Below are 450,322 nucleotides of genomic sequence, written 5' to 3' on the forward strand. Positions count from 1 at the left end.
GGTCGGCCGCTACGGCGGTGCGCTCGCCGGTGTCCGCCCCGACGATCTGGCCGCGCTCGTCGTCCGCGAGGCGGTGCACCGCGCGGGCGTCGGCGACGAGGCGATCGACGAGGTGCTCCTCGGCGCGGCGAATCAGGCGGGAGAGGACAACCGCAACGTGGCGCGCATGGCGGTGCTGCTCGCGGGCTTGCCGGACTCGGTCCCCGCGATGACCGTCAACCGTCTGTGCGCATCGGGCATGTCCGCGGTCGCGCTCGCCGCGCAGGCGATCCGCGCGGGCGATGCCGACGTGATGGTCGCCGGCGGCGTCGAGTCGATGACCAGGGCCCCCTGGGTGCAGGCGAAGCCGGAGCGGGCATGGGCGAAGCCGGGCGAGGCGTTCGACACCTCGATCGGCTGGCGATTCGCCAACCCGCGTCTGGTCGCGCGCGACAAGGCCACCTTCTCGATGCCCGAGACCGCCGAGGAGGTGGCGCGACGGGACGGCATCACCCGCGAGGACGCGGACGCTTTCGCGCTGCGCAGCCACGAGCGCGCGATCGCCGCGATCGATGCCGGGCGCCTGGCCCCGGAGATCGTGGCCGTGCCCGCACCGCGGGGAGCGGTCGTCGACACCGACGAGGGGCCGCGCCGTGACACCAGCCTGGAGGCGCTCGCGGGACTGCGCCCGGTCGTCGCCGGCGGCAGCGTGGTCACGGCGGGCAACTCCTCGTCGCTCAACGACGGAGCCTCGGCCCTGGTGGTCGCCGGATCCGCCGCGATCGAAAGGCACGGTCTCACGCCGCGCGCCCGTATCGTGGCGTCGGCGTCGGCCGCGCTCGCCCCGGAGATCATGGGCCTCGGGCCGGTGCCGGCGACCGAGAAGGCGCTCGCGAAGGCCGGGCTGACCGCGGCGGACCTCGGCGCGGTCGAGCTGAACGAGGCGTTCGCGTCTCAGTCGCTCGCCTCGATGCGCCGCCTCGGCCTCGACCCCGAGATCGTGAACGCGGACGGCGGCGCGATCGCCCTCGGCCACCCCCTCGGCTCCAGCGGCAGCCGTCTCCTCCTCACCCTGCTCGGCCGGATGGAGCGGGAAGGCGCCCGGTACGGTCTCGCGACCATGTGCGTGGGCGTCGGCCAGGGCACCGCGATGATCCTGGAGCGGGTGCGGTGACGGGCGTCGAGCGCCGGCTGCGCATCGAGCGCACCGCCGAGCGGGTCACGGCGACGCTCGACCGCCCCGAGACGCGCAACGCGATCGACCAGGCGATGATCGACGAGCTGCACGCCCTGTGCGCGGAGCTCGAGGCGGATCCGCGGATCCTGATCCTGATCGGCGCCGACGGCGTCTTCGCGTCGGGGGCCGATATCGCCCAATTGCGCGATCGCCGTGCGCAGGACGCCCGGGCAGGCATCAACACGACGGCATTCCGGCGCATCAGGGATCTTCCGATGCCGGTGATCGCCGCGGTCGACGGCTATGCGCTCGGCGGCGGCGCCGAGCTCGCGTACGCGGCCGACATCCGCATCGGCACGCCGGGGGTGCGCATCGGCAACCCGGAGACCGGACTCGGCATCATCGCCGCGGCCGGTGCGACGTGGCGTCTCCCGCAGATCGTCGGCGAGGCGCGAGCGGCGGAGCTGCTGTTCACCGGACGCGCGCTGACCGGGGCCGAAGCGCTGCAGTGGGGGCTGCTGTCGTCGCTGCACGAGTCCGAGGATCTGCTGGCCGCGGCGCACGCGATCGCCGATCGCATCGCCGCCAACGACCCGCTCGCCACCCGGTGCACCAAGACTGCGCTCCGTGCGGCGCCGGACGCGCATCCCGCGATCGAGCTGGAGCTGCAGGCCGAGCTGTTCGAGAGCCCCGAGAAGCATCGGCGGATGACCGCCTTCCTGGAACGGAGGAGCCGCCGATGAGCGGACAGGATCCGGAACCCCTGAGCGAGACCTCGACGCCGGCGCGCGTGGGCGTGCTCGGCGGCGGGCGGATGGGCGCGGGCATCGCGCACGCGTTCCTGCTCGCCGGCTCACAGGTCGTCGTCGTCGAGCGCGATGAGGCGAGCGCCGCGGCCGCGGGCGAGCGGATCCGCGCCAGTCTGCAGCGCTCGGTGGACCGCGGCAGCACCACGCGGGCCATCGCGGCGCTCGAGAACGCGCTGGAGACGGGCGTCGACGCGGGCTCGTTCGCCGATGCCGAGCTCGTGATCGAGGCGGTTCCGGAGGACCGCGCGCTCAAGTCCGAGAGCCTGCGCCGGATCGAGGCGGCGGTGAGCCGCACGGCCGCGATCGCCTCCAACACGTCGTCCATCTCGATCGACGACCTCGCCGCGGCGCTGCAGCACCCGGAGCGCTTCCTCGGACTGCACTTCTTCAACCCCGTGCCCGCCTCGTCGCTCATCGAGATCGTCGTCGGCGGATCCACGAACCAGGAGCTCGTCGACGACGCCCGGGGCTGGACCGAGGCCCTCGGCAAGACGCCCGTCGTCGTGGCGGACGCACCCGGCTTCGCGTCCAGCCGGCTGGGCGTGGCCCTCGCGCTCGAGGCGATCCGCATGCTCGAGGAGGGCGTCGCGACGGCGGCGGACATCGACGCCGCCATGGAGCTGGGCTACCGGCATCCCGCCGGCCCGCTGCGCACGACCGACATCGTCGGACTCGACGTGCGCCTCGGGATCGCGGAGGAGCTGCACGCCGCGCTCGGCGAGAGGTTCGCGCCGCCGCAGCTGTTGCGCGATCTGGTCGCCGACGGACACCTGGGCCGCAAGACCGGCCGCGGATTCTACGAATGGAGCGAGTGAGATGACCGATCTGCTGCCGAGCTACCTGCAGGGCGCCTGGTGGACGTCCCCTCGCGGAACCACTGACGAGGACGGCACCCGGACGGGAGGAACCGTGGTCCGCGACGCGTCCACCGGCGAGGAGATCGTCCGGATCGACGCCACGGGGATCGACCTGGCGGGCGCGGTGGAGTACGCGCGCACCGTGGGGCAGCGAAGCCTCGGCACGCTCACCTTCCACCAGCGCGCGCTGCTGCTCAAGCAGATGGCCGTCGTGCTCACCGAGCACAAGGAGGAGCTTTACGAGCTGTCCAAGCGCAGCGGATCCACCGTCCGTGACTCCGATGCCGACGTCGACGGCGGCATCGGCGTGCTGTTCACCTACTCCTCGAAGGGGCGTCGCGAGCTCCCGAACGCCACCGTGCTCCTGGACGGCCCCGTCGAGCCGCTGTCGAAGGACGGATCCTTCCTCGGCCGGCACGTGTACACGCGCCTGCCCGGCGTGGCCGTGCAGATCAACGCCTTCAACTTCCCGATGTGGGGCGCTCTGGAGAAGTTCGCCCCCGCGTTCCTCGCGGGCGTGCCGTCGATCGTGAAGCCCGCGACGCCAACCGCGTACGTCGCCGAGGCCTGGGTGCGGATCCTGGTCGACTCGGGACTGCTGCCGGACGGGTCGCTGCAGCTCGTGAGCGGATCCCTCCCCGGGATCTTCGACCTGCTCCGCCTCGGCGACCTGGTCGCGTTCACCGGCAGCGCGTCGACCGCCGCGGGCCTGCGCGCCCAAGCCGCCGACGGGGTGCGCTTCACGAGCGAGACCGACTCGATCAACGCCTCCGTGCTCGGCCCCGATGCGGTGCCCGGCACTCCTGAGTTCGACGCCTACGTGAAGCAGCTCATGATCGAGCTGACCACGAAGGCAGGACAGAAGTGCACCGCGATCCGGCGCGCGATCGTGCCGGCGCCGCTGGTGGCTCCGCTCGTCGACGCGCTGCGGGCGAAGATCGCCGAGCGCGTGGTCATCGGCGATCCGCACGTCGCCGAGGTCACCATGGGCCCGCTCGTCTCGACCGCGCAGCGCGACGAGGTGCTGCGCCAGGTCGACGCCCTCCGTGCCGCCGGCGGCGAGCTGCTCCTGGGATCGACCGACGCACCCGAGGTCCTGCGCGCCGACGGCACCACCGGGCCCGCCCCGGAAGGGGCGTTCGTCGCGCCGATGCTCGTCGGGTTCGCCGACACCTCGGCGCCGGCGGTGCACGAGGTCGAGGCGTTCGGCCCGGTCTCGAGCGTGCTCGGGTACTCGACGGTCGCCGAGGCCGCGGAGCTCGTCGGCCGCGGCGGCGGGTCCCTCGTCACGAGCGTGGCCACGAACGACCCGCAGGTCGCGACCGAGCTGCTGGCGGGCATCGCCGCGTACAACGGCCGGGTTCTCTTCCTCAACCGCGACGACGCGCGCACCTCGACGGGCCACGGTTCGCCGGTCCCGCACCTGGTGCACGGCGGTCCCGGCCGTGCCGGGGGCGGGGAGGAGCTCGGCGGGATCCGCGCCGTCCGGCACTTCATGCAGCGCACGGCGATCCAGGGGACGCCGGAGATCCTCACCGCCATCACAGGCGTGTGGCACACCGGCGCGGGCACCGACCGCGCCGTGCATCCGTTCCGCAAGTCCCTGGCCGAGCTGCGGCTGGGCGACCAGGTGGAGTCGGGACTGCGTCCGCTGTCGCTGGAGGACATCGAGGCGTTCGCGCACTCCACGGGCGACACCTTCTATGCGCACATGGACGAGGAGGCCGCCGAGGCCAACCCGTTCTTCGGCGGACGGGTCGCCCACGGCTATCTGCTGGTGTCGTGGGCCGCGGGCCTGTTCGTCTCGCCCGAGCCCGGACCCGTGCTCGCGAACTACGGACTGGAGAACCTGCGGTTCGTCACCCCGGTGAAGCCCGGCGACGCGATCCGGGTCACGCTCACCGCCAAGCAGATCACCCCGAGGGAGACCGACGCCTACGGCGAGGTGCGCTGGGACGCGGTGATCCACAACCAGCGCGACGAGGTCGTCGCGACCTACGATGTGCTGACGCTCGTGGAGAAGGAGCTCACCCCCGCGGCCTGAGGTCGTCGAGCGAGGCCGGCGCAGCCGACCGGGACGGGGTCAGCGGAGGTCGTAGAGCCGCTTGTACTTGCCCTCGCTGCGGGGGAGGGCGCCGGGCTCCTCGACCTGCACGTCCACCGAGGTGCCGATCGACGTCTTGATCCGCAGCTTCAGCACTTCCGCGGCCGCGACCGCGCTCGCCGCGTCGATCTCGGGATGCCGTTCGATGCGCACTTTCAGCGCGTCGAGGTGCCCCTGCCGCGTCAGTTCCAGGACGAAGTGCGGGGTCAGCGTCTCGATCCCGAGTGCGATCTCCTCGATCTGCGTCGGGAAGAGGTTCACGCCGCGGAGGATGATCATGTCGTCGTCACGCCCCGTGATCTTCTCCATCCGCCGCATCGCGGGATAGGCGGATCCGGGCAGCAGCCGAGTCAGATCTCGGGTGCGGTAGCGGATCACCGGGAAGGCCTGCTTCGTCAGCGAGGTGAAGACGAGCTCGCCGGGTTCGCCGTCGGGCACCGGCTCGCCGGTGGCGGGATCGATGATCTCGGGCAGGAAGTGGTCCTCCCAGATGTGCGGGCCGTCCTTCGTGGCGGCCGCCTCCATCGCGACGCCGGGCCCAATGACCTCGCTGAGGCCGTAGATGTCGACCGCGTCGATGTTCAGCCGCTGCTCGATCTGATGGCGCATCTCGTTCGTCCAGGGCTCGGCCCCGAGGATGCCCACCTTGAGCGACGTGGAGCGCGGATCGATCCCGGCCTCCTCCATCGCGTCCGCGATCGTGAGCAGATACGTCGGCGTGCACATGATCGCGTCGGGTTCGAAGTCGTGGATGAGCTGCACCTGCTTGGCGGTCTGGCCGCCCGACATCGGGATCACCGTCGCGCCGAGGCGCTCGATTCCCGCGTGCGCGCCCAGGCCGCCGGTGAACAGGCCGTAACCGTAGGCGTTGTGCACCTTCCAGCCCGGCTGCACGCCGGCCGCGCTCAGCGACCGCGCGATCAGGTCGGCCCAGTTGTCCAGGTCGGCCTGCGTGTAGCCGACCACGGTCGGCCGCCCCGTCGTGCCCGAGGAGGCATGGATCCGCCGCACGTCGGACATCGGCACGGCGAACATGCCGAACGGGTAGTACTCGCGCAGATCGCTTTTGGTGGTGAACGGGAGCCGCGCGAGGTCGGCGAGCGAGCGGACGTCGTCGGGAAGCATGCCGACGCGCTCGAACGCGAGCCGGTAGAACGGCACGTTCTCGTAGGCGTGGCGCACCGACCACTGCAGCCGCTCGAGCTGCAGGGCGCGCAGCCGCTCGGGGTCCAGGTGCACGGCCTCGGCGTTCGACGCCGGCTCCGCCGCGATGTCGGTCATGCGCTCTCCTCCGGGAAGGGACGGTTGGTGGTGATCGAGCGGCCGCGGAACTCGGCGACGACGTCGCCGGTCTCGTCGGTCACGGTGATGTCGTAGAGCCCGGTGCGGCCGTTGCGCGCACGGCGGGCGCCCGTGGCGGTCAGCTCCTGGCCGGCGTGCGTGGACTTGAGGAACGTGATGTCGGCGCCGGCCGCGACCGTCACCTGCTCGTCCTCGTTGCAGACGATCGCGAAGGCGGTGTCGGCGAGCGCGAACACGAGCCCGCCGTGCGTGATGTCGAAGCCGTTCAGCATGTCGTCGCGCACGACCATCGAGACGACGGCGCGACCGGGCTCGTCCACGACGACGCGCATGCCGAGCGCGTGGGATGCGCGATCGCGCCGCATCATCGGGCGCAGCTGCGCGACAGGCTCGGTCATCGGCTCTCCTTCGAACGATGCGTGCGGATCCGGACGGGCGGGATCCGGTTCGAGAAGGGCTGTTCTTCTGCGAACGATACGAGTGTGCCATAATTACTGTACGAACGGTAGGTAATTCACGATGCGTGGATGACCGCAGACGGATGAGCACAGGGAGTCGACGATGACTGTTCCACCGGTGACGGCGGCCGAGGACCTCGGCGCACAGGCGCTGTTCGACGAGCTCGTGGCGAACGAGCAGCGGATCGAGCCGCGCGACTGGATGCCCGAGGCGTACCGCAGGACCCTGATCCGCCAGATCTCCCAGCATGCGCACTCCGAGATCATCGGCATGCAGCCCGAGGGCAACTGGATCACGCGCGCCCCGAGCCTCAAGCGCAAGGCGATCCTCATGGCGAAGGTGCAGGACGAGGCCGGGCACGGGCTCTACCTCTACTCTGCCGCCCAGACCCTCGGGATCACGCGCGACGAGATGATGCAGCAGCTGATCGACGGCAAGGCGAAGTACTCCTCGATCTTCAACTATCCGACCCCGACCTGGGCGGACATGGGCGCGATCGGCTGGCTGGTCGACGGCGCCGCGATCTGCAACCAGGTGCCGCTGTGCCGGGCCTCGTACGGACCGTACGGACGCGCCATGGTGCGGATCTGCAAGGAGGAGTCGTTCCACCAGCGGCAGGGGTTCGAGATCCTGCTCACCCTCATGCAGGGATCCGAGGAGCAGCGGGCGATGGCGCAGGACGCGGTGAACCGCTGGTACTGGCCCGCGCTGGCGATGTTCGGTCCGCCGGACGACCAGTCGCCGAACTCGGCGCAGTCGATGCAGTGGAAGATCAAGCGCTTCTCGAACGACGATCTGCGCCAGCGCTTCGTCGGCATGCTCGTGCCGCAGGCGGAGATCCTCGGCGTGACGCTGCCGGATCCCGAGCTCCGCTACGACGCGGAGACCGGGCAGTACGCGATGGGCGAGATCGACTGGGACGAGTTCTTCGAGGTGGTGCGCGGCAACGGCCCGTGCAACGCCGAGCGGCTGCAGCGTCGCCGCGACGCGCACGAAGAGGGCGCCTGGGTGCGCGAGGCCGCGGCGGAGTACGCCCGCAAGCAGACCGTGCGGCAGGAGGTGGCGGCATGACGACCCCCGGCGCATCCCCGGAGGAGACCTGGCCCCTGTACGAGGTGTTCGTGCGCGCGAACCGCGGGCTCAGCCACGTGCATGTCGGATCCCTGCACGCCCCCGACGCCGATATGGCGCTGCGCAACGCGCGCGACCTGTACACCCGGCGCAACGAGGGCACGTCGGTCTGGGTCGTTCCTGCCGACGCGATCACCACGAGCGACCCGGACGACAAGGGCGCGTTCTTCGAGAGCCCCGCCGGCAAGAACTACCGCCACGCCGTGTACTACACGGCATCCGAGGGGGTGCCGCACCTGTGAACGCCGAGCCCCGGGATACGACGCAGGAGATCCTGCCGCCGGAACCGTCCCCAGCGGCCGATGCGACCGGATCTCCTCCGTCATGGTCTGACCCGCACGGTGACGTCACGGTCGACGAGCTCTGGCTCAGCGCCGAGCTCGCCGGGTCGGGGGAGCGCGCGGCCTCGGCCGACATCGCAGAGTACGCGCTGTGGCTCGGCGACGACGCCCTGATCCTGTCGCAGCAGCTCGGCGCGTGGATCACGTACGCGCCCGAGCTGGAGGAGGACGTGGCGCTGGGCAACATCGCCCTGGACCTGCTCGGGCACGCCCGCTCGTTCCTGCGCTACGCCGGGTCCTGGGACGGGCGCAGCGAAGACGACCTCGCCTACTTCCGCGACGAGCCGGAGTTCCGCAGCTGCTGGCTCGTGGAGCAGCCCAACGGCGACTTCGCGCAGACGATCGCCCGGCAGCTCCTCGCGAGCACCTACCTGCTCGAGCTGTACTCCGCCCTGCGCGCCAGCACGGATCCGACGTTCGCCGCGATCGCCGAGAAGGCGGTCAAGGAGGTCGACTACCACCGCGACCACGCTGTGCAGTGGACGCTGCGCCTGGCCGGGGGCACCGACGAGTCGCGACGCCGGATCGTCCGCGCGTTCGCCGACGTGTGGCCCTACGCCGCCGAGCTCTTCCGCGACGAGCCGCTCATCGACCGCCTGGACGGCGCGGCGGTGCGGCCCTCGTCCCTGCGGCCGGGCTTCGATGCGGTCATCGCGGCCGTGTTCGCCGAGGCGGAGCTCGGGATCCCCTCGGGATCGGTCTCGGCGGGCGGGGGGCGTCACGGATCCCACGCCACCGGGCTCGGGCACCTGCTGTCCGAGATGCAGGTGCTCGCCCGCCGCCACCCGGGGGCGACGTGGTGACCGGGCTGCGCGAGCGCGCCTGGGAGGCCGCCGCCGCGGTGAAGGATCCGGAGGTGCCGGTGCTGACCATCGAGGACCTCGGGGTGCTGCGCGACGTCGCCGTCGAGGGCGACCGGATCCGGGTCGACATCACGCCGACCTACAGCGGATGCCCGGCCATGGACGCGATCCGCGACGATGTCGAGCTGGCCCTCACCCACGCCGGCTTCGGCGAGGTCGAGGTGCGCCTCGTGCTCTCGCCGGCCTGGACCACGGACTGGATGAGCGACGAGGGCAAGCGCAAGCTCACCGAATACGGCATCGCGCCGCCCACCGGGGGCGCCGCCCACCGGCAGGGCCCGGTGCGCATCGCGCTCGGCGTGCGCTGCCCGCGCTGCGGCTCGCTGGACACCCGCGAGATCTCCCGCTTCGGCTCCACGTCGTGCAAGGCGCTCTACGAGTGCCGCGCCTGCCTCGAGCCCTTCGACCACTTCAAGGCGATCTGATGGCGCTCTGGCATCCGGCCGCCCCCGCCTCGCCGGTCCGCGCCGCGGAGGCCGACGCCGAGCGCATCGCGGGCGCCCTGCTCCACAGCGTCGTCGGGGGAGCCTCGGGCGGCGGCTCCCCGGCGACGTCGCCGCGGCGGCGCGCGCGCTTCCACACGCTCACCGTGCAGGAGGTGCGCCCGCTCACCGCCGACGCGATCGAGGTCACCTTCGCGGTTCCGGAGGAGCTCGCGGGGGAGTTCGGCTACCTCGCCGGGCAGCACGTCGCCCTGCGCGCCGAGCTCGACGGGCACGAGGTGCGGCGCTCCTACTCGCTGTGCCGCCCGCCCGCGCGCGGGTCGGTCAGCGTCGCGATCAAGCGCGACCACGGCGGACGCTTCTCGACCTGGGCGCAGAGCGAGCTGCACGAGGGCGACCGGATCGACGTGATGAGCCCGCAGGGCACGTTCACCTCGGCGCTGGACGCCCTGGACGAGGCGCATGTCGTCGGCATCGCGGCCGGATCCGGGATCACGCCGCTCATGGCGCTCGCGGCGACCGTGCTGGCGCGGTCGGAGAGCAGCAGGTTCACCCTCGTCTACACGAACCGCCGCGCGACCGACGTCATGTTCCTGGACGATCTCGCCGATCTCAAGGACCGCTATCCCACGCGCTTCGCGGTGCACCATGTGCTCACCCGCGAGCAGCGCTCCGCACCCCTGCTGTCGGGGCGGATCGACGAAGCGCGCCTGCGCGGCATCCTGGATGCGCTTGTGCTCCCCGCGACGGTGGACGAGTGGTTCCTGTGCGGGCCGTTCGACCTGGTGCAGCTGTGCCGCGACACCCTCGCCGACATCGGCGTGGAGCCCGCGCACGTGCGCTACGAGCTGTTCACGACGGGGGAGCCCGGGCAGGAGCGGCCCGAGGCCGGTCGTCCCGTCGAGGTGCGCGAGGACGAGCCGGTGCGCACGATCGAGTTCACGCTCGACGGCCAGTCGGGCTCGGTGGACACTCCGGTGTCCGCGAACGAGTCCATCCTGAACGCGGCGCTGCGCGTGCGGCCGGACGTGCCCTTCGCCTGCGCGGGCGGCGTGTGCGGCACCTGTCGTGCGCGCCTCGTCGACGGCTCCGTCACGATGACCGAGAACTACGCGCTGGAGCAGGAAGAGCTCGACCGCGGCTACGTGCTCACCTGCCAGTCCCACCCCACGACGGACCGCGTCGTCGTCGACTACGACGTCTGAGCCGCCGAACCGAACGGAGCAGCCCGTGATCGACCTCGACATCGTCCGCACGCCGTCCGGCGCCGGCATCGCGCACGTCGTGCTGGACAACCCCTCGAAGCTCAACGCACTGGACGAGCAGGCCGTCCGCGACCTCGGCGACGCCTACGCCGAGGCGGAGCGCGCCGGGGTGCGCGCGCTCGTGCTGCGCGGCGAGGGCCGGGCGTTCTGCGCCGGACGCGACATCTCGGGCGTGGATCCGCGCGACGACGACGTGATGGGCTACCTCGACGGCCTGGTGACGCCCGTGCTGCAGCGGATGGCGGCGTTCCCCGCGCCCACGTTCGCCGCCGCGCAGGGCGCGTGCCTCGGTGTCGGCCTCGGGCTGCTCATCGCCACCGACGTGGTGTACGTCGCCGACTCCGCGAAGATCGGATCCCCGTTCGCCGCGCTCGGCGCGACGCTGGACTCGGGCGGGCACGCCCTGTTCGTGGAGCGGCTCGGCGCGCACCGCACCCTCGATCTGATCTACAGCGGGCGCCTGATGACCGGCACCGAGGCCGTCGCCGCGGGACTGTTCTCGCAGGCCCTGCCGGCGGAGGACGTGCTCGCCGCGACGCTCGCCGCCGCCGCGCGCGCCGCCGACGGCGCCACGGCGGCCTTCGTCGCGAGCAAGCGTCTCGTCGCGGCCCTGCGGGACCAGCGCCTGGGCCTCTGGGAGTCGATGAGCCAGGAGAACGCGGCACAGGCCGCCCTCTGCGACACCGAGGACTACCGCGAGGGCTTCGCCGCCTTCCAGGAGAAGCGCTCGCCGCGGTTCGCCGGGCGCTGAGCCGGCCCGGACTACGCTGGACGATGCTGCCCGGCCCCGGACGGCGGACGGGAGCGGATGTGGGAGACGGCGTCGTGGAGCGCATGCGAGGACCGCGGGCCGTCGCCTCCTTCATCGGGATCGGCCTCGCCGCGGGACTCCTCTCGGGTCTGTTCGGCGTGGGCGGCGGCACCGTGATCGTGCCGCTGCTGGTGCTCCTGCTGGGATTCGACCAGCGCCTCGGCGCCGGCACCTCGCTCGCGGCGATCGTGCCCACCGCCGCGGTCGGCGTGATCTCCTACGCCGTGCACGATGCGGTGGCCTGGATCCCCGCGATCATCCTCGCGGCCGGATCCGTCGTCGGCGCGCAGATCGGCACCCGGCTGCTGCCCCGGATCTCGCAGACCGCGCTGCGCTGGGGATTCGTCGGCTTCCTCGCGGTCGTGGTGGTGAGCCTGTTCCTCGTCATCCCGTCGCGCGGCGCCGTGCTGGAGCTGACCTGGGTGAGCGGCCCGCTGCTGCTCGTGCTCGGACTGTTCACGGGCGTGCTCGCGGGCCTCATCGGCGTCGGCGGCGGCATCGTGGTCGTCCCCGCACTCATGCTCGCGTTCGGCACGAGCGATCTCGTCGCGAAGGGGACGTCCTTGCTCATGATGATCCCCACGGCGATCTCGGGCACGATCGGCAACCTGCGCCATCACAACGTCGACCTGCTCGCGGCGGCCCTCGTGGGCGTGGCCGCGTGCACCACGACCGCGCTCGGCGCCTGGCTCGCCACCCTCATCGACCCGTTCTGGGGCAACGTGCTGTTCGCGGTCTACCTCGTCTTCATCGCCGTGCAGATGGCGCTCAAGGCGATCCGGGGTCGCCGGACCCGCACCGCCTGAGCGCCTGCTCGGCGGCGCCGGGATCCCGGTCGATAGGATCGAGGGGTGCCCGTGAATCCTGAACTGGTCGGCCGGGAGTTCCCGCCGACGGCCCCCTACCTCGTCGGCCGCGAGAAGGTGCGCGAGTTCGCGCGCGCCGTGTTCGCCGACGCCCCCCAGCACACCGACGTGGCGGCCGCCCAGGCGCTCGGGTTCTCCGACGTCGTCGCCCCGCCCACGTTCGCGATGGTCGTCCAGGACCTCACCCTGCAGCAGCTGCTCGGGCTGGAGGACTCCGGGATCGTGCTGTCGCGCACCATCCATGCCGAGCAGCGCTTCGCCTACACGCGTCCGATCGTCGCCGGTGACGAGCTGACCGCGCAGCTGACCGTCACCGGGATCCGGGCCATGGGCCCCGCAGCCATGATCACGAGCGACGCCGAGATCCGTGACGCGTCCGGCGCGCACGTGGTCACCGCGACGAGCGTCCTGCTCGTGAGCGACGCGCCCGCCGAAGACGCAGAGGAGGCCGGCGCGTGAACGTCGGAGACATCATCGCCGAGCGCACCGTGCATCTCACGCGCGAGTCGCTCGTGCGCTACGCCGGGGCATCCGGCGACTTCAACCCGATCCACTACCGCGACGACGTCGCCGCCGAGGTCGGTCTGCCGGGCGTTCTCGCCCATGGGATGCTGACGATGGGGGTGGCCTCGTCGGTCGCGATCGCGGCGCTTCCCGGCACCGCGCGCGTGCTCGACTACGGCGTGCGCTTCGCCCGTCCGGTGGTCGTCGACCCGCAGGCGGGCGCCGACGTCGCGATCACGGCCAAGGTCGGAGCCGTCGACGGGACCGCGGTGCGCATCGATCTCGTCGTCACGCACGCCGACACCACCGTGCTCGTGAAGGCCCAGCTCCGCATCGCGGCGGACTCGCTCTGACATGACGCAGATCGAGCCGATCCGCCTCGCCGAGCTGACCACGCTGCAGACCGGCGCGGCCCCTGCGCGGATGGTCGAGGCCGCGACCGCGGACGACCTCGTCGCCGCCCTGCGCGAGGTGTGGGCGAGCGGGGACGAGTGGTTCGTGCTCGGCGGCGGATCCAACCTGTTCGCGGGCGACGCGCCCTTCGACGGCACCGTCGTGCGCATCCGCACGAACGGGATCGAGGAGCTGCCGTCGCCGCATCCGGGACGGATCCGTCTGCGCGCGCAGGCCGGTCATGACTGGGATGCGCTCGTCGCGTACGCCGTCGAGCGCGGGTACGCCGGCATCGAGGCGATGTCGGGCATCCCTGGCACGGTCGGCGCCGCTCCGGTGCAGAACGTGGGCGCCTACGGGCAGGAGATCCAGGAGACCCTCGTCGAGGTGGAACTCCTCGACGAGCACTCCGGCGAGGTCGTCACGACGCCTGCGGCAGACCTCGGGCTCGGCTTCCGCACCTCCGTGCTGAAGCACCACTACGGATCCGTCGCCGAGCGCCGGGCCGTGATCCTCTCCGTCACCCTCGACCTCGCGGTCACGGGTGACGCCGGACGGGTTGTGCGCGGCGAGCAGCTGCGCCGGGCGCTCGGACTCACGAACGACGACCCCGTGCCGCTCGCCTGGGTGCGCGAGCGCATCCTCTCCACCCGGGCCGCGAAGGGGATGCTCTTCGACCCCGCGGATCCGGACACGCACGGGGCCGGATCCTTCTTCCAGAACGCGATCGTGCCGGAGTCCGTGGCGCGGACTCTGCCGCCCGAGTGCCCGCGCTGGCCCGTCACGCCCGATCTCGACACGATCACCGTGATCCCGCTCGACGCGTACTACGGCCTCGTGCCCAAGCCCGAGGCACCGCCGAGCGACGTGAAGGTGAGCGCAGCATGGCTCATCGAGCACGCCGGGATCCGCAAGGGCTTCAGGCTGCCGCGCTCACGCGCCGGCGTGTCCACCAAGCACGCCCTCGCCCTCACGAACCGCGGAGGGGCGACGGCGGGAGAGATCGCCGAGCTCGCCCGCTTCATCCAGAGCCGGGTGCATTCCGAGTTCGGCCTGCTGCTGCAGCCCGAGCCCGTCCTCGTCGACGTCGAGCTGTAAGCGGAGCCGGGGATGCTCGGCTGAGGTCGGATCCGCGGCGTACGCTCGCAGGATGACCGGACTCGTGCCCTACCTCCTGTTCCCCGGAACCGCGGCCGATGCGCTGCCGTTCTACCAGACGATCTTCGGCGGCGAGGCGGTGCTGCACACCTACGCCGAGTTCGGGCGCGCCGACGGACCCGGCGACGCCATCGCGCACGGCATGCTCACCGGCGGGCCGGTCGCGCTGGCCGCCGCCGATGCGGCGCCGGACGAGGATGCGGTGCACATGAACGGGATGTTCTTCTCGCTGCTGGGCACCGCGGATCCGGAGACGCTCACGCGCTGGTTCGCGCAGCTCGGCGACGGCGGCCGCGTGATCGACCCGCTGCAGGAGCGCCCTTGGGGTGCCCACGACGGCACGCTCGTGGACCGCTTCGGTGTGCGCTGGCTCATCGGCTACGAGGGCTGAGCGCTCCCCGTCTCTCCGTCTATTTCTGCCGAACCGTGGGATTCAGGCCCTGAAAGCCACGGTTCGGCAGAAATAGACGGAAGCAGGCGAGGGTTAGGAGGCGAAGAGGCGCTGCAGGCGCTGCACGCCCTCGAGGAGCTGGTCGTCGCCGAGCGCGTACGACATGCGGATGTAGCCCGACGGGCCGAAGGCCTCGCCCGGCACCACGGCTACCTCGGCCTGGTCGAGGATGAGGTCGGCGAGCTCGAGGGAGGTCGTCGGCGTCACACCGCCCCAGGTGCGCCCGAGCAGGCCCTGCACGTCGGGGTAGACGTAGAAGGCGCCGGTCGGGTTCGGCACCACGAGGCCTTCGATCTTCGACAGCTCCGAGACGATGAGCCGACGGCGGCGGTCGAACGCCTCGCGCATCTGCTCGGCCTCGGCCTGCGGGCCGTTCAGGGCGGCGATCGCGGCGCGCTGCGCGACGTTGTTCACGTTGCTCGTGAGGTGCGACTGCAGGTTGCCCGCGATCTTGATCGCATCCGCCGGGCCGACCATCCAGCCCACCCGCCAGCCGGTCATCGCGTAGGTCTTCGCGACGCCGTTGACCAGGATGGTCTGGCCGGCGACCTCGGGCAGCGCCTCGACGACGGAGGTCGCCTTCACACCCTCGTAGGTGAGGTTCTGGTAGATCTCGTCCGAGACGATCCAGATCCCGTGCTCGAGGGCCCAGGCCGCGATGGCCTTCGTCTCCTCCGCGGAGTACACGGATCCGGTCGGGTTGGACGGAGACACGAACACCAGCACGGTGGTGCGCTCGGTGCGGGCCGCCTCGAGCTGGTCGACCGTGACCTTGTAGTCCTGGTCGGCGCCGGCGAAGACCTCGACCGGGACGCCGTCGGCGAGGCGGATGGCCTCGGGATAGGTGGTCCAGTACGGGGCGGGCAGCAGCACCTCGTCGCCCGGGTTCACGACGGCCTGGAAGGCCTGGTAGACCGACTGCTTGCCGCCGTTGGTGACGATCACCTGCGACGGGGACACCTCGAGGCCGGAGTCGCGCAGCGTCTTCGCGGCGATCGCCTCGCGCAGCTCCGGAAGCCCGGCGGCCGGCGTGTAGCGGTAGTTCGCCGGGTTCGCCAGGGCCTCGGCCGCCGCGTCCACGATGAACTGCGGCGTGGCGAAGTCGGGCTCGCCGGCGGCGTACGAGACGACGGGCTTGCCCTCAGCCTTGAGGGCCTTGGCCTTGGCATCCACCTTCAGCGTGGCGGACTCGGCGATGGCGGAGAGTTTGCGGGAGAGAGGCGCGCGTTCGGTCACGCTCCCAGCGTACTCGGGAGGCACTCGCGTGAAATGGCCATGACGTACAAGAAAGGGCGCTCTTTGTCCGACAAGGCGAACGGCGCCGCTCCGCCGTCGAGCGGGCTGCACGGCGCCCGGGTCAGAGCCGCGCGGCGCTCAGGTCAGGAACGACGGCGGGACCGCGCAGTAGTCGGCCAAGCGTCGCGCGGGGGCATTCGGATCCGTCACGTCGACGAGCGCCGTCGCGGCCGTGTGGGGCACCTCGTCGCCCTCGATCACCCACACGGAGTAGTGCCAGAGGCCGCGTGCCCGCCCGGCGAGGAGGTTCGCCGAGCCGGGGACGATCAGCACCGCGTCGGCGCCGGCGGCGCGGAACGGCGCCACCACCTCGGTGCGCAGCTGCTCCGCGCCCTCGCCCGGCGCGGTGGTGACCCGCGCGTCGACGCCGCGACCGGCGAGCGCCTCGCGCAGGCTCGCGGCCGCCGCCGCGGAGCGCGCCCCGTCGGGGCTCGCCACCGCCACGAGGCGGGCGCCCCGGGGGTAGTCGCGGAGGAACTCGTCCGCGATGCCGTCGAACAGGGTGCGCCGCGCGGAGGGATCGGTCATGGGTCCAGGGTAGGCGCGTACGAGCGGTCGCGGGCCGGATCCGGCCGGCGGGCGCTCAGCGCTCGACGAGCACGCCGTCCTCATCGGCGTACAGCCGGGCGCCCGGCCGGAACTCGACGTCGCCGAAGCGCAGCACCGCGTCGATCTCGCCGGATCCCGTCTTCGCGCTCTTGCGGGGGTTGGTGCCCAGGGCCTTGACGCCCAGGCGGAGCCGGCCGATCGCGGCGCTGTCGCGGATCGCCCCGTGGATGACCACACCCGCCCAGCCGTGCTCGACGGCGCTCTCGGCGATCATGTCGCCCATGAGCGCCGTGCCGAGGGAGCCGGACCCGTCGATCACGAGGACGGCGCCGTCGCCGTCGGTCGCCAGCAGCTCCTTCACGAGCTGGTTGTCCTCGAAGCACCGCACTGTGCGGATCGGCCCGTCGAACGCGAGCCGTCCGCCGAAGTCCCGTAGCGGCAGGGCGAGGGACTGCAGGGCGTCGCCCTGCTCGTCGTAGAGATCTGCGGTGGAGGTCATGGTGGGGATCCTTTCACGGCCCTCGCGATCGTCGAGCGAGGACGTCGCCTTCGGCGTCCTCGCTCAACGACCGACCTAGGGGAGCGCTCAGTCCTCGACGAGGTGCTTCGCGTAGGCGCTGAGAGTGAGGAACGCGGGGAACTCGGGCCGCAGCGCGACCTCGCGGAACACCTCGGCAGCGTCGTCGAAGCGGTCGGCCTCGGAGCGCGGGGTCTCCGCGAGCAGCGCGTCGATCAGGCCCTCGACGTACTCCGCGGTGATGAGCGTGCCGTCCTGGGTGGACTGACCCTGGTGGATCCACTGCCAGACCTGGGACCGGCTGATCTCGGCGGTCGCCGCATCCTCCATGAGGTTGTCGATCGCGACGGCGCCGATGCCGCGCAGCCACGCCTCGATGTAGCGGATCGCCACGGAGACGTTGTCGCGCACGCCGTCGGCCGTGATCGGCCGGCCGATGTGCACGTCGAGCAGGTCCTCGGCGCGCACCTGCACGTCGTCGCGCTGCCGGTCGAGCTGGTTCGGGCGATCGCCGAGCACGGCGTCGAACTCTGCCTGCGCCGTGGGGATCAGGTCGGGATGCGCCACCCAGGTCCCGTCGAAGCCGTCGCCGGCCTCGCGCTTCTTGTCGGCGGCGACCTTCTCGATCGCGCGCGCGGTCACCTCGGGGTCGCGCCGGTTGGGGATGAAGGCGCTCATGCCGCCGATCGCGAAGGCGCCGCGCTTGTGGCAGGTCTTCACGAGCAGCTCGGTGTAGGCCCGCATGAACGGCACCGTCATGGTGACCTCGCTGCGGTCCGGCAGGACGAACCGGGCGCCGCGTCCGCGGTAGTTCTTGATGATCGAGAAGATGTAGTCCCACCGGCCCGCGTTCAGGCCCGCGCAGTGCTCGCGCAGCTCGAACAGGATCTCCTCCATCTCGAAGGCGGCCGGAAGCGTCTCGATGAGCACGGTCGCGCGGATCGTGCCGCGGGGGATCCCGAAGTACTCCTCGCTGAACGTGAACACGTCGTTCCAGAGCTTGGCCTCCTCGCTCGACTCGATCTTGGCGAGGTAGAAGTACGGGCCGCGGCCCGCCTCGATGAGCGCTTGCGCGTTGTGGAAGAAGTAGAGGCCGAAGTCCACCAGCGAGCCCGACGCGTCCATCCGGCGGCCGGTGCGGTCGGTGAACTCGAGGTGCTTCTCGACGAGATGCCAGCCGCGCGGGCGCATCACGATCGTGGGCGTCTGCTCGGCGGTGACGCGGTACTCCCTGCCGTCCTCGCTCGTGTGGGTCAGGCGGCCGCGGATCGCGTCGCGCAGCGACAGCTGCCCGCCGATCACGTTGCGCCAGGTGGGGCTCGTCGCATCCTCCTGGTCGGCCAGCCACACCTTCGCGCCGGAGTTCAGGGCGTTGATCGTCATCTTCGGATCGGTGGGGCCGGTGATCTCGACGCGGCGGTCCTCCAGGCCGGGCCCGGCGCCTGCGACGCGCCAGTCGGCGTCTTCGCGGATGTGCCGGGTGTCGTCGCGGAAGCGCGGGTCGTGGCCGTTGCCGATCTCGAAGCGGCGGCGCATGCGGTCGGCGAGACGGTCGTGGCGACGTCCGCCGAAGCGGTGGTGGAGCTCCGTGAGGAACGCGACCGCAGCGGGCGTGAGGATCTCCGAGAAGCGCTCGTGCATCGGTCCGGTGATGCGCATCGAGGGCCCCTCGGCGGACGCGACGGTGCCGACGATCCGGATCGGGGCGGTCGGCGACGCCGTGGGAATGGTCATGATCTGTCTCCTCCGTGAGATGTCGGTCGGCCCTTCGAGAGCCTCAGGGACCTTCGAGAGCCTCAGGGGCCTTCGAGAGCCTCAGGGGCCGAGGGGCTGTGCCGGGCGGCTTGGAGACCACTCTGCGTGAAGTTCGCGCGGCCGACTGTCGGATCTTGCTGAGAAGTTTGAAGAGATTTCTGTTTTCATGACAGAATCGGCCGCATGGTCACCGCAGACACGGCAGAAGAGGTCGACGCGCTCACGATCGGGCGGCGCATCAGGCAGCTCCGCACCGCCCGGGGGATGACCCTCGAGCAGCTCGCGACCGAGATCGACCGTGCGCCCAGCCAGGTGTCGATGATCGAGACGGGCAAGCGCGAGCCCAAGCTCACCCAGTTGCAGGCGATCGCCCGGGCGCTGGACACGACGATCGACCAGATCCTGGCCGAGGCCCCGCTCGACGAGAGAAGCGGCATGGAGATCGCCGTGGAGCGGGCGATGAAGGGGCAGACGTTCCAGGCGCTCGGCATCGCGCCGTTCCGGATCGCGAAGACGGTGCCCGACGAGGCGCTCAAGGCCCTGCTCGCCCTGCACGGCGAGATCGAGCGGCTGCGCGACGAGCGCGCCGCCACCCCGGAGGAGGCCCGGCGCGCGAACCTCGAGCTGCGTCATCTCATGCGCAGCCAGGACAACCACTTCGCGGATCTGGAGCGCAAGGCCGCCGAGATCCTCGCCGCCGTGCGCCACCCCGGAGGCCCGCTGACGCAGCGCACCGCGAGCGACATCGCCGCGCACCTCGGGTTCACGCTGCACTATGCGCCCGACCTGCCGCAGTCCACGCGCAGCGTCGCCGACCTCGCGCACGGCCGGCTGTACCTCTCCAGCCGCGTGCCGGGCAAGGGCGATGCCCGCACGGCGGTGCTGCAGGCGCTGTCGAGCCGGATCCTGGGCCATTCCGAGCCGCGCAGCTACGCCGAGTTCCTGCGCCAGCGAGTCGAGACCAACTACCTCACGGGTGCACTGCTCATGCCGGAGGAGCACCTCGTGCCGGTGCTGAAGGACGCCAAGCAGCGCCGGGCCATCTCCATCGAGGATCTGCGCGACGCGTACTCGGTGTCCTACGAGACCGCGGCGCACCGCTTCACGAACCTCGCCACCCGGCACCTGGACATCCCGGTGCACTTCCTGAAGGTGCATGAGTCGGGCACGATCACGAAGGCGTACGAGAACGACGACGTGAACTTCCCGACCGATCGGCTCGGGTCCATCGAGGGGCAGATGTGCTGCCGCAAGTGGACCAGCCGCGTCGTGTTCGACGAGGAGGACCGGTTCAACCCGTACTACCAGTACACGGACACCGGCAACGGCACGTATTGGTGCACGGCGCGCGTGGAGCCGTCGAGCGAGGGGCTGCACTCGGTGAGCGTGGGCGTGCGCTTCGACGACACCAAGTGGTTCATCGGGCGGGACACCCCCAACCGCGGCGTCTCGAAGCACTCCGTCGAGGTGTGCTGCCGGCGGGCGCCGGCGGATCTCGAGGCGCGGTGGCGCGAGCAGTCGTGGCCGAACGTGCGCACCCCGCGCACCCTGCTCGCCACGCTGCCGACGGGGGCGTTCCCCGGCGTCGACACGACCGACGTGTACGAGTTCCTCGAGGCGCACGCGCCGGACTGATCCGCCGTTGCGGCGGGGTGCTCAGACGGCGCCCCAGCGCAGGCGCGCCGAGGCCTCGTCGAGCTCGCGGCGCACCGGTTCCGCATCCGTGATCAGGAACAGAGCGACCAGAAGCGGCGCGTAGCCCGGAGTCGGGGCGACCGCGTAGGCGAGCGCCCGCGCGCCGCCGCGCGCGGGCCCGAGCACGGTGCGCGTGGCACGGCCGTCCACGAGGGCGTACCAGGAGAACTCGCCGCCGGACGCGAGCAGCACCGACGCTGCGTCCGTGGCGCGGGCGAGCAGCGTGCCGGAGTCGCCGTCGGGCGCGAAACGGGCATCGTCGAGGCCCAGCGCCCGCGCCAGTGCGGGGGAGTGCCCTGGCTCCGCGGTCGTGCCGTGGGCCGCGGCGGCGAGCGGATCGCCGTACGTGCGGAGGAGTCCGGCGTTGCCCACGGGCCACGCCGCCTCCAGTCCGGCGCGGGAGTGCAGCGCCTCGAAGACGGCTCGGCGCAGGAGCGGCTCGCCCGCATCGTCGGAGGGGGCCGCGGCGCGTCCCCACCGCGCGAAGAGCCCGGCGTCGCGGTCCGCGTCGATCGCGGAGGCCAGGAGCACGGACGACGCGAGCGCCCGCTCGGCCGCACCCGGAGCCTCGGCCGCGGTCACGACGCGCTCCAGATCCTCGCTCCAGCCCATGTCGCCACCCTACGTCAGGCGGTGCGATGCGGGCAGGTGCGATGCGGGCAGGCGGCGCGGCGCCTCGATCAGCGGGCGGTGTCCCGCCGGACGACCAGCGCGTCCACGAGTGTCGCGAGACCGAACTCGAAGGCCTCGTCCACGTCGCCGCCGAGCTGGAAGGCCCCGGCCTGCTCCATGGTGCAGAAGCCGTGCGCCCAGGCGGTCAGGGTCCGCGCGGCCGGGAGCGGATCCCCCGGCGCCGCCTTCCGCACCGCGCCCAGGAGCGTCGCGGTCAGCGCCGCCATGCCCTCGGACGGGGGCTGGGCGCTCAGGTCGGCCCCGGCGAACAGCAGCGACGCGGCGCGCGGGGAGCGTGCGCTGAACGCGCGGAAGGCGCGGGCGATCGCGCGGAGTCCGGTCGCCGGATCTTCGTCGGATCCGGAGAGCGCGGCGATGTCCTCGCCCAGCTCCCGTGCCGCGTCGTCGGCGATCAGGCGCAACAGGTCGTGCCGGTGCGCGACGTGCTTGTACAGGCTGGGGGCGCGCACGCCCACGGCGGCGGCCACGGCGCTGATCGTGACGGCGTCGATCCCGTCGCGCTCGGCGATCGCGCGGGCGGCGTCGGTGAGGGCGGCGCGGGTGACGCGCTGCGGTGCGGGCATCGTGTCCTCCTCTGCGGCGACGTCCTGCGGGGATCCCGGAACCTCATCATAAGGCTATTGACAGTAGCCATGATAGCTATGTAGCGTAGCCATCATGAACGCAGAACTCCTCCGGATCGGCGACGACATCGTCGCCATGCACGCCGTCGTCACCGACGAGGGCGTCACGCTCATCGACGCAGGGCTTCCGGGCGACCGCCGGATCCTGCAGCAGGCTCTCGCCGCCGCGGGTCGCAGCGTCTCCGACATCCGCGGCGTGGTGCTGACCCACGGCGACAGCGATCACATCGGCGTCGCCGAGTGGCTGCGCTCCGAGCACGGCGTGCCGACGTACGTGCACGAGGCCGACGCGGGCCGCGCCCAGGGGGAGAAGACGCCCTCCGCGTCAGGCGGCGCCATGCGCCTCGGTCCCACGCTGCAGTTCTTCGCCGCCGCTCTGCGCCGTGGCGGCCTGCGTCCGAAGCACCTCGGCGAGGTGCGCACGGTGCGCGACGGCGACGTGCTCGACCTGCCCGGATCCCCGCAGATCATCGGCATGCCGGGGCATTCTGCCGGATCCATCGCGATCCGCGTCCCCGCCGTCGACGCGATCTTCGTCGGCGACGCGATCACCACCCGGCACGTGCTCAACGGCTCGTCCGACGTGCAGGTCGGTCCGTTCAGCGACGACCCCGATGCCACGCCCGGCAGCCTCGAGCGCCTGCGCGCGCTGCCCGAGCGCGAGATCGTCGTCGGTCACGGTCCGATCTTCCACGGCACCGCCGCCGAGATGCTCGCGGTGCTCAAGCGCTGACACGGGGCTCCGGCCCTGGCCCCGGGCGCCGTCTATTTCTGTCGAACCGTGGTTCCTCGGGCTCCAAACCGACGGATTGGCAGAAATAGACGGATGCGGAGGCGCGGTTCAGTCGCCGGCCGTGCGGAGTGTCGCCCACAGCTCGGCGCGCGCGGGGAACGACGTGAGATCCGCATCCAGGATCATCGCCGCCTGAGCGATCCGCGTGCGCAGCGTGTGACGGTGTACGCCCAGGGCGGCCGCGGCCGGCTCCAATCGCGTGTCGTGCTCGAGCCACACCCGCAGCGACCGTTCGAGCTCGGAGCCCTCGTGCGCGTCGTGCTGACGCAGCGGGGCCAGGCGCGACTCCGCGATCAGCCGTGCCTCGTCAGTCGCGAACGCCGCGAGCACGCTCGACTCGGCACTGTCGGCGTAGCGCGCGACCCCGTCGCCCGAACGCCGCAGCGCCGTGAGCGCCTGCGCGTGGGCACGCGAGAACGCGGAGTACTCCTCGGGCGCCGAGACGCCGATGCGCACGTCCGTCCGCGCGGCGAGCTCGTCCAGCACGCCGGCGTCGCCGACGGCGAGGCACATCACGAGCCCGTCCTCCGACTCGGCGAGGAAGGCCGCGGGAGCGTCGGCCGGCTGCCGCTCCCACCATTCCACGACCGCACCCTGGCGCTGACCGGCAGCCACCGCGACCACCACGGGCGCCGGCGGGAGGGCCCCCAGAACGCGGCGCGCGAGGGTCGGGTCATCGGTGAGGAGCGAGGCCAGCAGCTGACGGTGCAGGCGCCGACGGCTGCGCGCGAGCTGCTCGCTCTGCTCGAGCGACAGCCCGGCCATCGCGATGACCGAGGTCACCACGGCGCGGGTCTCCGGATCGAGGGTGCCGCTCGCGATCGCCACGATGCCGCGGAGGTGCCCGGCGCGCCCCACGGTCAGCAGGGTGTGCGCGGCCTCGCCGGCGTCGACGACGCGGTTCGCGGATCCGCCGCGCGCGAGCAGATCCGCGGCGGCCTCGTCGACGACGGGCGAGGATCCGCCCTCCGGATGCTCGTGGACGAGCTGCCCCGCGGCGTCGTACATGCCGACCCAGCAGCCGAGGCGCCGGGAGAGCTCCGTGAGCGTGGACTCCAGGCCGTGCGGGCGCAGGGCCGCGACGGACAGGGCGCGCTGCGTCTCCAGCGCCCAGGTGCGACGCGCGTACGCCTGTGCGGCGATGGCCTCAGCGTGGGCGCGGGCGACGGCGAGGAAGGGCGTCCCGTAGGGCACCTCGAACAGGGGCAGGCTCGCCTGCGCGCACGCGTGCGCGAGGTCGGCGGGGATGCCGCTGCGGTGCACCTCGGTACCGAAGCCGAGCGCGACCACCCCGCGGTCCACGAGCCGGTGCACGTAGGCGCGGACGCCCGCCGCGTCGTCGTCGGCGAACTGCGTGCCGGTCGTCAGCAGCGCCAGATCGTCGGTGAGGAACGGGGTGGGATCGGTGAGGTCGGAGTTGTGCACCCAACGCAGCGGGTGATCGAGGGATCCCGCGGGCAGCGCCGACTCGTCGCCGACCAGGCGCAGGTGCAGATCGCGCCGTCCCAGCAGTGTGCGGAGGGTGGGATCCTGGTCCACGGAGTGCTCCTTCCTGGCCGGCAGCGACGTGGCCGTGCCGGCGAAATCATCCACCAGATTGTACGCGCCGGCGAATGCTCCGCGGTGTCGACCTCCGTAGTCTCGACGCCATGAGCACCATCGACGCGCAGGCTGACACCCTTCCCCTCGGCGGACCCTCCCTTCCCCAGGAGCGTCGCCTCGTCACCGAGCTCCCCGGCCCCCGTTCGGCGGAGATCCTCGCCCGCAAGGCCACCGCGGTCCCCGCCGGAGTCGGTCACACGGTGCCGGTCGCGGCCGTCGCCGCGGGCGGCGGCGTGGTCGTCGACGCCGACGGCAACTCGCTCATCGACCTCGGGTCCGGCATCGCCGTGACCACCGTGGGCAGCGCGCACCCGAAGGTCGCCGCGGCCATCGCCGCGCAGGCCGCGCAGTTCACCCACACCTGCTTCATGATCTCCCCGTACGAGTCGTACGTGGAGGTCGCCGAGGCGCTCAACCGCCTCACCCCCGGCGACTTCGCCAAGAAGAGCGCGCTGTTCAACTCCGGCGCCGAGGCCGTCGAGAACGCGATCAAGATCGCCCGCAAGCACACCGGTCGCCAGGCGGTCGTGGCCTTCGACCACGGCTACCACGGCCGCACCAACCTCACCATGGCGCTCACCGCGAAGGCGATGCCCTACAAGAGCGGCTTCGGCCCGTTCGCCCCCGAGGTGTACCGCGCGCAGGCCTCGTACCCCTTCCGCGACGGGCTCTCCGGCGCTGAGGCGGCGGCCCGCACGATCCTGCAGCTCGAGAAGCAGATCGGTGCCGACAACCTGGCCGCCGTGATCATCGAGCCGATCCAGGGCGAGGGCGGCTTCATCGTCCCGGCCGACGGATACCTCCCCGCGATCGTGGAGTGGTGCCGCGCGAACGGCGTCGTGTTCATCGCCGACGAGGTGCAGACGGGCTTCGGTCGCACCGGTGCGATGTTCGCGAGCGAGATCTTCGGCATCGAGCCCGACCTCATCACCACCGCGAAGGGCATCGCCGGCGGCATGCCGCTCGCGGCCGTGACCGGCCGCGCCGAGATCATGGACGCCTCGCACTCGGGCGGCCTCGGCGGCACCTACGGCGGCAACCCGGTGGCGTGTGCCGCGGCGCTCGCCGCGATCGAAGCCTACGAGACCGAGGGTCTGCTGGAGCGCGCGGTCGAGATCGGCGCTCTGCTCAAGGACCGCCTCACCGCGATCCAGGCCGGCGACCCGCGCCTCGGCGACATCCGCGGACACGGTGCGATGATCGCCGCCGAGTTCGTCGACCCGGCCACCGGCGCCCCGGACGCGGCGCTCACCGCCGCGGTCGCCAAGGCCGCGATCGCGCAGGGCGTCATCGTCCTCACCTGCGGCACGTTCGGCAACGTGATCCGCTTCCTGCCCCCGCTGACGATCGGCGACGCCCTCCTGAACGAGGGTCTTGACGTCATCGCCGCCGCGCTCGCGGCCCACTGAGACGTCCGGGCGCGATCGGGATCGGGGGATGCTGGATCGCGCCCGGCAACTTTCCAACAAAACCGCAGGGAGACCTGCACTGCGCACCGCCCCGGTGCGAGACCGATGAAGGAGTCGAAATTGGCCGATATCACCCGTGACGTGCTCATCGTGGGAGCGGGCGCCGCAGGCACCACCGCCGCGAACGAACTGCGCAAGGCGGGTCTGTCGGTCGTGGTGCTGGAGGCCCGTGACCGGGTCGGCGGCCGGCTCTGGACCGACGTCATCGACGGCGCGATGCTCGAGATCGGCGGCCAGTGGGTGTCGCCCGACCAGGACGCGCTGATCGAGACGATCGACGAGCTCGGGCTGGAGACCTTCAGCCGCTACCGCGAGGGCGACAGCGTCTACGTCGGCCCCGACGGCACGCTGCACCGCTTCACGGGCGAGATGTTCCCCGTCTCGGCCGATACCGAGAAGGTCATCGCCGAGATCACCGAGCGTCTCGACGCGATGGTGGCGGAGATCGACCCCGACCGTCCGTACGCGCACCCGAAGGCCGCCGAGTGGGACTCGATCACCTGGGACGCGTGGCTGCGCCAGCAGACCGACGACGACGAGGCCGTGCGCAACCTCGCATTCGCGACCGGATCCGCGATGCTCACCAAGCCGACGCACGCGTTCTCCCTGCTGCAGTCGCTGCTCATGGCCGCGTCCGCCGGCTCCTACTCGCACCTCGTCGACGCCGACTTCATCCTGGACAAGCGCGTGGTCGGCGGTCTGCAGCAGGTTCCGCTGCTGCTCGCCGAGCGCCTCGGCGACGACGTGCTGCTGAACCAGCCCGTGCGCACCCTGGAGTGGGACGACCCTTCGACAGGCTCTGGGGCCGGCGTCACCGCCACCACCGACTCGCTCACCGTCCGCGCCCGCTACGCGATCCTCGCGCACGCCCCCGTGCTGTACGACCGGATCTCGTTCGTGCCGTCGCTGCCGCGCCGTCAGCACCAGATGCACCAGCACCTCTCCATGGGCTTCGTGATCAAGGTGCACGCCGTCTACGACCGCCCGTTCTGGCGCGAGCAGGGCCTGTCCGGCACCGCGTTCAGCCCGTACGAGCTCTCCCACGAGGCGTACGACAACACCAACCACGGCGACGAGCGCGGCACCCTGGTCGGCTTCGTCAGCGACCAGAACGCCGACGACGTGTTCGAGCTCAGCGCCGAGGAGCGCAAGGAGCGGATCCTCGAGTCGCTCTCGCACTATTACGGTCCCGAGGCGAAGAACCCGGTCGTCTACTACGAGAGCGACTGGGGCACCGAGGAGTGGACGCGCGGCGCCTACGCGGCGAGCTTCGACATGGGCGGTCTGCACCGCTACGGCAAGGACCTGCGCACGCCCGTCGGGCCGATCCACTTCGCGTGCTCCGACCTGGCCGGCGCGGGGTACCAGCACGTCGACGGCGCGATCCGCATGGGTCGCCTCGCCGCCGCGCAGATCCTCGAGGCGGACCGCGGTGACGACACGGCGGCCGACGACGCGCCAGAGCTCGTCGTCGCCGAGGTCTGATGACCACCTCCATCGTCGTCGGCTACACGGCGACGGAGACCGGTTCCGACGCGCTGGCGCTGGGCGTGCGACTCGCTCGCGCCACGCGGCGGCACCTGCACGTGCTCATCGTCCTGCCCGGCCACGGCGACACGTCCGCGGCGGAGCCGGTGCGGGAGAGCCCCATCCAGGGGCAGGCGCGGCAGTGGCTCGACGAGGCGGAGGGGATGATCCCCGCCGACGTCGCGCACACCGCCCACGTGCGCGTGCACGACTCCTTCGCCGAAGGGCTCGTGCTCGCCGGGGAGCAGCTCGATGCGGCTCTGATCGTCGTCGGCGCGGCCAACGGCGCCACCATCGGGCTGCACCGGATGGGCAGCGTCGCACAGGCGCTGCTGCACTCGTCGCCGATCCCCGTGGCCCTGGCGCCCGCGGGCTTCGCGCACAGTGCCGACGTGCAGGCGCCGATCTCGCGGATCACGGCCGCGATCGGCAACCGCCCGGGAGCCGATGCGCTCCTGGAGGCCGCCGTCGCGCTCTCGGCGGCGACCGGGGCGACGCTGCGGCTCGTCTCGCTGGTCGCGTTCGACGTGCCGCGCGGGTTCGACCCGCAGGCGATCCGGCTGGTGAGCGCGGCGCACGGCGACGACGTGCTCGCCCGCGCGGAGACGGAGCTGCCCCAGGGCGTGCGCGCCGAGCTCGAGCGGGCCCCGGGGGACACGGTCGAGGAGGCCGTGGCCCGGCTGACCTGGCTGCCGGGGGAGCTGATCCTGGTCGGATCCAGCCGGCTCGCGCAGCCTCGGCGGCTGTTCCTCGGCTCGACCGCGGCGAAGATGCTCGACGTCATCCCTGTGCCGATGATCGTCGTACCGCGCACACGCCTGGACGACAGCGCAGACTCTGGGTCCTGACCGGACCCGCACCATCCGATTGCATGAGAATCGAAGCATCTGACAAGGAGGATCGCATGACCGATCTGGAGAAGACCCTGCTGGAGAGCGTCCCGACGGGGCTCTACATCGCCGGCGAGTGGATCGCCGCCGAGGGCGACAAGACCTTCGACGTGCGCGACCCCGCGACCAACGAGGTGGTGCGCACGATCGCCGACGCGTCGCCGGCCGACGGCATCCGTGCCCTCGACGCCGCCGTCGCCGCTCAGGACGCGTGGGCCGCGACCCCGCCGCGCACCCGCAGCGACATCCTCCGCCGCGCGTTCGACCTCGTGCAGGCGCACAAGGAGGACCTGGCGCTGCTCATGACCGTCGAGATGGGCAAGCCGCTGGCCGAGGCCCGCGGCGAGGTCGGCTACGGCGGCGAGTTCCTGCGCTGGTTCAGCGAGGAGGCCGTGCGCATCTCCGGCCGCTACGGCCTGAACCCCGAGGGAACCGGGCGCATGGTCGTGTCCCAGCGACCGGTCGGCCCGTCGTTCTTCGTCACCCCGTGGAACTTCCCGTTCGCGATGGCGACGCGCAAGATCGCGCCCGCGCTCGCGGCCGGCTGCACCGTGGTCATCAAGCCCCCGGCACTGACGCCGCTCACCACGATCTACTTCGTGAAGCTCCTCGAAGAGGCCGGTCTCCCCGCCGGCGTCGTGAACGTCGTGCAGACCTCGCGCTCGTCCGCGCTGTCGGCGCCGATCATCGCCGACCCGCGTCTGCGCAAGCTGTCCTTCACGGGCTCGACCGAGGTCGGCCGCAAGCTCATCGCCCAGGCGGCGGAGGGCGTGCTGCGCGTGTCGATGGAGCTCGGCGGCAACGCCCCGTTCGTCGTCTTCGAGGACGCGGATCTGGACAAGGCCGTCGAGGGCGCGCTGGCTGCCAAGTTCCGCAACATCGGGCAGGCCTGCACCGCGGCGAACCGCTTCATCGTGCACAAGGACGTCGCCGACGAGTTCGCGCGCCGCATCACCGAGCGCGTGGACGCGATGAAGATCGGCCGCGGCACCGAGGAGGGCGTCACGATCGGCCCGCTGATCGACGACGACGCCGTGGCCAAGGCCGCGGAGCTCGTGGGCGACGCGGTCGAGCGCGGCGCGACGCTGCTCTCGGGCGGCAAGGCCGTCGAGGGCGTCGGATCCTTCTACGAGCCCACCGTGCTCGCGAACGTGCAGGCCGGCAGCGAGATCCTCCGCGAGGAGATCTTCGGCCCGGTGCTGGCGATCGCGACCTTCGCGGACGAGGCGGAGGCGGTGCGCCTCGCCAACGACACCGAGTACGGCCTGGTCTCCTACGTCTTCACGCAGGATCTGGCCCGGGGTCACCGGATGATCGACGCGCTCGAGACGGGCATGATGGGCCTGAACGTGGGCGTCGTGTCCAACGCGGCGGCCCCCTTCGGCGGCGTCAAGCAGTCCGGCGTCGGCCGCGAGGGCGGCTTCGAGGGCATCCACGAGTACCTCTCGACCAAGTACACGCTGATCCCGGTCGACTGAGTTCCCCGGCCGGTCCTCGCTCCACGGCGAGGGCCGGCCCCTTCCCGTCTGTTTGCGTCAAACTGTTGGACGAGGCCTCCGCCTGCAACGGTTCGACGCACACAGACGGGCCACACAACCCACTGAAAGGAACCGGAATGACCGACTACGCCGTCGTCAACCCGGCCACGGGCGAGACCCTGGCCACCTACGAGACCTTCACCGACGCGCAGATCGACGACGCCGTCGCGCGCGCCCACGCGGCCGCCGCGGTCTGGGGTCGCACGCCCGTCGCCGAGCGCGCCGCGGTCGTGCGCCGGATCGCCGAGGGCCACCGCGCCCGCCGCGACGAGTTCGCCGCGATCATCACCCGGGAGATGGGCAAGCCGCTCGCCGCCGCCGCGGGCGAGGTCGACTTCGCCGCCGACATCATCGAGTTCTACGCCGACAACGCGGAGAAGATCACCGCCGACCAGCCGCTGGACATCCTCGGCGACGGCTCGGCGGTCATCCGCAAGGCCCCGCTGGGCGTGCTGTTCGGCATCATGCCGTGGAACTTCCCGGCCTACCAGGTCGCGCGCTTCGCAGGCCCGAACCTGGCGATCGGCAACACGATCATCCTCAAGCACGCGCCGCAGTGCCCCGAGTCCGCGGCGATCCTCGAGGAGATCTACCGCGACGCGGGCCTTCCCGACGGCGCCTACGTGAACGTCTACGCCACCAACGAGCAGTCCGCCGCGATCGTCGCGGACCCGCGCGTGCAGGGCGTCTCGGTCACGGGCTCCGAGCGTGCGGGCGCCGCGGTCGCCGAGATCGCCGGCCGCAACCTGAAGAAGGTCGCTCTGGAGCTCGGCGGATCCGACCCGTTCATCCTGCTCTCCACGGACGACCTGGACGCCACGGTCGAGGCAGCCGTCGCGGCGCGCCTGGACAACAACGGCCAGGCCTGCAACGGCGCCAAGCGGTTCATCGTGGTCGACGGCCTGTACGACGCGTTCGTCGAGAAGGCGGTCGCCGCTCTCGCCGCGGTCACGCCGGCCGACCCGACCCAGGAGGACACCGTCCTCGGCCCGCTCGTGTCCGAGGCCGCCGCGGTCAACCTGCAGAAGCAGGTCGACACCGCGGTCGCTCAGGGGGCGACGCTGCTGACCGGAGGCACGCGCGAGGGGGCGTTCTACGCGCCGACGCTGCTCGCCGACGTGACGCCGGAGATGGACGTGTACCGCGAGGAGCTGTTCGGCCCGGCTGCGGTGGTCTACCGCGTGGCGGACGAGGATGCGGCCGTCGCCCTCGCCAACGACACCTCCTTCGGGCTCGGCTCCTACGTCTACACCACGGACGAGGCGCAGGCCGAGCGTGTGGCGAACGGCATCGATGCGGGCATGGTCTACGTCAACGTCGTGCTCGCCGACAGCCCGGAGCTGCCCTTCGGCGGCGTGAAGCGCAGCGGCACCTCGCGCGAGCTCGGTCTGCTGGCCGCGGACGAGTTCGTGAACAAGAAGCTCATCCGCGTGGCCTGATTCCGGCGACTCGGATCCCGTCCCGCCGCACTCAGCGGGAAGGAAGGGCCGGACGACGTGACCGACGTCGTCCGGCCCTTCGTCGTGTCCCGCCCGGAGTGTGCGCACACCTCGAAGAAAGCATCAGGAGACGGTTCGAGAACCGGGGATCGGATCCCTCCGGCCCTCGCCCACGCCTGCGGGCGTAGCCTCGAGATGTCCTGTTCGCTTTCACGAGAGGCATCCATGACCACCGTCGCCGAGAACATCGTCAGCTCCCTCCACGCGAACGGGGTGAAGCGCGTGTACGGGATCCCGGGGGACTCCCTGAACGGCTTCACCGACGCGCTCCGCAAGGAGGGCACGATCCGCTGGGTGCACGTGCGCCACGAGGAGACCGCCGCCTTCGCCGCCGCGGCGGAGGCCGCGCTCACCGGCGACCTCGCCGTCGTCGCCGGATCCTGCGGGCCGGGCAACCTGCACCTGATCAACGGCCTCTACGACGCGAACCGCTCGCGCGTGCCGGTGCTCGCGATCGCGGCGCACATCCCGACCAGCGAGATCGGCACCCAGTACTTCCAGGAGACGCACCCGCAGGAGCTGTTCCGCGAGTGCAGCGTGTACGTCGAGTACGTCTCGGATCCGGTGCAGATGCCGCGGCTGCTGCAGGTCGCGATGCGCCAGGCGATCGCCCGGCGCGGCGTCGCGGTGCTGGTGATCCCCGGCGACATCGCCCTGGCGGAGGCGGTGGACGACCGCGTCGCCGTGATCGAGCGCAGCCGCCCGATCGTCGTGCCCGCCCCGGACGAGCTGGAGCAGGCGGCCACCCTGCTGAACGCGGCGTCGAAGGTGACGATCCTCGCCGGCGCGGGCGCGGAGGGCGCGCACGACGAGGTCGTGGCGCTCGCCGACCGTCTCGCCGCACCGGTCGTGCACGCGCTGCGCGGCAAGGAGTTCGTCGAGTACGACAACCCGTTCGACGTGGGGATGACGGGGCTGCTCGGCTTCGCGTCGGGCTACCGTGCGATGGAGGGCGCGGACGCCCTCCTGATCCTCGGATCCGACTTCCCCTATCCGCAGTTCTATCCGGCGGACGCCACCACGATCCAGGTCGACATCCGCGGCGAGAACCTCGGGCGGCGGCACCCGCTCGATCTGGGCCTGGTCGGCGACGTCGGCGCGACCGCGGCGGCCCTGCTTCCGCGCCTCAAGGGCGATCGTCGACGGGCCCACCTCGACGACGCCACGGCGCACTACCGCAAGACGCGCGCGAAGCTCGACGAGCTGGCGGTGCCGTCGCGGGGCAAGGCGCCCATCCATCCGCAGTACCTGGCGCGGCTGCTGGACGAGGCGGCCGCCGACGACGCCGTGTTCACGGCGGACGTCGGCTCGCCTACGGTCTGGGCGGCCCGCTACCTGCACATGAACGGGAAGCGCCGGCTGATCGGATCCTTCAACCACGGGTCCATGGCGAATGCCCTGCTGCACGGCATCGGCGCGCAGGCGTCCGAACCCGGCCGCCAGGTCGTGGCGCTCGCCGGGGACGGCGGGCTCACGATGATGCTGGGCGAGCTGATCTCCCTCACCCAGAACGACCTGCCGGTCAAGACGATCGTCGTGAACAACTCCTCGCTGAACTTCGTCGAGCTCGAGATGAAGGCCGCCGGCTTCGTGAACTACGGCACCGAGCTGCGCAACCCCGACTTCGCTGCGGTCGCAGAAGCCATGGGCATCTTCGCCCGCCGGGTGGAGCGCAGCGAGGATCTTCCCGCGGCGCTCGCCGAGGTGCTGGCCCACGACGGCCCCGCGCTGCTCGACGTGGTCACTGAGCGGCAGGAGCTGTCGATGCCGCCCGCGGTGATCGCGGAGCAGGTGAAGGGCTTCGCGCTGTACGCGATCCGCACCGTGCTCTCGGGTCGTGGCGACGAGCTGCTCGATCTCGCCAAGGCCAACTGGCGTCAGCTGTTCTGAGCCGATCCGGATCCCGTCCGCCGCCGTCCTCTGGGATATGCGGGGAGGGGATCCGGACCCTGTTCAGTCCTCCGCCAGCCGGCGCACCTCGGCGGCCTCGGCCTCGCGGCCCAGGCCCTGCAGCACGTCGCCGAGCTCGAGCGCGGCGATCTGGCGCAGCGGCGGGATCTGCTCGGCCTGGTCGAGCACGGCCCGGTATGCGGCGACGGCGTCCGCGGCGCGGCCGACGCCGTGCAGCGCCCGCGCCGCGAGCAGGGCCGACCCGCCGGCGGACTGCGGGTCGCCGACCTCGGCGAACGCGTCCGAGGCGGTGAGCGCGGCGGCGACGCCCTCGTCGATGCGGTCGGCGGCGAGCAGGGCCCTCGCCCGGGAGTCGCGGACGTCTGCGATCACCCAGGCGGCGTCGTTCGCGCGGGCGATCTCCTCGACCTCGTCGAACAGGGCGAAGGCGCGGTCGTCGCGCCGCGCCCCGTAGGACTGGCCGAGGTTGTGGAGCACCTCGACGACGGCGGCTGGGGCGTCCTCGGCGGCGCGCACGATCTGCGCAGCCTCCTCGAGCGTCGCCACCGCCTGCTCCGGCTCCTCGTACTGCGCGAGGATCTGGGCTCGACTCATCAGCGCGAGCGCCTGGTCGGCCGGGTTCTCGGCCTCTCCGAAGAGCTCCGCCGCATAGCCGAACACGCCGTACGCCTGCCCGCCCTCTCCCGCGGCGCGGAAGGCCCGGGCGAGCATGAGCGCGGTCATCGCGCGGCTTCCCGCTGGGACGTCGGTGCGCTCCTCGAGCTGCAGCACCTCGCCGAACAGCTCCGCCGCCTCGTCGGCGGCTCCGGAGCTCAGCATCGTGCGCGCCACGCGGTACTTCGCCCCGGCGACGTCTCCGCCGGTCTGCTCCACGAGGCGGGCGCCGACGCGATAGCGGGCGAGCGCCTGCTCGGGCGCCTCCGCGTCCTCCCAGAGCGCTCCGGCGAGCATCTGCGCGTTGGCGAGCGAGACCCGTCCTCCCAGCTCCGCGAGGAGGCGGCTCGCCTCGTCGGCGTCGGCGGCGCCCTCGGTGAACTCGCCGCGCCCGCCGCGGATCCGTGCCCGCAGCTCGAGCGTGCGCGCGCGCACGCCGCGGGGGAGTTCGGGGTCGGCGAGAAGACGCTCGATCCGGGCGTTCCCCGCTTCGGTGCGGTCCGCACGCAGCAGCGCCATGATCGCGGCGAACTCGGCGCCGTATCCCATCCGGGCGTCCCCGGCCCGGGCGAACAGCGCTCCCGCCTGCTCCGCGAGCTCGAGCGCGGCGTCGGGGGCGTCGTCGATCCGGCCGAAGGCGATCGTGAGGGCGATGTCGCCCCGGGTGTCCGGCGGCAGGACGGCGGCCGGATCCGCGGACTCCGCGAGGAGCTCCGCGAGCGCGGCCGTGTCCTCCGCGGTGGCCGTGCCGAACAGCGCCAGCCCGAACCGCTCCTCGAGGTCTGCCTGGGCGTGCCGTCCTGCGGCGCGCAGCGTGCGGATCCGGTCGGGCAGCAGCTCCTGGGCCTCGTCGATCCGCTCCAGATTCACCAGCGCCGCCAGGCGCTGTCCGGTGAGCACGGCGCGGCGCTCGGGATCCACCTCGTCGATCACGTGCGGCAGGATGTCCAGCGTCTCGGCGGCCGCCCCGTAGCCGGAGATGTCCAGCGCGCGGCGGTACCAGCCGTCGGCGTCGGCCGGAGTCGTCTCCGGCGCGGGGGCCGTGAACACGTCGCTGCGGATCGGCACCTCGTAGCGCTCCGCGGCCCTCTGCCGCGCGTTCTGCAGGCGACGGGCATGGTTGTCGGTGCCGTCGCGCTCGTCGAAGCGCGCGCCGAGGCGCTCCGCTCCGGCCCAGGCGACCGGGGCCAGCTCGGCCGCGGTCCAGACGCCCTCGTGCGGTCCGAAGAACCGCTCCAGCTCGGCCGCGTCCGCACCCCGCACCGGTGTGGTCCCGTGTCCGGCGGCGGCGACGGCGTCGAGCGCGGTGCCGACCGCGGTGAGCATCCCGAAGTGCCCCTGCGCGTTGAGGGCGTCGTGCGCGAGCCAGGGCAGGTGCCGCTCGACGAGCGCGAGCGCGCGCGCCTCGTTGCCGGTGATGGCGCAGAAGCGGATGCTGTTCGCGATCGCGGTCAGCAGGTCCGGGTTGTCCTTGGCGAGGCGGTAGCTGCGCAGGTGCGCGGCCTTCGCCTCCTCGCCGCGATCGAGACGCAGGTAGGGGAGCAGAGCCAGCGAGAGCGCGTGCTCGGGCTCCTCGCCGCAGGAGAAGCCGCCCTCGACCATCTCCTCGACGAGCCGGATCGCCTCCTCGTCGCGGCCCGTGTCGGCGAAGAAGCCGGCGATCTGGCTGCGCCCGCACGCGTCGCAGTGGCTGTGGGAGTCGCGCGGCGTGGTCTCGAGCCGGATGCGGAGCTGCTCCGCCTCGTCCAGGCGGCCGGCGGCGTGCGCATCCTCGAAGCGGGCCATGAGCACGCCGCTGGGTCCGAGGCCCGCGGCGCGGTAGTGGGACTCCATGTCGTCGAGCACGGCGGCGATCTGCTCGGGGGCGAAGGCGGGCGACCCGCGCAGCGACGACGCCATCCACTTGAACTGCCACATCAGGTCGGCGGCGCCGTTGTCGATGTCGGCCGGGAAGCGCGCCGGGTCGGCGTCATGGCGGGCCAGGCACCACGCGAACGAGCTCAGCATCAGATCGGTCAGCCCGCCCATGTTCGCGGACGCGGTCTGCCTCATGCGGGCCTGGTACTCGAGCGTCTCGTCGCCGAGCTCCTGGGCGAGCGCGACGGCCTGTGCGACGAGCTCCTGCTCGTGCGGTCCCCACGGGGTGCGGTCGATCTCCTCGAACAGCCGGGTCAGCTGCGTGTTCTGGCCTGTCATCATCCATCCTCGGGGTCGAGAGCGGTCGGATCGTCGTCGGAGAGGACGACCGGGAGCGGATCGGGGGCGCCCGGGACGACGCCGGCCGAGAGCGCGACGAGATCGGCGAGGGCGCCGGTCATCAGCGCGCGGTCGGCGTCGCTCAGCGGGCGGTGCCCCGCCAGCAGCGCCTGGATGTAGAGCAGCTGCACGGTGCGCGCGAACACGGCGTCGTCGGCGACGTCGCGCAGCGCCCGCACCGCGCGGTTGGCGCCGTTGAGGCAGAGGCGGGCGGCCGACGCGTCGTCGCCCGCCGGGGAGACCGCCTCGTCGATCCGGTCCAGCACGCCGCCCCAGAGCGCCCCGCTGGCGCCCTTGGTGCGGGTGCGGTCGAGGCGGCGCAGCACGGCGGGGTCCGCGACGTACAGCGAGGGGAGCTCGGGCTGATCGATCATGCGCACCACCACGCGGCAGCCCACCTCGGCGAGCACCGCCGAGGCGCGGTCCTCCAGCGCGACCGCATCGGCGCGGTCGTCGAGCGGCGGCGGATCCAGCCGGTCCAGCTCGCCGACGACGTCGACGCGCTCGACCGCGACGGCGGGATGCAGCTCCGGCAGGCTGCGGATCAGATCCGCGTCGTAGAGGTAGCCGCCGTTGACCAGCACGTGCTCCGGACGGCTGATGCCGGCCACCTGGCGGAACTCGTCCACGGTGTCCGCGTAGCGGATGCGGTCGAAGCGCTCGACCAGATCCCCCACGCTCATCGTGCCGTGCGTCGTCTCGACCGTGAGCCAGCGCGTGATGAAGCGCGCGAGCTCCTCGTCGTGACGGATGAGGGACTTGAGCCCCACCTCGTGCACCGCCACGAACTGCGCGAGCCGGTGCGGTTCGCGCAGGCCCAGCTCGAGCACCCAGCGCCGGATCGCGGCACCCAGCTCCTCGCGGACCCGGGCGAGCGCCTCGTCCTCGACGAGGGCCTCCCGGCTGGCGGTCGGGTTCAGGCCGGTCGAGTCGATCACCGCGCGGACGAAGAACGCCCAGTCCGGGAGCACGTCGTCGGCGCGCTCGGAGAGCAGCATCCGGCCGAGGTACATGCGGGTGGCCTGGCGGGCGCCGGGCGGGGGAGCGAAGGGCAGCACGTAGGCGATGCCGCGCGTGCCGGTGGCGGCATCGGCCAGCTCGATCACGTCCAGCGGCGTCGCGCCGAGGAGCTCGCGGCCGTACTGCACCACCGCGGCCGGATCCTCCCGCGGGGCGAGGAACGGAGCGGCGTGCGTGATCGAGTCGGTGCCGCCGCCGGTCTCCAGCAGCACGGAGACGGGCAGGAACTCGGCGAACGTCTCCGCGAGCTCGCGGACAGCGCGGGCCCGGAGCAGGTCGCCCGCGTCGAACCGCGGGATCAGGTGCACGCTGGTGCCGACCGGCAGGTCCTCGTCGAGCTCGCGCACGCGGAACGTGCCGTCGGCGGATCCGATCCACTCGACCGGGGCGCCGCCGCGGGCGCTGCGCGAGCGGATGCGGATGGTGTCGGCCACCATGAAGCAGCTCAGCAGCCCGATGCCGAACTGGCCGAGGTAGTCGCTGCGGGGCAGGTCGAAGATGTCCCGCTTGGAGCTGCGTCCGACAGTGGCCAGCAGCTCCGCGACCTCGGTCGCGGTGAGTCCGACGCCGTCGTCGCTGAGGACGAACTCCGCGTCCGCTCCGCTCGCGTCCGAGGGATCCGCTGCGGGGAGCGGCCGGATGCGGATGGTGCCGCCGCCGCCGTCGACTTCGCGCCGCGCCGTGACGGCGTCGCGGGCGTTCTGCAGCAGCTCGCGCAGGTAGACCCGGGGGCTCGAGTAGATGTGCCGGCTCAGCAGATCGACGACTCCGCGCAGGTCCACCTGGAACTGCTGCGCCTCCGCCCGAGCGCCGTCCTCCGTCCCCATCGGCCCCCCTCGTCTCCACGTCCGCCGCGGGCGCCGCAGGCCCGTCTTCCGAGCCTAACAACCCTCGCCGGTGCCCCGTCCGCCACGCCCGGCCGCGCCCGGGATGCGCCCTCGGTTCGGACCGTCCGTGCGGATGCCGTACACTGGACGAGCAGTTGTTGTCTGCATTCTTTCGCCGTGCCCCGGGTCATCCCGAGCGCAGAGAGGATGCGGACAGAGATCTCCGGATCTCTAGGGCGGTAGCTCAATTGGCAGAGCAGCGGTCTCCAAAACCGCAGGTTGCAGGTTCGATTCCTGTCCGCCCTGCGCGTCGGCGCGCAGCCGGCACACGAAAGGTACTCGAGGATGGTTCAGGACGCATCGGGCGCCGTGGTTCCCACGGCGAACGGCGGCGCGAGCCGCGACAAGAAGCTGGGCTTCTTCGGTCGCATCGCGCTGTTCTTCCGTCAGGTGATCGCGGAGCTCCGCAAGGTGGTCACCCCCACGCGCAAGGAGCTCGTCAAGTACACCCTGGTCGTTCTGGGCTTCGTCATCGTGATGATGGCCCTGGTGTACGGGCTCGACATGGCCTTCTCGTGGCTGACGACGCAAGTCTTCGGGGTTCCCGGGAAAACCGCGTGATCCCGCGGCCCGGCGGCAGCTGACCCCGGGCCGAACCTGAAGGAGAGAAGAGCAAGTGTCCGAACGCGAACGATACCTCGGAGACGACGTCGACTGGGCGACCGCCGCTGAGCAGTCCAGCGAGGACGACGAGGCCCAGGAGGGCGACGTGCTCGCCTCCGAGGAGCGCGCCGTCACCGCCGCCGAGCGGGTCGCCCTGCACATCGAGGGCGATGACGACGGCGACGTGGACGACGAAGACATCGATTTCGAAGAAGACCCGGAGGCAGACGCCATCGTGAACGACGCTCTCAACCTGGACCAGGCGGCCGAGTCCGAGGCTGCCGCAGAGGTCCTCAACGACGCCGTGGCCGAGGAGGCCGCAGACCGTGAGGCCGCCGCCGCCGACCAGGTCACGCCCTACGACGGCCCCGACGTGAACGGCGACGAGGACGCACCCGTGCTCGACCCCGAGGAGGTCGCCGAGATCGACGCGGCCGCCGGTGTGGTCGACGCGGTGGAGTCCGAGCTTGACCCGGCCGATGCAGCGAGCGTCCCTGAGGACGTCGACGCGGCCGACGCGGAGGAGGACCCGTACGAGGCCTTCCGCATGGACCTGCGCATGCTCCCCGGCAAGTGGTACGTCATCCACTCCTACGCCGGCTTCGAGCGCAAGGTGAAGGCCAACATCGAGCAGCGCAAGTCGACGCTCGAGGTCGAGGACGACATCTACCAGATCGAGGTCCCGATGGAGGACGTCGTCGAGATCAAGAACGGTCAGCGCAAGATGGTCACGCGCGTCCGGATCCCCGGCTACGTGCTCGTGCGCATGGAGCTGAACGAGGACACCTGGTCCGTCGTGCGGCACACCCCCGGCGTCACCGGCTTCGTGGGCAACGCGCACAACCCGACGCCGCTGCGCTTCGAAGAGGCCTTCAACATGCTGAAGTCGCTCGTCGAGGTGAAGGACGTCCCCACGGCCAAGGCTGTCGCGGCCAAGGGCGGCACCGCCGTGGCGCGTCCGCTCACCGCCGAGGTCGACTTCGAGATCGGCGAGACGATCACGATCAAGGAGGGCTCGTTCGCCGGCCTTCCGGGATCGATCTCCGAGATCAAGCCGGAGAGCGGCAAGCTCACCGTGCTCGTGTCGCTCTTCGAGCGCGAGACCCCGGTCGAGCTCTCGTTCGACCAGGTCACCAAGATGATCTGACGCTTCTCCCGAAGCGCCTGCGGAACGGCCGTCCCCGAGGGGGCGGCCGTTCCTCGTCTGTCCGGGACCGTCGATGTGCGCCGGAGTCGCGGATCGGGTAGACTTCTATGGTTTGTGCGCCCGTTCGTCGTGCGTGCAGACGGCACCGCGTTCCGGAGATGCCGGATCCGCGGGAGAGGGATGCGCGAGCATCCGCTCGAGAAAGGAATCACTATGGCACCGAAGAAGAAGGTGACCGGCCTGATCAAGCTCCAGATCAACGCCGGCGCTGCCAACCCGGCGCCGCCGATCGGCCCCGCGCTCGGTCAGCATGGCGTCAACATCATGGAGTTCTGCAAGGCGTACAACGCGGCCACCGAGTCGCAGCGCGGCAACGTCATCCCCGTCGAGATCACCGTCTACGAGGACCGCAGCTTCACGTTCATCCTGAAGACCCCGCCGGCCGCCGAGCTGATCAAGAAGGCTGCGGGCGTGCAGAAGGGCTCCGCCACTCCGCACACCGTCAAGGTCGCGAAGATCACCGCCGAGCAGGTCCGTCAGATCGCCGAGCAGAAGCAGGCCGACCTGAACGCGAACGACATCGACGCCGCGTCCAAGATCATCGCCGGAACCGCCCGTTCCATGGGCATCACGGTCGAGGGCTGAGGGAGATAACAATGGCTACCAAGTCCAAGGCTTACAACGCTGCTGCCGCGAAGATCGAGGCAGACCGCTTCTACACCCCCGCCGAGGCCGTCGCCCTCGCGAAGGAGACCGGCTCCGCGAAGTTCGACTCCACCGTCGAGGTCGCGCTGAAGCTCTCGGTCGACCCGCGCAAGGCGGACCAGATGGTGCGCGGCACCGTCATCCTCCCGCACGGCACCGGCAAGACCGCCCGCGTCATCGTGTTCGCGACGGGTCCGGCCGCTGAGGCCGCGATCGCCGCGGGTGCGGACGAGGTCGGCGGCGCCGAGCTCATCGAGAAGGTCGCCGGCGGCTGGACCGCGTTCGACGCGGCCGTCTCCACCCCCGAGCTCATGGGCCAGGTCGGCCGTCTGGGCAAGGTGCTGGGTCCGCGTGGCCTGATGCCGAACCCGAAGACCGGCACCGTGACCCCGAACGCGGCCAAGGCCGTCGAGGAGATCAAGGGCGGAAAGATCGAGTTCCGCGTCGACAAGCACGCCAACGTGCACTTCGTCGTCGGCAAGGCGTCGTTCTCGGCCGAGCAGCTCGACGAGAACATGAAGGCCGCGCTCGAGGAGATCGTGCGCCTCAAGCCGTCCAGCTCCAAGGGCCGCTACATCCAGAAGGGTGCGGTGTCGACCACGTTCGGCCCCGGCATCCCGCTGGATGTCAACGCCATCTGAGGCTGACGTCGCGTCACGAAGGTCCGCTCCGGTTCGCCGGGGCGGACCTTCGTCGTTCCCGGTCCGCGTGCCAGGATGAGCGCATGGGTGCAGTGGACGACTACCTGGCGACCGTCTCGGATCCGGCGGATCGGGCCGCCCTCGCGCGAGTCTATGAGATCGCGGGCGAGCTCGCCCCCGACGCGGAGCAGGGCACCGGACACCGGATGCCCGCGCTCAAGCACGACGGAAAGGTGCTGATCTCGGCCATCCGCGCCGCCAAGCACCTCGGCGTCTACCCGTTCAGCGCGGCGGCCGTCGCGGCGGTCGCGGGCCGCGTCGCGACGATCCCGGGCGCGGATGCGAGCACCGGCGCCGTCCGCTTCGCCCTCGGATCCGAGATCCCCGAGGATCTGATCCGCGATCTCGTCTCCTTCCGCCTCGCGGAGATCGACGGGCGTTGACCACCAGCGCGTGACCGCATCGGGCCTCAGAACGCCGTGCCGCCCACGAACGCCCACCAGATCAGCAGCATCGTCGCCAGGAAGCCGCAGACGTAGTTCAGGAGCAGGAACCGCCGCCACCCGCGGTTGGTGCTCGCCGCCTCGGCGTCCGTCACCGAGCGGAACGGCCACACCGCGACGAGGTACGGCAGTGCGAGGAGCGCGCCCAGGGGACCGGGCCACGTGGTGAACAGCATGAGCACCCCGGCGACGGCCCACATCGACAGGGCGAAGCGCACGGTCCGTCGCGCGCCCAGGGCGGTGGCGATCGAGGAGATCCCCGCCTCCCGATCCGGACCGATGTCCTGCACCGCCCCGAAGGCGTGGCTCGCGACGCCCCAGGCGAAGAAGGCCAGCAGCAGGAGGACGAGCGGGACGGTCGTCGTCGCGTGGGCGAGCGCGAGGCCGTACACCGCCGGCGAGACGAAGTGCGTGCTCGAGGTGAGGGAGTCCACGAAGGGGATCTCCTTGAACCGCAGCCCCGGGGCGGAGTAGGCGACCACCGCGAACAGGCTGAGGGCCAGGACGAGCCAGGACAGCGGGTCGCCGAGCACGACGAGCGCCACCGCGAACGGGACGGGGAGCAGCGTCGACCACGTCAGGACGACCCGATGACGGGCGGGGGAGAGGATCGCGCCCTCGGCGCCGCCCTTGCGGGGGTTCGCGAGGTCCGACGCGTAGTCGAAGACGTCGTTGATCCCGTACATCGCGAGGTTGTACGGCACGAGGAAGAACAGGGTGCCGATCACGAAGGCCGCGTCGACGCGTCCGGAGGTGAGCAGGTACGCCGCCGCGAAGCCGTAGGCGGTGTTGATCCAGCTCACGGGGCGCGAGGCGAGCAGCAGGTCGCGGGGAAGGGAGGATGTGAGGGATGTGCTCATCGCCGGCGTTCCTCCGAGGCGGTCGACGGATCCGGGTGCGCCGCGGGCCTCGGGGCCGGGGCGGGCGCCGCACGACGAGCGTTCCACAGGGCCGAGCCGAGCAGGGCCGCAGCGACGGGATAGGCGAGATCCTCGATCGGCGCGAGCCCGATCCGGATCCCGCTGATGCGGTCGGGGGCGTACGTGAACAGACCCGCCGCGATCATGAGCGAGTCGAAGACGGCCGTGAGCAGGACGAGCACCACGACGGCCGCGGTGAGCGCCGCGCCGTGCCCGCGCGGCCGGCGCCGCCAGGTCAGCGCCTGCACGAGCACGCAGGGCGCGAGGAAGAGGGCGTCGACGATCAGGTAGGTCGCGTTCACGGGCGCTGCTCCGCCCGTCGCCGCAGGACCCGCAGCGTCCCCGAGTACAGCACCATGGTCAGCTGCACGAGGAACAGCAGGAACACCGGCTCCTCGACCGGCAGATGCGGCGCGAGCAGTATCCCCGTCGAGAACGGATTGCCCTCGCGGGAGAAGATCCCCGTGGCGATGCCGGCCGCGTCCCAGAGCAGCAGGAACGCGACGCCCGCGCCCAGCACGAGCAGCGCCCGTCTCGGCCGCGCCCAGACGAACAGCCGCCAGCGCGCGTCGACCAGCCCGACGCACAGGATCGCGGTGAGCAGCAGAGCGAGGTGGAGCAGGCCCATCACGCCCCCGCAGGAACGGGCAGGGGGCCGACGCTGCGGTCGCCGCGGAACGCCTTCAGCACGAGCTCGGCGCTGATCAGGCACATCGGCAGGCCGATGCCGGGCAGCGTGGTCGCCCCCGCGTAGAACAGCCCGCGCGTCGTGCGGGAGCGCGTGCGGCCGCGCAGGAACGCGCTCTGCCGCAGCGTGTGCGCCGGACCCAGCGCGGAGCCCCGCCAGGAGTGCAGGTCCCGGGCGAAGTCCGCCGGGCCCACCGTGCGCCGCAGCACGATCCGCTCGGCGAGATCGGGGCTGCCGGACTGCACGGCCAGCTCCGCGATCGCGCGATCCGCGATGCGCTCCACCTCCGCGGCCCCGCGGCCGTCGATCTCGCCGCCGCCGATCGCCGGGTCCGCGGGCACGGGGATCAGCAGGAACAGGTTCTCGTGGTCCTGCGGAGCCACGGTGTCGTCGGTCGCGCTGGGCATGCAGGCGTAGAACGAGGCCGGCTCCGGCACGCGGGGCGCGGATCCGAAGATCGCGTCGAAGTTCTCGTCCCAGTCCTCGGTGAACACGAGGTTGTGATGGGTGAGGCCGGGCAGCCTTCCGCGGACGCCGAGCATCGCGAGGACGGCGCCCGTACCGGGGTTGGCCCGGCGCCAGTGCGACGCCGGGCGCTCGCGCGCCCTCCTCGGCAGCAGGGCCGTGTCGCTGTGGTGCATGTCGACCGTGCTCACGACCTGGTCGAACGGCGCCTCACGCGCGACGCCGTCCTGGGAGACGATGATTCCGCGCACCTCTCCGCCCCGGATCAGGATCCGGTGCACCTGCGTGTCGGTGTGCAGTCGCGCGCCCGCCTCGCGGGCGAGCCGGGCGAACGCGTCGATCACCGTGGTGAAGCCGCCGCGCGGGTAGAGCACTCCATCCTCGAGGTCGAACGAGCTCATCAGATGGAACAGAGCGGGGGCGATGCCGGGGGCTGCGCCGAGGAACACCGCCGGGTACTGCAGGATCTGGCGCAGCCGGCGGTCCGAGAACGACGCCTCGACCATCCCCTGCAGCGACGTGCCCAGCAGCCCGGCGAGCCGGGGGAGCTCGCCGAGCTCGCCCCCGGGCAGGAAGGCCCCCGGGTGTGAGAAGTCCGTGTAGAGGAAGCGGTCGCTCGCGATCCGCGCGGTGCGCGCGGCCGAGTCGAGGTGACGCGCGAGGGCGGCGCCCGCGCCCGGTTCCACCGACTCGAACAGCGCGAGCGAGCGCTCCCGCTCCGAGTGCACGTCCAGCGACTCGGCGCCCTCGGCGAACACCCGATAGGCGGGATCGAGCCGGACGAGATCGAGCTCGGCCGCGGCGCTCGTGCCGAGCAGCCGGAAGCAGTGATCGAAGACCTCGGGCATGAGGTACCAGGAGGGTCCGGTGTCGAAGCGGAAGCCGTCGCGCTCCCAGCTTCCCGCCCTGCCGCCGAGCCGCGAGGACTGCTCGAAGAGCGAGACGTCGTGCCCGTCGGCGGCGAGCAGAGCGGCCGACGCGAGCCCGGAGATCCCACCGCCGAGCACGGCCACCCGGCTCATCGTGCCGCTCCGAGCCCCGGCTCGAGTCCGCGCAGGGCCGCGCGTACGAGCAGCGCCGCCTTGCGCGGGGCCGGAACCCGGACCCGGCGGTCGGCGAGCACCCGCGCCGGAGTGCGTCGCAGCCGTGCCGAGAGCTCGGAGTACAGCAGGTGCGCGGCGGCGACCGCCCGGCGCGACGACGTGGGCAGCTCGCCGATCACGGCGCCGGCGATCGCGAGCTCCGCATCGATCCCGTCCAGGATCCGGTCGCGCTGCGCGTCGGTGACGGAGTGCGGATCGATGCCGGGGAAGTAGCGCCGGCCGAGCCCATCGGCGTCGGCGCCGAGATCGCGGAGGAAGTTCACCCGCTGGAACGCCGAGCCCAGGGCGATCGCGCCGCGGTCCCACCGCGCGTCGCGGACCGGATCCGGGTCCATTCCGCGACGGAAAGAGGCCAGGCACATGAGCCCGACCACCTCGGCCGACCCGTGCACGTAGTCGTCGAGCTCCCGTTCGTCGGCGAACGCGAGCGGGCTCAGATCACGACGCATCGACGCGAAGAAGGGACGGGTGAGGTCCTCGCCGATCCCGGTCGCCCGGGCGGTCGTCGCGAACGCGTGCACGACGAGATTGGCGCTGTATCCGGTTCTCAGGGCCGCGCCGACCTCGCGCTCGAGGCCGTCCAGCACCTCGCGGCACTGCGCCGAGGACAGGCCTGCGTCCGCCGCGCATCCGTCGACGATCTCGTCGGCGACGCGCACGAGCGCGTAGATCGCGGCGAGATCGGCGCGCACCGGGCCCGAGCAGAGCCGGCTGGCGAGGCGGAAGGAGGTCGAGTAGCTGTCCAGGACCTGCGCGGAGCCCCGTGCCGCCGCGCGGTCGTAGAGCGCGAGGCCGGTGCCCGCGGTCATCGGACCCGCTCCGCCGCGCTCGCGATGATGTGCTCGAGGTCGTCGATCAGGGCGGCCGGGAGCGCGGAGAGCAGCAGGGTGGCGCGCGCCTCGGCGACGAGGCCGGAGATCGCCGCCTCAGCCCGTGCGAGGCCGCCGGACCTCTCGATCGCGGCGCGGAGCACCGCCGCACCGCGTTCGTCGAGACCGGGGTCTCCGAAGAGCGCGGAGGCGCTCTGCCAGGAGGGATCCGCGGCGGCGTGCGCGACGAGCAGGGTGATCTTGCCCTCGCGGAGGTCGGAGAGGGCCGACTTCCCGGTGTGCTGCGGGTCGCCGAACACGCCGAGCACATCGTCGCGCACCTGGAAGGCGATCCCGACCGTCGTGCCGACGACGCCGAGCGTCTCGACCGCGGTCGCATCCGCCCCGCCGAGGATGGCGCCCATCCGCAGGGGAGCGCTGAAGGAGTAGCGCGCCGTCTTGTGCTCCATGGTGCGAAGGACCGCCTCTTCGTCGGCGCCGCCCTGCAGGCCCAGCAGCACGTCCGCGTGCTCGCCCACGGCCGCCGCGCCGATCGCGTCGCTCAGCACGCCCCACAGCGCCCTGCGCCGGGGCGCCGGTGCGTCCAGCTCGGCGATCAGCCGGTGCGCCGCCGAGAGCAGGACGTCGCCGGCGAGGATCGCGCAGCTGTCCCCGTAGCGGAGCGCCTCCGCCTCGTCCGCCCCCATCGCGCGCGCGGCGTCGCGGCGACGCGCGATCAGGTTCGGTGCGCCGCGGCGCAGCACGTCGCGGTCGATCACGTCGTCGTGCAGCAGGAAAGCGAGGTGGAGCAGCTCGAGCGCCGCGGCGACGCGGATCGCGTCCTCCGGAGACCCCGCGTCGAAGGCGCGGTGCGCCGCGAGGAGGAGGCGCGGACGGAGCAGCTTGCCGCCGTCGGCCGCGCGACGCGTCTCCTCCCAGACGGCGCCGAATCCGGCGAGATCGCCGAGACGGGCCGCCGCGTCCTGGAAGCATTCGTCGATCACGGCCCCGACCTCGGCGAGCCCGTCCTCCGCCACCGCGCTGTCGGTCATGAGGCGAGCTCCTCGAGTCCGCGACCGCCGAGGAAGGGGAGCAGCCTCGCCTGAAGGACGAGCCAGGGGCTGAAAGCCCAGGGCGCGCGGCGGATGGATTCGGCGAGGTCGTCGGGGTCCACCCAGCGGTGCTCGACGACCTCGTCCGGATGCGGTCGGGGAGTGTCGGACGTGACGGCCAGATAGACAGGGCAGATCTCGTTCTCCACGATCCCGGCGGCGTCGGTCGCCCGGTAGCGGAAGAAGGGGAGCACCGGATCGATCCCGTCCAGGGCGATGCCGAGCTCGTGCTCGGCGCGGCGGCGGACCGCGGCGATCAGTTCCTCACCCGGTGCGGGATGCCCGCAGAACGAGTTGGTCCAGACACCGGGCCATGCCGTCTTGGTCAGGGCGCGACGGGTGACCAGCAGCCGGCCGTGCCGATCGAAGACATGGCAGGAGAACGCCAGGTGCAGGCGGGTGTCGGCGCCGTGCACGCTGCTCTTCGGAGCGATGCCGATCCGTGCGCCCTCTGCGTCGAGGAGCACGACCATCTCACTGTCAGGGGTCATCGGACGTCTCCTTTTGCTCACTAGGAATATTACTAACCTGGTTAGGGACAAAGACTATGGCATAGAGTCCTCCCGTGGAAGACATCGAGCCTGAAGACCGCCTCGGCCGGGCGATGATCGATCCGCGCGTGATCGATCCGCGCCGCGAGCTCGTCCCCCGCACCGACCTCTCGGACACCGAGGTCGACGAGATCGTGGAGCTGATGGCGGCGCTGCGCGCGTGGCACGGTGCCGCCGCGCGGATGAGCGAGGCCTCGCGGCAGTACATGAAGCTGAACGAGAACGACATGCGCGCGCTGCGCTTCATGATCGCCGCCGAGAACGCCGGCGAGATCGCGACGGCCCGGGCCGTCGCCGGCCACCTGCGCATCAGCAGCGCCGCGACGACGAAGATGCTCGACCGCCTCGAGCGCGGCGGTCACGTCGTGCGGCGGCCGCACCCCGTGGATCGACGCGCGATCGCCCTGAGCGTGACGCCGGAGACGCGCCAGGCGGCCCGGGAGAGCGTCGGGCGCGTGCACGCGCGGCGGTTCGAGGTCGCCGCGGGGCTGTCGTCCGGCGAGCGGTCGATCGTCACGCGCTTCCTGCGCGCGCTCGCCGCGACCGAGCGGACGGAGAGCACGCAGGACGGACCGACGGGCGGCGACGCCGCGGAGTGACCGGGATCGGCGCTCCGATCAGACGACGAAGAGCGGGAGCACGAGGCCGATGCCCATCACCACGAGCAGGACGGCGATCGCCGTGTCGAGGATCCGCCAGGCGCGCGGCGTGCGGAGCCAGCGCCCGAGATGGCGCGCGCCGTAGCCGAGCCCGAAGAACCAGACCACGCTCGCGGTGATCGCGCCCGCCGCGAACAGCCACCGCGCGTCGCCGTGCGTGGCGGCGATCCCGCCGATGAGCAGCACCGTGTCGAGGTACACGTTGGGGTTCAGCCAGGTGAACGCGAGCGTGGCCAGGATCACGGGCGCGAGCGGCGCCGTGCGGGTGAGCGTGGCGGCGCCCCCGGACCCGGAGGCGGCTCCCGCGGTCGCCTCCGTGCCGTCGGCGATCAGCGCCTCGCCCCCCGACGTCCATGCCCGACGTGCGGCGAGGATCCCGTAGAGCACGAGCGAGGCGGCACCCGCCCAGCGGGCCACGACGATGAGCCACGGAAGCGTCTTGACCAGGTACCCGAGACCCGCCGTGCCGGCCAGGACCAGCGCCGCGTCGGACGCCGCGCAGATCACGACGACCGGCAGCACGTGCTCCCGTCGCAGCCCCTGGCGCAGCACGTACACGTTCTGCGCGCCGACGGCGATGATGAGCGAGAACATGAGGCCGAGGCCGGAGAGGAGGGTGAGCACGGATCGACGATACGGTCCGCGCGCTCTTCAACACCAGCGAAGATTCCTTAAGCAAGATTAGGATCTCTGATGTGCAGGTGGATCCGGAATCGGCGCGCACCGTGGCCGCGGTGCTCGACGAGGGCAGCTTCGAGGGCGCGGCGCGCCGTCTGCTGCTCACCCCTTCCGCGGTCAGCCAGCGGATCAAGACGCTCGAGCAGCAGCTCGGACGGATCCTGCTCGTGCGCAGCAAGCCGGCGCGCGCGACCGAGGCGGGGGAGGCGGTCGCGCGGTTCGGCCGGCAGGTGGCCCTGCTCGAGCGCGACGCGATCGCCGGATTCGGCCTCGCGGGCGAAGCCGAGGGCGCTCGCGTGCGCATCCCGCTCGCGGTGAACGCGGATTCGATGGCGACCTGGTTCCTCACGCCTCTCGCACGCCTGTCCGAGAGGCACGACGTCGAGTTCGACCTGCATCGCGACGATCAGAACTTCACCGCGCGACTGCTCGAATCCGGCACGGTGATGGCCGCCGTCACCAGCGAGTCGGAGCCGGTCGGCGGCTGCCGCGTGGAGGCGCTGGGCGCACTGCGCTACGTGGCGGCGGCCTCCCCGGCGTTCGCGCGGCGCTGGTTCCCGGAGGGCGTCACCGCCGACGCGCTCTCGCTCGCGCCGTTCGTCGACTTCGACCGCCGGGATCTGATGCAGCAGGACTGGCTGCGCGCACGCGGCGTGGATCCCTGGGCCGTGCCCCGTCACCACGTGCCCGCGTCGGCGGACTTCTCGATCGCGGTGGAGCTGGGACTGGGGTGGGCGCTGCTGCCCGTGCCGCACGCGGAGCCCGGTCTCGCGGACGGGCGGCTGGTGCGCCTCGACGATGCCGAGACGACGTCGCCGCTGTTCTGGCAGCAGTGGAACCTGCGCTCCGAGCTGCTGGACGCCATCGCCGCCGAGATCCGTGCCGCCGCGGGACGCGTGCTGCGCTGAATCCGCGGGCCTGGCCAGACGTCCGCGCCGCACCCTAGGGTCGAGTCATGGCATCCGAGCGCATCACGCTGACCATCCCCGGCCCCGACGGGGACCGCTCGCTGGATCTGTCCAGCCCCAACCGCGCGGTCTGGCCGGAGGCCGAGGGGGGCCCGATCACGAAGGCGGAGCTCGCCGAGTACGTGCAGACCGTGGCGACGCCGTTCCTCACCTCGACCGGCGACCGGCCGGTGTCGCTCGAGCGCTACCGCGACGGCATCGGCGGGGAGAGCTTCTTCTCCAAGAACCCGCCCAAGGGCACGCCTGACTTCGTGCAGAGCGTGATGTGCACCTACAACAGCGGTCGCTCGCACCCGCAGATCGTGCTCACCGAGCCGGCCGCGATCGTGTGGGCGGTGCAGATGAACACGGTGGTCTTCCACCCCTGGGCATCTCTCGCCTCCGACACCGACAACCCGGTGGAGCTGCGCATCGACCTGGATCCGCAGCCGGGCACCGGCTTCGCCGAGGCGATCCCGGCCGCGCACGAGCTGCGCACCGTGCTGCGCGAGGCGGGGCTGGAGGCGTTCATCAAGACCAGCGGGAACCGCGGTCTGCACGTGTTCTGCCCGATCGTCCCGGAGTGGGAGTTCCTCACGGTGCGGCATGCGGTGATCGCCGCCGGACGGGAGCTCGAGCGGCGGATGCCCGATCGCGTCACGACCGCGTGGTGGAAGGAGGAGCGCGGCGAGCGGATCTTCGTCGACTTCAACCAGGCGAACCGCGACCGCACGATGGCGGGTGCGTACAGCCCTCGGGCGCTGCCGGGCGCGACCGTCTCGACGCCGATCGCGTGGGACGAGCTGGACGACGTGGATCCCCGGCGGTTCACGGTGCGCACGGTGCCGCAGCGTCTCGCGGACGTCGGCGATCCCTGGGCGCGCATGCAGGACGCGCCGGGCCGCATCGACACGCTGCTGGGCTGGTGGGAGCGCGACGTGGAGAACGGGCTCGGCGAGATGCCGTTCCCGCCCGAGTTCCCGAAGATGCCCGGCGAGCCCCCGCGCGTGCAGCCCTCGAAGAAGGTCGCGGCGAACTGGGACGAGAACGGCGAGCCCCGCTAGAGCGGGGCGTCCTGGATCAGGAACCCGGGTGCGCGGCTGCCGGGAGGGGCGTCAGTCGATCACGTCGGCGAGGTCGTAGCCGGCGACGGTCTCGAGCTGCTCGTAGGTGCACGATCGCGCCTCGCGGTCGTCGCGCCAGCGCTCGAACTGCACGGTGTGCCGGAACCGCCACCCCTCCAGCTGGTCGTAGCGCACCTCGAGCACGCGCTCGGGGCGCAGCCGCACGAACGACGTGTCCTTGCTCCCGCTGAATCGGGATCGTTCGCCCTCGCCGGTGACGGCGACGCCGGACTCGTCGCGCTCCACGAGGGGCGCCAGGTCCTCGACCAGCTGCTGCCGCGTCGCGTCGCTCCACGCCGCCACTCCGCCGACCTGGCGCAGCACGCCGTCGTCGCCGTAGAGGCCGACGAGGAGGGATCCGACGCCCGAGCCGCTCTTGTGGATGCGGTAGCCGAGCGCGACCACGTCCGCCGTGCGCGCGTGCTTCACCTTGAACAGGGTGCGCTTGTTCGGCGCGTACGGCTGGTCCAGCGGCTTCGCGACGACGCCGTCGAGACCCGCGCCCTCGAACTCGGCGAGCCAGCGCCGGGCCAGATCGGGATCCGTGGTCGTGCGCGTGAGGTGCAGCGGGTGCGGCACCTCGGCGAGCAGGCGCTCGAGCCGCGCCCTGCGCTCGCCGAAGGCGAGCTGCTGCAGATCCTCGTCGCCGTCGGCGAGCAGGTCGAACGCGATGAACATCGCCGGCGTCTCCGCCGACAGCTTCTGCACCCGGGACGCGGCGGGATGGATCCGCTGGCTCAGGGCCTCCCAGTCCAGCCGCTGCGATCCCGCGGGGCCGGTGGCGACGACGATCTCGCCGTCGAGCAGGCACGGTCCCGGAAGGAGGCGGGGGATCGCTTCGACGAGCTCGGGGAAGTAGCGCGTGAGCGGCTTCGCCCCGCGGGAGCCGATCTCGACCGTCTCGCCGTCCCACGACACGAGCCCGCGGAAGCCGTCCCACTTGGGTTCGTACAGCAGGCCGTCCGGGAACTTCGCCGGATCCGGGACGGCGGCGGAGGCCTTCGCGAGCATCGGTGCGGGGATCTCGTAGCGCATGGATCCCATCCTGCCTGCCCGCCCGCCTCGTCGGTCCGTCTATTTTCGCCGAACCGTGGCGTTTCGTGCCCTGAGCCCACCGTTTGACGCAAACAGACGGAGCGACGAGGGGGGATCAGGGGGCGAACAGGTCGGGGAGGGCGACGCGCTCGCCGGCGTCCGCGAGCGCGGTGAGTGCGGCGTGCCAGCCGGCCATGCCGTTGACCCCGGGACCGGGCGGCGTGGCCGCCGACGCGAGGTACACGCCGGGCATCGGCGTGCGCCAGGGGGTGCGGGACAGCACGGGCCGCACGAACGCCTGGCGCATCGTGAACGCGCCGCCGAAGATGTCGCCGCCGATCTCCGCCGGGTTCAGGTGCACGCGCTCCCGGGCGCTCACGGCATGGCTAGCGAGGATGCGATCGCGGAACCCCGGCGCGAAGCGCTCGATCTGCCGCACGATCAGCTCCGTCGCGTCGGCATCCGAGTTCGCCGGCACGTGGATGTACGCCCACAGCACCTGCCGGCCCGCGGGCGCGCGGGAGTCGTCGAGCACGGAAGGCTGCACGACGAGGACGTAGGGTCGATCGGAGATCCGCCCCTGGGCGACCGCGTTCTCGCTGGCCCACACCTCCTCGCGGGTGCCGCCGACGTGCACGGTGGGCGCCAGCGCGACGTCGGGATTCGTCCACGGAACCGGACCGTCCAGGGCGAAGTCGACCTTGGCGGCAGCGTGGCCGTAACGGTAGGCGCGCACGGCGTCGGCGTAGCGGACAGGCACGTCGCGCAGGGTCAGCGCGAGCCGGGGCGCCGTGTTGAGCAGCAGCACGTCGCCCTGCCGCGGATCCCCCCAGTCCAGGGCCGAGAGGTCGGCGACGGGCGCGTCGGTGCGGATCCTGCCGCCGTGCGCACGCAGGTCGTCGGCGAGCGCGTCCGCGATCCGCTGGGCCCCGCCGCGCGGATACGCCCAGCCGCCGGCGTGCGCCTGCGCCATGAGGAGCAGGCCGGCCGCGGCGCCGCTGAGGGAGGGGAGCGCCGAGTTGGCGTGTGCCACCACGCCGGCCACGAGCGCGGCGGCCTCCGCGGTGCGGAAGGTGCGCTCGGCCATCGCCGATCCCTGCTCGAGCACGCGGAGCCCGTAGCGGACGGCGGTGACGGGGTCGTCCGGGAGGCGCAGCAGAGAACCGCCCGTGAAGTCGAGGAGCCCGTCGATGTGAGAGCTCAGCGGGCGCAGCAGGGCCCGCCAGGCGCGGGCGTCCGGGCCGAGCGCGTCAGCCGTGCGCTCGATGTCGTGCCAAGCGATCCCGGCCCGCCCGCCGTCGAGCGGATGGGCATATGCCGCTTCCGGAATGATCCAGTCGATGCGGTCGCGTCCGAAGGCGCGGAAGAACGGCGACGAGTAGGCCGCGGGGTGCACCGCCGAGCACACGTCGAGCACGAATCCGGGGAGCGTCGAGGTGTCGCTGCGCACGCCGCCGCCGATCGTCGGCGCCGCCTCGATCACCTCGACCGCGTATCCGGCACGGGCGAGCGAGACCGCGGCGGTCAGGCCGTTCGGTCCGCTGCCGATCACGGTCGCGCGGGGCATGCGGCCAGTCTCGCACGCGCGCAGGCCGCTCCGAGCAGAACGTGGGATCCTAGAGGGGATGAACGAAGTCCAGGGCCCGACCCCCACCGGCACCTCCCGTCCCTACAAGTCGCTCACCGAGGCTCTGCGCGGTCAGCGCATCGACCCGGTGAACCACGACTTCATCCGCGCGATCGTGGACGCCGTCGGCGTCAGCACCTTCATCGACCGCGGCCGCTACATCGAGGCGATCCGCCGCGGCGACGGTGCGGCCCTGCACATCGGGCGCACCTACACGAACGGCTTCACCGAGGACGAGATCGTCGTCGTCGGCGGGCGGCCGCTGCCGCTCGCGCCCAGCGAGGGCCGCGCGCCGTACTTCTACGTGACGCATCCGAGCGAGCTGCCGAGCGCACCGGCCGGCGTCGCGCGTCCGTCGCGCACCGCGGGGACCCGCGCTCCGGCGAAGCCCAAGTCCGAGCCCCGCGCGCCGAAGACGACTCCGCTGGACGAGCGCGACTACGGGGTGTGCAACGTGTGCTTCATGGTGAAGACGCCCTCCGGCGGCTGCGCCTGCACCTGAGCCCGAGCCCGAGCCGTTCCGCAGGGAGCCCGAGCCATTACGCAGGGAGCCCTGGTCGTTCTGCAGGGAGCCCCGGTCGTTCTGCAGGGAGCCCCGGTCGTGCCGTAGCTCTAGGCCGGGCGCGCCGCGGCCGCCGCGCGGAGGTGTGACCGGAACAGCGGATCCCGCCCCTGCACAACGGCGCCCGCCCCTGCACAACGGCGTCCGCGCCCTGCACAACCGCGCCCGGACCCTGCGCAGCGGCAAGACCGAGCTCGGCTCGGCGCCGGATCAGGCGAACGCGCTCATCCCGGTGATGTCGCGGCCGATGAGCAGCGCCTGCACGCTCTCGGTGCCCTCGTAGGTGTGGATGGCCTCGATGTCGGCCATGTGCTGCATCACGCCGTTCTCGAGCAGGATGCCGTTGCCGCCGAGCAGGTCGCGCGCGGTCTGGGCGATACGGCGTGCGGCGCGCGTGTTGTGGAACTTGGCGAGCGAGGCCTGCGTCGGCCGCAGGGTGCCCGCCTCGTCCATGTCCGCCATCCGGCGGCAGTACAGCTGCATCGCCGTGAGCTCCTCCAGCATGTGGGTGAGGCGCTCCTGCACCATCTGGAACTTCGCGAGCGGCTTGCCGAACTGGATCCGCGTCTTGGCGTACGCGAGTGCCGCCTCGTAGCAGGCGGTCGCGTGCCCGAGGGCCGACCAGGCCACGCCCGAGCGGGTCGCGTACAGCACGGTGGACGCGTCCTTGAAGCTGTGCGTGCCCGGCAGCACCGCATCCCGAGGGATCCGCACGTCATCGAGGCGGATGTGCGCCTGGTGGATCCCGCGCAGCGACACCTTGCCGGTGATGACGGTGCCCTGGTAGCCCGGACGGTCCTGCTCGACGAGGAAGCAGCGCACGGCGCCGTGCTCGGCGGCGTCCTCGTCGTCGACGCGCGCCCACACGAAGGTGATGCCGCCGGAGGCGCCGTTGCCGATCCACTTCTTCGCCCCGCGCAGCACCCACTCGTCGCCGTCGCGACGGGCGACGGTCTCCAGCGAGACCGAGTCGGATCCGTGGTCCGGCTCGGTGAGCGCGAAGGATCCGAGCACCGAGCCGTCGGCGAGGGGGACCAGCCAGCGCTCCTGCTGCTCGGGGCTGCCGAACAGCGCGAGGGAGCGCAGCGCGAGCCCGCCCTGCACGGCCAGCACGGTGCCGAGCGAGCCGTCGCCGCGGGAGATCTCCATGTTGACCAGGCCGGCCGCGAGCGGGCTCATCCGGGTCAGTGCGGGGTGCTCGATGCCGTCGACCACGAGATCCATCTCGCCCATGCGGCGGGCGGCGTCCAGCGGGTACTCGGCACGGTCCCACGCGTCGAGCATCTGCGGGGCGACCTCATCGACGTACGCCTGCGCCCGCTCCCAGTGCGCACGATCGGCGGCGGGGATGTCGGAGAAGACCTCGTAGTAGTCGGTGCCGGCGCGACCGGTCAGGTCATAGGAGGTGACGGCTTCGCCGGGGAAGCGGGGGGCGTCGTTGCTCATGGGATCTCCAACCTCAGGAGTGAGACTGAGTCTCAGGATTCATGAGACAGCGTACCGCCATTCGCGCGCGCGACCGATATCGGATCCACCGGGGATCGCGCGGGCGCGGTACGGACCTCAGCCCAGTTCGTCGCGCAGGCGCCGGCTGATCTCGGCCATCGGCATCGACCGGGGGAACACGGCCACCACGACCGCGTCGTCGCCGGGCTCCTTCATGCCGTCCGGGTGCACGCCGTACCGCCGCAGCACGTCGTCGAGCGCACGGCGCAGAGCCGCCGCCGAGGTGCGCGATCCGCGCAGCAGGCGCCGCAGCACGTGATTGTGCACGGCGGTGACGAGCGCCGCGAAGCCGACCGCGTCGAGCGGATCCAGATCCGGCAGCGAACGCCGCAGGTACTCGTCGAAGAGGCGCTCGTAGCGGAACACCGCGACGATCTCGCGTTCGCGCAGGGTCGGCACCTCCCGCACCACCTGATAGCGCAGGCGCGCCAGCTCGGGGTCGGCGGCGAACGCCCGGAACACCATCATCGACGCGTCGCACACGGCGGTCCACGGATTCGGGTGGGAGCGGTCCAGGTAGCGGCGCAGCCCCTCGAGCAGCTCCTCGTGATCGGCGAAGACGACGTCGTCCTTGCCGCCGAACTGACGGAAGAAGGTGGATCGGGAGATGCCGGCGGCGCGCGCGATCTGCTCGACCGAGGTCGCGTCGAAGCCCTGGGCGGAGAACAGCTCGAGCGCCGCGCGCACCACGGCGGTGCGGGCGGGGGACACGTCGGCGTGCTCTGTCATAGCAGCACAGCCTAGTTCCCTCGCCCCTCCGTGCACCGATGTGCGTCGCTGCGGGTCGCCGGCCCCCTCCGGAAGGCTGTACCGGCGGTCAGGAACCGCGATTCCGCGGTAGTAAGCTGGCTGATCGGGTCGAATCACATCGACACCCGACAGAATTCCTGTCGCGTCCCATTCGTCGCAACCAGCGAAGGACTGCACGTGGACCTCTACGAGTACCAGGCACGAGACCTTTTCGAAAAGTACGGAGTGCCGGTCCTCGCCGGCATCGTCGCCGACACCCCCGAGGAGGTGAAGGCAGCGGCGGAGAAGCTCGGTGGTGTGGTCGTCGTCAAGGCGCAGGTCAAGACCGGCGGCCGCGGCAAGGCCGGCGGCGTGAAGGTCGCGAAGAACCCGGACGAGGCGTACGAGGCCGCGAAGGCGATCCTGGGCCTGGACATCAAGGGCCACGTCGTCAAGCGCGTCATGGTCGCCGCCGGTGCCCGCATCGCGCGCGAGTTCTACTTCTCGGTCCTGCTCGACCGGGCCAACCGCTCGTACTTGAGCCTCGCCTCGGTCGAGGGTGGCATGGAGATCGAGCAGCTCGCGGTCGAGAAGCCCGAGGCGCTCGCCCGCGTCGAGGTCAACCCGATCGAGGGCATCACGCTCGACAAGGCGCTCGAGATCGCCCGGGCCGCGAACTTCGAGCCCGGCCTCGCCGAGAAGGTCGCCGACGTCTTCGTGAAGCTGTTCGAGGTCTACAAGGGCGAGGACGCGACCCTGGTCGAGGTCAACCCGCTGGTGCAGACCGAGGACGGCGACATCATCGCGCTCGACGGCAAGGTCACCCTCGACGACAACGCCTCCGAGGTGCGTCACCCGGAGCACGAGGAGCTCGCCGACAAGGCGACCGAGAACCCGCTCGAGGCCAAGGCCAAGGAGTCGGGTCTCAACTACGTCAAGCTCGACGGCCAGGTCGGCATCATCGGCAACGGCGCGGGTCTGGTCATGTCGACCCTCGACGTGGTCGCGTACGCCGGAGAGAACCACGGCGGCGTGAAGCCGGCCAACTTCCTCGACATCGGCGGCGGCGCGAACGCGCAGGTCATGGCCTCCGGCCTGGACGTGATCCTCGGCGACGAGCAGGTCAAGAGCGTCTTCGTGAACGTGTTCGGCGGCATCACCAGCTGCGTGGCCGTCGCAGAGGGCATCGTCAAGGCCCTCGAGATCCTCGGCGACGCGGCGACCAAGCCGCTGGTCGTCCGCCTCGACGGCAACCAGGTCGAAGAGGGCCGTGCGATCCTCACTGCCGCGAACCACCCCCTCGTCACGCTCGCCGCCACCATGGACGAGGGCGCCGACAAGGCCGCCGAGCTGGCGAACGCCTGAAAGGACTAGAGACATGTCGATCTATCTCAACAAGGACTCCAAGGTCATCGTCCAGGGCATCACGGGCGGCGAGGGCACCAAGCACACCGCGCTCATGCTCAAGGCGGGCACGAACGTCGTCGGCGGCGTGAACGCGCGCAAGGCCGGCACCACGGTCTCGCACACCGACAAGGACGGCAACGCCGTCGAGCTGCCGGTGTTCGCCTCGGTCGCCGAGGCGATCGAGAAGACGGGCGCGAACGCCTCGGTCGCCTTCGTGCCGCCGGCGTTCACGAAGGACGCGATGGTCGAGGCCATCGATGCCGAGATCCCGCTGCTCGTGGTCATCACCGAGGGCGTGCCGGTCGGCGACTCCGCCGAGGCGTGGGCGTACGCGACCGAGAAGGGCAACAAGACCCGCATCATCGGGCCGAACTGCCCCGGCATCATCACCCCGGGCGAGGCGCTCGCCGGCATCACCCCGGCCAACATCACCGGCAAGGGCCCGATCGGTCTCGTCTCGAAGTCGGGCACCCTGACCTACCAGATGATGTTCGAGCTGCGCGACCTGGGCTTCTCGACCGCCATCGGCATCGGCGGCGACCCGGTCATCGGCACGACGCACATCGACGCGCTCGCCGCGTTCGAGGCCGACCCCGAGACCAAGGCGATCGTCATGATCGGCGAGATCGGCGGCGACGCCGAGGAGCGTGCGGCCGAGTTCATCAAGGCCAACGTCACCAAGCCGGTCGTCGGCTACGTCGCGGGCTTCACCGCGCCCGAGGGCAAGACCATGGGCCACGCCGGCGCCATCGTCTCCGGCTCGGCGGGCACGGCGCAGGCGAAGAAGGAGGCCCTCGAGGCCGCCGGCGTCAAGGTCGGCAAGACGCCGTCCGAGACCGCCGCACTGCTGCGCGAGGTATTTGCTGCACTGTAGGCGCGAAGCGGCTTCGACCCGGTTGCTGAGCGAGGAGCGTAGCGACGAGTCGAAGTGCGCTGCGCTGTAAAGCACCGCAGTACACGAAGGGCTCCCGGCTTCGCGCCGGGGGCCCTTCGTCGTGCAGAGCGGGAGGTGGCCGCCCTGCCGGGATGCGGTGGAACGACCGAGATCCGGGGATCCGCGCAGGATCCGCCTGATCTCGGTCGGTTCGCCTGATCTCGGGTCGCGCCGAACCGCTCGGGCGGGGTCAGGCCGGGTCGGCGAACGCCCGGCGGTGTGCACCCGGCGTCGTGCCGAAGCGTGCGCGGAAGTGGTGGCGCAGCGTGACCGCGCTGCCGAATCCGGTGCGCTGCGCGACCGCGTCGACGGGCAGGTCCGACGCCTCCAGGAGGCGGCGCGCCTCGTCCAGACGGCGCTGCAGCAGCCAGTCGCCCGGGCTCGTGCCGGTGCGGTCGCGGAAGCGCCGTGTGAACGTGCGGCGGGAGAGGTGCACGGCGCCGGCCCAGTCGTCGAGGGGAGCCGGCGCGTCGAGCCGCTCCATGGCCCAGGCGATGGCCCGGTCGATCTCGTCGCCGTCCCGGTCGGCGGCGATCGGACGGGACAGGAACTGGGCCTGGGATCCCTCCCGGTGCGGCGCCATGACGAGCGATCGGGCCAGATCCGCGGCGACGGCGCTGCCCAGTTCGGTGCGGACGATGTGCAGGCAGCAGTCCAGGGCGGCGGCCACCCCGGCGGAGGTGACCACGTCGCCCAGGTCGGTCCAGAGGGCCTCGCAGCGCACCGTGAGCTCGGGATGACGGGCCGCGAGCTGCGGACCCGCGGACCAGTGCGTGGACACCTCGCGGCCGTCCGCGATGCCGCTCGCGGCGATCACGAAGGCACCCAGGCACAGGCCCAGCACCCGCGCGCCGTTCGCATGCGCGGTGCGGACGGCGTCGAGCAGGGCGGCGCTCGGCGCGACCTCCGGATCCCAACTGGGGATGACCACGAGATCGGCGCCGGCGAGGGCATCGAGCCCTTCGCCGACGACGAGGTCGAGTCCGGCGGCGGTGCGGATCGCGCCCGGCTCCTCGGCCACCGTGACGACGCGGTAGGCGGCCTCGACCGAGCGCACGCCCACACCGCCGAAGACCATGAGCGGGACGGACAGGTGGAACGGGCTGAGGCCGGGGAAGGCGAGCACGGCGGCGGTGCGCATGGCCCGATCTTATCGAAAGGTGACTTCAGGGCCACTCCCGGAGAGCGGACGGGATCGGCACGATGGATCCATGACCCAGAACCCTCTGACCCTGACCCTCGTCGGCGGACCGACCGTCGTGCTCGAATACGCCGGCCTGCGTCTGCTCACGGACCCGACCTTCGACGCCCCGCGGACCTATGAGGGCGGCATCGCGCTGCACAAGCTCACGGGACCCGCGCTCGGCCCCGCGGAGGTGGGGGCGATCGACGCTGTCCTGCTCTCGCACGACCAGCACCCCGACAACCTCGACGAGGCGGGGCGCGCGTTCCTGCCGCGTGCCGGTGCGGTGCTCTCCACGCCCGAGGCGCAGGAGCGGATCGAGGGCGTGACCGGACTCGCGCCGTGGCAGACACAGCGCGTCGGAGAGGTCTCGATCACCGCGGTCCCGGCGCTGCACGGGCCGGAGGGTGCGGAGGCGCTGTCGGGCACCGTGACGGGCTTCGTGCTCTCGGCCCCGGGCGAGCGCGTCGTGTACGTGTCGGGCGACAACGCGTCCGTCGCGGTGGTGTCGGCGATCGCCGAGCGGATCGGGCGGATCGACGTGGCCGTGCTCTTCGCCGGGGCCGCGAACGTGGGCCGCTTCGGCGACGCGGACCTCACCCTGAACGCGCGCACCGCGGTGGAGGCCGCCCGGGAGCTGGGGGAGGCCCTCATCGTGCCGGTGCACGCCGAAGGATGGCACCACTTCTCCGAGACGCGCGAGCGCCTCGTGCGCGAGTTCGGCTATGCGGGGCTCGCCGGGCGGCTGCGGGTGCCCGAGGCGGGCGTGCCGCTCGCGCTCTGAGCGGAGCGCCCGGGAGGGATACGCGACGAGGCCCTCTCACGGCACCGCCCATCCGGGCGTCGTGCGGCGAGAGGGCCTCGTCGGATCCGGGGGTCAGCCGGCGGTCACGCCCCGAGCAGGGCCTCGATCGGGCCGCGGGCGAAGAACAGCACGAACCCGACGCCCACCACCCACAGCAGCGGATGGATCGTCTTGGCGCGGCCGGTGAGGGCGTTCACGACGATCCAGCTGACGAAGCCGGCGCCGATGCCGTTGGCGATCGAGTAGGTCATCGGCATGACCGTGACCGTGAGGAACACCGGGAGCAGCACGCGGAAGTCTCCGAGGTCGATGTTCTTGATCTGCGACAGCATCATCGCGCCGACGAGCACGAGCGCGGCCGCGGCGACCTCGCTGGGCACGAGGGCCGTGAGCGGGGTGAAGAACATCGCGAGCAGGAACAGCACGCCGGTGATGGTGGTCGCCAGGCCCGTGCGGGCCCCCTCGCCGATGCCGGCGCCGGACTCGACGAACACGGTCGCGGACGAGGAGGAGGTGCCGCCGCCGACGATCGCGCCGACGCCCTCGACCACCAGGGCCGACTTGATCCGCGGGAAGTCGCCCTTCTCGTCGGCGAGATCGGCCTCCTTGGCGAGACCCGTCATGGTGCCCATCGCGTCGAAGAAGTTCGAGAACAGCAGCGTGAAGACGAACATCACCAGGGTGACGCCGCCGACCTTCGCAAGGTCGAATCCGAAGTCCACCCGGCCGATGAGGCTCAGATCCGGCAGGCCCACGATGCTGCCCGTGAAGCCGAACTTCTGCCCGAACGGCCAGATGAGGTTGAGGATCGCGGCCAGCACCGTGCCGCCCACGAGCGCGATGAGGATGGCGCCCTTGACGCGCAGCGCGATGAGCACGCCGCCGATCAGCAAGGTGAGCACGAACAGCAGGGTGGGGATCGAGGCGACGGATCCGCCGATGCCGAGGTCGACCGGAGGGGAGGCCTGCTTCGTCGAGGTGACGAAGCCCGCGTTCACGAACCCGATGAACGCGATGAACAGGCCGATGCCGACCGTGATGGCGAGCTTGAGCTGCACGGGCACGGCGTCGAAGATGAGCTTGCGCAGCCCGGTCGCCGCGAGCAGCACGATGATCACGCCGTTGATCACCACGAGCGCCATGGCCTCGGGCCAGGTGACCGACTTGACGACCGTGAACGCGAGGAAGGCGTTGATGCCGAGGCCCGCGGCGAAGGCGAACGGCAGCCGGGCGACGAGCCCGAACAGGATCGTCATGACGCCCGCGGTCAGCGCCGTGGCGGCGGCGACCGCGGTGCCCGGCAGGGTGTGGCCCGCGACGTCGGGCGTGGCCAGGATGATCGGGTTGAGGATGACGATGTAGGCCATCGTCACGAAGGTGACGATGCCGCCGCGGACCTCGGTGCCGAGGGTGGATCCGCGTCGGGTGATCTCGAAGAACCGGTCGAGCGCGTTCTTGGGCTCTGCGGCGGTCTCGTCGGTCGTGGGCGGGGGGACTGTTGTCATGGGGGACCTCCGCGGAAAACCGTATCGCGTCGCGGATGTCGTCCGTGTGTCGTGCGGCGGAGCACGTAGGCTCGAAGCCGTCATGCAACGCCTCCTCATCGTGCTCCTGGCCGCGGTCGATGCCGTCGTCGCGGCTGCGATCGGCCTCGCCGCGCTGCTCGCGCCCCTCACCGTGATCTGGGCGGTGGCGTTCGGGACGCGCGCCGACTGGGGCGCGCTGTGGCCGGCGACCGCCACTCTGTGGCAGTTCGGGCACGGCGTGCCGCTGGCCGTCTCGCTGCCCGACGCGCTGGTGCGCTCGACGGGGCTGGATCCGTCCGCCGCGCGCTTCGCACTGTCGGTGACGCCGCTGCTCCTGCTCGGCTTCACGGCGATCTTCGCGGCGCGCTCGGGCCGTCGTGCCGCGCTCGCCGGATCCTGGCCCGCAGGCGTGATCGGCGGCACGGTCGTCTTCGCGGCGATCTCGGCCCTCACCGCCCTGACCGGCGGACTCGGCGTGCTGCGGGCGCCGCTGTGGGCGGCGATGCTGTTCCCGCCGCTCGTGTTCCTGTGCGGCGCGCTCGCCGGAGCCGTCGCGACCGCGTGGGGCGAAGGCGACGGCGGGATCGTCGACCGTGTGCAGGATGCGCTGGACCGACGGCCCGACTGGGCCCCTGTGCCCGGCGACATCGTGCGGGGCGCTGCCGCCGCGGTCGTCGGAGTCGTGGGCGCGGCGGGGCTGGCGGTCGCCGTGGCCGCCCTCGTGCGCGGCGGTCAGACCGTGGCGCTGTTCGAGGCGCTGCGCGCCGACGGGCTCGGCGTCGTCGTGATCGGACTGGCGCAGCTCGCATACCTGCCGACGCTCGTGGCCTGGGCGGTCGCCTGGATCGCCGGCCCCGGCTTCGCGATCGGCGCGGGCACGGCCGTCTCGCCCGCCGGCACCGCGCTCGGCGTGGTCCCGAGCGTTCCGCTGCTGGGACTCGTGCCGGACAGCACGTCCCCGTGGCTGCTCATCGTCGTCCTGGTGCCGATCGCGGCGGGCGCCTTCGCCGGGTGGCTGATCCGCTCGCGTCAGGTCTCCGCGGGCGCCGAGGCGTCGTTCGGCGCCCGCGCGGCGACGGCCGTGGGGATCGCCGTGCTCTCCGGCGGCGCGGGCGCCCTGCTCGCCGCGCTGTCGCGCGGCTCGCTCGGACCGGGGCGCCTCGCCGTCGCAGGTCCCGAGCCGGGTCCCGTCGCCCTCGCGCTCGGACTCGAGGTGCTCGTCGGCGCCGGGATCCTGCTGCTCGCGCCGCGTCGCCGGGGGCTCTTCGGCGAGGAAGGGTTCGACGACGCGGAGGACGTGCTGCGCTCCGAGCGCGTCTGAGCGGCGGCGTCACCGCGGCCGGGGCGCCGCGGGCTCCCGGCTAGACTGTTCGGGTGCTGACGGTCGCCGTACTCATCTCGGGCACCGGCTCGAATCTTCGTGCCCTCCTCGACGCGGCTGACGACCCCGGATTCCCCGCCCGGATCATCGTGATCGGCGCCGATCGCGAGGCCGACGGTCTCGCGCACGCCGAGGCGTTCGGGATCCCGTCGTTCGTGGTGCCGTGGGAGGCGTTCGACAGCCGCGAGGAGTGGGGCGCCGAGCTCGACGCGCAGCTGAGGGTCTGGAATCCGGACCTCATCGTGCTGTCCGGCCTCATGCGCCTGCTGCCGCACGACGTCGTGGCGGCGTGGGCGCCGAACATCATCAACACGCACCCGGCCTACCTGCCCGAGTTCCCGGGAGCGCACGGCGTGCGCGACGCCCTCGCCGCGGGCGTCGGCGAGACCGGCGCCAGCGTGATCGTGGTCGACGACGGCGTCGACAGCGGACCGATCCTCGCGCAGGAGCGCGTGCCGGTGCACGAGGGCGACACCGAGGCCACGCTGCACGAGCGCATCAAGCCCGTCGAGCGACGACTCCTGATCGACGTCGTCCGCCGCATCGCCGAGGGCGAGCTCGACCTCGGCGCCCGCCCCTCCCCGAACTGACGCCCACCCCCGGAAGGAAGTCCCGATGGCTGGTCCTGCCCACGACCCGTCCCTCTACCGCCCCCGCGATGCCGTGCGCATCCGCCGTGCGCTCGTCTCCGTGAGCGACAAGACGGGGCTCGTGCCGCTGGCCCAGGCGCTCGCCGACAACGGCATCGAGATCGTGTCGACCGGATCCACTGCGCAGACCATCCGGGATGCGGGCATCGCCGTCACCGACGTCGCCGCCGTCACAGGGGTCGCCGAGATGCTCGACGGGCGCGTGAAGACCCTGCACCCGTCGATCCACGGCGCGGTGCTCGCAGATCTGCGTCTGGAGGACCACGAGCGTCAGCTCGCCGAGCTCGGGATCAGCCCGTTCGAGCTCGTTGTGGTGAACCTGTACCCCTTCGTGCAGACGGTCGCCTCGGGCGCCGTGGGCGACGACGTCGTGGAGCAGATCGACATCGGCGGGCCGGCGATGGTGCGCGCCGCCGCGAAGAACCACGCCAACGTCGCGATCGTGGTCTCGCCCGAGTCCTATCCGTCGCTGCTGCGCGCCCTCGAGGACGGCGGCACCACGCTCGCCCAGCGCCGTGAGCTGGCCGCCCGCGCGTTCGCCCACACCGCCGCCTACGACACCGCCGTGGCGCAGTGGTTCTCCGACGGCACCCTGTCCAGCGACAGCGACCTCCCCGAGCACCTCACGATCTCCGCCTCGCGCCTGGCGACGCTGCGCTACGGCGAGAACTCGCACCAGCGCGCGGCGATCTACACCCGCGCCGGCGGCCACGGCATCGCGCAGGCCACGCAGCTGCAGGGCAAGGAGATGTCGTACAACAACTACGTCGACGCCGACGCGGCCCTGCGCGCGGCGTACGACATGGTGCATCCGGCCGTCGCCATCATCAAGCACGCGAACCCGTGCGGCATCGCGACCACGGCGCCCAATGCGCTGGACCCGATCGCGAGCGCGCACCTGCGTGCGCACGAGTGCGACCCGGTCTCGGCCTACGGCGGCGTCATCGCCGCGAACGGCACCGTGACCCTGAAGATGGCGGAGAACCTCAAGGACATCTTCACCGAGGTCATCGTCGCGCCGGCGTTCGAGCCGGCCGCGCTCGAGGTGTTCAAGGCGAAGAAGAACCTGCGCCTGCTCCAGCTGCCCGACGACTGGCAGCAGGAGCGGATGGACGTGCGCCTGGTGTCCGGCGGCCTGCTGCTGCAGGACGCGGACCGCTTCCCGGACGACATCGTCTCGGTCGCCAAGAACTGGGAGCTGGTCTCCGGCGAGCGCCCGGACGACCTCGAGATGGAGAACCTGATCTTCGCGTGGAAGGCGTGCCGCGCCGTGAAGTCGAACGCGATCGTGCTCGCCAAGGCGAACGCCACGGTCGGCGTCGGCATGGGTCAGGTCAACCGCGTCGACTCCTGCCGTCTGGCGGTCGAGCGCGCGGGTGACCGCGCGGCCGGATCCGTCGCCGCGTCGGACGCGTTCTTCCCGTTCGCCGACGGCGCGCAGGTGCTGATCGACGCCGGCGTGACGGCGATCGTGCAGCCCGGCGGATCCGTGCGGGACGAAGAGGTCGTGGACGCGGCCCGCAAGGCCGGCGTGACCATGTTCTTCACGGGAGAGCGCCACTTCTTCCACTGACCGGATCCCCGCGGATCCCTGCCGGATCCCCGCCAGATCTCTCGCGAGACCCCACGCAGCGTCGATACCCCCACAGGGGGACGCCGCCGCGTGGGGGTCTCGGCGCGCCGTGGGGGTCTCGGCACCGGCGGGGTCGGGGATCCGGGGGTCTGCGCTGGGGCTCCGGGGAGCCGGAACTGCCGTGTCCGATTTCCGCGAGCCTGCGGGAAACGGACGTGCCAGAGTGGAGGCATGAGCTTCCCCGCGATGACCTTCGACGAGCGGTACCGCGCGATCGACGCGCGGGACACCCGCTTCGACGGGCAGTTCGTGACGGCGGTCCGCTCGACCGGGATCTACTGCCGACCGAGCTGCCCTGCACGCACGCCCAAGCCCGAGAACGTCACCTTCTTCCCGACCAGCGCGGCGGCGCACGAGGCGGGCTACCGCGCCTGCAAGCGCTGCCTCCCCGAGGCGGCGCCCGGCTCGCCGGAGTGGAACCTGCGCGGCGACGTCACGGCCAGGGCCATGCGCCTCATCGCCGACGGGGTCGTCGAACGCGAGGGCGTGCCGGGGCTCGCCGCCCGCCTGGGCTACTCGGCGCGTCACCTCACCCGGTTGCTGACGGCCGAGCTCGGCGCCGGGCCGCTCGCGCTCGCCCGTGCGCATCGCGCGCACACCGCCCGCATGCTGCTGGTGGGCACCGATCTGCCGATCGCCGACGTGGCGTTCTCGGCCGGCTTCGCGAGTGTGCGCCAGTTCAACGACACGGTGCGCGAGGTCTTCGGTCTCGCGCCGGGGGAGCTGCGCGCGCGGCGTCACGGCCGCGACACGGCGAGCGCGGCGGCGGTGGTCCCCGGTGAGATCGAGCTGCTGCTGCCGTACCGCCGTCCGCTCGACGCGGAAGGGCTGTTCGCCTGGATGCGCGCGAGGGCGCTGCCCGGGGTCGAGACCGCCGGCGAGCGCTCGTTCGCGCGGCACCTGCGCCTCGGCGGCGGACCCGCCTGGTTCGAGCTCCGCCTCGACGACGCCGACCGCCTGCACCTGCGGGCGCGACTCGCCCAGCTCGGCGACCTCGCGCCGCTCGTCGCACGCGCCCGCCGGCTGTTCGACCTGGACGCCGACCCGCTGGCCGTCGACGCGGCGCTCTCGGGGCACGAACCGCTGGCGCCCCTCGTCGCCGCGGTGCCCGGCATCCGGGTGCCCGGTGCGGCGGATCCGCACGAGATGCTCATCCGCGCGATGATCGGCCAGCAGATCACGGTCGCCGCCGCGCGCACCGCCCTGACCCTTCTCGCCCAGGAGCTGGGGGAGCGGGTCGGATCCGGTCCCGAGGGTTCGGGGGAGGGGATCCTCTTCCCCACCATGACGGCGATCGCCGAGCACGGCCACGAGGTGCTGCGCGGCCCGGCGGCGCGCATCAGAGCCGTCACCGGCGCCGCCGCCGCCCTCGCCGACGGCTCGCTCACGCTCACGCTCGGCGACGACGGCGATGCGCAGCGCGCAGCCCTCCTCGCCATGCCCGGGATCGGGCCGTGGACCGCCGACTACGTGCGTATGCGAGTGCTCGGCGACCCCGATGTGCTCCTGCCCGGAGACGTCGCCGCACGCGCGGGGGCCGGCGCGTCAGGGATCCCGTCCGACGCCGGGCCGCTCACCGCGTGGGCGACACGCGTCGCGCCCTGGCGCAGCTATCTCACCGCCCACCTGTGGCGCGCGGCCCCGGCGAAGGCCGTGCGGAAGGGCGGCGGCGCACCGAGCGCCGTCGACGCTTCCCCGTCGGCCCTCGCCCCGAAGACCGCACCGACCATCTCGATCACGGAAGGCACGAAATGACCGCCATCATCCAGACCGTCGACACCCCCGACGGGCCGTTCACGATCCTCGCCGACGAGTACGACCGGGTGCTCGCCTCCGGGTGGACGGCCGACCACGAAGCCATCCTGCAGCGACTCGCGGAGAAGCACCGTCCCTCCGAGGTCACGGAGGGCCGCACCGCCGCGGCGGACGCCGTCGCCGCATACTACGCGGGGGATCTCTCGGCGATCGACACGGTCGCGGTGCACCAGTTCGGCACCGACATGCAGACCGCCGGCTGGGAGGCGCTGCGCCGGATCGTCCCGGGCGAGCCGCTCACGTACACCGAGTTCGCCGTCGCTCTCGGCAAGCCCGGGGCCGTGCGCCCCGCCGCGTCGATCTGCGCACGCAACGCCCCCGCATTGTTCGTCCCCTGCCACCGCGTGCTGCGCACCGACGGCACCCTCGGCGGCTTCGCCTGGGGCGAGGACGTCAAGCGCCGGCTGCTGGACCGAGAGGCCGCGCACGCGATCGCCGCGTGACCATCCTGGCCGCGCGGACCGGGCGAGGAGGCGCTCCGCGACGGGGCTCGATCATGCCGCAGCCGCAGCCGCAGCCGCAGCCGCAGCCGTAGCGGTGCGGCTGTGGGACGCCGCGGGCGCTTCGCGCCGGAGTCGGGCGCGCCCGCGCCTCCTTGGGGGTTATTTGGGGGGTTTGAGGGGGCGCCTCAGGTTGGCCATGAGACCGATGGGACGATCGCCTCATGGGGATCGCTGTAAGCGCGGCTGAGACGCATCTGCTGGCTGGTATGCCGGATCCGGTTGTTGCGTTGAAATTCCGCAACGTCATTACCGCGCTGCATGCGATCGGTCCCGGAGAGAGATGGCGTTGGGGAACGCAGACGCCTGCGGGGAGAGAAACCGCCGTGGTTCTCGTGCCCTCTGCACCTATCCGATTGCAGAACGCCGGGTCGGACCCTAAGAATGTGCCGCCCGGCACTCTGGTGTTTCTTCATCCGCATCGACCGACCGCTTTGTACGCGGGGCAAAGCGGTACGGTCGTATCCGCGTGGATCCCGTGGGAGGCCTTGGGGGAGATCGAGACAAGCGTTCGAGTTCCCTCGACCCGAATCGCCCCGAGCGCACTGGGGCGTGGACTACATGCACTTATTGTCTCCCTGCTCGCAGAACCGTCCACGCAATCTCCGCTCACGGACTATCTTGTTGAGCAGATGCTCACGGAAATGGTCTTCGGTGTTCTCGTCGAAGCAGCGCCCCGAGTTGATCTGGTCGGCGGCCATAGGCACGCGATTGAGAAGGCGCGCTCGCTCCTGCTGACGCGACGTGCCGATCCGGAATACGACGTGGAGGCGCTGGCGCGCGACATGCATATGTCGATCCGTCATCTGCAGAGGCTCTTTGCGGCAGAAGGTAGCACGGTCGCGAGCGAACTGCGTCGGGCACGGGTCAATCTCGCGCGTGGGCTGATATCCAACCCTGAGAACCTGGTTCTGGATATTGCAGAGATAGCGTGGCTCTCGGGTTTCGGGGAGGCAGCGAAGATGCGGCGCGCGTTCGCCTGGGCCGGCCTGCCGTCTCCCCGGAAGCTGCGCGACGCCATGGTGCGATGACGCAACCCAAATGAACGACGGCGCCACACCAGGGATGGGGAGACGGCTGCGCCGCCGAAGGCGCGTCGAGTTGTCCAGATTCTGAGCCCGGATCTCTTCCCTCGTCCGATGTAGAAGCGATCGCGGGGTCCTGCGCTGTGGAGACGCTGAGCCAGACGCCGGTGGTGGTGTCGGGGCGTACTGGGTGTCACGCGCTGGTGAGATCGGTTTCGGGAAAACGCTTGCGCTCCGCCGGTCCGCAAACGTAGGCTGGACGGCTGTCGCGTCAACCGACCCGGCGGCCGTCGAACCGAGGAGGACACCATGCCCACGATCACCACTGCGTCGTCGATCAGCGCTGTCGCCGGTTCGCCTCTCGCGTCGGCCGAGGACTGAACCCCTCCGGTTCCTCCCCGGCCCACCGGCCGCTCATCGCACGGATGCATCGCATCCGCTCCTTCTCGTCCCCTGCCATCCCTGATGCGATACGTCACTGCTGAGAACAATGTCTGAAGAATCCTCGTCCTCGTCCGCCTCCACCCTCTCCACGCCCCGCGCCCTGGCGCGCCTGGCGCCCTTCGTCAAGCCGGTCGCCTGGCGCCTGGTCGGCGGTGGGCTCTCGGCGCTCGCCGCCGCGGTCATCGCCCTGTGCGTGCCGCTGCTGCTGCAGGTCGTGCTGGAAGGGCCGATCGCCAGCGGCGAGATCGGCGCCATCGTCTGGGGAGCGGTCGCGATCACCGTGCTCGCCCTCGGTGAGGCGCTCATGGTCTGGCTGCGCCGCCAGTTCGTCCTCAACCCGGCCACCCAGGTCGAGTACCGCATGCGCACGCAGCTGTACTCGAACCTGCAGCGCCTCCCGGTCGCGTTCCACGACCGCTGGCAGTCCGGCCAGCTGCTCAGCCGCATGATGCAGGACATCGGCCTGATCCGCCGCTGGCTCGCCTTCGGTCTCGTGCTGCTCGTGGTCAATCTGCTGACGATGCTCATCGGTGCCGTGCTGCTGTTCCGGTGGCACTGGCTGCTCGGCACGATCTTCCTGCTCACCGCGGTGCCGCTGTGGATCTCCGGCTTCCTGTTCGAGAAGCGCTACGGCGTGCTCACGCGCCGCAGCCAGGACCAGGCCGGCGACCTCGCGACGAGCGTCGAGGAGAGCGTTCACGGCATCCGCGTGCTGAAGGCGTTCGGCCGAGGCAAGCATGCTCTCGTCAAGTTCGCTCGGCAGGCGGAGTCCCTGCGCGAGACCGAGCTCAGCAAGGCCCGCTCCGTCGGGTGGATCTGGTTCTGGCTCGTGCTCATGCCCGAGATCGCCTTCGCGCTGAACCTGGTCGCAGGCATCTGGCTGATCGCGCAGGGCGCCCTGACCGCGCCCGAGCTGTTCGCGTACTTCGCGATGGCGACCGTGCTGCGCTGGCCGATCGAGTCGATCGGCTTCCTGTTCTCCTTCATGCTCGACGCGCGCACGGCCACCGACCGCGTGTTCGAGATCTACGACGAGCAGAACACGATCGTCGACCCCGAGAAGCCGCTCACGATCGCGGAGCCCCGCGGCGAGCTCGCGTTCGAGGGGGCGCGCTTCCGCTACCAGGACGCCCGCCCTGGCGAGCGCGACCTGCTCGACGGCATCGACCTGGTGCTGCGTCCCGGCGAGACGATGGCCCTCGTCGGGATCACCGGATCCGGGAAGACCACGCTCACGACCCTGCCGACGCGCCTGTACGACGTGACCGGCGGGCGCGTGACCCTCGACGGGGTCGACGTGCGTGACCTGACGCTGGCCGAGCTGCGCACGCACATCGCGATGGCGTTCGAGGACGCGACGCTGTTCTCGGCCACGGTGCGCGAGAACGTGCTGCTGGGCCGGGCGGATCTCGACATCCACAGCCCCGAGGCCGAGCAGGTGCTCCGGGAGGCGCTCGAGGTCGCCCAGGCCGGGTTCGTCGACACCCTCCCCGAAGGCGTCGAGACGATGATCGGCGAGGAGGGGCTGAGCCTGTCCGGCGGACAGCGCCAGCGCCTCGCCCTCGCCCGCGCCGTCGCGGCCAAGCCCAAGGTGCTCGTGCTGGACGACCCGCTGTCGGCGCTCGACGTCGACACCGAGGCCCTGGTCGAGGAGGCGCTGCGTCACGTGCTCGCCGAGACCACCGCGCTCATCGTGGCGCACCGTCCGTCCACGGTCGCGCTCGCCGACCGGGTGGCGCTGCTGCAGGACGGGAAGGTCACCGCGGTGGGCGCCCACTCCGAGCTGCTGCGCACCAGCGCGCACTACCGCCACGTGATCTCCAGCCTCGAGGCGGAGGAGGCGGCGCGCACCGGGGCCATCCCGGTCGTCGCCGAACAACAGGACGATGCTGACGAAACCCGCGTCGACGCAGAGGAGGTGCAGGCATGAGCGTCATCGGAACCCAGGACGAGGACCGCTCCGACCTCACGCACGAGGAGAGCCGGGCGATCCGGCGTCGATCGCTGCGGCTGTTCGGATCCCTGATCTCGCCGCTCAAGGCGCAGATCACCCTGACGGCGCTGGTGCTCGTCGTCTCGACGGCCGCCCAGGTGGCGGGTCCCGCGCTGGTCGCGTACGGGCTCAACACGGCGCTGCCGGCGGTGCTGAAGCACGCGGACTGGATGCCGACGATCGTCGTGGGCATCGTGTTCCTCATCGTCGGCGGGGTCGGATCCGCGCTCATCGGCTGGTACGCCGTGCTCACCGCGCGCATCACCCAGGCCGTGCTGCTGGATCTGCGCAAGCGCATGTTCCTGCACACGCAGCGGCTCAGCCTCGAGTTCCACGAGAGCTACACGTCCGGCCGGATCATCTCGCGCCAGACCAGCGACCTGGACTCGATCCGCGAGCTTCTGGACGGCGGACTGAACCAGCTCGTCTCGGGCCTGCTGTATGGCGTGTTCACGTTCATCGCGCTGGTGCTCGTCGACTGGCAGTCGGGTGTGGTGCTCGTGCTCGCCGGCGTCCCGCTGGCGTACCTGATGCGCTGGTTCTACCAGCGCTCGCAGCTCGTGTACCGGGAGTCGCGGGTGATCAGCGCGAAGGTCATCGTGCAGTTCGTCGAGACCATGACCGGCATCCGCGCCGTCAAGGCCTTCCGCAAGGAGCCGCGCAACGACGTCTCCTTCCAGGAGGTCGCGGGCGACTATCGCGATGTGAACCGGCGCTCGATGCTGCTGTTCGGCACGTTCGAGCCCGGTCTCATGGCGGTCGCCGCGCTCACGCTCGGCGTGGTCGTGGTCTGGGGCGGCGTGCGCATGGCGGACGGCCAGATCCAGGTCGGCATCCTGCTCGCCGCCGTGCTGTACGTGCGCAACTTCTTCGCGCCGATGCAGGAGATCGCGATGTTCCTGAACTCCTTCCAGTCCGCCACGGCGGCGCTGGAGAAGGTGTCCGGCGTGCTGGACGAGGTGCCCACGGTTCCGGACCCGGCGGCGCCGACCGACCTCTGGGAGGCGAAAGGGCACGTCCGCTTCGACGACGTGGAGTTCGGTTACGCGGCCGATCGGGTGATCCTGCCCGACTTCTCGCTGGACATCCCCGCGGGGCAGACGATCGCGCTGGTGGGCACCACGGGCGCGGGCAAGTCGACGCTCGCGAAGCTCGTGTCGCGCTTCTACGACCCCACGGCGGGCTCGGTGACGTTGGACGGGGTGGATCTGCGCGATCTGCACCCGAAGGACCTGCGCCGCGCGATCGTCATGGTCACGCAGGAGGCGTACCTGTTCAGCGGCACGGTCGCCGACAACATCGCCCTCGGCAAGCCCGACGCGACACTGGAGGAGATCCGCGCCGCAGCGCGCGCGGTGGGCGCCGACACGTTCATCGACTCGCTCCCGGACGGCTACGACACCGACGTGAACAAGCGCGGCGGCCGCGTCTCGGCGGGGCAGCGCCAGCTGATCTCGTTCGCGCGCGCCTTCCTCGCCGATCCCGCGGTGCTGATCCTCGACGAGGCGACCGCGTCGCTGGACATCCCGTCCGAGCGGCTCATCCAGGATGCGCTGCAGACGCTGCTCGCCGACCGCACCGCGATCATCATCGCGCACCGGCTGTCGACCGTGGCGATCGCCGACCGGGTGCTGGTGATGGAACACGGTCGCATCATCGAGGACGACGCCCCCGCGGCGCTCATCGCCGGCACGGGCAAGTTCGCCCAGCTGCACGCCGCCTGGCAGCAGACGCTGGTCTGAGGGGCGCCGGGATGACGGGGCGCGGCTCACCGGACCGTGGCGACGCGGGCCCGATCGGTAGGCTCGAGGAGTGGATCCGTTCTGGGCCGCGGCCGCGGAGTTCTGGTGGGTCGCGCCGGTCGTCGCCGGCGGGGCGGTCGTGAGCGTGGCCGGCGTGCGGCGCAGGCTCTCGTCCGGCGGGCGCCGTCTCGGGTACGACGCGGCGCGCCTGGACCTGCAGAACGCGCTCCGGCAGGCGAACGAGGCGCGCGTCGCCGTGCGTGTCGCGCGCGCCGAGCTCGCCGGGCTCCTCGCGGGCCGCGCCGCAGGTGCCACCGACCCGGCGGCGGTCTCCGACGCGCGCCGGAGGGCCCGCGAAGCGGAGCAGGGCTCGCGGGCCGCCGCAGCCGCGGTGCGCGCCCGGCGGGCACGGCTCGAGGCGGCGCGCGCGGAGCTCGCACTCGGCGCGGACCCGCAGCGCCGGCCGCTGCCGCGCACCATCGCCGCCCACGACGCCGTGCTCGCGCGTTGGATGGCGTACGAGACCGATCCAGGACTGCTGCTGGCCTATCCGGCGATGGGCGACGCCCGAGATCCCTCGACGAGCGCGTTCCTCACCGCGATGGCGCAGGCCCGCGACGCCCGTCCCGCGCCGACCGCACGGATCACCCCAGCGGAGTTCGGCGCGTACCGCGACGCCGTCGAACAGCTCCGCCGTGCGTTCGACACCGCCGAGGAGGACGCTCGAGCGCGGGCCGCCGGCCGGGATCCGGTGCGCGAGCGCGAGCGCGCCGCGCGCTCCGGCGCCTGGCAGGACGCTGCGCAGCAGGCGATCGCACTGTCGGCGGACGCGCTGGACCGGGCGACCGATGCGGCCGCGTCGTGGGTGGCGGCGTGGAACGCGCGCGACCGAGGGCCCAAGCGACGCGGCTGAGAGCGGGCGGCGGAGGGCCGTCGGTCAGCCGGTCGCGGTTCCGGGGCCGGGGTGCGGGTGACGCCGGGAGCGGGTGTCGATGCGGCTGAGGACGACGGGGCTTCGATGGGGGAGGGGATTCGAAACCCCGCCGCCTGTCTCAGAGTACTGTGCACCCGCCTGCGCACGCATCAGAAACGGATCTCTGCGATCACTTCCGCGTACTCGGTCTCGCCCACGGGGGTGAAGCCCACCCGCTGGAAGAACGCCTCGGGTCCGCCGGCACCGGCTTCGTAGATCACGTTCAGATGCTCGAAGCCGCGCTTGCGAGCCTCTTCGATCAGGCTCTCCACGGCGAAGCGGCCCACGCCGCGGCCCTGGTCGTCGGCGTCGACGTTGATGCGCCACAGCACCGAGCGGAAGTGCTCCTCCGGGGCGTCGTGGTCGAAGTTCGCGCTGACGAAGCCGACGACCTCGTCGCCGTCCAGCACGACGCGCTGCCAGCTCGTCTGCGGATTCATGACGGTCGCGGCGATCCCGTACGAGACCGGAGCGAGGTACTGCTCCTGCCCGGGCTTGAGGGAGAGGTTGTTGACGGCGACGATCGTCGCCGCGGACAGTTCGACCAGTCGCAGTTCCGTCATGGACCCAGGCTAAACCCTGGACGGCCCGCATGTCGGTCGTCGCCGAAAGGTGGGGAGAAGTTCACCTCGGCCGCCCCGGGGACGGTCTCCGCACGGGAGGCGCGCGGCAGGTATCTTGGTATCGAGACAAATCGTGCGCGTTTCCCCGCGTGAGCATCTGCGCGAGGCCGCTGTCTGAAACCCTTCCTGCGTGAAACGGAGACCCCGGTGACCGACGACGCCATCATCTACACCTACACGGACGAGGCGCCGGCGCTGGCCACGGCCTCGCTGCTGCCGATCGTCCAGGCCTTCGCCCACCAGGCGGGCGTGGACATCGAGACCCGCGACATCTCGCTCGCCGGCCGCATCCTCGCCGCGTTCCCCGAGCGCCTGAGCGCAGGGCAGGCCGTGGGCGACGCGCTCGCCGAACTGGGCGGACTCGCGACCACGCCCGAGGCCAACATCATCAAGCTGCCGAACATCTCGGCCTCGATCCCGCAGCTCAAGGCGGCGATCGCGGAGCTGCAGCAGAAGGGCTTCGACGTCCCCGACTATCCGGACGACGCGTCCACGGTCGAGGAGAAGGACATCCGCGCCCGTTACGACCGCATCAAGGGCTCCGCCGTGAACCCGGTGCTGCGCGAGGGGAACAGCGATCGCCGCGCCCCGCTGGCGGTGAAGAACTACGCGAAGAAGCACCCGCACCGCAACAAGGCGTTCGGCGCCGGATCCAAGACGCACGTCGCGACGCTCGGTCACGACGACTTCAAGGCCAACGAGAAGAGCTGGGTCTCCCCGGGCGACGATGTGCTGACCATCCAGCATGTGTCGGCCGACGGGCAGGTCACCGTGCTCAAGGAGAACCTGAAGGTCCTCCCCGGCGAGATCGTCGACGCCACGTTCCTCGACGCCGCCGCCCTCGACGCCTTCCTGACCGAGACGCTCGCCGAGGCGAAGGCGGAGGACGTGCTGTACTCCGTGCACCTGAAGGCGACGATGATGAAGGTGTCCGACCCGATCATCTTCGGCCACGTCGTGCGCGCCTACTTCAAGGACGTCTTCGACCAGTACGGCGAGCAGCTCGCCGCCGCGGGCCTGACCGCCAACGACGGACTGGGGTCCATCCTCGCGGGACTCGCGGATCTCGAGGGCGGCGAGGCGATCGCCGAGGCGTTCTTCCGCGCCATGGAGAACGGCCCGCGCCTGAGCTACGTGAACTCCGACAAGGGGATCACCAACCTGCACGTGCCGAGCGACGTGATCGTCGACGCGTCGATGCCCGCGCTCATCCGCAACGGCGGCAAGCTCTGGGGCAAGGACGGCGGGGAGGACGACACCCTCGCGGTGATCCCCGACTCGTCCTACGCCGGCGTGTACCAGGCGACCATCGAGGACGTGATCGCGAACGGGCCGCTCGACCCCGCCACGATCGGGACCGTGCCGAACGTGGGTCTGATGGCGCAGGCGGCCGAGGAGTACGGCAGCCACGACAAGACCTTCGAGATCGCCGCGGACGGCGCCGTGCAGGTCGTGACCTCGGCCGGCGCGGTCGTGCTCGAGCACCAGGTGCACGCGGGTGACATCTGGCGCGCGACCCAGACCAAGGACGTCCCCGTGCGCGACTGGGTCAAGCTCGCCGTGAGCCGCGCCCGTGCGACCGGCGCCCCTGCCGTGTTCTGGCTGAACCCGGAGCGCTCCCACGATGCCGCGCTGATCGCCAAGGTGACCGAGTACCTCAAGGACTACGACACCGAGGGCCTCACGATCGAGATCCTCACGCCGGAGGAGGCGACGCGCTACTCGCTCGCCCGCATGCGCAAGGGCGAGGACACGATCTCCGTCACGGGCAACGTGCTGCGCGACTACCTCACCGATCTGTTCCCGATCCTCGAGGTCGGCACGAGCGCGAAGATGCTGAGCATCGTCCCGCTGCTCGCCGGCGGCGGCCTGTTCGAGACCGGCGCGGGCGGATCCGCGCCCAAGCACGTGCAGCAGCTCGTCGAGGAGAACTACCTGCGCTGGGACTCGCTGGGCGAGTTCTTCGCGCTGGCCGCCTCCTTCGAGCACTTCGCCGACCGCACCGGCAACGCCAAGGCCGCCATCCTGGCCAAGACGCTCGACGCCGCGACCGGAACGTTCCTCGAGAACGACCGCTCGCCGGGCCGTGCGCTCGGCACGATCGACAACCGCGGGAGCCACTTCTACCTGGCGCTCTACTGGGCCCAGGAGCTGGCGAAGCAGACTGAGGACGCCGACCTCGCCGCGGCGTTCGCGCCGGTGGCCGCCGCGCTCGCGGCCGACGAGGAGCGCATCGTCTCGGAGCTGACCGCGGTGCAGGGCAAGCCGGCGGAGATCGGCGGCTACTACCGCCCCGACGGCGCGCTGGTGGCGAAGGTCATGCGCCCGTCGGCCACGCTCAACGCGGTCATCGACGGCCTGAGCTGATCAGACGACGAAGGGGGCGGTCGCGAGTCGTGACCGCCCCCTTCGTCGTCGGCACGGGACGATGCGCCGACGCATGCGGAGAGGCCCGACGCGCGCTGCGCCGGGCCTCTTCGAAGACGGAACCGGGATCCGGCTCAGTAGTGCACGTTCACCTCGGTGCCCTGCGGGCTCCAGTCGAACAGCCACTCGGCGCGCCACTCCGGCATGCCGACGCAGCCGTGGCTCATCGGCGTGCCCCAGTTGTCGTGCCAGTACACGCCGTGCAGGGCCTCGTCGCCGTTGAAGTACATGATCCACTTCACGTCCGGCTGGTAGTAGAACGGGGCCTTCGTGAGGTCGGTGTTGCCCATGTTCTGGGTCTCGAGCTTCCAGTTCACGGCGAACGAACCGGTGTGCGTCGCGAAGTCGCCGCGGCCCGAGGAGATCAGCCAGGAGTCGACGACGTTGCCGTTCTCGGTCACGGTGAGCGTCTCGGTGCTGAGGTTGACGTCGATCTTGCGCAGCAGCGTCGTGGAGGCGAAGGGCGTGTCCTTGACCGGAAGGGCGAACGCGCCGTTCCCGCCGGCGATCTGCGACGCGAACGCCGCCGCGACGCCGGAGACGTCGCCGAGCTGGCGTCCGGTGACGCCCGGGGTCACGTCGTCGAGCACGGCGCCCGAGGAGTCCACGATGCTGGTCGCATTGACCGGAGCGCGGTTGACCAGAGCGGGGAGGGCGTCGACCGACTTCTGGATGGCAGCCTGGTCGGCGTGGATGGTGAGCTTGCCGTCCTCGGGGGTGACGGTGATCCACTTCGAGGCGGTCGCCGGGTCGATCGGGACGGTGCGCTCGGTGCCGACGTAGAAGCCCAGGGCCGAGAGCATCGTGTTGAGCTGCGCTGCGGTCGCCGTGGCGTCCTTGTCGGTGATCGCCGGCGCGGTCGTCGCGGCCTTGGCGGGGAAGGACACCGATCCCTGGCCCTTCTCGGCGGCGGCGGTGATCGCGGTGGTGAGTGCCTTCAGGTCGATCCCCGAGCCGTTCTTCGCCGGGGTCGCGACGTAGCCGGTGCCGTTGAAAGCCACCGTGGCGTCGGTCGCGTCCTGGTAGACGGTGGGCACCTGAGCGCGCAGCGCGTGATCGGCGGCCCGGTCGTCGAGACTGATCGTCGCGGCGACGGGTGCGCCCATCCAGGTCGTGATGTTCCACATCGGACGGTCGGCGAACGCCTTGTCGGCGAGCTTCGCCGCATCGACGCGCAGGCCCAGGTCGGATCCGGTGACGCGCTTGCCGGCGCCCTCGCCGGTGAGCGTGACCTGCATCCCGTTGAGATGGTTGCTGACGGCCTCCGCCGCGGCTCCCGGGGTCATCCCGCCGACCTGCACGCCGGCGATGGCCGTGCCGGGGGCGATGAGGACGGTGGAGGCGGCACCGAGGCCCAGTGCGAGCACGCCCAGGCCGATGCCGACCCAGCGTCCGATGTGGCGCTTCTTCCGGGGTGCCTCCTCGGAGGGAGCCCACTCCACGGGGCGGTCGCCCGCGCCGCCGTCGCCCACGGCCTCTGCAGCCGTGTTCGCGTCCGTGCCGTCGACGATCGCGTTCTCCTCGGTCGGAGCCCCCGCTGCCGTTGCCAGATCCGTCACGTGCACACCCCCCTTGAGTCAGAGTTCTGTCAGTCTTTCAAGGATAGGGGATGCCATATCACAAAACGGCAACGGAAGCACATCACCGGGCCGAAGCGGCTGATGCTCGGCGAATTCCGGGACGCGATGCGCGCGCACGGTCCGCGGCTGCCGGGATCCGGTAACGTGTGCAGAGCCCCGACTCGCGCCACGCGGGGGAGGGCTTGCTTTTCACCCCGTTCGTAAGGTGTACTAACAAACATGGTCCCACGGATGAGCAGGGTCGCCCTGTGAGCGCCGAGAGCAGCGGCAGCCCGCACCGCTTCGGGTCCGCGCGCAAGCTGCGCACGAGCACCAAGGTGCTTCCCGAGCACGCCCGCGGCCACAATCGCGCCCTCGTGCTGCAGACGCTCTATCACGCCGGTGCGATGAGCCGCGCCGACCTCTCCCGGGAGACCGGTCTCACCCGCGTCACCATCTCCGATCTCGTCGGCGAGTTCATCCACGACGGGATCGTGGTCGAGAAGGGCATCCGCGAGACGACCGGACCGGGCAAGCCCCCGATCCTCATCGACATCGATCGCGAGGGCCACCGCATCGTCGGGCTCGACCTCGCGGAGCCACACGTCTTCGCCGGAGCTCTGATGACGCTCGACGGCGTCGTACTCGAGCGCCGCGAGATCCCGCGCCCGAGCGGCGGCACGGCCGCCTATGAGGCGGTGCGCACCCTCGCCGAGGGCATGGTCGGCCTGTCCACCGTCCCCGTGCTCGGCGTCGGCGTCGGAGCCCCGGGAATCGTCCGGCCGGACGGCATGGTGCTGAACTCGCCGAACCTCGGCTGGACCGACTTCCCGCTCGAGCGACTTCTGAGCGCCGCCCTCGATCTGCCGGTGCTGGTGCGCAACGACGCCAACGCGGCGGTGCTCGCCGAGTACACGTTCGGCCAGGCGCGCCCCGACATGCTGCTGATCCGGATCGGGCGCGGCGTCGGCGCCGGACTCATCACGGACAGCCAGCCGCTGATCGGCAGCCGGTTCGCGGCCGGCGAGATCGGGCACGTCGTGGTCGGCACCGACGGCGGCCCGCGCTGCGCCTGCGGCAAGGACGGCTGCCTGGAGGCGTGGCTGAACGCCCCGGGTCTGCGCGAGCGCATCGCCGCCGACCCCGCGGCGGAGGAAGAGGTGCTGCGCGAGGCCGGGATCCGCCTCGGCGTGGCCATCGCGCCGATCGTCGCCGCCCTCGACCTGTCCGAGATCGTGCTCTCCGGGCCCGCCGACCTGCTCGCGGGCACCCTCATCGACGCGGCGCGCCGCACGCTGAGCGCGCGCACCCTCGAGGGCGTCTTCGACGACCTGGCGATCCGCCTGACGACGCAGGACGACATCGTGCTGCGCGGCGCGGCCGTCATGGTGCTGTCGGGTCAGCTGGGCGTCTCGTGAGCGCGATCAGGGTCGGCCTCGACGTCGGCGGCACGAAGATCGAGGCGCTGGCGCTCGGCGAGGACGACACGATCCTGGCGCGCACGCGGATCCCCACGGGCTGGGGCGACGACGCCGTCATCGCCGCCGTGCTCGCGGCGATCGAGGCGCTGGCCGTCGCGGGAGGCTTCGCCGTCTCCGAGGTGAGCTCGATCGGGATCGGGATCCCCGGCCTCGTCGACGCCCCGGCCGGTCGCGTGTTGCATGCTGTGAACCTCGGTGTCGAGGACCTGGACCTGGCGGCCGCGATCCGCGCGCGGATCCCCGTCCCCGTCGCGATCGAGAACGACGTGAAGGCGGCGGCGGTCGGTGCGGGATCCCTCCGTGGGGACGCCCGTTCGATGGCCTATCTGAACCTCGGGACCGGGGTCGCCGCCGGCATCGTGATCGACGGCGCCCTCTGGCGCGGCGCCCGGGGGACCGCCGGCGAGGTCGGGCACCTGTCGGTGGACCCGGCAGGGCGCGTGTGCGGCTGCGGGCAGCGCGGCTGCATCGAGACGTTCTGCGGCGGCGGGGCGGTCATGAAGGCCTGGGGACGCGGAGGCGAGCTCCCCATCCGCGACATCTTCGATCTGGCCGAGGCGGGGGACGACCTCGCCGTCGAGCTGCGCGAGGGGATCGCGTTCGGCGCGGCCTCCGCGATCCGCAGCCTCGTGCTCAGCGCCGACGTGGAGACCGTCGTCATCGGCGGAGGAATCACCGCGCTCGGCGACCGCCTGATGGGCGACGTGCGTGCACGGCTGCGGAGCGAGAACGCGGCGTCGCCGTTCCTCGCCTCGCTGCGCCTGGACGAGCGCATCGAGCTGCTGCCGGCGGGGTCGCCGGCCGCCTCGCTCGGAGCGGCCCTGGTGGGAGCCGCGCTGCTGCACGGCGAGGGCCCGCACACGGGGCGCGTGGTCCTGGCCGGGAGCACCGCGCCGAACGAGCCCGCACCGTCCGAACGAGCCGAAACCGCATCAGAAGGAGCCCTCCATGGCTGAAGTCGTCATCGTCGAGAACCCCGCCGCCGCCGGCGCTCTGGTCGCCGCCGAGATCGGACGGCTCATCGCGCGCCGCGCGGACGCGGTGCTCGGCCTCGCGACAGGGTCCACGCCGCTGCCGGTGTACTCGGCCCTGCGCACACAGCTCGAGGGCGTCGACGTGTCGCACGTGCGCGGCTTCGCGCTGGACGAGTACGTCGGGATCGACCCGTCCCACCCCGAGAGCTACCGCTCGGTGATCACCCGCGAGGTGGTCGAGCCGCTGGGGCTGACCCCGTCGCTCGTGCACGTGCCGGACGGATCGCTGGACGGCATCGAGCATGCGGGCGCCGAGTACGACGCGAAGATCCGCGCGGCCGGCGGCGTCGACCTGCAGCTGCTCGGCATCGGCACCGACGGCCACATCGGCTTCAACGAGCCGGGCAGCTCCTTCGCCTCCCGTACCAGGGTGAAGACCCTCACCGAGCAGACGCGCGAGGACAACGCGCGCTTCTTCGACTCGCCCGACGACGTCCCGATGCACTGCATCACCCAGGGACTCGGCACCATCCTGGAGGCGCGGCACCTCGTGCTGCTCGCCTATGGCGAGGGCAAGGCGCAGGCGATCGCGGACGCGGTGGAGGGACCGCTCTCGGCGATCCTGCCGGGGTCGGCCATCCAGCTGCACCCGCACGCCACGGTCGTGGTGGACGAGGCCGCGGCTTCGAAGCTCACGCTCGCCGACTACTACCGCTACACGTTCGCCAACAAGCCGGCGTGGCAGGGCATCTGACCGGCCGTCGTGCAGCCCGCATCCGGCGCGGACATCTCCCGAGATCAGGCGGGATCACCGGGATCAGGCGGATCCTCGCGCGATCGACCTGATCCGGGTCAGTCCTCCGGAGCCGGGTCAATCCGCCTGAGGCGGACGCGGGGAGCGGAGCGGATCCGGCCAGGCCAGGGGCAGCAGGTGCTCCTCGCTGAGCGGGGCGAGCGGCAGCGTCGCGGCGTCTGCGGGGGTGATCCAGCGCAGTTCGGCGAGCTCGGCCTGCACCCGCACGTCGGCGGGCTCGGCCGTCGTCGCGAACGCGGTCGCGACGACGCGGTGCCCCGGCTCGTTGGCCGCGGCGGAGACGAATACGCCGAGCGGGCGCAGCCGGTCCTCGGCGATCTGCAGGCCGAGCTCCTCGTGCAGCTCCCGGGCGAGGGTCTGCGCGGCGGTCTCGCCGGCCTCGGGCTTGCCGCCCGGCTGCATGAAGCGCTCGGTGCCCTGCTTGCGGACCACGAGGACGCGTCCTGCGCTGTCCGTGATGATCGCGGCGGAGACGTGGATGTCAGGCATGGGGCTCCTCGGCGGGATGCGGTTCGGGAAGGGCGGCTCCGGGGGGCCGCGGAGCGAAGACCCGTCCCGGCGCGAGAATTCCGCGGGGGTCGAAGACGCGCACGATCTCCTGCTGCAGCGCCCACTGGTCCTCGCCGAGCTCGTCCGCGAGCCAGCGGCTCTTGAGCGTGCCGATGCCGTGCTCGCCGGTGAGCGTGCCGCCCAGGCGCAGCGCGGCGCGGAACAGGTCGTCGGCCGCCTGCCAGATCCGCTCCGGGACCTCGGGGCCCTGCACGATGAAGTTCGGGTGCAGATTTCCGTCGCCCGCGTGCGCGACGGTGGGGATCTCGATGCCGTAGACCTGCTCGATCCGCGCGATCTCATCGAACATCTCGGGCAGGGCGCTGCGCGGCACGGACACGTCCTCGATGAGGGTGGTGCCCAGCCGTGCCATCGCGGCGTGCATGGAGCGACGGATCCGCAGCAGCTCCTCGCCCTCCACGGGGTCGTCGGTAACGGCCACCGCGCCGCCGGCCCGTCGCAGCACCGTCGCGATCTGCTCCGCCTCGACCGCCGCCGACCGGCCGTCGGTCTGGATCGTCAGCTGCGCGGTGCTCGCCGCGGGCGGCGCCAGCTCCAGCAGGGCGTGCACCGCGGCCACGCAGCGCGCGTCCATGAGCTCCATGATCGCGGGCTGCGCGCCCGAGGCGGTGACCGCCGCCGACGCCCGGGCGGCGTCGCGCACGGTCGGGAAGGTCGCCACGACCGTGCACGGGGTGCCGGGCTCGATCCGGCGCAGCTTGAGCGTGGCGCCGACGACCACGCCGAGGCGTCCTTCGGATCCGACGACGAGGGAAGTGAGATCCAGGCCCGTGACGCCTTTGACGCTGCGGTGACCGAGGTGCAGGAGCCGGCCGTCCGCGAGCACGAGGTCGACGGCCAGCACGGAGTCGCGGACGACGCCGTACTTCGCGCAGAGCAGGCCGCCGGCGCCGGTCGCGATGTTGCCGCCGACGGTGGAGATGTCCCGGCTCGCGGGGTCGGGCGGCCACCACAGCCCGTGCGGGGCGAGCGCCTCGTCGAGCTCGGTGTTGAGGACGCCCGGCTGCACGACCGCGAGGAGGTCGTCGGGGCGCACCTCGAGCACGCGCCGCAGGCGGAGGGTGGAGAGCACGATCTCGCCGTCGCCCGCGATCGACGCGCCGGCGAGCCCGGTTCCCGCCCCGCGCACGACGACCGGCGTGCCGGTGTCGTGCGCGATGCGCAGCACCGCCTGCACGTCCTCGGTCGACTCCGCGTGCACCACGGCGAGGGGAGGAGCAGGAGAGGCGTGCCCGGAGCGGTCGGCGCGAGCGGCGTCGAGCGCGGCGGGCGAGGTGTCGACGCGGTCGCCCAGCGCGGCGCGCAGCCGCTTCAGCACGGGGGCGTCCACGACGCGCTCAGGACAGGGCGCGCCGGCCGGCCATGAGGCCCGTCGCGATCGCGACGACCGCGAAGCCGAGGCCGATCCAGGCCTGCCCCATGGTCCACCACGCCACGGTGACGGCGGCGTAGAGGACGAGCTCGACGGCGGCGCGCAGGAACGGGTGGACGGCGAGCACGGGCCGCGGGGACAGGAAGAGGGCCCAGAGCAGCAGCGTGATCACCGGTGCTCCGATCGCGGCGACCAGGTTCCACGGCAGCGGCCACACGACAAGACCCCACAGCACCAGCGACGCCAGCGCCGCGACGAGGACGACGACCCGGACGACGTCGAGCGCGCTCACCCGGGGAAGCAGACCCTGCGCCTCGGATGCGGTGCGATCGGCGAGGGACGGGGTCGCCCGGGGGCTCTCGGCAGCAGGGATGTCGGCGGGCATGATCACGATTCTACGCGTCGCGGATGGGCGCTTCTCCGGCTCCGCCGAGGCGGTGCCGGAGAGTGCGCGAAGCGGCTGTGGATCAGGGGAGCGGGACGGACGCCGCTGGAGCGGAGGCGTCTTGCGATGCGGACGCCGTCGTCGGCGAGGGATCAATCGCTGCCGATTGCGCGGGGAGTTCAGGCAGCGGCGTCTCTTCCGGTGCAGCGTTCTGTGGCTCGACGGGAGCAGGCGACGCAGGTGCGGGGGCCGGTGCCGCCGGGGCGGCGTCGGAGGCCGGAGCCGCCAGATCGGTCGAGGCCACTGGAGGGGTCACCACCGTCGTGGATGAAGCGGGGCCGCTGGTGTCCTGAGTGGCAGCGGGCGTCGATGCCGGGTCAGTCGCCGGCGGCTGGGCCGGGACCGGTGGCGTCGGGTCGGTCCAGCACTCGGGCCAACTCGCCGGTGCGAGCCTGGCGAGATCGAAGACGACGGAACCGCCGGACTTGTCACCGAGGACGTACGTGAAGGTGACCTTCGCTCCGCCGTTGACCTGCGCATAGGTCGGAGCGACGAAGACGGTCACCGTAGACGTTCCGTCGAGCGTCTTCGTTGTCGATGCTTCGCCGTCGAGCGTGACGCGCACCGTCGCGCCCTGCACGCCGCTCACCGAGATCGCGACTCGTACCCTGTCCTCGATCAAGGGCGGCAGAAGGCTGCAGGTGAGCGTCGCGGTGCCCAGGATCGGCGGCGTCGACGGCGGTGTCGCGGTCCCCGGGTCGGTCCCGGGATCCGTTCCCGGATCGGTCCCGGGATCCGTTCCCGGACCGGTGCCAGGGCCTGTACCCGGATCGGTGCCGGGGCCTGTCCCCGGGCCTGTTCCCGGGTCGGTCCCCGGACCCGTCCCAGGGCCGGTGCCCGGCTTGGAGGAGTCGACTGGCGGTGCCGGCGGCGCAACGGCTGCGGCATCGGCCGCGGGGGGTGCCGCGGCGACGGGCGGTGCGACGGGCGGATCGACGTGCGGCGCGGGGTCGGCCGGCGGATCGGCCGGTGCGGGCGGGGCGACCGTGGTCGGCGTCGGCGGCGACACCTGCGCGACGATGCCGGACTCTCCCTGGTCGGCGGCGGACGGGGCCGAGGTCGACGCGGGGTTCGCCGAGAGGCCGGGCACGACGGCCGCGGCCACGATCGCTCCGGCGATCACGAGCGCCGCAGACCCCGCTCCCACCAGCGCGCCGAATCCCGCGACGGCGCCGCCCGAGGAGCCGGAGGCCCCGCCGGAGGCGGCCGAGGACCCGGCGGCTGCGGCGCCGTGCGCCGCGCCGACGGCGCCGACGCCGGTCGAGCCGACGACGACAGCGCCCTGCACGACGCTCGAGGGCATCGCGGCCAGGGCGACGGCGGGCAGCGAGCCGCTCTGCAGCATCGCGAGGTATGCCCCCGAGCCGCCGACGCCGAGGACGAGCGGCAGCAGCACGAAGGCGAGCCGGTGCGAGACCTCCTTGGCCTCCGCGGCCACGATCAGGCAGCGCGCGCATTCGCCGAGGTGGTTCTCGAGCTTGGTGCGGTCACGGGATCCGAGGTTGCCGCGCGTGTACGCGCCGAGACGCTCGATGGTCCATTCGCAGACCGAACCCGGCACCGCGGTGCTCAGGTGCGCCTGGATCCACGCCTCGCGCAGACCCTCCCTGGCCCGGAAGGCGAGCTGCGCGGTCGCCCCCGCGGTCATGCCGAGCAGCGGCGCGATCTCGGCCGGCTTCATCTGCTCGATCTCGGAGTACCAGAGCACCTCCTGCCACCGGGACGGGAGGCTGCGGAAGGCCTGCGCCGAGAGGCTGCGGTCGAGGGCGTCGTTCGTGGCCTGCTCGGTCGAGGACGGATCGGCGACGGTGTCGAGCTCGTCGATCGGCGCCTCGCGCCGTGCCCGGCCCCAGCCGGCCGCCGTGTTGCGGATGCTCGTGAACAGATAGGCGCGGAAGGAGCCGGTCGGGCCCCCGCCCTTCTGGATCGCCTGATAGATGCGTGCGAAGGCTTCCTGCACGAGGTCGTCGGCATCGAACGTGCTCGTGATCGAACGCGCCACGGTGATGCCCGATGCGTAGTGGCGACGCCACAGCTGCGCGAAGGCGTCGGGGTCGCCCGAGCGCGTGCGCAACACCAGATCGGCGTCGCTGCGCGCCGATGCGGGCGCGGCATCATGCGAGTGTTCGGTGTGGTCGGTCATCTCTCGGTTCTCAGGTCGGAAGCGCTCTCATAGAAGGAGACGCAGACCCAGGCTTCTCATCACGCGGATTCTCCATTCTTCACCCTCGGCGGGGGAACGCGCCAGGGTGTGAACGAAATCGCCGCGTCGTTGTCGGGAAGACGCGGGTCGGACTCCGTTCCGAACGTCATGAGACAGCGTCCCAGAACTTTTCTGAAGAAATCTTGCGAACTCGCGTAATGGATCCCGCGCGACCCCATCTCTCCTGTCAGAGACAGTCTGCGAAAGCCACCGGGGGGCGGCGAACACGGACTCCGGCGGATGGGGATCCGCCGGCGGGGTCGGCCCGGCACCTCGGGGGAGGAGTTCCGGGCCGCCCCGCTCTACGACGGGGGGATCCTCCGATTCGGGTTGTGAGGATCTGGGGAAAGACCGAGGGCACGGGGGCCGCCACTGGGGAGTGGCAGGCCCCCGGCCCCGGGTCGTCTCCGGGGCCGGGCCTCAGCGGGCCGGCGCACCGCCCGTCCACACGGCGACGACGTCCAGATCGCCGGACAGCAGCACGGCATCGCCCAGTCGCCCCGGCGTGAGCTCGCCCAGTTGCGCGTCCACGCCGATCGCGCGCGCGGGGGTGCGGGTCAGCGCATCGACGGCGTCCGCGAGCGGCACGCCTGCCTCGACGGCGCGGCGCAGCGCGACGTCCTGGGTGAGCGTGGAACCGGCGATCGAGCCGCTGTCCACCCGCGCGACCCCGTCCCGCACCGTCACGTGCAGCGATCCCAGCATGTAGTCGCCGTCGGCGGAGCCGGCCGCGGCCATCGCGTCGGTGACCAGGGCGACGCGCCCCGGGGCCTCGTCGAAGAGCAACTTGATCACGTGCGGGTGCAGATGGATGTTGTCGGCGATGCCCTCGAGCGTCACGCGCTCGTCGTGCGCCGCGGTGAGCACGGGGCCCGGGTCGCGATGGTGCAGCGGGCGCATCGCGTTGAACGCATGGGTGAGGATCGTGGCCCCTGCGTCGAACGCTTCGCGGAGGGTGGCGTCGTCCGCGTCGGTGTGGCCGACCGCGGCCGCGGCGCCCGCCGCGACCACCAGACGGATGGCCTCCATGCCGCCGGGCAGCTCGGGCGCCAGCGTGACCTGGCGGACGGTGCCCCGCCCTGCGTCGAGCAGCCGCTGCACGTCGGCCCGCTCGGGCAGTCGCAGCAGCTCGGGGTCGTGCGCGCCCTTGTGCCCCGGGTCGAGGAACGGGCCCTCGAGGTGGGAGCCGAGGAGGTCGTGATCGGTGCGCATCAGGTCGGCGACCATGCCGACGCGCTCGGCGAGCTGGTCCAGGGGCGCGGTGATGAGCGACACGACCGCGCGCGTGGTGCCGTGCGCGCGGTGCATCGCGCGGGCCGTCCGGATCGCGTCGACTCCGTCGTCGAAGGCCGCGTTCGCCCCGCCGTGGCCGTGGATGTCGACGAACCCGGGGGCGAGGATCGCCCCGGATCCCGCCGCATCGCGGGCGTCGATCACGGAATCCGCCGGCGCCCAGTCGGATCCGGTCCCGCGCGCGACCACGACGCCTTCCTCGATCCGGACCCAGCCGTCCTCGACGACGGCGCCGCCCGAGACGATGCGGGCGGAGTGGACGACGAGCGACCCGTGGGCGGAGCTCTCGGTGCGGGCGGTCATGCGTTCTCCTCGGAAGCGGTGGTCGACGTGGCGGCGGGGTCGGCGTTCGGCGCGGGTTCCGCGTCGTCGTCCAGCGCGGCGCGATCGACCGCGATGCCGGAAGCCTCCCACGCCGGGATCGACTGCGCGACTCTCGTGCGGAACGACGCCCAGGAGCGCTCCGGACCGGTCGCCGGCGACCAGCCGATCTCGGCCTGGGCGGCGATGCGCGGGAAGACGAGACCGTCGGCCTCGGCGAGCGTGGAGACGGACTCCGTCCACAGCGGCGCCTCGATGCCCAGGATCGCCTCGGCGGGCACATCGGGGATCACCTGCGCCGGATCCCAGTCGTACGCGGTGCGCAGCGGCACGATGCCGGCCCACGCCAGGCCGTGCGGATGGTCGGCGCGCGGCTTCATGTCGAGATAGGCGCGGTCGGACGGCGAGAGGACGAGCGCGCCGCCCCGCTCGACGAAGCGGCGTGCGTGCGCGGCGTGGTCGCCCTGCGGCACCGCCGATCCCCAGTACTGGCCGATCATCCCCGCGGGAAGGCCGTCGACCACGCCCGCCTCGTGCCAGGCGACCGGCGTCTTGCCCGTGTCGGCGGCGAGCCTTCCGGCGCGCTCGAAGAACAGGGCGAAGTCGGCCGCCGAGGTGCCGAGGCACTCGTCGCCGCCGATGTGCAGGTACGGGCCGGGGGTGAGGGCGGCGAGCTCGTCCAGCACATCCCGGATCAGCTCGTACGTCCGCTCCTCATGGATCCGCACCGAGGAGTGCCCGACGCCCCAGGCGGAGTACTGCTCGCCGTGGACGGGGAGCGGCTGGTGCAGCGCCGCCGCCTCGGCGATGTTCGCCTCGGTGATCGCCGGCTGCTCGACGAGGTCGGGGTAGCCGAGCCCGATGGCGTGGGTGTGCCCCGGCAGGTCGATCTCGGGCACCACCGTGACGTGCCGCGCCGCGGCGTAGGCGACGATCGCCCGGTAGTCGTCCTTCGTGTAGAAGCCGCCGGGACCGCCGGTGGCGTCGCCCCCGGCGCCCGCGCCGGTCAGCTGCGGCCAGGCGTCGATCTCGATGCGCCAGCCCTGGTCGTCGGTGAGATGCAGGTGCAGGTGGTTGAACTTCAGCGCCGCGGCGCGGTCGATGAAGCGCTGCACGTCGGCGACGGAGAAGAAATGCCGCGCGACGTCGAGCATGACCCCCCGATAGGCGAACCGCGGGGCGTCGTCGACCCGCACCCGCGGAACGCTCCACCCCGCGTCGTCGCTGTGCAGCAGCTGGAGCAGGGTGCGCGTGCCGTGGAACAGGCCCGCCGCGTCGTGCCCGGTGATCCGGATCCCCTCGTCCGACGCCTCGAGGAGGTAGCCCTCGGTACGGACGGGGCCGGGGCCGATCGCGAGGGTGATCCCCGTGACGCCCTCTGCGGTGACCGCGCTCGCGCCGAGGCGGGCGGAGAGCTCGGAGCGCAGGAGCGCGGCCGTGTCCGCCTCTCCCTCGACCCGGACGGAGGTCACGGGGACGGAGCCCTCGCCGCGGATCACGGAGGCGGGGAACGGGATGAGCGGCAGCGCATCATGCAGGACCATGAACAAAACCTATCGCGAACCCGCGTCGTCATCGGGACCGCGTCCTGTCATCGCCCTCGGGATCCCGGTCGCGATCGGGTAGGCTCGTCGATGTCGCGACTGGCGTCTGGGTGGGTCACCACCGGGGAGCGACCGTCATGGATTCGACCGCGCGCCTGGGCCGATGAGCACCCTTCTCTTCGCTATGTCAAAGGAGCACGCCATGACCGACCGTTTCTTCAACGCGCCTCTCTCCGAGGTGGATCCCGAGATCGCCCAGGTCCTCGACCGGGAGCTCACGCGCCAGCAGACCTTCCTCGAGATGATCGCCTCGGAGAACTTCGTCCCCGTCTCCGTCCTGCAGTCGCAGGGCTCGGTGCTGACCAACAAGTACGCCGAGGGCTACCCCGGCCGCCGCTACTACGGCGGCTGCGAGGAGGTCGACGTCGCCGAGGAGCTCGCGATCGCCCGCGCCAAGGAGCTGTTCGGCGCCGAGTTCGCGAACGTCCAGCCGCACTCCGGCGCCACTGCGAACGCCGCGGTGCTGCACGCGATCGCGCGCCCCGGCGACACCCTGCTCGGCCTCTCCCTCGATCAGGGCGGCCACCTCACGCACGGCATGAAGATCAACTTCTCCGGCCGCCTCTACGACATCGTCGCCTACGGCGTGAACCCGGAGACCTCCACCATCGACATGGACGAGGTGCGCCGTCTCGCCCTCGAGCACAAGCCGAAGGTGATCATCGCCGGCTGGTCCGCCTACCCGCGCACGCTCGACTTCGCCGCGTTCCGCGAGATCGCCGACGAGGTCGGGGCTCTCCTCTGGGTCGACATGGCGCACTTCGCGGGCCTCGTCGCCGCAGGCCTGCACCCGAACCCGGTGCCGCACGCGCACGTGGTCTCGTCGACCGTGCACAAGACGATCGGCGGCCCGCGCTCCGGCTTCATCCTCACGAACGACGCCGAGATCGCCAAGAAGATCAACTCTGCCGTCTTCCCGGGCCAGCAGGGCGGCCCCCTCATGCACGTGATCGCCGCGAAGGCCACCGCCTTCAAGATCGCCGGAACGCCTGAGTTCAAGGAGCGTCAGGAGCGCGTGCTGCGCGGTGCGGCGATCATCGCCGACCGCCTGTCCCAGCAGGACGTGAAGGACGCCGGCATCGCCGTGCGCTCGGGCGGCACCGACGTGCACCTCGTGCTCGTCGACCTGCGCGACGCCGAGATCGACGGCAAGCAGGCCGAGGATCTCCTCCACGACATCCACATCACGGTCAACCGCAACGCCGTCCCGAACGACCCGCGTCCGCCGATGGTCACCTCGGGTCTGCGCATCGGCACGCCCGCGCTCGCGACCCGCGGCTTCGGCGACGCCGAGTTCACCGAGGTCGCTGACGTCATCGCGCTCGCGCTGCAGCCGGGCGCCGATGTCGAGGCGTTGCGCGCCCGCGTGGACGCGCTCGCCGCGGCCTTCCCGCTCTACCCGGACCTCGTGCAGTGACGGCCCGGATCCTCGACGGCAAGGCGGCGGCGGCCCAGATCAAGGCGGAGCTCGCCGAGCGCGTCGCGGCCCTCGCCGCGCGCGGGGTCGTCCCCGGCATCGGCACGGTGCTGGTGGGGGCCGATCCGGCCTCGCAGCTCTATGTCGGCATGAAGCACCGACAGTCCGAGGCGATCGGGATGAACTCGATCCAGCGCGAGCTGCCCGCCGACGCGACCCAGGCCGAGGTCGAGGCCGTGATCGACGAGCTCAACGCGGATCCGGCGTGCCACGGCTACATCGTGCAGCTGCCGCTGCCGAAGCACCTCGACACGGACGCGATCCTGGAGCGGATCGATCCGGCCAAGGATGCCGACGGCCTGCACCCGACCAACCTCGGCCGCCTCGTGCTGAACGTGAACGCGCCGATCCACACTCCGCTCCCGTGCACGCCGCGCGGTGTGATCGAGCTGCTGCTGCGCAACGACTACGACCTCAAGGGCAAGCACGTCGTCGTGGTCGGCCGCGGCGTCACGATCGGTCGCCCGATCGGGCTCCTCCTCACGCGCCGCGACATCAACGCGACCGTCACCCAGGTGCATACCGGTACTCCGGACATGTCGCCGTACCTGCGTGAGGCCGATGTGATCGTCGCCGGAGCCGGGGTCAAGCACCTGATCCGTGCCGAGGACGTCAAGCCGGGCGCCGCCGTGCTCGATGTGGGCGTGACGCGCGAGGACGACCCGGAGACCGGCAGGAGCAGGGTCTACGGGGATGTGGATCCGGCGGTCGCCGAGGTCGCGGGCTGGATCTCGCCGAACCCCGGCGGCGTCGGGCCGATGACCGTGGCCCTGCTCATGACGAACGTGGTCGAGGCGGCAGAGCGCGCCGTCGCCTGAGTCTCCCTGCGCCACGAAGAACGGGCGGATCCGACCGATGTCGGGTCCGCCCGTTCCGCATCCGGGCGCCCGCGGTCAGCCGAGCTCGTCGAACATCCGGCGCTGCTCCGGCGTGAGTCCGTCGTCGAGCTCCGTGCGGGCCTCCGAGGTCGAGGCGGTCGGCGCGGCGCCGGCGCCCCGGGAGCCCGAGTGCGAGCCGGAGATCCTGGCCCCCGCGGCGTCGTAGAGCTCGCCGGCCTTGCGGGACAGCGCGTCGTCGACCTGGTCGTAGACGACCCAGCCGATCAGCAGGATCACGGGCGGGAGGATCCAGCCCCAGACGTTGCCGGCGGTCACGCCGCTCAGCCACACGGTGAGGATCCACACGATGAGCTCGACGGCGAACACGGCGAGGTACTGCACGAACTTGGTGCCGCTCGCCGACAGCGATGTCGCGGCCTTGGTCAGCAGGGGCTTGAGGAACAGGGCGGCCAGAGTGAGGATCACGGCGGCCCAGAGCGCGTGCAGGCCGACGCGGGCGGGAGTGAGCCAGCCGATCACGAGCAGCACGACGACGTTGAACACGTAGAGCGACGCGAACCGCACGATCAGATTCTTCATGCCTCCACCCTGTCATGAGGGGAAGCGTGCCGGTAGCGACCGCCCCGACCGGGATCCGGGGCGTGGAGTGCGCGGCGCGGGTGCGCCGTCAGCGGCCAGGGTGCACAGCGGCGATCGCGTCCAGCACGGCGGCGTACACGGCATCGGCGTCGACCCACGGCGGCGCGACGCCGGCGAGCTCGAGGCCCACGGCGCCGTGCACCTGCGCCCAGACGGCCAGGGTGCTGCGGAGATCCACGTCCGGCCCGACCTCTGCCGCGCCGGTCAGCGTGCGGGCGAGAGGCAGCAGGGCGTCGAGCTCGCCGGTGTGGTCGGTGGGGTCGTGCGCCGTGCTGACCGCCCCGCTGAACATGAGCCGGTACCGGTCGGGGTGCTGCAGGGCCCAGGAGCGGTACGCCTCGCCGAGCGCGCGGAGCCCCCCAGGCTCCGCGGCCCGCTGCGCCTCGGCGAACGAGGCGAACGAGTCGGCGATGACCGCGGAGATCAGATCCGCCTTGCTCCCGAAGAGCGTGTAGACGGCCGAGGTCGACGTATCCGCGGCCTGTGCGACCTCGCGCACCGAGAAGCGCTCAGGGCCGTCGCGGTCGATCATCGACGAGGCGACCGCGATGAGTCGGGAGCGCAGGTTCGCATCGTGCGTGACGGGTCTTGCCATACGAGGGATCCTATCGTAACGTCGTTCTGTAACAACGTTCTATAACAACGTTAGAAAGGAACGGCGATGGGTGCGAAGGTCTTCCCCGGGCGGTACACGGCGGCCGTCGACCGCACCGACATCACGGTGTTCGTGATCGGCATGCGGGCGAATCGGTGGTGGCAGGTCGGGCGGGTGCTGCGCGTGGCGCGGCGGATGCCCGCGATGCTGCGCCACCTCTCGAGCCATCCGGAGGCGGGGATGCTCGGCTGCGAGAGCTGGCTGGGCCGCACGACGATCCTGCTCTCCTACTGGGAGAGTCCGGAGCATCTGCAGCGGTTCGCGGCGGACCGCGACGCACCGCACCTGCAGCCGTGGCGCGACTTCATGCACACTCTGCTCGGATCCGGCAGCGTCGGCGTCTGGCATGAGACCTATCAGGTCCCGGCCGGAGGGATGGAGGCGATCTACGCCGACATGCCGCTGTTCGGACTCGCCGCGGCGACGGCGCACGAGCCCGTGGGGCCGGGCCGGAACACCGCGCGGCAGCGGCTGGGCCGCTGACGGTCGCTGCCGGGCGTCACGGCGTGCCGGGCAGCCCGAGCACCCGCAGGAAGAACCAGAGCAGGCCGAGCGCGAGCACCACGACCGTGACGACGATGCCCGCGACGGTCGCCGTGCGCGGCATCCGGCGGCGCAGCAGCATCAACGGCGGGAAGACGATCAGGATGATCGACAGCTGCACCGCCTCGATGCCCAGGTTGAACACCAGCAGCGACCACAGCAGCGTCCACGACCACGGCTCGGTGATGTGGAGCGCACTGGCGAACCCGAGTCCGTGGATGAGCCCGAAGCCGAACACGATCCCGAGGCGCAGCAGCGCAGCCCGGCGGGACGGCTCAGGCACCGGCTCGCCTCGGCGTCGCGCGCCGCGCCGCAGTCGCTCCTCCCACAGATGCCAGGCCGCGACCGCGGCGATCGACAACGCGATCGCCGGCTCCACGATGTCCGACCCGACGTGGACGAGACCGAGCGCGGCGAGCAGGAACGTGATCGAGTGCGCCACCGTGAAGCACGTGGCCGCGAAGACGACGTCGCGCAGGCGCCGGGAGCTCACGATGAGGGCGAGGAGGAACAGGATGTGGTCGATCCCGGTGAGCAGGTGCTCGGCGCCGAGCAGGAAGAACTCCGCGAAGCGCTCGGTCCACGGCTGCACGGTGGAGAACCGCGGGTGGCTCGCGTCCAGCGCCGCGCTGCCGCTGCGGCCGTCCAGGGCGTACGTCACGATCGTCTTGGTGTCCTTGACCATGCCCTCCCTGTCGGGGAACAGGGTGCTGCTCACGACGACGGCGCCGTGGTGCGCGGCCGTGCAGGCGTAGCGCACGGTGAAGCGCGCGTAGTCCGTGGCGTCCCGGGTGTGGAACTCCGCCGGACCGTCGGCCCGCGGTCGGCAGGGGCCGCCGCCGTCCACGGCGACGGTGAAGTGCGCGGACGCATACGCCACGATCGCCGCCGCGTGATCCGCCAGCACCCGGTTCTCCGCCCCCGGATGCGGATGCTCGACCGCATCGGCGAAGAGGGCAGGATCCTTCTCCGCCCGGGCGGCGGAAGCGCTCAGCAACGGGTACTGGAGATCGAATGCCACCCGCACGTCGGTCGCGCTCGCCGCCGACAGATCGGCGTATGCGACGGTCGTCACATGGGCGTCGGCCGGGCGGGCCAGCAGCAGCACCGCCGCGCCGACGAGTACGAGGACGAGCGCGCCGCGCGACAGGAGGCGCATCGGCGGGAGCCCCGTCCCCGGATCAGCCCTGCGGCACCTGACCGAGCGTGGACTCGACGCCTGCGATGCGGGCGTACTCGTCGAAGCGGAACGTGGCGCTCCCGGTCGCATCGCTCACGACCGCGCCCGAGTACGCCTCGTCGGTCCACTGCATGCTCCAGCCCGCGAGACGCGCGAGATCCCAGACCGAGGAGCGCGCGTCGGACAGCGAGAGCTCGGGAAGGATCCGCGGCAGCGCCGTCACGGCGTCGGCCACGGTGAGCGCGGGCAGCGGAGCGTCGAGCAGGAACACCGCGCGGGTGCCGCTGCCGACCGGCGCCGAGTAGTACGGCGAACGGCCGGTGATCTCCTCGGCGATCGCGGCGACCTGGTGGGCGGCCCCCGAGATCCATCCGTCGACGTCGGCGTCGGCCTCGGCCGGGAACGGCAGCTCGGGCTGCGAGAGCTCGGCGATCCCGTAGGTGGTGCCGTAGTCGCGGAGAGCGGCGATCTGCGGGTCGGCTCCGCCCTGGGGGTGCGCCCACGCCCACATCAGCGAACGCGGCCCCGGGGCGATGGTCGCGACCAGCGAGGCGCGCGCGACGATGCGACGGCTCGGGTCGGCCTCGGAGGTGAAGGCGAGGGTGCCCGCCGCGAGATCGACGTCCCAGCGGTGCTCGCCCAGGGCGTCGGTCGCAGCGACGAGCTGGTCCTGGCGGAGGGCGGCGAACAGTGCCGCGCGGTCGGCGAGAGGCGCGAGGGCGGGGAAGGTCATGGATTCATCCTGCCGTCACCGCCTATGAATGCGCCAGTTCATCGGGTGCCGCGTCGCGCGCCGGGTGTTCAGGCGACCGGGACGTCCTCGGGCACCGCGTCCGCGCGTCGGCGCATCCGCCAGATGCTCGGCACCGCCATGGTCCCGAGCGCGATCGCGGCGTAGACGATCGCGGAGGCCACCATGAGCGCCGGCAGATCCACCCGGGCGATCAGCCATCCGAACGCGAGCGTGCCGACGGGGATCGCGACGTAGCTCCCCAGCATGTCGTAGCTGGAGACCCGCGAGAGCTTCTCCTCCGGGATCTGCTCCATCATCGTCACGTTCCAGCCGGTGCTGAACACCTCGACGCCCGCGCCCGCGACGAGCGCGGCGATGACCAGCAGGGGCACCGCCGGATGCAGGCCGAGGAGGGTGAGCGGGATCGCCAGGGCGCTCATCCCGAGCATGCCCAGCCGCAGTGGACGTCGGAGCGGGATCCACATCAGCAGCAGCGTCATCAGCAGCACGCCCGCGCCCTCGGCGCTGACGACCCAGCCCCAGCCCGCGACGCCCAGCAGCGGATCGTTCTTGGCGATGTACGGTCCCGCGACGCCCCAGGCGCCGACGTGGATCGCGTTGAGCACCATGAACGCGAGCACGACGATCCACAGCCAGGGACGGGACCAGAACTCGCGCCACCCGTCGTGGAGATCGTGGAACAGCCCCGCCCGCTGCCCGCGGATCGGCGGAGGAAGCCGCACCATCGCGAGGAACACGATCGCGGCGGCCCAGCCCGCGGCCTGGATCACCATGACCCAGGCCGGGCCGGCCAGGGCCACGATGCCGCCGGCGACGACGGGACCCGCGATCGTGGTGGCGGAGCGGGCGAAGGACAGCAGCGCGTTCGCCTGCTGCAGGTGGTCCGGCGTGGTCAGCTGCGGGATGAGCCCCTGCATCGCCGGCATCACGAACGCGGCGGAGGCGCCGTTCACCGCGGCGAGGGCGGCCAGGGCCGGCACGGTGGCAGTGCCCGTGAACAGCAGCGCGGCGGTGGCGCCGATCGAGAGGATGTCGACGACGTAGCTGGTCTGGATGACGACGGCGCGCGGAAGCCGATCCGCGACGACGCCGCCGAGCAGCAGGAACACGATGTTGGCGACCGTGAACGCCGTGAGCACGATCGAGAGGGCGGCCGCGTCGTTGTCGATCCCCAGCACGGCGAAGGCGAGCGCGATGGACGACATGGATCCCGTGATCAGGGTGATCGTGCGGGCCAGGAAGAACCAGCGGAATCCCCGATCCCGCAGCGCCGCGATGCCCATCCTCACTCGCCCCATCCTGTCAGGCGATCTCGGGATCGACCGCCGCGCCGATCGGTTCAAGGCGCAATGTTCGTCCGCGATTCGGGCATTTGGCGACAAACATCGCTCCTCGAAACCTGCCGATCACGCGCCCAGCGCGGACCGGATTCGGCGGAGCAGCGTCGTCTCGTCTCTCAGCAGGGCGGCCGTCACCTCGATCACCGTCCATCCTGCGGCACGGAGAGCTGCCGCCCTCTCCACGTCTCTGCTCCACTGTGCGGAGTGCTGCAGGCCGTGGTATTCGACGGCCACCTTCTGCGCCGGATAGACCAGGTCGACGCAGCCGAGGAACCGGCCGCGATCGTCGAAGACGTCCTGGTTGAGCTGAGGTTCGGGAAGACCTGACGTGATGATCAGCCACCGCAGGCGCGATTCACGAGGCGACCACGAGTCCACCCGGATCAGCTCGATCGCCGTACGCAGCTTGGCGATGCCCTGACGTCTCCCCGCGTTCATGGCCTCCTTCAGCTGCTCGATCGTGGCGAGCGGACGTCTGCCGACGGCGGGGCGGCCCACTCCGGGTTTCCACTCACGGCAGAAGTGGTCGCCGGCGGCCAAGAGGTCAACCGCGCCGAGTTCAGCCGCGAGCGATACCCAGGTCGCCGCGGGTGATGCGACACGGAAGCCCCGGTGGTCGCAGACCTCCGTCATCCTGCGGAGAGAGCGGTGGCCTTCGACACCTGCCATGCGGGGGAGCGCGACAGGGCCGAGCGCGCACACATGGAGTGCGAGTCCCGCGGCGCCCGCCGGCTCGCCCCGCTCGTCCAGAACGCGCGGGAGCGGGGCGCCCCAGATCGCAGCAGCGGTCTGGTGGCTGAAGAAGTGTCCGGAGTGCATCCGCGGGGCGTAGTCGGCAGCTCGTGAGAGCCGCAACAGCCGCTGACGTTCGTAAGGGTCGGTGATCGTCGCCGGATCCAGAGCCTCCCGTCGCGTGCGCACGCCGGGGAACGGGGCTCGCAGGTCGGACCCGCGCAATCGGCCGTGACCGATGCCATGCCGGCGTGCCAGCGCGACCGAGAAGGTGGATCCGAGTTCCTCGGGCAGATCTGAATGTCGGCGCATGCGACACACTCTGCCCCTCCCGGAAACCCCGGTCCCACTTATCCACAGCCGCTCGATCATCTCGAACGTTCGAGGAGCATTGTTCGCGCCGAAACTGCCCGATACAGAGCGAACATCGCTCCTCGAACGTGAAACCGGGATCCGGGTCAGTAGCTGGCGGAGGGGGAGGAGGGGGCCGGGGTGGACGGGGGGAGGAAGCGGGCCGCGAGGGCCTCGGAGGCCCGCGCGAGGAGGGCGACGTCCGCGCCGACGGCGACGAAGGCGGCACCGGCGGCGATGTACGCGTCGGCAGCGGCCGGATCGAACGCGTTCACGCCCACGGGAGTGCCGGCGGCGGTCGCCTCGGCGAACACCCGCTCGACCGCGGCGACTACGTCGGGGTGGGTCTGCTGTCCGAGCAGGCCCATCGAGGCGGCGAGGTCGGAGGGGCCCACGAAGACCGCGTCCACACCGTCGACCGCGGCGATCTCTGCCGCGGCGGCGACGCCGGCCGCGGTCTCGATCTGCACCGTCAGCGACACATGCTCCGCGGCGTCGCGGAGGTAGCCGTCCACGCGGTTCCACCGGGCGCTGCGAGCCAGGGCGGAGCCCACCCCGCGCACGCCCTCGGGCGGGTACCGCGTGGCGGCGACCGCGGCGCGCGCCTCCTCGGCCGAGGAGACCATCGGGACGATGAGGTTCTGCGCGCCGAGGTCGAGCACCTGCTTGATGATCACGGGGTCGTTCCACGGCACGCGCACGAGGGGCGTGATCGGGTACGCCGCCGCCACCTGCAGCTGAACCTGCAGCGTGTCGAGCGTGTTCGCCGAGTGCTCGCCGTCGATCAGCAGCCAGTCCAGGCCGGATCCGGCGGCGATCTCGGTCACGAGCGCGCTGCCGGTGCACGCCCACATCCCGATGAGGGGGCGCGCACCGGCCGGGCTCCCGGCCCGCTCCGCGAGACGGTCGCGGAACGTCGGGCTCAGACGAAGCGGCATTCGATCACTCCCATGGGGCCATAGTCGCAGCGCACCTCGTCGCCGCGCGACACCCACATCGGCCGCGTGAAGGATCCGGCCAGGATGATCTCGCCGGCCTCCAGACGGGCGCCGTGCTGGTGGAACTTGTTCGCGAGCCACGCGACGCCGGTCGCGGGGTGCCCGAGCACGCCCGCGGCGACCCCGGTCTCCTCGATCTCGCCGTTGCGGCTGAGCACTCCGGGCACCCAGCGCAGGTCGATCTCGTCGGGGCGCTTGTGCACGGTGCCGAGCACCATCGCCCCGTAGGCGGCGTTGTCGCTGATCGTGTCGACGATCGTGCGGCCTTCCAGCTCGATGTGCGAGTTCAGCACCTCGAGCGCCGGCACCGCGTAGTCGATCGCGGCGAGCGCGTCCTCCAGCGTGCAGTCCGGGCCCTCCAGCGGCTCCTTGAGCACGAAGGCCAGCTCGACCTCGATCCGCACGTTCGAGAAGTGCCCGGTGGGGATCTCGCATCCGGACGGATACACGGTGTCGTCGAACATGACGCCGTAATCGGGCTCGGTGATGCCCGTGGCCTGCTGCATCGCCTTCGAGGTGAGCCCGATCTTGCGGCCGACGAGCGTGCGGCCCGCGGCCACCTGGGCGTCGCGCCAGACGCCCTGGATCGCGTAGGAGTCCTCGACGGTCGCCTCCGGATGCCGTGCCGTGATCCGAGGGATCACGCCGTGCGTGCGGTCGGCCTCGGCGAGCTCTGCGGCGAGGGCGGCGATGGTGCCGGCGTCGAGGCTCACAGCTGGTGTCCGAGCTTGTACTCGCCCTGCTTCCACTCGGGCATGGTCTCGGCGGCGCCGCCGGACTCGGGGGCTCGCGTGTAGCTGAAACCGTCGGCGCCGATCGTGACGGCCATCTCGCTGCTGTCGGTGCGGGCGACGACGGGCTGCGGGTTGCCGTCCAGGTCGAGCACGAGCGACGCGTCGGTGTACCAGCTCGGGACGACGGGGTTGCCCCACCAGTCGCGGCGCTGGTTGTCGTGCACGTCCCAGGTGACGACCGGGTTGTCCGGGTCGCCCGTGTAGTAGTCCTGCGTGTAGACCTCGACGCGGTGACCGTCCGGGTCGCGCAGGTACAGGTAGAACGCGTTGGAGACGCCGTGGCGGCCGGGGCCGCGCTCGATCGCGTCGGAGCGGCGCAGGGCGCCGAGCTTGTCGCAGATCGCGAGGATGTTGTGCTTCTCATGGGTGGCGAAGCACACGTGGTGCATGCGGGGGCCGTCGCCGCCGGTCATCGCGGTGTCGTGCACGGTGGGCTTGCGGCGCATCCAGGCGGCGTAGACCGTGCCCTCCTCGTCCTGGATGTCCTCGGTGACGCGGAAGCCGAGATCCTGCATGTACTTCACCGCGCGCGGCACGTCGGGGGTGACCTGGTTGAAGTGGTCCAGGCGCACGAGCTCGCCGGGGATGTGCAGGTCGTAGCGCCAGCTCATCCGCTCGACGTGGTCGGTCTGGTGGAAGAACTCGTACGGGAAGCCGAGCGGATCCACGACGCGCACCGAGTCGCCGATCCCCTTCACGAAGCCCGACGGGTTGCGGCGCACATCGCAGCCCAGCTCCGTGTAGAACTCGACCGCGCGGTCGAGGTCCTCGGGGGTGCGCACGCGGTACGAGAACGCGGCCACGGCGGCGACCGGGCCCTTGCGCAGCACGAGGTTGTGGTGGATGAACTCCTCGGTGGAGCGGAGGTAGATCGTCTCCTCGTCCTCCTCCGTCACGTACAGCCCGAGCACGTCGACGTAGAAGACGCGCGACGCGGCGAGGTCCGTCACGACGAGCTCCATGTATGCGCAGCGGAGCACGTCCGGCGGGCTGGACTGCGGGGTCGGGATGGGGTTTCCGGTGGTGATGGGCGCCTCCTGGCTGGTGTAGAAGCCGGAGGAGGTGAGCGTCATGTCGGCGCGGTTGGTCATGTCAGCGTCCTTGCTAGATGTTCGGTCCGGGATCCGGTTCAGCGGGGGTCCGGGTCGTCGATGTCGGTCTCGGTGTGGGTCCCTGCGCCTGTCGAAGGATCCTGCTTGCCGAAAGTCGGGTTGTGCGGGGCGCCGAGCGTGATGTGCACGCTCTGCTGATCGGTGTAGAAGTCGATCGAGCGGTAGCCGCCCTCGTGGCCGAGTCCGGAGGCCTTCACGCCGCCGAACGGGGTGCGCAGGTCGCGGACGTTGTTCGAGTTGAGCCACACCATGCCGGCCTCGACGGCCTGCGCGAAGTTGTGCGCGCGCTTGAGGTCGTTGGTCCAGATGTAGGCGGCCAGACCGTACTTGGTGTTGTTGGCGAGGGCCAGCGCCTCCTCGTCGGTGTCGAACGGGGTGATCGCGACGACGGGGCCGAAGATCTCCTCCTGGAAGATCCGGGCGTCGGGGGAGACGTCGGCGAACACCGTCGGAGCGACGTAGTTGCCCTCGGGGAAGCCGTCGGGACGGCCGCCGCCGGCGACCAGGCGTCCCTCGGTCTTGCCGATCTCGACGTAGCTCATCACCTTGTCGTAGTGCTCGGGGTGCACGAGCGCGCCGACCTCGGTGGACGGGTCGTGCGGGTGGCCGACCTTGACGCGCTTCGCCTGCGCCGCGTACTTCTCGACGAACTCGTCGTACACGTCGCGCTGCACCAGGATCCGGGATCCGGCCGTGCAGCGCTCGCCGTTCAGGGAGAACACCCCGAAGATGCACGCGTCGATCGCGGTGTCCAGATCCGCATCGGCGAATACGACGGCCGGGCTCTTGCCGCCGAGCTCCATCGAGAGGCCCTTGAGGAACGGTGCGGCGTTGCCGAAGATGATCTGGCCCGTGCGGCTCTCGCCGGTGAAGGAGATGAGCGGCACGTCGGGGTGCTTGACGAGGGCGTCTCCTGCATCCTCGCCGAGGCCGTTGACGAGGTTGAAGACGCCCTTCGGCAGCCCTGCCTCCTCGAAGATGCCCGCCCACAGGGAGGCGGACAGCGGCGTGAACTCGGCGGGCTTGAGCACCACCGTGTTGCCGGTGGCGAGCGCAGGGCCGAGCTTCCACGACTCGAGCATGAAGGGCGTGTTCCACGGGGTGATGAGACCCGCGACGCCGATCGGCTTGCGGTTGACGTAGTTCATCTGCTTGCCCGGCACCTTGAAGGCGTCGTCGGACTGGGCGACGATCAGGTCGGCGAAGAAGCGGAAGTTCTCGGCGGCACGGCGGGCCTGCCCGAGCGCCTGGGTGATCGGCAGGCCGGAGTCGTAGGACTCGAGCTCGGCGAGGCGGGCGTCGCGCGACTCGACGATGTCGGCGATCTTGTGCAGCACGCGCGAGCGCTCGCGGGGGAGCATGCGCGGCCACGGGCCCTCGTCGAAGGCGCGCTTGGCGGCGGCGACGGCCTTCTCGATGTCGGCCTTCTTGCCGGCCGCAGCGTGGGCGTAGGTCTCGTTCGTGACGGGGTTGAGCACCTCGAAGGTGTCTCCGTCGATCGAGTCGACGAACTCGCCGTCGATGTAGTGCTGGATCCTCGTGGGGAGGTCGGCGGGGGTGTAGGCCTCGGTCATCATCGTCCTTCCGGGTGGTGTGGGTGGTCTCGTGCTCGTCAGGCGGGGGGCTCGACGGCGGAATCGGGGTGCAGCGCGGCGAGGAACGCATCCCTCGTGCGCCAGCGGTGGTTGCGGGCGGCGAGCTCGATCTCGAGCGGATCCGCTCCGGTGCGGATGAGCTCGACGATCTGCGCGTGCTCCTCGACGGAGTGCTCGGCGCGGCCGGGCACGAACGCGAACGTCGACTCGCGGATGCCGCTGAGGCGGGCCCACCCGCGCTGGACCAGATCCAGGATGTGCGGGTTGGGGCACGGCTCGTACAGCACGGAGTGGAACTGGCGGTTCAGCTCGGTGAAGCGGTGCGCGTCGAAGCTGTCGAGCAGCCGCGTCATGCGGTCGTTGACCTCGAGCGCGGCGTCCAGGGCGGCCGCGTCCAGCAACGGCGCGGACAGCGCCGTGGCCGCGCCCTCGACGAGCCCGAGCGTCTGCATGGTGTGCGCGTACTCGCTCTCGTCGACGAGGGTGACCCGGGCGCCGACGTTGCGCTCGAAGGTGACCAGGCCCTCGGCCTCGAGCCGGCGGATCGCCTCGCGCACCGGGACCACGCTCATCCCCAGCTCGTCGGCGATCGTGCCGAGCACGAGCCGGAAGCCGGGGCCGTAGGCGTGCGAGGCGATGCGCGCGCGGAGCCAGGCGTACGCCTGCTCCGACTTGCTGCCGGTGAGGACCTCGGCCATCACGCCTCCTCGGACCCCGTCGCGCGCGCGGCGTCGTATGTGGCGCGCCAGGCGGCGTCCATCGGGAACAGCCCATCGACCGGATGCCCCGCCTCGACCTGCTCGGCGATCCAGGCGTCCTCCTCCTCCTGGGCGAGGGCCGCGTCGGCGACCTCCTCGGCCAGGGCGGGCGGGATCACGATGACGCCGTCGCTGTCGCCGACGATGATGTCGCCCGGCTGGACGGCGGCGCCGCCGCAGGCGATCGTCACGTCGACGTCCCACGGGACGTGCTTGCGGCCGAGCACCGACGGGTGCGCGCCCTGGGAGAACACGGGCAGGCCGATCTCGGCGACCGCGGCGTAGTCGCGCACCCCGCCGTCCGTCACCACGCCCGCCGCCCCGCGGACCTTGGCGCGCAGGGCCAGGATGTCGCCGAGGGTGCCGGTGCTCGCGTCGCCGCGGGCTTCGATCACGATGACCTCGCCCTCCTCGACGGCGTCGAAGGCGCGCTTCTGCGCGTTGTAGCCGCCGCCGTGGGTCGTGAACAGATCCTCACGGGCGGGGACGAAGCGCAGCGTCTTGGCGGTGCCGACGATCTTCGCGCCGGGCACGTTCGCCGAGACCCCGTCGATGAAGCAGGCGTGCAGGCCGCGCTTGCGCAGCTGGGTGCTGAGGCCGGCGGTGGGGGCGGCGAGGAGCTTCTCGCGCAGCGCGGGGTCGAGCGCGGGCGCGGTGGCGGCCGTCGCGGCCTCCGGCGCGAGCCCTGCGGCCTCGCGCGACCCCCACGCCTCGGCGCGCTGCAGGTCGTCCACGGCGGGGAGCGATCCGAGCGCGCCGTCGAAGGGCACGTCGCCCTGCACGACCGTCGTGCGCAGGCCGCCCGAGCTGAAGGTCTTCGAGGAGTGCGGGGCGTCGACCTCGATGACGACGACGTCGCCGGGGACGATCACGCTGGAGCCGGCGGGCGTGCCGGTGAGGATCACGTCGCCGGGTTCGAGGGTGAAGTGCTGGGAGAGATCCGCGACGAGCTGCGGAAGCGGGAACAGCAGGTCGCCGGTCTCATCGTCCTGGCGCAGGTCTCCGTTCACCCAGGCGCGCACGCGCAGCTGAGTCGGATCGACCTCGGCGGCGGGGATGAGCTCGGGACCGAGCGGCGTGTAGCCGTCGCCGCCCTTGGAGCGGACGTTGGAGCCCTTGTCGTTCGCGCGCAGGTCGTACAGCCCTAGGTCGTTGGACGCGGTGACCCAGGCGACGTGCGACCAGGCGTCCTCGACGCTCACGCGCCGCGCCGGGGTGCCGATGATGAGGGCGATCTCGCCCTCGAACGCCAGCAGCTCGGTGCCGGCGGGGCGCTCCACGACGCCATCCGTGCCGGCGACCGACGAGGACGGCTTGAAGAAGTAGGACGGCGCCGCAGGGGTGCGGCCGCGCTGGTCCGCGCGGGAGCGGTAGTTGAGGTGGATCGCGATGATCTTGCCGGGCCGGTCGATCGGTGCGGGCATGGGCGCCTCCTCGCGCGGATGGGGCCAGGGAGGGGGTTCCCTTGGCGTCGTATCCGAAATCGTATATCATCGTGCCGAGCCCCGGCAAGCGTCGATCCGGATCCTGTCCGCAGAGGATCCCCGTCGCCCGATCCGCTGGGCCAGACGACGTCGTCACGACAAGGAGAACGCAATGTCCGCAGAATCCTCACCGGGCTTCACGCCCACCGGGACCATCGCCTCGGCGGCCGATCGGCGCAGGGTGGTCTTCGCCACCGTCATCGGCACCACGGTCGAGTGGTACGACTTCTTCATCTACGCCACCGCGGTGGGGCTGGTGTTCGGCCAGCTCTTCTTCAAGGATCTGGGGGCCAGCAGCGCCCTGATCGGGTTCGCGACGGTCGGGGTCAGCTTCCTGTTCCGCCCGCTCGGCGCCTTCCTGGCCGGGCACTTCGGCGACAAGTTCGGCCGCAAGGCGGTGCTGATGTGGACGCTGATCCTCATGGGCGCGGCCACCGCGCTCATCGGCGTGCTGCCCGACGCGAACGCGATCGGCGTCGCGGCCCCGATCCTGCTGGTGCTGCTGCGCATCCTGCAGGGGATCTCGGCCGGCGGCGAATGGGGCGGCGCCGTGCTGATGGCCGTCGAGCACGCGCCCAAGGCCAAGCGCGGCATCTTCGGCGCGGCGCCGCAGATCGGCGTGCCGCTCGGGCTGCTGATCGCCTCCGGCGTGATGGCGATCATGGCGCTGGTCGCGCCCGGCGACCAGTTCCTGTCCTGGGGCTGGCGCATCCCGTTCCTGCTCAGCGTGGTGCTGATCGTGGTCGGCTACTACGTGCGGCGCCGGGTCGAGGAGAGCCCGGTGTTCGCCGAGCTCGCCGAGCGCAAGGAGGCCGCGCGGATGCCGATCGTGCAGCTGTTCCGCAAGCATCTGCTGCTCGTGATCATCGCGGCGCTCGTCTTCGCCGGCAACAACGCGGTCGGCTACATGACCACCGGCGGCTACATCCAGGGGTACGCGACGAATCCCGAGGGCGCGCTGAAGCTCGACCGGGGTCCCGTGCTCTGGGCCGTGGCCGGCTCTGCCGTCACCTGGCTGCTGTCGACCCTGGTCGCCGGCTGGATCTCGGACCGCATCGGACGCCGGAACACCTACATCGTCGGGTGGATCCTGCAGCTCGTCGGCGTGTTCACGCTGTTCCCGCTGGTGAACACGGGGCAGATCGGGCTCCTGTTCGCGGCCCTCGCGATCCTGACGGTCGGCCTCGGCTTCACCTACGGACCGCAGGCGGCGCTCTACACCGAGCTCTTCCCGGCCTCGATCCGGTTCTCCGGGGTCTCGATCTCCTATGCGATCGGGGCGATCGCCGGCGGCGCCTTCGCGCCGACCATCGCGACCGCGATCGTGCAGGCGACGGGCTCGACGCAGGCGGTCACCTGGTACCTCGCCGGGATGACGGTGATCGGCCTCCTCGCGACGCTGCTGCTGCGCGACCGCAGCGGCATCCCGCTCGGCCCCGACCACGAGACCGAGCAGGCGGTGAGCCCGATCTACGGACTGTCCCGGGCCTGAGCCGGGAGTCCTTCGGGTCGACGACGAAACGCGGTGCCCTCGAGGGGGTGCCGCGTTTCGTCTCGGTCGCCTTCGGCGGCCTCGCTCGGCGAGCGGCGAGGGGGCTGCGGTCAGGCTCCGAGGGCGTCGCGGATCGATGCGGCCGAGCGCTGCAGGCGGATCGCGATCTCGGCGTCGGTGCGGTCGGTCGCCACATGCACGACCGCGATCGCGGCGGGGCGCTGACCGCGCAGGGCCAGCGGCACCGCGATCGACTGCACGGTGGGGATGACCTCGTCGTGGCTGGTGGCGAACCCCGCGAGGCGCGAGCGGGCCACCTCGTCGTGCAGCGATGCCGGCGCATCGTCCGGCCACTCGGCCTCAGGCACCTGCGCGAGGATCGCCTTGCCCGGCGCGCCGACCGTGACAGGGTGCCGCGCGCCGGGGCGCTGCGCGACGCTCGCCACGGTGTGCCGCGGCTCGACGCTGACCAGCGTGATGCACTCGGCGCCGTCGAGCACGGCGAGGAAGCAGGTCATGCCGAGCTCGTTGGCGACGGCGGTGAGCTCGGGGAGTGCCTCCGCCTGCAGGTCCTGCGCGACACCGGCGGCGAGAGCGGCCATGCGCGGTCCGAGGGCGACGAGGCCGGCCGCGTCCCGCCCCACCAGGCGGTGGTCCTCCAGCGTGCGCAGCAGGCGGTACGCGATCGAGCGGTGCACGCCGAGGCGCGCGGCGATCTCGTCGATCGACAGGGGTCCGCGCTCGTCGCCCAGGATCTCCAGGATCCGGATCCCGCGGCTGAGCGTCTGCGACTGGGCGCCCGACGTCGTCGCCGGTGCGGCGGGGGTGTCGGCCATGGATCCTCCGGTCTTGATCGCGGTCGCGACCTCGGCTAGTCTGTGTTCAATAGTAGAACGTTGCGTTCGAATATAGAACACGCGATGAGCCGAGGCAAGAGCCCTCGCGATCCGCAGCGAAGCCCCGACGACGCCGTCAGGAAGGAATCGACGACGATGCAGTTCCACCACCACGGATACGTCTCCCACGACCCCCGCGTGCTCCCGGCCGCCGGCACCGGCGTCGACCGTCCGGACGAGCTCCCCGATGTCATGGACGTGCTCATCGTCGGATCCGGCCCGGCCGGCATGCTCCTGGCCGCGCAGATGTCGCAGTACCCCGGGCTCACGACGCGCATCATCGAGAAGCGCGACGGCCGGCTCGTGCTCGGGCAGGCCGACGGCATCCAGCCGCGCAGCGTCGAGACGTTCCAGGCGTTCGGGTTCGCCGAGCGGATCATCGCCGAGGCGTACAACATCGGCTGGATGAACTTCTGGGGACCGGATCCGCAGAACCGGCAGAACATCGTCCGCACGGCGCGCACCGCCGACTACGCGTACGACATCTGCGAGTTCCCGCACCTCATCGTCAACCAGGCCCGCGTGCTCGACTACTTCGCCGAGGCCGCCGCCGACGGTCCGGGCCGCATCCGCCCCGACTACGGCGTGGAGTTCCTCGGGCTCACCGTGCACCCTTCGACGGGCTCGGGGGCCGACGGCGAGCACCCGGTCGAGGTGCGGGTGCGGTACTCCGCCGGCGAGCGGGCGGGGGAGGAGCGCACCATCCGCGCGAAATACGTCGTGGGCTGCGACGGGGCGCGCAGCGGCGTGCGCGAGGCGATCGGTCGCACGCACGTCGGCGAGATGGCGGCGCACGCGTGGGGCGTCATGGACGTGCTCGTGAACACCGACTTCCCCGACTGGCGCACCAAGTGCGCGATCAACGCGGAGGCGGGCAACATCCTGCACATCCCGCGCGAGGGCGGATACCTCAGCCGCATGTACATCGACCTCGGCGAGGTCGCCTCCGACGACAACCACGCCGTGCGCGCGACCCCGATCGAGGCGATCATCGGCAAGGCGAACGAGATCCTGCACCCCTACGCGATCGACGTGAAGCAGGTCGCGTGGCACAGCGTCTACGAGGTGGGCCACCGCATCACCGACGGCTTCGACGACGTCGACCCCGGATCGGCCGCCAGCCCGCGCGTCTTCCTCACCGGTGACGCCTGCCACACGCACAGCGCCAAGGCCGGCCAGGGCATGAACGTGTCGATGCAGGACGGGTTCAACCTGGGCTGGAAGCTGGGATCCGTGCTCACCGGCCGCGCTCCGGCGGCTCTGCTGTCGACCTACGGGGCCGAGCGCAAGCCGGTCGCGCAACAGCTCATCGACTTCGACCGCGAGTGGTCCTCGCTCATGGCGCGCAAGCCCGAGGAGATCTCCGACCCGCAGGAGCTCGCGACGTTCTACCTGGGCACCGCGGAGTTCCCCTCCGGCTTCATGACGCAGTACGGCTCGTCGATGATCGTCGGATCCGACGCCCATCAGGCGCTCGCCGCGGGCTTCCCGCTCGGCAAGCGGTTCAAGAGCGCCGAGGTCGTGCGCGTCGCGGACGGCAACGTCGTGCACCTCGGGCACCACGCGAAGGCGGACGGCCGCTGGCGCGTGTACGCGTTCGGCGACACGTCCGGCGCCGGCCTCGACGCCTGGGCCGCGGCCGCGGCGCCCGTATTCGCCCGGTTCACGCCGGCCGACGGCGACGTGGACGCGGTGTTCGACGTCAAGGGGATCTCGCAGCGGTCGTACGAGGACCTCGACGTCACGACGGCGCCGGCGCTCTTCCAGCCGAAGACGGGGCCGCTCGGGCTCACCGACTGGGAGAAGCTCTATGCCGCCGCCCCGTCGCACTGGTCCAAGACCGACATCTTCGACGCGCGCGAGCTGTCGCGCGACGGCGTCGTGATCGTGGTGCGGCCCGACCAGTACGTCGCCGCGATCCTGCCGCTGGACGCCGTCGGCGAGCTGGAGTCGTTCCTGGAGGGCGCCTTCCTGGAGGCCTGACGGTTCGGTGGTCCGGACCTGCTCCGCTCGGGTAGCCTCGGCTGCACGCGCATCGCAGCGCCCGAAGGAGGTCGTGATCATGGTGGACAGCCCCGAACCCGACGTCCTGCCGGGCGCGATGCTGCTGGAGCTCGTGCTCGTGCCGGTGAGCGACATCGACCGGGCCAAGGCGTTCTACACCGGACAGGTGGGATTCGCGGAGGACGTCGACGTGCGTCCGCGCGAGGGCGTCCGCGTCGTGCAGCTCACCCCTCCCGGCTCGTACTGCTCCATCACCCTGAGCGAGGGGCTGCCAGGGCCGGGCATGGCCGCCGGCTCGCTGCACGGGCTGCATCTGGTCGTGAGCGACATCGAGGCGGCCCGGGACGCGCTGATCTCCCGGGGCGTCGAGGTGGCTCCGGTGGTGGACGCCGGTGGGATCCTGTACGCGGGATTCGCGGATCCCGACGGCAACACCTGGGTGCTGCAGTACATGCCGTGGCGTCGCGTCGCGGAGCGCTGAGTCACGAGCCCGAGGGCCGGGATCACTCTTCGGCGATGACGGCCAGCATCCGGCGCACCGCCTGCGCGACTGCGGGAGCCTCGTGGCGTGCCGCTTCGAAGACGATGGCGTGCGCTGTGTCGAAATAGCGGTGGGCCAGGTGATCACGTTGACGGGCGATCATCGACCAGGGAATCCCCGGTTCGGTGTCGGTGAGGGCGGTCGGCAGATCTTTCGCGGCCTCGCCGATCTCGAGCAGGCGCATACGAAGCGCATCGAAGAGAAGGCCGTCCTCGGTATCACTGCACTCGAGGTGCTCGGCAATGGCCTTGCAGGAGGCGAGGATGTCGAGCAGACGTTCGCGGGGAGCGCGGGTCACAGGGGCACCACTTCGTGGGTGATGTTCGCGGCGACGTCGGGCTTCAGGCCCGCGCGCGGCACCAGATCCACCTCCCGTCCGAGCATCGACTCGAGTGCTCCCTGGGCGCGGAGCAGGGGGAAGAGCCCGGTGCCGGGAGCGACATCGATGAGGAGATCGATGTCGCTCGAGTTCGTCTCCTCGCCGCGTGCCACGCTCCCGAAGACGCCGGCGTTCGTCAGCCCGTGCTCGGCGAGGAGCTCGACGATCTCGTCCCGTCGCCGCTGGATGCGCTCCAGCTCGGAGAGCGGGGCGTACTCGAGGGACAGGCCGGCCGCGCTCATCAGCACGTCGACCGCGCCGAAGGAGGGTTCGCGTTTGCCGCGCTCGTAGTCGCTGATGACGTTCTGCGCGATCCCGCTCCGCGCGGCCAGCTGCGCCTGGGTGAGCGCAGCGCGCTTCCGCGCTTCGCGGATCACCTCGGCGGCTCTGCTCATGCGACTCAGAATATCACTGATGAGTGATATCGCGGAGACGTGATATCGACGCACAGGGCAGCGTGGCTGATCAGCCGATCGGCGCTGCCCCGCCGGTGACGACGATCCCGCCGGTCTCCGGGACCTCGACGGTGAGCAGGCTCGGGCGGCCGACGTGCGCACCCTGATGGATCCGCAGGGTGCGCGACGCCGGCACGCGGCCGATCGCCCGCAGGTAGGCGCCGGTGGCTGCCGCGGCGGATCCTGTGGCGGGATCCTCCGTGATGCGCGCGACGGGGAAGATGTTGCGGGCGGCGAACTCGTCGTCGGCGAGGGGGAGCAGCACGGTCACGGTCCCGGTCCAGCCCTGCTCCCGCATCAGCGCGGCGACCGGATCCGGCGCGAACCGGAACTGGTGGAAGATCTCCGGATCCTCGAGCACCAGGATCGGGTGCCGGTTGCCCGCGAACGACTCGCGCGGCGGGTAGGCCGGATGAAGGTCGTCGACGCGCAGCGAGAGCAGGCCGAGGGTGCGATCGAGCACCGCCGGATCCAGCTCCCGCGCGACCGGCTCGACGCTGGTGAACGACACCGCGATCGCCCCGTCGACGTCGGACGCGATGATCGCCACCTCGCCGGCCGGGGTGTCGAACACCATGGCGCCCGCCCCGTCGCGTTCGGCGAGCACCACGGCCGTCGCGACGGTCGCGTGCCCGCAGAAGGGCACCTCCTCCTCGGGCGACCAATACCGGAGACGATGCCGGCGGACGCCGTCGACGGTCTCCGTGCCCCGCAGGAACGCGGTCTCGGGGTAGCCCACCTCGGCCGCGATCCTGCGCATGTCCGCGTCGGCCAGCGCCTCCGCGTCGAGGACGATCCCTGCAGGGTTGCCCCCGCCGGGGGCGTCGGCGAACGCGGCGTAACGCAGGATCCGGGGCGACGGCTCAGAGCTCATGGCTCGAGCCTAGGGGGAGCGCGCAGTCGCGGGACCGGATCCGATCCGGCCAGCGACTCAGGAGTTCACGCGGATGATCTCCTGCTGGTACGGCGCGATCACGTCGCCCGAGATGCGCAGATCGAGCACGAGGAACCGGCGCGTGGCGGGATCCTCGGCCGTCCAGGAGGCGAGCCGGTCCAGGTCGGCGAGCGTGCGCACCGCGACGCCCTCCGCGCCCACGGCCGCAGCGAAGGCGGCGAAGTCGACCTGGGGGATCAGCATCGGCTCACGGGCGAGGCCCTTGAGCCCGTACAGGTTCACCTCGGCGCCGTAGGCCGCGTCGTTCCAGATCACGGCGAGACCGCGCCCGCCGGCGGAGCGCACGGCCGACTCCAGGTCGGCGATCGCCATGAGGCCCCCGCCGTCGCCGGAGGTGAGCACGACGGTCGCCTCCGGGCGGGCGCGGGTCGCGCCGACCACGCTGGGCCAGCCCTGGCCGATGGCCTGGAACGCGGTGCCGATCATCATCATCCGGTCGGGCGAGGCGACCGGCCAGTACATGTTCGCCCACCCGATGAAGTGCCCGCCGTCCGAGACCACGACGCGGTCCTCGGGGAGCAGGTCGGCGATACGGCGCGCGGTGGAGCGGGGGTCGAGACGCCCGTCGGGGGCGGCCGGGTCTCCGGTCTCGTAGGCACGGGCGGCGGCGACGTCGACGCTCTCGCGCCACCCCGAGCCCGGGGCGCCGGCGAGGCGGGCCACCAGTTCCTCGGCCGCGAGCCGGGCGTCGGCCCGCACGAAGCCGCCGACGTGGGCGTGGGTGGCCGCGGGGGCCACATCGATCTGGAACACCTGCGTGCCGGGGGCGAACAGGTCGCCGAACCGCATCGTGAACTGGTTGAGGGACGCGCCGAACACGACCGCGACATCGGCGGTGCGGACGAGCTCCATCGCGCCCTCGGCGCCGAAGCCGCCGGTCACGCCGAGGTCGTAGCGCTGGTCGGGGAACACCCCGCGGCCGAGCGCGGAGGAGGCGGTGAGAGCGCCGGTCGCGTCGGCGAGCGCTCCCAGCGCATCGCCCGCGCCGGCGAGCCAGGCGCCGCGGCCGGCGAGCAGGAACGGGCGCTCCGCCGTGCGCAGCGCCGTGGCGATCCGGTCGAGCATGCCCTCGGCGAACTCGCCCCGGGGGGCCAGCGGCGCAGGCACCCGCGGCGCCGGTGCGGCCGGGACCTCGCCCGCCTCGAGGGCGGCGACGTCGTACGGGATGGCCAGGACCACGGGCACCCGGTAGGTGAGGGCGTGCTCGATCGCGATGACCGTGGTCGCGGCCGCGTCGGCCCGGCCCACCGTGTAGGTGCGGGCGCCGACGCCCGAGGCCAGCGCGATCTGGTCGACGTCCCACGGACGGGGCCCGCTCGTCGGCTCGTCGCCGACGACGAGGACCAGGGGGATGTGCGCCTGCACCGACTCGGCGAGGGCGGTGAGCGTGTTCGTGAAGCCGGCGCCGTAGGTGCTGGTCGCGGCGGCGATGCGTCCCGACGCGCGATAGTGCGCGTCGGCGGCGACGACCGCCCCCTGCTCGTGCCGGACGGCGGTGAACGCGGCGCCGGTCTGCTTCTCGATCGCATCGAGGAAGTAGGCGTTGCCGTTTCCCATCACGCCGAAGACGGCGTCGATGTGCTGGGCGAGGGTGAGGGCGACGTGGGCGGAGACGGTGGACATGCGGAACGTCCTTTCGAGACGACAACGGAAACGGATCCGTATGTGTCTCGCCGGAGCGCCTGCCCGCCGTCGTCGGCGGGTCGCGCTGCGGGCTTCGTGCCCCTTTTTCGAGCACCGGCGCGCGGGATGCGGATGACGCGCGGGCGCCGGACCTGGAGATTCTATCGCGGCCGCGGCCGCCGGCCGATCCCGGGCCGAGGGGCGCAGCCCCTGCGGATCACTCGCGCCGCAGGGCGCGCAGGGTCTGGATCGTGTCCGCCTCGGCGGCGGTCTTGTCGGGGCGATAGCGCTTCACGCGGGCGAAGCGCAGCGCGATGCCGCCGGGGTAGCGCGGCGAGTGCTGCACGCCGTCGATGGCGATCTCGACGACGATCTCGGGGCGCAGGAACAGTGCGGAGGCGGTGCGGCGCGTCTCGAGCGCGGGGAATGTCTCGGTCTGCCAGCGCAGCAGCTCGTCGGTGAGTCCCTTGAAGGTCTTGCCGACCATGACGAAGCCGCCGGGGTCGCCGAACTCGCCCTCCGGGTCGCGGGCGCCCAGGTGCAGGTTGGAGAGCAGGCCGCGCCGCCGTCCCGACCCCCACTCGACGCCGAGCACGACCAGGTCGTAGGTGAGCACCGGCTTGACCTTGACCCAGCTCTTGCCGCGCCGGCCCGCGGTGTACGGGGATCCGACGGCCTTCACGACCACGCCCTCGTGCCCCGCGGCCAGCGCATCGCGGGACAGCTGCTCCGCCGTCTCGGGATCCGCGGTGACCACGCCGGGCATCCGCCAGTCGCCGGCGATGCGGTCGAGCTCGGCGAGGCGCACCGAGAGCGGCTCGTCGATGAGGTCGCGCCCGTCGACGTGCAGGACGTCGAAGAACCACGGCCTCAGCACGAGCTCGCGCGACACGTCGGCGCCGAAGCGGGACATCGTCTGCTGGAACGGTCGCGGGCCGCCGTCCTCGTCGAGCGACAGCGTCTCCCCGTCGAGGATGAGGTCGTGCGCGGGCAGTGCGCGCACGATCTCGACGATCTCGGGGAGCCGGTGCGTGACGTCGGCGAGGCTGCGCGTGTAGACGCCGACCTCGTCGCCGTGACGGTGCACCTGGATGCGAGCGCCGTCGAGCTTGTACTCGACCGAGGCCTCGCCGGTGATCTCGAGTGCGGCCGTCGGCGTGGCGGCACTCGCCGCGAGCATGGGCAGCACCGGGCGCCCCACGGCGAGGCCGACCGTGTCGAGCTCCTCCGCCGTGCCGGTGAGGGCGAGGACGGCGGTCGCCCCCAGGTCGCCGGAGAGCATCGCGGCCCGGCGCACGGAGGCGACGGGGCGATCGGATGCCTTCGCGACGGCGTCGAGCAGCAGGCCCGCCAGCGCCCCGGTGCGCAGCTCCCCGAGCATCGCCCGCGCGAGGAGATCCCATTCCTCCGCCGTCGCGCGCGTCGCCAGGTCTCCCAGCAGACCGGCGCGCGCGGCCGCGGATCCGGATCCGGAGACGGCTGCCAGCTCGTCGAGCGTCCGGTCGACATCCGCGATCGTGAGCACCGGCTCCGCGGCGTGCGCGACGTCGACGGCCATGAGCCCGCGCCAGCCGACTCCGAGACGTCCCTGCCGCGGCGCGGCGAGGAGCAGCCCCATGACCGGGACGATGTCCTCCGGGGCGGCGCCCTGCAGCAGCTGTGCCAGGGCGTCGATCTTGGCGAGCCGGGACGACGTGGCGGCGACCTCGGCGGTCGTGCGGACGACCTCTGCGAGCCTCATGCGGGAATTCTCGCACCGGCCTCGGACATCGGCGGAGCGGGCGGCTCAGGCCGAACGCCGGATGAGCGCCAGCAGCGCCCGCCCGTACGCCTCGGACGGATCCGGGTGCTCGAACGTCAGGGTCTCGCCGCCGATCTCGATCTCGACGCGGAAGGCGTCGCGGATCCGCTCGAGGCGCCGGAAGGTGCCGCGCAGCAGCTCGCGGAGCTGATCCTCGCGCGGCAGCCAGACGGCGTCGCCGAGCGCGACCGCGTCGAGCGCCCACTCGGTCGTGCCGTTGAACGCGATGATCGTGCCGGTCGGCGTCGTGCGCGGCTCGATCGTCATGGGACTCACGAGGAACACCTCGGCCTCGACCTCGAGCTCCACCTCGTCCGGGAGATCGAGCTGGAAGCGGTCGCCCGCGGCGGGGTGCCAGACGAGCCCCGCGTGGCGCAGGGCGAGTGCGAGCTCTCGGCCGATCATCGGATCACGCCCCCTCCGGTGCCGTCTCCCCGGGCGAGCCTATCCGGGCGCGCCCGAGGACCGGGCCATCCGCGTCAGCGCACCCGGCCGAACGCCCGGGCGGGATGCTCGAGCAGCTCGACCACGCGGCGCAGGAACGAGGCGGCGTATCCGCCGTCGCACACCCGGTGGTCGAAGACGAGGGAGAGCTGCGCGATGCGGCGGGCGACGATCGCGCCGTCGACGACCCAGGGCCTCTCGATCATGCGTCCGATGCCGAGGATCGCGACATCGGGATGGTTGATGATCGCCGCGGATCCGTCGACGCCCAGGCCGCCGTAGTTGTTCAGCGTGAACGTCGACCCGCGCAGGCGGTCCGGAGGCATGGATCCGGCACGCGCGGTCGCCGCCAGCTCGCGCAGCGCCGCGTCGAGCTCGTCGATGCTCAGCTCGTGCGCGCGCGGGATCACGGGCACCATCAGGCCGCGGTCGGTGTCGGCCGCGACGCCGAGGTTCACGCCGTCGAACGAGACGATCTCGCCCGCGTCGTCGCTGAGCCGCGCCGCCAGCAGCGGGTGCTCGGCGAGCGCGATGAGCACGAATCGCGCGACGAGGGCGGTGAGCGACGGCGCGCGGCCGTCGGCGGGCGCCATCGCGGCGCGCAGGTTCCACAGCTCCGTGACGTCCACGTCGACCCACACCGTCGCCTCGGGGATCTCCGCCCTGCTGCGGGTGAGCTTGGCGCTCACGGCCTTGCGCAGCGGGGACATCCGCTCGCGCGACACCACGGCGAGCCCGTCGACGCTCGCGACGGCGGTGCCGTCCGGGGCGCCGAGCGCGTGCAGGGAGATCCCGTCCACGGCCTGGTCGACCGCGGCGCGCAGCACATCCGCCCGGGTGACGGCGCCGTCGGAACCGCTCGGAGTGATGCGGCGCACGTCGAGGCCGAGGTCGCGCGCGAGGCGGCGGACGATGGGCGAGCGCACGGCGACCGGACCCGGGGCGGGCTCTGCAGGACCGTCCGGTCGCTCGAGGACCGGCAACGCAGCGGAATCGGACGGGCCCGGCCGCCCCGCAGGACCGCCCTGCCCGCGTACGGGGCCGGCCGTGCGGCGCGCGCGACGGCGGCCCGAACCCGCGCGCTCGGTGGTGCCGTAGCCGATCAGCACGTTCCCGGATCCGGACCCGGCGCGCTCCTCGGCGCGATACGACTCCTTCTCCACCTCGCCGCCGGAGGCACCGGCCGGGGCATCGGGATCCGCGACCTCGAGCACCGGAGCGCCGACGTCGATGGTCTCCCCGGGCTCGCCGTGCAGCGCCAGGACGACGCCGGCGAAGGGCGACGGCAGCTCGACGACGCTCTTCGCGGTCTCCACCTCGGCGATGGGCTGGTCGGTGCGGATCGTGTCGCCCACCTGCACGAGCCACTGCACGAGGCCGGCCTCGGTGAGGCCCTCGCCGAGGTCGGGCAGGCGGAACACCTTCGTCGTCGCGGTGCTCACGATTCCTCCCCGTGCTCGTCGAGCCAGTGCAGCGTGTCGATCGCGTCCAGCACGCGGTCGGCGTCGGGCAGGTACCAGTGCTCGAACTTCGGCGGCGCGTACGGGGTGTCGAACCCCGTGACCTTGCGCACGGGCGCCTCCAGGAACTCGAAGCAGCGCTCGAACACCCGGGACTGGATCTCGCTGGCCACGCTCGCGTAGCCCGGCGCCTCGGCGACGACCACGGCGCGGCCGGTCGCGCGCACCGCGGTGGTGATCGCGGCGTCGTCGAGCGGGGTGAGGGTGCGCACGTCGACCACCTGCACGCTGCGGCCCTCGCCGGCGGCGATCTCGGCGGCCTCGAGGCAGGTCGCGACGGAGGCGCCGTAGGAGATGAGGGTGACGTCGGTGCCCTCGCGGGCGATGCGGGCGGATCCGATCTCGCCGACGATCGAGGTGTCCACCTCGCCCTTGGTCCAGTACAGCTTCTTGGGTTCGAGGAAGACCACCGGATCCGGTGACGCGATCGCCGCGCGCAGCAGCGAGTACGCGTCCTGCGGCGTCGAGGGGCACACCACGGTCAGGCCGGGCGTGTGCGCGTAGTAGGCCTCGGACGAGTCGCAGTGGTGCTCGACACCGCCGATGCCGCCGCCGGTGGGGATGCGGATGACCATCGGCATCCGCATCGTGCCGCGCGTGCGGTTGCCGAGTTTGGCGACGTGGCTGACGACCTGCTCGAACGCCGGGAGCGCGAAGGCGTCGAACTGCATCTCGACCACCGGGCGCATCCCGTTCATCGCCATGCCCACCGCGGTGCCGATGATGCCCGATTCGGCGAGCGGGGTGTCGAAGCAGCGGTCCTCGCCGTAGCGCTCGGTGAGGCCGTCGGTGATGCGGAAGACGCCGCCGAGGGCTCCGACGTCCTCGCCGAAGACGACGACCTCGGGGTCGGCCTCGATTGCGTCGGCGAGGGCGCGGTTGAGCGCGGACGCCATGGTCATGACCTGGATCGTGGGCGTGCGGAGCTGCGCGGCGACGGCGGCGTCGGTGCGGACGTCCTCGTGCGCGATGGTCATCGGTCTCCTCCTTCGGTGGACGCGGCGGATCTCTCCAGCTCGTCGCGCAGCCGATGCCACTGCTCCTGCAGCTGCGGGGTGCGGGCGCTGTGCACGAACCGGAACAGGTCCTCCGGGTCGAGGTCCGCGTCGGTGTTGAGCGCGTCGCGGAGGGCGGCGGCGATCGTCTCGGCGCCGTCGGCGAGCTCCTGCTCCCGGGCGTCGTCCAGCAGGCCGCGCGCGGTGAGGTGCGCGCGCAGGCGCGTCAGCGGATCCTTCGCCACCCATGCCTGCACCTCGGCGCGCTCGCGGTAGCGGGTGTCGTCGTCCGCGTTCGTGTGGGCCTGCATGCGATAAGTGTGCGCCTCGATCAGCGACGGGCCGCCGCCCGCCCTGGCGCGGTCCACGGCCTCGCCCAGTACGGCGAGGAGCGCGGCGACGTCGTTGCCGTCCACGCGCTGTCCGGGCACGCCGTAGCCGATCGCCTTGTGCGCGAGCGAGGGCGCCGCGGTCTGCCGGCTCAGGGGCACCGAGATCGCGAACTCGTTGTTCTGCACGAAGAAGACGACGGGCACATGGAAGACCGCGGCGAAGTTCAGCGCCTCGTGGAAGTCGCCCTCGCTCGTGGATCCGTCGCCGCACAGCGCGAGCACCACGGTGTCCTCGCCGCGGTGCTTGGCCGCCTGCGCGAAGCCCACCGCGTGCAGGAGCTGGGTCGCCAGCGGTGTGGTCTGCGGGGCGACGCGGTGCTCGTGCGGGTCGTACCCCGAGTGCCAGTCGCCCTTGAGCAGCACCATGGCGTCGGCCGGGGAGACGCCGCGCGCGATCACCGCCACGGAGTCGCGGTAGGTGGGGAAGAGCCAGTCGTGCTCGCCGAGCACCAGCGACGCGGCGATCTGGCACGCCTCCTGCCCGTGCGACGACGGATACACCGCCAGGCGTCCCTGGCGCACCAGGGCGTTCGCCTGGTCGTTGATGCGGCGGCCCTCGACGAGACCCCGGTAGGCGCGCCCGAGCAGCTCGTCGGCGGGCATCGGGTAGTCGGCGTCGCCGTGCGCGGCGCCGGTCTCGTCGATGAGCCGCACCGGCTCGTCGCGGGGGAGCAGCGCGCGGGGATCCTCGTCGCGCGGGGGGCTCATCGCGGGCGTCGTCTGCTGCATCGGGTCCGCCTTCCTTGCCGAACGTGATGTCTCCAGTGTGCGTCGCAGGGATCAGTCGTCCAACAGGATCCATCCAGTTCTGGACGATTGCTCAACCAAGGCGTCATGATGGTGCAGAGTGTCAACGCGGCATGCACGCGAGGCGGCGTACGCAGGAGGGTGTTCACATGGCGGAGCTGGACGACGTCGACCGCGCGATCCTCGACGAGCTGCGACGCGACGCGCGTGCCTCGATGACCGGCATCGCCGAGGCCGTGCACATCTCGCGGGCGGGGGCGCACGCGCGCATCAAGCGGCTCACCGATTCGGGCGTCATCACGGGGTACACCGTGCGCACGGATCCGGTGCTGCTCGGGCACCACGCGTCCGCCTACGTCATGCTCTCGCTCGAGCAGCCCGCATGGCAGGAGGTGCAGGAGCGGCTGCAGCGCATCCCCGAGATCGAGCACATGGCCCTCGTCGGCGGCGACTTCGACGTGATCCTGCTCGTGCGCGCGAGCGATGCGCGCGACCTCCGCCGCATCGTGCTGGAGGACATCCAGGCGATCCCCGCGGTGCGTTCGACACGCACCACGCTCATCTTCGAGGACTTCGACCAGCGGTGAACGGATCCCCCGCGCCCGCACGGGATCCGTGGTTCTGCCCGGACTGATCGCACGGCAGAATGGATCCATGACGGACACGGCGATCGAGCGCGAAGTGCTCACCTGGGACGGTTTCGGCGAGGCGATGCGGGATCTGGCCCGCACGGTCCTCGATTCGGGCTTCGAGACCGAGGTGGTCGTCGCGATCGCCCGCGGAGGCCTGCTGCCGGCGGGCGCGATCGCGTACGGCCTCGGTGCGAAGAACTGCGGCGCGATCAACGTCGAGTTCTACACCGGCATCGGCACCGTGCTGGACGCGCCGGAGGTGCTGCCCCCGGCGCTCGACATGGAGTACCTCGACGGGCGCCGCGTGCTGCTCGTCGACGACGTCGCCGACTCCGGGCGCACGCTCGCCCTCGCGGTCGAGCTGCTCAAGGAGAAGGGCGCCGACGTGCGCTCCGTCACGATCTACACGAAGCCCACCACGATCATCCAGCCCGACTACGCGTGGAAGGACACCGATCGCTGGATCGACTTCCCGTGGTCGGCCAAGGGCACGGTCCGCGAGGAGGACCAGGGCCTTCCGCCCACGGCCTGAGCAGGATCGCGGGTCGGGCGGACGCATTCCCGCTCCGACATGTTCTGCAACAGCCGGTAAGACGAGGACCCCGGCTGCGCCCGCGCTGTCACAGGCGCCTAACCTGCTGATCGATCCCCGGATCCGAAAGGCATGCCTGTGACCACCGACGCCCGACCGCTGCGCCCCCTCGGCGCCGCCGCCGCCGCGACCCCGCTGATCCGTCGCGCCGATCCGTCGGAGTACGCCGAGATCGACCGCGTGGTCGACGCCGCGTACGCGCACGACTACGGCGCGAGCGGCGGCGGCGACCCGATGCACCGATCCGCGGTGCGCGCCGAGGGGTTCGACGTGTGGATCGCGACCGGGGCGGACGGCGGGATCCTCGGCAGCGTCACCACGCGACGCGCCGGCGGGGATCCGCTGCACGAGGACTTCGGCGACGGCGACGCCGATCTGCGGCTGCTCGCCGTGGCGCCGGACGCGCGGCGACAGGGCATCGGTGCGGCGCTCATGCGGCACGCGATCCGGCAGGCCGGGGCCGACGGCTTCGACGCGGTCGCGCTGAAGACCGGGCCCGCGATGCACGGCGCGCACCGGCTGTACGAGACGCTGGGCTTCGACCGTGCGCCGGAGAACGACGGGCTGTGGATCGGCGGCGAGCGGATCCTTGATCTGCTCGCCTACCGCTACCGTCTCTAACCGTCGGCAGGAGCGATCCGCGGCGGCCAGGCCGTCGCGCCGAGCTCCCGCGAGATGTTGCGCGCCGTGTCGCGCAGGGCGTGCAGCACCGCGTCCGGTGCGGGGCCGTCGGCGCTCGGGAAGACGACCGCGACCGCGGCGACGATGTCTCCGCGTGCATCCGCGATCGGCGAGGCCAGCGACGATTCGCCGAGCACGGCCTCGTCGGTCTCGGTCGCGAAGCCGTGCTCCGCGATCGCCGGGAGGGCGGCGGCCAGTGCCGACGGGTCGGTGACGGTGTCGCCGGTGAGGCTGAGCAGGGGCTCGGCGAACACCGCGCTCTGGAAGCCCAGGTCGTAGGCGAGCAGCACCTTGCCCATGGCGGAGGCGTGGGCGGGAAGCGCGGCCCCGGTCTCCAGCATCTGCGGGCTGTCGTCGGGGCGGAGGACGTGGTGGATGACCAGCACCTCGGCGAAGTGCGGCGCACCCAGCCGCACGGCCATTCCGGTGCGGCGCGCGAGGTCCTGAGTCCAGCGGAGGGCGCGTGCACGCACGTCGAGGGTGTCGAGGTACACACTGGAGAGCTTGAGCAGCGTGGGCCCGAGCATGTACCGCTGGCCGCCGCGCTCCTTCGCGACGAGTCCGTGCTCCCGCAGCGATGCCACGATGCCGTGCACGGTGGACGGCGGCAGCTGCAGCGCGGTCGCCAGATCGGTGATGCCGAGGTGCCGGGAGCCCTGCAGCAGTTCGAGCACCTTCGCGGCGCGATCGATGGCCTGGATCATCGGACGCGGCTCCCTTCTCGACGGCTTCGGCGGCGACGGCGTTCGGGAGCCAGATCCTTGACAATCCGACATCCTCATCGCATATTCGACATTAACGAAAAGCATTCCGATTCTGGAGTGCGGCCACGCAGGACGCAAGAGGCCGGATCCTCACTGCCGCCGCACGACGCAGGAAGGCGGCTCGGATACGGATCCGCCCGTTCCGGCACCGGCCGGACGGTGATGGTGCGGAAGAACTGCAACGAGGAGGTCGCAGGATGAAGAAGCTCATCAACGCCCCGGAGAACGTGCTCGCGGAGTCCCTGCGCGGGCTCGCGCTGTCGCATCCGGAGCTCGAGGTCGATCCGGCGAATCGCGTGATCCTGCGCGCGACCCGCAAGGACGAGGGCAAGGTCGCGCTGCTCTCCGGCGGCGGGTCCGGCCACGAGCCGCTGCACGGGGGCTTCGTCGGCACCGGCATGCTCGACGCCGCCTGCGCGGGGGAGGTGTTCACCTCGCCCACCCCCGACCAGATGCAGGTCGCCACGAAGGCGATCGACCGCGGCGCCGGCGTGCTGCACATCGTGAAGAACTACACCGGCGACGTGATGAACTTCGAGATGGGCGCCGAGCTCGCCGCGATGGACGGCATCGAGGTGCGCTCGGTCGTGGTGGACGACGACGTCGCCGTGCAGGACTCCCTGTACACCGCGGGCCGTCGCGGCGTGGGCCTCACCGTGCTGCTGGAGAAGATCGTGGGCGCGGCGGCGGAGGAGGGTCAGGACCTCGCCGCCGTCGCGGATCTCGCGGCCCGCGTGAACGGGCAGGGACGCTCGATGGGCATGGCCCTGACCAGCTGCACGGTGCCCGCGGCCGGGAAGCCCACCTTCGACCTGCCCGACGACCAGATGGAGATCGGCATCGGGATCCACGGCGAGCCGGGGCGGCACCGCGTGCCGCTCGCGCCGGCGAAGGACATCGCGGCGCAGCTGGTCGAGCCGATCCTGGCGGACCTGGACTTCACCGGCTCCCCGGCCATCGTGATGCTCAACGGCATGGGGGCCTCGCCGCTCATCGAGCTGTACCTCATGTACGGGGAGGTGGCGACGCTCCTGGAGAAGGCCGGAGTGCGCGTCGCCCGCAACCTGGTCGGCAACTACATCACGTCGCTCGACATGGCCGGCTGCTCGGTGACCGTGCTCAAAGCCGACGACGAGCTCCTCCGGCTCTGGGACGCGCCCGTGGTGACGCCCGGCCTGCGCTGGGGCGCCTGAAACCGACCCGCCCGTCGCCCGCACTCCCGTCGCAGGGCACGCGGCCGTCCGGAGCCCGCAACGACGACTCCCGCGACGGGAGCATCACCATCCGATCGAAGGAGAACACCGGCATGACCGACTCCATCCCGCTCACCGTCCTCACCGACTGGCTGCACCGCTTCCGCGACGCCGTCGTCGCCCAGCGCGACTGGCTCACCGAGCTCGACTCCGCGATCGGCGACGCCGACCACGGCGCGAACATGGCGCGCGGCATGACCGCGGCCGTCGAGAAGGCGGATCAGACCGCCCCGGCGACGGCGGACGAGCTGTTCAAGACCGTGGGGATGACGCTCGTCTCGACGGTGGGCGGGGCGAGCGGACCGCTGTACGGCACGTTCTTCCTGCGACTGGGCGCGACCCTCGGCCCCGTGAGCGACGTCGACCCTGCCGCGCTCGCGGGGGGTCTGCGTGCCGGGCTGGAGGGCATCGTCGCGCGCGGCAAGGCGGAGGCCGGCGACAAGACGCTCTTCGACGCGGTGGCGCCGGCTCTCGACGCGATGGACGCCGCGCTCGCCGGGGGCGCCTCGGCGGGCACCGCCACGGCGGATGCGGCGACGGCCGCGGCGACCGGACGCGACGCCACGATCGCGCTCGTCGCCCGCAAGGGCCGTGCCAGCTACCTCGGGGAGCGCAGCGCCGGGCACATGGATCCCGGATCCGCCTCCGCGACGCTGCTGTTCGAGACGCTGGCCGCGGCCGTCGCCGGCTGATCGCCCGGAGCAGAGGGGAAGCGCGCTGATGGGGGCCGTCGGGATCGTCGCCGTGTCGCACAGCCTGCGGCTGGCGGAGGCCGCGCAGGAGCTCGCCGCGCAGATGGTCCCCGGGGCGGGGGTGCCGATCGCGCTCGCCGCGGGGGCGGGCACGGAGGCCGACGGCTCGCCGATCCTGGGCACGGATGCGACGCGGGTCGCCGAGGCGATCGATGAGCTCGCCGGCACCTGCGACGGCGTGCTCGTGCTGATGGATCTCGGATCCGCGGTCATGAGCGCGGAGTTCGCGCTCGAACTGAGGGCGAGCGTCGTGCCGGTGCGGCTCGCGTCGGCGCCGTTCGTCGAGGGTCTGCTCGCCGCGGCCGTGACCGCCGCACAGGGGGCGTCCCTGGACGCGGTCGCGGCGGAGGCGAACGGCGCGCTGGTCGCGAAGTCGGCCCAGCTGGAGGACGAGCAGCAGCCGCCGGCCGCCGCGCCGATGCCGGCGGCGCCGCGGGCGGACGGGGAGGTCGTGCGCACGGTCGTCGTGCGCAATCCCGCGGGGGTGCATGCGCGCCCGGCGGCCATGATCGGTCAGGCGGCGCAGGGGGCGCCGCTCCGGCTGCGGCTGCTTCCCGCGGGGGAGCCGGTCCCGGCGGCGAGCATGATGCGGCTGCTCGCCTTCGGGGCGCGCCGCGGCGACGAGGTCGAGCTGGAGGGCGAGCGCGGCGCGGTCGAGCGCGTGGCCGCCCTGTTCGACGACGGCTTCGGCGAGATGGATGGGGCGCCGAGCACGACCGAGGCGCCGAGCACGACCGGGGCGCCGAGCACGACCGACGAACGGAGCGGCGCGCCCGCCGCCGCGCAGAGCCCTGCGGCCGACCTGGTTCCCGGGGCGACCCTGCACGGGCTCGGCGTCAGCCCGGGCGTCGCCGTGGCACCCGTGGCTCAGCTCGGCGAGGCGATCGCCGAGCCCGCTGCCGCGGACGAGGTCCCGGAGGATCGGCGCGAGGCCGAGGCGGCGCGCCTGGCCCCCGCGGTGGCGGAGGTCGTCGCCGCGCTGCGGGCCGACGCCGCTCGATCCGAGGGCGAGACGGCGCAGATCCTCGAGGCGACGGCGCTGCTCGCCGCGGATCCCGACTTCGCCGCGGGCGCCGCCGCGCGTGTGCGCGCCGAGGGCGTCTCCGCCGCCCGTGCCGTCTGGGACGAGGCCGAGGCGCAGGCCCGGCTGCTGCGCGACCTCGGCGGGCGCATGGCGGAGCGCGTCGCCGACGTGCGCAGCGTGCGCGACCGCCTCGTGGCGCGGCTCACCGGAGCCGACGTGCCGGGGATCCCCGATCGCGCTGAGCCGTTCGTGCTCGTGGCGCGGGATCTGGCCCCCGCGGAGACCGCGGCTCTCGGGCGCAGCCGGTGCGTCGCGCTCGTCACCGAGGAGGGCGGGCCCACCTCGCACACCGCGATCCTGGCGCGCGCCCTCGGCATCCCCGCGGTGGTCGGAGCCGCCGGAGCGACCGCCATCCCCGCGGAGACCGTGGTGCTCGTCGACGGCGAGAGCGGGACCGTGCAGCTGGACCCGCCGGAGCGGCAGCGCGCCGCGACCTCCGAGGATCCACCCGAGTTCGACGGCCGCGGACAGCTCGCCGACGGGACGCCCGTGACTCTGCGGGCCAACGTGGGGGGCGCCGTGGACGCACACGCGGCTGCTGCGGCGCGCGCACAGGGCATCGGTCTGTTCCGCACCGAGTTCTGCTTCCTCGACCGCGCGGCCGAGCCGACCGTCCCCGAGCAGGTCGCGGCCTACCGCGGCGTGCTCGCGCCGTTCGCCGGACGCACGGTGGTGGTGCGCACGCTCGACGCCGGATCCGACAAGCCCCTCCCGTTCGCGACCGGCGCGGACGAGGAGAACCCGGCGCTCGGCGTGCGGGGGCTGCGGGTCGCCAGGACGCATCCCGCCCTGCTCTCGCATCAGCTCACGGCGATCGCGGACGCGGCGGCGCAGGAGGGCGCCGAGGTCGAGGTCATGGCGCCGATGGTCGCCACGGTCGACGAGGCGCGGGACTTCGTCGCCGCGTGCCGGGCCGCAGGGATCGCGCGGGCGGGGATCATGATCGAGACGCCCGCCGCGGCGCTGCTGTCCGCCGAGATGCTCGCCGTCGTCGACTTCGTGAGCCTCGGCACCAACGACCTCACGCAGTACACGATGGCCGCGGACCGGCTGTCCGCACCGCTGGGCGCGCTCAACGACCCCTGGCAGCCCGCCGTGCTGCGCCTGATCGGCACGGTCGGTGCCGCGGGGCGCGCGCGGGGCAAGCCGGTCGGCGTGTGCGGCGAGGCCGGGGGAGACCCGGCGATCGCGCCGGTGCTCGTCGGCCTCGGGGTCACGAGCCTGTCGATGACCGCCCGCTCGCTCGCCCGCGTCGCGGCGCGGCTGCGCACGGTGACCGCGGACGAGTGCCGGCGGGCCGCGGAGGCCGCGCTCGGCGCGCCGACCGCCGTCGAGGCTCGCGCGGCCGCGGCCGCCGTGCTCGGCTGAGACCCGGGGCGCGCTCTGAACTCCGCTCCGAGCGCGGTCAGTCGAGCGTGAGCAGGAAGCCGTCGCCGTCGGGGGTGATCGTGACGTGCGTGAGGTCGGCGACCACGGCGTCCGGGGCGTGCGCCGCGGATCCCGTGCCGACGCCGATGACGCGCATCCCCGCCGCCTGAGCGGCCTGGATCCCCGCCTCCGAGTCCTCGAAGACGAGGCAGTCGGCCGGATCCACGCCGAGCCGCGTCGCGCCCAGCAGGAAGCCCTCCGGATCCGGCTTCGAGGCGGAGACGAACTCGGCGGTGACCGGCCCGTCCGGCACGTCGAGGCCCGCCGCGCCCATGCGGGCCCGCATCAGCCGGTCGTCGGCCGAGGTGACGATCGCGTGGGGGAACGGCGCCAGGGCCTGCAGGAACGCCGCGGCACCGGGGACCTCGACGACGCCGTCCACGTCGCCGCTCTCCCGCTCGAGCATGGCCTGGTTCTCGGCCAGGTTCTCCTCGTGCGGGCGGTCGGGGAGCATGATCGCCATGCTCTGGTGGCCCTGGCGCCCGTGCACGACGCTCAGCACGAACTCGGGATCCAGCCCGTGGGGCTCGGCCCAGGCCAGCCAGAGACGCTCCACGACGGCGGTGGAGTCGACGAGCGTGCCGTCCATGTCGAGCAGGGCGGCGCGGGCGCGGAAGGTCTGGGTCATGCTCCCAGGCTATCGGGGCAGCAGCGGACGGATCGTGGTGCGGTCTCGACGCTCGTCGTCGCCGCGCGCCTAGGGTGGACGTGACAGGGAGGGCGGGGCGAATGCGAAGCGAGTGGGACCGGCTGATCAGGCGTCTGCGCGAGGCGCGCGCCGCGGCGACGCTGCACCAGATGCGGGAGACCGACGCCCTGCTGACCGGGGCGATCGCGTTCGTGCTGGGCTTCCTCGTCGCATCCGTCGTGTTCTGGAACCGCACGCTGTCGATCACCGGTGCCTGGTCGGTCGGCGAGGTCGCCGCGTACGGCGGTGCGGCGGTCGCGCTGCTGAGCTTCCTCGCGGGGCGCATCGGCCTGCGCCTCGAGGCGGTCGAGGCGCCGGAGAAGCGCGACCCGGACGCCGCGAACGACGGGTTCGCGGCACCCGGTCAGCGGCTGCGCTGGTACGAGCTGATCGCGATCGCCCTCGCGCACGCCGCGGTCGCGCTGCTCGCCTGGTTCGGCCTCGCCGCGCTGCTCGAGGCCGGCTTCCGCGACGCCCCGGTGTTCCCGTTCCCTGGCGCCGTGCTCGTCGCGGTCGCGCTCGCGCTCACCGGCTACGTCTGCTATCTCAGCGCGATCGCGCTGAGCCCCACGTCGATCTCGCTGATCCTCGCGGTCTACCTCGTGATCGGGGCGCTCACGGCGATGCTCGAGGCGTCGGATCCGCACTGGTGGCGCGACAACCTCTCCGCGCTGGGCATGTCCAGCAACGCGTCCTCGCCGGCCTTCAACGGCACCCTCATCGTGGCCGGGGTGATGGTGACCACGATCGCCCGCTACGCCACCGCGGCCCTGCCGGTGCCGGAGCCCCGGGACGAGCGCGGCCGCACGATCGTGCGCGTCGGCCTGATCCTCATCGGCGTCCTGCTCGCGCTGGTGGGGATCTTCCCCGTGGACCGCTTCTTCCTGCTGCACAACACGGTCGCCACGGGCATGGCGGTGTGCTTCGCCGGGGTCGTGATCGCGCTGCCGTGGCTCCTGCGCCGGATCTCGCGCGTGTTCGTGGTGCTGGGCTGGGTGTACGTGCTGGTCATCGCGCTGCTCGGGGTGTTCTTCGCGACCGGCTACTACAACCTCACCGCGGTGGAGCTCATCGCCGCGGTGCTGATCTTCAGCTGGATCATCGTGTTCCTGCGCACGGCCGGCGCCGACCACGGCGCGTGGGACGCGGACCGCGACCGGCACGGCGAGGCCGCCGCGCGGACCTGAGCCGGCGGATCCTTCGCGGCTGGACGAGCGCCGTGCACTGCATGACAAGTCCGGCCGATGCTCCCCGCCGAGAATGGGAGGACGCATCGTCGTCCGCACACTCGAAGGAGAGACCGATGACCGACATGTCCGCCGCGTCCGCGCTGCTCGACCGCATCCAGGCCCCCGAGGGCAGCGGCCGGGAGATCCCCGACGCCGCCACGCGCGAGGTCATCGGGCGTGCTCCCGTGCAGACCGTCGCCGACCTGGACGACGCGATCGCCCGCGCCAAGGCCGCCCAGCCCGGCTGGGACGCGCTCGGCCACGCGAAGCGCAGCGAGCTGCTGCTCGCCGCGGCCGACGCCATCGACGCGCACGCGGAGGAGCTCGCCCACCTGCTCTCCCGCGAGCAGGGCAAGCCGCTGAACGGCCCGAACGCCCGCTTCGAGCTGGGCGCCTGCACCGCCTGGCTGCGCACGAACGCGACCACGGTGCTGGAGCCCGAGGTGCTGGTCGACGACGAGAACCTGCACGCCGAGCTCGTCTACAAGCCGGCCGGCGTGGTGGGCGCGATCGGTCCGTGGAACTGGCCCCTCATGATCACGATCTGGCAGATCGGCCCGTCCCTGCGGATGGGCAACACGGTGGTCGTCAAGCCCAGCGAGTACACGCCGCTGAGCGTGCTCGCGATGCTCGCCGTGATGAACGACGTGCTGCCCGCCGACGTGCTGATCGGCATCTCGGGCGACCGCGAGGTCGGCGCGCGGATCGCCTCGCACCCGGACATCGACAAGATCATGTTCACCGGATCCACCGCGACGGGCCGCAAGATCATCGAGAGCTCGGCCGGCAACCTCGCGCGCCTCACGCTCGAGCTCGGCGGCAACGACGCCGGCATCGTGCTGCCGGGGACCGACCCGGCCGCGATCGCCGAGGACCTGTTCTGGGGCGCGTTCATCAACACCGGCCAGACCTGCGCGGCGATGAAGCGGCTCTACGTGCACGACTCGCTCTACGACCAGGTGGTCGACGCGCTCGCCGGCATCGCCGCCCAGGTGCCGATCGGCAACGGCCTCGACGAGGGCAACGTGCTGGGACCGCTGCAGAACAAGCAGCAGTTCGACATCGTGTCGCGCCTGGTCGAGGACGCGAAGGCGCGCGGCGCCCGCATCGTCACCGGCGGCGAGGCGGCTCCGGAGCTCGGCGAGCTCTTCTACCGCCCCACGATCGTGGCCGACATCCCGAACGACGCCGCGCTCGTGCAGGAGGAGCAGTTCGGGCCGGCGCTGCCGATCATCCGCTACTCCGACGTGGACGAGGCCTTCGCGCTCGCGAACGGCGTGGACGTGGGGCTCGGCGCCTCGGTCTGGTCGAGCGACCCCGAGGCCGCGCGCGAGGCGGCGACGCGCATGCAGTCCGGCACCGTGTGGATCAACTCCCACGGCGGCCTGCACCCGATGGTGCCCTTCGGGGGTGTGAAGAGCTCGGGCTACGGCCTCGAGTTCGGCGTGGCAGGGCTCAAGTCGGTCGGCGTGCCGCAGGTCGTCTCCGGACCCGGCCGGAAGGGCTGAGGCGTGTCCGACGCGACCGGGACGCGCTCCGTCCTCGTGGTGGGAGCCGGCACCGCGGGCAGCATCGTCACCCGGCGTCTCGTGGACGCCGGGTGGGACGTGACGCTCGTCGAGGCCGGCGGCTACGACACGAACCCCGCGATCCACGACCCGTCCCGGGCGGGCGAGCTGTGGCACGCCGCCGAGGACTGGGACCTGTTCACGGTGCCGCAGGAGCACGCGGCCGGCCGCCGCCTGCACCTGCCCCGGGGCAAGGTCACCGGCGGATCCCACGCGCTCAACGCCATGATCTGGGTGCGCTGTGCGGCGAGCGACTTCGACGGCTGGGAGGCCGCGGGCGCGACCGGCTGGGGGTGGGCGCAGGTCGAGCCGGTGTACGCGGCGATCGAGAACGACCTCCTCCCGGTGACCGGCGACTACCCGCTCGTGCCGATCCAGCAGTCGATCATCGACGCCGCCGTCGAGGAGGGGCTGGAGCACAACCCCGACTACAACGGCGGCACGCTGGACGGCGTCTCGCAGGAGCAGGTCACGATGCGCGACGGCCGTCGCGTGAACACCTGGATGGCCTACGTGCGGCCGATCGAGGAGGCGCCGAACCTGCGCATCGTCACGGGCGTCGAGGTCGAGACCGTGATCGTGGAGGACGGCGCCGCCGTGGGCGTGCGTCTGAGCGACGGATCCGAGCTCCGCGCGGACGAGGTGATCCTCGCCGCCGGCGCCCTGGGCAGCCCCGCGATCCTGCTGCGCAGCGGCATCGGACCGCGGGAGGAGCTCGAGGCGCTCGGGATCGGCGTGGTCCGCGACGCCCCGGCCGTCGGGGCCGATCTGCACGATCACCTGCTCTCACCGGTGATCTTCACCACCGACCGGCCCGTCGGCGCGCCGCAGCCGGGCGTGTCCGTGACGCAGACGCACCTGTTCTGGCGCTCGCGCGACGACCTCGCCGAGCCGGACACTCAGCCGATCCACTTCTCGGTGCCGATGTGGGGCGAGCTGGAGCCGCGCCCCGGCGCGCACGGCCCCGGCGACGGCTTCACGCTCATGGCCGGGCTGGTGACGCCCTACAGCCGCGGCACGCTGCGGCTCTCCGGGCCGTCGGCCGCCGATCCGCTGCTCATCGATCTCGCCGCCCTCGAGGACGACCGCGACCTGGCAGCGCTCGCCGCATCGGTGCGTCAGGTGCGGCGGATCGGTGCGCGTCCGGCGCTGGCCGACGCCTGGGGCGCGGTCGAGGCGTACCCGGGGCCGGAGGTCTCGGACGCCGATGTCGAGGACTGGGTGCGCCGCACCGCGATCACGTACCACCACCAGGTCGGCACCTGCCGGATGGGGTCGGATCCTGCGGCGGTCGTGGATCCGCGTCTGCGCGTCAAGGGGGTCGCAGGGCTCCGTGTGATCGACGCCTCGGTCATGCCCACGATCACGACCGGCAACACCAACGCCCCCGCGGCGGTGATCGGCGAGTTCGGCGCTCGGTTCGCACTCGAGGACGCGGTCTAGTGTGCGGCGGCCGGGATCGTCAGCGGTCCCGGCCGCGCAGCTCCGCCAGCAGGGCCTGCAGCCCGGCCTCGATGCGCTCGTCGCCCGCGGCCTCGGGCAGCAGCACCGACACCATCTGCCACCCGGCGTTGCGCGAGGCGACCTCGCCGACCGCGGTGTCGATGTCGATGTGGGCGGCGAGCTCGCCGTCCTCCCGGGCCTCGACGAGGAAGCGGCGGAACTGGTCCCGCCATCTCTGGTTGTTCTCGCGGTGGATCTGGGTGACGCGGGTGTCCTGCGAGGCGTGGTCCCAGAAGGCGATGACGACGCGGGCGTACTTGGGACCGAGCTCGCCGAACGGCAGGATCTCGCGGCACATCTGCTCGAGGGCGTCCAGCCCCCGCTTGCCCGCGACCTCGGTGAGGATCCGTCCGTTGGCCTGCACGTGGAGGCGCACGAACGACGCCGTCAGCAGGCTCTCCTTGGTGGGGAAGTAGCGGGCGATGGCGCCGTGGGTGTACCCGGCCTCGGCCGCGATCTGACGCATCGTGAGCCGTTCGAAGCCCTCCCGGGCGATCACCTTCGTCGCCGCATCCGCGATGTGATTGCGGCGTTCGTCGTGATCAACGATCTTGGGCACGTCCGTCCTCCTCCGATGCTGATGATCCTAGGACCGGTACGGGGGAGCACCATTCCGCCTTGCGTATCCACGTGGACACGTAAGATTCGGAAACATCTTGACAAGAGTAACTCCTTGCTGGATATTTAAGTGACCAAGTGGTGATTAAAGACGATGAAGTCGCACCGCAGCGACGCCTCCGATCCGAGATCCCCTCCCTCGCTCTGACAGGAAGCACACATGCACATCACGCGCGCACTCCGTGCCGTCGCCGCGGTCGCCGCCGTCGGCGCGGCCGTCGCCCTCTCCGGCTGCTCGTCCTCGTCCGGGGGTGCCGAGCCGGGCAAGAAGGGCGATCTGACCACGGTCAAGGTCGCCACGATCGGACTCACGTCCGACGGCAGCCTGCTGACCGGCATCGCCAAGGGGTTCTTCGCCGACGAAGGGCTGAAGATCGAGACGTCGATCGTCGCCAACCCGCCCGCGGGCCTCGCCGCCGCGCAGAGCGGCCAGGTCGACGTGGCGTACTCGCCGAGCATCCCGCTGCTGAACGCGCTCAGCCAGGGCGTGAAGATGAAGGTGATCGGGGCCGCAGACGGCTACCCCGACACGGCCACGAGCGCGGCGGATCCGGCGAAGTACGACGACACCGGGCTGTTCGCGAGCAAGGCCAGCGGGATCACCTCGGTCAAGGAGCTGGCCGGCAAGACCATCGCGATCCCGGCGCGCAAGGCGCAGCTCGAGGTGGTCATCGCCGAGCAGCTGAAGAAGAACGGCATCGATCCCGCGACCGGCGTGAAGTGGGTCGTGCTGGACTTCACGTCCGCGGTCGCCGCCCTCAAGAGCGGCAACGTGGACGCCGCGGGCCTCGTGAGCCCCTTCACCGCGCAGGCCGCGGCCGACGGCGGACCGCAGCTCGCGGCCCCCTCTATCGGGTTCTTCGAGACCGGCGCCACCGGGCTGTGGACCGCGGGCGAGACGACGATCCAGTCCAAGAAGGACGTCATCAGCGCCTTCCAGCGCGCGATCGTGAAGTCCAACGAGTACGCCACGGCACACCCGGAGGAGGCCATCACGGCGGGTCTCGCGTACACGAAGTCGAAGCTCTCGGTCGCCGAGGTCAAGGTGCCGGTGTGGCCGACCGCGGTGGCCCCGGAGGATCTGCAGCGCCCGGACGACAAGATGGTCGCCCTCGGGTTCCTGAAGAAGCCGGTCGACCTCTCTGGCGTCATCCTGGCGAAGTGAGACCCGTGAACCGTTCCCGGATCCTCCCCGCGCTGCTCGGCGCCGCGGGCGCGCTGACCGCCCTCGCGGGGTGGCAGCTCGCGGCGACCGCCGGCCCGCTGGCCGGCGCGCCGCTGCCCTCCGCGCTCGAGGCGCTGGGTGCGGCGGGCCGGCTGCTGGGGACGCCGCCGCTGTGGCAGGCGACGGCGGACACCCTCGTCATGGCCCTCACCGGTCTCCTGGCCGCAGCCGTCGTCGGCGTGCTGCTGGGCATCGCGATCGGATCCTCTCCGCTCGCCATGCACGCGACCAGGGTGCCGCTCGAGTTCCTCAAGCCCATCCCGCCGATCGTGATCCTCCCGGTCGTGGTGCTGGTGCTGGGTCCGACGGCCGGCATGGGGACGTTCCTCGTGTTCTTCGGCTCGTTCATCGCGATCTCCGTGCAGTCCTCGGCCGGCGTCTTCGACACCGACCCCGTGGCCCGCGCGACCGGCGCCTCCTACGGCATGGGGCGGGCGGAGATCCTGGCGCGCATCGTGATCCCCAGCGCCCTGCCCTACATCGGCACGGCGCTGCGGGTCGCGGCACCGACATCGCTCGTGATCGCGGTCGTCGCCGGCCTCCTCGGCGGGGGACCGGGGCTCGGGCAGAGCCTGCTCATGGCGCAGATCTCGGGGAACCAGGCGGATCTGTTCGGCATCGTGCTCATCCTCGGCGCCCTCGGGCTGCTGATCCAGGGCCTCAGCCAGTGGGCGGAGCGGCGCCTGCTGCACTGGCACCCGCAGTACCGGAAGGCGGAGATCGCGTGACCCTCACCACCTCGGTCCAGACCGGCGCCCGGCTCCGGCGCGGCCGTCGCGTCAGTGCCGCACCGCGCTGGCTGCTCATCCTCGTCGAGGTCGCCGTCCCGGTGCTGCTCATCGCGCTGTGGTGGATCGTCTCCGCGGGATCGACGAACACGTTCTTCCCGCCGCTGTCGGCGATCGTGTCGCGCCTCGGCGAGCTGCTGACGACCCCCGCGTTCCTCGGCGACATCGGCCTGTCCGTGCTGAACCTCGTGCTGTCGTTCCTGATCGCGACGGTCGTCGGGGTGCTGCTGGGCTGCGCGCTCGGCCTGATCGCGCCGCTGAGCTGGTTCGTCGAGCCGACGATCCACTTCTTCCGCGCGATCCCCCCGGTGGCGCTCGTGCCGATCTTCGTGTCGCTGCTCGGTTTCGGCAACGGCACGCGCATCCTCTCGATCTCGCTCGCCGCGCTCTTCCCGATCCTGATCTCGACCATCGACGGCGTGCGCGCCGGCGAACCCACCCTGCAGATGGTGGGGAAGGTGTACCGGCTCACCCGCGCGGAGCGGCTGTTCCAGGTCACCCTGCCCGCGGCGAGCCCCCGGATCCTGTCCGGGATGCAGGTGAGCCTCATCACCGCCTTCGTCGTCATGATCGCGAGCGAGATGCTCGGCTCGTCCGCGGGTCTCGGCGCCGCGACCCTCCTCGCCCAGCAGTCGTTCGCGATCGCCGACATGTGGGCGGGGATCATCGTCCTCGGCGTGCTCGGGTACCTGTCCACCGCCCTGTTCGTCCTGTTCCGCCGCGCCGTCCTGCGCTGGTACATCGCCTCACAACAACTGGAGAAGAGCGAATGAGCATCACCGCCGTCCCCCGACTCAGCGTGCAGGGCCTCGCGAAGACCTATCGGACCCGGAGCGGCGACGTGCCCGTCATCGCCGACCTCACGTTCGACGTGTCGGCGGGGGAGGTGGCCTGCATCGTCGGTCCCTCCGGCATCGGGAAGACCACCCTGCTCAAGTGCCTCACCGGCCTGCAGCCGATCACCTCGGGGTCCGCGCGGATCGACGGCGTGGAGATCGACGGGCCGCCCGAGGAGATGGCGCTCGTGTTCCAGGAGTACACGCGCTCGCTCATGCCCTGGCTCACGGTCGAGAAGAACGTCCGGCTGCCGCTGCGGCACCTGCGGCTGAGCGCCGCCGAGCGCGAGGAGCGGATCACCGCGGCGCTCGCCGCCGTCGGGCTCGCCGGCGCGGGGGCCAAGTATCCCTGGCAGCTCTCCGGAGGCATGCAGCAGCGCGTCGCGATCGCCCGGGCGATCGCGTACCGCCCCGAGGTGCTCGTGATGGACGAGCCGTTCGCCTCGGTCGACGCGCAGACCCGCTTCGAGCTCGAGGACCTGTGCCTGCGGATCCGCGAGCAGTTCGGCATGACGATCCTGATCGTCACGCACGACATCGACGAGGCCGTCTACCTCTCCGACCGGGTCATCGTGCTCGGAGAGCGGCCCGCCCGGGTGACCGAGATCATCGAGATCGACTTCGGCGGCCCTCGCGACCAGCTCGAGACGCGGGCCACCGCGGAGTTCGCCGAGCTGCGCACGCGGATCTTCGGGCTCATCCGGAAGGCGGGCTGAATGGATCGCGCAGCGCGCGGGTACGAGGGCTTCGCGGGGCGCGTCGAGGAGTTCACCTCCGCGTCCGACCCCGCCTGGCGCGTGCGGCCGACCGCCCCCGAGGGGGCGCCGAACATCATCGTCATGCTCGTCGACGACCTCGGCTTCAGTGACCTGGGTCCGTTCGGCAGCGAGATCCCCACGCCGTTCATCGACGGCCTCGCCGACGAGGGCTGGGTGTTCACGAATTACCGCACGGCGCCGATGTGCTCACCGGCCCGCGCCGCGCTGCTCACCGGGCTGAACCCGCACCGGGCGGGGTTCGGGTTCGTGGCGCACATCGATCCGGGCTACCCGGGGTTCGCCTGCGAGCTCCCCGCCGCGGCCCCCACGCTCGCGGAGTCGCTGAGGGCGGGCGGATACGCGACCTTCATGGTCGGCAAGTGGCACCTGACCCTGGAGTCGCGGCTGCACGACGGGGCGGACCGGTCGTCCTGGCCGCTGCAGCGGGGCTTCGACCGCTACTTCGGATCCATGGACGGGTTCACGTCGCTGCACCATCCGCATCGTCTCGTGCAGGACAACTCCGTGGTCGACGTCGCCGAGTTCCCCGACGGGTTCTTCCTCACCGACGAGCTGACGGACCGGGCGATCGCGATGGTCGACGAGCTGCGCGTGAACGATCGCCGCAAGCCCTTCTTCCTCTACTACGCGCACACTTCGGTGCACGGGCCGATCCAGGCGAAGGCGGAGGACATCGAGCGCCACGGCGGGCGGTACGAGCGCGGCTGGAACGCGCTGCGCGAGGAGCGCTTCGAGCGCCAGCGCCTCCGCGGCATCGTGCCCGCGCACGCGGAGCTGCCCGGCGACGCCCTCGCGGACGGCGACCGGATCCCGCACTGGGACGATCTCAGCGCCGAGGAGCGCGCCCTGTTCGCCCGCCATATGGAGGTCTACGCCGCCGCCGTCGACGAGATCGACCAGAGCGTGGGGCGCCTGCTCTCACGTCTCGACGAACTCGGCGAGCGGGAGAACACGATCATCGTGATCGCGAGCGACAACGGCGGCACCGCCGAGGGCGGCCCGACCGGGACGCGCAGCTACTTCGCGCAGTTCGGTCTGCACGGCGCGGTCCCCGACGGCTGGGTGAGCGACGTGCCGCGCGACGTGTCGGAGATCGGCGGGCCCCGGCTGTACGGCCAGTACCCGACAGGGTGGGCGCGGGTGTCGAACACGCCGTTCCGTTCCTTCAAGTCGAGCACCTACGAGGGCGGCGTCCACGCCCCGCTGGTCATCTCCTGGCCGGCGGGAGCAGGATCGCCGGGGCTCCGCGACCAGTTCGTCTTCGTGTCGGATCTGGCCCCGACGCTGCTCGAGCTCGCGGGCGTCGCCCGCCCTGCGCAGTGGAACGGGATGGCCGCGCCCGAGGTGGACGGCGGCAGCATCGCCGAGGTCCTCGCCGACCCGGCCGCACCGGGCCGGGCGCAGCAGTACTTCGAATGCGTGGGTCGTCGTGCGCTCGTCGACGGCGAGTGGAAGGCGGTCTCGCCGATCCCTCCGACGCCCGGGCAGGGCGCCGCAGGCGGCGCCTGGGAGCTCTACCACCTGCCGAGCGATCCGACCGAGACGCGGGATCGCGCCGCGCACGAGCCCGACCGCGTGCGGGAGCTCGCGGAGCGCTGGCGCCACGAGGCGTGGCGCAACACGGTCTTCCCGCTCGACGACGACGGCACCCTGTTCTCTGTGCGGCCCGCCAGTGAGGCGCCGCTGTCGGAGCCGGTCGAGCTCGTGCCGTTCCGCCCGCCGCTGGAGCGGTTCCGCTCCGCGCGCCTCACGGTGCTGCGCTCGTTCGACGTGCACGCCGAGCTGCACCTGGAGCGCGGCGCGGAGGGCGTGCTCCTCGCGCACGGCGACCAGGGCGGGGGATACCTCCTGGCGCTGGACGGCGACGAGCTGCTGCTCTCCTACAACGCGTACGGCGCGATGCGCCGGGTCCGCACGACCGCGCCGGGGCCGGGGGCCTGTCGCATCGATCTGCGCGCGCGCGCGGCGCTCGGGTTGCGCTGGAGCTTCGCGGTCGATGTGGACGGCGTGGAGCGGGTACGCCTCGACGACATGCCGATGCTGGTCGGCATGGCGCCCTTCACCGGCATCAGCGTGGGCTACGACTACGGCGGCCCCGTGGACTGGGAGCTCTCCGAGCGGCATCGCTCCTATCGCTTCCGGGGCGGCAGGATCACATCCCTGCGCTACGTGCCGGGTGAGGCCTCGCCCGAGGATGCGACCGTGCTGCGGGCGATCGAGCGGGAGATGCGCGACCTGGTCGACTGACGGACGGCCTCAGCCCGCGGCCGATGCGGCGGGCTGAGGCTCCGCGACGTTCGCGCTGTACGGCACGTGCAGGGCCTGGGCGAAGCGCTCGAAGAGCGCCGGATCCCCCTGGATCTGCACGACGCCCGTGGCGAGGGCGTCCTGCGGGCTCAGCGTGCCGGCGAGCAGGTTGCGGATCCCCGGGCCCGCCACGATCTCGAGATCCGGATCCTCGAGGAGCCCGGGATCGGCGGTGACCCTGCCGTCGCGCATGACGACGTGCGTCTCGATGTCGCCGACGCGCACGTTGTAGGTCGTGTCCCAGTCGGAGGGCACGACGCCGTCGCCCGCGGCCACGCGGAGCGCCGCCGTGATCGACGACGTCGTCACGATCTCGCCCTCGCGCGGGGTGCGCATGCCGCCCGCGCCCCAGCGCGACAGCGCGTCGAGCGCCGGTCCGAGCTCCTGCCCGCGCGGGGTGAGGGCGTAGACGACGGAGCGCTCCGCGCCCGCGGGTGCCGCCCTCTCGACGATGCCCTCGTCCTCGAGCTCCTTCAGGCGCGACGCGAGTGTGTTCGTCGGGATGCCCGGCAGCCCGGCCACGAGGTCGGAGTAGCGCCGCGGTCCCACGCTGAGGTCGCGGAGGATCAGCAGCGTCCAGCGCTGCCCGACGATCTCCGCCGCACGGGCGAGGCCGCAGAACTGGCCGTAGTGCTGATTCGTCATGGATCTCAGATTACCACTTGACTTCACTATTTGCAGTGTGCTTTATTTTTTGCAGTAACCCGGAACCGGGGCCGCTCACAGAGGCACCAGCTCGCATCCGCAGCACTGAAGGAGAAGGACATGACCGCCACGATCGCCCCGGCCGAGGTCGACGCCTCGACCGCCCCCGACTCCGCGCTCGAGGCGCGCAACCGCACGGCGCTGCGCCTGCTCCTCGCCGCCGTGTTCGTCGTGTTCCTGAACGAGACGATGATGGCCGTCGCGCTGCCCCGCATCCAGGAGTCCCTGCACATCGACGCCACGCGCGGGCAGTGGCTCACCACCGCGTTCGCCCTGACCATGGCGGTCGTCATCCCGACCACCGGCTGGCTCATGCAGCGCCTGCGCACCCGGGCCGTGTTCACCGTCGCGATGTCGAGCTTCCTCGTCGGCACGGTCATCGCGGCCGTGTCGCCCGTGTTCGAGATGCTCGTCGTCGGACGCGTCGTCCAGGCCATGGGGACCGCTGTGATGATGCCCCTGATGATGACGACCGTGATGACGATCGTCCCCGCCGCCGAGCGCGGCCGGGTGATGGGGCGCGTCTCGATCGTCATGTCGGTGGCTCCCGCCGTCGGCCCGATCGTCTCGGGCGCCCTGATCCAGGTGCTGCCGTGGCAGGGCCTGTTCTGGGTGATGCTGCCCATCGCGCTCACGATGCTGGCCATCGGCATCCGCCGGATCCCGAACGTCTCCGAGACCCGCGCCGTCCCGCTGGACGTGCTCTCCGTCGTGCTCGCCGCGATCGCCTTCTCGGCGCTGGTGTTCGGCCTCAGCCAGATCGGTGCGGCGGCGGTGGGCCAGGCGGCGCTGCAGCCGTGGATCCCGATCGTGCTCGGTCTGGCGACGCTGGGCCTGTTCGGATGGCGTCAGCTGGTGCTGCAGCGCACCGATGCGGCGCTGCTGGACCTGCGCACCTTCCTCTCGCGGGACTTCGCCGTCGCGGTCGCGATGATGACGGTCAGCATGGTCTCGCTGTTCGGCGCCTTCATCGTGCTTCCCCAGTTCGCGCGGTACACGCTGGGCCTCGACCCGCTGTGGGTGGGCGCGATCCTGCTCCCGGGCGGGCTGCTGATGGGCCTGGCGGGTCCCACCGTCGGGCGGCTCTACGACCGCTTCGGGCCGCGTCCGCTCGTGATCCCCGGCTCGCTGGGCCTGGCCGCATCGCTGTGGACCCTCGCGCTCGGGCTCGGCGAGCACTCGTCCTGGGTGGTGCTGCTGGGCGCCCACATCGTGCTGATGCTCTCGCTCGCGTTCCTGTTCACGCCGGCGTTCAGCTCCTCGCTCGGCTCGCTCGCCCCGCACCTCTACTCCCACGGCAGCGCCACGATCGCGACCCTGCAGCAGGTCGCCGGGGCCGCCGGCACCGCGATCTTCGTCGCCCTCTACGCCACGGGCGTCGCGGCGACGGGAGCCGCGAACCCGGAGCTGCCCTCGCCGGCGGCGGCCGCGCACGGCTCCCACCTCGCGTTCCTCGCCGGAGCGATCCTGTCGTTCGTCGTCATCGCGCTCGCCCTGTGCGTGCGCCGGCCCGCGGCCGCGCAGGCCGAGGAGCACTGACCGGGACAGCCGTGACACAGCGCAGGAAGATGGCCCCGGAACCTGGTTCCAGGGCCAACTTCCTGCGCGTCCTCCTGCGTTGTGTTCCGGAGGTGCTGGGCTACCCGGATCCGGAGATGCTCGGAGGCGCACCGGATCGGGGCTCGGCAGCCGTCCTCAGTCGTCCAGCAGCGCGGCGGCGAACATCGGGCGGGCGGCGTCGGCGCTCGGCGGATGGAACAGGCCCGCCGTCGCGTCGCGGTACAGCCGGCTCAGCTCATGGCCGTTGTCGAAGCCGGCACCGCCGGTGCACAGGAGGGCGGCTTCGGCGGCACGGCGTGCGGCGGTCGAGGCGTTGAGCCGTGCGCTCACCAGCAGCAGCGGCCAGCGCGCGCCGTGATCGACGAGCTCGTCGAAGTCGCGGCAGTACGCCTCCAGCTGCGCGGGCACCGCCAGGTACTCGAGGTGCGCGTCGGCGAGGCGGGTGCGCGACTCGGGCACCTCGGCATAGGTCGTGCCGGACTTCGCGGAGCGCCGCTTCTTGAGGCCGGCCGCGCCGAGTTCGAGCGCGCGAGCGGCGACCCCGGCGTAGACGGATCCGATGAGCAGCTGGAAGTTGCTGGTGATCGCGAACGTGAGCAGATCCGGAACCCGCCCCACGGCGATGCGGCGGTTCACGCGCGCGGGCTCCATGCGCACGTCGGTGAGGATGGTCGCCCGGCTCTGCGACGCCCGCATCCCGAGCACGTCCCACTGGTCGGACACGGCGATCCCATCGGCGTCGCGCTCCACGAACCCGTAGACGAGCATCGGGTTCTCCGGATCCGTGTCGTCCCTGCCGTGCGTGATCAGGCGCGTCCAGACGGGCGAGAGGGAGGTGAAGATCTTGACGCCGGTGAGCAGGTAGCCGCCGTCGGGCTGCGGGGCGGCGGTCGTCCGGGAGTCCTGCATGACCCAGTCGTTCGACGGCTCGCTGATCCCGAAGGCGAAGACCTCGCCCGCCATCGCCTCGGCGAACACGACGTCGAGGGAGTGGTCGCCGCGGTCGGCAAGCGCCTTCGCGACCCCGGTGCACATGAGGTGCATGTTCACCGCGAGCGCGGTCGCGGGGGCGGCGGTCGCGAGGCGCTGCTGCAGGTGGGAGACCTCGTCGAGGCTCAGCCCGGGGCCGCCGTGCTCCTCGGGCACGAACAGAAGCAGGTAGCCGCGCTCGGCCAGCTCGGCGAAGTCCTCGTCGAAGAACCGGTTCTCGCGGTCGTACACCGCGGCGCGCTCGCGGAACCGGTCCAGGAGGTCGTCGGGGAGATACCGGTCGGCAAGCTCGGCGCGGCGGGTGAGACGGTCGGTCATCGTGCCTCCAGGGGGTGTTCGAAGATGAGGGCGCCGTTGTGGCCGCCGAAGCCGAACGACGGCGACAGCACCCGGCGCAGTACCGCGGGACGGGCCTCGCGCACGACGTCCCAGTCGTCGAACTCCGGATCGTCCAGGTTGATGGTGGGCGGGATCAGGCCGGTCTGCAGGGTGCGGATCGCGAGGACCGCCTCGACGGCCCCCGAGGCGCCCAGCAGGTGCCCGGTGCTCGACTTCGTCGCCGTGATCGGGATGCGCCGGGCGCGCTCGCCGAACACGGCGGCGTAGGCGGCGAGCTCGGCCGCGTCACCCGCCGGGGTGCCCGTGCCGTGCGCGTTGATGTGGTCGACGGACGCGGGGTCGTCCGGATCCTGTCCGGCGTCCGCGAGCGCGGCGGCGACGGCCTGGGCCGCGCCGCGGCCCGCCGGATGCGGCGCCGTGGGGTGGTGGGCGTCACTGGCCTCGCCGAACCCGGCCACCGTCGCGAGCGGTGCGGCTCCGCGCTCCCGGGCGACATCCTCCGCCTCGAGCAGGAGCGCGGCGGCGCCCTGCGCCATGACGAAGCCGCGCCGTCCCCGGTCGAACGGTCGGCTCGCGGCGGTCGGATCCTCCTCGTACCCGCTCGCGAGCGCGCGCAGGTTCGCGTTGGAGGCGAGGTTCACCGGATTCAGGCAGTCCTCCACGCCGACCACGAGCACGGCGTCCGCATAGCCGTGCCGGATGCGGCGCAGCGCCTCGCCGATCGCGATCGCGCTCGAGGCGCAGGTCGCGGTCACGCCGTGCGCGGTGCCGCGTGCGCCGTAGCGCTCGCTCAGCAGCGCGGCCGCCGCGTCGGGCGCGCCGTGCACGACGAGGCTCACGGGGACACCGCGCGGGCCGCGGGCGTCCAGCGCGCGGGTCGCCGCCTGCATCTGGTCGATCGGGCCGGATCCGGTCCCGACCAGGATCGCGGTGCGGGCGGGATCCCACGGCAGCGCGGCGCCGTCGCGGAGGCGCACGGCGTCGACTCCGGCATGCGCGAGCGCCTGGTCGGCGGCGCCGACGGCCCAGAGCTGGGACGGGCTGAGGCGTCGTGCGAGCGGGGGGTCGACGATGCCGGTGCCGTCGAAGCCGACGATGCGCCCGCCGATCCGCACCGCGAGGCCGGCGAACTCCGGCGCGTCGAGGGCGACGACGGCGCTGCGCCCGGTCGACGCGGCCTCCCAGAGTGCGGCGACGTCGAGGCCGCTCGGCGTGACCGCGCCGAGCCCGGTGACGACGACGCGCCGCCCGGTCGTCACAGCCGGATCCCTTCGCCGTCGGCGAGGAGGGCGGCCGTCGCCGGCCGCCGGATCTTGCCGCCGGCCGTGCGCGGCAGCCGGTCGAGCAGATACCATCGCCGCGGCACGAACTGCGGGGCGAGACGCGCGCGGGCCCAGGCCTGCAGCTCGGCCTTCGACGGGGCGGACCCGCCCTCGATCACCAGCGCGACGACGTTTCCGAGCCGCGGATCGGGCAGCGCCACCGCGCACGCCGTGCCCAGCCCCGGCATCGTGTCGAAGGCGCGCTCCACCTCGGGCAGTGAGACCTTGTGGCCGCCGGTCGCGACGACGTCGCCCGCGCGTCCGGCCAGCTGCAGCCGGCCGTCGACGATCCGCGCCAGATCGTGCACGGTGGCCCAGCCGTCGGGGCCCCGCAGCGCGGCGTCGGTCGTCGCGGCGAGGTAGCCGTCCGAGCACGCGGCGGCGCGGATCCACAGCGTGCCGAGCTCGCCGTCGGGCACGCGCGCGCCCGTGTCGTCGCGGATCTCGGCCAGGATCCCGTCGTAGACGTCGAGGAGAGTGCCGTCGCCGCCGCGGCTGTCGCCGATGAAGCCGATCTCGGCCGCGCCGTAGTAGCTGATCAGCCGCACGTGCGGGAGCACGGCGGCGAGTCCGTCGCGCAACGCTGTCGGAAGGTTCGCGCCGCCGGTCACGACCAGCTCGAGGGCCGAGAACGCGCCCGGATCCCGCCGCGCCGCGTCGATGAGCACCTGCACCACGGCGGGCACCGCGACGATCCGGGTGATGCCCTCGGCGGCGACGCGCGACGCCAGCCGGGCCGGGTCGAACGCGTCGGCGAGGTGGGCGCCGCCCCCGGTCGCGAGGCATTCGATGAGGGCGTAGAGCGTGAGGCTGTACGACAGCGGGCCCGGCGCGAGGGTGCGCACGCCCGGGAGGGGCTCGAGGTGTGCACTGGAGACGGCGACGTTCGCACGGTACTGCCGGCGGGTCTTGAGGAAGGCCTTGGGATCGCTCGTGGTGCCCGAGGAGAACAGCAGCAGGAAGGCCTCATCGGCGTCGCGCACGGTCGGCGGCTCGGCGGGGGTCGCTGCGGCCTCGCGGTCACGGAACTCGTCGAGTGCGAGGACGGTGCCCGTCCACCCCGCGTCCCGCAGCGCCGGCGCGAGGGCGGGGTCGTCGCCGATCACGAGCCCGATCCCCGCGGCGGTCACGACGTGCACCCGGTGCGCGAGCGGCCACTGCGGATCGATCACGGCCGAGACGGCGCGGTAGCCGGCGAGCCCCGCGACGATCCGCGCGGCGTGGAAGGCGCTGCCGACGCTGACCGCCGTGACCGGGATGCCGTCGGTCTCCGGCGCGGGCTGCGGAGGAGCGTCCTGCGCGCGGTGCGCGGCGTCGACGACGGCGAACACGCGGCGCGAGTCCTCGACGAGGCCGGCGTAGTCGAGAGCACCGTCGGCGCCCACGATGGCGGGCTGCGCGGGGCGCTGTGCGGCGGTGGAGAGCACGGTCCTGGTGATCGGCATGCCCCACCCTTCCGTGACGCGGGCACGGCCGGACCGGATCCGGCTTCCCGGTCCAGTGTATGACCGGCCGCCGGACCCCGGCCTCGGGGCCGAGCCTACGGAGCTCGGGCCGGGTCAGCCCGAGTGCGCCTCGTCCTGCAGCAGCGCGACCGCCGACGCGAGGGTGTCACCGTCGGGGATCCGCCCCTCGGGACTCAGCAGCCAGAGGATCCCGAGACCCTGGGAGAGCACGAACTCCAGCTGGGCCAGTGCGAGCGCCTGCTCGGGGGAGAGGTCGGGATAGGCCGCGACGAGGCCCTCGGCGACGCCCCGGTACCCCTCTTCGACAGCCGCCTGCATGCGGGTCAGGGCGGCCGGATCCCGCATCATGCGCACCGCGTTCTCCATGCTGGCCAGCAGCGTCTCGCGGTTCGCCGCGAACACGTCGGGCATGCGGTTCCACAGGGCGGCGAAGGCCTCGAGGCGAGGGAGGTCCTTCGCCTCGAGGATGGCGGCCTCCATGCCGTCGCCGATCCCGGTGCCGAGCGTGTCGAGGAGCGCTTCGGTGACGAGCTGATCCTTCGAGCCGAAGTGGTAGCCGATCGCCGCGAGGCTGACGCCGGCCGCCTGGGCGATGTCGCGGGCCGTGGCGTTCGCGACGCCCCGCTCGACGATGACGCGGCGGGCCCCGGCGAGCAGATCCTCACGATTTCCCATACCGCCATCCTAGGCGCGTCTTAGACGCTTGTACTAGACAGTCGTCCCAAAGGCGTGTATACATACGTCTTAGACAAACGTCTAAATCACCTGCACCGAGGAGAAAGCCATGTCCGCACCCCACGTCCTCATCTCCGGCGGCGGCATCGCCGGGATCGCCACGGCCCTGCAGCTCGTCCGCGGCGGGATCCGCACCACGGTCGTCGAGCGCGCGCCCGAGCCCCGCCCGGGAGGCCAGGCCGTCGACCTGCGCGGCGCGAGCCGCGAGGCGGCGGAGCGCATGGGGCTGATGCCCGGCATCGATGCCCACCGGCTGCACGAGAAGGGGATGGTCTACGTCGACGGTCACGGGCGCCCCTACGGGCGCATGCCGGTCGCGCTCTTCGACGGGCGCGGCGCGGTCGCGGATGTGGAGATCGCCCGCGGCGATCTGAACCGGGTGCTCCTGGACGCGCTCGCGGCGGCCGCCGCCGAGGCTCCGGGACTCCTCTCGCTGCGCTACGGCGACCGGATCGAGGCGCTCGCGCAGGACGACGCCGGTCTCGAGGTGCGCTTCGGGTCGGGCGGCGCGGAGCGCTTCGATGCCGTGCTCGGCGCCGACGGGGTGCACTCCGCCACCCGGCGGCTGGCCTTCGGGCCGGAGGAGCGGTTCGCCACGCGGCTCGGCGGCTATGCGGCGTTCTTCACGATGCCGACCCCGGCCGGCATCGAGGACGGCTGGTTCTCGATGCGGATCGTGCCGCGTGCGATGCTCGGGATCCGTCCCGACCGGGATCCGGCCACGGCGAAGGCGATGCTCACGCTGCGCGTCGGCCACGACGCGGCGCTGCGCGGGGACCGCGCTGCACAGGAGGCGCTGATCCGCCGGCTCCTGGCGGATGCCGGCTGGCAGGCGCCCGCCGTGCTCGCGGCGATGGGCGACGCCGCGGACTTCTACTTCGACGAGCTCGCGAGGGTCGATGTGCCGGACGTCGCGAACGGCCGCGTCGCGCTCGTGGGCGACGCCGGGTACTGCGGAACCCCGCTCAGCGGCATGGGCACGGCCATGGCGCTCGTGGGGGCGTACGTGCTCGCCGGCGAGCTCGTGGACGCGCACGCGGAGGACGTGCCCGCGGCGCTCGCACGCTATGCGCGGCGGATCGAGCCGTTCATCGCCGACGGCAAGAAGATCCCGTTCGGCAGCCTCGAGCGCGCGGTCCCCCGCACGAGCACGGGCGCGGCGCTGGGCCGCCTCACGACGCGCATCATGCTCTCCCGGCCGCTGCGGCCGCTGATGCAGCGCGCCTTCGCCGAGAACGCGACCGACGCGCTGCCGCTGCCGGTCGCCGGCTCCGACGCGGCCCTCGCGACGGCCTGAGAACGGACTCCGTGCAGACTGTGCGGCGGTGCGCGCCCCCGGTCAGCGTGCGGCGTAGACCTCGCGGCCGGCGAACCAGGTCGAGAGCACGCGGGCGTCGATGATGGCGTCGGAGGGGCCCGAGATCGCGTCGCGATCGAGCACCACGAAGTCGGCCGATTTGCCGGGCTCCAGGGATCCGGTCTCGGCACCGAGGCCCATCGCGACGGCGGCGTTGCGGGTGAACACCTGCAGCGCCTCCTCGGCGGTGATCGCCTGCTCGGGCCACAGCGTGCCGGGCGCGCGCCGCAGCGGGTCGGCGCGGGTCACGAGCCCCTGGATGCCCTCGAGCGGGTTCGGCGATTCGCTCACCGGCCAGTCCGATCCGCCGGCGACGAGAGCGCCGGCGTCGATGAGGGCGCGGTTCGGCTGCGAGTGCTCCGCCCGCTCGCCGAGCACCTCGGTGAGCATCTGGGGGATGACGCCGGGGAACCAGATGAACGGCGAGATGTCCGCGACCACGTCGAGCGCGGCGAGGCGGGGGATGTCCTCCTCGGCGAGGAACTGCCCGTGCGCGATCTGGATCGGGGTGGTGAAGCCCTCGGCGCGCAGCCGCTCGGCGACGTCCAGCACGAGCCGGGCGGATCCGTCGCCGGTGCAGTGCACCTTGGCGCCCAGGCCGCGCTCGGCCACCTGTCGCAGCCACCCGTGCAGCTCGTCGGCGGTCATCGTGGTCTCGCCGTGGAAGTGCGCCCCGTGGGCCGCATCGGGGACGTACGGCTCCAGGAACGACGCGGTGCGGGCGGGCGGCACCCCGTCGAGGAAGATCTTCACGAAGTCGGGCCGGTGGTGCGCGGTGCGGAACTCCTCACCGCGGGCGATGAGGGCGGATCCGATCGGGTCGAATCCGAAGATCTCATCGTTGACGAGCAGCGACGAGACCACCCAGGCGTTGAGCTCGCCGGTCGTGTCGAGGCCGCGGAGGGCATCGAGGATGTCGGTGGAGACGCCCGCGTCCTGGAACGCGGTGATGCCGTAGCTGTTCGCGAGGTGCACGCCGTGCGCCGAAGCGGCCCGGTGCTGCGCGGCGGTCAGGCCGCCCGAGCGGTCGTAGGCCTCCTGCACGGGGATCCCCGCGGCTTCGAGGAGGACGCCCGTGGGAGTGCCGTCCTCGGCGTCGAGGATCGTGACCCCGCCCTCCGGGATCGCCTCTGCGGTGATCCCGGCCAGCTCGAGCGCGCGCGTGCTCGCCCAGCGGTTGTGCCGCGAGTCCTCCGCGATCACGACCGGGCGTCCGCCGGCGGCCTCGTCCAGCCGGAGGCGCACGGCCGTGCTCTGCAGCGACGGGAGCATCGTGCTGGCGACGACGCCGCCGATGATCCAGGCGTCCTGGGGAAGGGTGGCCGCCTTCTCCCGCACCCGGTCGAGGATCTCGTCGAGCGTGAGCGACGGCGGCAGGGACAGCTCGAACAGCTCCGTGCGTCCGGCGAGGGCGTGGTGGTTGTGCACGTCGACGAAGCCGGGGTAGACCGCGGCCCCGCCGAGCTCCAGCACCCGGGTGCCGTCGCCGCGCAGGGCCTCGACCTCGGCGCGGGTGCCGATCGCGGCGATCCGTCCGTCGCGCACGGCGAACGCCTCGGCGGTCGGCCGGGCGGCGTCCAGGGTGCGGATCGTCCCTGCGACGACGATGAGCTCGGCGGGGGCGGTCATGTCAGGCTCCGGTTCCGGCGGCGTCCTGCGCGCCGAAGTTCGCGGGCTCCAGCTCGGGGGTGTGGTGCGTCACCGAGATGAGCCGGCCCCAGGCGCCGAACGTGAAGTGCGTGGGCACCTCGCCGGTCTCGTCGAGGCCGAACAGTACGCCGTGCGAGCGGATCCTCGTGACGTCGCGGTGGTCGGCGATCGTGACCGAGGCGCACGGGATGACCTTCTCGCGCCAGGCGAACAGGTAGATGCCGGGGCGGATCTCCCACACGCTGTTCTCGTCGGTGTCGGCGAGGCCGCGCTCGGGGCCGGCCAGGCACTGCCAGCTGTACCAGCGCTCGGACAGGTACACGTGCTCGTAGGCGTGCTCGGTGCTGTACACCCACTCGACGCGACGGCCGATCAGGGCGGTCGTGGGGTGCGGCTCGTCGCCCGTGACCTCGGCGCCGTCGATCGTCGCGGTGCCGAAGTGGTGCACGACCCGCGTGCGCCCGGGCTCGGCCGTCGGCAGGATCTCGCTGATGATCGACAGCACCCGTCCTGCGCGCAGGTCGATCACGAGCGAGACCGCCTCGTTCGGCAGGTAGCGGTGGTGGAACTGCACGTAGAAGAGGTCCTGGTCGACCTCGACCGCCTCGTATGCGTCGGTGTCGGTCGCGGCCTCCGTCGGGTCTCCCTCGCCGGGCGTGTAGGTCCAGGTGACCTCGTCGTCGGCGAACCGGTGCGCGATGCGGGTGCCGTTCGGTGCGGTGACGTCGATCTCACGGCCGGACAGGGCAGTGGTGTGCGGCGCCTTGTTCGCGTCGAATCCGGGGGCGAGGCCGTCCAGCGGCAGCCAGGTCGAGGTGTCGGCGGGGTTCATGGTGGTCATGATGCTCCTTGGTGAGTGGTGCGGGGGAGGGTCAGCGCGCGCTGAACTGCTCGAGGTCGGCGGAGAGGCCGTCGTAGACGGCGGGCTTCGTGCGCTTGAGGTACTGCGCGTAGACGATCCCGCCGATCAGGGCGAGCACGAGCAGCAGCGGCAGCAGGTTGATCCACAGCTCCTCGGATCCCGCCACGATGTTGAAGTTGACGATGGCGAGGATCGAGATGGCGGCGATGCCGACGAAGCCGATGCCGGGGGCGATGAACGTGCTCCACCAGCGCCCGTCGTGCTGCCGCCGGAAGTAGACGACGATCGACAGCGCCGCGAGGCCCTGCAGGATCAGCACGCTGAGCGTTCCGAAGCCGAGCATGGCGGGCACGACCTGCACGATCGGGTCCGCGCCGGCGAGGAAGAAGATGAGCGCGACGATCGCGGCGAACCCGGCCTGCACGATGCCTGCCACGGCGGGGGAGCCGCTCGCGCGGGTGCGGGCGAGCACGCCCGGCAGGATCCGGGCGCGGCCGAGGGCGTACAGGTAGCGGCTCGCGGAGTTGTGGAAGGCGAGCATCGCGGCGAACAGGCTCACCAGCAGCAGGATCATCATCACCGTCGTGAGGGGGCCGCCCAGGTACTGCTGCGCGAGCACGAAGATGAGGTCTCCCGTGGGCAGGTGCTTGACGGCCACGCCCTGCGCGTCCGGCACGCCGATCGCGCTCACGACCGCCCAGGTGGTGACGCCGAGGATGACGCCGATCGCGACGATCGCCGTGTAGGTGGCGCGCGGGATGGTCCGCAGCGGCTGCTTGGCCTCCTCGCTGAACAGCGCGGTCGCCTCGAAGCCCAGGAAGCCGGTCGCGGCGAGCAGCATCCCGATCGGGAGGGATCCGGAGAACACCCACTCCGGGCTGAACGCGGCGAACGAGAAGCCCTTCTGCACGAACACCGACACGTCGAAGACGAGCAGCATCGTCGTCTCCAGGACGAGGCAGACGCCGAGCACCTTGGAGGAGAAGTCGACGCCGATGCGGGCGAGCACGAAGCAGACGGCGATCGAGAGCAGGCCCCACAGGATCCAGCTCATGTCGAAGCCGGTGAGCTCCTTGATGATCGACTGCATGAAGAAGCCGCTCGTGCCGATCGTGCCGACCACGAAGAAGTTGTAGCCGAGGGTCGCGATGAGGCCGGCGATCAGTCCGCCGGTGCGGCCGAGGCCCTTGACGACGAAGGCGTAGAAGCCGCCCGCGTTCACGAGCTGCTTCGACATCTGCGCGTAGCCGACGGCGAACAGCAGCAGGATCGCGGCGACGAGGAAGAACGACATCGGCGCGCCGCCGCCGTTGCCGAGTGCGATCGCGAGGGAGGCGACGACGACGATCCCGGTGAGGGGTGCGACGGCGGCGAGGACCAGGAAGACGATCCCCGCGACGCCCAGCGCACCGGGGCGCAGGGTGGTGTGGGAGTGCTCGGATGTTGCGGTCACGTCGGCTCCTTCGCTCGGGTGACGAGGCATGCGTGCGCGCCCGGGGGACGGTGTCGGAGCGGGGTGGCTCCGGCAGACGGACGCATGCGATGTGCGGACTCTGCGAGTCTGCCCGCTCGGGGTCCTGCGCGGCTTGCCCGGGAGCGAAGGACGATGGTGCCAGCGCGCACACCCGCGTCCGTCCACCTCGTCACCGGCCGCCGCGGCGGAGCAGGATGGCGGAGCGGAGGCGATCCCCTCACCGTCTCCCGCACGGAAGGGAGCGGCGATGGAGCTGCAGCTGCAGGGCAGGACCGCCCTGGTCACCGGTGCCGCCGGCGGGATCGGCCGTGCGGTCGCGCAGGCGCTCGCCGCCGAGGGCGTGCGGGTCGCGCTGGTGGACCGCTCGGCCGCGGGCCTGGAAGACACCGCCGCGCTGTGCGCCGGATCCGTCCCTCTCGTCGCCGATGTGACGGACGAGCAGGAGGTCGCCGAGGCGGTCGCCGCCGCGGTGGGGACGCTGGGCGCACTGCACATCGTCGTGTGCTGTGCGGGGATCTCCGGTCCGGTCGGATCCGGGGTCGAGCAGACGTCGCTCGCCGACTGGCAGCGGGTCTTCGCCGTGAACGTGACCGGGGCGTTCCTCGTCGTGCGGGCGGCGCTCCCGGCGCTGCGCGCGGCGCCCGACGCAGCCGTCGTGTTGGTGGCGAGCGATTCCGCCTTCGTCGCGTCACCGGGCATGGCCGCGTACTGCGCGTCGAAGGCGGCGCTCGTGCAGTTCGGCCGCGCCCTCAGCGTCGATCTCGCGGGCGACGACGTGCGCGTCACGAGCGTGTCGCCGTCGGTCGTGGACACCCCGATGAGCCGCGGCGATCTCGGAGACGACGCGTTCTCCGCGCCGGATTTCCCCGTGCAGAGCGCGGAGGAGGTCGCCGCTCATGTCGTCTACCTCGCCTCCCCTCGGGCCCGCGCGGTGAACGGATCCGGGATCCTCAGCGACTTCGGCTACTCCGCGCGGTCCGGGTTCCCGGCCTGACCATGCCGCATCCCCCTGCTTCCTCCCTGCATCCCGCATTTCCCCGACAGGAGACCTCATGACCATCAACGGATCCACCGGACGCGTCGTCGTCATCACCGGCGGCGGCACCGGCATCGGCGCCGCGATCGCGGCCCGCTACGCGAGCGAAGGGGCGCACGTCGTGGTCGTCGGCCGGCGCGAGGAGCCCCTGCGCGAGGTCGAGCGCGCGGTCGGGGCCCACCCCGTGATCGCCGACGCCGCCTCGACCGAGGATGCGAGGCGCGCCGTGGCCGAGGTGCTGGCGACGTTCGGGCGCATCGACGTGCTCGTCGCCAATGCGGGCGGCCACGGCTTCGCCCCGGTGGGGGAGACGGATGACGCCGGATGGGAGGCGGCGATCCGCGCCAACCTCACCACGGCGTTCGTCATGGCGCGCGAGGCGCTTCCCGCGCTCATCGAGGCGAAGGGGCAGATCGTGGTGATCTCTTCGCTCGCGGGCCTGTTCGCCGGTCCCTCGGTCGCGGGCTACACGGTGGGCAAGCACGCGCTGATCGGGCTCACCCGCACGCTCGCCCGCGACTACGGCAAGCACGGCGTGCGCGTGAACGCGGTGTGCCCCGGCTGGGTGCAGACCCCGATGGCGGATGAGGAGATGGACGAGTTCGCCGCGCACGCGGGCTTGACCTCGCGGGAGGAGGCGTATGCCACGGTGACCGCGGACGTGCCGCTGCACCGGCCGGCGCAGCCCGCCGAGATCGCGGCCGTGGTGCGGTTCCTCGGCTCGAGCGAGTCGTCGTACATGACCGGATCCGTGCTGGTCGTCGACGGCGGCGCGCACATCGTCGACCTCCCCACGACCGCGTTCGAGCACGCCGGGATGTGACGGACCGCGCCGCGGTCTAGGCTGGGCGCCGTGGCGCGGAGGGCGAGAGGGACGACGATCGCCGTCGTGGTGGTGGTCGCGGTGCTCGCGCTCCTCGCCGTCGGGTCGGGGCGGTTCGCCGCCGGTCCTCCCGCAGCGGTCGCCACCTCGTCGCCGGCGGTGGCCGGAGCCGGCGCGACCCGATCGCCGGGAGGCTCCGCGCAGGATCCGGTCCGCGGCCTGTTCGAGCAGCAGCGCAGCGGCGTGGAGGTGCAGGGGACGGGCGTGGTCTCGCGCATCCTGCCGGATGACGACGACGGGTCCCGGCATCAGAAGTTCCTCCTCACCACTCCGTCCGGAGTCTCGATCCTCATCGCCCACAACATCGACATCGCCCCGCGCCTGGACGGGCTGTCGAAGGGCGATCGGGTCGACTTCCTCGGCGACTACGAGTGGAGCGACAAGGGCGGCACGGTGCACTGGACGCACCACGACCCGTCCGGTCGGCATCAGGCGGGCTGGCTCCGCTGGAACGGGCGCACCTTCTCCTGACGTCGGCGGCCCCGGCCGATCAGGCCTCGGGCGGCGGTCCCGGCTCCGCGGGCGAGCGTGTCGGGGCGGTAGACGCTTCGCCGCGCGCGGTGGTCGGCGCGACGGCGGCCGGCGCCATCGCCGCGAGCGTCGCCCGGAGCTCGGCGATCTCCGTGCGCAGCGCGTCGACGTGCGCGACGGTGGCCGCCTGCCGGCTGGTGTTCTCCTCGGAGAGCTGCTCGACGATCCAGGAGGCGAAGGTCGCGGTGACGACACCGAGCAGGGCGATGCCGCTGAGCATGAGGCCGACGGCGATGATCCGTCCCTGGAGGGTGATCGGCGCCAGATCGCCGTAGCCCACCGTGGTGATGGTCGCGAACGCCCACCAGATCGCGTCGCCGAACGTCGAGATGCTGCCGCCGCCGGCTCGCTCGGCGTCGAGCACGGCGAGCGAGGCGACGTAGACGAGCAGCAGCGTGGCGCTGGTCACGTAGATCACGATCTGGCCGCGGACCGCCCGTCCCGCGGTGCGCTGGAGCACGGTGAGGAGGGTGACCACGCGCAGCACCCGCAGCGGGCGGAGCATGGGCAGCACGACCGTCGCCAGGTTGAACAGGTGCGTCAGGAACCAGTGCCACCGGCGCGGCGCGAGCACCAGGCTCACGATGTAGTCGATCAGGAAGGTTCCCCACGACACCCAGAGCAGGTCCTCCAGGAGCGCGCCGACGTCGCCCTTCGGATCCACGATCACCTGGATCGAGTAGGTGACGAGGAACAGGAGGGACGCGACGATGAGCGGCCACTCGGTGATCCGCCGCCAGCGTTCCAACGTCATGCGCGCATCGTACGCCCGCGCGGACCGCGGGACGGTGCGGGGCGCCTCAGCCGACCTCGTCGCGTGTCCTCTTCGTCATCGCGATCATCTCGGGCGACGGTTCGCTGATCGCGATGATGTTGCCCTCGCTGTCGCTGAACCACGCGCCGCGGGTGTCTCCGAGCTGCGCGATCCCGTCGACGGTCTTCAGCCCCGGGAAGTCGTACTCGTGGAACACGACCCCGTGCGTGCGCAGGGCGGTCGCGTCGCGGTCGAGGTCGTCGGTGACCAGATTGAAGGCGGTGTTCTGCGCGGTGCCCGCGAAGCCGGTCAGGTACACGAGCACGACGACGCCGCCGACGTCGTAGAACACGTTGCCGGACGCGGCGTCCTCGTGGATCGGGTCCCGGCCCAGCACGTCGTGCCACCAGGCCTTCGCGCGGTCGAGGTCCGCCGCCGGAAGCACGGCCGTGGCCATGAGGTTCTCGAACATGATGATCCCCAGTCCGGGGACACGTCATTCCCCACGCCGGCCCAGCACGGCGCTGTGGCGATCAGGGCGCGCGAAAGCGGTCCCCGAGCGCATCGTACCGCCGGGACCGGCGCGGAGGAAGAGCGTCCGCGCTCTTCCGGCTTCGGTTCAGAACGGGGCGGCGTCCGGTGGCGGGTAGGGGTCTGTGGTGGTGAAGGTGACGGGTGCGGGTGGGGTGTCGATGTAGGTGCGCCCGGTGGGGCTGGTCCATTCGAGGATCCCGGCGCCGCGTTGTGTGACGGTCCAGGAGGTGTGGTGTTTGAGGACGTGGTGTCGTCGGCAGAGGCCGCCGAGGTTGCCCGCCTCGGTCGGCCCGCCGTATGCCGCGTCGATGGTGTGGTCGAGGTCGTGTGCGCTCGGGGGGAGCCCGCAGGTCGGGAACCGGCAGCGGGCGTCCCGGGCGTGCAGCAGGCGGCGCAGATCTGCGCCGGGCCGGTACCGATCCACCGCGAGGACCCCGCCGGTGACGGGGTGGGTCAGTACCCGTTCCCAGGAGGTGACGTCGCCGGCGAGGATCCGTGCCGTGTCCGTGTCGATCGGGGGCCCGCCGGTGAGCTCGCCAGGTTGCTCCTCCCGACCACCGGAGCCGGTGGTCGCGTTGATCAGGGTGAGCACGGGGACCGTGACCTCGACACGCGCGTGGATCGCACCCAGCAATCCCGCGGTGGTGTCGTGTCCGGACGGGGTGCCGGTGAGCAGCACATCCGCGCACAGGTCCGCCCGCAGCTGGTCGGTCGTGCGATCATCGGCCGGGTCGCCGAGCGCTTCGGGTGCCGTCTCGCCCCGCACGGCGCGGGTGTTCGCGGTCGTGACCTCGTGGGCCTGCTGGGTGAGGCGGTCGTAGATCCCGTCGACGATCGCGGCGGAATGGATCAGCCCGAGCAGTTTCTGCCCGTCGCCGAGGTCCTCCCGCCACACCCGACGCTGGGCCTGCGCGACCCGGTGTCGCTCGGTCAGAGACCGTGGTGCGAGGCGTTCCGCGACCCGCTGCACCACGGCCTTCGCCCGGTGCGGGGTCTCGCCCTCCGACGCGGCGACCGCGACCGCCTCGAACTCCGCCCGGACGGCGTCACTCAACCGTGCCCCCGCGTCCTGGATCTGCCGCACGTGCGGCAGCCCGATCCGCGCCTCCGCGAACGCCCGCATCGTCTCGGGGAACCGGTGCACGAGCTCCGCCGCCTGCGACATCCGCCCCTGCACGACCCGATCCGACATGTGCAGCACGGCCGCGAGCTCCGCCGCCACCGACCGATGCGCCAGCTCCGCCGAGGGCCCGTGCTCCAGGGAGCCGGCGAGATCGTCGGCGATCCGGTGCGCGACGGCGAGGAAGCCCTCCTTCACCGCCTGCAGGCGGACGATCGACGCCTCCGTCGCCCGCAGACCGCTCACCACAGCGTCCAGCAGCCTGGCCGGGTCGACACCCGGATCCGCCATCGCCATGGAGTTCGTCATGCCCCCATCCAACCCGGAGGCACCGACATTCCCCGGGGAAAATCGCAGCTCAGAGGATGGAAAACGTCCACCTGGGACACACTGGCGCAGCGGCCGCGACAGTCGGGCCTAACCCCCGAGGTACGCGCGGTGCAGCAGCTGCGGATCTGCCTGCAGATCCTCCGCCGTCCCCTGGAACGACACGTGGCCTCCGGCGACGACGACCGCCTCCTGGGCGATGCCCAGCGCGAGTTGCGTGAACTGCTCCACGAGCAGCACGCCCACCCCGGACTCGGCGATCGACTGCACGATCGGCACCAGCCGCATGAACACGACCGGGGCGAGCCCCAGCGACATCTCGTCGATGAGGAGGATCTTCGGCTTCGCCGCGAACGCCCGGGCGAGCACCACCATCTGCTGCTCTCCGCCGGAGAGCAGGGCGGTCGGGGAGTCGATGCGCTTCTCCAGCTCGGGGAACGGCGCGAGCGCCGCCTCGAGCTCCGCCGGGGTGCGGGCCGTCAGCGACAGGTTCTCGCGCACCGTGAGGGACGGGAACACCGCCCGCCCCTGCTCGATGTGCACGATCCCTCGCCGGGCCCTCGCGACGCGGGACATCCGGTCGATGCGCTCGCCGTCGAGCGACAGCGTCCCCGCGGAGTGGCCGACGACGCCCGAGATCGACTCGATGAGGCTCGTCTTCCCTGCGCCGTTGGGGCCCACCAGGGCGAGCACCTCGCCGCCGCGCACGGTCAGCGAGACGCCCGAGATGACGGGGCCCGCGCCGCGGCTGACGGCGACCGCGTCCAGCACCAGTTCGCTCATGACAGCAGCTCCGTCTCTCCCATGTAGGCCTTGACGACGTCGGGGTTCGCGAGCACCTCGTCCTGCGGACCCGTCGCGAGCACCCGGCCGAAGTTCAGCACCGTGAGCATCGGGCACACGGAGCGCACCAGATCCAGGTCGTGCTCGATGATGATGAGCGCCACGCCGTACCGCTGCGGCAGCTCGCGCAGCCGTGCGGCCAGTGCGAGGTGCTCGTCGTGCGAGAGCCCGGCGGCGGGCTCGTCGAGGATCAGCAGCCGCGGCCCGGCCAGCACGGCGGCGGCCACCTCGACCAGACGCCGGGTGCCGACGTCGACGCTGGAGAGCCGGGACCGCGCCGGCGGGCAGCCGAAGAACGCGAGCGTCTCCTCGATGTCCGCCGCCGAGAGCCGGCGCCGGGCGACGAAGCGCACGTAGGCGCCCACGGTGAGCAGCGGCGGCACCCGGTCCTGCTGGAAGGTGCGTCGCAGCCCGAGGCGGGCGCGGCGGGTGGGGGAGAGGCCCGCGAGGTCGCGACCGCCGAGCAGCACCCGCCCGCCGTGCTTCGGCAGGAAGCCGCTGATGGCATCCACGAACGTGGACTTGCCGGCGCCGTTCGGGCCGATGAGGCCCATGATCGAGGCCTCGGCCACCGAGAACGACACGTCGTCGAGCGCCTTCAGAGCGCCGAACTGGACCGTCAGATGCTCGACCGTCAGCACCGGCTCGCCGCTCAGGAGCGCCGGATCCATCGTGGCGGTGGTGGTCGTGCGGATCTCCTCGGCGTCGTCCGCGGCGTCCGCCGGCAGCGCCGTGAGCTCGGCGTTCGCGGTCCGGCGGTCCTGCCGCTTCCAGATCAGGTTGCGGATGCCCTGGCCGAGACTGGTGCCGCTCGTCAGCGCCTGCACGCCCAGCACGCCGAAGATCACGAAGCCCCAGTCCTGCGGGATGTGCCAGCGCTTGAGGAGCTCGGGCACGAGCACCCACAGGATCCCGCCGAACACCGCCATGTCGATCAGGTGCGCGCCGCTCATGATCGCCAGCACGTACAGCGCGAGCGACTGCAGCGGGGTGAAGCTGGCGGCGAACGGCAGCTGCACCTGACCCGCGAGGAGGCCCCCGGCCACGCCGCCGAGCGCGGCGGAGACGGCGAAGGCGGTGAGCTTGGCCGCCTGCACGCTCTGGCCGGCGGCGGCCGTGCCGCGCTCGGAGAAGGCGACGGCCTTCCAGCTCGCGCCCCAGCGGCTGCGCTGCAGGAAGAACACGATCAGGGCGCAGACCACCAGCACGATGATCGAGAGGAAGAAGAACTTCTTGTCGTTGGCGAAGAGCATCGGCCGGTCGACCGAGATGGCGTCGGCGGATCCGGGGAACTGGATCTGCACGAGCGTGACGTCGGCCGCGGCGGCGAAGCCGAGCGTGACGACCGCGAGGTTCACCCCGCGCAGGCGCAGCGCGGGCAGGCCCACGAGCACCCCGGCCACGCCCGCGACGAGCGCGCCGAGCACGAGCCAGACGATGAAGCCGCCGGGGGCGTGCCAGATGTTCATGAGCGCCACGACCCAGGCGCCGATGGCGGCGAAGGTCAGCTGGCACAGCGCGATCATGCCGGCGGATCCGGTCACGACGCCGAGGCCCATGATCGCGATCGCCGCGATGACGGCGCTGATCGCGAGGTAGACGAAGTAGCCGGGCAGGGCGTTGGAGAGCAGGAGGCCCACGAGGATCGCGAGGCCACCGACCACGAACGGCCAGACCGTGCGCACCACGGGCCTCTGCAGGAACGGGAGGGACGGGCGGGCGGGCGAGAGCGGCTCAGCGTGCGGCATCCCACACCTCCTTGCGCTGGGTCCACAGGAGCAGGACCACGATGAAAAGGAACGGGAGGAAGTTGCGCACCAGCGAGATCTCGTTGATCTGGGCGACGAGGCCGCCGAGCACCCCCAGGACGAGCCCGCCGATGACGGTGAGGTCGAGGCGCTTGAACCCGCCCAGCAGCGCGGCGGCCGCCGCGGGGATGATCAGCAGCGACAGGCTGGTCGCGTCGTTGGACTGCGAGGGGGCGACGATCACGATCGCGATCGCCGAGATGATGCCCGTCACGAACCACACCGCGATCGAGAGGGGGCGGGAGCGGATCCCGAGCAGCTCGGCGGTCGTGGGGCGCTCGGACAGCGCCCGCAGCTGCGTGCCGACCCGCGTGCGGGTGAGCACGATCCGCACGCCCACGGCGACCACGATCGCCATGCCGACGGTCCACACCGTGACCTGGCTGATCACGACGCCGCCGAGCGAGAACGCCGGTCCCGCGATGATCGGGGTGAAGGGCTGGGGCTTGTTGCCGAACAGGATGAAGGAGAGCGAGATCAGCAGCAGCAGCGGCCCCACCGTCATCGCGGAGCGCGTCGTCGTGGACGCCTCCGATAGCCAGGTCGCCGCGATCCACCCGATGGCCGCCGCGAGCAGCCCGCCGATCAGCACGCCGATCACGGATCCGATCCACACCGGCATGCCCGCCTTGGTGACCAGCCACACGGCGCAGAAGCCGCCGAACATGCCGGTCGCCGCCTGCGCGAAGTTGACGACCCGGACCAGCCGGGCCATGAGGGTCAGGCAGACGCCGAGCACGGCGTACAGGCCGCCGGCCGCGAGCCCTGCCAGGGCGCCTTCGATCATCGTGCTTCTTCCTTTCGGGTGGCCGTCGAGCGAGGACGCGGCAGGCGACCTCGCTCGACGACCCGGGGATCGATCTACTTCTTGGGGATCCGGTACCAGTCGTCGGCGACCTTCTCCCAGGCGTGCGTGCCGCTCTTGAGCTCGATCGGCCAGCCGGCGGTCGGGATCGTGCCGAACTTGTACGGGTCGCCGATCATCTTGTTGTCGACGGCGGGCATGCTCTTGATCGCCGCCGAGACGGACTCGCGGGTGATGTCGCCCTTGACCGACTTCAGCGCCTCGATGAAGTACGTCGCGGCGAGGTAGCCGCCCTGGCTGAACGACGTGAGCGGGATCTTGTTCTTCGTCATGAGATCGCGCCAGTCCTTGTTCACGTCGTTCTCCTCGGTGAACGGGTAGAACTCGGCGGGGACGTAGATCCCGGCACCGGCGTTGTCGATCGCCTTCGCGAAGTTCTCGCTGTAGACGCTGGTGAGGTACAGCCAGGTGACGTCGTTCCAGCCCTGGGCGTTGGCGGCCTTGACCTGGCCGATCGCGTCCGGCTCGACCGGGTTGATCGCGAGGGCCTTGCAGCCGGCCTGCTTCGCCTTGACGATGTAGGGCGTGTAGTCGCTCGCGCCGTAGGGCACGGTGTCGTCCACGTAGAGCGGCTTCTTGCCGGTGATCGCGGTCCACCGGTCGATCGCCGCCTGGTAGGTCGGGCGGGTGGATCCGGCGATCTCGAGCAGCACGCAGATGTTGTCGAGCTTGAGCTGCTCGGATCCGTACAGCAGCGTGAGGGTCATGTCGTTGTACGGGCCGACGTTGGCGGGCGAGATGCTCTTGCTGTCGAAGCATCCGGTGTCGACGCCGATGCCGGGGATCGAGAGGATCCCCTCCTGCTCGTAGTACTTCTTGTTCAGATCGCACTCGATGAGGCTGGCGGAGCCGACCATCGCCACGGCGTTGTCGGATCCGACGATCTCGCGGGCGTTGGCGGTGGCAGTCGCCGGGTCGCCCTTGTCGTCCAGCGCCTTGTAGTCGATCTTGCGGCCGTTGAGGCCGCCGTCGGCGTTGAACTTGTCGAACACGGCCTTGGCCGCCTGGGAGGCCTCGGGGAACGTGGCCGCGCCGCTGATCGTGTTGACCGATCCGACGACGATCGGGTCGCCCGATCCGGATCCGGAGCCTCCGTCGCCCGAGCAGCCGGCGAGGGCCAGCATGCCCGCGGCGAGCAGCGCTGCTGCGGCGGTGATGCGCTTCTTCATGTGATTCCTGTCTCTCTCGGGTGCGGGGCGGATCCCGCGGTGTGGTGCAGGTCTCGGTGGCGGTCCGTGGGTCAGTCGCGCAGGGCGCGGGCCACCATCTCGGTGTCGGTGAACTGCTCGAACGCGACGACCTCGCCGCCCTCGAGCCGCCAGACGTGCGCGACGCGGGCGGCGAAGAACCGTCCGGTGCGCTTGTGCGTGCCGGAGTAGGTGCCGATGCCGACGACCGTGTCGCCGCCGTCGACGACCTCGTCGACGGCGAGCGTGTAGTCGTCCCAGTCCTCCTGGATGCGGCTGAACACGTTCGCGGCGACGGCCTCCGGACCGACGTAGGTGCCCGCGTAGGGGAAGCCCGCGGCCTCCGTCCAGCGCACGTCGGCGGCGAGCGGGGCCAGCATCCCGTCGAGGTCGCCGCGGTCGCTGGCGTCGTAGTGCGCGCGGATGATGTCGGCGTTCGTCATGGCGGGACTCCTCAGGTCGGGTCCCTTCGAGAGCCTCAGGGACCGGCGGGCGGTAGGACGGTCGGGTCCCTTCGAGAGCCTCAGGGACCGGCGGGGTGGTCAGGCGGTCTGGGTCCCTTCGAGAGCCTCAGGGACCGGCGGGTGGTCAAACGGGCTGGGCGTCCGGGTAGGAGACCGAGCCGAGCGGGTAGATGTGGCCGCCGGCACGGGAGTGCTCCGACGCCCCCTCGCCGGTGAGGCCGAGGAAGATGCCGGTCGTTCGCAGCTGGTAGCCGAGGTCGTGCAGCCAGACGCTCGCGACCGCGATCCGGAACTCGCGGAAGCAGAACAGGTACAGGCCGTCGGCGAAGCGCCACACGGTCGACAGATCCATGTCGCCGTGCCCGCGCTGCACGCCTTCGAGGCACTGCCACGCGTAGCGCTGGCTGGAGACGTAGACGTGCTCGTACAGGTGGTGCGGGCTGTAGCGGTACACGTTGCGCTTGCCGATGAGGTCGCGGCTCGGTCCGGGGACCTCCCCGGTGGGGGTGCCGCCGTCGGTCGTCGCAGCCCAGAACTCCTGACCGACCTGCGGGGTGCCCTCGACGGCCTCGGCCGCGATGCGCGAGCGGATCACGGCCGCGCGGTGCGTCGTGGTCGAGTAGACGATCGTGAGCGCCTCGCGCTCGCGCGAGGTGAGCGGCAGGTTGACGAACACGACGTCGTCGCGCACGGCGACGGCGTCGTACGGGTCGGTGCCGGAGGCCCCGAGGCCGGACCAGGTCACCAGAGCCTCGGTCCCTGAGCCCGTCGAAGGGCCGAAGTCCAGCGTCAGCGACTGGCCGTCCTCCAGCGTCAGCGCGAGCGCGGTGCCCGCGAGGTCGGTGTTCGGCAGGCGGTAGGTGTCGATGCCCGCGGCGAACTCGTCGTAGGTGCGCCACTCGTCGAGGGCGGGATCGGCAACCGTCACTTCATCGGACACGGGGGACTCCTTCGACCCTGTCCCCGCCGGACTGCGGGGCGTGGGTCCATGCTGTTCCCGCGCTCCGCACCGCTCAACGGCCGGGATGCGATCGCGCGCCGAGAGTCAACCGGCGTGCCCGCACGGGCAAGAACCGGATCCGCCCGGAGTGCTTGCAAAAAACAAGTAACCGGAGGAGACATCCGGCATGGCAGAGAACGGGCGGGATCTGGTCCTGAGCTATCACGTCTCGATCGACGGCAAGAGCGTCGATGCGGGCAACGGCATGCGCGCCGTCATGGAGTCGATCGACGACCCGGAGCAGGAGCGCGCGTACGTCCAGCAGCTGTGGGAGGCGGGCGCCTTCCTGATGGGGCGGACGTCGTACGAGGCGATGAAGGGCTTCTGGCCGGTCGTCGACCACCCGTCGGCGGCGCCGATGAACGAGATCCCCAAGGTCGTCTTCTCGCGCACGCTCGCCTCCGCAGACGAATGGGGGCCGACCACGATCGCCGCAGGAGACCTCGCCGACGAGGTCGCGCGGCTCAAGGCGCAGGCGGGGAAGGACCTGTTCGCCATCGCGGGCGACTCCTTCCAGCGCTCGCTCATCGCGGCGGGCCTCGTCGACGAGTACCGGCTCTGGGTGCTGCCCGCCGCAGCGGGGTCCGGCACGGCGCTCTTCCCGGAGGGGGAAGGGCCGCTGCGGCTGCGGCTGCGTGCGAGCACCGCCTATCCGAGCGGAGTTCTCGAGCTGCGTTACGCGCCGGACGATCGCGGCTGAGGGGTCTCGCGCCGGGTCAGTGCGTCGAGCGGTACTCGCTGGGGGAGACGCCGTAGGCGGTCTTGAACGCGCGGCTGAAGTGCGCGGCGTCGACGAAGCCCCAGCGCGCGGCGATCGCGGCGACCGGGCGGTCGGCGAGCACCGGATCCAGCAGGTCGCGGCGGCACTGCTCGAGGCGGCGCGTGCGGATCCAGGTCGACACGGTGGTGCCCTGCTCCTGGAACAGACCATGCAGGTGCCGGGTGGAGATGAAGTGCGCGGCGGCGATCGAGGCGGGTCCCAGGTCGGTGGAGGCGAGGTTGCGATCGATGTGGCCGCGGATGCGCTGCATGAGGGCGCGATGCGGGTCGGCGGCGGACTCGTCCAGGCCCAGCTCCCGGGTGAACACGGTCGACACGAGATCGAGGGCGCTGTGCGCGAGCCGGGCGCCGGTGGCGCCGGCCAGCTGGTCGAGGTTCGTCGCGAGCTGACGCAGATACGGCACGACCATGCCGCCCAGGCCCTCCTGGCCGGAGATCCGCACGGCGGTGAGCTGGCCGACCATCTCCGGCGGCAGGCTCAGCAGGTGCTTCGGGAACATGACGACCATCGTCCGGAAGTCCTCGTCGAAGACGAGCGAGTACGGGCGATCCGTGTCGTAGACGGCGAGGTCGCCCGCGGTCAGCACGGCCTCGCGGTCGTCCTGGATGAGAAGGCCGGTGCCGGCGAGCATCAGGCTCAGCTTGAAGTAGGAGCGGTCGCCGCGGGCGATGAGCTCGGGCGTGCGCTCCACGACGTGACGCGTCGCGCGGACGTCGTTGACATGCACCTCGTCGACCGAGGCGCCGCGGATCAGCCCGCGGAACGGGTCCGCTCCGGTGCCGCTCACCTGGAGCGGCACGAAGGAGTCGGAGACCGCGGAGCGGAACTCGCTGACGTTGCGCGCGACGAGTGTCGAGACGGACTCTGCGGGAGCGACGGGAACTGCTGCCACGGCTGATCACCTCGGGAAGATGCAGGGGTGGATCGACGACTTTGTATACGATCCGTTCAGGCACTCTACCACCGCGGCCCGTGCGGCGGGTGGGATCTCCCTCCCGTGGCCGCCCGGGCCGCGATGACGCCGTCGCGTGCGCTACTCCACGAGCTTGCCCGCGGTGTCCACCTCGCGGATCAGCGCGTCGATCTCGGCCGGGACCGGCGGGATCTCCTCGCGCACGACGCCCGTGGACGGAGACCAGACCAGGTTGACCTGGAGGGCGGGATCCATCGCCGGGAAGTCGCTGCGGTTGTGGCAGCCGCGCGTCTCCCGGCGCTCGAGCGCCGCCTCGAGGGTCGCCCGCGCCGCGAGGGCGGAGGAGCGCAGGTCGAACGCGTGCGCGAGATCCTGGAACCCGGCGATGTCGGGGTGGATCCCGATCCGCGTCATCCGCTCCTCGATCGCGTCGAGCTCGGCGAGACCGGCGAGCAGCCCCTGCTCGTCTCGGACGACCCCGGCGTGGGCCGTCATGGTGTCGCGGATCGCCCGCTGCAGGGCGCGCACGTTCTCGGGGCCGTCGGCGGCGAGCAGGTCGTCGATCTCCGCTCGCGCACGGCGCACCGCGTCGGTCGAGCGGCGCTGCGCGTCGAGGCCGTAGGCGTGCGCGACGGCCGCCCGCCCGGTGATGCGGCCGAACACGAGCAGCTCGATGAGGGAGTTGCCGCCGAGCCGGTTCGCGCCGTGCAGGCCCGAGGACGCCTCGCCGATCGCGTACAGGCCGTCCACGTCGGTGCGGTGGTCCTCGGGGCGCACCCAGACGCCTCCCATCGAGTAGTGCGCGGTGGGCGCGATCTCGATCGGATCCTTCGTGATGTCGAGCATCTGCAGCTCGAGCAGCGTCTGATAGACGCGCGGGAGCCGGGTCATGATCGTCTCGCGGGGCAGGTGCGACACGTCCAGCCACACGCCGCCGTTCGGGGTGCCGCGCCCCTCGGCGATCTCCGTGTACGCCGCCAGGGCGACGCGGTCGCGCGTGGACAGCTCCATCCGCTCCGGGTCGTACTTGCCCATGAACCGCTCGCCGAGGCCGTTGCGGAGGATGCCGCCCTCGCCGCGCGCCGCCTCCGAGACGAGCGTTCCCGCCTCGCTCTCCGGCTCGATGATGCCGGAGGGGTGGAACTGCACCAGCTCGGGGTCGCGGATGCGCCCTCCGGCCTCGACGGCGAGCCGGAACGAGTCGCCCGTGTTCTCGTCGCGGCGCGACGACGTGCGCCGCCAGATGCGGTTGTGACCGCCGGCGGCCAGGATCACGGCATCGGCGTGGATCAGGTAGCGCTCGCCGGAGACCAGGTCGAAGCCGTAGGCGCCGAAGATGCGGGGCACGGTGCCGCCCCCGGGTGCGGGGACGTCGTCGACCAGCAGGCGCGTGATGTAGACGGTGTCGAGGATCGGGATCTCGAGCTGCTCTGCGCGATCGACGAGCGCGCGCTGGATCTCGAGCCCGGTGTAGTCGCCCGCGAACGCGGTGCGGCGGAAGGTGTGCGCGCCGAAGAAGCGCTGCGAGATGCGGCCGTCGTCCTCGCGGGCGAAGCCCATGCCGTAGCGCTCGAGGTCGCGGATGCCCTCCTCCGCACCCCGGGTCACGATCTCCACCGTGCGCGGGTCGGCGAGGAAGTAGCTCTCCTTGATGGTGTCGGCGGCGTGCTGCTGCCAGCTGTCCTGCGGATCCATGGTGCCGAGGGCCGCGTTGATGCCGCCGGCGGCGAGAGAGGTGTGCGCGTCGTGGCGCGGGCGCTTGCCGACGGCGAGCACGCCGACGCCCTGCTCGGCGACCTCGATGGCCGCGCGCAGTCCGGAGCCGCCGGTGCCGATCACGAGCACGGTCGTTGAGACAAGGCGCTCGCGGGATGAGTTCTCAGTCATGCGAACCACGTTAGGAATCCGCCGGCCATTACTCCAATGCATAATGCTGCTGAAGAGAATGCGTCTAGGCTATGGCCATGAACCTCGATCAGCTCCGCGGTTTCGTCGAGATCGCGCGCCTCGGAAACTTCACGCGCGCTGCGGAGGAGCTGCACCTGGCGCAGCCGTCGCTGAGCAGGCAGATCTCGACGCTGGAGCGGGAGCTCGGCTCGGAGCTGTTCCACCGGGCGCGCGGGCACATCTCGCTCACCGCGGCCGGGGAGGTGCTGCTGCCCTATGCGCGCCGCATGCTCGCCGACGCCGCCTCGGTGCGCCGCGAGATGGCCGAGATCGCGGGGCTGCGCCGCGGGCGGGTGCGCCTCGGTGCGCCGCCCTCACTGTGCGCGAGCATCGTGCCGGAGGTCGTCGGCGCGTTCCGCACCGCCCACCCCGGGATCGAGCTGGAGCTCACCGAGCGGGGCTCACGCGGACTCGTCGCCGCGCTCGCCGAGGGTGTGCTGGATCTGGCGCTGCTGGCGTCCTCGGACGCCGCCGCCGGCTCCCCGGTGAGCCTCAGCCGCATCCCGCTCCTGGAGGAGGACCTGGTGGTGATCTCCTCGGCGGAGCAGTCGCCGGTGAGCCACGGGCGCGAGATCGCGCTCGCCGCGGTGGCGGATCTGCCGCTGATCGCCTTCCCGCGCAGCTATGAGCTGCGCGCCGCGACCGACGCCGCCTTCGCCGCGGCGGGGCTGGTGCCGGAGGTGGTCGTGGAGGGACCGGAGATGGACACCGTGCTGCGGTTCGTGGAGCGCGGCGTGGGCGTCGCGGTCGTCCCCGCGATGGTCGCGCTCGATCGGCCCGCCCTGCGCGCCGTGCCCCTGGCCGCGCCGAGGCTGACGCGCACCGTGAGCCTCGCCCACCGCGCAGACATGGCGCCGACGCGCGCGGCGGCGGCCCTGCGTGACACGATCATCACGACCGCCGACGCGCTCGCCGGATCCGGAGGCTTCGTCTCCCGGGCGGACTGACGACGGCCGGCGGCCGAGGGTCGTCAGTGCCCGCAGGTGCAGGCCTCGCCTCCGCCGCAGCAGGATCCCGTGGCGCCGGCGACCGCGTGGGCCTGCGACGACTCCGGCACGTCCATCCCGGGGTTCTGGTCGAGGAAGCCGTACGGGCGCAGCGCGAAGCCTGCCGTGTCGACGGGCATGATCGGCCAGTCCTCCGGGCGCGGGAAGTGGGTGAGGCCGAACGTGTGCCAGAGCACGAGATCCGCGCCGTCGGGACCGTCCAGCGGCGCATCGGCCGCGGAGTACTCCGGCAGGCCGGATCCGCCCTGGTGCGCGTTCGGGAAGCGGCCGGCGGGCCACAGCTCGCCCTCGCGGTGCGCGGTCGCCCAGAGGTGCTTGGTGGCGAACGTGGCGCGGGCGGCGACCGAGGAGGCCGGGTCGGCCATGAGCAGGGCGGTCGGCTGCGGCACGAGCTGGTAGGCGGTGGCGCGGCCCACGGCGTTCGTGCGGGACGCGCTCTGCACCTCCCACACGCGGGCGACCGAGCTGTCGGCCTCGCGCTGCGCCGCCGACTCGGAGCCCAGCACGGTCTCGCTCCAGCTGAACGCGTTGCCGAACGGGTTCTCCGGGCCCATGGGCACGCGCTGGGCGTCGACCTCGACCAGGCGGTTGTCCGGTCCGTCCACCGCGACGTCGAGCCGCGCGCAGAACAGGTGCTGATGCACCGGGGCGAACACCCCGGGCGCGAGCTCCGTGGCGTGCCGCTGCGGCACGCCGGGCTCGCCGGCGCCGACGAACACGATGCCGGTCGCCTTCGCGACCACCTCGATCGTGCCGTCGAGGCCGAAGTTCCAGTAGAACCCGTAGTCGTAGTTGCCGATGGTGGAGAAGTACGACACGACGAAGCGGCGCGCGCGCCGCACGTCGCTGCGGCCCTCGAGGTTCGTGTGCTTCCAGAGGATCCCGGTGTCCTCCTCGTGCATGCACACGACGTTCGGGATGCGCACGGGGTGGCCCCGGTCGTCGGCGACGTAGCCGTCGAGGTAGCGGATCACGCCGAGGCAGTCGCAGCCGAGCGCGAGGTGGTTGGCGTTCTTGCCGAGCAGGTACTCGCCGGCGTCGAAGTAGCTGATCCAGAAGCGACCCGGGGCGGTGTCGCCGTACGGCACGACCATCTCGGGCACGCTCGCGCGGTTCAGCACGGGGCGGCCGTCGAAGCGCACATCGTGCAGCACGAGCCCCTCACGGGCGTTGAAGCCCACCCGCATCGACCAGTTCTCCCACTCGACAAGAGATCCGGAGACGGCGAAGCTCGGACCCTCGGGCTGCACGATCTCGATCGGCTTGAGAGAAGTGCGCGCCTCGCCCTGCACCTCCGGGTAGTAGTTGCCGTGCCCCGCGGGCACCGGCACGTCGCCGATGTCCTCGACGCGGATCACGCTGTCATCGGTGAGGTCGATGTGCACGATCAGGCCCTCGACCGGATGCGCCCACGGGGAGTCGAGCTCGTCGTAGCGCAGGAACGTGAGCGAGCGGATCACCCGGCGGCCGACCTCGTCGGCGCGGCCCGTGAAGCCCGGGGCGAGCGGCGAGCAGAACGCGAGGTCGATGTGCTCGGCGAGACCGCGGCGCTCCATCGCGGCGCGCCACTCGGGGGAGGCCTTCGCGATCGCCTCGGCCCGCTCGTACTCCTCGAACAGGTACTGCGGCTGGCCGTAGGGAGGCGCGTCGTTCGGCACCTGCTCGGCGCGCAGCACCTCGCCGCGCGTGATCGAGACGACCACGTCGGTCGCGACGCCGGTCGCCGTGTCGAGCAGGGTGGCATCCACGCGGCGGTCGATCGGCGCTCCGGGCGCCCAGGACGCCAGCTCCGCCCTGGTCGGCTCGTCGGGCAGCAGCATCGGCACGCGCACCGTGTCGCCGAGCAGGCCCGCAGCGACCAGGATCGCGCGGGCGGCGGCGATCTCGGGCCCGGTGAGCGGATCCAGCGGGTGCGGCGCCGGGATGGTCTCGAGCGTGATCGGCTGCGGGGCGTGGTGGGACATCGTCGACCTCTGCGGTTTAGTTGAGCGATTGCTCAAGAAACGGGTTGGATCGATGATAGGGCCGCCGGAGCGCTCGCGCAATGGGTGGTTCAGCGGCCGCGACGGGCGCGCCAGGGATCCAGGATCGCCGCGAGCACGCGCAGGTGCGCGGCCGCGTCCGCGGGCTCCGCCACCTCGACGACCTGCTGCCCGTAGGTGATGGCCCGCAGGAGTGCGAGCACGTCCTCGATCGGGGTGTCTGCGCGCAGATCGCCGTCGGCGACGGCCTGGGCCAGGGCTTCGGCGGTCTCGGTGCGCCAGAGCGGAAGGGTGGGGGCGGCCCCGTCCGCGGTCGGGGCGAGGGAGGCGAGCCGGCCCCAGAAGCCGACGACGACGTGCGCCTCGGTCCGCGTCGTCGCATCCACGGGGAGCACCTCGCGCATGATCGCGTCGAGGCGGGCGAGTCCGCGCAGTCCCTCGGTGGCGGTGCGGATCCGATCCTCGGTGCGGCGGGTGACCTCGGAGGCGGCGGCGCGGATGACGTCGTCGAAGCCGTCGAAGTAGTGCCAGAGCGATCCCACGGCGACGCCCAGCTCGCGGGCCACGGCGCGGGAGTTCACCCCGTCGTGGCCGTCGCGCGCGGCGACGGTGAGCAGCGCCGCGGCGATGTCGCGCCGGCGCGCATCGTGATCGACGACTCGGGGCATGCGTCCATCCTGGCGCAAACCGCGGCGGGATCCTCGCGGACGGCGGAGCCTCCTCGTGGACGGGCGAGCCCCCCTCGCGTCGAACGGATCCCTCCCGGGGGTATTGTTTTTGAGCGAGCGATCAATAATGCTGAGCGGCATGCTCCATGCGGCGGCGATGCTGCTGATGATCGGATCCGCGATCACGGCTGCCGGGTGCTGCCTCGTCGCGGGCCGCCTGGCGCCGCGCGACGTGCCGTGGCAGGCGCGTCAGAGCGCGGTGGTGATGGCGGCAGGCATGGTCGCTCTGGCCGCGGCGGAGGACGATGCGCGTGCGGCGCTGCTCGTGGCGGTGGCGGGGCTCGCCTCGGCCATGCTCGGCGTGGTGGGCACGCGCGGCCGCCCGCACGCCGCCGCCTGCTTCCATCGCGCGCTCGGCTGCGTCGTGATGGCGGTCTGCGCTCTGGCGCTGCTCGGCGCCTCGCTCCGTGCCGGGGTCGCCGTCCGCTCCGGCGGCGGCACGGCGGGCGTCCACGCCGGTCACGGCGTCGTCGTGCCTTTCGCGCTCGTGGCCGTCGCGGGCGTCGTCGGCCTGCTCGTGCTGATGCTCGCCGCCCGCGTGCGTCATGGCTCCGGCGTCGACGCCCCGGGGCGGCACGTTGCCCTGCTGCGCGTCGTCCGCCGCGGCCGCGCCGTCTCCGCCGCCGAGGCGGGAACGGGGAGCGGCAGGATCCTGCTCGCGGCGGAGGGCGTCGCGATGGCGGTGTCCCTGGCGGTGATGGGCGCGATGGTGCTCGCACTCTGAGACGCGGCCCGGCGAGCGATCGACTTCTCGCGGATCGTTCGGATCCCGTACATTCTGGTGCATGACCTTTTCCGGCACGGCCGCGATCGACCTCGGCAAGTCGCTGTGCCGCGCACGGCTCGCGATCGACGGCGCCCCTCTGCGACGCGAGGGCGGGGGAGCGCCCGGCCTCGCCGCCCGCGACGGGGTGGCGCTCGCGCTCGCCTCGATCCTGCCGCTGCTGGCCGACGCCCGGGCCGAGCGGATCGGCGTCGGCGCCGCCGGTGCGATGTACGCCGACGCCGAGGCCGACGCCCTGGCGCGTGCACTCGCCGATGACCTCGGTGCGCCGTCGCGGTGACCTCCGACGTCGTCACCGCGCACGCCGGCGCTCTCGGGGGCGAGGCGGGCGTGCTGCTCATCGCCGGCACCGGCGCCGTCGGCCTCGGGATCGCCGCGGACACCCACCGCAGCGTCGACGGCTGGGGGCCCGACCTCGGCGATCTGGGCAGCGGATCCTGGCTCGGACGCGAAGGCGTGCGGGCGGTGCTCCGCGCCCGCGACGGCCTCGGCCCCGCGACCGTGCTGTCCGAGGTGCTGACGCTGCTGATCGGCGACGGCTCGTCGCCCATCGCCTGGGTGGGCGGCGCGGCGGCCTCCGCGCGGCTGCTGGCCACCTTCGCCCCCGCGGTGCTCGATGCCGCCGACCAGGGCGACGCCGCCGCCGTCGGCATCCGCGACGAGGCCGCGCGGCTGCTCGCCGAGACGGCGCTCGCCGCCGCCGGAGGGTCCTCCGCGGTCGCTCTGCACGGCGGCCTCACCGCGCACGACGGCTTCCGCGCCGCGGTCTCGTCCGCGCTCGAGGGCCGGGGACTCGAAGCGGTCCCTTCCCACGGCGACGCGCTCGACGGCGCCGCCCTGATCGCCGAGGGCCGTGCCCCTCTCCATGAAAGGTTCGTGCACCGTGCCCGTTGAGAACGTGTCCGAGGAGAACGAGTCCGGTGCAGGCGCAGACAGTCCTGCCACGGAGCAGGCGCGCCTGGCGGCGCTGATCGGGGAGCTCTCCGGGCTCTCCACGGAGCAGGCGGACACCGCGCGCGGCGACCTCGACCTGCTGCCTACGCTCGACCTCGTGCGGGCGATGAACGCCGAGGACCAGCGCGTGCCCGACGCCGTCGCGGCGCAGGCCGACCGGATCGCCGAGGCCGTGGACGGCATCACCGAGCGGTTCCGGCGCGGCGGGCGTCTCATCTACCTCGGGGCCGGGACCGCCGGCCGCGTCGGCGTGCTCGACGCCTCGGAGTGCCCGCCCACCTTCGGCACGGATCCGGACATGGTCGTCGGCCTCATCGCCGGCGGGGAGGCCGCCATCCGCAACGCCGTCGAGGACGCCGAGGACGACGACCGCGCCGCGGCCGAGTCGCTGCGCGCGCTCGGAGTGGGCGCCGACGACACCGTGGTCGGGATCTCCGCCTCCGGGCGGACGCCGTACGTGCTGGGCGGCCTCGCCTACGCCCGTGAGGCCGGCGCCTTCACGGTCGCCATCGCGGCGAACGCGGACTCCGCGATCGGAGCAGCGGCCGACGTGCCGATCGAGGTCGTCGTCGGGCCCGAGTTCGTGACCGGATCCACCCGCCTCAAAGCCGGCACCGCGCAGAAGCTCGTCGTGAACATGCTCTCCACGCTGTCGATGATCCGCCTCGGCAAGACCTATCGCGGCGTCATGGTGGACCTGCAGGCCACGAACGAGAAGCTGCGCGCCCGCTCGGTCCGCACGCTGATCCAGCTCACCGGCGCGGCGCAGGACGACGCCGTGCGTGCGCTCGGCGAGGCCGGCGGATCCGTGAAGCTCGCCCTGCTGATGCTGTTCACCGGTGCGTCCGCCGAGGCAGCGGCCGCGGCGCTGTCCGCCGCGGGCGGCGTGCTGCGTGACGCGATCGCCGCACTGAGCTGACAAGGGCCCGCGTGGCAGGCGGGACGCTCAGCCCGCGGCGGGGCGCACGACGCACCACGCGATGAGGGCCGCGACGACCGCTGCCGCGGCCATCGTCACGCCCATCGTCACCGCGTTCGCGCCGCCGATCGCGACCGCGAGCGGTGACAGCAGCGGGCCGACGAGGAACGTCGACATGCCGAGCAGCGCCGACGCCGTGCCGGCTCTGGCTCCGTGGTGTGCGAGCGCGAGGGTCGACGAGTTCGGGCCGCCCAGACCCGCGCAGAGCATGAACCCCACGAGCGCGGCGACGACGCCCCATACGCCGACGCCGAGCAGGGCGAGCAGCGCGAGTACCGCGGTGGCGCCCGCGGTCGCCGTGACGCCGAGCAGGTAGACGCGCAGCGGACCCGTGCGCCGCACGACCAGACGGCTGGCCTGGGTGCCGGCGATGTTGGCGAGTGCTCCGAGTGCGAACGCGAGACCGAAGGACTGCGGATCCAGTCCGAACTCGTCCTGCAGCACGAAGGAGGTCAGCGACAGGTACGTGAAGAACGCCACGCCGCCGCCCGCACCCGCGCAGAGGACGGCCACGAACAGGCGGTCGCGGAGCACCGCCCCCGTGTGCGTGCGCAGCGTGCGGAGCCCGCCCGGGTGCCGGTCGGCGCGGTCCAGCGTCTCGGGCAGGGCGAGCAGCACCACCAGGAGCAGGGCCGCCCCGATGCCGGCGAGCACGCCGAAGATGCCGCGCCAGTCCATGAACCGGGCGAGCTGGCCGCCGACCACCGGGGCGACCACGGGTGCGGCGCCCGAGACGAGGAACAGCAGCGACAGCATGCGGCTGAGCTCCGCGCCCTCGAACTGGTCGCGGGCGATCGCGAGGCAGATCACGATCCCCGCGGATCCGGCCAGGCCCTGCAGGAACCGGGCGATGAGCAGCACCTCGATGCCCGGCGCGAGCGCGCACACGAGCGACAGCACGGCGAAGGCCGAGACGCCGACGATCAGCGGACGGCGGCGTCCGAACCGGTCGCTGAGCGGACCCGCGGCGAGCTGCCCCAGCCCCAGGCCGATCATGCACGCCGACATCGTGGCCTGAGCGAGCGCGTCGCTGGTGCCGAGCGCCGAGGCGAGCTGCGGCAGCTGCGGCAGATACAGATCCATCGAGAGCGGGCCGAACGCCTCCAGCATCCCGAGCACGAGCATCGCCCGCAGGGTGCCCATGCGCGGGCGCGCGAGCACCCCGCTCATCCGCCGAGGCGCAGCACGCGGCGCAGCCAGCTGTCGCGGGCGGCGTTGGCCGCCACCGACACGACGGCGTCCGGCGAGAACCCGTGGAAGCCGTGATACCCGCCGCCCCAGACGTGCAGCTCCGCCTGCCCGCCGGTCGCCCAGATCCGCGAGGCGTAGTCCACGGCCTCGTCGCGGAACGTCTCGGCGGCGCCCACCTCGATGTACGCGGGGGCGAGGCCGGCGAGGTCGTTCGCCCGAGCCGGAGCCGTGTACGGCGAGACCCGGTCGGTGAACCGGTCCGCACCGGCGATCGCGGTCCAGGCAGTGTCGTTGTTGTTGCGGTCCCAGGCGCCGATGCCGTCGTACTGCCGGGCCGAGACGGTCTCGTTGCGGTCGTCGAGCATGGGGCAGCCGAGCAGCTGCCCGGCGAGGCGCGGGCCTCCGCGGTCGCGGGCCATGAGCGCGACCGCCGCGGAGAGGCCCCCTCCCGCGCTCTGCCCCGACGCGATGACGCGGTCGGGGTCGATGCCGAGCTCTGCGGCGTGCGCGGTCATCCACCGCAGGGCGGCATAGCAGTCCTCCGCCTGGGCCGGCCCCGGGTGCTCCGGGGCGAGGCGGTACTCGACCGCCACCCCGACGACGCCGTGGCGCTCCGCGAGGTCGATGAGCTCGGGGGTGCCGAAGAACCGCGTGCCGAGCACCATGCCGCCGCCGTGGATCGACAGCACCGCGGGGGCCGGATCCGCGCTCGCGGTCGACGGCCGGACGATCGTGACCTCCAGGTCCGGCGCGCCGTCGGGACCCGGGATCAGGCGGTCCTCCCACGTCACCGGCCGACCGGCGGCCTGCACCTCGATCGGCGGGATGATCGTCGCGAAGTGCGCGCGGTTCGCCAGGATCGTGTCCGCGCGCAGCGGGATGATCTCCACGAGGTCGAGGAACGCGGCGAGGCCCTCCACGAGCTCGGGGTCGTAGGGGACGGGCACGACGGATCCGGTCGCGGCCGGTGCGGCGGTCACGCGCGGCTCCAGATCCGCCGCAGCCAGCTGGCCCGCGCCGCCAGGGCCGCCCGGGAGACCTCGGCGTCGGGCATGTACATGTCGAAGCCGTGCGCCCCGCCGCCCCAGACGTGCAGCTCGGCCTGTCCGCCGGTCGCCCAGATCCGCAGCGCGTACTGGGTGTCCTCGTCGCGGAACATCTCGGCCTCCCCGACCTCGATGAAGGCCGGCGCGAGTCCCGACACGTCGGCGGCGTGCGCCGGCGCGGCGTAGCCGGACGCGTCCGGGCTGAAGGCCAGCTCGTCGCCGAGCAGGCACGACCAGGCGAGCAGGTTCGTCTCGCGCTGCCAGGTGCCGATGCCGTCGTACTGCCGGCTGGAGACGGTCGTGTTGGTGTTGTCGAGCATCGGGCACAGCAGCAGCTGGCCGGCGAGCACGGGCCCGCGGCGATCGCGGGCCAGCAGTGCGACGCCCGCCGCGAGGCAGCCGCCGGCGCTTCCGCCGCCGACGATGATCCGGTCGGGGTCGACGCCCAGCTCCGCGGCGTGGGCGTGCAGCCAGAGGAGCGCGGCGTAGCAGTCCTCGAGGCCGGCGGGGGAGGGATGCTCGGGTGCGAGCCGGTACTCGACGTTGATCGCGACGGCGCCGTGCTCGGCGACGATGTCGACGACGCGGCCGGTCTCCCAGCTGCGGTGCCCGACGATCTGGCCGCCGCCGTGGATGTTCAGGAACCCGGGGCGAGCGGATCCGGAGGCGGCGCGGGGCCGGAAGATCGTGATCTCGATGTCCGGGGCGCCCGTGGGGCCCGGGATCGCGCGGTCCTCCCAGTCGACGGCTCGGCCGGCGATCACGGTGTCGTTGTCCGGGAAGATCCGGTCCACGCCCTCGCGCGGCAGGGTCTCGCGCGTGAGGGCGGGCTGCGGGTTCTGCGCGATCGCGTCGAGCACGGCCTGGACCTCGGGGTCGAAGGGGACGGGGGCGACGGTGGGGTGGCCGGTGGCGGTGACGGTCATGCGGGGGTGCCTTTCGTGAGGACGTTCGCGGGAAGAAGGGGGACGGGAGGTCAGGGGCCCTCCGGATCCACGACGTCACGGTCGGCCCAGAACGGGGCGACGAGACGGCGGAGCTCGTCGGCGCCGGTGCGGTCGACCAGGGCGGCGGCCTCGAGGTTGGCGCGCAGCTGCGCGATGCTCGACGCCCCGAACAGGGTCGTCGTGAGCGCCGGATGCGTGAGCGTGAAGGCGATCCCGAGCTGTGCCGGGGTGACCTCGAGCGATTCCGCGAGGGCGGTGAACGCGGGAACGTCATCGATGATCCGCTGCCGGATGTCGCCCGGATCCCGACCGATCTGGCGGTCGCCGTTCACCTTGCCGGCGAGCACGCCGCCCTCCAGGCAGTCGGAGGCCTGGAGGGTGAGCCCCTGCTCCCAGAGCCGCGCGAACGGCGCCCCGTCGGGGATCGACCGTCGCGAGACGCTGTACTTGAGCTGCGCGATCTGCGGGCCGGGGACGCCCTCGGCGGAGGCGATGTCGATCAGCGTCTGGATCGACGACGCCGACCAGTTGTTCACGCCCCACGCGCGGATCAGGCCGGCGTCGGCGAGTGCCGCGAGGTCGAGCACGAGGTCGCGAAGCTCCAGGTCGTCGCGGCGCAGGTCGCCGAGGATGACGAGATCCGCGTGCTCGGTCCCGACGCGGAACAGGGCGTTCTCGAGCTGGGGGCGGAAGCCGTCGGCGCCGAAGGTCTCGAGCCACAGCTTCGACGACAGCAGCCATTCGTCACGACGCAGCCCGGCCGCGCGCACCATGGCGCTGAAGATCACGTCGGTGAACGCGGGAGGCATCCCGGGACCGGTGTAGACGCCGACGTCGAAGAGGTTCACGCCGCGGTCGACGGCCTCGCGGAGCATGGCGGTCGCGTCGCCGAAGTCCATGCGGTCGTAGGTGTGCCAGGAGCCGAGGGAGAACAGCGACGCGCGGATGCCGCTCGTGCCGATCTCGCGCAGGGGGAGGGTCGTGGTCATCGTGGTGTCCTCACCGTCGGGGATCGATGACGGCCTTGACCTCATCGAGCCGGTGCATGTCGGCGATCTTCGCGGAGGCCTGATCCAGACCGACGGGGGCGCTGAACAGGTCGTCCCACGGGAACCGGTCGGCGAACGCCTGGAAGAAGTCGATCGAGCGCGCGTAGTCGGCGATGTCGCCGTTGAGAGAGCCGACCAGGGTCAGCTCCTTGCCCATCACCGTGCTGATCGGGAACGCATCGCCGGCGGGGCCGGTGGAGCCGACGATCACGACGGTTCCTCGGCGCGCGGCCATCTCGACGGCGTCCGGCCCGACGGCCGGGGAGCCGGCGAAGTCGAACACGTGATCGGCGCCGTGGCCGTCGGTGAGCTCCAGGACCTGCGCGGCGACCGGTCCTTCGCGGAAGTCGACGACGGCGTCCGCGCCGAACCGGGCCGCGAGCTCGAGGCGCGCCGCCGGGGCTCCGACCGTGATCACACGACCGGCGCCGGAGATCTTCGCCACGGCCGTCGCGAAGATCCCGAGAGCGCCCGATCCCTGCACGACGACCGTCGAGCCGGGGCGGATCCGCCCGCCGCGCTCGAAGGCGCGCAGCACCGTCTTCGCCGCGCAGCCGGCCATCGACGCCCAGGTGTCCTTGACCGTCGGCGGCAGCAGCAGCTTGGCGGCGCCGGGCGTGACGTAGGCGTACTCAGAAAGGCCCGCGGTCGCATACGGCGGCACGTCGGAGCGCTGCAGGAAGCCGTAGCCGCGACGCGAGCAGTGCACGGGTTCGCGCAGCACGACGCAGCCGTAGCACTCGCCGCACGTGGACTCGGACCAGCCGATCCGGTCGCCGACGCTCAGGGGGCGGCCGAGGGCGTCGACGGTGCCATCGCCGAGGGCGACGATCTCACCGACCATCTCGTGGCCGAGCACCATCGGGAGCATCCCGGGGAAGGTCATCCGGCCCTCCCAGATCTCGATGTCGGTGCCGCACAGGGTGGATACCGCGATGCGGACGAGGGCGGCGCCCGGCGCGATCTCGGCGGGCAGGGGGAGCTCCTGCAGGGTCAACGGCCGGCCGTGCTCCGTCAATACGGCCGCGCGCGTGGTGGTGGGGAGGGTCATGCGGGTCCTTTCCGGGGCGGAAGCGGGGAATGCCGTGGCTCAGACGAGCAGCTGCCCGCCGTCGACGGGCACGGAGACGCCCGTGATGTGGCTCGCGGCCGCGCTCGCGAGGAAGACGACGAGCGGCGCGACCTGCGCGACCTCGGCGATCGTGCCGAGCGGGATCCGCGCCTCCCAGGCGGCGCGCGCCTGCGGGTCGGTCGCGAAGCCCGCGGTGAGCGGCGTGAGGATCGGCCCCGGCGCGACGGCGTTCACGCGGATCCGGCGGCCGGCGAGCTCGATCGCCGCGGTGCGGGTCATCGCGTCGACCGCGGCCTTGGTCATCTCGTAGTGGCCCATTCCGGGGGTGGGCTGGCGTCCGCCGATCGAGGAGGTGTTGACGATCGCTCCGCCGTCGGGCAGACGCGGGCCGAACTCGCGGAGCATCAGGAACGTGCCTCGGATGTTCACGGCGACGGCTGCGTCGAACACCTTGAGCGGTACCTGCTGCTGTGTGCCGCCGCCGAGCACGACACCGGCGTTGTTCACGAGCACGTCGACGCTCCCGAGCGTGGCGCCGGCCGCGGCGACGGAGGCGGGATCGGCGATGTCGAGCGCGAGCGCGGTGGCACCGAGCTCTGCGGCGACGGCCTCCGCCGCCTCGGCGTTCACATCGCCGATGATCACCTCGTCTCCGGCCTCGCGGAAGGCGGCGGCGATGCCGCGGCCGAGCCCGGAGGCTCCTCCGGTGACGAGAATGCGGCGGGGGGAGACGGTCATCTCACGTCCTCTCTGACGGGGCTCCTCCGTTATATTCTACAAGCATAGAAAAACGCAACCCGGGCTCGCCGGGTTCGCGCACCGAGCCGAAGGAGCCTCATGACCGCGCACGCGCTGCCCCGCAAGACCCTCGGCGGCCTCGCCGTCCCCCCGCTGGCCCTCGGGTCCTGGAACACCTGGGACCGGATGGATCCCGACGACGCGGTGGCGATGATCCGCCGGGCAGCCGACCTGGATGCAGGATTCTTCGACGTCGCGTACTACAACATGGGGCCGCATGCCGAGAACTCGCGCACCGACATTCTCTTCGGCCAGGCGCTGCGGGAGAGCGGCGTCGGCCGTGACGAGATCGTGCTGTGCGGCAAGCTCTGGCTGTGGGACTGGCCGCGCCAGTCGTTCCGCGCGCAGCTGACCGAGAGCCTGGAGCGCGCGGGCCTCGAGCGCTTCGACACCCTCGTGGTCGGCGACTATGCGACGGAGCCCGACGTGGCGCGCATCGTCGCCGACGTGAACGCGCTCGTCGGCGAGGGCCTCGTGGGCGGCTGGGGCATCAACAACTGGCGGATCGAGCACACGCGGGCGGCTCTGGCCGCGGCCTCCGATGCGGGTCTCGTCGGTCCCTCGTTCGCGCAGCTCAAGTACGGCATCGCGCGCCGTGCGATGGCCGAGGGCGCCTCGTACGGGCCGCTGTTCGCCGACGGCACGCTCGCCCTGCAGGCCTCTGACGTGTTCGAGGGCGGGATCCTCGCCACCGGCCGCACGCCGGGGCGCAAGATCGGCGCCGACGTGGGCGGGATCCGGGCGCGCATCGCTGCGCTGTATCCGGAGGTGGCCCGCATCGCCGCGGGGTTCGGCGTGACGCCGGCGGCGCTCGGCATCGCCTTCTGCCTCACCCACCCGGCCGCGGCGAACGTGCTGTTCGGCGCCTCCCGGATCGAGCAGCTCGAGCAGAATCACGCCGCTCTCGCGCTCGTCGCCGAGCGTGGACCTGAAGTGCGGGAGGCGCTTGCGGGCCTGCAGGCCGACGTCGACGTCCGCGACGACGGCGCATGGTGAGCGGAATCATGCGTTCACGGTCATGCTGGACGCGTCCGGCGGCAAGCCGGCCGGCCGTCTGGCGGCCACGCCGGGAGCGGACGGCTTGCGTTCTTTTTCCACACATGTAGACTAACCGCAACGACACATCGAAGTGACGTCGGTAAGGCTCCCCGGAGCGCGGCCGAAGGCTCTTCGAACCTTCTTCACCTCAACCCGCACCGAGAGAAGGAACCATGAAGCGAATTCCCCTCGCGATCGCCGCGGCCGTAGCCGCGGTCCTCGCCCTCACCAGCTGCTCCGGCGGAGGCGCCGCGACGCAGACGAGCGGCGCGGCGGTCGCGAACGCGCCGGAGGACCTCAACATCGGCAACTTCCTGGACGTCACGTCCTGGGATCCGGCCGTGGCCGACATCGGATTCGACGGTCCGTACCTGTCCGCCGTCTACGACGCCCTCATCGCGCTCGACAAGGACGGGAAGCCCGTCCCCGCCCTCGCGGAGAAGTGGGAGGTCGCCTCCGACGACCTCAGCATCACCCTGACCCTGCACAAGGGCGGGAAGTTCAGCGACGGCGCCCCGGTCGACGCCGATGCCGTGGTGAAGAGCCTCGAGTACCTCAAGGCCGGCGCGCGTTCGGGGGAGGCCTACACGAACGTGTCCTCCTTCGAGGCGGTCGACGACCACACGGTGAAGATCAACCTGACCCAGCGCGACGACACGATCCTGTACTTCATGGGGCTCGGCCGCAGCTACGTGATGTCGCCCAAGGCGATCGCCGCAGGCACGCTCGGCAAGGAGCCGGTCGGCTCCGGCCCGTACACGCTGGACAGCAGCACGAGCGTCGCCGGATCCGAGTACCACTTCACCAAGGTCCCCGGCTACTGGGATGCGAAGGCCTACGCCTTCACGAAGGTCGCGATCTTCCCGATCATGGACGCCACCGCCCGGCAGAACGCCATGCTCAGCGGTCAGATCAACGTGCAGTACGGCGACATCGCGAACAAGGACGCCGCCCAGCAGCAGGGCTGGAACACGGTCTCGCGGGTCTCCGGCTGGGCCGGTCTCGTCATCACCGACCACACGGGCGCGAAGAACAAGGCGCTGGGGGATCTCAAGGTCCGTCAGGCGCTCAACTATGCCTTCGACGGCGCGGCGATCCTCAAGGCCGTCGGCAACGGCGCCGGCGTCGCGACGAACCAGGTGTTCCCCGACGGCGGATCCGTCAACGACAAATCGCTCAACGGCCAGTACGCCTACAACGTCGACAAGGCGAAGCAGCTGCTCACCGAGGCCGGCTACCCGAACGGGTTCGAGATCTCGATGCCGATGTCGCCGATCTTCGAGCAGTGGAAGCCGGCGGCCGAGCAGGCGCTGACCGCGATCGGCGTCAAGGTCACCTGGGACAACATGCAGATGCCCGACTACCAGCTGAACGCGCCCAACTACCCGATGTTCATCTCCTTCCTGGCGATGGACGGCAACGAGGTCGCGACGGTGGCACGGCAGGTCACCAGCAAGCAGTGGTTCAACCCGGCCCCCGACTACGCGAGCAACACCGTGCTCGCGCCGCTCGTGAAGAAGGTCCAGGAGACCAAGGGATCCGACCAGACCGCGGCGATCAAGGAGCTGAACAAGGCCCTCGTCGATCAGGCCTGGTGGTCGGTCTGGTACCAGGCGGACAACACCTACTACACGGTGCCCGGGATCAAGATCCAGCCGGTCATCGGCATGATGTTCCCGACGCTGCGCTACATCACCCAGGGCTGACGCCCCGGGGGCCGGGCCCGTCGCAGGGTCCGGCCCCCGCTCCTCCTCACCCCCGAGAGGCCCCCATGCTCCTGTTCACCGCGAAGCGGCTGCTGTCCGGCATCGTGCTGCTCGTGGTCGTCTCCGTCGCGACGTTCTTCCTCGCGCACCTGGCGATCAAGGATCCGACCGCCGCGCTCCTCGGCACCACCGCGAGCCCGGCGCAGCAGGCGGCGCTGGCGACGAAGATCGGCATCGACCGTCCGCTGCTCGTGCAGTTCTGGGACTGGTTCTCGCACCTGCTCACGGGCGACTTCGGCACCTCCTGGCGCAACTTCCAGCCCGTGGGCGCACAGCTCGCGATCAAGATCCCGGTGACGCTCTCCGTGGTGACGTTCGCGACGCTGCTCACCGCGATCCTGGGCATCGCCTTCGGCATGATCACGGGTCTGCGGCCCGGCACCTGGTTCGACCGGATCCTCAAGGGCGTCTCGGTCGTGCTGTTCGCCCTGCCGGGCTTCTGGGTCAGCCTCGTGCTCGTGCTGTGGTTCGCCGTGCAGCTCAAGTGGTTCCCCGCCGTGGGCTACGTGCAGCCGTCGCAGTCGGTCGACGGGTGGATCCGCTCGCTCACGCTGCCCGCCGTCTCGCTGGCTCTCGGCGGCGTGGTCGCGGTCTCCGAGCAGCTGCGCAACGCCGTGATCGCGCAGAGCCGGCAGGACTGGGTGCGCACCCTGCGCAGCCGGGGCCTGTCGGCGACGCGCGTGAACCTGCACATCCTGCGCAACGCCTCGCCGGCGGCGCTCACCGTCATCGCGCTCATGTTCGTCGGGCTGCTCAGCGGCGCGATCGTGGTCGAGCAGATCTTCAGCCTCCCCGGCATCGGCATGCTCACCAACCAGTCCTCGCAGAACGGCGACATCCCCATGCTCCTCGGCATCACGGTGGTGTCGATCGTCTTCGTCGTCCTGATCAACCTCCTGCTCGACCTCGTGCTCGGCTGGATCAACCCGAAGGTGCGCGTCGCATGACCACCACCGACATCCGCGTCGCGTTCGACCGCGCGAAGCAGCGCCGCCGCTCCGGCCTGTTCCGCCGCTTCCTGCGCCATCCCGGCGGGTACGTCCCGCTGGCGGTCTTCGTGCTCATCGTGCTGGTCGGGGTGTTCGCGACCCTGCTCGCGCCGATGGACCCGAACTTCGTCGATCTCGCCGCCGCCAAGGCCCCGCCCTCGGCCGCGCACCTGCTCGGCGCCGACTCCACCGGCCGCGACATCCTCAGCCGTCTCATCTACGGCACCCGGATCACGATCTGGGGCGCGCTCGTCACGATCGTCACGGCCGTCGTGATCGGCGTGCCGTCCGGCGTCGCCGCGGGCTACTTCCGCGGCGTCTTCGACCGGATCGCCCTGTGGGTGAGCGACGCCCTGCAGTCGATCCCCGGCATGATCATCCTGCTCGTGGTCGCCGCGGGCAGCCGCAACAACTTCGAGCTGCTCATGGTCACGGTCGGCGTCTTCATGGTGCCCGGCTACTTCCGCATCGCCCGCTCGCAGACCCTCGCGGTGCGCGAGGAGCCGTACATCGACGCGGCGCGCGTGTCCGGGCTCTCCGACCTGCGGATCATCTCCCGCCACGTCGTCGCCGCCGTCTATCCGCCCGTCATCATCCAGACCGCGCTCACCGCGGGGATGGCGATGGGCATGCAGGCGGGCCTGCAGTTCCTCGGCATCGGCGACTCGAACGTGCCGAGCTGGGGCGCGATGATGCTCGAGGGCTTCCGGCTCATGCTCACCTACCCGCTGATGCTGCTCTGGCCCTCCGTCGCCCTCGGCCTCACCATCGCCGTGCTGGCGATCATGGGCTCCACGCTCGCCGAGCTCGCGCAGGTGCGCACGCCGCGGCTGCGCCGGCGCGGGCGCTCCGCCGTCACCGCGGACGCGGCGGCCGCCCCGGCGACCGGCGCCGTGCGGCACGCCGCCGAGGCGTCGGCGCTGCGCGTGGAGAACCTCCGCGTGAGCCACGCGACGCCGAACGGGGTGGTCGAGGTGGTGCACGGCGTGACCTTCGACGTGGCCCCGGGCGAGGTCGTCGGGATCGTCGGCGAATCCGGATCCGGCAAGTCGCAGACGATCTTCTCGGTGCTCGACCTGCTGCCGGCCAGCGGCGCGAGCGCCGCCGACGCGATCCTCATCGCCGGGCGCGAGGTCACCGCGGCGGCGCCGAAGCAGCGCCAGGCGCTCCTCGGCCGCGAGCTCGGGTACGTGCCGCAGGAGCCCATGAGCAACCTCGATCCCTCGTACACGATCGGGCACCAGCTGATCGAGCCGCTGCGGCGCGTGCACGGCATGAGCGCCGCCGACGCGAAGGCGCGCGCACGGGAGGTGCTGCTGCGCGTGGGGCTCGCGGATCCGGAGCGCGTGATGCGCAGCTATCCGCACCAGGTCTCCGGCGGCATGGCGCAGCGCGTGCTCATCGCCGGAGCCATCTCGGGGAAGCCCTCGATCCTGATCGCGGACGAGCCCACCACGGCCCTCGACGTGACCGTGCAGGCCGAGGTGCTCGAGCTGCTGCGCGAACTGCAGCAGGAATACGGCATGGCCCTGCTCATCGTCACCCACAACTTCGGCGTGGTGGCCGACATCTGCGATCGCGTGATCGTGATGCGCGGCGGCGAGATCGTCGAGCAGGGCGACGCGGATCCGCTGTTCGCCCGTCCGCAGCAGCCGTACACCCGAGAGCTCATCGCCGCGTCCCTGGACGATGCGGCAGGGCGCGCAGAACTGGATGCGACCGCCGCCTCCGCGGCCGCGACGACGACGGAGGTGCGCGCATGACCGCGCTGCTCGAGGTGCAGGATCTGGTCGTCGAGTACGGCCGCGGACGCAAGGCCTTCCGCGCCCTGCACGGCGTCTCGATCGACGTCGCGTCGGGCGAGTGCATGGGCCTGGTGGGGGAGTCCGGCTCGGGCAAGTCCACGCTCGGCAAGGCGATCCTGGGTCTCGCTCCCGTGACGTCGGGCAGCATCCGCTTCGACGGCAGGGACATCACGGCGCTCGGCCGGGCGGAGCGCCGCGCGCTCGCCGCCGACGTGCAGGTCGTGTTCCAGGATCCCTACGGCTCGCTCAACCCGGCGATGACGATCGGCGAGATCCTCACCGAGCCTCTGCTGACCAGCGGACTGGGCGGCGCGGAGTCGCAGCGGCGGGTGCGGGAGATGCTCGATCGCGTGCGCCTGCCTGAGGCGGCGATGGACCGCTATCCGAGCGAGTTCTCCGGCGGGCAGCGTCAGCGCGTCGCGATCGCCCGGGCTCTGGTGCGCCGGCCGCGGCTGATCGTGTGCGATGAGCCCGTCAGCGCGCTCGACCTCACCACGCAGGCCACGATCCTGGATCTCTTCATCGAGCTGCAGCGCGACACGGGGGTCTCCTACCTCTTCGTCTCGCACGACCTCGGGGTGGTGCGGCGCGTCTGCCATCGTGTCGCGGTCATGTACCGCGGTGAGATCGTCGAGACGGGGGAGGGCGAGCAGATCACCCGGGCGCCCCGGCATCCGTACGCGGAGCGGCTGCGGCTGGCCTCGCCGGTGGCCGACCCCGTCGTGCAGAGGACGCGCCGTGCCGAATGGCTGGCGCTGCGCGAGGCCGCGGATGCGCCGGTACGGTAGCAGGCAGCGGTCCCGCCGGGCCGCGCCCGGCATCGCGTCGTCGCCCGGCGTCTCGTCGAAAGGAACCCATGCCGAAGATCATCGATCACGACCAGCGCCGTCGGGAGATCGTCGAGGTCGCCAAGGGGATCATCCTCAAGGGCGGGTTCGAGGCGGCGACCATGCGCAGCATCGCCGCGGAGGCGGGGTTCGCGAACGGGGCGCTGAAGCACTACTTCCCGGGCAAGGAGAGCATCGTCGCGGCGACGTTCGAGACCGTGCTGCACGAGCACGACCTGTGGCTGCAGGCGTCGATCTCGGCCGAGCTCGGACCGGAGGAGATGCTGCGACAGGTCCTGATCGGCACGCTCCCCAGCGGACGGGACGAGATCGCCAGCGGACGCGTCCTGCTCGCCCTGTGGGAGTACGCGATGTCGAACGAGTCGCTCGCCGAGCTCTACCAGGTGCACCTGGCGCGCTGGAGATCCATGCTCGTGGAGCGGATGGAAGCGGCCAGGGACGCCGGCGCGATCCGCGACCAGGACTACATCGCGATGGCGAACGAGTTCATCTCGGTCGCCGTGGGGGCGACCGTGATCAACCTCATGTACCCCGACGGCGACCGCATCCCCGACTATCAGGCCTACATCGACCGGTTCCTCGCGCGACTGCGCTGACCGGCTCCGCGGCGGCCTCCACCCCTCACCGAGAGGAGGGCGCCCGATGACCGGTGCACCCGAGACCACCCTGTCCGTCACCCGGAGCGGGGGGACCGGCCGTCCGGTGCTGTTCCTCCACGGCCTCGCCTCCCACGCGGCCCTCGACTGGCCCGCGCAGGACTGGGCGCCCGTGCTCGGCGGCAGGCCGGCCGTGCGCATCGACCTGCCTGCGCACGGCCGCAGCCCGCGGGTCGGCGTGCTCCCCACCCGCGGGGTGGTCGAGCTCATCGCCGATGCCGTCGCGGGGGAGGAGGTCGACGTCGTGGCCTACTCCCTCGGAGCGCGACTCGCCTGGGCGCTCGCCGGGCACCCGGGGACGACCGTGCGCCGCCTGGTGCTGGGCGGGCTCAGCCCGATCGAGCCGTTCACGCTGGTCGATCTGCCGTCTGCGCGCGCCGCGCTCGCCGGCGGCGAGGCGCCAGCGGATCCGATCACGGGCATGATCCTCGGCATGGCGACATCGCCCGGCAACCGGCCGGATGCACTGCTCGACCTCATCGCGGGCCTGGCCTCCGAGCCGTTCGACCCGGCGGTCGGAGTCCCGCAGCAGCCGGTGCTGCTGATCGGCGGCAGCGAGGACCCGATGGCGCAGGGGATCGACGCCCTCGCCGCCGCGGTGCCGCACGCCCGCGTCGTGCGTGTGCCGGGCGATCACGGCGCCGCGCTGCACGCGCCGGAGTTCCGCGTGGCCGTGGCGGAGTTCCTCGCGGAGGACTGAGCCCGGCCCGGTGCCCCGGGGCCGTTGGGCGAGGACGCCGAAGATGCCGGCCCGCTCCGGGCGTTGAGCGAGGACGCCGAAGGCGCCCGAGACGAGACGCGGTTCCCGAACAATCCCTGGACACCCTCGACCTTTAATTCCTACAATCGTAGAAACACGAAAGGCAAGACACATGACCACCACCCCCGACGCCGCGCGGATCCTGGACATTGCCACCGGCTACATGGCCTCGAAGCAGCTCTTCGAAGCGAGCAGGATCGGCCTCTTCGGCGCGATCGCCGACGGCGCCGACACCGTGCCCGCGATCGCGGAGCGCACCGGCGTGAGCGAGCGCATCGCCCGCATCCTCGCCGACGCGATGGCGGGCAAGGGCCTGCTCACCCGCACCGACGGGCGCTACGCGCTCGAGGCGGACGCCGCCGCCTATCTCGCCGGCGGCGCCGCCGAGCTCGACCTCGCGCCCTTCCTCACCTTCCTCGGCGAGATCAGCTACCCGCACTGGCTGCAGTTCGCGCACACGGTGGACACCGCCGAGCCCGGCGAGCTGCAGATGGACGACGCGCGCTGGGGCACCTTCATGGCCGGCGTGATGACGTACAACGCCCTGCACGCGCAGGAGTTCGGCCGCCTCGTCGACCTGTCCGGGGCGACGAACGCGCTCGACTTCGGCGGGCTGTCCGCGGGCTTCGCGGTCGAGGCGATGACGCGCAACCCCGCCCTGCGCACGACGTTCCTCTACGCCCCCGGCTTCGAGGACGGCGTCGCGGAGGCGGTCGAGGCTGCGGGCCTGGCGGACCGGGCGAGCGTGCAGGTCGGCGACACGGCGACGGCGCAGCCGGAGGGGTCCTACGATGCCGTGCTCGCGAACCACGTGATCCACCGCTTCTCCGCCGAAGAGAACGCGCAGATCTTCCGGAACCTGCGTGCGGCGGCGGTGCCGGGGGCGACCCTCACCGTGCTCGACTTCTTCCTCGACGACGACCCCGGCCAGCGCGCCATCGACGCGCTGCACGCGGGGGAGTACCTCGTGATCGACGGCACCGTGGTCTATCCGGAGGCGCAGGTGCGCGGCTGGCTCGAGGATGCGGGTTGGCAGGTGCGCGAGAAGATCGCGCTTCCGGCGAGCCCCCGCGTGCTCGTCGCGACGGCGGTGTGAGACCGCGTCGCCCCGTCCTGCTCCTGTGCGGGCGGGGCGGCGCATCAGGATCCGGACCTGCGGACGGGATCGGATCCAGGGCGGGCGACGAGCGGACACGTCGCCCGCCCCATATGGTCCCTGAGGTTCTCGAAGGGCCCGGCGGGTTTGGTCCCTGAGGTTCTCGAAGGGACGGGGTGCGCGGCGCCGGTCCCTGAGGCTCTCGAAGGTCCCTGAGGTTCTCGAAGGGACCGGGGGTCGCTTCGAGTGCCTCAGCGACCGGGAGGGGCCGGGGTGTCGCTTCGAGTGCCTCAGCGACCGGGCGGCGGTGGCGGGGGTCCCTGAGGCTCTCGAAGGGACAGAGGCGCTGCCCCGAAAAGCCCCTGTGGACAACGCGCCCGACGCTTCCGGGGTTCTGCGAGCATCGCCGCATGGCATGGACGTACATCGTCGAGTGCAGTGACGGCGCCTTCTACACGGGCAGCACGGGGCGCGACCTGGAGGCTCGGATCTGGGAGCACAACCACGACGACGTCATGGGGGCGAACTTCACGCGCAGGCGCCGGCCCGTGCGCCTGGTCTGCGCCGAGTGGTTCGAGACTGTGGATCTGGCGTTCGCGCGGGAGAAGCAGATCCAGGGGTGGTCGAGGGCGAAGAAGATCGCACTGATCGAGGAGCGCGGTGCCGACCTGCCGTGGCTGTCGCTGCGCCGGACTCCGGACGAGCGGTCCCGCCCCGGTCTCTGAGGTCGTCATAGGTCCCTGAGGTTCTCGAAGGGGCGCGGGGGTGGGGTTGGTCCCTGAGGTTCTCGAAGGGGCGCGGGGGTGGGGTTGGTCCCTGAGGTTCTCGAAGGGACGGGGGTCGTTTCGAGAACCTCAGTGACCGAAGGGGGCGCGGGTGTGGGTTGGTCCGTGAGGTTCTCGAAGGGACGGGGGTCGCTTCGAGTGCCTCAGCGACCGAAGGGGGCGCGGGGGTCGCTTCGAGTGCCTCGGCGACCGGGGCTCAGCGACCGAAGGGGGCGCGGGGGTCGCTTCGAGTGCCTCAGCGACCGAAGGGGGCGCCGGGGGTCGCTTCGAGTGCCTCAGCGACCGGGGCTCGGCGACCGGGGGTCAGCGGTCGGCGGCGAACACCGTGCGGCCGTCGACGATCGTGCGGGAGATCCCGATGGCGGCGATCGCGCGACCGGGCTCGGCGGGGTCCTCGTCCAGGACGGCGACATCGGCGACCTTGCCCACCTCGAGCGTGCCCTTCCAGGAGTCGGCGCCGTCCTGGCGGGCCGGGTCGACGGTCACGCGCCGCAGCAGCTGCTCGCGCGTGCCGGCGTCGTCGCGGTCGAGCAGGGCGAGCGAGGCGTCGAGCCCGACCCGCCAATCGGGCGTCGCGATCGGGGCGTCGCTCGTGATCGTCGTGAGCGTCCCGGAGGCGATCATCTCGTGCAGCGGCCAGGCCGCCGCGGCGCGGGCCGGGCCCAGCTGCGCGCCGGCCCAGGCGCGGGTGTGCTCGGCGATGAGCGGCTGCACCGCGAATCCGGCGCCGACCGCCCGCATGCGCGCGATCTGCTCGGCGGAGGCGAGGTCGGCGTGCACGACGTAGTGCGGGGCGGATCCGGATGCCGGCCGGTCCTCGAGCACACGGAGGAACTCCTCGATCGAGCGGTCGCCCGTGGCGTGCACCGCGACCTGCTCGCCGCATTCGAGCGCGAGCGAGATCATCCGCCGATAGGCGTGCAGCGCGCCGTCGGCGCCCCGCGGCAGCAGCGCGCCCGTCGTTCCGTCGGGGTAGGGCGCGCTGACCCAGGCCGTGCTCATGGGCGGTATCCCGTCGGCGAAGATCTTGACGCCCGTGACGGCGAGCCAGCGCAGATCCGTGTCCGGCTTCGGCGTGCGGATCCCGCGTTCGAAGGCCGCGAGGTCCGCCGTGCCGTCCAGCTCGCCGAACAGGCGCAGCAGGGTCACGCGGGCGGTCTGGGATCCGGCGCGGTGCAGCTCGAGGTAGGCGTCCATCATCGCCGTGCCGAAGCAGCCGGTCTCGCCCTCGTCCTCGCCGGGGCCGATCCCAGGCTCGGTGTAGCTCGTGATGCCCAGCTCGGCGAGCAGGCGCCAGGCGCGGCGAAGGGCGTCGCGGCGCTCCTCCTGCGTGTGGACGAGCCGCCCGGACGGCTGCTCGTGCGGCGGGGTTTCGGAGAAGAACAGGTGCGGCCAGCGCGCGCCGAGCCAGGCGGCATGCAGGTGCGCGTCGTTGACCCCGGGGATCGCCGTGCGACCGTCGAGGTCGAGAGTCTGCGCCGCCCGGAGCCGGAGTGTGTCCCTGCCGGTGGCGACGATGCGGCCGGCGCGGACGGCGAGCGCGTCGACGACGGAGCCCTGCGCATCGAAGGTGCGGATCCGTCCGCCGTGGAGGAGGAGATCGGCCTCGTCGCCGCGCGGTGTCCCATTCATTATTCCACCAGTGTAGACGAAAACGAAGATGATCGAGGACGAGCGGATCCGGCGCGCCGCCGTGCGCGATCCACGGAGGATCCCGCGCAATTGCCTGGGCCGCCGAGGACATGTCGGGGCCCTGCTTCAGCCTGGCGTCAAGAAGCGCATTTCTTGCGACCCGGAATGGCCGGATCGGCGCGAGGCCGGCGCCTAGCCTGGGAGAGGGCGGATCCGCCCCTCCCGATTCCGCGCCACTCATCCCTGGCGCATGTGCTTGCAAGGACGCTGATGAACGACTTCGCCGCGCGCCGCGACGACTGGAAGGCCCGAGAAGAACTCGCCGAGCGGATGATCCCGCTGATCGGCGGCCTGAACCGCGAGCGAGACGTGGTGACGTCGCTGCACGGTCACCGTCTGCTGGGGCTGGGCACCACCGAGATCCTCGAGGTCCACGAGCGGGTCGCCGCCCTCGGCCACGATGAGCTGGCGCTCGAGGACACGCTTGCCGTGCTCGAGGCGCTTCGGCAGCTGTCGCCCTCGGCCGCCTCGCTCGACGTCGGCCGCCTCGCCGAGTCCGTGCAGGGGGACGTCGCGGGCCTCGTCGACCGGCTCCGCACCGAGCTCGCCCCGGCGCTGAGCGAGGCCTCCCCGGCCGAGCCGACCGATGTGGTGCTCTACGGCTTCGGGCGCATCGGCCGCCTGCTCGCGCGCATCCTCATCGCGCACACCGGCGGCGGCAGCGGACTGCGCCTGCGCGCGATCGTCGTGCGCAAGGGTGCCGAGAACGACCTCGTCAAGCGCGCCTCGCTGCTGCTGCGCGACTCCGTGCACGGCCGGTTCGAGGGCTCCGTCGACGTTGACGAGGAGAACTCGCAGATCATCGCGAACGGCACGCGGATCCAGGTCATCTACTCGGACGACCCTGCGGCGATCGACTACACCGCCTACGGGATCCACGACGCGATCGTGGTCGACAACACCGGCCGCTGGCGCGACGAGGCCGGCCTCAGCCGCCACCTGGAGTCGACCGGCGTCGCACGCGTGCTGCTCACGGCCCCGGGCAAGGGCGAGCTGAAGAACATCGTGCACGGCATCAACCACGACACGATCGAGGATGCCGACCGGATCCTCTCCGCCGCGTCCTGCACCACCAACGCGATCACGCCGGTGCTCAAGGCCGTCGACGAGGCGTACGGCATCGTCCGGGGGCACGTCGAGACCGTGCACTCGTTCACGAACGATCAGAACCTCATCGACAACTTCCACTCGGGCGATCGCCGCGGCCGCTCCGCCGTGCTCAACATGGTGATCACGGAGACCGGCGCCGCGAAGGCCGTGGCCCGCGCGCTCCCGGAGCTCGCCGGCAAGCTCACCGGATCCGCGATCCGCGTGCCCACGCCCGATGTCTCGCTCGCCGTGCTGCACCTCACGCTCGAGCGTCCGGCGGAGAAGGCCGAGATCAACGACTACCTGCGCCGCGTGTCGCTGCACTCCAAGCTCCGCCAGCAGATCGACTACGTCGAGTCGCCCGAGGTCGTCTCCACCGACTTCGTCGGCTCGCACCGCGCCGGCATCGTCGACGGCCTCGCGACGATCGCGAACGGCACCGACGTGATCCTCTACGTCTGGTACGACAACGAGTACGGCTACTCCAGTCAGGTCATCCGCGTCCTCGAGGTGATGGCGGGATCCCACCCGATCGTGCTGCCGGTGCGCCGCGAGGTGACCCTGCACGGCTGACCGGCCGGAAACCGTCCCCCTCCTTCCGTCTATTTCTGCCGAACTGCGGCTTTCGGGGCCCCGGAGCCGCAGTTCCGCAGAAATAGACGGATCCGGACGGATCCAGCGGGCGGCGCGTTTCTGGGCTTCGTCTTGGAAGCGGTGTGGTGCGATCCTGAGGACAGGAGGACCGCATGACCGACCCGCGACCTCGGCTGCTCTACGTCGAGGACGACGCCGCCATCGCCGAGATGACGCTCGAGGTGCTCGGCGACGCATACCTCGTCGACCATGTGACCGACGGGACGGTGGCGCTGCGCCGCGCGCTGGACGAGCGCTACGACGTGATGCTGGTCGACCGGCGCCTGCCGGGCATGGACGGAGCGAGCCTCGTCGGCGCGATCCGCACGGCGAGGATCACCACGCCCGTCCTCATGCTCACCGCCCTCGGCGCCGTGCCGGACCGGGTCGAGGGTCTCGATGCGGGCGCGAACGACTACCTCACCAAGCCGTTCGACTTCGACGAGCTGCTGGCCCGGCTGAGGGCGCTTCGCCGGGGGTTCCAGGCGGAGGGGCGGCGGAGGACGATCGGCGACTGGATCTTCATCCCGGACTCGTGGGTGGTGCATTCCCCGGCCGGCCTGCGGGTCTCGCTGACGGCCACGGAGGCGGCGTTCCTGGAGTTCCTCTCCGCGAGCCCGGAGCGCGTCTTCAGCCGTGAGGAGATCCTCCGCGGCGTCTTCTCCTCGGCGGACGGGGTCGGCACCGTCGACACCTACGTGCACTACATCCGGCGCAAGACGACGCCCGAGATGATCGACACGGTCCGCGGCCGCGGCTACCGCGCCGGGGATCCGACATGACCGAGCGCGGCATGGCCGAAGGGCGGGCGGCGTGAGCGCCTCGGCCGATCGCGCGCGCGTGCGGCGCTCGGCGCGTCAGATCGGACTGTGGACCGGCATCGCGTCGGCCGTCGTGATCGCGGCCGGCGTCGGCATCCTCGTCGCCGTGATCCTCGGGACGTCCCGGCCGCAGGGCGGGGATCCGGTGTCGGCGGGGTCGAGGCCGGGCGGCTTCGAGCTGCGGGATCCCGACCATGTCGTCGTCGACGTGGATCGCGTGCTGCCCTGGGTGATCGTGCTCGGGATCCTGGGCGTCGCGGTGCTCGGGATCATCGCGTGGCTCACCGCCCGCCGGGCCGTGGCCCCGCTGGAGGTGGCGCTGCAGGCGCAGCGCGATTTCGTGGCCGATGCGAGCCACGAGCTGCGCACCCCGCTCACGGCCCTGTCCAGCCGGGTGCAGATCCTCCAGCGCCGCGTCGCCCGCGGCGAGGACATCGGCGACGCCCTCGGCCGGCTGCGCAAGGACGCCGCCGCGATGGACGACATCCTCACCGAGCTCCTCCTCGCGGCCCAGGCCGACCAGGAGCCGGTCGAGCAGGCGGTGTCGAACCCGGCCGACGCGGCGCGGGAGGCGATGGAGCTGGTCCGGCCGATCGCAGACGGCGCGGGCGTGAACCTGGAGGCCGGGAGCCTTGCCGAGCTCGCCGTCGCGGTGCCCGCCGTGACGCTCACACGCCTGTGCACCGCGCTGCTCGACAACGCCGTGCAGCATGCCCCGAACGGTACGGCGGTGGCGATCTCCGCGGTCGCCGTCGGCGCGGCGGTCGTCGAGGTGCGCGTGACGGACCAGGGACCCGGCGTCCCCGCGGGGGAGCGGGATCGCATCTTCACCCGGTTCGCGCGCGGGCCCGAGACGGGGCGCCGGCGCGGCTTCGGCCTGGGGCTCGCGCTGGTGCGCGACGTGGCGACGCGCTACGGCGGATCCATCGCCCTGGAGAGCACGACGGCGGCGGGCACGACGTTCCTGCTGCGCCTTCCCGCGGCGGTCAGCCGCCGACGGTGAGGAGCGCGTCCGCGGACGGGCCGACTTCGACGCCGTGCGTCCACCGCCGGATCCGGCCGTCCGGTGCCTGGATCATCCCGGACGTGTCCGGTGCCTGCCGCAGCCAGCTCAGGTCGTCGAACCCCGCCACCACCGCGATCGTGGCCCAGGCGTCCGCGTCGCTCAGCCGCTTCGCCATGACCGTCGCGGTGGCGGCGTCGGCGACCGGTGCGCCGGTGCGCGGATCGACGATGTGGGCGCCGCGCTCCCCGGGGCCGGAGGTCGCGACCGCCCCGTCGCGGAGGGGCATGCGCGCGCGCAGCGCGCCGGGACGCCGCGCGTCGACGATGCCGACGTCCCAGGTCCAGTCCGCCCCGGGCGCGGTGTGCAGCTGCATGTCGCCGCCCGCGGAGAGCCCCGCGGCGACCACCCCCTCTTCCGCGAGCAGCGGCGTCAGGTGCGCCGCGGCGCGCTCGACCGCCCAGCCCTTGACATAGCCGGTCGGATCGAACCAGCCCTGCCGTGCGGCGTCGAAGCGTCCGCCGCTCGCCGCGGCGAGGCGGATGCACGCGTCGAAGACCTCCCGCACCAGCGGATCCGCGTCCTCGAGACACAGGCCGCCGTCGCGCAGCCGCGAGATCTCCGAGTCGGAGCGGAACGGCGAGAACAGCGCGTCAAGGCGGCGGAGCTCGTCCAGCGCCGCGTCCTGGGCCGCGGAGATCCGCTCGGCCGCCCCGTCGGCGGGGGAGCCGACGGTCAGCACGTGCGCGCTCGCGACCGTGCCCATGAGCTCGGCGGTGCGGACGTGACGGTGCGGGGACGCGAGCGGGCGCGCAGGGGAGCGTCGTCCGGACGCGGGAGCGGCGCTCATGCCTTCGCCTGGTCGATCGCGCTCTGCAGCGACTGCGTGTACCCGTCCGACGTGAAGGTCGCGCCCGACACCATGTCGATCTGCGCGTTCTGGGCGCTCTTGGTCTCGGAGATGAGGATCGGGATCGCCTGCGCGTTGATCTCCTCGTCGCGGCGCTCGGTGTTCGGGTACTGCGGCACCGAGACGTCGGTGATCTGTCCGCCGGACACCGTGATCGCGACCTGGACCGCGCCGTAGCGGGTGTCGGCCGCCTGGCCGGTGAACGTGCCGTCCTTGAGTCCGCTCGTCGTCGTGGATCCGCCGGACGAGGATCCGGACGTGGAGGATCCGGACGCAGAGGTTCCGGACGGTGCGGATGCGGAGGTCCCGGTCCCCGAGGCGGACGGCGCGCTCGTGCTCGTGCCGCCGGACGTGCCGGTCGTGGTCTTGGGCGCGATGCTGCCTGCAGCGGTCGGGGCGACCGCTTCGAGCGAGGTGCGGTAGCTGAACAGCAGCACGAGCCCGGTGAGGGTGGCGAGGACGGCGTAGACGATCTTCTTCATGATGTTCTCCTCGTGCGTCTCAGACGGCGAACGCTTCGCTGTGGATCCGGGATCGTGCGACGCCCGCCCGGCGCAGATCGGCGCGGATGCTCTCCATCCAGGGGATCGGGCCGCACAGGTACACGTCGTAGCGGCTCAGGTCGCCGGCGATGCGCTGCAGCAGCTGCGCACCGTCCCACTGCGCGTGCGTCGCGGGCACCCAGCTCGTGCCGGTGCCCCCGCGCCGGCCGTGCAGCGTGTAGTGCACGAGCCCGCGCTCGACGGCGAGCCGGTCGATCTCGGCGCGGCGCAGGCCGTGCGCGGCCGAGTGGTCCCGGGTCAGCAGGATCGCCTCCCCGGGGGCGTACGCCTCCGATTCCAGCAGGGCGACCAGCGGGGCGACGCCGGCTCCCGCGCCGATCATCAGGAGCCGGGATCCGCTGCGCCGTTCACCGGTCATGTGGCCGTAGGGGCCCTCGACCATGACGCGGGTCCCGGGGCGGAGCTCGGCCAGCCGGTCCGTCCCATCGCCCACGCGGCGGGCGGAGATCACCAGTTCTCCGCCGGCCGGATCCGCGGCGAGCGAGAACGGGTGGCCACGCGTCCAGCCCGGGCCGTCGAGGAAGCGCCAGACGAAGAACTGGCCGGCGCGGGCGCCGAGCCGGTGCACCGCGCGCCCGGCGACGCGCACCGAGACCCCGTCCTGTCCGTCGGCGGTGACGGCGACGACGCGGAGCCCGTGGCGGGCGCTGCGGATCAGCGGCACCGCCCCGCGGAACCACAGGACGCCCGCAGCCGTGACGCCCCACAGCGCCCACCAGTAGACGGTCGCGCCGGGGGAGGCGGTGAAGTCCGCCCCGGTCCACAGCATGTGCGGGATCGCGAGGCCGACGCCGAGGTAGCCGTACAGGTGCAGCAGGTGCCAGGACTCGTAGCGCAGCCGGCGCCGGGCGCGGCGGATCGAGGTGACCACCACCAGGATCAGCAGCCCGGTGCCCGCGGTGGCGAGGAGCATCCCCGGGTAGTCCCACACGAAGTCCCACGCCTGGACGAGCACGTCGGTGTGCGACGTGATCGCGTAGCCGGCGGTGATCAGCACCAGGTGCGCGATGAGCAGCCAGAACGACCAGAACCCGACCAGCCGGTGCAGACGCGTGATGCCGTCCCTCCCGAAGCCGCGTTCGAACACCGGGATCCGGGCCATGAGGAGCACCTGGTACAGCAGCAGGTTGGCCGAGACGAGTCCCGTGAGGCGTCCGAGCGTGGTGAGGGAGTCGCCGTCGAGCGCGAGCAGCGATTGCACGCCGGCGCCCGCCACCCAGAGCGCGAGCACGAAGAGGCTCGTCGCCCAGATCAACGTCACCGCGGCGAGGCGCCAGCGCTCCGGCTGCGGTCGGCGCAGCGGTGCAGACCGCCGGGTGGCCGGGGCGAGGGTGGTGAGGGTTGCCATGGCACCATCGTCGAGGCCGTGCTGACAGAGAAGTCCAAGAATCGGGGTCCTTGAGCGCAGTCATAGCGAACTCATCGGAACGGCCGGGGATCCGTCTCGTGGCAGGGACCGGGCCTGCGACCGATCGTGCTTCGGGCCGCCGTCGATGGATGTCCGTCCGGCGCGGCATCATGGGGGCATGACGGCACTCCTGCGCGAACGGCTGCGCTCGCATCGGCTCACCGCCCCCGCCCGCACGCCCGTGGCCGCCGCGCGGCACATGCTCGCGGTGCAGGCCCAGGAGTTCCTCGCCGGCCGGTGGGCGCTCGGCGTCCGGTCCTCCGGCGCGCCCACGCTCGCCGCCGTCGACGCTGCGTTCGACCGCGGCGAGCTGGTGCGCACGCACACGATGCGGGGCACGCTGCACGTCATCCCCGCCGAGGACGTGCGCTGGGTGCTGTCCGTGACCGGCGACCGGCAGCTCCGTCAGGACGCCTCGCGCCAGCGCCAGCTGGGCATCGACGACGCGCTGGTCGCCCGGGTCGAGGCCGCGTTCCGGGAGCGGCTGGCCGAGGAAGGGCGCACCAGGGCGCAGTTGTTCGACGACCTCGTCGAGATCGGCGTCGACCCGTCCGGTCAGCGCGGCGTGCATCTCATCTACGCGCTCAACGTGCGGGGCGTCCTCGTGCAGGGGCCGGTCGTGCATCGCGACGACGCGGTCTCGCGCGAGCAGCTCTTCATGCTCGCCGAGGAATGGATCCCCGAGAGCGTCCCGCCCACGGATCCGCTCGCGGAGTTCTTCGTGCGCTTCATCGACGGGCACGGCCCCGCCACCGTCGACGACTTCGCCTGGTGGTCGGGGCTGCCGATCACCGTCGCCCGCGAGGCCGCGGAGCGCGGTCGCGCACGCGTGACGGAGCAGGACGACGGAGTCTTCGTCGGCGCGGTCCGTCCGCGGCGAGCGGCGGGCGCCGACGATGCCGCGACGCTCGCGCTGCCGATGTTCGACGAGTACTACATCTCCTACGCCGACCGGTCATCCGTGGCGTCGCCGGACAGCATGGCGCTGATCGGGCCCGGCAAGAACGGCATGGTGCGTGCCAGCCTGCTCACCGCGGGGCGCATCGCCGGCGCGTGGACGCATTCCGCGGCGGTCGGCCGGCACCGGGAGGATCCGGTCGCCGAGCTCTTCGACGAGGAGCAGGCCCCGGATCCCGGCGCCGTGGCCGCGGCCCTGCGCCGCTACGCCGACTTCGTGTCGGTGCACTGAGGCAGGGCGGTGCCTCCTACTGCGCCGCGTGCCGATCCAGGAACGAGTACACCTCGTTGTCATCGACGCCCGGGAACGCGCCGCGGGGGAGCGGCGAGAACATGTGGGTGTGCACGCGTGCGCTCGGCCACGCCTTGTGGCTCCAGCGCTCCGCGATGCCGGCAGGAGGGCGCCGGCAGCACGCCTCGTCCGGACAGGTCGACTGCGCGCGATCGGTGGTCTCCCGGCCGCGCCACCAGCGCGCGTCGTCGAACGGCACGCCGACCGTGATCGAGAACCCGCCGCCGTCGGTGGATCCGGTCTGCGTCGAGCACCAGAACGTGCCGGACGGCGTGTCCGTGTACTGGTAGTGCTCGGTCGTGCGGTTGCGCTGGCTGAAGGCGGCGCGAGCGGAGAACTTGCGGCACACGGTGAGGCCCTCGACGGATCCGGTGACGTCCATCGGCAGCGGGAGGTCGTCGTTCTCGTACACGCGGGTGAGGGCGCCGGACTCGTCCACGCGCAGGAAGTGCAGGCGCATGTCGAGGTGGGTCGTCATGAGGTTGGTCATGCGCATGCCCGCCGCCTCATGGGTCACGCCAAACGCGTCCCGGAAGTCCTCCACGGCGAGGTTGCGGTCCTTCTTCGCCTGCTGCAGGAAGGCGACACCGGCGGTCTCGGGGATCAGGCAGCACGCGGCGTAGTAGTTGATCTCGAGCCGCTGCTGCAGGAAGTCCGCGTAATCGGTGGGCGGGGTGTGCCCGAGCAGCCGGTGCGCCATGGCCTGCAGCGCCATCGAGCGCAGTCCGTGGCCGCCGGGGATCGAGGCCGGCGGCAGGTAGATGCGTCCGTGCTCCAGGTCGGTCACCGAACGGGTGGAGTGCGGCAGGTCGTCGACGTAGAGCAGCTCGAAGCCGAGCTGCTCGGCCATGATGCTGACCGTGCGGTGCGTGAGCGCTCCGGAGGAGTGCCCCGCGGCCCTGAGCTGCTTCTCGGCGAGCGCCTCGATGTCGGGCAGGTGGTTGTCCAGGGCGCGCATCTTCAGGCGCAGCTCCGTGTTGGCGCGACGGGCCTCCTCGGGGGTGGCGATGGCCTCGCGCTCACGGCGGTGCAGTTCGCGGTGCAGTCCGAGGATCGACTCGATCGTCTCGTCCGGCATGCCCTTGCTCACCCGCACCGGGGCGATGCCGAGCTGGCGGAACACCGAGCTGGACTGCGCCCGGTCGAGCTCGATCTCCAGGGCGGCGCGGCGGTTCGGCGGCTCGCCCGAGATCAGGTCGCTCACCTCGGTGCCGGTCGCGTCGGCGATCGCCTGGAGCAGGGAGAGCTTCGGCTCGCGCTTCCCGTTCTCGATGAGGCTGAGCTGCGATCCGGCGACGCCGACCGCGGCGCCCAGCTCGTCCAGGGTCATGCCGCTGCGCGTGCGGTGGTGACGGATGCGGTGTCCGAGGGTCGTGAGCTCGAGTCCTGAGGCCATGGAATTGATACTAGCGAAAGAAACCATGTTCTTGATGCCGGTATTGGCTCAAAGAGTGGCGATAACTGGCGCAAGATGGGTTCAACGCCCCGACCTTTAAGGAGCAGACCATGGCAATCGCCGAGACCTCCACCCCGCGGACCTCCCCGCTCGCTCTCGTGCGCGAGTACGGTGCGGCCCCCGAGTACGACACCCCGGCCTTCGCCGAGCTGTCGGCCTGGGTCGAGGAGATCCGCGCGCTGACCCAGCCCGACCGCGTGCACTGGGTCGACGGCTCCGCGGCCGAGAACGACGCCCTGCTGCACGAGCTCGTCGACGAGGGCAAGCTCATCAAGCTCAACCCCGAGTGGCGTCCCGGATCCTACCTGGCCCGCTCGCACCCGAGCGACGTGGCGCGCACCGAGGCGCGCACCTTCATCGCCTCCGGCCAGAAGATCGACGCCGGCCCGACCAACAACTGGGCGGACCCCGCCGAGATGCACGCGAAGATGACCGAGATCTTCGAGGGCTCGATGCGCGGCCGCACGATGTACGTCGTGCCGTTCTCGATGGGTCCCGTCGGCGGCCCGATCTCGCAGATCGGCGTGCAGATCACCGACAGCGCCTACGCGGTCGCCTCCATCGGCATCATGACCCGCGTCGGCACCGCCGTCGTCCGCCAGATCGCGGAGGGCGCGCCGTGGGTGCGCACCGTGCACTCGGTCGGCGCTCCGCTCGCCCCGGGTGAGGCGGACACCACGTGGCCGTGCAACGACGAGAAGTGGATCGTGCACTTCCCCGACACGCTCGAGGTCTACTCGTTCGGCTCCGGCTACGGCGGCAATGCGATCCTCGCCAAGAAGTGCTTCGCGCTGCGCATCGCCTCGGTGCTCGCCCGCGACGAGGGCTGGATGGCCGAGCACATGCTGCTCATCCGCGTGATCTCGCCCGAGGGCAAGGCCTACCACGTGGCTGCGGCCTTTCCGTCGGCGTGCGGCAAGACCAACCTCGCCATGCTCCGCCCGACGATCCCGGGCTGGAAGGTCGAGACGCTCGGCGACGACATCACCTGGATCCGTCCGGGTGCCGACGGTCGCATGCGTGCGATCAACCCGGAGGCGGGCTTCTTCGGCGTCGCTCCCGGCACCGGCGAGTCCACCAACGTCACCGCCGTGGAGACGCTGTGGGGCAACACGATCTTCACGAACGTCGCGCTGCGTCCGGACGGCGATGTGTGGTGGGAAGGCCTGACCGACGAGGCGCCCGCCAACCTCATCGACTGGGAGGGCAACCCCTGGACCCCGGAGAGCGGTCGCCCCGCGGCGCACCCGAACTCCCGGTTCACCGTCTCCGCCGCCCAGTGCCCGCAGATCGCGGAGGACTGGGAGGATCCGGAGGGCGTGCCGCTCGACGTGATCCTGTTCGGCGGACGTCGCGCCACCAACGTCCCGCTCGTCGTCGAGGCGACGGACTGGAGCCACGGCGTGTTCCTCGGCGCGACCATCTCGTCCGAGCGCACGGCAGCGGCCGAGGGCACGGTCGGCGAGCTGCGCCGCGACCCGTTCGCGATGCTCCCCTTCTGCGGCTACAACATGGGCGACTACTTCGCGCACTGGCTGAAGATGGGTCGCGCGGTCCGCTTCGACAAGGCGCCGCGGATCTTCCAGGTGAACTGGTTCCGCCGCGGTTCCGACGGCCGGTTCCTGTGGCCCGGATTCGGCGACAACGCGCGCGTCATCGACTGGATCATCCGCCGCATCGAGGGGCAGGTCGACGCGGTCGACAGCCCGATCGGCCGCCTGCCCCGCATCGAGGACCTCAACCTCGAGGGCGCGCAGGTGAGCGACGAGGATCTCGCCGAGCTGTTCAGCGTCGACACCGCGTCGTGGAGCCGTGAGGCCGACTCGACCGAGGAGTTCTTCGCCACCTTCGGCGACCGTCTCCCCGCAGCGCTGACGAGCGAGCTCGCCTCGCTGCGCTACCGTCTCGCGAACGCCTGAGACGCGATCCGGCTCCTGCCCCCGCCCCGAGGATCTCGGAGACGCGGGGGAGGAGCCGGGTCCACCAAGACCCGCGGCGGCGGGATGTCAGGGACGAAAAGCTGAGTGGTCCCCGGCATCCTGCCGCCGCGTTCGTGTGCGCCGGTCCTCGAGAGTGCCCGCGGGGCGCGGTCCCGCGGGTAGCGTCGCATCATGGACGTCATCGAGTACCTGATGGAGGGGGATCCCGCGATCCGCTGGCAGGCGATGCGGGATCTGGCCGATGCGGCGCCCGAGGCGGTCGCCGTGGAGCGCGCACGGGTCGCGGACGAGGGCTGGGGCGCGCGCCTGCTGGCGCTGCAGGCCGAGGACGGGCTGTGGGACGGCGGTGTGTACCGTCCGGGCTGGGTCGATCGGGAGCGTCCGATGTACGACGCCTGGACGGCGACGCACTTCGGCCTCCAGCAGCTGGCGGACTTCGGTGCGGATCCCGCCGATGCGCGTGTGCGACGGGCGATCGGCCGCGTGCGCGACCACGTGCGCTGGGATCAGCCCGGGGCGCCTGCGTACTTCGACGGCGAGACGGAGCCGTGCGTCAACGGGGTCGTGCTGACCGTCGCCACCGCCTTCGGCGAGCCGGGCGACACCGTTGTCCGGACGCTCCTCGACGGCCAGCTCGCCGACGGCGGCTGGAACTGCCGGGCCGAGTACGGGGCGGAGGTCTCGTCGCTGCACTCGACGATCTGCGTGCTCGAGGGGCTGCGGGACTGGGAGCAGGCGACGGGCGGCACGGCCAGGTCGCGGGCCGCGCGCCTGGCCGGCGAGGAGTACCTGCTCGAGCGACGCCTGTTCCTGAGCCGGCGCACCGGGGCGGTCATCGACCCCCGGTTCACCATGGCGTCCTACCCGGTGCGGTGGTACTACGACGTCGTGCGCGGGCTGGAGTACCTGCGACGTACGTACCCGGAGCCCGACCCCCGCTGCGAGGAGGCGCTCGCGCTGCTGCGCTCCGCACGCCGTGCGGACGGGCGCTGGACGCTGGCGAACGAGCACTCCGGGCCCACGCCGTTCGCCATGGAGGGCGAGGAGGAGGGGCTCCCCAGCCGATGGGTCACCTTGCGCGCCCTCCGCATCCTGCGCTGGGCCGGCGACCCGATCGGGTGAGGGCGTCCCGGTCGGGTGCGAGCACGCCGCCCGCCTAGGCTGGGGCGATGCTCCTCCCGCCCAAGGCCCGCCCCGGCGATCGAGTCGCCGTCCTCTCGCCTGCGTTCGCGGCGCCGGCGGTCTCGGTCCCCGTCCACGAACAGGCCCTGCGCCGGCTGGAGGAGCTCACCGGGCTGATCCCGGTCGAGTTCCCCACGACGAGGATGCTCGGGGCGTCGGCGGAGGCGCGCGCGGCCGACGTGAACGCGGCCTTCGCCGACCCCTCGATCCGGGCGATCATCGCCACGATCGGCGGCGACGACCAGATCCTCGTGACCCCGCACCTCGATGCGGGCGCCGCGCAGGCGGATCCCAAGCCGTTCCTGGGCTACAGCGACAACACGAACATCCTCAACTGGCTGTGGCGCAACGGGATCGCGGGCTTCTACGGCGGCTCGACCCAGGTGCACCTCGGTCCTGGGCCCGCGGTGGACCCGATCCATGCCCGCTCGCTGCGCGCAGCCCTGCTCGACGGCGGGCGGCTCGAGCTCGACGAGCCGGGGGAGTCCGAGGACTTCGGCGTGCGCTGGGCGGATCCGGCTGCGCTCGTCCGGTTCGGCGACCGTGAGCCCGCCGACTCGTGGACCTGGGCGGGGCCCGCGGCCCAGCGGGCAGGGTCGACCTGGGGAGGCTGCGTGGAGGTCCTCGGCCAGCTCGCCCTCGCCGATCGGTTCCCGCGGGCGGAGCTGCTGGATGACACGATCCTGCTCCTGGAGACGAGCGAGCGGCTGACGCCCGCATCGGCGGTGGCGGAGCAGCTCCGCGCCTATGGGGAGCGGGGGCTTCTGGAGCGCGTCGCGGGCGTCGTGGTCGCGCGGCCGCCGGCGAGCACGCACGAGGTCATCCCGGAGGCGGGCGAGCGGCGCAGGATCCGCGCTGAGCAGCGCGATGCCGTGCTCGCCGCGATGGAGCGCTACAACCCCGACGCCGTGGTGTGCATCGGCGTGCCGTTCGGGCACACCCGGCCGCAGTGGATCGTTCCGTACGGCGGTGCGGTCGCGCTGGACGGCGCCGCGCGCCGTGTCGTGGCCGACTACGCGTGAGCCGCCTCAGCGCCGGCCGAATCGGCGATGCGCGGCCTGCCGGGTGGTGCCCAGCGCGCTCGCGATCGCCTGCCACGAGTAGCCTGCCGCACGGGCGCGGCGCACCTGCACCTCCTCGGCGCGGGCGATGTCGCGGCGCACCGCGACCAGCCGGTGCAGCTCGGCGAGCGGCTCGCCCTGGGGATCCAGATCGTTCGCCGTCCTCATCATGGTGACCTCCTGGTGTCAATGCTTGTTGACGCCGCGAGGTCTGTCAATCGATGTTGACAGTTTCCCTTTCGCCTGCGGCGGACAGGATCCGTCGGCGGATCCCGATCGCCGCGCAGGGAGGACGGCCCCGATCAGGGCAGCGTGGGCACGCCCAGGTCGTCCTCGTAGTCGTGGTCCTTGGTCTCGGGGATGAGGATCAGGGCGATGAGCGTCAGCACGGCCATGGCCGAGAGGTAGATGCCCACGAGCACGGGCGAGCCGTCGGCGAGCTGCCACAGCCACACCGCGATCAGGGGCGCCACGGCGGCGCCGAGGATCGACGAGACGTTGTACGCGACCGCGGAGCCGGTGTACCGCACATTCGTGGGGAACAGCTCGGGCAGCAGCGCGCCCATCGGCCCGAACGTCGTGCCCATGAGCAGGAAGCCGAGGATCAGGAACGACTGGGTCAGCACCGCGGCGAACGGCTCACCGGCGTGCCGCCCGAGGAAGAGCGGGAAGGTGAAGCCGAAGAGGATGATCGCGACCGTCGTCCAGATCAGCAGCGTGCGCCGCCCGATCCGATCCGCCCACGGACCGGACAGCAGCGTGAAGATCCCGAAGAACACGACGCCGATGATCTGCATCACCACGAAGTCGGTGTAGCCGAACCCCTGACCCGGGTAGAACTGCGCCGCGAATGCGGCCGGGTCGAACGGGGCGCCCTTCGCCTCGGCCGCCTTCTGCGCCGCGGCGGACGCGATCTCGACCGACCACGGCTTCGTGCCGAACGACAGCGTGAAGTTCGTCATCAGGTAGAACAGCACATAGGTCGCCAGCATCACGAACGTGCCGAGGATCAGGTGCTTCCAGTGATGGCGGAAGACGGTCGCAAGCGGCAGCTTGCGGATCGTGCCCTTGACCTCGGCGCGCTTGAAGGTGTCCGACTCGACGAGCTTCAGCCGCACCCACAGCCCGATGATCACCATCACGGCCGAGAACAGGAACGGCACCCGCCAGCCCCAGCCGAGGAACGCCTCCGACTTCTGCGTCGGATCCGAGGCGTGCGGCAGCAGGGCGTTGATGATCAGGAACAGGCCGTTCGCGATGATGAAGCCGAGCGGCGCCCCCAGCTGCGGGAACGAGCCGTACCAGGCGCGCTTGCCCTCCGGGGCGTTCTCCGTGGCGACGAGCGCGGCGCCCGACCACTCGCCTCCGAGCGCGAATCCCTGCGCGAGACGCAGGATGAGCAGCAGCAGCGCCGCCCACCAGTTGATCTGCTGGAACGTGGGCAGCACGCCGATCAGGAAGGTCGCGATGCCCATCGTGAGCAGCGAGGCGACGAGGGTGGCCTTGCGGCCGTAACGGTCGCCGAAGTGGCCGAACACCATCGCGCCGATCGGGCGGGCGATCATCGCCGCGCCGAACACGCCGAACGACGCGAGCAGCGCCGTGGTGTCGTTCCCGGTCGGGAAGAACAGGATGGGGAAGACCAGCACCGCCGCCGTCGCGTAGACGTAGAAGTCGTAGAACTCGATCGTCGTGCCGATGAGGCTGGCGAGGATCACCCGCGATCGAGGATTGGCGGGTGCGGTCGTGGCGGTGCTCATGCAGTCCTCCGGTCGGTACGTCGATCACGCTCGCCGGGCCCCCCAGCCGTGCGGCAGCACGGGGGAGTCTACGCCCGGCGTTCAGCCGATCCACAGGCGGACACGCGACCACCGCGGAGTATGACGACGAGGACGTATGCGCCCTGTCGGATGAACGACGAACGCGGGACCCGGATGACCGGATCCCGCGTTCGACGAGGTGGTGCGGAGCGCTCAGTGCCAGAAGAAGCCGAGCCCGGCGTTCAGCAGGGCCAGGATCCCGACCGTCCAGAACATGCCGCCAGGAACGGTCTCGCCGCGCTTCTGGCGACCCATGCCGATGCCGAGCAGGGCGCCGATGATGATCAGGACCACGAGCTTCACCGTGATCTTGATGTAGAAGCTCATCCCGGGCGTCCAGTCGATGCCCCAGGGGGCGGCGAGCGCGAGGCCCGCGACACCGGCGATCGCGAGGCCGATGTTCATGAGCTGCGTGAACTGGCGCTTGCCCCCGAACGCCTGGGCCAGCCAGGCGCCGAACAGCGTGGCGAAGCCGATCAGGTGGATGAAGACGACGATCTCGCGGAGGGTCTGCATGAGCACAGGCTATGCCCGCGTCCGCCCCCTCGCCAGGCAGGCTCGCCTCAGCCGCGGGCGCTCAGCCGCGCAGCGACCGGATCACCTGGGCGGTGCGCAGCGCGGCGTCCGCCGCCTCGGCACCCTTGTCCTCCTTGGAGCCCTCGAGCCCGGCGCGGTCGAGACCCTGCTGCTCGTCGTCCAGCGTGAGCACGCCGAAGCCGACGGGCTTGCCCGCGTCCAGCGAGACCCGGGTGAGGCCGTCGGTGGTCGCCGCCGAGACGTACTCGAAGTGCGGGGTGCCGCCGCGGATGATCACGCCGAGCGCGACCACGGCGTCGGCGCCGCCGGCGAACGCCGCCTGCGCCGCCACGGCGAGCTCGAACGATCCCGGGACGCGCACCAGACGGTGGTTCGCCCCGGTCTCCTCGAGCACCCGCTGGGCGCCGGCGATCAGGCCGTTCGTGATCGTCTCGTGCCAGGTGCCGGCGACGATGACGACGTTCAGGCCGCTCGCGTCGAATCCTCCGGTGGTCGGTGCTCCCGCGCCGCTCATGCGTGCTCCTCTGCGTTGTCGGCCGTGTTGGCGGCCAGGGCGGCGGCGAGCTCGGACTCGCCGATGATGTGGCCCATGCGGTCGCGCTTGGTCTCGAGGTACTGGTGGTTGTTGGGGCCGACGCCGACGATCAGGGGAACCTGCTCGATCACGTCCAGTCCCAGCTGGCGCAGCTGCGCGACCTTGTCGGTGTTGTTGGTCAGCAGCCGCACCTTCTTGACCCCGAGGTCGCTGAGGATCCCGGCCGCCGCCGCATAGTCGCGGGCGTCCGCGGGCAGACCCAGGGCGAGGTTCGCGTCGACCGTGTCGAGCCCCTCCTCCTGCAGCGCATACGCGCGCAGCTTGTTGATGAGGCCGATGCCGCGTCCCTCGTGGCCGCGCATGTAGATGACGATGCCGCCGTCCTGCTCGATGGCGTCGAGCGCGGCGTCCAGCTGGGGGCCGCACTCGCACTTCAGCGAACCGAACGCCTCGCCGGTCAGGCACTCCGAGTGCACGCGCACGAGCGCGGTCTCGGTGGGCTCGCCGGAGACGACCGCGATGTGGTCGGTGCCGGTGATGCGGTCCTTGTAGGCGAGGAAACGGAACACCCCGTGCGTGGTGGGAACGGTCGCGTCCGCGCGTAGGCTGACCCGGCGGCGCGTGTTGTTCGCGACGCAGTCGGCCTCGTCCCGCGGGTCGACCTCGTTGAGGTGTGCGACGAGCTGCTCGATCGTGATCACCGGGATCCCGTCGCGCTCGCCGAGCTCCAGCAGTCCGGGCAGGCGCATCATGCTCCCGTCCTCGGCGACGACCTCGGCGATCGCGCCGATGGGGCGCAGCCCCGCGAGACGCATCAGCTCGACCGCGGCCTCGGTGTGCCCGCCGCGCTGACGCACGCCGCCGTCCACGGCGCGCAACGGCAGCACGTGACCGGGGCGGATGAGATCGGACGGCGTCGACGCCGCGTCCGCGAGCACGTTCAGGGTGCGGGCGCGGTCGGCGGCGCTGATGCCGGTCGTGACGCCGCTCGCCGCGTCGACGCTGATCGTGTACGCGGTGCTGCGGGCGTCCTCGTTGGCCTCGACCATGGGCGGGAGGTTCAGCGCGTCGGCGATGTCGGCGGGCATGGGCGCGCACAGGTAGCCGGAGGTCCAGCGCACCGTCCACGCGACCCATTCGGGGGTCGCGAGCTCGGCGGAGAGGATCACGTCGCCCTCGTTCTCGCGGTTCTCGTCGTCCGCGACGAGCACGGGGCGTCCGGCGCGGAGCGACTCCAGCGCCTCCTCGATGGTGGAAAGGCTCATCGCGAGCCTCCTTCCGTTGTGACGGCGCGGTCGGCGCCGGGGACTTCGGGGTCGCCCGCGGCACGGAAGGCGAGCAGGCGCTCCACGTGCCGGGCGAGGATGTCGGTCTCGAGGTTCACGCGGTCGCCGACGGCGCGGGTTCCGAGCGTGGTGGCGGCGAGGGTCTCGGGGATGAGGGACACCTCGAACCACGCGGCGTCCGCGGCCGGCGCGCTCACCGCGCTGACCGTCAGGGAGGTGCCGTCGACCGAGATGGATCCCTTGTCCACGACGAGCGGTGCGAGGTCGCCGGGCAGCGAGATCCGCAGCACGCTCCACTCGGCGCCGGGTCGCACCTCGAGCACCTCGCCGACGCCGTCGACGTGGCCCTGCACGATGTGCCCGCCCAGCCGGGCGCCGACCGGCATGGCCTTCTCGATGTTGACGCGGGTGCCCACCGTCGCGCCGCCGATCGCGGCCACGTCGAGCGTCTGCTTCATGACGTCCGCGTCGAACGTCTCGGCGGTCGACGCGACCACGGTCAGGCACACCCCGCTCACGGCGATCGACTCGCCGTGCACCGCGTCGGACGCGGCCCGGGGGGCGCGCACGGTCAGGCGCCAGCCGTCTCCCTCGGGCGTGATCGCCGTGATCTCGCCGATCTCCTCGATGATTCCGGTGAACATCAGGCGTCTCCTTCGTTCCGGGATGTGTTCTCGCCCGACGTCAGCGGGCGGGCGATCGCCAGCAGATCCGGGCCCAGCGGCAGCCACTCGTCGACGACGAGCCGGTGCGCCTCGTCGATCGAGGTCACGCCGATGTCGGTGAGCGCGAGCCGCGGGCCGCCGAGCAGGACCGGGGCGACATACGCGAGGACCTGGTCGGCGAGGCCGGCCGCGACGAAGGCGCTCGCCAGGGTCGGACCCCCCTCGACGAACACGCGCTGGACGCCGCGTTCCCGCAGCTCCGCGAGCACCGCGTCGAGCTCGTGACCGGAGTAGAACAGGGGGGCGTGCGGGTGCCGGCGCACGGCCGCGTCGGCCGGTGTCGTCCGCGAGCCGATCACGACGGGGATCGGCTGATGGGGGAGCAGTGCGTCGCCGTCGCGCGCGGTGAGCGCGGGGTCGTCGGCGAGCACCGTGCCGGTGCCCACCACGATGGCGTCCGCGGCGGCGCGGCGGCGGTGCACGTCGGCCCGTGCCTCGGGGCCGGTGATCCACTGGCTGGATCCGTCCGCCGCGGCGGCGCGGCCGTCCAGGCTCTGCGCCCACTTCACGGTGACGTGCGGGCGCCCCAGGCGCTGCACCGTCAGCCAGTCGCCGATGAGCGCCTCCGCCGCATCGGCCTGCTCCCCGGACTCGACATCGATGCCGGCCGCGCGCATCCGCTCTGCGCCGCCGCCGGACACGACTCCCGGATCGTCCAGCGCGTACACGACGCGGGCGACGCCGGCGTCGATGAGCGCCTGTGCGCAGGGTCCGGTGCGGCCCGTGTGGTTGCAGGGCTCGAGCGTGACCACGGCGGTGGCGCCGCGGAGCTGTTCCGGGGCGAGCTTCGAGAGCGCGTCGACCTCGGCGTGCGGCGTGCCGGATCCGCGATGCCACCCGTCGGCGAGCATCTCGCCGCTCGGGGAGAGGATCACGGCGCCGACCTGCGGATTCAGGCCACGGGGTCCGCGGCGCGCGACCTCGAGAGCGTGCGCCATCGCTGCGCGCTCTGCCGCTGTCGCCGTCATGTCGCCTTCTTCGTCCTTGTTCAGGGAGTCGGGGTCGGGCGCACGACGATCGTGCGTGCTTCCTCTCATCCGGACTCGCAAGCTCTCGCTCGCATCACCGTCGGTCCCGGAATTCCACCGGATCGGCCTCGGATCCCGGTCGGATCCTCGGTTCGCGGACTGTCACCGCCGGTTCGGATTCTCACCGACCCCGGAGCACGTTGTGTTGCTCTCAGCTTAGTCAACGCGCCGGTTCCGGTTTCATTCCGGCGGATGCATCTATGACGTCCCATGTCGCGGTCGGCTACTTCAGCAGCCGGGACAGTCGCCGGTCCGCGAGCACCTTGCCGCCGGTCTGACAGGTGGGGCAGTACTCGAGCGAGCGGTCGGCGAAGAACACGCTGCGCACCGTGTCGCCGCAGACGGGACAGGCCTCGCCCCGGCGGGCGTGCACCTGCATGCCGCGCCTCTTCGCGTCCTTGAGGTCGGCCGGCGGCTTGCCGCTCGCGGCGGCGACGGCCTCGCGCAGCGTGGTCTGCATCGCGTCGTACAGCCGCGTCACGTCGTCGTCGCCGAGGCCTCCGGCGGGCGCGTACGGCGACATCCGGGCGGCGTGCAGGATCTCGTCGGAGTAGGCGTTGCCGATGCCGCCGATCACGCCCTGGTCGCGCAGCAGCCCCTTGATCTGCGTGCGCCTGCCCTCGAGCAGCGCGGCGAACGCGTCACGGGTGAACGCCGGGTCCAGCGGATCCGGCCCGAGCCGGGCGATTCCGGGGACCTCGGCCGGATCCCGCACGACGTACACGGCGAGGGACTTCTTCGTGCCGGCCTCGGTGAGGTCGAACCCGCTGCCGTCGTCGAACGCCACGCGCAGCGCGATCGGAGACTTCCCGGGCCGGATCAGCGTGGTCGGCAGGGCGTCGTACCAGCGCAGCCAGCCGGCCTTGGCGAGGTGGAACACGAGGTGCAGCCCCGGCTCCGCGGCGCTCTCCAGCGTCAGATCCAGGTACTTGCCATGCCGCGTCGCCGCGCGGACAGTGGACCCGGGCAGCGCCGTCACCGGCGGGTCGTAGGTCTTGAGCGCGGAGATCGCCGACACGGACGCGCGCGTGACCTTCAGCCCGACCGCGCGCTCGGCGAGGAAGTCGACCAGCCCTTGCACCTCTGGCATCTCCGGCATGGGAACATCCTGCCACCGGAGGACGACATCGGGGCCGCCGACCGGGACCGCGGCCGGTCAGCCGAGGTCGATCGGCCAGTCCACCGGCGTGCGGTCGTCGGTGCGCAGCAGCCCGCCGCTCCATCCGTCGTCCCGCCCGCGCGGACCGGCCAGTCCCTGGCGCAGGAGACCCTCATAGCGGAACCCGAGCGCCCGGGCGCTCCGCGCCGAGGGGACGTTGCCGACCACCGCGCGCCACCGGATGCGGGCCAGGCCCAGCTCGGCGAACCCCCAGTCGATGACGGCACGGGCCGCCTCGGTGAGGTACCCGCGGCCGCGCGCCGGCGCGGCGACCCAGTAGCCGAGCTCGGCATCGTCGCCGGTCGGGTGATCGACGATGTGGTGCAGGCCGATGGATGCGACGAGCTCGCCGTCGGCGTATGCCGCCCACACGGTCTCGGATCCGTCCTCCCACCACTCGCCGATGAGGCGGACGAAGTCCTCGGCGTCGGCGCGGACGTAGGGGCTCGGCACTGTGGTCCACCGCGGGATCTCCGGATCCTGGCACGCCGTCGTGATCGCGTCGACATCGGCGGACGTCGGGGCGTGCAGGATCAGGCGGGGTGTGCGCAGCTCGACCGGTTCCATCGGCCCAGCCTAGGCCCCGCCGCCGGCTCCCCTGGTGGCTGTCCCGACCACCCGCGTACACAACGCAGGAGAAAAGGGGTCCAACTCCCGGATGAGTCCGGGCAGGGACCTGATCTCCTGCGTTGTGTTCGCGCGGGGCCGCTGACCAGGACCTCCTGCACAGATCAGGCCACGGAGCAGTTGTCCACCGATCACGTGAGGGCGCCTCCATGTCGGTGCGCGCACGGGAACGATCGCCGTATGGCTGACGTCGACGCGTTCGGGATTCCGCTGGACCGCTCCCTCTCCGGGTGGGCCCCGCAGGAGCGGGATCGATGGCGCGACCTCGCGCTCGCTGCACGAGGGCATGTCTGCATCCGGCCCACCGCCAGCATGGTCCTCACCACGCCCCGCGTGCTCACGGATGCCGTCCGGGCTCTTCTGGCCCTTCGCCGCTGAGGCGGAGAGACAGAACGCAGGATAATCGGCACCGAAGGGCCCCGGATCGCCCGAGGGGAGCGGAATCTCCTGCGTTGCGTCGGTTCGCGGGTGTGCAACCCACGGCACCGGGCTCAGACGCGGCGGAGCAGTCCGACCCGGTCGTACACGTCGGCGAGGGTCTTGTCGGCGACCTCGTCGGCACGGGCGGCGTTGGCCGCGAGGATCCGGTCCAGTTCCGCCGGATCGGCGAGCAGCTCGTTCGCGCGCTCACGCACCGGGCCGAACTCGTTCACGACGACCTCGGCGAGGCCCTTCTTGAAGTCGCCGTAGCCGCGTCCCGCGTACTCGTCCTCGATCGACGCGATCTGGCGGCCGGTGAGGGCCGCGTAGATCGTGAGCAGGTTGGAGACGCCGGGCTTGTTCTCGCGGTCGTAGCGCACCGAGCCCTCGTTGTCGGTCACGGCGCGCATGACCTTCTTCGCCGACTTCGCCGGATCGTCCAGCAGCCACAGCACGCCCGCGTCGGACTCGGCCGACTTCGACATCTTCGACGTCGGGTTCTGCAGGTCGTAGATGCGCGCCGTGTCCTTCTGGATCACGGGGATCGGCACCACGAACGTCTCTCCGAAGCGCGAGTTGAAGCGCTCCGCGAGGTCGCGCGTCAGCTCGACGTGCTGCTTCTGGTCGTCGCCCACCGGCACGACGTCGGTCTGATACAGCAGGATGTCCGCGGCCATCAGCACCGGGTAGGTGAAGAGCCCGACCGAGGTCGCGTCGGCGCCGAAGCGCGAGGACTTGTCCTTGAACTGCGTCATCCGGCCGGCCTCGCCGAAGCCGGTGATGGTGCTGAGGATCCAGGCCAGCTCGGCGTGGGCGCGCACATGCGACTGCACGTACAGCGTGGACTGCGAGGGCTCGATGCCGGCGGCGATGTACTGCGCCGCGGTGCGACGGGTCTTCTCGCGCAGCTCGGCGGGATCCTGCGGCACGGTGATCGCGTGCAGGTCGACGACGGAGAAGAACGCGTCGTAGGAGTTCTGCAGGTCCCGCCACTGCAGGAGCGCCCCGATGTAGTTGCCGGCCTGGAGGGAGTCGGCGGAGGGCTGCATTCCGGAGTAGAGGCGGGGCTTGGTCACGAACCAATCCTACGGGGACGGCACACAGCCCCCCGACCGCAGCCTCGGTCAGTACGTGTAGTCGACGATGACCGGCGTGTGGTCGCTCCACCGCTCGGCGTACGTGGCGGCCCGGGCGACGCGGTAGTTCGTCGCCCGTGCCGCGAGGGGCGCCGTGGCGAGGTGGTAGTCGATCCGCCAGCCGGAGTCGTTGTCGAAGGCCTGGCCGCGCATCGTCCACCAGGTGTACGGACCGGGGACCTCGCCGGCTGCAGCGCGCCCGACGTCGACCCAGCCGAGCCCCTTGCCATCACCCTCCGTGACGAAGGGGCGCGTGTCGCTGAGCTGGCCCACCATTCCGCGGCCGACGCCCTCCTGACCGATCGCCGGTTCGCCCGCGGCTCCGAGGAATCGGTCGAAATAGGCCCGTTCACGGGCGAGGAAGCCGGCCTTCTTGACGTTCCCCTTCCAGTTCAGGATGTCGAGGGGGCGGTGACCGACGTTCAGGTCGCCCGTCACCAGCGCCAGGGCTCCGTCGGCGCCGAGCTCGCCCATGCGGACGGTCATCGCGTCGAGGAACTTCCACTTCTCGTCCTGCTTCGGGCTGTCTGCCTCCCCGCTGTGCACGTAGGCGCTGACCACCGTGAGGGGAGTGCCGCCGAGCGCGAAGTCGGCCTCGAGCCAGCGCCCCTTGGAGTCGAACTCGTCGGGCCCGAACGCGGTCCGCGAGGCGAGCGCGGGCTCGCGGCTCAGCACGGCGACGCCGGCGCGGCCCTTCGCGGTGGCCTCGTCGTGCAGGATCGACCAGCCGGGGAACGCGGCCTCGAGGTGCTCGTCCTGGGCGCGCACCTCCTGCAGGGTCAGCACGTCGACCTCTGCGTCGTCGAGCCAGCCGTGCATTCCGTTGCGGACCGCGGCGCGGATCCCGTTGACGTTGACCGTGGCGATACGCAGGTGGGGCATGGATCCAGCCTAACGAGCGCCTCCGACATCGCCGTCCGCCGCCGCAGGGCCGGCGTCGCCGCGTCGCGGACCCTCGAGCAGCAGGCGGAGCAGGCCTTCTTCGTCCGCCGGGGGAGGAGCGGCAGCGGCCTCGTCGGCGAGCGCGTCGCCCCACTCCTCGCGCGCCGCGCGCACGGCCCTGGCGGCCGATCGACGGCGCCACCAGGGTGCGGCGTCGTACTCCTGCTCCGCGCGTCGCAGGCGCACCTCGGCCGCGAGCGAGAGGGCGGCGAGCTCGGCGCGCCGAGCGGCGTCCTCGTCGACCTCCTGCAGCGGCTGGTCGCGGTCTTCCGCGGTCAGCGCGATCCATGCGGCGGCGACCAGGATCACGACCGCCACCCAGCGGCACCACAGCAGCATGGCCACGACCACGGCGAACGTCGCGAGCAGCGGGTTGCCGGGCGTGTGCGCGAGCAGCAGGCCCGCGCCGAGCTGCAGCACCACCACCGCGCCGCCGCCGAGCATCGAGCCGGGCAGGATCGTGCGCCAGGCGAGCCGCGTGCCCGTGAGGAAGCGGACCAGCAGCGCGATCGCCGCAGAGTCGAGCGCGAACATGACCACGACCGATGCCGCGCGCGTCAGCAAGTCGAACACTGCGGCGCCGAGCTGCCACCCCAGCAGGTCGAGCATCTGGCGCAGCGCCCACACCCCGACGAAGCCGAGGACGGATCCGACCAGCAGGGCCAGACCGAACAGGATCCCGGCCACGCCGTCGCGCAGCTTCAGCAGCACGAAGCTGCGGCTGTCGTAGGGCAGGCCGAAGATGTCGCGCACGGCCCGCCGGGTGAAGGTGACCGCCGTGATGCCGGTCCAGGCGACGACCGCGGCGGCCACGATGCCCGTGACGCTGAGCACGCCGCTGGCCTCGGAGGCGAGCGCCTGCACGTCCTCGGGATGGACGAGGCCGTGATCGCTGATGATGCCGGGGATGTAGCTGTTGGCGATCGCGGTGAGCAGGGCGATCGCCCGCGCGCTTCCGCCGAGCCAGAGCCCGGCCGAGGCGAAGCCGATGTAGAGCAGGCCGAACACGGCGAAGAGCCCCTGGTAGCTCATGCCCGCCGAGAGCAGGAAGCCGTTGCGCTGCAGGAACCGGCGCCAGACCCTGATCGGGAACGCCTGCATCGTGCGGCGGGTGAGCGCGGCGGCGCGCTCGATCGGCGCCTCGAGCCGCGCTCTCAGCTCAGAATCGGATTCCGCCACGCCTTCACCCTAGCGACCGCCGGCCCTCGTCCTGCCGCGCTCGCCCGCGAACGGGAAGAGGCGCCACCCCGCTGCGGGGATGGCGCCTCTCGGACCGTTCGACGGTCTCAGGACCTGGTCTCAGGGGCGACCGCGAAGGACCGCCTGCTTGACCTCGGCGATCGCCTTGGTGACCTCGATGCCGCGCGGGCACGCCTCGGTGCAGTTGAAGGTCGTGCGGCAGCGCCAGACGCCCTCCTTGTCGTTGAGGATGTCCAGGCGCACGTCGGCGCCGTCGTCGCGGGAGTCGAAGATGAAGCGGTGCGCGTTCACGATCGCGGCGGGACCGAAGTACTGCCCGTCGGTCCAGAACACGGGGCACGACGAGGTGCACGCGGCGCAGAGGATGCACTTGGTGGTGTCGTCGAAGACGGCGCGGTCGGCGATCGACTGCACGCGCTCCTTGCCCTTCTCCGGCTCGCTCTTGGCGAGGAGGAACGGCTTGATATCGCGGTAGGCGGCGAAGAACGGATCCATGTCGACCACGAGATCCTTCTCGAGCGGCAGGCCCTTGATCGCCTCGACGTAGATCGGCTTGGAGATGTCCAGGTCCTTGATCAGCGTCTTGCAGGCGAGGCGGTTGCGGCCGTTGATGCGCATCGCGTCGGATCCGCAGATGCCGTGCGCACAGGAGCGGCGGAAGGTGAGCGACCCGTCGACCTCCCACTTGATCTTGTGCAGCGCGTCGAGCACGCGGTCCGTGGAGTAGAGCTCCACGTCGTAATCGACCCAGTGCGGCTCGCTGTCGACCTCGGGGTCGAAGCGGCGGATGTTGAACGTGACCAGGAAGGACTGCACGCCGGTGTCCTCGACGACGGTCTCGGTGACGACTTCCTCCACGACCTGGGCGGACATCAGTACTTCCTCTCCATCGGCGGGTAGTTCAACTCGCCCTGCTCGTTCTTCGTGAACACGACCGGCTTCCAGTCGAGCTTGATGTGATCGCTCGGCGTGGACGAGTGGGGGTCGCCGGTCAGGTAGGCCATCGTGTGCTGCATGTAGTTCTCGTCGTCGCGCTTCGGGAAGTCGTCGCGCATGTGGCCGCCGCGGCTCTCCTCGCGGTTCTGCGCGGCGTAGACGACGACCTCGGCGATGTCGAGGAGGAAGCCCAGCTCCACGGCCTCGAGCAGGTCGGTGTTGAACCGGTGCCCCTTGTCGTCGACGTGCACGTTCTTGTAGCGCTCGCGCAGCTCCGCGATCACGCCGAGCACGTGCTGGAGGGAGTCGTGCGTGCGGAACACCTGCGCGCCCTTGTCCATCTCCTCCTGCAGCTTCTTGCGCAGCACGGCGATGCGCTCCGTGCCGGTGTTGTTGCGCAGGCCCTCGAGCATCTCCTTGACCGCGGTCTCCGGAGCCTCGGGGAGGGGGAGGAAGTCGGCGGTCTTGACGTACTCGACCGCGTTGCGGCCCGAGCGCTTGCCGAACACGTTGATGTCCAGCAGCGAGTTGGTGCCGAGGCGGTTGGCGCCGTGCACCGAGACGCACGCGCACTCGCCGGCCGCGTACAGCCCGGGCACGATCGTGTCGTTGTCGGCGAGCACCTCGCCGTTGTTGTTGGTGGGGATGCCGCCCATCGCGTAGTGCGCGGTCGGCATCACGGGAACCGGCTCGACGACCGGGTCGACGCCCAGGTAGGTGCGCGCGAACTCGGTGATGTCCGGGAGCTTGGTCTCCAGCACCTCGGCACCCAGGTGGGTGCAGTCCAGCAGCACGTAGTCCTTGTGCGGCCCGGCGCCGCGGCCCTCCGCGACCTCCTGCACCATGCAGCGCGCCACGATGTCGCGCGGTGCGAGGTCCTTGATGGTGGGGGCGTAGCGCTCCATGAACCGCTCGCCGGAGGCGTTGCGCAGGATCGCACCCTCACCGCGGGCGCCCTCGGTCAGCAGGATGCCGAGACCGGCGAGCCCGGTCGGGTGGAACTGGAAGAACTCGAGGTCCTCCAGCGGCAGGCCCTTGCGCCACACGATGCCGACGCCGTCACCGGTGAGGGTGTGCGCGTTGGAGGTGGTCTTGAAGATCTTGCCGAAACCGCCGGTCGCGAAGATCACGGCCTTGGCGTGGAAGACGTGCAGCTCGCCGGTGGAGAGGTCGTAGGCCACGACGCCGGCGATGCCGGTCTTGCCCGCCTCGTCCTTCACCGTGATGAGGTCGAGCACGTAGAACTCGTTGAAGAAGTTGATGCCGAGCTTGACGCAGTTCTGGAACAGCGTCTGCAGGATCATGTGGCCGGTGCGGTCGGCGGCGTAGCAGGCGCGGCGGACCGGGGTCTTGCCGTGCTCGGCGGTGTGGCCGCCGAAGCGGCGCTGGTCGATCTTGCCCTCGGGCGTGCGGTTGAACGGCAGGCCCATGTTCTCGAGGTCGATGACCGCGTCGATGGCCTCCTTGGCGAGGATCTCCGCCGCGTCCTGGTCGACGAGGTAGTCGCCGCCCTTGACGGTGTCGAAGGTGTGCCACTCCCAGCTGTCCTCCTCGACGTTCGCGAGCGCGGCGGCCATGCCGCCCTGCGCCGCACCCGTGTGGGAGCGCGTCGGGTAGAGCTTCGAGATCACCGCGGTCTTCGCGCCGGGGCCGGCCTCGATCGCCGCGCGCATGCCGGCGCCGCCGGCGCCGACGATCACGATGTCGAACTGGTGGTGGTGCACGCCGTTCTTGACGACGGAATCCTGGGTCTCAGTGGTCACTGGTTCTGCCTATTCTCTGAGCTTTGTCGCCGCTGCGGCGGGGGAGCGTGTGTCGCCGGTGTCGCGGGGCTACTTGCCCAGCGCCTTGCAGGTGTCCCACATGGCGCCGTTCTCGAACACGCCGTTGCACGGGTCGAACGTGAAGACGACCAGGGTGCCGAGGAGGATCAGCAGCGCGGCCGCGAGCCCCAGCACGACGAGGAGGGTCTTGCGCACGCCGGCGTGGCCGACGTAGTCGTTGACGACCGTGCGCATGCCGTTCGCACCGTGGATCAGCGCGAGCCACAGCATCAGCACGTCCCACCACTGCCAGAACGGCGTGGCGTACTTTCCGGCGACGAAGGCGAAGTCGAGGGCGTGGATGCCCTCGCCCAGCATGAGGTTCACGAAGAGGTGGCCGAAGATCAGCACGACGAGCACGACGCCCGAGACGCGCATGTAGATCCAGCCCCACTTCTCGAGGTTCACGCCCTTGTTGCGGCGCGGAGCGGCGAGGTGCTGGGTGGTGAAGACGTCGGCGGCCATCAGTGCCCACCTCCCACGTTCGAGAACACGTTGATCAGGTGGCGCGGTGCGAAGCCGAGCATGAGCACGGCCCACACCCCGATCACGCACCAGAACATCTGCCTCTGGTACCGGGCGCCCTTGGACCAGACGTCGACCAGGATGATCCGCAGCCCGTTCAGCGCGTGGAACACGATCGCGGCGACGAGGACCGTCTCGCCCAGCCCCATGATCGGGTTCTTGTACGTGCCGAGGACCGCGTTGTAGGCCTCCGGCGACACCCGGATGAGCGACGTGTCGAGCACGTGCACCAGGAGGAAGAAGAAGATGGCGATTCCGGTGATGCGATGCAGAACCCACGACCACATGCCTTCGCGCCCTCGGTAGAGGGTGCCGCGCGGCGTCTTGGACGTGGTTTCCGCAATCGAAGGTGTCAAGCGCGTGCTTGCGGACACAGTCGTCCTCCCTGATCTAAGCGGCGGATCGAGGCGCGCAGGCGTCCGATCTCCCACATCCTATTCCTGTCAGCTCGCTGGGAGCGACGAAGGGGACCCTTAGCGCGATGCGGTTCTGCGATCGTGACGATGCACATCCGCGATCGTTCCCCGCATCCTCCGACGCGCCGATGGGGGGCACCGATACCCTGAAGCCATGCGCGAGCCGATCCCCGACTTCTACGCCGTCATCCCCGCCGGGGGCATCGGAAGCCGGCTGTGGCCGCTGTCGCGCGCCGATGCGCCCAAGTTCCTGCACGACCTGACCGGATCCGGGCAGTCGCTGCTGCGCGACACGTGGGACCGGATCGAGCCGCTCGCCGGGCACGACCGCATCGCGGTCGTCACCGGGCGCGCGCATCGCGCCGCGGTCGAGGCGCAGCTGCCCGGCATCCCCGACAAGAACGTGTTCCTCGAATCGGAGCCGCGGGAGTCCGCGGCGGCGATCGGGCTGGCCGCCGCGATCCTGCACCGCCGCGATCCCGATGTGATCATCGGCTCCTTCAGCGCCGATCACGTCATCCGCAGCACGCGCAAGTTCGAGTTCGCCGTGCGCGACGCGGTCGAGGTCGCGCGGCAGGGCTACATCGTGACGATCGGCATCACGCCGACCGAGCCCGCGGTGGGCTTCGGATACATCCAGCAGGGGGAGGAGCTGGAGGTCGACGGGGTGCGCGAGGCGTCGCTCGTGGAGCGCTTCGTGGAGAAGCCGGACCTGGCGACCGCCAAGACCTACTACGAGGACCGGAACTACCTCTGGAACGCCGGCATGTTCATCAGCCGGGCCGACGTGCTCCTCGCGGAGCTCGCGCAGCACCAGCCCGCCCTGCACGCCGGCCTGCTCGAGCTGGCCGAGGCATGGGACGACCGGGAGCGCCGCGGCCCGGTCGTGGATCGGGTGTGGCCCGCGCTGCCGAAGATCGCGATCGACTACGCGGTCGCCGAGCCGGCCGCGGAGCACGGACGCCTGGCCGTGGTGCCCGGTCACTTCGACTGGGACGACGTGGGCGACTTCGCCTCGCTCACCAAGCTCATCCTCAACGGGCGCAAGAACGACCTCGCCGTGCTGGGCCCGTCCGCGCGCGTGCTCTCGGATGCGGCCAGCGGGATCCTGGTGAGCCAGACGTCCCGGGTGATCAGCCTCGTGGGCGTGCAGGACATCGTCGTCGTGGACACCCCCGACGCACTTCTCGTGACCACGACCGAGCATGCGCAGCGGGTGAAGGGCGTGGTCGAGTCGCTCAAGCTCAACGGACGTGGCGACGTGCTCTGACGCCGCCACGGTCACCTGCAGATGCGCACGGCAGTGCACGAAAGCGGGGGACGCCCTACCCGTCTGCTCATGTGAGCAAAGACGAGCGCATGTGATCTCATGTTTGTAACCATTGACTCCAGCGACACGGACGAGGATGCCCGATCTTCGTCACAGTCGGTAACTTTCAAGTGACCCGCGATGGCCGCGGGCTCGTTTTCTGGAGGCCCGAGTGACCATCTCCCTCACCAAGAAGCTGATCGGCGCGACCGTCGCTGCCGGTGTCATCGTCGCCCTCGCAGGCTGCGGCTCCGCTCCTGCTCCGGCCAGCTCGACCGGCGGCGCGAAGCCGGCCGACGCGAACTTCAAGCCCTGCCTCGTCTCCGACAGCGGAGGCTTCAACGACAAGTCCTTCAACGAGTCGGCCAAGATCGGCATGGACAAGGCGGCCAAGACGCTCGGCGTCAAGGCCCTCGAGGTCGAGTCGAAGTCGGACAACGACTACAAGAGCAACATCGACTCGCTCATCGCCGGCAAGTGCACGATGATCGTCGGCGTCGGCTTCAAGCTCGATGCGGCGATCGCGGATGCCGCGATCGCGAACCCGAAGGTCAACTTCGGCATCATCGACTCGCTGGCCGACAAGAACGGCGACGGCAAGCCCGACGCGCCGAACATCAAGCCGATCCTCTTCGACACCGCTCAGGCGGCCTACCTCGGCGGCTACGCCGCGGCGGCATGGTCCGCTCAGGAGGGCGGCAACAAGGTCGGCACCTTCGGCGGCATGAAGATCCCGCCGGTGACGATCTTCATGGACGGCTTCGTCGACGGCGTCAAGAAGTACGACGAGGACAAGGGCACCTCCGTGGCCTCGGTCGGCTGGGACAAGGCCGCGCAGGACGGCTCGTTCACCGGCGCCTTCGCCGCGAACGACACCGCCAAGCAGACCGCGAACTCGATCCTGGGTCAGGGCGTCGACGTGATCTTCCCCGTCGGCGGTCCGATCTACCTGTCGGCCAGCGCCGCGATCAAGGACAGCGGCAAGAAGACGGTCATGCTCGGCGTCGACTCCGACCTCGCCGTGGCCGACCCCTCCGTCGCCGACCAGATCCTGGTCTCGGTCATGAAGCGCATCGACGACGCGGTCAACACCACCGTCCTCGACGCCGCCAAGGGCAGCTTCGACCCGACCCCGTACGTCGGCACGCTGGAGAACAACGGCGTGGGTCTGTCCTCGTTCCACGACTTCGAGAGCAAGCTCCCCAAGGGTCTGACCGACGAGCTGAAGGCTCTGCAGGACAAGATCATCAAGGGTGACATCAAGGTCGAATCGGCCGCCTCCCCGAAGTAATCCCCCTCTGACGCGGGGCGCTCCGATCCCGCCGTCGTCGCCGACCGGCGCGACGGCGGGATCCGGCGCCCCGCGCTCTTCTTGAGTCCCCCCTTCCCGGATAGGGTCACAGTTATGAAGCTCGAGCTCCGCGGCATCACCAAGCGCTTCGGATCCCTGGTCGCCAACGACCACATCGACGTGGTCGTCGAACCCGGCGAGATCCACGCACTCCTGGGCGAGAACGGCGCCGGCAAGTCGACGCTGATGAACGTGCTCTACGGCCTCTACCAGGCCGACGAGGGCGAGATCCTGCTCGACGGCGTTCCGCAGCACTTCCGCGGCCCCGGCGACGCGATGGCCGCCGGCATCGGCATGGTGCACCAGCACTTCATGCTCATCCCGGTGTTCACGGTCGCCGAGAACGTGATGCTCGGGCACGAGCAGTCCAAGGCCTTCGGCGTGCTCGACATCGCCGCCGCGCGCGAGCACGTCCGCGAGGTCGCCTCGCGGTTCGGCTTCGAGGTCGACCCCGACGCGATCGTGGGGGATCTGCCGGTCGGCGTGCAGCAGCGCGTGGAGATCATCAAGGCCCTGAGCCGTGACGCCAAGGTGCTCGTGTTCGACGAGCCGACCGCGGTGCTCACGCCGCAGGAGACCGACGAGCTCATGGAGATCATGAAGCAGCTGCGCGACGAGGGCACGGCGATCGTGTTCATCACGCACAAGCTGCGCGAGGTGCGCGCGATCGCGGACAAGATCACCGTGATCCGCCTGGGCCGGGTGGTCGGCGAGGCCGACCCGAAGTCCTCGAACACCGAGCTCGCGTCGATGATGGTCGGACGCGCGGTCGAGCTGACGGTGCACAAGGACCCGCCCAGGATCGGCGAGGGCGGCCTGCGCGTGAAGGACCTGCGCGTGATCGCGCCGGACGGCGTCGTCGTGGTCGACGACATCAGCTTCGAGGTGCGCCCGGGCGAGGTGCTCGCGGTCGCCGGCGTGCAGGGCAACGGGCAGACCGAGCTGGCCGAGGCGATCATGGGCCTGGGTGCGCGCTCGACCGGGTCCATCTCGCTGGACGGCGTCGAGCTGATCGGCCGCAACGTGCACCAGGTGCTCGACGCCGGTGTCGGGTTCGTCCCGGAGGACCGCAACGAGGACGGACTCGTGGGCGCCTTCTCCGTCGCGGAGAACCTCATCCTCGACCGCTCGGACGACCCCGCCTTCACCCGTTTCGGGACCATCATGCGCGGCGTGCTCGACACGTTCGCGAAGGAGCGCATCGCGGAGTTCGACATCCGCACGCAGGGACCGGGCCAGGCCGCGGGATCCCTCTCGGGCGGCAACCAGCAGAAGGTCGTGATCGCGCGCGAGCTCAACCGCGACCTCAAGCTGCTGCTCGCCTCGCAGCCCACCCGCGGCGTGGACGTCGGATCCATCGAGTTCATCCACAAGCGCATCGTCGAGACCCGCGACTCCGGGATCCCGGTGATCGTGGTGTCGACCGAACTGGACGAGGTCACCGCCCTCGCCGACCGCATCGCGGTCATGTACCGCGGCCGCATCGTCGGCATCGTCCCGGGGGACACCCCGCGCGACGTGCTCGGCCTGATGATGGCCGGCGAGAACCCCACGGAGGCACCCGCATGAGCACCGAGTCCGCGCCGACCTCCGGCACGCCCGCACCCGAGCCCGCGCCCAGCGCGGACGGCGGACCCGCGGCGCCCGCACCGCAGCCCCCGATGACGCGCAACATCCAGGAGATCCCGGTCTCGAACCGCGTGCTCCGGGAGATCCTGCGCGGCAGCGCGGTCACCACGGTGCTGGCCATCCTCCTCGCGCTGATCGTCGGCGGCGTGCTGATCGCCGTCACCAACCCCGATGTGCAGACCGCGGCGGGCTACTTCTTCGCCCGGCCCACCGACACGCTGGGTGCCGCATGGAGCGCCGTGATCGGCGCGTACTCCGCGCTGTTCAACGGATCGATCATCGACTTCGGCGCCTCCGACTTCTGGTCGGCCGTGAAGCCGCTGGGCAACACGATCGGGTTCGCCGCGCCGCTCATCGCCGCCGGTCTCGGCATCGCGGTGGCGTTCCGCGTCGGCCTGTTCAACATCGGCGCCCGCGGCCAGATGCTGATCGCCTGCGCGGCCGCGGCTCTCGTGACGTTCCAGCTGAACCTGCCCGCGCTCATCCAGATCCCGCTCACGCTCATCGTCGGCATCGCGGCCGGTGCGCTCTGGGGCGGGCTCGTGGGCCTGCTCAAGGCCCGCACCGGCGCTCACGAGGTCATCCTCACGATCATGCTCAACTACGTCGCGTTCTACTTCGTGACGTGGATGGTGCAGGTGCCGCAGCTGCTGCAGCGTCCCGGCCAGATCCAGCCGATCACCCGGCCCACGCCGCCGAGCGCGGTGCTGCCGAAGCTGCCCGGCCTCGACCTGATCGACTGGGGCTTCCCGATCGTGATCCTCGCGACGCTGTTCGTGTGGTGGCTCGTCGAGCGCTCCGGACTCGGCTTCCGGATGCGCGCCGTGGGCGAGAACCCCAGCGCAGCCCGCGCCGCGGGCATCAGCGTCCCGCGCGTGTACATCTACGCGATGCTGTTCTCCGGCGGCCTGGCGGGCCTGGCCGGCATGTTCCAGATCCAGAGCACGATCACGAGCGGCTTCGACGGCGGCATCGATGCGGGCATCGGGTTCACGGCCATCACCGTCGCCCTGCTCGGACGCAGCCGCGCATGGGGCACGTTCTGGGCGGGTCTGCTGTTCGGCGCGCTCAAGGCCGGTTCCTTCCCGATGCAGGCGCTGCAGTCGATCCCGGTCGATATCGTGCTCGTGGTGCAGTCGCTCATCGTGCTGTTCATCGCGGCGCCCCCGCTGATCCGGACCATCTTCTTCCTGCCCAAGGACGACTCGGAGCGCTCGCAGCGCTCCAAGGCGCGGATCGCGCGCAGGGCGGCCAAGAACTCCGATTCCTCCGACACGAAGGCGGCGGCAGCATGAGCACCTCCCTCTCCTCGGCACCCGTGCTCGACGCGCCGACCGTCGTCAAGGTCCGCTCGCTGAAGGTCCCGATCACGCTGCTCGCGATCGTAGCGCTGCTCGGCCTGCTGTTCCTGTTCGTGCCGCGCTACGGCACCACCACGTTCCGGCTTTCCGAGGCGAGCGCGGTGATCCGCCTGGGCGACATCGCGGTGCCCGCGGGCCCGGTGCTCTGGATCACCTGGGCGATCGCGGTCGCGCTCGGCGTGCTGGCCCTGATCGCCGCGCTGCAGTACCGGAAGATCCCCCTGTGGGTGCCGATCGTGTACGCGGTGCTGGCGATGACGGCGTTCCTGACCTGGGCGGGCGCGGGCGCCGCCGGCGCGATCACGCTCGCCGGGCTGCTCGGCGGATCCATCTCCCTCGCCGTGCCGCTCGTCTTCGGCGCCCTGGCCGGAGTGATCGGCGAGCGCGCGGGCGTCGTGAACGTGGCGATCGAGGGGCAGTTCCTCCTCGGCGCCTTCACCGCGACGATCCTCGGCTCCCTCACGCACAACCCGTTCGTCGGCCTCATCGGCGCGATGTTCGGCGGCATCCTTATCTCGCTCGTGCTCGGCGCCTTCGCGATCAAGTACCTCGTCGACCAGGTCATCGTCGGCGTCGTGCTGAACGTCTTCGCGTCGGGTCTGACCGGCTTCCTGTATCAGGGCGTCCTCGCTCCGAACGCGCAGGCCCTGAACAGCCCCACCCGGTTCTCGCTGATCAAGATCCCGATCCTGGGCGACATCCCCGTGATCGGCCCTGCCCTGTTCAATCAGACGTTCCTCGTCTACCTGATGTACGTCGTGGTGGCGCTGGTGGCCTGGGGCATGTACCGCACCCGCTGGGGCCTGCGCGTGCGCGCCGTCGGCGAGCACCCGCACGCCGCCGACACCGTGGGCATCAAGGTGAACCCGACGCGGTTCTGGAACCTCCAGCTCGCGGGCGCGATCGCCGGCATCGGCGGCGCGTACTTCACGCTCGTCTCGGTGCCGCAGTTCACGAAGGACATGACCGCGGGGCTCGGCTTCATCGCGCTCGCGGCCGTGATCTTCGGTCGCTGGGACCCGGTGCGCGCCGCGCTCGCCGCGCTGCTGTTCGGCTTCGCGACCAACCTGCAGAACCTGCTCGCCGTGCTGCGCACGCCGATCCCCGGCGAGTTCATGCTGATGCTGCCGTACGTGGTGACGATCCTCGCGGTCGTCGGCTTCGTCGGCCAGATCAAGGCGCCCGCCGCCGACGGCAAGCCGTACATCAAGTCCTAGGAGGTTCTCGTGGACATCGACTGGGATGAGCTGCGCCGCGTCGCAGACGAGGCTCAGCGCAAGGCCTACGCGCCGTACTCGCACTACCGGGTGGGCGCCGCCGCGCTCGTCGACGACGGGCGGATCGTCGCCGGCTGCAATGTCGAGAACGCCTCGTACGGCGTGACCCTGTGCGCCGAGTGCGCGATGGTGGGCGACCTGTTCATGTCGGGTGGAGGGCGCCTGGTCGCCTTCCTGTGCGTGAACGGCGAGGGCGAGACGATCATGCCGTGCGGGCGGTGCCGGCAGCTGCTCTACGAGCACTCCGCGCCCGGGATGCTGCTGGAGACCGTCTCCGGCATCAGGACCATCGACGAAGTGCTGCCCGATGCGTTCGGGCCGAGAGATCTGGAGAACGTCCGTTGAGTGTTGAGCCCTTTGACGCCGTCGATGTGATCCGCGCCAAGCGCGACGGCGGTGCGGTGCCGGAGCCGGCGCTGCGCTGGATGGTCGACGCGTACACGCGCGGCTACGTCACCGACCCGCAGATGGCGTCGTTCGCGATGGCCGTGTTCCAGCGCGGCATGGAGCGGGACGAGATCCGCGTCCTCACCGATGCGATGATCTCGTCGGGGGAGCGGATGAGCTTCGCCGCCCTCGGCAAGCGCACCGTCGACAAGCACTCCACCGGCGGCGTGGGAGACAAGATCACGCTGCCCCTGGCGCCGCTGGTCGCGAGCTTCGGCGTCGCGGTTCCGCAGCTGAGCGGTCGCGGCCTCGGCCACACCGGAGGCACGCTCGACAAGCTCGAGTCGATCCCCGGCTGGCGCGCCGCCCTGAGCAACGAGGAGATGTTCGCCCAGCTGAAGGGCGATGTCGGAGCAGTGATCTGCGCGGCCGGATCCGGTCTCGCCCCGGCCGACAAGAAGCTCTACGCCCTGCGCGACGTCACCGGCACGGTCGAGGCGATCCCGCTGATCGCGTCGAGCATCATGTCCAAGAAGATCGCCGAGGGCACCGACGCCCTCGTGCTGGACGTGAAGTTCGGATCCGGTGCCTTCATGCAGGACATCGACCGCGCGCGTGAGCTCGCCCGCACCATGGTCGCGCTCGGCACCGACTCCGGCGTGTCCACGACGGCGCTGCTCACCGACATGAACGTGCCGCTGGGTCTCGCGATCGGCAACGCGAACGAGGTGCGCGAGTCGGTCGAGGTGCTCGCCGGCGGCGGGCCTGCGGATGTGCGGGAGCTCACGCTCGCGCTCGCCCGGGAGATGCTCGCGCTCAGCGGTCAGCCGGACGCGGACGTCGAGAAGGCGCTCGACGACGGTCGTGCCATGGACTCCTGGAAGGCCATGATCCGTGCGCAGGACGGCGACCCCGATGCCGCGCTCCCCGTCGCGCGGGAGACGCACACCGTCACCGCCGGAGCGGACGGCTTCATCACGCGCATGGATGCGCTGCCCTTCGGCATCGGCGCCTGGCGTCTGGGCGCCGGACGCGCCCGCGCCGAGGACGCGGTGGTGTTCGCCGCCGGCATCGACCTGCACGTGAAGCCCGGCGACGCCGTGCGCGCGGGGGATCCCGTGTTCACGCTGTCCGCCGACGACGCGGCGCGGTTCGAACGCGCGCTCGAGGCGGTCGAGGGCGCGTGGGAGATCGGCGCCGCGCCGATCGAGCGCGGGCCCCTCGTGCGCGAGCGCATCACCGCCTAGGCTGATTCCGGGCGCGGCGTCCGCGCGGCGCCCGCGCCCGGTTCCTCTCGGAACATCCCTGACGATTCCCATCGATCGACCGCTGAGGAAGGATCTGTCATGCCCATCGACGCGAACGGCGACCTGGAGGTCGAGGGCCTGTCCCTCCGGAGCCTTCCCAAGGTCTCGCTGCACGATCATCTCGACGGCGGCGTGCGTCCCGCCACGATCATCGAGCTCGCCGACGCGGCCGGGATCGAGCTGCCGCACACCGACGCCACGGCGCTCGGGATGTGGTTCCGCACGCAGGCCTCGGCCGGATCGCTGGTCGACTATCTGAAGACCTTCGACGTGTCGCTCTCGGTGATGCAGACGGCGGAGAACCTGCGCCGGATCTCCCGCGAGTTCGTCGAGGACCTGGTGCGCGACGGCGTCGTCTACGGCGAGGTGCGCTGGGCGCCCGAGCTGCACCTCACGTCCGGGCTCACGCTGCAGCAGGCGGTCGACGCCGTGCAGGACGGCATCGACGAGGCGGAGGACGCGGCGGAGAGCCGCGGCAAGAGCATCCGCGTCGGCCAGCTGCTCTCGGCGATGCGGCAGACGGACCGGGTGCGGGAGATCGCCGAGCTCGCCGTCGCGAACCGCGACCGGGGCGTCGTGGGCTTCGACACGGCCGGTCCGGAGGCGGGCTATCCGTCGTCGCGTTACCGGGAGACGTTCGAGTACCTCGCGCAGCAGATGTTCCCGATCACCGTCCATGCGGGCGAGGCGGCGGGGCCGGACTCCATCCGCTCCGCGCTCGTCGACGGGCGCGCTCTCCGGCTGGGTCATGGCGTGCGCATCGCCGAGGACCTGGAGATCGTGAACCGCGACGGGGAGGAGGTGCAGGTGCGCTTCGGCGATCTCGCCCGCTGGGTGCGGGACCGGGAGATCCCGCTCGAGCTGTCGCCGTCCTCGAACCTGCAGACCGGCGCGATCGCGGCGTGGGGGAGCGAGTTCGCCGACCACCCGTTCGACCTGCTGTACCAGCTCGGGTTCGCGGTCACGGTGAACGTCGACAACCGCACGATGAGCGCGACGTCGCTGACCCGCGAGATGGCTCTCCTGGTCGATTCCTTCGGGTACGACCTGGAGGACCTGGAGTCGTTCCAGTTCAACGCCGCGGCCGGCGCCTTCCTCCCGGTCGAGGAGCGCGAGGAGCTCGTGGAGCTGATCGCCGAGGGGTTCGATGAGTGAAGCCCCCGGGGCGGGGCGGGTCGCGGTCGTCGGGGCGGTGTCCTGGAACACGATCGTGCTCCTGGATCGGCTTCCCGATCCAGCCCCGCACATGCAGTTCGCCGAGGCCGACTGGCAGACCGTCGGGGGCACGAGCGCCGGGAAGGCGCTGGCCCTCGCCGGGCTCGGCCGCGCCGTCTCGCTGCGCGCCCGCGTCGGCGACGATGCCGCAGGCCACCGCATCCGCGATGCGCTCGGGCGTGCGGGTCTCCCGCTGGAGGGGCTCCGGGCGGCGGACGTCTCCGAGCGGCATCTGAACCTCATGACCGGGGCGGGGGAGCGCGTCTCGCTGTACCTGTCGTCCCCCGAGGCCGTCGACGAGCCGGACGGGCCCGCCGCAGGCGAGTCCGTCCTGTCCGACGCCGCCGCGATCGTGCTGGATCTCTCCGCCGAGGGCCTCGCCGCCATCGAGGTGTCCCGCGCGACCGGTGCGCCGATCTGGGTCGACCTGCACGACTACGACGGATCCTCCGCGTTCCACAGGCCGTTCCTCGAGGCCGCCGACACCGTGTTCTGCAGCGCGGATCGTCTCGACGATCCGGAGGACTTCCTGCGCGGCTGCATCGCGGCGGGAGCCGTGCTCGCGGTCTGCACGCTCGGCGCCGAAGGCGCGATCGCCGTGGATCGCGACGGCGTGCTGCATCGCGTGGCCGCCGTGCCGGTCGACGTCGTCGACACGAACGGCGCGGGGGACGCCTTCTTCGCCGGGGTGCTCGACGCGACGCTGTCGGGGCTCACGCTCGACGCCGCCCTCGCCGCAGGCGCCGCGACGGCGGCGATCGTGCTGCGCACCCGACACCTGCACCCGGTGCTCGACGATGTCCTCCGCTGAGCCTCCCGTCCCGGCCGACGATGCGGCGGGGGCGGCTGCGCGCCGTCCCAGCGCCTGGCCGCCGCTCCTGCTCGCGATCGTGCTGGAGGTCAGCGCGACGCTGAGCCTGCGCGCGGTGTCGACCGGCGGATCCTGGTGGTGGCTCTGCGTGGTCGTGATCGGCTACGGCGGCTCGTTCTGGCTGCTCGGAGTGGTGCTCACGCGCGGCATGCCGGTGGGCGTGGCGTACGGGATCTGGTCGGCGATCGGAGTGGCGCTCACCGCCCTCGCCGCAGCGGCGCTCTTCGCCGAGGCGCTGAGCCCGCTCTCGCTCGCCGGCCTCGGCGTGATCATCGCGGGCGTGCTGCTGGCCGAGCTCGGCACCCGGCACGGCCGGGGCGAGCAGGGGAGTGCCGGATGACCGTGCTGCTGCTCCTGGGCGCGATCGCCGCGGAGGTCACGGCGACCCTGAGCCTGCGCGCGTCGGAGGGCTTCCGGCGACGGCGCCACATCCCCGCGATCGTCATCGGATATCTCGTGTCGTACGTCCTGCTGGGGGCGACGCTCGCGCTCGGCATGCCCGTGGGCATCGCGTACGCGGTCTGGGCGGCGCTCGGCGTCGCCGCCACCGCGGTGCTCGGGCGCGTGCTCTTCCACGACCGGATCTCGGTCATGACCGCGATCGGCCTGGCCGTCATCGTCGGCGGCGTGATCCTCGTCGAAGCAGGATCGCACTGACCGTCGGCGCGGGAGCGCGGGGGCACGGGCGCCTTCCGCTGCGGCGTCTCCCCTGACGCCGGGACGCCCGCCGGCCGACCGACGAGCGCGGCCCGATCAGTCGGCGCGCACGACGACCGGATGCGTCCGCAGGTACTCCTCGAACGCCTCCGACGAGGTCAGCCGGGGCACGTAGCCGAACTCCTCCTTGAGGCGGTCGTTGCGCAGCACGGGGCGGTAGCGCAGGAAGCGGATCTTCTCCGGCCCGTGCTCCGTCAGCCGCAGGGCGCTCCCGATCGCGAGGGCGATCGCGAGCAGCGGCGCCGGGACCGTGAGGAGCGGCTTGCGCAGCCGTCGCGCGATCTCGGGCACGGTCAGCGCGCCGTCCCCCGCGACGTTGTAGATGCCCGCCGGACCGTCGCCCACGGCGGCGCGCACCATGGCGGCGGCGACATCGTCGACCCAGACGAACACGAACGGGGATTCGGATCCGGCGATGTGCAGGATGCGCTTCGCGTCCCAGAGCGCCGTGATCTGGTTGCGCACGGTGGGACCGAGGATGGTGCCGATCCGGAAGATCACCTGCTCGAGGGCGGGGTGCGTGCTCCGCGCCGCGGCGAGCAGCTCCTCGATCATGCGCTTGTGCCGCGAGTAGGGGAACTGGTCGTTGCCGCGCAGGGCGTCGTCCTCGCCGATCCACGGCGGGTTGTCCGGATGGTAGCCGTAGGCGGCTCCGGAGCTCGACACCACGAGCCGGCGCACACCGGCGTCGACGCATGCGGCGAGCACGTTCGACGAGCCCTGCACGTCGACCCGGAACTCGCCCTGCACATCGCGCCCCGGGTTGACGATCGCGGCCAGGTGCACGACCGAGTCGATGCGGTGCAGCCGCAGCAGATCGGGCAGCGCAAGCGGATCCGTCACGTCGACGTGCACCGACACCACTCCCGGCACGTCGGACTCGCGGAGGTCGCCGCACAGGACGACGTCGACGTCGGGATGGTCCGCGAGCAGGGCGGTGACCCTGCTGCCCAGGAATCCGGCGCCACCGGTGACCAGCACCCGGCGGCCCGCGGCACCGAGGTTCATGACGCCTCCCGGACGGGAGCGGCGAGCTCCGCCTTCTCGCGGCGCACGGCGTTCCGGTACGCGTCCTTGTTCACGTAGTAGGACATCCTGGCGAGGCCGAGGTAGCGGTAGCCGCCGGTGAGGTCCGGCCAGGCCCGGGCGCCGACCCGCGCGCGGAACCGTGCGGCGCGCGCCGGATCCTGCTCCACCGCGGCCAGATAGGCGGCGACCAGCTCGGCCTGCTCGTACCGTCCTTGCCAGCCGATGCCGCTGGCCTCGATCATCCCGCAGACGAAGAGGCCGTTGAACGAGGGCGGGAACACGTTGAGGAACAGCCGCGGCGAGGCGCCCGTCCAGTTCAGGTGCTCGCGGTCGACGAACGGATAGTCCAGCGTGTACCCGGTGGCCAGCAGCACGAGGTCGTAGTCGCCGCTCGTGCCGTCGCGGAAGCGGACGGTCGAACCGTCGAAGCGCTCGACGTCGGCGCGGATGCGCAGATCGCCCTGCCCCAGATGGTTCAGCACCAGGGTGTTCACGATCGGATGCGATTCGTAGATCCGGTAGTCGGGCTTCGGGAATCCGAACCGCACCGGATCTCCGGTGAACGCCCGGAGCACCCGGGAGTCGACCGCCTGCTTGAGACGCGCCGGGAGCGGCCGTCCCTGGTTGAGGGTGTCGCTGGGGCGGCCGAACAGGTAGCGGGGCACGAAGTAGTAGCCGCGGCGCACGCTCATCTCCACGCTCGCGGCGTGGTGCACGGCGTCGACGGCGATGTCGCAGCCCGAGTTCCCGGCTCCGATGATCAGCACGCGGCGCCCGGTGAGCGGGGACGGATCCTTGTATGCGCTGGTGTGCATGAGCTCGCCCGAGAACGCACCCGCGAAGGCGGGGACGTTCGGCTCCGCGAGCGTGCCGTTCGCGAGGACGACGCCGTCGTAGCGCTCCTCGACGGCCGTCTCGACCCCCTCCGCATCGCGGGCGGTGGCGCGCAGGATCCAGCCCTCTCCGTCCCGCTCCAGGCGGTCCACGCGAGTGTCGAAGCGGAACCGGTCGCGCAGCCCGAACGCGTCCGCGTAGTCGTCGAAGTAGCGCTTGAGCACGCGGTGGCCCGGATAGTCCACGTCGCTGTCCATCGGGAATTCGGCGAACTCCGTCGTGGTGCGGGAGGAGATGAGGTGCGCGGAGGCGTACATCGTGCTGCGCGGGTTCGTGATGTCCCACAGGCCGCCGACGTCGTGCGAGGCCTCGAAGCCCGTCGCCTCGATGCCCGCCTTCTGAAGGGCGCGCATGACCGCGAGGCCGGAGGGCCCGGCGCCGATCACGGCATATGACCTCGTCATGCTCTCCTCGTCGGCGCGGACCCGGGTCGCCGCGCGCAGTGCCCCGATCCTATCGGGGTGCTGAGAACGACGGGAGAAGTCCTCAGCGACGCCGGTCGAGCCGGGCGTCCAGGCCGTTGCGGACCGCGGGCCACTCGTGCGGGAGGATCGAGTAGACCACGGTGTCGCGCAGGGCTCCGTCGGCGCCGACCCGGTGGTTGCGCAGGATCCCGTCGAGCTTCGCGCCGAGCCGCTCGATCGCCGCGCGCGACTGGCGGTTGTGGAAGTGGGTGCAGAACTGAACGCGGTTCGCGCCGCACGTCTCGAAGGCGTGGGCGAGCAGCAGGCGCTTGGCCGAAGGGTTCACCGCCGTGCCGTGCACCTCCGGCGACAGCCACGTGTAGCCGATCTCGACCGTGCGGTTGGGCTGGTCGATGTCGCAGTACGTGGTCATCCCGACGGCGCGCCTGGTGTCCGTGCGGATGATCGCGAACGGGTTCATCGAACCCTCCGCGTTCATCCCTCGGCGCCGCTCGATCTCGGCCGGCACACCCGCCGCGGAGGGCACCGACGTGTACCACCGGTCCTCGAGACCCGCCGTCGCCGCGGCGAGGTCTGCGGCGTGCGTGTCGGCGAGCGGCTCCAGCCGCACGAAGTCGTTCTCGAGGGTCACGGGTGCGGCGAAGTCCATGCTCCGAGCGTATCCGGCGGCGGGCTCCGTCCCGGACCGCGCAGGCGCTGCTACCGGTCCTGGTGACGGGCGACCTCGTCGCGCACCGCGGCGAACAGCGGATGCGCGGCGTCGAGGCCGGTCACCTCGGCGGTGAAGGCGTCGGCGTCCAGGGTGTGCAGCAGCTCCTGCAGCCGCACGGCCTCCTCGTCCTCCGGCGCGTCGAAGGAGAGGGCGGCGCCGACGGCGGCGACGAGCGCCGTCGTGCCGAGGCCGCGCTCCGCCGCCTGCGCCGCCGGGCCGATGAACCGCTCGTGCCGCGAGAGCTTGCGCAGCGGCTGGCGCCCGACCCGCCGCACCGTGTCGGGGAGGAGGGGGTTGCGGAACCGGTCCAGGATCTTCGCACGGTACGCGGCCAGCTCCGCCGGATCCAGGCCGTGCACGGCGGAGAGGACGTTCGAGGTCTCCTCGAGCGCGGCTTCGACGGCCGCGGCGGTCGCCGGATCCTGCAGCGCCTCTGCGATCGTGATCGCGCCGGCGCGCTCGCCGAAGTAGGCGGTCGCGGCGTGCCCCGTGTTGACGGTGAACAGCTTGCGCTCGATGTATGGCGCGAGATCCGCGACGAAGTGCGCGCCGGGGATGTGCGGCGGGTCGTCGCCGAACGGCCCGCTCTCGATCGCCCATTCGAAGTAGGGCTCGACGGTGACGTCCACGCCCTGACCGGGGGCCTGGGCCGGAACGATCCGGTCGACGGCGGTGTTCGCGAAGACCGCGCGGGCGAGGAGCGCGGGCGCGTCCTCGCCCGCCGCGCCCGCGATCTCGGCGCGCAGCAGGTCGGTCGCGCCGATCGCGTTCTCGCACGCCATGATCTGCAGCGGCCGACGATCCGCGTCGCGCAGCCGCAGGCCCGCGACGATCGTCGGCGCCACGAACCGCAGCACGGTCGGGCCGACCGCGGTCGTGACGACGTCGGCCGTGGCGACCGCCTCCGCCGCTGCGGCGGGGTCGGTGCGGCTGTCCACGGCGCGATAGCCGGTGACCACGCGGTCGACGCCGCCGGGGCCCGCCTCGTGCACGGTGTACTCCGGCGCGGCGTTGATCGCGTTCACGAGATCGGCGGCCACGTCCGAGAACACCAGCTCGTAGCCGCCCTCGTGCAGCAGCAGGCCGACGAAGCCGCGGCCGATGTTGCCCGCGCCGAAGTGCACCGCGACGGGCATCAGCCGTTCACCTCCGCCAGCATGGCGAACAGGTCCTCCTCGGATCTTGCGGCGGCGAGACGGGCGACGTCGTCCTCCTCGGAGAACAGGATCGCGATCTGCGACAGGATCTCCAGGTGCTCGTCGCCGCGGCCGGCGATGCCGATCACGAAGGTGACCGGATCCCCTGCCCAGTCCACGCCGCCGTCGTAGCGGATCACGCACAGCGCGGAGGAGAGGATCTCGTCCTTCGCCTCGTTCGTGCCGTGCGGGATGGCGAGTCCGTTGCCCATGAACGTCGAGACGGTCTGCTCGCGCTGCCGCATGGCGTCGAGGTAGGCGGGGGTCACCGCGCCCGCGCCGACCAGGAGTGCCGCTGCTTCCTGCAGGGCCTCCTCCTGGGTGGCGGAGCCCGGATGGATCCGGACGCGGTCGGGGGTGAGGATGCTCATGTCGTGTTCCTTCCTTCGGTTCTCGCGGGCGCGATCAGGCGTCGCCGTCGTGCTGCTTGCGGACGATCTCGACGACCTCGTCGTAGCGGGGCGAGTTCATGAAGTTGTCCACGGAGACGTGCATCGCCTCGCCGTTGCGCGCCCGGGCGCGGTCGGTCAGCTGCTGCTGGGTGACGATGAGGTCCTCCGTGCCGTCCAGGTTCGCGATGGCCTTGTTGGTGACGTCGACGCCGTCGATGCCGGCCTTCTTGAACTTGTTGCGCAGCACGCTGGCGCCCATCGCCGACGAGCCCATGCCGGCGTCGCATGCGAACACGATGGTGGAGATCCGCCGCTCGGTCGCGGTCGGGGCGGGCGCCTCGGCGTTCGTGGTCGCTCCCGCTCCGGCAGCCGCGCCCGCGGTCGTCGAGGCGCGCAGAGCGTCCATCGCGGCGGAGGACTTGCCCTTGTTCGCCTCGGTCTGCGCGATCGCGGCGCCGAACGTGTCCTCGGCGGCCAGGTCGCGCTTGCGGGAGGCCCGCAGGATGACGCCCGAGATCAGGAACGTGACCGTCGCCGCGAGCAGCACCGACAGGTACACGATGAACAGGTTGCCGACGCCTCCCGCGGCCGGGCTCAGCGCCGCGGCCGTGACCGCGATGATGCTGCCCGGCGCCGACGGGAACGCGAGACCGCCGCCGAGGATCATGTTGGTCGTGACGCCCGTGGCGCCGCCCGCGATCAGCGCGAGGACCGTCATCGGCTTGCTCAGCGCGTACGGGAAGTAGATCTCGTGGATGCCTCCGAAGAACTGGATGATGATCGCGCCGGGTGCCGACGCCTTGGCCTGGCCCAGGCCGAAGAAGGTGAAGGCGAGGAGCAGGCCGAGCCCGGGGCCGGGGTTGGCCTCGATCAGGAACAGGATCGACTTGCCCGCGTTGGTGGCCTGCTCGATGCCGAGCGGGGTGAAGACGCCGTGGTTGATCGCGTTGTTCAGGAAGAGCACCTTGGCGGGCTCGACGATGATCGACACGATCGGCAGGAGGTGGATCGACACCAGCCAGGCGACCACGGTGCCGAGCACGGCGCTGATGCCCAGCATCACGGGGCCGAACCCGAAGAAGCCGACGATGGCGAGCAGCATGCCGAGGATGCCGGCGGAGAAGTTGTTCACGAGCATCTCGAAGCCGGGGCGGATCTTGCCGTCCCAGATCCGGTCCATCCACTTCGTGATCAGACCCGCCAGCGGGCCCATGATCATCGCGCCGAGGAACATCGGGATGTCCGTGCCCACGATGACGCCCATCGTCGCGATGCTCGCCACCACGCCGCCGCGCTCGCCGTAGACCATGCGGCCGCCGGTGTTGGCGATGAGCAGGGGGAGCAGGTACGTGACCATCGGGCCGACCAGGCCCACGTACTGCGGGAAGGTGGTGCCGTCCTTCGCGGCGGCGAGCGCGGTGAGCGCTCCCTTCCAGCCGACCGCGTCGGCGTTGCCGAAGCCGCCGAGCAGATCCGCGACCGGGTACCAGTGGCCGAGCCAGCCCACCGAGATGAAGAGCATCGTGATGAAGCCCCAGGCGATGAAAGCGGCGATGTTGGGCATGATCATGCCTGAGAGGAACGTGCCGAAGCGCTGGACCCCGACGCGGGCCCGGTTCGCTCCGGAGATGGGTGCTGACGTCGTCGTCATGATGTGACTTTCTGTGTGTGGGGGATTGCGGTGGGAAGCGGGATTCAGCCGGCCGCCTGAGCGGCTGCACGGGCGGAGGCCGCGTCATCGGCGGCCAGGGCGGCCTCGGCGATGCGCCGGGCCTGGTCGAGCGTGTGCAGCGAGAGGGTGCGGCGCACGTCCGAGAGCGCCGCGGGGGCCATGGAGAGGGAGCCGACGCCGAGGCCGACGAGCACGACGGCCAGCAGCGGATCGGCAGCGGCCTCGCCGCAGACGCCCACCGGCTTGCCGAGGGCGGCGCCGGCGCGGCCGACCTCGGCGACCAGCCGCAGCACGGCGGGATGCCAGGGGTCCTGGAACGAGGCGACCGACCCGAGCAGCCGGTCGGCGGCCATCGTGTACTGGGTGAGGTCGTTCGTTCCGATCGAGGCGAAGTCCGCGTGGGCGAGCAGCCGGTCGGCGAGGAGCGCGGACGACGGGACCTCGACCATGATCCCCGCTGTGCGGAGGCCGTACTCCCGGGCGAGCGCCGTGAAGTACGCGGTCTCCTCGACCGTGGCGACCATCGGCGCCATGACCCAGAGGTCGGCCTCGGTCTCGGCGTCCGCCTCGGCGAGCGCGGTGAGCTGCTCGCGGAGGATGTCCTCGCTGGCGCGGAGGGCGCGCAGGCCCCGCAGGCCGAGGGCCGGGTTCTCCTCGTGCGCGTCGTTGAGGAACGGCAGCGGCTTGTCGGCACCGGCGTCGAGCACGCGCACGACCACCTTGCGGCCGGGGAACGCGGAGAGGAGCTCGCGATAGGCGTCGCGCTGCGCGGTCACCGTGGGCGCCTGGCTCGCGGACAGGAACAGGAACTCCGTGCGGAACAGACCGACGCCCTCGGCGCCGCGCGCGACGGCGTCCACGGCGTCGCCCGGCTTGCCGAGGTTCGCGAGCAGGGCGATCGGGGTGCCGTCGGCGAGGGCGCCCGGTGTCGGCGGCGCCGTGTCGGCCGCTCGTCGATCCGCGGCGCGGGCGGCGGCGCGCGCGATCTCTTCCGGCGCGGGCTCGGTGGTGACGGTGCCGGAGGCCGCGTCCACGATCACGGTCCCGCCGTCCGGCACCCCGGCCGCCTCTGCGGCGCCGACGACGGCGACGATGCCCTTCTCGCGGGCGAGGATCGCGGTGTGCGAGGTCGGCCCGCCGTCGGTGGTGACCAGTGCGAGGACCTTGTCCAGGTCGAGCAGGGCCGTGTCGGCAGGAGCCAGGTCGCGGGCGACGAGCACGAACGGGTGATCCGGATCGGGGACCCCGGGCGCGGCGACCCCGCGGAGCCGGGCGATCACGCGCTGGGCGATGTCGTCCAGATCCGCCGCGCGCTCGCCGAGGTAGCCGCCGACCGCCTCGAGCGAGGCCCGGAAGCCGGCGAACGCGTCGTGCACCGCCCACTCCGCGGTCGATCCGGCGGAGATCCGCTCCTCGACCTCGTCGGCCAGGGTCGGATCCTCTGCGATCATCGCCTGCGCCTCGAGCACGTCCCGGGCGGCGCCGCCCGCGGCTTCTGCGCGACGGTTCAGCTCGGCGGTGACTGCCGCGATCGCCTCCTGCACGCGGGTGCGCTCGGCGTCGGCGCCGACGGTGCTCGGCACGTCCTCGGGGGCGGGGGCCGCCTCCGCCATGTGCAGCACGGGGCCCGTCGCGACCCCCTGGCCGATGCCCACTCCTCGCAGCACGGCCATCAGGCGACGCCCTCGTCGTGGTCGGTGGCCAGCAGCTCGGTGAGCCGGTCGAGCGCGGACTCGGCCGACTCGCCGTCGGCGGTGAGGGTCGCGTAGTCGCCCTGCTCGAGACCGAGCGCGATGACGCCGAGGATGCTCGCGGCGTTCACCGCCTTTCCGGAGTCCTTGGCGATGGTGACGGGGATCCCGGTCTCCTTCGCGGCCTGGGCGAAGATCTTCGCCGGACGGGCGTGGAGTCCGTGCGACGAGCCGATGCGGACGGTGCGGGTCAGGGCGGTCATGGCGTTCCTTTCGGTGCGGAGTCGGCGGCGACCACGAACGCGTGGATGCGCCTGCCGTCCAGGTCGGTGAAGGCGTCCTCGGGAAGCACGGCGACCCGGGCGCGGGGCGCCTGGCGGCCGATCTCCTCACGGAGCGCGGCGATGTGCGGACCCAGCAGGATGACGTCGGCGAACGGATCCACGTCGTCGGCCGGCGCGGCGGCGACCTCCCAGTCGGAGCCCGCGGCGAGTGCGGCGCGGCGGAGTCGTGCCGCGACGAAGGTGCTGGAAGCACCCGCGCCGCAGATGACCTGGATCCTCATCGATTCGTTCCTCCTTCCGTCATTGTTCGACGGAGGGCGCGGCCTCGGCCACCAGGAACGCTTCCGCCTGGGCGGAACGCCCGTTCCGGAGCCCGGTGCCCCCGATGCTGGCATCATGAGGGTGACCGTGCGGTGCGCGGGGACGGGTGAAGGGACGACGGGGTGTCTACTCGACGGCAGGATCGGCTGCTGAGCGTGCTGCTGCGCGAGGACGCGTGGATGACCGGTCCCCGCCTCGCCGACCTCCTGGGCGTCACGCCCCGCAGCGTCCGGGCCTACGTCACCGCCCTCAACGCGCGCGTGCCCGACGGCGACGCCGTCGTCTCGGGCGCGGCGGGATACCGCGCCGGCCCCGCGGCCCGGGCCGCGCTCGCCGCCAGGGCGGGTGCCGGATCGACGCCGCGCGCGCGGCTGCACGGGCTGGTCCGCGCGCTGCTCGACGACGAGGCGGGCATCGACGTCTTCGACACGGCAGAGCGGCTGCACGTCAGCGAGGCGACCCTCGAGGCCGACCTCGTCCGGATCCGCTCGCTGCTGGAGGGGACGCGCCTGACGCTCGAGCGTGACAGGGACGTCGTGCGGCTGCGCGGTGCGGAGCGCGATCAGCGCCGGCTGCTCAGCCGGCTCGCGCACGACGAGATGGACGCGGCGGACTTCCCCGTGGACCCGTTCCGCTTCGCGCTCGCCGGGGGCGCGATCCCCCCGGAGGCGGTGTCGCCGTTCAAGGACGCGCTGGTGGCGGCCCTCGGCGGACTCGGCTACTACGTGAACGAGCTCGCGATCGCCGACGTGCTTCTGCACATCGCCATCGCCGCGGACCGGGTCGCCTCGGGACGCGAGCTGGAGGGCGCCGACCGCCCCGGCGACGACTCCGCCCCGGGGGCGGATCCGGTGGCGGAGGCCATCGGCCGGCTGGCCCGCGAGCAGCTCGGCGTCGAGCTGGGCGCCGGCGATCTCGCACATCTCGCCCGCCTCGTCCTCACCCGGATCGTGACGCCCGGAGGCGCGGATCCGGCCGATCTCGCCCGTGCGGGCCTCGACGCCGAGGTGGAGGCGGCGGTGCGCGCGGAGGTGGTGCAGGCGTCATCGGACTATCAGGTGGATCTCGTCGACGAGGCCTTCATCCTGCGCCTGGCCCTGCACGTGCAGAACCTGCTCCGCCGCGCGCAGGAGGAGTCGCGCGCGCGGAACCCGCTGACGCGCTCGCTGAAGGCGGCCTACCCGATGATCTTCGAGGTGGCCGTCTCGGTGGTCAGCGGGCTGCAGGAGCGACTCGGCCTGCGCGCCGACGACGACGAGATCGCGTACGTGGCGATGCACATCGGCGGCCGGCTGGAGCGCAGCCGCCGGGCGGAGTCCCTGCTGACGGCGACGATCGTCTGCCCCGGCTACTACGAGCTGCACGAGGTCCTGCGCTCGCGCGTCGACCACTCGCTCGGGCAGGGCATCGAGGTGGTGCGGGTGATCACCGCGATGGATCCGCGCGAATCCGAGATCGACAGCGATCTGGTGCTCAGCACGGTCCCGCTTCCGGCGGCGGCCGAGCGCGTGGTGCTGATCCAGCCGTTCCTCACCGAGGCCGACGTCGAGCGCGTGCAGCAGGCCGCCGCCCGGCTGCGGCGTGCGCGCCGACTGGCCCGGCTGCGCGAGGAGCTGTCCCGCTACCTCTCGGAGGACGCGTACGTGCACCCGCTGCCCGACATCGGGGAGGAGGCGATCATCCGGCTGCTGGGCGATCGGCTCGTCGAGGCGGGCCTCATCGGCGAGGACTACATCGAGAACACGATCCAGCGGGAGCGGCTCTCGTCCACCGCGTTCAGCGACGCCCTCGCCGTGCCCCACGCCCTGCAGATGACGGCGCAGCGCACCGCGATCGCGGTGGGCGTCGCCGCGGGCTCGGTCGCGTGGGGGAGCGGGCGCGTGCAGGTCGTGGCGCTCGCCGCGTTCAGCGAGCAGGACCGGGACGCGTTCCAGACCGTGTTCGAGCAGCTGGTGGAGGTGTTCGGCGAGGGCGAGAGCGTCCAGCGCATCGTGCGGCGCGGGGCCGCCTTCGCGGGTTTCCTGGACGAGCTCGTCGCGGTGATCGACGGCTGAACCGGCGCTCAGCCGTCGAGCACGTGCGCCATCGCCGCCAGGAGCCGTTCGGCGCCCGGCCCGTCCGCGCTGAGCACGACCTCGTCCCCGGGGGCGAGGGCGAGATCCATCACCGCCAGGACGCTGCCGAGATCGACGGTCCGCCCCTCGGCGGTCGTGAGCGCGACGGCTCCCTCGTGCGCCAGCGCCAGGCGCACCAGCTCCGCGACGGGGCGCGCGTGCGCCCCGCCCTCGGCGCGGATGACGACGGATCGGGCCGGCACGGTCAGCCCCGTCGCGCCAGCAGCTCGCGGATCGCGGCGTCGAGGCCGGCGACCGCGGCGCGGGCGGCATCGGCCGAGTCCGCCCTGGCGTCGATGTACACCTTGAGCTTGGGCTCGGTGCCGCTGGGGCGCACGATCACCCGGGACCCGTCGGCGAGGCGGTAGCGCAGCACGTCGCCCGCGGGCGCGTCGCCGCCGGCGACGAGGAGGTCCTCCGTCGCCGAGATCGCCGTCGCGCCGAAGGCGGCGGGCGGATCCTGGCGCAGCGCCGCCATGATGCGGCCGATCACCGAGACGTCCTCGACGCGGATCGAGACCTGCCCGCTGGCGAAGTGGCCCACCTCGGCGGCGACCTCCTCGAGCAGGTCGGCGAGCGTCGCCTCGCGGCTGCGGGCCTCCGCGGCCAGGCCGAGCAGCGCCACCGCGGCGGAGATGCCGTCCTTGTCGCGCACCGTGTCGGGATTCACCAGGTAGCCCAGCGCCTCCTCGTAGCCGAACGCGATGCCGGGGGCGCGGGAGATCCACTTGAACCCGGTCAGGGTCTCGTGGAAGTCCAGCCCGTAGTGCCGGGCCACCGCGCCGAGCGCGGGGGAGGAGACCAGCGAGCACGCCAGCGACGTGCCCGGGGCTGCGGGGCCGTCCGCGGTGGCTGCGCGCGCCGCGCGCCAGCCCAGGAGCAGTCCGACCTCGTTGCCGGTCAGCCGGCGCCAGCCGCCCTCGACGCTCTCGTCGGGGATGCCGACGGCGAGCCGGTCGGCGTCCGGGTCGTTCGCGATCACGAGCTCGGCGCCCAGGGTGCGCGCCTTCGCGAAGGCCAGATCCATCGCCCCCGGCTCCTCCGGGTTGGGGAAGGAGACGGTGCGGAACGTGGGATCCGGGTCGCGCTGCTCGCCGACCGTCCACGGCGCGGGGTAGCCGGCCTCGCCGATGATGCGGGAGAAGGTCTCCCAGCCCACCCCGTGCATGGCCGTGTAGACCCAGCGGAGGCCTGCGGTGCCCACCGGCGCCGGAGCGACCGCCGCGGTCGCGGCGACGTAGGCGTCGACGACGTCCTCGCCGGCCGTCTCGTACGCGTCGGAGCGCGGGATCGACCCGGCGTCGCCGCGGTCGGCCACGCGCTGGATGTGCGCGGCGATCTCCGCGTCGGCGGGGGAGACGATCTGCGAGCCCTGATCGGCACCGCCGAGGTACACCTTGTAGCCGTTGTCGTTCGGCGGGTTGTGGCTCGCGGTCACCATGACCCCCGCGTCGGCGCCCAGGTGCCGCACGGCGAAGGCGAGCACCGGCGTCGGAAGCAGGCGCGGCAGGAGGACCGCGCGGAGCCCCGCGCCGGCGAAGATCTCCGCGGAGTCCTTCGCGAAGACGCGCGAGTTCTTGCGGCCGTCGTAGCCGATCACCACGGTCGGCACCGTGCCGGGGGCGGCCTTCTCCGAGAGGTATGCGGCGAACCCGGCGGCGGCCTGAGCCACGAGCACCCGGTTCATGCGGTTCGATCCGGCGGCGAGCTCCCCGCGGAGGCCGGCGGTGCCGAACGCGAGGCGGGTGCGGAAGCGGTCGGCGAGGTCGGTGAGCGCCGCCTCGTCGCCCGATCCGGCGCGCGTGATGAGACCGGCGAGCTCGTCGCGGGTCTCCGGATCCGGATCCTGCCGCAGCCAGGCGCGCGCCTGCGTGAGCAGGGCCGCCTCCTGGCCGCTCACAGCGCCCCGATCACGCGGGCCAGCAGGCCCGAGATCACCGGCTCGGCCTCCCTGCCCGCCTCGATGACCTCGGCGTGGCTGAGGGGGGTCTTCTGGATCCCCGCGGCCAGGTTCGTGATGAGCGAGAACCCGAGCACCTCCATGCCGGCCTCCCGGGCCGCGATCGCCTCGAGCGCGGTCGACATGCCGACGATGTGGCCGCCGACGGCCTTCGCCATCTGCACTTCGGCCGGGGTCTCGTAGTGCGGCCCCCGGAACTGCGTGTAGACGCCCTCGTCGAGCGTCGGGTCGATCGTGCGGGCGAGCTCGCGCAGCCGCGTGCTGTACAGGTCGGTGAGATCGATGAAGGTCGCGCCCTCGAGCGGGGAGTCCGCGGTGAGGTTGATGTGGTCGCTGATCAGCACGGGCTGCCCCGGCTTCCAGGTCTCGCGGATCCCGCCGGCGCCGTTGGTGAGCACCATGGTCCTGGCGCCCGTCGCCGCCGCGGTGCGCACGCTGTGCACGACCCGGCGCACGCCGTGGCCCTCGTAGTAGTGCGTGCGCGCGCCGATCACGAGCACGTTCTTCCCGCCGGGGGTGACGATGCTGCGCAGCGTGCCCACGTGGCCCTCGAGCGCGGGCTTCGAGAATCCGGTGACCTCCGTGGCGGGGATGGTCGCGATCGTCTCGCCGATGAGCTCGGCGGCCTTGCTCCAGCCCGAGCCGAGGGTGACCGCGATGTCGTGGTGGTCGACGCCGGTCAGCCGGTGGATGTCGGCGGCCGCCTCCGCGGCGATCGCGAAGGGGTCGGCGCCCGGGTCGTCGAGGGGGTGGATCTGATCAGCCATGAGATCGAGGATACGGCCCCGCGCTCGCCGCCGGGGAGGCGGGCTCGGAAGAGCAGCGAGGGCGCGGATCGTCGACCTCGCGCGGATGCGGAAGAATGGATCCCATGACCTTGATGTTCGAGCGCTCTCAGCGTGTCGCCGTGCTCGGCGGCGGCCCCGGCGGATACGAGGCGGCGCTCGCCGCAGCCCAGCTGGGTGCGGAGGTGACGCTCGTCGAGAGGGTGGGGGTCGGCGGCTCCGCCGTGCTCACCGACGTGGTTCCCTCCAAGAGCCTCATCGCCACGGCCGACGCCGCGGTGGCGATCAGCGAGGCCACCGACCTCGGCGTGCAGTTCTACGCGAAGGGCGCAGAGGGCAAGCCGCTCAAGCCGCAGATCGCGATCAACCTCGCCGCGGTGAACAAGCGGCTGATGGCCCTCGCCGGCCAGCAGTCGGAGGACATGCGCACCACGCTGCTCGACGCCGGGGTCACGATCCTCTCCGGTCACGGCCGCCTGGACGGTCCCAACGCGATCGTCGTGTCGACTTCGGAGGACGGCACCGACTTCGACCGCGTCGAGGCCGACACCCTCATCGTCGCCGTGGGCGCGTCCCCGCGCGAGCTCGACTCCGCCAAGCCCGACGGCGAGCGGATCCTCACCTGGACCCAGCTCTACGACATGAAGACGCTGCCGGAGCACCTCATCGTGGTCGGCTCGGGCGTCACCGGTGCCGAGTTCGCCTCCGCGTACATGAACCTCGGCGCCAAGGTCACCCTGATCTCCAGCCGCGACCAGGTGCTCCCGGGCGAGGACCAGGATGCCGCGCACGTGCTGGAGAAGGTCTTCAAGCGCGGCGGCATGACGGTGCTCTCCAAGTCCCGCGCCGACAAGGTCGAGCGCACCGCGGACGGCGTCACTGTGACGCTGTCGGACGGGCGCACGGTCGAGGGCAGCCACTGCCTGATGGCGGTCGGATCCATCCCCAACACCGCGGGCATCGGCCTGGAGGACGTGGGGGTCGAGCTCACCGACTCCGGCCACGTGCGCGTCAACCGGGTCGCGCGCACCTCGGTCTCGAACATCTACGCGGTTGGCGACTGCACGAACTTCTTCCCGCTCGCCTCCGTCGCCTCGATGCAGGGCCGCACGGCCGTGTTCCACGCCCTCGGCGACATCGTGATCCCGCTCGAGAAGCTCAAGATCACCGCGAACATCTTCACCGCCCCCGAGATCGCCACGATCGGCTTCTCGGAGAAGGACATCGAGGACGGCGTGGCCGACGGCATCGCCTACAAGCTGCCGCTCGCCGCCAACCCGCGCGCCAAGATGCAGGGGATCCGCGACGGCTTCGTGAAGATCCTCGCGCGCAAGGGATCCGGCACGGTGATCGGCGCCGTCATCGTGGCCCCGCGCGCCTCGGAGCTGATCTACCCCCTCGCGATCGCCGTCGAGCGCCGGCTGAACGTCGATCAGGTGTCGCGCGTGTTCGCGGCCTACCCGTCGATCACGAGCAGCATCACCGACGCCACCCGCGCGATGCACCAGGTCTACATCGCGGGCTGACCGCACCGCGGACGACGAAGCGGCGCCTCCCTCGGGAGAGCGCCGCTTCGTCGTCCACGCGGCCTTCGCGGGCCGCGGGGAGTCAGCTGATGGTGAGCAGCTGATGCCCGGCGGACACGGTCGCACCGGCGTCCGCGTTGATGTTGCCGATCACGCCGTCCTTGTGCGCCTGCAGGGGCTGCTCCATCTTCATCGCCTCGAGGACGACGACCAGATCGCCCTTGACGACCTGCTGTCCCTCCTCGACGGCGACCTTGACGACGGTGGCCTGCATCGGCGACTTCACGGCGTCGCCGGACGCGCCGGCGTTCACGGTCTTCGCGTGGCTGCGCCGGGACGGCGGCACCGCGGCGGGACGTCCGCCGGTGCCGACGACGGAGGCGGCGACCCGATCGGGCAGGCTCACCTCGAGACGCTTGCCGGCGACCTCGACGACGACCGTGTGCCGGCCCTTCGGCTCGGCGGCCGGCTCGAGCTCGCCGTCCCAGGCCGGGATGTCGTTGACGAACTCGGTCTCGATCCAGCGCGTGTAGACGCCGAAGCGGCCGTCCTCCGCGGTGAAGGCGGGGTCGTTCACGACCTTGCGGTGGAACGGCAGCACGGTCGGCAGGCCGGAGACCTCGAACTCGTCCAGGGCGCGGCGCGAGCGCTCCAGCGCCTCGGCGCGGTCCTTGCCGGTCACGATGATCTTCGCGAGCAGCGAGTCGAAAGCCCCGGAGACGACGTCGCCCGCCGTGACACCGGAGTCAAGGCGCAGGCCGGGGCCGCCGAAGGTCTTGAACACGTGGATCGGTCCCGGCTGGGGCAGGAAGCCACGACCCGGGTCCTCGCCGTTGATGCGGAACTCGATCGAGTGGCCCTGCGGAGCGGGGTCGTCGTAGTCGATGGTGCCGCCGGCCGCGATGCGGAACTGCTCGCGGACGAGGTCGATCCCGGTGACCTCCTCGGAGACCGGGTGCTCGACCTGCAGGCGGGTGTTCACCTCGAGGAACGAGATGGTGCCGTCGGCGCCGATGAGGAACTCGCATGTTCCCGCGCCGACGTAGCCGACCTCCTTGAGGATCGCCTTGGACGCCTCGTAGAGCACACGGTTCTGCTCCTCGGTGAGGAACGGCGCGGGGGCCTCCTCGACGAGCTTCTGGTGGCGGCGCTGCAGGGAGCAGTCGCGCGTCGAGATGACGACGACGTTGCCCTCGGCGTCGGCCAGGCACTGCGTCTCGACGTGGCGCGGCTTGTCGAGGTACTTCTCCACGAAGCACTCTCCGCGGCCGAAGGCGGTGATCGCCTCACGGGTCGCGGACTCGAACTGCTCCGCCACCTCGTCGAGCTCGCGGGCAACCTTGAGGCCGCGTCCGCCGCCGCCGTAGGCGGCCTTGATCGCGATGGGCAGGCCCACCTTCTCGGCGAAGGCGATGACCTCCTCCGCCGTCTCGACCGGACCGGGGGTGCCGGGAGCGAGCGGAGCGCCGACCTTCTCCGCCACGTGACGGGCGGTGACCTTGTCGCCGAGCGCCTCGATGGCCGCGGGGGAGGGGCCGATCCACACGAGCCCTGCGTCGATGACGGCGCGGGCGAAGTCGGCGTTCTCGGCGAGGAAGCCGTAGCCGGGGTGGACGGCGTCGGCACCGGCGCGGCGGGCCACCGACAGGATCTTGTCGATCTGCAGGTAGGTCTCGGCGCTGGTGGAGCCGTCGAGGGCGTACGCCTCGTCGGCGAGCCGGGTGTGCAGGGCGTCCCGGTCCTGATCCGCGTACACGGCGACGGAGGAGAGACCGGAGTCGCGCGCGGCGCGGATGATGCGGACGGCGATCTCGCCGCGGTTGGCGACGAGCACCTTGGCGATGGCAGGCATGGATGTCAGCCTATCGACAGCCGAGCCGATATTTTTGACGACCCTCCACAAGAATTCGGTCGGATCGCTTCCTGGATCCTACGAAGCGGAGAGGAGGTCGCGGGTCGATCCCGGCCGGAGTCGGGCTCAGGAGGCGTCCGGCAGGGCGTTCCAGAGATCGGTCCAGCGGATCCCGAGGCGTCCGACGAGGTGCCGCAGCGTGGACAGCGACATGCCGACGACGGTCGACGGGTCGCCCTCCACCCGCTCGATGAACGCGCCGCCCAGGCTGTCGACGGTGAAGGCGCCCGCGACGAGGAGCGGCTCGCCGGTGGCGACGTACGCCTCGATCTCGGCGTCGTCGATGTCGCCGGCGAACGTGACGGCGGCCTCGGCGACGGCGTGGACCTCGCGGGACGGCTCGCCGGGCCGCACCAGGAAGACGCTGTGCCCGGAGTGCAGCACGCCGGTCCGCCCGCGCATCGCATGCCAGCGGGCGATCGCGCGCTCGGGTTCGTACGGCTTGCCGTGCACCGCGCCGTCGAGCTCGAACATGGAGTCGCCGCCGATCACGATCCCCTCGAAATCGGGATGCGCCTCGTGGATGCGCGCCGCGACCTCGGCCGCCTTCGCGCGCCCGAGCAGCAGCACGACCTCCTGCGGCGTGAGCACGCGGCCCCGGCGCTCCGCCTCGGCGGCGGCGACCGCGTCCTCGTCGACGTCGGGGCTCAGGCAGAGGGGCTCGATCCCGCTCTGACGCAGCAGGGCGAGCCGGGCGGGCGAGGTGGAGGCGAGGCACACGCGCATGGGCTCCACGCTATCGGGTCGGATCCGCGGACGGCCGTGGTCTGGGATGATCGAGAGGTGACCGATTCCGACGCGTCCGAGGGCGCTCTTCTCGACCTCGACGTGACCGCGATCGCGCACGGCGGCGTCTTCGTCGCCCGGCATGAGGGACGCGTCGTGTTCGTCTCCGACGCGATCCCCGGGGAGCGTGTGCGGGCGCGGCTGGACCGGCCGTCCGCCGACGTCGACACCCGGTCGTTCTGGCGTGCCGAGACCGTCGAGGTGCTGGACGCTTCGCCCCACCGTCGCGCGCATGTGTGGGCGGAGGCCGACGTCAGCCGTGCCCCCGGGCAGCGCCCGGGCGGCGCCGACCTCGGCCACATCGAGATCGGCCACCAGCGGGTGCTGAAGCGCCGGGTGCTCCAGGAGGCGCTGGACCGCTTCGCCGGCGGGGGCATCGAGGCCCCGGAGGTCGAGGCGACGGGCGTGGACGAGCACTGGCGGACCAGAGTCACCCTCCACGTCGACGACGAAGGGCGGGTCGGGCCGTTCGCGGCGCGCAGCCACCGCGTCGTCCCGGTCGCCCAGCACGTGCTGGCGCGCCCGGCGATCGATGCGGTGGCGCGCGGGCTCCGGGGGATCCCGGAAGGGCGGGTCGAGCTGATCGAGCCCGCCGACGGCGAGGTGCGACAGGTGCTGCATCCTGAGGCGGATCGGCGGGCCCGCGGCCGCGGAGCGCGGCGCACGCCCCGGCGCCCCGCACCCCAGACGATCGTGGAGCAGGCCGCCGGGCGCTCCTTCGCGCTCGACGCGGACGGCTTCTGGCAGATCCACCCGGCCGCCGCGGATCTCCTCGACGGCGCCGTCGCCGAGCTGCTGGACGGAGTCGTGGATCCGTCGGCCGCGCATCTGGACCTCTACGGCGGCGTGGGTCTCTTCTCGGCCACCCTCGCGAGACTCGGCGCTCGCCGCATCACGACGGTCGAGTCGTCGCCGCGCGCGATCCGGCACGCGGCCGAGAACCTGCGCGACCTGGGCGTGCAGGCGGTCACCGCCCGCGTCGACCGCTTCCTGAAGGCCGGCGAAGCCGACCTCGGAGACGTCGCCGGCGGCGCGGTCGTGCTCGACCCGCCGCGCTCGGGAGCCGGTCGTGCCGTGGTGGAGGACGTCGTCGCCCTCGAGCCGGCGGCGGTCGCCTACGTCGCGTGCGACCCCGTCGCGCTCGCCCGTGACCTGGCCACGTTCCGCGCGCACGGGTACGAGCCGCGTCGGATGCGCGCCTTCGACCTCTTCCCCCACTCCCACCACCTGGAGACTGTCGCACTGCTGACGCGGTAGCCGGCTCGAGGCAGGAGCGGCGGATCCCGGCGGCCTGGCCCTCCTCGGGCGACGGGCGCACGATCCGCCACGGGATACAGTGAGAGCGTGAGCAGCGTAGCCCTGATCGACGACCACGAGTCCGTTCGCCTGGGACTCGCCGCCGCGCTCGAGCGTGCCGACTTCGACGTCGTGTTCTCGGGTGCCGGCGTGGCCGAGTACCTCGATGCGCGCGGGCGCGCACTGGCGCTGCCCGCTGACGTCGTCCTGCTCGATCTCACCCTCGGAGACGGCACGACGGTGACCGAGAACGTGACCCGGCTGGTCGCCGACGGATCCAGCGTGGTCATCCACAGCGTCGCGGACCGGCCCGTCGCCGTCCGCGAGGCCCTGGCCGCGGGCGCCGCGGGCGTCATCAGCAAATCGTCCCCGCTGGACGACGTGATCGCCGCCGCCCTCACGGTCGCGCGCGGCGAGGCGCTCAACAACGTGGAGTGGGCGAACGCGGTCGACGGCGACACGGCGTTCGCCGACGCGCAGCTCTCCACCCGCGAGCGCGAGGTGCTGCGGCTGTATGCGACCGGGCTGCCGCTGAAGGTCGTGGCCGAGCGACTCGGCGTGGCGTATTCCACCGCCAAGGAGAACATCACCCGCATCCGCGTGAAGTACGTGGAGGTCGGACGCCCCGCGCCGACGAAGGTCGATCTGCTGCGTCGCGCGATGGAGGACGGCATCGTGGAGAACGCGCAGGAGGATCCGCAGGGTGTGGGCTGAGCACGGCGCGCTCGCTCGGAGCCGCTCCGCAGCAGGCACGACGCCTCGGCGGGCGGGCTAGGCGCATGTCGGCGGACCAGGGTCTCAGGGAGGCCTGGGAGCGGATCTCCACACCCGGCGAGGTCGGGCAGGAGCTGGAGCGCTTCGCCGGGCGGCGGATGGAGCGCATCATCGCCATCGTCGTGGGCGTCGGGGCCCTCGCGCTCGGCACTCAGGCGCTCGTCAACGCCCTCTTGAAGATGCGCGTCGTGGACGTGCCGCACGTCTCGATGATGGCGCTGGTCTTCGTGCCGTGGGGCGCGATGCTCGTCTGCTGCGCGCTCGGGCGCGCGGTGCGCCTCACGGCGGGGATCTTCTTCGTCGCCTACATCGTCGATCTCGCGCTCTGGCCCTTCGTCGCCACGCATCAGAACCTGGATCCGTCGGACCAGCCGTGGATCTTCTTCCTCGTCAACGTCGCGGGAGTCGCGGCGGTCGTCGCCTTCCCGCTCGGGGTTCAGGTGGCCTGGGCGCTGGCCGGGCCGTTCCTCTACGGCACCGTGCGTCTCGTGCAGGGCGACTTCCAGCGCGGGTTCTGGGTGGTCACGGCGTTCGATGTCTCGTTCACCCTCATCCTCGGACTCGTGCTGGTGGCCCTGGGATGGATGTTCCGGTCGGTCGCGAACGGGGTCGACGAGGCTCGCGGCCGGGCGGTGGCGCTCTACACCGCGGCGGCCACGGCAGAGGCGTCCGAGCACGAGCGCGTCGCGGTCGCGGCCCTCATGCACGACAGCGTGCTCGCCGCGCTCATCGCCGCAGAGCGCGCGGAGACCGAGCGAGAGCGCGCCCTCGCGGTGGACATGGCGCGTGAAGCGCTCACCCGCCTGGCGAATGCCGAGGCCCCGGCCCAGGAGGGCAGTGAGGAGCCCGTGCAGATCGAGCGGCTCGCGGAGGATCTGCGCCGGGCCGTGGGGCAGATGGGGCTGTCGATCGAGGTCGAGCACTTCGGTCACGGCGCCGTGCCCGACCGGGTCGCCCGGGCGATGGCGCTCGCGGCGCGGCAGGCGATCGGCAACGCCGTCGCGCACGCATCCGGCCGCGGACTCGCCGTGGTGGTGGAGGGACACGGCGACACCGGCCTCACCGTCAAGGTCAGCGACACCGGAAGCGGGTTCGATCCGGCGCAGGTCGGCGCGGACCGCCTCGGCATCCGTGCGTCGATCCTCGCCCGGATGGCGGCGGTCGGCGGGGTCGCCACGATCGAGTCCGACCGGCACGGCACGGTCGTGACGCTCGGGTGGTCGCAGTCATGAGGCTCACCGTCCGCATGGTGGCGACCGGGCTGGCGCTCGTGTTCGCCTGCTACTTCGCCGCGCGTGCCCTGTGGTGGACCACGCCGCCGCCGCGCCCGATGCTCGTGCTGCTGGCCGTCGCGATCTATCTCGGCTCCTTCGCGGTGATCGCGATCGTCGGTGCGGGGCGCTCGGTGCAGATGCCGCGCTGGGCAGCCGCCCTGGCGCTCGCCTCCGCGCTCGCCATCCCGCAGCTGAGCAACCTCGGTCTCGACGCCGCAGACCTGCGCGCCCCCTACGCGACCTGGTACATCGGCTCCGTCGGACTGACCGGCGTGGTCTGCATCGTGCGGCGCCGCCCGTGGGCGGGCTGGATCGTGCTCCTCCTGCTCACCCTGTCCTCGACGGCCTGGATCGGTTTCCTGCAGGCTCTCGGCCTGGGGCTGGTCGGGTCGACGGTCTGGATGGTGATCGCTCAGCTGCTGGTCGCGTTCTGGCGGCGCGCCGTGCGCGACACCGATCGGCTCGCGGGGATCCAGCAGGCGGCATCCGCCTGGCAGGCGACGCAGATCGTGCGTCAGCGCGAGCGCCGGGAGCGGGTGCAATACGCGCTGACCGTCGCGGGCCCCGTACTCAGCCGCGTGATCGAGACGCGCGGCGAGCTCTCTCCGGACGAGAAGCGCGCCGCGCACCTGGCCGAGGGACGTCTGCGGGACGAGATCCGGGGCGGCGAGCTGCTCAACGAGCGCGCCCGTGCGGCGATCGAGTCCGCGCGCGCCCGCGGCGCGTCGGTCACGGTGTTCGACGACGGCGGCCTGGAGGGGCTGGACGAGCACAGCAAGGGCCGCATCCGCGAGGAGCTGGCTGACGTGCTCTCCGGCTCCTCCTCGGCGCGGCTCATCATCCGTGCCCCCAAGGACGCGAGGATCGCGGTCACCGTCGTCGGCCGATCTGCGGCAGGCGAGTCGTCCGACGAGGACTCCGTGGAGCTCTGGCACGAGATCCCGCGCGCCGAGACGGACTGATCCCGCCGCCGGCGGTGCCGAATCCGGAGGCCGGCAGAAGAAAGGGCGAGGGGCGGCGAAGCCGCCCGCCCCTCGCCAGGTGCGGAACAGTTACCCGAAAACCGTCCGCAAAGACCGGAGATCGTCTGCCTACCCTGTGGCGGAGATCCGGTCGAACGCGAAGCGTTGCAAGAAAGAGTCTTCCGGGTCGTGCAAAAGATGTCTGTAGGTATTTTGGGGGACAAATCCGGACACAGGTGATAATCCGGATCCGAAGCCGGTCCGCAGGCCCGGGTTCAGCCCGAGAAGCGGCCCCACGGGATGTCTCGCCGCAGGGGGGAGCGCAGGGCGCGCTGATTGCGCTCCCACGCCGACACCGGCTTCTGCGCGGCCACGGCGTCGGCCTCCTCCGCCACGAACGCCTCGGAGAGCACGGCGATGAGCGCCGCGAGCTCCTCTTCGCTCGCGGTTCCGCGGAGCACCTGGATCTCGACGGCGTCGGCCGCTGCGTCCTCCGCGCTCACAGCGGGATGTTCCCGTGCTTCTTCGGGGGCAGCTCGGCGCGCTTCCCCCGCAGCGCGCGCAGCGCCTTCGCGATCGAGACGCGCGTGTTGGCCGGCTCGATGACCCCGTCGATCTCGCCGCGCTCGGCAGCGAGGAAGGGGCTGGTGACGTTGTAGGTGTACTCGTTCGCCAGGCGCGTGCGCACGGCGGCGACGTCCTCGCCGGCCTCCTCGGCGCGCTTGATCTCCCCGCGGTACAGGATGTTCACCGCGCCCTGGCCGCCCATGACGGCGATCTCGGCGGTCGGCCACGCGAGGTTGACGTCGGCGCCCAGCTGCTTGGAGCCCATGACGATGTAGGCGCCGCCATAGGCCTTGCGCAGGATCACGGTGACCAGCGGCACCGTGGCCTCCGCGTAGGCGTAGATGAGCTTCGCGCCGCGGCGGATCACGCCGGTCCACTCCTGGTCCGTGCCGGGCAGGTATCCCGGCACGTCGACGAGGGTGACGATCGGGATCGAGAACGCGTCGCAGAAGCGGACGAAGCGGCTGGCCTTCTCGCCGGCCTCGATGTTCAGGGTTCCCGCCATCTGGGACGGCTGGTTGGCGATGATGCCGACCGAGCGTCCCTCGACGCGGCCGAAGCCGATCACGATGTTGGGTGCGAACAGCGGCTGCACCTCGAGGAACTCCGCGCCGTCGACGACGCGCTCGATGACGGTGTGGATGTCGTAGGGCTGGTTCGCCGAGTCCGGGATGAGGGTGTTCAGCGTGCGGTCGGCGTCCGTGGTCTCGAACTCGAAGTCGCTGGAGTAGGTGGGCAGCTCCGCCATGTTGTTGTCCGGCAGGAAGCCGAGCAGGGTGCGGGCGTAGTCGATCGCGTCGTCCTCGTCCTCGGCGAGGTAGTGCGCGACGCCCGAGCGGGTGTTGTGCGTGTACGCGCCGCCGAGCTCCTCCATGCCGACGTCCTCGCCGGTCACGGTCTTGATCACGTCGGGGCCCGTCACGAACATCTGGCTGGTCTTGTCGACCATGATCACGAAGTCGGTCAGCGCGGGGCCGTAGACGGCACCGCCGGCAGCCGGGCCCATGATGATGGAGATCTGCGGGATCACGCCGGAGGAGCGGGTGTTGTGGCGGAAGATCTCGCCGTACTTGCTGAGCGCGAGCACGCCCTCCTGGATGCGCGCGCCGCCCGAGTCGAGGATGCCGATGATCGGCACGCCGCTGCGCAGCGCGAACTCCATGATCTTGATGATCTTGTCGCCGGAGACCTCGCCCAGCGAGCCGCCGAAGGTCGTGAAGTCCTGCGAGTAGACGGCGACCGTGCGTCCGTTGATGGTGCCGACGCCGGTGACCACCGAATCGCCGTACGGGCGGTTCTTGTCCATCCCGAACGCGGTCGTGCGGTGGCGGACGTACTCGTCGAACTCGACGAAGCTGCCCGGATCCACCAGCAGCTCGATGCGCTCGCGGGCGGTCATCTTGCCCTTGGCGTGCTGCTTCTCCTTCGCCTTCGCCTCGGCCGAGACGACGGCCTCGTCGTAGCGGGCGCGGAGGTCGGCGATCTTGCCGGCGGTCGTGTAGAGGTCAGGCGTGTCCGTCACGGTCTCCACATTAGCGCCGGGCCCGCGACGTCCGTTGGATGAGAGGCACAACTCCGGGGCCGGATCCTCTGTGCGGACCCTCCGAGCCGCCTGGGCGTCTCGAGGCCTCAGGCGGCGCGGATAGGGTGACCGCATGAGCTTCCCGCACAGCACGGCCGCCGCGGCGCGGCTCGAGGTCGTCGCGTCCACCGGGTCCACGAACGCCGACCTGCGCGCGCACGCCGACGACGACCGGGGGTGGCCGCACTTGTCGGCGATCCTCACCGAGGATCAGGTCGCCGGTCGCGGGCGCCTCGACCGCGTCTGGACCGCGCCGGCCGGCGCGGCGATCGCGCTGTCGGTGCTGCTCCGCGTTGCCGATGTGCCCATCCCTCAGCGCGGCTGGATCCCGCTCGCCGCGGGGCTCGCGATGGCCGACGCGATCGCTGCGCAGCTGCCGGAGCGGAGCGTCGGCGTGAAGTGGCCGAACGACGTGCTGGTGGGGGAGCGGAAGATCTGCGGGATCCTGGCCGAGGCGTCGGGATCCGATGTCGTGATCGTCGGATCCGGCGTCAACACGCGGATGACGGCCGAGCAGCTGCCCGTGCAGACCGCGACGTCGTTCGCCGTCGTGGGCGTCGAGGCCGACGTCGACCTGCTGGTGGCGGGCTATCTCGCACGCCTGGACGGGTGGATCGCACGGCTCGCCGAGAGCGGCTCGGCCGTCGCGAGCGGTCTGCACGACGCGGTCGCGGCGCGGTGCGTCACGCTCGGTCGCACCGTGCGCGTGATGCTGCCCGGCGGCGACGACCTGGTGGGCGAGGCGACGGGCCTCGGCGGCGACGGCTGCCTCCTGGTCTCGGCCGGCGGGTCGGTGCACCGCATCGCGGCCGGCGACGTCGTGCACGTGCGCCCGGCCTGAGCCGGCGCGTCCCATGGCGCGGGAGGGCCTACGGCGTCGCGCCGGGCGGCGCCTCCGGGATCATCGGCGCAGGGAGAGCAGCTCCGTGCAGGTGAGCGTGAGAGAGCGCCAGGGGGCGACGGGCAAGGTCACGGTGTCGGGCGGCCTGGCCGATCCGCATTGATCCATCGCGGCGATGACGGCGCTCGGCCATTCGGCGACGGTCGCGCGCAGGGAGTAGGGGTGAAGATCGCCGCGCCCCATGATGCCCACCACCGCGATGCAGGCGATCACGGAGATCGCCGTGGTGATCGCGACCCGTCGCCCCGGAGACGCTGCGGCGTCCGCGCGGCGAGCGCGGGAGACGAGGATCGCGGTCGCGAGCGGGATCACGGCGCTGAGAAGCATCCCGGACGGTACCCCGTAGCGGATGTTGACGATGAGCGTATCAATGTGATCGAGACCGAACTCGGCGTACCGGAACCCGTCCTGGCTGTTCGCCCACGCGCTGCCCGTGTAGGTCGCGGCCGAGCCGAGGATCAGCGCGATCGTGAGCAGGCGCTGTGTCGAGGTGCCTTTCCACAGGGCGATCACCGTCGCTGCGGCGATGGGGATGAGGATGATCCACGCGACGAGCAGCCCGGAGGAATGAATGAGATTCCGGACGGCGACCGGGTCGGCCTGAACCAGCGGAATGACGGTGTTGACCATCCAGCCGAGGAAGGTGGATCCGACGCTCAGCGGGCCTTCGCTGGTCGCCCGCGGGACCAGGAGCGCGGTGACGATCTGCCAGGCCGCACCGACCAGGAACGCCGCGAAGATCGGGAACGCGCGCGCGTGTGCGCGTCGCGCGCGGAACGGGATCAGCCAGAAGAAGAAGACGCACTGGATCTCCGTCATCACGAGTGCGAACGCGAGGAGCGCCCAGGCGATGCCGGTGGACCACCGTCGGGGTCGATAGAGCAGCAGCCACGGCATGATCCACATGGCGTAGACGTGCAGGTCTGCGAGGTTGCCGATCGTCTCCTGTGTGGCCAGGGGGAGCAGCATCGTGATCGCCGCCAGGGTGAGGCGGGCCGGGATCCAGGGCACGAGGTCACGCGACAGCCAGTACACGGCCGCCGCAGCCAGGCCCACGAGCACCGAGCAGATCGCGAAGATCAGCATCGGGTAGCGCACCACGTCGAAGAAGGGATAGATCACCGCGACGACCAAGCGCGGGATCAGGTGCTGGTACCCCGCATAGCCGTGCACGATGACGTTCCACGCCCCATCGCGCACGGCCTCGTCGAGAAAGATGTTGGCGTCCTCGGCCCACGGGCGTCGGCGGTGGTCGGCGGGGACCCGCACCCACGTCACCCAGGCGCCCGCGATCACGATCGTCATGACGGTCGCCCACTCGAGCAGACGGCGCGTCCGGGTCGGCGGGCGGTGCGATACGGTCATCCCGCCCCCTCGATCGTGTGAACACCGGTCCTGACGACGTTATCGCAGGGCGTCCGGAAGGCGCGTGCAGGAACACGACGGCTCCGTTCCGTACGCTGGGATCCGACATGGCACATCTTCTCGGGGCCGAAGGGCTCCATCTCGAGTTCCCCACCCGCGTCGTCTTCGACTCGGTCACCCTCGGCATCGAGGAGGGCGATCGGATCGGCATCGTCGGCCGCAACGGCGACGGCAAGTCCAGCCTGCTCGCGATGCTCGCCGGTCGTCTGGAGCCGGACGCGGGCCGGGTGACGGTGCGCGGGGGCACGACGATCGGCGTGCTCGACCAGGCGGACGTGCTCGACGACGCGCTCACCGTGGGACGCGCGATCGTCGGCGACACCCCCGAGCACGAATGGGCGGGCGACGCCACGGTGCGCGACGTGATCGACGGGCTCGTGAGCGACCTGGACTGGGATGCCTCGGTCGCCGATCTCTCGGGCGGGCAGCGCCGGCGGGTCGCCCTGGCGAAGCTGCTCGCCGGGGACTGGGACATCGTGGCTCTCGACGAGCCCACCAACCACCTGGACGTCGAGGCCATCGGATGGCTCGCGGAGCACCTGAAGCGGCGCTGGCCGGCGAGCCAGGGCGCGCTCATGGTCGTCACGCACGACCGCTGGTTCCTGGACGAGGTGTGCACCGAGACGTGGGAGGTGCACGACCGGATCGTCGAGCCGTTCGAGGGCGGGTACGCGGCGTACATCCTGCAGCGTGTCGAACGCGACCGGATGGCGGCGGCGACCGAGGCCAAGCGGCAGAACCTCGCCCGCAAAGAGCTCGCCTGGCTGCGCCGCGGCGCTCCGGCGCGCACCTCGAAGCCGAAGTTCCGCATCGACGCGGCGAACGCGCTCATCGCCGACGTGCCGGAGATCCGCGACCGGATCGGGCTGCAGTCGCTCGCGGTCTCGCGCCTCGGCAAAGATGTCGTCGACCTCATCGACGCGGGCGTCACCTTCCCGGCGACCGCCACCGCGCCGGAACGCACGGTGCTGCGCGACGTGGAATGGCGGATCGCGCCGGGGGAGCGCACCGGCATCCTCGGGGTGAACGGCGCGGGCAAGTCGACGCTGCTGAGCCTCGTCGCCGGCACTCTGGCCCCCACGAGCGGACGCGTCACGCACGGCAAGACCGTGCAGGTGCGCACGCTCACGCAGCGGATGGACGAGCTGCAGGACGTGTGGGACGAACCCGTCCGGGTCGTGATCGGACGCCTGCGGACGACGTACACGTTCGGCACCGGATCCAAAGCCGCCGAGCTCACCCCCGGTCAGCTGCTGGAGCGGCTGGGCTTCTCGTCGGCGCAGCTGTCCACGCCGGTCAAGGACCTCTCCGGAGGGCAGCAGCGCCGGCTGCAGCTGCTGCTCGTGCTGCTGGATCAGCCCAACGTGATGATCCTCGACGAGCCCACGAACGACATGGACACCGACATGCTCGCCGCGATCGAGGATCTCCTGGACTCGTGGCCGGGCACGCTCCTCGTCGTCAGTCACGACCGGTACTTCCTGGAACGGGTGACGGATCAGCAGTACGCCATCCTCGGCGGGCACCTGCGGCATCTGCCCGGAGGCGTGGACGAGTATCTGCGTCTGCGCGCGCTCGAGCAGGCTGCGCCGAAGGACACCGTGACGGCTCCCGGATCCACGCCGACGGCGGCCGGATCCGCCCTCGCGGGCGCCGACCGCCGTGCGGCGGAGAAGGAGGTGTCGGCGCTCGAACGGCGCATGCAGAAGCTCGCCGAGCAGATCGACCGCGCCAAGCACGCCCTCGCCGACCATGATCAGTCCGACTACGCGGGTCTCGGCGAGAAGATGAAGGCCATCCAGGAGCAGCAGGACGAGGTCGACGAACTCGAGCTGCGCTGGTTCGAGCTCACCGAGCAGCTGGGCTGAGCGCGGCCTCGCCGGCCAGCCGGAAGTCGTCCTCGACGAGCGCCCCGTTGACGGCGGCACCCGCCATGGCGCCCGCACCGACCGCCATCGGCACGGTCGCCATCGGGTTCACGACGTTGCCCGCAGCCCAGATCCGGGGATGAGAGGTCTTGCCGGCGGCGTCCGCCTGCAGGAACGCCCCGAGGCCCGACGGGAGCTCCGCGCGGGCGAGGCGCAGTTCGTCGAGGAAGCCGTCGTGCGGCACCGGCCGGCCGCCGGTGAACACCGCGTCCACGGGGATCTCGGCACCGTCGGCAGTGCGGATCGCGGCGACCGCGGTCCCCTCGCCGATCACCTCGATCGCCGGCGACGCGACGATCTCGACGCCGCGGGCCCGCAGCAGGCGCTCGTCCTCGGGGTCGAGGGCGCCGAGCCCCGCCGAGAAGAGCACCACGTCTCCGCTCCACTGCCGCACCATCTTCGCCTGGTGCAGGGACGCCGGTGAGCTCGCGAGCACCGCCAGGCGGCGATCGCGCACCTCCCAGCCGTGGCAGTAGGGGCAGTGCAGCACGCTCGTGCCCCAGCGCTCGGCGAGCCCGGGGACCGCGGCGAGCTCGTCGCTGATGCCGCTGGCGACCACGAGCGCGCGGGTGCGCTCCTCGGCGCTCTCCTCGAGGACGACCGTGAGCGCGTCGCCGTCCTCGCGCACCGCGGCCACCGCGCCCGCGCGGAACGCGACGCCGTAGGCGGCGGCCTCGGCCCTCCCGCGCTGCACGAGATCCAGGGGCGGGGTCCCCTCGTTGCCGAGGACGCCGTGCATGTGCGCGGCGAAGCGGTTGCGCGGCAGGCCGGCATCGACGACCAGGGTGCGGCGTCGCGCCCGTCCGAGCAGGAGGGCGGCGGAGAGGCCCGCCGCCCCGCCTCCGATGACGATCGCATCCCACGAGGGGGAGTTCAGGGTTTCCATGGATCCAGTCCACGGGTAGCATCGCGGAATCGCAATCGAGTTTGCGGAATCGGCAAGAGGAGACGATCGTGCAGGACGAGCTCGCCCAGGTGGGACCGCGGCTGCGAGCGGCCCGCAGGGCCCGCGGGTGGACTCTGGACGAGCTGGCGGAGCGGGCCGAGATGTCGGCCAGCACGCTGTCCCGCCTGGAGTCGGGAAAGCGTCAGGCCAGCCTCGAGCTGCTGCTGCCGCTGACCCGGCGCCTGGGCATCCGGCTCGACGACCTCCTGCCCGACGAGGCGCCGGATCCCCGCATCCGCCGCCCGGTGATCCGCCGGGACGGACTCATCATCGTGCCGCTCTCGCCGGAGGGGTCTCCCGTGCACACCTACCGGATCACCTATCCGCCGGTGACCCGGCTGCCGGCGCTGCGCGTGCATGACGGGTACGAGTGGTTCTCCGTCATCTCCGGCCGGCTCCGCCTGCGGCTCGGTGCGCAGGATCTCGTCCTCGGCCGCGGGGAGGCCGCCGAGTTCGACACCCGCACGCCGCATGCCATGTCCGCGGCCGGCGGACGTCCGGCGCAGATCATCAGCATCTTCAACGACGAGGGCGTCCGCATGCACACGCACGTCGCGGATCCTTCCTGACCCCTGGGCGGCGCGCACCTCGCTCGGTATCCTGAGCCCATGACCCCCGGAGCGGCGCCGGACGCGACGCGGGCGAAGCTCCTTGCCGCGGCGGCCGAGGAGATCGTCGCACGTGGCTACACCGCGGCGTCGCTGTCCCGGACGGCGGAGCGGATCGGTCTCACGAAGGGCGCGTTCAGCCGCCACTTCCCGACGAAGGACGACCTCGTCGAGGCGATCATCGCCGAGGCGGCCCGCCGGGGCCCCGGCCTTCTCCGGGCCGCGCAGGACGCGTTCCCCGCGAGCCCCCTCCGCGCCTGCATCTACGCGGTCGGCGAGATCTCCGCGGCCGGGCGCACGGATCCCGTTCTCGCCGCATCGCTCCTCCTCGTGCAGGATCCGGCGATCGACGCCCGCCGTGTCGCTCCGCTGCGCCGTATGGTCGCCGACGTGCTGCGCGTGCCTCTGACAGCGGCGGTGGCGGAGGAGGGCTATGTCCTCACCCTTCCCGTGGAGGACGCCGTGCAGTTCCTCGTGGTGCTGCTGACGGGGATCCTCTCATCCGCGCGGTTCGCGGACGATTTCGGACCCCAGCACGAGGTGCTGTCGGTGCAGGCGGCGCTGGCCGGGCTCGGCATACCGGACGCCGCCGAGGTCGTGGCCGACGTGATCCGGCGTCTCGGAGCCTGAGCGGGCTGCGCCGCTCAGGCCGTTCACTCCGTCGTGCTACGCTCGCTCGCGGGGGAATTGTAGACGATCGTCTACGCGCTGGGGGCTGCAGCCCGTCGCCGTGGATGTGGGGACATCGATGGCGGCGGGCTCCCACCGGGAATACCGTGGACGCATGCAGCGCTGTGCCCTCAGCGGACGGCGCTCGCGGTCCGCCCGGGCGAGAGGAGACGGCGCATGGAAGGCCTCGAGGTCACCGTTCTGCTGGGGCTCACGATCCTCACGGGGGCACTGCTGGCCCCGCGGGTGCGACTGGCGCTGCCGCTCGTGCTCGTCGTGCTCGGCCTCCTCCTCGGATTCGTGCCCGCGCTGCGCGAGATCCAGCTCCCGCCGGAGACGGTGCTGCTCCTGTTCCTCCCCGTGATGCTGTTCTGGGAGAGTCTGACCACCTCGCTGCGCTCGATCCGGCGCGACTTCCGCTACATCCTTCCGATGAGCACGCTGCTCGTGGTCGCCTCGGCCTTCGCCGTCGCCGGCATCGGACTGCTGTTCGGGCTGCCGTGGGAGACGGCGCTGATCCTGGGCGCCGCCGTCGCTCCGCCCGACGCGACCGCCGTCGCCGCCCTCGGGCGGATGCTGCCGCGACGCATGTTCATGAAGCTCAAGGCGGAGAGCCTCACCAACGACGGCACCGCGCTGGTCCTGTACGCGATCGGGCTCTCGCTCGCGGTCGGCGGCCACATCACGCCGCTCAGCATCGGGTGGACCGTGGTGGTCTCGTATCTGGGCGGCATCGCCGCGGGAGTCGCGGTCGCCGCCCTGGGCTACTTCCTGCTGCGCGCGATCTCCTCCACGATCATCATCAACACCACGCTGCTGCTGATCCCGTTCGTCGCGTTCCTGCTCGCCGAGCTCATCGGCGCGTCCGGCGTGCTCGCCGTCGTCGTCGCCGGCGTGATCATCGCCTACGTGTCGCCGACCGTGACCACCGCTCCGTCGCGACGTCAGGCGGAGTCGGCCTGGCCGTTCGGCGTGTTCCTGCTCAACGGCGCTCTGTTCGTGCTGATCGGGCTCGAGGTGCAGTACGTCGTGCACCAGATCTCGGCCGGCGCCATCGGCCGCCTCGTGCTCGTGACGATCGCCGTGTGGGTGGCGCTGCTCGTGGTGCGCTACCTCTTCCAGCTGCTCAGCGTGCCGTTCTACGGACGCTCCGGTCCGAGGCCGCCGCGCGGCGTGCGCGCTCGCTCCCGCGTGCTCAGCACGTTCGCCGGGATGCGCGGCGCCGTCTCCCTCGCGATCGCGCTGTCGGTCCCCGCGGGCGCCGTCGCCGGCGGAGCGGTGGACGGCCGTGACGAGATCGTCTTCGTCACCGCGGGCGTCATCCTGCTGAGCCTGCTCGTGCAGGGCATGCTCCTGCCGGCCATCGTGCGCTGGGCGCGGATCCCCGCCGACCAGGCGGAGGTCGAGGAGTACGAGCTCGCCGAGCGCACCATCTCCGGCGCGGCGCTCGCGGCGCTGGACGACCTCGCCGTGCAGCACCAGGTCAGCGACGAGGTGCGCGACCGGATCCGCTTCGAGGGCTACCAGATGCTCGAGTACACGAACGCGCGCACGCTCGCCCGCGAGCAGGCGCTGGTCGACGCGGAGGTGCGCGCACTCGACGAGATGCTCGGCCAGCCCGACCCCCTCGCCGCAGGCACCGACGCCCGCGAGGACGGGGGCGATCCGCTCGCGGCGGGGACCTCTTCCGACACGGTGGACTCCGCGCCGGACGCGGACGGCTCGGGAGGTTCCCCGCGCCGCACGATCATCGAGGGCGCGACCCTGCAGATGATCGCGACCTCGGAGGACGTCGACCTCCTGCAGCGCTCACCGTTGGTCCGGCACGACGAGCTCACCCGGCTCAAGCTCGCGCTCCTCGACCGCAAGCGCGAGGTGCTGCTGGGGCTGCGTCGCTCCGGCACGGTCGACGATCTCATCGTGCGGCGGATCTCCGCCCGTCTCGACCTCGAGCAGCTGCGGCTGCAGGGGCTCGAGGACTTCGACTGAGCGCGCTGACGGCGCGCCCGCCGGTCGTACTCCGGTAGCAGGCCGGCCGCGGAGGATCATTCCGCAGAGGGACGCGATCGCCGACGGGGCCGACCTACCGTGAGGTCATGGCCGAACTCCTCAGTGCTTTCCTCCTCACGCCGTGGGCGCCGCTGCTGATCCTGCTGTTCTGCTTCCTGGACGGCTTCTTCCCGCCGGTGCCGAGCGAGACGGTGGTCGTGGGAGCCCTGACGATGGCCTTCGCGACCGGGGCGCAGGCCGCGCCGACCGCGATCCTGATCCTGTTCGCGGCCGGGATCGGCGCGGCGGCGGGCGACAGCGCCGCCTACGCGATCGGGCGTCGTGCGGGCACGCGGCGGTGGGGGTGGATGCGACGTCCCCGGGTGCAGTCCGCGCTGGTCTGGGCGGGGGAGCGTCTCGCCGCACGCCCTGCGATCCCGCTGCTCGTCGCCCGGTACATCCCGGTCGGCCGGGTGGCCGTGAACATGACCGCGGGAGCCACGCGGCTGCCGTACCGCCGGTTCCTGCCGCTCTCCCTGGTCGCCGCCGCCGGGTGGGTCGGCCTCAGCGCACTGATCGCATCGGTCGCCTCGGCCTGGCTCGGACATTCGCCGCTGCTCGCGGCCGGCGTCGGCGTGGCGCTCTCGATCGTGCTGGGACTCGCGATCGATCTGGGCGCCCGGCTCGCGCGTCGGCTTCGGCCGCAGAGCGCCCCTGCCGATCGCGACGGCGCACGGCAGGAGGGCGAGCGTGCCCTGGTGGATGCCTCGGCGGAACGCTGTGACGCCGTGTGACGGATCGATTCGAGGGGCTCTCGACGCCCGCATACCGTGGTCGAGTCCCCCAAGATAGGAACTCACAGCCATGTCCCGCAAGCTCACCACCGCACTCGCCGCCGCCACCGCGGCGGCCGCACTCGTCTTCTCCCTCGTCGGCTGCTCGTCGGCCTCGGGCGCCGGATCCGACCCCACCGCGGAGGCCGGCAAGACCGTCAAGGTCGGCGTCGTCGGCAAGAGCGACCCCCAGTGGCCGGCCTTCGTCGAGGCGGCCAAGAAGGAGGGCATCACCGTCGAGCTGGTGGACTTCGGCTCCTACGAGCAGCCGAACCCGGCACTGTCCGAGGGCGAGATCGACCTCAACCAGTTCCAGCACATCGTGTACCTCGCGCAGTACAACGTGAAGTCGGGCAAGGACCTGCAGCCGATCGGCTCGACCGCCATCTACCCGCTCGGGCTCTACTCCAAGAAGTACAAGAGCGTGAAGGAGATCCCCGCGGGCGAGACCGTCGCCGTGCCGGACGACGCATCCAACCAGGCGCGCGGCCTGCTCGTGCTGCAGTCCGCCGGCCTCATCACGCTGAAGAGCGGCGGGTCGATCTTCTCCGACCTCGCCGACGTGGACACGGCGAAGTCCAAGGTCAAGGTGACGGCGCTCGAGGCGGCTCTGATCCCGACCTCGCTGCCCGACGTGGCCGCGGCGATCATCAACAACGACTTCGTCAAGGACGCCGGTCTGACGTTCAAGGACGCCATCGCGCAGGACGACCCGAAGGATCCGAACGCGCTGCCCTACGTGAACATCTTCGCGGCGCCGGCCAAGGAGAAGGACAACGCGACCTACAAGAAGCTGGTCGAGATCTTCCAGACCGACGCCGATGTGCAGAAGGGCCTCGCCAAGGCCTCCGGCGACACCGGGGTGCCGCTGAAGGTCGACGCGGCCGAGCTGCAGAAGACCCTCACCACGGTCGAGGGCGACGTCAAGAACCACAAGGGCTGACCGAGACCTGCGAGAGAATCGGGCGGTGCGTTCTGCGCCGCCCGATTCCCGTGCCACCGCTACCTCCGGAGTGACCATGCCGATCGTGAGCCTGCAGGGCGTCACCAAGTCCTATCCGCCCACGTCCCGCGACGGCGCTCCCGTCGTCGCCGTCGATGACGTCTCCCTCGACATCGCGCAGGGCGATGTCTTCGGGATCATCGGATACTCCGGCGCGGGAAAGTCCACGCTCGTGCGGCTGATCAACGCGCTCGAGCCGGCGACGAGCGGCCGCCTGGTGGTCGACAGCGTCGACATCACGACGCTCTCCGAGCGGGAGCTGCGTCGCGTGCGCGGCGGCATCGGGATGATCTTCCAGCAGTTCAACCTGTTCTCCGCGAAGACGGTCAGGGCGAACATCGCCTATCCGCTCAAGCTGGCCGGCTGGGCGAAGGCGGACATCGACGCGCGGGTCGCCGAGCTGCTCGCGTTCGTCGGCCTCTCGGACAAGGCGAAGGCGTTCCCGGAGCAGCTGTCGGGCGGTCAGAAGCAGCGCGTCGGCATCGCGCGCGCCCTCGCCACCCGTCCGGCGATCCTGCTCGCGGATGAGGCGACGAGCGCGCTCGACCCGCAGACCACCCACGAGGTCCTGGAGCTGCTGGCGCGGGTGAACCGCGAGCAGGGCGTCACGATCGTCGTCATCACGCACGAGATGGACGTGATCCAGACCCTGGCGACCAGGGTGGCCGTCATGGAGAACGGCCGGGTCGTGGAGCAGGGGGACGTCTTCGAGGTGTTCTCGAACCCGCAGAACCCCGCGTCGCAGCGGTTCGTCGGCACGGTGATCAAGGGCGTGCCGAGTCCCGCCGAGCAGGCGTCGCTTCAGGCCCGTCACGACGGACGGCTCGTGACCTTCTCGTTCCGCGACGGAGACTCGTCCCAGGCGCAGGTGTTCCTCGACCTCGCCGAGGCGGCACTCGAGTTCGAGCTCGTGTACGGCGGGATCAACGACATCCGAGGCCGCGCCTTCGGGCACCTCACGCTCGCGATCCGCGGATCGGATGCGGCGGTCGACGCCGCTCTCACGAAGATCCGCAGCCACGCGTCCGTCACGGAGGTGCCGCGTGCGGCTTCCGCGGGCACAGCGCGGACCGAAGGGGAGGTGCGCTGATGGACCGCCTCATCGAACTGCTGCCGGACTTCTGGCAGGCCGCCGTCGAGACCCTGTACATGACGACGATCGCGCTCGTCATGTCCGGAGTGATCGGCACGATCATCGGGATCGGTCTGTACGTCACCCGTCCGGGCGGACTGCTGCCGAATCGTCCGGTGAGCATCCTCATCTCGTTCCTGGTGAACTTCATCCGCCCGATCCCGTTCGTGATCTTCATCGCGGTGCTGCAGCCGTTCACGCGGATCGTGATCGGCACCGGCATCGGCATCAACGCGGGTGCGTTCGCGATCGGGGTCGCGGCCTCGTTCGCGATCGGGCGCATCGTCGAGCAGCACCTCGTCTCGGTGTCGCCGGGGGTGATCGAGGCGGCGCGGTCGATGGGCGCGGGTCCGTGGCGGATCCTGCTCACGGTCGTGATGCCCGAGGCCCTCGGGCCGCTGATCCTCGGCTACACGTTCATCGTCGTGGCGCTCATCGACATGACCGCGATGGCCGGGCTCGTCGGCGGCGGCGGCCTCGGCGCGTTCGCCCAGGTCTACGGCTTCCGGCAGTTCGAGCCCGTCGTGATGTGGGCGGCGATCATCCTCATCGTCGTGTTCGTCCACCTCGTGCAGACGCTCGGCACGTGGCTCGCCCGCAGGATCATGCGCCGCTGAGGCGCGTGGCGCGCCGTTCCGCAGGGAGGGTGCGCCGTTCTGCAGGGAGGGTGCGCTGTTCCGCAGGAACCTCTGCGTCGTGGTGCGCCGATCCACCCGGGATCCGCGGACGGCCGCCTTCGACGGTCCTGCAGAACGGCGAGGGCTCCCTGCAGAACGGCAGCCGGGCGCGGGTCACTGTCGCGCGGGCGGCGCCTCCTGCAGGGTGCGCCGGGTGACGAACTCGCGCGGCGCGCCCGTGAGCGGATCCGTGAAGCGCAGCTCGCGGGCCAGCAGCTGCAGGGGACGGGTGAAGTCGTCGGGCGTCTCGGGGAGCAGCTCCGGGTAGAAGCCGTCGTTCAGGATCCCGGCGCCCAGCTCGGCGAGATGCACGCGCAGCTGGTGCATCCGTCCCGAGTGCGGGCGCAGCAGGGTGTGCAGCACGCGGTCGTCGAAGGCGCGCAGCTCGATGAGCGTCTCGGCGTTCGGCTCGCGGGCGGGGTCCGTCTGCACGCAGACCTGACCGCGGAGCTTGACGATGTGATTGCGGTGGACGAGGGGGAACGCGGCGCCGCCAAGAGCCGGAGCCGCGGGATCCCAGTCCGCGGGCAGCGGGGAGACGGCCTCGTAGACCTTCTCCACCTCGCGACGCTCGAAGAGCAGCTGGTACGCCCCGCGGGTCGCGGGCCGGGTCGAGAACATCAGCAGGCCCGCCGTCGCGCGGTCCAGGCGGTGGATCGGGGTGAGCTCCGGGATGCCGAGGGCGTTGCGCAAGCGCACCAGGGCGGAGTTCTGCAGGTACTTGCCGCCCGGCGTCGTGGGCAGGAAGTGGGGCTTGTCGACCACGACGAGATCCGCGTCCTGGTGGAGGATCTCCACGTCGAACGGGATCTGCTTCTCCACCGGCGGCTCGCGGTAGTACCAGACGAAGTCGTGCACGCCGAGCGGGGTCTCGCGGCTCAGCGCGGAGCCGTCGATCGCGACGATCTCGCCGCGGTCGAAGCGGCTGAGAAGCCGCTCCGGGTCGAGGTGGAAGAAGCGCTCGGCCATGTACGCGCCGACCGTGGGCCACGGCCCCTCGTCGGGCACGCGCAGCCGCGTCGCGCCGACGCCGTCGCGCACGGGCAGGGGGGAGCGCATCGCCATTCGGCCCAGCCTAGTTCGCGCTGCGGCGCGTCTCGAACTCCGCATCCGCCGCGTCCCGGGGCGGGCGTCATGCGGCGTCACGGGGAAATAGGGCGTCACGGGGAAATAGTCCGTGCGGATGCGCGGTTGCCCCGGATATGACTCGCATCGGATCCAGTGACCTGTCCGTCTTCCCGCTCTCGCTCGGCGGCAACGTGTTCGGCTGGACCGCCGATCGCGACACGTCGTTCGCCGTGCTCGACGCGTTCGTCGCGGGGGGCGGGGACTTCATCGACACGGCGGACGCGTACAGCGCCTGGGTCGAGGGCAACAGCGGCGGCGAGAGCGAGACGATCATCGGCGAGTGGCTCGCCTCGCGCCGGCCCGAGGGGCTCGTCGTCGCCACCAAGGTCAGCCAGCACCCGCAGTTCCGCGGGCTGTCGGCGGCGAACGTCCGGCGTGCGGCCGAGGCGTCGCTGAGCCGGCTCGGCGTGGATGCCATCGACCTCTACTACGCGCACTTCGACGACGAGACCGTGCCCCTCGAGGAGACGGTCGCCGCGTTCGGACAGCTCGTCGAGGACGGTCTCGTGCGTAACGTCGCCGTGTCGAACTACTCGGCCGACCGCATCCGGGAGTGGATCGAGATCGCCCGGTCGACGGGTGTCGCCCTGCCGGTCGCGGTGCAGCCGCACTACAACCTCGTGCACCGCAACGAGGTCGAGGAGACGATCGTCCCGCTCGCGACCGAGTTCGGGCTCGGCCTCATCCCGTACTACGCCCTCGCCAGCGGCTTCCTCACCGGGAAGTACCGGTCCGCCGACGCGACAGGACAGGCCTCACCGCGCGCGGCCGGTGCCGCGAAGTACGCCACGGAACACGGCCTGCGCATCATCGACGCGCTCGAGGAGATCGGGGAGGCGCACGGCGCCTCGATCACGGCGACCGCGCTCGCCTGGCTGCGCGCGCAGCCGGCCGTGGTGGCCCCGATCGCCAGCGCGCGCACGGTCGACCAGGTGCCCGACCTGCTCGCAGGAGGCCGGCTCGAGCTCTCCGCCGACGAGGTCGCGCGACTCAGCAGCGTGTCCGAGTGGACTCCGGCCCAGGTCTGAGGGGAGTCGTCGTGCGCGCAGCCGTCTACTCGTCCGCGGGGCCTGCCGCGGAGGTCATCGCCGTGCAGGAGGTCGACGCGCCGGTCGCCGGCGCCGGAGAGGTCCTCGTCCGTGTCGCGGCGGTCGGACTCAACCCCGTCGACGTCAAGATCCGCGCGGCGGGGCACGACTTCGGTGCGATCCGTTACACCGAGCGCCCGGGCTGGGACGTCGCGGGAACCGTGGTCGCCGTGGGACCCGGCGTGGCGGGGTGGAGCGAGGGGGATGCGGTGTTCGCGCTCGCGCGCTTCCCCGAGGCGGGGCACACCCTCGCCGAGCTCGTGGCCCTCCCTGTCTCCGACATCGCGGCGGCGCCGCGCGCGTGGAGCGCTGCCCAGGCGGGCGCCGCCCCGCTCGCCGCGCTGACCGCGTGGCAGGCCCTGGACGCCGCCGGCGTCGGCGCGGACGACGGCGCACGCGTGCTCGTGCTCGGCGGCGCCGGCGGAGTGGGACACCTCGTGGTGCAGCTCGCGAAGGTGCGCGGAGCGCACGTCATCGCGACCGCCCGTCCGGCGAAGCAGGAACTCGTCACCGCGTGGGGCGCGGACGAGATGGTCGACCATCACGATGACGACGCGCTCGCCGCGATCGAACCGGTGGACGCGGTCATCGTCACGGTCTCGGACACGCTCCCGCCGCGCGGCGCGATCCGCGAGGGGACCGCGGTCGTCACGATCACCGGGTACTCCGCAGCGCAGGAGGCGGAGCTCCGCGCCGGGGGAGCGGATCCGGTCCGGCGGATCCTGGTCGCCGCGAACGGGCCTCAGCTGGCGGAGATCTCCGCGCTCGCCGATGCGGGCCGTCTCACCGTGCACCTGGATTCGGAGTTCCGCCTGAGCGATCTCGCCGCCGCGCAGGAGCGGGTCGAGACCGGGCACGTCACCGGCAAGGTCGTGGTGCTCGTCGATCCTCGCGACTGATCGGGCGACCGTCGCGCGTCAGGCGTCGAAGCTCAGGCTGAGCTTGCGCAGCAGGGCGGCGATGCGCTCGCGATCGCCGCGGCCCAGGGCGGACAGCAGGGTCGCCTCGGCGTCGACGAGGCGGGTGATCGCCGCATCCACGCGCAGCCTGCCGTCGTCGGTGAGCGTCACCAGGACGCTGCGACCGTCGTCCGGATCCGCCTCGCGGCGCACCAGCCTCCGGCCGACCAGCCGGTCGATGCGGTTGGTCATCGTGCCGCTGGAGACGAGGGTCTGCTGCAGCAGCTGCTTCGGGCTGAGCTGGAACGGGGAGCCCGCCCGGCGCAGCGCCGACAGCACATCCCACTCCCAGGTCTCCAGGTCGCTGCGGCGGAACACGTCGCGGCGGGCGCGGTCCAGCAGCCGCGAGAGGCGGTCGACGCGGGAGAGCACCTCGAGCGGGGAGAAGTCCAGATCCGGACGCTGCGTGTTCCACGCCGCGACGATCCGGTCGACCTCGTCGCCGGTCCGTTCCGCATCGATGCTCATCCGTCCATTATCGCGGGACGGGGGCGAGGGCTCCCGGCACCGGCTGCGGGCCGGTGGCGATGCTGACCGGCAGCGTCCGCGGTGCCACGCGGATCGTCATGAAGAGGCTGTGCGGATCGTCGGTGTAGCGCCCGAACGGCTCGCACTCGTCGAACCCCGCCTGGGTGTAGAGGCGATGCGCGGCCCAGAAGAAGTCGTCGGCGCCGGTCTCCAGGGACACCCGGCCGATGCCGCGGTCGCGTGCGTCGTCGAGGAGCGCGGCGAGCATGACCGACGCCACCCCTCTGCCGCGCATGGCCGGAGCGGTGCGCATCGATTTGAGCTCCTCGTGACCCGGCTCGAGCGCGGCCAGGGCGCCGGTGCCGGCGAGGACGCCGTCGACCGTCGCGGTGAACAGCCGCACGGTCGGCGCGAGCAGGCGGGCGATGTCGAGCGCGTGCCGGCTCTCCGGCGGCGCGGTGGCCTCCATGTCCCGCAGATGGTCGGTCAGGAAGCGCTCCAGCTCCGGCGTCGGGGTGTGCACCCGGGTGATGCGGATGTTCATCGGACAAGCGTGACGCAGGGACGTTACAGGGGTGTTGCCGCCGGGTTCCGTGCCGGTCACGTACGGCGGGGTCTGGCAGACTTGAGGGGCGGCCGTCGCACCCGGCGTCCGCGGTCCGCCGTGGTGTAATGGCAGCACGACAGCCTTTGGAGCTGTGAGGTCCGGGTTCGAATCCTGGCGGCGGAGCATGACGCAGAACGCACTCGCCATCATCGTGCTCGCCGCCGGTCAGGGCACGCGCATGAAGTCCCGTCTTCCCAAGGTGCTGCACCCGATCGGCGGGCGCACGCTCGTCGGGCACGTGCTCGCGACGGCGTCGCGGCTCGGCGCGGAGACCGTCGAGGTCGTGGTGCGCCACGAGCGCGACCAGGTGGTGGCGGCTCTCGCGAGCGAGCACCCGGACGCGGTCATCGTGGACCAGGACGAGATCCCCGGCACCGGCCGCGCCGTGCAGGTCGCGCTCGACGCGCTGCCCTCCGGCTTCGACGGCGACGTCCTCGTGCTCTCCGGCGACGTGCCGCTGCTGGAGGAGGAGACGCTGCAGGGCCTCGTGGACGCGCACCGCGCGGCGTCCGCCGCGGCGACCGTGCTGAGCGCGATCGTCGACGACCCCACCGGATACGGGCGGATCATCCGCGACGAGGCCGGAGACGTCGCCCGCATCGTCGAGCAGAAGGACGCGGACGACGCCGAGAAGGCCACGCGTGAGATCAACGCCGGCGTGTACGTGTTCCGCGCCGGACTGCTGCGCGCGGAGCTCGCGCAGGTGACCACCGACAACGCCCAGGGCGAGATGTACCTGACCACGGTGATCGGGTTGCTGCGGGAGCACGACCAGAAGGTGGCGGTCGAGATCGCCGCCGACACCGCCGCCACGTTCGGCATCAACGACCGGATCCAGCTCGCCGAGGCGGCGCGCACCCTGAACGACCGCATCGTGCGCCGCTGGCAGCGCGAGGGGGTGTCGATCCAGGATCCGGCGACGACCTGGATCGACGACGACGTGACGCTCGCCCCCGACGTGACGATCCTGCCGAACACGCACATCCTGCGCGCCAGCACGGTCGCGACCGGTGCGGTGATCGGCCCCGACACGACCCTTGTCAGCACGGAGGTGGGGGAGGACGCCGAGGTGCGCCGCTCCGAGGCGACGCTCGCCGTGATCGGTGCGCGCGCCACCGTCGGCCCGTTCTCCTACCTGCGCGCCGGCACGACCCTCGGCGAGGGCGGCAAGATCGGCGCCTACGTCGAGACGAAGAACGCCCAGATCGGCGACGACTCCAAGGTGCCGCACCTTTCCTACGTCGGCGATGCGACGGTCGGTCGTGGCGTCAACCTCGGCGCGTCCACCATCACGGCGAACTACGACGACGTCAACAAGCACCGCACCGAGATCGGGGACGAGGTGCACACCGGCTCGCACACGGTGCTCGTCGCGCCCGTTAGGCTGGGAGCCGGCGCGAAGACCGGCGCCGGAGCCGTCGTCCGCAAGGACGTCCCCGCCGGTGCTCTCGCGATGAGCGTCGCACCCCAGCGCAACATCGAGGGGTGGGTCCAGAAGAACAGAGCAGGCACGGCCGCAGCAGATGCGGCGCGTGCCGATTCGGCGGAATAGGCGGGTCCGATGGGGCGCAAGAAGAACACGACGGTCGAGCTGGATCGCGAGAACGACATCGCGCCAGGACTGGTCGCCAAGACCAAGAAGAGGCTCGTCGTCGCCGGCGGACGCTCGCATCCGGAGCTGACCGCCGCGGTCGCCGCGGCGCTCGGCACCGAGATCGCTCCGGTCGAGCACCGCACCTTCGCCTCGGGCGAGCTGTACGCCCGCTTCGAGGTGTCGATCCGCGGCTGCGACCTGTTCATCGTGCAGTCGTTCGGCGATCCGATCAACGAGTGGCTCATGGAGACGCTCATCATGCTCGACGCCGCCAAGCGCGCGTCGGCGAAGCGCATCACCGTCGTCGCGCCGTACTATCCGTACGCCCGGCAGGACAAGAAGGGCCGCGGCCGCGAGCCGATCTCGGCCCGTCTGGTCGCCGACATGCTCAAGGTGGCCGGCGCCGATCGCGTGATGAGCGTCGACCTGCACGCCGCGCAGATCCAGGGCTTCTTCGACGGTCCCGTCGACCACCTCTTCGCCAAGCCCGTGCTGCTCAAGCACTTCGAGGACACCCTGACCGCCGAGGACCGGGCGACGCTCACCATCGTCTCGCCCGACATGGGCCGGGTGCGGGTCGCCGACACCTGGTCGGACAGCCTCGACGCGCCGCTCGCGATCATCCACAAGCGCCGCGACCCGAAGGTCGCGAACCAGGTCTCGGTGCACGAGATCGTGGGCACCGTGGACGGGCGCACCTGTCTCCTCGTCGACGACATGATCGACACCGGCGGCACCATCGTCAAGGCCGCTCAGGCGCTCAAGGCCAACGGCGCCCGCAAGGTGATCGTCGCCGCCACCCACGCGATCTTCTCCGACCCCGCCAGCGAGCGCCTGCAGGACTCGTCGATCGACGAGGTGGTCGTCACCGACACGATCCCGCTGTCCGAGAAGCGCCGCTTCCCTGGACTCCGGATCCTCCCGATCGCGCCGCTGCTGGCCACCGCCATCCGCCAGGTGTTCGAGGACGGATCCGTCACGAGCATGTTCGACGGCGCCGCCTGATTACGACGGATCTCGAAGGGCCCGACCGGCGCACGCGGGTCGGGCCCTTCGCCGTTTCGCCGCTCACGTCGGAGACGGACTTCTCAAAGGGAACGCACAGGCGCGTTGCGGAAGCTGGATCCATGAAGCTCTCGACCCCGGTACGTCACGGATCCGCCCTCGTCGGCATCGCCGGAACGCTGCTCCTGGCCGGGTGCGCGGCCGAGGCCTCCTCGGCCGAGACGACGAAGGACACGACCCCGCCGCAGAACACGGCGACGGCGACCCCGTCTGCGACCTCGGGCTCCTCGTCGTCGACGGGCGGAGCCGGAACGATCTACAAGGACGGCACCTACACCGCGGACGGGTCGTACCAGACGCCCGAGACGGTCGAGAAGATCTCGGTGTCGATCACGGTGCACGACGACGCGGTGACTGCGGTCGAGGTCACCGGGGATCCGCAGGCCGCGGAGACCAAGCACTACCAGGCGCAGTTCATCGGCGGGATCTCCGCGCAGGTGGTGGGCAAGAAGCTCGACGACATCTCCGTCAGCCGGGTGTCGGGATCCTCGTTGACCAGCAAGGGGTTCACGCAGGCGCTCGACGAGATCCGCACCGAAGCCAAGCGCTGAGCGACGCGTGGACGTCTGGCGGTTCGAGGCGATCGGCACCGTCTGGGAGATCGAGACGGCCCGGCCGCTGACGGCCCGGGAGCGCGAGGCGATCGGGGACGCGATCGAGGACTTCGACCACACCTGGTCCCGCTTCCGCGACGACTCCCTCGTGACGGCGCTCGCCGCCGAGCCTCAGGAGGTCCCCGCGCCGCCGGACGCCGTCGCCATGCTCGACCTCTACCGCGCCCTGTCGGATGCCACGGGCGGTGCCGTGCAGCCCCTCGTGGGCGACAGCCTGGTGGCGCGGGGGTACGACGCGGGGTACTCGCTGCAGGACCACGGGGCCCGGCCGGCGCCCCGCGACTGGACCGAGCAGCTCGCCTGGGACGACGGGGCCCTGGAGCTGCACGCGCCGGCGCTCATCGATGTCGGGGCGATCGGCAAGGGACGGCTCGTCGATGTCGTGCACGACCTTCTCGGCGCTCTCGGCCACGTCGAGCATCTCGTCGATGCCGGAGGCGACCTCCGCCGACGCGGAGGACCCCTCCGCGTCGGGCTGGAGCATCCGTTCGATGCGACGCGGGCGATCGGCGTCGCCGTCGTCACGGATGCGGCGCTGTGCGGATCCGCCGTGAACCGGCGCGCGTGGCCGGGGCTGCACGGCGGGCTGCACCATGTGCTGGACGCCCGCACGGGTGAGCCGGTGCGCACGATCGCCGCGACCTGGGCGATCGCAGGGGAGGCGATGCTGGCCGACGCGGCCGCCACGGCGCTCTTCTTCGACGGGGGTGCGGAGTTCGCCGCGCAGTTCGGTGTGGAATGGGTGCGGATGACCACCGCGGGCGTGGTCGAATGGTCGGCCGGGAGTCGGATGGAGGTGTTCGCGTGATCGCGACGCTCGTCGAGGTGCGCCAGAGGGTGCTCGGTCAGCTGGGACGGCTGTCGATGTACCGGCTGACGCTGTACGCGCTGATCGCCCTGACCGCGATCGCGGTGGCCGAGTCGGCGGCGGGATGGATCGGCGTCACGCCGCTCGACCTCGTCGCGAGCCTTGGCGTGCTGCTGCTCGCCACGTTCTGCACGGACGCGGTCGCGCAGGCGCTGCTGCGTGTGCCCCGGCGGATCGAGTCCTCGCTGATCACGGCGCTGATCCTCCTCTTCGTCGTGCAGCCGGGGGCGAACCCCGACCAGGTCGGCGGCATCGCCCTGGCGGGCGTCGCGGCGAGCGCCTCGAAATACGTGCTGGTGTGGCGCGGACGCCACCTGCTCAATCCGGCGGCGGTCGGCGCGACGGTGCTGACGCTCACCGGGCTGGGCTTCTCCGCCTGGTGGATCGGCACCCCGACGATGGCGGTGCCCGTGATCGTGCTCGGGCTGCTCGTGCTGTGGCTCACCGAGCGGCTCACCATGGTGCTGCTGTTCGTCGTCGTGTACGCGGGGGTGTCGGTGGCGCGGCTCTCCGCGCAGTCGGCCGCCGCGGGCCTCGCGGTCGACACCGGTTCGCTGCTCACGTCGGCGCTGCTGCAGTCGCCGGTGCTGTTCCTCGGCGCGTTCATGCTGAGCGAGCCGCTCACGCTGCCCGCCCGCCGCGGGCAGCGGCTGCTCGTCGCGGCCGCGGTGGCGGTCCTCGCGGGCTGGCCGCTGAACCTCGGGATCATCACCCTCGGACAGGAGCGCGCGCTGCTGGTCGGCAACCTGCTCGCGGCCGTGCTCGTCGGACGCGCCGGGATCCGCCTGTCCCTCGTGCGCCGCCGGGCTCTCACGCCCACCGTGGACGAGCTCACCTTCCGCACGCGGCGCCGGCTGCGCTTCGTCCCCGGCCAGTACCTGGAGCTGCAGGTGCCGCATCGCCGCCCCGACGCCCGCGGCACGCGTCGCGAGTTCAGCATCGCGTCCGCGCCGGATGAGCTGCCCTTCGTGCGCATCGCCTACCGCGAGGCCGAGCCCGGCTCGTCGTACAAGCGCGCGCTCGGCGTCGTGCAGATCGACGACGTGCTCACCGCGACCGGCGTCTGGGGCGACTTCGTGCTGCCCGGCCCCGACGTGCCGGTCCTTCTCGTGGCGGCGGGGATCGGCGTCACGCCGTTCGTGTCGCAGCTCGGCGCCGGCGACCGCGCCGACGCGGTGCTCGTGCTCGTCGCGTCCTCGGCGCAGGAGTGCGCGTACCTCGATGAGGTGGCGGCATCGGGCGCCCGGTTCGTCGTGGTGACGCCCGACCGTCCTGCGGAGCTGCCCGCCGGAGTCGAGTGGGCCGGCGGAGGACGCCTCGACGCGGCTGCGCTGCGCGCGCTGGTGCCGGACCTGGATCGCCGTCACGCGTTCGTGTCGGGACCGCCGCGCCTGATCGCGGACCTCGCACCCGCGCTGCGCGGCGCGCGCCGGCTCACCACCGACGCGTTCGCCGGATACTGACCCGCCGGGCGGAAGGGCGAGCGGCGCTCTCAGTGACCGCCGACCGTGCGGGTCATCTCGTGGCCGCCCTCCGCGGGACGTTCACGGTCGGCCTGCGGCGCAGGCAGGGGCGGGTTCGGGGCGCCGGTCGGCTGCGCGCGCGGAACGCGCGGCAGGCGCACGGTGAACGCTGTGTCGCCCGGTGCGCTCTGCACCGAGATCGTGCCGCCGTGCCCGTCGACGATCGCCTTGGTGATCGACAGGCCGAGACCGGATCCGCCCGTCGCGCGGTTGCGGGAGCGGTCGCCGCGCGCGAAGCGGCTGAACAGCTCGTCCCGCACCGCGGGGTCGATGCCGGGGCCGTCGTCGTGCACTCGCAGCACCGCGTCGTCCCCGTCCGTCGCGACGGCGATCGTGATGCGCGTGCCGGCGGGCGTGTGCGTGCGGGCGTTGGCGAGGAGGTTGGCGACGACCTGCTGCAGGCGTCCGATGTCACCGATGAGCTCGACCGGCTCCTCCGGCACGTCGATCGCCCATTCGTGCTCCGGCGCGGTGGGTCGGGCGTCCTCGACGCCCTCGATCGCCAGCCGGGACAGATCCACGGTGGACAGCGACAGCTCCCTTCCCTCCTCGAGCCGGGCGAGGAGCAGAAGGTCCTCGACCAGGCTGGTCATCCGCAGCGACTGCGCCTGGATGCGCTCCAGCGCGGTGTGAGCCGAGGCCGTGGCCGGATCCTCCGGGGCGGACGAGGTGGACAGCGCCCGCAGCGACAGCTCCGAATACCCGCGGATGGACGACAGAGGGGTGCGCAGTTCGTGGCTCGCGTCCGCGACGAACTGCCGCATCCGCTCCTCATTGCGCTGGCGAACGGCGAGGGAGGCGTCGACGTGGTCGAGCAGCGTGTTCAGCGCGGCGCCGACGAGCCCCGTCTCGGTGCGCGGATCGGCCTCCGCCGCGGGCACGCGCTCGGTGATCGACACGTCACCCCGGTCGAGCGGCTGATTCGCCACGCGGTTCGCCGTGGCGGCGACCTCGCGGAGCGGTCGCAGGGCGACGCGGATCGTGATCGCGGTGGAGAGCGCGAGCAGGATGAGTCCGCCGATCGTCGTGAGCGCGATCATCGAGAACAGCGTCGTGATCTGCGCCTCGACCGAGGCGCGGGGGAGGCCGGTGACGACCTCGAAGGATCGCGGTGTGCCGGGGATGACGACCGACTGGTGGGCGAGCTGGTAGGAGCCGAGGCCGCCGACCTCCTCCTGGTACCGCTGCTCGTTGAGCGCGGTGATGACCTGGCGCAGCTGCGTCTCGCCGAGGTCCTGCGCCACGCGATCCGGGTTCACGTAGGAGCCGGTGACCGCCCCGGTGTCGGAGACCACCATGACCAGCGTGCCGGTCGGCACACCGGTCTGTCCCGCCCAGAGGGACTCGGCGTCGGGCACGGTCTTGCCGACGAGCGCGTTCCCGGCCGCGGCGCGGGCGAGGCTCTTGCTGGCCGCGGACAGCTCGTCCTGCAGCCGCCCGTTGAGCACGTTGCCGAGCACCACGCTGGTCGCGATCGCGATCACCACGAGGATCAGCGACACGAAGCCGGTCACGGCGGCCATGAGCCGGGTCTGCAGCGACAGCGGGCCGTGCGTGCGAGGGCGGAACGGGTTCATCGGCGCGAGGACTCCATCGAGGCGGACTTACTGCTGCGGGGCCTTGATCATGTAGCCCACGCCGCGGACCGTGTGGATCAGCGCGACGTCGCGACCGGCGTCGAGCTTCTTGCGCAGGTACGAGATGTAGAGCTCGACGACGCTGGAGCGCCCGCCGAAGTCGTAGCTCCACACGCGGTCCAGGATCTGGGCCTTGGAGAGCACACGGCGCTCGTTGCGCATCAGGAACCGCAGCAGCTCGAACTCCGTGGCGGTGAGCTCGATCTCGTCGCCGGCGCGGACCACCTCGTGGCTGTCCTCGTTGAGGGTGAGGTCGCCCACCTGCAGGATGGAGTCGCTGGCGTCCGTGGTCGCCCCGCCCGAGCGGCGGATCACAGCGCGCAGCCGCGCGACGACCTCCTCCAGGCTGAACGGCTTGGTGACGTAGTCGTCGCCGCCGGCGGTGAGGCCCGCGATCCGGTCGCTCACCGCGTCCTTGGCGGTGAGGAACACGACGGGCACCATGTTGCCCTGCTCGCGCAGGCGCTTGAGGACGCCGAGCCCGTCCAGGTCGGGCATCATGACGTCGAGGACCAGGGCGTCGGGGCCGAAGTCGCGGGCGACCTGCAGCGCTTCGAGTCCTGAACCGGCGGTCCGCACCTCCCAGCCCTCCATGCGCAGAGCCATGGCGAGGAGGTCGGTGAGCATCGGCTCGTCGTCGACCGCGAGGATCCGCAGGGGAGAGCCATCGGGGCGGCGCAGCTCAGTGGCGTGATCGTTCATGGGATCCATTCTCCTCAGTTTCCTATGAACGCTCTATGAGCCTTGGCGGATCCTGTGCCGTCCCGCTCCGCGACGCGCGTGCTTAGCGCGCGCATAGCATCGCCATCATCACGCCCCAGAACGCGCTCATAGCGTCACCAGCACAGCAGTGACCGAAGAGGAGAGACATGTACGGGACGTATCTGCGGCGAGAGCTGGCGGGGCGGAAGAAGCAGACGGTGATCGTCGCGGTGGGGCTCGCGATCGCGATCGCCCTGGTGATCGTCGTGAACGCGCTGGCCGCAGGAGTCCGCGATGCGCAGACCCAGGCGCTCGCGCGCGTCTACGGCGTGGGCACCGACCTGACGGTCAGCGGCGCTCCAGCACAGCGCGGCAGCGACACGGGCCAGCGGTTCGACTTCGGGGCGGCCGGGGGCTCCGCCGGAAGCGACGGCAGCACCACTCTGAAGACCTCGGTGCTGCGCGCCTCTCCGGCGCGGGGCACCATCGACGCGGCAGGCGTGAAGACGATCTCGGGCACCGCGAACGTCGCCGCGGCCACCGGCGCGCTCAGCCTGACGAACCTCACCTTCGACGGGTCGATCGCCCAGCAGGGCTCGCAGGGCGGCACCGGCGCGGACACGGGTCCGTCGGGCGCGGGCCAGGGGCAGGGCACGGGGGAGCGGCCGCGCTTCGGCGGCGGCAACTTCGGTCTCAACTCCTTCAGCGTCCTGGGCGTCGACCCCTCCGCCGACACGTCGGTCGGGCCGCTGTCCTCGGTGAAGGTCTCCACGGGGCGCGCGCTCGGCGCGGCGGACGCCGGGCAGCTCGTCGCCGTGGCCGACAGCACCTACGCCACCTCGAAGAGCCTGAGCGTGGGCAGCACGATCGACGTGGGCGGGTCGACGGTGAAGATCGTCGGGATCGTGACCTCGTCGTCGGACTCGGCCGACACCGCGGCGAACGTCTACCTGCCGCTCGACACGGCGCAGAAGATCGCCGGCACCGGCGACGTCGTGTCCACCGTCTACGTCAAGGCGGCGTCCGCGTCGGACATCGCCTCCGTGCAGGCCGCCCTCGCCAAGGCCCTCCCCACCGCCACCGTGAGCTCGCAGGCCGACCTGGCCTCGACCGTCTCCGGATCCCTCGCCAGCGCCGCCGGCATGATCGAGGGGCTCGGCACCTGGCTGTCGATCATCGTGCTGGCCGTCGCCGTGCTGCTGGCCGTGCTCTTCACGCTGTCCGGCGTCGCCCGGCGCACCCGCGAGTTCGGCACCCTCAAGGCGATCGGCTGGTCCAACGGGCGGATCGTGCGTCAGGTCGCGGGCGAGTCCCTGGTCCAGGGGCTGATCGGCGGTGCGGCGGGCCTGGCGCTGGGCCTGATCGGGATCCTCGTGGTCAATCTCGTGCACCCGACCATCTCCGGCGCGTCCGCCTCCGGCTTCGGACGACGGGCCGCCGAAGCCGGCGGGGGCGCCTTCGGCGGTGGCGGCGGCGGCGGTGCGTTCCGAGGCCTCGCCGGCGCCGCGCAGGACGTCGTGCTGCACGCGCCGCTCAGCGTCGGGATCCTGGTCGCGGCCGTGGGCCTCGCCCTTCTCGGCGGACTCGTCGCCGGTGCCGTCGGAGGATGGCGTGCCGCCCGCCTCAGCCCCGCCGAAGCCCTGCGGTCCGCCGCCTGAGACGCATCCCGAACTGGAGAGGACATCATGAGCATCATCGAAGGCACCCCGGCCGAGGCGCTGTACCGGCTCGACGGCGTGACGCGCACGTACGACGCCAAGGGGCGGAAGGTCACGCCGCTCACCGGCGTCACGGTCGGGATCGGCGCCGGCGAGTTCGTCACCATCCAGGGCCCGACGGGAGGGGGGAAGTCGACGCTGCTGCAGCTCCTCGGCGCTCTCGACCGCCCGACCGCGGGGTCCCTCATCCTGGCCGGCACCGAGCTGTCCTCGGCGTCGAACGCCGAGCTCGGCCGGATCCGGGCCGAGGACGTCGGCTTCGTCTTCCAGGGCTTCAACCTGATCCCGACCCTGACCGCGCGGGAGAACGTGGCGATGGCGCTGGTGCCGACGAAGACGCCGGTGCCGGAGCGCGCGTCCCGGGTCGAGGAGGCCCTGGCGCACGTCGGTCTGGCCGATCGCGGAGACCACCTCCCCGGTGAGCTCTCCGGCGGTCAGCAGCAGCGCGTGGCGATCGCGCGCGCCATCGTGAAGAGGCCGAGGGTCCTGCTCGCGGATGAGCCGACCGGCAACCTGGACGAGGAGATGCGGGACGAGATCCTGGCCCTGCTCGAGTCGCTGTGCGCCGACGGCCTCACGCTGATCGTGGTCACCCATGACTCCGCCGTGGCCAAGCGTGCTCACCGCCGGCTCCGCCTGAAGAACGGTCGCGTGACCGAGGTGTGAGCAGGCGGGACATGCAGACGCCGCCCCCGGCCATCGGCCAGGGGCGGCGTCTCTGAGTCTGCCGTCAGTGGGTGTCTTCGGCTTCGATCTCGGTGCGGTCGCCGGACCAGAGGGTGTGGAAGGTGCCGGGCTTGTCGATGCGCTTGTAGGTGTGCGCGCCGAAGAAGTCGCGCTGCCCCTGCACGAGCGCCGCGGGCAGCCGGTCGGCGCGGATCCCGTCGTAGTACGACAGCGACGACGAGAACGCCGGGGCGGGGATCCCGGCCTGCGCGGCCTGGACGACCACGCGCCGCCAGGCGGCCTGCGCCCGGCCGATCGCCTCGGCGAAGTACGGCGCGGTCATCAGCACCGGCAGATCCGGGGTCTCGGCGTACGCGTCCGCGATCCGGTTCAGGAACTGGGCGCGGATGATGCACCCGCCGCGCCAGATCTTGCTGATCGCGCCGAGGTCGATGTTCCAGCCGTACTCGGCGGCGCCCGCGCGGATCTCGTCGAAGCCCTGCGAGTACGCGACGATCTTCGACGCGTACAGCGCCAGGCGCACGTCCTCGATGAACGCGTCGACCTGGTCGGCCGGCACCGTGAACTCGTCGGTCCCTGAGCCCGTCGAAGGGCCGGGGAGGGCTCCGGCGACCGCGCGCTGCTCCGGGTGCGAGCTCAGCGAACGGGCGAAGGTGGCCTCGGCGATGCCGGAGACCGGGACGCCCAGCGACAGCGCGGTCTGCACGGTCCACGCACCGGTGCCCTTCGCGCCGGCCTGGTCCACGATCACGTCGACCAGCGGCGTGCCGGTCTCGGCGTCGACCTGACGAAGCACCTCGGCGGTGATCTCGATCAGGTACGACTCCAGCTCGCCCCTGTTCCACTCGGCGAAGATCTCCGCGATCTCCGCCGGACTCTTGCCGGTGCCGCGACGGATCAGGTCGTACGCCTCGGCGATGAGCTGCATGTCGGCGTACTCGATGCCGTTGTGCACCATCTTCACGAAGTGGCCCGCACCGTCATGGCCCACGTGCGTCACGCACGGCTCGCCCTCCGCGACCGCCGCGATCGAACGCAGGATCGGGCCGAGCGTCACCCAGGACTCGTCGGATCCGCCGGGCATGATCGACGGACCGGTCAGGGCCCCCTCCTCGCCGCCGGAGATGCCCGCGCCGACGAAGTTGATGCCCGTCGCGCGGACCGCCTTCTCGCGGCGGATCGTGTCCGGGAAGTACGCGTTCCCGCCGTCGACGATGATGTCGCCCGGCTCGAACACCTTCACCAGCTCGTCGATCACCGCGTCCGTGCCCGCGCCCGCCTTGACCATGATGATCGCGGTGCGCGGCTTCTGCAGGCTGTCGGCGAACTCCTGGTACGTCGCGGCGGGGATGAACCCGGCCTCCGGGTGCGCGTCCAGCACGCCCTGCGTCTTCGCGTAGCTGCGGTTGAAGATCGCCACCGTGTTCCCCTCGCGGCTGGCGAGGTTGCGGGCGAGGTTCGAGCCCATGACGGCGAGCCCGACGACTCCGATATTGGCGTGGGCGGTGTGTTCTGACACGCGGGACTCCAGACGACAGCGTGGATGGGGTTCCCAGATTATCGCCTCGCCTTCGAGGGGGCCGATCCGTGTCGCCGGAGCAGCGGATCCGCCCGTGCGGCATGGACGGAGGAATGTGTCGATCCCGAGAACAGCATGTAACGATCCGAATACCCGTTCGTCGCGGGGGAGCGAAAAACTGCACCCCGTCGGACTAGTGTCGTTCGCGGAGCGCGTGCAACGAGGTACGCTCACCACACCTTGATGACATCGACGTTCGCAAGGAGCGGTCGATGACCCGAATCGGAAGGCAATCACAAATGATGCGAAAGAAGGCCCTCACCGCGGGCGTCGCAGCAGCAGCGGCCCTGCTCCTGCTCGCAGGTTGTGCGAACAAGGCGGGCAGCCCGAGCTCCACGAGCGGCGGAGGCGGAATCGACGTGCCGGCGGTCACCTCGGTCGACACCCCCAAGGATGCGGTCCTGCCCGCGGGCGACGGCAAGGGCAAGTGCGCGGCGACGACCACCATCGCGTACATCGGGGCGGAGACGGGCGCCAACGCCCAGCTCGGCATCAACATCTTCAACGGCGTGCAGCTCGCGATCGACCAGCACAACAAGGCCAACCCCGACTGCCAGGTGCAGTTCAAGAAGTTCGACACCGAGGGCACGCCGGACAAGGCGACCGGCCCCGTGACCCAGGCCGTCGGCGAGGCCGACATCGTCGGCGTCATCGGCCTGCCGTTCTCCGGCGAGTCCAAGGCGACCGGCAACATCTTCGAGCAGCAGGGCCTCGTGCACCTGACGCCGTCGGCGACCAACCCGGGTCTGACCAAGAACGGCTGGACGACGTTCTTCCGCGCGCTGGGCAACGACTCGCAGCAGGGTCCCGCCGCGGCCAAGTTCGTCACCGACACGCTGAAGGCCAAGAAGGTCTACCTGGTCCAGGACGACTCCGACTACGGCATCGGCCTCGGCACCGCTACGGGCGAGGCGCTCGGCTCCGCCCTCGCCGGCACCGACAAGGTCACGACCGGCCAGAAGGACTTCTCGGCCACGATCTCCAAGATCATGAACGCGAAGCCCGACGCCGTCTACTACGCCGGCTACTACGCCGAGGGTGCGCCCTTCGACCAGCAGCTCGTCGCCAAGGGCTACAAGGGCGCCTTCGTGGGCCCGGACGGCGTGAAGGACGACCAGTTCATCAAGCTCGCGGGTGACGCGTCCAAGAACGCGTACTTCACCTGCCCCTGCATCCCGGGCGAGCTGCTGACCGACTTCGCGAAGCAGTACCAGGCGGCGTCGAACGCGGCTCCCGGCACCTACTCGATCGAGGGCTACGACGCGGCCACCGTGCTGCTGGCGGGCATCGACGCGGGCAAGCAGACCCGCGCCGACCTCAAGGACTGGGTGAAGAACTACGACAAGGACGGACTGAGCAAGCACTACAAGTGGGACTCCACGGGTGAGCTGCAGGCCCCCGCGGTGTACGGCTACAAGGTCGACAACGGCAAGATCGTCTACGTCGGACCGATCGGTCAGTGATCCACGAGCCCCGCGACGCGAAAGCAGCGTCGCGGGGCTCTCTTCCTCTGCTCTCTCCGGGCGCCACGAGCGCCCCCCTTGTGGAAGCGAACCCGAATGCTGGATCTCCTCGCTCAGTCCGTCGTGCACGCGGACAACTCCTGGATCAATTTCGACGTCAACGCCCTCTTCCAGAACTTCTGGAGTGCGACGTTCGACGGCCTCACCTTCGGGGCCGTATACGGCCTCATCGCTGTCGGCTACACCCTCGTCTACGGTGTGCTCAGCCTGATCAACTTCGCCCACTCCGAGGTCTTCATCGTGGGTGCGTACGGCGTCGTGATCACCCTCACCACTCTCGGCTTCGGCCCGAGCGCCCCCACGATCGGGCCGGCGGAGATCATCATGGATCTGCTGCTCGCGCTCGTGGTCGGAATGCTGGCCTCGGCGGTGACGGCGTTCCTCGTCGAACGCGTCGCCTATAGACCGCTGCGCAAACGGAACGCGCCGAGGCTGGCGTTCCTGATCACCGCGATCGGCGTGTCGTTCGCGATCCAGTACATCATCTTCCTGCCGTTCGTCGGCGGGGCGAACGCGCAGCCGGCCGTGACGATGTTCATCCCGGAGCCGATCTTCGACGTCTTCGGCACGATCATCACCAACCAGCAGATCATCATCGTGGTCGCCGCGGTGCTGCTCATGGTCGGAACGGACATGTTCATCCGCCGCAGCAGGACCGGGCGCGGGATCCGCGCCGTCGCGCAGGACCCTGACACCGCGACCCTGATGGGCGTCTCGAAGGAGCGCACCATCGTGATCACGTTCGTGATCGGTGGTCTGCTCGCCGGTGCCGCCGCCCTCTTCTACGTGATGCTGGTGCCCTCGGGCGTCATCTACAACGGCGGCTTCATCCTCGGCGTCAAGGCGTTCGCCGCGGCGGTCCTCGGCGGCATCGGCAACGTCCGCGGCGCGCTGCTCGGCGGCATCCTGCTGGGCATCGTCGGCAACTACGGACAGATCCTCCTCGGCGACGCCCAGTGGGCCGACGTCGTGGCGTTCGTCATCCTCGTCCTCGTGCTGCTGGTTCGCCCGACCGGCATCCTGGGCACCACACTCGGAAGGAGCAAGGCATGAGCACCTCCGCTGACGGGCCGCGCCCGCTGCCCACGGCCGAGTCGGCCCGCGAGGCGATCGAGACCGAGTCGATCGCGGCGGTTCGCCGCGGTCCGTTCCGCGGACTCCGCGAACGGTGGAACGAGATGTCCCGGCCCATGCAGTGGGCCTGGATGCTGCCGGTGGTCGCGATCGCGTATGCGATGCCGTACCTGGACTTCTTCCCGATCAGCACGACGCCGGGCACCAACTGGTCGATCGCGCTGTTCTCGATGGCGGTGTACGCCCTCGTGGCGGTCGGCCTGAACGTCGTGGTCGGCTACGCGGGGCTCCTCGACCTCGGCTACGTGGCCTTCTTCGCCGTGGGGCAGTACACCGCGGCGATGTTCACCAGCCCCGATTCGCCGTACCTGAAGATCCCCTACCTGTGGACTCTGCCGGCCGCGATGATCGTCGCGATGATCTTCGGCGTCGTGCTCGGCGTGCCCACGCTGCGGCTGCGCGGTGACTACCTCGCGATCGTGACGCTCGGCTTCGGTGAGATCGTGCGCATCCTCGCGACGATCATCCCGGCGATGAAGGGTCAGGTCGGTTTCCAGAACATCGGCCGCCCGCCGGGGGAGACCGCCAGCGGTGTTCCGATCTTCTCCAACTCGAACGGTGCGCCCTGGTACTGGCTCACGATCACGGTGCTGATCATCGTGCTGCTGCTCGTGGGCAACCTCGAGCGCTCGCGCGTCGGCCGCGCCTTCATCGCGATCCGCGAGGATGAGGACGCCGCCGAGACGATGGGCGTGCCCACCTTCAAGTACAAGGTGTGGGCGTTCGCGATCGGCGCGAGCGTCGGCGGCCTCTCCGGCGCGCTGATGGCGGGCCAGATCGGCTTCGTGAACAACCAGAAGTTCGACGTGCAAACCTCGATCCTGTTCCTGGCGGCCGTCGTGCTCGGCGGCACCGGCAACAAGGTCGGCGCAATCCTCGGCGGCGCGATCGTCGCGTACATCCCGCTGCGGTTCACGGCGATCGCCGAGTACAAGTACCTCATCTTCGGCATCGCCCTGGTGATCCTGATGATCTACCGCTCGCAGGGCCTGATCCCCGCGAAGATGCGTCTCATGGCGTACTCGCGCAAGGCGCTCGAGTGGGTGGCGCCGCCGAAGAAGCCGAAGGGCGCGGAGCCGCCGCGAACAGCCACGCCGAGCACGGAGGGAGGAGCGTCGTGACCGATTCCCACGAGAACCAGGTCCCTGAAGAGGTGACCCCCGAGGAGCCCACGGTCGCCGGCGCCGAGCCGGACATCGTGCCAGGACAGGATCCGCCCCTCGTCGAGGGCGCCGAATCCGAGCGCGAGATCGACGTGGCGGTCGGGGAGAAGCTCGTCGAGGTGAAGAACCTGACGATCAAGTTCGGCGGCCTCACGGCCCTCGACGACGTCACGTTCGACATCAAGCGCGGGGAGATCCTCGGCCTCATCGGACCCAACGGGGCCGGCAAGACGACCTGCTTCAACGCGATGACGGGCGTCTACAAGCCGACCAGCGGCGACGTGCTCCTGGAGGGGCAGTCGGTCAAGGGACGCAAGCAGCACCAGATCACGCGGCTGGGCTTCGCCCGCACGTTCCAGAACATCCGCCTCTTCGGCGAGATGAGCGCCCTGGAGAACGTCGTGGTCGGCCTGGACGCGCGGCACCGCACGTCGGTGCCCGGTGCGCTGCTGCGCCTGCCCCGGCACGTCCGCGAGGAGCGCAGCTCGGTCGACCGCGCGATGGCTCTGCTCGATTTCGTCGGCATCGCCCAGCACGCGCAGAAGCGGTCGAGAGACCTCTCCTACGGTTCGCAGCGCCGCCTCGAGATCGCCCGCGCCCTCGCGACGGATCCGAAGCTGCTCTGCCTGGACGAGCCGGCCGCCGGCTTCAACCCCGCCGAGAAGGAGGACCTGATGGCCCTCATCCGGTCCATCCGCGACGAGGGCTACACCGTCCTGCTCATCGAGCACGACATGAAGCTCGTGATGGGGGTCACCGACCGCATCGTGGTGCTCGAGTTCGGCAAGAAGATCGCCGACAACGTGCCCGCGGTGATCCGTGACGACCCGCGTGTGATCGCCGCCTACCTGGGAGTGCCTGAAGATGACGTTGCTTGAGCTGAAGGACGTCTCCGTCCACTACGGGCGGATCAAGGCGATCCATGACATCTCCTTCTCCGTGGACGAGGGCGAGATCGTCTCGCTGATCGGCGCGAACGGCGCGGGCAAGACGACCACCATGCGCACGATCTCCGGACTGCTGCAGCCGTCCAGCGGATCGATCACGTTCGACGGTGAGGACATCACCAAGATGAAGGCGCACCTGCGCGTCGTCAAGGGGATCTCGCAGTCGCCCGAGGGCAGGGGGATCTTCCCCGGCATGACGGTGCTGGAGAACCTCGACATGGGCACGTTCGGCCTGAAGAGCAAGTCGGGCGTCTCCGAGTCGTACGAGCGCGTGTTCTCGCTGTTCCCGCGTCTCGACGAGCGCAAGAAGCAGCTGGGCGGCACGATGTCCGGCGGCGAGCAGCAGATGCTCGCCATCGGGCGCGCGCTGATGTCCCAGCCGCGCGTGCTGCTGCTGGACGAGCCCTCGATGGGACTCGCACCGCAGTTCATCCGGCAGATCTTCAAGATCATCACCGAGATCAACGCGCAGGGGACGACCGTGCTGCTCGTGGAGCAGAACGCGAATCAGGCGCTCGCCAGGGCGCACCGTGCATTCGTGCTCGAGACGGGTGCGATCACCCGCACCGGCACCGGCAAGGAACTGCTCGCCGACCCGGCCGTCAAGGAGGCGTACCTCGGCGTGGGCTGAGCCGCTTCCCCGACACACGAGAAGAACCGCGTCGCCCTCGGGCGGCGCGGTTCTTCGTCGAAGGCCTCAGTCCTTGCGGTAGCCGGAGCGGCCGAGCGAGAACAGGGCGCCGAAGCAGAGGACGGTGGCGCCGACGGCCATCAGGCCGATCAGCCAGGCCAGCGCTTCGGAGAGGAATGCACCATCGGTCATGCCGTACAGCCTATCGTCAGAAGCATCGGCCGAACTCGGGTAACATGGTGTGGTCCTCGGCGAGGGATGGCGCGTGCGCGTGCACATCCGTGATCGACGCGGTGAGCTCTGGCTCTCCTTCCGTCGTGTCGAGACGACGCACCCAGACCACCGCACGGCCCCTGAGCCGCGTGTGAACGAGGAGAACATCATGACCGAAGACAACAAGGTTGTCGCCGAGCTCCGCACCAGCTTCGGCAAGGGCTTCGCCCGCCGTCTGCGCGCCGCGGGCCAGATCCCGGCCGTCATCTACGGCCACGGCACCGAGCCGGTGCACGTCGCGCTGCCGGGCCACCAGGTCGCCCTGCTCATCCGTCGCGCCAACGCGCTGCTCGAGCTGGACATCGAGGGCCGTGCCGAGCTCGCTCTCGTCAAGGACGTGCAGAAGGACCCGGTGCACCAGATCATCGAGCACATCGACCTGCTCGTCGTGAAGAAGGGCGAGAAGGTCTCGATCGAGCTCCCCGTCGTCGTCGTCGGCGAGGCGTTCGCGGGCACGATCGTGCAGCTGGAGAACACGCACCTGGCTGTCGAGGCCGAGGCCACCCACATCCCCGAGCACGTCGAGGTCTCCGTCGAGGGACTCGAGGAGGGCTCGCACATCACCGCCGCCGACGTGAAGCTGCCCAAGGGCGTCACGCTGATCGCCGACCCCGAGCTGCTCATCGTCGCGGTGTCTGCACAGGGCGTCGCCGACTCGCTCGCCGAGGCCGAGGGCGATGCGCTCGAGGCCGACGCGATCGCGTCCGAGACGGCGGAGTGACCGTCCGGTCCTAGAACTCCGAGAAGGGGGCGCGATTCGTTCGCGCCCCCTTCTCGTCTCTCTACTCACTCCAGGAGGATGGATCCATGGCGCAGACGTGGCTGGTGGTGGGGCTCGGCAACCCGGGTCCGAAGTACGCCACGACCCGGCACAACGTGGGGCAGATGGTGGTCGACGAGCTCGCGTCCCGGCGTGGCGAGGCGTTCCGCGAGCACAAGGCGGGCGCCCGCGTCGTGGAGACCTGGGTGCGACCCGGCGGCGACAAGCTGGTGCTCGCCAAGCCCAACAGCTTCATGAACGTGTCCGGCGCCCCGGTCGGCGCGCTCGCGCGGTTCTACTCCGTGGACCCCGAGCGGGTGGTGCTCGTGCACGACGAGCTCGACATCCCGTTCGACACCATCAAGCTCAAGATCGGCGGCGGGCACGGCGGGCACAACGGCATCCGCGATGTCGCCCGTGTGCTGACGACCCCCGACTTCCCCCGGGTGCGGGTCGGGATCGGGCGCCCTCCGGGGCGGCAGGACCCCGCGGACTGGGTGCTCGCACCCTTCGGCGCCGCCGAGCGACCGAACCTTCCGATCCTGATCTCCGACGCGGCCGACGCGGTGGAGCAGCTGATCGAGGAAGGCCTGCTCGCGGCCCAGCAGAAGCACCACGCTCCGCGCTGACCGTCGTCTGCGGATGGGGCGGTACGTCGCTCAGCTCTGCGAGGCCGCGAGCCCCAGGGCGACGACGAAGGTCACATAGCCCGCCACCGCATACAGGAACGGCCCGATCACGGCGATGATCACCGCGGCGATGCCCGGTGCGCGTCCGCGACGCTGGGCGATCGCGACGATGCCCTGCACGAGCGCCCAGATCCCCAGTGCGGTCGCGGCCCACGACGTGATCTCGACCCACAGCACGAGGTCGCGCACGGGCGTGAGGAGGGAGAGGTCCTGGGCGGCGACCCTCGATTCCAGGGACGAGAGATCGGTCGACGAGCCGATGCCGTGGCCGACCTGCCAGGCGAGCACGGATCCGACGATCGTCAGCACCACGCTCGCGAGGAGCGCGAGCAGCAGCGCCACGCGTCCGAGACCCGAGCCTCGTCGCGGCGGGGAGGCGGGGGCGAAAGGGGCGTCGTACCCGCCGGCGGGGCCGGAGAGGGCGCCGGGCGGCGCCTGGTAGACGGGCGCGGCGGGAGCCTGTGCCGGGTACCCGGGCGGAGCGGCGGGCGGCGCCGGATATCCCGGCGCGGAGGGCGGCGGAACAGGGCGGGGCTGCTGCGGATCGGTCACGCGTTCATCCTAGGCGGCACCGCCGACCGGCCGTCGCTTCGTCGCGCACGGAGACGACGAACCCGCCGGCCATCGGTGGCGCGGCGGGTTCGCCGGAGAGAGAGGCCGTGGCTCAGCCGGCGAAGGTCTCGACCTTCAGGATCTCGACCTGGATCGAGCGTCCGTTCGGCGCCTCGTACGAGGTCTTGTCGCCGACCTTGAGACCCTGGATCGCGGATCCGAGCGGGCTCGCCTCGCTGTAGACGTCGAGGTCGGTGCCACCGGCGATCTCGCGGCTGCCGAGGAGGAAGACCTCCTCGCCACCGGCGACTGTGGCGGTGACGACCGTGCCGGGCTCGACGATGCCGCGGCTCGCGGGCGCCTCACTGACCTTGGCCGTCTTCAGCAGCGTCTCGAGCGTGCGGATGCGCGCCTCGATCTTGCCCTGTTCGTCCTTCGCGGCGTGGTAGCCGCCGTTCTCCTTGAGGTCGCCCTCCTCGCGCGCGACCTCGATGCGCTTGGCGATCTCCTCGCGGCCGACCGTGGAGAGGTTCTCCAGCTCCGCGACAAGACGGTCGTAGGCCTCCTGCGTGAGGAAGGGGACCTGTGCGTCGTTCGACACGGTGAACTCCTTGCGAATCGGATCCGGGAGCAGACGGTCCCGGATATGCCAAGACGCCCCGGCACCTGCCGGGGCGTCGATCAACAGGATGAGCCTAGGACACCCAGCAGGAGTTCACCAAACCCGTGGTGGCTGCCGAGACGATCGGAACATGCTCGGTGAACGCGCGCGAGTGCTTCTCGGATGCGGGGTAGGTGACGAGGCGCCAGCCGACGATGCCGAACTCCTCGTCCTGCGCCTCGACGATGCAGTGCACCGGACGATTCGTCGGCGCGCTGATCTGGAAGGACACCGTGACGCTGTGGTCGTCGACGAGGTGGAAGCCGGTGCCCGTGACGTCGACGGTGTCGGCCGAGCCCTGCCACGTCCACCAGCCGAAGACGCCCACGACGATCGCGGCGACGGCGATCGTGAGGATCATCGGGAGGCGCCGGCGGGGTCCGCGGCCGTAGCGCTCGTCGAGCTGGGCGGGGGTCGTCACGGCGGGGTGCATCCGATCGTTAGGCTGGTGGTTCCAGGTTATCCCGCGCGCGACCCTCAGTCCGACCGGGCGGCGACCCCGGAAGCCCGCGGCGACGCGGGCTCGACTCTGAAAGGCGAGCGATGATCGACGCGATCCTGGCTGCTGCGACGGCGACTCCCACCCCGACCCCGACGGTCGACCCCAATCTGGTCACCCCGGGACCCGTGGGCTTCGTGATCGTGGCGGTCGTCGTCGTGTTCGCCGCCCTGCTCATCTGGGACATGCAGCGCCGGATCCGGCGAGTGCGGTATCGCGAGGAGGTGCGCGCCGAGCTCGACGCGGAAGAGGCCGCGACGCGCGACGACGCGCAGCCGCACCCGGGCGCGGACGACCCGAAGGCCTGACTCAGCCGGGGAGCCCGAGGGACGGCTGCAGCGGCGTCAGCGAGATGAGCAGGCACGCGGTCCAGTGGCAGAGGAACGCCAGCACCGTGCACACGTGGAAGATCTCGTGGAAGCCGAACCTGCCCGGCCAGGGGTTGGGCTTCTTCAGCGCGTAGACGATCGCCCCGCCGGTGTAGAGCAGGCCGCCGACGCACACGAGCACCATCATCGCGACGTTGGCGTGCACCAGGTCCACGATGTACATGACGGCGGCCCACCCCAGCAGCAGGTAGAGCGCGACGTAGAGCCAGCGCGGAGCGTGGATCCAGAACACCCGGAACAGGATCCCGAGCACGGCACCCGACCAGACCAGCGTGAGCAGCAGCACGCCCTTGCCCGGAGGGAGGGCGAGGGTCGCGAGCGGGGTGTAGGTGCCGGCGATCAGCAACAGGATGTTGGCGTGGTCGATGCGCTTGAGCACCGCCTTGGTCGTCGGCTTCCAGTTGAACCGGTGGTACAGCGCGGAGTTGCCGAAGAGCAGCAGCGAGGTCACCATGAACACCACGGCCGCCCATTTCGCGACCGTTCCGTGGGCGAGCACGATGAGCACGATCCCCGCCGCGATCGCGACAGGGAACGTGCCGGCATGGATCCAGCCGCGCCACGTCGGCTTGATCTCGACCTGGGCGTCGAGGCCGGCCGCCTCCAGGAGAGGCAGCTGGGGCACATCCGGTGCAGCGGTTCGGGTCGCTCTGCGCATGATTGCATGCTAGGTCGCTCCGCATGCCGTTAGCCGTACATACGCCGTGCACGAGATGGGAAGGCGCACATCGTGCGACGCCGTGCGCGCGGTAGCGTATTCACGTGAGCGCACGGTCCGATCAGCCCTTCAGCGGCGCCCTCTATCGGCTGTACACGCGACGGCTGCGGCGCCGGCTCGATCCGCAGACCGTGCCGCATCACATCGCGATGATGATCGACGGCAACCGCCGCTGGGCGCGGCAGCTCGGCTACGCGACCCCGGCGCACGGACATCGGGCCGGCGCCGCGAAGATGCGTGAGTTCCTCGGCTGGTGCGACGAGCTCGGCATCGGCGTCGTCTCGCTGTACCTGCTCTCCGCGGACAACCTGCGAAAGCGCGACTCCGCAGAGCTCGCCGACCTGATCGAGATCATCGGCGAACTCGCCGACGCCCTCTCCCACGAGGGCAACTGGCGCGTCAAGCACGTGGGACGCGCGGAGATCCTCCCGTCGGAGCTCGCCCGGGTGCTGGCCGACGCCGAGGAGCGCACGCGCAGCCACACGGGCCTGCACGTCAACCTCGCCGTGGGGTACGGCGGGCGCAACGAGATCGTCGACGCCGTGCGCTCGATCCTCGCCCAGCACGACGCCTCCGGCGGCACGATGGAGGACCTCGCCGCGCATCTGACGCCCGAGATGATCGGCGAGCACCTGTACACCGGCGGGCAGCCCGATCCCGACCTCGTGATCCGGACCAGCGGCGAGCAGCGGCTCAGCGACTTCCTGCTCTGGCAGAGCGCGCACAGCGAGTTCTATTTCGTGGAGGCGCTGGGCCCGGACCTGCGCCAGGTGGACTTCCTGCGGGCGATCCGGGACTACGCCGACCGCGACCGTCGCTTCGGACGCTGAGGACCGCCTGCGCGGAGCCGTCGTCGCACCGTGTCAGACTGGCGGGATGCGCGCCATCGACGAGTACGCGGCCACCTTCGGCGAGGATCCCGGCTACCTGAACTGGGCGGCGCTCGGGCCGATGTCCGCGGCGGCCGGAGCGGCCCTGCGCGACACCGCGGAGCTGCTCTCCACCGGTCGTGCGGAGGACGTCGCGGCCGCCTCGGAAGCGGGTGCCGCCGCCGCGCACGAGGTCGCGGGCCTGCTGGGCGCCCCGGCGGATGAGGTCACCCTGCATCCGTCGTCCACGCACGCCCTCCAGCAGGCGCTCGCCGGCCTGGAAGGCACGGTCGTCGCCTCCGCCGCCGAGTTCCCGAGCGTCACCATCACGCTGGAGCGCGCCGCGTCCGCGGCCCCAGGCCGCCTGGTGCCGCGCTGGATCGCGCCCGCCGACACGCGAGTGACGCCGGATGCGGTCGCGGCGGCGCTGGATCCCACGGTGACCGCCCTCGTCGTGAGCCACGTGGACTTCCGCTCGGGATATCGCGCCGACCTCGCCGCACTCCGCGACCTCCTCGGCCCCGACCGCCTCCTCATCGTCGACGCCGTGCAGTCGTTCGGCGTGGTGGACGAGGACTGGGCGGCGGCGGATGTCGTCGTCGGGCACGGCTACAAGTGGCTGCGCGCGGGCCGGGGAACGGGTTTCGCGCGTTTCACCCCGCAGGCGCGCGAGCGGATCCGACCGGTGCTGAGCGGTCGGATCGCGACGTCCGCGAAAGGCCTGCCCACCGACGCCCTCCCTGATCCGATCGCGTCCGCACAGGCGTACGCCGTCAGCGCGCCGGATCCCTTCGCCGCCGCACGGCTCGCCGCCGCGTCGGCGGAGATCCACGCCGCGGGAGTGCGCGACGTCGCAGCGCTGCTCGCAGCGCGCGTCGACGCGGTGCTCGCCGTGGCGGATCGGCGCGGGATCCCTGTCGTGTCGCCCCGCGAGGTCGAGCGGCGGGCCGGCATCGTCGTGCTCGGGGTCGCGGATCCGGAGCGCCTGGGCGCGGTGCTCGCCGCAGCGGGTGTCAGCGTCACGGTGCACGCCCGCGCCGTGCGGGTCGCGCCGCATGCCGGAACCACGGCGGACACGCTGGGGATGCTCGACGCCGTGCTCGCGGACGCCGCCAACCGTTAACACGGACTTAACCTTCAACCACGCGTGTCGAAGTGCGCGGACACGGCGGCAGGTCGTACCTTCGAGCCATCGGACACGGCGTCCGATCGAGTCGGCCTCAAGGATCGCGACTCGTGGCCCTGGTCGACTCGCCTAGCACCGGGAAGCTTCCCGGGTCGGGAGAGGGTTGTGGCCGCACGTACAGCACTGAAGAGCAGCACCCGCACCAGCGCCGTGAGCGCCGCCAGTGACACGGCAGGACATCCGGGAGGTGCAACGCCCGACCAGGATCTGAAGACGTACGTGCTCGACACGTCCGTGCTGCTGTCGGATCCGCAGGCGTTCTTCCGCTTCGCCGAGCACTCCATCGTCCTGCCGGTCGTCGTGATCGGCGAGCTGGAGGGCAAGCGCCACGACCCCGAGCTCGGGTACTTCGCCCGGCGCGCGCTGCGCCACCTCGACGAGCTGCGCGTCGAGCACGGTCGACTCGACTTCCCGGTGCCGATCGGCGACGGCGGCACGCTGCGCGTCGAGCTCAACAACACCGACCTGTCGGTGCTGCCGAGCGGCATCCGCCTCGGCGACAACGACAGTCGCATCCTCGCCGTGGCGATGCACCTCGCCGAAGACGGACAGGACGTCACGGTCGTCTCGAAGGACCTCCCGATGCGGGTCAAGGCGGCCTCGCTGGGCGTCAACGCGGAGGAGTACCTGGCCGAGCAGGCCGTCGACTCCGGCTGGACCGGGATCAGCTCGATCTCGCTGTCCGGCGATGAGATGAGCGACCTGTACGAGAGCGAGATCGGAACGAGCGAGGAGGCGATCGGCCTCCCGGTCAACACCGGCCTGATCATCCACTCCGAGCGGGGCTCCGCTCTCGGCCGCGTCACCGGCGACGGCGAGTACGCCCTCGTCCGCGGAGACCGGGAGGTGTTCGGCCTGCACGGACGCTCGGCCGAGCAGCGCATCGCGATCGATCTGCTCCTGGATCCCGAGGTCGGCATCGTCTCGCTCGGCGGACGCGCCGGCACCGGCAAGTCGGCGCTCGCGCTGTGCGCGGGGCTCGAGGCCGTGCTGGAGCGGCAGCAGCAGAAGAAGATCATCGTGTTCCGCCCGCTGTTCGCCGTCGGCGGCCAGGAGCTCGGCTACCTGCCCGGCGACAAGGACGAGAAGATGAGCCCGTGGGGTCAGGCGGTGTTCGACACCCTCGGCTCCGTCGTCTCCGGCAACGTCATGGACGAGGTCGTCGAACGGGGCATGCTCGAGGTGCTGCCGCTCACGCACATCCGCGGTCGCTCGCTGCACGACGCGTTCGTGATCGTCGATGAGGCCCAGTCGCTCGAACGCAACGTGCTGCTCACCGTGCTGAGCCGGATGGGGCAGAACTCGCGCGTCGTGCTCACCCACGACGTCGGCCAGCGCGACAACCTCCGCGTCGGTCGCCATGACGGCATCGCGAGCGTCATCGAGACGCTCAAGGGCCACGACCTGTTCGGGCACGTGACCCTGCAGCGCTCCGAGCGCTCCGCGATCGCCGCCCTCGTCACCGAGCTGCTGGAGGGCAGCGAACTCAGCTGAGATGGCGTCGCCGCATACGCTGAGAGGATGACTGAAGAGCTGCCGGTCTCCGAGTACGGCTTTCCCGGCCCGCTGCGAGACTCCCTGGTCGCGGCGATCATCGCGGGGGAGAAGACGTCGACAACGAGCCTGCTTCGCGACTACGAGCGCGAGGGCGAGCCTCTTCCCGAGGTCGGCGACCGTGCCGTCGTGATCGACTCCGCAGGAGATCCGGTCGGCATCGAGCAGATCAGCGAGGTGCGGATCGTCCGCGTCGGCGACGTCGACCTCGAGCATGCGCTCGCGGAAGGAGAGGGCTTCGCGTCCGTCGCCGAGTGGCGCGAAGGACACGAGGGCTTCTGGCACGGATCCGAGTACCACGATCACGCGGGGGATCCGTCCTTCCGCGTGACCGACGACACGCTCGCAGTGCTCGCGCGGTTCCGGTTCGAGCCGATCTAAGGGCACGCGGTGCCGCGCGACGCGAGTGCCGCACCGTACAGACGACGGATGCCGCGCCCCGGGAGGGACGCGGCATCCGTGCGCGGATCCGGGATCAGCCGGCGTGCGTCATCGAGAGGAGGTCGAGCTTGGCGTCGAGCTGCTCGAGGGTGAGCTCGCCGCGCTCCACGTAGCCGAGGTCGATCACGGCGTCGCGGACGGTGATGCCCTTGGCGACGGCGTGCTTGGCGATCTTCGCCGCCGCCTCGTAGCCGATGAGCTTGTTCAGCGGCGTGACGATCGACGGGCTCATGCCGGCGAACGCGGCGGCGCGCTCGAGGTTCGCCTGCAGGCCGTCGACGGTCTTGTCGGCGAGCACGCGCACGGCGTTGGAGAGCAGGCGGATCGACTCGAGCAGCGCCGTGCCCATGACCGGGATCGCCACGTTCAGCTCGAACGAGCCGGAGGCGCCGGCCCAGGCGACGGTCGCGTCGTTGCCGATCACGCGCGCGCACACCATCAGGACGGCCTCGGGGATGACGGGGTTGACCTTGCCCGGCATGATCGAGGAGCCCGGCTGCAGGTCGGGGATGTGCAGCTCGCCGAGGCCGGTGTTCGGGCCGGAGCCCATCCAGCGCAGGTCGTTGTTGATCTTGGTCAGGGAGACGGCGATCGTGCGCAGGGCGCCCGACGCCTCGACCAGCCCGTCGCGGTTCGCCTGAGCCTCGAAGTGGTCCTTGGCCTCGGTGATCGGCAGCTCGGTCTCGGCTGCGAGCAGCGCGATGACCTTCTGCGGGAAGCCGAGCGGCGTGTTGATGCCGGTGCCGACCGCGGTGCCGCCGAGGGGGACCTCCGCGACCCGGGGGAGCGCCGCCTGGACGCGCTCGATGCCGAGGCGGATCTGGCGGGCGTAGCCGCCGAACTCCTGGCCGAGGGTGACCGGCGTGGCGTCCATCAGGTGGGTGCGGCCGGACTTGACCGCGTCCTTCCACAGCTCCGCCTTGGCCTCGAGGGCGACGGCCAGGTGGTCCAGGGCGGGGATCAGCGTGTCGATGAGCGCCTGGGTGACGGCGATGTGCACCGAGGTGGGGAAGACGTCGTTCGACGACTGCGACGCGTTCACGTGGTCGTTCGGGTGCACGGTCGCGCCCAGGATGCGGGTCGCGAGGGTCGCGAGCACCTCGTTCATGTTCATGTTCGAGGAGGTGCCGGATCCGGTCTGGTAGGTGTCGACCGGGAACTCGCCGTCGTGCTTGCCCGCAGCGACCTCGTCGGCCGCCTGTGCGATCGCGTCGGCGATGGCGCCGTCGAGCGTGCCGAGCTCCTTGTTGGCGAGCGCCGCAGCCTTCTTGATCCGGGCGAGGGCCGCGATCTGCGTCGGCTCCAGACCCTTGCCGGAGATCGGGAAGTTCTCCACCGCGCGCTGGGTCTGCGCGCCGTAGAGCGCGTTCACGGGCACACGCACCTCGCCCATGGTGTCGTGCTCGATCCGGTACTGGTCGTTGTCGGTCACTGCTGTTCCTCCAGATGTGACGGTGTGATGAAGGGGGATGTTCAGGGGGCGACGGTGAGGCCCGCGGTGACGACGGGCACGGCCGTGCCCTCGTTCAGCCGGTAGTTCGCGCCGACGATGCCGAGGCGGCCCTCGGTCACGGCCTGGGAGATCAGCTCGGAGGACTGCAGCAGGTCCCGCACCGTGTTGCGCAGGTGCTCCTGGCCCACGAGCTCGGGGTCGATGTCGGCGACCGTGGATCCGCCCTGCTCGGCGAGCACCTTGCGCGCGGCCGGGACGATCGGGGCGACGAGCTTCCAGATGTGCGGGGGCAGGGGAGCGGCGTCGATCGCGGTGCCGTCGATCGCGGCGCGCACGGCGCCGCAGCTGTCATGGGCGAGCACGACGATGAGCGGGACGCCCAGCACGGCCACCGCGTACTCGAGGCTCGCGACGATCGACTCGCCGATGACCTGGCCCGCATTGCGCACCACGAAGAGGTCGCCGAGGCCCTTGTCGAAGATGATCTCGGCGGCCAGCCGCGAATCGGAGCAGCCGAACAGGGTGGCCATCGGAGCCTGTCCGTCGACGAGCTCGTGGCGCTTGCCCACGTCCTGGTTCGGGTGCGCGGGCGTGCCGGCGACGAAGCGCTGGTTCCCCTCGCTCATGAGCCGCCAGGCCTCGTCGGGGGTGAGGGTCGTGGTGTCGGTCATCGTCCGCCTTCGAGCTCGTCGATCTGGGGGCTGATCTTCGCGACCAGCTCCGCGGTTCCTGCCTTGCCGAGTGCGCCGTACACGAGGACGTAGTCCTTGCCGACCTGCGTGCCGAGCGCGTAGTTGATGTTCGCCGAGGCGTCGGGGCGCGCGATGACGTACTCGTCCCACGTCCGTCCGCCGATCTTCACGGTGTTCTTCGAGGTCGTGCCGCGCAGGGGCGTGAGCGCCCAGCTCGCGTCGGCGTCGAACGCCTGGGCGATGTGCGCGTAGCCACGGGCGTCGTCGGCCTGAGGGGCGACGGTGATGTCCCAGACGACGGGCTTGCCGTCGGTCAGCACGGCCTTGTTGACGCGCCAGTTGTTCGGCGGCGTCGGCAGCAGCACCGGGCGGTCCATGGCGCTCTGCGCGTTCTTGGCCGCAGCCGGAAGATCCACCTTGCTGGCGCCGGTGAAGTCGCCGCGGGGCACGATCAGCACGATGAGCAGCACGACGCCGACAGTGGCGATCAGGGCCGCGATGAGGCCGCGGAAGGTCTGACTGGACCGGTACGCGGCCGACGACGCGGCCTTGCGGTCGGCGGTCTCCTGCGCGGTCTCCGGGCGTCCCAGTTCGGCGACGACGGGCGGCTGTTTCGGCGCGCGGCTCATCGTCCGCCCTCCTCGGCGTTCGAGCGGGCGGCGTCGAGGCGGCGCTTGGCGCCGACGAGCCACTCCTCGCAGCGCGCGGCGAGGGCCTCGCCGCGCTCCCAGAGCGTGAGGGACTGCTCGAGCGTGGGCGCGCCCTGCTCGAGCTCGGCGACGACGCGCACCAGTTCGTCCCTGGCCTGCTCGAAGCTGAGCGAAGCCGGATCGGCGACGGTCGGCGCAGAGGTCCCTGCGGAGGCGGACGGCTCGTTCGACACAGTCACGCCTCCATCCTACCGGCGTGCATCAGCCCCGCCGGCCGAGCCGGAGGCGGCTTCGGCCGGCTCCTCGATCTCGCCCTCCGAGACGGCGCGCAGCGATCCGCGGTCCACCGTGACGGTGAGCACGGTCCCTGTCGGGGCGTCCGCGGCGTCGCGCACGATGCGGCCGTCGTCGCGGTGCGCGATCGCGTAGCCGCGCGCCAGGGTGGCGGCGGGGGAGAGTGCGCGCAGCGAGGCGCGCAGTTCCGCGGTGCGTCGAGAGGCGGTGTCGATCGTGCGGCCGAGGGTGTCGCGCGACCGCGCCGAGAGCAGCCAGACCTCCTGTGCACGGCGCTCGATGAGCGGATCCGGATCGCGCAGCACAGGGCGCGAGCGCAGCTGCTCGAGCTGTGCGATGTCGTGCGCGACGCGCTGCGAGACGCGGGTGGTGGCCCTGGCGCGCAGCTGGGCGACGAGGGCGCGCTGCTCGCCCAGGTCCGGCACCACGCGCTTGGCGGCGTCGGTGGGCGTGGAGGCGCGGAGGTCCGCCACATCGTCCAGCAGCGGGTGGTCGTTCTCGTGCCCGATCGCGCTGACCACGGGGGTCGTCGCCGCCGCGACCGCACGCACGAGACGCTCGTCGCTGAAGCCGAGCAGGGTCTGCGGGTCGCCGCCGCCGCGGGCGATGATGATCACATCGACATCCGGATCCGCGTCGAGGCGCTTGAGCGCGGCGAGCGTCTCCGGGACGCACCGGTCTCCCTGCACCGCCGCGTGGACGGTGCGGAACCGCACCTGCGGCCAGCGCAGCTCGGCGTTGCGGTGCACGTCCTTCTCGGCGTCGGAGTTCTCGCCGGTGATCAGGCCGATCAGGTGGGGGAGGAAGGGGAGCGGCTTCTTGCGCGCCGGATCGAACAGCCCCTCCTGGCGCAGCTGGGCGCGCAGCCGCTCCAGCCGCTCGAGCTGATCGCCGAGGCCGACGTGCTTCATGGCGGAGACGGCGAAGCTGAAATCGCCCGCCTTGACGAAGTAGTCGGCCTTGACGGCGGCGACGACGTGGTCGCCCACCGCGAGATCGGCCGGGATCCGCGCCCGCACGCTCGACCAGATCCGGATCGAGATCTGCGCGTCGGACCGCGTGTCCTTGAGCCGCGCGAAGACGTTGCCGGCGCGCAGGTTCCAGCTGGTGATCTCGCCCTCGACCCAGACGGTGCCCCACTGCGCCACGAAGTCGCGGATGGTGGCGTTCAGGCGTGCGATCGAGGTCGGCGCCTCCGCCGTGGAATCGCGCGGGGAGACGGCATCGGCCGGCGGAGTCTCGCCGGCGGCGGCGTGGAAGACGGTCATCGCATCCTGTCGATCGGGGCGCGTTCAGGATAACGCGGGCCCCGGACGCCGACGGCGGGCCCCGGGACGGCGCCGGTCCCGGCCCCTTGCCAGGAGGCGCCGATAGAATCGCGGGTGTGAGCTCTCCCGTCGCGCTGCCCCTGCCGCAGATCCCCCGCCGCCGCCCCGAAGGCGTGCGCGAGCCGCTTCAGGACCGCCCCGTGGACGGTGCCAAGCGCGTGCTGCTGGCCGCTCCCCGCGGCTACTGCGCCGGCGTCGACCGTGCCGTGGTCGCAGTGGAGAAGGCGCTGCAGCGCTACGGCGCACCCGTGTACGTGCGCAAGCAGATCGTGCACAACATCCACGTGGTCACCGAGCTCGAGGCGCAGGGGGCGATCTTCGTCGACGAGGTGGACGAGATCCCCGAGGGCTCCCACGTCGTCTTCAGCGCGCACGGCGTCTCGCCGATGGTCGTCTCGGCCGCGGAGGACCGCCACCTCCACGCGATCGACGCGACCTGCCCGCTCGTGACCAAGGTGCATCGCGAGGCCGTGCGCTTCGCCCGCGACGACTTCGAGATCCTGCTCATCGGCCACGACGGCCATGAGGAGGTCGAGGGCACGGCCGGCGAGGCTCCCGACCACGTCACCGTCGTGAACTCCCCGGAGGAGGCCGACACGGTCGAGGTGCGCGACCCCAGCAAGGTCGTGTGGCTGTCGCAGACCACCCTTTCGGTGGACGAGACCATGGAGACGGTGAACCGGCTGCGCACGAGGTTCCCCGAGCTGCAGGATCCGCCGTCCGACGACATCTGCTACGCCACGCAGAACCGGCAGGTGGCGATCAAGAAGGTGGCCCGCGACGCGGATCTCGTGATCGTGGTCGGATCCGCGAACTCCTCCAACAGCGTGCGCCTCGTCGAGGTGGCCCGCGAGTACGGCGCGAAGGCCGCCTATCGCGTCGACTACGCCGACGAGGTGCGGCAGGAGTGGCTGGACGGCGTCACGACGGTGGGCGTGACCAGCGGCGCCTCGGTGCCCGAGGTGCTCGTGCAGGAGGTGCTCGAAGCCCTCGCCGAGGCGGGGTACGGCGACGTCGAGGAGGTGCGCACCGCCGAGGAGGACCTGATGTTCTCGCTCCCGAAGGAGCTGCGCCAGGACGTGTCGGGCCAGCGCGACGAGCGCGCCCTCGGAGGACGGACCTCACGATGACGGAACCCTCGTCCGCCGCTGATTCATCGCGTCCTCGTCCGCCCGTTGCTGAATCATCGCGTCCTCGTCCGCCCGTTGCTGAATCATCGCGTCCTCGTCCGCCCGTTGCTGAATCATCGCGTCCTCGTCCGCGATACGGCGAGTACGCGTCCCCAGAGGAGCAGAGCAGGCGGGCCGGACGACCGCTGACGCCCGCGGTCGCGCCTGCGACCACGCCCGTCGCGCCGGCCGGCGTCGCTCCCGCCGCCGAGCCCACGGCCGAGCCGGGCGTCGTCGTCGAGGGCGCGCGTCCGCCGCGCCCCGTGGACCGGGTGGCGGCCCTGGCGCTGCTCGCGTACGGGCTGTGGAACGTGATGACCTCGATCGGCCAGTTCCTCAACCCGGCGACGCTCATGGACATGATGCTGCAGGCCGTCGGGATCTCGGGCAGCTTCTCGAACTACGACCAGGCGAAGACCTGGGGCATCGTCGCGTGCGTCGCGCTCATCGTGGGCTGGCTCGCGACGGCCGCGTGGACGGTCCTGAGGCTGCGTCGCGGCCGGCTCGCCTGGTGGGTGCCGGTGCTCGGCGGTGCCGTGTTCGTCACGCTGGCGACGATCTGCATGATGGTGCCCTTCTTCTCCGACCCCGCCGTGGTGTCGTTCCTGAACGGGCAGCTGAAGAAGTAGCCGTCGAGCCCGACGAGCCGCCGTGCCCGGGGCCGCTTCAGGCGATCCCTCCCCAGACCGCGCGGGCGCCCGCCTCTCCGGTCAGCACGACCACGACGGTCACGCCGAGCGCGCAGGCCACCGCGACGACCGCGATCGAGATCGAGACCGCGGCCGCGACGGACGGACGCCGGATCCGGGTCGTGATGCGCTCGCGCAACTGGACGGCGGCGGCGGCGAGCAGCAGTGCGATGCTCCAGGGGATCAGCATCAGGCCGAGAGCCTCGTGCCGCTGGATGGCGGGCGTGGATCCGACCCTCGCAGCCAGGTCGAGGCCGGCGAGCACCGTCACCGGCACCAGGATCGCGACGAGCGCCGCGGCGATCGGCGGCGCCAGGCCCAGACGGCGTCGCGCCGCGGGCCAGAGCGCCGTCAGAGCCACGGCGAGCGCCGTCAGCGGGGTGAGGATCACGGTGGCGTGCACCAGCAGAGGATGCAGGGGGAGGCCGAACAGCACGAACGAGCCGGACGCGGGCAAGGCGGTCATACTGGGAGAACGACGCGCAGGCGCACCGGGTTCACCGGTTTCCCCCGCCCGCGCGGATCCGATCCGTCCGCGATGAACCATTCGGCCCCGGATCTCGTTTCCCCGGTGAGGAGGCGACGATGGAGGATGAGGACGAGCGGCTGACCGCGCTCTACGACGTGCACGCCGGCCCGATCCGTCGTTACGTCGTGCGACTCACCGGCAGCGCCTCCTCGGCGGACGACGTGGTGCAGGAGACGCTGCTGCGGGCCTGGCGCACGCCGCGCATCCTGGAGCAGGAGGCCGCGACGACCCGCGCCTGGATGTTCACCGTGGCGCGGAACCTCGTGATCGACGAGGCCCGCAGTGCGCGCAGACGTCACGAGCACCCTGTCGCCGAGGTGCCGGAGCGCGCCACGGGCGACACGACGGATCGTCTGTTCGACGCGATCCTCATCGAGGACGCGCTCGCCGACCTCAGCGCCGAGCATCGCGCCGTGATCGTCGCCGGCTACTACGGCGGCCGCAGCGTCGACGAGATCGCTCAGGAGCTGGCGATCCCCGCCGGAACGGTGAAGTCGCGGATGCACTATGGACTGCGGGCCCTGCGGCTCGCGCTGCAGGAGAGAGGGGTGATCCGGTGAGCGTCGATCCGGACCCGTTCGCGACGTGGGACGCCGCCTATGCGATGGGCGCGCTGTCCACGGCGGACCGCGCCCGCTACGAGGCGCATCTGGCGGAGTGCCCCGAGTGCCGCGCCGCCCTGGCCGAGCTCGTGCCCGCGGTGAGCCTGCTCTCGCGCGTGCGTGCCGAGGACGCGGAGCGCATCGGCACGGGTGACGCCGACCCGGTCGCGCCGAAGCTGCTCTCGATCGCGCGCGCACGGCGTCGGCGCCGTCGCCGCGCGATCTGGGCCGGCGTCGGCATCGCCGCCGCCCTCGCGATCGCGGTGCCCGTCACGGTCGTCGCGCTGACGCCGCGACCTGCCGTGTCGGTGGCGCTGGACGCGGCGGCGTCCGTGCCGGTGAGCGGGACGGTCTCCCTGACGCCTGTCGCCTGGGGCACCAGGATCGACATGGCGTGCCTGTACGACGCCGGCGCTCCCGATGCCGGCTGGACCTACGTCCTCACCGTGGTGGGCAAGGACGGCACGACGACGGATCTGTCGACGTGGAAGGCCGAGCCGGGCCGCACCACGACGCTGTCCGCGGGAACGGCCGCCGCGCTCGCCGACATCCGCACGGTGCAGATCCGCACGGCGGCCGGAGACGTCGTGCTGAGCCACGACATCCGCGGCGGCTCCGCGTCGGGATGAACCGCGACGCGCTCGCCCTCGTTCTTCCAGTGAGCGCACCGCACGGAGCGCGGTCGAAAGGATGAGGACATGCGCAGAACCTGGGCGATCGGAGCCCTAGCACTGGGATTGCTGCTGGCCGGATGCAGCTCGCCGGCGACCACCGGATCCTCGGCGCCGCCGGCATCGAGCGATGGGTACGGAGCGGGCGGAGGGTACGGCGCGGGGACGAGCAGCACCGCCGCGAGCACAGGCCTGAAGCTCGCCAAGACGTCGCTCGGCGAGGTCGTCGTGACCTCGACCGGCATGACGGCCTACGTGTTCGACAAGGACACCAAGGGCACGCAGAAGAGCGCGTGCACCGGAGCGTGCGCCGGGCTGTGGCCGGCGATCCTCGCCACCGGCGACACCCCTCAAGGAGAGGGCATCAGCGGCGCGCTCGGCACGATCCCGACGCCCGACGGCAAGAAGCAGATCACGCTCGACGGCTGGCCCCTGTACACCTACTCCGGCGACACCGCCGCGGGCGACGTCCACGGACAGGGCCTGCAGGGCATCTGGTGGGTCGTGAACGCGTCGGGCGCGAAGGTCGGCGGCTGACCCGGTACGACAGGAGCGCCGCCGGGACGGATCCCGACGGCGCTCCTGAATGCTGCGGACCGAGGTCAGCTCTGGGACTGGCCGTAGGAGCCGAGCTGGCGCGTGGACTCGACGACGCGCTGAGCCATCGCCGTCTCGGCGACCTTGCCCCAGGCGCGCGGGTCGTAGAGCTTCTTGTTGCCGACCTCGCCGTCGACCTTGAGGACGCCGTCGTAGTTGCTGAACATGTAGCCGGCGATCGCACGGGTGAAGGCGTACTGGGTGTCGGTGTCGATGTTCATCTTCACGACGCCGTTCGCGACCGCGAGCGCGATCTCGGCGTCCGTGGAGCCGGATCCGCCGTGGAAGACCAGGTCGAGGGGCTTCGGGCCGGTGCCGTACTTGGCCGCGACCTGCTGCTGGATCTCGCCGAGGAGCTCCGGGCGCAGCTTCACTCCGCCCGGCTTGTAGACGCCGTGCACGTTGCCGAACGTGAGGGCGGCGATGTAGCGGCCCTGGTCGCCGAGGCCGAGCGCCTGCACGGCCTGATCGACATCCGCGAACGTCGTGTAGAGGGCCTCGTTCGACCCCTCGTGCGCGACGCCGTCCTCCTCGCCGCCGACCACGCCGATCTCGACCTCGAGGATGGCGTTGATGTTCTTCATGCGGGGGAGGAGATCCTTCGCGATCTCGATGTTCTCCGCGAGCGGCACGGCCGAGCCGTCCCACATGTGCGACTGGAAGATGGGGTTGCGTCCGGCGCGGACCTCCTCCTCGCTGGCGGCGATGAGGGGCTCGACGAAGCCGGCGAGGGCGTCCTTCGGGCAGTGGTCGGTGTGGAGCGCAACCGTGACGGGGTAGGACTTGGCGACCTCGGTGGCGAACTTCGCGAACGCGAGCGCGCCGGTGGCGCGCGCCTTGACGGTCTGCCCGGCGAAGTAGTCGGCGCCGCCCGTGGTGACCTGGATGATGCCGTCGGAGCCGGCCTCGGTCAGACCCTGCAGCACGGCGTGGATCGTCTGGGAGCTGGAGACGTTGAACGCGGGGTAGGCGAACCCGCCCGCCTTCGCGCGGTCGAGCATCTCGGCGTACTGCTCCGGGGTGGCAACGGGCATGGCATCTCCTGTGCTGGATGACGGGGGTCAGTGGCCACTCTAGCGCCGCAGGATCGGCGATTCAGAGCGCGTGACGACGGGCCGAGGGCCGCGGATCTTCGGCTCCGTAAAGAAGGTGAGATCTTTCGAGTTCTGAGGGCGGAAAACTGCGGATCCATAATCGTCCGGCCCCTACGCTGAGTGCCATGGTGAGCCTCGCAGCCAATCTCAGCCCCCTCAGCCCCGACCGCAACCTCGCACTCGAGCTCGTCCGTGCGACGGAGGCGGCGGCGATCCGCGCCGTTCCGTTCATCGGACGGGGGGCGAAGGAGGCGGCGGACGGCGCCGCGGTCGACGCGATGCGCGCCTTCCTCGGCACGGTCGACTTCGACGGCCGCGTGGTGATCGGCGAGGGCGAGAAGGACAACGCCCCGATGCTCTTCAACGGAGAGCACGTCGGCAGCGGATCGGGCACCGGGCCCCTGTGCGACATCGCGGTCGACCCGATCGACGGCACGTCTCTCACCGCCGCCGGACGGCAGAACGCCCTGTCTGTGATCGCGGTCTCCGACCGCGGAACGATGCTCGATGCATCGAGCGTCTTCTACATGGACAAGCTCGTCACGGGCCCGGCCGGCGTCGGCGTCGTCGACATCCGCCTTCCCGTCGCGGAGAACATCAAGCGGCTGGCAGGCGCGCTCGGCAAGCCGGTCGAGGAGATCGTCGTGTCGGTGCTGAACCGGCCCCGTCACGAGCAGCTCATCCAGGAGATCCGAGATGCCGGCGCCGGCACGCGCCTGATGAGCGACGGCGACGTCGCCGGCGGCATCAACGCCGCGCGGCACGGCGCGCGCACCGACATGTGCATCGGCGTCGGCGGCAGCCCGGAGGGCATCGTCACCGCGTGCGCGATCAAGGCGCTCGGCGGGCACATCCAGGGCCGGCTGTGGCCGCGCGACGATGACGAGCGCCAGCGCGGCATCGACGCCGGCCTCGACATGGACAAGGTCTACGAGGCCGATGACCTGGTGAGTGGCAACAACACGATCTTCGTCGCCACGGGAGTGACCGACGGCCAGCTCGTCGCCGGCGTGCGTCGCGAGGGGGACTACCTGTACACGGAGAGCGTCGTGCTGCGCAGCGCGTCCGGCACCCTGCGCCGGATCGCGTCGGAGCACCTCGTCTCGAAGTGGCTCTGAGCGGTCGTCGACTCCCGGTCCTTGAGGTCGCGCCTCGATAACGACCTGATCGCATTCCCTCGGTTCGCCTGCCCACCTGGCACAATGGTGGAGGCGCCTTCGGCGTGCACGGCGCATTCTGCGCGACGCAGGATGCGGATCAGGAAGGTGACGAGGATGGCTGCGGAGAACATCTACCGCCAGGAGACGATCACCGACACCGGTACGGTGAAGATCGTCGAGATGGACGCGTCCCGCCGCACCGACGTGCTGTTCCGCGTCCGGCGCGAAGAGGGCCACGAGATCAGCGCCTGGTGGATGATCGGCGCCTTCGTGCTGTTCTCCGGCGTGGTGGTCTTCCTGCTCAGCGGGGTTCCGGGGAGCGCCTGACCTCCTCGCGCTCGCCGTCCTCGGTGGTCAGCCGCTCGCGCAGCTCGCCCAGATCCGCCTGGATGCCGCTCGCTGCATCGCCCGAGGCTGACGTCAGCTCCTCGGCGGTGAACCGCCGTGTCGAGCCCGTCACGGGTGACGGCGCCGAGAGCGCATCGGCGTCGACGCCGGGGAACCGGCGTGCCGTCACCAGCACGCGCCCCTCCAGGGAGCCGGCGAAGCGGTTGTAGCTCTCGACGGTGCGCTCGAGGGCGCGACGCAGATCCTCGGCATGTCCGGCGAGCACTCCGAGGCGGTCGTACAGCTGGGTGCCCAGCTCGAGCAGGACCGCGGCCTCGGCCGACAGCTCCTGCTGCTTCCACGTGTAGGCGACGGTCTTCAGCACCGCCCAGAGGTTCACGGGAGTGGCGAGCGCCACGCGCTTGCCGAACGCGTAGTCGAGCAGCGCCGGATCCTCGTCGAGGGCGGCCGACAGCAGTGACTCGGTGGGCAGGAAGCAGATCACGAACTCCGGGCTGACGTCGAGTCCCGACCAGTACGCCTTCTTCGCGAGCGCGTCGATGTGCGCGCGCACCGCTTTGACGTGCTGCTGCATGAGGCTGCGGCGCTGCGGGTCATCGACGCCGAGCGTGCCCGCCGCGAGGAACGCGTCCAGGGGCGCCTTCGCATCTACCGCGATCGATGCTCCGCCGGCGAGGCGGATGACCATGTCGGGGCGGCCCTGACCGGCGTCGGAGCGGATGGTCGCCTGCAGGTCGAAGTCGACGTGCCGGGTGAGCCCCGCCGCCTCGACCACGCGCCGCAGCTGTGTCTCGCCCCACACTCCGCGCGCCGATGTGGAGCGCAGCGCGCCGGCCAGCGACTCGGTGGTCGAGCGCAGCGCCTCCCCGCTCTCCTCGGTGCGGCGCAGCTGTTCGCTGAGCTGGCCGAACTGCGCGTGACGCTCCCGCTCGAGCACCGTCACCGTCTGCTGCATGCGGTGCAGGCTCTCCCGCACGGGGGCGAGGGCGGTGAGCACCGCGTTCTCCTGGCGGGCGCGTTCGGCGGCGTCGTGCTGCTGCAGGCGTGCGTGCTCGACCGCGTCGCGGTAGAGATCGTGCTGGCGGTCGCGCTCCTCGCGCACCACCGAGAGCTCCGCGTCGGCGCGGGCGAGGTCGGCGGCGCCGCGGCTGCGACCCAGGAACCAGCCGACGGCGAGGCCGGCGGCCGCGGCGACAGCGGCGATGAGCAGTGCGAGCGCGTCCATGCGTCCATGATGGGCGGGGCCTCCGACATCGCCGGAGGACGCGCCGTCGTGCCTCAGGCCGCGGCGCGCACCTTCGCCGGGGCAGCGGGTGCGAGCGGATCGCCGAGGCGCACGCCGATCGTCTCGGCCAGCTGCTGGATCGTGTCGGATCCCGTGCGTCGCGCCGCGTCGATCACGATCTGCGCGCAGGCGCGGGCGTCGGCGAGCGCGTCGTGGTGCGGGAACGCACCGAACCCTGCGGCCTCGGCGGCGACGGGCAGTCGGTAGGAGTCGAGGTCGTAGACCTTGCGCGCCACGGCGAGGCTGCACAGTGAGCGGTACGGCGGGCAGTCGTCGTCGGTGGCCTCGCAGGCGCGACGGATGACGTTCAGGTCGAACCCGGCGTTGTGCGCGACGAGCACATCGGCACCGGCGAAGGCGCACAGCCGGTCGAGCTGCTCACTCCAGCCGGGTGCATCCAGGACCTGGTGCGCCTGGATGCCGTGGATCCGCACGTTCCACTCCTGGAACTCGTCGTGGCCGTGCGGCGGGCGGATCAGCCAGCCCGTCTGCGCGACGACGACGCTGTCGCGCACCCGCACCAGGCCCACCGAGCACGCGGAGGCAGGGGAGGAGTTCGCCGTCTCGAAGTCGATCGCGGTGAAGTCCAGGGCCACGCATCCACCCTCCGTCGAGAGAGCGCGGAGGGCGCTCAGGCGCGCCGCGGGAGCCCGGATCGCCGGGCGTAGTCTCGGAGGCATGGTGGAACGCGCGACGAGCTTCGGATCCGAGACGGGCAGCTACGAGAAGGGGCGCCCCGAGTACCCCGCGGAGGCGGTGCAGTGGCTCCTCGAGCCGCTGCCGGCCGGCGACAGGGCGGTCGTCGACATCGGCGCGGGGACGGGCAAGCTCACCCGCGCGGTGCTTGCGCTCGGATCCGCCACCGTGACCGCGGTCGACCCGGATCCGCAGATGCTCGATGCGCTGCGCGGGAAGACGCCCGGCGTCGAGACCGTGACCGGCACGGCCGAGGAGCTCCCCTTGGACGATGCGATCGCCGACGCCGCAGTGCTCGGTCAGGCGTGGCACTGGGTGGAGCCGGTCGCGGCTTCCGCCGAGATCGGCCGCGTGCTGCGGCCGGGCGGCGTGCTCGGTCTGATCTGGAACGTGCGCGACGACCGCACCGGATGGGTGCGCCGGCTGACGGCGATCATGCACGGGAGCCCCGCGGAGGAGATGATCGCCTCGAACGCGGTGCGCGTCGCATCGCCGTTCGGGCCGCTCGAGGAGAAGCGCTGGGAGTGGACGCGCACCATGACGCGCGCCGAGCTGCACGCGATGGCCCGCTCCCGCAGCTACCTCATCACGGCGCCCGAGGAGGAGAAGGACCGCGTGGCTCGCGGGATGGACGCGCTGTTCGACGAGCTGGGCCTCGCCGAGGGCGGAACGCTGGAGATGCCGTACGTGACCGCCGCATACCGCGCGGTCCGCGGATCCTGAGCGGGCGCGCGCCCCGGTAGACTCGTACCCCGTGGCTCTCACCATCGGAATCGTCGGACTGCCCAACGTCGGCAAGTCCACCCTCTTCAACGCCCTCACCAAGAACGACGTGCTCGCGGCGAACTACCCGTTCGCGACGATCGAGCCGAACGTCGGCGTGGTGAACCTGCCGGACGCGCGCCTGAACGCGCTCGCCGAGATCTTCGGCAGCGAGCGGATCCTGCCCGCGACGGTGTCGTTCGTCGACATCGCCGGCATCGTGCGCGGCGCGAGCGAGGGGGAGGGGCTGGGCAACCAGTTCCTCGCGAACATCCGCGAGGCCGACGCGATCGCGCAGGTCGTGCGCGGGTTCGCGGACGACGACGTGGTGCACGTCGAGGGCGCGATCGACCCGAAGAACGACCTGGAGACCATCAACGCCGAGCTCATGCTGGCCGACCTGCAGACGCTGGAGAAGGCGATCGTGCGCATCGAGAAGGAGGTGCGCGGTCGCAAGACCGACGCCTCGGTGCTCGACGCCGCGAAGGCGGCGAAGGACGCGCTCGAGCGCGGTCAGCTGCTCTCGACGAGCGGCATCGACCTCGCGCCGATCAAGGAGCTCGGTCTGCTGACCTCCAAGCCCGTGATCTTCGTCTTCAACGTCGACGAGGCCGTGCTGACCGACGACGCGCGCAAGGCGGAGCTCGCCGCCCTCGTCGCCCCGGCCCAGGCGATCTTCCTCGACGCGAAGATCGAGTCGGAGCTCATCGACCTGGATCCGGAGGACGCGGCGGAGCTGCTCGCCTCCACCGGTCAGGACGAGTCGGGTCTCGACCAGCTGGCCCGCATCGGCTTCGACACCCTCGGCCTGCAGACCTACCTCACGGCCGGCCCGAAGGAAGCCCGCGCCTGGACGATCCACAAGGGCGACAAGGCCCCGCAGGCCGCCGGCGTGATCCACACCGACTTCGAGAAGGGCTTCATCAAGGCCGAGGTCATCTCGTTCGACGACCTGGTCGCGTCCGGATCCGTCGTCGAGGCCCGCGCCAAAGGCAAGGCCCGCCTCGAGGGCAAGGACTACGTGATGCAGGACGGCGACGTCGTGGAGTTCCGCTTCAACGTCTAGTATGAGCGTCTGATCTGGAATTTCGTTAGTCGATCTGGGAGACGAGATGGCAGACGTTACGTTTCTTACTCAGGCTGAACCCGTCGATGAGTACGGACGCGCGTTGTACGCGGTTTCGCGTTCCGTACTTCGCGCACACTTCGACGAGTTGACGCAGAACGATCTTGAGGATCTCAACTGCGATCGACAGGACGTGACCTTTCGGCAACTCGCGAAGGTGGTTCGGCTCCACCGAGACAAAGGCGCCCGTGGTGACGGCTTCGAGTGGGCGGTACACGAGGCGATCATGGGCGGTGAGCCGCGGGTAACCGATTTGGTGATGCAGGTCCTCCTGAAGACAAGTCCCAAGTCATTCAAGAGCACCTCAGTGCCAACATCGTTGATGTTTGGGCACGAGCGTGCTCGTCACCTCGGCTTCACAGAGGCCGTTGTAAACAACGCGAGCGGGGACGCGGTTTTGCTTCCAGATGGACAGGGGCGACCATTTGCTTTCGGTTCCTGGGTGCCGATCGCGGCGAAAGGCGTGCATGCAGAACCGATCCTGGGCGACCGAATCAAACAGGTATGGAAAACTGACCTGTTCCTCGGCGGAGAGGACAAGGACAAATTCGCCGCCGCCACGATCAAGAGCAACTGGCACCAGTTGGAGGACGGCCGCGGGCTCCGAGTAGCAATCGTTCCTCAAGCTCGCGACCTTCGGCCCGGATATCAGCGCTGGAAGTCGTTGCATCTGGTCGCTCTACCTGACCCCGATGGGTTTATGGGCCTCTTCAACGACGCTTACGAGGCTGTGGCTGAGGCGATTCTGACGGTTGGAAAGCATGATCGGGGCCACTACTACTACAAGCCGAGCGCGAAGGCGCAAAAGGTTCAGGCCCAGTTGGAGAAGTTCGAGCGCGTAAAGGTGACTGAGATATTGGACGCCCTCAACGAAGCCGCTCAGCAGAATCTAATCGCCGTCGACAGAAGGCTCCTGTCGGTGGAAGCCCCAACGTGGCTCACGATCAACGAGACGCGAGTGCCAGTGATCGCCCCCCGGCCCTCCTTTGAGAAGCTCGATTGACCGAGCCTAGGACGATGAAGTCGTGGAGTTCCAATCAACAACTCGGGGGGTAAATCATGGTCGAGGATGAGTGGCGTCCGCTCGGCGTCGAGTCCGACGACGATATCGCGGAGTATGACGCACTGCACGATGGCGTCCCGTCATGGATGGAGGCCGCCTTCTGGGCTTGGGTGAAAGCTGAGATCACTCGTCACCGGCGGTACCGCGATGGCAGTGGGTGGGTGGCGCACCTCGACGAGGACCTCGCTGAGTCGATGTGCCAGACCCTCCGTGTTCCGCTGCCCAATTTGAGGGTCAACGGCACCGACGCTATGGCTGGCCGGAATCAACTGGACTCAGCCCTCTACGCGCTGACGAAGAATGCCAGTGGGTTGCAGGTGGCCGACTACATTCTCGCGCACGGGAAGGATCCCAAAGGGGACGTGCTGGAAGCTCTATTCCGACGGAGTAAGTCGGCTTGGACAGTAGGATCTCGCTTCGGCAAGCCTGGGTTAGTGCGGCGGGTGCCGCTCGGCGTTCAGGCCGGGGCTGACAGTGTCATAGGTCGAGCGGGGCGAGCGGGTGTTCGGCTTGCCAAGGCCTGGGAGAACCTTTACGGGATCCGACCCAACGCGAGCGAGGCCTACCGCCTTGCGATCCTTGCCGTCGAAGATGCTTCTGTGCCGGTGGTGTCACCGGCCAACACCCGCGCCACGCTTGGCACGGTCCTCAAACATATGGAAGATCAGGGCGACTGGGCTCTTCCTATGTCGCGTGAGGACTCGCGCTCGCCTTCGGGCGACGTCATCATAGGCATGATGCGCACCCTCTGGCACGGCCAGCACGATCGTCACGGTGGACAGCCTACCGGCCCCGGGAATGTCGATCAGGCGGAAGCGATCGTTGCGGTCGGACTCGCGACCACACTCGTCCAGTGGTTCGACGCTGGGTCAATTGCACGGACGGCAAATCGGGTGGGTGACCAAAGCACTGTCCGTCGAGTGCCATGAAATTCGACGGCGGTGCACCGCCGCTGCCTTAGTGTTTGGGTGCTCCTGGGTACACAGGGGTGCTGGTGCTGTCCTGGAGTACGACACTGATGTCAGGTCGCGCTCGCAGCTGTGGAGACGTGGTGGAGTTCAGGTTCAACGTCTGACCCCCACGGTCGTTGAGCGAGCGTAGCGAGACGAAACGCGCGGGCTTCGTCCACTCGATCGTGTGGCGGAAGCCGAGTTGTCGACGGATCACCGCGCCGGGCATCGTCCGCCGCACCGCGTCGCGGATCTGAGTGAGGGCGTATTCCGGCTCCTTGACCGGGAACGGCGGACTCGCGGATCCCGGTTGCACGACCCACGGGTGCCTCACGAAGCCGATGATCGGGTTCGTGATCACCGACGCCGCATCCCACAGGCGGTCGATCACCGAATCAGGTCGTGCCAGGCCGACGCAGAGGAACCGTCCGCCCGGTTTCAGGATCCGGCGCACCTGCGCCAGGGCGGGCTCGAGCTCGAAGTGATGCAGGACGGCGATCATCGTCACGAGATCCTTGCCGTCGGGAACGCGCTCGAGGGGAGCATCGTCCACGGTGACGTTCGGAAGGCCCGCGCATCGGGCGCTGCTCACGCGCCGCATCTCGCGGTCCACCTCGATGCCCTGCGCAACCGCGAAATGCTCGCCGAGCATCGCCAGGAGTTCGCCCCGTCCGCATCCGACGTCGAGCGCCTCGGATCGTCCGGCCGGCAGCCGTGCCGCGACCCAGGGATGGAAGGCGTCGTTGTGGCTCCACGGATGACGCGCGTTCAGGGCGCGCATCGCATCGGCGGCGCGGACCGCGACCCCGCCGCGCAAGGCACTGAGCACCGGCATACCTCAGTGTGACATGGTGCTGTCCGCGCCCACGGCCTAGCGTGGAGCCATGGAGCTGCAGGTCGGCGAGACGCTCGTGCACTACGTCGAGCACGGGGCGGGGCGCCCGGTGCTGGTGCTGCACGGCGCCGGCGTGGATCACCGCGAAGCCGAGGGATGCTTTGAACCGGCGTTCGCGGGAACCGAGGGCGTCCGACGGATCTATCCCGATCTGCCGGGGATGGGACGTACGGCGGCGAACGGCCTCGACAGTGCCGCGGATGTCCTCGACGTCCTGTGCGAGTTCGCCGATCGCGTCACCGCCGGCGAGCCGTATGTGGTCGTGGCGCATTCCGCCGGTGCGCACTTCGCCCTCGCGATGGCCGCGCGTCAGTCGTCCGCCGTCGCCGGGCTGGCCCTGATCTGCCCGCTCCTGCCGGACATCCGCGAGGTGCCGGAGCATCGCGTGATCGCCGGGTCCGGCGACCTCGGCGACGAGATCTTCCGCGAGTACTTCGTCGTGCAGACCCCCGAGATGCTCGACCGGTACGAGCGGCTCGTCGTCCCCGGGATGCGGCTGGCCGACGAGGCGGCGATGGGGCGGATCGGTGAGCGCTGGGACCTGCCGGAGGAGGGGGCGGCGTACGACGGTCCGGCTCTGGTCGTGGCGGGGCGGCTCGATGCGACGGTCGGCTTCGCGGCCGCGGTCGATCTCGCGGACCGCTGGTTCGGCGCGACGGTGGCCGTGGTCGACGGGGCGGGGCACGCGCTTCCGCACGAGAAGCCCGATCTGCTGCGCGCGCTGATCCAGGACTGGCTGAGACGATCCGCGTAGACCCTCAGCCGCGCCGCGCGACGTCGTGCTTCAGTGCCTGGGGCCAGGTGTCCACGTCGACGGGGTCGCTCGCCACCGAGAGGGTGGCGCGGGGGAGCAGCGAGGCCAGCGTCTGCGCTGTCGAGAGCGGGTGTCCCGGGTCGTCGATCCAGGCCAGGATGCTGGTCGGGACGTCGATGCGCGCGATCGCCTCGGGGGCAGGCAGATCGCTCATCGCGGCACCGCGCAGGAGCGAGGGGAGCAGCGCATCGGCGACATCCGGCACGGTCTCGGGCGCGCCCGCGGTGGCGGGAGGCGGGGTCCCTCCGCGGTGGGCCGCGATGAGGGCGTCGACGCCCTCCGATTCGACGAGATCCGCATCGTCCCGGTAGTTCTGCGCCTGCGCCGCGCGGGTCTCCCAGGCGGTCGGCGGCACCATGAGGGTGAGCCCGACGAAGCGGTCCGGTTCTCGCGCCGCTGCATGCAGCAGGGTCGCCGCGCCCATGGAGGGTCCGACGCCGTGCACCTGCTCGCCCGGGAACCAGTGATCCAGCAGCCGCAGCAGGTCGTCGGCGAGCGTGGGCCAGGCGTAGTCCTCCGCGAGCTTGCGGCCGGTGGATCTGCCGTGGCCGCGCGCGTCGTACCGCAGCAGCCGGGTGCCGCTCAGCCCCCGGCCGAGGTCCAGATTCAGCACGCGGTCCCTGGCCCGGCTCGAGGTCAGGCCGTGCAGCTGCACGACCGGGTGCCCGCCCTCGTCGCTGAGCGCGACGGCGAGCTCGGCACCGGCGACTTCGAAGGTGGGCATCGGGTTCCTTCCGCTCCCGCGACGCGCATCGGATCCACACGACACGCTGAGGTCAGAGTAGCGGGACGTTAGGGTTCTCCCATGCGGCTGACCCATGTCACGCAGTTGCGCCTCCCGTTCGGCCGGCTCTGGGGGTACGACGTCAGCGCCTCGGAACTCGGTCGGCACCTGCCCGTCTCGTTCGACCAGCGGATCCACGTCGGACTGGGAGACCGACCGGGATCCTGGATGGCGATCTCCTTCCGCCTGCCGGGTCGCGCGACGAAGGAGATGCTGGCCGACGCCTGGCTCGCGGTGATCGCACGTCACGGCACCCTCCGCACGGCCTTCGCGCGGGGCGACGACGGGCAGCCCCAGCTCCACGAGATCAGGATCGACGGCGGCACCTGGGTGGAGCACGAGATCGCTCCGGGGCAGGCGGTCAACGATGCCGTGCGCGAGGTGCTCGATGCGGCGTGCTCTCCCTATCGCCGTCCCTCGTACCGGCTGTGCGTGCTGGAGAACGCGACGGGGGTCACGGTCGTGATCGGCGCGGACCACGCGCACGTCGACATGTGGTCGATGCTCGTCATCGCTCGCGACCTCATGACGGCGCTGGATGCGGGCCGCGAGGACCGGGATCCGTGGTCAGCGCCGGCTGCCGCGTTCGTCGAGCACACGACATCATTGCTCGAACGTCCTTCGGCTCCGGAAGACGTGCGCCGACGGTGGGCCGACATCATCCGCGACAGCGGGGGAGCGATGCCGAGGTTCCCCTTGCCGCTGGGCCCGCCCGAGCCGCACCGGGAGAGGGTCGAGGTGCGCGACGTGCTCGATGCGGACGACAGCGCCGCCTTCGAGGCCCAGGCGCGGGGCGACGGCGTCTCGACGCTGGCGCTCGCCGTCGTCGCCATGACGGCGGTCACCCGCGCGCTCGCCGGCACGGCTCTGCGTGCGATCTTCCCGGTGCACAGCCGCTACGAGCAGACGTGGCACGACTCCGTGGGCTGGTTCATCACGAACTCCGTGCTGGAATCCGCCGTCGCCGAGCCGCGCGAGGCGGCCGCAGCGGTCAAGGAGGCCGTGCGGCTGGGGTCGTGGCCGCTCGCCGACGTGCTGGAGCCCTGGGGTGGGATGCCGGTGGCGCCGGGCATGTTCGCGATCTCCTGGCTCGATCTGCGCCGGCTGCCGGTGCGGATCGACTCCGTCGGGCTCGACGCGCAATACGTCGGTGCCGCGATCGACACGGACGGCGTCATGCTCTGGTTCATCCTCGACGAATCCGGGCTTCACCTGCGATGCCGGTACCCTGACACGGCGGAAGCGAGGGCGAACGTCGGGGAATGGCTCGACCTGCTCGTCGCGCGCCTGCGGACCGACGCGCGGACGTCGGTCCGGGGCCTGCTCCGCGCGGGGGACCGCACCTACCGCATGGAGCGTGCGGCCCGGGCGGACATCCCGGCGATCGCCGCGCTGCTCGCCGACGACCCCTTCGGCGCGGAACGGGAGGACGTCGAGCTCGGGAGGTACGAGTCCGCGTACAACGCGGTCATCCGCGACCGTTCGAACTTCCTCGGGGTGGTGCGGGACGACGCCGGCCGCATCGTGGCGACCATGCAGCTGACGGTCATCCCCGGACTGTCCCGCGGCGGATCCACCAGGCTGCAGATCGAGGGTCTGCGCGTCGCGCCTGCGGAGCGTTCGCAGGGTCTCGGCACCGCGATGGTGCAGTGGGCACATGAGTTCGGACGGTCGCGCGGAGCGACCCTCGCCCAGGTGACCACCGACGAAGCCCGGGATCGGGCCCGCGCGTTCTACACCGGGCTCGGCTACCGGACGGCGCACGTCGGCCTGAAGCGACCGCTCGACTGAGTTGCGCATCGGCCGTCCGTGGACGGCGGGGCGTACGCTGGCGGTGTTCCCGAGGAGGTGCGGCCATGTCCGACATCGAAGAGCGGTCCGAGTCCGCGCACGTCCCGGCGCCCGGCGAGCCGAGCATCCCGGAGCTGGAAGAGGACGAGAACATCGCCCCGCGCCCCGAGGAGGAGATCGCGGATCTGCTCCGCGCCGAGCCCGACACCGACGAGCACGTCAGCTGACGCGGCGGACCTCCTGCGGCCAGCCGCACGCCTCGGCGATCCTGCCCGCCCACTGTTTCGCGTCGTCCACGTCGGCGACGTCGATGATCGTGAGGCCGCCGATGTACTGCTCCGCCGGTGCGAACGGTCCGTCCGAGATCACGGGCGTCCCGCTCGACGCGTCGGCGGTGAAGGCCGCGTCCATGTCCTCGTGGACGCCTCCTGCGAAGACGAGCACGCCCGCATCGCGCATGTCGGACACGACGGCGTTGCAGAGCGCGCCCCGCTCGGCGAACCACTCGTCGCTGTGCTCGCCGACCCACTGCTGATGGAAGTAGATGATGTACTGGCACATCGCCGCTCCTCGCCGGATCCCGTGACTCCCGCGATGCTACGCCGCAGGGGGAGCTTCGGGGAGACTCGATACGATGGCTCGGTGACTTCCGAGAACAACAGCATCTTCGAACCCGATGGCCGCGCGATCCCCTACGTCGACGAGATGTCCGAGGGCGACGGGCCCGTTCTGGTGCTGATCCCGGGTCGCGGCCTCGAGGGCGGCGCGCTCGGTTCGGTGGCGCACATCCTTGCCGGCGAGGGCATCCGGGTGCTGCGGATCGGCAGTCGCGCCGACGACGCGGCGACGCTGGAGGAGCGGGTCCAGGACGCGAGCGACGTGATGGATCACGTCGGCATCGGCGCGACCTGGATCGGCGGACACGGGGTCGGCGGCACGGTCGCGCGGGCCCTCTCGGCCAAGCGCACCGATCGCGCCCTCGGCGTGCTGCTGCTCGGTGTCGAGGACGTCGACGTTCCCCTCGCTCCGGCGGTGCCGATCCTGATCATCCAGGGATCCGAGGACGACGTGATGCCGCCGGCGAACGGCGAGAAGCTGCGGGCATCCGCGCCGGAGCGCGCCAGCCTCGTCACGATCGAGGGCGGCGGGCACCTCTTCCCCGTGAGCGACCCGGTCGACACCGCGTTCGCGATCGAGGACTACCTGGCCTGGGACTGATGAGCGCCGGATCTGCCGATACCCCGGAGCGCACCGTCGTCGTCGTGATCGACATGCAGGCGGGCGTGCTCCCCGGCTGCTTCGACGAGCAGGGGGTGCTGTCGCGCACCGATGCGCTCGTGCATCGCGCTCGCCGCGAAGGCACGCCCGTGGTGTGGGTGCACCATGACCCGGTCGGCGTGGGCACGCCCGACTGGGAGCTCGCGGAGCCGCTCCGGCGCACTGAGGGCGAGCCCCTCGTCCGCAAGAGCTACCGCGACGCGTTCGCCGACACGGACCTGCGCGCCGTGCTGGACGGCTACGGTGCGACGCGGCTCGTCGTCGCGGGCGCCCAGTCGGATTTCTGCGTCCGCACGACGACACAGCGCGCGGCGGCGGAGGGATACGACGTGACGCTCGTGCGCGACGCTCACACGACGGTCGACACGTCGGTCGACGGCGTCGCCATCTCGGGCGAGCAGATCATCGCGCACACCAACATGTACTTCGCCGGCCTGCGGTACCCGGGGCAGGAGTTCGCCGTCGCGCGGCACGACGAAGTCGCGCTCGCCTGACCTCACCGCGGTCGGCCGACCACCGCGCCGATGTCGGCTCCCGGTGCGAGGATGGGCGCATGCCCGAGTCTCCGGAGGTGCAGGCGCTGGTCGAGTTCCTCGACGAGCGGATCCGCGGTCGCGCGATCGCGGCGGTCGACATCGATGAGTTCCGCGTCGTCAAGACGCGCGAGAGGCCGCCGGCGTCGCTGGTCGGCGCCACCGTCGGAGGCCTCGCCCGCTTCGGCAAGCATGTGGGCTTCGACACCGCGGCGGGCTGGCTGATGCTCGGCTTCGGTCGCAACGGGTGGATCCGCTGGCTCGACGCGGGGGAGTCGCCGGGCGACGAGCCCGTTCCCGAAGTCGCCCGGATCGTGCTCGACGACGGCGCGGCGATGCGGATCGTCGACACCGGCGACTTCCTCGGCGTCACGCTCTCGGTGGTCGACGTCCCGCGCGATCTGTCGGGGATCGCCGCGCTCGGACCGGATCCGCTGTCCGAGGACTTCTCGCGCGAGGAGTTCGATCGGGCGCTGGGGACGCGCCGGAAGCAGATCAAGGCCCTGCTGCAGGAGCAGTCCTCTCTGGCCGGCATCGGCAACGCCTACTCGGACGAGATCCTGCATCGCGCGCGGATCGCGCCCGCCGTGCACGCGGCGCTGCTCGACGACGAGCGGGAGCGGCTCTTCCAGGCCACCGTCGACGTGCTGCGCGGCGCCGCCGCGGATCGGCGCGGGGTGCCGCCGCACGAGCTCAAGCAGGCCAAGGTCGCCGCCATGGCCGTGCACGGACGCGGCGGTGAGCCCTGCCCGGTGTGCGGCACCACGATCCTCGACCGCACGTTCGGCGGTGCCTCGGCGCAGTTCTGCCCGCACTGCCAGCCGGAGCATTCCGCGGCATGACGCGGCGCGCGGGATAGCATTCCGGGGTGAGTCGGCTTCCCCTGCACCATCGCTGGCGCGTGCGCATGGCCGTGGCTGTCCTGACCGGCGTCGCGGCCGGCTTCCTCGTGACCCCGTTCCTGGGGCTGGCGGCGGGCCTGCTCGCGGCGTGGGGCGCGCTGTCCCTCGTCAGCACCGTCTGGATCCTGCTCGTCACCTGGCGCATGGATGCCGCGCAGACCCGCACGCACGCGACCGAAGAGGATCCGGGCCGGCGGATCGCCCGCCTGATCGCCGTGACCGGCAGCTTCGTCAGCATCGCCGCGGTGCTCGTCGTGGTGCTGCAGGCCCGGCATGCGCACGGATGGACGCAGTTCGCACTCGCCGGGATCGCCGTGCTCAGCGTCGCGGCCTCCTGGGGCCTCATCCAGACCGACTACATGCTGCGGTACGCGAAGCTCTACTACGACGGATCCCGCGGCATCAGCTTCAACCAGGACGAGGACCCGCAGTACACCGACTTCGCGTACTTCTCGGTCGGACTCGGCATGACCTATCAGGTCGCCGACACGAACGTGACGCGCAACACGATCCGCCGGATCGTGATCGCGCAGACGACGATCGCCTACGTCTTCGGCGCGCTCATCCTCGGCACGATCATCAACCTCGTCACCGGGCTGGGCTGACCGCGGGGAGTTCCTCGCGCAGGCGCGGTTCGGTGCGACGCTCGGGGCGCACGCCGGCCTTGTCGGCGTAGAAGGCGCGGATGAGATCCATATCGGCGCCCACATCGCCGGTGAGATCGAGGGTGGGGCCCAGACCCGTGGTCCTGGTCGTGCGATCGACGAACCCGAGCGTCACCGGCATGCCGGTCTCACGGGCGATGCGGTAGAAGCCGCTCTTCCAGTGCGCGTTGCCGCCCCGGGTGCCGTCGGGCGTGACGACGAGACCGAAGACCGATCCGCTGCGGATCTGTGCGACGACCTCGCCGACGACGCGCGCCGGATCCGTGCGGTCCACGGGGATCCCGCCGAGACGGCGCATGATCGGGCCGCGCCAGCCGCGGAACAGGCTCTTCTTGCCCAGCCAGTGCACGTCGATGCCGAGTCGCCATGCGATGCCGAGCATGAGCACGAAGTCCCAGTTCGAGGTGTGCGGAGCGCCGATCAGCACGGTCGGGCGCGACGGCGCAGGCTCGCTCTTCAGCGTCCAGCGGCTGAACGTCCAGAACACGCGGGCGGCGAGGCGTTTGAGCATCCGTCCACCGTAGGGCCCGGCGTATGCCGTCCTCCGCATGAAGAGGGCCCGGGCGGACGAGAGGATCGTCCGCCCGGGCCCGGGGCGCAGGACCGTCAGACGGCCTGCGGCAGAAGGGAGAACGACACGGCGCCCTCCTCGTTCACGTTGGCGTCGAGGACCTTGTCGTCCAGGACGATGGCGGCCTCCCCTTCCAGGAAGACCGGGGCGCCGGGCAGATCCAGGATCTGATCGTCCGGCTCCGGCGCGACGACCACGTCGGCGGCGAGGCGGGGTTCGCCCGTCGCTGCCGGTGCATCGGCCGTGTGGATGCGCAGACCCGCGCCTTCCGTGTCGGTGCGACGACGGACGAGCGTGGTGACGAGCGCGGTGGCGTTGTCGGTCAAGGTGAGCACGAGGCACTCCTTCCGGTTGCGGACATGTCGCGGTCACGACATGTCCGGGCCACGATTCCTCGTCCGCGCCGACCTCTCAACCGCCCTGCGGCGTTTCGGCCCGATTCGGAGGCTCTTCCCACCTACGGGGAGATGTCGGAACCGTCGTGATCGGCACCGCCCCGACCGTCGTGCGCAGGCGTACCATCGAAGGATGACCACCGCAGCCGGATCCGAGCAGCACACCCCCGCGGACGCCGAGCGTCCGACCCTGGGGAGCGCTCCCGGGCTGACCCTGCTCCCCGGCCTCGACGTCGATGCGGTCGGCCTGTGCACCGACGGCTACTGCCGCCTCCCCGGCGCGAAGGATTGATCCCGCGCCGGGGAGAGCCTGGCGTCAGTGCATCGCGGGTGCGGAGCCCTCGTCGCCCGGGGAGTCGCCGTGCGGCTGGTCTTCCGGCTTGCGGATGATGAACGCGCCGAGGATCGTCACAGTCGCGATGACCGCTCCGATCACGAACGTGCTGCGTGAGCCCGCAGCGACGGCGTCGGCCACCTCGGTGCCGCCGTTCGCGTTGACGATGAGCGTGAACACCGCGATCATCACGGCGATGCCGGCGGCGCCCGCGACCTGCTGCACGGTGCCGATGACCGCGCTGCCGTAGGAGTAGAACTTCGGCTTCAGCGAGGCCAGCGATGCGGTGAACAGGGGCGTGAACGACAGGGCGAGACCGATCGACAGCAGCGTCTGCGCGACGAGCACGATCCACACGGAGGTGGTGGTGGACAGCGTCGTGTAGAACCACAGCGTGGCGGCGGTCAGGATCGAACCGGGGATCAGGAGGACCTTCGTGCCCCGGGCGTCGTAGATGCGGCCGATGACAGGTCCGAGCAGACCCATCGCGAGCGCACCCGGCAGCAGCACGAGGCCCGCCTCGGTGGTCTCGAGACCCAGCGCCTTCTGCAGGAACAGCGGGATCACGGTGAGCGTGCCGAAGAACGCGAGCGACAGCAGGAACATCTGCACCATCGAGAGGGTGAAGTCGCGCGAGGCGAACACCCGCAGGTCCAGGAGCGCGTCGTCCTTGCGCTGCAGGATCACCTGACGCCAGAGGAACGCGATCAGGCCGAGCACGCCCACCACGAGCGCGATCACCAGCGGCGCGGCGGTGCCGCCGCCACCGGCGAGCGCGCCGATCTGGCTGAGACCGAACACCAGCCCGCCGAAGCCGAACGCGCTCAGCACGATCGACAGCACGTCGAGCGGCGCGTCGGTGCGCTCACCGACGTTGGTCAGCCAGCGCCAGCCGATGAGCATCGCGGCGAGGGCGATCGGCAGCACGACCACGAAGATCGCGCGCCAGCTGAAGTGGTCCAGCAGGAAGCCCGACAGCGTCGGACCGATCGCCGGGGCGAGCGAGATGACGATGCTGACGCGGCCCATCATCCGCCCGCGGGTCGCCGGCGGCACGAGGTTCATGAGCGTGGTCATGAGCAGGGGCATCATGATCGCGGTGCCGGAGGCCTGCACGATGCGGGCGATGAGCAGCACGGTGAAACCCGGGGCGAGCGCGGCGATCAGCGTGCCGGCGGAGAACAGCGCCAGCGCGCCGAGGAACATCTGCCGGGTGGTGAAGCGCTGCAGCAGGAAGCCGGTCGTGGGGATCACGACGGCCATGGTCAGCATGAACGCGCTCGTGACCCACTGGGCGGCGAGCGGCGTGATGGAGAGATCGTCGATGAGGTGCGGGATCGCCATGCTCATCGTCGTCTCGTTGAGGATGGCGACGAACGCTGCGGCGAGGAGCACCCAGATGACCGCCATGTCTCGGCGGGGGATGAGGGCGGACCCGGCGCTGGTCGGCACGGATCCGGTTTCGATGGCGGACATGTGTTCCTCCGGCTCGGCGGGGGCGAAAAACAGGGGATGTGGTGCTGCAGAGAAGCAAGCGACTCTCAGCGTAACCACAGGGTCGGACATTCCATTCCCGCGGGGGGTCGGCGCTGCTCTCGGCAGCGTTGCGCCTTGAGCGGACGAGGACCACGGCGGCGCCGTCGCGTCGGTGTGGGGACGTACGCTTGCGAGGTGCCGCGGGTGCCCTCGACCCCGGCAGGCAGGGGTAGCGGATGAGCATGATGGCCAGGATGGGCGGCGCGCGCGGCGGCCGCCCGGTCGACGAGGCGGCGCAGCGACGTCAGAACGCCGAGGCCCCGCGCATCCCCGATCTCGGGCGCAGGGTGGTCGCCCTGTTCCGTCCCTATCGGGGCCGGATCCTCACGACCGGTCTGCTGGTCATCCTCGGCGCCGCGCTCGGCGTGATCCCCCCGCTGCTGGTGCAGCGCGTGTTCGACGACGCGCTGTTCCCGCACGGCGGGACCGGTCCGCAGCTCGGCCTGCTCGTCGTGCTCGTGGTCGCGATGATCGGCCTCTACCTGCTCTCCTCGGGGCTCGGCGTCGTGCAGACCTGGCTGACCTCGACCGTCGGCAACAGTGTCACGGGCGACCTGCGCGTGCGTCTCTTCGAGCACCTGCAGGCGATGGAGCTGGGCTTCTTCACCCGCACCAAGACCGGCGTCATCCAATCCCGGCTGCAGAACGACGTCGGCGGGGTCTCCGGCGTGCTCACCAGCACGGTGACGAGCATCCTGGGCAACACCGTGACCGTGATCGCCTCGCTCGTGGCGATGATCCTGCTCGACTGGCGGCTCACGATCATCGCCGTCTGCGTCATGCCCATCCTCGTGCTGGTGCAGCGCCGCGTCGGCCAGGTGCGCGCGCGGATCGCGGGTGAGACGCAGGAGTCGCTGTCCGAGCTCACCGCCATCACGCAGGAGACCCTGAGCGTCTCCGGGATCCTGCTCTCCAAGTCGTTCAACCGGCAGCGCTCGGAGTCGGCGCGCTACCAGGCGCAGAACCGCACGCAGATCCGCCTGCAGGTGCGCACGGCGATGAGCGGGCAGGGCTTCTTCGCCGTGGTCTCGGTGCTGATGTCGAGCGTGCCGGCGATCATCTACCTCGTCGCCGGCTTCCTCGTCGCCGGAGGCACCGGATCCATCACCGCCGGCGCGATCGTCGCCTTCACCACGGTGCAGGCGCGCCTGCTGATGCCGCTGATCGGCCTCATGCGCGTGGCTCTGGACGTGCAGACCTCGCAGGCGCTGTTCGCCCGCATCTTCGAGTACCTCGACATGGTGCCGCAGATCACCGACGCCCCCGACGCGCTGCCGGCGACCGAGGCGCCCGGGCCGCGCGGACTGCTCGAGTTCCGCGACGTGCGATTCCGCTACCCGGATGCGTCGCCCGCGGCCCGGGACACGCTGCAGGGGATCTCGTTCACCGCGGAGCCCGGCCAGCACGTCGCGTTCGTCGGACCGTCCGGGGCGGGCAAGACCACGATCCTGTATCTGGCGCCGCGTCTCTACGAGGCGACCGGGGGAGCGGTGATGTTCGACGGCGCCGATGTGCGCACGCTCACCCAGGAGTCGATCATCGACGAGATCGGCATCGTCTCCCAGGAGACCTACCTGTTCCACGCGACCATCCGAGAGAACCTCCTCTACGCGAAGCCCGAGGCCACCGAGGACGAGCTGATCGCCGCGTGCACGGCGGCCAACATCCATCACGTGATCGCCGGCTTCGAGCAGGGCTACGACACCGTGGTCGGCGAGCGCGGGTACCGCCTTTCCGGCGGCGAGAAGCAGCGGATCGCGATCGCGCGCGTGCTGCTGAAAGACCCGCCCGTCCTGCTGCTGGACGAGGCGACCTCGGCGCTGGACACCGTCTCGGAACGCGTCGTGCAGGAGGCGCTCGACGAGGCCGCACGGGGCCGCACGACCCTCACGATCGCGCACCGCCTGTCGACGGTGATCGGCGCCGACGTCATCCACGTCGTGCAGGAGGGACGGATCGTCGAGTCCGGCACCCACGCCGAGCTGCTCGCGCAGGGCGGGCTCTACGCCGACCTCGCCGCACAGCAGGTCGCCGGGGCGCAGATCGACACCGACGTCCGCTCCGCCTGACCGCCGCTGCTCCACGCGGCGGCCAGGCGGTCGCGACGGCTCAGTGCGCGCTCAAGCCGCCGTCGACGAACAGCGAGTGGCCCGTGACGTACGCGGATCCGGCACCCGCGAGGAACACGGCTGCTCCGGCGAAGTCGGAGGGCAGCCCGTTCCGGCCGATCATCGTGCGGGCCGCGAGCGCCGCGATCTGCACAGGGTCCTCCTGGAGACGCGCATTGAGGGGCGTGAGCACGAACCCGGGCACGAGGGTGTTGCTGGTGACGCCGGTGCCGCCCCACGCCTCGGCCTCGGAGCGCATGAGCGATTCGACGGCGCCCTTCGAGACGCCGTAGATCCCGCTGCCGACGAAGGCGCGATGCGCCTGCTGCGAGCTGATGTGGATGAGGCGCCCGTAGCCGCGCTGCGCCATGCCGACGGCGTAGCGCTGGCCGAGCAGGAACGGCGCGAGCGTGTTCACCGTCATCGTGGCGTCCCAGTCGGCCTCGGTGATGTCGGCGAACCGGGGGCGGATGTTGATGCCGGCCGAGTTCACGAGGATGTCCGGCTCGCCGAACGGACGTGCCGCCGCCTCCGCCGCGGCATGGATCCCCTCACGGGTGGCGAGGTCGCCGACGACCCCCGCGGCCCGGCAGCCGGCGTCGGCGAGCTCCCGCACGGTCTCGTCGATGCGATCGGCACCCCGGGCGACGATGACCGTCGCGGCGCCCGCGCGGGCGAGGGCGGTCGCGATGCCGCGGCCGATGCCCGAGCTGCCTCCCGTGACGATCGCGGTGCGCCCCTCGAGGGAGAACAGGTCGGAGAGATAGGCGTTCATGGTGATCCTGATTCTGGACCGACCGGTGCGCTCAGGGCGCGCCGGTCGTCCGGGCCGGGCCGCGGCTACCAGCGCAGCGCGGCGGCGAGAGTGGGGTCCACGCGGGCGTCGGCGAACTCGGGGAGTGCCTCGAGCTCTTGCGCGAACGCTCGCACCGCCGCGGGATACGCGGAATCGGTGTGGGTGCCGGCGATCTCCTGGAGCGGCGGCAGATCCATCGCGAGGATGAGCTCGAGCCTAGCGGTCACCGCGGCGTGCGCGCCCGCCTGATGCAGCACCTGGATGCCCCCGCGGAGCGCCGCGAGGTAGTCGCGCAGCACCCGGAGGCGATGCTTGCCCTGCGTGATGGAGGATCCGTCCTCGCGCAGCCTCCAGCGCACGACCGTGTCGGGGATGACGTCGAAGGCACGCGCCGTCGTGTACATCCGCTGCGCCACGATCTGGTCCTCGTACGCGACCCCCTCCGGGAAGCGGAGGTCGTGCCAGAACGCGGTGCGGCTCACCTTCGACCACGCGACGATGTTCGCCGAGGCGGCGGGGTGCGCGAAGATCGTCGTCCCGAGACGTTCGGGCGCGGTCGCCGCCGCCACCCACGGCTGCACCCGGCCCGGCGCGTACTGGGTGCCGTTCCACCGGGAGCGCACATACGCCCCCGCGACGAAGTCGCTTCCGGTCTCGGCGAGCGTGCCGGTCAGGCGTTCGAGCGCGGCGGGCGTCAGCTCGTCATCGCCGTCGAGGAAGCCGAGGTACTCGGTGTCGACGAGTTCCAGCGCCGCGTTGCGCGCGCCGCCGAGCCCGCGGGCCTCGGTGTGCCGCAGCACGGTGAAGCGCGGATCCGCGCTCGCCGCGGCCTCGAAGATCCGGCCGGTATCGTCCGCGGATCCGTCGTCGACGAGGATCGCCCGCCAGGCGGTGGTGGTCTGCGCGCGCAGCGAGTCCAGGGCGGCTGGCGCGTAGGAGGCGATGTCACGGCCGGGCACGATCACGGTCACGAGCGGGGCGGGCACCTCGCCAGTCTAGGAGCGCGGACGAGGCGCGGGGGCGGCTCGGCCTTCCTCTCGCTCGGCGCGCGGACGAACCGAGCGCGCGCGGCCCGTGCCGCTACGTGCGCACCGCGGCGACGGCGTCGGCGACCAGCGCTGCGAGCCGTTCCGGGCCGTCGCCGGCCAGGCCCGTCCGGCCGAACGTGAAGCGCACCGACGTCTGCGCGACGGCCGGCGCCAAGCCGCACGCGAGCAGCACGTGGGAGGGCTCGTCACTCCCGGCGGCGCACGCGGAGCCGCTGGAGGAGACGACCCCGCGACGCTCCAGCTCGAGCAGCACGGCCTCCCCGGACACCTCCGGGAACACGAAGCTCGCCGTCGCGGGCAGGCGCCGCACCGGGTCGCCGGTGAGCCGCGCCGAAGGCACCGCGTCGAGCACGCCGGCGATGAAGCGCGCGGACTGCGCGCCCACCCGGGACGCGGCCTCTGCGCGCTCGGCCTCGGCCAGGTCCAGCGCCGTCGCCAGGGCCACGGCGCCCGCGACGTTCTCCGTGCCGGAGTGGCGCCCGCGCTCCTGGCCGCCGCCGTGCACGAGAGGCTCGAGCGGCACGCGACCGCGCACGGCGAGCGCTCCGATGCCCTTGGGAGCGCCGAGCTTATGGCCGGCGATCGCGATCGCGTCCGCGCCGAGCCCGTCCAGCGGAAGCCATCCGGCGGACTGCACCGCGTCGACGTGCACCGGGATCCGGCCCTGAGCCGCCGCGGCGACGATCGCCGCCACATCCTGGATCGTGCCGATCTCGTTGTTCGCGTGCCCGACGGCGATCAGGGCGGTGCCGGGGCGGATCGCCGCGGCCACCTCGGTGGGATCCACGCGGCCCGCGTCGTCCACGGCGACGAGCGTGGAGACGACGCCGTGGAAGCGCTCGAGATAGCGCACGGACTCCAGGATCGACTCGTGCTCGATCGGGGTCGTGATCACGTGCGTCGGCTCGTCGGATCCGTCCGTGCGGGCACCCGCCGGTGATCCGCCTGCGTGGGCGGCGAGAACGATCCCCTTCACGGCGAGGTTGTTCGCCTCGGTGCCCCCGGCGGTGAAGACCACGTCGCCCCTGCGCATGCCGAGCACGCGGGCGACCCGGGCGCGGGCGTCCTCCAGCGCGGCGGCGGCGGACTCGCCGACGGTGTGATGGCTGGAAGGATTCCCGAAGTCGCGCGTGAGGAAGGGAGCCATCGCCTCGAGCACTTCGCCGCGGACCGGCGAGGTCGCGGCGTGGTCGAGGTAGAGGGAGGTGCTCACGGGCCGTCGATCCGCACGTCGAGTCCGAGGTCGAGGGCGCGTGCCGAGTGCGTGAGCGCGCCCACCGAGATGACGTCGACCCCGGTGCCGGCGATCGCGCGCACGGTCTCGAGGCTCACCCCGCCCGATGCCTCGGCGGTCGCGCGACCGGCGATGAGCTCGACGCCGGCCCGCAGGTCCTCGAGCGAGAAGTTGTCCAGCAGCACCGTGTCGGCCCCGCCGTCGAGCACCGCGGGGATCTGATCGAGCCGGTCGACCTCCACGACCACGTGCACGGTGTGCGGCAGCGTCGCGATCGCCTCGCGGAGGGCGGTCGCGATGTCGCGACCCCCGCGCGTCAGCACGGCGAGGTGGTTGTCCTTCGCCATCACGGCGTCGGACAGCGAGAAGCGATGGTTGCGGCCGCCGCCCGCGACGACCGCGTGCCGCTCGAATGCGCGCAGCCCCGGCGTGGTCTTGCGGGTGTCGGCGATCCGCACCTGCTTCCCGTCCGGTCCGGCACCCTCGACGGCGGCGACGTACGCGGCCGTGAGCGTCGCGATGCCGCTGAGCCGCTGGGTGAAGTTGAGCGCCACGCGCTCGGCGGTGAGCACGCTCCGGGCGGATCCGGTCACGCTCGCGAGCACGTCGCCGGCTTCGAACGCATCGCCGTCCGCGACGTGCAGATCCACGACGGTCTCCGGATCCGTCAGCGCGAACGCGGCGGCGAACACGTCTCCGCCCGCAAGCACCCCTGGCTCGCGCGCCACGAGATCGGCGGTGGCGGTCGCCTCGGCGGGGAGCAGCGCGGTGCTGGTCAGGTCGCCCCAGGGGGCGTCCTCCTCGAGGGCGGCGCCGACGACGCGGTTCAGGACGGCGGGGGTGATCATCGGGCTCCGATCAGGGCGGGGGAGGGCTCGTCCACGGCAAGGGACGACGACGCGACGACATGGTGTGCGCCGAGAGAGAGCGGGCGTGCGAGGGCCGCGACGACCATGCGGTCGGCGACCTCGAGCAGGTTGACGTCCTCGATCGCCGCCCGCGACGTGCACGACGCAGGAGAGACCGCGTCGGATCCGCCTCCGGAGCGCGGCAGGGGTGGGATCTCCTGCGTCGTGTCCGCCCAGGGGATGCGCCTGTCCACCGGGGCGGCGGGAGTCCGGGCCGCACGCCAGGCGCGGATGGTGCTGAGGGCCTCGAGAAGGCCGTCGTGGGAGCGCAGCGGTCCGACGCGCTCCCACATCAGCCGCTGCAGGGCGGCGCGGGAGAACGGGCCGGCCTCGGACCGGGGGAGCGGCTCGACCATCGGATCCACCGATCCGGCCGTGTCGTCCGGGCCGCTCGGCCACGGCTGCCCGAGCGCCGCCGCCGCGCGCGCGCCGAACACCGCGCCCTCGAGCAGCGAGTTCGACGCGAGACGGTTCGCCCCGTGCACGCCGGTGCGGGCGCACTCGCCCACCGCGAACAGCCCGGGGAGCGTGGTGCGTCCGGAGGTGTCGGTCACGACGCCGCCCATGAGGTAGTGCGCCGCCGGAGTCACCGGGATCGGCTCCTGCGCCCAGTCGAAGCCGCGCTCCCGCGTCACGCGGTCGATCGTCGGGAAGCGGGCGGCCAGCCGTGCGGCGCTCCATCCCTCCCGCCGGCACAGGGCGGTCGCGTCGAGCCGCACCGGTCCGTCCTGCGCGGCGGCGCGACGCACGATGGCTCGGGCCACGACGTCGCGGGGGGCCAGTTCGCCGTCGGGATGCGCGTCGAAGACGAAACGGCGCCCCTCGTCGTCGATCAGGGTCGCGCCCTCGCCGCGCACGGCCTCGGAGATGAGGAAGGCCGGGCCGGGCGAGACCAGGATCGTGGGATGGAACTGCACGAATTCCAGATCCGCCACCGCCGCCCCGGCGCGCAGCGCCGCCGCGATCCCGTCGCCCGTGCACACCGCGGGAGCCGTCGTGTGCGCGAAGAGCTGCCCCGCGCCGCCGGTCGCGAGCACGACCGCGTCGGAGGGGAGATCCTCGACCCGCCCTTCCGCGAGCACCCGCGCGCCGCGCACGGCGCCGGCGGAGACCAGGAGATCGACGAGCAGGGCGTGCTCGCGCACCGGGATGCCGGCCTCCCGCACGCGGGCGCACAGGGCGGCCGAGATCGCCGCGCCGGTCGCGTCGCCGCCGGCGTGCGCGATGCGGGCGGCCGAGTGCGCGGCCTCGAGTCCGAGCCGGAGCGTCCCGTCGGCGTCGCGGTCGAAGGACACGCCGCGCGCGACGAGCTCGGCGATCCGGGCCGTCGCGTCGCGCACGAGCACGTCGACGGCGTCGGGGGCCGAGAGGCCCGCGCCGGCGACGAGGGTGTCCTCGGCATGCGCGGCAGGGGAGTCGCCCATCGCGTAGGCGCCGGCGATCCCGCCCTGGGCCAGAGCGGTCGCGCCGTCGCCGAGCGCATCCTTCACGATCACCTCGACGCGGTGACCCGCCTCGTGCGCGTGCAGGGCCGTGGTGAGGCCGGCGATGCCGCCGCCGATCACCAGCACGCGACGCCCGCCGCGGGCGCCCATCAGGCCACCGCCACCGGAGGCTTCGCGGCGAGCATCCGCTCCAGGGCGACCCGGGCCGGGTCGGCGACGTCGGCCGTGACCGTGATGCGGTTCGGGGTGCGCCCGGCGACGAGCTCCTCGAGCACCCAGGCGAGGTACCCGGGGTGGATCCGGTACATCGTCGAGCAGGGGCAGACCACCGGATCGAGGCAGAAGATCTCGTGCTGCGGGTACTGCGCGGCGAGCCGGCGGACGAGGTTGATCTCGGTGCCGACCGCGAACGTCGTGGGCTCCGTCGCGGCGGCGATGGCCTTGCGGATGTAGTCGGTGGATCCGGCCTCGTCGGCGGCGTCCACGACCTCCATCGGGCACTCGGGGTGCACGATCACCCGCACGCCGGGGTGCTCGGCGCGCGCCTGGTCGATCTGCGCGACGGTGAAGCGCCGGTGCACCGAGCAGAAGCCGTGCCACAGGATCACCCGCGCGTCCTGCAGCTCGGCGGACGAAGAGCCGCCGAGCGGCCGGCGCGGGTTCCACAGCGGCATCTGCTCGAGGGGCACGCCCATCGCCTTCGCTGTGTTGCGGCCCAGGTGCTGGTCGGGGAAGAACAGCACGCGCCGCCCGCGCGCGAACGCCCATTCGAGCACCGTGCGCGCGTTCGACGAGGTGCAGACGATGCCGCCGTGGCGCCCCACGAAGCCCTTGATCGCGGCGGAGGAGTTCATGTACGTCACGGGGATCACGGGGACGAGGCCCTCGTCGTCGGCCGCGTCGAGCGGTCCGTAGACCTCGGCGAGCTGCTCCCAGCACTCCTCGACCTGGTCGATCGAGGCCATGTCCGCCATCGAGCATCCCGCGGCGAGGTTCGGCAGGATCACGGCCTGGTCCGCGCCGGACAGCAGGTCGGCCGTCTCCGCCATGAAGTGCACGCCGCAGAACACGATGGCCTCCGCGGTCGGGTGCTCCTTGGCGGCGGTCGCGAGCTGGAAGGAGTCGCCCACGTAGTCGGCGTGCTGCACGACCTCCTCGCGCTGGTAGAAGTGCCCGAGCACGACGACGCGGTCGCCGAGGGTCTCCTTGGCGGCGCGGATGCGGGCGTGCAGCTCGTCCTCGTCGGCCTCGCGGTAGGCGACGGGCAGCTCACCCTGACGCGGTGCGCCGGTGGGGATCACATCGCCCATGGACGAGCCGGGGCCGTAGCCGGGGACGGCGTCGAAGTTCCACGGGCCTGCTGCGAGGTCGGTCGCACACGTGGACTCGGTGGAGGCGCCGGCGACGATGAGGCGCAGCGCGTGGTCGACGGACGGATCGACCGGGGGAAGCAGCGGGAGGGTGCTCATGAGGTTCTCGTCTCTTCGGGGGAGAGCGGGCCGCGGTCGGCGAGCTCGACGTCGGTGGCATCGCGGTACAGCCGGGCCGGGCGGTGGCTTCCGGTGCGGAACGCGTTGGTCGGGATGAGGGTGCGCGTGGCGTCGACCTGCCGGCGGAAGTTCGCCGGGTCGAGGCGGCGGCCCAGGATGGTCTCGTACGCCTCGCGGAGGTCGGCGAGGGTGAACTCCGGGGGCAGGAAGCCCTGCGCGACCCGGCTGTAGCCCACCTTGTTGCGCAGCCGCCAGAGCGCGTACTCGATGATGCGCGCGTGGTCGAACGCGAGTCCCGGCAGATCCTCGGCGTCGAACCAGGCGACGTTCTCCGGATCCGATCCGACTGCGCCGACGGACTCCTCCTCGCGCACGAGCGCCCAGTACACGACGGAGATCACCCGGCTCGGGGAGCGGTCCACCGCACCGAACGCGTAGAGCTGCTCGAGGTAGCTGGGGGCGAGCCCCGTCGTCTCGGCGAGCGTGCGGGCCGCCGCGGCGGCCAGGCTCTCCGCGTCGTCGAGCCATCCGCCCGGAAGCGCCCAGGCGCCCGCATGCGGGTCGCGCGTGCGCCGCACGAGCGGCAGCGCGAGCCGCGGCGCCTGGCCGCCGTCGCGGCGCAGCGTCAGGATCACGGTCGACACCGCGACGCGGATCCCGTCCTCGTGCTCGCTTCTGGTCATGGTGACACTAACCTCCGCGCATCATCTTATAGTCGCTGTGACCAGAACTCGCCATCATTACGGCGACCTCTCAGCCGCGCGCCCTCCGCGGCGGATAGCGTCGGGACATGCAGCAGCCGACGCGTCTCGAGGCGCGGATCGACGCCCGCGCTCGCCGGATCCTGGCGGGCGCCCCCACGACCGGCGTGCGCGGCTTCCTCGTCGAGGCGTCCGTGTTCGTCGCCAAGCAGGCGTGGGCGTGCGTGTTCGGCGCGGCCCTCCTCGTCGCGATCGTGCTCGTGCGCACGCTGTACCCGTCCGACCTCGCCCTGACCCGCAACGACCTGCTGACCCTCATCGCGGTGCTGATCCAGGTGGCGATGCTCGCCACGCGACTGGAGTCGGGGCGGGAGCTCTGGGTGATCATGCTGTTCCACGTGACGGGAACGGCGATGGAGCTGTTCAAGACCGATGCCGGCTCCTGGGCGTACGAGGCCGACGGCTTGCTGAGGATCGGCGCCGTCCCGCTGTTCAGCGGCTTCATGTATGCAGCGGTCGGCTCGTACATGGTGCGCGTGCACCGTTTGTTCGACCTCGCCTTCGTGCGCTATCCGCCGCGGTGGGCCACCGTGGTGCTGGCCGTGCTGATCTACGCGAACTTCTTCACGCACCACTGGATCTGGGATGCGCGCTGGGTGCTCACGGCGCTCGTCGTCGTCCTCTGGCTGCCGACCGTGATGCATGCGCGCGTGTGGCGGCGCACCCTCCGGATCCCGCTGCTGCTGCCGTTCGCCGGCGTCGCGCTGTTCATCTGGCTCGCCGAGAACATCGGCACGGCGAGCGGGGCCTGGCTCTATCCGGACCAGGTCGGGGGATGGCAGCCGGTCTCCCTGTCGAAGGTGTCCAGCTGGTTCTTGTTGATGATCATCTCGGTGGTGCTGGTGACCCTCGTGTTCCCGCCGCGCCCGCCCGGGAATCCGGCGGCACGACGGGCAACGCGCACGGTAGGATGGCGCAGGAAAACTGAACACGTGGCCGAATGGTCCGCGCGGGAGAGTCCGGTGATCGCAGCCGGACACCGAAGGAGCAAGCCTCCCCGCCAATCTCTCAGGTAACCGCACCGCGCAGACCCGGCCGCTCTGAAAAGCGATCTCGAGCGAAGCAAGAGATCCGCCGACGGTGAAAGCCCTTCGCGCACGCGCGCGGGCGAAGCTCTCAGGCTCATGACAGAGGGGGAGTTCTCGGATCCGCGCGCCGCACGGGTCCTCGCCGATCCGCACGGGAGAGCTCCATGACAGACGCCCGCTACACCCCCCTCCGGGAGCGCCACGAGGCGCTCGGGGCATCGTTCACCGACTTCGGCGGCTGGCAGATGCCGGTCCGCTACACGTCCGATCTGGCCGAGCACCACGCAGTGCGCGAGGCCGCGGGCATCTTCGACATCTCGCACATGGCCGAGTTCACGATCCGCGGGGCGGGCGCGGGGGACTACCTCGACTACGCCCTCGCCGGGCGGCTCTCGGCGCTCGCCGTCGGCAAGGCGAAGTACTCGCTGCTGCTCGCCGAAGACGGCGGGATCATCGACGACGTGATCGTCTACCGCCTCGCAGACGACGACTTCCTCATCATCAGCAACGCCGGCAACCGCGACGCGGTGCGCGAGGCGCTGCAGTCCCGCAGCGAGGGGCGAGACGTCGACGTCGTCGACGTCTCCGACGACTACGCGCTCATCGCCGTGCAGGGGCCCCACGCCGAGGCCATCCTGGCCGAGACCCAGGGCATCGCCGACGTCTCGATCCCGTGGGCGGAGCAGAAGTACTACGCCTGGGCGTCCGCGAGCTTCGCGGGCAGCCCCCTGCTCCTCGCACGCACCGGCTACACCGGTGAGGACGGCTTCGAGCTCCTCGTCGCCGCCGACGATGCGACCACCCTCTGGGACGCGGTCATCGCCGCGGGCGCGTCGCACGGTCTGGTGCCGGCAGGGCTCGCCGCCCGCGACACCCTGCGCCTGGAAGCCGGCATGCCGCTGTACGGCCACGAGCTGACCCTGCAGACGAAGCCCGCGCAGGCGGGCCTCGGCCGCGTCGTCGTCGCCGACAAGGAGAGCTTCGTCGGCAAGGACGGCGTGGCGCCCGCCGAGGGCGCGCGCGTGCTCGTCGGTCTCGCCGCGGAGGGCCGTCGCGCCGGACGCGCCGAGTACGCGGTCGTGACCGAGGACGGCACCGCCGTCGGCGAGATCACGAGCGGTGCCCTGAGCCCGACGCTCGGCCATCCGATCGCGATGGCGTTCGTCGACCCCGACGTCGCCTCCGGCTCCGTCCCCCTGTTCCTCGACGTGCGCGGCACGAAGATCCCCGCGTCCGTCACCGCCCTGCCTTTCTACCGGAGGAAGAAATGACCGATCTCAACACCCTGCACTACAGCGAAGAGCACGAGTGGGTCGCCGTCGACGGCGACAGCGCGACGATCGGGATCACCGACTTCGCCGCCGACGCCCTCGGTGACATCGTCTTCGTGGAGCTGCCCGCCGTGGGCAGCTCGTTCAGCCGCGGCGATGTCTTCGGCGAGGCCGAGTCCACCAAGTCGGTCTCCGAGCTCTACGCGCCCGTCGACGGCACGGTCGTCGAGATCAACGACGCCGTGATCGACGACCCGTCCCTGGTCAACTCCGCGCCCTTCGAGGGCGGATGGCTGATCAAGGTCTCCGTCGCCGCGGGCGCCGTGGACGGCCTGCTCGACCGCGCCGCCTACGTCGCTCACACGGAGGGCTGAGGGTGACCGCGTTCCTCGACCGCCACATCGGCACCACCGCCGACGCCCAGCGGGCGATGCTCGACGCGATCGGCATCTCCTCCGGCGCCGACGAGCGTCCGGTCGACGCGCTCATGCGCGAGGCCGTGCCCGCCTCCATCCGCTCCGCTGCGGATCGCGTCAGCGTGCTCCCGGCCGCCGCGAGCGAGGCGGAGGCTCTGGCCGAGCTGCGCGCCCTCGCCGGCCGCAACACGGTGAACCGCCCCATGATCGGCCTCGGCTACTACGGCACGTTCACGCCCAGCGTGATCCAGCGCAATGTGCTGGAGAACCCGTCCTGGTACACGGCCTACACGCCCTACCAGCCCGAGATCTCGCAGGGCCGGCTCGAGGCGCTGATCAACTTCCAGACCATGGTCTCGGAGCTGACCGGCCTCGACACGGCCAACGCCTCCATGCTCGACGAGTCCTCCGCGGTCGCCGAAGGCATGCTGCTCGCGCGTCGCGGTTCCAAGACGGCCTCGAACGTCTTCGTGGTCGACGCGGACGCCCTGCCCCAGACCAAGGCCCTGCTCGCGACCCGCGCCGACGCCGTCGGCATCGAGCTCGTGGAGCGCGACCTCGCCGGCGGCGAGACCCTGCCCGAGGCGCTGTTCGGCGTGTTCGTGCAGTACCCGGGGGCCTCCGGCCGGATCTGGGATCCTTCTGCCGTCATCGACGCCGCGCATCTGGCGGGCGGCCTCGCGGTCGTCGCGGCCGATCTGCTCGCGCTCACCCTGATCGCCTCGCCGGGCTCGCTCGGCGCCGACGTCGCGGTGGGCACCACGCAGCGCTTCGGCGTGCCGATGGGCTTCGGCGGTCCGCACGCGGGCTACATGGCCGTGCGCTCGGGCCTCGAGCGACAGCTGCCCGGCCGCCTGGTCGGCGTCTCGCAGGACGCGGACGGCCACCCGGCCTACCGCCTCGCCCTGCAGACGCGCGAGCAGCACATCCGCCGCGAGAAGGCCACCTCGAACATCTGCACCGCCCAGGTGCTTCTGGCCGTCATGGCCTCGATGTACGCGGTGTACCACGGGCCGGAAGGGCTGAAGGAGATCGCGACCGGCGTCGCCTCCAAGGCGCGCTTCCTGGCCACGCAGCTGGAGAAGGCGGGTGCGGAGATCGTGCACGCCGACTACTTCGACACGATCACCGTGCGCGTCCCCGGGCGCGCGGACGCGATCGTCGCCGACGCGCACGCCGCGGGGATCCTGCTCAACCCGGTCGACGCCGACACCGTGAGCATCGCGGCGGACGAGACCACGACCTATGAGGACATCCTCGCCGTCGCGACCGTGTTCGGCGCGGGCGAGGGCTCGTTCGCGTACATCCCGGTCACGAGCGTGCCTGCGGCCCTCGCCCGTCAGGACGAGTACCTCACCCACCCGGTGTTCCACGCCCACCGCTCGGAGACCGCCATGATGCGGTACCTGAAGAGCCTCGCGGACCGCGACTACGCGCTCGACCGCGGCATGATCCCGCTCGGATCCTGCACGATGAAGCTCAACGCGGCGACCGAGATGGCGGCCATCACCTGGCCCGAGTTCGCCCAGCTGCACCCGTTCGCCCCCGAGGCGGACGTGCAGGGCTCGCTCGAGCTGATCGATCAGCTCGAGGCGTGGCTCGCCGACGTCACCGGCTACGACGCGGTGTCCCTGCAGCCGAACGCCGGCTCGCAGGGCGAGCTCGCGGGTCTCCTGGCGATCCGCGGCTACCACCTCGCCAACGGCGACGACCACCGCACGGTGTGCCTGATCCCGTCGTCGGCGCACGGCACCAACGCGGCCAGCGCGGTGCTGGCGGGCATGAAGGTCGTCGTCGTGGCGACCGATGAGTTGGGCAACGTGGACCTCGACGACCTGCGCGCCAAGATCGCGCAGCACGCCGACGAGATCGCCGCGCTCATGATCACCTACCCGTCCACGCACGGCGTGTACGAGCACGACGTGCTCGACATCACCGCCGCGGTGCACGAGGCCGGCGGCCAGGTGTACATCGACGGCGCCAACCTCAACGCGCTGCTCGGATACTCCCGGTTCGGCGACCTGGGCGGCGACGTCTCGCACCTCAACCTGCACAAGACGTTCGCGATCCCGCACGGCGGCGGCGGTCCCGGCGTCGGTCCGGTGGGGGCGAAGGCCCACCTCGCGCCGTACCTGCCGGGCCACCCGCAGGCGCAGCGCACGACCCACGCGGGCGGCTACGTGTTCGACGGCGGTCCGGTCTCGGCGGCGCCGTACGGATCCGCCGGCGTCCTCCCCATCTCCTGGGCGTACGTGCGGATGATGGGCGCGGACGGCCTGCGCGATGCGACGGCGGCGGCCGTGCTGGCGGCGAACTACGTCGCCGCGCGGCTCGGCGAGCACTTCCCGGTGCTGTACACCGGCGAGAGCGACCGCGTGGCGCACGAGTGCATCCTCGATCTGCGTCCCCTCAAGGAGGCGACCGGGATCACGGTCGACGATGTCGCCAAGCGCCTCATCGACTACGGCTTCCACGCGCCCACGATGTCGTTCCCGGTCGCGGGCACGCTCATGGTGGAGCCCACGGAGTCGGAGGACCTCGGCGAGCTGGAGCGGTTCGTGGAGGCCATGATCCAGATCAAGGCGGAGGCCGACGAGGTCGCCGCGGGCGTCTGGCCGGCCGACGACAACCCGCTCGTGCACGCCCCGCACACCGCCGCCTCGCTCATCGAGGGGGAGTGGCAGCACGCCTACACGCGCGAGAAGGCCGCGTATCCGGTGCGCGCGCTCATCGCGGGCAAGTACTGGCCGCCGGTGCGCCGCATCGACAACGCCTACGGGGACCGCAACCTGGTCTGCGCGTGCCCGCCGGTGGAGGCGTTCGCACTGTAGTCGACGGCATCGATCGAGAATCGCCGAGGCGCCCCGGGATCCGCTCCCGGGGCGCCTCGTCGTTCAGGTCACCGGTGAATAACGGTTAACGTCGCGCATTCGTCCGATCGGCGCCACGGCGGTTACCCTCGAATATCCCTACATGCTCGACGACGAGCGTGCAGATTGCTGTCAACTGTCCACAGGAGGACACAACGTGAAGCGCAACAAGATCGCCCTCGCGGGCGTCGGGCTGCTCGCCGCGGGCGCACTCGCCCTCGCCGGCTGCTCGAGCAAGACCGGTGGAGACACCACCCCCACCAAGGGCGGCGACTCCAAGGCCATCATCAAGGTCAGCGGCAACGAGCCCGAGAACCCGCTGATCCCGACGAACACCAACGAGGTCGGCGGCGGCAAGATCCTCGACTCGATCTTCGCCGGACTCGCGTACTACGACGCCAAGGGCAAGCTCGTCAACGACATGGCTGAGTCCATCAAGGTCGACGACCCCTCCGACCTGACGATCAAGCTGAAGGAGGGCAACACCTTCTCCAACGGCGAGAAGGTCACGGCCGACAGCTTCATCAACGCGTGGCAGTACGGCGCGCTGTTCTCGAACAAGCAGCTCAACCAGTCCTGGTTCAGCGACATCGAGGGCTTCAGCGACTCGGCCGACTCCCCGCTGACCGGTCTGAAGAAGACCGACGACTACACGTTCAGCATCAAGCTCTCGAACCCCGTCGCGGCGGACTTCTCGCAGCGCCTCGGCTACTCGGCGTACTACCCGCTGCCCGAGGCCGGCCTGAAGGACATGGCGACCTTCGGCGAGAACCCGATCGGCAACGGTCCGTACAAGCTGGCCAAGACCGGTGCCTGGCAGCACAAGATCCAGCTCGACCTGGTCAAGAACGACACCTACAAGGGTGGACGCCAGGCCAAGAACGGCGGACTCACGTTCGTCTTCTACGCGAGCGCGGACGCTGAGTACGCCGACCTGCAGAGCAACAAGGTCGACGTGATCGACCAGATCCCGTCCTCGGCGCAGCAGACGTTCGAGTCCGACCTGGGCGACCGCGCGGTCAACCAGCCGGCCGCGATCTTCCAGTCGTTCTCGATCCCGGGCAACCTCGAGCACTTCACGGGCGACGAGGGCAAGCTCCGTCGTGAGGCCATCTCGATGGCCATCGACCGCGCCGCGATCACCAAGACGATCTTCAACAACACCCGCACCCCCGCCAGCGACTTCACCTCGCCGGTCATCGCGGGCTGGTCGGACTCCCTCAAGGGCGCCGACGTGCTGAAGTTCGACGCCAAGAAGGCGAAGGAGCTGTGGGCCGAGGCCGACAAGATCTCGCCGTGGTCGGGCAAGTTCCAGATCGCGTACAACTCCGACTCCGCGCACCAGGCCTGGGTCGACGCCGTGTCGAACCAGCTGAAGAACAACCTCGGCATCGACGCGTCGGGCAACCCGTACGTCGACTTCGCCTCGCTCCGCAAGGACGTGAACGCCCGCTCCATCAAGACGGCGTTCCGCACCGGCTGGCAGGCCGACTACCCGGCGCAGTACAACTTCCTGCAGCCGCTGTACTCGACCAAGGCGTCGTCGAACGACACCGACTACTCGAACCCCGACTTCGACAAGCTCGTCGCCAAGGGCGCGTCCGAGTCCGACCAGTCGGCTGCGACGAAGGACTACCAGCAGGCCCAGGAGCTCCTCCTGAAGGACCTGCCGGCGATCCCGCTGTGGTACTCGAACGTCAACGGCGGCTTCGCCAAGGGCGTGAACAACGTCCAGTTCGGGTGGAACTCGGTTCCGCTGTACTACGAGATCACCAAGGGCTGACCGGCCCGAGGGATCACACCCGCGAGGCGGTGACGATCACGTCACCGCCTCGCGCGCTGTCAAAACAGTGCAAACCCAAAGTGTCGTGCGCGTCGAACACGTGACACGATTCTCAGTGAGGCGTCGCACCCGCGCGGATCGTGCCGGGCTCCCGAGACGCCTCCTCATCTGAAAGGAGGGGCGGATGGTCGGCTACATCCTCAAACGCCTCTTGCAGGTGATCCCCGTCTTCCTCGGGGCCACCCTGCTCATCTATTTCCTGGTGTTCGCCATGCCAGGCGATCCCATCGCTGCGCTCTTCGGCGACAAGCAGCCCAGCAAGCAGCTCCACGACGCGCTCGTGGCGCAATACCACCTCGACCAGCCGTTCATCGTGCAGTACGGCTACTACCTGGCGGGGATCTTCCGCGGCGACATGGGGACCACGTTCTCCGGCCGCTCGGTGAACGACGTCCTGGCGGCGACGCTGCCGGTCACGGGACGCCTCGCCGTCATGGCGATCGGCATCGAGTTCACGCTCGCGATCATCATCGGCACGTTCTCCGCGCTCCGCAAGGGCAAGATCTTCGACAACTCGATGCTCGTGCTGTCGCTGATCTTCATCTCGCTGCCGGTGTTCGTGCTCGCCTTCCTCGCCCAGTACTTCCTCGCGGTCAAGCTGCAGTGGTTCAGCCCCACGGTCGGCGCCGACAACGACTGGGGCGGGATGTGGCTGCCGGCGATCGTCCTCGGCATCAGCCTCTATGCGACCAGCATGCGGCTCATGCGCGGTTCCGTGATCGACACCCTCAACCAGGACTGGGTGCGCACGGCGTACAGCAAGGGCCTGCCGCGCCGCCGAGTCATCCCGGTGCACGTGCTGCGCAACTCGCTGATCCCCGTGATCACCAACTCCGCGACGAACTTCGGCGTTCTGCTGGTGGGCGCGACCGTCACCGAGGGCATCTTCAACGTGCCCGGCGTCGGCAACACCCTGTTCCACGCGGTGCTGCAGCACGAAGGTCCGACCATCGTCTCCTTCGTGACGGTGTTCGTGATCATCTACGTGCTCGTCAACCTCGTCGTGGACATGCTCTACGGCCTGCTCGACCCGAGGATCCGCTATGTCAAGTGACGCCGCGACGCACTACGTCGCCCCCATCAAGGACGGCACCATCGCCGTCGACATCGTCAAGATCGCCGAGAAGCCGTCCAACCTGTGGCGCGACGCCTGGGCGGACATCCGCCGTCGGCCGATGTTCTGGATCTCGATGGTCATCGTCGTGATCGTGCTGCTCATGGCGGTCTGGCCGACGCTCTTCACGCAGACGCCGCCGAACAGCAACTGCCAGCTGTCCGACTCGAACGGCGGCCCGACCGCCGGGCATCCGCTGGGCTTCACCTTCCAGGGCTGCGACATCTACGCCCGCACGGTCTGGGGTGCGCGCACCTCGGTGTCGGTCGGCCTGCTCGCCACGCTGATCGGCTCCGTGATCGGACTGATCATGGGCGCTCTCGCCGGGTTCTACGGCGGGTGGCTCGACGGTCTGCTCTCGCGCATCGGCGACATCTTCTTCTCGATCCCGTACATCCTGGCGGCGGTCGTGGTGATGAGCGTGTTCGCGCAGTTCCGCAACGTGTTCACCCTCGCCTTCGCGATCGGCGGCTTCGCCTGGGCCTCGACGGCCCGCGTCGTGCGCGCCGAAGTGCTGAGAGTGAGGCAGGCGGACTTCGTGATGGCCTCCCGGGCGCTCGGCAAGTCGCGCTTCGGCACGCTGGTGTCGCACGTGATCCCCAACGCGATCGCTCCGCTGCTCGTCGTGACCACGCTGAGCCTCGCCGCGGCCATCGTCGCGGAGGCGACGCTGTCGTTCCTCGGCGTCGGTCTCGGCAGCGACACCATGAGCTGGGGCAACGACATCAGCCAGGCGCAGCAGTCGCTGCGCGTCGCGCCGATGGCGCTCATCTATCCGTCGATCGCGCTGACCATCACGGTGCTCGCGTTCATCATGCTGGGCGAGCTCGTGCGAGACGCCCTCGACCCGAGAGCGAGGGCGCGCCGATGAGCACCACCGCCGACACGCCGCTGCTGCGGATCCGCGACCTGAAGGTGGCCTTCGACACTCAGAAGGGCTCGCGCGAGGTTCTGCACGGCGTCAACCTCGACCTGTATGCCGGCGAGACGCTGGCCATCGTGGGCGAGTCCGGATCCGGCAAGTCGACGACCGCGTCCGCGATCATCAACCTGCTGCCCGGCACCGGCCACGTCACCGCGGGGAGCATCACCCTCGACGGTCAGGAGCTGACCGGTCTCACCGAGGGCCAGATGGAGAAGATCCGCGGTCGCGAGATCGGCTATGTCCCGCAGGATCCGATGTCCAACCTCAACCCGGTCTGGTCGATCGGCTTCCAGGTCAAGGAGGCGATCCGTGCGAACGGCCTCGCCAACGGCCGTAAGGAGATCGAGGCGCGGGCCATCGAGGTGCTGCAGCAGGCGGGTCTCGCCGACGCCGCCAAGCGTCTGCACCAGTACCCGCACCAGTTCTCCGGAGGCATGCGTCAGCGCGCCCTGATCGGCATCGGCCTCGCGGCCGATCCGAAGCTGCTCATCGCGGACGAGCCCACCTCGGCGCTCGACGTGACCGTGCAGCGCGTGATCCTGGATCACCTGGCGTCGCTCACCAAGGAGAAGGGCACCTCGGTCCTGCTGATCACGCACGACCTCGGCCTCGCGGCCGAGCGTGCCGAGAAGATCATCGTCATGCAGAACGGCGAGATCGTCGAGGCAGGCCCCAGCCGGGAGATCCTGGAGAACCCGCTGCACCCGTACACGAAGAAGCTGGTGGCCGCGGCGCCCAGCATCGCGTCGCAGCGGATCCAGGCCGTCCACGAGCGGCAGGGCATCGAGACCAGCGAGGACATCGCCGGCATCCCGCCGACCGTGTCCGTGCGGAACCTGACCAAGGACTACAAGATCCGTCAGGGCCAGTTCCGCAGCGTCCCGTTCCGGGCCGTCGACGACGTCTCGTTCGACATCCCGAAGGGCAAGACGCTGGCGCTGGTCGGCGAGTCGGGGTCGGGCAAGTCCACCGTCGCGAAGATGGTGCTCAAGCTCGAGGACGTGACGAGCGGATCGATCGCGATCGACGGCGTCGACACGGCCGGCCTGTCCGGTCGCGAGACCCTCGCGCTGCGCCGGCGCATGCAGCCGGTGTTCCAGGACCCGTACGGATCCATGGACCCGCTGCGCAACATCGGCAACACGATCTCGGAGCCCCTGGACATCCACGGCGTGGGCGACAAGGCCTCGCGCCAGGAGCGCGTGCTCGAGCTGCTCGACCAGGTGTCGCTGCCGCGCGAGCTGGCGACGCGGTATCCGAACGAGCTGTCCGGCGGTCAGCGTCAGCGTGTCGCGATCGCGCGCGCCCTGGCGCTCAAGCCCGACATCGTCGTCCTCGACGAGGCGGTCTCCGCGCTCGACGTGCTGGTGCAGGACCAGATCCTGAAGCTGCTCGCCGAGCTGCAGAGCGAGCTCGACCTCACCTATCTCTTCATCACCCACGACCTCGCGGTCGTGCGCGTCGCCGCCGACCTGGTGTGCGTCATGGAGAAGGGCAAGCTGGTCGAGCAGGGCACGGTGGACGAGATCTTCGCCAACCCGCAACAGGAGTACACGGATCGTCTGCTCCAGGCGATCCCCGGCGTCTCGATCGCCCTGGGCGGTCGCGGCGCGTGAGCTCGATGGATCAGATGCCCGTGGGCGCGCGGACCTACCGCGCGCCCACGGGCATCGCCGTTCTCGTGGTGTGCGCGGCGATCGCGGTGTTCCTGCTCGGCGACGCCGTGATCCGGGGGAGCTGGGGCCTGATGCTCCTGCTCGCACCGTGGGTGCTGCTCGTGCTCTGGCTCATCTACGTGATCAGCGTCGTGTCGATGGTGCACGTCGACGAGGAGGGCGCCAGGGTGCAGAACTTCCTGCGGCGCACGCGGTTCGGGTGGCGCCGGGTCACCGAGCTCGACCTGCGCTGGCAGCTGGACTTCACCCTCGACGACGGCCGCTCGCTGGCGTGCTGGGGCGGCCCTGGACGGATCCAGTCGCCGCGCATGAAGCGCTCCGGCGAGCTCAACGTGCCGCAGAGCCTCCAGACGCTCACCGACGTGCGCGCCCGCTGGGAGAACGCGATCGAGCGTCCCGCCGGCGCCGTGGGGGAGGGCGCGGACGCGCCGATCCGGCGCAGCTGGGACTGGCCCGCGCTGGGCGCCCTGGCCGTGATCGTCGTCTGGGCGGCGATCGCGATCGCGGTCACCCGCTGACCCCGCCTCGATGCGCCGGGTCCGCGCGCCTCAGTGCGGCGGCAGGCCGAAGAGCGCGGGCCAGGTCGTGGCGACCCACGGGTAGCCGACGAACACCGCGGCGTCGATGAGGAAGTGCGCCACCAGGAACGGCAGGAGCCGTCCCGTGCGCAGGAACAGGAAGCCGAAGAGCAGCCCCATCCCGAGGTTGCCCACGAACGCCCCCGGCCCTTGGTAGAGGTGATAGCTCGCGCGCAGCACGGATGTCGCCAGCACGATCGTCCAGGGGCCCCAGCCGAGCTGACGCAGCCGGGCGAACAGATAGCCGAGCACGACGAACTCCTCCTGGATCGCGGCGCGCGCCGCGGAGAGCAGGAGGACCGGGATCGTCCACCAGTACGCGCTCTGCGCGCCGGGGTCCACGGCCACGAAGAGCCCGGTGAGCCGTCCGACGACGTAGAGGGCGAGGCCCGGAACGCCGATCGCGAGCACCAGGGAGGCGCCCCATCCGATGTCGCGTCCGATGCGGCGCCCGTCCAGGCCGAGGGCGCCGAGACGCGGTCGTGCCGGGAGCCAGAGCAGGAAGCACACCAGCAGCACCGGTGCCACGGAGAACGCGATCCCGAGCAGCTGGTACAGCAGGTCGAACACCTGCCGGTCGGAGAGCGCGGGATTCAGCGTCGCGGACTGCTGGGCGAGCGGCGTCGGGCGGGAGTAGCGGTCGATGAGCTGCACCACGGCGTAGACGGCCGACTGCCCGAGCCCGAGCGCGAGCACGATCGCGATCTCCCACCGGAGCCGCGTCCGCGACGGCGCGTCCGGCGGGGGCGGGGGCAGGGCAATCCTCATGCGTCGAGCGTAGGGCGGAGCCGTATGGATCCGCCGCGGGTGCGCGGGCGGGTCTGTCCGCAGAGGGCGTCCAGGTGCGGTGATGTATCCTGAAGAGTCCGGAATCCCGGGCGAAACCCCATCTGCATTGGATTCCTTCATGGCGCACGCCCTCCGTTCCGATCTCCGCAACGTCGCCATCGTCGCGCACGTCGACCACGGCAAGACCACGCTGGTCGACGCCATGCTCCGCCAGACCGGATCCTTCGGCGAGCATGCGCACGTCGAGGAGCGCGCGATGGACTCCAACGACCTGGAGCGTGAGAAGGGCATCACGATCCTCGCCAAGAACACGGCGATCACGTACAACGGCGTGCACACCGACACCCCGATCACGATCAACGTGATCGACACCCCGGGCCACGCCGACTTCGGCGGCGAGGTCGAGCGCGGCCTGTCCATGGTCGACGGCGTCGTGCTGCTCGTCGACGCGTCCGAGGGTCCGCTCCCGCAGACCCGCTTCGTGCTGCGCAAGGCGCTCGAGGCGAAGCTGCCCGTCATCCTGCTCGTGAACAAGACCGACCGTCCCGACGCGCGCATCGCCGAGGTCGAGGAGGAGGCGCACGACCTGCTGCTGGGCCTCGCGTCCGACCTGGTCGACGACGTGCCGGACCTCGACGTCGACGCGCTGCTCGACGTGCCCGTCGTGTACGCCTCGGGGCGCGCCGGTGCCGCCTCGCGCACCCGCCCCGACAACGGCTCGCTGCCGGACAACGACGACCTTGAGCCGCTGTTCGAGGCCATCCTCGAGCACGTGCCGGCTCCGGCGTACGACGACGAGGCGCCGCTGCAGGCGTGGGTCACCAACCTCGACTCCTCGCCGTTCCTCGGCCGCCTCGCGCTGCTGCGCATCTTCAACGGCACTCTGAAGAAGGGCCAGACCGTGGCCTGGGTGCGCGGCGACGGATCCACCAGCAACGCCCGGATCACCGAGCTGCTCAAGACCCGTGCCCTCGAGCGCTACCCCGCCGAGGAGGCCGGCCCCGGCGACATCGTCGCGATCGCCGGCATCGCCGACATCACGATCGGCGAGACGATCGCGGATCCCGAGGACGTGCGTCCGCTGCCGGCCATCACGGTCGACGACCCGGCGATCTCGATGACCATCGGCACCAACACCTCGCCGCTCATGGGCAAGGTCAAGGGGCACAAGCTCACCGCCCGCATGGTCAAGGACCGTCTGGACCGCGAGCTCATCGGAAACGTCTCCCTCAAGGTCGTCGACATCGGCCGCCCCGACGCGTGGGAGGTGCAGGGCCGCGGCGAGCTCGCGCTCGCGATCCTCGTCGAGAACATGCGCCGCGAGGGCTTCGAGCTCACCGTGGGCAAGCCGCAGGTGGTCACGAAGAAGATCGACGGCAAGACCTACGAGCCGTTCGAGCACCTCACGATCGACACGCCGGAGGAGCACCTCGGCGCGATCACCCAGCTCCTCGCGAACCGCAAGGGCCGCATGGAGAACATGACCAACCACGGCACCGGCTGGGTGCGCATGGAGTTCATCGTCCCCTCGCGCGGTCTCATCGGATTCCGCAGCGAGTTCCTCACCACCACCCGCGGCACCGGCATCGCGAACGCGATCTCGCACGGCTACGAGCCGTGGGCCGGCCAGATCACGACGCGCCAGAACGGCTCGATCGTCGCCGACCGCACGGGCGTCGTGACCCCGTTCGCGATGATCGCCCTGCAGGAGCGCATGTCGTTCTTCGTGCAGCCCACCGAAGAGGTCTACGAGGGCATGGTCATCGGCGAGAACTCGCGCGCCGACGACATGGACGTGAACATCACCAAGGAGAAGAAGCTCACCAACATGCGCTCCTCCACGGCGGACAACTTCGAGTCGATGACGCCGCCGCGCCTGCTCACGCTCGAGGAGAGCCTTGAGTTCGCCCGTGACGACGAATGCGTCGAGGTCACGCCCGAGAAGGTGCGCATCCGCAAGGTGATCCTGGACGCGACGGTCCGCGGCCGTGAGGCCTCGCGCCAGAAGCGCCAGGACGCGAACGGCTGAGACCCTCCTCCGAAGGCCCTGCCCGCCACCCGGCGCGGCAGGGCCTTCGTCGTCAGCGCAGCTCGGAGATGAGCACCGCGGAGGTGCCGGGCTCGAGCGCCTCGAACACGTGCCCGGCGTCTCCGGCGTAGGAGAGGTAGTCGCCCGGATGCAGCTCGACGGCCTCGTCCGCGGGACCGATCAGCGCACGGCCGGTGATCAGCACCACGTGCTCGGTGGTGCCGACGTGATGCGGCTGGGAACGGCGCGGCTCGCCCGGCTCGGCCTGGATGACGTAGATGTCGCGGCGTGCGCCCGGGGGACAGGCGGCCACCAGGGTCGCCACGTACGGAGCCGCGGCGGAGGGCACTCCGGCGTGCTCGCCGGCGCGGATCAGCGTCGGCGCGTGCGTGCGCTCTTCGACGAAGGCGGCGAAGGGGAGGCCGAGGGCGTCGGCGATCGCCCAGAGCGTCTCGACGCTCGGCCCGGTGGACCCGTTCTCGAGCTGGGACACCGTCGCCTTGGAGACGCCGGCGCGGCGGGCGAGCTCGGACACGGAGATCCCCGCAGCCTCGCGCTCGCGACGCAGGGAGCGGGAGATGCGTTCACGGAGATCATCCATGCGGCCAGTATTCCAAACGATCGTTCGCGTTGACAAACACCCCAACCCTGTTCAGAATGATCGTCATGCGTTCAGAGGAGCGAACGATCGACCGGGGCGAGGAAGAGTCCGCCGCGGAGGTCCGCACAGCCCGCCGGGAGGCGTTCGGCGTGGCCCTCGCCACCAGCGCGTACGGCATCTCCTTCGGGGCGCTCGCGGTGGCGAGCGGCTTCGACGTCTGGCAGACGTGCGTGCTGAGCCTGCTGATGTTCACCGGCGGATCCCAGTTCGCCTTCGTCGGGGTGATCGGTGCCGGCGGGCTCGCGGCGGCGCCCGCGGCGATCGCCTCGGCCCTGCTCCTGGGCGTGCGCAACGTGGCGTACGGCATGCGGATGTCTCCCGTGATCGGCCGCGGGGTGCTTCGCCGCGCCGCCGCTGCGCCGTTCACGATCGACGAGTCCACCGCCGTGTCGCTCGCGCAGACCTCGCCGCGGGCGCGCACGGCCGGGTTCTGGATCACGGGCCTGGGCATCTACGCCGGCTGGAACCTGACGACCCTGCTCGGGGCGCTGCTCGGGGACGTGCTGGGGGACCCGAAGACCTATGGACTGGACGCCGCCGCGGCCGCCGCCTTCCTCGCCCTGCTGTGGCCGCGGCTGCGCCGGCGCCAGGCGATCGCCGTGGGCATCGCGGCAGCGGCCGTGGCCACGGCGCTCACTCCGGTGCTGATCCCCGGCCTGCCGGTGCTGGTCGCGGCGCTCGTCGCGATCGTCGTCGGCTGGTTCAACTGGCTGGGGCCGAAGGCGGTCTCCGCGGAGGGGGAATCATGACGCTCTGGAACGCGGTGCTGCTCGCGGCGATCGGCTGCCTCGCTCTCAAGGGGGCGGGCTATCTGGTGCCGGCGTCGGTGCTGGAGGCGCCCCGTCCGGCACGCATCACGGATCTGCTCACCGTCGCGCTGCTCGCGGCGCTGGTCGCGGTGCAGGCGCTCGCGTCGGGCCAGCACATCGTCGTGGACGCGCGGGTGCCCGCAGTGCTCGTGGCGGCGGGACTGCTGTGGCTGCGGCAGTCGTTCCTCATCGTGGTGATCGCCGCGGCCGTCGTCGCCGCCCTCCTGCGCCTGGTCGGCTGGGCTGCCTGAGACACCGCGACAGGTGCGCCGCGTAAGCTCGAGGGATGCGCGGATCATGGCTCAGCCGAGTGCTCTCCTGGGTGGCTATGCTCGTCGTGGGCGCGGTCTTCGGGCTGGCGGCGACGGTCACCCACGCATCCTCCCTCTGGGGCGTGAACGGGGTGGGGCTCGCGCTCGGCATCGTCGCGTGCGGCGGGATCCTGCTCGCCGTGCGCCTGCTGCTGCATGATCGCTGGGCGGCGCTGGTCACCGGTCTCGGCATGCTCGCGGGGATGGTCGTGATCTCCGGACGCGGTCCCGGCGGATCGGTCATCGTGCCGAACGACCTGCTGGGCGTGGTGTGGACCTGGACGGTCGCCGGCATGGTGCTGCTGGTCGCCGCCTGGCCGGACTTCGGTCGCATCCGCCGGCTCCAGCAGGAGCAGGCGGCCCGCACCGCCGGGGCGCGCCCCGGCTCGGGAGAGGTGTCGGTCGACGGGTCGTAGACTTGACCCGTGACCTATGTGATCGCTCTTCCCTGTGTCGACGTGAAGGACCGTGCCTGCGTCGACGAGTGCCCCGTGGACTGCATCTACGAGGGTGAGCGCTCCTTGTACATCCACCCGGATGAGTGCGTGGACTGCGGTGCCTGCGAGCCGGTGTGCCCGGTCGAGGCCATCTACTACGAGGACGACCTCCCCGAGGAGTGGGCCGACTACTACAAGGCCAATGTCGAGTTCTTCGACGAGATCGGCTCCCCGGGCGGTGCCGCCAAGGTCGGCGTGATCCATCACGATCACGCGATCATCGCCGCCCTGCCGCCGCAGGGCGAGTAGCCGGCATGTCCGTCCGCGACCTCGCCGACTACCCCTGGGACGCGGTCACGCCGTTCCGCGAGCGCGCGGCTGCGCATCCCGGCGGCATCGTCGATCTCGCGATCGGATCTCCGGTCGATCCCACCCCGGAGATCATCCGCCGGGCGCTCTCCGAGGCGACCGACGCGCACTCCTACCCGCAGACGGTCGGCACCCCGGCGCTGCGCGAGGCGATCGTCGAGTGGTACGCACGACGTCGCGGCGTGCCGGACCTGCGCGTGGACAACGTGATGCCCACGATCGGGTCGAAGGAGCTCGTGGCGCTGCTGCCGACGCTGCTCGGACTCGGTCCCGGCGATGTCGTGGTGCAGCCGCGGGTCGCCTATCCGACGTATGCCGTCGGCGCGCAGGTCGCCGGTGCGACCGTGGTCAGCGAGGACGACCCGGCGCTCTGGCCGGAGGGCGCGAAGCTCATCTGGATCAACACCCCGGGCAACCCCGACGGGCGCACCTGGACGGTGCCGGAGCTGGCCGCGGCCGTGACCCGGGCCCGCGAGCTCGGCGCGGTCCTCGCGAGCGACGAGTGCTACGCCGAGCTCGGCTGGGACGGACCGTGGGCGACCGAGCCGGTGCCCAGCGTGCTGGATCCCCGCGTCACCGGCGGAACGCGTTCGGGTCTGCTCAGCGTCTACTCGCTGAGCAAGCAGTCCAACCTCGCCGGGTACCGCGCGGCGTTCGTCGCCGGGTGCGCTCGCGTGGTCGGCGAGATCCTCACCGCGCGCAAGCACCTCGGGCTGATGCCGCCCGCGCCGGTGCAGCACGCGATGGAGGTCGCCCTGCGCGACGACGAGCACGTCGCCGCGCAGAAGGAGCTCTACCGGCGCCGTCGCGAGGTGCTGCGGCCCGCTCTCGTCGACGCGGGGTTCCGCATCGACGGCTCCGAGGCGGGCCTGTATCTGTGGGCGACCGAGGGCAGGGACGCCTGGGAGTCGATGGGCCGGCTCGCCGATCTCGGGATCCTGGCGGGTCCGGGACCGTTCTACGGCGACCATTCGCCCGAGCACGTGCGGCTGTCGTTGACGGCGCCCCTGGAGCGCGTCGAGGCGGCGGCGGCACGCCTCCGCGGCAGCGTTTCGTAGGTGTCCACAGTGCCTGCCCGTGCAGTCTTGGCCGTTTTCACAGTAGGTCCGGACGGGGGATAGGCTGTACAAGCGTCGCGATCCGCGCCCACCGGCACCGATCGCACATCCCCCATCGACAGACGCATGAGGAGGTCTGCGTGAGCGCAGCGGGCGAGCGGCCTACGAAGGCGACGCTGACAGTAGGCGAGACGACCGCGGAGTTCCCGGTCCTGCACGGCACCGACGGGCACAGCAGCATCGATTTCTCCACGCTCACGCGCCAGACCGGTCACACGGGTCTGGACTACGGCTTCGTGAACACGGCGTCGACGAAGTCGGCGATCACGTTCATCGACGGCGACAAGGGGATCCTGCGCTATCGCGGCTATCCGATCGAGCAGATCGCGAACTCCTGCTCGTACCTCGAGGTCGCCTGGCTGCTCATCTACGGCGAGCTTCCGACGCCCGCCGAGCTCGCCGAGTTCGACGAGAAGATCCGCCGGCACACGCTCCTCCACGAGGACCTGAAGCACTTCTTCCAGGCGCTTCCCGACAACGCGCACCCGATGGCGGTGCTGTCCTCGGCCGTCGCTGCGCTCTCGACCTACTACGAGAACGAGTCGGATCCGCACAATCCGGAACACGTCGAGCTCAATACGATCCGCATGCTCGCAAAGCTCCCCGTGATCGCGGCCTACGCGCACAAGAAGAGCATCGGGCAGGCGTTCCTGTACCCGGACAACTCCCTGAGCTTCGTCGACAACTTCCTGAAGCTGAACTTCGGCGTGCACAGCGAGCCGTACGAGATCAACCCGGTCATGTCCAAGGCGCTCGAGCTGCTGCTGATCCTGCACGAGGACCACGAGCAGAACGCGTCCACCTCGACCGTGCGCCTGGTCGGCTCGACCGGTGCGAACCAGTTCGCCTCCATCTCGGCCGGGATCCAGGCGCTCTCAGGTCCGCTGCACGGCGGCGCGAACGAGGCGGTGCTGACGATGCTCGCGCAGATCCGCGACTCCGGCCAGAGCATGCAGCGCTTCGTGGAGCGCGTGAAGAACAAGGAAGACGGCGTGAAGCTCATGGGCTTCGGGCACCGCGTCTACAAGAACTACGACCCGCGCGCGAAGCTCGTCAAGGCGGCGGCGGATCAGGTGCTCGCCGAGCTCGGCGTCACGGATCCGCTCCTCGATCTCGCGAAGGAGCTCGAGGAGATCGCCCTGGCTGACGAGTATTTCCAGGAGCGTCGGCTCTACCCGAACGTCGACTTCTACACTGGCGTCATCTACAAGGCCATGGGCTTCCCGACGCGCATGTTCACCGTGCTGTTCGCGATCGGCCGCCTGCCCGGCTGGCTTGCGCAGTGGCGTGAGCTGAATCTCGACCCGCAGACCAAGATCGGCCGCCCGCAGCAGCTGTACACGGGCTCGCAGGAGCGCGACTTCCGCCGCAGCTGAGGTCGAGGAGATCCCGGGACGCCGCCTCTTGACGGCCCCGGGCAGGCGGGTGTACGACTCTCAATGACTGGGGGCGGTCGGGGACGGTCGAGGTCGACCTGACGACGCCGCGAGACGGTTCGGGACCGGCAGGACGCCGGAGCTCGTGATCACCGTCCACGACGATGCGAGGCAGACGGCACGAGCGTGCGCGGCCGCATCCGTCACGGCGTCCTGAGCGTCCCCGGGTGAGCGCTGCCGATGCCGGTCACCCGATCACCCGTGGGAGGTTCTCATGTCTGACAAGCACAACATCGAGACGCCGCACGAGCGACGCCCCTTCCATGACCACGGTCACATGGACGTCGTCACCCTCGGCGACTTCACGCTGGGGCGAGGCGTCTTCGAGCCGGGCTGGCGATGGTCGAACGATGTCAAGCCGATCGCGGGCACCGATTCGTGTCAGACGCATCACACAGGGATCTGCCTCGAGGGGCGGATGACCGTGCGGTTCGACGACGGAACCGAGCTCGACATGGGGCCGGGCGACGTGGTCGACCTGAGCCCCGGGCACGATGCCTGGACGGTCGGCGACACGGCCTGCGTCTTTCTCGACACGGGTGTGAAGGGCTACGCGAAGCCGGCGTGAGCCGTTGTGCGGCGGCCGCGGGCCGGAAGCCTCGCGACCGCCGCAGTGCTCAGCGCGTGGTCGGGGTGCCCTGGGGGCGCGACGACCGGCGACGACGCCGACGCGCGGCGGGTGCCGGCGCGGCGACATCGCCGGTCGTGTGCCGCGGCTGACCCTGGCCCTGCCCCTGACGCGGCTGGCCCTGGCGCGGGGATCCGGAAGCGCCGGAGGCCGGCTTCTTCCTGGCGGGCTGCTGCGCAGCGGGCTTCGGTGCGGGCTTGACGTAGGCCGCCTTCGCGCCGATCAGCTCGACCACGGCGGGGGAGGCGGCGGAGACCGGCTCGATGGCCGCCGTGATCTGCGCCTTGCGGAGCAGATCCTTCACGTCGCGCCGCTGCTCGGGCAGCAGCACCGTGACGACGGTGCCCGCGGCGCCGGCGCGCGCGGTGCGGCCGGAGCGGTGCAGGTACGCCTTGTGCTCTGCAGGCGGATCCACATGCACGACCAGGTCGACGTCGTCGACGTGCACGCCGCGCGCGGCCACGTCGGTGGCGACGAGCACGCGCACGCCGCCCTCGGCCGGGTCGGCGGAGAAGGCGGCGAGGTTGCGCTCGCGGGCGTTCTGTCCGAGGTTGCCGTGCAGGTCCACGGCCGGGATCCCGGCCGTGGTCAGCACCTTGGCGAGCTTCTTCGCCTGGTGCTTGGTGCGCGTGAACAGGATGCGCCGGCCGGCGCCCGAGGCGAGCTCGTTGACGAGCGTCTTCTTGGACTCGGCGTCGGCGACCTCGAGGACGCGGTGCGTCATCTCGCCGACGGGGACGCTGGCCTCGTCGACTTCGTGGCTCACGGCGTTGGAGAGGAAGCGGCGCGCGAGCACGTCGATGCCGTTGTCGAGCGTCGCGCTGAACAGCAGACGCTGGCCGCCCTGCGGGGTGGCCGCGAGGATGCGGGTGACGCCGGGAAGGAAGCCGAGGTCGGCCATGTGATCGGCCTCGTCGAGCACGGTCACGCGCACCTCGTCCAGGCGCACGACGCCCTGCTTCATGAGGTCTTCGAGACGGCCGGGGCAGGCCACGACGATGTCGACGCCGCGGCGCAGGGCCTCCTCCTGGGGGCGCTGGCTGACACCGCCGAACACGGTGGTGACGCGCAGGCCCGCGGCCTTGGCCAGCGGGGCGACGGTCGCCGCGATCTGCGTGGCGAGCTCGCGGGTCGGTGCCAGCACCAGGCCGCGCGGATGCTGCGGGCGGGACGTCGCTCCGGTGAGGCGGGCGACGAGGGGGATCGCGAACGCGAGGGTCTTGCCGCTGCCGGTGCGGCCGCGGCCGAGAAGGTCGCGTCCCGCGAGGGAGTCGGGCAGGGTGCCCTGCTGGATGGGGAAGGCTTCGGTCTTGCCGTCGCCGGCGAGCACCGCAGCCAGGGGCGCGGGCACGCCGAGATCGAGGAAGGAAGGCATGGATATCTCCTGGACCGGATACGCCGGTCGCATACAGGCGCCGGGGTGCGGCGCGAAAGGTCGCCGCTCGGGAACCGGATCACGAGGGGGAGCGGGGCTCCACTTCCAGGGATGATGAATCCAGGGATCCGGGATGGCGACGAGATGCCGGAGACTCCGACATCTCGTCCATCCTATCCCGGATACCCGGATGCCGCGTTCAGACGGCCTCGACCAGCTCGGGCGCCGTGGTCGACGCGGTCGGAGTGCTGGTGCGGGTGCGCACCGCCCAGACGATCGCGCCGGCCAGGAGAGTGCTGACCGCGACGAGCGCCCAGGCCGTCGCGAAGCCACCCGCGGTGCCGTGCGCGGAGGAGCCGAACACGATCGCACCGGTCGCGGCGGATCCGATGGCGGATCCGATCGTGCGCAGGTTCGCGTTCACGCCGGTCGCGACGCCGGTGACCTGCGCGGGCACGCTCTGCACGACGATCCCGGCCGAGGCCGCGTAGGCGAGACCGCAGCCGATGCCGAACCCGGCGCCTGCCAGGGCCAGCTGCCACGGGGCGGAGTGCGCGAGCGCGGCCGCGGCGCCCGAGGCGCCCATCAGCACGGCGCCGATCACCAGCAGGGTGCGCAGGGAGAGCACCCGATTGAGGGCGCCGGTCGCGAAGCCCACGCCGCTCATGCCGATGAGCATGGGCACGAGCATGAGTCCGGCATCGCGGACCGACAGTCCTGTGCCGCCGGCCGAGGACGCGAGCTCGAGGAACTGGGGCAGGTAGCCCCAGAAGGCGAACACGCCGGCTCCGATCAGCAGCGAGGCGGCGTTCACCGGCCAGATCGCGGGCGAGGCGAGCAGTCGCAGATCCACGAGGGGCTCCGCGGAGCGCAGTTCGGACAGGATCCACGCGGCGAACGCGAGTGCGGCCACGGCGAAGAGCACGAGCACGGCCGGCGACGTCCAGCCCCAGCGCGCCCCGGTGCTGAGCGGGACGAGCAGCGCGACCAGCCACAGCGACAGCAGCACCGACGAGCGCCCGTTGACGCGGCCCTGAGTGCGCAGCCCGGTGTCGCGGACCGCGGCCAGGGTGAGGAAGGCGCCGAGGGCTGCGACCAGGAACGGCACCGCGAAGGTGCCGCGCCAGCCCACGAGGTCGGCGAGCGGGCCGGCGAGCACCGTGCCCGCCGCGCCGCCGATGCCGATCACGGCGCTGACGATGCCGATCGCCCCGGTCACGCGCTCCCGGGGGAGCGCGTCGCGGAGCAGCCCGTACGCGAGGGGGAAGAGCGCCCCGCCGATTCCCTGCAGCACGCGGGCGACGATGAGCACCTCGAGCGACGGGGCGACGGCGGCGAGCACGTCGCCCGCCGCCGTCACGCCGAGGGTGACGAGGAAGGTCGTGCGCCGGCCGCGCAGATCGCCGACGCGGCCGAGGGTGGGGGTGGCGACCGCGGCGGCGATGAGCCACGCGGTCATCGTCCAGCTGGCGGCGTCGGCGGTCACGCCGAACTCGGCCTGGACCAGCGGGACGAGCGGGATGACGAGGTTCTGCAGAAGCGCGATGGAGGAGACCGCCACGGCGATCGCGACCAGGATCGAGGTGGATGAGCGGGACATGAGTTCCCTTCCGAAGCCTGGAGAAGAGGGGTAAAGTGAGAGGAGACCTCCGAACGGAGGGTGCCTCCGGATTGAGATTAGCGGAGGGTGCCTCCGCTTTGCAAGAGGTTCATGAAGACTTTTCTGGAGGGACGGCACGATGGGCGGTCAGAACCGGGCGACGGCCACGCTGGAGGAGCGGCGTCCGCGTCGCGCCGACGCCGCGCGGAACTTCGACGCTCTCGTCGCCGCCGGTCGTGCGGCGTTCGCCGAGGACGGCTCGGACGCGTCCCTCGAGGACATCGCCCGTCGTGCGGGCGTCGGCATCGGCACGCTCTACCGCAACTTCCCGACGAGGGACGACCTCATCGAGACGCTCTACCTGCGCGAGGTCGCTGCGCTCGCGGACGCGGCCGACGAGGTCGCCGATCTCGAGCCGTGGGCAGCGTTCGAAGCCTGGCTGGACCGCTTCGTGGAGTACGTCGGCACCAAGCACGTGCTCCTGGACGGCCTCAACCGCGAGTCCTCGGTGTTCGCCGAGTGCCGCGGCGTGATGCTCGGCGCCGGCGAGCCGCTGCTGGCCCGCGCGCAGGCCGCGGGCGCCGTGAAGGCGGATCTCGCGATCGCCGACGTCGTCAAGCTCATCGGCGGCGTGAGCGCGGTCGCCTACGACGACGACGCGCAGCGCCGCCGCGTGCTCTCGCTCGCGGTCGGATCGCTCAAGGCGTAGCCGTCCGCGCCCGGACGCTCAGGCGTGCAGGGCCTCGTTGAGGGTCACGCCGACGCCGGCGCGGCGAACGGCCTCGACCGCGCCCGAGAGCGAGTTGCGTCGGAACAGGATCCCGTTCTCGCCGCTCAGCTCGGCGCCCTTGACGACGGGGCGACCGCCGTCCGCCGTGGGGGCGGCGTCGGCGAGGACGATCTTCGTGCCCGCGGTGACGTACAGCCCCGCCTCGACGATGCAGTCGTCGCCGAGCGAGATCCCGATGCCGGCGTTCGCCCCCAGCAGGGTGCGCGCGCCGATCGAGACGCGGTGCGTGCCCCCGCCGGACAGCGTGCCCATGATCGAGGAGCCTCCGCCGATGTCGGATCCGTCTCCGACCACGACGCCCTGCGAGATCCGCCCCTCGACCATCGAGGCGCCGAGCGTGCCGGCGTTGAAGTTCACGAAGCCCTCGTGCATGACGGTGGTGCCGGGGGCGAGGTGCGCGCCCAGGCGCACCCGCGACGCGTCCGCGATGCGCACTCCCGCGGGCAGGACGTAGTCGGTCAGCCGCGGGAACTTGTCGACGCCCGTGATCTGGATCCCGGCGCGCTGCAGCAGCGGGCGCAGGCGCGCCGCGTCGGCGGGGAGCATCGGACCTGCGCTGGTCCATGCGACGTTGGGGAGGTGCGCGAAGATGCCGTCGAGGTTCAGCTCGTTCGGGCGCACGAGCAGGTGCGAGAGGGCGTGCAGGCGCAGGTACGCGTCGGCGGTGGACGCGGGCGCCTCGTCGAGGTCGATCGTCAGCTGCACGGCCTCGACGGTCACGTTGCGTCGCTCGTCCGCGCCGGCGAGCGTCTCGAACGTCATCGCCGAGGCGGCGAGATCGCCCGCGGAGGGCGCGCCCGCCGCGACCTCGGCGAACCACGCGTCCAGAACGGTGCCGTCCCCGGCGATGGTGGTCAGGCCGGAGCCGTGGATCGTGCGCGCATCGGTCATGCGTCCACGCTACCGAAACCTCCTGTCCAGCTTCGCCTTCATGACGCGGCGCTAGGGTGGGGGCATGCCGCTCGATCTCACCGCCTCCGCGGCGGACATCACCCGCGCGATCTGCGACATCCCCAGCGAATCGGGATCCGAGGCGCACCTCGCCGACCTGATCGAGGAGTCGATCCGCGGCCTCGCCCACCTCGAGGTGATCCGCGAGGGGAACACGATCGTCGCCCGCACGCACCTCGGACGTGCGCAGCGCGTGGCGATCGCGGGGCACATCGACACGGTGCCCATCAACGGCAACGTGCCGACCCGCGATGTCGAGGTCGACGGCGTCCCCATGATCCAGGGCCGCGGCACCGTCGACATGAAGGCGGGGGTGGCGGTGCAGCTGAAGCTCGCCGCCGAGCTCGTCGAGCCCGCGGTCGACATCACGTGGATGTGGTACGACAACGAAGAGGTCGAGGCCGCGCGGAACGGCCTGAAGCTGCTCGCAGAGAGCCGGCCCGACCTCTTCCAGGCAGACTTCGCGATCCTCGGCGAGCCGTCGAACGGCGAGGTGGAGGGCGGCTGCAACGGCACGCTGCGCGCCGTGGTGCGCACCACCGGGGTGCGCGCGCACTCGGCGCGCGCCTGGATCGGCGAGAACGCGATCCACCGCGCCGCGCCGATCCTGGCCCGGCTGGCCGAATACCGTCCGCGCGAGATCGCCGTGGACGGCCTGGACTATCGCGAGGGCCTGAACGCCGTGCGCATCAGCGGCGGCATCGCGGGCAACGTCATCCCCGACCTGTGCGAGGTCGAGGTGAACTACCGGTTCGCCCCGAGCCGTTCCGCCGCCGCCGCCGAGGCGCACGTGCGCAACGTGTTCGTCGGATTCGACGTGGAGATCACCGATGTCGCCGAGGGAGCGCGCCCGGGCCTGGATGCGCCGATCGCGCAGGAGTTCGTCACCGCCGTGGGCGCGACGCCGAAGCCGAAGTACGGCTGGACCGACGTCGCGCGGTTCTCCGCGCTCGGCATCCCCGCGGTCAACTACGGTCCGGGGGACCCGCATCTCGCGCACCACGACGAGGAGAGGGTCCCGATCGCGCAGATCACGGCCACCGAGGACGGCCTGCGCTCCTGGCTGCGCGGTGCCTGAGGTCGCCGCCCTGCCCCGCTGGGCGGCACGGTCGTACGCGCGCACGCCCGCCTGGGCGGGGATCCTCGCGCTCTACCTGGGCGCGCGGCTGATCACCACGGCGATGCTGCTGATCGCGACCGGGCTCTCCGGCAGCCCCGGATCCCGGTTCGGCGCGCACGCGACGATCGCGTCGTTCGTGAGCGGCTGGGACGCGCAGTGGTACTGGTACATCGCCGTCTACGGCTACCCGACGACGCTGCCGCTCGGACCGGACGGGCACATCACCCAGAACTCGTGGGCGTTCCTGCCGCTCTACGCGTGGGTGTCGAAGGCGGTCGGCCTGCCCTTCGGCGAGGGCGGATGGCCCATCGGCGCCGCGATCGTGTCGCTGGTCGCCGGCTATCTCTGCTGTCTCGTGCTGTTCCGCATGATGCGGGACAGGATCGGGCGGATGGCGGCCGTCTGGACCGTGATCTTCTTCGCGGCGGGTCCCCTCGGGGCCCTGTTCCAGGTCGGCTACGCCGAGGTGCTGAACATGCTGTTCCTGCTCCTCGCCCTGGACGGCCTGATGCGGCGCCGCTACGTGCGGCTGTATCCGCTCATCGTGCTCATGGCGTTCACCCGGCCGGGGGTGCTGGCGTTCGCGCTCATGCTCGGTCTCATGCTCGTGCTGCGCTGGTTCCGACGCCGCGCCGACCCGCTGTCGGGTCGCGAGATCGCGCACTACCTTGGCCTCGGCGCGCTCGCGGTCGTGACCGGCTTCGCCTGGCAGGTCATCGCCGGGATCGCGACCGGCGTGCCGAACGCGTATCTGGAGACCGAGCTGAGCTGGCGCGGGTTCTGGATGCCCCAGCACGGCGCGCCGTCGTTCGCGCCGTTCGAGGGATGGCTGTCGGCGATGCCGTATTGGGCGCGACTGCTGGGCGTGCCCGGCTGGGTCGGCCTCGTCGTGCTCGGCCTGGCCGTCCTGCTGTTCGCCGCAGCGCTCGTCCTCGGCCCCGGCGTGCGGCGGCTGGGCCCGGAGATCCGCCTCTACGCGGCGAGCTACGCGCTCTATCTGCTCGCGGTGTTCTTCCCGCAGTCCAGCACGCTGCGGCTGATGTTCCCGCTCGCGCCGCTGTGGGGCGCGGTGGGCTGGCGCCGCTCCTGGTGGCTGCGCGGCGCCGTGCTCGTGGTCTGCCTGGGGCTGCAGTGGGTGTGGATCTCGAACGTCTACGGATACGCCGACACCTTCTGGCGCGTGCCCTGAACAGCGCGGTCGCGGTAAGCGGTGTCCCAGCACCCACTAATATGGAACCTGTAGACCACCGAGGAAAGGGAGCACCGCGATGGCAGCGATGAAGCCGAGGACCGGCGACGGACCGATGGAGGCCGTAAAGGAGGGCCGGCTCATCATCGTGCGCGTCCCGCTCGAGGGCGGCGGACGCCTGGTCGTCTCCGTCAACGACGCCGAGGCGAAGGAGCTTCACGACGTGCTCAGCAGCGTCGTGGCAGCCGCCTGACGACTCGCACGATTCCACGAATCACGAAAAGGGACCGCCGATCTCGGCGGTCCCTTTCTCGTGTCTCGGTCTCTCGGCTCAGGCCGCGGCGATGCTGGTCAGCTGGAGCAGGCCCTCGCCGACGGTGCTCAGCGCCGCCAGCACGGCGGGGGACTGCTGCGTCTCCTGGATGAGGGAGCGGTAGGCCACGGTCACGTCGTCGCGCTGCACCGGATCCGCGACGCGTCCGCCGGCGAGGATGCGCGGCACCAGCACCGTCCCTCCCGCGCGGACCAGCCTCAGGCCGTGCTCGACGTACTCGATGACGTTCTCCGGATCCGCATCCACCAGCACGATGTCGTAGGCCGCCTCGTTCATGCGGGGCAGCACGTCGGCGGCCCGGCCGGCGATGAAGCGCGCCCTCGTCGGGGGGATCCGCGCGTCCTGGAACGCCGTGCGCGCCGCGGCGAGATGCTCGGGCTCGTTGTCGATGGAGGTGAGCACCGCCTTCGGCGCGCCGCGCAGCAGCCACAGGCCGGAGACGCCCGCTCCGGTGCCGATCTCGACGATCGAACGCGCTGCGGTGGCGGCGGCGAGCACGGCGATCTGCGCGCCGACGGCGGCGCTGATCGGCTGCGCTCCGAGTTCCACCGCGTGCGCCCGTGCCCGGGCGATCTCGTCCGGTTCCACGATGGCCTCGCGTACGTACCGCGCGTTGGCGTCCTGCTCGCTCACTTCGACTCCCTAGCGGTCGTTCAGTGCACCGCGTGTTTCTCACTCAGCGTAGGCGCAGAGCGTGCGCGAGGCGGCCAGGCGCGGCGGTACCCTTGTGACATGTTCTTCGGCATCACCATCGAGAAGCTGCTCGTGATCGGCGTGATCGCAGCCCTTCTCGTGGGCCCCGAGCGGCTCCCGCGGTACGCGGAGACGTTCGCGCGCCTGGTCAAGCAGGCGGGCGACTATCTGCGCGGGGCCAAGGACCGCATGCGCGAAGAGGTCGGTCCCGAGATCGACGAGCTGGATTGGCGCAAGCTCGATCCGCGCCAGTACGACCCGCGCCGGATCATCCGCGACGCCCTGCTGGACGACACCCCGGCAGCACCGCGTCCCGTGGCGCCGGCGGCACCGGCCGAATCGGCGCCCGCCGCCGCTCCCGCCGCAGGATCGGCCGCCGCGCTGCTGGCGACCGCGACGGCGATGAATGCGGCGTCCGCCGGGGCCGAGCCCGCTTCGACGGCTCCCGCCTCCCGGGCGCCGAAGGTCTTCTCCGCCGACGAACTGCCGCCGTACGACAGCGAAGCCACCTGAGGCGCAGATCCGCGGCTGGCCGAGGCGATCAGCTCAGGCTGAGCGGCAGGTGCCGCCCGGCGAGCGAACGCCCGGAGCGGTCCACGGCATCGGCGACCGTGAGGATCGCCCGCGCGGCAGGATCCTCCGGATCCGAGAGCACGACCGGAGCGCCGGCATCGCCGCCCGCGCGCAGCGCCGGGCTCAACGGCACCGAGGCGAGCAGGGGCACCGGATCCGCGCCCTTCGAGAGGGCGTCTGCGACCGCCTGGCCTCCGCCGGACCCGAACAGGTCGAGCGAGCTGCCGTCCGGCAGCGTGAGCGCAGCCATGTTCTCGACGACGCCGATCACGCGCTGACCCGTCTGCCGGGCGACCAGACCGCTGCGGATCGCGACCTCTGCGGCCGCCTCCTGCGGGGTGGTCACGACGAGCACGTCGGCGTGGGGGAGCAGCTGCCCCAGGGTGATCGCGATGTCGCCCGTCCCCGGCGGCATGTCGATGAGGAGCACGTCGAGGTCGCCGAAGAACACGTCGGTGAGGAACTGCTGCACGGTGCGGTGGAGCATCGGTCCGCGCCAGGCGACCACCGATTCGCCCTCGCGGAGGAACATCCCGATCGAGATCGCCTTCACGTCATGCGCGACCGGCGGCAGCATCAGGTCGTCGATGCGGGTGGGCTGCGTGCCGGGCGCGATGCCCAGCAGCCCCGGGATGGAGAAGCCGTGCACGTCGGCGTCGATCAGTCCCACGCGGCGGCCGCGCGCGGCGAGCGCGACCGCGAGGTTGGCGGTCAGCGTCGACTTGCCGACCCCGCCCTTGCCGCTCGTGACCGCGATCACGCGCGTGAGCGAGTCCGGTCCGAACGGCATCTGCCGCGGTGCCCGGCCGTCGCGCAGGCGCTCGGTGAGGGCGCGCCGCTCGTCGGGCGTCATCACGCCGACCGCGACCTCGACGGTGTCGATGCCGGGAACCGCGGCTGCCGCCGCGTGCACGTCCGCCTCGATCCGGGTCGCGGCGGGGCAGCCCACGATGGTGAGCACGATGCCGACATGCGCGACGGCGCCCTCGACCGTGATGTCGCGGAGCATGTCGAGATCGGCGAGCGGACGGCGCAGCTCGGGGTCGGTGACGGCGCCGACGGCGCGACGGACCTCGGCGGCGAGCGCGTCGGTCACGGAGCCTGCTCCGCCGGATCCTCGTCGCGCAGCTCCGCGAGCATCGCTCGGAGTTCTGCGCGCAGCACCTCGCGGGTGACGCCCTGCGACGAGCGCTCCTCGAGAGCCATCCGCAGGGCGACGATCTCCCGGGCCAGGTACTCGGTGTCGGCGAGATTGCGCTCCGCACGCTGGCGGTCCTGCTCGATCTGCACGCGGTCGCGGTCGTCCTGCCGGTTCTGCGCGAGCAGGATCAGGGGAGCGGCGTACGAGGCCTGCAGCGACAGGATCAGCGTGAGCAGGGTGAAGTTCGTCGCGGCCGGGTCGAACTGCCATTCCTTCGGCATCGCGATGTTCCACCACAGCCAGATCGCGACGAACACGCTCATCCCGATGAGGAAGCCCGAGGTCCCCATCGCACGGGCGAACGCCTCGGAGAAGCGCCCGAACGTGTCGCTCGATCCGGAGGAGGTGGCACCGCGGCCGAGCATGCCGGAGCGACCGCGGGGAAGATCCAGTCCCCGGCGGTCCGACTTCGCCATCATCCCGCTCCGCCCTGCGTCGGGACGGACGGTTCCGCATCGTGCGAGCGCCAGTCGTCGGGCAGCAGGTAGTCGAGCACGTCGTCCACGCTGATCGCGCCCACCAGGCGGTGGGCCTGGTCGACCACGGGGAGTGAGACGAGGTCATAGCTCGCGAGCATGCGCGCGACCTCCGCGGCCGACGCGGTCGCCGGCACCGGCTCGAGCGTGTCGTCGACGATGGCGCCGAGCCGCTCGTGCGGGGGATAGCGCAGCATGCGCTGGAAGTGCACGACCCCGAGCAGGCGCCCGGTGGGCGTCTCGAAGGGGGGCAGCGTGATGAAGACGGCCGCGGCCAGCGCGGGATGCAGCTCGTGCCGGCGGATCAGCGCCAGCGCCTCGGCCACGGTCGCGTCGGCGGAGAGGATGATGGGCTCCGGCGTCATCAGACCGCCCGCGGTGTCGGGGCTGTAGCGCAGCAGCATGCGCACGTCCTCGGCCTCCTCCGGCTCCATCAGCTCGAGGAGGTGCTCCAGGCGCCCCTGGGGGAGCTGGGCGAGGAGGTCGGCGGCGTCGTCCGGCTCCATCTGGTCGAGGATGTCGGCGGCGCGCTCGTCGCCGAGCCGGTCCAGGATGTCCATCTGGTCGTCCTCGGGCATCTCCTCGAGGGCGTCGGCGAGACGCTCGTCGGGCAGCTCCTCGGCCACCTCGATGCGGCGCTGCTGGGGCAGGTCGAGCAGCGTGTTCGCGAGGTCTGCGGGGTGCATCTCCGAGAACGTCGCGACGAGCTGCTCGGCGGACTGCGCCTCGCCCGGACGGTTGTGCTCGCGCACCTCGTTCCAGGTCGCGAAGGTGGTGGGCCCCTTCGCGAACGGCGACGCGCTCGTCTTCGGCTTGCGCAGGAACAGCTGGCTCACCGACCATTCGCCGAGCCGGTTCGGCTCGATCGCCACATCCTCGATCACGGCCGTCCCGGAGGCGTCCGCGAAGTCGACGCGGCGTCCGATGAGCTCGGCCATGATCCGCACCTCGCCGTTGCGCGGCTTGAAGCGGCGCACGTTCATCAGCCCGGAGGAGATCACCTGTCCGGTGCTGATCGAGCCGACGCGTCCGATGGAGAGGAACACCTGCCGGCGTCCGGGGATCTCGCACACCAGCCCGATCACGCGCGGGGCCGCGCTACTTCGGTACACGACGACGACATCTCGGACTTTGCCGATCCGGTCGCCGGCGGGGTCGAACACGGCGCACCCGGCCAGGCGCGCGACGAAAACCCGCTGTGTGCTCATGGTTCCAGCGTAGTGTCCTGAGCCTAGGGATCCGGGGTGGGTGACGGCATCCGGCGGTCTCCGGGCGGCCGCGTGGAACAATGGTCGGATGAGCATGCTGAACGCGTCGGGCCCCGCGGGCGAGATCGGCGAGACGGTCGCCACGGTGACCGAGTACGAAGCCGCGCAGAAGCTCGTCTCGCAGCTGATCGCCGGCGAGATCCCGGCGAGGGCGATCGCGATCGTGGGCGTCGGCGTGCAGACCGTCGAGCGGGTCACCGGGCGCCTGGGCTATGCGAACGCGGCGCGGTCCGGCGCCGTCAACGGCGTGCTCATCGGCCTGTTCCTGTCGGCGATCTTCGTGCTCGGCAACCCGGCGGTCCCGATGCAGGCGTTCGTCGGGATCCTGTTCGTGGGCGTCGCGATCGGCATGATCCTCAGCCTCGTCACCTATTCGATCGTGCGGCGCCGTCGCGACTACGCGAGCGTGATGCAGCTCAAGGCGGACCACTACGAGGTGACCGTGCTGGCCGCCTCGGTCGGCAAGGCGCGCCAGGTGCTGGGCCGGTCGGTGACGCCGACGCCGCGCCCGGCTCCGTCGGCCGTGGCCGAGCCGCCTCAGTACGGCGAGCGGGTCGACGAGCCGCCGCGCTACGGCGAGCGCGTGATCCCGGAGCGGCCGCCGCTGCCGCCCATGCCGCCGGCCGCGCCGGCCCCGGTCGAGGGGACGGCCCCGGAGGCCGCGCCCGCCGACGGCGAGCAGCCGGCCGAGGGCGAGCGATCGGACGGCGACGGCTCGTCCCGATGATGCCCTCGGGCGAGGAGCGGTTCCGTGCCCCGGTGCGGCTGCCCGGCGGACCCGTCGAGGTGTCCGCGGCGTTCGCCCCTGCGGCGACGGATGCGACGGAGGCGCCGATCGTCGTGATCGCGCACGGCGCCGGCGCCGGGATGGATCACCCCTTCCTGCTCGGATTCGCCGCGGCGCTGCAGGCCGCAGGGCTCCACGCTCTGCGCTTCACCTTCCCGTACATGGAGGCGGGCCGGAGGATGCCGGGTCCCGCTGCGCACGCGCTGCTGACCTGGCGCGCCGTGACGGCTGCGGCACGGCAGCGCGGGAACGGGCCCGTGTTCGCCTGCGGCAAGTCCTACGGGGGCCGGATGGCGTCGATGGCGGCGGCTGAGGAGCCCGGGCTCGACGTCGCAGGGCTCGCGTATCTCGGGTATCCGCTGCATCCGCCCGGCAAGCCGGAGAAGCCGCGGATCGAGCACCTGCCCGCGGTGGCGCAGCCGCAGCTGTTCGTCGAGGGGACGAACGACCCGTTCGTGCAGCCGCTCGCGCAGCTCGAGGAGGCCGTCGCCTCCTGCCGGAGTGCGCGGATCGCGTGGATCGACGGTGGCGGCCACTCGTTCGAGGTGAAGGGGAGGAAGCAGGCGCCGGCCGAGCTCGGCGCATCGCTGGCCCCTCTGGTCGCGGACTTCGCGAGGGGGATCGCATGAGCACCGCGCAGGAGCTGGACGCCATCGGGATCGAGCGGCTGCGCGAAGCCGGCAGCCTCAAGTGGTCGGCGTTCCCCGAGGCGATCGGCGCTTTCGTCGCCGAGATGGACTTTCCCACGGCCCCGGCGGTCGCCGACGCGGTGAAGAACGCCGTCGACGCGGGACTCACGGGATACCTTCCTGCCGCGGTGCGCACGCGCATGGCGGAGGCGACGGCCCGCTGGCAGCGCGACCGCTACGGCTGGGACGTGCCGCCGGAGCGGATCCGTCCAGTGCCGGACGTGCTGACCGCGCTGCGCACCACGATCGACTTCTTCACCGCCGCCGGCTCTGCGATCGTGCTGCCGACGCCCGCGTACATGCCGTTCGTGACCATCCCCGCGATGCACGGCCGCGAGACCGTCGAGGTCCCGATGCTCGTCGAGGGCGGGCGGCATGTCTACGACCTGGACGGAATCGACCGCGCCCTGGCCGACGGCGGTGGCCTGCTGATCCTGTGCAACCCCTACAACCCGCTCGGCCGGGTGTTCGAGCGCGAGGAGCTGGAGGCGGTCGCCGAGATCGTCGAACGACGGGGCGCACGGGTGTTCTCGGACGAGATCCATGCGCCGCTGGTGTTCGCGCCGCACCGGCATGTGCCCTACGCGAGCATCAGCCCCGCTGCCGCGGCGCACACGATCACCGCGACCAGTGCGTCGAAGGCGTGGAACCTGCCCGGTCTCAAGGCGGCGCAGGTGATCCTGACGAACGACGCCGATGTGGAGATGTGGGCACGCCCCGAGGTCGCCTGGGCCGAGCACGGCACGGCGAACCTCGGCGTGGTGGCGGCGACGGCCGCGTTCGACGAGGGGCGGGACTGGCTCGAAGAGACGCTGGCCTACCTCGACGGCAATCGCCGGCTGCTCGGAGACCTGCTCGCGGAGCACATCCCGGCGATGGGCTATCGCGCGCCGGAGGGCACGTACATCGCCTGGCTGGATGCTCGGGATCTGGGCATCGACGGATCCCCGGCCGACTTCTTCCGCACCCGCGCGGGCGTCGCGATGACCGACGGCATCGCCTGCGGCGCGGCGGGGGAGGGCTACCTGCGCTTCATCCTCGCGACCCCGCGCCCGATCATCGAGCAGGCCGTGCGGCAGATGGCGGACGCGCTCCGCGACCACGCCGCGCGCTGAGGTCCGATCGCCGGCTCGGACCCGCGTGCCGACGGGTGTCAGACGAACATGACCCGGCGCGGCGGCGGATCCGCGTGGGTGAGGTGTCGCGTGCGCTGTGCCGGCGCTCAGCCCGCCAGGTCCGGATCCGCGAGCAGGCGTCCCATCGTGCGCAGACCGAGTGCGGCCATGACGGCGTTCGTCCGCTCGTAGTACCACCCCAGGCCCATCGCCTGCTGCAGCGCCCACGCGGCCCCGCGCTGCCATTCGGCGTCGCCGCAGCCCAGGGCGGCCCTGAGTGCGAGCCTGTCCCGCCGATCGAGCACGTGCCACGCGACCACCAGGTCGAGGGCGGGGTCGGCCGGGCCGAAGGACCCGCTGTCCAGGACCCCGCCGAGCCGCCCGTCGTCCGAGAGCACGAGGTTCGGCGGGATCAGATCCCGATGCGACATGACCTCGACGCCCGGATGCGGTATCCGCGACAGGCGCGCCCAGAGCGAGCGCGCCGCGCCCACGTCGAGCAGGTGCGCGCTGCGCGCGAAGCACTCCGACATCCAGTCCTCGTGCGCGCGGAGGTCACCGCCGCGACCCCGGCCGTCGAAGCTCCGGCCGCGCAGCGGTGCGGCGCGCAGGGCGACGATGAGGTGCGCCAGATCCTCGGCGAAGCCGGGACACGTGCTCTCCGATCCGTCGGGCTCGCCCTCCGACGCGGTGCGCCCCGGGATCCACGTCTGCACCGACCAGGCGGAGGGGTAGCCGGCGTCGCCGTCGACGACGCCCACCGGGACGGGAGCGGGGAACGGCGCGACCGTCGCGAACTCCTCGAGAGCGGCCGCTTCGGCGGCGATCTCGGCGTACGAGGTCGGCTGCAGCGGGAAGCGCGCGACGTGCGCGTCGCCGATCCGGAACAGGGCGTTCACCGTGCCCGGCGTCGCGAGCGCGCGCACCGGCCGCCCCGCGAACGCGGGAAAGGCCGCCGCGATCCGTTCGGTCGCGGCGGCCTCGGCCACCCGGAGCTGTCCGGGACCCTTCGACGAGCTCAGGGACCGGTCCTCGGTCAGGACGCCGCGCCCTGCACCGTGGCGATCCACGCCTCGATCTCGGCGGAGGTGCGCGGGATGCCGGCGGAGAGGTTCACCGGTCCGTCGGCGGTGATGAGGATGTCGTCCTCGATGCGCACGCCGATGCCGCGGTACTCCTCGGGAACCGTCACGTCGTCGATCTGGAAGTACAGGCCCGGTTCGATCGTGAACACCATGCCTTCCTGGATCAGCCCGTCGTAGTACATCTCGCGGCGCGCCTGGGCGCAGTCGTGCACGTCGATGCCGAGGTGGTGGCTCGTGCCGTGCACCATGTAGCGGCGGTGCTGGCCGCCCTTGTCGGCGTCCAGCGCCTCCTCCGCGGTCACAGGAAGCAGGCCCCACTCGGCCGTCCGGCGGGCGATCACGTCCATCGCGGCCGCGTGCACCTCGCGGAACGGCACGCCGATCTTCGCGGCGCCGAAGGCGGCGTCGGCCGCCTCGACGACCGTGTCGTAGATCCGGCGCTGCACATCGCTGAACGTGCCGCTGACCGGGAGGGTGCGGGTGATGTCGGCCGTGTAGAGGCTGTCGGCCTCGGCGCCCGCGTCGATGAGGATGAGGTCGCCCGGCAGCACCGCGCCGTCGTTGCGGGTCCAGTGCAGGTAGCAGGCGTGCGGGCCGGAGGCGGCGATGGTGTCGTAGCCCTCCCAGTTGCCGTCGCTGCGGGCGCGCTGGTGGAACACGCCCTCGACGATGCGCTCGCCGCGCGGGTGCGCCACGGCGCGCGGAAGGTCGCGGATGATGTCGTCGAAGCCGTTCGCGGTGATCTCGACCGCGCGGCGCATCTCGGCGATCTCGTACTCGTCCTTGATCAGGCGCAGCTCGGAGACGACCTGGGTGAGCTCGGCGTCCTCGTCGACGACGAGGTCGTGCTCGCCCGCGGCGAAGTCGTCGAGGTGGGCGGTGGCGAGACCCAGATCCGCGGCGACGCCGCCCAGCGCCGGCCGGGGGCCGATCCAGAACTCGCCGATCGTGGCGTCGGAGTAGAACTCGCTCGTGGTGCGGTCCGCGCGCTCGCGGAAGTAGAGGGTGACGTCGTGCCCGTCGGTCGTCGGCTCGAAGACCAGCAGCGAGTCGGGCTCGGCGTCGGCGGCCCAGCCGGTGAGGTGCGCGAAGGCCGAGTGCGCGCGGAACGGGTAGTCCGTGTCGTTGCTGCGCTGCTTGAGGGATCCCGCGGGGATCACCAGGCGCTTGCCGGGGAACGCGGCGGAGAGAGCGTCGCGCCGCTTCGCCGCATACGGCGCCTGCGCACGCGGTGCGGGAAGGGTCTCGGGGCGCTCGGCCCAGCCCGTGGAGATGGTGTCGAGGAAGCCCTGGGGGAAGGGCTGACGGCGGTTGGCGGACGTCGAGGTGGTCGCGGTGGCGGCGTCGCCCTGCTGCTCGATCGTGTCGTGCTCGGAGGTCATGGCTCCATCCTCTCATCGCCCGGCGGGCCCCGGATCCCGCTCGTGACACGGAGAAGGGGCTCGGCAGGCCGAGACGGCGAGCCGAGCCCCTTCCGGAGGCGGTGTCAGATCACTGCACGGCCTTGAGCGCGTTCACGATGCCGTGTCCGTAGTAGCTGTTCAGCTCAGGGGTGCCGACGCACGCCGCACCCTCGTCGTACTGCGGGGCGGAGCAGGCGGTCGGCGTGGCGTCGTCCTCGAGCTTCTGCACCAGCTGGGCCGGGCTCAGCTCGGGGTGAGCCGACTTCATCAGGGCGAGCACGCCGGCGACGTGCGGGGACGCCATCGAGGTGCCGCTCTTGAGCCCGTACTTGCCGCCGGGGATCGTGGAGAGGATGCGGGAGCCAGGGGCCGCCACGTCGATCTCGCCGAGACCGCGGTTGGAGAAGTAGGACAGCTGGCCGTCCTTGGTCAGCGAGGCGACGGTCACGACGCCGGGCACCTGCGCCGGGATGTCCTTGCAGCCCTGGTTGATCGTGCGCGGCGTGGGGGTCGCCGCATCGTCCGGGCTGCCCTCGTCGCGCGTGTTCACCGTCAGGTCGAGGCCGGAGTTGCCGGCCGCCGCAGCGCTCACGACGCCCTTGGCGCTGGACCAGTTCACCGCGCGGGCGACGGCCTCACGGACCGCGGCCTGATCCGGCTGGTCGTCGCACCAGAACTCGAACGGGTCGATGTAGTAGCTGTTGTTGGTCACGTCCATGCCGCGCTGCGCGGCCCACATGAAGCCGCAGACCGCGTACTCCGGGTAGATGAAGCCGTCGTCGTTGACCACCTTGACGGAGGCGAGGCGCACGTTCGGCGCGACGCCCACGATGCCGGCGCCGTTGCGGGCGGCCGCGATCGTGCCGGCGACGTGGGTGCCGTGATCCGAGGTGGTGGGGTACCAGCCGCCCGCGGCCTGGTCGGGGCGCCCGCCGGCGGTGCAGTTGACCGAGTCGGCGACGTCGATGTTCGACTGGAGGTCGGGGTGGGTCGGGTCGATGCCGGAGTCCAGAACGCCGACGAGCACGTTGCGGCTGCCGTCGGTGACCTGGTGCGCCTGATCCGCCTGGATCATCGTCATGTCCCACTGCTGACCCTCGAGCGAGTCGGATCCGGTCGCGGGCACCGGCTCGGTGGGCTCGTCGCCGTTGACGGGCTTGTTCTTGCCCTTGTTCCAGCCCGACGACCCCGGACCCCACGGAGCCTGGGGACCCGTGACCTTGTCCTTCACCTCGACGGTGCGGGTCGCCCCGACCGACTGGACGACGTTCTTGCCCTTGGCCTTGACCGTGTCGCGGAACGCGGCCCGGTCGGACTGGGCGATCACGACGCCGATCTCGGGCCAGCTCTGCACGACCACGCCTCCGGCGTCGGTCACCGCCTTCTCGGCCTTGCGGGTCTGGCCGGGGTTGGCCTGGCCCGTGTTGACGACGTAGCTCATCACGGTGCCGTCGGGCGGATTGATCGGGACGGGCGTGGACGGATCGTCCGTCGCCGCGGTGGCGCTGACGGTTCCCGCCAGGACCAGGCCCAGCGCCGCGACGGTGCAGGCGATGGTGCGGATCGGACGGGCGGATTTCGACATCCTCATCGGTGAGGGTCCTCTCGTGCGGTGAAGACCGGTTCGGCGACCGGCGCGGGCGGGTGGCCCTGTCATCGTTTCTATCGGTCGTTCCCAGCCAGTTCAATGCTTGCTGATAAGCCTCGCTCAGGGTATGGACCGCTCCGGGCGGGGCGGCACAGCCTCGGCCGCTACCGTGGAAGGCATGACCGATTCCGCCCCCGCCCGCCGATCCACGCTGACCTGGCCATGGGCGGCCGCGATCGACGCGCTGCTCGTGCTGGTCTTCGCGACGATCGGCCGCGCCAGCCACGAGCACTCCCTGGATGTGCTCGGCGTGCTGGAGACCGCCTGGCCGTTCCTCGTGGGGCTCGCCGCGGGCTGGGCCGTGCTGCGCGCGTGGAGGGCGCCCGTGGCGCCGCTGCGCACCGGGGCTTTGCTCGTGGTGATCACGGTCGTGGTCGGGATGCTGCTGCGTGTGGTGTCGGGCGGGACGACCGCGGTGGCGTTCGTCATCGTCGCCACGGTGACCCTGCTGGTGTTCCTGGTCGGGTGGCGCGGCATCGCGCTTCTCGTCGCGCGCCGGCGCGTGCGTCGCTGAGGCGGCGCTCCGGCCGACCGGGCGGGGTTACGGCGTCGCGCGCTCGAGCTGCGTGATCAGGGCGCGGTGATCGCTGCCGCCGGCGCCCGCGGGGAGGACGGCTGCCCCGGAGGCGCGCCACTGCTCGGTCGCCATCACGTGGTCGATCGGCGCGCCCAGGAGTGCGGGAACCGACGTCGGCCAGGTGCCGACGGCGCCGGATCCGGCGCGCGACGCCGCGTCGCGGCATGCGCCGAGGTCTCCGCCCGCGGTGCCGAGTCCCGACATGTGATCGAGCGTCGCGTTGAAGTCGCCCGCCAGGATCACGTTCTTCCCGGCGGGGCACTGGTCGGCGACCCACCGCAGATCCTTCGCCCAGCCGTCCATCTCGTCCTGGCGCGGCGCGACCGTGTGCACGGCGACGACAGTCGGCCCGTCGCCGTCGACCGGCATGACCACGGCGCTCGGCACCGAGGAGGTGTTGCTCGATCCGTCGGCCGACGACGGGATCACGGAGTAGTCGCCGAGGGCGGGGGAGATCAGCACGGTCGTCTGCCACGAGTCCGGACCCTGGGTCACCTCGGGGCGGTACTGCACGTGGTGCACCCACATCGGGTGCCCCGCATCGCGCAGCTTCAGCGCGATGTCCTCGCCCACGGCCTCGGTGGTCTCGGGCAGGGCGACGATGTCGGCCTGCTGCGAGACGACGGTCTGCGCGATCTCGTCGGCGGAGACGGCTTCGCCCGCCGTGTTCCAGGCGAGCACCCGCACGCTCGACGACGTCTTCGCCGGGAGGGCGTCGGCGGTGTCCACCCCGCGCAGCGCGAGGATCGCGGCGGAGGCTCCGCCGCCGAGCAGTGCGACGATCGCGAGGGAGGCGGCGAACCCGCGCAGCGGGCGCGCCAGCATGAGCAGCAGGGCGAGCAGCAGGATCCCGGCGAACGCGATGACCAGCACCGCGCGAGACGCCACGATCTGCGTGATCGGGAACGTCTGCTCGAGATGGAAGAACTGCGGCCAGGTCACGATCGCCGTGGCGATCGCGAAGAGGACGGTGAGCAGGATCCCGATCAGTCGAAACATCGTCTCCGAGCCTAGGCGAGCGGATCTGTGAGGCGTCTGGTGTGCGGCCGGCGGCCCACGCCCTGCGGGATCGCTACGCTCGGAGGATGACCGATGCCGATCCCACGTCGCGACCCGCCCTGTTCGCCGGACCGGTCGATCTGCATCTGCACTCGAACCGCTCCGACGGCACCGAGGACCCGGCCGTCGTCGTCGACCGCGCCGCGGAGCAGGGTGTGCGCACCATCGCCCTCACCGACCACGACACCACCGCCGGCTGGGCCGACGCCGCGGCGGCGACGGCCGTGCGCGGGATGACGTTCATCCCCGGCATGGAGATGTCGTCCAAGGACGGGTGGCGCAGCGTGCACGTGCTCGCGTACCTGTTCGATCCGGCGGATCCGGACCTGGTGGCGGAGACCTCGCGGATCCGCGACGACAGGATCGGCCGTGCCGAGCGGATCGTGCGCAACATCTCGCGCGACTACCCGCTGCGCTGGGCGGACGTGCTGGAGCAGACCGATCCCGATGCGACCGTCGGCCGCCCGCACATCGCCGACGCGCTGGTCGCGCGGGGCATCGTGCGCGATCGCGGCGAGGCGTTCGACGGGATCCTGCACCCGCGCGAGGGCTACTACGAGGGGCACTACGCGCCGGATCCGGTCACCGCGATCGAGCTCATCACCGCGGCCGGCGGCGTGGCCGTGATCGCGCATCCGGCCGGTCGCGAGCGGATGTCCGATGCCACCCTGCGGCGTCTCATCGACGCGGGCCTGGGCGGTCTGGAGATCGACCACCGCGAGAACACCGCGGAGGGGCGCGCGTGGCTGCACGGCATCGCCGCCGAGCACGACCTCATCATCACGGGCTCCAGCGACTACCACGGGACGGGCAAGCCCAACCTGCCGGGGGAGAACACGACGACCACGTCGATGATGCAGCGCATCATCGACCGCGGATCCGGATCCGCGCCGGTCTACCCCGTCGGCTGAGCCTCCCGGACGCCGAGACCCCCTTCTGCCGCCGAGACCCCCGTGCAGATCGGTTGCTGCACGGGGGTCTCGGCGCTCAGAGGGGGCCTCGGCGTGGTGGTGGGGCCTCAGGCGCCGGTCTGCGGGGCGCTGCCCCCGGCCGCACCGCCCGAGGGGCGGCGACGGCGGCGGCGGCGCTGCGGGGCCGGCTTGCCGTCGTGGTGCTCGGCGCCCTGGCCGTCGTGCGTGCCGGAGCCCTCGGCGCCGCGGTCCGCATCGCCGGCCGGGACGTCCTTCGCGGCGGGCGCCTCGGCGCCCTCGGCGAACGTGGATCCGACGCCCTCCGCGGCACGGCGGCGGCGACGGCGGCGACGCGTGGTGCCCTCGCTCGCGCCTTCCGCGGCGGCCTCGGTGGCGCGCTGCGGCTCGCGCTGCTTGCGCGCGGGCTTCTCGGAGACGGGGGCCGTGACCAGACGCCCCTTCGTGCCGGCGGGGATGTCGAGGTCCTCGTACAGGTGCGGGCTGGAGGAGTAGGTCTCGATCGGCTCCGGCTGGCCGAACTCGAGGGCGCGGTTGATCAGGGCCCACTTGTGCAGGTCCTCCCAGTCCACGAACGTGACGGCGATGCCGGTGCGGCCCGCGCGGCCCGTGCGGCCGGCGCGGTGCAGGTACGTCTTGTCGTCGTCCGGGATGGTGTGGTTGATCACGTGGGTGACGTCGTCGACGTCGATGCCGCGGGCGGCGACGTCGGTCGCGACGAGCACGTCCTTCTTGCCGGCCTTGAACGCGGCCATCGAGCGCTCGCGCTGGTCCTGGCCCATGTCGCCGTGCACGCCGCCGACATTGAAGCCGCGGTCGCTGAGCTCGTCGACGAGGCGCTGCGCGGCACGCTTGGTGCGCGTGAAGATGACGGTCTTGCCGCGGCCCTCTGCCTGCAGGATGCGGGCGATGACCTCGTCCTTGTCGAGCGAGTGTGCCCGGTACACGAGATGGCGGATGTTCGCCTGCGTGAGGCCCTCGTCGGGGTCGTTGGCGCGGATGTGGATCGGGTTCGTCATGAAGCGGCGCGCCAGCGCCACGATCGGACCCGGCATGGTCGCCGAGAACAGCTGGGTGTGCCGCACCGCCGGGACCTTCTGGAAGATCTTCTCGATGTCGGCGAGGAAGCCGAGGTCGAGCATCTTGTCGGCCTCGTCGAGCACGACCTCGGTCGCGTGCGAGAGGTCGAGCAGACGCTGGTTGGCGAGGTCGATGAGACGGCCCGGGGTGCCGACGACGATCTGCGCGCCGGCCTTGAGCTGCTCGATCTGGCCCTCGTACGCCTTGCCGCCGTAGATGGCGACGACGCTCGTGGAACGGCCGGAGGTGAGCAGATCCATGTCCTCGTAGACCTGGACCGCGAGCTCGCGGGTCGGCACCACGATCAGCGCCTTGACGCCGGGCTCCGGGCTCAGGCCCAGACGCTGCACCACGGGGATGCCGAAGCCGAAGGTCTTGCCGGTGCCCGTCTTGGCCTGGCCGATGATGTCCTGGCCGGGAAGGCCGAGGGGGATGGTCTGCTCCTGGATCGGGAAGGCGTCCACGATGCCCTTGGCCGCGAGCGCGTCCACGATGTCCTGGTCGATGCCGAGATCGGAGAAAGTCGTCACTGTCTTCTGTTGCCTGTCCGGCGGGCCCTGCGATCGCTGCGCCGCCTCGTTGATGGGTCCACGCCGAATCCGTATGCACAGGCGCGGGGCTCCGATCCGTCGCCGGAGCGGGATCCAGCCTACCGGAGGCCGCCCTCGTCTCCCGGATCGCGGGGGAGACGGTGCGCGCCGCCCCGTCGCGCCGCGGCCGCTCGAGTAGGCTGAGCGCGTGGTGAGGTGGTTCTGGCAGCGCGACAAGGCGCCGCGGCGCACGCTGGTGCTCCGTTCCCGAGGAGACTCGGGGGATGCGACCCGCGTCGACTTCGCGGAGCTCGCGCCGGAGCTCAACACCTTCCTCGGCCAGGCCGCGTACCTGCAGCTGGGGTACTTCGAGACGCTCACCCGGCTCATCCGCGCCACGAGCGACCTGTCGGAGAAGGAGATCCTCTCCCGGGCCGCCGGTGCCGCTCTCGCGAAGCACCGCGGCATCGTCGACATCATCACGGCACACGGCGACGATCCGACCGAGGTGATGCTGCCGTTCCGCGAGCAGCTCGACGCCTTCCGCCGCAAGACCCTCGGACCGAGGATCGCGGAGACGATGCTCGCGGTCTATCTCACGGCCGGCATGCTCGACGACTTCTACCTCGCGCTCGCGTCCAGCTACGGCGAGACCGGCGCGAAGGTCGCGCAGATCCTCGCCACCGACGACGACCGGCACGAGATCATCGGGATCGTGCAGGCCACCATCGCGAGCGACGAGCAGTGGCGCTCCCTGCTGTCGCTGTGGGGACGCCGCCTGGTGGGCGACACGATCCTCGTGGCGCGTGCGGCGCTGCGCCCGCACCTGCCCGGCGCCGAGGACGACAAGCTCGAGCCGGTGTTCACCGAGCTCATGGGCGCGCACGCCCGCCGCATGGACGCGATGGGCCTGGCCTCGTAGCGGAGCGGAGTCCGCTCAGATGCCGAGCTCGGCGCGGCGCACGGCGTCGCCGTGGTGACGCACGCGCGTGACGACCGCGCCGGCGAGCGCCGAGACCACGACGGCTCCGCCGAGCGCGATCAGCCACAGCCAGACGCTCGACTCCTTCATCCCCGCCCACTGCCCGAGCGTGTAGGCGGCCGCCGCGACCGCGGTCGCGACGGCGGGGACCAGCGCGACCCCGCGCACCTCGCGATGCGGGAGCGCGTAGTGCACCGCGACGCCCAGGACACAGGCGGCGATCAGCGCGAGCAGGATGTACATGCGGCTCAGGCCACGAAGCCGACGCGACGGGACTCCTCGGTCCCGAGCTCGACGTAGCCGAGGTTCGCCGTCGGCACGATGTAGGAGTTGCCCTTGGTGTCGCTCAGCTCGACGTGGCTCGCACCCTGGTCGAGCGCGCCGGCGATCTGCGTGCGCACCTCGTCGGCCGAGGCGGACGTCTCGAAGCTGAGCTCACGGCCGGTGTTGATGATGCCGATGCGGATCTCCACGGAATGCTCCTTGAATGTCGTGCTCTTCGAAAGCGGGTGTCCGGTCACTCTATCGCGGGCCCGACGGGCCGGGATCGAGGGCGGCGCCCTGTTCGCCGAGGGCGATTGCGCCGTCCCGCCCGCAGGGGCGACTGCCGCGGACGAGGCCGATGTCGGCCGCGCCGGATAGCGTGGGAGCATGCTCGACGCCTCCGCCCCGACCCCTGCGCAGGCGGCCGTGATCGACGCGCCGGCGACGGCCGTCGGAACCGTGATCGGCGCTCCCGGCACCGGCAAGACGCACGCGCTGGTGGAGCGCGTCGCGGGCCTGCTCGAGCAGGGGCTGGCCCCCGAGCAGGTGCTCGCGCTGACGCCCAGCAGGCAGGCCGCGACCGCGCTGCGCGACCGGATCGGCGTGCGCGTGCGGGTCGCCACCCCGGGCCCGCTGGCCCGATCCCTCGGTTCCTTCGCGTTCCAGCTGGTGCGCGGCACCATGGTGCACGCGGGCTTCGAGCCTCCGGCGCTGCTCACCGGCGCGGACCAGGACCGGATCATCGCCGATCTGCTCGCCGGCGACGCCGACGACGAGCAGGAGGGGCTCCCGAGCCGCTGGCCCGAGCACCTCGCCGCCACCGTGCGCTCGTCGCGGGCCTTCCGCTCGGAGCTGCGCGCCTTCCTCGCGGAGTGCGTCGAGCTCGGGGTGACCCCCGCGGAGCTGGAGGCCTCGGGCCGCCCGGCCTGGCGGGCGGTGGCGTCCTTCGCCCGCGCGTACCGGAGGGTGCTCGATCGCGCGCGCTCCGCGCATCGGGACGCGGCGGACCTGCTGGCGGAGGCGTCCACGATCCTGCGCACGGCGCAGCCGGACGAGCTCGGGGCTCTCAGCCGGCTGACGGTCGTCCTCATCGACGACGCGCAGGAGCTCACCGCGGGCGGCGTCGCCCTGGTTGCGGCCCTGCGCGCCCGCGGTATCGCGGTGCAGGCGTTCGGGGATCCGGACATCTCCTCCGGAGCGTTCCGCGGCGCGGGACCCGAGCTGTTCGCCGAGGTGGTGGCCATGCTGGGCGACGTGTACGTGCTCGACGCTCCGCACCGCCAGGATCCGCCTCTCACCGCGCTCACCCGCACGGTCGTCCAGACGATCGGCGTGTCGGGCCGGGTCGAGCATCGGCGCGCACCGGTCGCTGCCGACACCGCGGATCCGGACGCGGTGCAGACGTACATCGCGCCCTCGCCGCACGAGGAGCACGACGTCATCGCCCGGACGCTGCGGGAATGGCACCTCCTGCGGGGTGTCGCGTGGGAGCGCATGGCCGTGATCGCGCACGACACCCGGCAGGTCGCCGCGCTGGAGGCGGAGCTTGCTGCACGCGAGGTGCCCACGCGGGCCGCCGGCGTGCAGCGCCCGCTCGGAAGCGAGACCGTGGTGCGGGACATCGTCGGGATCGTGCGGCTCGCCCTCACCGAGCCGGCGGAGCGCGACCCGCAGCTGGTCGCCGAGGCGCTGCGCACGCCGTTCGGCGGACTCGACGGGGTGGGTCTGCGTCGGCTGCGCGCCCGGCTGCGGCACCTCGAGCTCGAGGCGGGGGGATCCGCGCCCGCCCGGCTGCTGCTGCGCGACGGCATCGCGGAGCCCGCCCAGCTCGCCCGGGTCGACACTGCGGAGGCGCGCACGGCCGACCGCTTCGGCACCATGCTGCGCGAGGTGCGGGAAGGATGGCTGCGGGGCGAGACGATCCACGAGCTGCTCTGGCGCGTCTGGGACGCCTCGCGCGCCCCCGACGGACGGCGGCTCGCCGTGGCCTGGCAGGAGATCGCCGAGGGCTCGGGCGGCGGCCGGGCGTCGGGCACCGAGACCGCGCGTGCCCTCGACGCCCTCGTCGCGCTGTTCGACGCGGCCAAGCGCTCGGTCGAGCGCGCCCCGGAGAAGGGGCCCGAGGCGTTCATCCACGACATCCTCGACAGCGAGGTCCCCGAGGACTCGTTGTCGGCCCCGGACCGCCCGGGCACGGTCACCCTGATGACGCCCGCGACCGCACTCGGCACCGAGTTCGACGCCGTGGTGATCGCGGGCGTGCAGGACGGCGTCTGGCCGAACGTCCGGCTGCGCGGAGGCCTGCTGGAGACCTGGCGGCTGGCCGAGGCGGTCGCCGCGGCGCGCTCCGGCGAGCCCGAGCACGTGCACTCCACGCTCGACCGTCGCCGCGCCGCGCTCCATGACGAGCTGCGCCTGTTCGTGCGGGCGATCTCCCGGGCACGCCATCGTCTGCTCGTCACCGCCGTGGACGATGACGATCAGAGCCCGAGCGCGTTCTTCGGCTTCCTGCCGGATCCGCTGCCGGTGGACGAACGTCACGCGCACCCGCTCACGCTGCGCGGACTGGTGGCCCGGCACCGCCGCGTGCTGACCACGTCGGCCGATCCGGCGGCGCGCGCCGCGGCCGCCGGGCAGCTGCGGCTGCTCGCCGAGGCCGAGGTCCCCGGCGCGGATCCCGACGGGTGGTTCGGAGTGCGCGCGCCGTCGGACGACCGGCCGCTGCGCGACCTGGAGACCGGATCGGTCCCGGTTTCGCCGTCCCGCCTGGAGGCGTTCGAGGAATGCGGCGTGAACTGGGTGGTGTCGGCGCTCGGCGGCGACACCGTCGCGCCGCCGAGCGCCGGCATCGGGACCATCGTGCACGCGGCGATGGAGCACGTGCCCGACGGCGACCTCGAGGCCATGCGCCGCATCCTCGACGAGCGCTGGGGCGAGCTGGACTTCGAGACGCCGTGGATCGACGCCAAGGAGCGGCGGCGCGCGGAGCTCTACGTGCAGCGTCTGCACGACTACCTGGCCGAGGTGCGTCGGCAGGGCGGGCGCGTGGTCGCGTCGGAGGGCGGGTTCCGCTTCGCCGTCGATCTCGGGCCGGATCCGCGGCCGCACCCGGTCGATCCCGAGCATCCCGAAGGTCAGGCGGTCGTCAGCGGATACATCGACCGGGTCGAGGCGTATCCGGCGGGCTCCGGGGAGCACGAAGCCGCGCGCGGACGCACGTGGAGCGCGATGTCGTCCGCTGCAGAGGGGGAGCGGGTCGTCGTGGTGGATCTGAAGACCGGCAAGTACGAGCCGGAGACGGAGGCGAAGGTCGTGGAGCACGCGCAGCTCGCCGCCTACCAGCTCGCGGTCGAGCAGGGCCAGGTGGAGGGCGCGGATCCGACGGCGCTCGCCGGCGCCCGGCTGGTGCTCGTCGCGCAGACCATCGGGCAGAGCCCCTACCGGGTGGCGCATCAGCATCGGCTCGGGGACGAGGCGCGCGCCGCCTTCCTGGAGCGCGTGGCCGAGGCGGGCCGCGGCATGGCGGCGTCGAGCTTCACGGCGCAGGTCGAGGCGCACTGCGCCGACACCCAGGTGCGGATCAGCCCCTGCCGCATCCACTCGATCCCGGCGGTGAGCGCATGAGCGTCGTGACCGGTGCGGCGCGGGGCGTCGCGGAGCGATCCGGCGGCGAGGAGTGGACCGAAGGCGGGCAGGGCGGCCACGGCATCGCCGCGACCGACATCTCGGCGGCGCTCGGCCTCCCGACCCCGACCGAGGCGCAGCAGCGCGTCATCGAGGCACCGCCGGCACCGGCGCTCGTCGTCGCCGGCGCGGGCAGCGGCAAGACCGAGACCATGTCCGGGCGCGTCGTCTGGCTCGTGGCGAACGGCTTCGTCGAGCGCGACGAGATCCTCGGTCTCACCTTCACGCGCAAGGCGGCAGGAGAGCTCGCCGAGCGCATCGCGCTGCGCCTGGACCGCATCGACGAGTACGGGCGCCGCGGACTGCTGCCGCACCTGCCGGAGATCGTGCGCAGCGGTGCCCTGGAGCGGATCGGCGCCGCGTCGTCCCCAGCGCAGCGCGCCGCCGTGCAGCGCGAGGTGCTGGACGCCCTCGCCGAGCGGTACGAGACGGGCTGGGATCCGTCCGCGCCGCGCGACGCCACGGATCTGATCATGCGCCCGCGGGTCTCGACGTACAACGCGTTCGCCGACGGCATCGTGCGCGAGCACGCGGCCCACATCGGCCGCGACCCCGACGCCGCGATGCTCAGCCAGTCCGCCTCATGGCTCATCGCCCGCGCGGTGGTGCTGCGGGCGGAGATCCCCGGACTCGAGGAGGTCGATCGCTCGCTGAACGGCGTGATCGACGCGGTGCAGCGCCTGGCGGGGGACGTGCTGGACCACCGGGTCGACCTCGACGCCATGGTCCGCATCGCCGTGCAGCAGGCCGACGCCTTCGAGCCCTACCGCGGCAGCGTGGACGTGGGCAAGGCCGTCGAGAACCTCAGGGCCATGCCGATCCTCGCGGATCTGGTGCGCGAGTACATCGCGGAGAAGTCGCGTCGGGGCGTGCTCGACTTCGCCGACCAGGTCGGCGGCGCGTTCGACATCGTGCAGGCGTCCCCGGAGGTCCGTGCCGAGCTGCGCGCCCAGCATCGGGTCGTGCTGCTCGACGAGTACCAGGACACGTCCGTGATCCAGACCCGGTTCCTCGCCGCGCTGTTCCGCGACGGCGCCGTGATGGCCGTGGGCGATCCGCATCAGTCGATCTACGGCTGGCGCGGTGCCAGCGCCGACAACCTGTACGCGTTCGGACGCACCTTCGCCGACGAGCAGGCTGCGCGCACCTACAGTCTGATGACGAGCTGGCGCAACGACGAGCGCATCCTGCACGTCGCGAACCGGGTGCTGCAGCCGCTGCAGCGCCCGGGGCTGGACGTGCCGGCGCTCGAACCCCGCCCCGGTTCCGGCCAGGGCACAGTGGACGTGCGCTATGCCGAGACCGTCGACGACGAGGCCGCCGACGTCGCCGCGTGGTTCGCGGAGAGGCGCGCCGCGCACGACGAGGCGTCGGCAGGGCGTCCGCACACGGGCGCGATCCTGTTCCGCTCCAAGCGGCACATGCAGACGTTCGCGGGCGCGCTCGCGGCCCGGGGGATCCCGCACCGGATCCTCGGACTCGGCGGCCTGCTCGCGACCCCCGAGGTCGTCGATGTGGTGTCGGCGCTGCGGGTGATCCACGATCCCACGGCCGGGTCCGCGCTGATCCGGCTCCTGGTCGGGCCCCGGTTCGCGATCGGGGTGGCCGACATGGCGGCCCTGTACGACCTCGCCCGCGAGCTGGCGGTGCGCGACGGTTCGCTCGCCCCGCTCACCGATGAGCTGAAGCAGCGCCTGCGGTCCTCCCGCGGCGCCGACGAGGCGGTCTCCATCGTCGATGCGGTCGACTTCGTGCGCACCGCGCGAGACGACTACCGGCTGCTCGAGGGGATCAGCCCGACGGGTCGCGCGCGCCTGCGGGCGGCCGGGGAGATGCTGGAACGGCTGCGCCGCGCGGCGGGGCAGCCCATCCTCGAGCTCATCCGCACGATCGAGACCGAGCTGCGCCTGGACATCGAGCTCGCCGTGAACGAGACGCGAGGTCCCGCGCGGGTCGCCGCGACGCAGCTGCGCGCCTTCGGAGACGAGGTGCGCGCGTTCCTCGTCGCCGACGACCGGGGCACGATCTCGAGCCTGCTGGCGTGGCTGGACAAGGCCGAGATGACGGACGAGCTGATGCCGCGCACCGAGCCGCCGGAGCCGGGCGTGGTGCAGCTGCTCACGATCCACGGCTCCAAGGGCCTGGAATGGGACGCGGTCGCGGTGGTGCGCCTCGTCGAGGACGAGCTGCCCGGGCGGATCTCCGACGCGCAGGGCTGGTTCGGATTCGGCGTGGTGCCGTTCGCGCTGCGCGGTGACAGCGACGCACTGCCGCGGTTCCAGTGGGATCCGGAGGCGGCCAAGGACGGGGCCGGCACGGATCCCCGCAAGCGCGAGAAGGCCGCTCTCGATTCGCTCGCCGCGGGCATCACGAAGGCGTACCCGCGCGGGGGAGCGCTGCGGCGGTTCAAGGACGACTACCGCGACTATCAGCGCGCGGAGGAGCGCCGCCTCGCCTACGTCGCGGTGACCCGTGCGCGCACCGATCTGCTGCTGACCGGTTCGCACTGGTCGGGGCAGAAGAACATGCGCAAGCCCAGTCCCTACCTGCAGGAGGCGATCGAGGAGCTCGGGCTCGCCCCGCTGCCTGAGGCGCTCACCGAGGACAATCCCTATGAGGGCACGGCGCGCACGAGCGTGTGGCCGATGGATCCGCTGGGCGGCCGTCGCTCCCGCGTGACGGCGGCGGCGGAGGAGGTGCGCCGGGCGATCGCGGATCCGCAGCCGGCGGCGCCCACCGAGGAGCTCGCCCGCCTGCTCGCCGAACGCGCAGCCCGACAGCGGGGCATCGTCGTCGACGCCCCCACCCGCGTTCCCGCGTCCCGGTTCAAGGACTACGTCGCCGACTACGGCGGAACGGTCCGCACGCTCGGCCGGCCCATGCCGGAGAGGCCGTATCGGCAGACCCGTCTCGGCACGCTGTTCCACGCCTGGGTCGAGCACCGCTCCGGATCCGTCGGGGTCGGCACGTCGTTGGACGACGGCCTCTGGGAGCTCGACGACGACCTCACAGCCGCGGGGACCGCGGCGGAGGCGGGGGACGGGGCCGCGGCGGACGAGATCGCCCGCGCCGACGCCGAGGACCTCGCGCGTCTGCGGGAGATCTTCGAGCGCAGCGAGTGGGCGCCGCTCAAGCCGATCGCGGTGGAGACGGAGATCGACTTCGCCCTGCCTGTCGGCGAGGGCGAGCCCGCCCGCATCGTCATCTGCAAGCTCGACGCCGTCTACCGTCGCGCGGACCGCGGCGGGCGGATCGAGATCGTGGACTGGAAGACGGGACGCCCTCCGGCGACGGCGGCCGAGCGCGAGGAGCGCATGCTGCAGCTCGCGCTCTACCGGCTCGCGTACCACCGCCGGTATGGAGTGCCGCTGGACGAGATCGACGTGGCGCTGTTCTACGTCGCCGACGACCTCGTGCTGCGCGGCGACACGGTCTACTCGGAGGAGGCGCTGGTCCAGCGCTGGAACGCGGCCCGCGCCGCGCGGTGAGCGTCGGCCACATCGGCCTCCGAGCCGGCGATGCCGCCCTCGCTGGGCAGCAGGGTGCCGGGGCGCGCCGCGCGATCGTCGTCCTCGTCGTCGTCCGAGCGGCCCTGGCGCGCGTCACCGGAGTCCGAGCGTGACGGGCGCAGGTCGCTGAGATCCTCGGTCGCGTTCGGATCGAGATCCTCGATCGCGCCGGTCGCGGTGAGGTCCTGCGCGTGCCGGTCGGCGTCCGCGGCATCCGGATCCGCCGACGCGACGTCATCCGCGCCGCGCCCCTCGATGGCATCCTCCGCGCCGCCGGCGGAGCCGCCGCGCGGTCCGAACGCGGACGTGTCGTCGGTCGCGATGCCCGCGAAGGCACTCGCGTCATAGGTGTCGGTCTGCATCGACGTGTCGATGCGATTGGCGCCGGTCGCGGGCACGCGGTCCAGGGCGGACATCGCCTCGTCCACGCCCGCTCCCGCGCCCGCACGTGGTGCGAGGTCGTCGTGGATGCCGTCGGCCAGGGCGTCGAGCAGGTGCGCGGCGTCGTCGACGATGTCGGGGCGGTGGGTGTCGTGACCGTGCAGCAGCCAGCGTGCGAGCTCCAGCTCGGCGAGCAGCCGGGCACGGATCCCGAGGCCGGTGTCGGGGGCGCGCAGGGTGGCGGACGCGTAGGCGTCCAGGACGTCGTCGCGCGCGTCCGCGGCCAGGGTCAGCCATGCGAGGTCGATCGCGGGGTCGCCGATCGAGAGGGCGTGCCAGCCGAGGATCCCGGTCACCCGCGGGCCGCGCTCGTCGTCGTCGGAGAAGAGGAACGACTCCGCGTGGGCGCCGCCGAGCGTCACCGCGGACTCGAAACGCCACAGGTCGTCGGCCTCGACCGCTTCGCGCCAGCGCACCGTGAGGCGCGCCGACACGCGACCGGTGGCCGCGGCGCGGTCGATGAGCACGCGCACGTCGTCGCGCGCCTCGGCGGGCGTGCGCTCGGCGAGACCCGCCCCGCGCACGACCGACACGGGCAGCGCGTGCACGCCCGCGATCGCCTTGCCGATGGACACGGCGGCGCCGGGGCCCGGCGGCAGATCGGCCGCGTCGATCTGGAACCCGGGGAGCAGCGTGGTGACCAGGGCGCGCGAGTCGCCCACCCGGCCGTCGCCGAGGTGCTCCGGCGCGGCGAAGCGCAGCATCGACCGGGCGCCGGGGGTCAGCGCCCGCAGCGCCAGGCTCTCCTTGGCGAGCTCGGACGCGGTGTCGTCGTCGTTCGAAGCGCGGATCGCGACCTCGGTGCCGTCGGCGAGCGTGGCCACGGCCGAATCGAAGCGGGCGTCGCCGTCCGAGGACAGGACGCGGGCGCCGACGACATCGGCTCCGGGCACCGCCGCCGTGACCGCCGCGGCTAGAGTGAAGGGTGAGCGAGCCATGTCACCAGGGTAGGTCGAGCCTCGTCCGCACAGGGCCCGCCACGCCTGCGAGAAGGGGAGTCGAGACCGTGCCGGAGACCGTCCCCGAACCCGTCGCCGACGATGCCGCCGCCCTCGATGCCGCCGTCCTCGACGGGGTCGTGCCGGAGGGCGCGTCCCTCGACCGGGCCGGCGAGTGGCGGGAGGACCCCGATGCGATCCCGCGCCTCCGCGCCGACGGACGCACCGGCGTCCTGGTCGTGCGCGAGCGCCGGGTGCCGCTCGGCGACGACGGTCTCATCCTGGTGCCTGCGGGCGATCCCGTGCTCGCGCGCACCAGGGAGTGGGCGCTGCTGGGACGCCGTCCGGACGGCACGGGGCTGCTGCTCGCGCTGCAGGACCCCGAGGACGACACCGACGCCGACGGATCCTGGGCACCGCGGTGGAGCGATCTGCGCGAGGCGCTTCCGGTGGTCGACGCCGCCGACGGCGAGCTCGTCGTCGCGGCGATCGCGCTGGCCGGGTGGCTGCGCGACGCGGGCTTCTGCCCCGCGTGCGGGCATCCCGCGGAGCTCCGGCAGAACGGGTGGTCGCGGCACTGCGTCTCCTGCGGACGCGAGCACTTCCCGCGCACCGATCCCGCCGTCATCGTCGCCGTGCAGAGTGCCGACGGCGAACGGCTGCTGCTCGGCGCCAACGCGCAGTGGAAGGGACGCTTCCACTCCTGCTTCGCCGGGTTCGTCGAGGCGGGGGAGTCGCTGGAGACGACCGTCCATCGCGAGCTCTTCGAGGAGGCCGGCGTGCGTGTGCGCGACCTCCGCTACTTCGCCTCGCAGCCCTGGCCCTTCCCGCGCTCGCTCATGGTCGGCTTCCACGCCACCGCGGTGGACGAGCAGGCGGCCCACGGCGACGGCGAGGAGATCATCGACGTGCGCTGGCTGACGCGCGCGGAGATCGGATCCGCGCTCGCCGGATCCGGCCCGGTGGGCCTTCCGGGCGCCGCCTCGATCGCGCACCGTCTGATCGTCGACTGGTATCGGCGGTGAGCGCGCTCGACGGACTCGACGAACGCCAGCGGGAGGCGGCGTCCGTGCTGCGCGGACCCGTCGCGGTGCTGGCCGGCGCGGGGACCGGCAAGACACGCGTGATCACCCACCGCATCGCGCACGGCGTCGAGACCGGCGCGTACTCGCCGGGGCGCGTGATGGCGGTGACGTTCACGGCGAAGGCCGCGGGAGAGCTCCGGGGCCGGCTGAGGACGCTCGGCGTGCAGGGCGTCGCCGCGCGCACGTTCCACGCCGCGGCGCTCGCCCAGCTCGGCTTCTTCTGGCCGCAGCTGGCCGGTTCCCCGGCGCCGGCGATCGTCGACAACAAGGTGCGGCTGCTCGCCCAGGCGGCCGACATGCTGCGGCTTCGGCCGGACACCGCGACGCTGCGGGACCTGGCCTCCGCGATCGAATGGCGCAAGGTCTCGATGCTGTCGATCGAGGAGGCCGCCGCGCGCGGACGTTCGATCGGGCGGTTCGACGCGGGCCAGGTCGCCGAGCTCTCCCGCGCCTACGAGACGCTCAAGGACGATCGTCATCAGCTCGACTTCGAGGACGTGCTGCTCGCCTGCGCCGGGATGCTCGAGGCAGAGCCGCGGGTCGCCGCGGCCGTGCACGAGCAGTACCGGCACTTCACGGTCGACGAGTACCAGGACGTCTCGCCACTGCAGCATCGCCTGCTGGAACTGTGGCTCGGCGATCGCGGAGACCTCTGCGTCGTGGGCGACGCGTCGCAGACCATCTACTCGTTCGCCGGCGCCGACCAGAACTACCTCCTCGACTTCGCACGCCGGCACGCGGACGCGACGGTCGTGCGGCTCGAGACCAACTACCGCTCCGCGAGCGGCGTGCTCGACGTGGCCAACGCACTCATGAAGGGTCGCCCCGGAGCCCTCGAGCTGGTCCCCGCCGCGCGCCGGGGAGAGCAGCCGACCGGCGAGGTCGTGGACAAGGCGGTCGTGGTCGCGTTCGACGACGACGCCGCGGAGGCCAGAGGCGTCGCGACGGCGATCGCCGCGCGGATCGCCTCCGGCGTGCCGCCCGAGCAGATCGCCGTGCTCTACCGCGCGCACTCCCAGTCCGCGGCGCTGCTGCAGGCGCTCGCCGCGGCCGGCGTGGCCGCGACCGTTCTCGGCGGCAAGCGCTTCTTCGATCTGCCGGAGGTGCGTCAGGCGGTGCAGGCCCTGCGCGCGGCTGCGGTCGCGCCGCAGCAGCACTCCTTCCTCGCGGCGGTGCGGGACGTGCTGCGCGGTCTCGGGTACAGCGACGAGCCGCCCGAGGCGGGCGGCGCGCTGCGCGATGCGTGGGAGGCCCGCCGCGCGGTACTGCGTCTCGCGGAGGACGCCCCGGTCGGCACCACGATGCGCGACTTCGCCGACGACCTCTTCGCGCGAGCCAAGGACCAGCACGAACCGGTGCTGCGCACGGTGACGCTCTCGACCCTGCATGCGGCGAAGGGCCTGGAGTGGCCCGAGGTCTACCTGGTCGGCTGCTCCGAGGGCCTGCTGCCGATCTCGTACGCGAGCGGGTTCGAGGCCATCGACGAGGAGCGTCGGCTCGCCTATGTGGGCGTCACGCGGGCCGCGCGAGCGCTGACGCTGACCTGGTCGCGGGACGTGGACCGGGCAGGACGACGCCCGTCGCGCTTCCTTGCGGAGATCGGCAGAGGCAGTCTGCGTGAAATTCCACCGTCTGCGATGATCGCCCCCCGTCGCGACGGATCCTGATCCGGCGGCCGGAACCGCTCCGCTCGAGGGGACCCCTCGCAGCGAGCAGATCCGCCACCGCGTCCGCTGCGGCGGCGACGACGCCGAGCGGCACCCGGCCGGGATCCCTCTCCATCAGCTGGACGTGCAGCGCCGCCCAGGCGTGATCGCGCTCGCGATCGTGCGAGTCGCGGCAGGACAGGCACGGCGAGCGGCCGGGGAGCACGAGCGGGCCGACGACGGATCCGCCGGCGTCGAAGGCGACGGGCAGGTGCGCCCGATCCTCCGCGAGGAGCGCGGCGGCGTCGCGTGCGGGCACGGCACCGTGTCGCACGAGCACGGTGGCCGCCTCCGGCGCGTCCGTCACGTCGACCCGCGCGTCGGCGAGCGCCTCCTCGAGCCGGAGCACCGTGCGCGCGCCGACCGCGGCTGAGGCCTCCAGCCGCACCGCGTACCTGGCGGCCTCTCCCACGAGCACGGGAGCGAGGCGGGCGCGCAGCCGCCGCGCCTCGGGCAGCGGCGCGCCCGCGCTGTGGGCGATCACCTCGAAGGCCCGCTCGTCGATGCCGCGCATCAGCGCATGCAGGACGCGCGGGACCCATGCGCCGTCGACGGACAGGGTCAGCGCCGCCTCCGCGCCGATCTGCACGGTGTCGGCGTCGCGCCAGAGCACCGGTTGGGCGGGATCGAGGCGGATCGTCGGCATCCCCCGATCATGTCCGGATCCGCGCCGGCGTCGCGGCGGGATCCGGAATCGGTGGACAACTCGCTCAGACGGGCTTCTCGCCGGATCCCGCGGGTCCGGCCTCAGGGCCGTCCGAGCGCGGTCCGTCCGGATCGGATCCGTCCGGGCCCGGCTCGCCGAAGTCCTCGCCGCGGAGCAGGCGCTCCAGCGCCTCGTCCATCTCGTCCGGCGCCGGCTCCTCGCCACGGGCGCGCGCCTGCAGCCGGGCCACCAGGGCCGCGGGGTCGTCGATGTCGGAGGAGTCGGGCATCAGGTCGGGGTAGTCCCACAGGGCGTCGCGCGCCTCGACGCCGACCGCGTCGGTGACGGCGCGCCACATCGCGGCGGCCTCGCGCAGCCGCCGGGGGCGGATCTTCAAGCCGACGAGCGCGCCGAGCGCGTCCTCGGCCGGGCCGCCGGCCGCGCGCCGGCGACGGGCGGCCTCGGCGATCCGCACGCTGTCCGGCAGCCGGGAGGTCGCCTGCGTGGTGACCACGTCGACCCAGCCGTCGATCGTCGCGATGAGGTTCTCCAGCCGTTCCAGGGCCTCGCGCTGCACCTCGGAGAGCTCCGGAAGGAGCGCGCCGCCCTCGATCGCCTCGCGCAGCTCCTCGGGGTTCGACGGGTCGAGGCGGCCCGCCACGTCCTCGAGCTTGTCGACGTCGACCGTCACGCCTTTCGCGAACTCGGTGATCTGGGTCATCACGTGCAGGTGCAGCCAGCGCGCGTGCCGGTACAGCCGCGCATAGGCGATCTCCCTGGCCGCGAGGTACAGCGCGATCTGGTCCTCGGGGATCTCCAGCCCCTCGCCGAACGCGGCGAGGTTCTGCGGGACCACGGCGGCCGTGCCGGCCGGGAGCACGGGGATCCCGACATCGCCGCCGGAGACCACCTCGAGCGACAGGTTGCCGAGCACCTGGCCGAACTGCATCGCGAACACCGAGCTGCCGATGCCGCGCATCAGGCGGCCCGCGCCCTGCACCGCCCCCCGCATCTCCTCGGGGGTCTGGCCCTCGAGCGCGGCCATCAGCGCGTCCGCGATGCTCGTGGACACGGGAGCGGCCACCTCCTTCCACACCGGCAGCGTCTGCTCGACCCATTCGCCGCGCGTGAGCGCGCGCGGAGCGGATCCGAGCTCCGAGATCGTGGTCGCCTCACCGACCCACAGGTCCGCGAGGGCGAAGGCGTCGGCGATCGACGAGCGCGCCCCGGAGTCGATGCCGAGACCGTCGCGGTTCGCGATGTGCAGGGCCTGTCGCAGCGCCGTCTCCCACGGGTCGCCGCTCATCGCGTGCTGCATCTGCTGCATCATCTGCTGCATCATCGCGGGATCGAGGTTCAGGCCCTCCATGCCCTGCAGCGCGCTCAGATCGAAGTCCTCCGCCGATCCGCCGAGCATGCGGCGCAGGAACTGCAGGAAGTCCTCGGAGTTCGGGTCGTTCTCAGCCATCGGGAGCCCTCTCAGCACGTGTATAGCCCGTGCTGACTACGCTAGTTGCACCACCAGTGCGAGTGCTCCGAACCGGCCGCTCCGCTGTACGCCGCTCGCGAACGAGCACCGAGCATCCCTGGGAGACACATGACGAGCACCCGCTCCGGCCGCGGTACCCGGATCGGTCTCATCGCCTTCATCGCCTCTCTCGCAGCGCTGCTGGTGCTGACGTTCCTGCCGCTGCCGTACGTGATCGAGCAGCCGGGACCCGTGTTCAACACGCTCGGAGAGGTCAAGGACGCCCAGGGCAAGAGCGTGCCGCTCATCTCCGTGACCGGGGCCGAGACGCACCCGACCAAGGGCGCGCTGGATCTGACCACCGTCCAGGTCGTCGGCAACAGGGAGACGCCGCCGTCCTGGATGCAGATCGTGCTCGCCTGGTTCGACCCCTCGAAGGCCGTCGTGCCGGTCGACGCCGTGTTCCCGCAGGGCGTCACGTCCACCCAGCGCGATCAGGCGAACCAGCTGATGATGGTCGACTCCCAGCAGGAGGCGACCGCCGCGGCCCTGCGCGAGCTCGGACACACGGTGCCGGTCGCGATCCAGGTCGCCACGGTGACGGATGACGGCGCCGCGCACGGCATCCTGCAGAAGGGCGACACGCTCGTGGCGCTCAACGGCACCAATCCGACCGATTCGAACGCCCTGCGCGCGGAGATCCAGGACGCGCAGGGAGCGCCCGTGACGCTCACGATCGAACGCGACGGGCAGCGCAAGGACGTCTCGGTCACCCCGAGGCGGCAGACCGCCGACGGCACGAGCCGCTGGCTTCTCGGCGTGACGCTGCAGCAGAAGTACACCTTCCCGATCGACGTGAAGCTGCAGCTCGACAACGTGGGCGGACCGAGCGCGGGGATGATGTTCGCGCTCGGGATCATCGACACGCTGACCCCGGGCGCCCTCAACGGCGGCAAGCAGGTCGCGGGCACGGGCACGATCACGGCGGACGGGACGGTCGGCCCGATCGGCGGCATCCGCCAGAAGCTGTACGGTGCCCGCTCCGCCGGGGCGACGTGGTTCCTCGCGCCGGGGGCCAACTGCGACGAGGTCTACGGGCACGTTCCGGCCGGGCTCACCGTGGTGCGCACCGACAGCCTGCGCGAGTCGCTGGACGCGCTGAAGGTCATCGCCGACGGGGGAGACACGGCCAAGCTGCCCACGTGCACCGCCGCCGACGTGAAGAAGTAGCGCCCGCGGTCGCGATGCGTTCGCGACGGGCGAAGCCGGGCATGCCGCGGCTCAGGATCCCGGGAATCCGCCGACCTAGGATGGAACGGTGACCTCACCTGCACCGGCCGCACCCCGAACCGCCCGCCGCATCGTCCTCGCGACGGTGGTGATCCTCGCCGTGCTCATCGCCGCGTTCTTCGTGTTCGCGACGATGTACACCGACTTCCTCTGGTACGACCAGCTGAACTTCGCGCAGGTGCTCACCACGCGATGGATCGCCACGGCCACGATGTTCGTGGTCGGGTTCCTCGGCATGGCCGTCCCGATGTTCATCTCGATCCAGCTCGCCTACCGGCTGCGCCCCGTGTACGTGCGGCTGAGCTCGCAGCTGGACCGCTACCAGGAGGTGGTCGAGCCGCTGCGCCGCCTCGCCATGTGGGGGATGCCGGTGTTCTTCGGGCTGTTCGCGGGCTTCGCCGCCGCCGGGCAGTGGGAGATCGTCTGGCAGTGGGCGAACGGCACCGCGACCGGGAAGACCGACGCGCAGTTCCACCTCGACACCGGGTTCTATCTCTTCGACCTGCCGTTCTACGAGGCGCTGCTCGGTTTCGTCTCGGCCGTGCTGATCCTGAGCCTGCTCGTCTCGGCGCTCGTGCTGTACCTGTACGGCTCGGTGCGCGTCGGGCAGGGCGAGCTGCGGATCTCCAAGGCCGCACGCGTGCAGCTGGCCGTGATCGCCGGCGTGTATCTGCTCGTCCAGGCCATCAGCCTGTGGGTCGATCGCTACAAGACCCTCACCGCGACCGAGGACAAGATCACCGGTGCGGCCTTCACCGGGGTGAACGCCACGATCCCGGGCCTGTCGATCCTCGCGATCATCGCGGTCCTCGTGGCCGTGCTCTTCTTCGTCACGGCCGTCATCGGCCACTGGCGCTTCCCGCTCGCGGCGACCGCGCTGCTGATCGTCGCCGCGCTCGTGCTCGGCATCGGGTACCCGTGGGCGGTGAACACCTTCCAGGTGAAGCCGAACCAGAACCAGCTCCAGGCCCAGTACTACGAGCGCAACCTGAAGGCGACCAAGGCCGCCTACGGCATCGACGACGTCGAGACCACTCCGTTCAAGGCGCAGACGTCGGCCGAGCCGGGGCAGCTGCGCAGTGACGCCGACACCACGGCCTCCATCCGGATCATGGATCCGAACGTCATCGGCCCGACGTTCCAGCAGCTCGAGCAGTACCGCAGCTATTACAAGTTCCCGCAGAAGCTCGACGTCGACCGGTACAAGATCGACGGAAAGAACCAGGACGCGGTGGTCGCCGTCCGTGAGATCGACACGAGCCGCATCCCCAGCCAGACCTGGAACAACAGCACCCTCGTGTACACCCACGGCTACGGTCTCGTCGCCGCGGCGGGCAACCAGCGCACGGACGACGGAGAGCCGGTGTTCCTGGAGCGGGGCATCCCGACCTCGGGCGCGCTGACCGGAAGCCAGAAGTTCGAGCCGCGCGTGTACTTCGGCGAGAACTCGCCGGCCTACTCGATCGTCGGCGCCCCCAAGGGCACCGCGCCGGTCGAGATCGACTACCCGCGCGGCAAGGACTCGAGCGAGAACCAGACCAAGACGACCTTCACCGGCGACGGCGGACCGCGCATCGGCAACTTCTTCACGAAGCTGCTGTACGCGCTGAAGTTCCAGTCCGAGCAGATCCTCTTCTCGGACAGCGTGAACCAGGACTCGCAGATCCTGTACGACCGCGATCCGACGACGCGCGTGCAGAAGGCCGCGCCCTACCTCACGCTCGACAGCGATCCGTACCCGAGCATCGTGGACGGGCGGATCGTGTGGATCGTCGACGGCTACACCACGAGCTCGAGCTACCCGTACTCGACGACCGTGAACCTGCCCAAGGCGATCAGCGACTCGGTGAACACCCAGCCCGGGTTCGTCACCGACGACATCAACTACATCCGCAACTCGGTCAAGGCGACCGTCGACGCCTACGACGGCAAGGTCACGCTCTACGCCTGGGATCCGGCGGATCCGGTCCTGAAGACCTGGCAGAAGATCTATCCGTCCACGCTCAAGCCGATCAGCGACATGTCGGCGCAGCTGATGAGCCACGTGCGCTACCCGACCGACCTGTTCAAGGTGCAGCGCGCGATGCTCGGCACGTACCACGTGTCCGACGCCGCCTCGTTCGCCCGGCAGGACAATCTCTGGGAGACTCCGAACGACCCGCAGAGCGACTCCGCCAACCCCGAGCTGCAGCCGCCTTACTACCTGAGCATGAAGATGCCGGGGCAGGACCAGTCGCAGTTCTCGATGTACACGACGTTCATCCCCGCCTCGCAGGGCTCCAACAGCCGCAACGTGCTGTTCGGCTACCTGGCGGTCGATGCGGACGCGGGATCGACCGCGGGCAAGAAATCGTCGTCCTACGGCAAGCTGCGCATGCTCGAGATCGATGCGGACACGACCGTGCCGGGCCCCGGTCAGGTGCAGAACTCGTTCGATTCGGATCCGACGGTGGGCCAGCAGCTCAACCTGCTCAAGCAGGGCCAGTCGAAGGTCACGCACGGCAACCTGCTGACGCTGCCCGTCGGTGGCGGCTTCCTGTACGTGCAGCCTGTGTTCGTACAGTCCTCGGGCGGCACGCAGGTGCCGCGCCTGCAGAAGATCCTCGTCGCGTTCGGTGACAAGATCGCCTTCGCGGACACGCTCACCGAGGCGCTGGACCAGCTCTTCGGCGGCAACTCCGGCGCGACGGGCGGCGACAACAACGTCACCCCGACACCGACGCCCACGCCCGGATCCGGGACGGGCACGACGCCGCCGACCGGTGACGCTGCGTTCCAGGCCGCCCTGGCCGACGCGAAGGCGGCGATGCTCGCCCGCGACGCGGCCCTGAAGGCCGGCGACCTGTCGGAGTTCGCGGTGCAGGACCAGAAGCTCACGGACGCCGTGAACCGGCTTCTGCAGCTTCAGCAGAGCGGGAGCAGCACCACGAAGTAGCCCCGATTGGCGCTCCGCCGAATCCCGTGCTAGGCTCATTTCTTGTGCCGCGGGGTGGAGCAGTTCGGTAGCTCGCCGGGCTCATAACCCGGAGGTCGCAGGTTCAAATCCTGTCCCCGCAACAAGAGAAGGCCCCCTGATCAGGAGAAATCCCGATCAGGGGGCCTTCGTCATGCACGGATCCGGTGCGGGGATCGGGTGCGGAATCCTGATCCGGGCCGCTCGCGGAGGCGTCGGGAATACCGTGCCCGGAGCGGGTCTTATCGCTCTCTGTGAATCTTTACGAACCGGCCGTCTTCGGCGCCCTGAACCTGTCCAACCGCGTCGTCATGGCGCCGCTCACCCGCACTCGCGCAGACGCGGACGGCGTGCCGACGGCGACCATGGAGCAGTACTACCGGCAGCGGGCCGGACAGGGCCTCATCATCACGGAGGGCACGTGGCCGGCTCCCGAGGGCAAGTCGTACCCCGGCCAGCCGGGGATCGTCACCCCGGAGCAGATCGAGGCGTGGCGGCGGATCGCCGACGCCGTGCATGAGGCCGGCGGAACCATCGTCATGCAGCTGATGCACGGAGGGCGCGTATCGCACCCGGCGATCTCGGGGGAGCCGCGCGTGGTGGCCCCCAGCGCTCTCGCCGCGCCCGGCGACACGCACACCCCGGACGGCAAGGCGGAGCTGCCGGTCGCGCACGCCCTCTCCGAGGAGGAGGTCGCCTCGGTCGTCGCGCAGTTCGCCCAGGCGGCGCGCAACGCGATCGCCGCAGGCATGGACGGCGTCGAGGTGCACGGGGCGAACGGCTATCTCGTGCACCAGTTCCTTTCGCCGGTCTCCAACATCCGAGAGGACCGGTACGGCGGCGCACCGGAGAACCGTGCACGCTTCGCCCTCGAGGTCGTTCACGCCGTCGCCGAGGCCGTCGGCGCCGACCGCACCGGGATCCGCCTCTCGCCGCAGCACAACATCCAGGGTGTCCTGGAGGAGGACGAGACCGACGCTCGAGCCGTGTACGCGGCTGTGGCGCGCGGTGTCGCGCCGCTGGGCCTCGCCTTCGTGGATGTGCTCTTCGCGGCGCCGACGGCGGAGATCGTGCAGCAGATCCGCCGCGCGGCCGGCGCCCCGCTGATCGTCAACTCTGGCTTCGCCGAGGTCACCGCCAAGGCCGACGCGGAGACACTCGTCGCCGAGGGCTGGGCCGACGCGGTCGCCGTGGGCCGACCCGTCATCGCCAACCCGGATCTGGCGGTGCGCTGGGCGCAGGACGCCGCCCTCAACCAGCCGCGCCCCGAACTGTTCTACGGCGCCACCGCCGAGGGGTACATCGACTACCCGTCGCTCGAAGCCGCGATCTGACGACCGCCGTCGCTCAGTGCGCGCGCATCTGGGCGACGGCGGCCTCCCGGTCGATGAGATTCATCACGTCACCGATCGAGCTCACGAGCGGTGCGGGTGCGATCACCAGCGTGTTCTTGTCGACGCCGATCTCCACGAGAGTCTGCAGGGTGCGCAGCTGCAGCGCGAGCGGGTGCGACATCATCGTGTCGGATGCCGACCCCAGCTGGGCGGCGGCGAGCGCCTCGCCCTCGGCCGCGATGATCTTCGCCCTCTTCTCGCGCTCCGCCTCGGCCTGCTTGGCCATGGCGCGCTTCATCGTGTCCGGGAGCAGGATGTCCTTGAGTTCGACCAGGGTCACCTCGACGCCCCAGTCCACCGTGATGACGTCGAGGATCTCCCGGATGTTCGCGTTCAGCGCGGCCGTGTCGGAGAGGATGTCGTCGAGGTGGTGCTGCCCGACGACCCGGCGCAGCGTGGTCTGCGCGATCTGATCGATCGCGGCCCGCACGTTCTCGATGGCGATGACCGACTTCACCGGATCCTGCACCCGGTAGTACGCCACCGCCGAGACGCCGACCGTGACGTTGTCCTTCGTGATGATGCCCTGCGACTGGATCGGCATCGTCACGATCCGCAGCGACACTGGGATGAGCACGTCGACGATCGGGAAGATGAACCGGATCCCCGGCTCGCGCACGTTGTGCAGGCGGCCGAAGCGCAGCACCACGCCGCGCTCGTACTGCCGCACGATGCGCGCGGAGAGGAAGAACACGATGATCGCGAGGATCACCACGACGCTGACGATGATGAGCGGGGTCATGGGGACCGCCTCCTCCGGCTCCGGTGACGTGCCGCGGGCCAGTGCCTCCATTGTCCTCCCGCGCGCGGGATGATGGATCCATGTCCACCGGATCCGTGACCGTCGCCGTCTGCCAGTTCGCGCCCGTCGCAGACCGGGCCGTCAACCGCGAACGCATCGGCGAGCTCGTCGCGGGGGCCGCGGCGCGCGGGGCCGGGCTGGTCGTGCTGCCCGAGTACTCGAGCTACTTCGTCGACCCGATGGACGAGACCCTGGCGGCGCAGGCGGAGGACCTCGACGGGGCGTTCACGCAGGAGCTGACGCGCCTGGCCGCGGAGCACGGCGCCGTGATCGTGGCAGGGCTGGTGGAGCGCGCCGACGCCGGACGCGTCCGCAATGCCGTCGTCGCCGTGGATGCCACGGGCGTCCTGGCCGTCTATCGCAAGCAGCACCTGTACGACGCGTTCGGTCAGACGGAGTCCCGCTGGATCGAGCCCGGCGAGATCGGGGGAGCGGCGACGTTCGCCGTCGACGGGCTGACGTTCGGACTGATGACCTGCTACGACCTGCGCTTCCCCGAGGTGGCGCGCACCCTGGTCGACGCCGGAGCCGATGCGCTCGTGGTCCCCGCGGAATGGGTGCGCGGCCCGCTCAAGGAGCATCACTGGACGACCCTGCTCGCGGCGCGTGCGATCGAGAGCACGAGCTACGTCGTCGCGGCTGACCACCCCGGGCCGGTCGGCGTGGGCCACTCCGCGGTCGTCGACCCGCAGGGGGTGGTCGTCGCAGGCGTCGGCACGGGGGAGGGGATCGCGGTCGCGGAGCTCGACGCCGACACCGTCGCGCGCGTGCGCGAGGTCAACCCGGCGCTCCGGCTGCGTCGCTATCGCGTCGTGCCGCGCTGAGCGGTCAGTCCCTGCGGAAGCCCGCCAGGCGCTCCGACGCCTCGGCGATCACCTCGGGCCGCTTGCACGCGGCGAAGCGCACCAGGCCGCGGTACGCGTCCCGGTGCTCCGGCAGGACGAACGCCGTGAGCGGGATCGCCGCGACGCCCGCCCGGACGGGCAGCTCGCGGCAGAACGCAGCCGCGTCGGCGCCGCCGATCGCGCACGCGTCCGCGACGGTGAAGTAGCCGCCGGCGGGAGCGTGCACCTCGAACCCCGCGGCCGTGAGACCGCGGGCGAGCAGATCGTGCTTCGCGTGCAACCGCTCGGCGGCGTCGAGGAAGAACGCGTCGGGCAGCCGCAGCCCCGCGGCGACCGCGGGCTGGAAGGGGCCGCCGTTGACGTAGGTGAGGAACTGCTTGACGCTGAGCACGGCGGTGATCAGCTCGGCCGGGCCGTGGATCCACCCGATCTTCCACCCGGTCACGGAGAACGTCTTGCCGGCGGACGAGATCGTCAGCGTGCGCTCCCCGGCGTCGGGCAGGGTCGCGATCGGCACATGCGGGGCGGTGAAGGCGAGGTGCTCGTACACCTCGTCCGTGACGATGATCGCGTCGTGCTCGTGGGCGAGGCGCACGATCTGGGCGCGGATCTCGTCGCTCAGCACCGCACCGGTCGGATTGTGCGGGTCGTTGACGAGGATCACCCGGCAGCGATCGGTCACCGCGCTCGCGAGCTCGTCGGGATCGGGCTGGAAGCCGGGCAGGCGCAGCGGGACCGTCCGCAGCCTCGCGCCGCTGAGGGCGGCGATGGCGGCGTAGGAGTCGTAGAACGGCTCGAAGACCACGATCTCGTCCTCCGGGCCGTCCACGAGCGCCAGGAGGGCGGCCGCGATCGCCTCGGTCGCGCCGGCCGTCACCACGATCTCGCGCTCCGGATCGAGCTCGAGGCCGTAGAACCGGCGCTGGTGCTCGGCGATCGCCTGGAGCAGGTCGGGCACTCCACGGCCCGGCGGGTACTGGTTGGCGCCGCCGAGGATCGCCGCCCGGGCCGCCTCGAGCACCTCCGCGGGCCCGTCCTCGTCCGGGAACCCCTGACCGAGGTTGATCGCCCCGGTGCGGGCCGCGAGTGCCGAGATCTCGGCGAAGATGGTGGGGGCGACCTCTCCCGACGGGGAGAGCAGGCCGGCGCCGGCCGCGGTGCGGCGCCAGGCGCCAGGAAGGATTCCCATGGCGCCCAGGGTAACGCCATAGCGGAATCTCCCAGCGAGCATAAGAAAAACACAGAAATGGCCGTCAGTCTGTAAGGGCAAGGTTCGAAGGAGCAGACATGAACGAGCAGACGCCTCACCCCGACGCCGGACACTCCGTGCCCCCGTCGTTCTCGTCCACCCCCGTCGCCGACACCAGCGTCCCGGCCGGTGCGACGGCCCCCACGACCCCCCTCCCGCCGACCGGCGCCTACGCGCAGGCACAGCCTGCGCCGGCCGGAACCCCCGGCGTGCACACCGGCGCCGCCTTCGGCGCGGCCGCCACCCCCGCCGAGCCCAAGGCGAAGAGCGGCGTCGGCGGCGGCAAGATCGCGGCCATCATCATCGCCGCGGCCCTCGTCGGAGGCATCGCCGGCGTCGGCGGAGCAGTCGGCTACGGCTCGCTGACCGCCTCGAGCTCCTCGTCGTCGAAGTCGGCGTCCGGGCCCAGCACCGTCACGGTGAACAACCCCGAGTCCGTCTCGGAGGCCACCGCGATCGCCGCCAAGGCCGTGCCCTCGGTCGTCACGATCGAGGTGTCCGGATCCAGCGCCGCGGGATCCGGCTCCGGCATCGTGCTCGACAAGGAAGGGCACATCCTCACCAACGCGCACGTGGTGACGCTGGACGGCGAGGTGTCCGATCCCGCCATCCGCGTGACCACCTCGGACGGCCGCATCCTCGACGCCACCGTCGTCGGCATCGATGCGACCTACGACATGGCCGTCATCAAGGTGAAGGACGGCTCGGGCCTCACCCCGATGGAGTTCGCCGACTCGTCCAAGCTCAACGTCGGATCGATGACGGTCGCCGTCGGCGCTCCGCTGGGGCTGGCGAACTCGGTGACGACGGGCATCGTCAGCGCGCTCAACCGCAGCATCCAGATCCAGTCGTCCGCAGCGCCCTCCCAGAGCGGCGGGGACCAGCAGAAGAGCCCGAACCAGGACGGCTCCCAGCAGCCGTTCCAGTTCGACATCCCGGGCCGCGGCTCCGGGTCGCAGAGCTCCGCCTCGACCATCTCGATCTCGGTGATCCAGACCGATGCGGCGATCAACCCCGGCAACTCCGGCGGGGCGCTGGTCGACAGCGACGGAAAGCTCATCGGCGTGAACGTGGCCATCGCCAGCGCCGGATCCTCGTCGTCCTCCTCCGGCCAGTCGGGGAACATCGGCGTCGGCTTCGCGATCCCGTCGAGCATCGCCAAGCGCATCGCGAACGACATCATCTCCGACGGCAAGGCGACGCACGGCCTGCTCGGCGCGACCGTGCAGGACGCGAGCGGGCAGAAGGGCGCGACCGTCGTCGGCGCCGCGATCGCCTCGGTCACGAGCGTCGGCGCCGCGGCGAACGCCGGCATCCAGGCCGGCGACGTGGTCACCGGCTTCAACGGCAACCCGATCAGCGACGCGAGCGACCTCACGGCGCAGGTGCGCTCGGTCGCGGGCGGCAGCTCTGCCACGCTGACGATCGTCCGCGACGGCAAGAGCCAGGACATCACGGTGACCCTGGGCACGCTCACCCCGTGATCCGCGCCTGAACCTTGCCTCAGAAGAAGGACGCCACCCCGCGATAGGCTCGCGGGGTGGCGTCCTTCTCCTTCCGTGCGGGTAACGCCGGCAAGCTGCTGAGGATCCCGCTCTACCTGCTCGGCCGCCTGGGCACCGCCGTCGTCCCGCGCGGGCGCGGCTGGGTGATCGGCTGCGGGGCCGGGATCGGCGACGGTGCGCTCGCCCTCTGGCGGGCGGCGACCGAGGCCGGGCTGCAGCCCCTCTGGCTGACCGGCTCGGACCGTGAGCTGCGTGAGGCCGCCGGGCTCGGCATCCCCGCGATCCCGAAGAGCGGCGTGCGCGGCTGGTGGGCGACCGCCCGGGCGGGCGTGGTCGTGGTCACGCACGGCTTCGGCGACGTCAACCGCTATGCGGTCTCCGGAGGCCTCGCGCGCCCCGCCGTCGTCGTGCAGCTGTGGCACGGCATCCCGCTCAAGCGCATCGGGCTGGACTCTCCGGCCACCGTGCAGAGCGCGTTCCTGCCGCGCTTCGTGCCGCTGCAGCGCCTCCTCGGCCTGCTCTACCGCGGGCAGACGAGACGGATCCGGGTGCTGCCGGCCGCGTCGGACCGGGCGCGCGCCCGGCTGGAGTCGGCCTTCGGCCTCGGCGTGCAGCAGGTGCTGGTGACGGGGGAGCCGCGTGTCGACGTGCTCTCCGCCGGGGAGCCGTCCGCGCGACGCGCCGATGCCGCGGCGCGTCGCGATGCCGCGGTCGGGCCGATCCCCGAGGGCTCGCGCGTCGTGCTCTACGCGCCCACCTGGCGCGACGGCGCGCCGGATCCTGCCGTCCCCACCGCCACGGAGTGGGCGCGCCTCGTCGATGTCCTCGAGCGCACCGACAGCGTGCTGCTCGTGCGCTCCCACCCGCTGGGCGAGGGCGAGTACCGTCCTCCCGAGGCCACCGATCGGGTGCGCGCGATCGGCTCCGCCGTGCTCGCCGACATCACGCCGGTGCTGCCCGCGATCGACGTCCTCGTGACCGACTACTCATCGCTCGCGTACGATGTGGGACTCCTCGCCATGCCCGTCGTCTACCTCGCGCCCGATCCCGTCGAGTACGCGGCGTCGCGCGGCTTCTACGGGACCTACGCCGAGGTGGCCGGGGCCGACCCGGCACCCGACTGGGCGACGGCCGCCGCGCAGCTCGAAGGCGTGCTCACCGACGACGCGGAACGCGCCCGCCGCGCGGCGCTGTCCTCTGAACTCAGCGCCCGAATGCACGCGCACCGGGACGGACGCAACACCGACCGGGTGCTGGCGGCGATCCTCTCCCGCGCGGGCTCCGCGTCGCCGACCCCCGCTTCGAAGGGAACCCCATGACCAGCCGCGTCACGACCGCCCGAATCGACGAGGAGCAGCAGGAGCTGCTGATCGGCGGGGACGGATCCGCGCCGGACGGGATCGAGCTCGTCGGCCGCCGCGCGGTCGCCGCCGCCTCCGACATCGTGACGGCGAACGACGGCGCGGCCTGGAGCGCCGTGCTGCCGTTGCGCGCCTCGCGGTGGGGCGGCCCGGAGCTGCCACTGCCGACGGGCGACTATGCACTGGTCGTCGACGGTCGCACGACGGCCCTCCCCGCTGTCGAGACCGTGGTCCTTCCGGGCCTCCGCGTCGGATCTGCCGGCGGCGACGTGCAGGTCGCCGCACCTGTCGATCCGGCGTACGAGACCGCGGAGGGACGCCTCGCGCTCGAGGGGCGCTACGCGGCGCTGCCCGGTGCCGGCGAGAACGCGGTCTTCTTCGAAGCCTTCTACGGACAGTCCAGCGGCTGCAACCCCGGGGCCATCGACCGGGAGCTCGCCGCACGCGCTCCCGGCGTCACCCGGTACTGGAGCGTCGTCGACCTCTCCGTCCCCGTGCCGGACGGTGCGGTGCCGGTCGTGGAAGGGTCCCCCGAGTGGTGGCGGGCGCGCGCCGATGCGCGGCTCCTCATCGTGAACGACTGGCTGCGCCGCCGCTTCGATCGCAAGCCGGGGCAGCGGGTGCTGCAGACCTGGCACGGCACTCCGCTCAAGCGCCTCGCGCTGCATCGTCCAGGGCTCCATCCGCGGCGCTGGCTCGCCGTGGTCCGGGAGTCCCGTCGCTGGGATGTGCTGCTTGCGCAGAACCCGTATGCCGAGCGGGTGCTGCGCAAGGCGTACGCATTCCTCCGCAAGCCGGTGTGGGTCGACGGGTACCCCCGCAACGACGTGCTCACCACGGGCGATCCCGCGCGCATCCGCGCCGCGCTCGGCATCGATCCGGGGGACCGGGTGCTGCTGTACGCGCCGACCTGGCGCGACGACCGATCCGAGATGGTCGACTTCGTGGACCCGAACGCGCTCGCCGAGGCCGGCGACTGCGTCGTGCTCGTGCGCGGGCACTCCCGCACCATCCGTCCGGGTCGCGATCAGGCGGGTTCCCGCGTCATCGACGTGACCGGCTACCCCGACACAGCGGAGCTGCTGCTGGTCGCCGACGCGCTCGTCACGGACTACTCCTCGGTGATGTTCGACTTCAGCGCCACCGGCAAGCCGATGTACTTCCTGGTGCCCGATCTGGAGCACTACCGGGGGAAGCTGCGCGGCTTCTACTTCGATCTCGCCGCGCGCGCTCCGGGCCCCCTCGTCCGCACGCAGGACGAGCTGGTCGCCGCGCTCTCCGATGTGTCGGCTCTCGCCGAGCACGCACCCAAGTACGTCGCATGGCAGGCGCAGTTCAACGGCCGGGACGACGGGGCCGCGTCTGCGCGCGTGGTCGATCGGATCCTGGATCTCGGCTGGCTGGAGGCCTGACGCGGCCGCACGCACGATCCCGGGCCCGGACGGGGTCAGGGCAGGGGCGTGTTCCGCGTGCCCAGCCGGGACGTGTCGACCGTGTCGTGCGCGCCGCGCAGGACGCCCATGAGGAAGCCGAGCCCCCACGACAGGTGCATGGTCGGGAGCACGGCGAGCGTCCAGATGCGCTCGCGGGCGGAGCGCGGGGGATCCGTCGGGCGTCCGGGGGCGAGCGCCATCGCGATCACCAGCACGGCGTATGCCATGAGCGGCAGATACACGATCGAGGCGAGCAGTCCCGGCACGCCGGACAGCACCCCGGTCACCTGGAGCACCGCGACCACGAGGGCGAGGGCGAGGATCACCAGGAGTGCGGGCGGCGCGAAGAAGCGCAGGCCGTTGCTGCGCCCGTAGCGGCGCACGAGCTCTCCTCGCCATGCGCCGGTCGAGCGGAACTGCCGCGCGAGCCGGATCCAGCTCTCGCGCGGCCAATAGGTCACGGCGAGCTGCGGATCGAACCACACGGTGTGCCCGGCCTGACGGATCCGCAGATTGAGCTCCCAGTCCTCACCGCGGCGGATGGACTCGTCGAACAGCCCCACCTCGTCGAGCACGGTGCGCCGCATGACGCCGAGGTACGCGGACTCGGCCGTGCCCTCGCGGGTGCCCCCGTGATAGCTGCCTCCGCCGAGGCCGACGGGCGAGTTGTATGCGCGGGCGACGGCGGTCTGGAACGGGGTGCGGCCATCGGCGCGCATGACGCCGCCGACGTTCGCCGCTCCGGTGCGCTCGAGCGTCTGGATCGCCCGCCGGGCGTAGCCGGGGGAGAGCTCGGAGTGCGCGTCGACCCGGATGATCGTGGGGTGGCTGCTCGCCCGGATCGCCGTGTTGAGCCCCACCGGGATGTCGGCGGCGGGGTTGTGCACGATGCGGAGCCGGGGCTCGCGTGTTGCGAGGCGCTCGGCGAGCTGGGTCGTGCCGTCCGAGGAGGGGCCCAGAGCCAGGACGAGCTCCGTGGGACCGTCCACGTCCTGCGCGAGCACCGACTCGACCGCATGCTCCAGGTACGCGCGTTCGTTCAGCACGGGCATCACGAACGACACGCCCGCGCCGGACAGCGCTGCACCCTGGTCGGGGGCGGACGGGTCGGAACGGCTCACCCGTCGATCCTTGCACGTCCGGCCTGCGAGACCGGCGGGAGCACGGCTCGGGCGCGTCGGGCTACCAGCGTCCGCCGTTCTCCCAGTACCGCCCGATGTCCTCCAGCGGGCGCCCCTTGGTCTCCGGCGCCAGCCAGACCACGAAGAAGAACGCGAGGATCGCGATGACCCCGAAGACGGCGAACGCCCCTGCGCCGCCGAGTGCGTTCAGGATCGTGAGGAAGAAGGCTCCGACGATGACGTTCGCGACCAGGTCGCTGGTGAGCATCACGCTCGCGCCGAGCGAGCGCAGGTGCGCCGGCATCGCCTCGCCCGCGTAGACCCACACCAGCGAGCCGAAGCCGAAGGTGAAGCCGGCCGTGAACAGCACGAGCCCGATGAACCCGGCGATCGTGAGCGCCCCGTCGAAGTGCCCGCCCCCGATCGCGAACACGATCACCAGCAGCAGGTTGGCCAGCACCATGGTCCCGATGCCGATCAGCAGCACGGGGCGGCGGCCCATCCGGTCGATCACGAGCAGGGCGACGAACACCGCGACCAGACCGGCGACCTGCACCAGCGCGGAGAGGCCGAGCTTGACGATGTCGTCGGTGAAGCCCATCGCCTCGAAGATGCGTGGGCTGTAGTACACGATCGCGTTGATGCCGGTCAGCTGCACGAAGAAGCCGAGCCCGACCACGAACAGCGTGGCCCGGAGAAAGGGCTTGCGCAGGAGGTCGCGCCACGACGCCGTGTGGCCGGCGGCGAACCCCGCCGTGATCGTCTCGATCTCGGCGTCGACGTCGACCTCGGGACCCTCGATGCGCGCCAGCGTGCTCCGGGCTTCGGATGTGCGGCCCTTCATCACGTACCAGCGCGCGGTGTCGGGGAGGCGGAGCAGCACGAGAGTGATGATCACGCCCGGGATCGCAGCGAGACCGAGCATCCACCGCCAGCTCTCGGTGGGGGCGAGCGCCATCGCCACGAGGTAGCCGAGGATGATGCCGGACACCGTGGCGACCTGATAGAGCACGAGGAAGGCGCCGCGTGAGCGTGCGGGTGCGGACTCGGCGACGAAGACGGGCACGACCACGACCGAGACGCCGATGGTCAGGCCGAGCAGGAACCGCGCGATCACCAGCACCCAGAGGAACGGCGCGAGGCCGGACAGCAGCGAGAACGCCGCGAACGACACGGCGACGACGACCATCGTCGGCTTCCGGCCGATGCGGTTGGCGAGCGCGCCGCCGAACAGCGCTCCGAGGATCTCCCCGACGACGACCGTGGTCGTGACCCAGGACTGCGCGGCGGCATCGAGATGGAAGTCCTCGGCGAGGTACAGCATCGCGCCGCCGATGTTGGACGAGTCGTATCCGTAGATGATGCCCACGGTCGCCGCGGCGATGCCGACCAGCAGCGCCAGACGGGTCGTCCGGCTGTTGCCGGTCAGTGCAGAGCTCATTCGCGTCCTTCTGATGAGAGCGTCCCGGGAGCGGGCGGATTCGAGAGTACACCGGGGCTCAGACGACGAATCGCCACACGTATTCCAGTCCGTCGTCCGGGCGGAACCAGGCCAGCGTGACCACGACATCGTCCACGTCGGTGTCGCACAGGCAGATCTCCAACTGCTCCCCTGGCCGCACGCGGCCCCAGAGCATCGTGCGTCCGGGATCCGTCGAGGTGCGGGCGAACGCCCGCACGAAGTCCACGCCGTCGGCGGCGTTCGTGACCACGGGGTGCGCGCGATCACGGCGGTCGATGCGCCACGGCACGGGGTAGGACGCGTCGGGCGTTCTCGCCGTCGTCGGATCGGGGGAGCGGGTCATGCCGCCACGCTAGGAGCGGGCGCCGACGGTCACGAGCCGCGTGCTGCGGTCACGGCGGCAGCGGTGCAGAACTTCTCTCGCGGCGCGGGTGTGCAGGCCGGTCAGAGTTCCTCGTCGGCGGGCTGCGTGGGATGCAGCCCCGGCCCCGGAGCCTCGGGATCGGAGATCGGCGCCGGCCTGCGACGAACGGCCTCGACGGCTCGACGGCCGACCACGCCGACGCCGCGTGCCGCGGAGCCGGCCGCGCCGGCGACGGCGGTGCCCGCGAGCTGCGCGCCCCGGGCGATCCGGCTCTCGATGCGCTGGGCGCCCTCCTGCGGTTCGAGCTCGGCGGGAAGCACAGCCGGCGGAAGCCCGAACGCACGACGCGAACTGGCCAGGACCCGACGGCCGAGCACGTGGTTCCCCGCACCGCCGATCACGGCGCCGACGCCGAACGGCAGTGCCTTGCCGAGGAACGAAGCCCCGCCGACGCCGGCGAACTGCTTGATGAGCATGTTCTTGAGCCGGTCGGCGAGGGGTCCCACGGCGGCCCGGGGGAGGGACTTCGTCACCAGCTCCCCCCAGTACGCGGGTCGGCCCGCCCCCTTGCCGGCCGCCTGGCCGGCCAGCTGGCGGATGAGGTCCACGCCCTCCTTGCCGAGCATGAGGGTCATCACCAGCGCTCGGGCGCGATCGGGGTTCTCGACCGTGATTCCGTGCACCTCGGCGATCGACTGGGCGAACAGCGCCGTCGTCTCGACGAAGCCGGCGGTCTCGACGCCCGAGAGCGCGAGGGTGACCCCGGTGCCGATCCCGGGGATCACGGCCGTGGCGCCGACCGCCGCACCGCCGGTCGTCACCGCGGCGAGGTAGCGCCGCTCCAGCAGGGTGATGATCTGCGCCGGGGTGGCGTCGGGGTGTCGCAGGCGGATGCTGCGGATGTGCGCGAGCACGAGAGGACGCTGCACCGCCAGCACCCGGTCGAGGCCACGGATGTGCATCGGATGCTCGGACGATCCGGCAGGAGGCAGACCGCCCGCCCACGGTGCATCGTCAGGGAGGGAGTGGATCCGGTGCACGGTCTTGTCGCCCGTGCTGCGCTCGTTTCGCCCCATGGACCAGAGCCTATGTCGATCGTGCTGCGAGGACGCCCGAAGACGCGGAGAGCCCGTGCACAGGGCCCGGGCTCTCGTGGGAAGGGGACGGGATCAGACGAAGAGGTTCGCCCGCTCCAGATCCTCGGCGAAGTCGACCTCGACGGCGTACAGATCCGAGATGTCCATCGGCTCGAGCAGCAGCCCGTTCTCGACGATCGCGAGCTCGAGACCGCGCTCGAAGTAGTCCTGGTCGTCGACGCGCTGCAACTGGCGCATGAAGGCCTGCTTGTCGCGCGAGGAGATGTAGTTGATGCCGACGGCCTCGCCGATGCCGCCCTTGACGGTCTTGGAGAGCTCCTTGATGTAGCCCTCGGCGTCGACGGTGTACTTGACCTCTTCGTCGCTGACCTTCGCGGTGTTGACCGTGACGAAGGACTGGTCGCGCTCGATGAGGGCGATCGCACGGCCCAGGATGCGCGGGTCGAACACGACGTCGCCGTTCATCCACAGCACGCCGCTGCGCCCGGTGGCGGCGAGGCCGCGCAGCAGGCTCTTGGACGTGTTGGTCTGGTCGTAGCGCTCGTTGTGCACGTAGTTCACGTCGGGGAACGCCTCGATGATCGTCTCGGCGCGGTAGCCGACGATCGTCGTGATGCGGACGTCGTCGCCGAACGCCGCGTGGATGTTGTCGTGCTGCTGCTGCATGATCGAGCGTCCGTCGTTGAGCTCGGTCAGCGGCTTCGGGAGGGAGCGCCCGAGGCGCGAGCCCATCCCGGCAGCGAGAATGATGGTCTGAAGAGTCACAGAAAAGCTCCTGTTACGTGTGTTCACGGTCATGTCACCGATGGGACACTTCCTCGTGCCAGCTGCCATGGTATCGATCCGCCCTGATCGCAGCATGTGCGGGGGAGGCGCGATGCCATTCCGTTATCGAGTGCTCGGTGCATTCCCAGGTTCGTCATGGGCGACATCCTCTGCGTCGCATCCCGTCACTTCGGGCGGTCCGCCCGGATTTCGCAGCACCCGGTTGCTACCGTGAATGCATGACCGGAGCATCCCATGACCCTCGCGCGCCCAAAGACTCCTCGCCGCCGGCGAAGCCGCGTCGCACGGCGTCGGCCGCCCCGCGGGGCACCGCCGCGCAGACGGCGCGCGTGAAGGCGGAGAGTCAGGCCGCGGCCGCTCGCTCGGCGGCGGCGAAGCGCACGGCGGCGCGCACGAGCGCCGCGCGCACGGCCGCGGCGAAGGCGGCCGGGGAGAAGGCCGCCGCCGCCAAGGCCGAGGCCGCGGCGGAGACGGCCAAGGAGGAGGCAGCAAGGGTCGCCTCGGTCAAGGCGTCGGCTCCGACCGCGGCTCGCGCTCCGCGGGGGACGAAGAGCGCCGCCGCGAAGGGCACGACGCGGACCTCCGCCACCGCGACGCCGGGGGACGTCGCCGAGGAGGGCTCCAGCACCGCCGCCCGCCGGCCGGCCGCCGCCAAGACCACGGCCTCGAAGCGGACGACAGCGTCGCGCGCCACGGCGAAGACGGCCACGGCGAAGACGACGCCGGCGAAGCCGACCGCGGCGAAGACGGCCACGGCCAAGACGACGCCGGCGAAGCCGACGGCCGCCAAGCGGCCGAGCGCCGCGAAGGAGACCACCTCGACGGCCGGGGGGACGACGAAGCGCGCTCCGAGGAAGCCGGCGGCGGCCCTCGCGGACGACGCTGCGGCGACGATCGCCGAGGTCGTGGAGCCGCCCGCCGCGGCGGCCGAGACGCGGAAGGCCGATCCGGCCGCCCGTGCAGAGGAGACCTGGATCCTCTCGCCCGAGGAGGTCGCGGCGGAGGATGATGCTCCTGTGGAGAGCGAATCTGGGGGCGCGTCGCCGACGACGGAGACCAGGACGAGCGCGACGGCGCCGGACGTGTCGGAAGAAGAGACCGAGCGGACGCTGGAAGACGCGTCGGCGAAAGACGAGACTCCGGCAGACGAAGCGGCGCCGGCAAACGAGACAGCGCCCGGAGAGGAAGCGCCGTCCGCGGAAGACGCCGCGCCCGCAGAGGACTCGACACCCGCAGCCGACGCCGCTCCGGAGACGGGGGAGCCGGAGCAGGGATCGGCGTCGCCGCGTGCGGCCGAGCAGGATGCCGCGCAGGATGAGGCGGTGCCCGCCGAGCGGCAGGCGCTCGTGGTGCGCGGCCTCGTCAAGCGCTTCGGCGACACGGTCGCGGTCGGCGGCATCGACCTGACCGTGCCCGCCGGCACCTTCTACGGGATCGTCGGGCCCAACGGCGCAGGCAAGACGACCACGCTGTCCATCATCGCGGGGCTTTTGCGGGCCGACTCCGGCACTGTGCGGATCAGCGGCATCGATCAGCGCGCCGATCCGGCCGCGGCGAAGAAGGCGCTGGGCGTGCTTCCGGACCGCCTGCGCACCTTCGACCGGCTGACCGGCCGGCAGCTGCTGCACTACTACGGACTGCTGCGGGGCCTCGCCTCCGACGTCGTGGAGAAGCGCGTCGCGGATCTGGCCAGGGCGTTCGATCTCACAGGCGCGCTGAGCCGTGTGGTCTCCGACTACTCGGCCGGCATGACCAAGAAGATCATGCTCGCCGGCGCCATGATCCACTCGCCGCGCGTGCTCGTGCTGGACGAGCCGTTCGAATCTGTGGATCCGGTGTCGTCGGGCGTCATCCTCGACATCCTGCGCGCGTACGTCGCGCACGGCGGCACGGTCATCCTCTCGAGCCACGGCATGGACCTGATCGAGCAGGTGTGCGAGCGGATCGCGATCATCGTCGGCGGCGACGTGCTCGCCGAGGGCACGGTCGACGAGGTGCGTGCGGGGCAGACCCTGGAGCAGAGGTTCGTGGAGCTGTCCGGTTCGGCCACCGAGGTGGAGGGGCTGGAGTGGTTGCACACGTTCTCCGACTGAGGCTGATGCTGGCCCTCGGCGCCCTCCGAGGAGACCGCAGCAGGGTGACGCGGACGGTGGTGGCGCTGCTGCTCACCGCCGCCGCCACGACTGTCGCGATCATCGCGATCCGCAGTCTGTCGCACACCTCGGAGGCCGCGGCGCATGCGGTCATCGTGCTGGGCAGCTCCGCCGTCGTCCTGGGCTTCTTCGTCGCGCCGATCCTCGCGGGCTCGGTCGACCAGCTGGATCCACGTCGCTTCGCGGTGTTCGGCGTCGACGACCGACGCCTTCCCGGGATCCTCGCCGTCGCAGCCCTCGTGAGCGTGCCGAGCCTCGCCCTGCTGCTGGTGCAGGGGGCCATCGTCGGCGTCGCGATCTCGTTCGGGACGCCGTGGGCCCTCGCCGTGCTGTCCGGGATCCTCACGCTCGTCACCGCCGTGCTGGCGGCGCGGGTCGGGATGGCGCTCAGCGCGAGGCTGCTGCCGGAGCGCCGCTCCCGCGAGCTCACTTCGCTCTTCGCGCTGGCGGTGATCGTGATCGCCGTGCCGGTGGGCGTGTTCGTCGCTTCGCTCGGCTGGGCCGGTGCCGTGCCCCCGGCGCTGCACTCGGTGGCGGGAGTGCTCGGCATGACGCCGCTCGGCGCCTCCGCGGCGTTCCCGTTCCTGATCGTCTCGGGTCAGACCGGCGCCGCCTGGATCGCCGTCGTCATCGCCGTGCTGACCGCCGCGGGCGTCGCCTGGGGCTGGACCGCACTCGCACACCGTGCGCTGACCACCACGGAACGCCCCACCGCGGTGCGCGAGCGCCCCGGCCTCGGCTGGTTCGGTCTGCTGCCGTCCAACGCCTTCGGGGCCGTGGCCGCGCGCAGCCTGGTGTACTGGCTGCGCGACCGCCGCTACATCATCAACGTCGTGATCGTGCCGATCGCCGGTGTGCTCACCGTCGTCCCGCTGATCGTCGCCGGCGTGCCGCTCGCCCTCGCGGCGGCGCTTCCGGTCGCCGTGATGGCGCTGTTCTTCGGCTGGCTGCCGCACAACGACGTCGCCTACGACTCCACCGCCTTCTGGATCCATGTCGCCAGCGGCGTGCGCGGTCTGCCCGATCGGCTCGGCAGGCTCGTCCCCGTCGTGCTCATCGCGATCCCCACGCTCGCCGTGGCGATCCCCGTGACGCTCGCCGTGATCGGTCGCTGGTCGCTTCTGCCGGCGTTCATCGGCGTGGTCGCCAGCCTGCTGCTCACGGGCCTCGGCCTCGCCAGCGTGACGTCGGTCGTCGCGCCCTACGGTGTCTCCCGCCCCGGGGACAGCCCGTTCCAGCAGCCCCAGCGCTCGCGCGGCGGCGCGCTGGGGCAGGCGAGTGCGCTGATCGGCGCCGTGGTGCTGAGCCTTCCGGCGCTGCTGCTCGCGTGGCAGCCCCTCGTGGACTCCGAGGCGTCGACCGCGCCGGCGTTCTGGGCCGGCATCCTCATCGGGGCGGCGGTCCTCGTCGTCGGCGTGCTCGCCGGCGGGCGGGCGTTCGACCGGCGCGGCGCGGAGCTGATGGAGTTCGTCGAGACGGTCTGACCGGTTCCTCGGATCCGGCGGAGCCCGCGGGCCCGTGCGCGATTAGACTCGCCGTCATGAGTACCCCGCTGGATGCCCCGGATCAGGGCGGCGTCGCCACCCTCGATCGCGAACTCGAGCAGCTCCTCAACGAGGAGCTCCAGGAGCCGGGAGACCACGAGCGGTTCTCCCACTATGTGAAGAAGGAGAAGATCCTCGAGTCCGCCCTCACCGGCAAGCCCGTCCGGGCGCTGTGCGGCAAGAAGTGGACGCCGGGACGCGATCCGGAGAAGTTCCCGGTGTGCCCCACGTGCAAGGAGATCTACGAGTCGATGGCCCGCTGACCCCGCGGGCGGTCTCGGGGACGGGTCCGCTCAGCGGACGTCCTCGAAGACGGTGGGGATCGCCGGATCCGACTTGCTGAGCGCGAGGGCGCGCACCGGCAGCTCCTCGCGCACCCGGAAGTGGTGCTCGCGCGCGGCGATCGTGCCCTCGGGGCCCTCGAACGCGGTGTCGATCTCGCCCTGGTCCACCAGCGTGACCTGCAGGGCGCGCCCGTCGGGGTGCTGTTGGGCGCCGAGCTCCTCGAAGCCGTCCGCCACCAGCACGGTCTCCGACTGCGCGACGCCGTCCGCGAGCACCCGGAAGGCCGCCTTGCGGCCACCCTTCGACGCCTTGTCCGCGGACGCCTTCGCAACGGCGACCCAGCCGCCGTCGGAGCCCTGCCGGGCGACGAGCTTGTAGACCATGCTCGCGGTCGGGTACCCGGATCCGGTGACGACCGAGGTGCCGACCCCGTACGCGTCCACCGGGGACGCGGCGAGCGCGGCGATCGCGTACTCGTCGAGGTCGCTGGTCACGGTGATCTTCGTGCCGGTCGCGCCGAGCTCGTCGAGCTGCGCCCGCACCTCCGCGGCCATGATCGGCAGGTCGCCGGAGTCGATGCGCACGCCGCCGAGCTCTGTGCCCGCCACGCGGATGGCGGTCTCCACGCCCTGGCGGATGTCGTAGGTGTCCACGAGCAGGGTCGTGTCCGTGCCGAGCGCGGCGATCTGCGCCCGGAAGGCGTCCTCCTCGCTGTCGTGGAGCAGCGTCCAGGAGTGCGCGGCGGTGCCCATCGTCGGGATCCCCCAGGTGCGTCCCGCCTCCAGGTTGCTCGTGGCGCCGAAGCCCGCGATGTACGCGGCCCGGGCCGCGGCGACGGCGGAGTCCTCCGCGGCGCGGCGCGAGCCCATCTCCGCCAGGGGGCGCTCGCCGGCGGCGATGCTCATCCGTGAGGCGGCCGTCGCGACGGCCGAGTCGTGGTTCAGCACGCTGAGCGCCAGCGTCTCGAGGATCACGGCGTCGGCGAACGTGCCCTCGACGGTGAGGATGGGGGAGCCGGGGAAGTAGAGCTCGCCCTCGCGATATCCGCGGATGGTGCCGGCGAACCGGTAGCCCTCGAGGTAGCGGAGCGCGTCGGCGTCGACGACCTTCGCGTCGCGGAGGTAGCGCAGCTCGTCGTCGCCGAAGCGGAAGTCGCGCAGCAGCGAGAGCAGGCGTCCGGTCCCCGCCACGACGCCGAAGCGGCGCCCTCCCGACAGGCGGCGGGAGAACAGCTCGAACACGCTCTGCCGCGCGGCGGTGCCGTCGCGGAGCGCGGCCTCCAGCATCGTGAGCTCGTACCGGTCGGTCTTCAGGGCGCTGGACGCGGTCATGGCGATCAGCATACGTGCGCGCGCCCCTCGCAGCGCGCGAGGGCGCGCGCCGACTAGGCTGGATCATCATGAACGACGCGCCGATCGGGATCTTCGACTCCGGAGTCGGCGGTCTCACCGTCGCCCGCGCGATCCGCGCGCAGCTTCCGCGGGAATCGTTCGTCTACATCGGCGACACGGCGCATTCGCCGTATGGGCCCAAGCCCATCGCGGACGTGCGGCGCTATGCGCTCGAGGTGCTCGACACCCTTGTCGACCAGGGCGTGAAGATGCTCGTGATCGCCTGCAACACGGCGTCCTCGGCGATGCTGCGCGACGCTCGCGAACGCTACGACGTGCCGGTCGTGGAGGTGATCGGCCCCGCGGTCCGCCGGGCGATCTCGACCACGCGCAACGGACGGATCGGCGTGATCGGAACGGTCGGGACCATCGGATCCCGCGCCTATCAGGACATGCTCGAGGTCAACGAGAACCTGGCGGTGTTCACGGCGGCATGCCCGCGGTTCGTGGAGTTCGTGGAGGCGGGCATCACCGACAGCCCGGAGGTGCTCCGCGTCGCCGAGGAGTACCTGGCGCCGCTGCGGGACGCGGGCGTCGACACGCTCGTGCTCGGCTGCACCCACTACCCGTTCCTGCGCGGCGCGATCGGCTACGTCATGGGCGAAGGCGTGTCCCTCGTCTCCAGCGACGACGAGACCGCAGGCGATGTGTACCGGCAGCTGGTCCGCGGGGACCTGCTCGCCCCCGCCGACGCGCAGCCCCGCTACGTGTACGAGGCGACGGGCGCCTCGGCCGACGACTTCACCGCCCTCGCCAACCGCCTGATGGGCCAGGAGGTGCGGGGCGTCCGGCTCGTGCAGACCGGCGTCATCGACCTTCCCCACCTCAAGGAGATCCCATGACCGAGCCCACCGTCCGCACCGATGGCCGCAGCGTCGACCAGCTCCGTCCGATCACGATCGAGCGCGGCTGGAGCGCCCAGGCCGAGGGATCCGCGCTGATCAGCTTCGGCAACACCAAGGTGCTGTGCACCGCGTCGTTCACGAACGGCGTGCCGCGCTGGCTCACCGGCAAGGGCAAGGGCTGGGTCACCGCCGAGTACGCGATGCTGCCGCGGGCGACCAACGAGCGCAACGACCGGGAGAGCGTGAAGGGGCGCATCGGCGGCCGCACGCATGAGATCTCCCGACTGATCGGCCGCGCGCTGCGCGCCGTGGTCGACACGAAGGCGCTCGGCGAGAACACGATCGTGATCGACTGCGACGTGCTGCAGGCCGACGGCGGCACACGCACCGCGGCGATCACGGGGGCCTACGTCGCGCTCGCCGATGCGATCGAGTGGGGGCGCCGCAAGAAGTTCATCGGGCAGAAGGCGCAGGTGCTGCACGATTCCGTCGCCGCCGTGTCCGTCGGGATCATCGACGGCGAGCCCATGCTCGACCTCGCCTACGTCGAGGACGTGCGCGCCGAGACCGACATGAACGTCGTGGTCACCGGCCGCGGCCTCTTCGTCGAGGTGCAGGGCACCGCGGAGGGGGCGCCCTTCGACAAGCGCGAGCTGGACGCCCTGCTCGAGCTCGGCGTGAACGGGTGCGCGGATCTGCGCGATCGCCAGCTCGCCGCCCTCGCGGAGGAGCGGGCGTGAGGATCGTCCTCGCCACGCACAACCCGCACAAGGTCTCCGAGTTCGACGGGATCGTCGCGGCGACGCGGCCGGATCTCGAGGTCGTCGGCTACGACGGTCCAGAGCCCGTCGAGGACGGCGTCACGTTCGAGGAGAACGCCCTCATCAAGGCCCGCGCCGCCGCGGCGCACACCGGGCTCGCCGCGCTCGCGGACGACTCTGGGATCGCGGTCGACGTGCTGGGCGGATCGCCCGGCGTGTTCTCGGCGTACTGGGCGGGTCAGCGCAAGGACGCCATCGCGAACCGCGATCTGCTGCTCGACCAGCTGCGCGACATCGCGGATCCGCATCGCGCCGCACGCTTCGTGAGCGTCATCGCCCTGGTGCTGCCCGACGGACGCGAGTGGACCGTGCGGGGGGAGTGGCCGGGGAGGCTCGCCCACGAGGCCGCGGGCGACGGCGGGTTCGGCTACGACCCGGTGTTCGTGCCCGACGGGCAGATCGGCTCCGAGCGCACCGTGGGCGAGTTCACGGCGGAGGAGAAGCAGACGCAGTCGCATCGTGCCCGCGCGTTCGACGCGCTCGTCCCGCTGCTCGCGGAGCTCTGAGGCGCCGGCGGAACCGTGGACGGCTCCGGGACGCACGGGTAGCGTCGGTCGCGTGGACTTCGTGGACGGACGATCCGGCGGAACCGCCCGCCTCTACTACCAATGGCACGGCCCGGAAGGCGACGGACCGCCACTGCTGCTCGTGCACGGCGGCGGATCCACGATCGAGTCGAACTGGGGAGCGCTGATCCCGGAGCTCGCCCGGGAGCGTCGGCTGCTCGCCGTGGAGCTGCAGGGACACGGGCGCACGCCGACGGGATCCGGTCCTGCGTCCTTCGAGCGTTCGGCCGACGACGTCGCCGCCCTGCTGGCGGAGCTCGGTGCGGGCGCAGTGCACGTGCTCGGCTTCAGCAACGGCGGCCAGGTCGCGCTGCAGCTCGCGATCCGGCATCCGCACCGGGTCGCCCGGCTGATCGTCGCGTCCGCGCCGTTCCGCCGGGACGGCATGATCGACGGCTTCTGGGACGCACTCGCGGGCGCGGGATCCGCCGACATGCCGGAGGTCTACCGGGAGGCCGACGTGCTCGTGAGCGGGGAGACGGCGCACGCGGAGCGGATGTTCGTGCTGGACCGCGACCTCATGCTGACCGGCTTCCAGGACTTCCCGGACAAGGCGCTCGCGTCGATCATCGCGCCCACGCTCGTCGTCGCCGGCGACCGGGACGTGATCCGCCGCGACCACGCGGTCGCGCTCGCAGACCGGATCCCCGGCGCCCGGCTGCTCATGCTCCCGGCCGGTCACGGCGACTACCTGGGCGAGGTGTTCGCCGCGGGCGACGACCTGCGCGGCATGCGGCGCACGCTTCCGCTGCTGACAGCGTTCCTCGACGACGCGCACTGAGCGTCGCCGAGCGCGGCGCAAGTGAGAATCATCCCCATTCCCGACTAGGCGAAATCGGCTCCGACCGGGGGATCCTGGCTCTACGCTGGAGGCATGCACGATCACGCCCCCGCCACCGGGATCCGCTCCGCAGGCCACCGTCGCCTGCTCGCGATCTCCTTGACGCTGACGAGCACGATCATGCTGGTGCAGGTGGTCGGAGCGATCCTCAGCGGCTCGCTGGCTCTGCTCGCCGACGCCGCGCACATGTTCACCGACGCATCCGCCCTCGTCATCGCGCTGATCGCGAGCGCCGTCGCCGCCCGCCCTGCCGATGACCGGCGCACCTTCGGCTATCAGCGCGCCGAGGTCTTCGGCGCCCTCGTCAACGCGATCATCCTCATCCTGCTCTCGGCATGGGTGGCCTTCGAGGGGATCGGCCGGCTGCTGCACCCCTCCGAGGTCGAGGTCGCCGGCCCGCTCATGCTGGTCGTCGCCGCCGTCGGTCTCGTCGCGAACGGTGTCTCGATGTGGCTGCTCAGTGCCGCCCAGCGCACCAGCATCAACGTGCGCGGCGCCTATCTGGAGGTCATGGGGGATCTCATCGGATCCGCGATGGTGATCGTCGCGGCGATCGTCATCATCACCACGGGATGGATGCCGGCGGACGCCATCGCCTCGCTCATCATCGCCGCGATGATCATCCCCCGTGCGATCTCGCTGCTGCGCGAGGTGTTCTCGGTGCTCGCCGAGTCGGCGCCCAAGGGCACCGCGGTGAGCGACATCCGCCGGCACCTGCTCGAGTACCCCGGCGTGACCGGCGTGCACGACGTGCACGTGTGGCAGCTCACCCGCGGGGCGCCCGTGTTCACGGCGCACGTCTCGGTGAAGGCCGCGGTGCTCGCGGAGGGCGGCGCATCGGCGCTCCTCGTCCAGATGCAGTCCTGCCTCGCCGAGCACTTCGACGTGGAGCACTCGACGTTCCAGATCGAACCCGACGACAGCGGTTCCGGAGCCGCAGGCGACTGCGAGGCCGTGCACGCCTGAGCGTCAGGACTCGACGACGACCTCGGACGGGCTCTTGTCCGGGCGGAGGCCGCGCCACCGGGCGTGACGCAGCACCCCGTCATCGGTCCAGTTCGCGAACTCGACCTCGCCGACGAGCTCGGGGCGCACCCAGAGCGCGTCGGAGGCGTCGGCGACCGGCACGCCGTCCACGGCCGGGGCGCCGACGCGCAGCGGGTCGAGCCGCGCGCCGAGATCCTGCAGGGCGCGGTCGGTGAAGCCCGTGCCGACGCGGCCCACGTAGCGCAGCCCCGACGGCAGGGCGGCCTCCGGGATCGCGAGCAGGAGGGATCCGATCCGCCCCGTGCGATCGCCCTTGCCGGGCCGGACGCCGACGATCACCACCTCCTGCGCCCGGGTGAGCTTGAGCTTCAGCCAGCGCGGGGAACGTCCTCCCGGCACGTACGGCGAGGCCGGGTCCTTGGCCACCACGCCCTCGAGATCGAGGGCGGAGCTCGTCGCCAGCGCCGCGTCGACGTCGTCGAACACGGGCGGCACGAGCACCGGCGCGTCCAGATCCGCCGCGATCCGCTCGAGCAGCTCGCGGCGATCGCGCAGCGGCAGGGCGGTCAGGTCATGTCCCTCCAGGCGCAGGAGATCGAACAGGTGGTAGCGCACGGGGGTGCGCACCACCTCGCGCTCGATCTCCCGTGCCCGGGTGAGGTGCATGCGGTCCTGAAGGCGGTGGAAGCTGGGACGCCCCAGGGCGTCGAACGCCACGATCTCCCCGTCGACCACGGCCTCGCCGACGTCGAAGCCCGGTGCTCCGTCGGCGGTGAGCTCGGGGTAGCGGTCGGTGATGTCGGTGCCGCTGCGCGCCCTCAGGCGGAAGCGACCCTCTGACCAGGTGCCGATGGCGCGGATCCCGTCCCACTTGATCTCGGCCCAGCCCAGGGCGCGCGCTGTGCCGGCGGTGCCGTGCTCGGCCAGCATCGGGGAGTAGACCGGGACCGTCGCATCGTCGTCCCGCGCCGCGGGCGCCCTGCCCGCCGACGCCCTGCGCCCTCCCGACGACGCGACGATGCGCGGGCGGCTCCGTTCGGCCGGATCCGCGGCGGGAGCCGCCGCCGCCCCGGCGCCCGCCTGCGAGATCGCCGCGAACGGATCCGGATCGCGCTCGGCGCGCGCGAGCACCTCGTCGAACCGCAGCTGACGGATCCCCGGATCCTCCAGTTCCGCCCAGGTGCGCGGTGCCGCCACCCACGGCTCGGGGCGCCCGCGCAGCGAGTACGGGGCGATCGTGGTCTTCTTGCCGTTGTTCTGGCTCCAGTCGAGGAACACCTTGCCCGCGCGGAGCGTCTTCGTCATCACGCTCGTGACGAGCGCGGGATGATCCGCCTCGATCGCGCGGGCCAGCGCGTGCGCGAACGCGGAGATCTCGTCGCTCGTGCGATCACCCGGGAGAGGGGCGTACAGGTGGATGCCCTTGCTGCCGCTCGTCACCGGGACCGGATCCATGCCCATCCCGGTGAGGATGCCCCGCGCGATGAGCGCCACCTCCGCGCACTGCGACAGGGACACCCCGGGTCCGGGATCCAGATCCAGCACGAGGCGGTCGGGGTTGCCGCGCCCGCCGTCGGGGGTGAAGCGCCACTGCGGGATGTGCAGCTCGATCGCGGCGACCTGGGCCATCCACACCAGCGTCGCGACCTCGTCGACCAGCGGGTAGTCCTTCGCGCCCCCGGAGTGCGGGATCTCCAGACGGCGGATCCATCCCGGCGCCCCGGGCTCGAGCTGCTTCGCGAAGAAGGAGCCCTGCGGATCGGCGGCGGTGCCGACGCCCTCGACCCAGCGCTTGCGGGTGACGGGCCGCCCGGCGACGACGGGCAGCAGCAGCGGCGCGATCCGCGCGTAGTAGTCGATCACCTCGCCCTTGGTCGTGCCCGTCTCGGGATACACCACCTTGTCGAGGTTCGTGACGCGCAGACGCCGCTCTCCGATGCGCACGAACTGCGGACCGTCTGCCATGTGGTCACAGTAATGGCAAGCCGGTATCCGTCGCGCGCGCCGGTGGTGTGTACTGGTGCCATGAGGACGATCTGGAAGGGCTCGCTCACCTTCGGCCTGGTCAACGTGCCGGTGAAGGTGTACTCCGCGACGGAGGACCACGACGTCCCGCTGCATCAGGTGCACGACGCCGACGGCGGGCGCATCCGGTACAAGCGGGTGTGCGAGATCTGCGGCCAGACCGTGGCCTACTCCGAGATCGACCGGGCCTACCAGGACGAGTCGCAGACGGTGGTGCTGACGAAGGAGGATCTGGAGTCGCTGCCCGCCGAGCGCAGTCGCGAGATCGACGTCGTGGAGTTCGTCCCCTCGGATCAGGTCGATCTGCTGACCCTCGACAAGGCGTACTACCTGGAGCCGGATTCGAAGTCGCCCAAGGCGTACGTCCTGCTGCGCAAGACCCTCGAGGCCACCGACCGCACCGCGATCGTCCGGTTCACCCTCCGCCAGAAGACGCGACTGGCCGCGCTGCGCGTGCGCGGCGACGTGCTGGTGCTGCAGACGCTGCTGTGGGCCGATGAGGTGCGCGAGGCGGACTTCCCGTCGCTGCACGAGGATGTCACGGTGTCGGACAAGGAGCTCGAGCTGTCCGCATCCCTGGTCGAGGGCTTCTCGGGGGACTTCGACCCTGAGGCGTTCGTGGACGAGTACCAGGTCGAGCTGCGCACGCTCATCGACGCGAAGATCGAGAAGGGCGAGGCGTTCGAGACCGAGGAGACGTTCGCACCCGTGGAGAAGGGCGGCGAGGTCATCGATCTGATGGAGGCGCTGCGCGCGAGCGTCGAGAAGTCGCGCGCCGCCCGCGCCGAGGCGGCCGACGAGGGCGGCTCGAAGCGCGACGCGGGCTGAGCGCGGATCAGATCTCGGGCTCGACCGCCGGGGCGCCCGATGCGGTCTCGAGCTTCGCCTTGCGGCGCTCGCTGAAGTAGTGCCAGGCGGTGACCGCGAGGGTGAGGAGCACGACGCCGAGCAGGATCACGTCGATGTACTTGGTGACGAGATCGCGGATCCACGGGATGTAGGCGATCACGTAGCCGAGCAGCGTCATCCCGAAGCCCCACAGCACGGCCCCGATCAGGTTGTACAGGCTGTACCGCCGCCAGGGCATGTGCCCGACGCCGGCCGCGACCGGGGCGAACGTGCGCACGACGGGGATGAAGCGCGCGAGGATCACCGTCAGGCCGCCGAAACGCTCGAAGAAGTGGTTGGTCCGCTCGACGTTCTTGCGGCTGAACAGCCCGGACTCCTTGCGCTCGAACACGGCGGGTCCGCCCTTGTGCCCGATCAGATAGCCGACCTCGCCGCCGAGGAACGCCGCGAGGGCGATGAGCGCGCAGACGACCCAGATGTTCACGCCGAACACGTCGACGGTGTGCGTGAGCAGCCCGGAGATGATCAGCAGCGTGTCCCCGGGGAGCAGGAAGCCGATGAGCAGCCCGGTCTCGGCGAAGATGATGAACAGCACCACGGCGAGCGCCCAGGGGCCGGCGCCGTGGATGATGACGTTCGGGTCGAGCCAGGGGATGAGGGCGGCGTGATGCACAGGTGGTTTCCGTCCGTGGAGTCGTCGCGGGAGTGTCGCCGAGGTGCCGGCGTGACTGAAGTCTAGAGCGGGCAGGTCTCGTCCGGCTGGGAGAGCCCCTCTTCGAACGAAGAAGCGCCGGGAGGCGACCATGCGGCCGCCTCTCGACGCTTTCGTGCGGAAGGTGGGACTTGAACCCACACGCCCGGAGGCACAGGAACCTAAATCCTGCGTGTCTGCCAGTTTCACCACTCCCGCGGGCGGACCCAGTCTACTGAGACCGGATCCGCCCGACCCGTCCCGCAGGTCAGCCGTGGAACTCGTGCGGGTGCGGGCCCGTGCGGCCGTCGCGGTCGAGCGCGTCGATCGCGGCGAGCTCCGCGTCGTCCAGGTCGAACCCGAACACGTCGAAGTTCTCGGCGATGCGGCTCGGGGTCACCGACTTCGGGATCGCCACGCGCCCCTCCTGCAGGTGCCAGCGGAGCACCACCTGCGCCGGCGTCCGGCCGTGCCGAGCGGCGATCTCCGTGATGGCCGCGTCCTGCAGCACCGCGCCCTGGGCGAGCGGGCTCCACGCCTCGGTCGCCACTCCCGCCGCGGCGTCCGCCGCGATCACGGCCCTGTTCTGGAAGGCGGGGTGCAGCTCGACCTGGTTCACCGCGGGCACGACGGATCCGGTCTCGAGGATGCGCGCGAGGTGCACGGGCTCGAAGTTCGAGACGCCGATCGCACGCACCCGCCCCTGCGCATAGAGCGCCTCGAGGCCGCGCCAGGTGCCGGCGTAGTCGCCGTCGCCGAGCTCGGGCCAGTGGATCAGGTAGAGGTCGAGCGCATCCAGGCCGAGCTTCTCGAGGCTCGCATCGTAGGCCCGCAGGGTCGCGTCGTAGCCCTTCTCAGCGTTCCACGCCTTCGAGGTGACGAAGAGCTCATCGCGGGCGATGCCGGATTCGGCGATCGCACGGCCGACCCCGCGCTCATTGCCGTAGATCGCCGCCGTGTCGATGCTGCGGTATCCGGTCTGCAGGGCGGCCGCGACGGCGGCGGTGGTCTCGTCGTCCGGGACCTGGAAGACGCCGAAGCCGAGCTGGGGCATGGTGACGCCGTTGTTCAGGGTGAGGGTGGGGACGGTCATGTCGTTCGTCTTTCTGTGGTGGTGCGAAGCAGTGAGGTGGGAGCGGGGTCAGCGGGCGGGGACGGCGGCCGTGGTCGTGTGCGCGGGGGCGGAGCCCGTCTTCGCGCTGCGGGCGGTCAGCGCGGCCACGACCATCACGACGAGGGCCAGCGCCGTGATGCCGGCGCCGATCCAGATGGGGGAGGTGTAGCCGAGGCCTGCGGCGATCCCGACGCCGCCGGCCCAGGCGCCCAGGGCGTTGCCGACGTTGAACGCACCGATGTTCGCGCCGGAGGCGAGCGTCGGCGCGGACGCGGCGTAGCCCATGATGCGCGACTGCAGCCCCGGCACGGTGCCGAACCCGAAACCTCCCATGAGGAAGAGGGCGACGACGGTCGCCGGGCCGCTCGCGGCGACGAGCGCGAAGCCCACCAGCACGACGACGAGCGCGGCCACGAACACGATCAGGGTGCCGTCGATCGATCGATCGGCGGCCTTGCCGCCGGCCCAGTTGCCGAGGAACAGCCCCACGCCGAACAGCACGAGCAACCACGGCACCATGCTCGACGCGAAGCCGCTGACCTCGGTGAGCGTGTAGGCGATGTAGGTGAAGGCGCCGAACATGCCGCCGTAGGCGAGCACGGTCACGATCAGGGACAGCCACACCTGGCCGGAGCGGAACGCGCCGAGCTCGTCGCGCAGGCGGGTCGGGGCGATGTCGTGGGTCGCCGGCACGAGCAGGGCGATGCCGACGAACGCCAGCACGCCGATGACGGCGATGGCCCAGAACGTGGCGCGCCAGCCCAGCTGCTGGCCGAGGAAGGTGCCGAACGGCACGCCGAGCACGTTCGCCGCGGTGAGGCCGGTGAACATGATGGCGATCGCGCCGGCCTTCTTCGCGGCGGGCACGAGGGAGGCGGCCAGCACGGATCCGATGCCGAAGAACGCGCCGTGGGTGAGGGCGGCGACGATGCGGCCCACCATGGCGAGCCCGTAGCCGGGGGCGAGGGCGGTGAGCGCGTTGCCGATGATGAAGAGGACGATGAGGCCGAGCAGCACGGGCTTGCGGGGGAGGCGCGTGGTGGCGGCCGTGAGGAACAGTGCGCCGACCACGACGCTCAGCGCGTAGCCGGAGATGAGCCAGCCGGCAGCGGCCTCGGTGACGCCGAAGTCGGCGGCCACCTCGGGCAGCAGGCCCATGATGACGAACTCCGTGAGGCCGATTCCGAAGGCGCCGAGGGCGAGGGCGATCAGGCCGAGAGGCATGGGGGAACTCCTGGTACAGTGAGATAGTTGCAGACGCGGGTTTTTGCGTCGGTGATCACAATACTTGCACGCGCAAATAAAAAGCGCAAGCAACTACTTCTGGAGGATCCATGGGCATCGCCGATGACGCCGTCGAGATCCGCGCCCGCGGATGGCGCACGATGGCCGCACTGCACGCCATGATCGAGGCGGAGTTGGAACGCGCCCTGTCCGCCGAGGCGGGGCTCTCGGTCGTCGAGTACACCGTGCTGGAGGCGCTGAGCCGTCAGGACGGCTGGCACATGCGGATGCAGCAGCTCGCCCGTGCCGCCGCGCTCAGCCCGAGCGCGACCACGCGACTGGTGAACAGGCTCGAGGACCGCGGGCTGCTGACCCGGATCCTCTGCGCCGACGACCGCCGGGGGATCTACACCGAGCTCACCGCGAGCGGCCAGAAGCTGTACGAGCGCGCCCGGCCGGTGCACGACGAGACGCTGGAGCGCGTGCTCTCCGACGCCGCCGAGCAGCCCGAGCTGCTGCCGATGGTGGACGCCCTGCACGACGTCGCCCGCGTGGGCTGACCGCCCTCCTCCGCGGCCCGAGACCCGGGCTGTGGATAACTTCCGAGCCCGGATCCCGGATCCTGCGACGATGCGGGGATGAGCCTCAGCACCGCCGCCGTCACCGAGAGGGTGCGTGCGCGGCTGCGCGCCGACCGCACGGACCCGTCCGTGCATCCCGAGGAAGCGCACCGCATCGCGCAGTTCGAGGTGCGTCGGCACAACGATCAGGCGCTCGCCCCGGGGCACGGCCACGATCGATGACGAGGCGGCCTGCGTGCGCGGCATCCTCGCCGGGGTCGCGGGGTACGGTCCGCTGCAGCCGCTGCTCGACGACGACACGGTCGAGGAGATCTGGCTGAACGGGCCGGCACACGTGTTCGTGGCGCGGGACGGGCGCAGCGAGCGGGTGCCGCTCGCGCTGACCGAGGCGCAGCTCCGCGACACGGTCGAGCGCATGCTGCACGCCGCGGGCCGTCGCGTCGACCTCGGTCAGCCGTTCGTGGATGCCTCCCTGCCGGACGGGTCCCGTCTGCACGTCGCCATCGCCGATGCTGGCAGAGCGCAATATCGACTTGCGCACTATTCGGGCCGAATCAAACGCGTCGATCCGTTTCAAGGGCGCGACGATGACCGGGATCCGCATCGGGTACGCGCGCTGTTCGACGGCTGAGCAAGACGTTGAAGTACAACGACAAGCGTTGGTGGCGCTCGGAGTCGAGCTGGAGCGTGTCTACGTAGATCATGGGCTGTCGGGCACGAATCGCGACCGACCAGCTCTGAACCAGGCGCTTGCAGCTTCCCGGCAGGGCGACATCTTCATTGTCACAAAACTCGATCGATTGGCGAGATCGGTGCGCGATGCGAGAGACATCGTGGACACGCTGACCAGTCGGGGAGTCACACTCCAGATCGGCGCCTCGGTCCACGACCCGGATGACCCGGTAGGGCGACTGCTGCTGAACGTTTTGGCCATGGTTGCCGAGTTCGAGTCTGACCTCATCCGCGCGAGAACTCGCGAAGGTATGGCGCTTGCGCGTGCCAAGGGAAGGTTGAAGGGGCGGAAGCCCAAACTCACCACGCGTCAGGCTGCTCTCTTGAGGGAACTCCACGCGGCTGGCCAGCACAGTTCGGCCGAACTAGCCGAGCTGTTCGGTATCTCACGAGCGACGGTCTATCGAACACTCAGGGCGAACCCTGAAATTTAGCCCCGCGTTGATCTTGCGCGAAGTGGATCGTCAGGGAGCAGTCGCGAGGGCGCGATTCCCAGGGCGCCGGCTAGGTCATAGAGACGCTCAAAGCTGACTCCGCGGGTGCCGTGCTCGACGTGGATCAGCATGTTGCGCGTCACGCCTGACTCGAGGGCAAGCGCCTCTTGCGTGAGCCCTGCCTGGATCCGTGCCTCACGAACGGCGGCCCCGACGAGCTTGCGCGCCTGCCGCCATGCCTCTTGTTGCTCGGGGGTCGTACTCGAGCGCGAAACAGGCATGAATCAATTCGCGCGGAGTTGCGCGTGAATGTCTGCCCAACTACTTGTGCATCTGGCGCACTGACTGTAGTTCTTGACGGGATGTCAAAGCTCCGGCGGCGAGCCCTGCCCGATTACCTACAGAACTTGTCCGATCAGCTGGCGGTAGCGGCGAGAAGCATCAACGAGATGTCATCGTCCGAGCGGGAAGCGGCGGTGGATGCGTCCGGTGCGGGCGCCGACGAACCTCTGACAGAGCGAGGCTTCATGGAGGCCGATGTGTCGCCGGACGTGGACAGCGGTCACGGCGGGGCGAGGTCGAGTCTCGTCCGTTGGGAAGGGAATGAGGATCTCCGGGACGCCATCGTGAGCTACGCGAGGCGCGAGAGGTACTCGATTCATGCGGTCTTACTCGCGTCGCTACGCCGAGGCTTAGATGAGATCCGTCTTCGCTCAGCAGAGCACCCAGGATCAGCCCCGCTGTCGGGGGACGGCGCGGGTACCAGAATGCTATGGTCCCGGGAATCGAAAGGTCACAAGGTGGTCATAGAACTCAATGCGCGTGCATTCCGGGACAGCGACGGATCATGGACCATTCAGATTCCGCAACTCACGTCGATGACGCCTCGCGGCACGACGATCGTCGCGACGGGGAGCGCGCCCAACCGTCGTGCGATTGAGAAGGCAGCCACGGAGCTCGCCTCGGCTTGGATCGGAGTTGAGATGTCAGAGGTGGTAGTGAATGTGACCGTAGAGGACCCACAGCGCTGGCTTGGTCGTTGAGGCGGCCATAGGCGTCTCTGCCTCAAGAACAGAATGTCTGACAGCGCCCGTCTCTAGCGACGGCCTAGTGATACCAGAAACGCGTCATTGCAGCATCGACGATCCGGGTGCAAGCCGCGTAGTGTTTCTCAGCCCGCTCGACCATCGCCAAGACCTCCTTGTACGTCACCGGGGGATGAGCGAGCAGGTCTTGGACCACTGGACTGTCTTGTCGGATGTCCAGTCGATGCCTGTTCAGCTGCTGACTGGGTGTAGGCGCGAACAAGGCTCGAACTGCGTACGGCTGCACAAGTTCAGCGGCCCGGTGTGCCGCCTGCCACTCTGCCAGGTCTGCCTTGAGTGTGTCTTCCACCAAGTAGCGACTGATGCTGTGCCTCAGGAAGCCATCGAACCGGGGGGCGGCTCCGTGCAATTCGGCGGCGGCCTTCGAGAGCTCGTGAAGGTCACGCAGTTCATCGCTGTCCAACACTTCGGCCCAGCTGCCTAGGGGAACGTCTTTGATCAGTTCGCGAAGGTTGTCAGTGCGCCGGGCGAACTCCGCGAGCGTTGAACCCATTACACGTCGGTCCCATGGATCGAGGAGCAGCGCACCGACTCTGGGGCGCAAGGCCTCCCATCGCAGCTCGATCTCGCGCCGCTCCCGCTTCTGAGCCGCGCGAGACTGAGTCCACGCGAGAATGGCGCCGACCACTAGGCCAGTGAACAGACCAACGATCAGGTCCGGGACAAAGGAGTCCCAGTCGATGCTGATGTGGATTGGCGGTGCCGCAGGTAGCGGCGACGGGGTGGGCGTCATGCGCCGAATACTAGCCGCGAGACCCGACTGGGCTGAGACGAGTTGATACCTACCTGTGCGGAGCCGCGGTCATGCGGAACTAACGCAGGTCGTGGAATGGGTCGACGATCCCCTGCAGCCCGTGTTCAGGGCAGACGAACCCGATCCGCATCCCCAGCCCATCGGCAGCTATCGCGTTCGGGTAGCAGTCGCCACCGCACTCGACGCATGAGCGATAACTCTCGTCCGTCGGAACCCTGATCTCTATGCCGTCCGGCGTCTCGAACTTGTCGAAGTCCATGGACTGAGTCTGCCGCAGCAGACCGCGGAGAGGATGACGCTGCATCGCTGTGGCGTTCGACTTGGTTGTCTCTCATGACGTGCCGTCACCGGGCCTGACCAAGGGGCGGGTCTATTGAGACACGCCATGTCGCGGGAAAACCGCGTCCGACGTCGTGCCCCCAGCTGTCTCGTTGGGCGAACGTCTATTGACACAGCTTCAGTCCGACTCCGATAGCCTTCGAGGCATGCGGCTCCCGGGCTGCAGGCCGATGTGGAACTGGACGAGGTGAGTCAATGCAGGTCGAGCAAAGTCAACTGGAGCTCGAGACAATCGTGCGCCGTGTCCGCGACCGAGAGTGGGACCTACAGCCTGACTTCCAGCGAGGCGAGGTGTGGGACAACCGGCGACGTCAACGTCTAGTGGATACGATCCTCCGGTCGTGGTACGTGCCGGCAGTTCACCTAGTCGTGACTGAGGACAATCGTGAGCTCGTGCTGGATGGCCAGCAGCGGCTTGCCGCGATCCGCGACTTCTGCAACGACGGAATCAAGATCGATGGGACGCTGAAACCAGAGGACGAGCGAATCGCTAGCCTCCACGGGCTGAAATATTCGCAGCTCCCGGAGGCGGTTCGAAAGCAGGTGAACAGGTTCTTCGTGACGGTCGTGAAGCTCACCGACTTTGAGCCTTCCGAGCCGAACGAACTGTTCTTCCGTCTCAATCAGTCGTACAACCTCACCCCCGCGGAGAAGCGAAACGCCCTGTTTGGCCCGGCCCAGATCCAAATTCGAGACCTCGTCAGACATCTCGCTGAGATCGGCTTGCTTGCGCCGGAGCGCATCGGCTTCAGTAACGGTCGCCTGGCCTACGACGACATCATCTCGAGAGCGTGCGTCGTCTTGGAGAGGGACACTCTCCGGGAGCACGTCAACAACACGAGCGTTGAAGAGTTCTACCGGAACCGGGAGTTCGAGAGCTCCACGTTGGACAGGATCGAGTCAGCAGGGCGCGAGCTCCTGTCACAGATCGAGGCGGTAGACGGGTCACGGGTGAAGTTCAACAAGGGCACCCTCCAGACTTGGCTTCTCTACTGCTCGTGGGCAACCGAACTCTCGCCCCTTGCGCCAACGCTGCTGGCGCAATTCGAGGCCACCCGTGCTGCGGTCAAGGCTGGCGAGGAAGTGCCTCGTTACATCGGGCCGGGAGTTGCCCAAATGGTGCGTCTGTACGACGATCGAGCGTCGTACCGCGTGACCGATGTCAGTTCCGTCTTGATCCGGGACCTTGCGATTCACCTGTTTGCTGAGCATCTTTTCGATGCTCCGTCCTACCGCCAGTCGAGCCTGCTGCTTGAGCAACTGTCGCTAGAACCGGAAGCAGCTATGCGTCTAACAAACGAGTTCCTCACGCGAATCGACTGGGGGACGACGCTCGACCCGCGGAGGCGGGTGTGAGAGAGGCGCGAGAGAGGGACGGATGGCGCAGGATCCGTGCGAAGGCCGCAGCCGCGCCACCATACCTGGTCGGTGTCGAGGATATCTCGCTGGATCTGTCCCAACGATGCGTTGTGCTTGGGGGGCGTAACGGCGCCGGCAAATCCCGGGTGCTGAGAGGGTTGGCGAACGAGCTGGGCTCGAGCGCTCGGTATGTGGACCTGCACTACGTCGCGCAGCGAATCTTGCAGGCGTCGCGACATCGGACGGACATCGCTGAGATGCTGGACGAGTACGACCCTCTCGACCTCGACAAAGAACGCCTAGAAGACGTAACCAGGGTCATCGGCCGCGACTACGACGAGCTTGATTGGTACGCGCTCGAGGTAGACACGTCGGCCGTAGCCGAGGAAGGCGACGACAAGACGCCGCCCGAGATGGCGTGGCTCGCGGCCGAGCCGATGCCATTCTTCACCGCCACGTTTCGGGGACGAACGTACACGTCGTCGGAAATGGGACTCGGTGAGTTCGGGGTGCACCTGTTGTTCTGGTACCTGTATCAGTGGTCTGAGGTCGACGAGATCAAATACCTGCTTCTCGATGAACCGGACGCCTACCTTCCGCCTGTTGCGGCCCAGGCTCTTATCCGACGGTTGTTGTGGTCTTGCCTGCAGCACGGATGGTCACTTGTCGTAACCACCCACAGCCAGCCGGTCATTGCAGAGTCGGCAGAAGAGCGCGCCTTCGTTCGGCTCGACGTCGATTCATCGGGAGCGATCACAAGCACGCACGTTCGCGACGCACCCGGGGCCGCAGACGACTTGCTTGCTGCGCCCCCGCTGAGGCGTGTTCTCTTCGTGGAAGATGAGTCCGCCTACTACCTCACGCGATCTCTACTGAGGGCCACCGATCGACGCGCCGACCAGTCCACGATGGTGGTTTGGAAAGACGGTTATGGGTACATGAAGGCCCTTCGCGAAGCTCTGCCAAGAACTCCCGATAGTCGGTTCGCGTTCGCCTTCGTGTTCGACGGTGACAAACGGGTCGAGCTCGGACCATCGGGGGATCGTCAATGGCCCACGCTCTATCTACCCACAGAAGGCGACCCAGATGCTCTGTTTGTCAGCCTGGGCAGGGAAGTCGCGCGGCTCGCTGACCGATTGCGAGTCGATGCCCAGGAGCTGCAGTGGACAATCGACTCGCTCGCGGGTGCCGATCCACATGATTGGGTAAACGCCTTGGCTGCGAAGCATGATCGCGGCCTGGTGCTACGTGCTCTTGCCGACCTTTGGATTGAACTGAACCCTGACGAAGCCACCGAGTTCTGCCGCCAGCTTCGTGATCTCCTCTAGCGGAGCGTAGGAACCCGCTGTCGATACCCACTTCATAGTGTTGTTCGGCGCTCCGAGCCACCAATCGCAAACGGAACGGTTGACAGTACCGCGTTGCTGGGCCGCCATGTCAGACCTTCACGACAGAATGTGAACATGCTTCCGAACCTCGCTCTCGTGTCCGATACGCCAGCGCTACGGAAGTCCCGCGGGGCCTTCTTCACCCCCGAAGCGCTCGCGTCGTTCGTAGTACGGTGGGCGATTCGTAGCGCCGACGATATGGTCCTCGAGCCCTCGTGTGGGGAGGCCGCATTCCTCACCGAGGCCGTTCACGCACTGCGTGCGCTCAATCCGCTAGCGGCTCCTCGGGTCGACGGTGTAGAGATCCACGCAGCTTCTTCGGCAGAGGCTCGGCGCCTGGTCGCTGAGGCAGGCGGTGAGCCACACATCGAGACCAATGACTTCTTCCTTACGGAGACGGTCGGCTCCTACGACGCTGTGATCGGTAACCCTCCGTACATCAGGTACCAGGACTTCTCGGGCGAGGCTCGCCTTCGTTCGCGGGCTGCCGCACTCCGCGCTGGCGTGAATTTGCCTGGCCTCGCATCTTCTTGGGCGGCATTTACGGTGCATTCAGCGCTTATGCTCCGCAGAGGCGGGCGGCTTGGGCTGGTGATACCGGCAGAGCTATTGTCAGTGAACTATGCAGCCGAGGTTCGGCGCTTCCTGCTTGCCCGTTTCAAGACCATCGATCTGGTGCTCTTCACCGAGCGCGTGTTCGCGGAAGCGCAGGAGGACGTTGTCCTGCTTCTCGCCGACGGCTTCGATGAGGGCAGCGCAAAGCACATGTCGATCTATCAGGCGCAGAACGCGTCGAGTCTCTCAGAGACTCTCGCGGCGACCACGTGGACTCCGACGGACCCGTCTGCGAAATGGACACCTTCGTTGCTTAGTGCGCAGACGCTGCGCACCTATGCCGCCCTCACAGAGGACGGTTTTACTACCCTCCACGAGTGGGGCGAGACCACGCTCGGCATGGTGACGGGGAACAACAGGTACTTCACCATGTCCCCTCAAGAAGCTTCGCAAAGGGGTATCGCTCGCTCGGAGCTGCTCAAGCTTTCGCCTCCAGGGAGCTCCCATCTGCGAGGTCTGATGCTGTCTGACGACGCCTGGCGCGCCCTAGGGAAGCGCGGGTCCGCCACATTCCTCTTTTATCCGGGCGATCGACCCTCATCCGCCGCCTTGGAGTACATCCACGCCGGCGAGACCGCGAAGGTTCACCTTGCATACAAGTGCCGGGTCCGCAAGGTTTGGTGGCGCGTGCCGCGGCTCAAGCCTGCAGATCTTTTCCTCACGTATATGAACGCTGACACTCCACGCATCACGACGAATGCGGCGAATGCGCTTCACCTCAACAGCGTTCATGGGGTCTATCTTGCAGAGAAGTACCGTGCCCTAGGTCGGGATCTCCTGCCGCTTGCGGCGCTTACGTCAATGACGCTGGTTGGTGCGGAGACTGTCGGGCGGGCATACGGTGGCGGCATGCTCAAGATCGAGCCTCGAGAAGCGGATCGGCTTCCCGTTCCGAGTCCGGCGGTAGTGGAGGCTGCCCGTGAGAAGCTGGTCGCACTTCGTCCCCAGCTCGGCTCTCGCCTCCGTAGCGGCCGTCTCGTCGAAGCAGCACGTCTAGTAGACGATGTCCTTCTCGTCGGAGAGCTTGGTATGTCACGCGGCGATGTCAAGTCACTCAGCGATCAGTACATCGAGCTCTCCGGGAGACGGACCGCGAGAGGTCGTCGTGTCGAGGTTTGAAGATCGCCTTCTGGCTGCAGTCAAGGCTGCGGGTCTGAAGCCTGCTGACAATGGCGCGCAGGGTGACAAGAAGAACTGGAACCAGCGGCTCAGCGACAATCTCGCGCTCGCGATCGCCGCCGAGCTTCGCGATCTCGGTATGGACAGAGCGTTGCCCGCAGAACCCGGCCAGGTTGGCCTGAGCGGTGCGGAGCGTCGACTCTCCGGCGGTATCGGCGCAAAGAAGGTGGATGTCTCCTGGGCAACTGAGGACTCGGGCTTGATCTTCGCGATCTCCATCAAGACGATCATGTTCCGCGACAACTCGACGGGGAATTTTCAGAAGAACCTCACGAACCGTCGCGGAGACATGCTCATCGAATCCGTCACGCTGCATCGACGCTTTCCTTACGCCGTATTGGCTGCTTTCCTGTTCTTGGATGCTGGTGCCGCTACGGACGATCTCAACCCGGACGGCTCGGCGAAGAAGCGAAAGAGCACCTTCAGGAATGCGTTCCCGAGGCTCCGACTCTTCACGGGGCGGGACGACCCTGCGGGGCGCGAGGAGCAATTTGAGAAGTTCTACGTGCTGTTGCTCGACTCGAATCCCTTTGCGCCATCTATACGCGCGTTCGAGGTCAACAACGGTGAGAAGGAGATTGATCTCGATGAGGCACTTTCAGAGATGATTACCCTGGTAGGGGAACGGAATTTCGACCTTTACGACGGCACGGACGGAAGAATCACCAAGCTGTGAATACGGCTCGTCAGCGTCGGCGCATAGACGGATAGCTCGCCCATCTTCTACCGGCTACTTGCGCCCAGCGTTCTGCAGTGCCGTTCGCGTACCCCATCAGGTCGCTGAGCACACGCGCAGGCATGCTGGCGGCGAGGTCGAGCATGGCGGCATTGCGCGCCGAAGTCGGCTGGATCCCAAGCCTCTTGAGGCCACGGGCTAAAGCGTCGGGTGTGAGATGCGCGCCTGCCGCGTACCCGGTGAAGAGCCATGGCTCGGCACCGGCCCGATGCTGATCTGACCAGTCGATCTGGGCTCGGACAAGCCTATCCATAGGCGGCGGGATGCGGACGGAGTCGCGCCCGAGGCGCGTGAACAGCTGCCCGTCGACATCTGAGAACGCTGTTGTCCGCAGTTTCGCGATGCGGCCGATGCTTTGGCCGAACACGAGGAGGAAGAGCCCTGCGACGCGTGTCGCAAGTGCGATGGAGTCGTCTTCGAGCAGGCGAGCAATGTGCTGTTGCCGCTTAGGTTCTGGCATCGGCGCGGTTGGGCGGCTGTCTTTCGGATGGGTGGGCTTTGTGTAGCGAACTGAACGGTTCTCATGTGCCCATCGCAGGAAGGCGATGATCTGACGGCGCCGGTTTCGATGCTCGACCAGGACGGTGTCGATGTCGCCCTGGCTGGCCCCTTCAATGGCTTTTTCCTTGTCGCGGAGGGAATCGACACACAAGGCGGCAGCCTCAAGCTGGTATTTCGCGACTAGGAGGCGCGTTGTGTCGGATCTGCGTGTCGCCGGGGTGGTCAACGCAAGTTTTCTCTCGATGGACCAGCGGGAGTACTGGGCGAGGAGCATTCGATCCGCTGCAGGCTGTACTCGCATGAGGAAGCTCTGCGACCACTGAACGTAGCGGTCCAGATCGTTGTCGCCAGGTGTGATGATGCCCGATTCAATGAGAAGTGCTTGAAGCTGTGCGGTTGCTCGGGACTGCGGCATCGAATTGAGCGAAGCGCGCGTCGCGGCTATTTCTCCCCGGGCCATCTGCCGCAAGAGGGCGGCGGCCTTGCTCTGTTCGCACCACTCGACTACGCCACGCGGGGTCATGTCTGGCCGATCGATCAGCGCTCGTAAGCGAGCCAAGCCTTCTTCGGGCAGGTGGCCGCTGGGGACGACTGCAGCGATCGCGTCGGCCTTCTTGCAGCGGAAGCATCGTTTGCCCTGGCGACCTGCGTCTTCCGTGCCGCAGGCCTTACACGCGAACGGCGGTGGACCGTGTCCCGCGCAACTCGCGCAGAGTCGTTCATCAAGGCGACCAAACAACGCCACAGATCTTCGCGCGCAACTGCTGCACGGTTTCGGGTAGCGGATCGTCATCTGCACGCAGGACTCGCACACGAGGCGTTGTGGTAACGCACGGACATGCTCTTTGTCCTTCATGCAGATCTCACAGAATCCGTGCGGTCGCTTGGGAGCGCACGATGGACAGTGCTCAAGATTCCGTGTGGTTGTTCCGCACTGGATGCACTGTCGCCGTCGACGGTGGGGCGTGGCATGACGCTCCCAGCACGACTGGCAATAGGGGATACGTCCAAGCCGGGCGTGCACGCGCCGGGTCATGCCGCAGCTGAAGCACTCCTCCGGCTCGCGCCCCGCTTTGCACGGGGTACAGAGCCGGAGATCTGACCCCCTCATACCCGACACGATTCCTGTCTGCTGACATCGTGGGCACGACGGAAGCGGGGCCTGAGTCGAACCATGGCGATTGCCCAGGATGATGGCAAGGCGCTGGACGACGACCTCAGCAGCTGGATTGCCGAAGATGCGATCTCGCGGCAACAAAACTAGCGACTTGCGGAGCTTGTACAGACCATAGATGTTGCCGTTTGCCGCCTCGATGCAGGCCTGGAACTTGTCCTGGGCCGTGACGTCAGTAACGGACAGGCTGACCAACGCCACGCATTCGTTGACGAGCTCCAGCCACTTCTCTTCGCTGAACACGCGAGTCACGGCGTCAAACCTGACCGGGCTTCCGGAGGTTTGCGCGTTGCGGGCGGAGGTCACCGATTGGAGCACGAGTCTGCTCGCCGGCGTTGACAACGGCAAGCGACTCTTGTGCTTCGACGCTGATCAGGTCGCCGGGCGTGCATGACAGGATGTCGCAGAGAGCTCCGAGGACCTCCAGGTTCAGTCGCTGCGGCGGTTGGGTCACCAGCCGGTAGACCTGTTCGCGGGACAAGCGCACGCCGCGTTCGGCAAGGAGCGGTCGTAGTGCGGTGGTTTGGAACATCTGCTGCTGTGACATCAACTCGCGGAGGTTCCACTTGGTCGTGATGTTGCGCATCATTGGTCCTTCTGCAGTGCTGGGGGCATGACTCGTGCGATGGCTTCGTTGAATACGCGGTTCTTGAAATCGTTGCTCACGGATGTGTAGATCGCGGTCGTGGAGGCGTAGGCGTGCCCGACTTGCTCTTGCACGAACCGCTCCGCGTAGCCGAACTCAACAAGATGAGTGACATATGAGTGTCGCAGGCTGTGGAGGGTGAGGTACTCGGGGAGGCCGGCTTCGTCTCTGATGTTCGCGAAGCGCTTGTCGAGGTAGCCCGGCGATACGCGAGTCTTTCGTTCAGTGACCCACAGAGCGGGTATTGGCCCCGCTCCGAAGCGCGGGCGTCCTTCTTCGACCCACTGGCGCATACCGTCGACGAACCAGTCGAACTCGGGGACGAGCATGACGGTGCGTCTCTTGGGGCCGCCGCCTCCGCTGGCCTTACCCCACCGCACATGGATAGCTCCGTAGGTTCCCCACTTGGGCATCAAGTGGTTCGGATGCAGGTCGACCAGATCTAGCCCGACAGCCTCTCGGCGGCGCAGTCCGAAGGCGTAGATAGTCTTCAAGATCTGGGCATCGCGCAAAGCCCCGAGTGCGCCCTTGCGCCCCGAAGCCACGAGCTGGTCCACTCGAGCATCCGCTGCATCGAAGAGTTGTTGAAGCTCGTCCACGGAGAACGCGCGGCGGTTCCCATCTGTCTCGAACTCGGAGAGATGTCGAGTGGTGTTCCATTCGAAGCAGATCTGCGACGGCGTCGCGTCGAACTCGGCTTCACACCGCCGTACCCAGTCGTACCTCGGGTCGAGTAGGTAAGCGCAGAACATGCGGATCGACTCGTGATCATGTCGGACGGTCGCCCGCTTGAGCGGTCTACTAGATGCCCGGTGCGCCGTGTAGTCATCGATGTCCCCTGTGTGCCATTCCCAGGGGTACTCCCCAGACCACGCTTGAAAGTGTGAGACGCGTCGAATCCGCTGCTGAATGGTCTGGCGGCCCAGGCCGCGCGCGAGCTGCTGGTTCTCCCACCCCTGAAGCATCTCGATCCAGGCCGAATGCTCCGGATTGATGCGGGGGAGCGCATCCCAGTCGCTGCGTTGACGACCCATGTCCTACTTCCGTTGCATCATTGTCTGGTTAGATGCATCATTCCTCACGGTCCCTTTGAGACGCAACATGAATCTGGATGGCCGTGCTGGGCACATGCGAGTATTGACGGCCTTTCGATCCGCAGAATGTTGCGTCCGTTGCAACAGTAGATGGTTTGTGGTGCGCGGCGCCTGGTCGGTCAACATCCGGAAGTTCCTTCCCGGGTACCGCAGTCTGGACGCCCTGGTGCGACAGGGCATGGTGCCGGCCGAGGTCGCCGGGATGCTGGCGGAGGCGATGCGCTCAGGACGCAGCGTGATCGTCTCCGGTCCCACGCACGCCGGCAAGACGACGCTCCTGGCGGCTCTCGTGTTCATCCCCGGGCAGAGAGTCAGCTTGGAGAAGGTCGCGGAGGTGCGTGATGCACTCGGCATCCAGTACGGCGCCCTCGGCTTCGACCAGAAGCGGGATCTCATCCGTGCTCTGCTGGAGATCCGCGTCGAACCGGGGTTCGGGGCGCGCAGGGCCTACCTGACGCACACGGTCGTCACTCGGCTCAACGAGGATTCGGAAGACATCGCCTGACGGTCGACAGCGGTCACACCAGGAGTTGAGCGAATCGTCTGTCGTACTCGGTGACCCAGTCTCCTCTGTACTTCAACTGAGCGAGAGCGGTGTCAATCACCGCGTGAGCTTGAACGGACCTCACTACTTCCCCGGCGAGGTGGATTCGCACCAGGTAGTTGATGAATTTTGCGATCCATCGCCCCTTCAGGAGAAGTTCCTCACGAGTGCTGACATGTCGGAGTGCGCGTCTATTCATCGACGCGTAGTCTGACGGGGCCGCTGCCAGGAGCGCGGCTTCGACGTCATGCACCTTCTGAGAATTGAGCGTTCCGAACTCGCCAACATTGACTCGGGAGTGCTGGCTCCAGGGTGCGCATCCGGGGGAGCCGCAAGCTAGGCCTACCAGACCGAGCCGTAGCCAGTCGTCCCACAGCGTTCGTAGCGCAATCGCGGGATTGGCTGCCTTCCTGCGTAGGCGCTTCGTTAGTCTGCTGTCGATGCCATATGCGCTGCGAACCGCGCTCCATATCTCGCTGTTGAGCAGAATGTCTGCCTCAACGTCGGTGCCGATCGTGTACATGACGTGAGGAGACGTCGAGAGAATTCCTTCGAAGTCGTCCCGGTCGCGATCAAGCATGAACACCGCGCGAACCGTACGTTTGCTGTTCGACTGAACGAGCTTGTTTTTCGATTCGAGATGATCGTGAATCGCTAGGACGTGCTTCTTTCCACCGGCTGACGTGCCACCGACATTGATCTCTTCAGCTAGCCGGAGCTGCGCCTTCAAATCGCGGGTCGAAGGCAACTTCTTTAGGAGCTTGTCGTAGTGAGGCCGGTCATGGTCGCGACCCTCCACGATGACCCAGAAGTCGTGCTCGCCCATCTGCATGCGCCGTGCAAAAGCGTTGACGCTCCACTTCGGTTTGCTCATAGTTCGAAAACGTGCTCATCGGCTACGTCCGCCATGATCTCTGGCGAGTGAGTCGCAAGAAGCAACTGGCAGTCTCCGTTTACTCGTTGCATCGATCCCACCAACTGCTGCTGCCAATTGACGTGAAGCGAGAGCTCTGGCTCGTCGATCATCACGGTGTCCTCTGCGGCTCCCAGCACTTCTAGCAAGATCTGGAGCAACTGCTTCTCTCCGGAAGAGAGCGACTTCAGAGGGATTTGCTGCTCCCCAATCTCAACGCGAAGCGCAACCTGGGCGTACTGGCGTGGCATGCGTGGGACGCCCAGGATCAGGTGCTTGTCGCCGGTGTACATCGAGTCGATCACGCTTTGAAACTCGCGTTGCGGCATCAAGACGTCATCTGTCGCGCGACGTACGTCTTGGATCTCGGACACAACCTGCCGGTGCTCTTCCGATTTCTTGTAGCGCTCAGCGAACTTCTCCCGCGACATTCCGAGGGGGAGACCTTGCTCGCTGAGGAAGGCGCGAACGAGCGAATATGCCTCGTTAGGGTCAATCCGGTCGAGACGGCTCGGCGATTCCATCGGGGTGGGTACGCCCCCGAACAGTGTCGCGAGCACTGTTGCAAGCCCCGTCTGCTGGATGTCTCGGATGCGGCTGAGACTCTTGGTGGCATAGTCACGCCACCTCTCCCTGACCTGCGTTACGAAAAGCTCTTCGGTCGAGAGTCTTCGGTCTCCGGCGTATGCGGGTCGTCTTCGGGCATCGACCACGCGAGTGATCGGCAGATAAGAGTGTTCGAGCGGTCGGCTCATCACCTTCATGCCAAAGTCGATATCGTCCCACTCGGTGTGCCATACGCCGCTTAGATCGTCGTCAGGGGAGATCCAAGAACCGTCGTCGTCTTCTGCGAACAGGATGGATTGACGTGGGGCGTCGTCTTCTTCATCTTCTTCTTGGGGAGCGTCGTTGAAGAAGCGGCGAATCACGAGCCCGTTCTCCAGACCGACTCGGAAGCGGATCTCCGCGGACTTGAACGGAAGGTCTTCAAGTCCGGATGACTCGTTGTTCATGCCCGCATGGAGGATCTTCAGAAGTGTGGTCTTGCCCGCACCGTTGAGCCCCCAGAAGATATTTACGTGCCTGTCGAGCTTGTGCTCGACTGGATCAGGGCGGCCCGCCAGGCCAGTCACCCTGAAGCTCTCAATCCATGCCATGTTCCGGTCTCCGTTGCTCGTCGAATCACAATCTAGCGTCCACACGAAGCGAACGTCGCCGGGGCTCAGTAGCATCCGAAGCATGGACGTAGGCTGGTGGGCGCTGATGGTCTCCGGCGCGAGTCTTCTCATCAGTGGCGGTACGTACTGGCGGAACCGCACGCCGTCTCCCAAGTGGGTCCATGAGGTGTCGATCAAGACGGACAGCGATGGCGAGATGCGAGTTACCGGCTCCGTCATCAATCGAGGGCGGGGTGCAGGAAGGGACGTGTGCTTCGAGCCGGAAGGCATGGGGATCATGAACGTGTTCGCTCGGCGGAAGTCGGAGCGGGCAGAGTTCGGGGAGAAGCTAACCACGACGCTGGTCTACCGGCCAGGGACGACTGGGTCGGGTGCCTTCGTGCTCACGTGGAGCCAGGAACCGAATCTTCATCGCCGTCGTGCGCTCCGTGTCCCGTACTCCCTTGGCAACGGGCGCGGTGAGCTGCCTGAGCCCGAGCGCGACGATCTCGGGATCGTCTTCTGAGTTGACGCGGACTGCGGTCAAGTCGGGGCCGCTAGCTGAGGCGGGCTGCTCCGCATCCAGGGCACAGCCAGCGCTCGCCGCGTGCTGTCAGCTGCGGTTCCATCGTTGCTAGGCACGCCGAACAGCGCGGGCTCATGCCCTCCAGGTCATCGGCGTCCGATTCGGGGAGATCGTCGGGGAGCGGGGGCAGGATCACGGCGTCACGCTCGGCAGAATGCGTCGGTTCCACCTCTGGGTGTCGTCGTCTGCGAACCGCCACACGATGACGACGTTAGGGCGGTCAAGGCTGTAGCGGGCTCGGGAGAAGAAGTCGAGCACGTCCGTGGGATGCACGGTCAACGGGAAGTCTGTGCGCGGCTCCAGTAGCGCGCGTTTGTTTTCGGAATCGGCTCGGATGCTGAACACGATGACATCGCGCGTCGAGCCGTTGCGCACCGTGAACAGTTCGCCGCTCACGTGCTGGGCGTCCTCCCACGGTGGGGCGTTGTCGTCGCGGGTGCTGCGCTTGTCAGTACGCCGGGCGCGGATCTCTCCGGAGACACCCCAGACGGCCCCGAGGAGGCCGATCAGCCACGGCACCCAGTCCCACACCGCCGCGCCGATCTTCGCCCAATCCATGGGGGCAAACCTAGCCGATCAGCGGTAGACGCGGCCTAGCCTTGGAAGGTGACGACAGTGCTCTCAGAAACGGCGAAGCGCCCTCCCCATGATGTTGGTGACAGCCGACGACCGGGGAGGGCGCTGCTCTCATCGTACAGGAGGTCGTTCTCGAAATATACGCGCTAATCTGGGATTCTTTTGTGCTAAATACACACTAACTACTCCCAGGGTTGTTCCAGGTCGGTGACGTTCAGAACCTACCCCTATTACACACTTCTTTATCACGCTGATGACGGCGGGACTGGTCGTGCTGATCTGGGCCGTGGCCGGGCCCGCCCTCACGAACCTGTTCGAGCAGGCCATCGCGCGCGTGAGCGGGCTCTGAGGCGATGAGCGGGAGTCGGCCGGAGCCGATCCGCGGGCGATGGTGGGCGTGGGACATGCAGGAGGTCGATCGGGGATCCAGTCCGGTCGAGTTCGTGCTGGTCGGCGCACTGCTGACCGTGCTCACCCTCGCGGTCGTGCAGTTCGCCCTCGCGGTCTATGTGCGCAACGTCGTGCACGACGCCGCCGTCGAGGGAGCGCATGTGGCGGCTCTCGCCGACACGGCACCGACGGAGGGGACGCAGCGCACCGTGCAGGTGATCGGCCGGGCGGTGGGGAGCGAGTACGCACGAGACGTGCGCGTGCGCGAGACGACGGCCCTCGGCGTTCCCACCATGGAGGTCAGCGTGCGGACGACACTGCCGGTGTTCGGCCTGCTCGGGGTGCCTTCGGTCTGGGAGGTGACCGGTCGTGCTCCTGTGGAGTCGCTCACGGAAGGTCCCTGAACCACGGGGCGCGACGCCGGAACGGGGTCCGCTCGGCGGGGATCGGGGATCCGCAGCCCTGGAGTTCATCGGGCTCGGCGTGGTCCTGCTCGTGCCGCTCGTCTACCTCGTGCTCGCCCTCGGCGCGATCCAGGGGCAGCTGCTGGGCGTCGAATCGGCCGCCCGGCATGCGGCCCGCACCATGAGCGGCGCCTCCGACGAGGGGGACGCCGCAGCCCGCGCCGACGCCACCGTGCAGTCTGCGATCGAGGAGTACGGGATGGATCGGGGATCCGTCCAGGTCGCCATCAGATGCGCGCCGGAGGGGGCAGGCTGCCCGTCCGCCGGCGCGACTGTCGTGGTCACCGTCACGGCGAAGGTCGCTCTGCCGCTCGTGCCGTCGGTCTTCGGGCTGGACCGGATGGGCACCGTCCCGGTTCAGGCGTCGACCGCGTACAAGGTCTCGCGCACGTGGACCGGCGGATGAACGGCGGGGCGTGGGCGCGGCAGCGGGTGACCGACCGCGGGGCGGGACGCTCGCAGGCTCGTCCGGTGGGTGCAGACGACAGGGGGAGCACGATGCCGCTCGTGCTCGGGTACCTGGTGCTCGCGATCGCGCTGATCTACGTCTGCGTGTGCGCGACGGATCTGTACATCGCGCAGAAGCGCCTCGACTCGGTCGCGGATGCCGCAGCGCTCGCCGGGGCGGACGGCTTCCGGCTGCAGGTCGAGGGTGCCGCGGTCCATGCGGAGCTCGAGGACGCGGAGGTCGCGGATCAGGCCGCCGCGGTGGTCGCGGTGCTCGACGACGGCACGGAATTGGTCTCGGCGGACAGTCCCGACGGGCTCTCCGCGCGGGTGACGGTGCGGACGACGTGGACGCCGCCGTTGCTCAGCGGCCTCGTGCCGTCGATGGTCACGATCCCGGCCACGGGCACGAGCCGCACCGCACTCGAGTGAGTTCGCCACGCCAGTGGCGATCACCGCGGTCTCAGCCGCGGCGCGGCCGGTACACCGTCAACGCGCGGCGCACGGCCCTGACCCGCAGCACGTCGACTTCCTCGCCCACCTCGCCGTCGCGTGCGATGCGCTCCGGCCCGCCCGGCAGGCCGATCTCGAACTCGGGAGCGGACACCTCGTGGTACTGCTTCACCCGAGCCAGCTGGCCGGTGAGGGTGGCGAGCAGGACGACGAAGCGCGACCAGCGGTCGGACACGTCCAGGATCCGCACGTCGATCAACCCGTCCTGAAGGTCCTCTCGCACATTCGGCGCGAAGCCGTGCGGCTCATACTGCCCGTTCCCGATGAACAACAGGCTCGACTCCCGCGTCGTGCCGTCGACCGTCACGGCGACCGCACGGTCCTTGCGCATCGTGCGCCAGCCGGCGGCCAGCGCCGCGAGCGGCTTGCCGATCCGCTTCTCCAGACCTTCGCGGATCCGCACGAAGTCGGTGTACGCGCCCACGCTCGCCGTGTTGAGGAAGATCCTGTCGTTCAGATACGCGACGTCCACCTTCGTCGCGGTGCCGCGCCGGATGGCCTGCACCGTGTGCCGCGCGCTGTCGGCGCCGATCGTGCGGGCGAAGTGATTGAACGTCCCGCCGGGGAACACCGCGAGCGGCAGATCCCTCTCGATCGCCGCCTGCGCGGCCGTCGCGACCGTGCCGTCGCCCCCGGCGACCGCGAGCACCTCGGCCGCGGCGGCCGCTCGGCGCATCACGGCCTCGACGTCGTCCGACCCGCGCAGCTCGACGACCCTCATCGCGGGCAGCGCTCGCCGCAGGGTACGGGTGAGCGCGGCGCCGCGCCCGCTGTGAGACGCGGGATTGACGACGAGCGTCACGCCCTCGCCGCGGGGGCGCGGGGGCAGCTGGTCCAGCTCGCGGGGTGCCGGCACCGAGGGCGGCGGCACGGGCGGCACGAGCCGTCGGCCGATGGCCGCCACCGTGCTGCCCAGCACGAGACCCGCCGCGACGTCGGAGGGGTAGTGCGCGCCGGTCGCGACACGGGAGAAGCCCACCAGCCCGGCGAGCACCTGGAGCGGCACGCCCGCCGCCGGAAGCTCGGCCGTGACGCCCGCCGCGAAGGCGGCCGCGCTGGCCGAATGGCCGCTCGGGAACGAGGAAGAGATCGGCGTCCTGCGGGACAGCCGGCCGATCGGCACGAGCGACCGGATCGGGCGCTCGCGGTGATGCAGGCGCTTGGCGAGCTGGTTCGCGATGAGGCTCGTCGCCCCGAGCGTCACGACGCCGCGCAGACCGGCGCGCCGTGCACGGCTGCGTCCGGTCAGGTACAGGCCGCCGGCGATCGCCAGCCAGAGCACCGAGTGGTCGGCGGCGTTCGTGAGCCGGGGCATCCAGCGGTCCAGGATCGGGCTCGGCGTCGTGGCCACGGCGGAGAACACCGCCGCGTCCAGGGCGTGCACCTGCTCCCGGACCTCGGCGGCCGCGCCGCGGACCGGGCGGGTGGTCTTCCTGCGTGCCATCGGACACCTCCTCGATCCACGTTAGCGAAGAGGCTCTGGGGGAGCGGGCCCCGGGGCAACGACGGCAGGGGGCCGGCGCCCTACGGCAGGGGCCGGCGCGGCACGAACCGGGGGATGAAGCGCAGGAACCCGACCGCGCCCAGGATCCCGATGGCGCCCATCGCGGCCGCTCCGATCGCGAGCGAGCTGATCGCCGCGATCCCCGAGAACAGCAGGGGTGCGACGGCCCCGCCGGCGTCGGTGAGCGTGCGCCACGATCCGAGGAACGCGGCCGGCTCGGACTGCGGGGCGACGTCGGCGCCGAGCGTGAGCAGGATCCCGCTCGACAGCCCGTTCCCGACGCCGAGCACCGCAGCGATCATGCCGAACCAGAGCACCCGGGTGTCGGCGTCGTGCGTGAGCGAGAGGGTGAGGAAGCCCAGCCCCATCAGCACCATCGCCGGCAACGCCGCCCAGAGCCGCCCGAACCGGTCCATCACCTGACCGCTCGCATAGAAGAGGGCGAAGTCGATCGCCCCGGAGACGCCCACCACGAGCGCGATCGACGAGGCGTCCAGCCCGATCGACACGCCCCACAGCGGCAGCACGACCTGGCGGGCGGAGCGGACCGCCGACAGGCTCGCCGCCGCGAGGCCCAGACGCGAGAGCACGCCGCGATTGCGCCACATCGTGCGGAACACACCGGCGCGCTCGACGGTGGGGATCGAGCCGCTCACCGCCTCGCCGGTGTCCTCGACCTCCGCCGGCTCGCGGTCGGCGGCCGCCGCCTGGGCCTCCGGATCCGGCCCGAACAGCACGAGCAGCACGAGGGCGACGAGGCAGACCGAGAAGAACCACAGCGCGGCGTTCTCGGTGTGGAACACGGCCAGCAGCGCCGCGGCCAGGAACGGGCCCACGAACATGCCGGCGCGGAAGGATCCGCCCAGCAGCGACAGGGCGCGGGCGCGGAACTCGAGCGGCACCCTGGTCGTCATGAACGCGTGGCGGGCGAGCCCGAACGCGGCCGCCGACATGCCGACCACGAACACGGCGACGGTGAAGACCACGAGACTCGGCGCCAGCGCTCCCGCGATCACGCCGATCAGCGACAGGACGCCCGCGATCACCATCGTGTACCGCTCGCCGACCCGGGAGACCAGCCAGCCCGCGGGGATGTTGCCGCACAGCTGGCCCACGACCAGCGCCGACGCGATGAGGCCGGCCGAGGCGAGGGTCGCCCCCCTGCTCGCCGCGATCACCGGGATCAGCGGCACCACGGCGCCTTCGCCGAGCGAGAACAGGAGTGTGGGCAGGTACACCATCGGACCGAACTTCCACAGCACCGACGACGCTCGAACCATCACGCCTCCACGGTAGTCTGGTAGCGCCATGCTCGAACTTGATCTCTCCGCCGAAATCGCGGCCCTCCGTCACACCTTCGGCGACATCCGCGAGGTCGTCGACGTCGAAGGGCTCCGCGCCGCCATCGAACGCCTCAGCGAGGAGGCCGGCGCGCCCGACCTCTGGGACGACCCGGAGAAGGCGCAGAAGGTGACCAGCGCCCTCAGCCACCGTCAGGCCGAGCTCAAGCGCGTGACCGAGGTCGAGCAGCGCCTCGACGACCTCGAGGTGCTCATCGACCTCGCCAATGAGATGGAGGACGAGGACTCCGCCGCCGAGGCGCGCGCCGAGCTCGCCAGCCTCACCGACACCATCAGCCAGCTCGAGGTGCAGACCCTGCTCGACGGCGAGTACGACGAGCGCGCCGCGATCGTCACGATCCGCTCGGGTGCCGGCGGCGACGACGCCACCGACTTCGCCGAGATGCTGCTGCGCATGTATCTGCGCTGGGCGGAGCGGCACAAGTACCCGGTCAAGGTCATGGACACGTCCTACGCCGAGGGCGCGGGCATCAAGTCCACGACCTTCGAGGTCGACGCCCCCTACGCGTTCGGCACGCTCTCGGTCGAGGCGGGAACGCACCGTCTCGCCCGGATCAGCCCGTTCGGATCGGCCGACAAGCGCCAGACCTCGTTCGCCGCGGTCGAGGTCATCCCGCTCATGGAGGAGGCGACCGAGGTCGACATCCCCGAGGGCGACATCCGCGTCGACGTCTTCCGCTCCTCGGGTCCCGGCGGCCAGTCGGTCAACACCACGGACTCGGCCGTGCGCATCACCCACCTTCCGACCGGCATCGTCGTCTCGATGCAGAACGAGAAGTCGCAGATCCAGAACCGCGCCGCCGCCATGCGCGTGCTGCAGACCCGCCTGCTGCTGCTGCAGAAGGAGGAGGAGGCGGCGAAGAAGAAGGAGCTCGCCGGCAACATCACGGCGAGCTGGGGCGACCAGATGCGTTCCTATTTCCTCTACGGTCAGCAGCTCGTGAAGGACCTGCGGACCGGCCACGAGTCGGGCAACCCGACGACGGTCTTCGACGGCGACCTCGACGGCTTCATCTCCGCGGGGATCCGCTGGCGCAAGCGCAAGGACGACGACGACTGAGCCCTTCCGGGCCCGGCCGCGGTCAGAGGCTTCCCAGGTGACGTCCGGGGGCCCAGCCCGTAAGGTGGTCTTCCGATGACTGTGACACGGAGAATCCCGATGACTGTGACACGGAAGACGGCAGCCGGCTGCGCCATCGCGGCACTGATCGTTCCGCTCGCGGCGACGGCCGCGTTCGCCTTCGCCCCGGCCGACGTCACCACGCCTCGCCGTGCCGTGTCGCTGGTGGTCGACCCGCAGCACTACACGGTCGCCTCCGTCGCGCAGGAGCCGGTCACGGCCCGCGCCGCCTTCGACGTCTACACCCCTCCGGCTCCCGCCCCCGTGGCGGATCCCGCTCCGGCCTCCACCGCGGCCGCGTCGGCCGCGGCCGCGCAGTCGTATTCGGGCGAAGCCATCGTCGCGTACGCCCAGACGTTCGTCGGCGTGGTGCCCTACGGCTGGGGCGCGGATCCGAGCGACTCCTTCGGCTGCGACGGTCTTGTGCAGTACGTGTTCGGCCACTTCGGCATCAGCCTGCCGCGTGGCGCCGACAACCAGGCGGCGCTCGGCACCGTCATCTCCGCCGACGAGGCGCGGGCAGGCGACCTGGTGTGGTGGCCCGGGCGGCACATCGGCATCTGGGACGGCGCGGGCGGCATCATCGACTCGCCCGACTGGGGGCGCTACGTCGAGCACCACGCTCCGTGGGCGAGCTCCGGGCCGCCGATCTTCATCCGGCTCTGATCCGGCACGGGATCCCAGCCACCTCATAGCCCGGAACCCGCCGCCGTGGGGTGTCGCTCGCCGACTGCGCGCGGCGCCCGCTTAGGCTCGACACGCCATGATCCGATTCGAGAACGTCACCAAGCGCTATCGCGGCACCAAGCGTCCCGCGCTCTCCGGGGTCGATTTCGAGGTGCAGCGAGGCGAGTTCGTCTTCCTCGTCGGCGCGTCGGGATCCGGGAAGAGCTCCTGCCTGCAGCTCATCCTCCGGGAGGAGTCGCCCACGTCCGGCCGTGTCGCCGTGCTGGGCCGCGACCTCAAGTCCATCGCGAACCGCAAGGTCCCCTACTTCCGCCGCAGCATCGGATCCGTCTTCCAGGACTTCCGCCTGCTGCCGTCGAAGACCGTGTACCAGAACGTCGCCTTCACCCTGCAGGTGACGGGCGCGTCGCGCGGCTTCATCCAGCAGGCGGTGCCCGAGGCGCTCGCTCTCGTCGGTCTGAGCGGCAAGGAGAAGCGGCTTCCGCACGAGCTCTCCGGTGGAGAGCAGCAGCGCGTGGCGATCGCCCGCGCGATCGTGAACCGCCCGCAGATCGTGCTCGCCGACGAGCCGACCGGAAACCTCGACCCCGGCACGTCCGTCGACATCATGCAGCTCCTGGCGCGCATCAACGCCGGCGGAACCACGGTGCTCATGGCCACGCACGAGGCCGCGTTCGTCGATCAGATGCAGCGCCGCGTGATCGAGCTGCGCGACGGCGAGATGGTGCGCGACGAAGTCGGCGGCGGATACGGCGACACGTCCAACGTGCCGCGCCTCGAGCCCGAGGCGATCCGGGGCGCGGCCGCGACGGCCGCGCTGCAGACGGTGCGCGAGGTGCATCGCGAGACCGAGGCCGCGATCGCGGAGCCCGTTCCCGCACCCGCGCCCGCTCCTGAGCCGCAGGCTCCCGCTCGGCCGACGGTGAAGCCCGCCGACGAGGCGCGTCCCGCGACGCACCCGATCACGCTCCCCGCCATCGACGTCGCCGAGCTCGGCGTGGCGGATCGGCTCGGACTCGATACCGGTGACGACGAAGAAGTGGGGCCGGTGTCATGAGGTTCGGACTCATCCTCGGCGAAGCGCTCACGGGCCTCCGCCGCAACGCATCCATGGTCATCTCCGTCGTGCTCGTGACGTTCGTCTCGCTCACGTTCGTGGGTGCGGCCATCCTCATGCAGGCGCAGATCGGCACCATGCGCGCCTACTGGCAGGACCGCGCCCAGGTCGCGATCTACATGTGCTCCTCGGTGTCCACGTCTCCGGGGTGCGTCGACGGCGTCGCCACGGAGGACCAGATCAAGGCCGTGCAGGCGGATCTCGATGGCCCCACGCTCAAGCCCCTGATCTCGAAGAGCTCCTTCCAGACCGCGGATGAGGCCTACCAGGAGACCCTGAAGCTCGTCGGCAAGGACTACGCGGGCGTGCTCACGCCCGACCAGGTCAGCGCCGTCTTCAAGGTCAACCTCAAGGACCAGACGCAGTCGGCGGTCCTCGCCGAGGCGTTCAGCGGGCTCAAGGGCGTGGACGAGGTGAAGGACCAGCTGGAGTATCTGGATCCGCTGTTCCGCGCGCTCACGGTCGCGACCTACATCGCCGTGGGCATCGCGGTGCTCATGCTGATCGCCGCCGTGCTGCTGATCGGCACCACCATCCGACTGTCCGCCTATGCCCGACGGCGCGAGATCGGGATCATGCGTCTCGTCGGCGCCTCGAACCGCTTCATCCAGACGCCGTTCGTGCTCGAGGGCGTGTTCGCGGCCGTGATCGGATCCGTGCTCGCGAGCGCGGCCGTGCTGCTGGGCGTGAAGTTCGGCGTGCAGGAGTACCTCGCCAAGACGGTCGGATTCGTGACCACGTGGGTGGGGTTCAACGAGGCGCTGCTCGTGGTGCCCGTGCTCATCGGCATCGGCGTGATCCTCGCCGCGCTCAGCGCCGGCTTCGCGATCCGCCGCTGGCTGCGCGCCTGATAGGCTGACAGGCTGCCGTGCGCCCGCGCGGCGCAGAATCAGGAGATCGCCATGCCCAGGGAACGCGGGGAGAAGGTCGTCGCGACCAATCGTCGCGCACGTCACGACTACAACCTCGAGAAGTCGTACGAGGCGGGACTCGTGCTCACGGGCACCGAGGTGAAGTCGCTGCGCCAGGGGCGTGCGAATCTGACCGACGGATACGCCTTCATCAAGGGCAACGAGGCGTTCCTCGACGCCGTGCACATCCCCGAGTACTCGCAGGGGCACTGGACGAACCATTCGGCCAAGCGGATCCGCAAGCTCCTGCTGCACAAGGAGGAGATCGCGAAGCTCTCGCATGCGGTCTCCGCAGGCGGCTACACGCTCATCCCGCTGCGGCTGTACTTCTCCGACGGACGCGCCAAGGTCGAGATCGCACTGGCCAAGGGCAAGCGCGAGTACGACAAGCGGCAGACTCTGCGCGAGCGCCAGGACTCCCGCGAGGCGGAGCGCGCCATGCGCTTGCGCAACCGCGTCGGGGAGTGACGACGGGTCTTCCGCCGGGGTGACGGATCAGGGCGTCGGCTCGAATCCGAACACCGACCCGAGGAAGCGCAGCTCCGCCTCGGCCGCCGCGATGACGGTGTCGGCCTGCCGGAACCCGTGGCCCTCCCCGGGGAACAGCAGGTACTCGTGCCGCACCCCGCGCGCCGCCAGCGCATCGCGGATCGCCTCGGACTGCGAGGGTGGGACCACCGCGTCGTCCGCCCCCTGCAGGATGAGCACGGGCACGTCGATGCGGTCCGCGTGGGTCAGCGGTGAGCGGTCGATGTACGTCTGCTCGGCCTCGGGCAGCGGGCCGACGAGCCCGTCGAGGTAGTGGCGTTCGAAGTCGTGCGTCTCCTGCGCGAGCAGGCGCAGGTCGGCGACGCCGTAGCGGTCGATCCCGGCCGCGAACACGCCTCCGCGGACCAGCGCCGACAGCACGGTCCAGCCGCCCGCTGACCCGCCGCGGATGGCGATGCGCGCCGGATCCGCGATCCCGGCGTCGGCGAGCCCCTGTGCCGCGGCGAGCACGTCGTCCACGTCGACGACGCCCCACTGCCCGTCCAGCCGCGCGCGGTAGTCGCGGCCGTAGCCCGTCGATCCGCCGTAGTTCACGTCGAGGACGCCGATGCCGCGACTCGTGAAGTAGGTGATCCAGCCCGCCTGCGCGCCCGCCGAATGCGCGGTGGGACCGCCGTGCACCTGCACGATGTACGGCGGGAGGGCGTCTGGGTCCGCGTCGACGTGGGGGTTCGCCGGGGCGTGATCGAACGCGTGCACGGGCCCGTGCGGTCCGTCGAACGTGACGGACCGCGCGCCGGGCACCCACGCCGGATCGACGGGGTCGCCGCCGCGGATCGTGCGCGCGACGCCGGCGTCGACGTCGAGCTCCCAGAGACCGGGGGTGACCCGGCGGCCCTGCCCGGTGACGAGCACACGCGATCCGTGCGTGTCCTCGAGGCTGAGGTCGGCGTCGAACGGCACGTCGAGTTCGCGCAGCAGCGCGCCGTCCGGATCCAGCAGCGCCAGCGTGTCCGAGCCGTTCGTCCGGATCGCGAGGATCCGCCCGTCGTCCAGGATCCGGAACC

428 protein-coding genes, 4 tRNA genes, 2 pseudogenes and 4 riboswitches (2 of these 438 only partly in view) are annotated in these 450,322 nt (G+C 71.2%); of the genes and pseudogenes, 234 read left to right on the forward strand and 200 right to left on the reverse strand.

The annotated features are described in order from the left end of the window. The 4 genes in view from NFX31_RS03985 to paaZ are tightly spaced (at most 1 nt apart) and all read left to right on the forward strand, a layout consistent with a single transcriptional unit that may run on beyond the window. A protein-coding gene (locus NFX31_RS03985; RefSeq protein ID WP_045250727.1) for a thiolase family protein crosses the window boundary here: on the forward strand, positions 1 to 1,153 show its 3' portion. 38 nt of this gene lie to the left of the window's left edge; 1,153 of the gene's 1,191 nt are visible here — the last part of the coding sequence; its start codon lies off the left edge, out of view; its stop codon occupies positions 1,151 to 1,153. Beyond that, positions 1,150 to 1,899, forward strand: coding sequence for an enoyl-CoA hydratase/isomerase family protein (locus NFX31_RS03990; RefSeq protein ID WP_262956840.1), 750 nt, complete (start codon positions 1,150 to 1,152; stop codon positions 1,897 to 1,899). Before NFX31_RS03985 ends, NFX31_RS03990 begins: the two co-directional genes overlap by 4 nt. Next, positions 1,896 to 2,780: a 3-hydroxyacyl-CoA dehydrogenase family protein gene (locus NFX31_RS03995; RefSeq protein WP_045250729.1), complete on the forward strand. Its 885-nt coding sequence runs from the start codon at positions 1,896 to 1,898 to the stop codon at positions 2,778 to 2,780. The genes NFX31_RS03990 and NFX31_RS03995 overlap by 4 nt, the downstream gene beginning before the upstream one ends. Position 2,781: 1 nt before the next feature. Next, entirely contained in the window at positions 2,782 to 4,866 is a 2,085-nt protein-coding gene (gene paaZ, locus NFX31_RS04000; protein WP_262956841.1) for a phenylacetic acid degradation bifunctional protein PaaZ, read from the forward strand. Between the two features lie 39 nt (positions 4,867 to 4,905). Here paaZ and paaK read toward each other — a convergent pair whose 3' ends face one another. Together paaK and paaI are read right to left on the reverse strand one after the other, a co-directional pair. Continuing rightward, positions 4,906 to 6,207, reverse strand: coding sequence for a phenylacetate--CoA ligase PaaK (gene paaK / locus NFX31_RS04005; RefSeq protein WP_262956842.1), 1,302 nt, complete (start codon positions 6,205 to 6,207; stop codon positions 4,906 to 4,908). Continuing rightward, a complete protein-coding gene (paaI, locus tag NFX31_RS04010; protein ID WP_045250732.1) occupies positions 6,204 to 6,626 on the reverse strand; it encodes a hydroxyphenylacetyl-CoA thioesterase PaaI in 423 nt (140 codons plus the stop codon). Before paaI ends, paaK begins: the two co-directional genes overlap by 4 nt. Before the next feature lie 163 nt (positions 6,627 to 6,789). On the opposite strand from paaI, the gene paaA reads away from it, so the two are divergent. The 11 genes from paaA (at position 6,790) to NFX31_RS04065 (ending at position 14,853) form a co-directional block, all read left to right on the forward strand. Then, on the forward strand, positions 6,790 to 7,758 hold the full coding sequence (gene paaA, locus NFX31_RS04015; RefSeq protein ID WP_262956843.1) for a 1,2-phenylacetyl-CoA epoxidase subunit PaaA: 969 nt from the start codon (positions 6,790 to 6,792) through the stop codon (positions 7,756 to 7,758). Next, positions 7,755 to 8,060 (forward strand): 1,2-phenylacetyl-CoA epoxidase subunit PaaB, encoded by a 306-nt coding sequence (gene paaB / locus NFX31_RS04020; protein ID WP_045250734.1) that lies wholly within the window; start codon positions 7,755 to 7,757, stop codon positions 8,058 to 8,060. Before paaA ends, paaB begins: the two co-directional genes overlap by 4 nt. Positions 8,061 to 8,089: 29 nt before the next feature. Further along, a complete protein-coding gene (gene paaC, locus NFX31_RS04025) occupies positions 8,090 to 8,962 on the forward strand; it encodes a 1,2-phenylacetyl-CoA epoxidase subunit PaaC (protein WP_420847444.1) in 873 nt (290 codons plus the stop codon). Beyond that, positions 8,959 to 9,447 (forward strand): 1,2-phenylacetyl-CoA epoxidase subunit PaaD, encoded by a 489-nt coding sequence (paaD, locus tag NFX31_RS04030; RefSeq protein WP_374700614.1) that lies wholly within the window; start codon positions 8,959 to 8,961, stop codon positions 9,445 to 9,447. The genes paaC and paaD overlap by 4 nt, the downstream gene beginning before the upstream one ends. Continuing rightward, entirely contained in the window at positions 9,447 to 10,670 is a 1,224-nt protein-coding gene (gene paaE / locus NFX31_RS04035) for a 1,2-phenylacetyl-CoA epoxidase subunit PaaE (protein ID WP_091481411.1), read from the forward strand. The genes paaD and paaE overlap by 1 nt, the downstream gene beginning before the upstream one ends. 25 nt (positions 10,671 to 10,695) lie before the next feature. Next, a complete protein-coding gene (locus NFX31_RS04040) occupies positions 10,696 to 11,481 on the forward strand; it encodes an enoyl-CoA hydratase/isomerase family protein (protein ID WP_262956844.1) in 786 nt (261 codons plus the stop codon). A gap of 83 nt (positions 11,482 to 11,564) precedes the next feature. After that, positions 11,565 to 12,347: a sulfite exporter TauE/SafE family protein gene (locus NFX31_RS04045; RefSeq protein ID WP_045250796.1), complete on the forward strand. Its 783-nt coding sequence runs from the start codon at positions 11,565 to 11,567 to the stop codon at positions 12,345 to 12,347. A 45-nt stretch (positions 12,348 to 12,392) separates the two neighbouring features. Beyond that, entirely contained in the window at positions 12,393 to 12,866 is a 474-nt protein-coding gene (locus NFX31_RS04050) for an FAS1-like dehydratase domain-containing protein (protein WP_045250737.1), read from the forward strand. Next, a complete protein-coding gene (locus NFX31_RS04055; RefSeq protein ID WP_262956845.1) occupies positions 12,863 to 13,264 on the forward strand; it encodes a MaoC/PaaZ C-terminal domain-containing protein in 402 nt (133 codons plus the stop codon). The genes NFX31_RS04050 and NFX31_RS04055 overlap by 4 nt, the downstream gene beginning before the upstream one ends. A gap of 1 nt (position 13,265) precedes the next feature. Continuing rightward, positions 13,266 to 14,402 carry a UDP-N-acetylmuramate dehydrogenase gene (locus NFX31_RS04060; protein WP_262956846.1) on the forward strand — a complete coding sequence of 379 codons (1,137 nt, stop codon included), beginning with the start codon at positions 13,266 to 13,268 and terminating at the stop codon, positions 14,400 to 14,402. Positions 14,403 to 14,454: 52 nt separating this feature from the next. Then, complete coding sequence (locus NFX31_RS04065; protein ID WP_045250740.1) at positions 14,455 to 14,853, forward strand: VOC family protein; 399 nt, start codon at positions 14,455 to 14,457, stop codon at positions 14,851 to 14,853. Between the two features lie 93 nt (positions 14,854 to 14,946). Here NFX31_RS04065 and NFX31_RS04070 read toward each other — a convergent pair whose 3' ends face one another. From NFX31_RS04070 to aceB, 4 genes are all read right to left on the reverse strand, one after another. Beyond that, positions 14,947 to 16,149: a pyridoxal phosphate-dependent aminotransferase gene (locus NFX31_RS04070; protein ID WP_262956847.1), complete on the reverse strand. Its 1,203-nt coding sequence runs from the start codon at positions 16,147 to 16,149 to the stop codon at positions 14,947 to 14,949. A gap of 138 nt (positions 16,150 to 16,287) precedes the next feature. Then, a complete protein-coding gene (locus NFX31_RS04075) occupies positions 16,288 to 16,737 on the reverse strand; it encodes a hypothetical protein (protein WP_262956848.1) in 450 nt (149 codons plus the stop codon). A gap of 55 nt (positions 16,738 to 16,792) precedes the next feature. Further along, positions 16,793 to 17,257, reverse strand: a complete 465-nt coding sequence (rraA, locus tag NFX31_RS04080) for a ribonuclease E activity regulator RraA (protein WP_262956849.1) — start codon at positions 17,255 to 17,257, stop codon at positions 16,793 to 16,795. 87 nt (positions 17,258 to 17,344) lie between these two features. Then, entirely contained in the window at positions 17,345 to 19,009 is a 1,665-nt protein-coding gene (aceB, locus tag NFX31_RS04085; protein WP_262956850.1) for a malate synthase A, read from the reverse strand. A gap of 204 nt (positions 19,010 to 19,213) precedes the next feature. Between aceB and NFX31_RS04090 the strand changes: the two genes are divergently transcribed. Beyond that, positions 19,214 to 20,665, forward strand: coding sequence for a helix-turn-helix transcriptional regulator (locus NFX31_RS04090; protein ID WP_045250745.1), 1,452 nt, complete (start codon positions 19,214 to 19,216; stop codon positions 20,663 to 20,665). A gap of 21 nt (positions 20,666 to 20,686) precedes the next feature. Here NFX31_RS04090 and NFX31_RS04095 read toward each other — a convergent pair whose 3' ends face one another. Together NFX31_RS04095 and NFX31_RS04100 are read right to left on the reverse strand one after the other, a co-directional pair. Further along, the gene (locus NFX31_RS04095) at positions 20,687 to 21,337 is read right to left on the reverse strand and encodes an amino acid deaminase (protein ID WP_262956851.1); all 651 of its coding nucleotides are present in this window, start codon (positions 21,335 to 21,337) and stop codon (positions 20,687 to 20,689) included. Between the two features lie 68 nt (positions 21,338 to 21,405). Next, positions 21,406 to 21,981: a TetR/AcrR family transcriptional regulator gene (locus NFX31_RS04100; protein WP_262956852.1), complete on the reverse strand. Its 576-nt coding sequence runs from the start codon at positions 21,979 to 21,981 to the stop codon at positions 21,406 to 21,408. A gap of 94 nt (positions 21,982 to 22,075) precedes the next feature. Between NFX31_RS04100 and NFX31_RS04105 the strand changes: the two genes are divergently transcribed. Further along, positions 22,076 to 22,774 carry an MBL fold metallo-hydrolase gene (locus NFX31_RS04105; protein ID WP_045250747.1) on the forward strand — a complete coding sequence of 233 codons (699 nt, stop codon included), beginning with the start codon at positions 22,076 to 22,078 and terminating at the stop codon, positions 22,772 to 22,774. A 108-nt stretch (positions 22,775 to 22,882) separates the two neighbouring features. Here the strand turns inward: NFX31_RS04105 and NFX31_RS04110 are convergent, their stop codons facing one another. Next, the gene (locus NFX31_RS04110; protein WP_262956853.1) at positions 22,883 to 24,427 is read right to left on the reverse strand and encodes a PucR family transcriptional regulator; all 1,545 of its coding nucleotides are present in this window, start codon (positions 24,425 to 24,427) and stop codon (positions 22,883 to 22,885) included. Positions 24,428 to 24,483: 56 nt separating this feature from the next. Between NFX31_RS04110 and gabT the strand changes: the two genes are divergently transcribed. The 6 genes from gabT (at position 24,484) to poxB (ending at position 33,249) form a co-directional block, all read left to right on the forward strand. Next, the gene (gabT, locus tag NFX31_RS04115; RefSeq protein WP_262956854.1) at positions 24,484 to 25,845 is read left to right on the forward strand and encodes a 4-aminobutyrate--2-oxoglutarate transaminase; all 1,362 of its coding nucleotides are present in this window, start codon (positions 24,484 to 24,486) and stop codon (positions 25,843 to 25,845) included. A gap of 120 nt (positions 25,846 to 25,965) precedes the next feature. After that, positions 25,966 to 27,390, forward strand: a complete 1,425-nt coding sequence (locus NFX31_RS04120; protein WP_262956855.1) for a flavin monoamine oxidase family protein — start codon at positions 25,966 to 25,968, stop codon at positions 27,388 to 27,390. Then, the gene (locus tag NFX31_RS04125; RefSeq protein WP_262956856.1) at positions 27,390 to 28,280 is read left to right on the forward strand and encodes a universal stress protein; all 891 of its coding nucleotides are present in this window, start codon (positions 27,390 to 27,392) and stop codon (positions 28,278 to 28,280) included. Before NFX31_RS04120 ends, NFX31_RS04125 begins: the two co-directional genes overlap by 1 nt. Before the next feature lie 56 nt (positions 28,281 to 28,336). After that, positions 28,337 to 29,800 (forward strand): NAD-dependent succinate-semialdehyde dehydrogenase, encoded by a 1,464-nt coding sequence (locus NFX31_RS04130; protein ID WP_262956857.1) that lies wholly within the window; start codon positions 28,337 to 28,339, stop codon positions 29,798 to 29,800. Positions 29,801 to 29,937: 137 nt separating this feature from the next. After that, positions 29,938 to 31,299 carry an NAD-dependent succinate-semialdehyde dehydrogenase gene (locus tag NFX31_RS04135; protein WP_045250751.1) on the forward strand — a complete coding sequence of 454 codons (1,362 nt, stop codon included), beginning with the start codon at positions 29,938 to 29,940 and terminating at the stop codon, positions 31,297 to 31,299. A gap of 225 nt (positions 31,300 to 31,524) precedes the next feature. Next, the gene (gene poxB, locus NFX31_RS04140; RefSeq protein ID WP_262956858.1) at positions 31,525 to 33,249 is read left to right on the forward strand and encodes a ubiquinone-dependent pyruvate dehydrogenase; all 1,725 of its coding nucleotides are present in this window, start codon (positions 31,525 to 31,527) and stop codon (positions 33,247 to 33,249) included. Between the two features lie 63 nt (positions 33,250 to 33,312). On the opposite strand, the gene NFX31_RS04145 is transcribed toward poxB, so the two are convergent. Further along, positions 33,313 to 36,120 carry a hypothetical protein gene (locus tag NFX31_RS04145; RefSeq protein WP_262956859.1) on the reverse strand — a complete coding sequence of 936 codons (2,808 nt, stop codon included), beginning with the start codon at positions 36,118 to 36,120 and terminating at the stop codon, positions 33,313 to 33,315. Next, a complete protein-coding gene (locus NFX31_RS04150; RefSeq protein ID WP_262956860.1) occupies positions 36,120 to 38,027 on the reverse strand; it encodes an HSP90 family protein in 1,908 nt (635 codons plus the stop codon). Before NFX31_RS04150 ends, NFX31_RS04145 begins: the two co-directional genes overlap by 1 nt. A gap of 233 nt (positions 38,028 to 38,260) precedes the next feature. Between NFX31_RS04150 and NFX31_RS04155 the strand changes: the two genes are divergently transcribed. From NFX31_RS04155 to NFX31_RS04180, 6 genes are all read left to right on the forward strand, one after another. After that, positions 38,261 to 38,333: transfer RNA gene (locus NFX31_RS04155), tRNA-Trp, on the forward strand. 39 nt (positions 38,334 to 38,372) lie between these two features. Further along, positions 38,373 to 38,648: a preprotein translocase subunit SecE gene (secE, locus tag NFX31_RS04160; RefSeq protein ID WP_045250801.1), complete on the forward strand. Its 276-nt coding sequence runs from the start codon at positions 38,373 to 38,375 to the stop codon at positions 38,646 to 38,648. A 55-nt stretch (positions 38,649 to 38,703) separates the two neighbouring features. Continuing rightward, positions 38,704 to 39,837, forward strand: a complete 1,134-nt coding sequence (nusG, locus tag NFX31_RS04165; RefSeq protein WP_045250754.1) for a transcription termination/antitermination protein NusG — start codon at positions 38,704 to 38,706, stop codon at positions 39,835 to 39,837. Between the two features lie 213 nt (positions 39,838 to 40,050). Further along, positions 40,051 to 40,482: a 50S ribosomal protein L11 gene (gene rplK, locus NFX31_RS04170; protein WP_045250755.1), complete on the forward strand. Its 432-nt coding sequence runs from the start codon at positions 40,051 to 40,053 to the stop codon at positions 40,480 to 40,482. An 11-nt stretch (positions 40,483 to 40,493) separates the two neighbouring features. Beyond that, a complete protein-coding gene (gene rplA, locus NFX31_RS04175) occupies positions 40,494 to 41,183 on the forward strand; it encodes a 50S ribosomal protein L1 (RefSeq protein WP_045250756.1) in 690 nt (229 codons plus the stop codon). A gap of 83 nt (positions 41,184 to 41,266) precedes the next feature. Next, on the forward strand, positions 41,267 to 41,626 hold the full coding sequence (locus NFX31_RS04180) for an iron chaperone (RefSeq protein ID WP_262956861.1): 360 nt from the start codon (positions 41,267 to 41,269) through the stop codon (positions 41,624 to 41,626). A 26-nt stretch (positions 41,627 to 41,652) separates the two neighbouring features. Here NFX31_RS04180 and NFX31_RS04185 read toward each other — a convergent pair whose 3' ends face one another. Genes NFX31_RS04185 through idi form a run of 7 tightly spaced genes read right to left on the reverse strand, consistent with a single transcriptional unit; the run spans position 41,653 to position 47,274 of the window. Then, positions 41,653 to 42,546: a prenyltransferase gene (locus NFX31_RS04185; RefSeq protein WP_045250758.1), complete on the reverse strand. Its 894-nt coding sequence runs from the start codon at positions 42,544 to 42,546 to the stop codon at positions 41,653 to 41,655. Next, positions 42,543 to 42,908, reverse strand: coding sequence for a lycopene cyclase domain-containing protein (locus tag NFX31_RS04190; protein WP_248700444.1), 366 nt, complete (start codon positions 42,906 to 42,908; stop codon positions 42,543 to 42,545). The genes NFX31_RS04185 and NFX31_RS04190 overlap by 4 nt, the downstream gene beginning before the upstream one ends. Continuing rightward, positions 42,905 to 43,234, reverse strand: a complete 330-nt coding sequence (locus tag NFX31_RS04195; RefSeq protein WP_045250759.1) for a lycopene cyclase domain-containing protein — start codon at positions 43,232 to 43,234, stop codon at positions 42,905 to 42,907. The genes NFX31_RS04190 and NFX31_RS04195 overlap by 4 nt, the downstream gene beginning before the upstream one ends. Continuing rightward, positions 43,234 to 44,781 carry a phytoene desaturase family protein gene (gene crtI / locus NFX31_RS04200; RefSeq protein ID WP_262956862.1) on the reverse strand — a complete coding sequence of 516 codons (1,548 nt, stop codon included), beginning with the start codon at positions 44,779 to 44,781 and terminating at the stop codon, positions 43,234 to 43,236. Before crtI ends, NFX31_RS04195 begins: the two co-directional genes overlap by 1 nt. After that, entirely contained in the window at positions 44,778 to 45,671 is an 894-nt protein-coding gene (locus tag NFX31_RS04205) for a phytoene/squalene synthase family protein (RefSeq protein ID WP_262956863.1), read from the reverse strand. The genes crtI and NFX31_RS04205 overlap by 4 nt, the downstream gene beginning before the upstream one ends. Further along, positions 45,668 to 46,723 (reverse strand): polyprenyl synthetase family protein, encoded by a 1,056-nt coding sequence (locus tag NFX31_RS04210; protein ID WP_052674316.1) that lies wholly within the window; start codon positions 46,721 to 46,723, stop codon positions 45,668 to 45,670. Before NFX31_RS04210 ends, NFX31_RS04205 begins: the two co-directional genes overlap by 4 nt. After that, entirely contained in the window at positions 46,720 to 47,274 is a 555-nt protein-coding gene (gene idi / locus NFX31_RS04215) for an isopentenyl-diphosphate Delta-isomerase (RefSeq protein WP_045250762.1), read from the reverse strand. Before idi ends, NFX31_RS04210 begins: the two co-directional genes overlap by 4 nt. Before the next feature lie 74 nt (positions 47,275 to 47,348). On the opposite strand from idi, the gene NFX31_RS04220 reads away from it, so the two are divergent. Next, positions 47,349 to 47,933 carry a MarR family winged helix-turn-helix transcriptional regulator gene (locus NFX31_RS04220; protein WP_248700445.1) on the forward strand — a complete coding sequence of 195 codons (585 nt, stop codon included), beginning with the start codon at positions 47,349 to 47,351 and terminating at the stop codon, positions 47,931 to 47,933. Positions 47,934 to 47,951: 18 nt separating this feature from the next. Here the strand turns inward: NFX31_RS04220 and NFX31_RS04225 are convergent, their stop codons facing one another. Beyond that, positions 47,952 to 48,617: a LysE/ArgO family amino acid transporter gene (locus tag NFX31_RS04225; RefSeq protein WP_262956864.1), complete on the reverse strand. Its 666-nt coding sequence runs from the start codon at positions 48,615 to 48,617 to the stop codon at positions 47,952 to 47,954. Between the two features lie 71 nt (positions 48,618 to 48,688). On the opposite strand from NFX31_RS04225, the gene NFX31_RS04230 reads away from it, so the two are divergent. Next, positions 48,689 to 49,579: a LysR family transcriptional regulator ArgP gene (locus NFX31_RS04230; RefSeq protein WP_045250764.1), complete on the forward strand. Its 891-nt coding sequence runs from the start codon at positions 48,689 to 48,691 to the stop codon at positions 49,577 to 49,579. Between the two features lie 47 nt (positions 49,580 to 49,626). Next, on the forward strand, positions 49,627 to 50,682 hold the full coding sequence (gene ligD / locus NFX31_RS04235; RefSeq protein WP_045250765.1) for a non-homologous end-joining DNA ligase: 1,056 nt from the start codon (positions 49,627 to 49,629) through the stop codon (positions 50,680 to 50,682). Between the two features lie 51 nt (positions 50,683 to 50,733). Here the strand turns inward: ligD (NFX31_RS04235) and NFX31_RS04240 are convergent, their stop codons facing one another. Continuing rightward, a complete protein-coding gene (locus tag NFX31_RS04240; RefSeq protein WP_262956865.1) occupies positions 50,734 to 51,777 on the reverse strand; it encodes an ATP-dependent DNA ligase in 1,044 nt (347 codons plus the stop codon). Between the two features lie 115 nt (positions 51,778 to 51,892). Next, positions 51,893 to 53,344 (reverse strand): phytoene desaturase family protein, encoded by a 1,452-nt coding sequence (locus tag NFX31_RS04245; protein WP_262956866.1) that lies wholly within the window; start codon positions 53,342 to 53,344, stop codon positions 51,893 to 51,895. Positions 53,345 to 53,402: 58 nt separating this feature from the next. Here NFX31_RS04245 and NFX31_RS04250 point away from each other — a divergent pair, with 58 nt between their 5' ends. After that, positions 53,403 to 53,906 carry a hypothetical protein gene (locus tag NFX31_RS04250; RefSeq protein ID WP_262956867.1) on the forward strand — a complete coding sequence of 168 codons (504 nt, stop codon included), beginning with the start codon at positions 53,403 to 53,405 and terminating at the stop codon, positions 53,904 to 53,906. Between the two features lie 270 nt (positions 53,907 to 54,176). On the opposite strand, the gene NFX31_RS04255 is transcribed toward NFX31_RS04250, so the two are convergent. Next, positions 54,177 to 55,412, reverse strand: a complete 1,236-nt coding sequence (locus NFX31_RS04255) for an acyl-CoA dehydrogenase family protein (RefSeq protein WP_262956868.1) — start codon at positions 55,410 to 55,412, stop codon at positions 54,177 to 54,179. Between the two features lie 117 nt (positions 55,413 to 55,529). Further along, a complete protein-coding gene (locus NFX31_RS04260) occupies positions 55,530 to 56,201 on the reverse strand; it encodes a TetR family transcriptional regulator (RefSeq protein ID WP_045250769.1) in 672 nt (223 codons plus the stop codon). 198 nt (positions 56,202 to 56,399) lie between these two features. Between NFX31_RS04260 and sucC the strand changes: the two genes are divergently transcribed. Together sucC and sucD are read left to right on the forward strand one after the other, a co-directional pair. Further along, on the forward strand, positions 56,400 to 57,566 hold the full coding sequence (sucC, locus tag NFX31_RS04265) for an ADP-forming succinate--CoA ligase subunit beta (RefSeq protein WP_045250770.1): 1,167 nt from the start codon (positions 56,400 to 56,402) through the stop codon (positions 57,564 to 57,566). Between the two features lie 13 nt (positions 57,567 to 57,579). Further along, on the forward strand, positions 57,580 to 58,482 hold the full coding sequence (gene sucD, locus NFX31_RS04270; protein WP_045250771.1) for a succinate--CoA ligase subunit alpha: 903 nt from the start codon (positions 57,580 to 57,582) through the stop codon (positions 58,480 to 58,482). 250 nt (positions 58,483 to 58,732) lie between these two features. Here sucD and NFX31_RS04275 read toward each other — a convergent pair whose 3' ends face one another. Continuing rightward, positions 58,733 to 59,683: a GlxA family transcriptional regulator gene (locus tag NFX31_RS04275; protein WP_262956869.1), complete on the reverse strand. Its 951-nt coding sequence runs from the start codon at positions 59,681 to 59,683 to the stop codon at positions 58,733 to 58,735. Between the two features lie 70 nt (positions 59,684 to 59,753). Between NFX31_RS04275 and NFX31_RS04280 the strand changes: the two genes are divergently transcribed. Beyond that, a complete protein-coding gene (locus NFX31_RS04280) occupies positions 59,754 to 60,509 on the forward strand; it encodes an MBL fold metallo-hydrolase (RefSeq protein WP_262956870.1) in 756 nt (251 codons plus the stop codon). Between the two features lie 104 nt (positions 60,510 to 60,613). On the opposite strand, the gene NFX31_RS04285 is transcribed toward NFX31_RS04280, so the two are convergent. Next, positions 60,614 to 62,035, reverse strand: a complete 1,422-nt coding sequence (locus NFX31_RS04285) for an NCS2 family permease (protein ID WP_091481328.1) — start codon at positions 62,033 to 62,035, stop codon at positions 60,614 to 60,616. An 82-nt stretch (positions 62,036 to 62,117) separates the two neighbouring features. On the opposite strand from NFX31_RS04285, the gene NFX31_RS04290 reads away from it, so the two are divergent. From NFX31_RS04290 to NFX31_RS04330, 9 genes are all read left to right on the forward strand, one after another. Then, on the forward strand, positions 62,118 to 63,377 hold the full coding sequence (locus NFX31_RS04290; protein WP_262956871.1) for a cell division protein PerM: 1,260 nt from the start codon (positions 62,118 to 62,120) through the stop codon (positions 63,375 to 63,377). Between the two features lie 53 nt (positions 63,378 to 63,430). Then, complete coding sequence (gene purN, locus NFX31_RS04295) at positions 63,431 to 64,027, forward strand: phosphoribosylglycinamide formyltransferase (protein ID WP_045250775.1); 597 nt, start codon at positions 63,431 to 63,433, stop codon at positions 64,025 to 64,027. A 25-nt stretch (positions 64,028 to 64,052) separates the two neighbouring features. Beyond that, positions 64,053 to 65,660: a bifunctional phosphoribosylaminoimidazolecarboxamide formyltransferase/IMP cyclohydrolase gene (gene purH, locus NFX31_RS04300; RefSeq protein WP_045250776.1), complete on the forward strand. Its 1,608-nt coding sequence runs from the start codon at positions 64,053 to 64,055 to the stop codon at positions 65,658 to 65,660. A 231-nt stretch (positions 65,661 to 65,891) separates the two neighbouring features. Next, positions 65,892 to 67,475 carry a DNA-3-methyladenine glycosylase 2 family protein gene (locus tag NFX31_RS04305; protein WP_045250777.1) on the forward strand — a complete coding sequence of 528 codons (1,584 nt, stop codon included), beginning with the start codon at positions 65,892 to 65,894 and terminating at the stop codon, positions 67,473 to 67,475. Then, positions 67,472 to 67,978, forward strand: a complete 507-nt coding sequence (locus tag NFX31_RS04310; RefSeq protein WP_091481320.1) for a methylated-DNA--[protein]-cysteine S-methyltransferase — start codon at positions 67,472 to 67,474, stop codon at positions 67,976 to 67,978. The genes NFX31_RS04305 and NFX31_RS04310 overlap by 4 nt, the downstream gene beginning before the upstream one ends. Positions 67,979 to 68,199: 221 nt before the next feature. Continuing rightward, positions 68,200 to 69,066, forward strand: coding sequence for an AraC family transcriptional regulator (locus tag NFX31_RS04315; RefSeq protein ID WP_262956872.1), 867 nt, complete (start codon positions 68,200 to 68,202; stop codon positions 69,064 to 69,066). 484 nt (positions 69,067 to 69,550) lie between these two features. Then, positions 69,551 to 71,434: an ABC transporter ATP-binding protein gene (locus NFX31_RS04320; RefSeq protein WP_045250788.1), complete on the forward strand. Its 1,884-nt coding sequence runs from the start codon at positions 69,551 to 69,553 to the stop codon at positions 71,432 to 71,434. Next, positions 71,431 to 73,239, forward strand: a complete 1,809-nt coding sequence (locus NFX31_RS04325) for an ABC transporter ATP-binding protein (RefSeq protein WP_262956873.1) — start codon at positions 71,431 to 71,433, stop codon at positions 73,237 to 73,239. The genes NFX31_RS04320 and NFX31_RS04325 overlap by 4 nt, the downstream gene beginning before the upstream one ends. Before the next feature lie 70 nt (positions 73,240 to 73,309). Continuing rightward, entirely contained in the window at positions 73,310 to 74,152 is an 843-nt protein-coding gene (locus NFX31_RS04330; RefSeq protein WP_262956874.1) for a hypothetical protein, read from the forward strand. Between the two features lie 170 nt (positions 74,153 to 74,322). On the opposite strand, the gene NFX31_RS04335 is transcribed toward NFX31_RS04330, so the two are convergent. Next, positions 74,323 to 74,775, reverse strand: a complete 453-nt coding sequence (locus tag NFX31_RS04335; protein WP_045249454.1) for a GNAT family N-acetyltransferase — start codon at positions 74,773 to 74,775, stop codon at positions 74,323 to 74,325. Positions 74,776 to 74,982: 207 nt separating this feature from the next. Here NFX31_RS04335 and NFX31_RS04340 point away from each other — a divergent pair, with 207 nt between their 5' ends. After that, the gene (locus NFX31_RS04340) at positions 74,983 to 77,202 is read left to right on the forward strand and encodes an NADP-dependent isocitrate dehydrogenase (RefSeq protein WP_091481277.1); all 2,220 of its coding nucleotides are present in this window, start codon (positions 74,983 to 74,985) and stop codon (positions 77,200 to 77,202) included. A 134-nt stretch (positions 77,203 to 77,336) separates the two neighbouring features. On the opposite strand, the gene NFX31_RS04345 is transcribed toward NFX31_RS04340, so the two are convergent. Continuing rightward, positions 77,337 to 78,821: a L,D-transpeptidase family protein gene (locus tag NFX31_RS04345; protein ID WP_139168329.1), complete on the reverse strand. Its 1,485-nt coding sequence runs from the start codon at positions 78,819 to 78,821 to the stop codon at positions 77,337 to 77,339. Positions 78,822 to 79,090: 269 nt separating this feature from the next. On the opposite strand from NFX31_RS04345, the gene NFX31_RS04350 reads away from it, so the two are divergent. Genes NFX31_RS04350 through NFX31_RS04360 form a run of 3 tightly spaced genes read left to right on the forward strand, consistent with a single transcriptional unit; the run spans position 79,091 to position 82,030 of the window. Then, a complete protein-coding gene (locus NFX31_RS04350) occupies positions 79,091 to 80,239 on the forward strand; it encodes an ROK family transcriptional regulator (protein WP_258955465.1) in 1,149 nt (382 codons plus the stop codon). Beyond that, positions 80,236 to 81,258 carry an ROK family protein gene (locus tag NFX31_RS04355; protein WP_420847426.1) on the forward strand — a complete coding sequence of 341 codons (1,023 nt, stop codon included), beginning with the start codon at positions 80,236 to 80,238 and terminating at the stop codon, positions 81,256 to 81,258. Before NFX31_RS04350 ends, NFX31_RS04355 begins: the two co-directional genes overlap by 4 nt. Then, positions 81,251 to 82,030 (forward strand): glucosamine-6-phosphate deaminase, encoded by a 780-nt coding sequence (locus NFX31_RS04360; protein WP_091481274.1) that lies wholly within the window; start codon positions 81,251 to 81,253, stop codon positions 82,028 to 82,030. Before NFX31_RS04355 ends, NFX31_RS04360 begins: the two co-directional genes overlap by 8 nt. A 117-nt stretch (positions 82,031 to 82,147) precedes the next feature. Here NFX31_RS04360 and NFX31_RS04365 read toward each other — a convergent pair whose 3' ends face one another. The 6 genes from NFX31_RS04365 to NFX31_RS04390 form a co-directional block, all read right to left on the reverse strand. Next, positions 82,148 to 82,579, reverse strand: a complete 432-nt coding sequence (locus NFX31_RS04365; RefSeq protein WP_091481272.1) for an NUDIX hydrolase — start codon at positions 82,577 to 82,579, stop codon at positions 82,148 to 82,150. Further along, positions 82,572 to 83,990, reverse strand: coding sequence for an FAD-binding oxidoreductase (locus tag NFX31_RS04370; RefSeq protein WP_262956875.1), 1,419 nt, complete (start codon positions 83,988 to 83,990; stop codon positions 82,572 to 82,574). The genes NFX31_RS04365 and NFX31_RS04370 overlap by 8 nt, the downstream gene beginning before the upstream one ends. 7 nt (positions 83,991 to 83,997) lie before the next feature. Continuing rightward, positions 83,998 to 84,417, reverse strand: coding sequence for a YrdB family protein (locus tag NFX31_RS04375; protein ID WP_262956876.1), 420 nt, complete (start codon positions 84,415 to 84,417; stop codon positions 83,998 to 84,000). 82 nt (positions 84,418 to 84,499) lie between these two features. Next, the gene (locus NFX31_RS04380) at positions 84,500 to 86,620 is read right to left on the reverse strand and encodes a sigma-70 family RNA polymerase sigma factor (protein ID WP_262956877.1); all 2,121 of its coding nucleotides are present in this window, start codon (positions 86,618 to 86,620) and stop codon (positions 84,500 to 84,502) included. A gap of 480 nt (positions 86,621 to 87,100) precedes the next feature. Next, positions 87,101 to 88,276: an N-acetylglucosamine-6-phosphate deacetylase gene (gene nagA, locus NFX31_RS04385; RefSeq protein ID WP_045249460.1), complete on the reverse strand. Its 1,176-nt coding sequence runs from the start codon at positions 88,274 to 88,276 to the stop codon at positions 87,101 to 87,103. Next, positions 88,273 to 89,838, reverse strand: coding sequence for a beta-N-acetylhexosaminidase (locus NFX31_RS04390; RefSeq protein WP_262956878.1), 1,566 nt, complete (start codon positions 89,836 to 89,838; stop codon positions 88,273 to 88,275). Before NFX31_RS04390 ends, nagA begins: the two co-directional genes overlap by 4 nt. Positions 89,839 to 89,923: 85 nt before the next feature. Further along, a riboswitch (ZMP/ZTP riboswitch) is annotated at positions 89,924 to 90,006 on the forward strand. Positions 90,007 to 90,040: 34 nt separating this feature from the next. On the opposite strand from NFX31_RS04390, the gene glyA reads away from it, so the two are divergent. Both glyA and NFX31_RS04400 read left to right on the forward strand, forming a co-directional pair. Next, positions 90,041 to 91,315, forward strand: coding sequence for a serine hydroxymethyltransferase (gene glyA / locus NFX31_RS04395; protein WP_045249461.1), 1,275 nt, complete (start codon positions 90,041 to 90,043; stop codon positions 91,313 to 91,315). Then, positions 91,312 to 92,193 carry a bifunctional methylenetetrahydrofolate dehydrogenase/methenyltetrahydrofolate cyclohydrolase gene (locus tag NFX31_RS04400; protein WP_091481249.1) on the forward strand — a complete coding sequence of 294 codons (882 nt, stop codon included), beginning with the start codon at positions 91,312 to 91,314 and terminating at the stop codon, positions 92,191 to 92,193. Before glyA ends, NFX31_RS04400 begins: the two co-directional genes overlap by 4 nt. A gap of 75 nt (positions 92,194 to 92,268) precedes the next feature. On the opposite strand, the gene NFX31_RS04405 is transcribed toward NFX31_RS04400, so the two are convergent. Both NFX31_RS04405 and NFX31_RS04410 read right to left on the reverse strand, forming a co-directional pair. Further along, positions 92,269 to 92,793: a hypothetical protein gene (locus NFX31_RS04405; RefSeq protein ID WP_262956879.1), complete on the reverse strand. Its 525-nt coding sequence runs from the start codon at positions 92,791 to 92,793 to the stop codon at positions 92,269 to 92,271. A gap of 88 nt (positions 92,794 to 92,881) precedes the next feature. Further along, positions 92,882 to 93,448, reverse strand: coding sequence for a TetR/AcrR family transcriptional regulator (locus tag NFX31_RS04410; protein ID WP_045249464.1), 567 nt, complete (start codon positions 93,446 to 93,448; stop codon positions 92,882 to 92,884). A 66-nt stretch (positions 93,449 to 93,514) separates the two neighbouring features. Here NFX31_RS04410 and NFX31_RS04415 point away from each other — a divergent pair, with 66 nt between their 5' ends. After that, positions 93,515 to 93,991, forward strand: a complete 477-nt coding sequence (locus NFX31_RS04415; protein ID WP_045249465.1) for a DUF4188 domain-containing protein — start codon at positions 93,515 to 93,517, stop codon at positions 93,989 to 93,991. Between the two features lie 16 nt (positions 93,992 to 94,007). Here the strand turns inward: NFX31_RS04415 and NFX31_RS04420 are convergent, their stop codons facing one another. From NFX31_RS04420 to NFX31_RS04465, 10 genes are all read right to left on the reverse strand, one after another. Further along, the gene (locus tag NFX31_RS04420; protein ID WP_262956880.1) at positions 94,008 to 95,210 is read right to left on the reverse strand and encodes a HupE/UreJ family protein; all 1,203 of its coding nucleotides are present in this window, start codon (positions 95,208 to 95,210) and stop codon (positions 94,008 to 94,010) included. Positions 95,211 to 95,232: 22 nt separating this feature from the next. Continuing rightward, positions 95,233 to 95,964 (reverse strand): DUF6882 domain-containing protein, encoded by a 732-nt coding sequence (locus NFX31_RS04425; protein ID WP_091481232.1) that lies wholly within the window; start codon positions 95,962 to 95,964, stop codon positions 95,233 to 95,235. 68 nt (positions 95,965 to 96,032) lie between these two features. Beyond that, positions 96,033 to 97,283, reverse strand: a complete 1,251-nt coding sequence (locus tag NFX31_RS04430; protein WP_262956881.1) for an MFS transporter — start codon at positions 97,281 to 97,283, stop codon at positions 96,033 to 96,035. Positions 97,284 to 97,391: 108 nt separating this feature from the next. Beyond that, positions 97,392 to 98,369: a DUF559 domain-containing protein gene (locus NFX31_RS04435; protein ID WP_262956882.1), complete on the reverse strand. Its 978-nt coding sequence runs from the start codon at positions 98,367 to 98,369 to the stop codon at positions 97,392 to 97,394. A 146-nt stretch (positions 98,370 to 98,515) separates the two neighbouring features. Continuing rightward, positions 98,516 to 99,346, reverse strand: coding sequence for an HpcH/HpaI aldolase family protein (locus NFX31_RS04440; RefSeq protein ID WP_091481224.1), 831 nt, complete (start codon positions 99,344 to 99,346; stop codon positions 98,516 to 98,518). Next, complete coding sequence (locus tag NFX31_RS04445) at positions 99,331 to 100,119, reverse strand: 2-keto-4-pentenoate hydratase (protein ID WP_262956883.1); 789 nt, start codon at positions 100,117 to 100,119, stop codon at positions 99,331 to 99,333. The genes NFX31_RS04440 and NFX31_RS04445 overlap by 16 nt, the downstream gene beginning before the upstream one ends. Then, on the reverse strand, positions 100,116 to 101,291 hold the full coding sequence (hpaD, locus tag NFX31_RS04450; RefSeq protein WP_045249472.1) for a 3,4-dihydroxyphenylacetate 2,3-dioxygenase: 1,176 nt from the start codon (positions 101,289 to 101,291) through the stop codon (positions 100,116 to 100,118). The genes NFX31_RS04445 and hpaD overlap by 4 nt, the downstream gene beginning before the upstream one ends. 38 nt (positions 101,292 to 101,329) lie before the next feature. Beyond that, positions 101,330 to 102,886 carry a 5-carboxymethyl-2-hydroxymuconate semialdehyde dehydrogenase gene (gene hpaE, locus NFX31_RS04455; RefSeq protein ID WP_262956884.1) on the reverse strand — a complete coding sequence of 519 codons (1,557 nt, stop codon included), beginning with the start codon at positions 102,884 to 102,886 and terminating at the stop codon, positions 101,330 to 101,332. A 38-nt stretch (positions 102,887 to 102,924) separates the two neighbouring features. Next, complete coding sequence (locus NFX31_RS04460; protein WP_045249473.1) at positions 102,925 to 103,605, reverse strand: GntR family transcriptional regulator; 681 nt, start codon at positions 103,603 to 103,605, stop codon at positions 102,925 to 102,927. Next, a complete protein-coding gene (locus tag NFX31_RS04465; protein WP_045249474.1) occupies positions 103,605 to 105,089 on the reverse strand; it encodes a fumarylacetoacetate hydrolase family protein in 1,485 nt (494 codons plus the stop codon). The genes NFX31_RS04460 and NFX31_RS04465 overlap by 1 nt, the downstream gene beginning before the upstream one ends. 172 nt (positions 105,090 to 105,261) lie before the next feature. On the opposite strand from NFX31_RS04465, the gene NFX31_RS04470 reads away from it, so the two are divergent. Further along, positions 105,262 to 106,641, forward strand: coding sequence for an MFS transporter (locus NFX31_RS04470; protein ID WP_262956885.1), 1,380 nt, complete (start codon positions 105,262 to 105,264; stop codon positions 106,639 to 106,641). A gap of 110 nt (positions 106,642 to 106,751) precedes the next feature. On the opposite strand, the gene NFX31_RS04475 is transcribed toward NFX31_RS04470, so the two are convergent. Next, positions 106,752 to 107,477, reverse strand: coding sequence for an IclR family transcriptional regulator (locus tag NFX31_RS04475; protein ID WP_045249476.1), 726 nt, complete (start codon positions 107,475 to 107,477; stop codon positions 106,752 to 106,754). Positions 107,478 to 107,633: 156 nt separating this feature from the next. On the opposite strand from NFX31_RS04475, the gene NFX31_RS04480 reads away from it, so the two are divergent. Then, complete coding sequence (locus tag NFX31_RS04480) at positions 107,634 to 109,520, forward strand: FAD-dependent monooxygenase (RefSeq protein ID WP_262957249.1); 1,887 nt, start codon at positions 107,634 to 107,636, stop codon at positions 109,518 to 109,520. A gap of 79 nt (positions 109,521 to 109,599) precedes the next feature. After that, the gene (locus NFX31_RS04485) at positions 109,600 to 110,022 is read left to right on the forward strand and encodes a VOC family protein (RefSeq protein ID WP_091481200.1); all 423 of its coding nucleotides are present in this window, start codon (positions 109,600 to 109,602) and stop codon (positions 110,020 to 110,022) included. A gap of 22 nt (positions 110,023 to 110,044) precedes the next feature. On the opposite strand, the gene NFX31_RS04490 is transcribed toward NFX31_RS04485, so the two are convergent. From NFX31_RS04490 to pdhA, 9 genes are all read right to left on the reverse strand, one after another. Further along, on the reverse strand, positions 110,045 to 110,380 hold the full coding sequence (locus tag NFX31_RS04490) for a HepT-like ribonuclease domain-containing protein (protein WP_045249478.1): 336 nt from the start codon (positions 110,378 to 110,380) through the stop codon (positions 110,045 to 110,047). Further along, positions 110,377 to 110,856 carry a helix-turn-helix domain-containing protein gene (locus tag NFX31_RS04495; RefSeq protein WP_045249479.1) on the reverse strand — a complete coding sequence of 160 codons (480 nt, stop codon included), beginning with the start codon at positions 110,854 to 110,856 and terminating at the stop codon, positions 110,377 to 110,379. Before NFX31_RS04495 ends, NFX31_RS04490 begins: the two co-directional genes overlap by 4 nt. A gap of 70 nt (positions 110,857 to 110,926) precedes the next feature. Next, positions 110,927 to 111,790, reverse strand: coding sequence for a PhzF family phenazine biosynthesis protein (locus NFX31_RS04500; protein WP_262956886.1), 864 nt, complete (start codon positions 111,788 to 111,790; stop codon positions 110,927 to 110,929). 57 nt (positions 111,791 to 111,847) lie between these two features. Next, complete coding sequence (locus tag NFX31_RS04505) at positions 111,848 to 113,494, reverse strand: thiamine pyrophosphate-binding protein (RefSeq protein WP_262956887.1); 1,647 nt, start codon at positions 113,492 to 113,494, stop codon at positions 111,848 to 111,850. 217 nt (positions 113,495 to 113,711) lie between these two features. Next, positions 113,712 to 115,235, reverse strand: coding sequence for an ATP-dependent DNA ligase (locus NFX31_RS04510; RefSeq protein ID WP_262956888.1), 1,524 nt, complete (start codon positions 115,233 to 115,235; stop codon positions 113,712 to 113,714). 45 nt (positions 115,236 to 115,280) lie between these two features. Then, complete coding sequence (locus NFX31_RS04515; protein WP_045249483.1) at positions 115,281 to 115,700, reverse strand: hypothetical protein; 420 nt, start codon at positions 115,698 to 115,700, stop codon at positions 115,281 to 115,283. A gap of 74 nt (positions 115,701 to 115,774) precedes the next feature. Further along, complete coding sequence (locus NFX31_RS04520; RefSeq protein WP_338101492.1) at positions 115,775 to 117,181, reverse strand: dihydrolipoamide acetyltransferase family protein; 1,407 nt, start codon at positions 117,179 to 117,181, stop codon at positions 115,775 to 115,777. Then, complete coding sequence (locus NFX31_RS04525; protein ID WP_262957251.1) at positions 117,178 to 118,161, reverse strand: alpha-ketoacid dehydrogenase subunit beta; 984 nt, start codon at positions 118,159 to 118,161, stop codon at positions 117,178 to 117,180. The genes NFX31_RS04520 and NFX31_RS04525 overlap by 4 nt, the downstream gene beginning before the upstream one ends. 71 nt (positions 118,162 to 118,232) lie before the next feature. After that, on the reverse strand, positions 118,233 to 119,375 hold the full coding sequence (pdhA, locus tag NFX31_RS04530) for a pyruvate dehydrogenase (acetyl-transferring) E1 component subunit alpha (RefSeq protein WP_262956889.1): 1,143 nt from the start codon (positions 119,373 to 119,375) through the stop codon (positions 118,233 to 118,235). Between the two features lie 167 nt (positions 119,376 to 119,542). Here pdhA and NFX31_RS04535 point away from each other — a divergent pair, with 167 nt between their 5' ends. The 3 genes from NFX31_RS04535 (at position 119,543) to NFX31_RS04545 (ending at position 121,238) form a co-directional block, all read left to right on the forward strand. Beyond that, complete coding sequence (locus tag NFX31_RS04535) at positions 119,543 to 119,980, forward strand: Lrp/AsnC family transcriptional regulator (protein WP_175491326.1); 438 nt, start codon at positions 119,543 to 119,545, stop codon at positions 119,978 to 119,980. A gap of 67 nt (positions 119,981 to 120,047) precedes the next feature. Further along, entirely contained in the window at positions 120,048 to 120,557 is a 510-nt protein-coding gene (locus tag NFX31_RS04540) for a phosphoribosyltransferase (RefSeq protein WP_045249486.1), read from the forward strand. A 138-nt stretch (positions 120,558 to 120,695) separates the two neighbouring features. Then, entirely contained in the window at positions 120,696 to 121,238 is a 543-nt protein-coding gene (locus NFX31_RS04545) for a GNAT family N-acetyltransferase (protein ID WP_175491325.1), read from the forward strand. Here the strand turns inward: NFX31_RS04545 and NFX31_RS04550 are convergent. Further along, positions 121,235 to 122,002: an IclR family transcriptional regulator gene (locus NFX31_RS04550; protein WP_091481175.1), complete on the reverse strand. Its 768-nt coding sequence runs from the start codon at positions 122,000 to 122,002 to the stop codon at positions 121,235 to 121,237. The genes NFX31_RS04545 and NFX31_RS04550 overlap by 4 nt on opposite strands. 257 nt (positions 122,003 to 122,259) lie before the next feature. Between NFX31_RS04550 and dhaK the strand changes: the two genes are divergently transcribed. From dhaK to ptsP (NFX31_RS04565), 4 genes and pseudogenes are all read left to right on the forward strand, one after another. Beyond that, complete coding sequence (gene dhaK / locus NFX31_RS04555; protein WP_262956890.1) at positions 122,260 to 123,255, forward strand: dihydroxyacetone kinase subunit DhaK; 996 nt, start codon at positions 122,260 to 122,262, stop codon at positions 123,253 to 123,255. A gap of 113 nt (positions 123,256 to 123,368) precedes the next feature. Next, on the forward strand, positions 123,369 to 124,007 hold the full coding sequence (gene dhaL, locus NFX31_RS04560; protein ID WP_262956891.1) for a dihydroxyacetone kinase subunit DhaL: 639 nt from the start codon (positions 123,369 to 123,371) through the stop codon (positions 124,005 to 124,007). A gap of 28 nt (positions 124,008 to 124,035) precedes the next feature. After that, positions 124,036 to 124,683 (forward strand): annotated as a pseudogene (dhaM, locus tag NFX31_RS17500) (dihydroxyacetone kinase phosphoryl donor subunit DhaM); the annotation flags it as partial. A 186-nt stretch (positions 124,684 to 124,869) separates the two neighbouring features. After that, a complete protein-coding gene (gene ptsP, locus NFX31_RS04565) occupies positions 124,870 to 126,519 on the forward strand; it encodes a phosphoenolpyruvate--protein phosphotransferase (RefSeq protein WP_374700616.1) in 1,650 nt (549 codons plus the stop codon). 37 nt (positions 126,520 to 126,556) lie between these two features. On the opposite strand, the gene NFX31_RS04570 is transcribed toward ptsP (NFX31_RS04565), so the two are convergent. Continuing rightward, on the reverse strand, positions 126,557 to 127,207 hold the full coding sequence (locus tag NFX31_RS04570; protein ID WP_045249105.1) for an HAD-IA family hydrolase: 651 nt from the start codon (positions 127,205 to 127,207) through the stop codon (positions 126,557 to 126,559). 101 nt (positions 127,208 to 127,308) lie between these two features. On the opposite strand from NFX31_RS04570, the gene NFX31_RS04575 reads away from it, so the two are divergent. The 3 genes from NFX31_RS04575 to NFX31_RS04585 all read left to right on the forward strand — a co-directional run bounded on the left by NFX31_RS04575 (position 127,309) and on the right by NFX31_RS04585 (position 131,507). Then, a complete protein-coding gene (locus NFX31_RS04575) occupies positions 127,309 to 128,454 on the forward strand; it encodes a DUF998 domain-containing protein (RefSeq protein ID WP_091481158.1) in 1,146 nt (381 codons plus the stop codon). A gap of 125 nt (positions 128,455 to 128,579) precedes the next feature. Beyond that, a complete protein-coding gene (locus tag NFX31_RS04580; protein WP_045249126.1) occupies positions 128,580 to 130,004 on the forward strand; it encodes an aldehyde dehydrogenase family protein in 1,425 nt (474 codons plus the stop codon). A 3-nt stretch (positions 130,005 to 130,007) separates the two neighbouring features. Beyond that, positions 130,008 to 131,507, forward strand: a complete 1,500-nt coding sequence (locus NFX31_RS04585) for a GMC family oxidoreductase (protein WP_045249107.1) — start codon at positions 130,008 to 130,010, stop codon at positions 131,505 to 131,507. 19 nt (positions 131,508 to 131,526) lie between these two features. Here NFX31_RS04585 and NFX31_RS04590 read toward each other — a convergent pair whose 3' ends face one another. Next, entirely contained in the window at positions 131,527 to 132,126 is a 600-nt protein-coding gene (locus tag NFX31_RS04590) for a TetR/AcrR family transcriptional regulator (RefSeq protein ID WP_045249108.1), read from the reverse strand. Between the two features lie 219 nt (positions 132,127 to 132,345). Between NFX31_RS04590 and NFX31_RS04595 the strand changes: the two genes are divergently transcribed. Genes NFX31_RS04595 through NFX31_RS04615 form a run of 5 tightly spaced genes read left to right on the forward strand, consistent with a single transcriptional unit; the run spans position 132,346 to position 138,060 of the window. Further along, positions 132,346 to 133,350 carry an ABC transporter substrate-binding protein gene (locus NFX31_RS04595; protein WP_045249109.1) on the forward strand — a complete coding sequence of 335 codons (1,005 nt, stop codon included), beginning with the start codon at positions 132,346 to 132,348 and terminating at the stop codon, positions 133,348 to 133,350. Continuing rightward, positions 133,347 to 134,138, forward strand: a complete 792-nt coding sequence (locus NFX31_RS04600; RefSeq protein WP_248700340.1) for an ABC transporter permease — start codon at positions 133,347 to 133,349, stop codon at positions 134,136 to 134,138. Before NFX31_RS04595 ends, NFX31_RS04600 begins: the two co-directional genes overlap by 4 nt. Continuing rightward, the gene (locus NFX31_RS04605; RefSeq protein ID WP_082071956.1) at positions 134,135 to 134,971 is read left to right on the forward strand and encodes an ABC transporter permease; all 837 of its coding nucleotides are present in this window, start codon (positions 134,135 to 134,137) and stop codon (positions 134,969 to 134,971) included. Before NFX31_RS04600 ends, NFX31_RS04605 begins: the two co-directional genes overlap by 4 nt. Further along, the gene (locus NFX31_RS04610) at positions 134,968 to 135,750 is read left to right on the forward strand and encodes an ABC transporter ATP-binding protein (RefSeq protein ID WP_052674121.1); all 783 of its coding nucleotides are present in this window, start codon (positions 134,968 to 134,970) and stop codon (positions 135,748 to 135,750) included. The genes NFX31_RS04605 and NFX31_RS04610 overlap by 4 nt, the downstream gene beginning before the upstream one ends. Then, positions 135,751 to 138,060, forward strand: coding sequence for an arylsulfatase (locus NFX31_RS04615; protein ID WP_262956892.1), 2,310 nt, complete (start codon positions 135,751 to 135,753; stop codon positions 138,058 to 138,060). It abuts the gene before it with no gap. A gap of 9 nt (positions 138,061 to 138,069) precedes the next feature. On the opposite strand, the gene NFX31_RS04620 is transcribed toward NFX31_RS04615, so the two are convergent. Continuing rightward, a complete protein-coding gene (locus NFX31_RS04620) occupies positions 138,070 to 138,765 on the reverse strand; it encodes a winged helix-turn-helix transcriptional regulator (RefSeq protein WP_045249111.1) in 696 nt (231 codons plus the stop codon). 120 nt (positions 138,766 to 138,885) lie between these two features. Here NFX31_RS04620 and NFX31_RS04625 point away from each other — a divergent pair, with 120 nt between their 5' ends. Next, positions 138,886 to 140,364 (forward strand): DHA2 family efflux MFS transporter permease subunit, encoded by a 1,479-nt coding sequence (locus tag NFX31_RS04625; RefSeq protein WP_248700341.1) that lies wholly within the window; start codon positions 138,886 to 138,888, stop codon positions 140,362 to 140,364. Positions 140,365 to 140,520: 156 nt separating this feature from the next. Here the strand turns inward: NFX31_RS04625 and NFX31_RS04630 are convergent, their stop codons facing one another. From NFX31_RS04630 to NFX31_RS04645, 4 genes are all read right to left on the reverse strand, one after another. Then, entirely contained in the window at positions 140,521 to 141,693 is a 1,173-nt protein-coding gene (locus NFX31_RS04630; RefSeq protein ID WP_045249112.1) for an acyl-CoA dehydrogenase family protein, read from the reverse strand. Beyond that, a complete protein-coding gene (locus NFX31_RS04635) occupies positions 141,690 to 142,973 on the reverse strand; it encodes a beta-ketoacyl-[acyl-carrier-protein] synthase family protein (protein WP_045249113.1) in 1,284 nt (427 codons plus the stop codon). The genes NFX31_RS04630 and NFX31_RS04635 overlap by 4 nt, the downstream gene beginning before the upstream one ends. Continuing rightward, positions 142,970 to 144,481, reverse strand: a complete 1,512-nt coding sequence (locus NFX31_RS04640) for a class I adenylate-forming enzyme family protein (RefSeq protein ID WP_045249114.1) — start codon at positions 144,479 to 144,481, stop codon at positions 142,970 to 142,972. The genes NFX31_RS04635 and NFX31_RS04640 overlap by 4 nt, the downstream gene beginning before the upstream one ends. Before the next feature lie 114 nt (positions 144,482 to 144,595). Further along, the gene (locus tag NFX31_RS04645) at positions 144,596 to 145,177 is read right to left on the reverse strand and encodes a TetR/AcrR family transcriptional regulator (RefSeq protein ID WP_045249115.1); all 582 of its coding nucleotides are present in this window, start codon (positions 145,175 to 145,177) and stop codon (positions 144,596 to 144,598) included. Positions 145,178 to 145,286: 109 nt separating this feature from the next. On the opposite strand from NFX31_RS04645, the gene NFX31_RS04650 reads away from it, so the two are divergent. Further along, positions 145,287 to 146,534, forward strand: a complete 1,248-nt coding sequence (locus tag NFX31_RS04650) for an FAD-dependent monooxygenase (RefSeq protein ID WP_045249116.1) — start codon at positions 145,287 to 145,289, stop codon at positions 146,532 to 146,534. 42 nt (positions 146,535 to 146,576) lie between these two features. On the opposite strand, the gene NFX31_RS04655 is transcribed toward NFX31_RS04650, so the two are convergent. Genes NFX31_RS04655 through NFX31_RS04665 form a run of 3 tightly spaced genes read right to left on the reverse strand, consistent with a single transcriptional unit; the run spans position 146,577 to position 150,559 of the window. Then, positions 146,577 to 148,223 carry an amidohydrolase gene (locus NFX31_RS04655; protein ID WP_045249117.1) on the reverse strand — a complete coding sequence of 549 codons (1,647 nt, stop codon included), beginning with the start codon at positions 148,221 to 148,223 and terminating at the stop codon, positions 146,577 to 146,579. Position 148,224: 1 nt separating this feature from the next. After that, positions 148,225 to 149,085: a MoaF C-terminal domain-containing protein gene (locus NFX31_RS04660; protein ID WP_045249118.1), complete on the reverse strand. Its 861-nt coding sequence runs from the start codon at positions 149,083 to 149,085 to the stop codon at positions 148,225 to 148,227. 31 nt (positions 149,086 to 149,116) lie between these two features. Beyond that, positions 149,117 to 150,559: an APC family permease gene (locus tag NFX31_RS04665; protein WP_262956893.1), complete on the reverse strand. Its 1,443-nt coding sequence runs from the start codon at positions 150,557 to 150,559 to the stop codon at positions 149,117 to 149,119. Positions 150,560 to 150,827: 268 nt separating this feature from the next. Here NFX31_RS04665 and NFX31_RS04670 point away from each other — a divergent pair, with 268 nt between their 5' ends. The 3 genes from NFX31_RS04670 to NFX31_RS04680 are packed head-to-tail and all read left to right on the forward strand — an operon-like array spanning position 150,828 to position 152,970. After that, on the forward strand, positions 150,828 to 151,574 hold the full coding sequence (locus NFX31_RS04670; RefSeq protein WP_262956894.1) for an SDR family NAD(P)-dependent oxidoreductase: 747 nt from the start codon (positions 150,828 to 150,830) through the stop codon (positions 151,572 to 151,574). Between the two features lie 58 nt (positions 151,575 to 151,632). Beyond that, positions 151,633 to 152,439, forward strand: a complete 807-nt coding sequence (locus tag NFX31_RS04675) for an SDR family NAD(P)-dependent oxidoreductase (RefSeq protein ID WP_045249121.1) — start codon at positions 151,633 to 151,635, stop codon at positions 152,437 to 152,439. Positions 152,440 to 152,469: 30 nt separating this feature from the next. Further along, the gene (locus tag NFX31_RS04680) at positions 152,470 to 152,970 is read left to right on the forward strand and encodes a DUF3465 domain-containing protein (RefSeq protein WP_220387468.1); all 501 of its coding nucleotides are present in this window, start codon (positions 152,470 to 152,472) and stop codon (positions 152,968 to 152,970) included. Between the two features lie 19 nt (positions 152,971 to 152,989). Here the strand turns inward: NFX31_RS04680 and NFX31_RS04685 are convergent, their stop codons facing one another. The 9 genes from NFX31_RS04685 to NFX31_RS04725 form a co-directional block, all read right to left on the reverse strand. Then, positions 152,990 to 153,784: a potassium channel family protein gene (locus tag NFX31_RS04685; RefSeq protein ID WP_091481110.1), complete on the reverse strand. Its 795-nt coding sequence runs from the start codon at positions 153,782 to 153,784 to the stop codon at positions 152,990 to 152,992. A gap of 46 nt (positions 153,785 to 153,830) precedes the next feature. Beyond that, positions 153,831 to 154,256 carry a VOC family protein gene (locus tag NFX31_RS04690; RefSeq protein WP_091481104.1) on the reverse strand — a complete coding sequence of 142 codons (426 nt, stop codon included), beginning with the start codon at positions 154,254 to 154,256 and terminating at the stop codon, positions 153,831 to 153,833. A gap of 147 nt (positions 154,257 to 154,403) precedes the next feature. Then, positions 154,404 to 155,747: an HNH endonuclease signature motif containing protein gene (locus NFX31_RS04695; protein ID WP_262956895.1), complete on the reverse strand. Its 1,344-nt coding sequence runs from the start codon at positions 155,745 to 155,747 to the stop codon at positions 154,404 to 154,406. Positions 155,748 to 155,855: 108 nt separating this feature from the next. Continuing rightward, positions 155,856 to 156,548: an ABC transporter ATP-binding protein gene (locus NFX31_RS04700; protein ID WP_045249124.1), complete on the reverse strand. Its 693-nt coding sequence runs from the start codon at positions 156,546 to 156,548 to the stop codon at positions 155,856 to 155,858. After that, on the reverse strand, positions 156,545 to 158,356 hold the full coding sequence (locus tag NFX31_RS04705; protein WP_262956896.1) for a branched-chain amino acid ABC transporter ATP-binding protein/permease: 1,812 nt from the start codon (positions 158,354 to 158,356) through the stop codon (positions 156,545 to 156,547). The genes NFX31_RS04700 and NFX31_RS04705 overlap by 4 nt, the downstream gene beginning before the upstream one ends. Further along, complete coding sequence (locus tag NFX31_RS04710) at positions 158,343 to 159,203, reverse strand: branched-chain amino acid ABC transporter permease (RefSeq protein ID WP_045248976.1); 861 nt, start codon at positions 159,201 to 159,203, stop codon at positions 158,343 to 158,345. The genes NFX31_RS04705 and NFX31_RS04710 overlap by 14 nt, the downstream gene beginning before the upstream one ends. Before the next feature lie 74 nt (positions 159,204 to 159,277). Further along, positions 159,278 to 160,450, reverse strand: coding sequence for an ABC transporter substrate-binding protein (locus tag NFX31_RS04715; protein WP_045248975.1), 1,173 nt, complete (start codon positions 160,448 to 160,450; stop codon positions 159,278 to 159,280). A gap of 71 nt (positions 160,451 to 160,521) precedes the next feature. Next, on the reverse strand, positions 160,522 to 160,911 hold the full coding sequence (locus tag NFX31_RS04720) for a nuclear transport factor 2 family protein (protein ID WP_045248974.1): 390 nt from the start codon (positions 160,909 to 160,911) through the stop codon (positions 160,522 to 160,524). Positions 160,912 to 161,056: 145 nt separating this feature from the next. Beyond that, the gene (locus NFX31_RS04725) at positions 161,057 to 161,872 is read right to left on the reverse strand and encodes a MoaF C-terminal domain-containing protein (RefSeq protein ID WP_045248973.1); all 816 of its coding nucleotides are present in this window, start codon (positions 161,870 to 161,872) and stop codon (positions 161,057 to 161,059) included. 187 nt (positions 161,873 to 162,059) lie between these two features. On the opposite strand from NFX31_RS04725, the gene NFX31_RS04730 reads away from it, so the two are divergent. Beyond that, positions 162,060 to 162,632 carry a dihydrofolate reductase family protein gene (locus tag NFX31_RS04730; protein ID WP_262956897.1) on the forward strand — a complete coding sequence of 191 codons (573 nt, stop codon included), beginning with the start codon at positions 162,060 to 162,062 and terminating at the stop codon, positions 162,630 to 162,632. Between the two features lie 16 nt (positions 162,633 to 162,648). Here NFX31_RS04730 and NFX31_RS04735 read toward each other — a convergent pair whose 3' ends face one another. Both NFX31_RS04735 and NFX31_RS04740 read right to left on the reverse strand, forming a co-directional pair. Beyond that, positions 162,649 to 163,605 (reverse strand): AraC-like ligand-binding domain-containing protein, encoded by a 957-nt coding sequence (locus NFX31_RS04735; protein WP_045248971.1) that lies wholly within the window; start codon positions 163,603 to 163,605, stop codon positions 162,649 to 162,651. A gap of 141 nt (positions 163,606 to 163,746) precedes the next feature. Then, the gene (locus NFX31_RS04740) at positions 163,747 to 165,513 is read right to left on the reverse strand and encodes an FAD-binding protein (RefSeq protein WP_262956898.1); all 1,767 of its coding nucleotides are present in this window, start codon (positions 165,511 to 165,513) and stop codon (positions 163,747 to 163,749) included. 77 nt (positions 165,514 to 165,590) lie between these two features. Here NFX31_RS04740 and NFX31_RS04745 point away from each other — a divergent pair, with 77 nt between their 5' ends. After that, positions 165,591 to 166,520, forward strand: coding sequence for a LysR family transcriptional regulator (locus NFX31_RS04745; protein ID WP_262956899.1), 930 nt, complete (start codon positions 165,591 to 165,593; stop codon positions 166,518 to 166,520). Between the two features lie 23 nt (positions 166,521 to 166,543). On the opposite strand, the gene NFX31_RS04750 is transcribed toward NFX31_RS04745, so the two are convergent. Then, entirely contained in the window at positions 166,544 to 168,544 is a 2,001-nt protein-coding gene (locus tag NFX31_RS04750) for a primary-amine oxidase (RefSeq protein WP_262956900.1), read from the reverse strand. Between the two features lie 89 nt (positions 168,545 to 168,633). Next, positions 168,634 to 169,230: a TetR/AcrR family transcriptional regulator gene (locus NFX31_RS04755; RefSeq protein ID WP_045248968.1), complete on the reverse strand. Its 597-nt coding sequence runs from the start codon at positions 169,228 to 169,230 to the stop codon at positions 168,634 to 168,636. 139 nt (positions 169,231 to 169,369) lie between these two features. Between NFX31_RS04755 and NFX31_RS04760 the strand changes: the two genes are divergently transcribed. The 4 genes from NFX31_RS04760 to murQ all read left to right on the forward strand — a co-directional run bounded on the left by NFX31_RS04760 (position 169,370) and on the right by murQ (position 171,947). Continuing rightward, on the forward strand, positions 169,370 to 170,014 hold the full coding sequence (locus NFX31_RS04760) for a hypothetical protein (protein ID WP_262956901.1): 645 nt from the start codon (positions 169,370 to 169,372) through the stop codon (positions 170,012 to 170,014). A gap of 61 nt (positions 170,015 to 170,075) precedes the next feature. After that, complete coding sequence (locus NFX31_RS04765; RefSeq protein ID WP_262956902.1) at positions 170,076 to 170,354, forward strand: hypothetical protein; 279 nt, start codon at positions 170,076 to 170,078, stop codon at positions 170,352 to 170,354. Further along, positions 170,351 to 170,968, forward strand: coding sequence for a BadF/BadG/BcrA/BcrD ATPase family protein (locus NFX31_RS04770; protein ID WP_262956903.1), 618 nt, complete (start codon positions 170,351 to 170,353; stop codon positions 170,966 to 170,968). The genes NFX31_RS04765 and NFX31_RS04770 overlap by 4 nt, the downstream gene beginning before the upstream one ends. Next, positions 170,958 to 171,947, forward strand: coding sequence for an N-acetylmuramic acid 6-phosphate etherase (murQ, locus tag NFX31_RS04775; RefSeq protein ID WP_262956904.1), 990 nt, complete (start codon positions 170,958 to 170,960; stop codon positions 171,945 to 171,947). The genes NFX31_RS04770 and murQ overlap by 11 nt, the downstream gene beginning before the upstream one ends. A gap of 27 nt (positions 171,948 to 171,974) precedes the next feature. Here the strand turns inward: murQ and NFX31_RS04780 are convergent, their stop codons facing one another. The 6 genes from NFX31_RS04780 to NFX31_RS04805 are packed head-to-tail and all read right to left on the reverse strand — an operon-like array spanning position 171,975 to position 178,050. Next, entirely contained in the window at positions 171,975 to 173,177 is a 1,203-nt protein-coding gene (locus NFX31_RS04780; protein WP_258955458.1) for a multidrug effflux MFS transporter, read from the reverse strand. Continuing rightward, on the reverse strand, positions 173,174 to 174,178 hold the full coding sequence (locus NFX31_RS04785; protein ID WP_091481001.1) for an alpha/beta hydrolase: 1,005 nt from the start codon (positions 174,176 to 174,178) through the stop codon (positions 173,174 to 173,176). Before NFX31_RS04785 ends, NFX31_RS04780 begins: the two co-directional genes overlap by 4 nt. After that, positions 174,175 to 175,170 (reverse strand): alpha/beta hydrolase, encoded by a 996-nt coding sequence (locus NFX31_RS04790; protein WP_262956905.1) that lies wholly within the window; start codon positions 175,168 to 175,170, stop codon positions 174,175 to 174,177. The genes NFX31_RS04785 and NFX31_RS04790 overlap by 4 nt, the downstream gene beginning before the upstream one ends. Positions 175,171 to 175,220: 50 nt before the next feature. Next, on the reverse strand, positions 175,221 to 176,180 hold the full coding sequence (locus NFX31_RS04795) for an aldo/keto reductase (protein WP_262956906.1): 960 nt from the start codon (positions 176,178 to 176,180) through the stop codon (positions 175,221 to 175,223). Between the two features lie 10 nt (positions 176,181 to 176,190). Further along, the gene (locus NFX31_RS04800; RefSeq protein WP_262956907.1) at positions 176,191 to 177,291 is read right to left on the reverse strand and encodes a zinc-binding dehydrogenase; all 1,101 of its coding nucleotides are present in this window, start codon (positions 177,289 to 177,291) and stop codon (positions 176,191 to 176,193) included. Positions 177,292 to 177,330: 39 nt separating this feature from the next. Then, positions 177,331 to 178,050 (reverse strand): SDR family NAD(P)-dependent oxidoreductase, encoded by a 720-nt coding sequence (locus NFX31_RS04805; RefSeq protein ID WP_262956908.1) that lies wholly within the window; start codon positions 178,048 to 178,050, stop codon positions 177,331 to 177,333. A 99-nt stretch (positions 178,051 to 178,149) separates the two neighbouring features. On the opposite strand from NFX31_RS04805, the gene NFX31_RS04810 reads away from it, so the two are divergent. From NFX31_RS04810 to NFX31_RS04850, 9 genes are all read left to right on the forward strand, one after another. Beyond that, complete coding sequence (locus NFX31_RS04810) at positions 178,150 to 179,106, forward strand: aldo/keto reductase (RefSeq protein WP_262956909.1); 957 nt, start codon at positions 178,150 to 178,152, stop codon at positions 179,104 to 179,106. Between the two features lie 215 nt (positions 179,107 to 179,321). Beyond that, positions 179,322 to 180,854, forward strand: coding sequence for an ABC transporter substrate-binding protein (locus NFX31_RS04815; protein WP_262956910.1), 1,533 nt, complete (start codon positions 179,322 to 179,324; stop codon positions 180,852 to 180,854). 65 nt (positions 180,855 to 180,919) lie between these two features. Further along, on the forward strand, positions 180,920 to 181,861 hold the full coding sequence (locus NFX31_RS04820) for an ABC transporter permease (protein ID WP_045248885.1): 942 nt from the start codon (positions 180,920 to 180,922) through the stop codon (positions 181,859 to 181,861). Further along, positions 181,858 to 183,666, forward strand: coding sequence for a dipeptide/oligopeptide/nickel ABC transporter permease/ATP-binding protein (locus tag NFX31_RS04825; protein WP_262956911.1), 1,809 nt, complete (start codon positions 181,858 to 181,860; stop codon positions 183,664 to 183,666). The genes NFX31_RS04820 and NFX31_RS04825 overlap by 4 nt, the downstream gene beginning before the upstream one ends. After that, positions 183,663 to 184,496, forward strand: a complete 834-nt coding sequence (locus NFX31_RS04830) for an ATP-binding cassette domain-containing protein (protein WP_262956912.1) — start codon at positions 183,663 to 183,665, stop codon at positions 184,494 to 184,496. The genes NFX31_RS04825 and NFX31_RS04830 overlap by 4 nt, the downstream gene beginning before the upstream one ends. Positions 184,497 to 184,564: 68 nt before the next feature. Further along, entirely contained in the window at positions 184,565 to 185,152 is a 588-nt protein-coding gene (locus NFX31_RS04835; protein ID WP_045248888.1) for a TetR/AcrR family transcriptional regulator, read from the forward strand. A 46-nt stretch (positions 185,153 to 185,198) separates the two neighbouring features. After that, positions 185,199 to 185,912, forward strand: a complete 714-nt coding sequence (locus NFX31_RS04840; protein WP_045248889.1) for an alpha/beta fold hydrolase — start codon at positions 185,199 to 185,201, stop codon at positions 185,910 to 185,912. Between the two features lie 172 nt (positions 185,913 to 186,084). Further along, positions 186,085 to 187,068, forward strand: coding sequence for a methyltransferase family protein (locus NFX31_RS04845; protein ID WP_045248890.1), 984 nt, complete (start codon positions 186,085 to 186,087; stop codon positions 187,066 to 187,068). A 410-nt stretch (positions 187,069 to 187,478) separates the two neighbouring features. Further along, a complete protein-coding gene (locus NFX31_RS04850) occupies positions 187,479 to 187,793 on the forward strand; it encodes a GIY-YIG nuclease family protein (protein ID WP_045248891.1) in 315 nt (104 codons plus the stop codon). Positions 187,794 to 188,156: 363 nt separating this feature from the next. Here the strand turns inward: NFX31_RS04850 and NFX31_RS04855 are convergent, their stop codons facing one another. Further along, positions 188,157 to 189,485 (reverse strand): amidohydrolase, encoded by a 1,329-nt coding sequence (locus tag NFX31_RS04855; protein ID WP_262956913.1) that lies wholly within the window; start codon positions 189,483 to 189,485, stop codon positions 188,157 to 188,159. A 270-nt stretch (positions 189,486 to 189,755) separates the two neighbouring features. On the opposite strand from NFX31_RS04855, the gene NFX31_RS04860 reads away from it, so the two are divergent. The 3 genes from NFX31_RS04860 (at position 189,756) to NFX31_RS04870 (ending at position 193,091) form a co-directional block, all read left to right on the forward strand. Next, the gene (locus tag NFX31_RS04860) at positions 189,756 to 191,207 is read left to right on the forward strand and encodes a glyceraldehyde-3-phosphate dehydrogenase (RefSeq protein ID WP_045251305.1); all 1,452 of its coding nucleotides are present in this window, start codon (positions 189,756 to 189,758) and stop codon (positions 191,205 to 191,207) included. Between the two features lie 173 nt (positions 191,208 to 191,380). Beyond that, positions 191,381 to 192,049: a response regulator transcription factor gene (locus NFX31_RS04865; RefSeq protein ID WP_045251306.1), complete on the forward strand. Its 669-nt coding sequence runs from the start codon at positions 191,381 to 191,383 to the stop codon at positions 192,047 to 192,049. Positions 192,050 to 192,080: 31 nt separating this feature from the next. Next, positions 192,081 to 193,091 (forward strand): sensor histidine kinase, encoded by a 1,011-nt coding sequence (locus NFX31_RS04870; RefSeq protein WP_045251307.1) that lies wholly within the window; start codon positions 192,081 to 192,083, stop codon positions 193,089 to 193,091. Here the strand turns inward: NFX31_RS04870 and NFX31_RS04875 are convergent. From NFX31_RS04875 to NFX31_RS04885, 3 genes are read right to left on the reverse strand one after another with little or no spacing between them, the layout of a single operon-like run. Then, complete coding sequence (locus NFX31_RS04875) at positions 193,075 to 193,941, reverse strand: FAD:protein FMN transferase (protein WP_052674412.1); 867 nt, start codon at positions 193,939 to 193,941, stop codon at positions 193,075 to 193,077. The two genes, NFX31_RS04870 and NFX31_RS04875, sit on opposite strands and share 17 nt — an antisense overlap. Then, positions 193,938 to 194,483: an FMN-binding protein gene (locus tag NFX31_RS04880; protein ID WP_045251308.1), complete on the reverse strand. Its 546-nt coding sequence runs from the start codon at positions 194,481 to 194,483 to the stop codon at positions 193,938 to 193,940. The genes NFX31_RS04875 and NFX31_RS04880 overlap by 4 nt, the downstream gene beginning before the upstream one ends. A 19-nt stretch (positions 194,484 to 194,502) precedes the next feature. Further along, positions 194,503 to 195,912, reverse strand: a complete 1,410-nt coding sequence (locus NFX31_RS04885; protein ID WP_045251309.1) for a ferredoxin reductase family protein — start codon at positions 195,910 to 195,912, stop codon at positions 194,503 to 194,505. A 178-nt stretch (positions 195,913 to 196,090) separates the two neighbouring features. On the opposite strand from NFX31_RS04885, the gene NFX31_RS04890 reads away from it, so the two are divergent. Further along, entirely contained in the window at positions 196,091 to 197,161 is a 1,071-nt protein-coding gene (locus NFX31_RS04890; protein ID WP_262956914.1) for a winged helix DNA-binding domain-containing protein, read from the forward strand. A 16-nt stretch (positions 197,162 to 197,177) separates the two neighbouring features. Here NFX31_RS04890 and NFX31_RS04895 read toward each other — a convergent pair whose 3' ends face one another. Continuing rightward, the gene (locus tag NFX31_RS04895) at positions 197,178 to 198,617 is read right to left on the reverse strand and encodes a helix-turn-helix domain-containing protein (protein ID WP_045251311.1); all 1,440 of its coding nucleotides are present in this window, start codon (positions 198,615 to 198,617) and stop codon (positions 197,178 to 197,180) included. Positions 198,618 to 198,727: 110 nt separating this feature from the next. Here NFX31_RS04895 and NFX31_RS04900 point away from each other — a divergent pair, with 110 nt between their 5' ends. From NFX31_RS04900 to NFX31_RS04910, 3 genes are all read left to right on the forward strand, one after another. Further along, entirely contained in the window at positions 198,728 to 200,596 is a 1,869-nt protein-coding gene (locus NFX31_RS04900; protein WP_045251312.1) for a phosphoenolpyruvate carboxykinase (GTP), read from the forward strand. A 192-nt stretch (positions 200,597 to 200,788) separates the two neighbouring features. Next, a complete protein-coding gene (locus NFX31_RS04905) occupies positions 200,789 to 201,739 on the forward strand; it encodes a hypothetical protein (RefSeq protein WP_262956915.1) in 951 nt (316 codons plus the stop codon). Between the two features lie 47 nt (positions 201,740 to 201,786). Further along, positions 201,787 to 202,821 carry a S66 family peptidase gene (locus tag NFX31_RS04910; protein ID WP_262956916.1) on the forward strand — a complete coding sequence of 345 codons (1,035 nt, stop codon included), beginning with the start codon at positions 201,787 to 201,789 and terminating at the stop codon, positions 202,819 to 202,821. Between the two features lie 6 nt (positions 202,822 to 202,827). Here NFX31_RS04910 and NFX31_RS04915 read toward each other — a convergent pair whose 3' ends face one another. The 9 genes from NFX31_RS04915 to NFX31_RS04955 all read right to left on the reverse strand — a co-directional run bounded on the left by NFX31_RS04915 (position 202,828) and on the right by NFX31_RS04955 (position 210,517). After that, a complete protein-coding gene (locus tag NFX31_RS04915; protein WP_082072387.1) occupies positions 202,828 to 203,031 on the reverse strand; it encodes a transcriptional regulator in 204 nt (67 codons plus the stop codon). A 131-nt stretch (positions 203,032 to 203,162) separates the two neighbouring features. Further along, the gene (locus NFX31_RS04920; RefSeq protein ID WP_045251315.1) at positions 203,163 to 204,620 is read right to left on the reverse strand and encodes an MFS transporter; all 1,458 of its coding nucleotides are present in this window, start codon (positions 204,618 to 204,620) and stop codon (positions 203,163 to 203,165) included. 213 nt (positions 204,621 to 204,833) lie between these two features. Next, a complete protein-coding gene (locus NFX31_RS04925; RefSeq protein WP_045251316.1) occupies positions 204,834 to 205,196 on the reverse strand; it encodes a hypothetical protein in 363 nt (120 codons plus the stop codon). A gap of 61 nt (positions 205,197 to 205,257) precedes the next feature. Beyond that, positions 205,258 to 205,731 (reverse strand): 6,7-dimethyl-8-ribityllumazine synthase, encoded by a 474-nt coding sequence (gene ribH, locus NFX31_RS04930; protein WP_045251317.1) that lies wholly within the window; start codon positions 205,729 to 205,731, stop codon positions 205,258 to 205,260. Next, complete coding sequence (gene ribA, locus NFX31_RS04935) at positions 205,728 to 207,017, reverse strand: GTP cyclohydrolase II (RefSeq protein ID WP_091480905.1); 1,290 nt, start codon at positions 207,015 to 207,017, stop codon at positions 205,728 to 205,730. The genes ribH and ribA overlap by 4 nt, the downstream gene beginning before the upstream one ends. Next, positions 207,014 to 207,682 (reverse strand): riboflavin synthase, encoded by a 669-nt coding sequence (locus NFX31_RS04940; protein WP_262956917.1) that lies wholly within the window; start codon positions 207,680 to 207,682, stop codon positions 207,014 to 207,016. The genes ribA and NFX31_RS04940 overlap by 4 nt, the downstream gene beginning before the upstream one ends. Then, positions 207,682 to 208,731: a bifunctional diaminohydroxyphosphoribosylaminopyrimidine deaminase/5-amino-6-(5-phosphoribosylamino)uracil reductase RibD gene (gene ribD, locus NFX31_RS04945; RefSeq protein ID WP_045251465.1), complete on the reverse strand. Its 1,050-nt coding sequence runs from the start codon at positions 208,729 to 208,731 to the stop codon at positions 207,682 to 207,684. The genes NFX31_RS04940 and ribD overlap by 1 nt, the downstream gene beginning before the upstream one ends. A gap of 52 nt (positions 208,732 to 208,783) precedes the next feature. Then, positions 208,784 to 208,933: riboswitch (FMN riboswitch) on the reverse strand. 81 nt (positions 208,934 to 209,014) lie between these two features. After that, positions 209,015 to 209,890: an Fpg/Nei family DNA glycosylase gene (locus NFX31_RS04950; RefSeq protein WP_045251320.1), complete on the reverse strand. Its 876-nt coding sequence runs from the start codon at positions 209,888 to 209,890 to the stop codon at positions 209,015 to 209,017. 57 nt (positions 209,891 to 209,947) lie between these two features. Further along, entirely contained in the window at positions 209,948 to 210,517 is a 570-nt protein-coding gene (locus NFX31_RS04955; RefSeq protein WP_262956918.1) for a GNAT family N-acetyltransferase, read from the reverse strand. Between the two features lie 240 nt (positions 210,518 to 210,757). Between NFX31_RS04955 and NFX31_RS04960 the strand changes: the two genes are divergently transcribed. Continuing rightward, positions 210,758 to 210,955: a hypothetical protein gene (locus tag NFX31_RS04960; protein ID WP_045251322.1), complete on the forward strand. Its 198-nt coding sequence runs from the start codon at positions 210,758 to 210,760 to the stop codon at positions 210,953 to 210,955. Between the two features lie 113 nt (positions 210,956 to 211,068). Here the strand turns inward: NFX31_RS04960 and trpS are convergent, their stop codons facing one another. The 7 genes from trpS to sdhC all read right to left on the reverse strand — a co-directional run bounded on the left by trpS (position 211,069) and on the right by sdhC (position 217,933). After that, positions 211,069 to 212,046 carry a tryptophan--tRNA ligase gene (gene trpS, locus NFX31_RS04965; RefSeq protein WP_245763041.1) on the reverse strand — a complete coding sequence of 326 codons (978 nt, stop codon included), beginning with the start codon at positions 212,044 to 212,046 and terminating at the stop codon, positions 211,069 to 211,071. Between the two features lie 75 nt (positions 212,047 to 212,121). Then, a complete protein-coding gene (locus NFX31_RS04970) occupies positions 212,122 to 213,015 on the reverse strand; it encodes an exodeoxyribonuclease III (RefSeq protein ID WP_262956919.1) in 894 nt (297 codons plus the stop codon). A gap of 9 nt (positions 213,016 to 213,024) precedes the next feature. Further along, positions 213,025 to 214,254 carry a YihY/virulence factor BrkB family protein gene (locus NFX31_RS04975; RefSeq protein WP_045251324.1) on the reverse strand — a complete coding sequence of 410 codons (1,230 nt, stop codon included), beginning with the start codon at positions 214,252 to 214,254 and terminating at the stop codon, positions 213,025 to 213,027. Positions 214,255 to 214,374: 120 nt separating this feature from the next. After that, on the reverse strand, positions 214,375 to 215,148 hold the full coding sequence (locus tag NFX31_RS04980) for a succinate dehydrogenase iron-sulfur subunit (protein WP_045251325.1): 774 nt from the start codon (positions 215,146 to 215,148) through the stop codon (positions 214,375 to 214,377). Continuing rightward, entirely contained in the window at positions 215,148 to 216,974 is a 1,827-nt protein-coding gene (gene sdhA / locus NFX31_RS04985; RefSeq protein ID WP_045251326.1) for a succinate dehydrogenase flavoprotein subunit, read from the reverse strand. Before sdhA ends, NFX31_RS04980 begins: the two co-directional genes overlap by 1 nt. 69 nt (positions 216,975 to 217,043) lie before the next feature. After that, a complete protein-coding gene (locus tag NFX31_RS04990; protein ID WP_045251327.1) occupies positions 217,044 to 217,499 on the reverse strand; it encodes a succinate dehydrogenase hydrophobic membrane anchor subunit in 456 nt (151 codons plus the stop codon). Further along, on the reverse strand, positions 217,499 to 217,933 hold the full coding sequence (sdhC, locus tag NFX31_RS04995) for a succinate dehydrogenase, cytochrome b556 subunit (protein WP_082072389.1): 435 nt from the start codon (positions 217,931 to 217,933) through the stop codon (positions 217,499 to 217,501). The genes NFX31_RS04990 and sdhC overlap by 1 nt, the downstream gene beginning before the upstream one ends. Positions 217,934 to 218,129: 196 nt before the next feature. Between sdhC and NFX31_RS05000 the strand changes: the two genes are divergently transcribed. The 11 genes from NFX31_RS05000 to NFX31_RS05050 all read left to right on the forward strand — a co-directional run bounded on the left by NFX31_RS05000 (position 218,130) and on the right by NFX31_RS05050 (position 229,339). Further along, on the forward strand, positions 218,130 to 219,245 hold the full coding sequence (locus NFX31_RS05000) for a mannose-1-phosphate guanylyltransferase (RefSeq protein ID WP_045251329.1): 1,116 nt from the start codon (positions 218,130 to 218,132) through the stop codon (positions 219,243 to 219,245). Positions 219,246 to 219,456: 211 nt separating this feature from the next. Then, positions 219,457 to 220,575 carry a BMP family lipoprotein gene (locus NFX31_RS05005; protein ID WP_045251330.1) on the forward strand — a complete coding sequence of 373 codons (1,119 nt, stop codon included), beginning with the start codon at positions 219,457 to 219,459 and terminating at the stop codon, positions 220,573 to 220,575. Between the two features lie 114 nt (positions 220,576 to 220,689). Further along, positions 220,690 to 222,204: an ABC transporter ATP-binding protein gene (locus NFX31_RS05010; protein ID WP_045251331.1), complete on the forward strand. Its 1,515-nt coding sequence runs from the start codon at positions 220,690 to 220,692 to the stop codon at positions 222,202 to 222,204. After that, positions 222,201 to 223,559 carry an ABC transporter permease gene (locus tag NFX31_RS05015; protein WP_045251332.1) on the forward strand — a complete coding sequence of 453 codons (1,359 nt, stop codon included), beginning with the start codon at positions 222,201 to 222,203 and terminating at the stop codon, positions 223,557 to 223,559. The genes NFX31_RS05010 and NFX31_RS05015 overlap by 4 nt, the downstream gene beginning before the upstream one ends. Then, complete coding sequence (locus tag NFX31_RS05020; protein ID WP_045251333.1) at positions 223,556 to 224,842, forward strand: ABC transporter permease; 1,287 nt, start codon at positions 223,556 to 223,558, stop codon at positions 224,840 to 224,842. The genes NFX31_RS05015 and NFX31_RS05020 overlap by 4 nt, the downstream gene beginning before the upstream one ends. Before the next feature lie 9 nt (positions 224,843 to 224,851). Beyond that, positions 224,852 to 225,247: a cytidine deaminase gene (locus NFX31_RS05025; RefSeq protein ID WP_045251334.1), complete on the forward strand. Its 396-nt coding sequence runs from the start codon at positions 224,852 to 224,854 to the stop codon at positions 225,245 to 225,247. After that, a complete protein-coding gene (locus tag NFX31_RS05030) occupies positions 225,244 to 226,536 on the forward strand; it encodes a thymidine phosphorylase (protein ID WP_045251335.1) in 1,293 nt (430 codons plus the stop codon). Before NFX31_RS05025 ends, NFX31_RS05030 begins: the two co-directional genes overlap by 4 nt. A gap of 99 nt (positions 226,537 to 226,635) precedes the next feature. Beyond that, a complete protein-coding gene (locus tag NFX31_RS05035) occupies positions 226,636 to 227,751 on the forward strand; it encodes an adenosine deaminase (protein ID WP_045251336.1) in 1,116 nt (371 codons plus the stop codon). Further along, a complete protein-coding gene (locus NFX31_RS05040; RefSeq protein ID WP_262956920.1) occupies positions 227,744 to 228,622 on the forward strand; it encodes a carbohydrate kinase family protein in 879 nt (292 codons plus the stop codon). The genes NFX31_RS05035 and NFX31_RS05040 overlap by 8 nt, the downstream gene beginning before the upstream one ends. Further along, complete coding sequence (locus tag NFX31_RS05045; RefSeq protein WP_091480854.1) at positions 228,609 to 229,022, forward strand: DMT family transporter; 414 nt, start codon at positions 228,609 to 228,611, stop codon at positions 229,020 to 229,022. Before NFX31_RS05040 ends, NFX31_RS05045 begins: the two co-directional genes overlap by 14 nt. Further along, on the forward strand, positions 229,019 to 229,339 hold the full coding sequence (locus NFX31_RS05050) for a DMT family transporter (protein ID WP_045251338.1): 321 nt from the start codon (positions 229,019 to 229,021) through the stop codon (positions 229,337 to 229,339). Before NFX31_RS05045 ends, NFX31_RS05050 begins: the two co-directional genes overlap by 4 nt. A gap of 96 nt (positions 229,340 to 229,435) precedes the next feature. On the opposite strand, the gene NFX31_RS05055 is transcribed toward NFX31_RS05050, so the two are convergent. The 9 genes from NFX31_RS05055 to NFX31_RS05095 form a co-directional block, all read right to left on the reverse strand. Then, the gene (locus NFX31_RS05055) at positions 229,436 to 230,407 is read right to left on the reverse strand and encodes an NAD-dependent epimerase/dehydratase family protein (protein ID WP_262956921.1); all 972 of its coding nucleotides are present in this window, start codon (positions 230,405 to 230,407) and stop codon (positions 229,436 to 229,438) included. Continuing rightward, entirely contained in the window at positions 230,404 to 231,726 is a 1,323-nt protein-coding gene (locus tag NFX31_RS05060) for a flavin-containing monooxygenase (RefSeq protein WP_262956922.1), read from the reverse strand. The genes NFX31_RS05055 and NFX31_RS05060 overlap by 4 nt, the downstream gene beginning before the upstream one ends. An 82-nt stretch (positions 231,727 to 231,808) precedes the next feature. Beyond that, positions 231,809 to 232,396 (reverse strand): GNAT family N-acetyltransferase, encoded by a 588-nt coding sequence (locus tag NFX31_RS05065; protein ID WP_262956923.1) that lies wholly within the window; start codon positions 232,394 to 232,396, stop codon positions 231,809 to 231,811. A 50-nt stretch (positions 232,397 to 232,446) separates the two neighbouring features. Continuing rightward, positions 232,447 to 233,595, reverse strand: coding sequence for a mannitol-1-phosphate 5-dehydrogenase (locus NFX31_RS05070; RefSeq protein WP_262956924.1), 1,149 nt, complete (start codon positions 233,593 to 233,595; stop codon positions 232,447 to 232,449). Continuing rightward, on the reverse strand, positions 233,595 to 234,026 hold the full coding sequence (locus NFX31_RS05075) for a PTS mannitol transporter subunit IIA (RefSeq protein ID WP_262956925.1): 432 nt from the start codon (positions 234,024 to 234,026) through the stop codon (positions 233,595 to 233,597). Before NFX31_RS05075 ends, NFX31_RS05070 begins: the two co-directional genes overlap by 1 nt. 34 nt (positions 234,027 to 234,060) lie before the next feature. Next, positions 234,061 to 235,698, reverse strand: coding sequence for a PTS mannitol transporter subunit IIBC (locus NFX31_RS05080; protein ID WP_045251344.1), 1,638 nt, complete (start codon positions 235,696 to 235,698; stop codon positions 234,061 to 234,063). Between the two features lie 44 nt (positions 235,699 to 235,742). Continuing rightward, on the reverse strand, positions 235,743 to 237,392 hold the full coding sequence (gene ptsP, locus NFX31_RS05085; protein WP_045251345.1) for a phosphoenolpyruvate--protein phosphotransferase: 1,650 nt from the start codon (positions 237,390 to 237,392) through the stop codon (positions 235,743 to 235,745). After that, positions 237,392 to 237,673, reverse strand: coding sequence for an HPr family phosphocarrier protein (locus NFX31_RS05090; protein ID WP_045251346.1), 282 nt, complete (start codon positions 237,671 to 237,673; stop codon positions 237,392 to 237,394). The genes ptsP (NFX31_RS05085) and NFX31_RS05090 overlap by 1 nt, the downstream gene beginning before the upstream one ends. Further along, positions 237,670 to 237,975 carry a PTS sugar transporter subunit IIB gene (locus tag NFX31_RS05095; RefSeq protein ID WP_045251347.1) on the reverse strand — a complete coding sequence of 102 codons (306 nt, stop codon included), beginning with the start codon at positions 237,973 to 237,975 and terminating at the stop codon, positions 237,670 to 237,672. Before NFX31_RS05095 ends, NFX31_RS05090 begins: the two co-directional genes overlap by 4 nt. Before the next feature lie 162 nt (positions 237,976 to 238,137). Between NFX31_RS05095 and NFX31_RS05100 the strand changes: the two genes are divergently transcribed. Then, positions 238,138 to 240,069: a BglG family transcription antiterminator gene (locus NFX31_RS05100; RefSeq protein ID WP_262956926.1), complete on the forward strand. Its 1,932-nt coding sequence runs from the start codon at positions 238,138 to 238,140 to the stop codon at positions 240,067 to 240,069. A gap of 8 nt (positions 240,070 to 240,077) precedes the next feature. Here the strand turns inward: NFX31_RS05100 and NFX31_RS05105 are convergent, their stop codons facing one another. Genes NFX31_RS05105 through NFX31_RS05115 form a run of 3 tightly spaced genes read right to left on the reverse strand, consistent with a single transcriptional unit; the run spans position 240,078 to position 242,856 of the window. After that, the gene (locus tag NFX31_RS05105) at positions 240,078 to 240,332 is read right to left on the reverse strand and encodes an HPr family phosphocarrier protein (RefSeq protein ID WP_045251348.1); all 255 of its coding nucleotides are present in this window, start codon (positions 240,330 to 240,332) and stop codon (positions 240,078 to 240,080) included. Positions 240,333 to 240,334: 2 nt separating this feature from the next. Beyond that, positions 240,335 to 242,029, reverse strand: coding sequence for a phospho-sugar mutase (locus NFX31_RS05110; RefSeq protein ID WP_045251349.1), 1,695 nt, complete (start codon positions 242,027 to 242,029; stop codon positions 240,335 to 240,337). Then, positions 242,026 to 242,856: a purine-nucleoside phosphorylase gene (locus NFX31_RS05115; protein ID WP_262956927.1), complete on the reverse strand. Its 831-nt coding sequence runs from the start codon at positions 242,854 to 242,856 to the stop codon at positions 242,026 to 242,028. Before NFX31_RS05115 ends, NFX31_RS05110 begins: the two co-directional genes overlap by 4 nt. Before the next feature lie 95 nt (positions 242,857 to 242,951). On the opposite strand from NFX31_RS05115, the gene NFX31_RS05120 reads away from it, so the two are divergent. Beyond that, complete coding sequence (locus NFX31_RS05120) at positions 242,952 to 244,400, forward strand: NAD(P)H-quinone dehydrogenase (RefSeq protein WP_045251351.1); 1,449 nt, start codon at positions 242,952 to 242,954, stop codon at positions 244,398 to 244,400. Between the two features lie 82 nt (positions 244,401 to 244,482). Here the strand turns inward: NFX31_RS05120 and NFX31_RS05125 are convergent, their stop codons facing one another. Both NFX31_RS05125 and NFX31_RS05130 read right to left on the reverse strand, forming a co-directional pair. Further along, positions 244,483 to 246,252, reverse strand: coding sequence for an acetyl/propionyl/methylcrotonyl-CoA carboxylase subunit alpha (locus tag NFX31_RS05125; protein ID WP_091480825.1), 1,770 nt, complete (start codon positions 246,250 to 246,252; stop codon positions 244,483 to 244,485). Positions 246,253 to 246,378: 126 nt separating this feature from the next. Next, positions 246,379 to 247,038, reverse strand: coding sequence for a Maf family protein (locus NFX31_RS05130; protein ID WP_045251469.1), 660 nt, complete (start codon positions 247,036 to 247,038; stop codon positions 246,379 to 246,381). 57 nt (positions 247,039 to 247,095) lie between these two features. On the opposite strand from NFX31_RS05130, the gene NFX31_RS05135 reads away from it, so the two are divergent. The 4 genes from NFX31_RS05135 to NFX31_RS05150 all read left to right on the forward strand — a co-directional run bounded on the left by NFX31_RS05135 (position 247,096) and on the right by NFX31_RS05150 (position 251,404). Then, positions 247,096 to 248,355: a class I SAM-dependent RNA methyltransferase gene (locus tag NFX31_RS05135; RefSeq protein WP_262956929.1), complete on the forward strand. Its 1,260-nt coding sequence runs from the start codon at positions 247,096 to 247,098 to the stop codon at positions 248,353 to 248,355. An 87-nt stretch (positions 248,356 to 248,442) separates the two neighbouring features. Continuing rightward, positions 248,443 to 249,108, forward strand: a complete 666-nt coding sequence (locus NFX31_RS05140) for a response regulator transcription factor (protein ID WP_045251354.1) — start codon at positions 248,443 to 248,445, stop codon at positions 249,106 to 249,108. Between the two features lie 65 nt (positions 249,109 to 249,173). Further along, positions 249,174 to 250,400, forward strand: a complete 1,227-nt coding sequence (locus NFX31_RS05145; RefSeq protein WP_045251355.1) for a sensor histidine kinase — start codon at positions 249,174 to 249,176, stop codon at positions 250,398 to 250,400. After that, positions 250,397 to 251,404: a hypothetical protein gene (locus NFX31_RS05150; RefSeq protein WP_045251470.1), complete on the forward strand. Its 1,008-nt coding sequence runs from the start codon at positions 250,397 to 250,399 to the stop codon at positions 251,402 to 251,404. The genes NFX31_RS05145 and NFX31_RS05150 overlap by 4 nt, the downstream gene beginning before the upstream one ends. A 275-nt stretch (positions 251,405 to 251,679) precedes the next feature. Here NFX31_RS05150 and NFX31_RS05155 read toward each other — a convergent pair whose 3' ends face one another. Beyond that, complete coding sequence (locus NFX31_RS05155) at positions 251,680 to 251,907, reverse strand: acyl-CoA carboxylase subunit epsilon (RefSeq protein ID WP_045251356.1); 228 nt, start codon at positions 251,905 to 251,907, stop codon at positions 251,680 to 251,682. Then, positions 251,904 to 253,493: an acyl-CoA carboxylase subunit beta gene (locus tag NFX31_RS05160; RefSeq protein ID WP_374700602.1), complete on the reverse strand. Its 1,590-nt coding sequence runs from the start codon at positions 253,491 to 253,493 to the stop codon at positions 251,904 to 251,906. Before NFX31_RS05160 ends, NFX31_RS05155 begins: the two co-directional genes overlap by 4 nt. A gap of 133 nt (positions 253,494 to 253,626) precedes the next feature. Here NFX31_RS05160 and NFX31_RS05165 point away from each other — a divergent pair, with 133 nt between their 5' ends. Beyond that, positions 253,627 to 254,394 (forward strand): biotin--[acetyl-CoA-carboxylase] ligase, encoded by a 768-nt coding sequence (locus NFX31_RS05165; protein WP_262956930.1) that lies wholly within the window; start codon positions 253,627 to 253,629, stop codon positions 254,392 to 254,394. A gap of 60 nt (positions 254,395 to 254,454) precedes the next feature. Here NFX31_RS05165 and NFX31_RS05170 read toward each other — a convergent pair whose 3' ends face one another. After that, the gene (locus tag NFX31_RS05170; protein ID WP_045251359.1) at positions 254,455 to 255,819 is read right to left on the reverse strand and encodes a hypothetical protein; all 1,365 of its coding nucleotides are present in this window, start codon (positions 255,817 to 255,819) and stop codon (positions 254,455 to 254,457) included. Between the two features lie 107 nt (positions 255,820 to 255,926). Between NFX31_RS05170 and NFX31_RS05175 the strand changes: the two genes are divergently transcribed. Then, entirely contained in the window at positions 255,927 to 257,747 is a 1,821-nt protein-coding gene (locus NFX31_RS05175) for an ABC-F family ATP-binding cassette domain-containing protein (protein ID WP_262956931.1), read from the forward strand. Here the strand turns inward: NFX31_RS05175 and NFX31_RS05180 are convergent. Then, a complete protein-coding gene (locus NFX31_RS05180; RefSeq protein WP_262956932.1) occupies positions 257,728 to 258,693 on the reverse strand; it encodes an NAD(P)/FAD-dependent oxidoreductase in 966 nt (321 codons plus the stop codon). The two genes, NFX31_RS05175 and NFX31_RS05180, sit on opposite strands and share 20 nt — an antisense overlap. A 68-nt stretch (positions 258,694 to 258,761) precedes the next feature. Here NFX31_RS05180 and NFX31_RS05185 point away from each other — a divergent pair, with 68 nt between their 5' ends. The 7 genes from NFX31_RS05185 (at position 258,762) to NFX31_RS05215 (ending at position 265,604) form a co-directional block, all read left to right on the forward strand. Continuing rightward, positions 258,762 to 259,322, forward strand: coding sequence for a helix-turn-helix domain-containing protein (locus NFX31_RS05185; protein ID WP_045251362.1), 561 nt, complete (start codon positions 258,762 to 258,764; stop codon positions 259,320 to 259,322). Between the two features lie 39 nt (positions 259,323 to 259,361). After that, on the forward strand, positions 259,362 to 259,991 hold the full coding sequence (locus NFX31_RS05190) for a TetR/AcrR family transcriptional regulator (protein WP_262956933.1): 630 nt from the start codon (positions 259,362 to 259,364) through the stop codon (positions 259,989 to 259,991). A 216-nt stretch (positions 259,992 to 260,207) separates the two neighbouring features. Continuing rightward, positions 260,208 to 262,019 carry a Na+/H+ antiporter gene (locus NFX31_RS05195; protein WP_262956935.1) on the forward strand — a complete coding sequence of 604 codons (1,812 nt, stop codon included), beginning with the start codon at positions 260,208 to 260,210 and terminating at the stop codon, positions 262,017 to 262,019. A gap of 107 nt (positions 262,020 to 262,126) precedes the next feature. Continuing rightward, entirely contained in the window at positions 262,127 to 262,813 is a 687-nt protein-coding gene (locus tag NFX31_RS05200; protein WP_262956936.1) for a DedA family protein, read from the forward strand. 70 nt (positions 262,814 to 262,883) lie between these two features. Beyond that, positions 262,884 to 263,795, forward strand: coding sequence for a MetQ/NlpA family ABC transporter substrate-binding protein (locus NFX31_RS05205; RefSeq protein ID WP_045251366.1), 912 nt, complete (start codon positions 262,884 to 262,886; stop codon positions 263,793 to 263,795). Positions 263,796 to 263,871: 76 nt separating this feature from the next. Next, positions 263,872 to 264,945 carry a methionine ABC transporter ATP-binding protein gene (locus tag NFX31_RS05210; RefSeq protein ID WP_262956937.1) on the forward strand — a complete coding sequence of 358 codons (1,074 nt, stop codon included), beginning with the start codon at positions 263,872 to 263,874 and terminating at the stop codon, positions 264,943 to 264,945. After that, complete coding sequence (locus tag NFX31_RS05215; RefSeq protein WP_045251368.1) at positions 264,945 to 265,604, forward strand: methionine ABC transporter permease; 660 nt, start codon at positions 264,945 to 264,947, stop codon at positions 265,602 to 265,604. The genes NFX31_RS05210 and NFX31_RS05215 overlap by 1 nt, the downstream gene beginning before the upstream one ends. A 174-nt stretch (positions 265,605 to 265,778) precedes the next feature. On the opposite strand, the gene NFX31_RS05220 is transcribed toward NFX31_RS05215, so the two are convergent. Continuing rightward, on the reverse strand, positions 265,779 to 266,723 hold the full coding sequence (locus NFX31_RS05220; protein WP_262957252.1) for a pseudouridine synthase: 945 nt from the start codon (positions 266,721 to 266,723) through the stop codon (positions 265,779 to 265,781). A gap of 143 nt (positions 266,724 to 266,866) precedes the next feature. Between NFX31_RS05220 and NFX31_RS05225 the strand changes: the two genes are divergently transcribed. Both NFX31_RS05225 and NFX31_RS05230 read left to right on the forward strand, forming a co-directional pair. Further along, complete coding sequence (locus NFX31_RS05225; RefSeq protein WP_045251370.1) at positions 266,867 to 267,820, forward strand: aldo/keto reductase; 954 nt, start codon at positions 266,867 to 266,869, stop codon at positions 267,818 to 267,820. Positions 267,821 to 267,831: 11 nt separating this feature from the next. Beyond that, complete coding sequence (locus NFX31_RS05230; protein WP_262956939.1) at positions 267,832 to 268,779, forward strand: NADP-dependent oxidoreductase; 948 nt, start codon at positions 267,832 to 267,834, stop codon at positions 268,777 to 268,779. A gap of 18 nt (positions 268,780 to 268,797) precedes the next feature. Here NFX31_RS05230 and NFX31_RS05235 read toward each other — a convergent pair whose 3' ends face one another. Both NFX31_RS05235 and NFX31_RS05240 read right to left on the reverse strand, forming a co-directional pair. Next, positions 268,798 to 269,307, reverse strand: a complete 510-nt coding sequence (locus tag NFX31_RS05235; RefSeq protein WP_091740482.1) for a MarR family winged helix-turn-helix transcriptional regulator — start codon at positions 269,305 to 269,307, stop codon at positions 268,798 to 268,800. Between the two features lie 7 nt (positions 269,308 to 269,314). Further along, positions 269,315 to 269,851, reverse strand: coding sequence for a GNAT family N-acetyltransferase (locus tag NFX31_RS05240; RefSeq protein ID WP_045251373.1), 537 nt, complete (start codon positions 269,849 to 269,851; stop codon positions 269,315 to 269,317). 114 nt (positions 269,852 to 269,965) lie between these two features. Here NFX31_RS05240 and NFX31_RS05245 point away from each other — a divergent pair. From NFX31_RS05245 to NFX31_RS05270, 6 genes are all read left to right on the forward strand, one after another. Continuing rightward, positions 269,966 to 270,037 (forward strand) — tRNA-Gln (locus NFX31_RS05245). Between the two features lies 1 nt (position 270,038). After that, positions 270,039 to 271,466 carry a bifunctional UDP-N-acetylglucosamine diphosphorylase/glucosamine-1-phosphate N-acetyltransferase GlmU gene (gene glmU, locus NFX31_RS05250; RefSeq protein ID WP_262956940.1) on the forward strand — a complete coding sequence of 476 codons (1,428 nt, stop codon included), beginning with the start codon at positions 270,039 to 270,041 and terminating at the stop codon, positions 271,464 to 271,466. Between the two features lie 9 nt (positions 271,467 to 271,475). Further along, positions 271,476 to 272,513: a ribose-phosphate diphosphokinase gene (locus NFX31_RS05255; RefSeq protein WP_045251375.1), complete on the forward strand. Its 1,038-nt coding sequence runs from the start codon at positions 271,476 to 271,478 to the stop codon at positions 272,511 to 272,513. 122 nt (positions 272,514 to 272,635) lie between these two features. Then, entirely contained in the window at positions 272,636 to 273,124 is a 489-nt protein-coding gene (locus NFX31_RS05260) for an FMN-binding protein (RefSeq protein WP_045251376.1), read from the forward strand. A gap of 7 nt (positions 273,125 to 273,131) precedes the next feature. Continuing rightward, a complete protein-coding gene (locus tag NFX31_RS05265; RefSeq protein WP_045251377.1) occupies positions 273,132 to 273,995 on the forward strand; it encodes an FAD:protein FMN transferase in 864 nt (287 codons plus the stop codon). Continuing rightward, positions 273,992 to 275,518 carry an FAD-dependent oxidoreductase gene (locus NFX31_RS05270; RefSeq protein WP_338101494.1) on the forward strand — a complete coding sequence of 509 codons (1,527 nt, stop codon included), beginning with the start codon at positions 273,992 to 273,994 and terminating at the stop codon, positions 275,516 to 275,518. Before NFX31_RS05265 ends, NFX31_RS05270 begins: the two co-directional genes overlap by 4 nt. Positions 275,519 to 275,547: 29 nt before the next feature. On the opposite strand, the gene NFX31_RS05275 is transcribed toward NFX31_RS05270, so the two are convergent. Continuing rightward, a complete protein-coding gene (locus tag NFX31_RS05275) occupies positions 275,548 to 277,155 on the reverse strand; it encodes a sensor histidine kinase (RefSeq protein ID WP_082072392.1) in 1,608 nt (535 codons plus the stop codon). 27 nt (positions 277,156 to 277,182) lie between these two features. Then, positions 277,183 to 277,917, reverse strand: a complete 735-nt coding sequence (locus NFX31_RS05280) for a response regulator transcription factor (RefSeq protein ID WP_045251472.1) — start codon at positions 277,915 to 277,917, stop codon at positions 277,183 to 277,185. 167 nt (positions 277,918 to 278,084) lie between these two features. Between NFX31_RS05280 and NFX31_RS05285 the strand changes: the two genes are divergently transcribed. Both NFX31_RS05285 and NFX31_RS05290 read left to right on the forward strand, forming a co-directional pair. Further along, positions 278,085 to 279,575: an ABC transporter permease gene (locus NFX31_RS05285; protein WP_091480755.1), complete on the forward strand. Its 1,491-nt coding sequence runs from the start codon at positions 278,085 to 278,087 to the stop codon at positions 279,573 to 279,575. A 27-nt stretch (positions 279,576 to 279,602) separates the two neighbouring features. Then, positions 279,603 to 280,301 (forward strand): ABC transporter ATP-binding protein, encoded by a 699-nt coding sequence (locus tag NFX31_RS05290; protein WP_175491312.1) that lies wholly within the window; start codon positions 279,603 to 279,605, stop codon positions 280,299 to 280,301. A gap of 64 nt (positions 280,302 to 280,365) precedes the next feature. On the opposite strand, the gene gndA is transcribed toward NFX31_RS05290, so the two are convergent. Beyond that, a complete protein-coding gene (gndA, locus tag NFX31_RS05295) occupies positions 280,366 to 281,790 on the reverse strand; it encodes an NADP-dependent phosphogluconate dehydrogenase (protein ID WP_248700480.1) in 1,425 nt (474 codons plus the stop codon). Between the two features lie 350 nt (positions 281,791 to 282,140). On the opposite strand from gndA, the gene NFX31_RS05300 reads away from it, so the two are divergent. The 5 genes from NFX31_RS05300 (at position 282,141) to NFX31_RS05320 (ending at position 287,299) form a co-directional block, all read left to right on the forward strand. Then, a complete protein-coding gene (locus NFX31_RS05300) occupies positions 282,141 to 283,364 on the forward strand; it encodes a branched-chain amino acid ABC transporter substrate-binding protein (protein WP_045251381.1) in 1,224 nt (407 codons plus the stop codon). Positions 283,365 to 283,460: 96 nt separating this feature from the next. Next, the gene (locus NFX31_RS05305; RefSeq protein ID WP_045251382.1) at positions 283,461 to 284,477 is read left to right on the forward strand and encodes a branched-chain amino acid ABC transporter permease; all 1,017 of its coding nucleotides are present in this window, start codon (positions 283,461 to 283,463) and stop codon (positions 284,475 to 284,477) included. After that, positions 284,474 to 285,679: a branched-chain amino acid ABC transporter permease gene (locus NFX31_RS05310; protein ID WP_045251383.1), complete on the forward strand. Its 1,206-nt coding sequence runs from the start codon at positions 284,474 to 284,476 to the stop codon at positions 285,677 to 285,679. Before NFX31_RS05305 ends, NFX31_RS05310 begins: the two co-directional genes overlap by 4 nt. Further along, complete coding sequence (locus NFX31_RS05315; protein ID WP_045251384.1) at positions 285,676 to 286,599, forward strand: ABC transporter ATP-binding protein; 924 nt, start codon at positions 285,676 to 285,678, stop codon at positions 286,597 to 286,599. The genes NFX31_RS05310 and NFX31_RS05315 overlap by 4 nt, the downstream gene beginning before the upstream one ends. After that, complete coding sequence (locus NFX31_RS05320; RefSeq protein ID WP_045251385.1) at positions 286,586 to 287,299, forward strand: ABC transporter ATP-binding protein; 714 nt, start codon at positions 286,586 to 286,588, stop codon at positions 287,297 to 287,299. The genes NFX31_RS05315 and NFX31_RS05320 overlap by 14 nt, the downstream gene beginning before the upstream one ends. A 66-nt stretch (positions 287,300 to 287,365) precedes the next feature. Here NFX31_RS05320 and NFX31_RS05325 read toward each other — a convergent pair whose 3' ends face one another. Next, entirely contained in the window at positions 287,366 to 287,491 is a 126-nt protein-coding gene (locus NFX31_RS05325) for a hypothetical protein (protein ID WP_258955456.1), read from the reverse strand. Between the two features lie 187 nt (positions 287,492 to 287,678). On the opposite strand from NFX31_RS05325, the gene NFX31_RS05330 reads away from it, so the two are divergent. Together NFX31_RS05330 and pth are read left to right on the forward strand one after the other, a co-directional pair. After that, on the forward strand, positions 287,679 to 288,293 hold the full coding sequence (locus tag NFX31_RS05330; RefSeq protein WP_045251474.1) for a 50S ribosomal protein L25/general stress protein Ctc: 615 nt from the start codon (positions 287,679 to 287,681) through the stop codon (positions 288,291 to 288,293). A gap of 86 nt (positions 288,294 to 288,379) precedes the next feature. Next, positions 288,380 to 288,961: an aminoacyl-tRNA hydrolase gene (gene pth / locus NFX31_RS05335; protein WP_045251386.1), complete on the forward strand. Its 582-nt coding sequence runs from the start codon at positions 288,380 to 288,382 to the stop codon at positions 288,959 to 288,961. 30 nt (positions 288,962 to 288,991) lie between these two features. Here the strand turns inward: pth and NFX31_RS05340 are convergent, their stop codons facing one another. The 3 genes from NFX31_RS05340 to NFX31_RS05350 all read right to left on the reverse strand — a co-directional run bounded on the left by NFX31_RS05340 (position 288,992) and on the right by NFX31_RS05350 (position 290,655). Beyond that, a complete protein-coding gene (locus tag NFX31_RS05340; RefSeq protein WP_045251387.1) occupies positions 288,992 to 289,573 on the reverse strand; it encodes a hypothetical protein in 582 nt (193 codons plus the stop codon). 112 nt (positions 289,574 to 289,685) lie between these two features. Further along, entirely contained in the window at positions 289,686 to 290,174 is a 489-nt protein-coding gene (gene greA, locus NFX31_RS05345; RefSeq protein ID WP_045251388.1) for a transcription elongation factor GreA, read from the reverse strand. A gap of 94 nt (positions 290,175 to 290,268) precedes the next feature. Next, entirely contained in the window at positions 290,269 to 290,655 is a 387-nt protein-coding gene (locus tag NFX31_RS05350; RefSeq protein WP_045251475.1) for a DUF4307 domain-containing protein, read from the reverse strand. 122 nt (positions 290,656 to 290,777) lie between these two features. Here NFX31_RS05350 and NFX31_RS05355 point away from each other — a divergent pair, with 122 nt between their 5' ends. Next, on the forward strand, positions 290,778 to 291,041 hold the full coding sequence (locus tag NFX31_RS05355; protein ID WP_045251389.1) for a hypothetical protein: 264 nt from the start codon (positions 290,778 to 290,780) through the stop codon (positions 291,039 to 291,041). 1 nt (position 291,042) lies between these two features. Here NFX31_RS05355 and trhA read toward each other — a convergent pair whose 3' ends face one another. Continuing rightward, entirely contained in the window at positions 291,043 to 291,780 is a 738-nt protein-coding gene (trhA, locus tag NFX31_RS05360) for a PAQR family membrane homeostasis protein TrhA (protein WP_045251390.1), read from the reverse strand. Between the two features lie 104 nt (positions 291,781 to 291,884). Between trhA and NFX31_RS05365 the strand changes: the two genes are divergently transcribed. From NFX31_RS05365 to NFX31_RS05380, 4 genes are all read left to right on the forward strand, one after another. Beyond that, on the forward strand, positions 291,885 to 292,670 hold the full coding sequence (locus NFX31_RS05365; RefSeq protein ID WP_045251391.1) for an isoprenyl transferase: 786 nt from the start codon (positions 291,885 to 291,887) through the stop codon (positions 292,668 to 292,670). A gap of 46 nt (positions 292,671 to 292,716) precedes the next feature. Beyond that, entirely contained in the window at positions 292,717 to 293,832 is a 1,116-nt protein-coding gene (locus NFX31_RS05370) for an aminotransferase class V-fold PLP-dependent enzyme (RefSeq protein WP_045251392.1), read from the forward strand. Between the two features lie 213 nt (positions 293,833 to 294,045). Beyond that, positions 294,046 to 295,389, forward strand: a complete 1,344-nt coding sequence (locus NFX31_RS05375) for a PhoH family protein (protein ID WP_262957254.1) — start codon at positions 294,046 to 294,048, stop codon at positions 295,387 to 295,389. 27 nt (positions 295,390 to 295,416) lie between these two features. Continuing rightward, complete coding sequence (locus NFX31_RS05380) at positions 295,417 to 295,830, forward strand: ASCH domain-containing protein (protein WP_262956941.1); 414 nt, start codon at positions 295,417 to 295,419, stop codon at positions 295,828 to 295,830. A gap of 94 nt (positions 295,831 to 295,924) precedes the next feature. Here the strand turns inward: NFX31_RS05380 and NFX31_RS05385 are convergent, their stop codons facing one another. From NFX31_RS05385 to xseA, 5 genes are all read right to left on the reverse strand, one after another. Beyond that, the gene (locus NFX31_RS05385) at positions 295,925 to 297,283 is read right to left on the reverse strand and encodes a class II fumarate hydratase (protein WP_420847445.1); all 1,359 of its coding nucleotides are present in this window, start codon (positions 297,281 to 297,283) and stop codon (positions 295,925 to 295,927) included. 80 nt (positions 297,284 to 297,363) lie between these two features. After that, positions 297,364 to 298,014, reverse strand: a complete 651-nt coding sequence (locus NFX31_RS05390) for a carbonic anhydrase (protein WP_045251394.1) — start codon at positions 298,012 to 298,014, stop codon at positions 297,364 to 297,366. Beyond that, positions 298,011 to 298,664: a DUF4245 family protein gene (locus NFX31_RS05395; RefSeq protein WP_045251395.1), complete on the reverse strand. Its 654-nt coding sequence runs from the start codon at positions 298,662 to 298,664 to the stop codon at positions 298,011 to 298,013. Before NFX31_RS05395 ends, NFX31_RS05390 begins: the two co-directional genes overlap by 4 nt. Continuing rightward, the gene (locus tag NFX31_RS05400; protein ID WP_045251396.1) at positions 298,661 to 298,918 is read right to left on the reverse strand and encodes an exodeoxyribonuclease VII small subunit; all 258 of its coding nucleotides are present in this window, start codon (positions 298,916 to 298,918) and stop codon (positions 298,661 to 298,663) included. The genes NFX31_RS05395 and NFX31_RS05400 overlap by 4 nt, the downstream gene beginning before the upstream one ends. A 15-nt stretch (positions 298,919 to 298,933) precedes the next feature. Continuing rightward, positions 298,934 to 300,247: an exodeoxyribonuclease VII large subunit gene (xseA, locus tag NFX31_RS05405; RefSeq protein ID WP_262956942.1), complete on the reverse strand. Its 1,314-nt coding sequence runs from the start codon at positions 300,245 to 300,247 to the stop codon at positions 298,934 to 298,936. Positions 300,248 to 300,420: 173 nt separating this feature from the next. Between xseA and NFX31_RS05410 the strand changes: the two genes are divergently transcribed. Beyond that, positions 300,421 to 301,437 (forward strand): 4-hydroxy-3-methylbut-2-enyl diphosphate reductase, encoded by a 1,017-nt coding sequence (locus tag NFX31_RS05410; RefSeq protein ID WP_248700481.1) that lies wholly within the window; start codon positions 300,421 to 300,423, stop codon positions 301,435 to 301,437. Continuing rightward, complete coding sequence (locus NFX31_RS05415; RefSeq protein ID WP_248700475.1) at positions 301,434 to 302,105, forward strand: DUF6264 family protein; 672 nt, start codon at positions 301,434 to 301,436, stop codon at positions 302,103 to 302,105. The genes NFX31_RS05410 and NFX31_RS05415 overlap by 4 nt, the downstream gene beginning before the upstream one ends. Before the next feature lie 37 nt (positions 302,106 to 302,142). On the opposite strand, the gene NFX31_RS05420 is transcribed toward NFX31_RS05415, so the two are convergent. Continuing rightward, complete coding sequence (locus NFX31_RS05420) at positions 302,143 to 302,631, reverse strand: DUF2231 domain-containing protein (RefSeq protein ID WP_091480722.1); 489 nt, start codon at positions 302,629 to 302,631, stop codon at positions 302,143 to 302,145. 119 nt (positions 302,632 to 302,750) lie between these two features. Between NFX31_RS05420 and NFX31_RS05425 the strand changes: the two genes are divergently transcribed. The 3 genes from NFX31_RS05425 to NFX31_RS05435 all read left to right on the forward strand — a co-directional run bounded on the left by NFX31_RS05425 (position 302,751) and on the right by NFX31_RS05435 (position 304,504). Next, positions 302,751 to 303,254, forward strand: coding sequence for a sigma-70 family RNA polymerase sigma factor (locus NFX31_RS05425; protein WP_045251399.1), 504 nt, complete (start codon positions 302,751 to 302,753; stop codon positions 303,252 to 303,254). Then, on the forward strand, positions 303,251 to 303,925 hold the full coding sequence (locus tag NFX31_RS05430) for a zf-HC2 domain-containing protein (RefSeq protein ID WP_262956943.1): 675 nt from the start codon (positions 303,251 to 303,253) through the stop codon (positions 303,923 to 303,925). The genes NFX31_RS05425 and NFX31_RS05430 overlap by 4 nt, the downstream gene beginning before the upstream one ends. A 69-nt stretch (positions 303,926 to 303,994) precedes the next feature. After that, a complete protein-coding gene (locus tag NFX31_RS05435) occupies positions 303,995 to 304,504 on the forward strand; it encodes a COG4315 family predicted lipoprotein (protein ID WP_045251400.1) in 510 nt (169 codons plus the stop codon). A 65-nt stretch (positions 304,505 to 304,569) separates the two neighbouring features. Here the strand turns inward: NFX31_RS05435 and fbaA are convergent, their stop codons facing one another. After that, on the reverse strand, positions 304,570 to 305,598 hold the full coding sequence (gene fbaA / locus NFX31_RS05440; protein WP_045251401.1) for a class II fructose-bisphosphate aldolase: 1,029 nt from the start codon (positions 305,596 to 305,598) through the stop codon (positions 304,570 to 304,572). A 185-nt stretch (positions 305,599 to 305,783) separates the two neighbouring features. On the opposite strand from fbaA, the gene glpX reads away from it, so the two are divergent. Together glpX and NFX31_RS05450 are read left to right on the forward strand one after the other, a co-directional pair. After that, positions 305,784 to 306,776, forward strand: coding sequence for a class II fructose-bisphosphatase (gene glpX / locus NFX31_RS05445; protein ID WP_045251402.1), 993 nt, complete (start codon positions 305,784 to 305,786; stop codon positions 306,774 to 306,776). Between the two features lie 156 nt (positions 306,777 to 306,932). After that, positions 306,933 to 307,145 carry a hypothetical protein gene (locus NFX31_RS05450; RefSeq protein WP_045251403.1) on the forward strand — a complete coding sequence of 71 codons (213 nt, stop codon included), beginning with the start codon at positions 306,933 to 306,935 and terminating at the stop codon, positions 307,143 to 307,145. Here NFX31_RS05450 and NFX31_RS05455 read toward each other — a convergent pair. After that, positions 307,120 to 308,391, reverse strand: a complete 1,272-nt coding sequence (locus NFX31_RS05455) for a DNA recombination protein RmuC (RefSeq protein ID WP_262956944.1) — start codon at positions 308,389 to 308,391, stop codon at positions 307,120 to 307,122. The genes NFX31_RS05450 and NFX31_RS05455 overlap by 26 nt on opposite strands. A gap of 53 nt (positions 308,392 to 308,444) precedes the next feature. After that, positions 308,445 to 309,047: a 3'-5' exonuclease gene (locus NFX31_RS05460; protein WP_091480709.1), complete on the reverse strand. Its 603-nt coding sequence runs from the start codon at positions 309,045 to 309,047 to the stop codon at positions 308,445 to 308,447. Between the two features lie 82 nt (positions 309,048 to 309,129). On the opposite strand from NFX31_RS05460, the gene NFX31_RS05465 reads away from it, so the two are divergent. From NFX31_RS05465 to NFX31_RS05480, 4 genes are read left to right on the forward strand one after another with little or no spacing between them, the layout of a single operon-like run. Beyond that, complete coding sequence (locus tag NFX31_RS05465) at positions 309,130 to 309,870, forward strand: class I SAM-dependent methyltransferase (protein ID WP_045251406.1); 741 nt, start codon at positions 309,130 to 309,132, stop codon at positions 309,868 to 309,870. 31 nt (positions 309,871 to 309,901) lie between these two features. Continuing rightward, positions 309,902 to 310,975 (forward strand): redox-regulated ATPase YchF, encoded by a 1,074-nt coding sequence (ychF, locus tag NFX31_RS05470; RefSeq protein WP_262956945.1) that lies wholly within the window; start codon positions 309,902 to 309,904, stop codon positions 310,973 to 310,975. A gap of 46 nt (positions 310,976 to 311,021) precedes the next feature. Then, positions 311,022 to 312,038: a hypothetical protein gene (locus NFX31_RS05475; protein WP_262956946.1), complete on the forward strand. Its 1,017-nt coding sequence runs from the start codon at positions 311,022 to 311,024 to the stop codon at positions 312,036 to 312,038. Positions 312,039 to 312,094: 56 nt separating this feature from the next. After that, a complete protein-coding gene (locus NFX31_RS05480; RefSeq protein WP_262956947.1) occupies positions 312,095 to 313,027 on the forward strand; it encodes a hypothetical protein in 933 nt (310 codons plus the stop codon). A gap of 28 nt (positions 313,028 to 313,055) precedes the next feature. Here the strand turns inward: NFX31_RS05480 and NFX31_RS05485 are convergent, their stop codons facing one another. Further along, positions 313,056 to 313,877: a class I SAM-dependent methyltransferase gene (locus tag NFX31_RS05485; RefSeq protein WP_262956948.1), complete on the reverse strand. Its 822-nt coding sequence runs from the start codon at positions 313,875 to 313,877 to the stop codon at positions 313,056 to 313,058. Positions 313,878 to 313,932: 55 nt separating this feature from the next. Here NFX31_RS05485 and NFX31_RS05490 point away from each other — a divergent pair, with 55 nt between their 5' ends. Beyond that, positions 313,933 to 314,697, forward strand: a complete 765-nt coding sequence (locus NFX31_RS05490; RefSeq protein ID WP_262956949.1) for an alpha/beta fold hydrolase — start codon at positions 313,933 to 313,935, stop codon at positions 314,695 to 314,697. A gap of 4 nt (positions 314,698 to 314,701) precedes the next feature. Here NFX31_RS05490 and NFX31_RS05495 read toward each other — a convergent pair whose 3' ends face one another. Beyond that, positions 314,702 to 315,481: an alpha/beta fold hydrolase gene (locus tag NFX31_RS05495; RefSeq protein ID WP_045251411.1), complete on the reverse strand. Its 780-nt coding sequence runs from the start codon at positions 315,479 to 315,481 to the stop codon at positions 314,702 to 314,704. 81 nt (positions 315,482 to 315,562) lie between these two features. Here NFX31_RS05495 and NFX31_RS05500 point away from each other — a divergent pair, with 81 nt between their 5' ends. Then, positions 315,563 to 317,332 carry a GNAT family N-acetyltransferase gene (locus NFX31_RS05500; protein WP_262956950.1) on the forward strand — a complete coding sequence of 590 codons (1,770 nt, stop codon included), beginning with the start codon at positions 315,563 to 315,565 and terminating at the stop codon, positions 317,330 to 317,332. 65 nt (positions 317,333 to 317,397) lie between these two features. Beyond that, a complete protein-coding gene (locus NFX31_RS05505) occupies positions 317,398 to 317,559 on the forward strand; it encodes a hypothetical protein (RefSeq protein WP_175491309.1) in 162 nt (53 codons plus the stop codon). Here the strand turns inward: NFX31_RS05505 and NFX31_RS05510 are convergent. Further along, entirely contained in the window at positions 317,552 to 317,893 is a 342-nt protein-coding gene (locus NFX31_RS05510; RefSeq protein WP_262956951.1) for a YciI family protein, read from the reverse strand. The genes NFX31_RS05505 and NFX31_RS05510 overlap by 8 nt on opposite strands. A gap of 81 nt (positions 317,894 to 317,974) precedes the next feature. Between NFX31_RS05510 and NFX31_RS05515 the strand changes: the two genes are divergently transcribed. Genes NFX31_RS05515 through NFX31_RS05530 form a run of 4 tightly spaced genes read left to right on the forward strand, consistent with a single transcriptional unit; the run spans position 317,975 to position 320,650 of the window. Beyond that, entirely contained in the window at positions 317,975 to 318,550 is a 576-nt protein-coding gene (locus NFX31_RS05515; RefSeq protein ID WP_262956952.1) for an alpha/beta fold hydrolase, read from the forward strand. Continuing rightward, positions 318,550 to 319,104, forward strand: coding sequence for an isochorismatase family protein (locus NFX31_RS05520; protein ID WP_045251415.1), 555 nt, complete (start codon positions 318,550 to 318,552; stop codon positions 319,102 to 319,104). Before NFX31_RS05515 ends, NFX31_RS05520 begins: the two co-directional genes overlap by 1 nt. Positions 319,105 to 319,163: 59 nt before the next feature. After that, positions 319,164 to 319,985, forward strand: coding sequence for a DNA-formamidopyrimidine glycosylase family protein (locus NFX31_RS05525; RefSeq protein WP_262956953.1), 822 nt, complete (start codon positions 319,164 to 319,166; stop codon positions 319,983 to 319,985). A 26-nt stretch (positions 319,986 to 320,011) separates the two neighbouring features. Beyond that, positions 320,012 to 320,650: a DUF1345 domain-containing protein gene (locus NFX31_RS05530; protein WP_258955454.1), complete on the forward strand. Its 639-nt coding sequence runs from the start codon at positions 320,012 to 320,014 to the stop codon at positions 320,648 to 320,650. On the opposite strand, the gene NFX31_RS05535 is transcribed toward NFX31_RS05530, so the two are convergent. Next, positions 320,634 to 321,221: a 1-acyl-sn-glycerol-3-phosphate acyltransferase gene (locus NFX31_RS05535; RefSeq protein ID WP_262956954.1), complete on the reverse strand. Its 588-nt coding sequence runs from the start codon at positions 321,219 to 321,221 to the stop codon at positions 320,634 to 320,636. The two genes, NFX31_RS05530 and NFX31_RS05535, sit on opposite strands and share 17 nt — an antisense overlap. Positions 321,222 to 321,316: 95 nt before the next feature. Then, the gene (locus NFX31_RS05540; protein WP_045251419.1) at positions 321,317 to 321,616 is read right to left on the reverse strand and encodes a Fe-S cluster assembly protein HesB; all 300 of its coding nucleotides are present in this window, start codon (positions 321,614 to 321,616) and stop codon (positions 321,317 to 321,319) included. Between the two features lie 193 nt (positions 321,617 to 321,809). Here NFX31_RS05540 and NFX31_RS05545 point away from each other — a divergent pair, with 193 nt between their 5' ends. After that, positions 321,810 to 321,968, forward strand: a complete 159-nt coding sequence (locus NFX31_RS05545) for a hypothetical protein (protein WP_262956955.1) — start codon at positions 321,810 to 321,812, stop codon at positions 321,966 to 321,968. A 24-nt stretch (positions 321,969 to 321,992) separates the two neighbouring features. Here the strand turns inward: NFX31_RS05545 and NFX31_RS05550 are convergent, their stop codons facing one another. Continuing rightward, on the reverse strand, positions 321,993 to 323,486 hold the full coding sequence (locus NFX31_RS05550; protein WP_045251420.1) for an MDR family MFS transporter: 1,494 nt from the start codon (positions 323,484 to 323,486) through the stop codon (positions 321,993 to 321,995). A 245-nt stretch (positions 323,487 to 323,731) separates the two neighbouring features. Here NFX31_RS05550 and NFX31_RS05555 point away from each other — a divergent pair, with 245 nt between their 5' ends. After that, entirely contained in the window at positions 323,732 to 325,615 is a 1,884-nt protein-coding gene (locus NFX31_RS05555) for an ABC transporter ATP-binding protein (RefSeq protein ID WP_420847446.1), read from the forward strand. A 40-nt stretch (positions 325,616 to 325,655) separates the two neighbouring features. Here the strand turns inward: NFX31_RS05555 and NFX31_RS05560 are convergent, their stop codons facing one another. From NFX31_RS05560 to NFX31_RS05590, 7 genes are all read right to left on the reverse strand, one after another. Further along, complete coding sequence (locus tag NFX31_RS05560) at positions 325,656 to 326,429, reverse strand: SDR family NAD(P)-dependent oxidoreductase (protein WP_045251422.1); 774 nt, start codon at positions 326,427 to 326,429, stop codon at positions 325,656 to 325,658. Positions 326,430 to 326,494: 65 nt separating this feature from the next. Then, on the reverse strand, positions 326,495 to 327,436 hold the full coding sequence (locus NFX31_RS05565; RefSeq protein WP_262956957.1) for a glycosyltransferase family 2 protein: 942 nt from the start codon (positions 327,434 to 327,436) through the stop codon (positions 326,495 to 326,497). Between the two features lie 94 nt (positions 327,437 to 327,530). Further along, entirely contained in the window at positions 327,531 to 328,646 is a 1,116-nt protein-coding gene (locus tag NFX31_RS05570) for a cysteine desulfurase family protein (protein WP_420847447.1), read from the reverse strand. A 62-nt stretch (positions 328,647 to 328,708) separates the two neighbouring features. After that, entirely contained in the window at positions 328,709 to 329,581 is an 873-nt protein-coding gene (gene nadC, locus NFX31_RS05575; RefSeq protein ID WP_262956959.1) for a carboxylating nicotinate-nucleotide diphosphorylase, read from the reverse strand. Continuing rightward, on the reverse strand, positions 329,578 to 331,236 hold the full coding sequence (gene nadB, locus NFX31_RS05580; RefSeq protein WP_262956960.1) for an L-aspartate oxidase: 1,659 nt from the start codon (positions 331,234 to 331,236) through the stop codon (positions 329,578 to 329,580). The genes nadC and nadB overlap by 4 nt, the downstream gene beginning before the upstream one ends. Beyond that, entirely contained in the window at positions 331,236 to 332,555 is a 1,320-nt protein-coding gene (gene nadA, locus NFX31_RS05585; RefSeq protein ID WP_045251426.1) for a quinolinate synthase NadA, read from the reverse strand. Before nadA ends, nadB begins: the two co-directional genes overlap by 1 nt. After that, a complete protein-coding gene (locus tag NFX31_RS05590) occupies positions 332,552 to 333,259 on the reverse strand; it encodes an NUDIX hydrolase (protein ID WP_045251427.1) in 708 nt (235 codons plus the stop codon). The genes nadA and NFX31_RS05590 overlap by 4 nt, the downstream gene beginning before the upstream one ends. Positions 333,260 to 333,366: 107 nt before the next feature. Between NFX31_RS05590 and NFX31_RS05595 the strand changes: the two are divergent. The 9 genes and pseudogenes from NFX31_RS05595 to NFX31_RS05635 all read left to right on the forward strand — a co-directional run. Continuing rightward, a pseudogene (locus NFX31_RS05595) lies at positions 333,367 to 334,113 on the forward strand (DUF817 domain-containing protein); the annotation flags it as partial. Between the two features lie 164 nt (positions 334,114 to 334,277). Continuing rightward, positions 334,278 to 334,371: riboswitch (glycine riboswitch) on the forward strand. A gap of 1 nt (position 334,372) precedes the next feature. Continuing rightward, positions 334,373 to 334,475: riboswitch (glycine riboswitch) on the forward strand. Between the two features lie 54 nt (positions 334,476 to 334,529). After that, positions 334,530 to 335,636, forward strand: coding sequence for a glycine cleavage system aminomethyltransferase GcvT (gene gcvT, locus NFX31_RS05600; RefSeq protein WP_262956961.1), 1,107 nt, complete (start codon positions 334,530 to 334,532; stop codon positions 335,634 to 335,636). Beyond that, the gene (gene gcvH / locus NFX31_RS05605) at positions 335,633 to 336,010 is read left to right on the forward strand and encodes a glycine cleavage system protein GcvH (protein WP_262956962.1); all 378 of its coding nucleotides are present in this window, start codon (positions 335,633 to 335,635) and stop codon (positions 336,008 to 336,010) included. Before gcvT ends, gcvH begins: the two co-directional genes overlap by 4 nt. Before the next feature lie 56 nt (positions 336,011 to 336,066). Next, complete coding sequence (gene gcvP / locus NFX31_RS05610; RefSeq protein WP_045251483.1) at positions 336,067 to 338,883, forward strand: aminomethyl-transferring glycine dehydrogenase; 2,817 nt, start codon at positions 336,067 to 336,069, stop codon at positions 338,881 to 338,883. Positions 338,884 to 339,079: 196 nt separating this feature from the next. Beyond that, positions 339,080 to 340,705, forward strand: a complete 1,626-nt coding sequence (locus NFX31_RS05615) for a peptide ABC transporter substrate-binding protein (RefSeq protein ID WP_045251430.1) — start codon at positions 339,080 to 339,082, stop codon at positions 340,703 to 340,705. Positions 340,706 to 340,889: 184 nt separating this feature from the next. Then, positions 340,890 to 341,819 carry an ABC transporter permease gene (locus NFX31_RS05620; protein ID WP_045251431.1) on the forward strand — a complete coding sequence of 310 codons (930 nt, stop codon included), beginning with the start codon at positions 340,890 to 340,892 and terminating at the stop codon, positions 341,817 to 341,819. Continuing rightward, complete coding sequence (locus NFX31_RS05625; RefSeq protein WP_045251432.1) at positions 341,809 to 342,750, forward strand: ABC transporter permease; 942 nt, start codon at positions 341,809 to 341,811, stop codon at positions 342,748 to 342,750. The genes NFX31_RS05620 and NFX31_RS05625 overlap by 11 nt, the downstream gene beginning before the upstream one ends. Continuing rightward, a complete protein-coding gene (locus tag NFX31_RS05630) occupies positions 342,747 to 344,420 on the forward strand; it encodes a dipeptide ABC transporter ATP-binding protein (protein WP_045251433.1) in 1,674 nt (557 codons plus the stop codon). The genes NFX31_RS05625 and NFX31_RS05630 overlap by 4 nt, the downstream gene beginning before the upstream one ends. Positions 344,421 to 344,425: 5 nt before the next feature. Continuing rightward, on the forward strand, positions 344,426 to 344,998 hold the full coding sequence (locus tag NFX31_RS05635; RefSeq protein ID WP_262956963.1) for a PH domain-containing protein: 573 nt from the start codon (positions 344,426 to 344,428) through the stop codon (positions 344,996 to 344,998). Positions 344,999 to 345,028: 30 nt separating this feature from the next. Here the strand turns inward: NFX31_RS05635 and NFX31_RS05640 are convergent, their stop codons facing one another. After that, on the reverse strand, positions 345,029 to 345,826 hold the full coding sequence (locus NFX31_RS05640; RefSeq protein ID WP_045251435.1) for a CPBP family intramembrane glutamic endopeptidase: 798 nt from the start codon (positions 345,824 to 345,826) through the stop codon (positions 345,029 to 345,031). Between the two features lie 139 nt (positions 345,827 to 345,965). Between NFX31_RS05640 and typA the strand changes: the two genes are divergently transcribed. Beyond that, positions 345,966 to 347,876, forward strand: a complete 1,911-nt coding sequence (gene typA / locus NFX31_RS05645) for a translational GTPase TypA (protein WP_091740327.1) — start codon at positions 345,966 to 345,968, stop codon at positions 347,874 to 347,876. A 52-nt stretch (positions 347,877 to 347,928) separates the two neighbouring features. Here the strand turns inward: typA and NFX31_RS05650 are convergent, their stop codons facing one another. Then, positions 347,929 to 348,477 (reverse strand): helix-turn-helix domain-containing protein, encoded by a 549-nt coding sequence (locus NFX31_RS05650; protein ID WP_045251437.1) that lies wholly within the window; start codon positions 348,475 to 348,477, stop codon positions 347,929 to 347,931. 65 nt (positions 348,478 to 348,542) lie between these two features. On the opposite strand from NFX31_RS05650, the gene NFX31_RS05655 reads away from it, so the two are divergent. The 7 genes from NFX31_RS05655 (at position 348,543) to NFX31_RS05685 (ending at position 353,585) form a co-directional block, all read left to right on the forward strand. Continuing rightward, a complete protein-coding gene (locus tag NFX31_RS05655) occupies positions 348,543 to 349,286 on the forward strand; it encodes an AzlC family ABC transporter permease (protein ID WP_045251438.1) in 744 nt (247 codons plus the stop codon). Then, positions 349,283 to 349,597 (forward strand): AzlD domain-containing protein, encoded by a 315-nt coding sequence (locus NFX31_RS05660; protein WP_045251439.1) that lies wholly within the window; start codon positions 349,283 to 349,285, stop codon positions 349,595 to 349,597. Before NFX31_RS05655 ends, NFX31_RS05660 begins: the two co-directional genes overlap by 4 nt. A gap of 35 nt (positions 349,598 to 349,632) precedes the next feature. Then, positions 349,633 to 350,073 (forward strand): histidinol dehydrogenase, encoded by a 441-nt coding sequence (locus NFX31_RS05665; RefSeq protein WP_262956964.1) that lies wholly within the window; start codon positions 349,633 to 349,635, stop codon positions 350,071 to 350,073. Positions 350,074 to 350,082: 9 nt separating this feature from the next. Beyond that, positions 350,083 to 350,403: a ferredoxin gene (fdxA, locus tag NFX31_RS05670; protein ID WP_045251441.1), complete on the forward strand. Its 321-nt coding sequence runs from the start codon at positions 350,083 to 350,085 to the stop codon at positions 350,401 to 350,403. 5 nt (positions 350,404 to 350,408) lie between these two features. Then, entirely contained in the window at positions 350,409 to 351,521 is a 1,113-nt protein-coding gene (gene dapC / locus NFX31_RS05675) for a succinyldiaminopimelate transaminase (RefSeq protein WP_045251442.1), read from the forward strand. 140 nt (positions 351,522 to 351,661) lie between these two features. Continuing rightward, a complete protein-coding gene (locus tag NFX31_RS05680) occupies positions 351,662 to 352,957 on the forward strand; it encodes a citrate synthase (RefSeq protein ID WP_082072397.1) in 1,296 nt (431 codons plus the stop codon). A gap of 274 nt (positions 352,958 to 353,231) precedes the next feature. Then, positions 353,232 to 353,585 carry a cupin domain-containing protein gene (locus NFX31_RS05685; RefSeq protein WP_045251443.1) on the forward strand — a complete coding sequence of 118 codons (354 nt, stop codon included), beginning with the start codon at positions 353,232 to 353,234 and terminating at the stop codon, positions 353,583 to 353,585. 49 nt (positions 353,586 to 353,634) lie between these two features. Here NFX31_RS05685 and NFX31_RS05690 read toward each other — a convergent pair whose 3' ends face one another. Both NFX31_RS05690 and NFX31_RS05695 read right to left on the reverse strand, forming a co-directional pair. Then, a complete protein-coding gene (locus NFX31_RS05690) occupies positions 353,635 to 355,020 on the reverse strand; it encodes a DEAD/DEAH box helicase (protein ID WP_262956965.1) in 1,386 nt (461 codons plus the stop codon). A 199-nt stretch (positions 355,021 to 355,219) separates the two neighbouring features. Then, positions 355,220 to 356,620, reverse strand: coding sequence for an MFS transporter (locus tag NFX31_RS05695; protein ID WP_262956966.1), 1,401 nt, complete (start codon positions 356,618 to 356,620; stop codon positions 355,220 to 355,222). Positions 356,621 to 356,759: 139 nt separating this feature from the next. On the opposite strand from NFX31_RS05695, the gene NFX31_RS05700 reads away from it, so the two are divergent. After that, the gene (locus NFX31_RS05700; RefSeq protein WP_262956967.1) at positions 356,760 to 357,329 is read left to right on the forward strand and encodes a TetR/AcrR family transcriptional regulator; all 570 of its coding nucleotides are present in this window, start codon (positions 356,760 to 356,762) and stop codon (positions 357,327 to 357,329) included. 18 nt (positions 357,330 to 357,347) lie between these two features. Here the strand turns inward: NFX31_RS05700 and dapD are convergent, their stop codons facing one another. After that, on the reverse strand, positions 357,348 to 358,301 hold the full coding sequence (gene dapD / locus NFX31_RS05705; protein WP_091480625.1) for a 2,3,4,5-tetrahydropyridine-2,6-dicarboxylate N-succinyltransferase: 954 nt from the start codon (positions 358,299 to 358,301) through the stop codon (positions 357,348 to 357,350). 64 nt (positions 358,302 to 358,365) lie between these two features. Here dapD and dapE point away from each other — a divergent pair, with 64 nt between their 5' ends. The 3 genes from dapE to NFX31_RS05720 all read left to right on the forward strand — a co-directional run bounded on the left by dapE (position 358,366) and on the right by NFX31_RS05720 (position 360,923). Further along, positions 358,366 to 359,439 carry a succinyl-diaminopimelate desuccinylase gene (gene dapE / locus NFX31_RS05710; protein ID WP_262956968.1) on the forward strand — a complete coding sequence of 358 codons (1,074 nt, stop codon included), beginning with the start codon at positions 358,366 to 358,368 and terminating at the stop codon, positions 359,437 to 359,439. Beyond that, the gene (locus NFX31_RS05715) at positions 359,432 to 360,670 is read left to right on the forward strand and encodes a hypothetical protein (RefSeq protein WP_248700478.1); all 1,239 of its coding nucleotides are present in this window, start codon (positions 359,432 to 359,434) and stop codon (positions 360,668 to 360,670) included. The genes dapE and NFX31_RS05715 overlap by 8 nt, the downstream gene beginning before the upstream one ends. 79 nt (positions 360,671 to 360,749) lie before the next feature. Next, complete coding sequence (locus tag NFX31_RS05720) at positions 360,750 to 360,923, forward strand: DUF3117 domain-containing protein (RefSeq protein ID WP_082072398.1); 174 nt, start codon at positions 360,750 to 360,752, stop codon at positions 360,921 to 360,923. A 78-nt stretch (positions 360,924 to 361,001) separates the two neighbouring features. On the opposite strand, the gene NFX31_RS05725 is transcribed toward NFX31_RS05720, so the two are convergent. After that, on the reverse strand, positions 361,002 to 361,637 hold the full coding sequence (locus NFX31_RS05725) for an O-methyltransferase (RefSeq protein ID WP_045251448.1): 636 nt from the start codon (positions 361,635 to 361,637) through the stop codon (positions 361,002 to 361,004). A 99-nt stretch (positions 361,638 to 361,736) separates the two neighbouring features. Between NFX31_RS05725 and NFX31_RS05730 the strand changes: the two genes are divergently transcribed. Then, entirely contained in the window at positions 361,737 to 362,210 is a 474-nt protein-coding gene (locus NFX31_RS05730) for a twin-arginine translocase TatA/TatE family subunit (RefSeq protein WP_045251449.1), read from the forward strand. A 28-nt stretch (positions 362,211 to 362,238) separates the two neighbouring features. Here the strand turns inward: NFX31_RS05730 and NFX31_RS05735 are convergent, their stop codons facing one another. From NFX31_RS05735 to NFX31_RS05745, 3 genes are read right to left on the reverse strand one after another with little or no spacing between them, the layout of a single operon-like run. Further along, entirely contained in the window at positions 362,239 to 363,366 is a 1,128-nt protein-coding gene (locus tag NFX31_RS05735; protein ID WP_262956969.1) for an Mrp/NBP35 family ATP-binding protein, read from the reverse strand. Continuing rightward, positions 363,363 to 363,887 (reverse strand): DUF1003 domain-containing protein, encoded by a 525-nt coding sequence (locus NFX31_RS05740; protein WP_045251451.1) that lies wholly within the window; start codon positions 363,885 to 363,887, stop codon positions 363,363 to 363,365. Before NFX31_RS05740 ends, NFX31_RS05735 begins: the two co-directional genes overlap by 4 nt. Next, positions 363,887 to 365,155: a magnesium transporter MgtE N-terminal domain-containing protein gene (locus tag NFX31_RS05745; protein ID WP_045251452.1), complete on the reverse strand. Its 1,269-nt coding sequence runs from the start codon at positions 365,153 to 365,155 to the stop codon at positions 363,887 to 363,889. Before NFX31_RS05745 ends, NFX31_RS05740 begins: the two co-directional genes overlap by 1 nt. 88 nt (positions 365,156 to 365,243) lie before the next feature. Between NFX31_RS05745 and NFX31_RS05750 the strand changes: the two genes are divergently transcribed. Genes NFX31_RS05750 through NFX31_RS05760 form a run of 3 tightly spaced genes read left to right on the forward strand, consistent with a single transcriptional unit; the run spans position 365,244 to position 367,806 of the window. Continuing rightward, entirely contained in the window at positions 365,244 to 365,942 is a 699-nt protein-coding gene (locus tag NFX31_RS05750; RefSeq protein WP_091480611.1) for a YflT domain-containing protein, read from the forward strand. Next, the gene (locus tag NFX31_RS05755; protein WP_045251454.1) at positions 365,942 to 366,631 is read left to right on the forward strand and encodes an alpha/beta hydrolase family protein; all 690 of its coding nucleotides are present in this window, start codon (positions 365,942 to 365,944) and stop codon (positions 366,629 to 366,631) included. Before NFX31_RS05750 ends, NFX31_RS05755 begins: the two co-directional genes overlap by 1 nt. Next, the gene (locus NFX31_RS05760; protein ID WP_262956970.1) at positions 366,628 to 367,806 is read left to right on the forward strand and encodes a MalY/PatB family protein; all 1,179 of its coding nucleotides are present in this window, start codon (positions 366,628 to 366,630) and stop codon (positions 367,804 to 367,806) included. The genes NFX31_RS05755 and NFX31_RS05760 overlap by 4 nt, the downstream gene beginning before the upstream one ends. Positions 367,807 to 367,913: 107 nt before the next feature. On the opposite strand, the gene NFX31_RS05765 is transcribed toward NFX31_RS05760, so the two are convergent. The 3 genes from NFX31_RS05765 to NFX31_RS05775 form a co-directional block, all read right to left on the reverse strand. Continuing rightward, entirely contained in the window at positions 367,914 to 368,876 is a 963-nt protein-coding gene (locus NFX31_RS05765; RefSeq protein WP_262956971.1) for a phosphotransferase, read from the reverse strand. Continuing rightward, positions 368,843 to 370,273: an aminopeptidase P family protein gene (locus NFX31_RS05770; RefSeq protein ID WP_262956972.1), complete on the reverse strand. Its 1,431-nt coding sequence runs from the start codon at positions 370,271 to 370,273 to the stop codon at positions 368,843 to 368,845. The genes NFX31_RS05765 and NFX31_RS05770 overlap by 34 nt, the downstream gene beginning before the upstream one ends. Before the next feature lie 109 nt (positions 370,274 to 370,382). Beyond that, positions 370,383 to 371,879, reverse strand: a complete 1,497-nt coding sequence (locus tag NFX31_RS05775) for a S8 family peptidase (RefSeq protein WP_262956973.1) — start codon at positions 371,877 to 371,879, stop codon at positions 370,383 to 370,385. 181 nt (positions 371,880 to 372,060) lie between these two features. Between NFX31_RS05775 and NFX31_RS05780 the strand changes: the two genes are divergently transcribed. Continuing rightward, positions 372,061 to 372,456, forward strand: a complete 396-nt coding sequence (locus tag NFX31_RS05780) for a DUF3054 domain-containing protein (RefSeq protein WP_045251458.1) — start codon at positions 372,061 to 372,063, stop codon at positions 372,454 to 372,456. 27 nt (positions 372,457 to 372,483) lie between these two features. On the opposite strand, the gene NFX31_RS05785 is transcribed toward NFX31_RS05780, so the two are convergent. After that, positions 372,484 to 373,518 (reverse strand): endonuclease/exonuclease/phosphatase family protein, encoded by a 1,035-nt coding sequence (locus NFX31_RS05785; RefSeq protein WP_262956974.1) that lies wholly within the window; start codon positions 373,516 to 373,518, stop codon positions 372,484 to 372,486. An 86-nt stretch (positions 373,519 to 373,604) separates the two neighbouring features. Here NFX31_RS05785 and NFX31_RS05790 point away from each other — a divergent pair, with 86 nt between their 5' ends. Further along, the gene (locus NFX31_RS05790) at positions 373,605 to 374,489 is read left to right on the forward strand and encodes a PHP domain-containing protein (RefSeq protein WP_262956975.1); all 885 of its coding nucleotides are present in this window, start codon (positions 373,605 to 373,607) and stop codon (positions 374,487 to 374,489) included. Between the two features lie 107 nt (positions 374,490 to 374,596). Here NFX31_RS05790 and NFX31_RS05795 read toward each other — a convergent pair whose 3' ends face one another. Then, complete coding sequence (locus NFX31_RS05795) at positions 374,597 to 376,117, reverse strand: DEAD/DEAH box helicase (RefSeq protein ID WP_262956976.1); 1,521 nt, start codon at positions 376,115 to 376,117, stop codon at positions 374,597 to 374,599. A gap of 208 nt (positions 376,118 to 376,325) precedes the next feature. Here NFX31_RS05795 and NFX31_RS05800 point away from each other — a divergent pair, with 208 nt between their 5' ends. Further along, positions 376,326 to 377,039, forward strand: a complete 714-nt coding sequence (locus NFX31_RS05800) for a ferritin-like fold-containing protein (RefSeq protein ID WP_091480584.1) — start codon at positions 376,326 to 376,328, stop codon at positions 377,037 to 377,039. 15 nt (positions 377,040 to 377,054) lie between these two features. On the opposite strand, the gene NFX31_RS05805 is transcribed toward NFX31_RS05800, so the two are convergent. Both NFX31_RS05805 and NFX31_RS05810 read right to left on the reverse strand, forming a co-directional pair. Then, positions 377,055 to 377,342, reverse strand: coding sequence for a hypothetical protein (locus NFX31_RS05805; protein ID WP_045249164.1), 288 nt, complete (start codon positions 377,340 to 377,342; stop codon positions 377,055 to 377,057). A gap of 5 nt (positions 377,343 to 377,347) precedes the next feature. Beyond that, positions 377,348 to 377,572, reverse strand: coding sequence for a DUF3107 domain-containing protein (locus tag NFX31_RS05810; RefSeq protein WP_045249165.1), 225 nt, complete (start codon positions 377,570 to 377,572; stop codon positions 377,348 to 377,350). A 178-nt stretch (positions 377,573 to 377,750) separates the two neighbouring features. Between NFX31_RS05810 and NFX31_RS05815 the strand changes: the two genes are divergently transcribed. Both NFX31_RS05815 and NFX31_RS05820 read left to right on the forward strand, forming a co-directional pair. Next, the gene (locus tag NFX31_RS05815) at positions 377,751 to 380,987 is read left to right on the forward strand and encodes an ATP-dependent helicase (RefSeq protein ID WP_262956977.1); all 3,237 of its coding nucleotides are present in this window, start codon (positions 377,751 to 377,753) and stop codon (positions 380,985 to 380,987) included. Next, entirely contained in the window at positions 380,984 to 384,535 is a 3,552-nt protein-coding gene (locus NFX31_RS05820) for an ATP-dependent DNA helicase (protein ID WP_262956978.1), read from the forward strand. Before NFX31_RS05815 ends, NFX31_RS05820 begins: the two co-directional genes overlap by 4 nt. Here NFX31_RS05820 and NFX31_RS05825 read toward each other — a convergent pair. Then, the gene (locus NFX31_RS05825; protein WP_262956979.1) at positions 384,481 to 385,935 is read right to left on the reverse strand and encodes a protein kinase family protein; all 1,455 of its coding nucleotides are present in this window, start codon (positions 385,933 to 385,935) and stop codon (positions 384,481 to 384,483) included. The two genes, NFX31_RS05820 and NFX31_RS05825, sit on opposite strands and share 55 nt — an antisense overlap. A 68-nt stretch (positions 385,936 to 386,003) precedes the next feature. Here NFX31_RS05825 and nudC point away from each other — a divergent pair, with 68 nt between their 5' ends. Further along, entirely contained in the window at positions 386,004 to 386,960 is a 957-nt protein-coding gene (nudC, locus tag NFX31_RS05830; RefSeq protein ID WP_338101497.1) for an NAD(+) diphosphatase, read from the forward strand. Next, positions 386,957 to 388,687 (forward strand): ATP-dependent helicase, encoded by a 1,731-nt coding sequence (locus NFX31_RS05835; protein WP_091480563.1) that lies wholly within the window; start codon positions 386,957 to 386,959, stop codon positions 388,685 to 388,687. The genes nudC and NFX31_RS05835 overlap by 4 nt, the downstream gene beginning before the upstream one ends. A 749-nt stretch (positions 388,688 to 389,436) precedes the next feature. On the opposite strand, the gene NFX31_RS05840 is transcribed toward NFX31_RS05835, so the two are convergent. After that, positions 389,437 to 390,840 carry a zinc-dependent metalloprotease gene (locus NFX31_RS05840; protein WP_091480559.1) on the reverse strand — a complete coding sequence of 468 codons (1,404 nt, stop codon included), beginning with the start codon at positions 390,838 to 390,840 and terminating at the stop codon, positions 389,437 to 389,439. A gap of 129 nt (positions 390,841 to 390,969) precedes the next feature. Between NFX31_RS05840 and NFX31_RS05845 the strand changes: the two genes are divergently transcribed. The 4 genes from NFX31_RS05845 (at position 390,970) to NFX31_RS05860 (ending at position 396,417) form a co-directional block, all read left to right on the forward strand. After that, positions 390,970 to 392,070 carry a YlbL family protein gene (locus tag NFX31_RS05845; RefSeq protein ID WP_045249172.1) on the forward strand — a complete coding sequence of 367 codons (1,101 nt, stop codon included), beginning with the start codon at positions 390,970 to 390,972 and terminating at the stop codon, positions 392,068 to 392,070. 88 nt (positions 392,071 to 392,158) lie between these two features. After that, positions 392,159 to 395,065: a UPF0182 family membrane protein gene (locus NFX31_RS05850; RefSeq protein ID WP_258955451.1), complete on the forward strand. Its 2,907-nt coding sequence runs from the start codon at positions 392,159 to 392,161 to the stop codon at positions 395,063 to 395,065. Positions 395,066 to 395,113: 48 nt separating this feature from the next. Continuing rightward, positions 395,114 to 395,187, forward strand: a tRNA-Met gene (locus NFX31_RS05855). A 150-nt stretch (positions 395,188 to 395,337) separates the two neighbouring features. Next, positions 395,338 to 396,417: an alkene reductase gene (locus NFX31_RS05860; protein WP_045249173.1), complete on the forward strand. Its 1,080-nt coding sequence runs from the start codon at positions 395,338 to 395,340 to the stop codon at positions 396,415 to 396,417. A 13-nt stretch (positions 396,418 to 396,430) separates the two neighbouring features. On the opposite strand, the gene NFX31_RS05865 is transcribed toward NFX31_RS05860, so the two are convergent. Further along, positions 396,431 to 397,219, reverse strand: coding sequence for a slipin family protein (locus tag NFX31_RS05865; RefSeq protein ID WP_045249185.1), 789 nt, complete (start codon positions 397,217 to 397,219; stop codon positions 396,431 to 396,433). 80 nt (positions 397,220 to 397,299) lie between these two features. Between NFX31_RS05865 and NFX31_RS05870 the strand changes: the two genes are divergently transcribed. Next, entirely contained in the window at positions 397,300 to 398,103 is an 804-nt protein-coding gene (locus NFX31_RS05870; protein WP_262956980.1) for a carbon-nitrogen hydrolase family protein, read from the forward strand. Between the two features lie 4 nt (positions 398,104 to 398,107). On the opposite strand, the gene NFX31_RS05875 is transcribed toward NFX31_RS05870, so the two are convergent. Continuing rightward, positions 398,108 to 399,313 carry an aminotransferase class I/II-fold pyridoxal phosphate-dependent enzyme gene (locus NFX31_RS05875; RefSeq protein WP_262956981.1) on the reverse strand — a complete coding sequence of 402 codons (1,206 nt, stop codon included), beginning with the start codon at positions 399,311 to 399,313 and terminating at the stop codon, positions 398,108 to 398,110. A gap of 98 nt (positions 399,314 to 399,411) precedes the next feature. Between NFX31_RS05875 and NFX31_RS05880 the strand changes: the two genes are divergently transcribed. The 3 genes from NFX31_RS05880 to NFX31_RS05890 are packed head-to-tail and all read left to right on the forward strand — an operon-like array spanning position 399,412 to position 403,651. Next, positions 399,412 to 400,857, forward strand: coding sequence for a S1C family serine protease (locus tag NFX31_RS05880; RefSeq protein ID WP_262956982.1), 1,446 nt, complete (start codon positions 399,412 to 399,414; stop codon positions 400,855 to 400,857). Positions 400,858 to 400,913: 56 nt separating this feature from the next. Continuing rightward, complete coding sequence (locus NFX31_RS05885) at positions 400,914 to 402,197, forward strand: CDP-glycerol glycerophosphotransferase family protein (protein ID WP_262956983.1); 1,284 nt, start codon at positions 400,914 to 400,916, stop codon at positions 402,195 to 402,197. Beyond that, entirely contained in the window at positions 402,194 to 403,651 is a 1,458-nt protein-coding gene (locus NFX31_RS05890) for a CDP-glycerol glycerophosphotransferase family protein (RefSeq protein WP_091480547.1), read from the forward strand. Before NFX31_RS05885 ends, NFX31_RS05890 begins: the two co-directional genes overlap by 4 nt. 35 nt (positions 403,652 to 403,686) lie before the next feature. Here NFX31_RS05890 and NFX31_RS05895 read toward each other — a convergent pair whose 3' ends face one another. The 5 genes from NFX31_RS05895 to NFX31_RS05915 all read right to left on the reverse strand — a co-directional run bounded on the left by NFX31_RS05895 (position 403,687) and on the right by NFX31_RS05915 (position 408,481). Continuing rightward, complete coding sequence (locus tag NFX31_RS05895) at positions 403,687 to 404,724, reverse strand: glycosyltransferase family 2 protein (RefSeq protein WP_045249187.1); 1,038 nt, start codon at positions 404,722 to 404,724, stop codon at positions 403,687 to 403,689. Positions 404,725 to 404,854: 130 nt separating this feature from the next. Beyond that, on the reverse strand, positions 404,855 to 406,234 hold the full coding sequence (locus NFX31_RS05900; RefSeq protein ID WP_045249178.1) for a sugar porter family MFS transporter: 1,380 nt from the start codon (positions 406,232 to 406,234) through the stop codon (positions 404,855 to 404,857). A gap of 58 nt (positions 406,235 to 406,292) precedes the next feature. Continuing rightward, positions 406,293 to 406,598 carry a hypothetical protein gene (locus NFX31_RS05905; RefSeq protein ID WP_045249179.1) on the reverse strand — a complete coding sequence of 102 codons (306 nt, stop codon included), beginning with the start codon at positions 406,596 to 406,598 and terminating at the stop codon, positions 406,293 to 406,295. A gap of 101 nt (positions 406,599 to 406,699) precedes the next feature. Then, on the reverse strand, positions 406,700 to 407,695 hold the full coding sequence (locus NFX31_RS05910; protein WP_045249180.1) for a hypothetical protein: 996 nt from the start codon (positions 407,693 to 407,695) through the stop codon (positions 406,700 to 406,702). A 93-nt stretch (positions 407,696 to 407,788) separates the two neighbouring features. Next, positions 407,789 to 408,481: a phosphocholine cytidylyltransferase family protein gene (locus NFX31_RS05915; protein ID WP_045249181.1), complete on the reverse strand. Its 693-nt coding sequence runs from the start codon at positions 408,479 to 408,481 to the stop codon at positions 407,789 to 407,791. Positions 408,482 to 408,720: 239 nt separating this feature from the next. Between NFX31_RS05915 and NFX31_RS05920 the strand changes: the two genes are divergently transcribed. From NFX31_RS05920 to NFX31_RS05930, 3 genes are read left to right on the forward strand one after another with little or no spacing between them, the layout of a single operon-like run. After that, positions 408,721 to 410,595, forward strand: coding sequence for an ATP-binding cassette domain-containing protein (locus NFX31_RS05920; RefSeq protein WP_262956984.1), 1,875 nt, complete (start codon positions 408,721 to 408,723; stop codon positions 410,593 to 410,595). A gap of 44 nt (positions 410,596 to 410,639) precedes the next feature. Continuing rightward, positions 410,640 to 412,139 carry a hypothetical protein gene (locus NFX31_RS05925; protein WP_262956985.1) on the forward strand — a complete coding sequence of 500 codons (1,500 nt, stop codon included), beginning with the start codon at positions 410,640 to 410,642 and terminating at the stop codon, positions 412,137 to 412,139. Positions 412,140 to 412,195: 56 nt separating this feature from the next. Beyond that, complete coding sequence (locus NFX31_RS05930; protein ID WP_045249880.1) at positions 412,196 to 412,462, forward strand: DUF3039 domain-containing protein; 267 nt, start codon at positions 412,196 to 412,198, stop codon at positions 412,460 to 412,462. A 30-nt stretch (positions 412,463 to 412,492) separates the two neighbouring features. Here the strand turns inward: NFX31_RS05930 and NFX31_RS05935 are convergent, their stop codons facing one another. Further along, positions 412,493 to 413,815 carry a nicotinate phosphoribosyltransferase gene (locus tag NFX31_RS05935; protein ID WP_045249892.1) on the reverse strand — a complete coding sequence of 441 codons (1,323 nt, stop codon included), beginning with the start codon at positions 413,813 to 413,815 and terminating at the stop codon, positions 412,493 to 412,495. A 68-nt stretch (positions 413,816 to 413,883) separates the two neighbouring features. Here NFX31_RS05935 and murI point away from each other — a divergent pair, with 68 nt between their 5' ends. The 5 genes from murI (at position 413,884) to NFX31_RS05960 (ending at position 417,914) form a co-directional block, all read left to right on the forward strand. Continuing rightward, the gene (murI, locus tag NFX31_RS05940; protein WP_045249879.1) at positions 413,884 to 414,717 is read left to right on the forward strand and encodes a glutamate racemase; all 834 of its coding nucleotides are present in this window, start codon (positions 413,884 to 413,886) and stop codon (positions 414,715 to 414,717) included. Then, positions 414,714 to 415,460, forward strand: coding sequence for a ribonuclease PH (rph, locus tag NFX31_RS05945; RefSeq protein ID WP_045249878.1), 747 nt, complete (start codon positions 414,714 to 414,716; stop codon positions 415,458 to 415,460). The genes murI and rph overlap by 4 nt, the downstream gene beginning before the upstream one ends. Further along, positions 415,457 to 416,047: an RdgB/HAM1 family non-canonical purine NTP pyrophosphatase gene (rdgB, locus tag NFX31_RS05950; protein WP_262956986.1), complete on the forward strand. Its 591-nt coding sequence runs from the start codon at positions 415,457 to 415,459 to the stop codon at positions 416,045 to 416,047. Before rph ends, rdgB begins: the two co-directional genes overlap by 4 nt. Before the next feature lie 52 nt (positions 416,048 to 416,099). Continuing rightward, positions 416,100 to 416,888 carry an alpha/beta fold hydrolase gene (locus NFX31_RS05955; protein ID WP_262956987.1) on the forward strand — a complete coding sequence of 263 codons (789 nt, stop codon included), beginning with the start codon at positions 416,100 to 416,102 and terminating at the stop codon, positions 416,886 to 416,888. A gap of 93 nt (positions 416,889 to 416,981) precedes the next feature. Next, on the forward strand, positions 416,982 to 417,914 hold the full coding sequence (locus NFX31_RS05960) for a cation diffusion facilitator family transporter (protein ID WP_045249876.1): 933 nt from the start codon (positions 416,982 to 416,984) through the stop codon (positions 417,912 to 417,914). 3 nt (positions 417,915 to 417,917) lie between these two features. Here the strand turns inward: NFX31_RS05960 and ligD (NFX31_RS05965) are convergent, their stop codons facing one another. Further along, the gene (gene ligD / locus NFX31_RS05965) at positions 417,918 to 419,900 is read right to left on the reverse strand and encodes a non-homologous end-joining DNA ligase (RefSeq protein ID WP_262956988.1); all 1,983 of its coding nucleotides are present in this window, start codon (positions 419,898 to 419,900) and stop codon (positions 417,918 to 417,920) included. A 60-nt stretch (positions 419,901 to 419,960) separates the two neighbouring features. Here ligD (NFX31_RS05965) and ku point away from each other — a divergent pair, with 60 nt between their 5' ends. Next, entirely contained in the window at positions 419,961 to 420,788 is an 828-nt protein-coding gene (gene ku / locus NFX31_RS05970; protein WP_045249874.1) for a non-homologous end joining protein Ku, read from the forward strand. Positions 420,789 to 420,795: 7 nt separating this feature from the next. Here ku and NFX31_RS05975 read toward each other — a convergent pair whose 3' ends face one another. From NFX31_RS05975 to NFX31_RS05990, 4 genes are all read right to left on the reverse strand, one after another. Beyond that, complete coding sequence (locus NFX31_RS05975) at positions 420,796 to 421,482, reverse strand: DedA family protein (protein WP_045249873.1); 687 nt, start codon at positions 421,480 to 421,482, stop codon at positions 420,796 to 420,798. Between the two features lie 155 nt (positions 421,483 to 421,637). Next, positions 421,638 to 421,719, reverse strand: a tRNA-Leu gene (locus tag NFX31_RS05980). Positions 421,720 to 421,768: 49 nt separating this feature from the next. Further along, entirely contained in the window at positions 421,769 to 422,593 is an 825-nt protein-coding gene (locus NFX31_RS05985; RefSeq protein ID WP_262956989.1) for an aldo/keto reductase, read from the reverse strand. Between the two features lie 48 nt (positions 422,594 to 422,641). Then, on the reverse strand, positions 422,642 to 423,838 hold the full coding sequence (locus tag NFX31_RS05990) for an MFS transporter (RefSeq protein WP_045249871.1): 1,197 nt from the start codon (positions 423,836 to 423,838) through the stop codon (positions 422,642 to 422,644). A gap of 110 nt (positions 423,839 to 423,948) precedes the next feature. Between NFX31_RS05990 and NFX31_RS05995 the strand changes: the two genes are divergently transcribed. From NFX31_RS05995 to NFX31_RS06010, 4 genes are all read left to right on the forward strand, one after another. Continuing rightward, positions 423,949 to 424,398, forward strand: coding sequence for a MarR family winged helix-turn-helix transcriptional regulator (locus NFX31_RS05995; RefSeq protein ID WP_045249870.1), 450 nt, complete (start codon positions 423,949 to 423,951; stop codon positions 424,396 to 424,398). A 78-nt stretch (positions 424,399 to 424,476) separates the two neighbouring features. Next, on the forward strand, positions 424,477 to 424,641 hold the full coding sequence (locus NFX31_RS17505) for a hypothetical protein (protein WP_262956990.1): 165 nt from the start codon (positions 424,477 to 424,479) through the stop codon (positions 424,639 to 424,641). A 13-nt stretch (positions 424,642 to 424,654) separates the two neighbouring features. After that, positions 424,655 to 425,050 (forward strand): ATPase, T2SS/T4P/T4SS family, encoded by a 396-nt coding sequence (locus NFX31_RS17510; protein ID WP_420847427.1) that lies wholly within the window; start codon positions 424,655 to 424,657, stop codon positions 425,048 to 425,050. After that, positions 425,007 to 425,585, forward strand: a complete 579-nt coding sequence (locus tag NFX31_RS06010) for a recombinase family protein (protein WP_262956991.1) — start codon at positions 425,007 to 425,009, stop codon at positions 425,583 to 425,585. Before NFX31_RS17510 ends, NFX31_RS06010 begins: the two co-directional genes overlap by 44 nt. On the opposite strand, the gene NFX31_RS17515 is transcribed toward NFX31_RS06010, so the two are convergent. Further along, positions 425,582 to 425,866, reverse strand: coding sequence for a helix-turn-helix domain-containing protein (locus NFX31_RS17515; RefSeq protein WP_420847428.1), 285 nt, complete (start codon positions 425,864 to 425,866; stop codon positions 425,582 to 425,584). The genes NFX31_RS06010 and NFX31_RS17515 overlap by 4 nt on opposite strands. A gap of 81 nt (positions 425,867 to 425,947) precedes the next feature. On the opposite strand from NFX31_RS17515, the gene NFX31_RS06015 reads away from it, so the two are divergent. Next, entirely contained in the window at positions 425,948 to 426,628 is a 681-nt protein-coding gene (locus tag NFX31_RS06015; RefSeq protein ID WP_262956992.1) for a hypothetical protein, read from the forward strand. Positions 426,629 to 426,692: 64 nt separating this feature from the next. Here NFX31_RS06015 and NFX31_RS06020 read toward each other — a convergent pair whose 3' ends face one another. Further along, positions 426,693 to 427,424 (reverse strand): hypothetical protein, encoded by a 732-nt coding sequence (locus NFX31_RS06020; protein WP_262956993.1) that lies wholly within the window; start codon positions 427,422 to 427,424, stop codon positions 426,693 to 426,695. Positions 427,425 to 427,503: 79 nt separating this feature from the next. Further along, positions 427,504 to 427,704 (reverse strand): hypothetical protein, encoded by a 201-nt coding sequence (locus NFX31_RS06025; RefSeq protein WP_262956994.1) that lies wholly within the window; start codon positions 427,702 to 427,704, stop codon positions 427,504 to 427,506. Positions 427,705 to 427,979: 275 nt separating this feature from the next. On the opposite strand from NFX31_RS06025, the gene NFX31_RS06030 reads away from it, so the two are divergent. The 4 genes from NFX31_RS06030 to NFX31_RS06045 all read left to right on the forward strand — a co-directional run bounded on the left by NFX31_RS06030 (position 427,980) and on the right by NFX31_RS06045 (position 433,001). Further along, entirely contained in the window at positions 427,980 to 429,140 is a 1,161-nt protein-coding gene (locus NFX31_RS06030) for a DUF262 domain-containing protein (RefSeq protein ID WP_262956995.1), read from the forward strand. Between the two features lie 194 nt (positions 429,141 to 429,334). Continuing rightward, positions 429,335 to 430,471 (forward strand): ATP-binding protein, encoded by a 1,137-nt coding sequence (locus tag NFX31_RS06035; protein ID WP_262956996.1) that lies wholly within the window; start codon positions 429,335 to 429,337, stop codon positions 430,469 to 430,471. Positions 430,472 to 430,606: 135 nt separating this feature from the next. Continuing rightward, complete coding sequence (locus NFX31_RS06040; protein ID WP_262956997.1) at positions 430,607 to 432,265, forward strand: Eco57I restriction-modification methylase domain-containing protein; 1,659 nt, start codon at positions 430,607 to 430,609, stop codon at positions 432,263 to 432,265. Then, positions 432,252 to 433,001: a hypothetical protein gene (locus NFX31_RS06045; RefSeq protein WP_262956998.1), complete on the forward strand. Its 750-nt coding sequence runs from the start codon at positions 432,252 to 432,254 to the stop codon at positions 432,999 to 433,001. Before NFX31_RS06040 ends, NFX31_RS06045 begins: the two co-directional genes overlap by 14 nt. Positions 433,002 to 433,011: 10 nt before the next feature. Here NFX31_RS06045 and NFX31_RS06050 read toward each other — a convergent pair whose 3' ends face one another. The 3 genes from NFX31_RS06050 to NFX31_RS06060 all read right to left on the reverse strand — a co-directional run bounded on the left by NFX31_RS06050 (position 433,012) and on the right by NFX31_RS06060 (position 436,416). Next, on the reverse strand, positions 433,012 to 434,418 hold the full coding sequence (locus tag NFX31_RS06050) for a hypothetical protein (protein ID WP_262956999.1): 1,407 nt from the start codon (positions 434,416 to 434,418) through the stop codon (positions 433,012 to 433,014). Positions 434,419 to 434,992: 574 nt separating this feature from the next. Then, entirely contained in the window at positions 434,993 to 435,325 is a 333-nt protein-coding gene (locus NFX31_RS06055) for a helix-turn-helix domain-containing protein (protein ID WP_262957000.1), read from the reverse strand. Further along, positions 435,322 to 436,416, reverse strand: a complete 1,095-nt coding sequence (locus NFX31_RS06060; RefSeq protein ID WP_262957001.1) for a tyrosine-type recombinase/integrase — start codon at positions 436,414 to 436,416, stop codon at positions 435,322 to 435,324. The genes NFX31_RS06055 and NFX31_RS06060 overlap by 4 nt, the downstream gene beginning before the upstream one ends. 157 nt (positions 436,417 to 436,573) lie before the next feature. On the opposite strand from NFX31_RS06060, the gene NFX31_RS06065 reads away from it, so the two are divergent. Continuing rightward, positions 436,574 to 436,981, forward strand: coding sequence for a hypothetical protein (locus NFX31_RS06065; protein ID WP_262957002.1), 408 nt, complete (start codon positions 436,574 to 436,576; stop codon positions 436,979 to 436,981). A 13-nt stretch (positions 436,982 to 436,994) separates the two neighbouring features. Here the strand turns inward: NFX31_RS06065 and NFX31_RS06070 are convergent, their stop codons facing one another. Further along, the gene (locus NFX31_RS06070; RefSeq protein ID WP_262957003.1) at positions 436,995 to 437,894 is read right to left on the reverse strand and encodes a hypothetical protein; all 900 of its coding nucleotides are present in this window, start codon (positions 437,892 to 437,894) and stop codon (positions 436,995 to 436,997) included. Continuing rightward, positions 437,891 to 439,090, reverse strand: coding sequence for an ATP-binding protein (locus NFX31_RS06075; RefSeq protein ID WP_262957004.1), 1,200 nt, complete (start codon positions 439,088 to 439,090; stop codon positions 437,891 to 437,893). Before NFX31_RS06075 ends, NFX31_RS06070 begins: the two co-directional genes overlap by 4 nt. A gap of 82 nt (positions 439,091 to 439,172) precedes the next feature. On the opposite strand from NFX31_RS06075, the gene NFX31_RS06080 reads away from it, so the two are divergent. After that, positions 439,173 to 439,616, forward strand: a complete 444-nt coding sequence (locus tag NFX31_RS06080; RefSeq protein WP_262957005.1) for a hypothetical protein — start codon at positions 439,173 to 439,175, stop codon at positions 439,614 to 439,616. 192 nt (positions 439,617 to 439,808) lie between these two features. Here NFX31_RS06080 and NFX31_RS06085 read toward each other — a convergent pair whose 3' ends face one another. After that, positions 439,809 to 440,234, reverse strand: coding sequence for a hypothetical protein (locus tag NFX31_RS06085; protein WP_262957006.1), 426 nt, complete (start codon positions 440,232 to 440,234; stop codon positions 439,809 to 439,811). A 422-nt stretch (positions 440,235 to 440,656) separates the two neighbouring features. On the opposite strand from NFX31_RS06085, the gene NFX31_RS06090 reads away from it, so the two are divergent. From NFX31_RS06090 to NFX31_RS06100, 3 genes are all read left to right on the forward strand, one after another. Continuing rightward, positions 440,657 to 441,046, forward strand: a complete 390-nt coding sequence (locus NFX31_RS06090; protein WP_262957007.1) for a TadE/TadG family type IV pilus assembly protein — start codon at positions 440,657 to 440,659, stop codon at positions 441,044 to 441,046. A 58-nt stretch (positions 441,047 to 441,104) separates the two neighbouring features. After that, the gene (locus tag NFX31_RS06095; RefSeq protein WP_420847433.1) at positions 441,105 to 441,512 is read left to right on the forward strand and encodes a TadE family protein; all 408 of its coding nucleotides are present in this window, start codon (positions 441,105 to 441,107) and stop codon (positions 441,510 to 441,512) included. A 65-nt stretch (positions 441,513 to 441,577) separates the two neighbouring features. Beyond that, positions 441,578 to 441,985 carry a pilus assembly protein TadG-related protein gene (locus NFX31_RS06100; RefSeq protein ID WP_338101498.1) on the forward strand — a complete coding sequence of 136 codons (408 nt, stop codon included), beginning with the start codon at positions 441,578 to 441,580 and terminating at the stop codon, positions 441,983 to 441,985. Between the two features lie 31 nt (positions 441,986 to 442,016). Here the strand turns inward: NFX31_RS06100 and NFX31_RS06105 are convergent, their stop codons facing one another. Next, positions 442,017 to 443,510 (reverse strand): bifunctional phosphatase PAP2/diacylglycerol kinase family protein, encoded by a 1,494-nt coding sequence (locus NFX31_RS06105; RefSeq protein ID WP_262957009.1) that lies wholly within the window; start codon positions 443,508 to 443,510, stop codon positions 442,017 to 442,019. Between the two features lie 80 nt (positions 443,511 to 443,590). Then, complete coding sequence (locus NFX31_RS06110) at positions 443,591 to 444,850, reverse strand: MFS transporter (protein WP_262957195.1); 1,260 nt, start codon at positions 444,848 to 444,850, stop codon at positions 443,591 to 443,593. Between the two features lie 28 nt (positions 444,851 to 444,878). On the opposite strand from NFX31_RS06110, the gene prfB reads away from it, so the two are divergent. The 5 genes from prfB (at position 444,879) to smpB (ending at position 449,234) form a co-directional block, all read left to right on the forward strand. Next, positions 444,879 to 445,991 (forward strand): peptide chain release factor 2, encoded by a 1,113-nt coding sequence (gene prfB / locus NFX31_RS06115; RefSeq protein WP_262957010.1) that lies wholly within the window; start codon positions 444,879 to 444,881, stop codon positions 445,989 to 445,991. A 99-nt stretch (positions 445,992 to 446,090) separates the two neighbouring features. After that, positions 446,091 to 446,717, forward strand: a complete 627-nt coding sequence (locus NFX31_RS06120) for a C40 family peptidase (RefSeq protein WP_262957011.1) — start codon at positions 446,091 to 446,093, stop codon at positions 446,715 to 446,717. Positions 446,718 to 446,814: 97 nt separating this feature from the next. Further along, positions 446,815 to 447,795 (forward strand): cell division ATP-binding protein FtsE, encoded by a 981-nt coding sequence (ftsE, locus tag NFX31_RS06125; protein ID WP_045249852.1) that lies wholly within the window; start codon positions 446,815 to 446,817, stop codon positions 447,793 to 447,795. Beyond that, a complete protein-coding gene (ftsX, locus tag NFX31_RS06130; protein WP_045249851.1) occupies positions 447,792 to 448,706 on the forward strand; it encodes a permease-like cell division protein FtsX in 915 nt (304 codons plus the stop codon). Before ftsE ends, ftsX begins: the two co-directional genes overlap by 4 nt. A 51-nt stretch (positions 448,707 to 448,757) precedes the next feature. Beyond that, positions 448,758 to 449,234, forward strand: a complete 477-nt coding sequence (gene smpB, locus NFX31_RS06135; RefSeq protein WP_045249850.1) for an SsrA-binding protein SmpB — start codon at positions 448,758 to 448,760, stop codon at positions 449,232 to 449,234. A 27-nt stretch (positions 449,235 to 449,261) separates the two neighbouring features. On the opposite strand, the gene NFX31_RS06140 is transcribed toward smpB, so the two are convergent. Next, positions 449,262 to 450,322, reverse strand: the 3' portion of a protein-coding gene (locus NFX31_RS06140; RefSeq protein WP_262957012.1) for an alpha/beta hydrolase family protein. The gene runs 841 nt beyond the window's last position; only the last 1,061 of its 1,902 coding nucleotides appear in the window; its start codon lies off the right edge, out of view; the stop codon is at positions 449,262 to 449,264.

Source organism: Microbacterium azadirachtae (assembly GCF_025583665.1).
Taxonomy (GTDB): domain Bacteria; phylum Actinomycetota; class Actinomycetes; order Actinomycetales; family Microbacteriaceae; genus Microbacterium; species Microbacterium azadirachtae.

Coding starts and splice junctions, on each gene's coding strand:
- NFX31_RS03995 (WP_045250729.1), top strand. CDS start 1,896: ATGAGCGGACAGGATCCGGAACCCCTGAGCGAGACCTCGACGCCGGCG.
- paaZ (WP_262956841.1), top strand. CDS start 2,782: ATGACCGATCTGCTGCCGAGCTACCTGCAGGGCGCCTGGTGGACGTCC.
- paaK (WP_262956842.1), bottom strand. CDS start 6,207: ATGACCGACATCGCGGCGGAGCCGGCGTCGAACGCCGAGGCCGTGCAC.
- paaI (WP_045250732.1), bottom strand. CDS start 6,626: ATGACCGAGCCTGTCGCGCAGCTGCGCCCGATGATGCGGCGCGATCGC.
- paaA (WP_262956843.1), top strand. CDS start 6,790: ATGACTGTTCCACCGGTGACGGCGGCCGAGGACCTCGGCGCACAGGCG.
- paaB (WP_045250734.1), top strand. CDS start 7,755: ATGACGACCCCCGGCGCATCCCCGGAGGAGACCTGGCCCCTGTACGAG.
- paaE (WP_091481411.1), top strand. CDS start 9,447: ATGGCGCTCTGGCATCCGGCCGCCCCCGCCTCGCCGGTCCGCGCCGCG.
- NFX31_RS04045 (WP_045250796.1), top strand. CDS start 11,565: ATGCGAGGACCGCGGGCCGTCGCCTCCTTCATCGGGATCGGCCTCGCC.
- NFX31_RS04060 (WP_262956846.1), top strand. CDS start 13,266: ATGACGCAGATCGAGCCGATCCGCCTCGCCGAGCTGACCACGCTGCAG.
- NFX31_RS04065 (WP_045250740.1), top strand. CDS start 14,455: ATGACCGGACTCGTGCCCTACCTCCTGTTCCCCGGAACCGCGGCCGAT.
- NFX31_RS04075 (WP_262956848.1), bottom strand. CDS start 16,737: ATGACCGATCCCTCCGCGCGGCGCACCCTGTTCGACGGCATCGCGGAC.
- rraA (WP_262956849.1), bottom strand. CDS start 17,257: ATGACCTCCACCGCAGATCTCTACGACGAGCAGGGCGACGCCCTGCAG.
- aceB (WP_262956850.1), bottom strand. CDS start 19,009: ATGACCATTCCCACGGCGTCGCCGACCGCCCCGATCCGGATCGTCGGC.
- NFX31_RS04090 (WP_045250745.1), top strand. CDS start 19,214: ATGGTCACCGCAGACACGGCAGAAGAGGTCGACGCGCTCACGATCGGG.
- NFX31_RS04095 (WP_262956851.1), bottom strand. CDS start 21,337: ATGGGCTGGAGCGAGGATCTGGAGCGCGTCGTGACCGCGGCCGAGGCT.
- NFX31_RS04100 (WP_262956852.1), bottom strand. CDS start 21,981: ATGCCCGCACCGCAGCGCGTCACCCGCGCCGCCCTCACCGACGCCGCC.
- NFX31_RS04105 (WP_045250747.1), top strand. CDS start 22,076: ATGAACGCAGAACTCCTCCGGATCGGCGACGACATCGTCGCCATGCAC.
- gabT (WP_262956854.1), top strand. CDS start 24,484: ATGAGCACCATCGACGCGCAGGCTGACACCCTTCCCCTCGGCGGACCC.
- NFX31_RS04125 (WP_262956856.1), top strand. CDS start 27,390: ATGACCACCTCCATCGTCGTCGGCTACACGGCGACGGAGACCGGTTCC.
- NFX31_RS04130 (WP_262956857.1), top strand. CDS start 28,337: ATGACCGATCTGGAGAAGACCCTGCTGGAGAGCGTCCCGACGGGGCTC.
- NFX31_RS04135 (WP_045250751.1), top strand. CDS start 29,938: ATGACCGACTACGCCGTCGTCAACCCGGCCACGGGCGAGACCCTGGCC.
- poxB (WP_262956858.1), top strand. CDS start 31,525: ATGACCACCGTCGCCGAGAACATCGTCAGCTCCCTCCACGCGAACGGG.
- NFX31_RS04145 (WP_262956859.1), bottom strand. CDS start 36,120: ATGACAGGCCAGAACACGCAGCTGACCCGGCTGTTCGAGGAGATCGAC.
- NFX31_RS04150 (WP_262956860.1), bottom strand. CDS start 38,027: ATGGGGACGGAGGACGGCGCTCGGGCGGAGGCGCAGCAGTTCCAGGTG.
- secE (WP_045250801.1), top strand. CDS start 38,373: ATGGTTCAGGACGCATCGGGCGCCGTGGTTCCCACGGCGAACGGCGGC.
- rplK (WP_045250755.1), top strand. CDS start 40,051: ATGGCACCGAAGAAGAAGGTGACCGGCCTGATCAAGCTCCAGATCAAC.
- rplA (WP_045250756.1), top strand. CDS start 40,494: ATGGCTACCAAGTCCAAGGCTTACAACGCTGCTGCCGCGAAGATCGAG.
- NFX31_RS04180 (WP_262956861.1), top strand. CDS start 41,267: ATGGGTGCAGTGGACGACTACCTGGCGACCGTCTCGGATCCGGCGGAT.
- NFX31_RS04185 (WP_045250758.1), bottom strand. CDS start 42,546: ATGAGCACATCCCTCACATCCTCCCTTCCCCGCGACCTGCTGCTCGCC.
- NFX31_RS04195 (WP_045250759.1), bottom strand. CDS start 43,234: ATGGGCCTGCTCCACCTCGCTCTGCTGCTCACCGCGATCCTGTGCGTC.
- crtI (WP_262956862.1), bottom strand. CDS start 44,781: ATGAGCCGGGTGGCCGTGCTCGGCGGTGGGATCTCCGGGCTCGCGTCG.
- NFX31_RS04205 (WP_262956863.1), bottom strand. CDS start 45,671: ATGACCGCGGGCACCGGCCTCGCGCTCTACGACCGCGCGGCGGCACGG.
- NFX31_RS04210 (WP_052674316.1), bottom strand. CDS start 46,723: ATGACCGACAGCGCGGTGGCGGAGGACGGGCTCGCCGAGGTCGGGGCC.
- idi (WP_045250762.1), bottom strand. CDS start 47,274: ATGACCCCTGACAGTGAGATGGTCGTGCTCCTCGACGCAGAGGGCGCA.
- ligD (WP_045250765.1), top strand. CDS start 49,627: ATGGCATCCGAGCGCATCACGCTGACCATCCCCGGCCCCGACGGGGAC.
- NFX31_RS04240 (WP_262956865.1), bottom strand. CDS start 51,777: ATGCGCTACGAGATCCCCGCACCGATGCTCGCGAAGGCCTCCGCCGCC.
- NFX31_RS04245 (WP_262956866.1), bottom strand. CDS start 53,344: ATGCCCCGCGCGACCGTGATCGGCAGCGGACCGAACGGCCTGACCGCC.
- NFX31_RS04250 (WP_262956867.1), top strand. CDS start 53,403: ATGAACGAAGTCCAGGGCCCGACCCCCACCGGCACCTCCCGTCCCTAC.
- NFX31_RS04255 (WP_262956868.1), bottom strand. CDS start 55,412: ATGAGCAACGACGCCCCCCGCTTCCCCGGCGAAGCCGTCACCTCCTAT.
- NFX31_RS04260 (WP_045250769.1), bottom strand. CDS start 56,201: ATGACAGAGCACGCCGACGTGTCCCCCGCCCGCACCGCCGTGGTGCGC.
- sucD (WP_045250771.1), top strand. CDS start 57,580: ATGTCGATCTATCTCAACAAGGACTCCAAGGTCATCGTCCAGGGCATC.
- NFX31_RS04275 (WP_262956869.1), bottom strand. CDS start 59,683: ATGCGCACCGCCGCCGTGCTCGCCTTCCCCGGCCTCAGCCCGTTCCAC.
- NFX31_RS04280 (WP_262956870.1), top strand. CDS start 59,754: ATGACCCAGAACCCTCTGACCCTGACCCTCGTCGGCGGACCGACCGTC.
- NFX31_RS04285 (WP_091481328.1), bottom strand. CDS start 62,035: ATGACAACAGTCCCCCCGCCCACGACCGACGAGACCGCCGCAGAGCCC.
- NFX31_RS04290 (WP_262956871.1), top strand. CDS start 62,118: ATGCAACGCCTCCTCATCGTGCTCCTGGCCGCGGTCGATGCCGTCGTC.
- purH (WP_045250776.1), top strand. CDS start 64,053: ATGGCTGGTCCTGCCCACGACCCGTCCCTCTACCGCCCCCGCGATGCC.
- NFX31_RS04305 (WP_045250777.1), top strand. CDS start 65,892: ATGAGCTTCCCCGCGATGACCTTCGACGAGCGGTACCGCGCGATCGAC.
- NFX31_RS04310 (WP_091481320.1), top strand. CDS start 67,472: ATGACCGCCATCATCCAGACCGTCGACACCCCCGACGGGCCGTTCACG.
- NFX31_RS04315 (WP_262956872.1), top strand. CDS start 68,200: ATGGGGATCGCTGTAAGCGCGGCTGAGACGCATCTGCTGGCTGGTATG.
- NFX31_RS04320 (WP_045250788.1), top strand. CDS start 69,551: ATGTCTGAAGAATCCTCGTCCTCGTCCGCCTCCACCCTCTCCACGCCC.
- NFX31_RS04325 (WP_262956873.1), top strand. CDS start 71,431: ATGAGCGTCATCGGAACCCAGGACGAGGACCGCTCCGACCTCACGCAC.
- NFX31_RS04335 (WP_045249454.1), bottom strand. CDS start 74,775: ATGACGGAACTGCGACTGGTCGAACTGTCCGCGGCGACGATCGTCGCC.
- NFX31_RS04360 (WP_091481274.1), top strand. CDS start 81,251: ATGGCTGAAGTCGTCATCGTCGAGAACCCCGCCGCCGCCGGCGCTCTG.
- NFX31_RS04365 (WP_091481272.1), bottom strand. CDS start 82,579: ATGCCTGACATCCACGTCTCCGCCGCGATCATCACGGACAGCGCAGGA.
- NFX31_RS04375 (WP_262956876.1), bottom strand. CDS start 84,417: ATGCCCGCCGACATCCCTGCTGCCGAGAGCCCCCGGGCGACCCCGTCC.
- NFX31_RS04380 (WP_262956877.1), bottom strand. CDS start 86,620: ATGACCGACCACACCGAACACTCGCATGATGCCGCGCCCGCATCGGCG.
- nagA (WP_045249460.1), bottom strand. CDS start 88,276: ATGACCGCCCGCACCGAGAGCTCCGCCCACGGGTCGCTCGTCGTCCAC.
- NFX31_RS04390 (WP_262956878.1), bottom strand. CDS start 89,838: ATGGTCCTGCATGATGCGCTGCCGCTCATCCCGTTCCCCGCCTCCGTG.
- glyA (WP_045249461.1), top strand. CDS start 90,041: ATGACCGACCGTTTCTTCAACGCGCCTCTCTCCGAGGTGGATCCCGAG.
- NFX31_RS04405 (WP_262956879.1), bottom strand. CDS start 92,793: ATGAAGAATCTGATCGTGCGGTTCGCGTCGCTCTACGTGTTCAACGTC.
- NFX31_RS04410 (WP_045249464.1), bottom strand. CDS start 93,448: ATGGCAAGACCCGTCACGCACGATGCGAACCTGCGCTCCCGACTCATC.
- NFX31_RS04415 (WP_045249465.1), top strand. CDS start 93,515: ATGGGTGCGAAGGTCTTCCCCGGGCGGTACACGGCGGCCGTCGACCGC.
- NFX31_RS04420 (WP_262956880.1), bottom strand. CDS start 95,210: ATGCGCCTCCTGTCGCGCGGCGCGCTCGTCCTCGTACTCGTCGGCGCG.
- NFX31_RS04425 (WP_091481232.1), bottom strand. CDS start 95,964: ATGACCTTCCCCGCCCTCGCGCCTCTCGCCGACCGCGCGGCACTGTTC.
- NFX31_RS04430 (WP_262956881.1), bottom strand. CDS start 97,283: ATGGGGCGAGTGAGGATGGGCATCGCGGCGCTGCGGGATCGGGGATTC.
- NFX31_RS04435 (WP_262956882.1), bottom strand. CDS start 98,369: ATGCGCCGACATTCAGATCTGCCCGAGGAACTCGGATCCACCTTCTCG.
- NFX31_RS04440 (WP_091481224.1), bottom strand. CDS start 99,346: ATGCCGCTTCGTCTGAGCCCGACGTTCCGCGACCGTCTCGCGGAGCGG.
- hpaD (WP_045249472.1), bottom strand. CDS start 101,291: ATGACCAACCGCGCCGACATGACGCTCACCTCCTCCGGCTTCTACACC.
- hpaE (WP_262956884.1), bottom strand. CDS start 102,886: ATGACCGAGGCCTACACCCCCGCCGACCTCCCCACGAGGATCCAGCAC.
- NFX31_RS04460 (WP_045249473.1), bottom strand. CDS start 103,605: ATGGCCGAGGTCCTCACCGGCAGCAAGTCGGAGCAGGCGTACGCCTGG.
- NFX31_RS04465 (WP_045249474.1), bottom strand. CDS start 105,089: ATGCCCGCACCGATCGACCGGCCCGGCAAGATCATCGCGATCCACCTC.
- NFX31_RS04470 (WP_262956885.1), top strand. CDS start 105,262: ATGTCCGCAGAATCCTCACCGGGCTTCACGCCCACCGGGACCATCGCC.
- NFX31_RS04475 (WP_045249476.1), bottom strand. CDS start 107,477: ATGGCCGACACCCCCGCCGCACCGGCGACGACGTCGGGCGCCCAGTCG.
- NFX31_RS04480 (WP_262957249.1), top strand. CDS start 107,634: ATGCAGTTCCACCACCACGGATACGTCTCCCACGACCCCCGCGTGCTC.
- NFX31_RS04485 (WP_091481200.1), top strand. CDS start 109,600: ATGGTGGACAGCCCCGAACCCGACGTCCTGCCGGGCGCGATGCTGCTG.
- NFX31_RS04495 (WP_045249479.1), bottom strand. CDS start 110,856: ATGAGCAGAGCCGCCGAGGTGATCCGCGAAGCGCGGAAGCGCGCTGCG.
- NFX31_RS04500 (WP_262956886.1), bottom strand. CDS start 111,790: ATGAGCTCTGAGCCGTCGCCCCGGATCCTGCGTTACGCCGCGTTCGCC.
- NFX31_RS04505 (WP_262956887.1), bottom strand. CDS start 113,494: ATGTCCACCGTCTCCGCCCACGTCGCCCTCACCCTCGCCCAGCACATC.
- NFX31_RS04510 (WP_262956888.1), bottom strand. CDS start 115,235: ATGAGGCTCGCAGAGGTCGTCCGCACGACCGCCGAGGTCGCCGCCACG.
- NFX31_RS04515 (WP_045249483.1), bottom strand. CDS start 115,700: ATGATCGGCCGAGAGCTCGCACTCGCCCTGCGCCACGCGGGGCTCGTC.
- NFX31_RS04525 (WP_262957251.1), bottom strand. CDS start 118,161: ATGACCATGGCGTCCGCGCTCAACCGCGCCCTCGCCGACGCAATCGAG.
- pdhA (WP_262956889.1), bottom strand. CDS start 119,375: ATGCAGCAGACGACGCCCGCGATGAGCCCCCCGCGCGACGAGGATCCC.
- NFX31_RS04535 (WP_175491326.1), top strand. CDS start 119,543: ATGGCGGAGCTGGACGACGTCGACCGCGCGATCCTCGACGAGCTGCGA.
- NFX31_RS04540 (WP_045249486.1), top strand. CDS start 120,048: ATGACGGACACGGCGATCGAGCGCGAAGTGCTCACCTGGGACGGTTTC.
- NFX31_RS04550 (WP_091481175.1), bottom strand. CDS start 122,002: ATGATCCAGGCCATCGATCGCGCCGCGAAGGTGCTCGAACTGCTGCAG.
- dhaK (WP_262956890.1), top strand. CDS start 122,260: ATGAAGAAGCTCATCAACGCCCCGGAGAACGTGCTCGCGGAGTCCCTG.
- dhaL (WP_262956891.1), top strand. CDS start 123,369: ATGACCGACTCCATCCCGCTCACCGTCCTCACCGACTGGCTGCACCGC.
- NFX31_RS04570 (WP_045249105.1), bottom strand. CDS start 127,207: ATGACCCAGACCTTCCGCGCCCGCGCCGCCCTGCTCGACATGGACGGC.
- NFX31_RS04575 (WP_091481158.1), top strand. CDS start 127,309: ATGCGAAGCGAGTGGGACCGGCTGATCAGGCGTCTGCGCGAGGCGCGC.
- NFX31_RS04580 (WP_045249126.1), top strand. CDS start 128,580: ATGTCCGCCGCGTCCGCGCTGCTCGACCGCATCCAGGCCCCCGAGGGC.
- NFX31_RS04595 (WP_045249109.1), top strand. CDS start 132,346: ATGCACATCACGCGCGCACTCCGTGCCGTCGCCGCGGTCGCCGCCGTC.
- NFX31_RS04610 (WP_052674121.1), top strand. CDS start 134,968: ATGAGCATCACCGCCGTCCCCCGACTCAGCGTGCAGGGCCTCGCGAAG.
- NFX31_RS04615 (WP_262956892.1), top strand. CDS start 135,751: ATGGATCGCGCAGCGCGCGGGTACGAGGGCTTCGCGGGGCGCGTCGAG.
- NFX31_RS04620 (WP_045249111.1), bottom strand. CDS start 138,765: ATGACGAATCAGCACTACGGCCAGTTCTGCGGCCTCGCCCGTGCGGCG.
- NFX31_RS04625 (WP_248700341.1), top strand. CDS start 138,886: ATGACCGCCACGATCGCCCCGGCCGAGGTCGACGCCTCGACCGCCCCC.
- NFX31_RS04630 (WP_045249112.1), bottom strand. CDS start 141,693: ATGACCGACCGTCTCACCCGCCGCGCCGAGCTTGCCGACCGGTATCTC.
- NFX31_RS04640 (WP_045249114.1), bottom strand. CDS start 144,481: ATGCCGATCACCAGGACCGTGCTCTCCACCGCCGCACAGCGCCCCGCG.
- NFX31_RS04645 (WP_045249115.1), bottom strand. CDS start 145,177: ATGGGAAATCGTGAGGATCTGCTCGCCGGGGCCCGCCGCGTCATCGTC.
- NFX31_RS04650 (WP_045249116.1), top strand. CDS start 145,287: ATGTCCGCACCCCACGTCCTCATCTCCGGCGGCGGCATCGCCGGGATC.
- NFX31_RS04655 (WP_045249117.1), bottom strand. CDS start 148,223: ATGACCGCCCCCGCCGAGCTCATCGTCGTCGCAGGGACGATCCGCACC.
- NFX31_RS04660 (WP_045249118.1), bottom strand. CDS start 149,085: ATGACCACCATGAACCCCGCCGACACCTCGACCTGGCTGCCGCTGGAC.
- NFX31_RS04670 (WP_262956894.1), top strand. CDS start 150,828: ATGGAGCTGCAGCTGCAGGGCAGGACCGCCCTGGTCACCGGTGCCGCC.
- NFX31_RS04675 (WP_045249121.1), top strand. CDS start 151,633: ATGACCATCAACGGATCCACCGGACGCGTCGTCGTCATCACCGGCGGC.
- NFX31_RS04685 (WP_091481110.1), bottom strand. CDS start 153,784: ATGACGTTGGAACGCTGGCGGCGGATCACCGAGTGGCCGCTCATCGTC.
- NFX31_RS04690 (WP_091481104.1), bottom strand. CDS start 154,256: ATGTTCGAGAACCTCATGGCCACGGCCGTGCTTCCGGCGGCGGACCTC.
- NFX31_RS04695 (WP_262956895.1), bottom strand. CDS start 155,747: ATGACGAACTCCATGGCGATGGCGGATCCGGGTGTCGACCCGGCCAGG.
- NFX31_RS04700 (WP_045249124.1), bottom strand. CDS start 156,548: ATGAGCGAACTGGTGCTGGACGCGGTCGCCGTCAGCCGCGGCGCGGGC.
- NFX31_RS04705 (WP_262956896.1), bottom strand. CDS start 158,356: ATGCCGCACGCTGAGCCGCTCTCGCCCGCCCGCCCGTCCCTCCCGTTC.
- NFX31_RS04710 (WP_045248976.1), bottom strand. CDS start 159,203: ATGATCGAAGGCGCCCTGGCAGGGCTCGCGGCCGGCGGCCTGTACGCC.
- NFX31_RS04715 (WP_045248975.1), bottom strand. CDS start 160,450: ATGAAGAAGCGCATCACCGCCGCAGCAGCGCTGCTCGCCGCGGGCATG.
- NFX31_RS04720 (WP_045248974.1), bottom strand. CDS start 160,911: ATGACGAACGCCGACATCATCCGCGCGCACTACGACGCCAGCGACCGC.
- NFX31_RS04730 (WP_262956897.1), top strand. CDS start 162,060: ATGGCAGAGAACGGGCGGGATCTGGTCCTGAGCTATCACGTCTCGATC.
- NFX31_RS04740 (WP_262956898.1), bottom strand. CDS start 165,513: ATGACTGAGAACTCATCCCGCGAGCGCCTTGTCTCAACGACCGTGCTC.
- NFX31_RS04745 (WP_262956899.1), top strand. CDS start 165,591: ATGAACCTCGATCAGCTCCGCGGTTTCGTCGAGATCGCGCGCCTCGGA.
- NFX31_RS04750 (WP_262956900.1), bottom strand. CDS start 168,544: ATGTCCCACCACGCCCCGCAGCCGATCACGCTCGAGACCATCCCGGCG.
- NFX31_RS04755 (WP_045248968.1), bottom strand. CDS start 169,230: ATGCCCCGAGTCGTCGATCACGATGCGCGCCGGCGCGACATCGCCGCG.
- NFX31_RS04760 (WP_262956901.1), top strand. CDS start 169,370: ATGCTCCATGCGGCGGCGATGCTGCTGATGATCGGATCCGCGATCACG.
- NFX31_RS04765 (WP_262956902.1), top strand. CDS start 170,076: ATGACCTTTTCCGGCACGGCCGCGATCGACCTCGGCAAGTCGCTGTGC.
- NFX31_RS04780 (WP_258955458.1), bottom strand. CDS start 173,177: ATGAGCGGGGTGCTCGCGCGCCCGCGCATGGGCACCCTGCGGGCGATG.
- NFX31_RS04790 (WP_262956905.1), bottom strand. CDS start 175,170: ATGACCGTCACCGCCACCGGCCACCCCACCGTCGCCCCCGTCCCCTTC.
- NFX31_RS04795 (WP_262956906.1), bottom strand. CDS start 176,180: ATGACCACGACCCTCCCCCTGCGCGAGATCGGCACGAGCGGCATCCGC.
- NFX31_RS04800 (WP_262956907.1), bottom strand. CDS start 177,291: ATGACCCTCCCCACCACCACGCGCGCGGCCGTATTGACGGAGCACGGC.
- NFX31_RS04805 (WP_262956908.1), bottom strand. CDS start 178,050: ATGACCGTCTCCCCCCGCCGCATTCTCGTCACCGGAGGAGCCTCCGGG.
- NFX31_RS04810 (WP_262956909.1), top strand. CDS start 178,150: ATGACCGCGCACGCGCTGCCCCGCAAGACCCTCGGCGGCCTCGCCGTC.
- NFX31_RS04815 (WP_262956910.1), top strand. CDS start 179,322: ATGAAGCGAATTCCCCTCGCGATCGCCGCGGCCGTAGCCGCGGTCCTC.
- NFX31_RS04820 (WP_045248885.1), top strand. CDS start 180,920: ATGCTCCTGTTCACCGCGAAGCGGCTGCTGTCCGGCATCGTGCTGCTC.
- NFX31_RS04825 (WP_262956911.1), top strand. CDS start 181,858: ATGACCACCACCGACATCCGCGTCGCGTTCGACCGCGCGAAGCAGCGC.
- NFX31_RS04830 (WP_262956912.1), top strand. CDS start 183,663: ATGACCGCGCTGCTCGAGGTGCAGGATCTGGTCGTCGAGTACGGCCGC.
- NFX31_RS04835 (WP_045248888.1), top strand. CDS start 184,565: ATGCCGAAGATCATCGATCACGACCAGCGCCGTCGGGAGATCGTCGAG.
- NFX31_RS04840 (WP_045248889.1), top strand. CDS start 185,199: ATGACCGGTGCACCCGAGACCACCCTGTCCGTCACCCGGAGCGGGGGG.
- NFX31_RS04845 (WP_045248890.1), top strand. CDS start 186,085: ATGACCACCACCCCCGACGCCGCGCGGATCCTGGACATTGCCACCGGC.
- NFX31_RS04850 (WP_045248891.1), top strand. CDS start 187,479: ATGGCATGGACGTACATCGTCGAGTGCAGTGACGGCGCCTTCTACACG.
- NFX31_RS04855 (WP_262956913.1), bottom strand. CDS start 189,485: ATGAATGGGACACCGCGCGGCGACGAGGCCGATCTCCTCCTCCACGGC.
- NFX31_RS04860 (WP_045251305.1), top strand. CDS start 189,756: ATGAACGACTTCGCCGCGCGCCGCGACGACTGGAAGGCCCGAGAAGAA.
- NFX31_RS04865 (WP_045251306.1), top strand. CDS start 191,381: ATGACCGACCCGCGACCTCGGCTGCTCTACGTCGAGGACGACGCCGCC.
- NFX31_RS04875 (WP_052674412.1), bottom strand. CDS start 193,941: ATGAGCGCCGCTCCCGCGTCCGGACGACGCTCCCCTGCGCGCCCGCTC.
- NFX31_RS04880 (WP_045251308.1), bottom strand. CDS start 194,483: ATGAAGAAGATCGTCTACGCCGTCCTCGCCACCCTCACCGGGCTCGTG.
- NFX31_RS04885 (WP_045251309.1), bottom strand. CDS start 195,912: ATGGCAACCCTCACCACCCTCGCCCCGGCCACCCGGCGGTCTGCACCG.
- NFX31_RS04890 (WP_262956914.1), top strand. CDS start 196,091: ATGACGGCACTCCTGCGCGAACGGCTGCGCTCGCATCGGCTCACCGCC.
- NFX31_RS04895 (WP_045251311.1), bottom strand. CDS start 198,617: ATGGCCTCAGGACTCGAGCTCACGACCCTCGGACACCGCATCCGTCAC.
- NFX31_RS04900 (WP_045251312.1), top strand. CDS start 198,728: ATGGCAATCGCCGAGACCTCCACCCCGCGGACCTCCCCGCTCGCTCTC.
- NFX31_RS04905 (WP_262956915.1), top strand. CDS start 200,789: ATGGACGTCATCGAGTACCTGATGGAGGGGGATCCCGCGATCCGCTGG.
- NFX31_RS04910 (WP_262956916.1), top strand. CDS start 201,787: ATGCTCCTCCCGCCCAAGGCCCGCCCCGGCGATCGAGTCGCCGTCCTC.
- NFX31_RS04915 (WP_082072387.1), bottom strand. CDS start 203,031: ATGATGAGGACGGCGAACGATCTGGATCCCCAGGGCGAGCCGCTCGCC.
- NFX31_RS04920 (WP_045251315.1), bottom strand. CDS start 204,620: ATGAGCACCGCCACGACCGCACCCGCCAATCCTCGATCGCGGGTGATC.
- NFX31_RS04925 (WP_045251316.1), bottom strand. CDS start 205,196: ATGCAGACCCTCCGCGAGATCGTCGTCTTCATCCACCTGATCGGCTTC.
- ribH (WP_045251317.1), bottom strand. CDS start 205,731: ATGAGCGGCGCGGGAGCACCGACCACCGGAGGATTCGACGCGAGCGGC.
- ribA (WP_091480905.1), bottom strand. CDS start 207,017: ATGAGCCTTTCCACCATCGAGGAGGCGCTGGAGTCGCTCCGCGCCGGA.
- NFX31_RS04940 (WP_262956917.1), bottom strand. CDS start 207,682: ATGTTCACCGGAATCATCGAGGAGATCGGCGAGATCACGGCGATCACG.
- ribD (WP_045251465.1), bottom strand. CDS start 208,731: ATGACGGCGACAGCGGCAGAGCGCGCAGCGATGGCGCACGCTCTCGAG.
- NFX31_RS04950 (WP_045251320.1), bottom strand. CDS start 209,890: ATGCCGGAGATGCCAGAGGTGCAAGGGCTGGTCGACTTCCTCGCCGAG.
- NFX31_RS04955 (WP_262956918.1), bottom strand. CDS start 210,517: ATGGAACCGGTCGAGCTGCGCACACCCCGCCTGATCCTGCACGCCCCG.
- NFX31_RS04960 (WP_045251322.1), top strand. CDS start 210,758: ATGGCTGACGTCGACGCGTTCGGGATTCCGCTGGACCGCTCCCTCTCC.
- trpS (WP_245763041.1), bottom strand. CDS start 212,046: ATGCAGCCCTCCGCCGACTCCCTCCAGGCCGGCAACTACATCGGGGCG.
- NFX31_RS04970 (WP_262956919.1), bottom strand. CDS start 213,015: ATGCCCCACCTGCGTATCGCCACGGTCAACGTCAACGGGATCCGCGCC.
- NFX31_RS04980 (WP_045251325.1), bottom strand. CDS start 215,148: ATGTCCGCCCAGGTCGTGGAGGAAGTCGTCACCGAGACCGTCGTCGAG.
- NFX31_RS04990 (WP_045251327.1), bottom strand. CDS start 217,499: ATGGCCGCCGACGTCTTCACCACCCAGCACCTCGCCGCTCCGCGCCGC.
- NFX31_RS05000 (WP_045251329.1), top strand. CDS start 218,130: ATGCGCGAGCCGATCCCCGACTTCTACGCCGTCATCCCCGCCGGGGGC.
- NFX31_RS05010 (WP_045251331.1), top strand. CDS start 220,690: ATGAAGCTCGAGCTCCGCGGCATCACCAAGCGCTTCGGATCCCTGGTC.
- NFX31_RS05015 (WP_045251332.1), top strand. CDS start 222,201: ATGAGCACCGAGTCCGCGCCGACCTCCGGCACGCCCGCACCCGAGCCC.
- NFX31_RS05020 (WP_045251333.1), top strand. CDS start 223,556: ATGAGCACCTCCCTCTCCTCGGCACCCGTGCTCGACGCGCCGACCGTC.
- NFX31_RS05035 (WP_045251336.1), top strand. CDS start 226,636: ATGCCCATCGACGCGAACGGCGACCTGGAGGTCGAGGGCCTGTCCCTC.
- NFX31_RS05040 (WP_262956920.1), top strand. CDS start 227,744: ATGAGTGAAGCCCCCGGGGCGGGGCGGGTCGCGGTCGTCGGGGCGGTG.
- NFX31_RS05045 (WP_091480854.1), top strand. CDS start 228,609: ATGTCCTCCGCTGAGCCTCCCGTCCCGGCCGACGATGCGGCGGGGGCG.
- NFX31_RS05050 (WP_045251338.1), top strand. CDS start 229,019: ATGACCGTGCTGCTGCTCCTGGGCGCGATCGCCGCGGAGGTCACGGCG.
- NFX31_RS05055 (WP_262956921.1), bottom strand. CDS start 230,407: ATGAACCTCGGTGCCGCGGGCCGCCGGGTGCTGGTCACCGGTGGCGCC.
- NFX31_RS05060 (WP_262956922.1), bottom strand. CDS start 231,726: ATGACGAGGTCATATGCCGTGATCGGCGCCGGGCCCTCCGGCCTCGCG.
- NFX31_RS05065 (WP_262956923.1), bottom strand. CDS start 232,396: ATGGACTTCGCCGCACCCGTGACCCTCGAGAACGACTTCGTGCGGCTG.
- NFX31_RS05070 (WP_262956924.1), bottom strand. CDS start 233,595: ATGCCCGTCGCGGTGCACTTCGGCGCGGGCAACATCGGCCGCGGCTTC.
- NFX31_RS05075 (WP_262956925.1), bottom strand. CDS start 234,026: ATGAGCATCCTCACCCCCGACCGCGTCCGGATCCATCCGGGCTCCGCC.
- NFX31_RS05080 (WP_045251344.1), bottom strand. CDS start 235,698: ATGACGACGACGTCAGCACCCATCTCCGGAGCGAACCGGGCCCGCGTC.
- ptsP (WP_045251345.1), bottom strand. CDS start 237,392: ATGGCCGTGCTGCGAGGAGTGGGCATCGGCCAGGGGGTCGCGACGGGC.
- NFX31_RS05090 (WP_045251346.1), bottom strand. CDS start 237,673: ATGACCGCCCTGACCCGCACCGTCCGCATCGGCTCGTCGCACGGACTC.
- NFX31_RS05095 (WP_045251347.1), bottom strand. CDS start 237,975: ATGAGGATCCAGGTCATCTGCGGCGCGGGTGCTTCCAGCACCTTCGTC.
- NFX31_RS05115 (WP_262956927.1), bottom strand. CDS start 242,856: ATGGCTGATCAGATCCACCCCCTCGACGACCCGGGCGCCGACCCCTTC.
- NFX31_RS05120 (WP_045251351.1), top strand. CDS start 242,952: ATGGATCCCATGACCTTGATGTTCGAGCGCTCTCAGCGTGTCGCCGTG.
- NFX31_RS05125 (WP_091480825.1), bottom strand. CDS start 246,252: ATGCCTGCCATCGCCAAGGTGCTCGTCGCCAACCGCGGCGAGATCGCC.
- NFX31_RS05130 (WP_045251469.1), bottom strand. CDS start 247,038: ATGCGCGTGTGCCTCGCCTCCACCTCGCCCGCCCGGCTCGCCCTGCTG.
- NFX31_RS05145 (WP_045251355.1), top strand. CDS start 249,174: ATGTCGGCGGACCAGGGTCTCAGGGAGGCCTGGGAGCGGATCTCCACA.
- NFX31_RS05150 (WP_045251470.1), top strand. CDS start 250,397: ATGAGGCTCACCGTCCGCATGGTGGCGACCGGGCTGGCGCTCGTGTTC.
- NFX31_RS05165 (WP_262956930.1), top strand. CDS start 253,627: ATGAGCTTCCCGCACAGCACGGCCGCCGCGGCGCGGCTCGAGGTCGTC.
- NFX31_RS05170 (WP_045251359.1), bottom strand. CDS start 255,819: ATGACCGTATCGCACCGCCCGCCGACCCGGACGCGCCGTCTGCTCGAG.
- NFX31_RS05175 (WP_262956931.1), top strand. CDS start 255,927: ATGGCACATCTTCTCGGGGCCGAAGGGCTCCATCTCGAGTTCCCCACC.
- NFX31_RS05180 (WP_262956932.1), bottom strand. CDS start 258,693: ATGGAAACCCTGAACTCCCCCTCGTGGGATGCGATCGTCATCGGAGGC.
- NFX31_RS05190 (WP_262956933.1), top strand. CDS start 259,362: ATGACCCCCGGAGCGGCGCCGGACGCGACGCGGGCGAAGCTCCTTGCC.
- NFX31_RS05195 (WP_262956935.1), top strand. CDS start 260,208: ATGGAAGGCCTCGAGGTCACCGTTCTGCTGGGGCTCACGATCCTCACG.
- NFX31_RS05200 (WP_262956936.1), top strand. CDS start 262,127: ATGGCCGAACTCCTCAGTGCTTTCCTCCTCACGCCGTGGGCGCCGCTG.
- NFX31_RS05205 (WP_045251366.1), top strand. CDS start 262,884: ATGTCCCGCAAGCTCACCACCGCACTCGCCGCCGCCACCGCGGCGGCC.
- NFX31_RS05210 (WP_262956937.1), top strand. CDS start 263,872: ATGCCGATCGTGAGCCTGCAGGGCGTCACCAAGTCCTATCCGCCCACG.
- NFX31_RS05215 (WP_045251368.1), top strand. CDS start 264,945: ATGGACCGCCTCATCGAACTGCTGCCGGACTTCTGGCAGGCCGCCGTC.
- NFX31_RS05220 (WP_262957252.1), bottom strand. CDS start 266,723: ATGCGCTCCCCCCTGCCCGTGCGCGACGGCGTCGGCGCGACGCGGCTG.
- NFX31_RS05225 (WP_045251370.1), top strand. CDS start 266,867: ATGACTCGCATCGGATCCAGTGACCTGTCCGTCTTCCCGCTCTCGCTC.
- NFX31_RS05235 (WP_091740482.1), bottom strand. CDS start 269,307: ATGAGCATCGATGCGGAACGGACCGGCGACGAGGTCGACCGGATCGTC.
- NFX31_RS05240 (WP_045251373.1), bottom strand. CDS start 269,851: ATGAACATCCGCATCACCCGGGTGCACACCCCGACGCCGGAGCTGGAG.
- glmU (WP_262956940.1), top strand. CDS start 270,039: ATGACGCAGAACGCACTCGCCATCATCGTGCTCGCCGCCGGTCAGGGC.
- NFX31_RS05255 (WP_045251375.1), top strand. CDS start 271,476: ATGGGGCGCAAGAAGAACACGACGGTCGAGCTGGATCGCGAGAACGAC.
- NFX31_RS05260 (WP_045251376.1), top strand. CDS start 272,636: ATGAAGCTCTCGACCCCGGTACGTCACGGATCCGCCCTCGTCGGCATC.
- NFX31_RS05275 (WP_082072392.1), bottom strand. CDS start 277,155: ATGAACCCGTTCCGCCCTCGCACGCACGGCCCGCTGTCGCTGCAGACC.
- NFX31_RS05280 (WP_045251472.1), bottom strand. CDS start 277,917: ATGAACGATCACGCCACTGAGCTGCGCCGCCCCGATGGCTCTCCCCTG.
- NFX31_RS05285 (WP_091480755.1), top strand. CDS start 278,085: ATGTACGGGACGTATCTGCGGCGAGAGCTGGCGGGGCGGAAGAAGCAG.
- NFX31_RS05290 (WP_175491312.1), top strand. CDS start 279,603: ATGAGCATCATCGAAGGCACCCCGGCCGAGGCGCTGTACCGGCTCGAC.
- gndA (WP_248700480.1), bottom strand. CDS start 281,790: ATGGGCTCGAACCTCGCCCGCAACCTCGCCAGCCGCGAGGGGAACACG.
- NFX31_RS05300 (WP_045251381.1), top strand. CDS start 282,141: ATGATGCGAAAGAAGGCCCTCACCGCGGGCGTCGCAGCAGCAGCGGCC.
- NFX31_RS05305 (WP_045251382.1), top strand. CDS start 283,461: ATGCTGGATCTCCTCGCTCAGTCCGTCGTGCACGCGGACAACTCCTGG.
- NFX31_RS05310 (WP_045251383.1), top strand. CDS start 284,474: ATGAGCACCTCCGCTGACGGGCCGCGCCCGCTGCCCACGGCCGAGTCG.
- NFX31_RS05320 (WP_045251385.1), top strand. CDS start 286,586: ATGACGTTGCTTGAGCTGAAGGACGTCTCCGTCCACTACGGGCGGATC.
- NFX31_RS05325 (WP_258955456.1), bottom strand. CDS start 287,491: ATGACCGATGGTGCATTCCTCTCCGAAGCGCTGGCCTGGCTGATCGGC.
- pth (WP_045251386.1), top strand. CDS start 288,380: ATGGCGCAGACGTGGCTGGTGGTGGGGCTCGGCAACCCGGGTCCGAAG.
- NFX31_RS05355 (WP_045251389.1), top strand. CDS start 290,778: ATGATCGACGCGATCCTGGCTGCTGCGACGGCGACTCCCACCCCGACC.
- trhA (WP_045251390.1), bottom strand. CDS start 291,780: ATGCGCAGAGCGACCCGAACCGCTGCACCGGATGTGCCCCAGCTGCCT.
- NFX31_RS05370 (WP_045251392.1), top strand. CDS start 292,717: ATGCGCGCCATCGACGAGTACGCGGCCACCTTCGGCGAGGATCCCGGC.
- NFX31_RS05380 (WP_262956941.1), top strand. CDS start 295,417: ATGACTGAAGAGCTGCCGGTCTCCGAGTACGGCTTTCCCGGCCCGCTG.
- NFX31_RS05385 (WP_420847445.1), bottom strand. CDS start 297,283: ATGGGCGAGGTGCGTGTGCCCGTGAACGCGCTCTACGGCGCGCAGACC.
- NFX31_RS05390 (WP_045251394.1), bottom strand. CDS start 298,014: ATGACCGACACCACGACCCTCACCCCCGACGAGGCCTGGCGGCTCATG.
- NFX31_RS05395 (WP_045251395.1), bottom strand. CDS start 298,664: ATGAGCCGCGCGCCGAAACAGCCGCCCGTCGTCGCCGAACTGGGACGC.
- xseA (WP_262956942.1), bottom strand. CDS start 300,247: ATGACCGTCTTCCACGCCGCCGCCGGCGAGACTCCGCCGGCCGATGCC.
- NFX31_RS05415 (WP_248700475.1), top strand. CDS start 301,434: ATGACGGAACCCTCGTCCGCCGCTGATTCATCGCGTCCTCGTCCGCCC.
- NFX31_RS05420 (WP_091480722.1), bottom strand. CDS start 302,631: ATGACCGCCTTGCCCGCGTCCGGCTCGTTCGTGCTGTTCGGCCTCCCC.
- NFX31_RS05425 (WP_045251399.1), top strand. CDS start 302,751: ATGGAGGATGAGGACGAGCGGCTGACCGCGCTCTACGACGTGCACGCC.
- NFX31_RS05435 (WP_045251400.1), top strand. CDS start 303,995: ATGCGCAGAACCTGGGCGATCGGAGCCCTAGCACTGGGATTGCTGCTG.
- fbaA (WP_045251401.1), bottom strand. CDS start 305,598: ATGCCCGTTGCCACCCCGGAGCAGTACGCCGAGATGCTCGACCGCGCG.
- glpX (WP_045251402.1), top strand. CDS start 305,784: ATGGTGAGCCTCGCAGCCAATCTCAGCCCCCTCAGCCCCGACCGCAAC.
- NFX31_RS05450 (WP_045251403.1), top strand. CDS start 306,933: ATGGCTGCGGAGAACATCTACCGCCAGGAGACGATCACCGACACCGGT.
- NFX31_RS05455 (WP_262956944.1), bottom strand. CDS start 308,391: ATGGACGCGCTCGCACTGCTCATCGCCGCTGTCGCCGCGGCCGCCGGC.
- NFX31_RS05465 (WP_045251406.1), top strand. CDS start 309,130: ATGGTGGAACGCGCGACGAGCTTCGGATCCGAGACGGGCAGCTACGAG.
- NFX31_RS05475 (WP_262956946.1), top strand. CDS start 311,022: ATGGCAGACGTTACGTTTCTTACTCAGGCTGAACCCGTCGATGAGTAC.
- NFX31_RS05480 (WP_262956947.1), top strand. CDS start 312,095: ATGGTCGAGGATGAGTGGCGTCCGCTCGGCGTCGAGTCCGACGACGAT.
- NFX31_RS05490 (WP_262956949.1), top strand. CDS start 313,933: ATGGAGCTGCAGGTCGGCGAGACGCTCGTGCACTACGTCGAGCACGGG.
- NFX31_RS05495 (WP_045251411.1), bottom strand. CDS start 315,481: ATGCCCACCTTCGAAGTCGCCGGTGCCGAGCTCGCCGTCGCGCTCAGC.
- NFX31_RS05500 (WP_262956950.1), top strand. CDS start 315,563: ATGCGGCTGACCCATGTCACGCAGTTGCGCCTCCCGTTCGGCCGGCTC.
- NFX31_RS05505 (WP_175491309.1), top strand. CDS start 317,398: ATGTCCGACATCGAAGAGCGGTCCGAGTCCGCGCACGTCCCGGCGCCC.
- NFX31_RS05510 (WP_262956951.1), bottom strand. CDS start 317,893: ATGTGCCAGTACATCATCTACTTCCATCAGCAGTGGGTCGGCGAGCAC.
- NFX31_RS05520 (WP_045251415.1), top strand. CDS start 318,550: ATGAGCGCCGGATCTGCCGATACCCCGGAGCGCACCGTCGTCGTCGTG.
- NFX31_RS05525 (WP_262956953.1), top strand. CDS start 319,164: ATGCCCGAGTCTCCGGAGGTGCAGGCGCTGGTCGAGTTCCTCGACGAG.
- NFX31_RS05535 (WP_262956954.1), bottom strand. CDS start 321,221: ATGCTCAAACGCCTCGCCGCCCGCGTGTTCTGGACGTTCAGCCGCTGG.
- NFX31_RS05545 (WP_262956955.1), top strand. CDS start 321,810: ATGACCACCGCAGCCGGATCCGAGCAGCACACCCCCGCGGACGCCGAG.
- NFX31_RS05550 (WP_045251420.1), bottom strand. CDS start 323,486: ATGTCCGCCATCGAAACCGGATCCGTGCCGACCAGCGCCGGGTCCGCC.
- NFX31_RS05555 (WP_420847446.1), top strand. CDS start 323,732: ATGGCCAGGATGGGCGGCGCGCGCGGCGGCCGCCCGGTCGACGAGGCG.
- NFX31_RS05560 (WP_045251422.1), bottom strand. CDS start 326,429: ATGAACGCCTATCTCTCCGACCTGTTCTCCCTCGAGGGGCGCACCGCG.
- NFX31_RS05570 (WP_420847447.1), bottom strand. CDS start 328,646: ATGGCTCCCTTCCTCACGCGCGACTTCGGGAATCCTTCCAGCCATCAC.
- nadC (WP_262956959.1), bottom strand. CDS start 329,581: ATGATCACCCCCGCCGTCCTGAACCGCGTCGTCGGCGCCGCCCTCGAG.
- nadB (WP_262956960.1), bottom strand. CDS start 331,236: ATGGGCGCCCGCGGCGGGCGTCGCGTGCTGGTGATCGGCGGCGGCATC.
- nadA (WP_045251426.1), bottom strand. CDS start 332,555: ATGAGCACCCTCCCGCTGCTTCCCCCGGTCGATCCGTCCGTCGACCAC.
- NFX31_RS05590 (WP_045251427.1), bottom strand. CDS start 333,259: ATGACCAGAAGCGAGCACGAGGACGGGATCCGCGTCGCGGTGTCGACC.
- gcvT (WP_262956961.1), top strand. CDS start 334,530: ATGACAGACGCCCGCTACACCCCCCTCCGGGAGCGCCACGAGGCGCTC.
- gcvH (WP_262956962.1), top strand. CDS start 335,633: ATGACCGATCTCAACACCCTGCACTACAGCGAAGAGCACGAGTGGGTC.
- gcvP (WP_045251483.1), top strand. CDS start 336,067: ATGCTCGACGCGATCGGCATCTCCTCCGGCGCCGACGAGCGTCCGGTC.
- NFX31_RS05620 (WP_045251431.1), top strand. CDS start 340,890: ATGGTCGGCTACATCCTCAAACGCCTCTTGCAGGTGATCCCCGTCTTC.
- NFX31_RS05625 (WP_045251432.1), top strand. CDS start 341,809: ATGTCAAGTGACGCCGCGACGCACTACGTCGCCCCCATCAAGGACGGC.
- NFX31_RS05630 (WP_045251433.1), top strand. CDS start 342,747: ATGAGCACCACCGCCGACACGCCGCTGCTGCGGATCCGCGACCTGAAG.
- NFX31_RS05635 (WP_262956963.1), top strand. CDS start 344,426: ATGGATCAGATGCCCGTGGGCGCGCGGACCTACCGCGCGCCCACGGGC.
- NFX31_RS05640 (WP_045251435.1), bottom strand. CDS start 345,826: ATGAGGATTGCCCTGCCCCCGCCCCCGCCGGACGCGCCGTCGCGGACG.
- typA (WP_091740327.1), top strand. CDS start 345,966: ATGGCGCACGCCCTCCGTTCCGATCTCCGCAACGTCGCCATCGTCGCG.
- NFX31_RS05650 (WP_045251437.1), bottom strand. CDS start 348,477: ATGGATGATCTCCGTGAACGCATCTCCCGCTCCCTGCGTCGCGAGCGC.
- NFX31_RS05655 (WP_045251438.1), top strand. CDS start 348,543: ATGCGTTCAGAGGAGCGAACGATCGACCGGGGCGAGGAAGAGTCCGCC.
- NFX31_RS05660 (WP_045251439.1), top strand. CDS start 349,283: ATGACGCTCTGGAACGCGGTGCTGCTCGCGGCGATCGGCTGCCTCGCT.
- NFX31_RS05665 (WP_262956964.1), top strand. CDS start 349,633: ATGCGCGGATCATGGCTCAGCCGAGTGCTCTCCTGGGTGGCTATGCTC.
- dapC (WP_045251442.1), top strand. CDS start 350,409: ATGTCCGTCCGCGACCTCGCCGACTACCCCTGGGACGCGGTCACGCCG.
- NFX31_RS05685 (WP_045251443.1), top strand. CDS start 353,232: ATGTCTGACAAGCACAACATCGAGACGCCGCACGAGCGACGCCCCTTC.
- NFX31_RS05690 (WP_262956965.1), bottom strand. CDS start 355,020: ATGCCTTCCTTCCTCGATCTCGGCGTGCCCGCGCCCCTGGCTGCGGTG.
- NFX31_RS05695 (WP_262956966.1), bottom strand. CDS start 356,620: ATGTCCCGCTCATCCACCTCGATCCTGGTCGCGATCGCCGTGGCGGTC.
- NFX31_RS05700 (WP_262956967.1), top strand. CDS start 356,760: ATGGGCGGTCAGAACCGGGCGACGGCCACGCTGGAGGAGCGGCGTCCG.
- dapD (WP_091480625.1), bottom strand. CDS start 358,301: ATGACCGATGCGCGCACGATCCACGGCTCCGGCCTGACCACCATCGCC.
- dapE (WP_262956968.1), top strand. CDS start 358,366: ATGCCGCTCGATCTCACCGCCTCCGCGGCGGACATCACCCGCGCGATC.
- NFX31_RS05720 (WP_082072398.1), top strand. CDS start 360,750: ATGGCAGCGATGAAGCCGAGGACCGGCGACGGACCGATGGAGGCCGTA.
- NFX31_RS05730 (WP_045251449.1), top strand. CDS start 361,737: ATGTTCTTCGGCATCACCATCGAGAAGCTGCTCGTGATCGGCGTGATC.
- NFX31_RS05740 (WP_045251451.1), bottom strand. CDS start 363,887: ATGGCGAAGTCGGACCGCCGGGGACTGGATCTTCCCCGCGGTCGCTCC.
- NFX31_RS05745 (WP_045251452.1), bottom strand. CDS start 365,155: ATGAGCACACAGCGGGTTTTCGTCGCGCGCCTGGCCGGGTGCGCCGTG.
- NFX31_RS05750 (WP_091480611.1), top strand. CDS start 365,244: ATGAGCATGCTGAACGCGTCGGGCCCCGCGGGCGAGATCGGCGAGACG.
- NFX31_RS05755 (WP_045251454.1), top strand. CDS start 365,942: ATGCCCTCGGGCGAGGAGCGGTTCCGTGCCCCGGTGCGGCTGCCCGGC.
- NFX31_RS05760 (WP_262956970.1), top strand. CDS start 366,628: ATGAGCACCGCGCAGGAGCTGGACGCCATCGGGATCGAGCGGCTGCGC.
- NFX31_RS05770 (WP_262956972.1), bottom strand. CDS start 370,273: ATGACCTCCGAGCACGACACGATCGAGCAGCAGGGCGACGCCGCCACC.
- NFX31_RS05775 (WP_262956973.1), bottom strand. CDS start 371,879: ATGTCGAAATCCGCCCGTCCGATCCGCACCATCGCCTGCACCGTCGCG.
- NFX31_RS05780 (WP_045251458.1), top strand. CDS start 372,061: ATGACCGATTCCGCCCCCGCCCGCCGATCCACGCTGACCTGGCCATGG.
- NFX31_RS05785 (WP_262956974.1), bottom strand. CDS start 373,518: ATGTTTCGACTGATCGGGATCCTGCTCACCGTCCTCTTCGCGATCGCC.
- NFX31_RS05790 (WP_262956975.1), top strand. CDS start 373,605: ATGACCGATGCCGATCCCACGTCGCGACCCGCCCTGTTCGCCGGACCG.
- NFX31_RS05805 (WP_045249164.1), bottom strand. CDS start 377,342: ATGTACATCCTGCTCGCGCTGATCGCCGCCTGTGTCCTGGGCGTCGCG.
- NFX31_RS05815 (WP_262956977.1), top strand. CDS start 377,751: ATGCTCGACGCCTCCGCCCCGACCCCTGCGCAGGCGGCCGTGATCGAC.
- NFX31_RS05820 (WP_262956978.1), top strand. CDS start 380,984: ATGAGCGTCGTGACCGGTGCGGCGCGGGGCGTCGCGGAGCGATCCGGC.
- NFX31_RS05825 (WP_262956979.1), bottom strand. CDS start 385,935: ATGGCTCGCTCACCCTTCACTCTAGCCGCGGCGGTCACGGCGGCGGTG.
- NFX31_RS05840 (WP_091480559.1), bottom strand. CDS start 390,840: ATGGCTGAGAACGACCCGAACTCCGAGGACTTCCTGCAGTTCCTGCGC.
- NFX31_RS05845 (WP_045249172.1), top strand. CDS start 390,970: ATGACGAGCACCCGCTCCGGCCGCGGTACCCGGATCGGTCTCATCGCC.
- NFX31_RS05865 (WP_045249185.1), bottom strand. CDS start 397,219: ATGACCCCGCTCATCATCGTCAGCGTCGTGGTGATCCTCGCGATCATC.
- NFX31_RS05870 (WP_262956980.1), top strand. CDS start 397,300: ATGTCCACCGGATCCGTGACCGTCGCCGTCTGCCAGTTCGCGCCCGTC.
- NFX31_RS05875 (WP_262956981.1), bottom strand. CDS start 399,313: ATGGGAATCCTTCCTGGCGCCTGGCGCCGCACCGCGGCCGGCGCCGGC.
- NFX31_RS05880 (WP_262956982.1), top strand. CDS start 399,412: ATGAACGAGCAGACGCCTCACCCCGACGCCGGACACTCCGTGCCCCCG.
- NFX31_RS05890 (WP_091480547.1), top strand. CDS start 402,194: ATGACCAGCCGCGTCACGACCGCCCGAATCGACGAGGAGCAGCAGGAG.
- NFX31_RS05895 (WP_045249187.1), bottom strand. CDS start 404,724: ATGCCCGTGCTGAACGAACGCGCGTACCTGGAGCATGCGGTCGAGTCG.
- NFX31_RS05900 (WP_045249178.1), bottom strand. CDS start 406,234: ATGAGCTCTGCACTGACCGGCAACAGCCGGACGACCCGTCTGGCGCTG.
- NFX31_RS05905 (WP_045249179.1), bottom strand. CDS start 406,598: ATGACCCGCTCCCCCGATCCGACGACGGCGAGAACGCCCGACGCGTCC.
- NFX31_RS05910 (WP_045249180.1), bottom strand. CDS start 407,695: ATGGGGCGAAACGAGCGCAGCACGGGCGACAAGACCGTGCACCGGATC.
- NFX31_RS05920 (WP_262956984.1), top strand. CDS start 408,721: ATGACCGGAGCATCCCATGACCCTCGCGCGCCCAAAGACTCCTCGCCG.
- NFX31_RS05930 (WP_045249880.1), top strand. CDS start 412,196: ATGAGTACCCCGCTGGATGCCCCGGATCAGGGCGGCGTCGCCACCCTC.
- NFX31_RS05935 (WP_045249892.1), bottom strand. CDS start 413,815: ATGACCGCGTCCAGCGCCCTGAAGACCGACCGGTACGAGCTCACGATG.
- murI (WP_045249879.1), top strand. CDS start 413,884: ATGAACGACGCGCCGATCGGGATCTTCGACTCCGGAGTCGGCGGTCTC.
- rph (WP_045249878.1), top strand. CDS start 414,714: ATGACCGAGCCCACCGTCCGCACCGATGGCCGCAGCGTCGACCAGCTC.
- NFX31_RS05960 (WP_045249876.1), top strand. CDS start 416,982: ATGCACGATCACGCCCCCGCCACCGGGATCCGCTCCGCAGGCCACCGT.
- ligD (WP_262956988.1), bottom strand. CDS start 419,900: ATGGCAGACGGTCCGCAGTTCGTGCGCATCGGAGAGCGGCGTCTGCGC.
- ku (WP_045249874.1), top strand. CDS start 419,961: ATGAGGACGATCTGGAAGGGCTCGCTCACCTTCGGCCTGGTCAACGTG.
- NFX31_RS05985 (WP_262956989.1), bottom strand. CDS start 422,593: ATGACCGTCCCCACCCTCACCCTGAACAACGGCGTCACCATGCCCCAG.
- NFX31_RS05990 (WP_045249871.1), bottom strand. CDS start 423,838: ATGCCTCTCGGCCTGATCGCCCTCGCCCTCGGCGCCTTCGGAATCGGC.
- NFX31_RS05995 (WP_045249870.1), top strand. CDS start 423,949: ATGGGCATCGCCGATGACGCCGTCGAGATCCGCGCCCGCGGATGGCGC.
- NFX31_RS17505 (WP_262956990.1), top strand. CDS start 424,477: ATGAGCCTCAGCACCGCCGCCGTCACCGAGAGGGTGCGTGCGCGGCTG.
- NFX31_RS06010 (WP_262956991.1), top strand. CDS start 425,007: ATGACCGGGATCCGCATCGGGTACGCGCGCTGTTCGACGGCTGAGCAA.
- NFX31_RS17515 (WP_420847428.1), bottom strand. CDS start 425,866: ATGCCTGTTTCGCGCTCGAGTACGACCCCCGAGCAACAAGAGGCATGG.
- NFX31_RS06015 (WP_262956992.1), top strand. CDS start 425,948: ATGTCAAAGCTCCGGCGGCGAGCCCTGCCCGATTACCTACAGAACTTG.
- NFX31_RS06020 (WP_262956993.1), bottom strand. CDS start 427,424: ATGACGCCCACCCCGTCGCCGCTACCTGCGGCACCGCCAATCCACATC.
- NFX31_RS06025 (WP_262956994.1), bottom strand. CDS start 427,704: ATGGACTTCGACAAGTTCGAGACGCCGGACGGCATAGAGATCAGGGTT.
- NFX31_RS06030 (WP_262956995.1), top strand. CDS start 427,980: ATGCAGGTCGAGCAAAGTCAACTGGAGCTCGAGACAATCGTGCGCCGT.
- NFX31_RS06040 (WP_262956997.1), top strand. CDS start 430,607: ATGCTTCCGAACCTCGCTCTCGTGTCCGATACGCCAGCGCTACGGAAG.
- NFX31_RS06050 (WP_262956999.1), bottom strand. CDS start 434,418: ATGAAGGACAAAGAGCATGTCCGTGCGTTACCACAACGCCTCGTGTGC.
- NFX31_RS06055 (WP_262957000.1), bottom strand. CDS start 435,325: ATGATGCGCAACATCACGACCAAGTGGAACCTCCGCGAGTTGATGTCA.
- NFX31_RS06060 (WP_262957001.1), bottom strand. CDS start 436,416: ATGGGTCGTCAACGCAGCGACTGGGATGCGCTCCCCCGCATCAATCCG.
- NFX31_RS06070 (WP_262957003.1), bottom strand. CDS start 437,894: ATGAGCAAACCGAAGTGGAGCGTCAACGCTTTTGCACGGCGCATGCAG.
- NFX31_RS06075 (WP_262957004.1), bottom strand. CDS start 439,090: ATGGCATGGATTGAGAGCTTCAGGGTGACTGGCCTGGCGGGCCGCCCT.
- NFX31_RS06080 (WP_262957005.1), top strand. CDS start 439,173: ATGGACGTAGGCTGGTGGGCGCTGATGGTCTCCGGCGCGAGTCTTCTC.
- NFX31_RS06085 (WP_262957006.1), bottom strand. CDS start 440,234: ATGGATTGGGCGAAGATCGGCGCGGCGGTGTGGGACTGGGTGCCGTGG.
- NFX31_RS06090 (WP_262957007.1), top strand. CDS start 440,657: ATGCAGGAGGTCGATCGGGGATCCAGTCCGGTCGAGTTCGTGCTGGTC.
- NFX31_RS06105 (WP_262957009.1), bottom strand. CDS start 443,510: ATGGCACGCAGGAAGACCACCCGCCCGGTCCGCGGCGCGGCCGCCGAG.
- NFX31_RS06110 (WP_262957195.1), bottom strand. CDS start 444,850: ATGGTTCGAGCGTCGTCGGTGCTGTGGAAGTTCGGTCCGATGGTGTAC.
- prfB (WP_262957010.1), top strand. CDS start 444,879: ATGCTCGAACTTGATCTCTCCGCCGAAATCGCGGCCCTCCGTCACACC.
- NFX31_RS06120 (WP_262957011.1), top strand. CDS start 446,091: ATGACTGTGACACGGAAGACGGCAGCCGGCTGCGCCATCGCGGCACTG.
- ftsE (WP_045249852.1), top strand. CDS start 446,815: ATGATCCGATTCGAGAACGTCACCAAGCGCTATCGCGGCACCAAGCGT.
- ftsX (WP_045249851.1), top strand. CDS start 447,792: ATGAGGTTCGGACTCATCCTCGGCGAAGCGCTCACGGGCCTCCGCCGC.
- smpB (WP_045249850.1), top strand. CDS start 448,758: ATGCCCAGGGAACGCGGGGAGAAGGTCGTCGCGACCAATCGTCGCGCA.